Below are 461373 nucleotides of genomic sequence, written 5' to 3'. Positions count from 1 at the left end.
GTGATCCCTTCGGTATCCAACCCGCGTTTGTCACTCGGCAGCGGCTTGAGCGTATCCGTCAATGCCACTTCATTAGTTGAGCCAATCAGGTTGCCAGGCAGAGGCAAGCCGCTAATAGGGCCTTTATCATCGTGCAGAGGACGGGCTTGGGTGGCTATAGCCTTACCGCCACCAATACGGATTTCCATCAATAGGGGAACAAAAGCCGGGTTGGCAAAAATCTTGGCCTCCTGTTTGCCGACTGCTGGCGCATCGGCGTTCGGGCCACGATCGGTCACGGTGGTCAGCAGCAGATTCCCCCCTTCCTGGCCATTAAATACCAGCCCGGAACCAATCCCTACCGGCAGCCCATTGGGAAACTGGCTGGCAAAAGCGCCGGAATAGCCCACGCGATCGCCATCAGGAAAGCTGACGTTGTAACGAGCAACGCCAATATCGGCAGCATGGGACAACAGCGGTAATACAGAGGCCAACAACACGCCAAGCGGTTTGATTCTCATAGCATTAACTCTTTGTAAGGGAAAGTAACAGCCTGAGAGCCTAACCACCAACGGTGACATTTTCATGACAGCTGAGTCTAATTCAGCGGATAACAAATAGAAATAAACAATCATCCCATCATTATTGAGTGATAAAAACAAATTGAAAAATAAGAATTACCCCACGAGACAAATAAAACAGATGATTAATCCTATAGGAAATAAGAAAATTACCTACCGCAAAGATAAAAAAACAGCAAAAGGAGGATAATTTCTTAAAATACTCGCTTTCACATAGACAAAATAAAAAGATAGGGCTTTAATACCGGCCGTCATCGAAGGTGTGCGCGAAAATTTATGCTTTAGACCACTACAATATTAAAAAGGTGCTCTATAGTTTTAGTGCTAACACCCGTTAGTTTTTTCCCCAGCAGGATGGAGTCTATGTCAAAGCGACTTTTTGCCGAATTTTTCGGTACTTTTTGGTTGGTGTTCGGTGGTTGCGGTAGCGCAGTGCTGGCCGCAGCGTTTCCTCAATTAGGTATTGGTTTTGCTGGTGTGGCTTTAGCGTTCGGCCTTACCGTGGTAACCATGGCCTATGCTGTCGGCCATATTTCTGGTGGGCACTTTAACCCAGCGGTCACTATGGGATTATTTGCAGGCGGCCGTTTCCCTGCCAAAGATGTTATTCCCTATGTGGTTGCCCAGGTGATTGGTGGTATTGCTGCCGCCGCGGTACTTTATTTAGTTGCCAGCGGTAAAACCGGCTTTGATGCAACTGCCAGCGGTTTTGCGTCTAACGGCTACGGTGAGCATTCACCGGGTGGCTATTCTTTGCAGGCCGCCATCGTTATTGAATTAGTATTGACTGCATTCTTCCTGATCGTTATCCATGGTGCGACCGATAAACGCGCACCGGCAGGCTTTGCGCCTTTGGCTATCGGCCTGGCGTTGACGCTGATCCACCTGATCAGTATTCCTGTTACCAATACCTCAGTTAACCCGGCACGTAGTACCGCCGTGGCAATCTTCCAGGGTACCTGGGCGTTGCAACAGCTGTGGGTATTCTGGCTGGTACCGCTGATCGGCGGTGTTATCGGTGGTTTGATCTACCGTTGCCTGTTAGAAGACAAGAAGTAAGCATCGATTTTCAGGGCAGCCCGCAACGGCTGCCCTGAAATATTAACCTTTCACCGCTTCGAACATCATGATGTCACTGGTAAATGAGCCGTCGGCCTGAATCGCAAAGTGTTGGCTAACATCTTCTGCTACCCCCTGCTGTAACGCACGGATCGCCGTGACAAAATGCTCAGGCGTCCGCATCCGCGCCACCCAACTGCTGAACTCCAGATCCAAACGATCGGCCGTGACTTCCCGCACCAATAACCCTGACTCGGTCAACATGCTCAGCCACTCACCCGGTGCATAGTTACGCACGTGCGAAGTATCCCGCAGCACTTCGACCGTTTGCAGATAGATATCCAATAACGGATGCCCCGGGGAAACCACATCCATAAAGATGGCTCGCCCGCCTGGTTTCAATACCCGTTTAACTTCACGCAGTGCCCGACCGACATCGTGCCAATGGTGTGCCGAGTAGCGGCTGATCACCACGTCAAAGCTGGCATCATCAAAGGGTAACGACTCTGCTACGCCCTGCTGCAGCTGAATATTCTCCAATCCCTTTTCCTGCGCCGCGTTGCCGACCACCGTCAGCATCTGCGCCGACAGATCGTACGCCACCACCTGCCCAACATGGGCCGCAGCGGTAAAGCTGGCGTGTCCTGCCCCACACCCCAGATCGAGCAAGCGGGAATCGGTACTGCCTGCCAACAGCTTGGCCAGGCGTTGCAGGTCTTTCCCTTGCGCGTGTACCGCACTGGTCAGGTAGGCATTGGCCTGTTCGCCAAACTGGCGGTCGACCGCATTTTTATGGCTGTTGCTGATGCTCATAGCTGCTCCCATTATTATCTGGCTTACGCCGGTGCCGAGATGGCTGGTAATGACTATAATCAAGCAGCTATACGGGTACAATATGAGCAGTTATCCTAGTATAAACAGGTACCACCCTAATGGAATCAGACGCAATATCCAGCCAGAAAGCCCTAGGTGCCTTTTTGCGTGCGCACCGCGAGCGGATCACGCCAGAAATGCTGGGCCTGCCCACCGCTACACGCCGCCGCACCAGCGGTTTGCGCCGTGAAGAACTGGCACAAATCAGCGGCATCAGTGCCACCTGGTATACCTGGATAGAACAGGGGCGCGAGGTGTCGATTTCCCCCTATACGCTGGCACGCATCGCCACGGCGTTACGGCTGGGCCATGCCGAGCGGCACTACCTGTTCACCTTGGCACATATCACCGATCCTGAAAAAGAACAGCCGCAGGAAACGGTTAATGCCGCCGTGCTGCAAAGCGTGCATCAAATGACCGTGCCCTGTTATCTGCTGGATCTCACCTGGAATATGATGGCCTGGAACCCACAGGCGGAGGAGTTGTTCTGCGATTGGCTTAAGCAGGCAAAAACCCCCAACCTGCTGCGCTTCATGTTTTTTCACCCTCAGGCGAAGGTGCTGGTCAGCGACTGGGAAAATCGGGCTCGACGAGTGGTGGCCGAGTTTCGTGCCGAAACCAGCCATCATCAGGGAACGGAAGAGATACGCGCCTTTGTGCGCAATATGACCCACAACAGCGAAGCTTTTCACCATTGGTGGAAGCAGCAGGACGTGATGGCCCGTGAAGGCGGTGAACGTACCTTCAGCCACCCACAGCAAGGGGAGCGGCATTTTCAGCAGGTGACGTTCTACCCGGCGGAGCACAGCGGGTTGAAGTTGGTTATGTTAATGCCGTTATGCTAGCCCGCTAAAAAATTATTGCGCCTGGCAAACGGCATCAGACCGTTTCGTCTGTGCCGATCTTCGCCAGAACCTGGCGGTAGGCTTTGACTTTCTGGCGTTTCTTCAGCCAGGTGGTGGTTGAAACGATAAAAATGGCGCCGGACATGGCCAATACGCCGGTGGGATGACCATAAAACGCCATCAGAGCAAAGTAAGCGGCTGAAACAATTGCCACCCATTTCGCCGAATTGCCGACGGCATTTTTTTCTAGACTCAACCGGCGGAGTGCTTCTTCTTCACTGATTCCCATACGCGCTCCTTGTGAAATTAACACTCCATTATATGGGGAAATACCGCTGAATTTTCAATCGGTTTCTCAGTAAAGAAGCGTAAATTTCAATACGTTGCCCGTTGAGCAAAGAGAGGGGGATGAGATTTGGGGAGACGTTTTATTGGAACAGGGCGCAGCCTGATAGCTGCGCCACACCGATTACTTGCCTGAGGTCAGCGCACTGTAGCTGGTCATCAGGTTACGATAGTCTGGAATATGGTTGGCAAACAGCGTCCCCAAGCCTTCGATATCATTACGCCAGTCACGGTGCAATTCGCAAGCCACGCCGAACCAGGTCATTAACTGCGCCCCTTCAGCTTCCATGCGGCTCCATGCGGATTGCCGCGTCAATTCGTTAAAGGTACCGGAGGCATCGGTCACCACAAAGACCTCAAAACCTTCAGCCAGTGCCGACAATGCCGGGAACGCCACGCAGACCTCCGTTACTACGCCAGCAATAATCAACTGTTTGCGGCCAGTGGCTTTAACCGCATTAACGAAGTCTTCATTGTCCCAGGCGTTAATCTGACCAGGGCGTGCGATATAAGGCGCATCTGGGAACTGGGCCTTTAACTCGGGCACCAAAGGACCATTGGGGCCAGTTTCAAAACTGGTGGTCAGGATGGTCGGCAGATTGAAGTATTTTGCCAGGTCACCCAGAGCCAATACGTTGTTCTTGAAACGATCGGGATCGATATCGCGTACCAGTGATAGCAGCCCAGCCTGATGATCCACCAGCAGCACGGCGGCCTGGTCTTTATCGAGACGCTTGTAATTTGCTGTCATGTTACAACTCCTTCCTAAGGGTAAGTTCGGCCCGACGAATAGGGCCACGATACAGAGGTTGTCTTGCAATATGCGCCCGATACGGAGCTCGTTTTCCGTACCGGGACACAGAGGTTATTGATTGCTGCCTGCGGTAGTCAGCGGCATCGCGCCAAACTGACCGCTGTTGAAATCACGGAAAGCCTGTTGGATCTCCGCCTCGCTGTTCATCACGAAGGGGCCGTAACCGACGATAGGCTCATCGATAGGCTCACCACTCAGCACCAGCAAGCTGACGTCACCATTTGCCTCAAGGGTGATGGAGTCACCAGCGCGATCCAGCAGCACCATTTGCGTTTCCCGCACAATCTGCTCGCCGTTGACCAGAATCGCCCCATGCAGCATGACCACGGCCAGCGTATGCCCTTCCTCCACCTGCAAGGTGGTGGTATGCCCGGCGTTCAGCTTCATATCCCACACGTTGATCGGGCTGAAGGTACGCGCTGGGCCAGCATGACCGCCGTAGTTCCCGGCAATCACCCTGACCTGCCCGGCGTTATCCGCCAGAGGCACGACAGGAATATCCTGGTTGAGCAAAGTCTGGTAACCCGGCGCCGCCATTTTGTCTTTGGCTGGCAGGTTGACCCAAAGTTGCACCATTTCTATGGTGCCCCCTTTCTGCGAAAAGTCTTTGGAATGAAACTCTTCGTGCAAGATGCCCGACGCTGCCGTCATCCACTGCACATCGCCAGGGCCGATCACCCCACCGCTGCCGGTGGAATCGCGATGCTCTACTTCGCCCTGATAGACGATGGTGACCGTTTCAAACCCGCGATGGGGATGCTGCCCCACGCCACGTCGGCCACTGTGCGAACGGAATTTGGTTGGCGCAGCGTGATCCAGCAGCAGGAACGGGCTCATCTCTGCACCCAGCTCGTTATACGAGAACAGGGAATTCACCAGAAAACCGTTGCCGACCCAGTGAGCTTCAGGGCTGTTATAAACACCAAGGATCTTTTTCATCTTAAACTCCTGTTGCAGGCCTCGCGGCCTAACGTTGATGACAGAAGTTTAGTCCAAGGCGATTTGCAGCAGTAGTCGGCAAGATATACACTCAGTGTTCTATCAATAGAACGATAAGGGCACCGATGCAGACAGACCTGAACGATCTGTATTTCTTCGCCAGCGTGGTAGACCATCAGGGATTTGCCTCGGCAGGGCGTGCGCTGGGCATTCCTAAATCGAAGCTCAGCCGCCGCGTGGCGCAGTTGGAAGAACGGCTCGGCGTACGCCTGATCCAGCGTTCAACCCGGCGTTTCTCGGTGACCGATTTAGGGCAAAGCTATTATGTGCACTGCAAGGCGATGCTGGTTGAGGCCGAAGCGGCACAGCAGGCGATCGAACAGACACGGGCGGAGCCTTGCGGCACGGTACGCATGTCTTGCCCAGTGGCGATGTTGCATACGCGTATCGGTAGTATGGTGGCCAGGTTTATGGCGGATTATCCACAGGTGACGGTGCACCTGGAGGCAACCAACCGCCGGGTCGATGTGGTGGGTGAAGGGTTGGATCTGGCGGTTCGCGTCAGGCCACCGCCGTTAGAAGACAGCGACCTGGTATTGAAAATCCTGGCTCAGCGCAGCTGGTGCATCGCAGCAAGCCCGGCATTGGTACGCACCATCGGCGCTATCGATTCGCCTGCTGGGTTACAGCACTACCCAACGCTCGATCTCGGCCCGGCCAGAACGCAGCATCAATGGCAACTCAGCGGCCCGGAGGGGCAGACGTTCCAGTGGGAGCATCAGCCCAGACTGGTCACCGACGATATGCTGATGCTGCGTACTGCGGCAATTGCCGGGGCCGGTATCGTTCAACTACCGACCATGATGATGCACGACGAGATCCTGCGGGGCGATCTGGTACAGCTGCTGCCCGGCTGGCAACCTCAGGGTGGCGTGATCCACATTGTCTATCCCTCACGCCGTGGCATGCTGCCAGCGGTACGGCTGCTGATAGATTTTCTGGCTCAGCAGTTTGCCGCCCTGGAGGAAGCGTGATCAGGCGGTGATTTCGATCGCGTTGCCGTCTGGATCGCGAATGATGGCCTCATAAAAGCCATCGCCGGTCCAGCGCGGTGCCGCCTGCAAAATCCCCTCTTGCTTGGCCCGCAGTGCCAGTTCATCCACCAACGCCTCGCTACCGAGCGACAGCGCAATATGGGCCCAACCCACGCGTTCCTCCCCTTTCCCCCCCGGCAATAGGCCAGGAACGCACATGATCTCCAGCGCGGGGCCATCCGCCAGTTGAACAAAGCGCGAGATAAAGCCTGGGCGATTCTTGCTCACATACTCCTCCCCCGCTACGCCATTGAAATAGCGCTGCCAGAAGCCGACCTGAGCCTCAATATCCTGTGTCCATAGGGCAACATGGGCGATTTTCATCCTCACTCTCCATCATCTGCGGGAATATACAGCACGTTGCCACCGCTGAGAGTGACCTGCTGTTCGAGTTGCGTATGGCCGCCACGGGCAATCACCAGATAATCGACCTGGCTGGCGGGCATTAGCGTATAAGGCGCGTAGGTATTGAACTTGTCACGAGTACACAGCACCGCGACGTTGCCAGCGCGTGCCAGCATCTGCGTCTTGAACTGCGCCTCCTGATAGCGCAGCGCGGTAAAGCCACTGTCGGGATCGTAAGCACAGACGCCGGTGAAGGCGATGTCGAAACGAAACGAGGCAATCTCGGCCAATGCCTTGGCATCGACGCTGCCGCCAATTTCTGCATCTACCTCACCGCCTATCAAAATAGTACGGATCCCAGGGCGTTCCAGCAGGCGGCTGGCTACGCTTAGCGCATTGGTCACCACGGTGAGTTGCCGATCGCGGGGCAGCAGATCGGCCAGGTAAAGATAGGTGCTACCCGCATCGAGAAAGATCACCTGCCCGCTCTGGATCAGAGGCAAGGCTGCCTGGGCCAGCCGATGCTTTTCATCGCCACTAATCTCAACCCGTTCGGCCAAATAGCCACCGGCAGGCGTGAGCGCCAACGCACCACCATAGATCCGTTTGCACAGGTTTTGCGCCGCGAGTTGGCGCAGATCGCGGCGGATGGTGGCCTCAGTGGTATGCAGCTGCGCCGCCATTTCGATCGCCAGCACTCGCCCCTGCTGTTGCAAGGTGGCAAGGATGGCCTGGTGGCGCTCATTGGGCAGCAGTTTTGACATTCTGAAGGTCCGGCGAAGTGACAATGAACAATAATGTACACAAACGTATAAAACCGTACAAATACTTTGTCTAAAAAGAAGATGGCTAACAACCCCCACCCGCTCAAAACGTAGGTGTTGTAAAACGGGCGCAGCATGCAGCGCCCCTACGTTTTGAGCCCAATCGTTGGTGTTACAGATCGCCTCCATACCCGACGACATTGCCATCAATCTGAGAAAAAGCGCTTTTGGCGATTTTCGCCATCAGGATGTTGGCTATACTGGAAAAAGTTACGTTAACGCAGACGTAACGCTCTGATTAAACACCCATTGAAAGGCAAGTTGCGGCTTGAAAGACAGGCGGCCATAAAGGAAAAACAATGCTATTGAGAGTTGCAAGCTGGCTGTTTCAACTGCCGGGCAGACTATTGGCACCGATCTTCCGCAATCGACTGACCCTATTGATCTTCTTTATGCTGCTTGCTGCCGGGGTTTTTCTGGCTAAACGCCACTTGAGTGAAGGAGTACAGGAGGAGAGTTTTACCCTTGCCGCACCACAGAATTACGTGATCCAGCGGGAAGCCCCGTTACGAGAGGCTCGCCAACACTGCGTTGGGCCGCTGTCCGACAATCAGGGCAGCCCGTGGCCCGCTTCGGCAGGTTATCTGCATGAGCCAGATTGGCAAGCAGGCAGCAAATTGCAGACGTTGGCGCTGGATAATCAGCACAATGAATTTGCCGTGTTGGTCAAACTAGAGAACACCAGCAAGCAACTGCTGGCCGAGGTGTTCCTCCCCGCCGCCAGCAGCTTCAATATCAAGCTGGAGCCCAACGGCCGCTATGTGATGAAGGTGAAAAACATCCACAGCGGTTGTAGCTTCCGTACGGCTCTCTCGGTAGCAGATCGGCCCGATGACAGGCTGCCATTAACCTTTTCAGAGGAGGGGCCAGATCAATATCATCCAATCAGTGATAGAGATTTCTAGCGCCGTCCTAGCGGGTTATTTTTTCACTGGGTGGTCGCGGCGGAACAGCTCCCAGCTTTCAATCTCTTGCCCATCAGGCAAGGTGCAGGTGGAATACTGCCCCTGAGCATTCTGCTTGGGGTTAAGCTTGCCGCCAATCTGGCTGCAATACACATCTGCCGGATTTGCCATGCCAATCACCTTTGGCGGCGCAGGCGCATCATCATTGGTTTTCACCGTACACCCCTGTAACAAAGCCACACTAGCGAAAAGAGAAAGTATCAGCATCTTGTTCATTGAGATTATCTTCACCGTGAGTTGAGTAGGAACATCGCTGCCCCCGGGGGATCAGGAAATAAAGGACATACCCTGTTTCAGCACCAGATCGCAGGCTTTCAGCTTCACCTTCTCGGTGATTTGCGAGGTGCCAAGGCTATTGAGATCCAGCGTGTTGCCCTTGCCGGTATTTAACAGGCCACCCAGACCTTGCTGATAATCTTCACTGTTGGCATTGGCCGTGCTGGTGATGCCCAGTTTATTCAGCAGTTGGTCTTTCACCGCTTCGGTGCCGTTCGCCGATAGAACGTTATTCTGCACGCAGTACTGCAAGATCCCTGCGGCGTTGGTCATGCTAGAGGAGCTCAACGCTTTATCACCGCCGTTGAGTAATCCGCTAAGCGAAGACAGCGACATGCCGCCGTTGCTGGTGCTGCCACCCGATTTGCTCAGTTCTGTGGCGGCACTGCTGAGGGAGTCCATCAACCCGGCGGCCTGGGCACTGCCCGTAGCCATTACCGTGGTCAAGCTCAGGGCCAACAATAAGCGATGTTTGGTATTCATAACGGCAAGACTCCTTTAACTGCAAAATGACGGCGCAATTAACACCACGCTTAGCTCGGACGCCGTGCCAACCGACAAGTTCCGTTTATTCGGGCTGCCGCGCATTTTTCAGAATTTCGGCAAGTCATCAGAACTGCCAGCGTAACCAGCCGAAGAACACGTTACCGTTGTTGTAGGTACCCGGAATATAGGTGGCCTGGAAGGTCAGTTGCTTATAACCGATTGACGCCAACGGCAGCGGCGCGGGGATCGGGATATATTTCCAGTTGTCGCGAGCGGTCACGCTGGCGGTAAACCCAAGCCCCAGACGGAAATCCTCCCCTTCAATCGGCCGCCAGATCTTCTCATAGGCATAACCGCCGATCGGCTCCCACTTGTTGTAAGAGTCCTTGAACGCCATCAGGTAGATCGCGTGCCAATCACCATCGGCATCAAACCGTGAGATGCCATAGCCAGCCCCCCAAGGGCGCTCGTTATACTCGTCGGTCTTTTCCTTGTCGTAGGTCCAGCGGTTGTGCCAGGTGATCGTCGGGAGATAGAGCTCCTTATTAGGCGAGTTGTTCCAGGTTTCCGCCACGTTGCCGGTAAAACGCCCCCACCAGCCTGGCTCTTCAGCGTGCGCGACATTGCTATTTTCCGCACTAACTTCGGCGTAGGAAGGCAGTGCAGGAAATATCAACGCCAACCCCCCGGCTAACAAGATCCTTTTAACCACCATTTCACAACTCCTGTAAAAATAAAGCCGGGGATTCTTACCGATCGTCCTATCCTGAGCAAGCCGTATCTCACTGGCCCGATGCTTTTATCGCCCCTCGTTGAGAGACGGTTAAGTTTGGTGCCCATCGGCGTACGCACCCAAGTTATGCGCCTGTACACGCATTGTCTGTCAGAAAACTCCGGTTATCCTGCTTGCACCTCAACGACTTATGGAGGAACCTTAGGTTTTATTTGCCGAGGGATAGGTATGGTTATTGGTCCATTTATTAATGGTGCAGCAATATTGGCCGGGGGTATTGCAGGGGCAATGTTGGGTCATAGGCTGCCGGAGCGGGTGCGCCTGGCATTGCCAATGACTTTTGGTATTACCTCGATGGGGATGGGCGTAGTGCTGATCGGCAAGGTAGCACATATGCCGGTGATGGTATTGGCACTGGTGCTGGGAGCACTGCTTGGCGAGCTTTGCTACATTGAACGGGGCATTAGCCGCATCGCAGGCTGGGCCCGTAATCTGATGTCCCCCAAAGGCGCTGTCAGAGAGGACCAGAAAGAGTTTCTGGAGGCATATGTCGCCATTATCGTGCTGTTCTGCGCCAGCGGCACCGGCATCTTTGGCTCGATGCACGAAGGGATGACCGGGGATGCCAGCGTGCTGATCGCCAAATCTTTCCTCGATCTGTTCACCGCGCTGATTTTTGCTTCCACGCTTGGCCTAGCCGTGGCGCTGATCGCCGTCCCGCAGTTGGTCATCCAGTTAGCGCTGGCGTTTGGCGCCGTGTTCATTTTGCCGCTGACCACACCGGCGATGCAGGCCGATTTCTCTGCCGTTGGCGGGTTAATGATGTTGGCCACCGGCTTGCGCATTTGTGGTATCAAGCTGTTCCCGGTAGCCAATATGCTGCCAGCCTTGGTGTTGGCGATGCCAATTTCGGCGGCCTGGATCATGTTCTTCTGAGCGCCACTCTTCGACTCTAAATTATCGTCCTCCTGGCGTAGCGAAAAATTGACGCCCAGCCAGGAGAGAAGTGAAGATGGCGGAAAGTACCCGTCTGGCTTTTCGCTTCTGCCCTTGCCGCAATTTCCAGCGGCCATCAATGCAAGAAAAGTACCGCCCCTTGCGAAAACCGCTGCTGCTACCCCTTTTGGGTCGTAAACTCCTTGATACGATAGGCAATCCTTCCCCCAAACCCGCTCAGCTTGAACAAGCCGCCACTTTCACCAACTGTTAATGCTGACGCCCTACAAGCGACTCGCATTTTCAACGATTAACCACGCGACATCGCCAGCCGTTCCCTGCTGCGCGCGGTTAAATAACAATAAATTGACGTGAATGTGGAGCAATCAATGAGGATCACCATAGGTTCATTCATCCTGCAACAGCTGCGCGCCCTGAAAGTGGATCGCATCTACGGCGTGCCCGGCGATTACAACCTGGCGCTACTGGAAACCATCGAGCATGACCAAGAGTGCGAATTCATTGGCAACTGTAACGAGCTGAACGCCGCTTACGCCGCCGACGGCTATGCCCGCCTCAAAGGCGCCGGGGCGTTGATCACCACCTATGGCGTGGGCGATCTGGCGGCCCTTTCCGGCATTGCCGGAGCCTATGCGGAATCGTCCCCGGTGATTTGCATTGCGGGTACGCCACCGCTGCACGCCATGCAGGGCAATGCGCTGCTGCACCACTCCCTGGCAGACGGCAATTTTGATAACGTGATGAACTGTTTCCGGCAGTTCACCGTGGCGCAGGCGCTCATCACCCCGGAAAATGCCGCCACGGAGATCCCGCGAGTCATCGCCTGCGCCTGGCAACGCAAAAAACCGGTTTACCTGCAGCTCCCTTCAGACATTTGTGAAGTGGAAATTGAGGTTGCCGATAATCCCGCCCCGTATCGCTTGCCAAGCAGCGATGCCAGCCATCTTCAGCTTGCCAGCGCAGCCCTGCTCGAACGAATTAGCCGTGCTAAACGGCCAATCATCCTGATCGATCAGATGGTCGAACGATATCAACTTCAAACGCAGGTGTTAACGCTGGCGGATAAATTCGCCATCCCGTTGACCAATATGCCCACGGCAAAATGTGCGATCTCAGAGAACACGCCGGGCTGGCAAGGCGGCTACAACGGCGATCTGTCTCGCCCCGAGTTGTTTGAGCTGATGGCCCAGTCAGATTGCATCCTCAGCTTTGGCGTACGCCTGGTGGATTCCACCACCGGCTATTTCAGCCAGCAGATCCCAGAGCAGTCGGTGGTGGATATTCAGCCGTTTTCGCTGAAGCTGGATAACGTTTCCTACCCTGCGGTAACGGCAAGCGAGCTGCTGCAAGCTCTACTGGAGAAAGCTCCAGCCACCAGCCAGCCGCCGCTGAAGCCACTATCCGGACCGCAGCAAAAACTGGCGCAGCCAAGCAGCGAACCGCTCTATCAGGACTATTTCTGGCAGCGGATACGGCACTTTATTCAGGCGGATGACGTGCTGGTCGTTGAAAATGGCACCTCTGGTGCAGCGATCGGCGGCATGCGAATGCCAAACGGCATTACCGTGGTCAACCAACCGATTTGGGGATCGATCGGCTATACCTTACCGGCATTGCTCGGCACGATGATGGCCGCGCCCCAACGGCGGCAGTTGCTGTTTATTGGTGATGGCTCCTTCCAGCTCACCGCCCAGGAGCTCTCAACGCTGTTACGCCATGAGCAAAAGCCGATCGTCTTTCTGATCAATAACGACGGTTACACCATTGAGCGCTATATCCTTGGCGAAACGTCGTCTTATAACGATATCGGCTCGTGGGATTACGCCAAACTCCCGGCGGTGCTAAGCCCGCAGACTCAGGCGTTTTGCGTCGCGGTAGCAACCAGCCAACAGCTGGAGATGGCACTGGAGCAGGCTTCGCGTCAGGACCAGTTGGCGTTTATCGAGGTGAAATTGCCGATGATGGATTCCCCACCGGCGATGAAAGAGTTCTGCCGCCGCTGCAACAGCTTTAACTTTGGGCTGCACAATCCAAGGCGCATTGCCTGATAAAACCAGGGCCTGGCGCAGGGATACCGCCAGGCCAAACTGAACGGGTATACTGTGCTCCTCTCAACGGCTAGGCAAAAGGCCATTAAAGATGTATTTTATATACATCAAATATAGAGGAACATCATGATGGATCAGCAGACCACCCTGCCAGAAAACTACTACACCCAAAAATACTCCCTGACGGCCACCCATTCCGAAGTCCTTGAGGCCGCCAAACTGATCGCGCCCGGCAAGACGCTGGATCTGGGCTGCGGCAGCGGCCGCAATTCGCTGTATCTCAACCTGAAAGGCTTTGATGTTACCGCCTGGGACAAAAACGCTGCGTCGATCGCCGCAATAAACCAGATCATAGCCACCGAGCAGCTTTCACACATCAGCGCCAGCGAGCAGGATCTCAATACTCATCGCTTTAGCGGCCAGTACGACTTTATCTTGTCTACCGTGGTGTTTATGTTCCTGGATCGCCAGCAGATCCCACACATCGTGCGCAATATGCAAGACAGCACGGTTAAAGGAGGCTACAACCTGATCGTCGCGGCCATGGATACGCCAGATTACCCCTGCACGGTGCCCTTCTCATTCACCTTCAAACCGGATGAGTTAGCCGATTATTATCAGGATTGGGACATCATCAAATATAACGAGAACCCCGGCGAGCTGCACCGCGTAGATGCCGAGGGCAACCGCATCAAACTGCGTTTCGCCACCTTGCTGGCGCGTAAATAGTCCGCAAGTGTCACGCAGTACAAACCAAATGTCAGGCAGATGAAAACCGCATTGGGCATAACGCTATAGACTGTTAAGGGTAACGATCCGTTTATTCCCTTAGGAGGGCGTATGCCTAATGTGACCATACTGGACAGCGTAGTCCGTTTCCTCGATCGTCAGCACGGCCTGTATATCAACGGCCAGTGGCAAACCTCCCAGGCCGAATCGCGGCTGGCGGTCTATAACCCTGCTGACGGCAAACAGATCTCCTGCACCGCCGATGCCAACGCCGCCGACGTGGAACTGGCCGTCATCTCAGCCCATCAGGCCTTTACCGCTGGCGTTTGGGCACAGCGCCTACCCGCCGAACGTGAGCGCATTTTACTGCGCTTCGCCGATCTGGTTGAGCAACACGCCGAGGAGCTGGCCCAGTTGGAAACCCTGGAACAGGGGAAATCCATCAACATCTCCCGCGCCTTTGAAGTGGGCTGCACGCTGAACTGGATGCGCTATACCGCCGGGCTGACCACCAAGATCGTCGGCCAAACCCTGGATGTCTCCATTCCGATGCCGCCGGGAGCCAAATATCAGGTCTATACCCGCAAGGAGCCGATCGGCGTAGTGGCCGGGATTGTCCCCTGGAACTTCCCGCTGCTGATTGGCATGTGGAAGGTAATGCCAGCGCTGGCCGCAGGCTGTTCCATCGTCATCAAACCGTCTGAAACGACGCCTCTTACCCTGCTGCGTATAGCGGAACTGGCAAGCGAAGCTGGTGTGCCACCGGGCGTGTTTAACGTGGTGACCGGCAAGGGAGCGGTCTGCGGTAAGGCGCTGACGGAACATCCGCTGATCGCCAAAGTGAGTTTTACTGGCTCCACGCCAGTGGGGAAAGGGATCGCACGCGCGGCGGCGGATCGGTTGACCCGCGTCACGTTAGAACTGGGCGGTAAAAACCCGGCCATTGTGCTGAAAGATGCCGATCTGCAACAGGTGATCGAAGGGTTGATGGCCGGCAGCTTCCTCAACCAGGGGCAGGTCTGCGCCGCCAGCTCACGTATCTATATCGAAGCACCGATTTACGATCGACTGGTCGCCGGTTTTGAGCAGGCGGTGAAGTCGCTTTCTGTCGGGCCGGGGATGGATGGCAACGCCCAGATCAACCCGCTGGTGTCCAAAGAGCACCGCAACAAGGTGGCCGCCTATCTGGATGATGCCCGCAACAAACACGCCGAGTTGATCACCGGTGCCGCCGGGCCTGATTTACAAGGCTTCTATATTCCCCCAACGCTGGTGATCAATCCCGATGACAGCCTGAACCTGGCGCGGGAAGAAGTGTTTGGCCCGGTCGTCAACCTGATCCGCGTAGCGGATGCCGAGGAGGCGCTGCAGAAGGCCAACGATACCGACTATGGCCTGACGGCCAGCCTGTGGACCACCAGCCTGCAAGCGGCGATGGCTTATACGCCACGCATTCAGGCGGGCACGGTGTGGGTCAACACTCATACGTTAATCGACGCCAACATGCCGTTTGGCGGCTTCAAGCAGTCTGGCAGCGGCCGTGATTTCGGCCCGGACTGGTTGGATGCTTATACCGAGTCCAAATCGGTGTGTATTCGTTACTAACCGCACTTCATCCGTTAAATAGTCAGGGGGCGAATTCTCATTCGCCCCCTGTGTTATTAGCTGTCACCCGATATCGCTGCTCCCCTCACCCCAACCCTCTCCCACAGGGAGAGGGAGCTGGTACGGAGTTAGGCTCAGATGCAGGAGTCGTTCTTTGGCATACTGCTGACAAACGCCAACAGAACCAAACCGTAGGGGCGCTGCATGTGAACTGACCCCAAGAAGTTGGACGGTTTAAAATTAAGCAACCATCAAGGCCTGCGTTCTGTACTCCACAGGGAGAGGGAGCTGGTACGGAGTTAGGCTCAGGTGCAGGAGTCGTTCTTTGGCATACTGCTGACAAACGCCAACAGAACCAAACCGTAGGGGCGCTGCATGCTGCGCCCGTCTGGATAATCAATAGATTGCCGGAGCCCGCTGCTCCTCTACTCCTTCAATCTGGCTTACTGCTGCTTTTGCCCGTTCAGATTCAGCGTTGGCGTTTCATCGAAGAAGTTCCACGGTTTGAGCAAGGCGTGCACCCACTCGGTTGGCATAATCGGCCACTCTTCCGCTCGCGCCACATGGGTGGTGCCGGTGGTGAGCCAGACCACGTCGTCGGTGTTGTCTATCGGCTGATTGTCCGCCGTGTACTGGCCCAGCCCGGTATCGTGGATCGAGCGATTCGGGTATTTGCCTTCCGGATAGCGTTCATTCGGGTTATAGCGGGTCACCCACAGTTGCCGATCCATAAAGCTCAGACGGTGGTAAATCCATTCGTCCTTGCCAAAATTGGCCCCCTTGGCGATCGGGTGCGTACCGCCCGCATACGGGATCACCTGATAGGAAACCGGGTTACCCATCTTGTTCAACCGGTTCGGGTTGCTCAGCAAGCGGATGGTGGAAGGATCGAATTTCTGTGCCGCCTGCTGTTCGGTAGTAACTTTCACCTGATCGACCTGCATGGTGCTGGTGCGCGGGCCGCCCCGATCGTTAGGCTTCACATCCGGGTTCAACTCTACCAGGCTGTTATTTTCGCCATCCACATCCATATCCAGCCGGAAGTTGTAAATGTGCTGATGGGTGGTGCCCACAATGTTGTGATCGATCAGCGTGCCGTATTGCGTATCCTGCTTGGCCGTCGGATCCTGCATGGTTCTGGCTTTCACCCCTTTCACCGCTTCGATACCCGTTGCCCCAGCGTCGATACCAATAGTGCCGTTCTGGTGGAAAACCCAGTCGAAGATGTAATCGTAGTTGCCCACCGTACTGATCCAGCGCACCACCAGTTCGCGACGCTCGGTGCTGATATTCGGCTGCCCCATTTCCTGATGCTTGTACTCCGGCCCGGCGTAACGCTCAAAGATGGCGATGGCCCGTGGAATAGCGGTCGGCTTGCCGGTGTAATCGGCGATGGTTTCATCCAGCAACACCGCATTTTGCGGTGCATCTTTGCCAAGAGCAATCGGTGAGGTAAGCGTGCCCATGCCGTAATCCCCGGCATCCAGATAGGCTTTGAAATACCAGCCCACGTCCGGATCGCCATAAGGCACGATCATGCCGCCCAGCGCCCCTTCATACATCACCTTGCGCTTACGGCCATTATCGTTATAGGTCACGGTTGAAATCACCGGCCCGACGCGGGAATTCAGATGCAGGTGGAAATCCCAGTTCTGCCAGTGGATGGTGTTACCGGTGATGGTGTAGTTTTTGCCTTCCGGCTCAATGATATCCAACGGTTTGATTTTCGGGGCCTTACGATCGCGTCCGTCATACGGCGTTGGCTTCATCGGCACCGGGATCACCGGCCCCTCTTCAATTTTGATGATTTTCTTCTGTTCGAGGTCGACCACCGCCACCAGGTTTTCGATCGGATGAGCCCAATAGTTGCCATCGCCAACATCGAGATAGCTGACCACTTTCAGCAGGCGTTGGTCCTGCTGCAGGCCATCTTTGCCGTCAAAAAAGCCAACGGTCAGCGGCGTGGTGATCACTTTGCTCGGGTCCACAACGCCATGTTTCTTCAGGGCTTCGGCATACTCTTTACTGCCGTTGATAATGCTCTGAACGCTGGCGAAGTCATCCAGCAGCACCATTCCCTGAGCGTCTTTGATCGGCTGCCAGGACAGCACTTTTTTCTGTTGCAGATCGACCACGGTTTCAATCACGTGTACCCCGTCGAGCAGCGTGATGTCGGCCTGCCTGGGTTGCTGTACGTCGCGACCGCCTAGCACGAACTGCCAGACCTGGCTTTTTTCCGGTTCACGCAGCGAGATTTCGGTAAAGCGCACGTTGTTTTTATACTCCGGGGCCGCCTTGATGATAGCGACCGCCGCGTTAATCTCCGCCGCACTCAAGGGATTTAGCGGATGGGCCCGATGTTCCACCGCAAAGGTCTGATCCAGACCGGATTGGAACACCTCGTTGATAAACTCGTCGGACATATAGGCCGTTTTACCCTTGAACACCACCGGCACCTGTAATCTCAGCGGCTTGCCGTTAACGATGGCTTCGCGGCTATCCGGTTTGACCTTCACATAGGCACCATCTTTCACGATAACGAACATGCGGGCGTAGTCATCCCACTGCACGCTGGCACCAAACTCCTCCAGCGTTTTTTGCAGCGGAACCATATGTGCCGCAGCGCCATGTGCCAACGCCGCTGTCTGCCAACCCGCGCCGATCAGCAAGCCTAACGCCAGCGCAATCGCCGCTGGCAGACGTTTGGTTTTGATTGTTGTTGTGTTAGCTACCATCTTTCCCCCGTCACCCATCAAAGAGACATTACCGCCGTTGTTGTTGTGATGAGCCCGTTTTACGGGGCCCCAATTCACCATAGCAACTCTTCACTGGGGATATTTTGTTGTGCTTGCCATCCGATTTGTCACTCCTGACAATCTGCTGGCAAATCATCCAGGCGGGGTTACAGATACTGCTTGCGGTACGCGCTCGGTGAGACGCCAAAACGGGCCTTGAAGGCGGTGGAGAAATGGCTGTGATCGGTAAATCCCCAGTCATAACCAATATTGGCCAGCTTTTGCCGCTCCTTGGCCTGGCGCAAAACCTGGGCGCAGAGATCCAGACGACGGTTTTTAATGTACTGCGCCACCACCAGCCCCTTGCGGGCAAATAGCCGGTATAGACTACGCACGGAGACGCCGATTTCACTGGCAACCCATTCTGGGCGCAACTGTTCGGACTGAATATGCTGATCGATAAACGCCAGAGAACGGGTAAAAATGCGCTCATGGCTATCTTGCCCCTCGTCTTGCTCCATCAAGGCAGGCTGTAACAAGGTGGCCACGGCGTTAAGCACCGCTTCGCTCTCCAGGCGGCTCATCTGCGTATTCTGCATACTGCCCAACACTAACTGCTGGCTGAGTTTAGCCACTGCGTTATCGGCGGCAATACGCCGCGCACAGGGCAGATCGGTAAAACGCAGCTGCTGCTCGAGATAACTACGCGGCAGCAACAGTGATAACTGGCGGGAACCCTGTTGGTAGGTAAAGCTGCTGGGCTGCGCGGCGTCAATCAGGGTGATATCCCCGGCAGACAGCACCGCCTGCCGATCGCCCTGCTCCATAACCGCCTGGCCACGCAGTTGGAATACGGTAAAAAAGTGGCAACCGTCACTTTGCTCTACTTCGCGGCGGGTGCGGTAAAGCCGGGTCTGGGCAGCATCGACTACGCTCAGGCGTAATGCATGGGTGTGGAACTCCTGGATCGCACCGGCAAACCCAGGTGCCAGGGTTTTGGCACAAAACCGGCCACAGGCAGAATTGATTTGGCCTAACCACTGTTCAAAACTGGCATCAGCGAGCAGGGTAGCAACCACCATGATTAACCCCTTGAAACATAAGTAACAAAAGAGAACAGGCTTATCGTACTGAGCAGCATGCCCCGAAAGGTGCAGCTATTTTGGCATCAGCCAGAAAATCAACATAACAAACCGATAACATACGTTCAACATTGTTCAGGGGGTTTGATGCTGGGATCACAAACTACAGATAAAGGATAGCTTTCGTCGCGGGGATAATTGCTATAAATAATCGCAGAAAGAAGAAGAGAATAGGGGGAGAGAAGGAAAGGGACGACACCATCCAGAGTGCCGTACCTTAACGATTACTTGCGATTAAGCACCGCAGCGAGCCAGATCGGCTGGTTCACGAGTCAAAAACTCACCGAACTTGCCTTGGCAGGTGGCAACGCGACGGCAAACGGTCACCGCAGAGGTACCGGTACCTGTGGTTTGACGCTCATAGGTAATAACACAACCAAGTACATAACCACCAATAACATTTGAAACTTCAGATGCGTTTAATTTTTTCATAAATATATCCTTATAGTAATTACCAAAATGAACTTGCACTATTTTTCTAGAAAATAACTTTAATTTGACGAGATATAATCGTCTTAAAGCGAATAAATTATAATAATAGAGTAAATCCACAGTCAACATTAAAGCCTTACCTATCCCACGTTATGGATTAATCTTAATTAAAAATAAGAATAATCCACAATTAAAAACAAAAAATATAAACTCATTATATGATTAATAAAAAAATATCTGGCATAAGATATTACAATATCGGCAACAGGAATAAACCCAGCGGATAAGTTATCATCGCATTAGGCTTTGTTGAATAGCGTTCGCCCTGGTCAGTCCCCAGCAGCAGACCAAATACGAGTTGATTACGTGATCCATGTCACTGTATAAATAAACAGTAGATGTAACATAACCAACCAGGAACAACAATCAATACCACTGGAGAATACCATGAATAAAAATGTCGTTAGCTGGTTTGAAATTTATGTTACTGATATGCCACGAGCAAAGAAATTCTATGAGGCAGTATTCAACACCCAGTTAGAAAAACTGGAAACCGAGGGCATGGAATACCTGATGTTCCCTTACCAAGAAGGTGGCGAAGGGTCTGGCGGCGCACTGGTTAAAATGGCTGGCGTGCCAGTTGGAGCAGGTGGCACCATGGTTTATCTGTCATGTGAGGATTGCGCCGTAGAAGAAAGCCGCATTGTCCCAAACGGCGGTGAAATCCTGAAAGAAAAATTTGCCATCGGCGAAAATGGTTTTATTTCCATCGCCAAAGATAGTGAAGGCAACGTGATTGGCCTGCATTCCATGAAATAATGCTGTCAGGCTATAACAATACGACAATGATGCCCCTCACCCTAACCCTCTCCCAAAGGGAGAGGGGATCAGATCGAGTTCATTGATTGCTCTGCATAATACCTTATTTTTCTTCTTACGCCCTGATGTGGTTCTGAAAATTCGGCGACATACCATGAATGAGGGGGCGATCGAGTTTTCTGAGATTATCTATTTACGTCTAAAAGAGCTGGGACTAACAGCTCCCTCTCCCTGTGGGAGAGGGGATCAGATCGAGTTCATTGATTGCTCTGCATAATACCCAATCTTTCTTCTTCTTACTCCCTGATGTGGTCCTGAAAATTCGGCGACACACCATGAATGAGAAGGCGATCGAGTTTTCTGAGATTATCTATTTACGTCTAAAAGAGCTGGGGCTATCAGCTCCCTCTCCCTGTGGGAGAGGGGATCAGATCGAGTTCATTGATTGCTCTGCATAATATCCTAACTTTCTTCTTACTCTCTGGTGTGGTTCTAAAAATTCGGCGACATACCATGAATGAGGAGGCGATCGAGTTTTCTGAGATTATCTATTTACGTCTAAAAGAGCTGGGACTATCAGCTCCCTCTCCCTGTGGGAGAGGGTTGGGGTGAGGGGAAAACCCAATAGCTACATTTATTACCCGCATCCTTTTCCACCCTTGTAGATTATTAATAAATTTGACAAAAAGTCACTTTTATCATTTATTTAATGCCGCTGATCGCTCAGCCACACCCGCCGTCAAATCAGATAAAAAAACTGACTGAGGCCGATAAAAACTCTTTTTTATTTCACCAGGAAGGGAATATGCCGCTACATTTACGCCATTTAGTCTTAATACCGCTATTAACGTTGGTGGCTTGCCATCAACCCACTGCCACCAACCCCACTCATTCCCTCGCCGCTACGGCTAAAATTTCACCAGCAGTAGTCAGCAATGCCCGGTTGGAAATCTCGCAAAGCGCGCTGGAATATAACACCCACAAGATTCAGCAACTGTTGGGCGATAAAACTACCCTTTGCGCCATTTTGAAAGGCGATGCCTACGGGCATGACCTTTCGCTGGTGGCACCCGTGATGATCAAGAACCACGTGCAGTGTATTGGAGTGGCCAGTAATCAAGAGCTGCAAACCGTGCGCGAACTCGGCTTCAAAGGCCGCCTGATGCGCGTGCGTAATGCCACCGAAGCAGAGATGCGCCAGGCTACCGACTATGACACCGAAGAGCTGATCGGTAATCTGGAAATGGCGAAGCGCCTGGATGCCATTGCCGCCCAGCAGGGCAAAACCCTACGCTTCCATTTGGCACTGAACTCTGGCGGCATGTCACGTAACGGTCTGGAAGTCAGCGAAGCTGCCGGATTGGCTGAAGCCAAGGCTATCTCGGCATTACCTCATCTGAAAATGGTCGGCATTATGTCCCACTATCCTGAGGAAGATGCAGCCGCGGTGCGCAAGGATCTTGCCCGCTTTAAGGTGCAATCCCAGCAGGTGCTAGACATTACCGGGATCAAACGCAGCGACGTGACCTTACACGTTGCCAATACCTTTGCGACCCTCACCGTGCCAGAGTCCTGGCTTGATATGGTGCGCGTTGGCGGGGTGTTTTATGGCGATACCATTGCCAGTAACGACTACAAACGCGTGATGACCTTCAAGTCATCCATCGCGGCACTCAACCATTACCCTAAAGGCAATACCGTCGGTTACGATCGTACCTACACCCTGAAACGCGATTCAGTATTGGCGAACATCCCAGTGGGTTATGCCGACGGTTATCGCCGTGTGTTCAGCAATGCCGGTCATGTACTGATCCAGGGGCAGCGGGTGCCGGTGGTGGGTAAAACCTCGATGAATACCGTGATGGTGGACGTGACCGATGTGAAAGGCGTCACTCCTGGTGATGAGGTGGTGTTCTTCGGCAAGCAGGGTAATGCAGAAATCACCGCCACCGAAGTTGAAGACATTAGCGGGGCGTTATTTACCGAGATGTCGATCCTTTGGGGCGCGACCAATAAGCGTGTTCTGGTGGATTAATTAACTCCCCCAGGCAAAGGCTTGCGCCGTGACCTGGGGGAAATCTATACCGCTTACTCGTCGAAGAACCAATAACCCTGATTAACCAGACCGGTTAACTCGGCAACGAACGCCGGGTTTTGCAGCGCCTCACCTAACTCTTGCTTACCGACGATAGTGTAACGGCATAGGGCATCGGCGGCGTTAGGCTCGACGGTATCCAGGCGTTCGCTGTTGATAAAGAAGCTGCCACCCACCTCCAGCACTCTTAAGCCACTCAGGCGAGTCAGGACGGCACCGTCCATCAACGCTTCGAGAACCTCATCCTGCTCGTAAGGTGGTTGCGCTAGGGCGATATCCAACTCGTGGCGTGGCGTGGTCACGAAGCGGCCAAACCACTGTTTAAAATCTTCCGGCTGATTAATCAGATCCGTCATCATCCCACGCAGGCGATCGAGCTCATACTCTTCAACCCGGCCCGGATGTTCCCGGCAGGTTAAATCAGGATCGCTGTAATGCTCGCCCCCGAGATCGTTTTCCAGCGCATAGTCCGCGAAGCTACTGATTAAATCCCTGCCGTTAGGGCCACGGAAGCCAACGGAATAGTTGAGCGCGGTTTGGTGGGTAAAGCCGTCGTGCGGGAAGCCCGGCGGAATATACAAGATATCGCCCGGCGCCAGATCTTCATCGATAATCGGCTCGAAAGGTTCCACGTGCAGCAGCGCCGGATGCGGGCAAAACTGCTTCAGCGGCAGTTTGTCACCCACGCGCCAGCGGCGGCTCCCCATGCCCTGGATGATAAATACGTCGTATTGATCGATATGTGGCCCTACGCCGCCGCCAGGAACCGAGAAAGAGATCATCAGATCGTCAAACCGCCAGTCCGGTAACACGCGGAACGGGGTGACCAGCTCCGCTGACGGGGCATGCCAGTGGTTTACCGCCTGCGCCAGCAGCGACCAGCCGGTTTCCCCCAGGTTATCAAAATGCTCGAACGGCCCGTGGCTGGCCTGCCATTGACCATGGGTTTGGCTGACCAGACGGCTGTCTACCTCAACCTCCATCGCCAAACCGGCCAACTCGTCCGGGGTGATCGGATCGACAAAGTTCGGGAAGGCATTTTTTAATACCACAGGTTGTTTTTGCCAGTATTTCTCTAAAAATTCGGGCCAGTTAAGATTCAGTTGATAAGCCATGGTTCCACACCAGTGAGAAGACAAACGGGCCTGATTATAAAGAGGCTGCCACCCATGCCGCCTTGTCATTGGTCAATGACTGGGCGTTCAATCAGGCGAAAATAATGCCCCTCACCCCAACCCTCGCCCAAAGGGAGAGGGAGCCGTTACGGCGCTGTAGTCGAGTATGGGAGGCGAACTGTAACATCAACGGCCAGACTCAAACCGTAGGGGCGCTGCATGCTGCGCCCATCTGGATAATCAATGGTTAGCTGGTGCCCTCTGTTCCCCCCTATACGGAGTCAGAGTCAGGTGCAGGAAACAATTTGCAGCATGTTACGCCCCCCTTAAACGCAAAAAGCAGATTGAAGTGGGTTATTACCCACCGCAACCTGCCTGGTGATTCAGTGCTTGAACGAATAACGATTAATGCACTTGCTTGTCATCGACAAAAATATGGTGCGCGGAGCGTGCACGCGGGTGGATAAAGAAGTGCCCTTCTGGTGCAGAATCCGTGCTTACAGGCACCAGCTTGAGGTTGGTCGCCTTCAAGCGTTTATCATGCAGCGCATAGATAATGAACGGGATAGCCACAACCACCAGGAAACATACCACCAGCATAGTCACGTACATATGGTTGGCTTCTACCCCGGCCAGACCTGAAGGCGGGAAGAATGAGACCACAAAGGCAACCGCAGAGGTCAGCAAACCAATAGTAGCCACGGCAAGCTTGACCATGTTGCCACCCGGAATATTGAAGACACGTTCGTTTTCCGGCTGTTTACGTACCAGTTTGATGTAGCCCAGGAACAGCAGGAAGTAACTGCACAGGTAGATCACCACGGTCAACGCCAGCGCAATCAGGAAGGACATGTTATTGCCGCCCCGGTGTTGGTCAGGACAATCAACGCAATCGAGGTAATCACCAACTGAGAAATCACCAGTGCAACCGGCACCCCATTCTTGTTCATTTTGGCAAAGCGAGCAGGCAAGATCCCTTGTTGTGCGGTAACCAGCATGCCGCGAGACGGCCCAACAATCCAGGCAGCGATTTCTGCCAACACGCCCAACAGCAGCAGTGCAGCAATGACGCGAACAGCCCATTCAAACTGCGGACCGAAGTGCGAGATCAACACGCTGAAGGTTTGCATCACCCCTGCAGAAAGGTTGATTTCACCACGTGGGATCACCGCTGCGATAGAAAGCCCGCCGACAGAACTTAAACAAATGGCCGCAACCATCAGCAACAGCATGGCAAGCGGGTAATCCCGGCCTGGGTTTTTCATCTCGTTGACGTGAGTCGCCGAGGCTTCAACGCCCATATAGCTCAGGATAAACGCCACGAACACCACCAGCGTCCCCATTTGGGTAAAGTCTGGGAAGAAGGTAGAGGCGTTCATTTCGATGGCCAGCGGCGCACCAGAATGCAGATAGCTGACGGACAGGATCACCAGGACAGCCGCCGGTAACAGGATGCCGGCAAAGAAGCCAATCTTGGCAATGCGCGCGGTGTTTTTGGTGCCACCGAACTGGGTGAACGCCAGACCCCACAAGATAACCAATGCCGCGACGGTTTTAACGATCGGGTCTTCGTTCAGTTCAGGCCATTTGAGGATATAAGACAGTGCCCCCAGCACAAAATAGAGCATAGGGATAAAACCGATGGCAATTTGCAGATAGCCAAAAGAGATGGCGGCAAAGCCCCATTTTTCACCCAGAGTTTTAGACACCCAGGTGAATACCCCGCCTTCCTGCCACCCTTTTACCGTCGCCATCTCAGCGGCGCATAGACCGACGGGAATGAACCATAGGAACCCGCCTAACAGCAGGAAGAAGATCAGAGAAAAACCCGAGGTTGCAAAGGTCGGATATTCATAAACCGCCATCACCATAGATGCAGTAATAGCAAAAAAGCCTAACAACGTTAATTGTTTTGGAGCGGCGCTTTTTTCTGTGCTCGCCATAACGATTCTCCTGCAGGAAGAGGTTACTCTTCCCAGCGAATATTGGTGGGGAAAAAAGCGGGGCTGGCATCAACGCCGCCCCGAAATAATAAAGCCCTAGCCTTAGCCGTGATTGAACCCGCTGCCTTGTTGCGCAGACACTGGGTTGATGACAGGGTGATTCTCGAATTCAACCAGCGCCCTTTTGATATCTTCGATCAGCAGGCAACCGAGGTCGTAGCTCACGCCGTGGCGCACCAGAATGCGTTGAATAACCAGGTCTTCACGGTGTGTCGGCATCGAATAGGCCGGAACCTGCCAACCGCGAGCGCGAAGTTTTTCCGCCAGATCGTAAAGGGTATAACCACCGATCGCCGCGCCGTCTTTCAGTTTCCACGCCAGCGCCGGGATGCCTTTATCGCTGTCACCATCAAACAGGATTTCAAACGGCCCTAACTTGCCAATCTCGGCCGCCAAATGCTGAGCCGTGGCGTAGCAAGCGTTGTGAATTTTGGCGTAGCCTTCGCGGCCAAGGCGCAGGAAGTTGTAATACTGCGCCACGATCTGGCCACCGGGGCGTGAGAAGTTCAGCGCGAAGGTTGGCATGTTGCCACCGAGATAGTTGACGTTGAAAATCAGCTCTTCGGGCAAATCCGCCGCTTCACGCCATACCACCCAGCCAGCACCCAACGGCGCCAAACCAAATTTATGACCGGATGAGTTAATGGATTTCACCCGTGGCAGACGGAAGTCCCACTCCAGTTCTGGCGAGCAGAATGGAGCCAGGAAAGCGCCGCTGGCACCATCGATGTGCATCGGAATATCCAGGCCGGTTTCCTGCTGCAGGCGATCCAGCGCATCACTGACCTCTTTCACCGGCTCGTACTGGCAGGTGAACGTCACGCCCAGGGTTGGCACGACACCAATGGTGTTTTCGTCAACGCGCTTGAGCACTTCTTCCGCGTTCATGATCAGACGATCGCCTTCCAGCGGGATTTCACGCAGCTCTACGTCAAAGTAACGAGCAAACTTGTGCCAGCAGATCTGTACCGGGCCACAAATCAGGTTCGGTTTATCGCTAGGCAACCCCTGCTCGGCACGCTTTTTGCGCCACTGCCATTTCAGCGCCAGCCCACCCAGCATGGCGGCTTCAGAGGAACCGATGGTTGAACAGCCAAGGGTGGTTTCCGGCGTTGGCGAATTCCACAGGTCGGCCAGCATTCTGACGCAGCGGGCTTCAATTTCGGCAGTTTGCGGATATTCATCTTTATCGATCATGTTCTTGTCGATAGACAGATCCATCAGTTCACGAATTTCGTCATCCACCCAGGTCTGGCAGAACGTCGCCAGGTTTTGGCGGGAATTACCGTCCAACATCAGTTCATCGCGGATAGCATTAAAGACGTTACGCGGATTACGCTCGGTAATGGGGAAAGTTGACTTAGGTAATTCACCCGCTAAATCTACTGACGCGTAAACATCATCATTTTCATTATAAGCTGGGGTGTTATTTGCCTTATTCATAATAATAACCTTTTAAGAGAGACCTATTAATCAAGAATTAAATTCGCGATATCAGGCAGCATAAATAGCGTTATTATTTGAACGCTACGTTCGCCGCAAAACTTGATAAGGATATTAGAACAGGCATCGTTTCGAAGATATGAGAGGGATTGGTAATTACTGTAGGTGCGGGACTACAGTTGTAGGCTTATATCAAGGGGCGCAGCAAGCCGCGCCCCTACTGGGTATGAATATACCTATGGGCGGGAAAATGCCTCAATAGCTGCATTCAGCCCCTGCAGCAACTGTTCCAGCTCGCGCATGCCCTCATCGATCACCGCCTCATGCTGTTGTGTCGCCAGCGCATTTTCCAGTTCTTCGCTAAGCAGATGTAGTGACGTGGCCCCCAGCAGCTGAGCCGTACCATTAATGCGGTGTAAATGGCTTTGCAGAGTTAGCCAGTCCTGAGAGTGGAGTGCCTTTCTCGCCGCCAGCAAATCTTGGTCATTTTCCAGGCGCGACTGTTCAAGCATCTGGCGCATCAGGGCGTTGTCACCCAAGCTGAGTGCCTGCAGCGTAGCCATATCGATAAACTCGCTGAGTGGATCGGCCTGCGAAGGTCCTGTCACACCTTGTAGCGCCGCTTCCAACTGCGGTAAATCTACCGGTTTAAACAGGCACAGGTTCATGCCCATCGCCAGGCAGCGCTCTTTCTCTTCCGCCTGTGCGTTAGCGGTTAGCCCCCAGATAATGATGTCCTGATTGAATTCACGCACCCGACGGGTCAGCGTTATGCCATCCATATTAGGCATGTTGAGATCGGTGATGAGCAGATCGTACGGATTGGCCTCAATCAAGGCCAGGGCTGCCACACCATCAATGGCCTCGTCGACCCGATAGCCAAGCGTAGCCAACTGACGACGCAGCAGCAGCCGGTTGGTGGGGTGATCGTCAGCAATCACAATCCTCAGCGCTGTAGGCCCACTGACGAGCGATTTAGGTGTGAATGAAACGGCGATAACCTTTTCCAGATCCGCAACCGCGGTGGTGAGCGTCACCGTCATGGTGGTGCCCCTGCCCGGCTGGCTGGCCATGTCTATGGTACCGGCCATGCGTTCAACCAACTCACGGCAGATCGTCAGACCCAATCCCGATCCGGTCTGTTGCTTGCCCCACTTGGTCTGACTAAAGGGCTTGAACAGGTGTTGCTGTTCCTGCGGGCTAATGCCCGCCCCACTATCTTTCACGCTCAGCGTCAGGCGAGTGTGATCGGTGCCCTGCGCGTGCGTTTGCGCTATCACTTCGATCCCTCCCTCAACGGTAAATTTGATGGCGTTACTGAGGAGATTGGCCAGCACCTGTTTCACCGCCTGCGGATCGAGCCACAGCGCCTGCGTTTTTTCCAGGCGGTAATCGACCGACAGCCGCAGGTTTTTCAGCGTGGCCCCCCCTTCAAAACTACTGACCGTCGTAGCTAACAACGAGGCCAGATCCACCCATTCTGGCGCCAGCTCAAAGTTGCCAGACTCAATTTTTTCCATGTCCAGCACATCGCCAATCAGGCCGAGTAGTGACTGAGCGGTGGAATAAGCCAACTGAATAGATTCCTTCTCTGCTGCCGGACTTTGGCTATGGGTCGTCAGTAACTCCAGGAACCCCATGATTGCACTCACCGGCGTACGGATCTCATGGCTCATGGTGGCAAGGAAAGTGCTCTTGGCCCGATTGGCATCGATGGCCTTGTCTTTCTCCACCTGCAACGCCCCCATCAGTTGCCTGGATTCGGTAATGTCCTTCCAGCCGCAAATCAGCGTTGGCGGCGTGTTGGCGGGCAGTTGGCACAGCGTTAACCAGTGCAGGATCAGGCGCTCTTCCGTGCCATTATTCAGCACCAGTTGATGAGGGATAACCTGGTTGACTTGCAACCCTTGCTGGATATCGGGTTGAAGCGCTGCGAAAATGTCTGCCAGCGGATGACGGCGATCGAACAATGAATGATGCATCGCGGCATGTAACTCGGGGGTGAAGAAGGCCCCGAAGGCGCTGTTGTAGCTTTCAAGCTCGCCTTCCAACGAGATCACGTACACCGGTACGGGGATCGAGTTGAATAAGGTCTGGCGGAAACCGAGCTGATACTCCAGCGCAGCCTGTGCCTCTTTGCTTTTACGGATGGCCCGCAGCAGATAGGCTCCCCACAGCAAGCTGCTGACAACCAGCAGCGTAGCCAGAACGATCACCAGGTAAAAAGGCCGGTTATAGAGGTTCCAGGTGTCAATTTTCACTTCGGGGGTTTTTACCCACTTCCCGGCCAAATTCATCAGTTCTTTGGGGGGAATATCGTCGATGGCCTTATTCAGAATGCTTTGTAATTCTTGCGAGCCACGTGGAATGACAAAGGCGATCTGGGCGGTGCGCTCGTCGGGGATACGGAAATAGCTCAACCGATTGGGATAATAGTGATCGATGATGTAGCGCGAGGCGAGCTGTGTGGACACCACCGCGTCAATTTCCCTCCGATCCAGCATGCTCAGCGCCGCGCCGGTGTTCTCTACCTCAACCCATTGCACACCCGGATATTTGGCTTTTAGCTTTTCCGATAACGTATGGTAGGCCGGAATAGCGACTTTCATACCAGGCTTCATCGTTTCGGTCTGCTTGACTGCAACGCGGGTGACGATCACAAAAGGAGTCGCCAAAAACGGATGAGTGAAGGCCGCCTGTTCTTCCCGCTCTGGGCTGTACGTGGCCGAGGACAGGATATCCCAATTGCCACTACGTATAATGCTGGCCATCTCTTCATTGGAATTGGCAATCACCGGTTCAAAGGTCAAACCGGTTTGCAGCTGGATCAGGTTAAGGATATCGCCAACTATCCCGCGTATTTCCTGGTTTTCATCCACCATGCTGAACGGGGCGTAATAGGGATTAATCACTATGCGCAATTTGCGGTTTTTTTCCAGCCAGCGAGTTTCCTGGGGGGTAAAAGCCAGGTCCCTGGTTAAAAAGGTGAGGTTACCCATATCAATCCAGGACTGAGCAATCTGGCTGTGCTGAGGTTCGGTCAGTGAACTGATAAATCTGTCGACAATGTTGACCAATTGCCGCTGACTATCGAGCGCAATAAGCACGTCGCCACTTTGCGGTGCTCGCCAGAACTTCACCATTCCCAACGTCTGGTAGAAATCGCGCGCGATAATAAAACTGGTGGTGAGGTTATTGCCGAGAAAGTAGTCACTCTGATGGCTGGCAACCGAGGCCAACGCCTGATATTCATCGGCAAAAGAAACGACGCTGGCGTTAGGAAATGCCTGTTTAATAAATGATTCTGGGGGATAATCCCGGGTGATCGCTATCTTGAGCTTATCGCTATTATCGTGAAACGGCTTCATCACCTCGGCAAGCCGCGTCACCAGCGTTGGATAGCCTTGCACCAGCGGCAAGCTGGCAATAAAGGGAGCCTTTTGCGGGCTAATCCTACCGGGAGTAGTGAGAACAAGATCGACGCGGCCCGCAAGCAGTGCCGCCAATGCCTGTTGCTCATCGGCGTAGAGTTTGACGTTCACATTGATATTCAGCGCCTTTCCAAACAGCGCAAGATAATCCGCATTCATTCCCCAATAGCGTCCGGTAACACTATTCATACTCAACGGTTGGGATTCAACACCATACACCGCGACGGTAAGACTGTGCTTTTGCGCCAGCCAGATAAAGTCGTCGTGGCCCAAGTAGACGGCCGGTGGCGTGACCAGGTGGTTACTCGCCAGCGCTAACGTGATCGGCCCGTTGATCACTGCTTGTGCAGGCAGCATCAGACACAGTAAAACCAGCCAAAACCCCAATACCCGTTTTAGCATGCACTCACCCAATTTTATTACGGTTGGCGAAAGCAAATAGATCGGCTAACGAGCTACAGCCAAGCTTCTCCATTAAACGGCTTTTATAGGTGCTGACCGTTTTATTGCTGATAAACATCGCCGCCGCAATCTGCATATTATCTGCCCCGCTGAGGAGGGAACGCATCACCTTGATCTCCTGGCTGGAGAGCGACAGCAGCATTTCCTGTTCCGAAGAAAGACTGCCGACAAAACCGTTCAGTGAGAAAGGAAAATAGCTGTAGCCATTCTGGGCAGCATGCACCGCGGCGATGATATTGGTCATGCCCTCTTTTTTACTGATAAACGCATTGGCCCCGGCATCCGCGCTACGCTTGCCGTAGAACAGATCGTTTTTGGCGGAGACCACGATAATGATTTGGCTGAACTGCTGCTTTCTGAGCTTTTCAACCACCTCAATGCCGCTCATGATAGGAATATCGACGTCGACAATCACCACGTCTGGCTGCTGCTGCGCCACCTGTAGCAGCGCCTCTGCCCCGTCCCCCGCCTCGCCAATGACGCTAATGCCTTCACTTTCCAGCAGGTTCTTGATTGCCATACGAGCCAGAGGATGGTCGTCAACAATTACGGCGCTCAAAGACTTGGTTTCACTCATTGTCGTTTCCTGGTCATATAAAAAACACGGGCAGCGTTGGTCAACGATGTTTCTTCGCTTACGAAATATCTTAAGGATTTCAAGCTATCTACGAGCTTATAGCATAACCCTGTTTATAGTTCTAATTCGCTGTTGTCCCCTCACCCCAACCCTCTCCAAAAGGGAGAGGGAGTTGTACGGAGCCGAAGTCAATCTGTGGCATATTCACTCCCCTTCCCCTGTACCTGTAGTTGCAGGATGGACTTCACGTGTAGGACGCTGCCTGCAATGATTTCCGATGTCTCTGCTGTGTTACGGCAACGCCTGCTTTTATAATCACTACGAACTTTCAGCGTTTGTTCCCATAGGCCTATGCCGCTTTAAGCTGAAGGTGATTAACCAAGCCATTCAATGAATAAATTACGCGCTGAGCTTATTGCCCACAGCAGCGTAATGGTTTGCTATTGCTCATAAAACAGACAAGCAAGGGTTTTGCCATGCCACAACCACCACAGTCAGACAGTAATCAGGTGAAAACACCATTAGAAAAAAGAAAGCAGTGGCTGCTCATTTTTCTAATGGTGATTATTATTGCGGCCTTGGCCAGTGCAACCTGGTGGTATTTCAATTCGCGCAATGTGCAAAGCACCGATGATGCCTATGTAATGGGCAATCAGGTCACTATTTCTTCGCAGGTTAATGGCAGCGTGGTCAGCGTGAATTACACCAATACCGATTTAGTCCAGCAAGGGGATGTCTTGGTCAATTTAGATGATACCGATGCCAACCTCAACTTTAAAAAAGTCAAAAATAAGCTGGCGGAAACGGTGAGAAAAACCAAACAGATCTATGTCAACGACGCACAATATAACGCCAATATTGCCCAGGCTAAAATCGCTTACCAGCAAGCGCAGGCCGATTATCAACGCCGTACCCAATTGATGGGTGCGGGAGCCTTTTCAAAAGAAGACCTGCAACATGCGCGCAATGCCGTTAGCAGCAGCAAAGCAGCGCTGGACGTTGCTATCGAGCAATATCGCAGCAATCGTACCCTGATCCAGAATTCCACGCTTGAACAGCAGCCGGCCATCCTGTTGGCGGCAGAACAAATGCGCGAAGCCTGGCTCGCGCTTCAACGCACCAAAATTCGCAGCCCGGTGACCGGCTATGTTGCTCAACGCAATGTGCAGGTGGGCGAAACGCTCAGTGCTGGCCAGGCCTTATTATCCATCGTCCCGGCCGATCAGCTGTGGATTGACGCCAACTTCAAGGAAACCCAGCTCAGCGGCGTGCGCATTGGGCAAAAGGTGAGCGTGGTGAGCGATCTGTATGGCAGCAACGTGGTGTTCGACGGCGTGGTTGAAGGGATCAATATGGGGACCGGCGGAGCGTTCTCGGTGCTGCCCGCGCAGAATGCCACCGGTAACTGGATCAAAGTGGTTCAACGCCTGCCGGTGCGTATTACCCTGGATGCGGAACAGCTCAAGGCATACCCACTGCGGATTGGCTTATCCACCACGGTGACCTTGCGCGAAAACAACACCAATGGCCCTGCCCTATCTACCACCCAACGCCTGAAACCGGCTTACCAAAGCCAGGCGCTGGTGCTCGATACCTCCAGTATCGACGGGGAAATCCAAGACATCATCAAAGCCAATGCGATGTGATTTATGAGCAACAACACACTGCTGCCGTTAAAAGGCTGGTCATTGATTCTGTTGACGCTGTCGCTGTCGATGGCGACCTTTATGCAGATGTTGGACTCCACCATCTCCAACGTCGCCATTCCCACCATTTCCGGGTTCCTGGGTGCCTCTACGGACGAAGGAACCTGGGTGATCACCTCGTTTGGCGTCGCCAATGCGATCTCCATCCCGATAACCGGGCGTCTGGCGCAGCGGTTCGGCGAGAGTAAGCTGTTTTTAGCTTCGGTGACGTTGTTTGCACTGGCGTCGCTGTGCTGCGGGTTCTCCACCAATCTCGATATGCTGATCTTTTTCCGCGTCATTCAGGGATTGGTCGCAGGCCCGTTGATCCCACTATCGCAAAGCCTGCTGCTGCGTAACTACCCGCCGGAGAAGCGTAATATCGCGTTGGCGCTGTGGTCGATGACGGTGATTATCGCCCCGATCTTTGGCCCGATTATTGGCGGCTATATTTGCGATAACTACGACTGGGGCTGGATATTTTTAATCAACGTTCCATTCGGCATCATCGTCGTTGCCATTACCGCATGGAAGCTGAAAGGAAGAGAAACACCCACCGAGCCGGTAAAAATCAACCTGTTCGCCCTGAGCCTACTGGTGCTCGGTGTGGGTAGCCTGCAAATCATGTTGGATAAAGGCAAAGACCTCGACTGGTTTAACTCTACCACCGTGATTGTGTTGGCCGTGATCGCCGTAGTCGCGCTGATTTTGCTGGTTATCTGGGAAGCTACCAACGATAACCCGATCATCGATCTGAGCCTGTTCCGTTCACGTAACTTCAGCATCGGCATCCTGTGTATCAGTTGTGCGTATCTGATTTATGCCGGGGCCATTGTGTTGATGCCGCAACTGCTGCAGACGGTGTTTGATTACACCTCGGTGTGGGCAGGGCTGGCCTATGCCCCCATCGGGCTGATGCCGCTGCTGATCGCGCCATTGATTGGCCGCTACGGCGATCGTATTGATATGCGGGTATTGGTGACCTTTAGCTTTATCGTGTATGCCGGTTGCTACTACTGGCGTGCGATGACGTTTAATCCGGCGATTGATTTTACTGCCGTGGTGTTGCCGCAGCTGATGCAAGGTTTCGCCGTGGCTTGCTTCTTCCTGCCGCTGACCACCATTTCATTGTCAGGGCTCGCACCAGAAAAATTCGCAGCGGCCACCAGCCTGAGCAACTTTTTCCGGACGTTATCTGGCTCGATCGGCACGTCACTCACCATGACCCTGTGGAGCCACCGGGAATCGTTTCACCATGCGCAGTTGACGCAGTCAGTGACGCAATTCAACCCGGCTGCGATCAACCTGGATCACCATCTGCAAAATCTGGGATTCAATCAGCAGCAAGCCGCGACCTATATCAACGATCAAATTACCCAGCAGAGCCTGCTGATGTCGGCCAACGATATTTTCTATCTCTCTGCCGGGGTATTCCTGATGCTGACCCTGCTGGTGTGGTTCGCCAAGCCGCCGTTTAATACGGCCAAGGCGGGGTGATAAACGGGGAATTAGAGAGGCGCTGGCGCGCCTCCCGATTTACTTAATCCGTTTGCCGGAGCCATCAACAATCTTTTCGCCGTCCTCTTTGGCCAATGCCCCTATTTGCGGATTAGGCAGGATATCAAGCACCGTTTCGGAGGGGCGGCATAGGCGGGTCCCCAGCGGCGTCACTACAATCGGCCGGTTAATCAGAATCGGCTGTTGCAGCATAAAGTCGATCAACTGCTCGTCGGTGAAGACGTCTGCTGCCAGCCCTAACTGCTCATAGGGTTCCACGTTGTTACGCAACAAGGCCCGCACGCTGACCCCCATGTCTGCAATGAGTTTCACCAGTTCAGCGCGGCTGGGGGGTGTCTCCAGATAATGGACGATCGTTGGCTCTGCACCGCTGTTGCGAATCAGCGCCAGCGTATTACGTGAGGTGCCGCAGGCCGGGTTGTGGTAGATCGTAATCATGGGTGTTCCTCGCTACAAAGTGATGGATAGACGTAACGCCAAGGCTGTCAGCGTGACCAACAACACAGGTACGGTCATGATAATTCCGGTACGGAAGTAATATCCCCAGGTGATCGTCATGTTTTTCTGTGACAAGACATGCAGCCAGAGCAGCGTTGCCAAGCTGCCAATCGGCGTGATTTTTGGCCCCAGATCGCAGCCAATAACGTTGGCGTAAATCATGGCCTCCTTAATCACTCCTGACGCAGTACTCCCCTCAATGGACAGCGCGCCAATCAACACCGTTGGCATATTGTTCATAATGGATGACAGGAATGCGGTCAGGAAGCCAGTGCCAAGCGTGGCGGCCCATAAACCATTCTCCGCCAGCAGGTTCAACACGCCGGAGAGGTACTCCGTTAGCCCGGCGTTGCGTAGGCCATAAACCACCAGATACATCCCCAACGAGAAAATGACGATCTGCCAAGGCGCGCCGTGCAGCACCTTCCCGGTGTTGATGGCATGGCCTCTTTTGGCCACCGCAAACAGGATCAGCGCCCCCACGGCAGCAATAGCGCTGACCGGAATGCCGAGCGGCTCCAGCACGAAGAAACCCACCAACAGCAGGATCAATACCACCCAGCCAGTTTTGAACGTGGCCGGATCTTTGATGGCTTTCGCCGGTTGTTTCAGTCGTTCAAGATCATAGGTCGGCGGAATGTCCTTGCGAAAGAACAGGTGCAGCATCACCAGCGTCGCGATAATCGCAGCGATATCGACAGGCACCATCACCGAAGCATATTGCGTGAAGCCCAGATCAAAGAAGTCTGCCGAGACGATATTGACCAGATTGGACACAATCAGCGGCAGACTGGCGGTATCGGCAATAAACCCGGCAGCCATGACAAACGCCAACGTGGTGCCTTTGCTGAACCCAAGCGCCAGCAGCATGGCGATCACGATGGGGGTCAGGATCAGCGCAGCTCCATCGTTGGCAAACAAAGCCGCCACGGCTGCGCCTAGTAACACGATGTAAGTGAACAGCAGGCGCCCCCGCCCGTTTCCCCAACGGGAGACATGCAGCGCAGCCCATTCGAAAAAGCCAGACTCATCGAGCAACAGGCTGATCATGATCACGGCGATAAAGGTCGCCGTGGCATTCCAGACAATATTCCACACCACCGGGATATCGGCAATCTGCACCACTCCGGTAAGCAAGGCCAGCCCCGCGCCAAGTGTGGCACTCCACCCAATCCCTAACCCTTTCGGCTGCCAGATCACCAGCAAAATGGTCAGGATAAATATCGCCCCAGCCAATAACATACTTACCACCTCAATTATATATATGTATTTTCATATGTGTTTGCGCAAAAAAATTAGCTACACAGGGTTTTGCCCTCGCTGGAGCCATTCGCCACTGCCAGCTTACGTGCCATAGTGTGGACTTCGTCCTGTTGGCTCAACCAGGCTTGTTCAACAACCAGGGCTGCCCAGGCAGGAATATGCGGGGAAAGACGATAATGCACCCACTTGCCCTGCTTACGATCCAGCAGCAACCCGCACTCTCTTAGCATTGCCAAGTGGCGCGAGATCTTGGGTTGCGACTCTTCCAGCCCGGTGCAAAGATCGCAAACGCACAGTTCACCCAGCTGTTTGAGCAGCAACACGATACCCAGGCGGGTTTCGTCCGACAGGATTTTGAACAGCTGCAAGGAAGTCAGGGTCATAGGTCTCTCCACTACGATCGGTGGATAAATCATACCCACAGGCGCTTTCAAGTCAATAACACATTTGAATTTTCATATATGTTTTTCTCTTCCCTTACCCCAGAAAGATGTCAACGTTGTGTCGATACGTCGCTCCGGCAATATGGCTTTACATTTAAGCCAATTAAAAAGCTATAATGCGGTAATATATTCACACCCCGGCAACAAATAATATTGCACCAAATAGTGTGAGCCTGTTCAAGACGAAAAACGCCCAATAATGCTATTTATTCTGCATGGTTTTCTCTAACGTGGATCTGCGTCATCATGAATCATTTAGAACTGCAGGCACTGCGTCAGCTTTTTTTTATGACGGTCGAAGAATGTGCGGCCTATATTTCACCTGACAACAATTTAGCTACATGGCAGCAATGGGAGCGTGGTGAAAGTGAAATACCGGACGCTATTATTGATACATTCACAAAAATGATTAGAAAAAGAAAAACCCACATCAACGCCATCATCGACAAGATCAACAATCGCATTGGGAATAACACCATGCGCTTCTTCCCCGATTATGCGTCCTTCCTGGCTGTCTACCCCCAAGGTGATTATCTGGAATGGAAAATTTATCAGTCGGTCGCCGCACAACTTTATGCTTATGATCTAGAGCGGCTATGTTAACCCAAACTAATAGGATAAATCGCGCTCGTTAACCTGGACGGAATTTAATAAGGACGGCTTATCAACACCGCCTGCCCATAGTTTTAACTGACTATCACTCCTGACAGCAGGCTAACGCCTGTAACAATCTCGTGCCCAGCCGTTTTTCCCGGCACGAATTATTTATTATGAACGAGTTTCTGAGCAACAACCTATGGAAAACAAGTATGTACCAACGGCCTTGGGGCTGTATCTGAACTATCTGGTGCACGGTATGGGGGTGATATTAATCAGCTTGAATATGCCTTATCTGGCAGAACAATGGCACACCGATGCCGCAGGCATCTCTATCGTCATCTCTTCTTTGGGCATTGGCAGGCTAAGTGTGTTATTAATCACCGGCATGTTATCCGATCGTTTTGGCCGCAGACCCTTTATTTTCCTGGGGATAGTGTGCTATTTGGGCTTCTTTTTCGGCATTCTGCTTAGCCACACCATTATTATCGCTTATGTGTTTGGTTTTTTAGCCGGCGTCGCCAACAGTTTTCTCGACTCGGGCACCTACCCTACGCTGATGGAGGCGTTCCCCAAGTCGCCAGGCACCGCCAATATCTTGATCAAAGCCTTTGTCTCCGGCGGCCAGTTTATGTTGCCGATGGTCATCAGCCTGCTGGTCTGGGCTGAGGTCTGGTTTGGCTGGTCCTTCCTGATAGCCGCCGGCATTATGCTGCTCAACGGCCTGTTCCTACTGCGCTGCCCATTCCCCGCGCACCCGGGGCGACGAGTGGCCGCCGAGCCCGATGTAGCTACAGATGACAATCACCGCTGTTCCATTGTTGATCTGATCAGCTATACCCTCTATGGCTATATCGCCATGGCCACCTTTTACCTGATCAGCCAGTGGCTGGCACAGTATGGCCAGTTTGTGGCGGGCATGAGCTATACGATGTCGATCAAGCTGCTGAGCATCTACACCATCGGCTCACTGATGTGCGTATTCATCACCGCCGGGCTGGTAAAGAAAAGGTTTAAATCAACCACCTTTCTGATGCTGTATACCTTTATCTCTTTCATTACCTTACTCACCGTTTGCCTGTATCCCAACATGTACGTCGTGATGGTTTTCGCCTTTGTTATCGGCTTCTCTGCCGCTGGCGGGGTCATGCAGTTGGGGCTGACGCTGATGGCTACCCGCCTTCCCAATGCGAAAGGCAAAGCCACCGGCATCTATTACAGCGCCGGCAGCCTGGCAACCTTCACCATTCCGTTGATTACCGCCAAGATTTCCGAAACCAGTATCGCCAACATTATGTGGTTCGATACCGCTATTGCAGCCTGTGGTTTTCTACTGGCGCTGTTTATTGGCTACCGTAGCCATAAAGAAGCTAACCGTCCCTTCAAGATGGCCCAAGTTATCAACTGATCCCACACCTTTTACCTCCTCCTGAACACGCAGATAAACGGGCGCAGCATGCAGCGCCCCTACGTTATGAGCCGGTTGGAAAATGTGGTTTTATTCCTCCAACTGGCTGCAGAGACAATATTATTATGACCGCATGCAATATGAGACAGTATTCAGCCTGATGTTGCCCCACAGACAAAGTAAATAGCTTGTTAATAACCATTAGCTTTCACTGCTCCCAAAAAGGAAACACCTGGCTACAGCCCTTCACACCTAATTTAGCCGGGGAAATACCGGCACAATTCGGCAACACCATCAAGCGCCGTCTCAGCATCTTTCCCTGCAATAAAGTTGAAAACTAAAACGGCATATTACGTATTTATCACCTACTGCATTACCTATACTCAGCACACGTCAGGTTGCCGGTGTATTGGCGGTTATCCATGACCCAAGTTATTTACCGCAGTGTGACTTATCGGGATATTTTCACCCATTACTTTCCCGCAATGATTAACGATTGATTAAAAAGAAAGGCCACCAGAACAACAGGTCCCCTGGATCCAAAAACGTAAAAAATTAGCGACAAGCGGAGAACAGCATGAGCCAGAGCAAGGCCTTCAAAGCGCCATTTTTGTTAGCGGTCATCAGTATCTATTTGAGTTATTTTCTCCACGGCGCCAGCGTCATTACGCTGGCGCAAAACATGACGCCACTGGCCGAGAAGTTCGGCACCGACAACGCGGGTATTGCCTACCTGATATCCGGTATTGGGTTGGGCCGGCTAGTCAGTATTCTGTTCTTCGGTGTGATATCGGATAAGTTTGGCCGCCGCGCCGCCATTTTGATCGGCGTCGCCCTGTATATTCTGTTCTTCTTTGGCATCCCGGCCAGCCCTAATCTGATCGTCGCCTTTGGCCTGGCGGTTTGCGTTGGCGTTGCCAATGCGGCGCTTGATACCGGCGGCTATCCTGCCCTGATGGAGAGCTATCCCAAGACTTCCGGCTCGGCGGTGATCCTGGTGAAAGCCATGGTCTCTTTCGGCCAGATGTTTTATCCGATGCTGGTCAGCTACCTGCTGGTCAGCCACATCTGGTACGGCTACGCGATGGTTATCCCGGGGATCCTGTTCGTCCTGATCACCTTGCTGCTGCTTAAAAGCAAGTTCCCCAGCCAGCTGGTTGATGCCTCCGTGGCTAAAGAGTTGCCGCAGATGAACAGTAAGCCGCTGGCCTGGTTGGAGGGCGTCTCCTCCGTTATCTTCGGCGTGGCCGCATTCTCTACCTTCTACGTGATCGTGGTCTGGATGCCGAAATACGCAATGGCATTTGCCGGTATGGCGGAGGCCGACGCGCTGAAAACCATCTCCTGGTATAGCCTTGGCTCGCTGATGTGCGTGTTTATCTTCGCCCTGCTGTTAAAAAGCACCGTACGCCCGGTGTGGGCCAACGTGTTTAACGCCGGTGTTTCGGTGATCGCGGCAACCATTATCTATCTGTATCCGTCACCGCTGGTTTGTAACCTTGGCGCCTTTGCGATTGGTTTCTCTGCCGCCGGTGGGATATTGCAGCTTGGCGTCTCCGTCATGTCGGAGTTTTTCCCGAAAAGCAAAGCCAAGGTCACCAGCGTTTATATGATGATGGGCGGGTTAGCCAACTTCTTGATCCCATTGATTACCGGCTACCTCTCCACCATTGGTTTGCAATACATCATCCTGCTGGATATCGCCTTTGCCCTGCTGGCATTTGTTACCGCCATCATCGTCTTCATTCGCTATTACAGAGTATTCAAAGTCCCGCAAAGTGACCTGCGATTGGGTGAGCGCTTTTTCCAATAACCCAAAACAGCAATTACGCAGGTTTGCGCCCCACACGAACATGGTTAGACAAGGAGTTTAGAATGGATGTAACCGCAAAATATGAGCTTATCGGGCTGATGGCCTATCCGATCAGACACAGCTTATCGCCAGAGATGCAAAATAAAGCATTGGATAAAGTCGGGCTACCTTTTACCTATATGGCTTTCGAAGTCGACACCACCACCTTCGCCAGCGCCATTGAAGGGCTGAAGGCGTTAAAAATGCGCGGCACCGGCGTCTCGATGCCTAACAAGCAGTTTGCCTGCCAGTATGTCGATGAGTTGACGCCAGCGGCCAAACTGGTCGGCGCTATCAACACCATCGTCAACGACGATGGCTATCTGCGCGGCTATAACACCGACGGTACCGGGCATATTCGGGCCATCAAGGAAACCGGTTTTGATATCAAGGGCAAAACCATGGTGCTGGTCGGCGCGGGTGGCGCATCTACCGCTATCGGCGCTCAGGCCGCCGTTGAAGGCATCAAAGAGATCAAGCTGTTTAATCGTAAGGACGAGTTCTTTGAACAGGCGCTCGCCTTCGCCAAACGGGTCAACGACAACACCGACTGCAAGGTAACCGTGACCGATCTGGCAGACCAGCAAGCGTTTGCCAGCGCCATAGCCAGCGCGGATATCCTGACTAATGGCACCAAGGTCGGGATGAAGCCGTTGGAAAACGAGAGTATCGTCAGCGACATCGCCATGCTGCGCCCGGAACTGCTGGTGACGGAGTGCGTGTATAACCCGCACATGACCAAGTTGCTGCAAATGGCCCAACAGGCAGGTTGCAAAACGGTGGACGGTTACGGCATGTTGTTATGGCAAGGCGCCGAACAGTTCAAACTTTGGACTGGCAAGGATTTCCCACTGGAATACGTTAAGCAGGTGATGGGATTCGAGGCGTAGCATTCCCGTAGCGCGTGGTGATGGGCTTAAATCACCACCTTATTGATTGCGGCAAAACAGCATGCAAAAGGTAAAAATGAAAACCATAACCGTAAAAAACATTGTGTTCGGCGAAGGCGCGCCAAAAATCATTGTCTCGCTGATGGGTAAAGATATCCCTAGTGTGGTGGCTGAAGCGCAGGATTATCGTCACGCCGATTTCGATATTCTGGAGTGGCGCGTCGATCATTTTGCGGATGTTGCCACGCTCAGCAACGTGATAGCCGCCGCACGTCAGATCAAAGAGATCATTGCCGACAAGCCGCTGCTGTTCACCTTCCGCAGCGCCCAGGAAGGCGGTGAGCAGGCGTTGCCCGCACAGGCCTATATCGCGCTCAATCTGGCGGCGGTGGACAGCGGCCTGGTCGATATGATCGATCTGGAGCTGTTTACCGGTGACGAACTGGTCAAAGAGGCCGTGGCCCATGCCCACGCCAAGAACGTCAAAGTCATCATGTCGAATCATGATTTCCATAAAACGCCGCCGCAGGAGGAAATCGTCAAACGCCTGTGCAAAATGCAGGAATTGGGCGCCGATATTCCGAAAATCGCCCTGATGCCGCAAAACAAAAGTGACGTATTGACGCTGCTGGCCGCGACGCTGGAAATGCACGAGAAGCATGCCCACGGGCCGATAATCACCATGTCGATGGCCAAAACCGGCATTGTGTCCCGGCTAGCGGGCGAAACCTTTGGCTCAGCGGCTACCTTTGGCGCAGTCAAGAAAGCCTCCGCACCTGGGCAAATCTCCGTCACGGATTTACGCACCATATTAACGATACTGCATTAATTCAGTGGTGCACTGATATTACTGTCGGCGGGAATAATAGTATTCCCGCCGAATAAAACAAGTCACTAAAAAGAGCATTCAATTTTAATGCAGCTTAATTGCGGCATCCGCACGCCTGCGTGTGGGTTTGGTCGCCCCGCAAAATAAATGCATCGGTCATCAACAGGAGTAGTTATGGATCTGGTAAAGCCGAAAAGAATCAATGGCAGAGTCCCGGTATTATCGGCACAAGAGGCGGTAAATTATATTCCTGACGAAGCCACCTTGTGCGTATTAGGGGCCGGTGGCGGTATTCTGGAGGCCACCACCTTAATTACCGCGCTGGCAGAGAAATATCAAACCACGCAAACCCCGCGTGACCTGTCATTAATCAGCCCGACAGGGTTAGGTGACCGGGCCGATCGTGGCATCAGCCCGCTGGCACAGGTTGGGCTGGTGAAATGGGCGCTGTGCGGGCATTGGGGGCAATCCCCACGCATCTCCGATCTGGCCGAGCAGAACAAGATTGCGGCCTACAACTATCCCCAAGGCGTGTTGACCCAAACCCTGCGGGCCGCAGCGGCGCACCAGCCGGGGATTTTAAGCGAAATCGGGATTGGTACCTTCGTCGATCCGCGCCAGCAGGGCGGCAAACTCAATGAAGTGACCAAAGAAGATCTCATCAAGCTGGTCGAGATCGATAACCAGGAATATCTCTACTACAAGGCCATTGCGCCCAACGTCGCCTTTATTCGCGCCACCACCTGCGACAGCGAAGGCTATGCCTCGTTCGAAGACGAGGTGATGTATCTGGACGCGCTGGTGATTGCCCAGGCGGTGCACAACAACGGCGGCATCGTGATGATGCAGGTGCAAAAGATGGTCAAGAAGGCGACGCTGCACCCTAAATCGGTGCGTATCCCTGGCTATCTGGTTGATATCGTGGTGGTCGATCCACAGCAGACGCAGCTGTATGGCGGCGCCCCGGTGAACCGCTTTATTTCCGGCGATTTCGTGCTCGATGACAGCACCCAAATCGCCCTGCCCCTTAACCAGCGCAAACTGGTGGCGCGACGTGCACTATTTGAGATGCGTAAAGGAGCGGTGGGCAACGTTGGGGTGGGCATTGCCGACGGCATCGGCCTGGTCGCTCGCGAAGAGGGGTGTGCCGATGATTTCGTGCTGACGGTCGAAACCGGCCCCATCGGCGGTATTACCTCTCAGGGCGTGGCCTTCGGTGCGAACGTCAACACCCGCGCCGTGCTGGATATGACCTCTCAGTTCGATTTCTACCACGGCGGTGGGCTGGATGTCTGTTACCTGAGCTTTGCCGAAGTGGATCAACAGGGCAACGTCGGCGTGCATAAATTCAACGGCAAAATCATGGGAACCGGTGGCTTTATCGATATCAGCGCGACGTCGAAAAAGATTGTGTTCTGCGGCACCCTGACCGCCGGCAGTTTAAAAACCGAGGTCGCCGACGGCAAGCTGAACATTGTGCAGGAAGGACGTGTCAAAAAATTCATCAAGCAATTACCAGAGATCACCTTTAGCGGCAAAATCGCGCTCGAACGGGGATTAGACGTGCGCTACATCACCGAACGCGCCGTCTTTACGCTCAAAGCCGATGGTCTGCACCTGGTTGAAATTGCCCCCGGCGTCGATCTGGAAAAAGACATTCTGGCAAAAATGGATTTCGCCCCGGTTATTTCCCCGCAGTTAAAACTGATGGACGAAAGACTGTTTATCGACGGCGTCATGGGTTTCACTTTACCTGAAGCAGTATATTAAAAGGAGTAAGGCTATGGACTTTTCTTTAACTGAAGAGCAGGAACTGCTGCTTGCCAGTATTCGGGAACTGATCGGCAATAACTTTTCGGAAGAGTATTTCCGCACCTGCGATCAGACCTCAACCTACCCTACCGAGTTTATGCGCGCGCTCGCCGATAGCGGTATTTCCCTGTTAGGTGTGCCGGAAGAGTTCGGCGGCATTCCGGCGGACTATGTCACCCAGATGCTGGCGCTGATGGAAGTCTCCAAATGTGGCGCACCGGCGTTCCTGATCACCAACGGCCAGTGTATTCACAGCATGCGTCGTTTCGGCTCAGCCGAACAGCTGCGCAAGACGGCAGAAAGTACGCTGGCCACCGGCGATCCGGCCTATGCGCTGGCCCTGACCGAACCAGGCGCAGGCTCGGACAATAGCGCCGCGACCACCACCTACACCCGTAAAAACGGCAAGGTGTATCTGAACGGGCAAAAAACCTTTATCACCGGTGCGAAAGAATACCCGTATATGCTGGTACTGGCGCGCGATCCCGAGCCCAAAGATCCGAAAAAGGCCTTCACCCTGTGGTGGATGGAATCCAATAAGCCGGGCATTAAGGTCAATCCGCTGCACAAGATCGGCTGGCACATGCTGAGCACCTGCGAAGTTTACCTCGATAACGTTGAGGTGGATGAGAGCGATATGGTCGGTGAAGAAGGCATGGGCTTCCTCAATGTGATGTACAACTTTGAAATGGAACGCCTGATCAACGCCGCACGCAGCGCCGGCTTCGCCGAGTGCGCGTTTGAAGATGCCGCCCGTTACGCCAACCAGCGTATCGCCTTCGGCAAGCCGATCGGCCATAACCAGATGATCCAGGAAAAGCTGGCGCTGATGGCGATCAAGGTCGACAACATGCGCAATATGGTGATGAAGGTCGCCTGGCAGGCGGATCAGAAGCAGTCACTGCGCACTAGCGCCGCGCTGTGTAAGCTCCACTGCGCCCGTACGGCGATGGAAGTCATTGATGATGCCATCCAGATCATGGGCGGGCTGGGCTATACGGATGAGGCTCGCGTTTCCCGCTTCTGGCGTGACGTGCGCTGCGAAAGGATTGGCGGTGGCACCGATGAAATCATGATTTACATTGCTGGCCGCCAGATCCTGAAAGACTACCAGAGCAAATAAGGCACTAAAACGCCAGGAGGTAGCCAAAGCCAACCTCCTGGCGAGTTATCAATAAGCCACCAGCAGATTCAACCCGGTAAACACACCGGTTCCGCCAAGTTATTATTGAACTGTTTACGATAATCACTTGGGGAACATCCGACATGGCGCATAAATAATTTGGCAAAATGATCGACGTTTTCGTACCCGACCCGCCAGGCGATCTCATTAAGGCTGTTATCGGTATTAGTCAGCGTAAACTTGGCCTCGGTGATCCGGCGTTGAATAACGTAGTTAATCGGCGATATATGATACTCGCGAGCAAACTCATGGCAAATATAGCTGACGCTGGCGCGGAACTTTTTAGCTAGCTGTTCGAGAGTGATCTTTTCACGATAATTATTATTCAAATAAACCAGCACATCCTTCACCAACACATCTTTTTTAATGTATCCCAACTCTGAACGGTAAGCGTTTTTAAAGTTCTCATAAAACAGCGCGGTGAGGGCATAACCATAAGCATCATAAATCGATGAGGTTAACTCGTTTTTCTGCTGGGGTAACCTGACGCCAAGTTCATGAAGGATCGTTTTTATCACCTCCCCCCCTTGCCCAACGGAAACTACCGGGCAGGAGTGAGGCTGTAAAATCTGATTTTCTTCCCAGCCCTGAAATTTGAAACCATAGACAGCGCAGGTATAGGTGGTGGCCGGGGAGGCGCTGTCCGATGCCACCGCGTGCAGCCGGCCAGGCTCAATAACCACGATATCACCAGCGTGTGCCACGTAGTAAGAGGAGTCGATGACCAGCCTGGCCACCCCCTGCTTAACGTAAATCAGCTCGCTCTCATCATTATGCACATGATGCCCAGACTCCCAGTTGGGATCGTCACTGATGACGAACCGCGAGAGTTTTGGCGTCATCCCCTGCGCAAAAAGGGCTTCTTTTTTATTATCGAAACAGCGCTGAAACATGGCAACCTCCACACAATACAGTTGGCTTTGGCAAAATGATCAGTGGCTAAAATAGAGCGACAGAAAACAATATACAATATGAGCCCAGACGACTAAAACAAGATAGTTTGCCCCGCATGCAAGATGGCACGAAAATAAAATCTCTACGATCGCGCCGCCAGCTTACCTTGCTCACTGGCAAACCACTTTCCCGCACGGCAATCCATCCGTTATTAGCCGTTTTTTTGCAAGATTGTTAGCAACAAAAACAGATTATCCAGTCGTAAATCCCCCTGCGCACTCGCAATATATTGTCATGCTTTTTGTCCTTTCCGCTGATAGAACGCTCTCTGCCGCCAGCGAGCGACCCACAGGAGATATCATGAAAATAATAACCTGCTTTAAGCTGGTCCCCGAAGAGCAAGATATTGTGGTTACCGCACAACGTACGCTCGATTTCGATCACGCCGAAGCCAAAATCAGTCAGTTCGATTTGAATGCGATCGAGGCAGCCACCCAGTTGGCAACCGAGAACGATCAGATTACCGCGCTCTGCGTGGGCGGCTCGCTGCTGCAAAACTCCAAGGTGCGTAAGGACGTGCTGTCGCGCGGCCCTCATGAGCTTTATCTGGTGCAGGATGCGCAACTGGAAAACGCGCTGCCGATGGATACCGCACACGCGCTAGCCGCCGCCGCAGACAAAATCGGCTTTGATCTGATGCTGTTTGGTGAAGGTTCCGGGGATTTATACGCCCAGCAGGTGGGCCTGTTGGTTGGGGAGATCTTGCAGCTCCCTACCGTTAATGCCGTTAGCCAGATCCAGTTTGCCGGTGACCGTGTGCTGGTTGAGCGCACGCTAGAAGAAGAGGTGGAAGTGCTTGAACTGCCACTTCCAGCGGTGATCTGCGTAACCTCAGACATTAACGTTCCTCGTATTCCGACGATGAAGGCGATCCTCGGCGCCGGGAAAAAGCCGGTCAATCAGTGGCAAGCCAATGACATTGCCTGGAGCCAGACGCCGCCTTTGGCCGAGCTGGTCGAGATCACCGTACCGCCACAGAAACAGCGCCAACGCATCATTCTGGAAAACGACTCGCCGGAAGCCATTGCCGAGCTGGCGGACCATCTGAAAAAAGCGCTGAACTAACCCACGACTGGAGAAAATCATCATGAGTAAACTGACAAACGTATGGGTGTTCAGCGACAACGTTGAGCGCTACGGCGAACTGATGGCAGGCGCACGCCAGTGGGGCGAGCATGTTTATGCCATCGTGCAGGACAGCGAACAGGTTGCCAGGCTCAAGTCTCTGGGTGCAGACGGCATCTACGTGCTGGAGAAAACCTCCGCACTGCAGCGCATTGAAAATTATGCTGAGACCCTGGCGGATATCCTGAAAGAGGTCAACGGCGAACAGACTCCGGCCCTGGTGCTGATGGCAGCCACCAAACGCGGTAAAGCACTCACCGCCCGCCTGGGGGTGTTACTTAACGCAGCGGTAGTGAACGATGTAACCGCCGTACACGTCGACGGGGCTGATTTCATCGCCGAACACCGTATGTACGGCGGATTGGCCTTCGGTAAGGAAAAAATCAATACCACCACCGCCATCATCACCTTGGCTCCCGGCGTGATGGAGCCTGCCGCTACCGACCCGGCGCATGACTGCCTGGTCACTCAGCTCAGCTATGTTGCCCCACGCCAGGAAATCCTCTGCAAAGAGCGCCGTGCCAAAGCGCTGAGCAGCGTCGATCTCAGCAAGGCCAAACGCGTGGTTGGTGTCGGACGTGGGCTAGCAGCACAGGACGACCTGAAAATGGTCCATGAGCTGGCAGCCTTGTTGGGAGCGGAAGTTGGCTGTTCTCGTCCTATCGCCGAGGGTGAAAACTGGATGGAACGCGAGCGCTATATCGGGGTGTCTGGCGTGCAGTTGAAATCCGATCTCTACCTGATGTTGGGCATTTCCGGGCAAATCCAGCATATGGTCGGCGGCAACGGTGCCAAGATCATTGTCGCGGTGAATAAAGACAAAAACGCCCCGATCTTCAACTATGCCGATTACGGCCTGGTGGGCGACATTTACAAAGTGGTCCCTGCCCTGATCGACCAATTAGGTCGTTAACCCTTTGATACACCGCACGCATCCCGCCGCATACCCGCGGCGGGATAGGGAGCATAAGCATGTCGGATGATAAATTTGATGCCATCGTGGTCGGTGCTGGCGTCGCAGGTGCCGTAGCCAGCTACGTGATGGCGCAGGCCGGGCTGGATGTGCTGGTCATTGAACGCGGCAACAGCGCTGGCAGTAAGAATATGACCGGGGGCCGCCTGTATGCCCATAGCCTGGAACGCATCATGCCGGGATTCGCGGAAGAAGCGCCGGTAGAGCGCAAGGTCACCCGCGAGAAGATCTCTTTCATGACGGAGGAAAGCGCCGTCACGCTCGATTTTCACAGCGAAAAACCGGACATTGCCGCTCAGGCGTCTTATACCGTGCTGCGCAACCGCTTCGATCCCTGGCTGATGGAAAAAGCCGAACAGGCCGGAGCACAGTTTATCTCGGGCGTCCGCGTCGACGCGCTGATACGGGAAGGTAATCAGGTTACCGGCGTGCAGGCGGGCGACGATATCCTGAAGGCTGACATAGTGATCCTGGCTGACGGCGTGAATTCCATGCTCGGCCGCTCGATTAACCTGTTGCCCCCTTCTTCGCCACATCACTATGCCGTAGGCGTCAAAGAGCTTATCGGTTTATCCCCCTCGGTGATCGAAGATCGCTTTAACCTCTCTGGCAATGACGGGGCCGCCTGGCTGTTTGCCGGTTCTCCGTCCAACGGCCTGATGGGGGGCGGATTTCTCTATACCAACCGGGACTCCATCTCTCTAGGGCTGGTATGCGGCCTGGGAGAGATTGGCCACGCGGGGAAAAGCGTGCCCCAGATGCTGGAGGACTTTAAGCAGCACCCATCCATTCGCCCGCTGATCCAGGGTGGAAAGCTGCTGGAGTACGGTGCTCACCTGGTTCCGGAAGGTGGCAAGGCGATGATACCCACGCTGGCTGACGGCGGCGTAATGATCGTCGGCGATGCGGCAGGATTCTGCCTGAACCTGGGCTTTACCATACGCGGCATGGATCTGGCCATTGCATCGGCCCAGGCGGCTGCCAATACGGCCATTGCGGCCAAGCAGCGGCAGAACTTTTCCGCCAGCAGCCTGGGGGAATATAAGCACGCCTTGGAGCAAAACTGTGTGATGCATGAGGTGCACCACTTCCGCAAAATCCCTGCGCTGATGGAAAACCCGCGCCTGTTTACGCAGTATCCGCGCATGGTCGCGGACATCATGGGGATATGTTCACCATCGATGGCAGCCCTACCCAGCCCGTGCGTAAGGCTCTGATGAAAAGGGTGAAACAGATTGGGCTGATGAATTTATTAAAAGACGGCATCAAGGGGGCGACAGCGCTATGAGCAACGAAAATCCGGTCAACGTAGACGTCAAGCTGGGCATCAACAAGTTCCATGTTAATGAGGGCCACCCGCACATCATTCTGGTGGATAACCCCAATATGGACGAGTTCCGTAAGCTGATGCTGGCCTGCCCTGCCGGGCTGTATAAGCAAGACAGCGCAGGCAATATCCATTTCGATTCTGCCGGTTGTCTGGAGTGCGGCACCTGCCGCGTGCTGTGCGGCGACACCATTCTTAAGCAGTGGGAATATCCTTTGGGGACGTTTGGCGTCGAGTTTCGCTACGGGTGAGCGTCTGCCTGAAAGAGCGTGCCAGCCCCTCACCCCAACCCTCTCCCGTAGGGAGAGGGAGCTGATAGCCCTTGCACTTTTGGCAGTAAAGAGACCATCTCAGCAAACCGCTCGTCACTCATCAAAGGTGAGTCACTACAATTTCAAACACGCTCGATCGGTCCCCTCTCCCTGTGGGAGAGGGTTAGGGTGAGGGGCAATGTTTACCGGACCAGAACAGTTCAACATCCCCCCAGAAATAATGAATAGAGATAAACAATGAGTGTCACGATAAAACTCAATCCCGAACGCCGGGCCAAATACCGGCAACAGGGTTTTTGGGGCGACGCCTCGCTTGCCGATTACTGGCATCAAACCCTGCAGGCCATGCCGGAAAAAATTGCCGTGATCGACAATCGGGGGACTTCCTACACTTATGCCGCCCTCGACCGCGCGGCAAGTAGCTTGGCAACATGGCTGATCTCCTGCGGTATTCAACCGGGTGACCGCGTCGCATTTCAGCTTCCCGGCTGGTGTGAGTTTACCGTGATCTACCTGGCCTGCCTGAAAACGGGGGCGGTTTCCGTTCCCCTGCTCCCCTCCTGGCGAGAGGCCGAGCTGGTCTGGGTGCTGAACAAATGCCAGGCCAAGGTGCTGTTCGCGCCAACCTCGTTCAGAAACACCCGGCCAATTGACCTCATCCTGCCGCTGCGGGATCAGCTTCCCGATCTGCTAGAGGTCGTTGCCGTCGACAAGCTTTCCCCCGCAACCGCAACACCTGCACTTAGCCAGTTGCTGCGGGATACTCCGCCACTGACCACACCGATCAGCGTGCATGGCGATGAACTGGCCGCGGTGCTGTTCACCTCTGGCACCGAAGGCAAACCCAAAGGCGTGATGCTGACGCACAATAATATTCTGGCCAGCGAGCGTGCCTACTGCGCGCGGCTCAATCTCACCTGGCTGGATACCTTCCTGATGCCCGCACCGCTGGGGCATGCGACCGGTTTCTTACACGGCGTGACGGCCCCCTTTCTGATTGGCGCACGCAGCGTCCTGCTGGATATCTTTAATCCACTCGATTGCCTTGCCCTGCTGCAACAAGAGCGCTGTACTTGCGTGCTCGGAGCGACGCCTTTTGTCTATGACCTGTTATGCACCCTGCAACAGCAGCCACATGACATCTCATCGCTGCGCTTCTTCCTGTGCGGCGGTACCACCATCCCGAAAAAAATTACCCAGGACTGCCTGCAAATGGGCATTAAACTGCTCAGCGTCTACGGCTCGACGGAAAGTTCGCCCCACTCGGTGGTCAACCTGGACGATCCCCTTTCCCGCGTGCTCAACACCGACGGTTTTGCCGCACCTGGGGTAGAAATCAAAGTGGTGGATAAAGAGCGCAACCCACTCCCCAACGGCGAAGAAGGCGAAGAGGCCTCGCGTGGCCCCAACGTATTTATGGGGTATCTGGATGAACCCGAGCTGACTGCCCGCGCGCTGGATGAGGATGGCTGGTACTACAGCGGTGACCTGTGCCGCATGGATGCTGACGGCTACATTAAAATCACCGGCCGCAAGAAGGATATTATCGTGCGCGGCGGGGAGAATATCAGCAGCCGCGAAGTGGAGGATATTCTGATGCAGCATCCGCGTATCCATGATGCCGCGATTGTCGCCATGCCGGATGAACGATTAGGGGAGAGATCCTGCGCCTACGTGGTGCTAAAGGCCGCTTACGGTTCGCTCACCCTGGAGGAGGTCATCACGTTCTTTGGCCGCAAACGGGTCGCCAAATACAAATACCCGGAACATCTGGTGGTGGTGGACAACCTGCCGCGTAACGCCTCGGGTAAGATACAAAAGTTCCTGCTACGTCAGGATATTATCCAGCGTCTTGGTGAACAGGTCGCTCATTGCTGATCTATGTGGGCGCAGTATGCTGCGCCCCAAGGTAGGAAGCCGGTTATGGCTTTATCAATCTGACTTCTTTGTGTGATCGGCACGTATATCAAGAAAATCAGTATAGGTCACTACGACGCTCTGATTCACTTTCAGATCTTTCAGGCGCGCCTGGATAGCAGGATCTTCAACAGAAACGACCTTCTGACGCCCCGCTGGCCCTTCAAAGGTGATCTCGTGCTTTTTCACATCAATATGCGTGATTTTCAAGGTCAGATTGACCTGATGCACGGCATTGACGTTAGGATTTGGATTGTTCTTGGTGGCATTGCTTTCTTCATAAAGGCTGGTGATCGCCGGTGCAGCCTTATTCAGATCGGTATCAAGTTTAACGATGCGCGAGCGCACTATCGTGGCTTGGATCGTATCCCCCGCCTTTAAATGGGTTAAATCCTTTGCCTGATCGGTCAGTTTAAAACTGACGTTATGCCCTTCTGCCCCAGCCAAAACCACCACACGGTTTTGTTGGTCGACTGAAACCACTTTCGCAGCGAACTGATCGGTTTGGACCTCTCCGGCCAGAGGGATAACGTCTGCATAGGCTGAAGTGATACTGATGGCCAGGAGGGAAAGTGCGGTGGTGGCTTTAATCAACGAGCGGATAACTTTCATTATACAACTATCCTTATTTATCAATGGTCAATCAAACGGAAATGCATTTCCCTACTAGTCATTCATCACTAGCAAAAGAAGTCATGCATTTAAACCACATGGCATTGAATCACCACGCTAATCGTACCACAGTTAGGATAGTCAAAACTTATGCCTCGGGCAAAGGCACAGCAAAAATGCTGTCACGATCCGTGGCCGCAAGCCCTGAAATAACAAATAAAATTGATAGATTTCAACAGGAGAAATGAAAGGCTCTGGCAACAGGGCTCGAACCTGTGTCCAGTCGGATGGAGAGCCGACTGCTCTACCACTGAGCTATACCAGACATCCAAATGACATACTGTTGACTATTTTGATAGAGGTCAATTGATCAACCAGTTTAGTCGTGAAATACCCCCTGCGACCAAGTTAAACTCACCGAACCTGGCCAGCTTTGTTATTCCTACCGCGTTCACCGTGGAGCACAAAATTGTTTAAATACCGGATAAATCGGCTAGCGCTGATCACTGTCATCGCCTTGCCCACCGCTGTCAATGCGGCCCCTAACGTGCAGGTAGGGTTTTCGCCCGAAGGCTCGGCGCGGGCGTTGGTGCTGAACATTATCAGCCATGCACATCAGTCCATCCAAATGATAGGTTATTCTTTTCAGGCACCAGATATCACCCAGGCGCTGGTAGCGGCGCACAATCGGGGAGTGGAGGTGCGCGTGGTAGTCGATAAACGCCGGAATCAGGGCAAAACCAGCCAAACCGCGATTAACTACGCAGCAACTCACGGCATACAGATGCGCATTGATGGGCATTATCATATTCAGCACGATAAGACGATGATTGTCGATGGCAAGACGGTGGAAACCGGCTCGTTTAACTATGCTCCCTCAGCTGAAACACAAAATAGCGAAAACGTGGTGGTACTGCGCCATATGCCCGACGTTACCAGGCAGTTCATCGCACACTGGCAAAGCCGCTGGGATTTGGGCCTGCCTTACAAAGTGAGGCTTGAAGCCACGAAACTGCCACAATAAGTTCATCTGCAAGCGTGGCCACTTCGGGCAAGATACAAAAATTCCTGTTACGTCAGGATATTATTCAGCGTCTTGGTGAAGATGTGTGCTCTGAATCAAAGCGGGAGCAGCATCGCATGCTGCGCCCCTACAGCCGACTATGTAAGGCCCCTACCCATTGGGTTAAGACGGGCGAAGTGTACAGCGCCACGACAATGCCTGGTGTGGTGTTGGACTACTCGGTTAACGCACCCCAAAAACGCCATACTCCACGGTCGCCAGGTAAAAACAGAAGGCCTCTCTGACCATATCGATAAAACGGGGTTTAAGCTCGATGGTCTTGCCATCTTGCCTCAAGTTCAATAAATCCAACCGCTCGGCGGCCTGAAAACATCGCTTGATATGTGAGCGGGATACCGAAAACTCCGTTGATGCTTTTAAATAGTTGTATTGCACCGTTAACGTTTCTTGCCTGAGACTTTCGATATACAGGTGAAACATCATCATGTGTCCCCCATCCTTGGTCAAAAATACGCGGCTATCTGGCACCGCGTCATACACAAACAGTTCTTTCCCTATGACCTGTGTATAATTTTTGAAAAAATCCGCCATGAAATCATCGTGATCAACCCTAGGTGTAAGAGCGAACTCAGGGTAGATCATCGCGTAAGCCAGCAGCAGGCTATCAATCAACTCACGAACCTCATTTACCCCTTTGGCTGTCGGTTGGTAGGTTAATTTGCGTTTATCCTGTTCATCACGCCTGATCGCCAAGCGCCCTCCTACCTGCAAGAAAGAGATAAACGAATCCAAGGCATTACTACTTAACAACTCATTGTTAATACAGAGCTTTTTAACTTCTTTGAAAGAAGGATTATCTAAGCTGTAATAGCCACCTAAAATGGCCGACAAAATAATAGCCCGATTAGCTTTAAATATTATCTTAAAATGAAGAGGGTTAGACAGGTAAATTGGCTTAATCGCATTATAATAAGTCACTACCGCCGCATCCAAACCCTCATTTAGACCAATCTTACGCCTCCTGCCATTGATTATTGACACTACCACGCCACTAGCTCCATCTCAGTTTATTTATCGACAACAAATAAGCAATAAATCAAAACAAAAAAACAGACTAGTGTTAAGCAAGACTAATGTCAATGGTTATACCCCCGATTTATCAAGTAGGTGGATAATAATTTAAGCAATTGAATTTAAACAACTTAATAATCAAAACACCTTAACTAAAATTAATTATAAACAAACTTAATTATAATTATTATAAACACCAAAAATTAATAACAAAAATGGACAGTGACTCATCCAGGGTACTGTGAGAGTCTCATCCCCCCAAGGAAAGGCCTGCTAAAAAGGACACCTATTGCTAATGATTTATGGTTTTTAAGAGGCCTCACACCTGGCAACAAGATAAGGCGTTATGCGTGAGGCCTTTTATATAAGCAACCTCAAGGAAAGGTATAGCCGATTTATACCAAAGACTGCATGTATATATGGAGATTAAAAATGACTATCAAGAAAACCCTGCTAAGCGCTACCGTATTAGCCTCTTTAGCACTGAGCGGTACCGTTCTGGCTGAGGTTCCCCCTGGTTCCCAAGGCAATGGCCAGATCCTGTTCAAAGGCTCGGTGTTAAAAGCCCCTTGCGGTTTAGCTCCAGGTATTGATGGAGACAACCAATCAATCAGCTTGGGACAGGTTTCTGACGCCCAGTTGAACACTATCGGTTACAGCACCCCTATCGAATTTAAAATCAAGCTTATCGGCTGCACGTTTGATCCTAAGGCTGCCGCCGAAACCAAAGTCAACGTCCGTTTCGATGGCATGTCTGTCGGTGGTGCCAATGGTTTCCTGGGGGTCACCGGTGATGCCAAGGGTCTGGCCATCCGCCTGATAGATGCAGCTAACAAACAGGTTAAAATTGCGACAAAATCTGAGCCTTATAGCCTGCGCACCGGAGACAACACCCTGCAATTCTCCGCTCAGGTAGTTGCCTTGGAAGGGGAAGCGGTAGTTGCCGGTCACTATGACGCATTAACCAGCTTCTCTCTGACCTACCTCTAAAACCCCCAAGTGCATTAGCGGTAATTATCACCTAGCAGGTATGGCCTGGCCAAACCTGCTACTTACTAGCGTTCAGAAACTATTATTATGAACAATAAGAAAAATTACTCACCCGCTTCAACCCTATTGTTTTTTATTATTGTTGCGCATTCAGCCCAGGCAAAAAACAATGATATTGAGTTTGAAACCAGGGCATTGGACGTTCTCGATAAACAGAGTGTCAGTCTGAGTAATTTTTCACGCCCTGATTATATTCCGGCGGGAAACTACCTCCTTTTGTTAAAGTTGAATAATAGAACTCTCGACACCCTTCAGTTCCAGATAGTCGATGTCGAAGGTGATAGCAAGGTTTGCTTTACCCCGGAACTGTTGCAGAAATTTGATTTAAAAAGTAGTGCATTGCAGGGAATGTTGGAACGCCACGCACCAAGGGATAGCGCCTGCATTATCGTCCAGGATTATGCAGGCAGCACGCTGAGAATCGATCGAAAAAAGAGCGAACTGCTGTTGACGATCCCGCAAGCCGCTTTAAAGTATAACGATCCCAACTGGACACCACCGGCACAATGGGATGAAGGCATTCCCGGTATCCTGCTTGATTATAACGCCAGTGGCAACGTCTATCAGAATAAGCAGGGTTCAAACTACCTGTCATTATCTGGCTACGGGACTGCCGGTGTGAACTACGGTTCCTGGCGTCTAAGAAGTAGTCATCAGGCATTTTTATATAAAAGCAGACAGGGCGAAAAACAATCCCGCTTCAGCACGCCAACGGTTTACCTGGCGCGCTCACTCAATAATGCCGGTGCCCATTTAACTATCGGCAGAAACTACCTTTCATCCGATGTTTTCGACGCCATTGACTATACCGGGGTTGCCATGGCCAGTGACGACCGCATGCTGCCACCGGCATTGCGTGGCTATGCGCCGGTCATAGAAGGGGTTGCCAACAGCAACGCCAAAATCATCATCACCCGCGGTGATAATAACGTTATCTATGAAAGGATGGTGCCGCCCGGTAACTTTATCATCAACGATCTCACCGACATGACTTCTGGCGAGTTAAAAATGACCATCCGCGAGGAAAATGGTGAGGAGAGAACCTCAACCATTCAAACCTCCAACGTCCCTTTCCTGACGCGTTCCGGTCATGTCAGATATAAAGTCATGCTGGGGCAATCCAATGAAAACAGTGGCGGTTTCAACCCGTATCTCGCCACCGGTGAAGCCTCGCTCGGCATCCTTTCCGGAACGTCACTGTTTGGCGGCTTTATCCTTACCGATAAACAGTACTACGCCATCAACGGGGGGATTGGTTACGATATGAGCGTGCTAGGTGCCCTATCCTTTGACGTAACCCACACCGATGCACAGCTGGCAAACTCCCGCCCGCGGGGCCAAAGCTACCGTATCAACTACTCGAAAATGTTCGACAGCATTGATAGCCAAATTACCTTTGCGGGCTACCGTTTCTCAGAGGAAAACTTCCTGACGCTCAATGATTTTATCACGCTGAAAAACAGTCCGAATTATGTCAGCACCAGCAAGGAAAGTTACAATATCGTCGCCAGCAAGAACTTTACAGATCTCGGTTTTTCACTGAACGCCATTTATAGCAAGCAAACTTACTGGCAGGACGCTTCCGACAGTAATACCTACGGGTTAAGCGTGTCAAAATCCTTTGACTTCGCCGGCATGAAAAACATCAATACCTATCTCTCGGTAAACCGAACCGAGTATAAGAAAAGTTTTTATTCACAGAGCCAGAAAAACAACAACTCGATCTACCTGAGCTTTAATATTCCATTAGGTGACCAAAGCTATATGAATACCGCTATGCGTACCAACAACGGTAAATTATTACCTAGCCTGTCCTATACCAATAATGTTGACCCCAATAATATCTGGTCCGTTGGCGCCAGCGCCTATGACGGCTTGCGGCAAGGTAAGATCAATGCCAACTCTTCGCAAAAAATGGCCAAGGTTGCCACCACCTTAAACGCATCGATGAGTGACGACGATTACTATCTGGGCGGCAGCATCAAGTCCGGCTTCACGGCTACCGCTCATGGCGCCGTTATGCACCGTGACGGCTACTCCGGAAACTCAAGATTGCTGCTCGACACCAAGGGTATTGCCGGTGTTTATGTTGGCAACGGTGACCGCAACGAGCCAACCAACGCTCAAGGCTTGGCCATCATCAATGACGTCCCGGAATATTTCCGTACCGATTACTCGGTTGATGCTAAACGGCTCCCCGATGATGTTGATGGTTCAGTCGCTAACATCCAAACGGTGCTAACCAAAGGGGCGATTGGCTATCGCAGACTGAATGTTTACCGGGGGATCAAAGCATTTATTCGGTTAACCGACCCCCAGGGCCAGCCGATCCCGTTTGGCACCACCGTTGAAGACGCTGCCGAGAAGAGAAGCGTTGGCATGGTGGGTGAAAATGGCGAGGTCTATATTTCCGGAGTCAGCAATGAGTCCACCCTGAAAGCGATGGATGCGGCAGGCCGACACTGTTTCTTCAGCCTGCAGGGCCAGAATGTGTCGCTGTCTTTCAGCTCCTCTACGGTATGTAAAACCCAATAATCTCACAAGGATATTCCCATGTTCCCACAGGCTACCAAGCTATTTTTTATTCTGACGCTGGCAGGTTTGAGCGTTTCCCAAGCCAACGCGGCGATCTCTATTGATAGAACCCGCGTAATTATTATGGGGGATGAAAAATCGGCACAGGTTAATATTATTAACCACAGTAAAAAATTACCTTATCTGGCACAAAGCTGGCTAGAAAATGAAAATGAGGAAAAAATAAACTCCCCCCTTACCGTGCTGCCACCGTTACAACGGCTGGAACAAGACACTACGGTGCAGGTAAACATTACCCCGTTGCCGGCTGCGGCTCAATTACCTCAGGATAGAGAGTCACTGTTCTTCTATAACCTGCAGGAGATCCCACCAAAATCTGATAAGACCAACGCCGTGCAGTTAGCTTTACGGATTAAAATAAAGGTCTTCTACCGCCCTGCGAGCCTGAAAAAAATGGCCACGGAGGTTTGGCAAGAGAAGTTAGTGCTTACCCCCGTCAATAATGGCGTGAAGATCGTCAATCCTACGCCTTTTTATATCGTTATCCCGACCCTCAGCGTAGCGAACAAACCGCTATCACTGTCGGATGAGGCTATAACGCTTAAGCCGCTGAGTGAAGTCACTGTGCCAAACGCGCTGGTAAAAAACCAGGCCATCCAACTACAGTACATTAATGATTATGGCTCTTATAACGCAATAAATTATCATTGCACGGCAAGCCAGTGCGATGTGGTTAAAAACGGTAAAAATCGCCCTTGATATTGAGGCTATTGTTATGATCAAGTTTATTCTAAGCCTCTGTTTAGGGTTGTTCTCTGTTAACTCCACCTGGGCTGATTCATCTATTGCCTGCGATTTTGAGCCAAGCTCTAGCCTCGTTCCTAGCGTAAGCCTCGCGACCCTTATCACGGGAAGAGTCCAAAAGGACACTGAAAAATATAATTGTCAGCAAGACGAAAATGGTATTACGCAATGTGACACTAAACTCATCTGGAGAATTCCCAACGTCACCTACTCCGCCAGCCAAACCACCAGGGTGACCTGCGTCAACTTTAGCGATAAAACAGAGACGATCACCTATAAGTTTGCCAAGGGTAGTGATTTGCATATCCCCATCCCTGCCAATTCTAACGTATGGAAAAACCTGACCTTAACGATCTCCGGCGCGGGCTCGCAGAAAACCTTTAGCAATATTGAAAACATGGAACACGATAAGCTGTTTTCCTGGAGCGATAGCACTTTGGCACCATGCCAAAAGAACTGCTGGGATTTAGCCCTCGCAACGCCGCGCTATACCAAGAATTTAACGTTTGATTTTCGCGTACAACCAAAAATATTTAAAACCGATTTTGTGGTTAACCCTTTCTACGATCTGCAAGACTCGGTCGGTACCCTGTGGATAGCTGCTAGCTCGGATAACGAAATGGCTTGGGGGGTAAGCAGCACCCCCTACTTGATGATCTGCGGCCTTGACATGAAGGTTTACTGCTATCTTAGTACCAGCATCGGTGGTGGTGGTGGCGGCGGTGGCGGCGGTGGTGGTGGTGGCGGCGGTGGTGGTGGTGGATCAATCAAGCCACCGATCAAGCAGTGCACCTTGACCGTTGTCACCCCTGATGTGGTGGCATTCCAGCCGATCTCGTCTGACGATCTCAGCCGTGGCAGAGTCCGTAGTGAGGACTTCACCATGACCGTGATAAAAGGACCAGACCAATCCACCACCTGTATGGGCAGCGCCTATAATCTGCCTGGTGAAATCAAAACCCAAGGCGGTTACCCAATCAGCTCGACCTTTTGGGGGATTAGCCATAGCTCAGGAGCACCACAGGGTATCGGGCTGAAGCTGTTTGATTTAGGTAAAGGTGCCTACTTGAAATTCAATCAAAAATACTCCCGCTTTATTAGTGATATCAGCAGCATCAGCGAATCAAAAAGGATGCGGGCTGAAATATCCGCCACCACCAAGGATCTAAAAAAAATCAAGGATGGTGAATACAGCCAGGTGCTGACCTTCGAAGTTGCCATGCCGTGAATGTTATGGGTAAGGAAAGCAATAATGAACAGTAAATGTTTACTTTTTTTAGCCGCAACGCTGTTGGCAACCACGGCTCATGCGGAAATTACGGCGAGCAGTAGCACTCAGTTTGTGGGGAGGATCACCGTCGCCACCTGCAATATCGTGGTCGGTGACGATGATCAAACGATCAACATGGGCGAAATATCCAGCGCCGAGCTAGATGCCAAAGGGAAATCCACACCGGTGCCCTTCCTCATCAATTTATACGGCTGCGATACAGAAAATAAGAACGTCAAGATTGCGTTCGACAGAACAGGGACCGGCGCATCTGGCAGCCTGATCCCGGTTGATGGCGTGAGTGGTATCGCGTTAGGCCTGCTGGATAGTGATGGCAGCCCACTGTATTTTGGCCGAAAAAACATCGGCCAAAAAATAAAGAAAGGCGATAATACGCTGCTTTTCTCGGCTTACATTGCTAAAACGGGGCAGATTAATTCAGGCACATTTAGCCGCTTGCTTCACTACACGCTTTACTATGATTAACCGCCCTTTGCACCTCGTCATTATTCTGCTTAACGCCTAGGTACCGGCTGGGCTCATTCATTAATGAGCCCAGCTAATTAACCTTAGCAAATTACACCCTCTAATCGAATAAATCACTCTGCGTTATGCTTTTCACATACCACAGTGAAGGGTAGTGCATGCAAACAATAGAACTGAACAACGGTATTGCATGCCCCCTGGTGGGCTTTAGTGTCTTCTAAATGACGCAAAGAACGAGCGCACATCGCGCCGGCCCGGCGATGGTGGAATGGCTCACCGGCCGCAAACTCGACGTTTAACGACATAAAATTGGAGGAACTCCCGAATGCAAACACGTTATCTCGGTAAGTCCGGGCTGGAAGTATCAGCACTGGGCCTGGGCTGCATGGGGTTGAGCTTCGGCTATGGCCCGGCAACGGATACGCGTCAGGCCGTTGAACTGATCCGCGCAGCCGTTGAGCGTGGCGTGACCTTTTTCGATACCGCCGAAGTCTATGGCCCGTATCTGAATGAAGAAGTGGTCGGCGAAGCCTTAAAACCCTTGCGCAATCGGGTCGTGATCGCCACTAAATTTGGCTTTACCTTTGGTGATGACAACAAACAGCAGATTTTAAACAGTCGCCCGGAGCATATCCGCCAGGCGGTGGAAGGCTCATTGCGTAGGCTTAAAACCGACGTGATCGATCTACTGTATCAACACCGCGTCGATCCCGATGTGCCCATTGAAGACGTTGCGGGCACCGTGAAAGATCTGATTGCTGAAGGCAAGGTCAAACACTTCGGCCTGTCAGAGGCTGGCGTACAAACCATTCGCCGCGCTCATGCGGTACAGCCGGTTACCGCCCTACAGAGTGAATACTCAATGTGGTGGCGCCAACCTGAGCAGGAAATCCTGCCGGTGCTGGAAGAGTTAGGCATTGGGTTTGTGCCATTCAGCCCATTGGGCAAAGGCTTTTTGACCGGAGCCATCAAGACCGGCACGACCTTCGGTGAAGATGATTTCCGCAGCAAGGTGCCGCGTTTTGCCGCAGAGGCGCTGGAAGCGAATGAGCAGTTGGTCAGCCTGCTGGCAATGCTTGCCGCAGAGAAAGGCGTGACGTCAGCGCAAATTGCTCTAGCCTGGCTGCTGGCACAAAAACCGTGGATTGTACCCATCCCAGGTACGACCAAACTGCATCGGCTGGAAGAGAATCTGGGGGCCGCCGATCTCATTCTTTCCCAGAATGATTTGCACAAGATAACTCAAGCGCTGGAGAAGGTGAAAATCGTTGGTGAACGTTATCCGGCCGCCTTACAGGCTCGCGTGGGTCGTTAAGGTTTACTCTGGCTTGCGGTTTCCCGCAGGCCATTCAATCACCATAACGCAACGCATCAATCAAAAGAGCAAACGCGGGAGGATGCTGCTTTCTACTTGGGTAATAGAGGTAGTAACCCGGGAAAGAAGGGCACCACTCTTGCAGCACCTGAATAAGTTCTCCGGATTTGACCAAGCCCTGGACCATATCCTCTGGCACGCAGGCAAGGCCAAATCCTGACAGCACCGCGTCTATTCTTTCCGACAACAGATTCAGCGTCAGTTGCCCCTCAACCCTGACGCGCAGCGGCTTACCTGCTTTCTCAAACTCCCAGTGATATAAACCGCCTGCGGTAGGTAAACGCATATTAATGCACCGATGATCTTGCAGTTCATGTGGTGTCTGCGGAATGCTGTTGGTGGCGAAATACGCTGGCGCGCCAACCACCACCATACGCATATCCGGGCCGATCTTCACGGCAACCATGTCCTTATCGACGCTTTCGCCAAGGCGTACTCCGGCATCGAAACGCCCCTCGACAATATCGACAAAGCCGTTATCCACCACCAGCTCAACGTTGATTTCCGGGTATTGCCTTAAAAACGGCTTTAGCTTTGGCCATAGCAGGCTGCGCACCGCGTGCTCGCCCGCCGAAAGCCGGATATTACCGGAAGCGGAACCATTCAGTTGAACGAGGGCTTCCAACTCCTGTTCAAGGTCTGCAATACGAGGTTCGAGACAGGCAATGATCCGCTCACCCGCCTCCGTGGGGGCAACGCTGCGAGTGGTTCTAGTTAGCAGACGCAGGTTTAAACGCTCCTCCAGCGCCTTTATAGCGTGGCTGAGTGCAGACTGTGAAACACCCAGCTTACCCGCCGCTTTGGTAAAACTTCGCTCCCTCGCCACGACGAGAAAAACCTGTAGCTCATTGAAGTTTTCTTTCAGCATGCGTATTTCCTTGGTTGACGTAAACCTTGCCAGTTCGGACCGAACTTATGAAATTGATTCATGGACACTACCATTTTAGCCCCGTTACCGACAAAGGTTGTTGATAACACTCCAACAAAAACGTTCTCGTGCCACCAGATTTTTTGGATGGTGCTATATTTTATGAACTGACCTCTCCCCACCGAGAAGATATATGAAAAAACATCCTTTTAGCGTTGCCGTAGGTGTTTTATCTACCGACATGTCATTTTCGGTGGGCACTGCCAAAGTAGATGAAAAATATCAATATTCATAAATCATTATCGACTACAGTCAATGATAACCCACTAATACACGCCTAACAGACAAGGTGGCGCAACCCATAGCGCTCTTACCTCATCCGTCGGGTTAGTTTACTTAGCCGAGGCCACCATGTTCCTAAATTACTTTGCGTTAGGCGTACTCATTGTTGTCTTCCTCGTCATTTTTTACGGGATCATTATTCTCCATGACATTCCTTATCTGATTGCAAAAGCACGCAATCATCCGCATGCGGACGCGATCCATGTCGCAGGTTGGGTCAGCTTGTTTACTCTGCATGTGATATGGCCTTTTTTATGGATATGGGCAACGTTGTATCGCCCAGAGCGCGGTTGGGGCATGCAAGGCCAGCAAGATCCATTTGCCCGTTTAGAGCAAAGAATAACCGAGCTGGAACAAAGCATCAGCGAAACCAAAACACCTTCTGCGGAGTAACTCCATGGACTTGCTCATTATTCTTACTTATGTCGCGTTGGCCTATGGCATATTCAAAATATTTAAAATTCCGGTCAACAAATGGACGGTTCCTACCGCAGCATTGGGGGGCGTTGTTTTAGTGGGCGCTCTGATTTTATTAATGAATTATAACCACCCCTATACTTTTCAAGCGCAAAAGGCCGTGGTTTCCATTCCCATCACACCGCAGGTGACTGGCATTGTCAGTGAGGTTACTGATAAGCAGAATACCTTTATAAAAAAAGGTGACGTACTTTTTAAAATAGAGCCCACGCGATACCAGGCGCGTGTCGATAGATTACAGGCCGATTTAATGACGGCAATCCATAGCATCCAGGTGCTTCAGGGACAATTAGATGAAGCCGTCGCCCATACCTCGGGGGTAATTGCCGAACGCGATCGTTTATATAAAGACTACCAGCGCTATCTTAGAGGGAGTCGGGCCAAGGTAAACCCGTTCTCCGAAAGCGATATTGATAACGCCAGACAAAATTTTCTGGCACAGGATGCGCTGGTGAAAAGTTCATTGGCTGAACAGGCACAGATTAAAAGCCAGTTAAACAGCGTCGTCAACGGAGAACAGTCGCAGATTGTCAGCCTCCGGGCCCAGTTAACGGAAGCCAAATACAATCTCGACCAGACCGTGGTTCGCGCCCCAAGTAATGGCTATGTAACCCAAGTGCTTATCCGCCCAGGAACTTACGCGGCGGCGTTGCCACTGCGCCCGGTAATGGTGTTTATCCCGCAACAAAAACGGCAAATCGTCGCGCAGTTCAGACAAAATTCGCTATTACGCCTGAAATCGGGCGATCAAGCCGAGATCGTCTTCAATGCGCTACCTGGCCAGGTATTTCAGGGGAGACTGACCAGCATACTTCCCGTCGTTCCCAGCGGGACGTACCAGGCGCAGGGAACCCTGCAATCATTGAGCATGATACCGGGCTCCGATGGCGTGCTGGCGGTGATTGAGTTAGAGCCGAATGCGGATGTTGATGCTTTGCCAGATGGCATATTTGCCCAGGTGGCGGTGTATTCCGACCACTTTACCCATGTTTCCGTGATGCGTAAGGTGCTGTTACGCATGACAAGCTGGATGCACTATCTCTATCTTGATCATTGATCCCGTGTGGCTGAATGGGCTGGGGGCGAATAGGTTCGTCCCTGGCTATCTCAATGGGCGCAGCATGCAGCGCCCCTACGTGGCGTAGCCGGTGAAAATTTGTTAGCACCTGCAACCGGGCTCAATACCTGAAATATTTCAATGATTTGGTCTTGGGTTTGTATGACACTATCCTGTGAACCGGGACGGCCGTAGCAGAAGAAGATGCAACAAGTAATATCCCCCCAGAGAAAATAGCTTCACGTAGCAAAGTGGGACTCAAAGGTGGCATAACCTGGCACAAATGCTTCAGGTCACACTTTTCAGTGCCAGCTTATCCCCACACAAACAATGTGTGTTACTATTCCCGCCGTAAAACCCTTTCAACTCATACCGAGGCTTTGATGCTGGAGAATGTAATCATCCGATAGTCAGCTTCCCGACCTTTTCAGGCCGGACTGATTATCAATGCGCCGAAATCGAATGCGGACACCGCTGTGTGTTTGCACGTTTTGCACATGATGATTAACAGGTTTTTCAGCATGAATTTATCCCGTCAGGAACAACGTACCTTACACGTTCTCGCCAAAGGTGGACGTATTGCGCACGTCCGCGATACATCCGGCCGCGTCACCTCCGTTGAATGCTACAGCCGTGAAGGGCTGCTGCTCAGCGACTGCACGCTAGTCGTGTTCAAAAAACTCAAAACCAAAAAGCTGATCAAGTCCGTCAATGGACAACCGTACCGCATCAATACCAGCGGGCTGAACAACGTTCGCGCCCAGTTGGACAACCGCTAAGGAGAGTGTGATGGACATCAACACGATTATTTCTGGCTCCCACCCCATAAAACTGTCGCCAGATGAAAGCAAAATCCCCTGGGACGATCCAGCGTTTAGCCAGCGCATGTTGGAGAACCACTTGTCACAGGAGCACAACTGGGCCAGCCGGAAGCTACCGGTCATTGAGCGGCAGGTGGCATGGATCGCCAGCCAGCTCCCAGCAGGCGCACGCATTCTCGATCTCGGCTGCGGCCCCGGCTTTTACACTCATATGCTTACAAAGCGCGGCTTTCGCTGTACCGGCGTGGATTTCTCTCCGGCATCTATCACCTATGCCCGTCAGCAGGCAGAGGCGGCAGGATTAGACATTGAGTACCTGCAACAAGATGTACGGGTGTACTCCCCGGAGAACCGGTTCGATTTCATCATGATGACCTTTGGCGAACTGAATGTCTTCAGCGCGGTGGACGCCCGCACCTTGCTTAGCCGTTGCGAACAGTGGTTAGCTCCAGGAGGCAAGCTGCTGGCAGAAGTACATACCTTTGATGAAGTAAAGCGTCAGGGCATGACAGCACCGAGCTGGCAACGCTGTCCGCAAGGGCTGTTTCTCGCCAGACCTCACTTGCTGTTGACGGAACACGCCTGGGATGAAACAGCGCAGACCAGCTCAACGTTGTTCTGGGCCATCGAAGAGAATGGTGACGCCACTCGTTTTGGTAACCAAATGACGGCCTGGCACGATGAAGAATATCTCCGCCTGATCGGTGATAGCGGCCTCACCGTGATCCCCGGGCCGGATAGTACAGCATGGCCAGCCAGCGAAACGTTCGAAGGAAAGCTGATTGCCCTGCTGGCAGAAAAAGCGATGACAGCAACCTCTGACACGACACAAATCAATGAAAGGAATTCTGCATTGGATATCCCACGTATTTTCACTATCTGCGAAAGTGCTCACCGCATTCATAACCCGTTCACACCCGAGAAGTACGCCACTCTCGGCGCAGTGTTACGTATGGAACCGTACGCGCGAGTGCTCGACCTCGGCAGCGGTTCAGGGGAGATGCTCTGCACCTGGGCACGCGATTACAACATCATCGGTACTGGTATCGACATGAGTCCGTTATTTACTCAGCAGGCCAAACTGCGAGCAGAGGAACTCTGTGTCGCCGAACGGGTCGACTTTATCCATAACGACGCTGCCGGTTACGTAGCCGATGAAAAATGTGACGTGGCGGCTTGCGTCGGTGCAACCTGGATTGCTGGAGGCGTCGCCGGGACAATTGAGCTACTGAGCAAAAGCGTCAAGACTGGCGGGATCATCCTTATCGGTGAACCTTACTGGCGTCTGATGCCACCGACGGAAGAGATTGCTAAAGAGTGTGGTGCCACTGCCCTCGCCGATTTTCTCCCCCTGGCAGATCTTGTCACCTCCTTCGACACACTCGGCTACGACGTTGTGGAAATGGTGTTGGCAGACCAGGAAGGTTGGGATAGGTACGTCGCGGCCATGTGGTTGACGATGCGCCGGTGGTTAGAGGCAAACCCCGACGATGACATGGCGGAGGAAGTCCGGACGCAGTTAACGACAGAGCCTAAACGACACGTGATGTACACGCGTGAATACCTTGGCTGGGGGGTGTTTGCTTTGATGGCACGGTGATCAAAAACCGCGATTGAGCCAATAACCAGAAACAACAAGGGCGCAGTATCTACACACTGCGCCCTTAAACATCGTTCAAATCTGGCTAGCGGAAAACCTAGCTGCGCACCAAATCGTCGCCGTAGCCAATCCACTTATAGGTGGTCAGCGCGTCCAGCCCCATCGGGCCGCGAGCATGCAGTTTCTGGGTGCTGACCGCGACTTCCGCACCCAAACCAAACTGGCCACCGTCGGTAAAGCGGGTGCTGGCATTGACGTATACCGCAGAAGAATCCACCGCGCGGACAAAATACTCGGCGTTGCTCAGCGAGCGCGTCAGAATGGCATCGGAATGGCTGGTGCCGTGGGTGCGAATATGATCGATGGCCTGATCGATACCGTCCACCAGCGTCACGTTCAAATCCAACGATAGCCACTCATCGTCGTAATCTTCCGCAGCAACCGCAACCACCTTCGCTGGTCCTTCCTGCAACAACGGCATGGCGTTATCGCTGGCGTGCAACGTCACACCAACGGCGGCCATACGCGCGCTCAATGCAGGCAGGAAGCTGTTAGCGATAGTCCGGTTAACCAGCAGGGTTTCGACCGAGTTACAGGCGCTTGGCCGCTGTATCTTGGCGTTTTCGATGACCGTCAGCGCCTTGTCATAGTCTACGCTGTCGTCTACATAGATATGGCACACGCCGATACCGCCGGTGATCACCGGAATGGTCGATTGTTCGCGGCACAGCTTATGCAGCCCAGCACCACCGCGCGGGATCAGCATGTCTACATAGCGATCCATTCGCAGCAGTTCATTTACCAACTCACGATCCGGGCTTTCGATCGCCTGCACCGCCGCCGCTGGCAGGCCGCACTGTTCCAGCGCCTGCTGGATCACTTTCACCGTCGCCTGATTGGTGTGGTGGGTCTCTTTACCACCACGCAAGATCACCGCATTACCGGTTTTCAGGCACAGGCTGGCGACGTCGATAGTGACGTTGGGGCGCGCTTCATAGATCACCCCAATCACCCCGAGCGGCACACGGCGGCGCTCCAGCTTCAAGCCGCTGTCCAGCAGATTGCCGTCCAGCACATGGCCAACCGGATCGCTGAGGCGGCAGACCTGGCGTACGTCATTGGCGATCGCCGCCAGACGCGCCGGAGTTAGCAGCAGGCGATCCAACAGGGCTTCACTCATCCCGGTGGCACGCGCCTGCGCCATATCCTGCTCATTCGCCTGTAGAATCTCTTCGCTGCGTGCTTCCAGCATGTCGGCCATCACCGCCAATACCTGGTTCTTTTTCGCCGTGCTCAGTACCGCCAACTGCCAGGAAGCCTGTTTGGCGGCTTTCCCCATCTGCTCGAGCATGTTAACTCCTTAACTTACGATCATATCGTCGCGATGCACGGCCACCGGGCCATATTCATAGCCCAGGATCTCGCTGATTTGCTGCGAGTGGTGCCCGGCAATCATGCGCATGGCATCGCTGTTATAACGGCTGACGCCATGAGCCAGATCGCGCCCCGCCAGATTGCGGATGCGGATCACCTCACCACGTGAGAAATCACCTTTAACATCGCGGATGCCCTTCGGCAGCAGTGAACTGCCACGGGCCATCATGGCTTCTACCGCTCCATCGTCAACGGTGATCTCGCCCGCAGGCGGTGCACCAAAGATCCAGCGTTTACGGTTCTCCAACGGGGTTTCCAGCGCATGGAAACGGGTGCCCACCGGATTGCCTTCAATCACATCTGCCACTACGCCTGGCTTGCTACCGGCTGCGATAATCACATCAATGCCCGCACGGCAGGCCACATCGGCGGCCTGTAGCTTGGTACCCATGCCGCCGGTACCCAAACCGGAAACGCTGTCACCGGCAATGGCACGCAGCGCATCGTCAACGCCATGCACTTCGCGGATCAGCTCAGCTTCCGGGTTATTACGCGGGTCAGCGGTATATAAGCCCTGTTGATCGGTCAGCAGCAGCAGTTTATCGGCCCCGGCCAAAATGGCAGCCAGTGCAGACAGGTTATCGTTATCGCCGACTTTGATTTCTGCGGTGGCAACCGCGTCGTTCTCATTAATCACCGGGACAATGCGGTTATCCAGCAGCGCGGTCATGGTGTCGCGCGCGTTGAGGAAGCGCTCGCGGTCTTCCAGATCGGCACGTGTCAGCAGCATCTGCCCGATATGAATGCCATAGATCGAGAACAGCTGTTCCCACAGCTGGATCAGTCGGCTCTGCCCCACCGCCGCCAGCAACTGCTTGGAAGCGATGGTGGCGGGCAGCTCGGGGTAGCCCAGGTGTTCACGCCCGGCAGCAATCGCCCCGGAGGTCACAATAACGATGCGGTGGCCCGCTGCATGTTGCTGGGCGCATTGGCGCACCAGTTCGACAATATGGGCACGGTTCAGACGCAGCGAACCGCCGGTCAACACGCTGGTGCCCAATTTCACAACCAATGTCTGGCTGCCGTTCATAATAGTTCTGCCGTTGGAGTTAAAAGGAATGCAAATGACGTTGTAACAGGAGAGACGCGTTATGCCAACAGGCACAACGCGATTTCGGCGTAAATATGCGGGGGAATTGATTTAGGCGGAGAGTTTTATCGGCTGCTCGATGAAATCATCGGCGGGTTCCAGCTTCAGCTCCATGGTGGCCAGCAGTTCACCCAGCCGACGATGGAACACGCGCAGCGTGGTTTCCAGCTTCTCTTTCACTTCAGCATCTTTAATCTTTTCTTCGTTCCAACGCCCTTCCTTGTCAAACAGACCAAAGTGGTAGCTATAGGTGAAACGGGAATTATCGGCCTGCAGTTCGATCCACCAGCCCCAGAACTCACGTTTTTCCGGCGCTGGCTTGACGTTGACGCAGACCGCCAGGCAGTCAAAGAAAAAGCGGTCGTTCTCACATTGCCCTTCGCGCAGATAAGGGCCCAGGCTGGCAAAGCGTTTCATTAGTCGGCTTTTAGGGTGGCCACTCGGTAGCGTCATTTTTCAACCTCCACAATGTAGTCCCCCCTTTTTAACAAACTGTTAAAAATTAGCAACTAGTTAGCGCATTTTATCTCTTAGCCAATCACAAATTTGCAGTAAGGATTGATGGAAACTCTGATAAACCGGCGTACGCGGGATGGCGAGCAGTTTGCCGTTCAATGAAGAAGACGCGATCAGCTGCGACTCTTCTTTTGGGCTGAGCGGATCGTCATCCCAATAGGCGGCCAGCATCGGCGTTGGGCAGCGGCGGCCCAGCAGCCCCTGGGTTTTCAGGGAGTAGCGGTTCAGCTCGGTTTTCAACACGCTGTCAGAGGCATTGGCCATGCCCATGCGGCTGGCCAGCACGTCCATATACATATCCGGCACGTGGTCCTGGCATTTCAACTCACACAACAGGCTATGCACCACCGGCCCTACGCAGGCTACACCGCGCAAACGCTGCGACTCCAGATAAGCCAGGCGCACCGCCACGTTGGCACCAAAGCGGAAGCCGAAGGCGCTGACACGCGTATGGTCAACCCAAGGCACGGAAGGCAGTTGAGCCAACACCTGCTGGTGCAGGAAGCTGGAGTCTTGCGTCAGCTTCCACTTATAGGATGAACCGATAGACGGCATATCGATGGTCAGCATTGCTATACCGTGCGGCGCCAGATAATCACGGAACAGGCGGTGGTAATCGGTCTGCAAAGTATCCAGGCTGCCGCACATCAGTACCGTTGGGTACGGTGCCTGGCCGTTATCTGGCATATGCAGGAAGCCGGTGATGGAGCTGCCCCCCTCAATGGCGAACTCCAGCTCTTTGAGCTGGTATGGCAACAGCAGTGCGGCCTCTTCATAGGCGCGATTGGAGAGCACCTCTGCCTGTTCGGCAAGCTCATCCCCTTTCAGATGCGGATAACCGGCAATGCTGTAGAGATTGGCGGCATTCAGCCAATACTGCCCGCCGACCAGCGGATCTTGTTGCTCCAATGCCCGCTGCTGCCACAGCATCCCCTGGCGTACCCACTCGTAGATCCAGTTGCCGTTTCGGTAACCGATCACGGTATCCAGCAGGTGATCATCGCTATGCTCTGCGTTGGAGGCCGCAATGCGCGCCAACACTTCGCTGATTTCCAACGGATCGGTGCCGCGCCAGGTCCACAGCAGATGATTGAGCATGCGATACCAGTTGCCGTCGGTGTCCCCCTCCAACGCAGAGTGCATATCAGCACCTACCGCATGATGGGCACGGGTGACTAACGTCGAGGTTTCGACATGTTTAAAGGAAGGTTTGAACAGTACTTCGGAAAGGTTGGCCTGTGCCATGGTAACAACAGCCTCCTGAGACTTACATCAAGGCTTGAATAGCCGGGATATCTAGGTGTTAGTGTACCTAACTCTGGGGGTAGAAGGCGGGGAATTTACCGAATTTGACGAAACCACCGTATAAACAACAACGCCCGGTATTGCCGGGCGTTTGAAGCAGGGGCTGATTAACGGCCGCCGATCGGTGGCACGAAGGTCACCGCCATATCCCAAGGCTGCTCGATCCAGGTGTCCTGCGGGATATCAACCACGTAATCGTCAACCAGCGGGCGGCCAGCAGGCTTGGCGAAGATGGTCACGAAATGGGCTTTCGGGTACATGTCGCGGATCGCTTTGGCGGTGCCGCCGGTATCCACTAAATCGTCAACAACGATAAAGCCTTCACCATCGCCCTCGGCGCGCTTGAGCACCTTCATTTCGCGTTGGTTGTCATGGTCATAGCTGGAGATGCAGACGGTATCCACATAACGGATGCTCAGCTCACGAGCCAGCAGCGAAGCAGGCACCAGGCCGCCACGGCTTACGGCAATGATGCCTTTCCATTGATCGGCAGGCAGCAGGCGGTGAGCCAGCTTGCGTGCTTGCATTTGCAACATATCCCAGGTAACAACGTATTTTTCGCTCATAGAATGGTGTCCCAGCCAGCAATAGATGTGGCTTACTCAGTAGTTCAGGGGGAAAAAAGGTTGCGCGAGATTATAGAGACTGCGCGCCACGAATACCAGTTGAACCGAGGAGTTGAGGCGTTTTTCCTGTGAATATGTTTGTGGCGAGCCGCGTGGCTTATCTGCGCAACCGCCCGTAAAACGGGGAGCCCAAGCCGATAAACAGCGTTATACGGGGCGCGCACAGCCGCAAATAAAATGATATTCTCAGGCTCACGTGCCTGAAGCACAGATAGCCACTCACCCTAACCGCACAGCATTCACTCCCTGCTGAAAATGCTGTCACAGGAGACTTATAGTGTCTGAATTGTCTCAACTTTCGCCACAGCCGCTGTGGGATATTTTTGCCAAGATCTGCTCAATCCCGCACCCTTCTTACCATGAAGAAGCGCTAGCGCAGCACATCCTCGACTGGGCCAAAGAAAAGAACCTGCATGCCGAGCGCGATCAGGTCGGCAATATTCTGCTGCGTAAACCTGCCACCAAAGGCATGGAAAACCGCAAGCCGGTGGCGCTGCAAGCGCACCTGGATATGGTGCCACAGAAGAACAACGATACGGTTCACGATTTCACCAAAGACCCGATCCAGCCTTATATCGACGGCGAATGGATCAAGGCTCGCGGTACCACGCTGGGTGCCGATAACGGCATCGGTATGGCGTCTGCGCTGGCGGTGCTGGCCGATGACAGCGTAGAGCATGGCCCGCTGGAAGTTCTGCTGACCATGACGGAAGAAGCCGGTATGGACGGTGCCTTTGGCCTGCAGCCAAACTGGTTACAAGCCGACATCCTGATCAACACCGACTCCGAAGAGGAAGGCGAAATCTACATGGGCTGCGCTGGGGGGATCGATTTCATCACCACCCTGCCGCTGCAACGTGAAGCACTGCCAGCCGGTTACCAAACGCTGAAGCTGACCCTGAAAGGGTTGAAAGGCGGCCACTCCGGTGCCGATATCCATCACGGCCTGGGCAACGCCAACAAGCTGCTGGCTCGTTTCCTGTTTGCCCACACGCCAGAGCTGAATCTGCGCCTGCTGGAGCTGAACGGCGGTACGCTGCGTAATGCCATCCCACGTGAAGCTTCTGCCGTAGTTGCCGTTCCGGCCGCCAAAGCCGATGCGCTGAAAACCCTGAGCCAGCAGTTCCTGGCTACGCTGCAAAACGAACTGTCTGCCAAAGAGAAGAACATTACCGTTCTTCTTGAACCAGCCACCACCGCTTTGCAAGCGTTAACCGCAGACAGCCAGAGCCGCTTTGTGGCACTGCTCAACGGTACGCCTAACGGTGTGATCCGCATGAGCGACGAAGTGAAAGGCGTGGTAGAAACTTCGCTGAACGTCGGCGTGGTGACCACCAGCGAGCATGAAGCCGAGATCATTTGCCTGATCCGCTCCCTGATCGACAGCGGTAAAGACTATGTGGTGGATATGCTGACCGCCGTGGGCCAACTGGCCAACGCCAAAGTGGCACCGAAAGGCGGCTACCCAGGCTGGCAGCCAGATGCTAACTCTCCGGTGATGCAACTGGTGCGTGAAACCTACCAGAAGCTGTTCAACAAGACGCCGAACATCATGGTGATCCACGCCGGGCTAGAGTGTGGTTTGTTCAAGAAGCCTTACCCAGAGATGGATATGGTGTCGATTGGGCCGACCATCACCGGGCCACACTCGCCGGATGAGCAAGTGCACATCGCCAGCGTTGGTCAATACTGGACGCTGCTGACCGCCCTGCTGAAAGCGATCCCTGAGCGCGGATAAGATGTTGGGCCCAGTTCACCCCTGGGCCCTGAAACTGTTGGTAAAATCTACCGGCCTAACATCCTGGGGCGCGGCATGCAGCGCCCCTACGTATCAGCATTGCGTTTCGGTTTTAGGATTGCGTTTCTCTGTTAGCCAGATTGCCATTGATCTCATTCATCTGCGACTGTATCAACGCCGCACTAACAGGGGGTAACAGGAAAGCAAACAGGATAATCAGCCAGGTTTTATACCTTGCGGTTTGCCCATGGCTTTCAATGATGGCGCGTAGATTGTCGTTGAGCGTGGAAAATATCGCCGGCGTGACAAAGGCGGTAACAAAAGCCGACCATCCAGCCCCTCTGGGCGTTAGCAGAGCCGCGGATTGGGTGTAATTTCTGATCTCCCCGTGGATTTTTACCAGCCAGTAAATATTGTAAAACGGCACCAAAAACAGCAGGAAAGTCACGGCAGGATCGCGGTATTTAATCGGCTGTGGTATTGCTTGCCGTACTGGCGGCTCGCCATTAAATAAACAGGCCTTAAGCGGCAGCAGGAACAGTGTCCCGATAATGACGGGGACCGATAGCAGGGTAAAGAAGTACTCCGGGCTGGAAAATAACCGCTCCATATCAAAAAGCCATCCGGATATCGCCATGATGGCTGAGCCAAACACCATTTTTAACGTCACCATCAGGCCAAATGACAGCACAAATGCCTCTACGCTGCCAACGGCCCCTGCGATAAAGGCCGGAACGATCAGCATGATAGCCCCTAGCCCCATCCCTATCAGGACCTCTCCCGCCATCATCAAAAACTGATTGCTGGTATAAAAGCAGAACAAAAACAGGCCAAACAAATACAACCCGCTAAAGAGATACAGCAAATAATAGCTTTTCATCCGGCTGGCCATCCAGGCCAACAAGGCTCCAAACAGCATGCCAACCTGTTGTAATCCCACTGCGACCCCAATCATCGAGATCGGTAAGTCTGCGGTTTGCCGGATATAGAGTGCCGAATAGGCATTAAAGAGATATTGACTAGTCACAATCGCGATGAAATAAACAACCAGACCCCAAAATCGATAACTGCTTTGTAAATCGGCCCATGTCCATCTTGTGACCGGTTTTTGCTGAATCACGTCCATTTTTAACTTTTCCCGTTGAATGTCTTAATCCCAAAGAACCGGCAACGATTGTACCTACGGTGGTGCATTTAAACACACCCGATTTTACTATCACCACGTCAGTACCAACTGCCGCTCCAACTGAGGATCGAGCAACGTTACGTGTAGGCCAACCAGGCGCACACCACGCCCTTCCCTCCGCTCCTGCCATGCCTGGCGGGCAACGTTGAGCAAGTCCTCAATATTGAGCACCGGCCAAACGTGCTCCTGGGTGGTTTGCTGGAAATCCTGGAACTTCAGCTTTACCCCTTGGCGGGCGATATGCAGATCCGGTTTGACCTTGCGCAGCCGCATTTCAAGCTCTGGGTAGAGCTTTTCAACGATCAACGCCTCACAATCTTCCCACTCATGAATATCGGCCACCAACGTTCGCTCAACCCCTACCGATTTGCGTAAACGATCGGGAGACACCTCACGCTCATCGATACCCTGGCAGCGTTCCCACAGCACCCGGCCAAATTTGCCGAAGCGCTTTAACAAATCGGCCAGATTATAGTTCTGCACATCGGCGCAGGTGATTAGCCCCACCTCTTCCAGCCGTTTGGCGGTGACCTTGCCCACGCCGGGGATTTTACTCAGCGGCAACTGCTGCAAGAAAGCGGGCACCTGGGCCGGTGTGATGACGTATTGGCCGTTTGGCTTGTTCAACTCGGAGGCGATCTTGGCGAGGAATTTGATCGGGGCAATGCCCGCCGAGGCGGTCAGGTTCAATTCAGCAGCAATTTCCTGACGGATCTGTTGGGCGATCAGGGTGGCGGAACCGTTGCATTGGGTGCTGTTGGTGACGTCTAGATAGGCTTCATCCAGAGAGAGCGGTTCTATCAGCGGGGTATAGCGGGCAAAGATTTCACGGATATGCAGCGAGGCTTCTTTATAGGCCGCCATGCGGCCTGGTAACAGCGTCAAATGCGGGCACAGCTTGAGCGCCGTGGCGGTGGGCATTGCGCTATGCACGCCATAACGGCGCGCCGGGTAGTTGGCGGTGCTGATCACACCACGCCGATCGGCGCTGGCACCGATAGCCAGCGGGATATCGCGCAGGCTAGGGTTGTCGCGCATTTCTACCGCTGCGAAGAAGCAGTCCATATCGACATGAATGATTTTACGCATCGCGCCTCCAATAATACTGTATAAGTATACAGCCAATTATTAAAAGCTCAATATGGAGAGTGTAGACTAGCAGCGCCCCTGTGTAGGAAATCCCGAGCGGCTAGAGGATTCGGTGTTTTTCCAACATCTCGCGGCGCAGCGCTTCCTTGGCCATGCGCTTTTTGCGCGCATCGCAAGGCTCCGGGCAGTCGCAGACTTTCTCCATCCCCAGCGCGGTAATGCCACCACAGCTGCCCTGCAAGGTTTTGCGCTTGAACACATAGCCCAGCGACATCCCGCCAACCACCAGCAGAAACAGCACAAAGGATGCAGCGAACATCGTCAACATAACGTCTACCCTTTCTTCAGATAGGGTTTGAACGCGTCGGAATAGCGCTCCTCAAACCCCTTGGCGGTTTTCACGATCATAAACACCGGGATCCCCAGCAGGTTGGCCAGCGCCATACCCCGCTCCGGCCCCATCACGTTTAACCCGGTAGAAAGCCCGTCCGCCGTCATACACAGCGGGCTGATCACCGTGATCGACACTAAATTGTGGTGGATCGGTTTACCGGTGAGCGGGTCGATAGTATGAGAATAGCGCACTCCGTCCTGCTCGAAGTAGTTTCGGTAATCCCCGGAGGTGGCCATCGCCATCTCACCCGGCTCGATCACCAATAGCGCCTGCTGCTCCCCCCCGGCGGTTGGCCGTTCGATGGCAATGCGCCAAGGCTTCTTCTCGCCATTATGGCCACGGGTGCGGACTTCCCCACCGATATCGACCATGTAGTTTTTAACCTGCTGCGATTGCAGGTAATGGGCAATCTCATCAACACCGTAGCCTTTGGCAATGGAAGAGAGGTCGACATACAGTTCAGGAATGCGCTTCACCAGCGCATTGCCTTCTACCGCCAGCTTGTCGATCCCCGTCCAGTTACGGCGCTGTTCCAACTCGGTGGCGCTCGGCACTTTATCCGGCCGCCCTTCCGGGCCAAAACCCCACAGGTTCACCAGCGGCCCGACGGTCACGTCCAGCGCGCCGTCGGTCACACGGTTAATGCGCAGCGCTTCCAGCACCACTTCCGTAGTGGCAGCAGAAACCGGGAAAGGTTTGTCCACTTCCCGGCTGGCGTTAAAGCGACTCAGCTCAGAATCAGGTTGATAGGTCGACATCTGATCGTTGACCTGTACCAGCCGTTTGTCGATCTCCGCTTGCAGCGTTGCCAGCGAAGGTGTTCCGTCCCCAGGGAGATAGCTGATTGAGTAGGACGTCCCCATGGTTTTACCCTTGAGGTTTTCCTGTTTCGGCTCACAACCGGTCAGTAACACTGCGGTGGCCAGCGCCACCACCATCATCCAAGCCTTCATTCCTTCGCCGCCTGCTGCTCGCATTTAACCGCCAAAGTCATCGAGCATGATGTTTTCATCTTCCACGCCCAAATCTTTCAGCATCTTGATCACCGCCGCGTTCATCATCGGCGGCCCACACATATAGAACTCACAATCTTCCGGCGCTGGATGGTTACGCAGATAATTTTCCAGCAGGACATTATGAATAAAGCCGGTGTAGCCCGTCCAGTTATCTTCTGGCTGCGGATCGGAGAGCGCCACATGCCAGGTGAAGTTTTCATTCTCTTCCTGCAGGTGGTTGAAGTCGTCCTCGTAGAACATCTCACGCAAGGAACGTGCACCGTACCAGAAGGTGATTTTGCGCTTCGACTTCAGGCGCTTCAACTGATCGAAGATGTGTGAACGCATCGGCGCCATCCCGGCCCCGCCGCCGATAAAGATCATCTCAGCGTCGGTGTCTTTGGCAAAGAACTCGCCAAACGGCCCGGAGATGGTCACCTTATCCCCCGCCTTCAGCGACCAGATATAGGAAGACATAATGCCCGGCGGCACGTCCGGGTTGCTCGGCGGTGGCGTAGCGATACGCACGTTGAGCATGATGATGCCTTTCTCATCGGGATAGTTGGCCATCGAATAGGCGCGCACCGTCGGCTCTTTGACTACCGAACGGTAGCGGAACAGATTGAATTTATCCCAGTCGCCACGGTATTCCTGCGGCACGTCGAAATCGGCATAGCTGACTTCATGCTCGGGCGCCTCGATCTGGATAAAGCCCCCGGCGCGGAAAGGCACATCTTCCCCGTCCGGAATGCGCAGCTTCAGCTCTTTGATAAAGGTGGCTTTATTATCGTTGGAGATCACCTCGCAGTCCCATTTCTTCACGCCGAAGATCTCTTCCGGCAGCTCGATTTTCAGGTTCTGCTTCACGTTCACCTGGCACGCCAGGCGGCAGCCCTCTTTGGCTTCACGCTTGCTGATATGGGAAAGCTCGGTTGGCAGAATATCGCCGCCGCCCTCTTTGATCACCACCCGGCACTGCCCGCAGGAGCCGCCGCCGCCACAGGCCGAGGAGACAAAGATCCCCTGGCTGGACAGCATATTCAGCAGCTTGTCCCCCGCAGGGGCGGTAAAACTTTTGTCTTGATCGCCGTTAACCTCAACGGCAATGTCACCGGTGTTCACCAACTTGGATTTGGCAAACAGGATCAGTAACGCCAGCACCATCACGATGCAGGTAAACATCACCACGCCTAAAATAATTTCCATAAATGCTTCCTGCCTTTACAACTGGACGCCGGAGAACGACATAAAGCCCAATGCCATCAATCCGGTGGTAATAAAGGTAATGCCCAGGCCACGCAACCCGGCTGGCACATCGGCATACTTCAGTTTTTCACGGATCCCCGCCATGGCAACAATCGCCAACATCCAGCCAGTGCCGGAGCCGAAGCCATACACCACGGATTCCATAAAGTTGTAATCACGCTGCACCATGAACGACACGCCGCCGAAGATGGCACAGTTCACCGTGATCAACGGCAGGAAGATCCCCAGGGCGTTGTAGAGCGCCGGGAAGAAGCGATCGAGGATCATCTCCAGGATTTGCACCAGCGCCGCAATCACGCCGATAAAGGTGATGAAGTTGAGGAAGCTCAGATCGACGCCTTCCACCAGCGCCCCGTCACGCAGGATCAGGTTATAGACCAGGTTGTTGACCGGTACCGAGATACCCAGCACCAGCGTCACGGCAATCCCCAAGCCAAACGAGGTCGAGACCTTCTTCGACACCGCCAGGAAGGTACACATCCCCAGGAAGAACGCCAGCGCCATGTTCTCAACGAACACCGCACGTACAAACAGGCTGATATAGTGAGCCATCGGCGGTTACTCCTTTTCTATCTGCGCTGGCTTGAGGGAACGCAGTCCCCAAATCAGCAGGCCGATGATAAAGAACGCACTCGGCGCCAGCAGGAACAGGCCGTTGGGCTGATACCAGCCACCGTTCTGCACCGTTTCCAGCACCGTCATGCCAAACAGCTTGCCCGAGCCGACCAGCTCGCGCAGGAAGCCCACCAGGATCAGGATCACGCCGTAGCCCAGGCCGTTGCCGATACCGTCCATAAAGCTCTCAATCGGCGGCGATTTCATGGCGTACGCCTCGGCGCGGCCCATCACGATACAGTTGGTGATGATCAGCCCAACGAACACCGAAAGCTGTTTAGAGATTTCAAACGCATAGGCTCGCAGCAACTGATCGACCACGATCACCAGCGAAGCGATGATCGTCATCTGCACGATGATGCGCACGCTGTTGGGGATATGGTGGCGGATCAGCGAAATAAAGAAGCTGGAAAACGCGGTGACCAGGGTGACCGCAATCGTCATCACCACCGCCGTTTCCAGCTTGGTGGTCACCGCCAGCGCCGAACAGACGCCAAGCACCTGCAGCGCGATCGGGTTATTGTCAAACAGCGGCCCCAACAGGACCCGTTTAACCTCTTTGGAATCAGCCATTTTTCAGCGCTCCTTCACGGACTTTCTGCAGGAATGGGCCAAAGCCGTACTCGCCCAACCAGAAATTAAACGTATGCTGTACGCCGTTAGCGGTCAGCGTTGCGCCGGACAGGCCATCCACACCGTGGATATCCCCTTGCCGCGCTCCGCCCTTCACAATGCGGATAGCCGGGTTGCCGTTGTCATCAAACAGCTGCTTGCCGATCCACTGCGCGCGCCAGCTGGCGTTCTGGATCTCGCCGCCCAAGCCCGGAGTTTCGCCGTGCTGATAAAAACTCAGCCCGCGCACCGTATTGCCGTCGGCATCCAACGCGACAAAAGCGTACATCATCGACCATAGACCCGTGCCGTAGACCGGCAGCACAATCTTGTCCACCGCGCCGCTTTCATCGCGCACCAGGTAGATTTCAGCCTGATTGCTACGGCGGCGAATGCCGGCCTGATCCTGCTCGGCAGTCAACGCCCGGCTCTTGGCATCACTGCGTAGTGCAGCGGCCAGATCGAAGGCGGCCGCATCGCCAGGCACAAACTCGCCGCTGTCCAGATCCAGCAAACGCGGTTCGATGCGCTTGCTAAAGGTGGCTTTCACCTGTTCGCCAGTCATCCCCGGTTGCAGTAAACCGGCTACGTCCAGGATGTTGCGCTGCTTATCCAGCAACCGCTGTTCCTGCTGTTTGGATTGCAACCCAACGGCAGAACCCGCGACCACCACAGAACACACCAGACACAGCAGCAGCACTACCAGCAGCGTTTTGCCAATGCTGTCATTTTTAGATTCATTCGCCACGTGCTTTTCTCCGCTTGATGTTAGCCTGCACCACCAGGTAATCGAACAGCGGTGCGAACAGGTTGGCGAACAGGATCGCCAGCATCATGCCTTCCGGATAGGCCGGGTTGACCACCCGGATCAGCACGCACATCACGCCAATCAGGATGCCGTACCACCACTTCCCTTTGTTGGTAAACGAGGCGGAAACCGGGTCGGTAGCCATAAACACCATACCGAAGGCAAAGCCGCCCAACACCAGATGCCAGTACCAAGGCATGGCGAACATCGGGTTGGTAGTTGAGCCGATGGCATTGAACAGATACGCCGTGGCGATCATGCCGAGCATCACGCCAGCCACGATGCGCCAGGAAGCGACGCGGCCAAACAGGATAATCGCCCCGCCCAGCAGGATCATCAGGGTTGAGACTTCCCCGATCGAACCAGGGATGTTACCGATAAACGCGTCCATCCAACTGATGGACTGGCCGGTGGTGACGTTGGTCAGGCTGTGAACTCCGCCGACGCTCCATTGCGCCAACGGTGTCGCACCGGAGAAACCGTCTGCGGCAGTCCACACCAGATCGCCAGAAATCTGCGCCGGATAGGCAAAGAACAGGAAGGCACGCCCCGCCAACGCCGGGTTGAGGAAGTTACGCCCAGTACCGCCGAAGATCTCCTTGGCAACCACCACACCAAAGCTGATGCCCAGCGCGGCCTGCCATAACGGCATAGTTGGCGGCACAATCAGGGCGAACAGAATGGAGGTGACGAAGAAGCCTTCGTTGATCTCATGTTTGCGTACCATCGCAAACACCACTTCCCAGAAGCCACCCACCAGGAATACCACGGCGTAGATCGGCACGAAGTAGGTCGCACCAAGCACCATCTTGCTGATCCAGCCAGCATCGGCGCCGAGCGTTGCCCCCAGCATTTGTGCCAGCCAGTAATGCCAGTCCCCCGCCAGCACCTGTTGCAGCTGCTCGCCGCTGTACAGATGGTGCAGTGCAGGAATGGTCTGCTGGCCCACGTTATACATGCCCCAGAACATGGCCGGGAACACCGCCAGCCACACCAGGATCATCATGCGTTTCAGATCGATGGCATCACGTACGTGCGAAGCCCCGCGCGTTACCGTGCCGGGGGTGTAGAACACCGTCGCCGTCGCTTCAAACAGCGGGTACCACTTTTCCAGCTTGCCGCCCGGCGTGAAGTGATGCTCAATCTTGTCAAAAAAATTCTTCAGGCCCATCGGTTATCCTTCCTGCTCAATCTTGGTCAGCACTTCGCGCAGCACCGGGCCATATTCATACTTGCCGGGGCAAACGAAGGTACACAACGCCAGATCTTCTTCATCCAGCTCCAGACAGCCCAGTGCCTGGGCACTGTCCGTATCGCCCGCCAGCAGATCGCGCAGCAGATGGGTCGGCAGAATATCCAGCGGCATCACCCGCTCGTAATTGCCGATCGGCACCATCGAACGCTCACCGCCGTTGGTGGTGGTGGAGAAAGCGAACAGCTTGTGCTTGAGGAAATGGCCCAGCGTGGTGCGGGTGATGGAGAACTTGTCCGATGCCGGAGCAATCCAGCCGAACAGCTCTTTCTCCCGGCCTTCCAGCAACACCGAAACCTGGTTGTGGAAACGGCCAAGCCAGGCACTCGGGCCGCTGGCATGGAAGCCACTCAGCACCGAGCCGGAAATCACCCGGTTTTCACCGGCCTTCAGACGGCCCGCAGTCAGTTGATCCAGGCTGGCCCCTAAACGAGTACGCAGCAGCACGGGCTGTTCCACCTGTGGCCCCGCCAGGGCGACCACGCGCTGGGTATCCAGCTTGCCGGTAGTAAACAGGGTGCCGATGGCGATCACGTCCTGATAACCGATATGCCAAACGGTCTTCTTCAGGCTGACCGGCTCCAGGAAGTGAATATGCGTGCCCACCAGCCCCGCAGGGTGCGGGCCAGCAAACTCGCTGTAATCAATCTGCGCCCCAGCAGCCGTATCCAACCGCGTACCCGCTGCATGGCAGACGTGTACTTTGCCGTCTGTCAGGCGTGCCAATACCGTCAGCCCGGCATTAAATGCCGCCAATTGCTCGTTGATAATCACCAACGGATCCGCTGCCAGCGGCTGGGTATCGATAGCGCTGACGAAAATAGCGCGCGGTGAGGTACCTGGAAGGGGAGTTTTGCTAAATGGGCGAGTACGCAGTGCGGTCCACAAACCGCTGGCGATCAGATCGCTTTCAATCTGTTGGCGCTCCAGCATCGGCAAATCGGCCTGCTGATAATAGGCCAGTTCCACCTGCTCTTCGCCGTCGTTTTCGATGTCAATCACCACCGATTGCAGCATGCGGCGTTCGCCGCGATTGATAGCGGCGATCTGCCCGCTGGCCGGTGCCGTAAAGAAAACCCCAGGGATCTTCTTATCTTCAAACAGCGCCTGGCCTTTCTTAACTCGATCGCCAACCTGTACCAACATGGAGGGACGCATACCAACATATTCCTGGCCGAGCAGCGCCACTTGTGTGACCGCTGGGCCATCCTGGATCACCTGCGAAGGCGCCCCAGCGATTGGCAGATCTAACCCTTTTTTTATTTTGATCATAGGATTTATACGATGTTTTGAATTTTCACACGCCTAACCAACCCAGAGGTAGGCACAAAGCATGCAGGATGATGAGGTGGCCCTAGCCCCCTCCGGATGAACACGATGACCTCATGCCCAACTTGAATATTCACACTGACCTCCGACACCCAGGCCAATGATTAAACCAATACTGCAGAATGTTAAAACATTGCTATCAACGATGGCGGAATTGTTGCTATTTCACACAATATCCCTGTACTGATTACCGATTAATAACGATGCAGCATGGGCAAGATATTAACATTTTCGACAGAATTTTTCCGTGCTATCTAGTGACCTGAGTCGAGGAAATGCAATTAAACACCTGTTATCTCTTGACACTACTCGTTAAAAACGTGGGTTCATTTCACTTTTACCGAGGATTGTAGTTTTTTTATACACTTCGCATATTGCTAAAAAACAACACGCTGGTAATCTGACGGGGTTAAATACACAAACTCCGTCAGTGGCACGCTGGCTGCGTTCTAAAAATAAATAAGCAGGAATAATTAAGAATGAGCAAAATCGCGCTGTTGTTTGCGATGCTATTTTGTACGCCGCTGATCACGGCGTGCAGCGCCAGTGAGCCAGCCCCGGCTCCCCAGGCCCCTTTGGTTGCACAGCAGTTATTAGGTTCACCGGTCTATATCCAGATATTCAAAGAAGAGCGCAAGCTGGAGTTGTACGCCAAGATGGGCAACGAATTCCGTCTGGTGAATAGCTTCTCTATCTGTAACTTCTCCGGTGGGCTTGGCCCGAAGCGCCGTGAAGGGGATTTTAAAAGCCCGGAAGGTTTTTATAGCGTCGATACCCGCCATCTGAAGCCAGACAGCAAATATTATCGCGCCATCAATATCGGTTTCCCTAATGATTACGATAAAGCGCAGGGATATTCCGGTGCCTATCTGATGATCCACGGGGAATGCAAATCGATTGGTTGCTACGCGATGACCAACGCTTATATGGACGATATCTATCGTTACGTTGAAGCGGCTTTTGCCCATGGGCAAAGCCGGGTGGACATCAGCATTTATCCGTTCCGCATGACCGAACAGAACCTGCAACGCCACCGCTCATCAACCTACATCAGCTTCTGGCGTCAGTTAAAACCGGGTTATGACTACTTCGTCAAAAACCGTCAGCCACCGCTGGTTAGCGTGACCAACGGCCAATATGTGTTGGCACAGCCGGTGATTGGCAGCGGCCAGCCAACGCAATATGCCTCAACGATTGAGACCAGCAACAACCCGTTCGCCCGCAGCCAGCCGCTCACCGTAGTGAAATAACGCAAACTCGCCTGGTGCAATCTTGTGCCAGGTTTCGTTGCCCGTCAGCGGTTGGGTCGCAATGACCGTGACCACGTCATCCGGCGTGGTCTGCCGCTGAAAATCAATCTCTACATCCTGATCGAGCAAGGTGGCTTTGCCAAACGGTGCTCGCCGAGTGATCCAGTAAAGGTTGGTGGAGCAATAGGCCATTACAAAGCGCCCATCTGACAACAGCATGTTGAACACCCCTTTCTCTCTGAGCCGATCGGCCAATAACGCGATATAGCGAAACACGGCTGGCCAGTTGCTGGGAGTGCGCGGATATTTCAGCGCCAACTGGTGTAACAGCCAGCAGAAGGCATATTCACTGTCGGTCTGCCCTACCGGGCGGAAATTGCCGGTCGCCAGTTGGCGATAGCCTTTCAGTTGCCCATTGTGAGCGTAAGTCCAGTTGCGACCCCACAGCTCACGGGTAAAGGGATGGGTATTTTCCAGCGCCACCTCACCGCGATTAGCCTGGCGGATGTGGGAGACCACGGCACAGGACTTGATCGGGTATTCCTGCACCAGACGGGCAATAGGTGAATTAAAGCTGGGTTGGGGATCCTTGAATGTGCGACAACCGTTGCCTTCATAGAAGGTAATGCCCCAGCCATCTTTATGTGGCCCGGTTCGGCCACCGCGCTGTACCAGCCCGGTAAAGCTAAAGCAGATGTCGGTTGGTACGTTGGCGCTCATCCCGAGCAGTTCACACATCGATTGCCACCCCTTGAGGACTACTGACATTGGTATAAGGGCGCAGCTTGATGCCACGCCCTATATTTAATGCTGATCTCGCCGTTAAGCTTTAACCATCTCTTTTTCGATCAACATGATCAAGATGTGGATCGCTTTGATATGGATTTCCTGGATACGGTCGGCGTAGCCAAAGTGCGGCACACGGATTTCCACATCGGCGCTACCGACCATTTTGCCACCGTCTTTACCGGTCAGGGTGATCACTTTCATCCCCTTGGCGCGGGCGGCTTCAATCGCTTTGATGATGTTGCCAGAGTTGCCGGAGGTGGAGATCCCCAACAGCACGTCGCCTTCACGGCCTACGGATTCCACATAGCGGGAAAACACGTATTCATAGCCAAAATCGTTGCTGACGCAAGACAGGTGGCTAACGTCAGAAATCGCGATGGCCGGATAGCCTGGGCGATTCTCACGGTAGCGGCCAGTCAACTCTTCTGCGAAGTGCATCGCATCACAATGCGAACCACCGTTACCGCAGGAGAGCACTTTCCCGCCGGCTTTAAAGGAATCCGCCAGCAGTACTGCCGCGCGTTGGATGGTGTCAATGTTGGCGTCATCGCTAAGGAATTTAGCCAGAGTATCAGCCGCTTCATTCAGTTCACTGCGAATTAAATCGTGGTACATAGAGATCGCCTCTTGTTGTGCGGTGGCATCGTCAATCTTTCGTCTCGCAGTGTAACGGATTGCAGAAAAACCTAGAAGCGTTGCGACGCAAACAGCGCTAGTGTGAAGCGACCCGGCGATTTTTTGACAATTGATGCTGTCAGTTTGTGACTTAAGTTGTAATTAAAGTGTAAATACATTGATAAAAAAATGGGTATGGACTAAAACCATTAGATATACACAACAGGTCAGACCTCTTACTACTTCGGAGCTTCTTATGATGGTTCTTAGTATCGTTGTTTTACTCGCACTCATTGGTGTGGTGTTTTATCACCGAGTGAACCTGGCTCTCAGCAGTCTGCTGCTGTTGGCCTTTACGGCGGCCATGGGTGCTATTGGCCTTTGGACCTACTGGATGCTGGTACCGCTGGCAATCGTGCTGTTGCCGCTGAACATCGTTTCGCTGCGCCGCTCGCTGCTTTCTGCCCCCGCACTGCGCGCCTTCCGCAAAGTGATGCCGCCAATGTCCACCACGGAAAAAGAAGCCATCGACGCCGGGACCACCTGGTGGGAAGGCGATCTGTTCCGCGGCCAACCGGATTGGAACAAGCTGCACAACTATCCGCAGCCTAAGCTGACAGAGGAAGAGCAAGCCTTTATCGACGGCCCGGTGGAAGAAGCCTGTCGCATGGCCAATGACTTCGAGATCACCCACGAACTGGCCGATCTGCCGCCAGAGCTGTGGGCCTATCTGAAAGAGCACCGCTTCTTCGCGATGATCATCAAGAAAGAGTACGGCGGGCTGGAATTCTCCCCTTATGCTCAGGCCCGCGTCCTGCAAAAACTGGCGGGTGTCTCAGGTATTCTGGCGATCACCGTCGGCGTGCCTAACTCCCTCGGCCCAGGCGAGTTGCTGCAACATTACGGCACTGAAGAACAGAAAGATCACTACCTGCCAGGCCTGGCGCGCGGTGATGAAATTCCTTGCTTCGCACTGACCAGCCCAGAAGCGGGTTCCGACGCCGGGGCCATCCCGGACGTAGGCACCGTGTGCATGGGCGAATGGCAAGGCAAACAGGTGCTGGGTATGCGCCTGACCTGGAACAAGCGCTATATCACTCTGGCACCGATTGCCACCGTACTGGGGCTAGCCTTCAAGCTGCATGACCCAAGCCGCCTGCTGAGCGATAACGAATCCCCCGGCATCACCTGTGCGTTGATCCCAACCAACACCCCAGGGGTAGAGATCGGCAACCGTCACTTCCCGCTCAACGTGCCGTTCCAGAATGGCCCAACCCGCGGCAACGACGTGTTCGTTCCGATCGATTACATCATTGGCGGGCCAAAAATGGCAGGTCAGGGTTGGCGGATGCTGGTTGAATGCCTGTCGGTTGGCCGTGGTATCACTCTGCCGTCCAACTCCACTGGCAGTCTGAAATCGGTGGCTTTGGCGACCGGCGCTTACGCCCATATTCGCCGCCAGTTCAAAATCTCTATCGGTAAGATGGAAGGGATTGAAGAGCCGCTGGCACGTATTGCCGGTAACACCTACGTGATGGATGCCGCCGCCTCGCTGATCACCTATGCGTTGATGCAGGGCGAAAAACCTGCGGTACTGTCTGCCATCGTGAAATACCATTGTACCCACCGTGGCCAACAGGCCATCATTGATGCGATGGATATCACCGGTGGTAAAGGCATCATGCTGGGTGAAGCCAACTTCCTGGCCCGTGCCTACCAGGGCGCGCCAATCGCCATCACGGTAGAAGGTGCCAATATCCTGACCCGTACCATGATGATCTTCGGCCAGGGAGCGATCCGCTGCCATCCTTATGTGCTGACCGAAATGGCCGCCGCGCAGAACAACGATCTGCACAGCTTCGACCAGGCGCTGTTTGGCCACCTCGGACACGTTGGCAGCAGCAAAATGCGCAGCCTGTGGCTTGGCCTGACCAATGGCCGCACCAGCAGCACGCCAACCAAAGACGCTACACGCCGCTACTATCAGCAGCTCAACCGTCTGAGCGCCAACCTGGCGTTGCTGTCTGACGTTTCCATGGGCGTGCTGGGCGGCAGCCTGAAGCGCCGCGAGCGTATCTCTGCCCGCTTGGGTGACGTGCTGAGCCAAATGTACCTGGCCTCGGCCACGCTGAAACGCTTTGAAGATGAAGGCCGTCAGAAAGAAGATCTGCCATTGGTTCACTGGGGCGTGCAAGACAGCCTGAACCAGGCGGAGCAAGCGCTGGACGACTTGCTGCGCAACTTCCCGAACCGCTTTATCGCCGGGGTGATGCGCCTGGTGGTGTTCCCATTCGGCCGTGTGCATACCGCACCTTCCGATAAGCTGGACCACCAGTTGGCGAAGATTATCCAACAGCCTTCAGCCACCCGTAGCCGCCTTGGCCGTGGCCAATACCTGACGCCAAGCGAGCACAACCCGGTTGGCCTGCTGGAAGCCGCGTTGCTGGACGTGATTGCCGCAGAACCTATTCACCAGCGCCTGTGCAAACAAGCCGGTAAGAACCTGCCGTTCACCCGTCTGGATCGTCTGGCACAGCGTGCATTGGATGAAGGCAAAATCAGTGCCGACGAAGCCAAGATCCTGGTGAAAGCGGAAGAGAGCCGTCTGCGTTCAATCAACGTTGATGACTTTGCACCAGACGCGCTGGCGGCGCAGCAGCCGGTAAAGCCAGTAAAGCTGGAAAAACGCCAGCAGCAGACTGAAGCCGCATAACGGTCACCGGCCGTAAATGCCAAAGGGGCGATACCATAACGGATCGCCCCTTTTTCATTGCAGATTCAGATTGGCTCAGCCATGTTGGCGGATACGCGCCAGCAAGGCATCGATATGTTCTATGTGCGGCGCATTGACGATCAGCGCACGGCCCAAATTGAGGGTGTTACACTGACATTCGGCACGCATTTCCGCATCGGTGATGCTGTCCAGATCGGCCACGTGCGCCAGCCCGATAGTGCGGCGTATCAGCTCCGTACCGCAGTAACCCACCGCATCTGTCCATACCTGTTGCAAGAACTGCTCGGCATAGCCCGGCAGCGCCAGCGTTGCGTCACGGCTATGTTGATGGCACAACGCCAGAAAGCGATCGGCAAAGATCAGCCACAGTTCACGCACATCCTGCAATCGCTGCTCGCGCCCCGCCGCCGCATCACGCGGGCCGAACAAGCCAGGCAAACCGCAATAGTTCAGCAGCAGATTACCCAGCGCAGTGCCAATATCAAAGCCGATCGGCCCGTAGAAGCCAAACTCGGCGTCGATCGCCTTCAGCTTACCTTCCGCGACAAAGATCGAACCGCTATGAATATCACCGTGCAGCAGCGCTTCGGCCTTGCTCAGGAAGCGATGCTTCAGCCCGGCTACCGCCAACTTCAGCGCCGCGTCATCACGCAGTGCCAGCACTTGCGGCAACAGCGCCTCGTCAAACTGATTACGCTCATGATCCTGATAGGGATCGCTAAAGAACAGATCTTCGGTGATCTGGCACAGCTCCGGGTTGGTGAAACGGCTGACTTCGGCCTTTTTCAGCTGTGCGGTCTGGTAAAAATCAGAGGTGTGGAACAGAGTTTGCGCCAGGTATTCCGCCAGTTGCCCGGCGGCCAGCGGATAGTAACGCCCCTTCACCAGCTCACTGCGCCAGATGTGATGGTCAGAGAGATCTTCCTGCACCATCACCGCCAGCTCAGGATCGTGATGCAGCACCTGCACCGTGTGACGTGGGCACAGCGCCCCGTGGATCAGCAGCGTTTCCGCTTCGATACGCGCCCGATCCAGCGTCAACGGCCAGGATTCCCCCACGCAACGTACGTACGGCAGAGCCTGCTTGACGATCACCCGGCTGATGCCGTCAGCATCACGGATTTTAAAGACCAGGTTCAGATTGCCATCGCCGATCTCGTCGGCACTTACCAGCGCCTGTGGATCGGCCAGTTGCCCATATTGACGCGCGTATTCAACGGCATCGGCAGCAGTAAACGTACGATATTGTGACATCCCCCAACCCCTCTGTTCTTTCCCATAGCGATGATTTTTTTATTTTTAGCCGCAAAAGCGTTTGGACGTCTATACATCCGGATGTCATGTTGGCAGAATGGGTTCACAGATGCAATAAGAAACACACAAGGATTTAACCACTGATGCAAGCACTTAACACCACCAGCCTGAGCCTGCAAGACAACCGCCTCCAGATCCTTGACCAGCAAGCTTTGCCGCAGGAAAAATGCTGGCTGCCCTGCGACAGCGTGGACGAGTTGGTTGGGCATATCCGTGCCCTGCGGGTGCGTGGCGCACCGTTGATCGGGCTATCTGCCAGCCTGCTGCTCGCTCTGTTGGCCGAACGTGGTCTGTCGCAGGCTGAGCTGGAGCAGGCATTGCAGACGCTACGCGCCTCACGCCCGACCGCGGTGAACCTGATGAACAATCTGGATCGTATGAAACAGGCTTTGGCACAGCCGGATTGGGTGAGCGCGATGGCCGAGGAAGCGCTGCGCCTGGTAGAGGAAGATCGGACCCTGTGCGATCGCATCGCCGATAACGGGGCCGAGTGGGTGAAACCGGGCAGTCGCCTGCTCACCCATTGCAACACCGGGGGACTGGCGACGGCGGGCGTGGGTACGGCGATTGGCGTTCTATTGCGAGCGCACCAGCAAGGCAAGATCGCCCAGGTTTGGGTCGATGAAACTCGTCCGTTGCTGCAAGGGGGCCGCCTTACCGCCTGGGAGTTGGGAGAGCTGGGCATTCCTTACCGCTTGATCTGCGATTCCATGGCCGCCAGCCTGATGGCTACGGGCCAGGTTGATGCCGTCTGGGTAGGCGCAGACCGCATTGCGGCCAACGGTGACGTGGCTAATAAAATCGGCACTTACAGCCTGGCGGTACTGTCTCATTACCACCGTATTCCGTTTTACGTGGCCGCCCCACACACCACGCACGATCCTCATTGCCCGGACGGCGCGGCCATTCCTATCGAACAGCGCGCGGCAGAGGAAGTGACAGGGGTCAGCGGTAGCTTTGGTTCCTGCCAGTGGGCACCGCTCAATGCGCCAACCTATAACCCGGCATTCGATGTCACTCCAGCAGCATTAATCAGCGGCTGGGTGTTGGATAGCGGTGTCATTACGCCAGAACAGGTTGCAGACGGCATTTTCCAGCGCGCATTGGCATAACTTTTTGCCCTTCAATCTAGCTTTGGATATGCCCCGGCAATCTGGTCGCCGGTGAAATGGGCCACCCAACCTTCCGGATTATCAAAGACGCGGATGGCGGTGAAGTTGGGGGCCGAGCCCATATCAAACCAGTGGCGAGTATTGGCTGGCACCGAGATCAGATCGTTTTTCTCGCACAGGATTTGGAAGATTTTGCCTTCCAGATGCAGGCAAAACAGCCCCGCCCCTTCGACAAAGAAGCGCACCTCATCCTCGCCATGAGTATGCTCGGCCAGGAATTTTTCCCGCAGCACTTCACGCTGGGCGTTGTCCGGACGCATGCTGATCACATCCCAGCTCTGGTAGCCCTTTTCCGCCACCAGCCGGTCGATCTCATGCTGATAGGCGGCAATCACCGCTTCTGGCTGCGGGCTCTCGCCCAACTCGCGATCGGCCTGCCAACGCTCAAAACGTACGCCAATCTGCGCCAACTGCTGCTGGATAGCCTGCGCATCCTGGCTCTGCCATAACGGCTGCTGCGGCTCTTTATCGCTAAAAATGGTCAATCCACTCATTAGACAAACTCCCCTAATTGGATGTGATCAAAACGGTTAACCTGCCGGTGCTGGCTTTGCGGATCGGCGGCATCACGGCTCAGTTGGCAGGTATGCCAGCCCGCTAGCCGAGCCGCGTCCAACTCCTGATGGATATCGGAAAGGAACAGCAGCTCAGTTGGCGCCAGACCGATGGCTTGGGCGATATTGTGGTATGACGCGCTTTCACGCTTGGCCCCTACTTGCGTATCAAAGTAACCACTGAACAGCGGTTGTAGATCTCCCGCATCGCTGTAACCAAACAGCAGCTTTTGCGCTTCAACCGAGCCGGAGGAATAGACGAACAGTTTCAATCCTTGCTGCTGCCAAGCGGCCAGCTGTTCGGCCACCTCCGGATAGATATGCCCCTGAAAATCGCCGTTTTGATAGCCGCTGCGCCAGATAATGCCCTGCAAAGCCTTCAACGCGGTCGATTTGCGATCTTCATCCATAAAGCGATAAAGGGTGGTAATAAGCAGCTCATTATCGGCGTCCGGCTGCGCGATCTCTGCACGCAATGCCGCCAGCGGAGCCGCAACTTCGGCGTCGTTGGCATGGCGGCGGATAAACTCCCCCAGCCGCTCACGGGCATAGGGGAACAGCACCTGATGCACAAAGCGGATATCGCTGGTGGTGCCTTCAATATCGGTGACGATGGCGCGGATCATTTGGCCTCCAGTAAACGGCGTTGCAGTTCGCACTGGAACAGGAATTCCAGCCCTTCAAGATGGCGGCGCGCTTCCTCCACCTGTTTGCCCCAGCAATACAAGCCGTGGCCGCGCACCAGAAAACCGTACTGCAAGGGCGTTACCTCGGCAAATGCGGCCACACGCGCAGCCAGCGCCGGAATATCCTGGTCGTTATCAAAAATGGGGATGCTGACGCTGTCGAGGTGGCTCTTCTGCCCGCTGAGGGATTTCTGCATTTCATACCCTTGCAGCACCAGCGCTTCACTTTTCTCCACGCGGGAAAGCACCGTGGCATTGACCGAATGGGTATGCAGGATGGCACCGACGGTGGGATAAAGGCGGTAGATCAGCGTGTGCAGGCCGGTTTCCGCCGAAGGCGTACGGCTGCTGGGGACATGGTTGTTTGCCGTTTCCACCAGCAATAAATCCTGTTCACTCAGGCTACCCTTGTCTTTGCCGGACTCGGTCACCAGGCAATGTTGGGTATCAAGGCGCAGCGACATATTGCCGCCGGTCGCCGGGCACCAGCCTTTTTCACCGATCCAGTGGCAGGCGGCCAATAGGGCTGGTAGTTGCGGGTTTACTGTCATTCCGTCTTGTTTCCTGATGGATACGGACGTCTAAACGTCTTGATTGCTAAACATTAACATCGTGCTATATTATTCGCAACATACGCGCCAGGAGAAATAGCCGGATATGAGTACCGCACCTGTCCCAGCCAGCAAGTTACCCGACCTCGGCACCACCATTTTTACCCAGATGAGCGCTCTGGCGCAGCAGCATCAGGCGATCAACCTGTCGCAGGGCTTCCCGGATTTTGATGGCCCGGAGTATTTAAAACAGCGCCTGAGCTGGCACGTCAGCCAGGGGGCAAACCAATACGCACCGATGACGGGCGCAGCGCCGCTGCGTGAGGCCATTGCGGAAAAAACTGCTCAGCTCTACGGCTGGCAGCCCGATGCCAATAGTGAAGTGACCGTCACTGCGGGTGCAACCGAAGCGTTGTTCGCTGCGATCAGCGCCCTGGTTCGCTCCGGCGATGAAGTGATTTGCTTCGACCCAAGCTACGACAGCTATGCCCCGGCGGTACAGCTTTCCGGCGGCGTTCTGCAGCGCATTGCCCTGCAACCACCCGCCTTCAAGGTGGATTGGCAACGGTTTGCCGAACAGCTTTCACCGCGTACGCGGCTGGTGATCCTCAACACTCCGCAGAACCCCTCCGCCACGGCCTGGTCGGCAGAGGATATGCAGCAGCTATGGGCCGCCATCGCCGATCGGGAAATCTATATCCTGAGCGATGAGGTTTACGAGCATATCTGCTTTGCCAAAGGGGGTCACGCCAGCGTGTTGGCCCATCCGCAACTGCGTCAGCGGGCGATCGCCGTTTCCTCGTTTGGCAAAACCTTCCATATGACCGGCTGGAAAGTGGGTTATTGCGTGGCCCCGGCAGCGTTAAGCGCCGAGGTGCGCAAGGTTCACCAGTATCTGACGTTCTCGGTCAACACCCCTGCCCAGTTAGCCTTGGCCGATATGCTACGCAATGAGCCAGAACACTGGCAGCAGCTACCCGCGTTCTACCGAGCCAAACGCGATCGATTTGTGCAGGCGCTAGCTAACAGCAGGCTGGAAATTCTGCCCTGTGAAGGCACTTACTTCTTACTGGCCGATTACAGCGCCATTTCCGATCTGGATGACGTCGCCTTCTGCCATTGGCTGACCGAGCACGCTGGCGTGGCGGCGATCCCGCTGTCCGTTTTCTGTGCCGACCCTTTCCCTCATAAACTGATCCGGCTGTGCTTTGCAAAGCAAGATGCCACGCTGGATGCCGCTGCGGAGCGCCTATGTCGACTCTAAAAATTACCCTGTTGCAGCAACCGCTGGTCTGGCGCCAAGGTGAGGCCAACCTGCGCCAGTTCGATGCCTTGTTGCCCTCAATTACCGGCCGCGATCTGATTGTACTGCCGGAAATGTTTACTACCGGCTTTGCTATGGATGCCGGGGAAAGCGCGTTGCCAGAACAACAGGTGATTGACTGGTTACATACCTGGGCGGTGAAAACCAACGCCTTGGTGGGTGGCAGCGTAGCGTTGAAAACTGCCGAAGGGGCGGTTAACCGTTTCCTACTGGTGGAGCCCGGCGGCAAGGTGCATGGCTATGATAAACGCCATCTGTTCCGCATGGCCGGTGAACACCAGCATTATCAGGCTGGGAAACAGCGCACCATTTTCGAATGGCGCGGCTGGCGTATCCTGCCGCAGATCTGTTATGACCTGCGCTTCCCGGTGTGGTCACGCTATCAGCAGGATTACGATCTGGCCCTGTATGTGGCCAACTGGCCAGCTGCACGCAGCATGCATTGGCAAACGCTGCTGGCGGCACGGGCGATTGAAAACCAGATTTACGTGGCGGGGTGCAACCGCGTGGGCGAGGACGGTAATGGCCTGAATTACAGCGGTGACAGCCTGATTATCAGCCCGCAGGGGGAACGGTTGGCCAGCGCAGAAGCGGGCCAGGCGGCGAGGCTGGATGCCGAGCTTTCGCTGGAAACGCTACAAACCTACCGCGCCGCGTTCCCGGCCTGGCGTGATGCAGATGGCTTCCAGCTGCGCGATTGAGTCGATACCCTTGTATGTTTAAAGGCACTTTAAACATACAAGGGGTCAGTTATATCCAAGACCCGGCAGTAAGCCTGGATCGCTAGCGCCACGTCGCCCGCTGTGACGGCCTCATCGGGATGATGACTGATACCGCCCTCGCAACGGACAAACAGCATCCCCACCGGCCAACGGGCAGCGATAGCAATGGCATCATGCCCCGCGCCGCTAGGCAGCATTAGGCAATTCTCTTGCACCTGCATTACCGCGTCATGCCAGCGCTGCTGCCACTGAGGGTCACAAGCGGTGGCCGGTATGCGGTAGAACTCCTCGCTGTCGAAGCCGACTCCGCGACGCGCGCCAATGCTCTGCGCCTGTGCCAGTAATTCGGCCAGTAACGCGTCTAGCAATTCATCTTGCGGGCCACGAACGTCGAGGGATAACCTGACCTGCCCAGGGATCACATTAACAGCCCCCGGCAAGCTTTCGATCTGACCGACCGTGGCGACCACATGCGGATCGTATTCCATGGTGAGCCGCTCAACCGTGACCATCCATTCAGCGGCCGCAGTCAGCGCATCCCGGCGCTGCCCCATCGGCACGGTCCCTGCATGACCAGCATGTCCGGTAAAGGTGCAATTGAGGCGGCGGGCACCGTTAATCGCCGTGACCACTCCCAGAGCCAGACCAGCAGCTTCCAGACAAGGCCCCTGTTCAATATGCAGTTCAAGATAGGCGCAGATCGAGTCTTGTGCACGCTCGGCAGAACTCACCGCCGCAGGATCAAGGCCCACGTCACGCATAGCCTCAGCCACGCTGATGCCCTCAGCATCGGTACATGCCAGCCAATCCTCTGCCCACTGCCCGGTGATCCCTTTACTGCCGAGCAAGGTAATGCCAAAACGCGTGCCCTCTTCGTCGGCAAAACCGATCACCTCGATCGCCTGCGGCAAACGCCAATTGCGGCTATGCAATAAGGCGACAACCTCGAGCGCGGTCAAGACCCCCAACATGCCATCGTAGCGCCCCGCGTTGCGCACCGTATCCAGATGAGAGCCCAGCAGCAGCGCCGGTGCGGCCGGTTGCAGCCCTTCATAACGCCCGCAGATATTGCCCACGCCGTCTTGCCAGACCGCCATCCCCAGCTCGCGCATCCAATTCCCTACCAGCTGGTTGGCGCGTAAATGTTCTGGGGAGAGATAAACCCGCGTCAGTTGGCCTGGCGTGCTGCTGATTGCCGCCAGTTCGTCGCAGCGAGCCATCACTCTGGCCGCGGCTCGTTCCGCTTCCAGAGGGGTCAGCAACATTGCCATCAGTTCTGCTCGGCGTCGTAAACGTTCCATGCTGCCTGCATAGCTTCCCCATGCGGGCTAACAAAACCGAGACGGTTGAGTACCGCTTCCAGCGCGGCCAACGTTTGCAGCACGCAGTCTTTGCGCGCGTTATACCCCATGGTGCCAATGCGCCAGATCTTGCCCTGCAACGGGCCAAACGAGGTGCCGATTTCGATGGCGAAGTCATTGAGCATCATCTGGCGTACCTGCTCGCCATGGATGCCCTGCGGGATCACCACGCCCAGCACGTTGTTCATCTTGTTGGCGATATCACCGAAGACCTCCAGCCCCATCCCCTGGATCCCGGCCAACATCGCCGCACCATTCAATTTATGACGGGCAATAGCCTTATCCAGCCCTTCCTCCAGGATCACCCGGGCGCATTCACGCGCGGCAAACAACATGCTGGTGGCTTCCGTATGGTGGTTCAGGCGCTCCGGCCCCCAGTAATCCATGATCATGCCGAGATCGAAATAGTTGGAGTAGATCATCTCGTCGTCACCGTCTGCGTGATCGACGGTACGGATCCCCTCTTCAACGCACTTACGGCGGCGTACGATCTCTTCAAACTGCGGGCTAAGGGTGATTGGAGAACTGCCGGAAGGGCCACCGAGGCATTTTTGCAGCCCAGCGGATACCGCATCCAAACCCCAGGCATCGGTTTCCAACTCGTTACCCGCGAACGAGGCGGTAGCATCGGTATAGAACAGGACGCCGTGACGGCGGCAGATGTCCCCCAATTCAGCCAGCGGTTGCAGCATGGTGGTGGAGGTATCTCCTTGCACCGTCAGCAATAGGCGTGGCCGTACTTTCTTGATCGCATCCTCGATCCGATCGGGACTGAATACCTCCCCCCAAGGCGCTTCGATGGTGTGCACTTCGGCACGGCAGCGGCGGGCGATTTCACACAACAGATGGCCAAAACGGCCAAATACCGGCACCAGCACTTTATCGCCAGGCCGAATCGCAGAGACCAGCATTGCCTCGATACCAGCACGCGAAGTCCCGTCTATCAGCATTGTCCAGCGGTTCTGCGTGCGGAACAGAGCGCGATACAGCTCCATCACCTGATTCATATAGCCGGTCATGGCCGGATCGTATTGGCCAATCAACTGGCTGGACATGGCACGCAGCACGCGCGGATCGGCATTGATCGGCCCTGGGCCCATCAGTAGGCGGTGCGGAGGATTGATTTGATCGAATTGGTTGATAGCTAGCATGTTCATTCCTTGTCAACTTAATAACTTAGCCTGGAGATTGCTACGTCAGCGACCGGCCGGTTTTTTGTTATTGCTAGATTATCGCCAAGCGAGAAAGTATGAAACAAAAGATTCTTAAATTATTTACCTGCAACTAATGAATCAATCGGGCGCAGCATGCAGCTGCTAAAGAATCATGTAGGGGCGCCGTATACTGCGCCCGCTCAGATAACCCATGCTTCAGCGCTGCTCCAACTCCTCCAGATCGCTGAACAAATTGGCGACCTGATGAATACGTTGCCGCCCTTGCGACAACCTGTCATGCAGCAACGCATTGCTCAGCAGGCTCGCCAGGCTCATGGCGCTGGAGTAGCTGTCAAACGCCGAGACGCTATCGAGCGGCGTCATCAAATGCCAGCTAGCCAACGGGATCAACGCCTGGGCCTGCGGTTCGCAGATCAATAACGTTGGCACCTGCTTGATCTGCAACTGTTGCAATATCTCTCGCACCAGACGTGGACGGCGGCGAAACGCCACTACCACCACCATGTCCTGTGGCCCCAGATCCACCAGATCTTCGGCCAAGGTTTGGCCCGGCTGCGGTATTAACAAAACCTGCTCACGTACCTGCATCAGTTGCTGGCGCAAATGCATCGCGACGGGATAACTGTTGCGCATTCCCAACAGCAGCAGCCGCCGGGATTGCCCCATGGCCGCGATCACCGCGCCAAACTGTGCCGCATCAATCTGCTGCACCCAGTGGGTCAGATTGGCCATTTCCTGCTGGTAATGGCGGGCTAGTAAGGTGTTGCCCTGCACCGCGTCACGGCTGTCGGTCAATGGCATACCGCTTTGGCGTAGGGTGCGCAACTCGTCACGCATTGCGCGATAGCTGGCATAACCCAGGCGTTTGAACAAACGGCTGACCGTGGCCTTGGACACCCCACTCAGACGCGCCAACTCGGTGCTGTTATAGCTAATCAGGTCGTCAAAGTGATCGAAGATAAAGTCGGCCACCCGCTGCTCTTGAGGGGCCAATTGCGGGTATTCGCTGCGCAGGCGTTCATCAATCTGTTTCATCGCTACTCCCGCTGTAACTTTTGTTTCAGCGGAACATAGCACAGCAGCCAAAGCGGCTGCCAGCGTTGAAATTTGAACGACCATGCATGTTCAAAAACTAGACAACAACTGTTTGAGCGATTTATTGTAGGGAATGAATTTGCCTCTCACGACTTAGGACGACTTATGGCGGTGATAACCCCGATCAAAGTTGATGATGACCCCAGACAACGCTTGCATTTGGATCTGTTACAAGCACGGGAAACCTACCAAACCGAAGGTAACTTTCTGACAATTGAAGAAGCTGATTACTGGCTGGCTAAATTGGAGAATGGTGAGGACACAGAGATCCCGCTTTGATGGCATAGGCTATAAGATAACGGTGTTTAAACCGCGACACATTAAGCCTGAAGCAGGTGGGAGTCATGCAGGTTAACCGACCGTTGAGCGCATGGATGCGCGATTCGAGCCCCCAGGGACGGGTTCACGGCGTGTCGGTGATCTGCATGACTTCCACCTGTAGCGCTATTAGACACAGCAATTTAGTAAGCTCAGAAACTTAGCACCAGTACGCCATAAAGTTCACCGTGGAACGGTCCAGATCGCGTTCGCCAATCAGGTAACGGCGCAACGTTTTAACCACCGAAGACTCAGCAGCCACCCAGGCGTAAAAGGTCTTAGCCCCTTCAGCACGCTCCCACAGCAAATCCCCGCCGAGGCTGTTTTCAGCCAGAGACTGCGCTTCAGCACGTGCCGAGGTCGGGATGTTAACCCTCTGGCGCACCGCCTCCACCAGCAGCGTGCCATGCAATTGCTGATGCCCAACGTCACGTGGCAACCAGTAAACCTCGGCAAACGGAAAGTGCGCCATATCGAGGCAGTCCCCCGCTACCGGTACTTCGAAGAAAGCCTGAACACGCGGCGGGTTTACCTGCTGCGCCAACTGCTCGAGGATACCCATCGCCGCTGGCAGTGCCGTTTCATCGGCGATCAGCAGCGCCTGCCGGGTTTGCACCGGAGGGGCCCACTCATAGCCGCCGCTGTCCTCTGCAAAATCGGCATTCGGCGCTACAGCCTGGAGTTTATCTCCCGCAACGGTATGCGTTGCCCAGGCAGAGGCCGGGCCATTAATGCCATGGAGCACAAACTCCACATCCATTTCATTCTCAGCAGCGCGCAGTGCCCGCAACGTGTAGGTACGCATCACGGGCCGTTGCTCCTTCGGTATCGCCATGTAGTTACGGTACCAATCGTCGCTATTCGCCAACTGCGGGTTCTGCCCTTCCGCTACCGGGAACAACAGCTTGATCCGTTGATCCGGGGCTTCCAGCTTCATGCGCTGTACCTCTGGGCCGGTAAACACGCAGCGCAGCAGCGAGGGGGAAACATTTTCCTTGTGCTTCAAGGTAAGATCAAAGATGCGATAGCTTGCGGACATATCACTGACTCTCCCGCGCAATGTCTGCCATTCGATGCTGGCACCAGAGCCAGCTGCTAATGCCGCCCAACAGGACGGCGGCTACCAGTGCCGCCGCAACCAACTGCGACTCACCGTAAAATTTACTCACCACCGGAACCATCAGCGCGCTCGCGCCGTAGCCCAGCGTATGGCTGGTGGCGATAGCTCCCGCCCCTTTGCCGGTAGATAACCTATCGTTCAGCATCAGTTGATAGCCCGGCGTCGCCATCGCGGCTCCAAACGAAGCCAGCGCACAGCCGAGATAAAACAGCGCCAGCGGAGCGGTACACATCAACCCCAAGCCAGCGATCATCAACCAAGCGGCAACCATCAGTAGCTGCGGCGGAGTAAGACGCTGCGGTCGCACCACCAAAAACTGTGCCAACAGCGTGCAACCCGCTGCCACGCTGAGCAATACCGCCACATGGTGGCTAACGGTCGTCGCCGAATGGCTAAACAGTTGCTGCAAATGCGGAGCCAAGCCCAACTGCATCAGGCTGACACAGCCCGCCAGCAGCAACGCACACAATAAATAGGGCATCATCGTCAGCCGCAGGCGGTTTTGCTGATGCGCCACGGCTGGCAGTGGCGGATCGTTATGCTGGCGACAGATCACCAGTAACGCGATCAGCGGCGCAATCGCCATCAACCACAGCGGAGCCATCGGGTGCAGAGACAGCGCCAGGGCCGCACACAGCGGACCAAGCAACCGGCCACAACTGAGGCCGGAACTGATAGTGGCCAACGCCGCCATACGTTGTTCATACCCAGCGCGTTGCAGCGCCCAAGTCTGGCTGGCTGGCACCATGCCCGATACTGTCAAGCCGTAGATAATGCGCGCCACGATCAAGCCACCCAACCCAGCCATTTCAGGCAGCCAGCCAGCAGCCAGCCCCCACACGGCCAACGCCAATAACGCAAAGCTGAGCAGGTAACCCGCCAGGGCCATAACCACCACGTATTTACAGCCGCGAATTTCTGCCTGCCGCCCCCACCAGGGAGAGCCGACCAGAAACAGCATCGATCCCAGCGTTAGCAATCCTGCCCAAACCGACAGCGAGAGCTGGGTCAGGCTGACCAACACGGGTAATGCGACCAGCAAACCATTTTGCCCAATGCCCAATAGCCCGGCACAAAATGCCAGCGGCCAGTTTGAAGGAGAATCATTACCAATTGCAACGATTTTTGAACCCGGAAATAAGCGCATTAAGTAAAATAACCGTTAAAAAAATGATGTTTTTGTGTGTGATTAATCAAAAAATTGTATCATGCAGTGATTGATAATAATAAGAACTATTGATATAAGAATCATTCTCAATCGCTCCAGAGTGACAAGGGTCATGACCATCCAGTTAGCAAGCGCAGCAACCGATGTGGCTGCGCAATGTTTCCTCAACGCGCTAATGCGTGAAACCCGGGACTGGCACATCGTGCCGGCAACCCATAGCCAACAACCTCAGCTACATCTCCCACTTTCGGATAGCCAGTTCATTCGCATTCCATTACGGCATATCTCGCCAACCCAACATCATCAATATCAGTTCCCCGCCTGCCTGAATGGCAACGGTGAAGCGCTAAGTTTTGAGCGGTTGGTTACGTTGTTGCTGGCCAAACCGGCGATAAAAGGCCAACTGAGTGAGGAGGTTTTGGCACGCTTTCGCCAGCGAGTGCTGGAAAGTCATGACAATACCCAACAGGCGATCGCCATCCGGCTGGACTGGCCAAAGCTACGTGACCAGCCGCTGAATTTTGCCCAGGCGGAACAAGGGTTATTAGCTGGCCATGCCTTCCACCCGGCTCCGAAATCCCATGAGCCCTTCGATCAGCAGCAGGCACAGCGCTACCTGCCAGATTTTGCTGGCAGCTTCCCCCTGCGCTGGTTTGCAGTAGATAAGCGCAACCTGTGTGGCGACAGCCTGGACCTGACGTTACAGCAGCGCCTGCAACGCTTTACCGCAGAAAGCGCGCCGCAGCTGCTAGGCCATTTTACCGATGACGTCTGGCTGCTGCCGATGCATCCATGGCAGGCCGATTATCTGCTGGCACAAAGCTGGTGCCGCGAATTGGTCGAGCAGCACAAGCTGTGCGATCTGGGTGAGGCCGGTGAACGTTGGCTGCCAACCAGCTCTTCACGTTCGCTGTATCACGCGGGCAGCCGCGACATGATCAAGTTCTCCCTCAGCGTACGGCTAACCAACTCGGTGCGTACCCTGTCGGTCAAAGAAGTGAAGCGCGGTATGCGTCTGGCTCGACTGGCACAGACCTCCCGCTGGCAGGAACTGCAAGCTCGTTACCCAACGATGCGCGTGATGCAGGAAGATGGTTGGGCCGGATTACGTTCCGCAGACGGCAGAATCCAGGAAGAAAGCCTGATGGCGCTGCGCGATAACCTGCTGTTCGGTCAGGCGCAGAACCAAACCAACGTGTTGGTTACCCTGACACAGGCCGCGCCAGACGGTGGTGATAGCCTGTTAGCCGCGGCAGTTCGTCGCCTGGCTGCCCGCCTGAACTTGCCGTTGCAACAAGCAGCCCATTGCTGGCTGGACGCTTACTGCCAGCAGGTGCTGCTACCCCTGTTCAGCGCCGAAGCCGACTACGGCCTGGTGTTGCTGGCCCATCAGCAAAACATTCTGGTGGAAATGCAGCAGGACTTGCCGGTGGGCATGCTGTACCGCGATTGCCAGGGCAGCGGCTTTACCCGCGATGCCACGCCTTGGTTGGATGAAATCGGCGAAGCCGAAGCGGAGAATCGCTTTAGCGAGCAGCAGCTGTTGCGCTACTTCCCCTACTACTTGCTGGTGAATTCTACGTTGGCCGTGACCGCCGCAATGGCGGCAGCAGGGTTCGACAGTGAAGAGAGCCTGATGAGACGAGTACGGGATGCATTAACCACGCTGCGTAACACGGCGAAAAATACCCGTTGCCTGGACTATGTGCTCGACAGCCAACATTGGAACTGCAAGGGCAACTTCTTCTGCTATCTGCACGATCACAATGAGAACACCATTGTCGATCCGGCGGTGATCTACTTTGATTTCACCAATCCGCTGCGCGTGGAGGCCGCTCAATGATGCCCGTTGCCAAGATTGTTCACGCCACCAGCGGATTCCGTTGCGAACTGCTGGGGAAAAACCTGTCCCTTAGCCTGGGATTGGACGGCAGCGCTGAGTTGCATTATCCAGGCTCACTGCCAGCAGGCTGGTTGATCCAGGCATTGGATCAGTTGCTGATCGCAGCTCCACAGCTGAGCGGCATTGCTCTTCCCTATGCCGAATGGCGTGAGGAGCCACAGGCTCTGGCACTGTTCGCCCAAGCCAGCGGTGATTACCTAGCCCGTGAAACCTTCTATCAGTTGCCGCTGTGGCTGATTGCCGAACGCCATAGCGCTGGCGGCCAGATGCAATACGATGCCGAGCGCGAACTGTGGTTCCCGCAGCGCCCTGCCCGGCCCAGCGGTGAGGTGTATCGCCGCTACGATCCGCAAATCAAACGTAGCTTGAGTTTCCGTTTACCTGAAGTCGAGCGCGACGCCGAGCAGTTCACCCGTTGGATGAATTCCCCCCGCGTTGACGCCTTCTGGGAAATGAGTGGTCCGCTCGAGGTTCAGGCCGCCTATTTACAGCGCCAGCTTGATTCCAGCTATTGCTACCCGCTGCTGGGCTGCTTTGACGACCAGCCGTTTGGCTATTTCGAAGTTTACTGGGCGCCCGAAGATCGCATTGGCCGCCACTATCGCTGGCAGCCGTTCGATCGTGGCCTGCACATGCTGGTCGGCGAAGAGGACTGGCGTGGTGCGCAGTACATCCGCAGTTGGCTACGTGGCCTGACCCACTATTTATACCTGGATGACCCCCGCACCACTCGCGTCGTGGCCGAGCCGCGTGCAGATAATCAGCGGCTGTTCCGCCATCTCCCCACCGCTAGCTACCAAACGCTGAAAGAGTTTGATTTCCCCCATAAACGCTCACGGCTGATCATGAACCAGCGTGATGACTTCTTCCGCGAGGGACAGGTATGAGCCGCCACGATTACGCTGATTGGCAACGCGTTAACCTGCAGATGATCGCCAAAATCCTGGCGGAACTGGAGTACGAGCGCACCTTGCAGGCCGAGGAACACGGCGGCCAATGGCAAATAGCCCTCGGTGACGCGACTTACAGCTTTAACGCCAAACGCGGGATCTGGGGTTGGTTGCACATCGATGCCAACAGCCTGAGCTGCGATCGCCTGCCGCTGGCCGCCGATCAAACGCTGCGGCATCTGGCGCAGGTGCTGAAGATGGACGACGCACAGATCGCCGAACATTTGGAAGATCTGTACGCCACCCTACGCGGTGACATGCAGTTACTCACCGCTCGCCACGGGATGAGCGCCAACGATCTGATTGCGCTGGATGCCGACGCGCTGCAATGCCTGTTGGCAGGCCACCCGAAGTTCGTCTTCAACAAGGGGCGCCGTGGCTGGGGGCTGACTGCACTGCAACAGTATGCGCCAGAATATCAGGGCCAGTTCCAGCTGCACTGGGTGGCAGCTAAACGCAGCAGCTTTGTCTGGTGCATTGACGAGGACTTCCCGCTAGAAAACTTGCTCAACAGCGCGATGGACAGCGGGGAACGCCAACGCTTTGACCGCCGTTGGCACGACCTGAAGTTGGACAACGACTGGCTGCCGGTGCCTTTGCACCCATGGCAATGGCAGCAAAAAATTGCGCTGCATTTCCTGCCACAACTGGCCAGCGGTGAACTGGTTGAGCTGGGCGAGTTTGGCGATCGCTATCTGGCTCAGCAGTCCCTGCGCACGTTGACCAATACCAGCCGCCGGGTGCCCTTCGATATCAAGCTGCCGTTGACCATTTACAACACCTCCTGCTATCGCGGCATTCCGGGCAAGTACATCAGCGCCGGGCCTGCGGCTTCACGCTGGTTACAGCAGATTTTCGCCAGCGACAGCACTTTGCAGGCCAGCGGCGCCCAGATCCTGGGTGAACCGGCGGCGGGCTACCTGGCCCATCCAACCTACGGCGCGCTGCCCAAGGCTCCCTACCGTTATCAGGAAATGCTCGGGGTGATCTGGCGTGAAAACCCGTCCTGTTATATGCAACCGGACGAGCAGGCGATCCTGATGGCAACGCTGATGGAAACCGACAATCAGGGTGAACCGCTGATCGCCGCCTACATCGCCCGTTCCGGCCTGAGCGCAGAGGCGTGGCTGGCGCAGATGTTCCAGGCGGTGGTGCTACCGATGTACCACCTGATGTGCTGCTACGGGGTGGCACTGATCGCCCATGGCCAGAACATCACGCTGGTGATGAAAGACCATGTGCCGCAACGGGTGCTGCTAAAAGATTTCCAGGGCGATATGCGCCTGGTGGATCAGGACTTCCCACAGGCCGCGTCACTGCCACAGGTGGTAAAAGACGTAACGGTGCGCCTGCCTGCCGACTATCTGATCCATGACCTGCAAACCGGGCATTTCGTCACCGTGCTGCGTTTCATTTCGCCGCTGATGAGCGGCTGCGGCATAAGCGAACCGCGTTTCTATCAAGTGCTGGCACAGATGCTGGAGCGCTATATGGCGCAGCATCCGCAGTTGGCCGACCGCTTTGCCCTGTTCGACCTTTTCAAGCCACAGATTATTCGCGTGGTACTCAACCCGGTGAAACTCACCTATTCAGAGCAGGATGGCGGCAGCCGCATGTTGCCGAACTACCTGCAAGATCTGGATAACCCTCTTTATTTGGTCTCCAAGGAGTTTGCCCAATGAATCAGCCTCTGGATTTCATCGGCATCGGCGTCGGCCCATTCAATCTGAGCATTGCCGCACTTGGCAGTGAGGTTACCGGCTTTAACAGCAAGTTTTTCGAACGCAAACCGCACTTCTCCTGGCACCCGGGCATGATGGTGCCGGACTGCCATATGCAGACCAGTTTCCTCAAGGATCTGGTCAGCGCGGTTTCGCCGACCAACCCGTACAGCTTTCTCAACTACCTGGTGAAAAGGAAGAAGTTCTACCGTTTCCTGACCACCGAGCAGCGCACGGTCTCCCGCGAAGAGTTCGCCGACTATCTCGACTGGGCGGCTAACGGGCTGGATACGCTTGAGTTCAGCCAAGACATCCGCAGCGTGGATTTTGACGACCAGCAACGCCAATTTGTTGTCACCACCCAGCGTGATGTCTACCGTGCGCGCCATATCTGCTTAGGGATAGGCAAACGCCCCAAGCTGCCGGACTGCGTCAGCGAACAAAACGATCGCTGCTTCCATGCCAGCGAAATGAGCCTGCGTAACCCGGACCTTACCGGCAAGCGCGTCACCGTAATCGGCGGCGGCCAAAGCGGTGCCGATCTGTTTTTGAATATTTTCCGCGCCGAGTGGGGCCAGCCCAAGCAGTTGAACTGGATCTCGCGCCGCAACAATTACAACGCGCTGGACGAAGCCGCCTTCGCCAATGAGTACTTCACGCCGGAATACGTAGAAAGCTTCTACACTCTGAGCGACAGCGCCAAACAGCGCATGCTCACCGAGCAGAAAATGACGTCGGACGGCATCACCAGCGGATCGCTGCTGGCGATTTACCAGGCGATGTATCACCGCTTTGAAGTATTACGCGAAAAGCCTTGGGCCCACCTGCTGCCTAGCCGCTCATTGGCCGCGATGCACGCATCCGGCAATGGCTATCAACTGGTCACCCATCACCACCTCGATCAGGGCAAGGAAACCTTCGACTGCGACGTGGTGATCTTCGCCACCGGCTATCAGCAAGACCGCCCGGCGTTTCTCGCACCATTGGCCAATCGCCTGCTGACTACGGCGAACGATGAGTATCGCATTACCCCTGACTTCACCCTGGAATGGCAGGGTCCGAGCGAAAACTGTCTGTTTGCCGTCAATGCCGGCATGCACAGTCATGGCATTGCCGAACCCCAGCTCAGCCTGATGGCTTGGCGTTCGGCCCGTATTCTCAACCGGGCATTAGGACGCGACCAGTTCGACTTAACGTCCACCCCGGCGGTGATCCAATGGCGTAGCCAGCAGGCAGCGGTAACCGCCCAAGCTGCACACGACGCCATCTTTAACTTTAACTAACCATGGAAACGTTTGAACAATAATGAAACGCAGACACCTCTGGGTACTAAACCCTTGCCTGTTAGCAATGCTCGCACCAACGGCCTGGGCAGAAGAACAAAAAAATGATGACCAACTGGTGGTTTCCGCCAGCCGCTCTCATCGCAGCGTAGCGGAAATGGCCCAGACCACCTGGGTGATCGAAGGCCAGGAAATTGAGCAGCAGGTGCAGGGCGGTAAAGAGATCAAGGATGTGCTGTCGCAGCTGATCCCGGGCATGGACGTCAGCAGCCAAGGCCGTACCAACTACGGCATGAACCTGCGTGGCCGCTCAATGATGGTGATGATCGACGGCGTACGCTTGAACTCATCGCGCAGCGACAGCCGCCAGCTAGATTCGATCGATCCGTTCAACATCGCCCATATTGAGGTGATTTCCGGGGCTACCTCGCTGTACGGCGGCGGCAGCACCGGTGGCCTGGTCAACATCGTGACCAAGAAGGGCCAGGAGGAAAAACAGGTTGAGCTGCAGCTTGGCGGTAAAACCGGCTTTAACAGCAGCAGCGATCACGACGAAAACGTGTCGGCAGCGGTCAGCGGCGGCACCGATAAAGCCTCCGGGCGCCTGTCGGTTTCCTATCAGCGTTACGGCGGCTGGTATGACGGCAAAGGCGACGAGGTGCTGATCGACAACACCCAAACCGGCCTGCAATATTCCGATCGTATCGACCTGATGGGCACCGGCACCATCAACATCGACGATCACCAGCAGCTGCAACTGACCACGCAATATTTCAACAGCGAGTCAGACGGTAAGCACGGCCTGTATCTGGGGCAAAACTTCTCGGCGGTGACCGGTAACGGGCAGGCCTACAACAGCGGTAATCTGGATTCGGATCGCATTCCAGGCACCGAACGCCATTTGATCAACCTGCAATACTCCAACACCGATTTCTGGGGCCAGGATCTGGTGGCACAGGTTTATTATCGTGATGAATCGCTGACTTTCTATCCGTTCCCAACCCTGAGCGGCGGCAAGGTAACTAGCATCGGCGCCTCACAACAGAAAACCGATTTCTACGGCGGTAAGCTGACCCTGAACAGCAAACCGATCGACAGCCTGACGCTGACCTACGGCTTCGATGCCGATCATGAAAGCTTCAATGCCAACCAGCAGTTCTTCAATCTGGCACTGGCCCAGCAGTCTGGCGGGATGACGCTGCAAAATGCCTACAACGTCGGCCGCTACCCGAGCTATACCACCACCAACCTGGCACCGTTCATGCAGGCCAGCTACGACATCGATCCGATGTTTACCCTGAGCGGCGGCGTGCGCTACCAGTACACCGAGAACAAGGTGGATGATTTCGTTGGCTACGCACAGCAACAAGGGATCGCCAACGGTCTGGCGACCTCTGCCGATGCCGTGCCGGGTGGTAAAACCGACTACAACAACGCGCTGTTCAATGCCGGTTTGCTGGCCCATCTGACAGAACGCCAACAGACCTGGTTCAACTTCTCACAAGGGTTTGAGATCCCGGATCTGGCCAAATATTACGGCTCCGGCACCTATAAGCTGGTGAACGGCCACTATCAGCTGCAAAAAAGCGTCAACGTCAATGACTCCAAGCTGGACGGCATCAAGGTTGACTCCTACGAGCTGGGCTGGCGCTACAATGGCGACAACCTGCGTACCCAGCTTGCGGCCTACTATTCCCTGTCAGACAAGACCATCACCATCAACAAGACCGATATGACCATCAGCATGAACACTGATAAGCGTCGGATTTACGGGATGGAAGGCGCGGTGGACTACTTCTTCGACGACAGCGAATGGAGCACCGGTGCCACCTTCAACCTGATCAAGTCGGAAACCAAGACCGATGGCAAATGGGAAAAGTTGACCGTCGACACCGCCAGCCCGTCGAAAGCCACCGCCTACGTTAACTGGGCACCGGGTGACTGGACGGTTCGCGTGCAGTCGCAGCAGACCTTCGACGTTTCCGACAGCCAGGGCCGCAAGCTCGACGGCTATAACACCATTGACGTCCTCAGCAGCTATGCCCTGCCGGTGGGCAAGGTCAGCTTCAGCGTAGAGAACCTGTTGGACAAAGACTACACCACCGTGTGGGGCCAACGGGCGCCAATCCTGTATAGCCCAACCTACGGCGCGCCGGAGTTATACAGCTATAAAGGCCGTGGCCGTACCTTTGGTTTGAACTACTCAGTGCTGTTCTAAGACCTCTCCGATGTCACCAGGCCGAATTCCTCTATTCGGCCTGCTTTTCATCCGCACAAGGGATGCGAGCCCCACCAACACCAAAATCATAAATAAAAAAACACAGATATGTTTAATATCTATACACACCTGTTATTATTGCGATTTATCCTACTTGCGAACGACGAAAATAAAATATAAGATAAAAAGTCATTAAGATTCCTCCGAATAGAAAACATGTCAGATCGCAGACTATTTCAACCTTAACTTCACTCACGCGATTTTTAAAAGAAAAAACAAAAAACAAAGACTATAACGCTCCCAAAACAGCATATTATGCTTATGCATTAAATTCCCTACAGTAATGATATTAAATATCAAAATCCAGCCAAATAATCGACAAAAACAAACGAAAATATCAAAAAAACGCCAACAACAAGATTTAAACTCTTTTTATTTCGGTTATTTTTTTATTTTTATGAATTGACATTAACTCTTCAGGCAATAATATATAAAGCCAATGTATGGGAATGACAGTTCCGATTGATGAAGTCAGAGCCAGACAGTTTTAGCAGCGGATGCGGCGGAGTTGATAATGGATGATACGATTCAAATTAAATATGTAGCAGCCCCCATCACCAAGACGAGTGAGAGCGGATTATTGCTTTTTGGCTATATTATCAATGATGAGTATCAGGTAGATATCAAATCGAGTTCGGTAATCAAACTCTATAATACGATAGAGTACCCCCATCAGGGTGAGGAACGATTTACCAACTATCTAAGACTGCGTGAAACGATGCTGCGGTTGCTGACTTATCTATTGGCACACGCCAGCTGTGGCTATGTTTCCAACCAGGAGTTACTGGTGCAGGTTTGGGAGAATTATAACCTCTCCTCCTCAACCACAAGATTGACCCAAGTTATTTCCGAACTTAAAGCAAGGCTAAGTAAAATTGGTATCGCCGATGACTTTATTAAAAGTTCGAGAGGAAAAGGATATACCTTACGTGGAGCCCATGTGACTCCACTATATATAAAAAAAATATGATTTGATTGTTTATTACCGCCATAAAAGGGAACAGTATTTTCACTGCCATAGTGAAATGACGGCTCTGATGTTACTCCATGTAACGCTCAGAGTATTTTAAGGATAATTAACAAGGAACATATGCAATGAAAAAAACCACATTAGTAATGGCTCTCTCACTGGCTATCGGCGGCTTCGCTGCGCTTCCGGCTTCCGCCGCTATCACCGTAGCGGGTGGTAATATCAATTTCACCGGTGAAGTCACTGACGCAACCTGCCTGATCAACGATCAGACGCCAAATGGTGCTGTTGATCTGAACGTGCCTTTAGAGACGGTCAGCGCCAGTGAGTTAAGCTTTGCCGGTGCCACGGCCAAGCCTGCACCATTTACCATCAAACTGGGTGGCCCTACTGATTTAAACTGCACCAACGGTAAGATTGCTTCAGTGTATTTTGAACCAACTAGCCCGGCTATCGATAATGCGACTGGTTGGTTGAAAAATACTTCAGCCACCAATCCAGCGACAAATGTTCAGGTACAAATCCTGAATGGCGAAACCAACAGCCCGATCAACCTGGTTTCCGGCAATAACAACCATGCGCCAAAAACCATCGCCAATCAAACTGCCGAATATACCTACTTTGGCCAGTATGTTGCTGTTGGTGGCGCGGCGGGCCCGGGCCAAGTTGCCTCTACGGTTAAATACAGCATCGTTTATCAATAAAACCTGATTGAATAGGTTATGGCCCTGTTACCACAGGGCCATATTTGCCACGTCTTTACTGACGAGATTGTTATGTGCTTGATTAAAAAATATTGGCTACTGCTATCGCTGCTGTTGAGCGGATTTTTTTCCACCTCTTTACATGCTGGTATCGTCATATCGGGTACGCGCGTGATCTACCCAAGTGATGCCAAAGAAGTCACGCTGAAACTGGAAAATAAAAGCCGTTTCCCGCTATTGGTTCAATCTTGGATAGATGCCGGCGATGCGAATTCAGCTCCTGAAGACAGCGATGTTCCTTTTATGATCATGCCACCGGTTTCACGAGTTGAACCCGCCAAGGCGCAAACCTTGCGTATTACCTCAACGCCTTTGGTAAGTCACGCCACCGACCGCGAGACGCTATATTGGATCAACGTGCTTGAAGTCCCTCCCCAGTCGAAAGGGGATCAGAATTACCTCTCCATCGCCTATCGCAACCGCCTGAAGGTATTTTACCGCCCCTCAACGTTGCCAGGGCTGTCACTGGAAACCCTGGATAAGGTGAGCTGGCAACGGCAAGGGGAAAAACTGCTCGCTAAAAACCCCACGCCATACCATATCAGCTATGCCTCCGTGCAGTTATCTGGTTATGGCATCGCCTCGGTAGCCGGCACAGATGGCGGCATGATCGCCCCCTTCTCTGAGCAAACCTTTCAACTAAAACGCGATAACAAGGTCATTGCGGTGCCGCCAAATAGCGTAATCACCAAGGCGATTAATGACTACGGGGCTTTTATTGAAAAAACATACCCGTTAGGCCGCTGACATAACCCTTTTTCAGAGTATTGGCTTATCTGAGTCATCAAGGACGCTATGACTAGGTGTAAACCGACAATAAAAACCGTGCTGAAGTGGTTTCTTTCATGTGCCATGGTTTCGGCCACTTCCAGCTATGCGGCAGACACGCCGGAAGAAGTGACATTCGACCCCAGTTTTTTCCCTGGCGGTAAGGTAGGAACATTTGATCCGGCCCAATTCAGCCGCAGTAACGTCGTTGTTCCTGGCATCTACACCGTGGCGATCGAGCTTAACGGCCAACGGATCGGCAATGAAAAAATCCAGTTTAAGGCCCAGCCGGGCAATAACCTGCAAACCCTTCCCTGCTATCCGGGCAGTTTCTTTTCGTTGCTCAATTTGAGCGCAGAGAAACTGTTGGCTCAGATCCCTGCCGTGCAATTGGCGCCATTAGTGCAAGAGGGCTATTGCGGTTCACTCAGTGAACTCCTGCCCGGGACGACCGTCAGTTTTGATGTCGGCGAGCAAAAGCTGACGTTGACGATACCGCAGTTGTTGCTCAACAGGATACCGCGTGGCTATGTCAATCCCGAGCTGTGGGAGGATGGCTTAACCGCCTTGATAGTGAACTACAACGCCAACGTTTATCAGTCAAGACAGCGGGAAAACAGCAACACCTACGGCTATCTCGGGCTGCGTAACGGTCTGAATTTCGGCCCTTGGCGCGTGCGAAATAACGGCAGCATCAATTGGTCCTCGGGAGAGAGTGGCGGGGATTACACAAGCACATCTTCCTATATCAGCCGCGATGTTACCGCGCTGCAATCTCAATTGATCCTGGGTGACGCCTTTACCAGTGGCGAACTGTTTGACGGCATACGTTTCCGAGGGGTCAGACTTTATTCTGATGACCGCATGCTACCTGACGCTCTACGTGGCTACGCCCCCGTAGTTCGTGGCATAGCCAATACCAACGCCAGAGTGATCATTACTCAGAATGGTTACACGCTCTATACCACGACGGTATCTCCGGGGCCTTTCGAGATTAACGATCTCTACCCCACCAGCTATGGAGGGGAATTGACCGTACAAGTAGAAGAGGCCAATGGCCAAGTCAGAACCTTCACGGTTCCTTATGCTTCAGTGACTCAAATGTTGCGGCCAGGAATAAGCCGCTACGAAGTGGCTGCGGGTAAAGTGAATAGTGATGGGTTGGCAAACAAGCCTGAGTTTGGCAGCCTGACCTACCAGTTGGGCCTGAGTAATTTCATCACCGGCTACACCGGCGCTACCGCCAGCAAAGGGTACCTTTCGGCCTTATTGGGTGGTGCCATGAACACGTTTATCGGCGCACTTTCATTGGATGTTACACAAGCGAAAACCCGGTTGCCCGGCCAGCATCCGCGTTCAGGACAAAGCTATCGTATCGGCTTCAGCCAGATGTATCCAGAAACACAAACCAGCTTCTCAGTAGCCGCTTATCGTTACTCAACCGACGGTTTCCTGAGCTTAAATGACGCTGTGCAGCTGCGCGATCTGGCACTGCGTAATGGAAATATCGATGCCTATGGCCGTCAACGCAGCCTGTTTACGCTTTCGGTCAACCAGCAACTGGGAGAAGGCTGGGGAAGCCTGTATGCCACCGGCAATTATACCTCTTACTGGAACCAGAGCAGTTCACAACAGAGCCTGCAGCTAGGCTATAGCAACTTCTGGCGCAATCTCAGCTATACCCTTTCGGTTAACCGAACGCTAAGCGGGCAACTCACAGGAAATACAGAAGAGACAACGGCGGATCGGCGGGAAACCCAATACGCGTTGACGCTCTCGTTACCGCTAGGCTCGAACCTCCATGCGCCAACGCTCAATGCTACCGGCACTACCGACGACAAGGGGAGCACTGGCCTGATTGGCCTGTCGGGCAATGCGGGTGAACAGAATCAGTTTAACTATGTCGTCAGCACCAGTCGTAATACTGAAGGCAATAGCAACTTTTTCAACGGTGGCGTTGGCTACCGCTCATCCTTTGCCCATATGGGCGCAAATTATAGTTATGGGCAGGGAAACCGGCAGGTTTCAGCAAGCATGGATGGTGCTCTGGTAGCCCACCGTGGCGGTATCACTTTAGGGCAATCACTTGGCGAAACAGGCGGTCTGGTACGGGCACCTGGTGCTGAAGGCGCTCTCGTCACCGGCGCTCCCGGCGTTCAGATCGACCGTTTTGGCTATGCCATCGTCCCTTACCTGCGGCCCTACTATCTCAATCAGGTCGATATCGATCCCAAGGGCAGTTCACAGGACGTGGAGTTGCTGTCTACCCGCAATACCACCGCCCCCCGCGCCGGGGCATTGGCCCTGCTTGATTATGAAACCAAACGCGGCAAGGTGACCTACATCAGAGCCAAGCGACCGGACGGTAGCCCACTGCCCTTCGCTGCCAACGTCTATGATGCACAGAACAACGCCGTGGGGGTTGTCGGCCAGGCCAGCCTGGTGGTGGCGCGCGATCTCGACCTGAAAGGCGTGTTGCAGGTGAGATGGGGGGATAGCCAGGCAGAGCATTGCAGCATCCATTATTCGCTGCAGCCAGGCACCTCTGTAGACAGCAGGCAATTGATTCAAGGAGTCTGCCAATGACGAAGTGCCCACACACAATGAGAAACAACATGAAAAGACTATTCGCCTCAGCAACGGCGATATCACTGATGTTCTGCGGCGGCCTGTATGCGCAGAATGCGCTCGCAGCAAGTGCGGGTTGTGATTGGGATAGCTCCTCCGCAGTCAAAGCTCCGCTTGATACCCGATTGACCATCGGCGGCTATGTTACCGTGGGAGAGGACCTTCCCATCGGCAGTGTCATCTATTCCCAACGTATCCAGACTAATGGCAACGGTGCCAGTCTGCTGTGCCGTGCGGGGGTTTATGATCTGGTTAACACCGTAATCAGCGCCCCCCATGGCCAATCCAGTTACCGTGACGCGACGTTTCCCACCGTGTTCAATACCAATATTTCTGGCGTCGGGGTAGCCCTGTGGCAAGGTACCCCCGATGGTAACAGCGGCTCCCATCTACAGCTCCCTGGTAGGCTTACTGCTTTCTTTTCACCCAGCAGCGAAAGCGTTTTCAACTTTACCGGCCAAGACGATGCCGCAGTCAGTTTTAATATTGCAATGATTAAAATCGCCGCCAACATCGGCAGCGGAACTATTAGCAGTAGCGATCTCCCCAGGTTCAAAACCTCATTCGACGGCAATGGTGAAAGTTTTGTCTATCAACAAGCGAGGATAGTGGGCAACCTGACGGCGATCCCGGCGACCTGCAACGTTGGCAACAATTATTACCTGCCGCTCGGGGAGCACTATCCTGATGAGTTCAACGGTATCGGCAGCACGGCAGGCAGCGCCGAGACCCAGATTGTTCTGTCGGGTTGCCCTGCCTTCTACGGTTCAACCTCTTACGGCGTGTTCAAGCCCAACGTTATCAGCCTCAAGCTGACACCGCGTAACGGATTTATTGATGCCGAACGCGGGATCTCGAAACTGAATACCACCGCCGGTGACGCAGCCTCAGGGGTAGGTGTCCAACTGAGTTTCAGGCAGGAAAACGGCAACTACCAATGGGCCAAATTCAACCAGAGCATCAATCTGGCAAATTACATTACCTTCCTTGAAGACCGCGGCAGCGATTACAGCCTGGGCGTCAAGGCGACTTATGTTCAAACCTCAACCCCTATCCGGGCGGGCAGGGCTGATGCCCAAATAGAGTTTATGATCACTTACCAATAACCGGGAGTGGAGAATGAAGATAACGAATACGCAGAGAATACTGTCTCTGCTGGTGCTGATTTGCTGCGGTAACAGCGTTGCAGCCGCCTCGACTGGCATACTGAACGTCACTGGCTCCATTAAGCTCGCGACCTGTTATTTTGACAGCGTCGAGGGGCAAGAACACAAGGACTACGACTGGATGATGCAGCAGGTCTCTGTGGGGAGCCTACGCACAGCCGGTATGACTCATGGCCGTTCGCTAGGCAGCATCCATATCGGCGGGGTACATTGTACCAACGGTTACACGCCCTATATTACGCTGGGAAATGGGCCCACGGTCAGTCCGGATACCGGCAACCTGGTCAATACGCTGAGCGGCGAGGCCGAAAACGTCGAAATCCGGCTTCTGATGAATGACAAGCCGCTGGATTTACGCACCGGCCCGCGCGTTGGCTGTGCCGTTATTGTCGATAACCGCAGCCAGTGTGATATCGGCTATGAGTATTATGCCACCGGGCGCGCAACCCCCGGAAAAGTGAAGAGTGCGGTACTGTTTAATATCAGCTATGACTGATTTCTTCAGTGCACCGAGCAAATTGATGCCTGCGCTTGTCCGGTAGCAGGCATCACCCCATCTACGGCATATTTCGTCCAGAGTAAATCTCCTGCATCTCTTTACACAACAGCTTGCTGATCTCCAGTTGCCGGGCCTCGCTGAGGGTGTGCAACCTGGTGCTGAACAGGTAGTCATGCAAATCGAACGCTTTTAGCAACATCTTAGTATGGAAGATATTTTCCTGATAAACGTTTACATCCACCATCTGGTATAGCGACTTTATCTCTGGCGAAATGAAGTTTTGGATCGAATTGATCTCATGATCGATGTAATGCTTCACCCCATGCACATCCCGGGTAAAACCTCTGATCAGGTAATCGACCGTCACAATATCTGACTCCAACTGCTGGATCAGGTAGTTGAGGGCTTTCAGCGGTGAAATCACCCCGCAGGTCGAGACGTCGATATCGGCACGAAAGGTGCAAACCCCACACCCAGGGTGACTTTCCGGGTAGGTATGAACGCAGATATGGCTTTTGTCCAAATGCGCCACGACGGACTCTGGCTGGAGAGGTTTGACGCCATTTGGACTTATCGGCTCCTCACTGGCGAGAATAGTCACGCTGGCACCTTGAGGCTCATAGTCCTGGCGGGCAACGCTCAGCACGTTGGCCCCAATCAGCGAACAGGTTTCAACCAGGATCTCGGCCAGACGGTTGGCATTATATTGCTCGTCTATATAGGCGATATAGCCGTCACGCTCAGCTACCGTCTCGGCGTAACAAATATCGTAGATACAAAAACTCAGACTCTTGGTCAGATTATTGAATCCATGCAGCTTGAGCCTTGGCAATTGACTTCACCTCCCTTATCCCTTCACCTGCGGCCACTACCGCAATTGCATACGGGCAACACATTCCGGCAGCCCCGCCTTAATCATGGTTTCATCATTTTTGACGGTGATAAACAGGCACTGCTTATCCTCACCAAACGCCAAACTATTGGGATGCGGAGCCATAGGTATGGTCTGCAGCAGGCAATAGCGGGCTGTATCAAATACCGTTAGTGTGCCCTCGCCAATATCCACGCGAATTCCTTTGCGATTGGCGACGTAAAGCCTTTGCCGCTCGCCATCCCATGCCAGGCCGATCGGTACTTCATCCGTTGCCATTCGTGCAATAACGTCGCCATTGTCGGCGTTCAGAGCGAAGACCTGATGACCCGTGCTACGGGCAACATATTCACGTTCCAGATGATTGTTACGCCAATCACTGCGGTCAATGCCCTGATCGACACCGAAGATCCGGTTTTGCTGTGGGTCATAGACCATATTAAGCAGTTGATCGACTTCGATCTCCCATTGGGAAACAACCGCCAAGCTGTCTGGATCCACCACAAACAGCTGGCCCTGCATGTTAGATACGAAGACGCGGCGCCCCGTTTCATCCAGCGTGATCCCCACCACGTTATAGCCGAAACCGTGAATAATCTTCTCTAGCTGACGCTTGCGGGTATCCACCACAAACAGCACGCTATCGATACCCAGCCCCAACCCCGGCAAGAACAGACGCTCACTACGGGGATCGAAAACCAGCTCCCGCAGCTTCCATGGGAAGCCTTCGCTCACGCCAAAGCGCTCCAATTCCCGTAATAAAAAAGCCTGACGCTCGCCGACAATCCCCTCCCGTTGGTACAGTTGCTTGAAAGCAATCTCCTGCATCAACGCAATGGTGGCGATCGGCCGATTGGCGGCAATATCCACTACGGCGACGGTCCCGTTAAACCCCTGTGAGAGATAAAGATGCCCACGGCGATCGTCCAGCGCCACGCCAAACCCTTTGACCTGTAACGATATCTCCTCCTCAACGGCCAGGGTTTGCGGATTTATCCGCAGTACACGGGATTGCCCCTCATCTTCCCAATCGGGAGAGCTGACAAACAGCGCCTGCTGTGAGGCACTGTAAACCAGCTCTACCAAGGTTTTGGCCGGATAGATGCGCTGAATATCGGTCAACGGCTCCTGCTTCATAACACACTCCTTTTATGGCGTAATGCATCAAGCCGTAGCGCCGGTTGACCAACGGAATCGGCCATAACGGCAAACACCTGACGTGTTGTTTGGACGATCTGCTGTACCTGCTCGCATGAATAGCGATCGGTGCGATAGCTCAGCATGACGCGCACCGAAGGCTCGCCGTCGATTTGCTCTTCCATCACCTCAAACTGTAACCCCAGCACCGATTCCGTTTTCTCGGGATCGATCTGGCGAAAGCGGATCTGCTGACCATCGGCCAAGCTAAACGCCCCGTTAAGCTTATTTTTGGCATGAAGCTGAATGAAGACCTCAAACATATGGCTGTCGTGTGACGCGCGATCGCCAAACAGCCCCTCTTCGACCAGATCGATCGGGATGTCGCTAAAAGGCAGTGAATCATTTATCTGCCGTTTCACGTCATCGATCAGCGCGTTCAGCGTAGTGTCATCAGTAAAACCGATCCGATGGGCGACAACGGTGGTGAAGTAACCGATGGTATCGAAAAATTGCGCGTCGTTACGCCCAGAGGCCGAGGTGCCAATGACCAGATCTTTCGCACCACCAAGCAGATGGAGCGCCGCAGCAATTCCGCTGTATACCACGTTAAACAGTGAGGCGCCCTGCTGTTTCGCCAGACGATAAAGCCCAGTGGAGACAGCCTGCTCCAGCTTGAACTCAACCCAGTTGCCAGAGTGAGAAGCCGCATCGGCCTGTTGCACTTCGCTGGCGAAAATCGACGCCGAAGACGGTGCTGGGTGCAAACGTTCCAGCCAGAACCGCAGATGTCGATCGTTAACCCCGGCCTGTTGCTGTTGGATTGCGAACGCGTGGAACGGCGGGGGTGTCTGCTGCCACTCCGGTGCCGATCCGGCGGAACGGCTTGCCATCGCCAGGGCCAATTCATCCATCAGGATATTCACCGACCACTCGTCCAGCACAATATGGTGGAACAGTAGCGAAACCACCTGTTGGCCATTTTCCTCATCCCGTAGGAAGGTGATGCGTACCGGTAACTCATCATCTAGCTCAAAGTGGTGGCTGGCTGCGCGCTGTAGCGCCTGATCCAGCGGTATATCCTGAGACTGCGAATGCCAGAACCATTCGTACTGAGAGAGCATCTCCGGTGGAACGATCTGCTGATAAACCTCGCCGGAAATGTCGACAAACAGGGTGCGCAGAGCCGGATGACGCAGCAAAATATCCTGGAAAGCCTGGAAGAACAGCCCTTCATCAATCGGGTCGAGAAAGCGCAGCGCAAAGGGAATATTGAAGGCTTCGCCGCAGCCTAGCGCCTGATAGATTTTCCACAATGACCGTTGCGCCAGCGATAAAGGAGCCTGCGGACTCAGCAATGCCAAACTCTCCGCTTGCTTACCCGGCGAAGCGGCCACGTTATTAGCGATGTAGGCATAGCGCGCCAGTTGAGCCGCGCTGGGATAGCTGAAGAGATCGTTGATATTGATCTCAAGATGCTGCTGGCTCTTCAAGCGGCCAATAATGCGTGTGGCAATCAGCGAGTGCCCGCCGAAATCGAAGAAATCGTCATGTTCCCCCATAGTGGGCACAGCGAGCGCCTCGCGAAAGGCTTGAAGGATATGTTGCCGTATCGCCGCATCAGTTCCCGGTGTGACAGGGGAAGCCACTGCCTGCGCAAAGACCTCAACCGAGCTCTGCCGAGCGGCACAATCCGGCTGCGGCAAGAGCTCCATAATGAATGGCTCAGAGGAGTGCGGAGGAACTTGCTGCTGATACAGTGCTCTGACCTTGTGCGGTATATCTCGCCAATCCAGCGATGCTGACAGAATACGATGCACTACCATCCCCAGAATGCCGTCTCTGTCGCCGGAAAACAGCATAAAGCGCAGCGGCGGAGACTGCTCCAGGTCAAAAGGTATCGCTTTGGCACTTAACAGGGCATCAATAGCTTCCTGGGGATGGCGGATCGTCTGGATGGTCACCGCTGGCGGTGAACATGAATTGTCACTGCGCATCAGCCCGCGCTCACCATAAACGTAACGGGCGTTCATACCTGGCCACTGCCGTTGGGCTTGTTCCAGTACGTTGACCAAGCGGCCATAATCCACGGCACCGGTTAACTGCCAGGCCAACACCTGTTGGCCTTCCCCATGTAGCTGTTGCTGGTGTTCGAACCAGGCCTGCTGCTCAAACTCGCTGGCGGCTTCTTCTTCACCGCTGAACTCGCTAAAACTAGTGTTCACATTTCCCTCCCAGGCAAAAACCTGCTGCGCCTTTCATTGGCGATAGATGACCTTAGAAATCCAGTTGGACGACGGCACCCACCAGGCGTGGCCGCTGAATAACCGCGGTAGAAACGTCGTTATTCATCACCATGATGCGTTTATCAGAATCAAACAGGTTTTGTGCAAACACGCTGACGCGCCCCTGCTTGAAGGTGTAAGCCAACTGCATATTGGCAATCACTCTGGAAGGGATTTTCCCGCGTTGATCGTTGTCGTACTGGGAATAATAGGTATCGGAAAGCGTCACATTACCGCTTAACTCCAACCCTGGCATAAGATTATATTTCGCCCCCATATTGGCGGTGACTGCCGGAGCGCGTGGTAATTCATGGCCATCAATTCTGCTGTCGGAGAATTTCTTGATTTTGGTTTTTAATAACCCTACTGAGCTATTTAGCTCAAAATTCCCCGTCGGTTTCCAGATAGCCCCAAGTTCAGCGCCATAGGTTTCGACCTTATCTGCATTGCGGATCATCATTGAGTTCATATTGGAATCCAGATAATACGGCAGTTGCATGTCTTTATAGTCGTTATAAAACAGGTTGGTGATCACCTCGAGATTAAGATCTTCAATACCATGGCGGCTATACAGCTCATAGTTCCAGACATATTCAGGATCGTAGGTATAGTTGATCAAAGGGGCGGAAAACGTCATCCCAGCGCCACCGCCGTTGTAGCCGCGAGCCACCTTGGCACCAAAGGTTTGCCGCGATGAAGGCTTCCACGCGACATCCAGCTTGGGCAGGAACACATCCCAGGTTTGATCAAAATCGACCTTACGCGCCTTGCCGCCCTTACGTTGACGGTGCTCTCTTTCCACCCGGCTGGCGGCGGTAATATCGATATGTGGCAACACGGCCCAGGTCAATTCGCCAAAAGCAGCGTAGGTATCTGTTTTATCCTTGAACGGGCTACCGCCAGGGAACAGGTTCACGAACTCATCCTGCGACGCATGGAAGTAACGCGCACCAGCCAGGCCACGCCAGCGATCGTTTGGTGTGCCGAAAAGCACCAGCGGCTCCATTTGGAACTCTTTCCCTTCAATGTCGGCCCACGGCAGCGCTTCTGCGGTACGGCGATGGTTACTAAAATCGGTATAAATAAACTTGTTCTGGACGCTTAACTGCTCCGACGGCTCCCAGGCAATATCCCAAATACCACTGGTGGATTTGGTCTCAACGACTGGGCGACGCTGGTCAAAACGGGAGCTGGCGTGGTCGGCCGGGCTTAGTGCTTCATTCTGCGGTGCCTGGCTTTCATAATGATTTATCGAAAGTTTAGTGGTGAGATCGCGTAGCCCGGCCGGGTTAAACAACAGCTTCCCACGGATGTTGGTCACTTCGATTTCACGCGGATTACCCACCGGCTCGTAGGAGATCAGATCGACAAAACTCTCCCGCCGCTGGCGGTCGGCACTTAGACGAAATGCCAATTGGTCCTCAACAATCGGCCCCGATAACATGGCAGAAGCCTGGGTGGAATCCTGATTTCCGCCCCCGGCCCTGACCGCCGAAGTCCAGTCAAACGTCGGGTCCTTGCTGCTCATAACCACCGCACCGGCAATCGCATTACGCCCCTGAATGTAGTTTTGCGGCCCTCGGTAGACTTCGACCCGTTGCATATCCCACAGGGATTGCGGCCCGACGGCCAGTTCGTTGTAGGTTAAAGAACGCCCATCAAGCGAGAGGTTCATGCGTGGCCGGGTACCGCTGAGGAAGGCGTTGGCACCCGTGGCGGGCCCTGAGCCATCAATGCCGCGAATGGTTGGAATATCGTTACCAATGCCCGTATCCAGGACGTTGGCCGTCATTTTTAATAAATCGGATACCTGCGTTGCACCGGGCAGTGAATCGATGCGCGCATCGTCAAACACCTCAATACTGGATCCGGTATCGTAAATAGTACGCCTTACTTTTTCCCCGGTAACAATAATGGTATCAGGCTCGTTATTCTCATTACGTATTGGGGCATCATCGGCAGCAATGGCATCCGCTGCGGCGAAAACACATAACCCCAGTATAACGGAGGGCATATGATATTTTTCAGAAATACGCTGGGGCCTGTTACATAATGAAACCGGGCGTTTTTTATCACCCTTTAATTCGCTCATTGATCTCTCCTTTGCCAAATGCACACTAAATTTTTAGCTTTTCAACTGAGCGACAAAGAACACACTGCTTAGTAACTGGTCTTTACGACCTTATTATTAGTCATCCACTTAATAACTGCGTTTATTACCGCAACACCCAAAATTAGGCACAGCTATTATTTAGAGTTTCCCTAGGTACATCGACCAAGAGACAAGCAAGTCAATAATCACAAACGATAATCATTTACAATCTTGAATGCAAATCAATTTGATCATATTTGCGACACCCCTCCCTTAGCCTTAGCGACAGCCGCCACGCAGTAACAGAGCCAGCAAGTACCCGCCACCTATCATCCCCGTCATTAATCCTACCGGCATCATCAGCCCTGATGGCTGTATCTGGGCGACCATATCGGCCCCTAACAACAGGCAGCCGCCCACCAGACCCGCACTGACCACCGGCAGGTTTGAATTGCGTGTCAGGCGTATTGCCAGCTGTGGTGCCATAAGCGCGATAAAGGCAATCGGCCCCGCCGCGCTGGTTGCCACCGCAGCCAAAATCACGCCGCAAAACGTCATAATCTTGCGGGTGAGATCGACACGGACACCCAACTGGTGGGCTACCTCATCCCCCATGGTCATGATGTTCAATCCTCTGGCACATATCAGCACCACCGGCAATAACAACGCAATGCTGGCGGCCACCGGGATAACGTGCAGCCAGTTTCGGCCCTGTGTGGTTCCCGCCAGCCATAAAGTGGCCATCACGGCGTTATCAATATCGCCTTTAACCAGCAGCAACCCATTGAGGGCACTGAGGACCGCACCGACACCAATGCCCATCAAGATCAGGCGGTATCCCTTCACCACGCCGTGATGATGGGCTAGCCAGTAGACCAGCAACGACGTCGCCAACCCCCCGCCCATGGCCGACAGCACGATCGCCACGGTGTTACCGTTGAACAGGACAATCTGCACAATCGCACCGGTTGCCGCACCGGTGGTGAAGCCAATGACGTCTGGCGATCCGAGCGCATTGCGCGATACGGACTGAAAAATCGCCCCGGAGATGCCCAAGGCGCACCCTACTAAAACCGCCGTCAATACGCGCGGCAGGCGGATCGCCCTGACAATTTGCTGCGCCATGGGATTTCCTTCCCCTGCGATGGCTTGCAGCACGCTCGATACCGGCAACGTAAAGCGCCCCACCGTCAGAGCGAAAGCGGCAGCAACCAGCAGCAAAGAGGCCAAAGCCAGACATACCAGCACCGTCCGGTTGACGCTCATACCCGTTCCCCCTGCCAACGCTTCACCAGCAGCACGAAGCAGGGGCCACCGATCAGCGCCACCATGACGCCAACGCTGACTTCACCGGGATAGCCAACGATGCGCCCCAGAATATCGGCCAACAGCACCAGCATGGCGGAAAACAGCATGGCCCAGGGCAATAGCGCTCGATGCTGTAATCCGGCAACGGCACGGGCAAAATGCGGTGCGGTCAGGCCAACAAAAACGATTGGCCCAGCCGCCGCCGTGGCTGCCCCCGCCAATATCACGATAATCAGCGCGGACATGACCACCAGCCAGCGCGGACTAACGCCGAGCGCCTGGCCGGCATCTGAGCCGAGTGCCGCAATATCCAGCATTTTGCTGCTGGCTAGCGCCAGCAACAGCCCCACGCCCACCAGCATGGCAACCGGGAGCAGTACCTCGAACCCTCTTCCCTGTAACGATCCAATCACCCAGTGCCGGAAACGATCGAACGCTTCTGGTTCACTGTTGATGATGACGAGCTGAGTCAGGCTAAGCAGCACAATGGTCAGCGCGGCCCCGGCCAGCACAATCCTTACCGGGTTATTGCCATCAATGCCGCCAACCAGCAATACCGCAACGCTGACTATCGCCGCACCGGCCACGCCAAACCACATAGTGCTAAAGACATTCGTCACATCAAACAGCGCGATCGACAGGACGATCGCCAATGTGGCACCGGCATTCACACCGAGCAAGCCGGGATCTGCCAGAGGATTACGGGTGAGCGTCTGCATGATGACGCCAGCCGCGCCAAGTGCCGCTCCAACCACCACCGCCAATAAGGTGCGCGGCAGCCGTAGATAGCAGACCAGTAAATGCTCACTATTGTGCGGATCAAACTGCGTGAGCGCCTGCCAAATCACCGCAGGCGGAATGGGGCGAGCACCGAAATAGAGGCTAAAGCAACTGAGAACCAGCAGTAAAACCAGCCCAGAGACCAGGCCAGCCTGTCGCCAAGCACACATTTCACTGCTCCTGCGTTGGGCTACCGGCAAAATGGCGGACAATGTCTGCCACCATCTCACTGGCGCTGTAGTAATCCACCCGGAATGCATGTGCGCCGAGGCTGTAAACCCGGTGTTGTTGTACCGAAGGCAAGCGCTGAAGCAGCGGGTCATGCAGAAATTCGTTTATCCTGACGTCGCCTGCGCTCAACAGAAACGTGGTGCCCGCCGTTAACTGCGTCAGATTCTCATATTCAGCCCAGATAAAGTCGCCGGAGCGGGTGAGATTGCTCTGCCAGGCCGGGTTTGGCGCTTCGATCGAAAACCCTAACGACTCAAGTAAACGGGCGTGCACACTGGCCGGTGTCGCCACGGGATTGACCGTTCCCGGGCCGTTAAAATTGATAATATTGGCTTGTCCGTCAGGCAGATGGATTTGCTGGCGGGCGTTGGTCAGCAGCGCGTCAAAACCGCCGATCCGCCGTTCAACCTGCGCCTCAAGCCCCAGTGCGGCTCCCAGCTCACGGGCCAGAGCTTGCCAGGTCTGGTTGCCATAATTCACGATAATGACCGGTGCAATAGCCCGTAGCTCAGCCAAATAGGCGCGCGATGAGTCTGCGCCATTGATTGAAACGACGATTAAATCGGGAGCCGTGGCATAGGCCAGTTCGAGATCGACACTGCCCGCGGGCCAGGCTTTAGCGATGTGGCGCTGCTCGGCCACCTTGACCCATTGCCCAAAGAACTGGCCGTTTACCGCCGTCGCGCTGGCGACAACCGGAGCATCGATCGCCAGTAGCGTTCCGGTGACGCTGACGGAGGTAGAGAGAATACGGCCCGGAGGGGCCGGGATTTGAGTGACGGAGCCATCCGCGTTGTGAAACGCCCTGGGCCAACCTTGCGCAAAACCATGGCCGCTGCCCATCAGCAAGGCCAGTAATAATAAAAACCCCAATGCGGGATGACGACGTTTACCCGGTAACAACCTCATCTTCTGCTTGCTCCCTGTGCATAACCCCGAGGTGCCATCTCAGTGGCCACGGAGTGAACTTATGTGTCTCGCATAACCTTACCCTGCTCAATGTATCGCCAACAACATAAAAAAGAATAATTTTCATTCGCATTAAGCTCTGTTATATATTTAGGCGGCTTCCGTTGGCCAATCAGGAACGATATGCGATGAAATCATTGACTCCAATGCAGGCAGCTTCATGGGTAGGCAGGCACTCTGCGCAGGCATTAGGCGGTGTTGCCGCGCATTTGTACGCAGAATTCGATGGCACCATCACCGATATCCCCCGCTTTCGGCAGGCTGTGGACGCACTCTATCGCACGCACCCAATGCTGCGTCTTCATGTCACCGCAGAGGGGCTACAGCATGTAGTTGCCAGTCATCCGCCACTGGGTATCGATGATTTTTGTCATTACCCACCAGACGAAGTACAACGATTACTGGCTGGCAAGCGGCGGCGCATGGAGAACCAGCAGTTGCTGCGCGATCAAGGCTACCCTTGCGAAATCAGCCTGACGATATTGCCAGGGCAGGCCAGCCGGCTGCATATCGATCTGGATATGATCGCCGCGGATGCCCTCTCCTTTCGTATCGTGATGGAAGATCTCGCCCGCTTCTACCAACAACCACCGCCGCAGTGCACCCCAGTGATGGAGGTCGCCTGGTTTAGCTATCTGGCGAAGCGTACCCACGATCCACTGCTGCTTAGCGCCAGAGAACGAGACCGCGCCTGGTGGCGGCAACGTTTAGCGGATATTCCCCCTGCTCCCGCCATTCCCTATACGGACAGGCAGTGTCAAACCCGCAGAATGGCAATCCAGCTTAATCCCCAAATCAGCCATGCCTTGCAGCACTGCGCGCGTCATCACCATCTGACGTTAAGCTCGCTTTTCCTTGCATTGTTCAGCCTGACAATGATGGAAGGTTTCAGGCAGCCCGCGTTGCGTATCAACGTACCGACCTTTTTCCGCGCTCCCAATATTACGGGCGGTGACGACATCGTCGGTGATTTTTCCGATCTGTTGTTGTTCAGCGCCGAGCTGCGCCCCGATGAAACGCTGCTGCATTATTGCCAACGCACCATGACGCAGTTGCACGAAATCCTTGGCCACGGCGGCTATTCCGGGGTGAGCGTGATGCGCGACCTTTCGCGCCTGAAGGGCCAGCTGCAATACTCCCCCATCGTCTTTACCGCCGGGTTCGGTATCTCCGGTGGCGTGCTGTTCTCCGAGCGGGTCGGCGGGCAATTGGGTGAACTGGCGTGGGTCATCTCTCAGGGGCCGCAGGTCGCGTTGGACGCGCAGGTAGCCTGGATTGGCGATGGAATTCTGATCAACTGGGATGTGCGTGAAGATGCGTTTCCCCCCGGCCAACTGCATCAGCTCTTTACACGTTTTCACACGCTCGTCGAACGCCTGGCCGCGGCTCCGCAACACATTGATGACAGCGTTTCGGGCTGGTTGACACCACCAGCGGCATTACGGCAAAAGGAGGAGCGAATGGGGAAACCATTAACGGCTCTCCAGCAGGCTTATCTGCTGGGAAGCAGCGAGCAATGGCCGCTCGGTGGCGTTGCCATGCACGATTTCAGGACCTTTAGGGGGCTCATCGATCCTGCGCACTTCCGCCGTCGGCTGGCAGAGTTGGTTAATCACTTCGCCGCATTACGCACCTGGATCGAGGAGGAAACACAACAGCAGCACATTCTGCCTGAGCTGGAACCTCAGCTGGAAGAGATCGACCTGCGCGATGCCAGTGAAGCAGAGGCGGCTAAGAAAGTGCAACAGCTGCGGCAGCATTACCAACAGATCCGCCACGATCCGTCGTCGCCCCCCTGGCGGATCATTCTGATTACCTTGCCTGGCGCAACGGAGTACCAGATTTTCACCAGCTTTGATGCGCTGATCCTCGACGGCCAAGGGATCTCGCATATCATCGCCCGGCTATTTGATGAACAGCCGCTTGCAGTACTTGAACATGACGCTGCACCGAACGAAGCAGATGAAAAAGAGCGGGAACGGGCAAAAACCTGGTGGCAAGACAAACTGGCGCAGGTGGTTACCCCTTCCCGGCTTCCCTGGCAGCAACCTTTGGGCGAGATCGTACAACCCCGCTGGCGGCGTGAACAACAAATTCTGGATGCCAGCCATCTGAAGCAACTCACCCGCCTTGGCACATCTCGGGGACTGTTTGCCAACACCACTCTGTCGGCTATCGTGCTCGACACGTTGGCGCTCTGGTCGGAGGATGAAGCGCTCACGGTAGGCATTCCCGTTGCCTTCCCAGCCAAAGAGGGGCAACCCACCAATCGTTCGACGTTTATTGCCATTCACTACGTCCGTCATCACCAGCCGTTAGTCGACAGCGCCCAACGTCTGCAGGAAGACATTCTTGGCGGATTGCAAAACCTTGCCTGGTCAGGTGTGGATCTGGCTCGCCAACTGTCACCACGAACCGCGCGTGCCCCCGCGCTGCCGGTGATCCTGACCAACTGCCTGAGCTGGGAAACGCTACCGGCCAACGCGCCAATCCGTGCCGAAAGCGGTCTGACCCAAACGCCGCAGGTCGCGCTGGATATTCGCCTAATGTACGATGAACAGCGCAATTTACTGATGATTGCCGACTATGTTGAGCAGGCTCTCGCGCCCGAACAGGTCAGCGCCATGCTGAATGCAATCCACCAGCGCATGCTGCATATAGTCTCTCAAGGTTCGCTGGATATCCCCGTCCGCGAAACGATGAATTATCCGCATTACCAGGCTAACACTCCCGCCAGCGCCGCCGTGAGCAACGATTTTCTGGGCCGCATCGCAAAAAATCTGTTTTCCAATACTCGTGATGGGGTGGCCGTGATCTGCGGCGAACAACAATTACGCTGGCAGGCGCTGGGTGAGCTCGTCGCCAGCATGACCAACGGACTGCTCGCACGCCAGCTGGGGCCGGGGAGCGTGGTAGCAATTTATCTTCCACGCAGCCTGGAGCATATCGCTATCTCGCTAGCCTGCTCCCTGTTAGAGATTATCCGGGTGCCGATAGATATTAATTCTCCTACAGAACGAACGGCGTATTTACTGGAAAATTGCCAACCCAAGCTGGTGATATGCGATGAAGACGCCGCAATCCCAGGCTCAGTCACGCCTGATGCGCTCAAATCCGCCAACGTCCACCCACCTCGGTTTGACGCTCAAAGCGACAGCACCCAACCCGCCTATTATCTCTATACCTCCGGTACCACGGGCAAACCGAAATGCGTCGTGCTGAATAACCGGGCAACGGCCAACGTGCTTGGGCAAACCCTCGCTCACTGGCAGATCACCGAACGAGATGTCTTTATCTCGGTGACGCCGCTGCACCACGATATGTCAGTGTTTGATGTGTTTGCCTCACTCAGCGTGGGCGCAACGCTGGTGCTGCCAGCCAGGCATGAGGAAAAAGACGCCATCAGTTGGGGCCGCCTGGTGGCACAACACCGGATCACACTGTGGTGCTCTGTGCCAGCGATCCTGGAAATGCTGCTGGACTGCGCAACGCCAGACCAACTCTCCTCCCTGCGGCTAGTAGCCCAGGGCGGCGATTACATTAAGCCCGCCACCATCCGGTTACTGCGTTCTAGGCATCCCCATTTGCGGCTGATTTCACTCGGCGGCCCGACGGAAACGACGATCTGGAGCATCTGGCACGAGATCACCGCTAGCGATACGGAGCAAATTCCCTATGGTAAGCCGCTGGCGGGTACTCAGTATTTTATCTGTCATGACAGCGGTGAACATTGCCCTTGCGGCGTCGCTGGACGCATCCACACTGCAGGGGCCAATCTGGCCTGTGGCTATCTGGAAAATGGGGCGTTGGTGCAGCACGACTTTGTTGACGTGCTGACTCCAGATGGCATTAGCGAGCGAACGTTCCGTACCGGGGACATTGGCTATTACCGGCCTGACGGCGCCATCATGTTTGCCAACCGCATTAATGGCTACGTTAAAATTCGCGGCGTACGGGTTTCACTGCCGGAAATCGAGGAGGCGTTGCGCCAGCATCCAGCCATCGAGGATATTGTGGTGCTCGATTACGCGGTGGACGATACGCCAGAAAAGTCGCTGGGTGCGGTCTATCTGGCAGCTAATCAAGTCCCACCGAGCATGTCGGAGCTACGCATCTTCGCGCAGCGCTATTTGCCCTGTACTCACATCCCTGGCCGCTTCATTGTGCAAACCCGCTTTCCCCTCTCGGCAAATGGCAAAGTCGATCGCCATGCGCTGCGTAGCGAACTGGAGCAATCTCATTCGGCAACGCTCGCCGCTCCGGCGACACCCCAGCAAACGGTGCTGGCAATCTATTGTGCCGTGATGGGTCAGCCACTGCGGCCTGAATGGCATCCGCAGACCCCGTTTCTTGCCATGGGGCTGAAACTCAGCCATATGCCAGCGCTGAGGGAGAGGATCAGCGTGGAACTCGGCGTTTCACTGCCAGCAGCGGCCTTGATTAAGTGCAAAAACGCCGAAGAGGTTTGCTCTCTGCTGCAATAAAAAGCCAATCTCCGCCAGCGAGCCAGCCCGTTGGCGGAAGATCTTACTGGTTCAGCAGTTGGTAAACCGGCTGCTGCCCCGCTTCGGGCATCATCGCCCTACTCAGGAAGCTGTGCAGATGTGTGAACATCTCCTCGACGTTCAGGGAAGCATACATCGCAGGATCGGCGTCGATATCGATATGCAGTTCGCTAGCATCCGTTCGGCCACGCCAGGTAATGTTAAAACCATCCCCTGGACCGCTCGCCATAACATCGCGCTCTGCTTCACAGCCTGCAAACAGCGGGGGATCGAAGGGAAGCACGTTGATCAACGGTGAGAAAAAGTAACGCGTTCCTTTTCCCAACCCTTGATCGGCGGCCAGGGTCTCAATGCGATAACGCCCGTGAGCACGCAGGTCGCGCAACGTTTTCGCGGTGCGTTTGACGTAGTCCACCACCTTCTCCTGTGGTTCGACCTGAATAAACAGCGGCAGAATATTCACCGCCAACGCCGGGACGCTGGCGGCCACCATGCCACGGCGATTCATGACGGGCACCCAGATTGGCTGTACCTCAGCCTTGTTCTCCCCATAAAGCCGAAACGTCAGCCAGGCAGCAGAAAGTGCCAGTAGCAAATCCGGCCAGCCTGTACCGCAGCGCTCGGAAAAGGCGCTCAACTGCTGGCTAAAGTGTTCAGGTAGTACCGCTTCGCTGTGTAGACACTCCGCACCGTAGTCCTCCCCTCCCTTCTGCAGAACCGGGAGCGAAGGCGCATCGGTAACATACCGGCGCCAATACTCGGCGTCCTGCCGCGATTTTTCGCTACTGGCGTAGTGCTGCTCTTCAGCCAGAAAATCATAAAACGCGTGGAAAGGTTGGCTAGCGATGGTTTTTTGCAGACGGGCACGATAAAGCTCAGCGAGACGATGTTCGATCAGCGCCATGCCGAAACCATCAATAATAATGTGATGTGCCCGGATATAAACGGTGTAATGCGTAGGCGAAAAGCGGATCAACCAGACGACCGCCAGCGGCTGACTCAGTAAATTGAGCTGACGCTCGATGTCGACCTGCATCATCGACTCGGCAACGTCGGTCTGTTGTAACTCAATCAGGCGTACCCGAGGACGCAGTTGGGGATTGCAGCGCTGTAGCGGTAGATCGTCATTGTCAGGCAGTTGAAACTGGATGGTAAAAACATCGGTTTCAGCAACAACCTGCTCCAACGCCGCTAACAGCCCCGGTTCATCAATCTCGCCGCGTAGCGTAATGCGGTGGGCGACGGTAGAGACGGGCTGATGCGGGTGAAAGCTAAACTCCTCCCAAAAATCAAACTGTGCCGGTGTCAGCGGCAACCAACGGACTGACTGAACAGTTTCCAACATGTTCCATCCCTTTTCAGTTTTTCAGTGTTGTGAAACAGCGACGTTTTATTCACCACCGGGTGAACGCCCTGCTTCATCCCAGAGAACGATGTGTAGCTCACGACATGCTCAGCACTGAAAATAAAAAGAAGTGTTTGCTCGATCTGACAGGATGAGTAGCCCATCCATTAATGGAAATAGTAATCATTATCAATAAAAAATGAAATATCTTTGCGGTATTTTCAGCAAAAGCCAACGGGGGAGGAAGGTGTGAAGACGGCACGATAGAAAAGACGAAGCCCTGAGTTATTGCTAACTCAGGGCTTCTGAATGTTGGCGGAACGGACGGGGCTCGAACCCGCGACCCCCTGCGTGACAGGCAGGTATTCTAACCAACTGAACTACCGCTCCGCAACGTTCCCTCTTGCGGGGGAACGAGCCGAATATTACGGTTGCCTCGCCATTCCGTCAACGTCTTTTCTTATAAAAAGAGTCGTTTGCACAGTTTTTCAACGAACACGCGTTGATTATGCCGCTTAAGCGTCATTTCTACCCTGACAGGCTGTTATTCGGCTGGTGCGCCACCACGCCACAGGCAGCTACCACCCTTCTTTTGCACCAGATCCAGACGTGATTCGTGAGCCTGCAATTCTGCGTCACTGGCATAGATCACTTTCATCGCCGTAGCCGGGCGTTGGATGCGTTGGATATCCTGGGCTGAATCCGTCTGCTGGGTGTCCCCTTCCATCTGGAAAGCCATCGAGGTCTGGCCACCGGTCATCGCCAGATAGACTTCCGCCAGGATCTCGGCATCGAGCAAAGCGCCGTGCAGCGTTCGCTTGGTGTTGTCTATCTCATAGCGGTTGCACAGCGCATCGAGGTTGTTACGCTTGCCTGGAAACAGGCGGCGCGCCATCAACAGGCTGTCGGTGATGGTGCAGAAAGTATCCGTCTTCGGGATATCTCGCTGCAACATGCGGAACTCGTGATCCATAAAGCCGATATCGAACGCTGCGTTATGAATGACTAACTCGCCACCACGGATAAAGTCGATAAATTCAGCGGCGATCTGATCGAAAGTAGGCTTATCCGCCAGGAACTCATCGCTGATACCGTGTACGCCGTAAGCTTCCGGATCCACCAGCCGATCCGGCTTGACGTAAACGTGGAAATGGCGCCCGGTCAGGCGACGGTTGATCACCTCAACGGCCCCGATCTCAATGATACGGTGACCTTCGTAGTGAACCCCTAGCTTGTTCATACCGGTGGTTTCGGTATCGAGAACGATCTGTCTGGTTGGTGTAGAGATCATAATGCTGTGCTCATGGCGCTGGTTTATGTCAGACTTGGTTTTTATAAAACTGATAGGAAGAGTCTACCAGAGATGCTTAAACAGGTAGAAATTTTCACCGACGGCTCTTGCCTTGGTAATCCAGGCCCCGGCGGTTACGGCGCAATTTTGCGTTATAAACAGCACGAGAAACTGTTCAGCGCGGGTTATTACCTGACGACCAATAACCGCATGGAGCTGATGGCCGCCATTGTGGCGCTCGAAGCCTTGACCACCCCCTGCGAAGTGGTGCTGAGCACCGATAGCCAATACGTACGCCAAGGGATCACCAGTTGGATCCACAACTGGAAAAAGCGCGGCTGGAAAACTGCCGACAAAAAACCGGTGAAGAACGTCGATCTTTGGCAGCGCCTGGATCTGGCGATTGCCCGCCACACCATCCGTTGGGAATGGGTCAAAGGCCATGCCGGGCACCCGGAAAACGAACGTTGCGACGTGCTGGCACGCGATGCAGCTGGCAGCCCGACGCAGGACGACGTTGGCTACAAACCCGAAGCTTAAGGCAGTTTGCGATAACTCTTGGTCGCGCCCACTGCGCGGCTGAGAGAGTGTTTTCTCGCCCCCACTTTCATCGGCGTTGGCGTCAGCGGCAAGGTTCGCTTGCGGGCTACAATCACGCTCATACAGCCAAGCGCCGGTAAATGCGTACTCAAGAAAGTCCCTCCTTTGCGCTGCCAAGGCAACACGTGGAAGCGCGTCTGATCCAACACCTCATAATTGAGAAGGCTGAGCCAGTCCAGCAGGCGCATCTGGGTAAACATCCGGCTGACGTAAGGCTGGCGTTTGCGCAACCTGGGGATCAGCTTCCCCAAACCTAGCAGGCTAAAAGGGTTGAAACTGCTGATCACCAGCCAGCCATCGTCAATCATGACGCGATCCACCTCACGCAGCAAACGGTGTGGGTCATCGGCATAAGAGAGCGTATGGGCCAATAGACAGGCATCGACGGACTTGGCCGCAAAGGGCAACTGATAAGGATCGGCCTGCACATGCAGGTTATCCCCGGCCAATCCCACGTTAACCTGATGCGAGATGGCGCACTTTTCGCTATCCAACTCGGCGCTGAGATTGCCGATCTTCAACAGATGGAAACCAAACATCTTGGGCCACCAAGGCTGCAACTCCCGCTCCAACGCCTCACGATAGTATTCGCCCCACGGCAACCCGGCCCAGGAGTAGGGGCTAGTGAGCTTTTGTAGAGTCTGGGCTGGTTTCATGGTTTAGTATCTTCTTTCAAGCCGTTGCCAACGAGAGGTGTTCCATGAATCTTATCAGCATTCCCGCTTTTCAGGACAATTACATTTGGTTATTGGCTAACCAGCAAGGGCGCTGTGTGATCGTCGATCCCGGCGAAGCTGGTCCGGTATTATCGGCGTTGTCCCAACGGCAACTGACCCCCGATGCCATATTATTGACCCACCACCATCACGACCACGTCGGCGGCGTTGCGGAAATCGTTGCGCAATATCCGGATCTGCCGGTGTATGGCCCTCAGGAAACCGCTAATAAGGGAGCAAATCGGTTGGTTCAGGATGGCGATATCCTGGAAATTGGCGGGCGTAGCTACACCACCATCGCGGTTCCAGGGCATACCCTGGGTCACGTGGCATTCTACAGTGCACCTTATCTTTTCTGTGGAGATACGCTTTTTTCTGCGGGCTGCGGACGGCTTTTTGAAGGGACGGCAGAGCAAATGTACCACTCATTTCAACGGCTCGCGCAACTTCCCGACGAAACCCTAATTTGTTGCGCACACGAGTACACGCTCTCAAACCTTAAGTTTGCCAGGACAATTTTACCGCAAGACCGCCAGATTGAAACATATCAGCAACAAATTGAGCAATCAAGGGCAAAAGGAGTACCCAGCCTGCCCACAACGTTGCAATTAGAGCGTAAAATTAATCTATTTTTACGCTGCCATGACACTGATTTACAAAAGGAAATAGGCTTTAATTCGCCGCCGAGTCAGCTTCATTCGGTTTTTTCCGAATTACGCCTGCGCAAGGATGCCTTCTAAGCTTTTAGTTGTGTTTTTTGGCGAAGCAAAGTATCCTTGCTCGTCTTTTAAGCAACTATATTGACACACACATGAAGGCTAAAGCGATACTTCTCGCCTCGGTCTTGTTGGTTGGTTGCCAGTCATCCTGGCAGGATGTATCGGCGCCAAAGCAACATGCACAGAGTCTGTCTTCGGCAGGTCAAGAAAGTGAAGCAGGAGAGTACACAGCGAGTTCGGCACGGTGGCTAGACAGTAACAATAGCGCCGCTCAGCAGAACCTGTGGAACTTCATTAGCGACGAGCTGAAGATGGAGGTTCCGGAAAACGACCGGATCCGTGAACAAAAAAGAAAATATTTAAAAAGTAAGAGCTATCTCCACGATGTAACACTACGGGCAGAGCCGTACATGTACTGGATAGTCGGGCAGATTAAGAAACGCAATATGCCGATGGAACTGGTACTGCTACCCATAGTGGAGAGCGCTTTTGACCCTCACGCCACGTCAAGTGCCAATGCCGCAGGGCTATGGCAGATCGTGCCGCAAACGGGTCGCAATTATGGTTTGAAAAACAATCAGTGGTATGACGGGCGCCGTGATGTTGTGGCCTCGACGACTGCTGCGCTTAACATGATGGAGCGTTTGAACCGCATGTTTGACGGTGACTGGTTATTGACCATCGCCGCGTATAACAGTGGTGAAGGCCGAGTCATGCAGGCGGTTAAGGCGAATAAACGTCAGGGTAAGTCCACCGAGTTCTGGGCATTGTCGCTTCCGCGTGAAACGTCAATCTATGTCCCGAAAATGCTGGCACTGAGCGATATCATCAAGCACAGCAAAAAGTACGGCGTCAAGTTGCCAAAAACTGACGAAACCCGTGCACTGGCGCGTATTGATGTCGGTCAGCAGATCCAGCTGACTCAGGCGGCAGAGATGTCTGGGCTTTCTCTCACCAAGATGAAGGCTTATAACCCTGGCTACAAGAAAGGCGTTACGGCACCTAATGGGCCCCATTACATCATGGTTCCCAAAAAGAATGCCGCACAGTTGAAAGACTCGTTGGCCGACGGACAGATAGCTGCAACATTACCAACCACCCAGTTGGCGAAGAACAGCGGCCTATCAGGCGGAAGTGCGTATAAGGTTCGCTCCGGCGATACGTTATCCACCATCGCCAAACGGTTGAACGTTAAGACCAGCGATTTGCAGAGTTGGAACAATTTGCGTGCCAAGAGCACGCTGAAAGTTGGGCAAACCCTGCAAGTGGCCAGCAATGCCAGAGATAACAGCAGCATCACCTACCAAGTGCGTAAAGGTGATTCGCTATCCAGCATTGCACGTCGTCACGGCGTCGAAATTAACGACGTGATGCGTTGGAACTCAACGATCGGCAAAGCCAGCAGTTTGCAACCTGGTGTGAAGCTGACGCTGTTTGTCAGCAACAAATCGTCGCCGGAAACCTAAGTTTTCGCCACAAAAAAAGCATCCCTCGGGATGCTTTTTTATTGGCCAAATTTCGCTACCAGACCGGTTTATCGGTTTGCGAATGGAACTCCACCAGCAGCGGATTGTGGTCTGAGGCCTGAGTCACCAGCACCGAGGCCTCTGTAACGCCCAGGTTGCGGTAAAAGATAAAATCCAACGGACGGCCAAAGGCTTTACGGCGATGATCGTCGGCGAAATTGACCTCGTGCAACGCCATATCACTGGCAAATTGATACAGCGCGTTGATGCGCTTGCGACTCCAGGCGTTAAAATCCCCCGCCATGATCACCGGCCCCCGATGCAGGGCTATCTGCTCACCAATCGGGCCAAGCTGTTTGCTGTAAACATCCACTCCCAGGCTAAAGTTCACCGCGTGGATATTCACTACCATCAACAGCTGACCATCTAATAAAGGGTAGACGGTGATCAACGCCGACTTGGCCAAACGCAGCAGCGGCTCCCGTTCGCGCAGCGGGCAACAATACACCGGATGTGCCGCCGCCAGCGTCATCACACCTGAAGGGTGTTGCGGCAACACAAAGGCGGGCACCTGATCGGCAGCCAGATAGTTAGAAGTAGCAAAGCTGACCAATTCCGGCGTGGTCTGCGCCTCCTGCAATAGCACCAGCTGCGCATCTTTACCGAAGTCTTTCAATACCGAAAGCCAATCGGCACGCTGCTGTTTGAAAATATTCCATACCATTACCCGCAGCGCGCCAGACGTAGGCAAGGCGGCCCCGGCCGGTAGCGGCTGATTGATGGCACCAGGGAAAATCCGTTCAACTGGCTGGCCCGCAACATACCTCATTGCATAAGTTCGTTTCGGCACGTTATTCGCCTATTTCCCGTTCGGATGAAGATCACGTTGATAGCAACATGGCTACCAAGACTAAATTGAGTATACGCCTGAGCGGCTCTGCCAACATGGCTTTTAGAGATCCAGTTATAGGGGCAAGGCGGGCCGATTTCAATCAATGCCGTGTATGTGTCTGTAAAGGTTCGCGCTGAATGCGAAAAGGCCCGCCAATGCGGGCCAAGAAGAGTACAAGATGGGATCAGGCGAACTGCCGTGGGTATTGTTTATCCAAGCGGCCACTGAGACCAATCAGTAACAATGCCCCCACCACAATCAGCGCCCCGATCCAAGGCGTTTGCGCCAACCCTAGTGAGGCCACGGTCTGTCCGCCAATCACCGAGCCCAGTGCGATCCCCACGTTAAAAGCCGCGATATTCAGGCCAGAAGCAACGTCCACCGCGTTCGGCGTGTACTGCTCGGCCTTCTGCACCACATAAACCTGCAAGCCCGGGACATTGCCAAAGGCAAATACCCCCATCACCACCACCGTCAGCAACGCGGCGATGCTGTGGCTTGCTGTAAACTGAAACACCAACAGCAAGGCGGCTAACGCGGCAAAGATAAAGCTCAATGCCCGTACCGCGCCATGACGGTCGGCCAGCTTGCCGCCCCAAATGTTACCGATGGCTACCGCTATGCCATAGGCCAGCAAAATCCAACTGACGGCCGGAGCCGAAAAACCAGCCAGCTCCTGCATCATCGGCGCCAGGAAGGTGAAGGTCGTAAATACCCCGCCGTAGCCCAGTGCGGTAACGGCATAAATCAGCAGCAGGCGCGGGTGAGTTAGCACTTGCAGCTGATCGCGGATGCTGGCACTGGCCTGGTTCTTGATGTTATTCGGGATCAGGATCAGGCTGGCAATAATCGCCACCATACCAATCAACGACACCGCCAGGAAGGTCTCACGCCAGCCGAAGTGCTGGCCGATAAAGGTGCCTAACGGCACGCCGGTCACCAACGCGACGGTCAAGCCACCAAACATGATGGCGATGGCCGTTGCCGCCTTCTCTTTGGCTACCAGGCTGGTCGCAATGGTTGAACCCACCGAGAAAAACACCCCGTGCGCCAGGCCAGTCAGTAAACGAGCAACCACCAGTGACTCATAGCTCGGTGACTGCCAGGCCAGCAGGTTGCCAAGGGTGAACAGCACCATCAGGCCCACCAGCAGCATCTTGCGTGGCACTCGGCCGGTTAAAGCGGTCAGTACCGGCGCGCCGATCGCCACCCCAATGGCGTACAGGGTCACCAGCAGCCCTGCGGAGGGCACAGTGACGTTCAACTGCTCGGCGATGGTCGGGATCAATCCGACAATCACAAACTCCGTGGTGCCGATGGCATAGGCACTGATGGTCAAGGCAAGTAAAGCGAGAGGCATTGCTAACTCCAAAATAGCGTTCGGGTTGATAGCGGTGATTATCTGCCTGTGCTTAAATGATAAAAATGCTCAAAATTTCAAATAAATTTTGCTGACGGAGCAACAATGAAGGCAAATTCGGATGAACTGGTCACCTTTGTCACCGTGGTGGAATGCGGTAGCTTCAGCCGCGCGGCGGAGCACTTGGAACAGGCGAACTCGGTGGTCAGCCGTACGGTTAAAAAGCTGGAAAGTAAGCTGGGGGTCACGCTGCTCAATCGCACCACCCGCCAGATCAGCCTAACGCAGGAAGGCGAAAACTATTTCCGCCAGGTGCAGAAAGTCCTGAGCGATATGGCCGCGGCGGAAAATGCGCTGATGGAGAGCCGCCAGCGGCCCCAGGGCCTGTTACGCGTGGATGCCGCAACGCCGGTCGTGTTGCACGTGCTGACCCCATTGGTTGGCGAGTTTCGTGCCCGCTACCCGGAAATGTCGCTCTCGCTAGTCTCTTCAGAAACCTTTATCAACCTGATTGAGCGCAAGGTCGACATTGCCATCCGCGTAGGGGAACTGACAGACTCAAGTTTGAAGGCGCGTAAACTGATGAACAGCTATCGAAAAATTGTGACGTCACCGGCCTATCTGCAGCAGTTTGGTACCCCGCAAAGCGTGGAGGAACTGGCGCAACATTGCTGCATCGGCTTCAACGATCTGCCCAACCTGAACCGCTGGCCATTAGCCTGCGCCGATGGCCGGCAGTTGGAGATTACACCGGGGCTGACTACCAACAGCGGAGAAACACAGCGCCACCTTTGCCTGCATGGCAACGGCATCGCCTGCCTGTCGAACTTTATGATCGATGAGGATATTCAGCGTGGAGACTTAGTGCAGATCCTGGTCGAGGAGACGCTGCCGGTTGCCGTACCGGTGAATGCGGTTTATTACAGCGACAGTGCCGTAAGCAACCGCCTACGCAGCTTTATCGACTTCCTTAGTGAAAGCCTGACACCCCGCTAACCTGGTCGATGCTGTAACCAGAATGCGGTGGGCGTCAGGCCACCCAGCTTCTTCTGGGGCCACTGTTGGTTATAGCTGGCACAGAGCGCCTGCAACACGTTGTCTAGTGATGAGTTCTCCGCCGCCGGTAGCAACTGCACCAGTTGGCTTTCGAGCCGCAGCACAATCTCCATTTGCGGTAGCGCGGGTTGTTGCAGCGTTATCCCCTGCTCCCGACACCATAGCTGTAGGGGATGGGTCTGAGACTCGCTATTGCCGAACAGCTTTTTATTTTCAGTCTCAATAGATTGTATATCACCAGGGCAGTGCGGTAACAGTTCCTTCAGCCAGTTGACCACCAGCATCGGCGAAGCGCCCGCAAAGGCTCGTGCACTCAGCCAGCCGCTGACCTTCTCTTCGGCCCACAAGAGGTGCTGTTCGCCGCCATCCTCGGCCGATAGGCTAATTCGTTGATAAAAAAGGGCGAGAGTTCCCGGCAGTTCACCTGCCTTCACCGCCTTTTTACCGCGTAGCACCCTGCTCTGTTCCTCACCGCGCTGGCCCACGCCGCGTAGATAGCGATCCAAACCCGCACGGGAGATCGGCTGTTGCATCCCCTGATTCACCACCACCAGCAGCTCATCCAACGGCAACTGTAATTTTTGTCTCAGCCAGTTGATAAGCAAACTCTGCTCGTCCGTCAGCAGTTTGCGGGTAGTTTTGGGCACCGTATGGCGATCGGCGACATCCTGGCGCTGCCGCCAACGGCGTACTGTCGCCACGGAGATGCCCAGCTCCTGCGCCAAAACGCGGTCACTTTTATCCGATTGCTGGATATAACGCCGCACTCGTGGGGTGGTGGTCGCATTGGCATGCAGCTTGATTTCCATCGTGGACTCCACACTAAAATTGATGTCCTATCATAACTAATCTTGTGAGATATTTTATAAATTCACCTCACACTGTGAACTGATTCACCTTTCTTTAAAATCCATTCACTGATAATCCCAGCCAATAAGTCGCCACCCTTACCTGTTTTTCTCCAATAAGCATACCTACGGGGTTTAGCATGAACAACGTTCTGGGATTTCTTGAAGCCAAGCTGATGCCTCTGGCGGCCAAGGCCGCACAGCAGCGGCATTTGTGTGCCATCCGCGGTGCCTATGTTTCCTTTATGCCGTTCATTATCGTCGGCTCTATCCTGCTGGTGATCTCGTCGTTCCCCAATCAGGGTTACCAGCAGTTTATGGCAGGCCTGTTTGGCGCCAGCTGGAGCAATATCATCGAGATCCCGTTCAACGCGGTATTCTCCACCATGTCGCTGTTTGTCAGCTTCCTTACCGCTTACCGCCTGGCGGAACATTATGACGAGGATCGCGTCTCCAGCGGTATTCTGTCGCTGGTGTGCTTCCTGATCCTCACGCCGTTTATCAAGGTAGAAGCCTTGGGCAATATCAATGTGATCCCGACCGAGTGGATCGGCAGCAAGGGGCTGTTTGTGGCGATGATCGGCTCACTGCTGTGGACTGAACTGTTCTGCTACCTCAAGCGCCGCAAACTGATTATCAAAATGCCCGAAGGCGTGCCACCTGCGGTACAGGAATCCTTCGCCGCTCTGCTGCCTGCTCTGTTCGTGATTATCCTGGTGCTGGCGATCCGTATTCTGTTCGAACACACCAGCTACCAAACCATTCATCAGTTTATTTATAACGTGGTCGCTACGCCGGTACGTCACTTTGGCACTTCCTATATCGGCGCGCTGCTGACGGTATTGAGTATCACCATCCTATGGTCAGTGGGGATCAACTCCGGTTCGATGGTCAACGGCATCATTCGTCCACTGTGGATGGAAAACCAGACCGACAACATCGCCGCTATCCAGGCCGGGGTTACGCCACCGCACATCGTTACCGAACAGTTCTTCGATATGATCTGGATGGGTGGGGCCGGTGCCACCCTGTCGTTGGTGATCGCCATTCTGTTCTTTGCCCGTAGCAACAGCATCCGCGAAGTAGGTCGCATGGGGGCGGCGGCCTCAATCTTCAATATTAATGAACCGATCCTATTTGGCCTGCCGGTGATCATGAACCCCATCATGTTGATTCCCTTCAACCTGGTTCCAGTGGTGTTGGTTACCGTGCAATACGTGGCGATGAAGGTGGGGGCCGTCGCCGTCACTACCGGGGTATTTATCCCCTGGACGCTGCCGCCGGTGATCAGTGGCTTTATCGTGACCGGCCATTTGAGTGGCAGCCTGATGCAGATCGTTAACCTGCTGATCGGCGCCATGCTTTATCTGCCTTTCCTGCGCATTCTGGACAAACAGTATCGCGCAGCCGAAACATCAGGAGTTTGATATGTGGGGAATGATTGCAACCTGGCGTATGGCCCTGGAAGGCGTCACCCAGGCCAGTGAAACGCTGAAAGCCGGGGCAAGTGCCGCACAAAGCGTGGTTAGCGCGGTGGCGGAAGTGGAGGATTTTCCGTTTTATAAATCTGTCGGTTTCGGCGGCCTGCCTACCGAAAATGGTGAGGTAGAACTGGATGCGGCCTTTATGGATGGCGATACGCTGGCCTTTGGTGCCGTTGGTAACCTGGTGGATATCGCCAACCCGGTGAAGGTTGCCCAGGCGCTGAGCCGCGAACGCTTCAACAGCGTCCTGGTGGGGGCTGGCGCACGTGAGTGGGCCCTTAGCCAGGGTTTTGCCGACAAGACCATGCTCACCGAACGTGCAACCCAGCACTATCGTAAACGCTGCCGCGAAACCATCGATAAGGGCCTTAGCCCCTACGATGGTCACGATACCGTCGGCATTATCGGCCTCGATTTGCATGGTTCAATGAGCGTGGCCACGTCTACCAGCGGGTTGTTTATGAAACGCCGTGGCCGCCTGGGTGACTCACCGGTGATTGGCTCCGGTTTCTACTGTGACAGCCAGATCGGTGCCGCAACTGCCACCGGAGTGGGTGAAGACCTGATGAAGGGCTGCACCAGCTATGAGATCGTGCGCCGTATGCAGCAAGGTATGACGCCACAACAGGCGGCCGATTCGGTCGTCTTCGAGCTGGAAGACCGGCTGATAGCCCGCTTTGGCCGGGTGGGCGATCTCTCCGTAGTCTGCATGAATCGGCAGGGAGAGTTCGGCATCTCAACCAATATCAAAACCTTCTCGTTTGTGGTCGCCAGCGCCATCCAGCCACCGACGGTGTATCTGGCAGAACGCCGTGCCGAGCATACCCACTACACTCCAGCCAGCGAGCAATGGCTAACCGACTATGCCGAGCGCATTCGCGCGCCGATTGAGGAGATCCATTTTGATTAATTATCGGTTACTGAGTGACATCCCCGCATGGGAAGTTAACAACCATGTGATTAGCTATCCCGACAGCCCATTGCAATTACCCTGCAATGCAGCCCTGTTACAGGAACTCCAGGCCACCGCCCAACAGCAAACCGCCGACTGCGCCTATGGCTGTGCTCCGGTAGGCCGCGTCACGCTGTTGCCAAAAACGTTCTGGCTCGATGGGCAAACCAGCAAGCTGGTCACCGCACTGCGTCCTCTACTACGCAGCGGCTCTAGTACGCAGTTGATCGTCGACTGCACGGTGTTTGATCACCGCAGCCTGCCGGCACGGAACCCTCTGCTGCATTTCCTGTTCAACCTGGATTACCAACTGAGCGATCTCGGTCTGAAAAAGGCAGAAACGGCGCCTGTACCGCGCATCCAGGAATTGGTGTTCTATTGCCAGCCGGAGCAACGAGCCACTCTCGAACCGTGCCTGTCTCAAGCAGCAGCCACCGCCATGGGGATGAAGGCAGCACGACGCATTGCCGACATGCCAAGCGATCGTTGCACCCCGGCATTTTTCGCCAGCGAGATCGCCCGCCAGATTGCACCCTATCCCAGCCTGAGTTGCGAAGTGTTGGATGAACAGCAGATCGCTGAGCAAGGTCTTGGTCTGCTACAGGCGGTAGGTAAAGGTGCCGATAATCCTCCACGTTTGGTGGTGATACGTTACCAGGGGAGCGATACCGGCCCCTTCAGCGCCTACGTAGGCAAAGGTATCACCTTCGATACCGGCGGCCTGTGGCTAAAGGGCGGCGATGGCATGTACACCATGAAATATGACATGTGTGGCGCCGCCAACGTCTTTGGCCTGATGCTGGCCGTGGCAGAACTCAAGCTACCGGTACGTCTGGTTGGCGTACTGGCGCTGGCCGAAAATATGATTGGCCCGGCCGCGATGCGCCCTGGCGATGTCGCAACCAGCTACAGCGGCTTAACCGTGGAAATCAATAACACCGATGCCGAGGGGCGGTTGGTACTGGCCGATGGTATCGCCTACGCCAGCAGGTTGACCAATAATCAGCAGCCGCCTGAATACGTGATCGATCTGGCTACGCTCACCGGCGCGGTGGTCAAAGCCTTGGGTTACGATCTTAGCGGCCTGATGACCGAGGATGAAAACCTGCGTCACGATCTTACTCTGGCAGGCTTGCACAGTGGCGATCCTTTATGGTCGTTGCCGTTGGATGAGCGCTTCAGCAAACAGGTCGAGAGCCATATTGCCGATCTGTGTAACACGCCTACCAACAATGCGGCGATCAGTACCTCTGCCGCCTACTTCCTAAGTCGCTTCAGCCGGGCGGATATTCCCTGGGCACACCTTGATATCAGCGGCACCGCGCTGTGGCGCGAAAATGGCCGTAGCGTGGCCTCTGGCCGACCGATCCCACTTTTAATCCAGCACCTGCTGGAACGCCTGGAGAAATAACATGAAAAAGATCCTGTTAGTGTGTGACTTGGGTATGTCCACCAGTCTGCTGGTGAAAAAGATGCAGGAAGCCGCCAAAGCGCGTGGTATTGACGCCGAGATCTGTGCCAAGTCGATCCGTGAATACAAAACGGCAGTAACCGAATTTGACGTCGCGCTGCTGGGGCCGCAGATCCGCTATAAGCTGGCAGAATGCGAGAAGATAGCCCACGAGCACCATAAAAAAGTCGCCTGCATCGATATGATGGCCTACGGCACCATGAAGGGTGACAAGGTATTGGATCAAGCTCTGGCACTGATTGAGGAAGCCTGAAATGGATTTGGAAAACGAAGTGATGGAGCTGATTGCCAATGCGGGTTACGCCCGCAGTCTGGTGTTTCAAGCCATGCGCTGTGCGCGCGAAGAAGAAGACTTTGTGCAGGCCGAACAGTATATGCAACAAGCGCAGGAGGCACTCTCTGGCGCTCATCACGTGCAGACCAAACTGATCGAAATGGACGAAGGCAGCGGTAAAATCCCGGTTCATCTGGTGATGGTCCATGCACAGGACCATCTGATGAACGCGATTATGCTGATGGAAATAGGCCGTGAGATTATCGCCTTACACCAAAAGATCGCTCGTTAAAACGAGCTAAGCCGTCTGTGGCCTCAAAACCACAGACGGCCAACCTATCAATCCCAGTTTGGTGCCAGACCTTCCGGGCTAACCAGACGGCCATTGCATTCTAATGCAGCAATTTCAGCCATTTCATCATCAGACAGCGTCAGTTGCTGGGCCAACAGATTGCTCGCCAGGTTTTCACGCTTGGTCGAGGACGGGATCACCGCATAACCCAGTTGCATAGCCCAAGCCAGGATCACCTGAGCCGCGGTCACATCACGACGCTTGGCGATATTGTTGATGGCTTCATTCTGCAACGCCTTGCCATAAGCCAACGTCATATAGGAGGTGATGGCAATGCCATGCTGTTGTGCAAATTCAACCACCTGACGGTTTTGCAGATACGGCGAGAGTTCGATTTGATTGGTGGCGATCGCATCAGCACCCACCGCATCAATAGCACGCTGCATCAGTTCAACGGTAAAGTTGGAAATACCAATCTGGCGCGTCAGTCCGAGTTCCTTAGCCTTCACCAGCTCCGCCATCGACTCGGCAACCGAGACTTCATCGTTCGGTGACGGCCAATGGATCAGGGTCAGATCCACATAGGAGGTTTGCAGCTTTTTCAGGCTTTCTTGCAGGCTTGGGATCAGTTGGTCTTTGCCCAGGTTGGCGATCCAGATTTTGGTGGTGATAAATAGCTCTTCACGTTTCACGCCGCTGGCTACGATAGCTTGGCCAACGGCCGCTTCGTTCTCATAGATTTGTGCGGTGTCGATGGCACGGTAGCCCAGTTCCAGAGCGGTGCTCACGGAATCGATCACCACTTGATCTTGTAGACGGAAGGTACCTAAGCCAAATGCAGGGATGCTCATAATTATGTTCTCTCGGTTTGTTTATCAAAACAGCTTGAGAGGATTATGGCAGCAGTTTTGTTGATCAAAAACGCCCTATTGTGCATAAGACTTTTGATTAATTGGCAACAATAGACCTTGATTTGGCAGGAAATCCCCTCACCCCAACCCTCTCCCAAAGGGCGAGGGGGCGGTCCGGCATCGTGGATTAGCTCGGTGCCCCTTGATTGCTTTATGAAGTGTGGGAAATTTAGCAAATGAAAAAGCCCTGAGTCAGAGACTCAGGGCTTATCAATTAAGTGGCGGAACGGACGGGGCTCGAACCCGCGACCCCCTGCGTGACAGGCAGGTATTCTAACCAACTGAACTACCGCTCCACCGATTCTTTTACGTCGCATCTTTCGATGCTGGCAAAACCACCTGAGTGATTTCGCGCATTACCAGGTGTCATACTGATAACGTTTATTTGATGCCTGGCAGTGTCCTACTCTCGCATGGGGAGACCCCACACTACCATCGGCGCTACGGCGTTTCACTTCTGAGTTCGGCATGGGGTCAGGTGGGACCACCGCGCTATTGCCGCCAGGCAAATTCTGTTTCGTTCTTGGCCGTTACTTTCGTAACCACCAGAACCAATCTCGGAACTTCGCTGAAAATCTCTACAATCTCTCTAAAACACCTTTGGTGTTGTAAGGTTAAGCCTCACGGATCATTAGTACTGGTTAGCTCAATGCATCGCTGCACTTACACACCCAGCCTATCAACGTCTTAGTCTTAAACGTTCCTTCAGGGGCCTTAAAGGCCCAGGGAAGACTCATCTCGAGGCAAGTTTCGCGCTTAGATGCTTTCAGCGCTTATCTTTTCCGCACTTAGCTACCGGGCAGTGCCATTGGCATGACAACCCGAACACCAGTGGTGCGTTCACTCCGGTCCTCTCGTACTAGGAGCAACCCCTCTCAATCTTCCAACGCCCACGGCAGATAGGGACCGAACTGTCTCACGACGTTCTAAACCCAGCTCGCGTACCACTTTAAATGGCGAACAGCCATACCCTTGGGACCTACTTCAGCCCCAGGATGTGATGAGCCGACATCGAGGTGCCAAACACCGCCGTCGATATGAACTCTTGGGCGGTATCAGCCTGTTATCCCCGGAGTACCTTTTATCCGTTGAGCGATGGCCCTTCCATTCAGAACCACCGGATCACTAAGACCTACTTTCGTACCTGCTCGAGCCGTCACTCTCGCAGTCAAGCTAGCTTATGCCTTTGCACTAACCTCACGATGTCCGACCGTGATTAGCTAACCTTCGTGCTCCTCCGTTACTCTTTGGGAGGAGACCGCCCCAGTCAAACTACCCACCAGACACTGTCCTCACCCCAGATTATGGGGCCGAGTTAGAACATCAAACATTAAAGGGTGGTATTTCAAGGTTGGCTCCATGCAGACTGGCGTCCACACTTCAAAGCCTCCCACCTATCCTACACATCAAGGCTCAATGTTCAGTGTCAAGCTATAGTAAAGGTTCACGGGGTCTTTCCGTCTTGCCGCGGGTACACTGCATCTTCACAGCGAGTTCAATTTCACTGAGTCTCGGGTGGAGACAGCCTGGCCATCATTACGCCATTCGTGCAGGTCGGAACTTACCCGACAAGGAATTTCGCTACCTTAGGACCGTTATAGTTACGGCCGCCGTTTACTGGGGCTTCGATCAAGAGCTTCGCCTTGCGGCTGACCCCATCAATTAACCTTCCAGCACCGGGCAGGCGTCACACCGTATACGTCCACTTTCGTGTTTGCACAGTGCTGTGTTTTTATTAAACAGTTGCAGCCAGCTGGTATCTGCGACTGGCTTCAGCTCCGAGAGCAAGTCTCTTCACCTACGCGCCAGCGTGCCTTCTCCCGAAGTTACGGCACCATTTTGCCTAGTTCCTTCACCCGAGTTCTCTCAAGCGCCTTGGTATTCTCTACCTGACCACCTGTGTCGGTTTGGGGTACGATTTGATGTTACCTGATGCTTAGAGGCTTTTCCTGGAAGCAGGGCATCAACTACTTCTGCACCGTAGTGCATCGTCATCACGCCTCAGGGTTGATAAGTAACCGGATTTACCAGGTCACTCCCCCTACACGCTTAAACCGGGACAACCGTCGCCCGGCTAGCCTAGCCTTCTCCGTCCCCCCTTCGCAGTAACACCGAGTACAGGAATATTAACCTGTTTCCCATCGACTACGCCTTTCGGCCTCGCCTTAGGGGTCGACTCACCCTGCCCCGATTAACGTTGGACAGGAACCCTTGGTCTTCCGGCGAGCGGGTTTTTCACCCGCTTTATCGTTACTTATGTCAGCATTCGCACTTCTGATACCTCCAGCAAACCTCACAGTTCACCTTCAACGGCTTACAGAACGCTCCCCTACCCAACAACGCCTAAGCGTCGCTGCCGCAGCTTCGGTGCATGGTTTAGCCCCGTTACATCTTCCGCGCAGGCCGACTCGACCAGTGAGCTATTACGCTTTCTTTAAATGATGGCTGCTTCTAAGCCAACATCCTGGCTGTCTATGCCTTCCCACATCGTTTCCCACTTAACCATGACTTTGGGACCTTAGCTGGCGGTCTGGGTTGTTTCCCTCTTCACGACGGACGTTAGCACCCGCCGTGTGTCTCCCGTGATAACATTCTTCGGTATTCGGAGTTTGCATCGGTTTGGTAAGCCGGGATGGCCCCCTAGCCGAAACAGTGCTCTACCCCCGAAGATGAGTTCACGAGGCGCTACCTAAATAGCTTTCGGGGAGAACCAGCTATCTCCCGGTTTGATTGGCCTTTCACCCCCAGCCACAAGTCATCCGCTAATTTTTCAACATTAGTCGGTTCGGTCCTCCAGTTAGTGTTACCCAACCTTCAACCTGCCCATGGCTAGATCACCGGGTTTCGGGTCTATACCTTGCAACTATTCGCCCAGTTAAGACTCGGTTTCCCTACGGCTCCCCTATACGGTTAACCTTGCTACAAAATATAAGTCGCTGACCCATTATACAAAAGGTACGCAGTCACACCACGAAGGTGCTCCCACTGCTTGTACGTACACGGTTTCAGGTTCTATTTCACTCCCCTCGCCGGGGTTCTTTTCGCCTTTCCCTCACGGTACTGGTTCACTATCGGTCAGTCAGGAGTATTTAGCCTTGGAGGATGGTCCCCCATATTCAGACAGGATGTCACGTGTCCCGCCCTACTCATCGAACTCACAATTAATGCATTTTAGTGTACGGGGCTATCACCCTTTGCTGCGCGACTTTCCAGACGCTTCCACTAACACAAGAACTGATTCAGGTTCTGGGCTGTTCCCCGTTCGCTCGCCGCTACTAGGGGAATCTCGGTTGATTTCTTTTCCTCGGGGTACTTAGATGTTTCAGTTCCCCCGGTTCGCCTCGTATGGCTATGTATTCACCATACGATAGTGTGTCGAAACACACTGGGTTTCCCCATTCGGGTATTGCCGGTTATAACGGTTCATATCACCTTACCGACACTTTTCGCAGATTAGCACGCCCTTCATCGCCTCTGACTGCCTAGGCATCCACCGTGTACGCTTAGTCACTTAACCTCACAACCCGAAGGTGTTTCTGTAAACAGAGAACACTGTCGTGCTGTTTATTTGAGAGACTCTATGACAGGTTAATCCTTACCCCAATAGTTCTACGGAGGGATAAGTTTCAGCTGTCATGTTTCAATTTTCAGCTTGTTCCAGATTGTTAAAGAGCAATATCTTAAACACGACTCGCAAGAGTCATCTTTAAGATAATCAGTCACGAATGACCGGTGATAATGTCTTTCACTCATTATCGGATGGCGTCCCCAAGGGGATTCGAACCCCTGTTACAGCCGTGAAAGGGCAGTGTCCTAGGCCTCTAGACGATGGGGACCCGAAATTTTCTTATCGAATCACTGATTCGATAATTTCGGGTAAAGGTGAGATTTTTCGTGAAAAATCGAGCGCCATTGTTGTTTGTCACTGCACTAGACAGCCACAAATTTCCCGGCACTTACCTATACCACAAGGTTTTGTTTGCTCATTACTTTTCATCAGACAATCTGTGTGGACACTGCACTCAACTGCATATCTTTAGGTAAGGAGGTGATCCAACCGCAGGTTCCCCTACGGTTACCTTGTTACGACTTCACCCCAGTCATGAATCACAAAGTGGTAAGCGCCCTCCCGAAGGTTAAGCTACCTACTTCTTTTGCAACCCACTCCCATGGTGTGACGGGCGGTGTGTACAAGGCCCGGGAACGTATTCACCGTAGCATTCTGATCTACGATTACTAGCGATTCCGACTTCACGGAGTCGAGTTGCAGACTCCGATCCGGACTACGACATACTTTATGAGGTCCGCTTGCTCTCGCGAGTTCGCTTCTCTTTGTATATGCCATTGTAGCACGTGTGTAGCCCTACTCGTAAGGGCCATGATGACTTGACGTCATCCCCACCTTCCTCCGGTTTATCACCGGCAGTCTCCTTTGAGTTCCCACCATGACGTGCTGGCAACAAAGGATAAGGGTTGCGCTCGTTGCGGGACTTAACCCAACATTTCACAACACGAGCTGACGACAGCCATGCAGCACCTGTCTCACAGTTCCCGAAGGCACCAATCCATCTCTGGAAAGTTCTGTGGATGTCAAGAGTAGGTAAGGTTCTTCGCGTTGCATCGAATTAAACCACATGCTCCACCGCTTGTGCGGGCCCCCGTCAATTCATTTGAGTTTTAACCTTGCGGCCGTACTCCCCAGGCGGTCGACTTAACGCGTTAGCTCCGGAAGCCACGCCTCAAGGGCACAACCTCCAAGTCGACATCGTTTACAGCGTGGACTACCAGGGTATCTAATCCTGTTTGCTCCCCACGCTTTCGCACCTGAGCGTCAGTCTTTGTCCAGGGGGCCGCCTTCGCCACCGGTATTCCTCCAGATCTCTACGCATTTCACCGCTACACCTGGAATTCCACCCCCCTCTACAAGACTCTAGCTTGCCAGTTTCAAATGCAGTTCCCAAGTTAAGCTCGGGGATTTCACATCTGACTTAACAAACCGCCTGCGTGCGCTTTACGCCCAGTAATTCCGATTAACGCTTGCACCCTCCGTATTACCGCGGCTGCTGGCACGGAGTTAGCCGGTGCTTCTTCTGCGAGTAACGTCAATGAACGGTGCTATTAACACCGAACCCTTCCTCCTCGCTGAAAGTGCTTTACAACCCGAAGGCCTTCTTCACACACGCGGCATGGCTGCATCAGGCTTGCGCCCATTGTGCAATATTCCCCACTGCTGCCTCCCGTAGGAGTCTGGACCGTGTCTCAGTTCCAGTGTGGCTGGTCATCCTCTCAGACCAGCTAGGGATCGTCGCCTAGGTGAGCCATTACCTCACCTACTAGCTAATCCCATCTGGGCACATCCGATGGTGTGAGGCCCGAAGGTCCCCCACTTTGGTCCGAAGACGTTATGCGGTATTAGCTACCGTTTCCAGTAGTTATCCCCCTCCATCGGGCAGTTTCCCAGACATTACTCACCCGTCCGCCGCTCGTCACCCAGGAGCAAGCTCCTTGTGCTACCGCTCGACTTGCATGTGTTAGGCCTGCCGCCAGCGTTCAATCTGAGCCATGATCAAACTCTTCAATTAAAAGCTTGATTTGCTGCAACTCGTGCAGCGATGCTCGAAAATTAACTTTCGTAATAATTCATTCGCATGAATTACTGCTTGGTCACTCTTCAAGACTTGATATTTTTTTGCTACCGAAGTAGCTGGATATCGTCTTGTGAGTGCCCACACAGATTGTCTGATAAATTGTTAAAGAGCGTTCGTTACCGGGATATTTCTCGGTAACGCGGGAGGTGCATATTACGCTTTCCCGCTGAAGAGTCAACCTTTTTCTCTTACGAGACGCGGTGTTTTCACCGGGTTGCTTCTTCCTGGCTGGGCGACTTGTTCGTCGTTGTTCCCGGTCAGTGGAGGCGCATTATAGGGAGTTCTCAGAAGGGCGCAACCCCTAAATTCAAAAAATTTTTCAAGCGTTCAAAAAACCAGCCAGAACGTCATTTATGGGTATTTATTGAGCAAAAAAGGAAGGTTTTAAGCGTTTTGCTCGAAGAAAACCCGTCAACCAGGCTAAAGCCAAAGAAAAGGGGGCGGTAAAAACCGCCCCCTTCTATATAGCTACCAACAACTACTTTTATTGCTTGGCAACGATATGGTCGTTTTCTACGTCCAGCGTCACCGGTTTGCCTGGGATCAACTTGCCAGACAAGATTTGCTGTGCCAGCGGGTTTTCGATTTCCTGCTGGATAGCGCGTTTCAACGGCCGCGCACCATACACAGGGTCGTAACCGGTTTTGCCCAACAGCTCCAAGGCTGGCTCCGTAATACTGACTTCGTAGCCACGCTCTTCCAGACGCTGGTACAGACGCGCCAACTGGATCTTGGCAATCTGCGCGATATGTTTCTGGCCGAGCGGATGGAACACCACCACTTCGTCGATACGGTTGATGAATTCCGGACGGAAATGTTGGCTCACCATCTCCATGATCGATTCCTTCATCTGTGGATAGCTCATCTGACCGAAATGCTCCTGGATCAGATCGGAACCCAGGTTAGAGGTCATGATCACCACGGTATTACGGAAATCAACGGTACGACCTTGTCCGTCTGTCAGACGTCCGTCATCCAACACCTGCAGCAAGATGTTGAACACGTCTGGGTGCGCTTTTTCCACTTCATCCAGCAGGATCACTGAATACGGACGACGGCGCACCGCTTCTGTCAGATAACCGCCCTCTTCATAACCGACATAACCCGGAGGTGCACCCACCAGCCGCGATACGGAGTGTTTCTCCATAAACTCGGACATGTCGATACGCACCATCGCGTCATCACTGTCGAACAGGAACCCAGCCAACGCCTTACACAGTTCGGTTTTACCCACCCCGGTAGGCCCCAGGAACAGGAATGAACCAATCGGCCGGTTAGGATCGGAAAGACCAGCACGGCTACGGCGAATAGCATTGGACACCGCGTTCACCGCTTCATCCTGGCCAATCACCCGTGAGTGCAGTTCCTGCTCAAGACGCAGCAGTTTGTCACGCTCACCTTCCAGCATTCTGGCCACCGGGATACCGGTCGCTTTCGCCAAGACTTCAGCGATTTCGGCATCGGTAACGCGGTTACGCAACAGCTTCATGGTCTTGCCTTCTGCCAGTGTGGCCGCCTCAAGCTGTTTTTCCAGCTCAGGGATTTTGCCATACTGCAGTTCTGACATGCGCCCAAGGTCACCTACGCGGCGCGCCTGCTCCAGCGTGATCTTGGCCTGCTCCAGTTCCGCCTTGATATTCTGGGTACCAGACAGCGAAGCCTTTTCCGCTTTCCACTCTTCTTCCAGTTCTGAGTATTCGCGCTCTTTCTGCTCCAGCTCGCTACTCAGCATTTCCAGGCGTTTCTTGCTGGCGTCATCCGATTCCTTGTTCAGTGCCTGCTCTTCCAGTTTTAACTGGATGATGCGGCGCTCCAGGCGATCGAGCGATTCCGGCTTAGAGTCCATCTGCATACGAATGCTGGAGGCGGCCTCATCGATCAGGTCGATGGCCTTATCCGGCAACTGACGGTCGGAAACATAGCGGTGCGACAGCGTTGCCGCAGCTACGATCGCCGGGTCCGTTATCTGCACGTGGTGATGCAGCTCATAGCGTTCTTTCAGGCCACGCAGGATGGCGATGGTGTCTTCCACGCTCGGTTCCGCGACATAGACTTTCTGGAAGCGGCGCTCCAGCGCAGCATCCTTCTCTATATATTGGCGATACTCGTTTAGCGTGGTCGCCCCTACGCAGTGCAGTTCCCCACGGGCAAGCGCGGGTTTGAGCATGTTGCCAGCATCCATCGCGCCATCGGCTTTACCGGCACCCACCATGGTATGCAGCTCATCGATGAACAGGATGACGCTGCCTTCCTGTTTGGAAAGATCGCTCAGCACCGCCTTCAGGCGTTCTTCAAATTCGCCCCGGTATTTCGCCCCGGCAATCAACGCGCCCATATCCAGGGAAAGCACGCGTTTATGCTTCAGCCCTTCGGGAACTTCGCCGTTGATAATGCGCTGAGCCAAGCCTTCAACGATGGCGGTTTTACCGACACCAGGCTCACCAATCAGTACCGGGTTGTTTTTGGTACGGCGTTGCAGCACCTGAATGGTGCGGCGGATCTCTTCATCACGGCCAATCACCGGGTCAAGTTTGCCCTGTTCCGCACGCTCAGTGAGATCGATAGTGTATTTTTTCAGAGCCTGACGCTGATCTTCAGCACCTTGGTCATCCACGCTGTCTCCCCCTCGCATTTGTTCAATGGCTTTGGCTATTTTGTCCGCTGTGGCACCGGCAGCTTTCAGCAGATCGGTCAAGTTACCGCGATCTTCAAGCACCGCCAGCACAAACAGCTCGGATGAAATAAACTTGTCTGCCCGCTTTTGCGCCAGCTTGTCGCACAGGTTGAGGACGCGTACCAGTTCGTGTGAGGGTTGAACATCCCCACCGGTACCTTCAACCTGCGGCAGACGAGATAATGCCTGATCGATGTCGGTACGCACTCGCGCAGCATCAATCCCGGCAGAAGTCAGTAATGGGCGAACCGTGCCCCCATCCTGATTGAGCAGTGCGCTCATCAGATGTAACGGTTCAATAAATTGATTGTCGCGCCCAAGGGCCAAAGACTGGGCATCGGCGAGGGCAAGCTGGAATTTGTTAGTAAGACGATCCAGACGCATAACACCTCCAATGTAGGTCAAAATTGCTACTGGAGATTAAATGAGGTCATCCCTCAAATTTTCAAGGTTATCTCGACACTATATTATGAGTACAACGTCATGCATCAGTGGATCGTCCTAGGGCAGTAGGTTATCTCACCCAGATCAAACTTGCCATACGTCCGGTTGTTCCGTCGCGCCGATAGGAGAAAAAATGACTCATTTCGTTCATTGTGCAACGATTACCGCCATAAATGGCGAAAATACCAGCACATTGCAAGCGCTGGCGAGCCAAAAGATAGAGGTCTGCGAGGAATTTTTCACCGTGGGGAGTAAAAGCGGCAGCGGCGGCGCTATCAATATCCATAAATGCCGCACGCACTTCAGCCCCAACTTCGAACCGGCTTGGGCCGATCGCCGGGCCTAGCCAGGCAGTGATGTTTTCTGGTGCCGCAGCAAAGCGCGCCACGGTATTTTCCAGCACGCCATGACATAAGCCACGCCAACCGGCATGCGCGGCAGCAACTTCATCACCCGCATGTGAAGCAAACAGCACCGGCAGGCAATCCGCCGTCATCACCGCGCAGACCAACCCGGCCACATTGCTGTAAACCGCATCGGCGCGCAAATCTTCAGGCGTTTGGCCATCCAGCGTCAGCACACGAGTGCCATGTACCTGTTCCAGCCACAAAGGCATCTGCGGCAAGCCAGCCGCCGTTACCAGACATTGGCGGTTACGCGCCACGGCCTGTGCATCATCACCAACATGCTCACCGAGGTTCAGCGAGTCGTAGGGAGGAAGGCTGACACCACCATGACGAGTGGAGCTGCAGGCTGTTACCCCTGCAGGCAGCGGCCAATCGGGTAAAATCAGCGAACTCATTACCAATCCATCTGATCTTTGAATTCTTCGGTATCGAGCTTCAGCGCGTTGATCAGATCTACCATATCCTGTGGGATTGGCGCATGCCACTCCATCTGGATACCGCTGATCGGATGATACAGGCGCAACATGGTTGCGTGCAGTGCCTGACGGTCAAAGCCGCGCAACGTGTTGATAAAGGCCTCTGACGCCCCTTTTGGCGGACGTGGACGGCCACCGTAGAGTTGATCACCCACTAGCGGATGGTCGATATACGCCATATGCACACGGATCTGGTGCGTACGGCCGGTTTCCAGGCGCAAGCGCAAACGGGTATGGGCGCGGAAATGTTCCATAATGCGGTAATGAGTCACCGCAGGTTTGCCCATTGGATGCACGGCCATGTGAGTACGTTTGGTGGAGTGGCGAGCAATAGGTTGCTCCACCGTGCCACCCGCAGTCATGGTGCCGATCGCTACCGCTTCGTACTCACGGGTGATCTCACGCTCCTGCAATGCCTCAACCAGGCGGGTTTGCGCCGGAACGGTTTTGGCAACCACCATCAGGCCGGTGGTATCTTTGTCCAAACGGTGAACGATACCGGCACGCGGTACGTCGGCAATCTCCGGGAAATAATGTAACAATGCATTAAGCACCGTCCCATCAGGATTACCCGCACCTGGGTGCACCACCAGGCCGCGAGGCTTGTTGATCACCAGAATATCGGCGTCTTCATAGACGATATCCAGCGGGATGTCTTGCGGTTCCCAACGGGCATCTTCTTCAATCTGTGCATCAATGGCGACCGTCTCTCCCCCCAGTACCTTCTCTTTCGGCTTGTTTATCGTTTTGCCATTGACCTGTACCCTGTCTTCCAGGATCCATTCTTTTATGCGAGATCTTGAATAATCAGGGAACAATTCGGCCAAAGCCTGATCTAAACGTTGTCCGAGTTGAGTTTCGGCCACCGTTGCGGTGAGTTGTACTTGTTGTGCCATATGCAGCTTCTTCGTTAACGTTGGGTTTTCACGGCGATGCCGTTTAATATAATGTGCTATTGTAACTGGTCTTTTGTCGGGAGCTTAACGGACAGTCTCCCAAAATAACACCCTGAGGATAATCTAAACGTCATGACGCGTATGAAATATCTGGTGGCGGCAGCCACGTTGAGCCTGGCGCTGGCAGGTTGCTCCACATCCAAGGATACGGTTCCCGACAGCCCGCCTTCGGAAATCTATGCTACTGCCCAGCAAAAACTGCAGGACGGTAACTTTAAGGGCGCGATTACGCAACTCGAAGCGTTAGATAACCGCTATCCATTCGGGCCGTACTCTCAGCAGGTCCAATTGGACCTGATTTATGCCTACTATAAATCTGCCGATTTACCTTTGGCACAGGCCTCTATCGATCGCTTTATGCGTCTCAACCCAACGCATCCGAACATCGACTACGTCATGTACATGCGCGGTCTGACAGATATGGCGTTGGATGACAGTGCACTGCAAGGCTTCTTCGGGGTTGACCGTTCTGACCGCGATCCACAGCATGCCCGCGCCGCATTCCGCGACTTCAGCCAGCTGATCCAGCAGTATCCGAACAGCCAATACGCGACCGATGCCTACAAGCGTCTGGTATTCCTGAAGGACCGTCTATCCAAGTACGAGCTCTCAGTGGCGGAATACTACACTAAACGTGGCGCTTACGTCGCGGTAGTTAATCGCGTTGAGCAGATGATGCGTGAATTCCCGGATACCAAAGCGACGCGCGATGCGCTGCCGCTGATGGAAAACGCCTATCGCCAGTTGCAATTGAATGCTCAGGCCGACAAGGTAGCGAAAATCATCGCCGCCAACGCGTCTTGAGTCTTTGAGATGAGCACAAAAACAAAACGGCAGCTTCGGCTGCCGTTTTCATTTGCTGTAAATTCAGCCATTTTCAGGATAAATACACAAGCAAAAACACGGTGTTAGCAAGGCTGCACCACCGGTTAACCTATCGATAATGCGCGTTCTGCTGCCAAGACTCAAGCGTTAGATGGCAGTTTCAGACGCTAAATCACAGATTGAACTAACTTTGCAAAAAGTGACAAAAATTTGTGTTTTCCATCACGCATTTCGGCAAAAAGAGCGGTATGCTGAATCTATCCAAGACGGAAAGACAGAGAGGTAAGTTATATGACACTCAACATTACCAGCAAACAAATGGATATCACCCCCGCAATCCGTAATCATGTCGAAGACCGTCTCAGTAAACTGGAAAAGTGGCAGGCGCAGCTGATCAACCCACACATCGTCTTATCTAAAGAACCTAAAGGGTTTGCCGTCGACGCTACCATTACCACGCCTAACGGTCCGCTGGTTGCCAGCGCCAAACATGAAGACATGTATACCGCCGTTAATGACCTGATTGCCAAACTTGAGCGTCAGTTGAACAAGGTACAACACAAAAGCGAGGCACGCCGCGCTTATGCCAGCGTGAAAGACCTGGCTCCGGTAATCACGCAGGAAGAAGAGGAATAACCCTGCAAGTGATTGTTTCACATCAAACGCGCCCGAGGGCGCGTTTTTTGTCTGCCGGTTTCTATTGACACAATGAAAAGCCAGCGGTTACTTTAAACCCTGATTTACACACATTTTGGAACGCCATGAGCCGTAAACCGTTTTTCTTCGCATTCTTTTTTACCTTCCCCTGATTGGGAGGCGTTTCGTCGTGTGAGAAAGAATGCGAAGACGAACAACCAAGCCTCCTCAAGCAGGGGGCTTTTTTATGGCTATTTGACAACCCGCCCCGCTGGGCTTCAAGCTGCGGCTTGCAAGACGACGGGATTAGAAGAATACAAGGCAAAGCTGATTATGACTGATAACCCGTTACTCGTGCTGCGCGAACGCATCAGCGCACTGGATATGAAATTGCTGGCCCTGCTGGCAGAGCGTCGTGAACTGGCGGTGGAGGTGGGCAAAACCAAACTGCATTCGCACCGCCCGATCCGCGATAAAGAGCGTGAGCGCGATCTGTTGGACGCCTTGATCAGCGCGGCCAAACCTTATGACCTCGATGGTTTCTACGTCACCCGCCTGTTCCAGCTGATTATCGAAGACTCCGTGCTGACTCAGCAGGCCCTGTTGCAGCACCAGCTTAACCAGACCAGCCAGCATTCCGCGCGTATTGCCTTCCTGGGGCCAAAAGGCTCTTACTCACATCTGGCCGCCCGCCAGTACGCCGCCCGCCATTTCGATCAGCTTATCGAATGCGGCTGTCAGAAATTCCAGGACATCTTTACCCAGGTGGAAACCGGCCAGGCGGATTACGCCATTTTGCCGATCGAGAACACCAGCTCCGGCTCTATCAACGATGTGTACGACCTGCTGCAACATACCAGCCTGTCGATCGTGGGTGAGTTAACCTTGCCGATCGATCACTGCGTGCTGGTAGCCAGCGACACCGATCTGCAGCAGATCGAAACCGTTTATAGTCACCCGCAGCCTTTCCAGCAGTGCAGCCAGTATTTGAACCGCTATCCCCACTGGAAGATTGAGTATTGCGAAAGCACCGCCGCCGCGATGGAGAAGGTCGCCAAGCTGAACTCGCCAAAAGCTGCGGCGTTGGGCAGCGAGGCCGGTGGAGCACTGTACAACCTGCAGGTGCTGGAACATAACCTGGCAAATCAGCAGCAGAACATCACTCGCTTCATTATTCTGGCGCGTAAGGCGATTGAGGTTTCTGAGCAGGTTCCGGCCAAAACCACGCTGATCATGGCCACCGGTCAACAATCCGGTGCTCTGGTGGAAGCCCTGTTGGTGCTACGTGATAATGGCATCATCATGACCAAGCTGGAATCACGCCCGATCAACGGTAACCCGTGGGAAGAGATGTTCTACATTGATGTGCAGGCTAACCTGCGTTCTGTGGCGATGGAGAAGGCGTTGAAAGGGCTGACACCGATCACTCGCTCGCTGAAAGTGCTGGGCTGTTATCCAAGCGAAAACGTGGTGCCGGTCAATCCGTCTTAAATAGCAAAAAGGGTTCGGCTATGCCGAACCCTTTTCCCTCTATTGACGGCTATCGTTCGCCTGGCGCAGCAAAGAACGGCTCTCAACCAGGAAGCGCTGGGCATAATCACCAAACCAGTGCTCCACCTTCTGGAAGCTTTGAATAAAGGCCTGCTTGTCGCCCTGCTCCAGCAGCTTGATCGCCTCACCAAAGCGCTGATAGTAACGTTTGATCAGATGAATGTTGTCTTCCGAAGACATGATGATATCGGCGTACAGCTGCGGATCCTGCGCAAATAGCCGCCCCACCATCGCCAGCTCCAGCCGATAGATCGGCGAAGAGAGCGCCAGCAATTGCTCCAGCTGTACGTTCTCTTCGGCCAGATGCAGGCCGTAAGCAAAAGTAGCAAAGTGGCGCAGCGCCTGGATAAAGGCCATGTTCTGATCGTGTTCGACGGCGCTGATACGATGCAAACGCGCCCCCCAAACCTGCAACTGTTCCAGCAGCCACTGGTAGGCCTCTGGCTGACGACCATCGCAGTACACCACCACCTGTTTGGCCACGCTGCCAACATCCGGGCCAAACATCGGGTGTAACCCCAATACCGGGCCGCTGTGTACGGCCAGCATCGCCTGTAACGGCCGGTTCTTCACCGAAGCCAGATCGACCAGAATACAGTCCTGCGGCAGCGGCGGCAGTTGGGCGATCACCTGCTCGGTGATATGGATCGGCACGCTGACAATCACCATACCGGCATCCGCCAGCAGGCTATCCGCCTGCGGCCAATCCTCTTGATCCAACACTTTGACCTGATAACCCGACAGCGTAAGCAGCCGGTTAAACAAGCGGCCCATCTGGCCATTACCGCCAATAATGACGATAGGGCGTAGCTGTGGGCACAGCGTTTTGAAGCCTTTGTCGTTCTCACTGGTGTAGGATTCGCGCATCACGCGGCGCAGCACGTCCTCGATCAAATCGGGCGGAACGCCAAGGCTTTCCGCTTCCTGGCGGCGAGAGGCCAGCATTGCCGCCTCGCGCTCAGGTACGTAAACCGGTAAACCGTAGTGGCTTTTGACTTCCCCTACTTCCGCCACCAGCTCCAGGCGTTTCGCCAACAGGGCCAGCAGCGCTTTATCCACTTCGTCAATTTGATCGCGCAATGCGGTCAGTTCAGCCACCATAACTCACTACTCTCCAGTGCGTGCCATCAGCGCAGCGCCGAGTTCTTGATGCATTTGGCGCAGCAGCGTCTCCGTGCTTTCCCAGTTGATGCAGGCATCGGTCACCGAAACGCCGTAGCGCATATCTACACGCGGCTGTTCAGAAGACTGGCTGCCCTCATGCAGATTGCTTTCCAGCATGATTCCGGTGATCGAACGGTTACCCGCTCTGATCTGCTCAACTACGGATTCGGCAACCGCTGGCTGACGGCGATAGTCTTTATTTGAGTTGCCATGGCTGCAATCTATCATCAAGGACGGATGGAGTCCCGCATCCTGCATCTGTTTTTCGCAGGCGGCAACGTGCTCAGTGCTGTAGTTAGGCGTTTTACCACCGCGCAGGATCACATGGCCGTCTGGGTTACCCTGGGTTTGCAGCAGGCAAACCTGGCCTGCCTGATTGATACCGACAAAGCGGTGCGCCATGGATGCGGCACGCATCGCGTTGATGGCCGTGCCCAGGCTACCGTCCGTACCGTTTTTGAAGCCCACCGGCATTGAGAGGCCGGAAGCCATTTCACGGTGCGTCTGAGATTCTGTAGTACGCGCACCGATCGCCGACCAGCTGAACAGATCGCCCAGGTATTGCGGGCTGTTCGGATCCAACGCTTCGGTCGCCAACGGCAGGCCCATACCGACCAGATCCAGCAGCAGGCGACGCGCAATGTGCAAACCCGCTTCTACATCAAAGGATCCATCCATATACGGATCGTTGATCAGGCCTTTCCAGCCGACGGTGGTTCTTGGCTTTTCAAAATAGACGCGCATAACGATATACAGCTGATCGCTCAATTCAGCCGACAGGGTTTTCAGGCGACGCGCGTAATCCAGCGCGGCATCAGGATCGTGGATCGAACATGGCCCACAGACCACCAGCAGACGGTGATCTTGCCCTTTAAGGATATTGGCAATGGTCTGGCGGGCCGTCGCGATTTCCGTTTCATCGTTGGCACTGAGTGGGAACTGGTTCTTCAGCTCTTCCGGGGTGATCAGAACCTGTTCTGCACTGATATGTACGTTGTTGAGCGCGTCTTTTTGCATGATGCTATTCCTGTCGTTTGCCGTTATGCGTGTGTAGTTAAAACATTGAGCGTTACAGGTGCTACCTTAACCACTCCTTGTAAAGTTTTCAATCCATTTACTGTAAATAAAAAATTACCATCATAAACAGGAAAGCGAATCACCGGTCACAGGAAACAAAAATCCATTTAAGCAACTGTTTTATTTAAATAAAAAAGAAAACCACTAATAAAAAACAGCAAAGAACAACCAACATCAGCCTCCCTGAAAATCACAGAACGTAAATAAAAATGAACACAAAAGTAGGTTGCTCATTGGCCCTGGCGCGATCAAAAAACCACCTCTTCGGCGTGTAGTGGCACTGCATGCCACACCCGCGCAGACAACAAGTTCCTTGGCAAACCCGCCCCATCCATCGCCAAATTAAACAACTATAAAACAATTGTCATACATTTAACTGGCAATTGATTTTCATTCTTTATTCATTTCAATCTATATCAGAAATAATAGTCACTCTATTGAATAAATATTGCGGAACCTCACAGTTATCCCTCGCCAAATAAATAACTATGGCATAAATCGCTCACACCTCTTTAGGGTTACTCTGCGAAGACAGAGCCCGTACCGCCTGCATTGAGGAGCGATGAGCGTTAGCAGTTTTTTCTTTCTGACAAGGGACTCTCATGATCACATTGCAATTCGCAATTATTATTATCTGCCTATTAGTCGGCACCCGATTTGGCGGTATGGGGCTAGGCTTAATAAGTGGTATTGGCTTATTTCTGCTGTGCTTTATATTCGGTTTGGAACCAGGCAAACCTCCAGTAGATGTCATGCTCACCATTTTGGCGGTGATCGGCTGTGCCTCGGTGTTACAAACCGCTGGCGGTCTGAATGTCATGATGCAATATGCCGAGCGGCTACTGCGCCGCCACCCACAACACATCACCTTACTCGCCCCCTTTACCACCTGGACGCTGACCTTCCTGTGCGGTACCGGCCACGTGGTCTACACCATGTTCCCGATCATTTCTGATATCGCCATCAAAAAAGGGATCCGCCCAGAACGCCCTATGGCCGTTGCCTCTGTCGCCTCACAGATGGCCATCACCGCATCCCCGGTTTCTGTGGCCGTGGTATCACTGGTTTCGATCATTGCCGCCGGTCATGGGATCGGCAAAGCCTACTCGCTGCTGGAAATCCTGGCCGTTTCGATCCCGGCTTCACTGGTCGGTGTATTGATGGCGGCATTATGGAGCCTGCGTCGCGGCAAAGATCTGGATAAGGATGCCGATTTCCAGGCCAGGATCCAGGATCCGGAGCAGCGCGCCTATATCTATGGCGGCACCGAAACCCTGCTCAATCAAACATTTCCCAAGCAGGCATACTGGTCAACGCTGATCTTCTTCGGCGCTATCGCTATCGTGGTCATGCTCGGTGCCTTTGCCGATCTGCGTCCTTCCTTTGCCGATGCCAAAGGCGTGCTGAAACCGCTGTCGATGAATCTGGTGATCCAGATGATGATGCTGATCGCCGGTGCGGTGATCCTGATGGGCTGTAAAGTCAAACCTAGCGATATCGCCAACGGTGCCGTATTCAAAGCGGGAATGGTCGCCATCTTCTCGGTATTCGGTGTGGCATGGATGAGTGATACCTTCTTCCAGGCACATATGGGGGAGTTAAAGGTGGTGCTGGAAGACGTGGTGAAAAGCCAGCCCTGGACTTATGCCATCGTCCTGTTCCTGGTTTCCAAACTGGTTAATAGCCAGGCCGCTGCTCTGGCCGCCGTTGCACCCATGGCCTTGCAGTTAGGCGTCGAGCCTAAAATGTTGCTGGCCTTCTTCCCGGCGGCCTATGGTTACTTCGTGTTGCCCACTTACCCAAGCGATCTGGCCTGCATCGGCTTTGACCGCTCTGGCACCACTCGCATCGGTAAATTTATCATCAACCACAGCTTCATCATTCCTGGCCTGATCGGCGTGCTGTGCTCCTGCATCACCGGTTATCTGCTGGTGATGACCTTCCTTTAATCGCGTTTCTGCCGGCAACGGGCGATCCCCGTTGCCGCTGTTAACACCGCCGCAAAAAGCCAACGATATCACTAGACGAAAAGTGCATAAGTCCCCTGTTTAAACTAAAAACATAAGCTAACCAGGCCTATTTTTGTCCCCTCGGCGAATCGATATAATGTGACCGCTATCACTTATAATCACACTTAACTACTGGATCCAAAATGCACTCTTTACGCGCTTGTCGCGCCATTCCGCTGTTCTTTAGCTGCTTGACCGCCTTCACCAGTGTTTCCGTATTCGCCGACAATACCCTCTTCACCGCGATGGACGATCCGGCCACCGCCAAGAAGCCGTTCGATGGTAATGTTCAGGCAGGTTATAACGCCCAGTCGGGCAACACACAGAACTCGACCCTGCTGGCCAACACCACTATGACCTGGTTTAACAGCGATGCGGCTTACAGCCTGTGGGGCTCGGCGAACAACACCACCTCCTCCAACGTACGCTCCTCGGAGAAATACCAGGCCGGTGGTCGTACCCGTTATAATCTGACAGCTCGTAATTATATGTTTGGCCAGGTTGGCTGGTTGAACGATCGTTACAACGGTTACGATTCACGCTCTACGCTGACCGGGGGTTACGGGCGCCAGATCTTTAGCGACCCGCGTCAGGACCTGCGTGTCGAATTCGGCCCAGGCGTACGTCATGATGAATACCACGGCGGTGGCCGCACCACTCGCGCCCTGGCCTATGGCGCAGCCAACTATTCCTACAGGCTGACAGACACGGCCCGCCTATCCGAAGGCCTATCCGCTTTGGCGAACGACGAAACCACCGTTAACTCCGAAACCGCGTTAAACGTCGCCATCAATAACGACTTCGCCCTACGGCTGGCCTACACGGTGGTCTACAACACCAAACCACCGGCCTCAGCACCGAAAAATACCGATACCACGACTTCAGTGACGCTGGTGTACGGTTTGTAATCTCGTCTTACCGCTCCGCGCAGTCCTTCTCTAAGCCCATAATTAATGGGCTTTTTTTATGCCCATCCTCGTGCTTACCATTTTGCTAAAAATAGTCCTATCCTGGCTTGACGACTTTAGCATTTTGATTAATACTGTATGCATATACAGTAATTATTGCTAAGGTAAAAACCATGATAAACCCGGCAAATGAGGCCAGTATCGACCCGCTTATCGTGGCCGACAGTCGCGTTATCCTACAAAACAACCCTCTGCGACAGCAGATGTGGGGTTAATGGGATGGAGAGATTAACCTCATTCATTACCTACTCCGCGGCGCTATTTCTCGCCTGGCTTGGCAAGCTCTCACCGCAGGATGTGGCCTTTCTGATCGGCGCGGCCGTAGGAATCGGCACCTTCCTGGTTAATTGGTACTACAGACGCAAGAGTCTGGAGATCCTCAAAAGCATCGAGCGCGATGCGGCAGCACGGAGACTTTTTGATGAACTCAATCGTTAAGCGTTGCAGCGCCCTGGCCATTCTGGCGATCGCCATGCTGCTGCCGCAGGCCAATCACATTAAAACCTCCGAACAAGGGCTATACCTGATTGCCGATTTTGAGGGGTGCCAGTTAACCCCGTATCAATGCGCAGCAGGGGTTTGGACGCAAGGTGTCGGCCATACGGCTGGCGTTATTCCAGGTAAGTCCATCACGCCAGTGCAAGCGGCGGAAAACCTGCTGGAAGATATCCGCCGGGTAGAGAGCCGCATGGCGGCCTGTCTGCCACAGCAGATGCCCCAGGCCACTTATGATGCCGTCATGGCGTTTGCCTTTAACGTCGGTACGGGGGCCGCATGTCGCTCTACCCTGGTTTATTTCCTTAACCATGGCCAATGGCAGCAGGCTTGCGATCAGTTACCGCGCTGGATTTATGTCAATGGCGTCAAAAACCGCGGGCTGGAACGCCGCCGGGCCGCCGAACGTGAGCTGTGCCTAAAAGGTCTCAGCACGCCGAATACCACCAGTTTCTCAGGGAAAGAACAGCTCGCTCAATGACTTTTTCGAGCATTGCTGACGAATAGTTTTTCACCGTATTATCAAGAGGGGGTCTCTATGATGCATTGTCCACTGTGTGGTAGCGTGGCACACACTCGCTCCAGCCGCTATCTGAGTGAATCGACCAAAGAACGCTATCACCAATGCCGTAACATTAACTGCAGTTGTACCTTTGCCACCCATGAATCCGTGGCCCGGGTCATCGTTTCACCCGGCGACATCATTCCGGCGCAGCCTCATCCACAAGAAGGCAAACAGCGCGCCGCCGCGATGTAATGAAAAAGGGGGGTTACCATCTGGTAATCCCTTGGTTTCACCAGAATAACGATAATCCAACCAGAGGGAATAGATGGTAAGCTTTGGAAAACCGGGTCCTTGAGATGATAGGGAGATCAAATGCAACAGCTGGTCTTGGAACACTGGAGTTTTCATACGCCAAAAACGACACGGCAAATTGTTGTTCCTGATGGCTGTCGGGATCTAATTTTTCTGACTGACAGGAATGGGCAACAGGAGATGAAGATCACTGAGATCGACACCTGTGCCTATGGCGTGGAAAGCGCTGCAGGGGACCATTATGATGGTTTCCGGTTTCGACCAGATTGTGTTATCGATGAGGGCAAATTATTCCATTACCTCAACGCATCCCGATTAACACCAGAGCATCCAACATTACTTTCCATCATTCACGATACCGTTCGTGTGGATACGCAGCTTGCCGAAACATTGCAGTCGTTAAGGCTTGCCAACTCACTGACTCAGGCAAGTCAGGAGTTGGGGATCAGCGTTCGTACTCTGGAACGACTGGTGAAAAACAAAACTGGCAAGAGCCCATTATTCTGGCTTCGTCTATTGCGGATGAGAAGAACTGCATCTGTGCTAACTGCCTGCGATAGTGTCTCCCTGACAGAAATCGCACTGAACAGTGGCTATTGTGACCAATCGCACATGAACAGGGAATTCCAGCATTGGTTAGGGATCACGCCTGCCGCATTCCGTATCAATCCACATTGGCAACAGGCGTTTGGTGAAGGCTACGATTAAGCCATTACAGAACAGATCTCGACAAGGTTATGCTCTGGATCTGCCACATAGCATATCGTTTGCCCCCAGGGCATGTGCTGAATATCTTCGACCAGCACCGCACCGGCATCCAACGCTTTTTTCAGCGCCTTCGACACATCGTCGGTAGTGAAGGCAATTTCAAAAACCGGATGTTTATAATCACTTTTAGCGCTCTTTTTGCCCTGCCCAGCCAGCAGCTCTCTTGAGCAAAATGACAGCCGCGTGGCACCGGTAGCCAATTCTCCCCAGTCCCCGCTTTCATGCAAACAATGGATCTCAAAACCAAAGGCTCGATGATAGAAATCCATCGTTTGTTGCACGTTATCAACATATAAAATCGTATAGGCAAATTGCATTGCAGGCGCTCCATTCAGTGGTCAGTGGCGGTAGTTTCACAAATCCGCCTTCCCGCGTATTGGATAAATCCGACAGACGAATTAACGAGTGTGACCATATCGTCAAACCGCAACGCGCCATGCCCGGCGCACTAAAAAAAGGGGATTACCATGACGGTAATCCCCTTATAACTATTAACTTTTGGATGCAGCGTTAGTTAACGCGGTTCAGACGCTCTTTGATACGAGCAGACTTACCAGTACGTTCACGCAGGTAGTACAGTTTGGCTTGACGAACGGCACCACGACGTTTAACAGTAATGCTGTCGATTACTGGGGAGTGAGTCTGGAATACACGCTCAACACCTTCGCCGTTGGAAATCTTACGAACAGTGAATGCAGAGTGCAGACCGCGGTTACGAATAGCGATAACCACGCCCTCGAATGCCTGCAGACGTTTTTTGGTACCTTCAACGACCCATACCTTCACTTCCACGGAATCACCCGGACGGAATGCAGGTACGTCTTGCTTCATCTGCTCTTGTTCAATTTGCTTAATAATGTTGCTCATAATATGTCTCTTACCCTAGGTAAACTGATATATCGGTCTCGTCGAGACAACGCTCAGACGTTCCCTTCATAGTCCTGTTACTTAGCTCGATGTTCCCGTTGGAACTCGGCCAGCAACACCTCTTGCTCGTCAGTCAGAGCTAGGCTTTCTAGAAGTTCAGGTCTTCTAAGCCAGGTACGGCCCAGCGACTGCTTTAAGCGCCAGCGACGTATCTCGGCATGGTTGCCCGACAGCAGAACTGGCGGAACCTCCATCCCTTCTAACACCTCCGGGCGGGTATAGTGCGGGCAGTCCAGCAATCCCTCAGCGAAAGAATCTTCTTCTGCCGAAGCCTGATGGCCCAGAACACCCGGTATAAAGCGGGCGACCGAATCGATCAGGGTCATTGCCGGTAGTTCACCGCCGCTGAGAACGTAATCGCCGATTGACCATTCTTCGTCAATTTCGGTTTGGATCACGCGCTCGTCTATCCCTTCGTAACGGCCACACACCAGGATCATCTTCTGGTTAGCCGCCAGTTCACGCACACCGGTTTGATCCAGCTTGCGCCCCTGAGGTGACAGATAAATCACCTTTGCTCCCTCGCCTGCCGCTGCTTTTGCTGCATGAATAGCTTCCCGCAAGGGTTGCACCATCATCAACATTCCCGGGCCGCCGCCATAAGGGCGATCGTCCACGGTACGATGCCGGTCGTAGGTGAAGTCACGCGGACTCCAACACTGCACGCTCAGCAGGCCATTTTTTACTGCCCGGCTAGTTACCCCGTAATCGGTGATTGCGCGAAACATCTCAGGAAACAGGCTTACGATACCAATGAACACCAGCCAATCCCCATGTTGTTATTCCACTTGCTTCGACCATTAAATCCGGAGGTCAAAAACCAGGATCCCACTCAGCCTCGATAATCTTGGCGGCGAGATCGACTTTCTTGATAACCTGCCCATGAAGAAACGGGACCAACCGCTCCTTCATACCGAATGCATCTTTCAGGTTTGCCCGCACGACCATTACGTCGTTAGAACCGGTTTCCATCATATCGATGACTTTACCCAGTTCGTATCCGGAAGTGGTGACTACCTGGCAGCCCATAAGGTCTTTCCAGTAGTAATCATCGCCTTCCAGCGGAGGCAACTGCTCTGAATCTACGACAATTTCGCAATTGGTCAGTAAATTCGCTGCATCCCGATCGTCAATGCCTTTGACCTTGATGATCAGATCCTGACTGTGGCGTTTCCAGTCTTCCAACTCGACAAACTGCCACTGACCAGAGCGCTGGATTAACCAGGGCTGATAGTCAAATATGCTTTCGGCGTTCTCGGTGGATGAAAATACTCTGAGCCAACCACGGATGCCGTAAGTAGACCCCATCTTACCGAGTACAATCGGCTGCTTAGGTGCTACCGGTTTGAGTTGCTTGCTCATTGCCACCACCGCGACAGATTAAGCTGCTTTCTTAGCGTCTTTGATCAGCGCGTGAACGCGATCAGAAACGGTAGCACCCAGACCAACCCAGTGCTCAATGCGATCCAGGTCCAGACGCAGTGCTTCAGCCTGACCAGATGCGATTGGGTTGAAGAAACCTACACGCTCGATGAAACGACCATCACGAGCATTGCGGCTGTCGGTCACTACTACTTGATAGAACGGACGCTTTTTAGCGCCGCCACGTGCCAAACGAATTGTTACCATAACATCCTCTTTAGTTAATAAAACAGCCGGGCCCCATTGAGGGACGGGGCCCGGTTGCAATATAAAAAGCCCGAAAATTTTACTCATTTTGGCGCAAAAAGCAATCTAAAGCGTAGATTGCCGGTAATTCGTTTTTGCACCATCACGCTCTCGGACAGGTTTTACCGTGATCGGTAAATCGGCAAACCCGCCACAGCCTTGCTGCGGCGTGGTTTTAACGGCCTGGGAAGCCCGGCGGCATCATACCTTTCATGCCACGCATCATCTTCGCCATTCCGCCTTTTTTCATCTTTTTCATCATGCGCTGCATATCGTCGAATTGTTTTAACAACCGATTAACATCCTGCACCTGCATGCCGGAGCCCATCGCAATACGACGCTTGCGAGAACCCTTGATAATTTCCGGCTTGGCACGCTCTTTCAGCGTCATTGAGTTAATGATCGCCTCCATGCGTACCAGCACTTTGTCATCCATCTGCGATTTGACGTTGTCTGGCAGTTGGCCTGCGCCCGGCAGTTTGCTCAGCATGCTGGCCATACCGCCCATATTACGCATCTGCTTAAGCTGGTCGAGGAAATCGGTCAGATCGAAACCGTCGCCCTTCTTCAGCTTGCTAGCCAGTTTTTCCGCCTGTGCGCGGTCAACCTTGCTTTCGATATCTTCGATCAGCGACAGCACGTCGCCCATGCCGAGAATACGTGAGGCCACGCGATCCGGATGGAATGGCTCCAGCGCGTCGGTTTTCTCGCCCACGCCGAGGAATTTGATCGGCTTGCCGGTAATGTGGCGAATAGACAACGCCGCACCGCCGCGCGCATCACCATCGACCTTGGTCAGCACTACGCCGGTCAACGGCAGCGCTTCGTTAAAGGCCTTGGCGGTGTTGGCCGCATCCTGGCCGGTCATGGCGTCGACCACAAACAGGGTTTCCACCGGCTTGATCGCCGCATGTACCTGTTTGATTTCGTCCATCATCGCTTCGTCTACGTGCAAGCGGCCCGCGGTATCGACGATCAGCACGTCGTAGAACTTCAGCTTGGCCTGTTGCAGCGCACGGTTAACGATGTCGATCGGTTTTTCTTTAACGTCTGACGGGAAAAAGTCGATGCCGACGCCTTCCGCCAGGGTTTCCAACTGCCGGATCGCCGCAGGGCGATAAACGTCGGCAGAAACCACCAAGACTTTTTTCTTCTGCTTTTCTTTCAGGAATTTGCCGAGCTTGGCCACGCTGGTGGTTTTACCCGCACCTTGCAGACCCGCCATCAGCACCACCGCCGGTGGCTGCGCCGCCAGGTTCAGCTCGGTGTTCACTTCGCCCATCGCGGCAATCAGCTCGCTCTTGACGATTTTGACGAATTCCTGGCCCGGCGTCAGGCTTTTGTTAACTTCATGCCCAACCGCGCTCTCTTTTACACGGTTGATGAAGTCACGCACTACCGGCAGCGCAACGTCCGCTTCCAGCAATGCCATACGCACTTCACGCAGGGTTTCTTTAATGTTCTCTTCGGTCAGCCGCCCGCGGCCGCTGATATTGCGCAGGGTGCGCGACAATCGATCGGTTAAATTTTCAAACATCGTCTCATGCTCAACGTAAGAGTCAGGCCGCAGTGGCGACACAATTGCGGCGATTATAACACGTTGCTACAACGATCTCTGCCTCAGCGTTGGAGATTGGTTGGAGTAGGGGCCGCTCAACGTTATACTGGCATTCCAATTAACCATGCCGATGCTAAATAACGCTATGCCAGTATTCTCTCTTGTGGCTTTGATGGCCTACCTGCTAAGCCTTGGACTGATCATTCCCAGTTTGTTGCGGAAGAATAGCGCATACCGTCGGCTGGCGCTGGTCTCGGCCGTAGTGGCGCTGGTCTGCCATGCCATTGCCCTCCAGCAGCGCATTTTTGACGTCAGCGCCGGGCAAAATCTCAGCCTGCTGAACATTGGCTCCATCGTTGGCCTGATTATCTGTTCGGTGATGACTTACGTCGCCTCCCGCGATCGCGGCTGGTTCCTGCTGCCGATCGTCTACAGCTTTGCGATGATCAACCTGGCGTTTGCCAGCTTCCTGCCTGGGGAGTTTATTACCCATCTGGAAGCCAGCCCGGAACTGATGGTGCATATCGGCCTGGCGCTGTTCTCTTACTCCACTCTGATTATTGCCACGCTGTACGCCCTGCAACTCGCCTGGCTTGATTACCTGCTGAAACATAAAAAACTCAGTTTCAGTGCCGATATGCCGCCGCTGATGAGTATTGAGCGTAAGATGTTTCATATCACCCAGATCGGTGTGGTGCTGCTGACGCTGACGCTGTGTACCGGCCTGCTGTATATGGACAACCTGTTTAGCAAAGAGAACGTGCATAAGGCCGTGCTGTCCATCATGGCGTGGTTTGTCTATATCGTGCTGCTGTGGGGCCATTATCACGAAGGCTGGCGTGGCCGCCGCGTGGTCTGGTTCAGCTTTGCCGGCTCTTTTCTGCTTACCATGGCCTACTTCGGGAGCCGCCTGCTCCAGGAGCTGATGATGGTGCGCTAAGTCTGGTCTGGCGCTCCATCGCCCCGCCTAGGCACCCTTCTCACCCAACATAAGGAATACCGCGTTGGAGCACGTTTCGACAGAGACCCTCATTTTCATTTTGGTGATTATGGTCGCGGTCTCCGCTTATTTTTCAGCATCCGAAACCGGCATGATGACGCTCAACCGCTATCGTCTGCGCCACCTGTCCAAACAGGGCAACCGCGCCGCACGCCGGGTAGAGAAGCTGCTGCAAAAGCCTGACCGCCTGATTGGCCTGGTGCTGATTGGCAACAACCTGGTCAATATTCTGGCCTCTGCGCTGGGGACCATCGTCGGGATGCGCCTATATGGCGATATTGGTGTGGCAATCGCCACCGGGGTGCTGACTTTTGTCGTGCTGTTGTTCGCCGAAGTGTTACCCAAAACCTTTGCCGCTCTCTATCCTGAACGAATTGCCTTCCCTAGCAGCTTCCTGCTGGCCCCACTGCAAAAAGTCATGTTCCCGCTGGTGTGGCTGCTCAATGGCATTACCACCCTGGTGCTGCGGATTTTCGGCATCCGCACCAACGTCCGCATCAGCGGCGCGTTGAGTAAAGAGGAGTTGCGCACCATTGTGAACGAGTCCCAGTCGAAGATTTCGCGCCGTAATCAGGACATGCTGATTTCTGTGCTGGATCTGGAGAAGGTGACGGTGGAAGACATCATGGTGCCGCGCAATGAGATTGTCGGGATTGATATCAACGACGACTGGAAGTCGATCATGCGCCAGCTGACACACTCCCCACACGGCCGCATCGTGTTGTACCGCGATTCACTGGACGACTCCATCAGCATGCTGCGCGTACGCGAAGCCTACCGGCTGATGACCGAGAAAAAAGAGTTCAACAAAGAGAACCTGCTGCGGGCGGCTGATGAGATCTACTACGTGCCAGAGGGCACGCCACTGAACGTTCAACTGGTGAAATTCCAGCGCAACAAAGAGAAGGTCGGCATCGTGGTCGATGAGTATGGTGATATTCAGGGGCTGGTGACGGTTGAGGATATTCTCGAAGAAATCGTCGGCGACTTCACCACCTCAATGTCACCTACGCTGGCGGAGGAAGTGAATCCACAGAGCGATGGCTCGGTATTGATCGACGGCAGTGCCAACGTGCGTGAGCTGAACAAGGCCTTCAACTGGACGCTGCCCGCTACCGAGGCCAGAACCATCAACGGCATGCTGCTCGAAGAGCTGGAGGAGATCCCCAGCATCGGGACCAGGGTGCGCATCAGCCACTATGATATCGATATCCTCGACGTGCAGGACAATATGATCAAGCAGGTGCGCGTCACGCCGATTAAATCCTTACAGGCCAGCGTGCAGAACCACTAGATACAAGCCAAAGAAAAAGACGCTTTCGCGTCTTTTTTTCACTGCGTTTTTGCACCGAATCTAGATGTGCAACTCTTGCAGCTTATCTTTCGGCAGTGCCAGCTCTTCGTTATGGTTCACTACCACGCCGTGCTCAAGAATATGCTTGGCGATTTCCTGCGCCTCTTCCAGCGAGTGCATATGGTAGGTACCGCACTGGAACTCATTGAGTTCAGGGATCTTGCGCTGGTCAGTCACCTTCAGCACGTCAGCCATCGCGGCTTGCCAGGCATCGGCCACGCGCTGCTCTTCCGGTACGCCAATCAGGCTCATATAAAAGCCGGTACGGCAGCCCATTGGCGAGATATCGATGATCTCCACGCCGTTACCGTTCAGATGGTCGCGCATGAAGCCAGCGAACAGATGTTCCAAGGTATGGATCCCACGCTCTGGCATCACTTCCAGATTCGGGCGACAGAAACGCAGATCGAATACGGTGATGGTATCCCCATGAGGGGTTTGCATGGTTTTAGCAACGCGGACAGCCGGCGCCGCCATGCGAGTATGATCTACGGTAAAGCTATCCAGCAGTGGCATGTCATCACCTCTTGGTAAAATGAATTTATTTCGAAACTTTTTTCGTACCGATGAAACCTTTTCCAACCCTGCGGGTCTTAATCTATGAAAGACGCGCATTTGTTATCATCATCACTGTTTTCAGAGATGTGTATTTGGCCACAGTGATGTGGCCTTTTTCTTTTTCAGCCCCCGCCGTTTTCCTTCAGGAACTGTTCAAAGCTTAGCGTATCACTGGCTTCTATGTCGCGCTGGCGTTGCCACGAGGCTTGCTGCTCCTGAGCGAGTTGCTCTTCGGTCAGCAGTTCCAACGGCTCCTCTATCAGCATTTTGCGATATTTTTCCGCCAGTTCCAGGCCAACGTTACCGGTGCCTTGCGCTTTCATTTCCTTGAGGATACGGGCCGAGAACGTCAGCTCCGGATCGTCAAACGCCGCCACCAGTTGTTCACACACCTGCTGATATTGTCGATCGCCCGCTTCGCTATCCAACACCTCGGCCACGCGCTTCAAATCGCCAAACAGCGCTTTGCCGACCTTATCCAACGGTTCACGGGTATCGTTACAGCCGATGCCGATGGTCTGGCCTGGCTTACGCCCTTCCAAAATCACCCGGTTCCAGTTTTTACGGGTGCACAGCAACTCATCGCTGCTCATTTCTGGCGCATCCGCCAATACGCACCACACCAGGAACAGATCCAGGAAACGCGCCTGCACCGCATCCACACCGATTGGCGAGAATGGGTTGATGTCCAGCGAGCGCACCTCGATATATTCGATACCGCCGCGTAACAGCGCATCTGACGGCGTCTCACCGCTGTGGGTGACGCGTTTTGGCCGGATCGGGGCATAGAGTTCGTTTTCGATCTGCAACACGTTGCTGTTCAGTTGCAGATAGCGATCGCCCTCTTTCACTCCCAGCTTGGCATAGTCTTCTGAAGGCGTCGCAATAGCGCGTTTCAGACCTTGCACATAGGTTTGCAGATCGTTAAAGGTAATGCCCAGATTGCTCTGCGACTTATTGGTATAGCCCAGATCGCTCAGGCGCAGCGAGGTGGCATAAGGCAAATAGCACATGCCCCGTTCATTGCGCTCAAACGGCAAATCGGTTTCCCGGCCTTTGAGGAACGAGGAACAGATGGCTGGCGATGCCCCGAACAGATATGGGATCACCCAACCAAAGCGGTAGTAGTTGCGGATCAGGCGGAAATATCCCGCAGAGATCTGCTCTTTACCACTCTCTTCATCCTCAACGCCAGCCCACGCCTGCCAAAACTCCAGCGGCAGGGAGAAGTTGTAGTGCACCCCGGAAATGGTTTGCATCAACGCGCCGTAGCGGTTCTTCAACCCTTCCCGGTACAGCGTTTTCATCCGGCCAATATTGGAGGTGCCAAACTGCGCCAGCTCGATATCCTGCTCGGCGTTGATAAAGCATGGCATACTCAGCGGCCACATGCGCTCATCACCCAGATTACGCGCTACGTGACGATGGATGTCACGCAGGAACGTCAGTAAGTGATCGAGGTCATCATCAACCGGTGTAATAAATTCTAACAGCGCCTCGGCAAAGTCCGTAGTGATCCAATGGTGCGTTAATGCCGCCCCCAGTTGTTCTGGATGACCCGTGCTGGCTAGCGTGCCATCCGCGGTTACCCGCAGTGTTTCACGCTCAATACCGCGCCGGATCCCTTTTAATGCATGAGGGTGGGCTTCCAACCAAGAAAGCGCCTGTGATACGTCCGGGATCAAATTGACCTCCCGCTTCTAAAAACGATAGCTGTAAGCATACTGAATCCGCTCCCTAGAGAATATTGAGTTATATTCACTTGGTTAATGCCACCAGGCGATACCCTGCAGCGTAATCATCGTCAAGATGATGTAACGCAACGCTTTTCCGATACACAGAAACAGCGTGACAAAGCCCCATGGCATGCGCAGCCAGCCTGCCAACACGCACAATAAATCGCCCACAACCGGCACCCAACTGAGCAACAGCGCAGCCGGGCCAAAGCGTTGTAACCAACCAAGAGCCGTTTCCAGCCCGCGTTGTGGTTTCAACGCCGGTAACAGGCGCCCGATAATGACGTTGGTCAACCCACCCAGGGTATTTCCCAACGTTGCAGCCAGCACCAGTAAACCTGGTGAAGCGCTGCTGTTGGTCAACAACGCAACCAACACGATCTCTGAATTGCCAGGCAACAGCGTCGCACTAAGGAAGCTGCTGCCAAACAGCGACATGACCGCCAGCGTACTACTCACAGCGTGCGAACGTCTACCACGGCCATATTGGCGCTTCTGGCGGCCTGAATGCCGAATTCGGCATCTTCAAACACCACGCAGTGCTCAGGAGGCACGCCAATCAACTCCGCACAGCGCAGGAAGGTATCCGGCTCCGGCTTGTGGCGTTGAACATCATCAGCCCCGACGATGGCATCAAAGCAGTCGAATAGCCCTAAATGACGCAGCAACATCTCCGCCATCCGGTGCTCACTGCCCGTCCCTACCGCCATGGGACGGCGGCCATGATAAGACTTCACCACCTCAATCAGCGGTAACGGACGCACCGTGTCTAATAGCATGCTTTCTACCGCGCGGGTTTTCTCGGCGGCCAGTTGATGAGGATCAAGATCGGCCTGATGTGCGGCAATCACCGCCTGAGCAATGCGCCAGGTAGGTGAACCGTTCAGCCCTGTCATGGCGGCCGCATCAAACTTCATTCCGTAACGTGCCAACACCTCGTGCCACGCCTTGAGATGCGTTGGCTCGGTGTCCAGAATGGTACCGTCCATGTCGAAGATCAGACCCTGATAGCGATCGTACATCGTGACTCCATGACCATTGAGCAAAGAAAGCTACTTTAGCGTAAAGCCGAAAGGTTGTCGCTGCCAGAGCATGACGGAAAATGCGGTGTAGATAAGAGGTTGCGTAAGACAGAAAACAGAAGGTGGGAACTTAGAAATGAAAAGTAAAAAACCCGCCGAAGCGGGTTTCTCTAAGAAGATGGTGCATCCAGGAGGATTCGAACCTCCGACCGCTCGGTTCGTAGCCGAGTACTCTATCCAGCTGAGCTATGGATGCAATCTAATTTTTGTAGCGAATTTGTTTCGTTCCGTGAAACGTCACTGAAGAATGGTGCATCCAGGAGGATTCGAACCTCCGACCGCTCGGTTCGTAGCCGAGTACTCTATCCAGCTGAGCTATGGATGCACAGGAATTCTTTTTTGATACCGTATGGTATGTCGTTACTACCCCACCATACTGCAAAATATGGTGCATCCAGGAGGATTACTCAGCGTAACCGCTTCGCCCGCAGGGCCGTTGCTAAAGCAACGTTATCCCCCTTTGTGCTACCTTTCAGCTCGCACTCATCTGTGAGATAAACACTCTCAGACAAACACTTAGTAATATGGTGCATCCAGGAGGATTCGAACCTCCGACCGCTCGGTTCGTAGCCGAGTACTCTATCCAGCTGAGCTATGGATGCAAATGGCGGTGAGGCGGGGATTCGAACCCCGGATGCAGCTTTTGACCGCATACTCCCTTAGCAGGGGAGCGCCTTCAGCCTCTCGGCCACCTCACCAGTACGCTTCTTGCGAATCGTGCCTAACTTGCTTTAGAGAAGCTCATCGGCACTGCGTGGCGCACATATTACTTTCGTGGGTTTATAAGTCAAACAATTTTTCCCAACTCTCGCGCGTTTGCACAAATCACAGGCAACATGAGTGATTTCGCGGCAAAAAGAGTGCTTTATCAACAAGAAAATGCCGTGCTACCGCGGATAGGAGTTTGATCGCAGGAGAAAGTTATTGGCAAAAAAATGGGGGGAGATAACAGTTAGTGTGAAAAGAAGGGGGAAAGCGGGTCAAGAAAAGCAAGAAGCGTCTCGTTGTAGAACGAGACGCTACTTAGAAATCAGTAAGTCGTCTGTTGAGACTTCTCGGCCTGGATGCGCTGGTAGATTTCTTCGCGGTGAACAGACACCTCTTTGGGGGCATTCACACCAATACGAACTTGGTTGCCTTTAACCCCTAGCACTGTGACCGTAACCTCATCGCCAATCATGAGGGTTTCACCAACTCGACGAGTCAGAATTAACATTCTTTGCTCCTTGAAAGATTAAAAGAGTCGGGTCTCTCAGTTTCCCCGCCATTATCCATTATATGCAGTGAAAACGTAAGTCAAGAACCCACAATAAATGTAAGCAGACTTGGTGTCACTCCAGATTAAGAATAAGTTTAGCCGACCTGGAAAACTTTGTTCCCGCAATTGTCACTACATTGTGTTAGCACAGTCTAAAAACGCCATAAGCCACAGTGGCTTACGGCGTCAGTAACGCGCCTATTTATTTATATTCACAGTTTCGCGGCCACCCAGGCCTCTACGCTGTTTAATGCCGCAGGCAAGGCGTTGGCATCACTGCCCCCAGCCATTGCCATATCAGGGCGTCCACCGCCCTTGCCGCCAACCTGCTGTGCGATGTTGCCGATCAGCTCGCCGGCCTTAACCCGGTCGGTCAGATCTTTGGTAACACCCGCAATCAGGCTGACTTTGCCTTCTTCCACCGTGGCCAACACGATGATCGCAGAACCCAGTTGATTTTTAAGATCGTCAACCATGGTACGCATGATCTTTGGTTCAACGTTATCCAGCTGGCTGACCAGCAGCTTCACGCCATTGACCAGCTTGGCTTGACTCGACAGCGAAGCACTTTCCTGCGCAGCTTGCTGATCTTTCAGCTGTTGCAGCTCTTTTTCCAGCGCACGAGTACGATCGAGTACCGCACGCACCTTATCAGTCAGGTTATTGCTGTCACCCTTCACCAGGTGAGCAACATCTTGTAACAGGTCACTTTGCTGATGCAAAGTCGCTATCGCCCCTTCGCCCGTCACAGCTTCAATACGACGGATACCCGCTGCGGTACCAGACTCACTCTGAATGCGGAACAGGCCGATGTCACCGGTACGTTTGGCATGCGTACCGCCACACAGTTCGGTAGAGAAATCACCCATAGTCAGCACACGCACGTGATCATCGTACTTCTCGCCGAACAGCGCCATAGCGCCCTTCTCTTTGGCATCATCCAACGCCATCACTTCGGTCTGGACCGACAGGTTACGACGGATCTGCTGGTTAACCAAATCTTCTACCGCGCGGATTTGTTCTGGCTTCATCGCTTCGGAGTGCGAGAAGTCAAAACGCAGGTACTTGTCGTTAACCAACGAGCCTTTTTGCGCTACGTGCTCACCCAGGATCTGGCGCAATGCCGCATGCAGCAGGTGAGTGGCGGAGTGGTTCAGGCGGATACGGTTACGGCGTTCGCTGTCGATTACCGCATCAACGCGGTCATTCAGCTTCAGCGAACCGCTAGCCAGCTTGCCCAGGTGACCGATAGCCTGGCCATATTTCTGCGCATCGCTCACGACGAACTCGCTGCCAGCCGCTTTCAGCAAGCCTTTATCGCCGACCTGGCCACCCGACTCGCCATAGAATGGCGTTTCGTCCAGCACCACCACGGCCTCTTCACCCGCATGGATCTCATCCACCGGCTGACCATCACGGAACAAAGCGGTCACTTTCGCCTGTTGCTCTTCGCGATCGTAACCATTGAACTGGCTTGCGCCGTCAACACGGATCAGGCTGTTGTAGTCCGCACCAAAACCGCTGGACTCACGCGCACGGCGGCGTTGAGCCTCCATAGCTTGCTCAAAACCTTGCTCATCAACCTTAAGGCCACGCTCACGGCAGACGTCTGCGGTCAGATCCACTGGGAAACCGTAGGTATCATACAAACGGAATGCCGTTTCGCCATCCAGGGTATCGCCCTGCAGCTTGGCCAGTTCGTCATCCAGCAGCGCCAAACCGCGCTCCAGCGTACGGGCAAACTGTTCTTCTTCGGATTTCAGTACCTGCTCAACCTGTGCCTGCTGGCGTTTCAGTTCTTCGGCAGCCGGGCCCATCACTTCAATCAACGGAGCAACCAGCTTGTAGAAGAAGGTATCCTTCGCGCCCAACATGTTGCCATGACGGATCGCGCGGCGAATGATACGGCGCAGCACGTAGCCACGGTTTTCATTCGACGGGATCACGCCATCGGCGATCAGGAAGGCACAAGAACGGATATGGTCCGCAATCACGCGCAGCGACTTGTTACCCATATCGGTTGCACCGGTCAGTTTAGCGACGGCGGCAATCAGGGTGGTGAACAGATCGATTTCGTAGTTGGAATTGACATGTTGCAGCACCGCAGCGATACGCTCGAGGCCCATACCGGTATCCACCGAAGGCTTCGGCAGCGGCAGCATGGTGCCATCCGACTGACGGTTGAACTGCATGAACACGATGTTCCAGATCTCGATATAGCGATCGCCATCTTCTTCCGGGCTACCCGGAGGGCCACCCCAGATATGGTCGCCGTGATCGAAGAAGATCTCGGTGCACGGGCCGCATGGGCCGGTGTCGCCCATCTGCCAGAAGTTATCGGAAGCAAAGGCCGCGCCTTTGTTATCGCCGATGCGGATGATACGTTCCGCAGGCACGCCAATCTGTTTTTGCCAGATGTCGAAGGCTTCGTCATCGGTCTCATAGACGGTGACCCACAGCTTTTCTTTCGGCAGGTTGAACCAGTTTTCACCGGTCAGTAGTTCCCACGCGTAGCTGATGGCATCGTGCTTGAAATAGTCACCGAAGCTGAAGTTGCCCAACATCTCAAAGAAAGTATGGTGACGGGCGGTATAGCCGACGTTTTCCAGATCGTTGTGCTTGCCACCGGCACGCACGCAACGCTGTGAAGTGGTGGCACGCGAGTAGGCGCGCTTGTCCAGCCCCAGGAAAACGTCTTTAAATTGGTTCATGCCAGCATTGGTAAACAGCAATGTCGGATCATTGTTAGGTACCAGGGAGCTGCTTGCTACAACCTGGTGGCCTTTACTATGAAAGAAATCGAGAAACGCTTGACGGATCTCAGCGGTGCTCTTGCTCATAATTTTCCCGGAAAGACTAGAATAACGATGCGTGAAAGAGGCTCGACATCCTGACGATATCCTCTGGTTCACGAACTAAATGTGGGGATAAGATAAATTTTCTTCGGGGGGAAGTAAAACGCCGTGTGCATTCATTGCGCAAAATCACGGTAAATCGACTGAATTTCCTCCTGGAAGAAGCCGCGATAGAGCAGATAGCGCAACACCTTGGCCTTCTCTTTCCATTCTACCGGTAACGGATCGCCAAATTTGCGCAACGCGATCTCCCTGGCTTGCTCACACCAGTCAATTTCGCATTCCGCCAGGGCGTCCTGCACTATCTCTTTATCTACGCCCTTTTGCATCAGTTCTGAGCGAATGCGTTGCGCGCCATATCCCTTGCGGCTGCGGCTGGCGATAAAGCTATTGGCGAAACGCCGATCGTCCAGCCAGTTATGCTGGTAGCAATAGCTAATCACCTGTTCAATGATTGCAGGATCGACGGGTTCTTCGGGGGGTTCTGTAGGGGATTTGCTACCGAATCTGGCGTTCGCCATAAATGGCGGCGCCGCAAGTTTGCGGCGCAGTTCGGCTTCACTATGATCGCGTTGGGACAATAGCCGCATCGCACGGCTAATCAACGTATTTTGCTGATTACCTGAAGGCTGGAAGCCTACGTCATTCATATCTGCAAGCCTTGGTGATCGGTATACGCCCTAAGGGGCGTATATCCACTGGCAAAGATTAAAACTCTTCGCTGGTTTCTGCTTCGTTGTCATCGGCTTTCTCGGCACTAGCAGCAGCCGGTTCACCATTGCTGTGCAGCAACAGGTCACGCAGTTTTTTATCCAGTTCCGCAGCAATGGCCGGGTTTTCTTTCAGGAAGTTACAGGCATTGGACTTACCCTGACCGATCTTCTCACCGTTGTAGCTGTACCAGGCACCGGCCTTCTCGATCATTTTGTGTTTCACACCCAGATCGACCAGTTCGCCACGGCTGTTGATCCCTTCGCCATACAGGATCTGGAACTCTGCCTGTTTGAACGGTGCAGCGATTTTGTTCTTCACCACTTTCACGCGGGTTTCGCTGCCGATCACTTCATCACCTTCTTTGATCGCACCGATACGGCGGATATCCAGACGGACAGAAGCGTAGAACTTCAGGGCATTACCCCCGGTGGTGGTTTCCGGGTTACCGAACATCACGCCAATTTTCATACGGATCTGGTTGATGAAGATCAGCAAGGTGTTGGCGTTCTTCAGGTTACCGGCCAATTTACGCATGGCCTGGCTCATCATACGTGCCGCCAGCCCCATATGTGAGTCACCGATTTCGCCTTCGATTTCCGCCTTCGGCGTCAGCGCCGCTACGGAGTCGACGATGATGACGTCAACCGCGCCGGAACGAGTCAGCGCATCACAAATTTCCAGCGCCTGCTCACCGGTATCCGGCTGAGAACACAGCAGGTTGTCGATATCCACGCCCAGTTTCTTGGCGTAGATAGGATCCAGCGCATGTTCGGCATCGATAAACGCACAGGTTTTACCTTCGCGCTGCGCAGCGGCAATAACTTGCAGAGTCAGGGTGGTTTTACCGGAGGATTCCGGGCCATAGATCTCGACGATACGGCCCATTGGCAAGCCGCCTGCGCCCAGTGCGATATCGAGTGACAGCGAGCCGGTGGAGATCGTTTCTACGTCCATGGAGCGGTCTTCACCCAGACGCATGATGGAGCCTTTGCCGAACTGTTTCTCAATCTGGCCCAGTGCTGCAGCTAACGCCTTTTGCTTGTTCTCATCAATAGCCATTTTTGCTCCTTCGTTGCGCAATGTCAGAGTGACTCACATTGCCGCTGAATGTATGTTGTGCAGGAAATTGTCGCTAATTATACTGTATGGTCATACAGTATCAAGCCTAATTTTACAAAAATTCATCAAGCGCCGTTTGCAGCGCAAAAAGGGTTGCCTGCAGGCGCACCGCATCGCGATCGCCGGTAAATTGCATTTTGCGCGCCAGCACCCGGCCGGAACGTTCGGCAAAACCAAACCAGACGGTACCTACTGGTTTTTCCATACTGCCACCATCTGGGCCGGCAATGCCGCTGACCGACAGCGCCAGATCGGCCTTGGCCGCGTGCATCGCGCCCTGCGCCATCTCGCGCACCACTTCCTCACTGACCGCGCCATGAGCCTGCAAGGTCGCTTCCGCCACCCCTAACAATTCGTGCTTTGCCGCGTTGCTGTAAGTGACAAAGCCGCGATCGAAATAGGCCGAGCTGCCGGCGATATCGGTAATTGCCTTGGCAATACCGCCGCCCGTACAGGACTCCGCGCAGCTGATCCAACGCCCATTGGCCTTTAGCCTTTGTCCGACGGCAATACTGAGCTCACGCAACCGCTTCTCACTCATGGCCTCTCCATTAATCAATGGTTTATAAAACTGCAGACATTCCCCAACAGGCTCACAACGTAAAGGGTACTGCTAGACGGGCGCAGCATGCAGCGCCCCTACGGTCGAATATGTGTGTCTTCTGCCAATTCAGCAACATTGTCACTTTGTCAGCAATCAAGGTATATGCGCCTGATGGTAGCATTTATCAAGCCTCTACGGCATTTTACCGGCCGAAATGCCATGCGCTTCGCAGTGCTGCAGTTTTAAGCCGTTGTACTAACTGCTAGTATCGGGGATACGTCCAGCTTGTTGCGGCAAACCCGTTTGCCTCAATCTTCGACCAAAACAGGAAGGCCGAGTGAAAAAAACGTTAGGTGTATTCTTTCCGCTGTATACCACCACCCTGCTGATGCTGTTGGGTTCAGGGTTACTGACCACCTACATTTCCCTGCGGTTAACCTCCATCAACGTCAGTGGCGCCCTGATCGGGGCCATTATCGCCGCCAACTACATCGGCCTAGTGATCGGCGGCAAGGTCGGCCACTTTCTGATTGCTCGCGTAGGGCATATCCGCGCCTATGTCTCCTGCGCCGGGATCATTACCGCAGCGGTGCTGGGCCACGGCCTGACGGAATACATCCCGGTTTGGGTGGTGCTGCGGCTGATTATCGGCCTGTGTATGATGTGTCAGTACATGGTGCTGGAGAGCTGGCTGAACGATCAGTCAGAATCCAATCAGCGCGGCATGGTATTCGGCTTTTATATGGCGGCCTCCTACCTTGGCATGTCGCTGGGGCAGATCGTGCTTATGCTACAAGCCAACCTTGGCATCAGCACGCTGCTGCTCATCGCGCTGTGTTTTTCCCTCTGCCTGGTGCCGATCGCCCTGACAACCCGCACCAATGCCCGGCATATGTCGCCCGCCCCCATGGAGCTACGCTATTTTGTGCATGCTATCCCTAAAGTGTTGGCCACCACGCTGGTGATCGGCATGGTGGTAGGCTCCTTCTACGGGCTGGCGCCGGTATATGCCAGCCAGCAGGCATTAACCACTCAGCAAACCGGTCTGTTTATGGCCATTGCTATCTTTGCCGGGCTGGTGGCGCAGTTTCCGCTGAGCTGGTTGTCAGACCGATACAACCGCACGCTGCTGATGCGGGTTAACGCCCTGCTGCTGGTGATTGCCGCCTTACCACTGGCCCTATTGCCCCATATCGATTTCCCGGTGTTACTGATCGTCGGCTTCATGGTCAGCATGTTGCAGTTCACGCTGTATCCGTTGGCAGTAGCGTTGGCCAACGACATGATTGAGCCAGAACGCCGCGTCTCCCTGGCCGCCTGTCTGCTCATGGCATTTGGCGTGGGGGCCAGCATCGGGCCGCTGGCCGTCGGTGCGCTGATCCAGCCTTTGGGTGGGAATATCCTGTACGTGTTTTTCGCGCTGTGTGGTCTATTGATTATGGCCTGTAGCAGAACGGTCAAACAGGATGAGTCGCAGTTTGTACAGGATGCGCCTGTGCCCCATATCGCCATGCCAGACAGCCTCTCCAGTTCCCCACTTTCCCCGGCATTAAACCCGACGTTCGATGAGCAGACCATTCAAGATACGATGCCAGCACCGGAGGCCGCTCCCGATCCGCTAGTAGAAGCTCAGTTAACGGTGGAACCGCTGCAGGAAGAAGAGCCCGCCCAGCCTCAAGGTGCAGATCCCGAAGAAGACACCGGGCTGAAAAAAGCCTACACCATGCTATAGGTCAGCCAGGCGTGGTCCGCCACGCCTCACCCCAGAATATGAAGGCTTTCTTATACCGCCCCATAAAATCAGTAGCATAACTTATAAATAAAAAATCTTTACTTCACAGTTTCAAAAAATACCCCTTTATTAGTACGCATTTTAATGTCACTAAAACCCGCAGTAAAGGTTAGTTTTGTAATGTAATTATCTTATTTCTCCACCTGGTAGCACCTGTTTTTAAACATGTACAACCCACAAAATGAAAATGGTTAACCGAATGATTTAAATTGAATTTATTTATAAAGCCCGTTTAATAACCGGTAAGTAAAATGCATTTTATCTAGCCAAAAATAAATCAACCAAGGAGTTTAAGAAACCATTAACTAACTATGGATATTTATCTTCGCTAGCAAATAAGAATTTTTATCAATAACGGCCTGGCACAATAATTATTGCCGCCTATGGCATTTTTATCAAAGCTCGCTTATACCTTACCTCACAGATAAGTTAGGAAACTTAATCATAAAATCCTATCAGGGAAGATTTATTAGTTAATTTTGCATTAATTAGTCATCTAAACACCAGGTTGAATTTAGCTCGAGGGCACCCCCCTCGGGCATTCCAGCGCGTCTACAAAAGCCACACAAGCGGCTTTGGTGCGCTATGCAAATTAACTTTGGCGTTCAGAGGCTAACCACATGGCACAATCCAATTTTACCCTTGGGGCTGTTGATATTATTGCTCGTCATGGCGGCGCTAAAATCGCTGACGTAGCAACCGGTACCCGTTCCGTCAGCCTCACACAAAGCAGTATTGTGCGGATCCATGGTACTCAGGCTTTGGTGAGCAGCTATGAACGCCAAGGTAACGACCTGATCGTGCATATGAAAGATGGCACCACGGTACGTTATCAGAGCTTCTTTGAACTGGACGCCGACGGCAAACACAGCGAATTGGTGTTTGATGATGGCAATGGTGCCATCCAGCACGCGATATTCCCGGCAACCGCCGCTACCAGCGAACCAATGCTGATCACGCCGCAGTTTGAATCACTATCTGACGTTTCACCTCTGCTAATTGGCAACCATGATTTATCCAACGGTGCCATCGCCGCCATTCTGGCTGGCCTGGCGCTGGGGGCTGGCGTCGCCATTGCTACCGGGACGGGGAAGAACGACCACAACAATGACGAACCGTCCGTAACGCCAGAACAACCGACTCTGACCGTCGGGAAATTGGGCCAGGACAACGTTCTGAACGCCAGTGAAGTTAAAATTGCCCAGTTACTGAGCGGCCTGACCACCGGCGTTGCCGCAGGTGCGACCATCACGCTGACGCTCAACGGTAAAAGTTACACCACTACCGTCGGAGCCGATGGCAAGTGGAGCTTTGACTTTAGCTCCGCTGCGCTTTCTGGCCTGAAAGACGGCAATTACCAACTGACGGTTAAAGTGACCAACCAGGATGGGGTTAGCGTCGAAAAAACCATCTCCGTGCTGGTCGATACCACTCCGCCAGCCTTGACCGTCAACAAGCTGACCGGCGATGATCATCTGACTGGCGCCGAGTTAAAAGCGGCACAGGCTCTGAGCGGTACCGGCGAGGCCGGGCTGACAATTACCATTACCCTGAACGGTAAAACCTACACCACAACGGTGGGTAGCAACGGTAAGTGGAGCCTGCAACTGCCTGCGGCGGATCTGGCTTTGCTGAAAAACGGTAACTACGAGTTAATCGTGACCTCCGTCGATAAAGTGGGTAACCAAACCACGGTCGATCATCAGATCTCGGTGGATACCACCGTAGTTAATCCTACCCCGCAGATTACGATTAACGCCCTGACCGGCGATAACGTGATCAACGCCAACGAAGCGAAAAGCACCCAAACGCTGAGTGGCCATACGCAAAATGTCGAAGCAGGGCAAACCGTTACCATCACCTTGAATGGCAAAACCTATAGCGCCGTGGTTCAGGGCGATGGCAGCTGGTCACTTTCACTGCCTGCCGCCGATCTGGCTGCGCTGGCTAATGGCTCGATCACGCTCAATGCCACCGTCACCGACAAAGCAGGCCAAAGCGCCAATGCGCATGAGAACATCACCGTCGATTTGGCCGCCCCGGTACTGACCGTCAACAAACTGGCCGGAGACGACGTACTCAACGCCGCCGAGGCGCAAACACCACAGACCCTGAGCGGCACCAGCAATCCGGGCCAGGCCATTGTCGTTACCCTGAATGGTAAAACCTACACCACAGTTACTGGCGCGGATGGCAAGTGGAGCCTGGTACTGCCTGCCGCAGATCTGCAGGCGTTGGCCCAAGGGGATAATACCCTCACTGTGACGGCCACCGACGGCGCAGGTAACAGCACTACCGTAACGGAGCATTTGCAGGTAGATACCGTGCCACCGGTGCTGACGCTGGATAAATTTACCGGCGATGATGTCGTCACCGCCGACGAGCAAAAATCCGCGCAAAATATTACCGGTACCGCCTCCGTCAGCGAAGCCGGGCTGGTGGTCAGCGTGTCATTCAATGGCAAAACCTATACCGGGATCGTAGGCGCAGATGGCAAATGGAGCATCAGCGTGCCTGCCGCAGATATGGCTGCCCTGACCAACGGCAGCTATGAGATGATCGCCACGCTTAGCGATCAGGCGGGCAACACGACAACCACCGCGCCGCAGCTTATCACCGTAGATAACCAACTCTCGGCCATCAATATCGGCATTGTCTCTTCCGACGATAAGCTCAACGCCGTCGAAGCCGGGCTTCCTCTTGCCATCAGCGGCACCACGGCCAACGTCGCCACCGGGGCTACCGTTACCGTCACGCTCAATGGCAAAACCTATACCGCGCTGGTATTGGCAGACGGCAGTTGGACATTGCAGGTGCCTAGCGCCGATCTGCAACTGCTGGCCGAAGGCAGCAACACCATTTCTGCCAGCGTGACAGGCAACGATGGTTCTACCGTGACCACCACGCACAATCTGGACGTTTACACTCATGATTTGCCTGCGGTGACTCTGGACACGCCGTTTGGTGATGGCATCCTGAATGGCGCAGAAGCGGCTCAGCCACAGACGCTTACCGGCACCACCGGCATCACCAGCCCGGGCCAGACCATCACCATCACCCTGGGCGGTAAAACCTATACCGGCACCGTGGATGGCAGCGGCCATTGGAGCGTCACCATCCCTGCCGCCGATCTGCAAGCGTTGCCAGACGGCACACCGGCCTTGACCATCACGGTTACCGATGCGGCGGGCAACAGCAATACGCTGAACACCATCGTCACCGTCGATGAGACCGCGCCAACCCTCACCATCAACACCATCGCGGGCGACGATATCCTCAACGCTGCCGAGGTGCTGGTGGCGCAGACCGTGTCCGGCACTGCGTCCGTTGCCGATGCGGGCCACACCGTCACCCTGACCTTGAACGGCAAGACCTACACTGCTGTGGTACAAGCGGACGGCACCTGGAGCGCTTCACTGCCAGCAGCTGACCTTGCCGCTCTGGCTGACGGCAGCCATAATCTGGTCGCCACCCTCACCGATGCCGCAGGTAACAGCACCAGCGTCACCCACGGCGTCAGCGTCGATGCCGACCCGGCCACTCTGCCAACACTCAGCATCAACGTGTTCGCTGGTAACGATATTGTCGACGGCGCAGAGGTGAAAACCGCCCAGACTCTGTCTGGTACCACCACCCATGTGCAAGCCGGGCAGACCGTCACCATCACGCTGAACGGTAAAACCTATACCGCTACCGTATTGGCAGACGGCTCATGGACCACCAGCGTACCGGCAGCCGATCTGGCGCTGCTGGCCAACGGCCAGACCACCATTACCGCCACCGTCAGCGACAGCGCCGGTAACCCGGCCAGCGCCAATCATGACGTGACCGTCGATACCGACCTCAGCGGGCTGTCTATCGCCGTGATCGCCGGTGACGACAAACTCAGCCTGGCCGAAAGCCAACTGCCGCTGGCCATCAACGGCAGCAGCGCCAACCTGGCCGTCGGGACTACGGTTACCGTGACCTTGAACGGTAAAACCTACACCGGCACCACGCTGGCAGACGGCTCCTGGAGCGTCACCGTGCCTGCCGCCGACTTGGCGTTGCTGGCCGATGGCACCGCCACTGTCACCGTGACCGCTGTCGATCAGGCCGGTAACCCGGTCAGCGACAGCCACAACCTGGGCGTATTTACCCATAGCCTGCCGGACGTGACCCTGAACACGCCGTTTGGCGATGGCATCCTGAATGGCGCAGAAGCGGGTCAGCCACAGACGCTTACCGGCACCACCGGCATCACCAGCCCGGGGCAAACGGTCACCGTGACTCTGGGCGGTAAAACCTACACCGGCACCGTGGATGGCAGCGGCCATTGGAGCGTCACCATTCCTGCCGCCGACCTGCAAGCGCTGCAAGATGGCACGCCAGCCTTGACCGTTACGGTTACCGATGCGGCGGGCAACAGCAATACGCTGAACACCACCGTCACCGTCGATGAGACCGCGCCAAGCCTCACCATCAACACCATTGCGGGCGACGATATCCTCAACGCTGCTGAGGTGCTGGTGGCGCAGACCGTGTCCGGTACCGCCTCGGTCGCCGATGCTGGCCGCACCGTCACTCTGACCTTGAACGGCAAGACCTACACCGCGGTGGTACAAGCGGACGGCACCTGGAGCGCTTCACTGCCAGCAGCCGACCTCGCCGCCCTGGCCGACGGCAGCCATAATCTGGTCGCCACCCTCACCGATGCCGCAGGTAACAGCACCAGCGTCACCCACGGCGTCAGCGTCGATGCTGACCCGGCAAACCTGCCAACGCTCAGCATCAACGTGTTCGCCGGTAACGATATTATCGATGGTGCAGAGGTGAAAACCGCCCAGACCCTGTCTGGTACTACTACCCACGTGCAAGCCGGGCAGACCGTCACCATCACGCTGAACGGTAAAACCTATACCGCTACCGTATTGGCAGACGGCTCATGGAGCACCAGCGTACCGGCAGCCGATCTGGCGCTGCTGGCCAACGGCCAGACCACCATTACCGCCACCGTCAGCGACAGCGCCGGTAACCCGGCCAGCGCCAATCATGACGTGACCGTCGATACCGACCTCAGCGGGCTGTCTATCGCCGTGATCGCCGGTGACGACAAACTCAGCCTGGCCGAAAGCCAACTGCCGCTGGCCATCAACGGCAGCAGCGCCAACCTGGCCGTCGGGACTACGGTTACCGTGACCTTGAACGGTAAAACCTACACCGGCACCACGCTGGCAGACGGCTCCTGGAGCGTCACCGTGCCTGCCGCCGACTTGGCGTTGCTGGCCGATGGCACCGCCACTGTCACCGTGACCGCTGTCGATCAGGCCGGTAACCCGGTCAGCGACAGCCACAACCTGGGCGTATTTACCCATAGCCTGCCGGACGTGACCCTGAACACGCCGTTTGGCGATGGCATCCTGAATGGCGCAGAAGCGGGTCAGCCACAGACGCTTACCGGCACCACCGGCATCACCAGCCCGGGGCAAACGGTCACCGTGACTCTGGGCGGTAAAACCTACACCGGCACCGTGGATGGCAGCGGCCATTGGAGCGTCACCATTCCTGCCGCCGACCTGCAAGCGCTGCAAGATGGCACGCCAGCCTTGACCGTTACGGTTACCGATGCGGCGGGCAACAGCAATACGCTGAACACCACCGTCACCGTCGATGAGACCGCGCCAAGCCTCACCATCAACACCATTGCGGGCGACGATATCCTCAACGCTGCTGAGGTGCTGGTGGCGCAGACCGTGTCCGGTACCGCCTCGGTCGCCGATGCTGGCCGCACCGTCACTCTGACCTTGAACGGCAAGACCTACACCGCGGTGGTACAAGCGGACGGCACCTGGAGCGCTTCACTGCCAGCAGCCGACCTCGCCGCCCTGGCCGACGGCAGCCATAATCTGGTCGCCACCCTCACCGATGCCGCAGGTAACAGCACCAGCGTCACCCACGGCGTCAGCGTCGATGCTGACCCGGCAAACCTGCCAACGCTCAGCATCAACGTGTTCGCCGGTAACGATATTATCGATGGTGCAGAGGTGAAAACCGCCCAGACCCTGTCTGGTACTACTACCCACGTGCAAGCCGGGCAGACCGTCACCATCACGCTGAACGGTAAAACCTATACCGCTACCGTATTGGCAGACGGCTCATGGAGCACCAGCGTACCGGCAGCCGATCTGGCGCTGCTGGCCAACGGCCAGACCACCATTACCGCCACCGTCAGCGACAGCGCCGGTAACCCGGCCAGCGCCAATCATGACGTGACCGTCGATACCGACCTCAGCGGGCTGTCTATCGCCGTGATCGCCGGTGACGACAAACTCAGCCTGGCGGAAAGCCAACTGCCGCTGGCCATCAACGGCAGCAGCGCCAACCTGGCCGTCGGGACTACGGTTACCGTGACCTTGAACGGTAAAACCTACACCGGCACCACGCTGGCAGACGGCTCCTGGAGCGTCACCGTGCCTGCAGCAGACTTGGCGTTACTGGGCGATGGCACCACCACTGTCACCGTGACCGCTGTCGATCAGGCCGGTAACCCGGTCAGCGACAGCCACAACCTGGGCGTCTTTACCCATAGCCTGCCAGAAGCCACGCTGAACACGCCGTTTGGCGATGGCATCCTGAACGGTGCAGAAGCCGGCCAATCCCAGACCCTCACGGGCACCACTGGCATCACCACGCCTGGGCAGACCGTTACCGTCACCCTGGGTGGTAAAACCTACACCGGAACCGTGGATACCAACGGCAACTGGAGCGTCACGCTACCAAGCGCTGACCTGCAAGCGCTGCCAGATGGCACGCCAGCCTTGACCGTTACGGTCACCGATGCGGCGGGCAACAGCAACACGCTGAACACCACCGTCACCGTCGATGAGACCGCACCAACCCTGACCGTGGGCTTGATTGCTGGCGATGATGTGCTGAACGCCGCCGAAGTGTTGGTAGCGCAGACCGTGTCCGGCACTGCCTCGATCGGTGATGCGGGCCGCACCGTCACCCTGACCTTGAACGGTAAAACCTACACCGCCGTGGTGCAGCCAGATGGTTCATGGAGCACCAGCCTGCCTGCGGCCGACCTCGCCGCCCTGGCCGACGGCAGCCATAACCTGGTCGCCACCCTCACCGATGCGGCGGGCAACAGCACCAGCATCACCCACAGCATCAACGTCGACGCCAACCCGATCAATCTGCCAACCGTCAGCATCGGCGTGTTCGCCGGTAACGACATTGTCGACGGCGCCGAAGTGAAAACCGCCCAGACCCTGTCTGGTACCACCACCCACGTGGAAGCGGGCCAGACCGTCACCATCACCCTGAACGGCAAAACCTACACCGCTACCGTGCTGGCAGACGGTACCTGGAGCACCAGCGTACCGGCGGCCGACCTGGCGCTGCTGGCTAACGGCCAGACCACCATTACCGCCACCGTCAGCGACAGCGCCGGTAACCCAGCCAGCGCCAATCATGACGTGACCGTCGATACCGACCTCAGCGGGCTGTCGATTGCCGTGATCGCCGGTGACGACAAACTCAGCCTGGCCGAAAGCCAACTGCCGCTGGCGATCAATGGCAACAGCCAGAACCTGGCCGTCGGGGCTACGGTCACCGTCACCTTGAACGGTAAAACCTACACCGGCACCACGCTGGCGGATGGCTCCTGGAGCATCTCCGTACCTGCAGCCGACTTGGCGTTGCTGGCCGATGGCACCACCACCGTGACCGTCACTGCCACCGATCAGGCCGGTAATCCGGTCAGCGGCAGCCACGATCTGGGCGTGTTTATCCATAGCCTGCCAGAAGCCACGCTGAACACACCGTTTGGCGATGGCATCCTGAACGGCACGGAGGCAGGCCAGCCGCAGACCATCACGGGCTCTACCGGCATCACCACCCCAGGGCAAACGGTCACCGTGACTCTGGGCGGTAAAACCTATACCGGCACCGTGGACGGCAGCGGCAACTGGAGCGTCAGCGTTCCTTCTGCCGATCTGCAAGCGCTGCCGGACGGCACGCCTACCCTGTCCGTAACCGTTACGGATGCCGCCGGTAACAGCAATACGCTGAACACCACCGTTACCGTCGATGAGACTGCTCCAACCCTCACCGTTAACGTAGTGGCCGGGGATGATGTGTTGAATGCCGCCGAAGTACAGGTGGCGCAGACCGTGTCCGGTACCGCCTCGGTCGCCGATGCGGGCCGCACCGTCACCCTGACCTTGAACGGCAAAACCTACACCGCCGTGGTGCAACCAGACGGATCGTGGAGCACCAACCTGCCCGCCGCCGATCTGCAAGCACTCAGCGATGGCAGCCATAACCTGGTCGCTACCCTCACCGATGCCGCGGGCAACAGCACCAGCACTACCCATGTCCTCGGTGTGGATGCCAACCCGGCCAACCTACCGACGCTCAGCATCAACGTGTTCGCCGGTAACGACATTGTCGACGGCGCGGAGGTGAAAACTGCTCAGACCCTGACCGGTACCACCACCCATGTGGAAGCGGGCCAGACCGTCACCATCACCCTGAACGGCAAAACCTACACCGCCACCGTGCTGGCTGATGGTTCCTGGAGCACCAGCGTACCGGCTGCCGATCTGGCACTGTTAGCCAACGGCCAGACCACCATTACCGCCACCGTCAACGACACTGCAGGTAACCCGGCCAACGCCAGCCATGACGTGACCGTCGATACCAACCTCAGTGGGCTGTCCATCTCCGTGATCGCAGGGGATGACAAACTCAACCTGGCCGAAAGTCTGCAACCGCTGACGATCTCCGGCGACAGCGCCAATCTGCCGCTCGGTGCCATCGTCACCGTGACGCTGAATGGCAAGATTTACATCGGCCTGACCCTGCCAGACGGTTCCTGGAGCGTTCAGGTCCCGGCCGCCGATTTGGCCCTGCTGGCCGATGGCACCGCCACCGTCAGCGTCAGCGCCGTCGATCAGGGCGGCAACCTTGTCAGCAACAGCCATAATCTGGGCGTGTTTATCCACACTCTGCCGGACGCCACCCTGAACACGCCGTTTGGCGATGGCATCCTGAACGGCACGGAGGCAGGCCAGCCACAGACCATAACGGGGTCCACCGGCATCACCACGCCGGGGCAAACCGTTACGGTCACCCTGGGCGGTAAAACCTACACCGGCACCGTGGATGGCAGCGGTAACTGGAGCGTCACCGTCCCAGCAGCCGACCTGCAAGCGCTGCCAGACGGCACACCGGCCTTGTCTGTAGTGGTCACCGATGCCGCTGGCAACAGCAACACGTTGAACACCACCGTCACCGTCGATGCAACCGCACCAACCCTGACCGTGGGCCTGATTGCTGGCGATGATGTGCTGAACGCTGCCGAAGTGCTGGTAGCGCAGACCGTGTCCGGCACCGCCTCGATTGGTGATGCGGGCCGCACCGTGACCCTGACCTTGAACGGCAAAACCTACACCGCGGTGGTGCAACCGGACGGCACCTGGAACGCTTCACTGCCTGCTGCCGATCTGCAAGCGCTCAGCGATGGCAGCCATAACCTGGTCGCTACCCTCACCGATGCCGCGGGCAACAGCACCAGCGTGACACACAGCATCAACGTCGATGCCAACCCGGCCAACCTGCCAACCGTCAGCATCGGCGTATTCGCCGGTAACGACATTATCGATGGTGCAGAGGTGAAAACCGCTCAGACCCTGACCGGTAGCACCACCCATGTGGAAGCAGGCCAGACCGTCACCATCACGCTGAACGGTAAAACCTACACGGCGACCGTGCTGGCCGATGGTTCCTGGAGCACCAGCGTACCGGCGGCGGATCTGGCGCTGTTGGCCAACGGCCAGACCACCATTACCGCCACAGTCAGCGACAGCGCCGGTAACCCAGCCAGCGCCAGCCATGACGTAACCGTCGATACCGATCTCAGCGGTCTATCGATTGCCGTGATTGCCGGTGACGACAAGCTCAACCTGGCGGAAAGCCTGCTGCCACTCACCATCAACGGCGGCAGTGCCAACCTGGCCACGGGTGCAACCGTGACCGTCACGCTCAACGGTAAAACCTACACCGGCACCACGCTGGCAGACGGTAGCTGGAGCGTCACCGTGCCTGCGGCCGATCTGGCCTTGCTGGCCGATGGCACCGCCACCGTCAGCGTGACCGCCGTCGATCAGGCTGGTAACCCGGTCAGCGGCAGCCACGATCTGGGCGTGTTTATCCATAGCCTGCCAGACGCCACGCTGAACACGCCGTTTGGCGATGGCATTCTGAATGGCGCAGAAGCGGGTCAGCCGCAAACCATCACGGGGTCCACCGGCATCACCACACCAGGCCAGACCGTCACGGTCACCCTGGGTGGTAAAACCTATACCGGCACCGTGGATGGCAGCGGCAACTGGAGCGTCAGCGTTCCTTCTGCCGATCTGCAAGCGCTGCCAGACGGCACGCCAGCTTTGACCGTCACGGTTACTGACAGCGCAGGTAACAGCAATACGCTGAACACCACCGTCACCGTTGATGCCACCGCGCCTACCCTCACCGTGGGCCTGATTGCTGGCGATGATGTGCTGAACGCCGCCGAAGTGCTGGTGGCACAGAGCGTCTCCGGTACTGCCTCGATCGCGGATGCAGGTCGCACCGTCACCCTGATCTTGAACGGCAAAACCTACACCGCTGTGGTGCAACCGGATGGCTCGTGGAACACCAGCGTGCCCGCTGCCGATCTGCAAGCGCTCAGCGACGGTAGCCACAACCTGGTGGCAATCCTCACCGACGCTGCAGGCAACAGCACCAGCGTCACCCACAGCATCAGCGTCGATGCCAACCCGGCCAACCTGCCGACCGTCAGCATCGGCGTATTTGCCGGTAACGACATTGTCGACGGCGCGGAAGTCAAAACTGCTCAGACCCTGTCCGGCACCTCCACCCATGTGGAAGCGGGCCAGATCGTGACCATTACGCTGAACGGTAAAACCTACACGGCGACCGTGCTGGCCGATGGTTCCTGGAGCACCAGCGTTCCGGCTGCCGACCTGGCGTTGTTGGCCAACGGCCAGACCACCATTACTGCCACCGTCAGCGACAGCGCCGGTAACCCAGCAACTGCCAATCATGACGTGACCGTCGATACCGACCTCAGCGGGCTGTCGATTGCCGTGATCGCTGGCGATGACAAGCTCAACCTGGCAGAAAGCCAACTGCCGTTGGCAATCAGCGGTAGCAGCACCAATCTGGCGGTCGGCGCCACGGTTACCGTGACCTTGAACGGTAAAACCTACACCGGCACCACGCTGGCGGATGGCTCCTGGAGCGTCTCCGTGCCTGCTGCCGATCTGGCGTTGCTGGCCGATGGCAACTCTACCGTGACAGTCACTGCCACCGATCTGGCCGGTAACCCGGTCAGCGACAGCCACAACCTGGGCGTATTTACCCATAGCCTGCCAGAAGCCACGCTGAACACGCCGTTTGGCGATGGCATTCTGAACGGCGCGGAAGCGGGTCAACCACAGACCATCACGGGTTCTACCGGCATCACCACGCCTGGGCAAACCGTTACCGTGACTTTGGGCGGCAAAACCTATACCGGCACCGTAGACGGCAGTGGTAACTGGAGCGCCACCATCCCTGCGGCCGATCTGCAAGCGTTGCCAGACGGCACACCGGCCTTGTCTGTAGTGGTCACCGATACCGCTGGCAACAGCAATACGCTGAACACCACCGTCACCGTCGATGCAACCGCACCAACCCTGACCGTGGGTCTGGTTGCCGGGGATGATGTGCTGAACGCCGCCGAAGTGCTGGTGGCGCAAAGCGTATCCGGCACCGCCTCGGTCGCCGATGCGGGCCGTACCGTGACCCTGACGCTGAACGGCAAGACTTACACCGCCGTGGTACAGCCGGATGGCTCGTGGAACACCAGCCTGCCTGCCGCCGATCTGCAAGCACTCACCGACGGTAGCCACGATCTGGTCGCTACCCTCACCGACGCGGCTGGCAACAGCACCAGCGTCACCCACAGCCTCAATATCGATGCCAACCCGGCCAATCTGCCAACGCTGAGCATCGGCGCATTCGCCGGGGACGATATCGTTAACGGGGCCGAAGCGCTGGTCACTCAGGCCCTGTCCGGTACCACCACCCATGTCGAAGTCGGCCAGACCGTGACGCTAACCCTGAACGGCAAAACCTACTTCGCCACCGTGCAGTTGGGCGGCGGCTGGAGCGTTAACGTTCCGGCGGCAGATATGGCACTGCTGGCAAATGGCCAGGCTACCATCACCGCCAACGTCAGCGATCAGGCAGGCAACCCGGCTACCAGCAGCCATACCATCAGCGTTGATACGGCGGTGGAAAGTATCGCCATCAACCTGATTGCCGGTGACGATCAGTTGAACCTGACCGAAGCCTCACAGCCGCTGACCATCAGCGGGACCACGGTCAATGTGAACGCTGGCCAAACCGTTACCGTCACCTTGAACGGCAAGACCTACACCGGCGTTGTTCTGGCCAACGGCAGTTGGAGCGTATCGGTGAACAGCGCCGATCTGCTGGCACTGCAAGACGGCCTGACGACGGTCACCGCCAGCGTCTCCAACCCGGGTGTCGATCCGGTCAGCGACAGCCATTCACTGGATGTGCATATCCATACCCTGCCGGAGCCAACCATCAACCTGCCGTTTGGCGATGGTTTCCTCAACCAGGCTGAGGCCGCCACGGCACAACTGCTGAGCGGCAGCACCGGCATCCCTGGTGCGGGACAAAGCGTGATCGTCACTCTGGGTGGCAAAACCTATACCGCAACCGTGGATGGCAGCGGTAACTGGAGCGTTTCCATCCCATCGGCCGACCTGCAAAACCTGCCAGCGGGCAGCAATACCATCAGCGTATCCGCTACGGACTCCGCAGGTAACAGCGTGCCTGGCAGCACTACGGCACAGGTCGATCTGGTGCCACCAACTCTGGCGGTCAAGCCGTTTGCCGGGGATGACAAGGTTAACGCCCTGGAAAGCCTCAGCGACCAGGTGGTTTCCGGCACCGCTTCCATCGGCGATGCCGGGCGTACCGTCACGGTGACCCTCAACGGTAAGTCCTATACCGGGGTAGTTGCCAATGACGGCACCTGGAGTGCCACCATCCCAAGCGCCGATCTGCAAGCAATGGGTGATGGCAGTTATCCATTAACCACCACCCTGAGCGATGCGGCGGGCAACTCCACCACCGTCACCCATACCGTGACGATCGACGCCAATCCGCTGGATCTGCCTACCCTGAGCATCAATGTGTTTGCCGGTAACGATATTATCGACGGCGCAGAGGTGAAAACCAGCCAGACGCTGAGCGGCACCACCACCCATGTAGAAGCGGGCCAGTTGGTAACCATCACGCTGAATGGCAAAACCTACACCGCTACCGTGCAGGCGGACGGAACCTGGAGCACCAGCGTCTCCGCCGCCGATCTGGGCCAACTTGCTCAGGGCAACAGCACCATTAGCGTCAGCGTTAGCGATACCTCCGGCAACCCGGCATCGGCAACGCATAACGTGGTAGTCAACACGGCCCTGAGTGGCATCGCCATCGACGTGATTGCCGGTGACGATAAGCTGAACCTGGCCGAAAGCCTGTTGCCATTAACCATCAACGGCAGCAGCCTCAACCTGGCTACCGGCGCAAGCGTGACCGTGACGCTGAACGGCAAAACCTACACCGGCACTACGCTGGCGGACGGTTCCTGGAGCGTGCTGGTACCACCGGCCGATCTGGCGCTGTTGGCAGACGGCAATATCAACCTGAGCGTTTCCGCTGTCGACCAGGCCGGTAACCCGGTCAGCAGCAGCCATACCTTGGGCGTGTTTATCCATAACCTGCCAGACGCCACCCTTAACACGCCGTTTGGCGATGGCATCCTGAACGGTACGGAAGCAGGCCAACCGCAGACCATCACCGGTTCCACCGGCATCACCACGCCGGGGCAAACCGTCACAGTGACCCTTGGGGATAAAACCTACACCGGTACCGTGGACGGTAGCGGCAACTGGAGCGTCACCGTTCCGGTTGGCGATTTGCAGGCATTGCCGGATGGGACGCCATTGCTCAGCGTAGTGGTCACCGATTCTGCAGGCAACAGCAACACCCTGAGTGGTACCGTCGTGGTCGATAAGGTCGCTCCGACCCTCACCGTCAGCGTGATTGCCGGGGATGACGTGCTTAACAGCGCAGAAGTGCTGCTCAACCAGACGGTTTCGGGCACCGCCTCCATCGGGGATGCAGGTCGTACCGTGACGCTGACGTTGAACGGTAAAACCTACACTGCGGTGGTTCAGCCGGACGGTTCGTGGAGCACTTCACTGCCAACCGCCGATCTCACCGCACTGTCCGATGGCAGCTATAACCTGGTCGCCACCCTAACCGATAGCGCCGGTAACAGCACCAGCGTCACCCACGCCATCGGGGTTGATGCCAGCGCGTTGAATGCACCGGTGCTGACCATCGGCACCTTTGCGGGCAACAATATTATTGACGGTGCCGAAGTGCAGGCAACGCAAACCCTGAGCGGCAGCAGTCTGAATGTTGAAGCCGGGCAGATCGTTTCCATCACCCTCAATGGCAAAACCTATACCGCCACCGTGCAGGCAGACGGTTCCTGGAGCACCAGCGTACCGGCGGCCGATCTGGCTCTGCTGACCAACGGCAGTGTAACGATCACCGCCGAGGTGGCCGATAAAGCCGGTAACCCGGCCAGCGCCACCCATGACGTTACGGTCGATCTAACCCAGAGCGCCCTGGCGATTGCCCCAATCACTGGCGATAACCAGTTGAACGCCATCGAAGCCGCCGCAGGGATCAGCATCAGCGGGAGTTCCACCAACGTTGCCGCCGGTGCGACCGTCACCATTGCCCTGAACGGTAAGTTCTACGAGGCGATAGTGCAGGCCGATGGCAGTTGGACGACGACCGTTCCTTCAGCCGACCTGACGATCCTGGGCGATGGCAACCTGACCGTCACCGTCAGTGCCACCGACGAAGCGGGCAATCTGGTCACCGGTTCGCAGCAGTTGGGCGTGCTGATCAACAGCCTGCCGGTTGCCACCTTGAACACACCGTTTGGTGATGGCTATCTGAACAAGGCGGAATCCACCAGCGATCAAACGCTGAGCGGCACCACCGGCGTCAGCGGTAGTGGGCAAACCGTCAGCGTGGTACTGGGAGGGAAAACCTATACCGGCATCGTCGATAACAACGGCAACTGGAGCGTGAGCGTACCAAGTGCCGATCTGGCGGCTCTGCCTGACGGCCCAACCAGCATTGGGGTCACCGTCGGCGACGTGGCTGGCAACACTTCCAGCATCACCTCCAGCGCCACGGTCGACCTGACCGTGCCGGTGCTGACCATCAACACCATCAGCGGTGATGACATCATCAACATCGCCGAAAGCCAGCAAGCGCTGCAAATCACCGGTACCGCACCGATCAACGACAGCGGTCAGCCAGTGGTGGTGAAAGTCACCATCAACGGCTTGACCTATAACGGGCTGGTGCTGGCGGATGGCAGTTGGAGCGTCACCATTCCGGCTGGCGATCTGGCTAACCTGCCGAACGGTGCCTCCTCCATCACCGCCACCTTGACCGACGCCGCTGGCAACACCGGCAGCGTCAGCCACGGCATTACCCTGGATACCGACCCGGCCCAGGCGCCGCTGTTGACCATCAACACCCTGTCCGGCGATGACTACCTCAGCCTGGCGGAATCCAACCTGCCGCTGACCATCAGCGGGGGTAGCCAACGCGTCGAACAGGGGCAACAGGTCACCGTAACGCTCAATGGCAAAACCTATACCGCCATCGTCGGCGCGGACGGCAGTTGGAGCCTGCAGGTTCCGGCTGTGGATGTGGGGGCCTTGCCAGACGGTAAAGACACCCTCACCGCCACGGTTAGCGATACCTCTGGCAACCAGGCTACCGCCAACCACAACCTCACCGTGATCACCGATGCGGGTAATCTGCCGCAGCTGTCGGTCAACGTGATTGCCGGTGATGACATCATCAACGCCAATGAGGCGAATGCTGCCATCATCATCAGCGGAGGATCCAGCCATGTGCAGCCTGGCCAAGTGGTCAGCGTGCTGCTTAACGGCAAAACCTACACCGCAGTGATACAAGCAGACGGTAGCTGGAGCGCGACGGTTCCATCAGCCGACGTGCAGGCATTGCCACAAGGCCCGCAAACCGTGACAGCCTCGGTGACCGATATCGCCGAGAACCCGGCCAGCGCCACCCATAACGTGACTGTTGACACCGTGCCACCATTACTGGAGATCGATATCTTCGCTGGTGACGGCATCCTGAACCTGGCGGAAGCGCTGCTGGGGCAAGTGTTGAGCGGGCATACCGACCCGGGCCTGACCGTTACCGTCACGCTGGGTGCCAACGTTTACACCGCCCTGGCGGATCCGACGACCGGTGCATGGAGCGTCAATATCCCAAGCAATATCCTGCAAGGCCTGTTGGATGGTAACGTGACCATCGGCGTGAGCGTCACCGACGCCGCAGGTAACGGCGTGTCAGACTCCATCACGGTGGCGGTCAACACCCATACGCTGCCATCGCTGACGCTGAACCCGCTGTTCGGTGACAATATTCTTAATATTGCCGAACTGGGGATCGCTACGCCAATCGGCGGTGCAGCAGCCAACCTGCTGGTTAACACCCCGGTATTGGTCCAGATTGGTACCTACGTGGTGAACGGTATCGTGAATAACGATGGTACCTGGAGCGCGCTGATCCCAGCCAATGCCCTGGCCTTGCTGGCAGACGGCACGGTGCAGGTGGTGGTCTCCGCCGTGGATGCGGCAGGTAACCCAGCCAGTGCGGGCGGTTCGCTGGAGATCCTGTCGCATATCCTGCCGAATCCAACCATTAACCTGCCGTTTGGCGACGGCGCTCTGAACCTGGTGGAAGCCGGGGTCAATCAGCTGTTGACCGGCACCACCGGCATTATCGGCAACGGTCAAACGGTGGTGGTCAGCCTCAACGGTAAAGACTACAACGCCACGGTCGGCAACAACGGCCAATGGAGCGTCACCCTGCCAACCACCGATCTGCTGGGGCTACTGGATGGCCCACACACCATCAGCGTGGTTGCTACTGATAAAGGCGGCAACAGCCACGGCGCGACGCTGGACTTTGACAGCATCCTCACCGCGCTGCCGGTCGCTGAACTGGACACGCCGTTTATTGATGGCATCGTCAACCACGCCGAAGCCTTGCTGGGCGGAGCCCTCACCGGCACCACCGGCATCGCCAGCAATCTTGGCCAGACCGTGAAAGTGAACGTTAACGGCCTGACCCTGAACGCCACGGTAAATGCCGACGGTAGCTGGACGCTGCCACTCGACAGTGCCACCCTGCTTGGCCTGCCGGATGGCACCTGGCCAATCACGGTAACCGTAACGGATAGCGTGGGTAACACCAGTAGCACCAACGGATCGGTCGATATTCTGGTCAACAAGCTGCCGTTGCCAACCCTGGACCTGCCGTTTGGCGATGGCCTGCTGAATATTGCCGAAGCCGCGCTGACCCAAACCCTGACCGGCAAAACCGGTCTGATCGGCAGCGGCCAGATCGTCACGGTGACGGTGGACGAAGGTCTGCCAAATCAGCAGACCTTTACCGCTCAGGCCGATGGGCTGGGTGGCTGGTCTCTGCAACTCAACGCAGCACAGCTTGCCGTATTCACCAACGGGCAGCATACCGTTGAGGTCACCGTCGAGGATCGTGGCGGCAATACGGCAACCACCGCGCCGCTGGACGTTAACGCCCTGCTGACGCTGCCGACTCCTACCATAGTTCCGCCGTTTGGCGTGGACGGTGTGCTGAGCATCAGCGAAGCCGCCGGTGCGCTGACGATCACCGGCACCACCGGGGTGAATGGCGCAGGCCAGGCGGTGAAAGTGGTGATCGATGTCAATGGCGTCAGTTACAACGCGCAGGTTGATATCAACGGTAACTGGTCGTTACCGCTGCCTGCGGCCACCCTGAGCACCTTGCTGGATGGGCCACACGTGCTGACCGTCACGGCGACCGATGCCGCGGGCAACACCAACAGCAGCGCCCTTAACTTCACTAGCGATCTCACCGCACCGGTACCAACCATCAACACACCGTTCGGTGATGGTTTCCTCAACCTGGCCGAAACCAACCTGGGGCAAACTTTGACCGGTAACTCCGGTGATGCGACCGCGGTTAACGTGAAGATCGGCAACATCAACTTTGCTGCTCAGGTCAACGGCAATGGTACCTGGAGCCTGGCGCTCAACAGCGGCGCGCTCAGAGATCTGGTTGAAGGTGATAACACCATCACCGTGACCGCCACGGATGCCGCTGGCAACCAGGGCACGGCCGGCTCTTCGGTGCACGTCTCAATCACCACTCTGCCAACCGTGACCATCTCCAACTTCACGGCGGATAACACCATCAACTATGCCGAAAGTCAGTCGGTACAGTTGATTAGCGGTACCTCCACCAACGTCGCGGTTGGGCAACAGGTGACCGTTACGCTCAACAGTAAAACCTATACCGGGGTGGTGTTGGCGAATGGCAGTTGGAGCGTATCGGTGCCACCAGCCGATCTGAAAGCCCTGAGCGGGACGCCAAGCATCACGGCTCAGGTCAGCGATCAGGCCGGTAACGTCGCCGTCGATAACCACAGCTTCAACGTTAACCTGACGCCTCCGGGCCAGATTATTACCGTTGATCCGATCACCGGCGATAATATCGTTAACGCCAGTGAAGTCGGATTGATCATCAACCTGACCGGTAAAGTGGTCGGCGGGATCGGGCTTGGTCAGGTAGTGACTATTATCGTTGGCGGCTTGCCGCTCGGGATCCCGGTCACTACTCTGGCGGATGGCACCTTCAGCACCGTGGTCACCTTCCCGATTGACGGCAATATCGTGGTTTCCGCCAGCACCACCTTGCTGACGCCGCTACCGACCGTCTTCACCGCCAGCGAAACCGTGTTGGTCGACCGCATTCCACCGACGCTCACTATCAATACCTTCGCGGGTAACGACGTGTTGAACGCCAGTGAAAGCACCGTCGCACAGGCGATCTCCGGTACCGCTTCGGTTTCGGAAGCGGGCCGCATTGTCACCGTCACGCTGAATGGCAAAACCTACAGTGCACAGGTCAGTGGCACCGGCACCTGGTCGGTCAACGTGCCACCGGCAGATCTGGTTAACCTGCCGCAGGGCAGTAGCACCATAAATGCCACCCTGTCCGACGCAGCAGGCAACACCACGCCAGCAACGCACGTCATTACTACCGATACCACGGCTCCGCTGCTCTCGGTCGATCTGCTGACCGGGGACAATATCCTGACGCTGGCAGAAGCCCTGCTCGGCCAGACATTGACCGGGACCGGCGGCATTGGCGAAACTGTCACCGTTACATTAGGGCCGTTGACCGCCAGCGTGGTGGTGGGTCCGGATGGCAAATGGAGCATTCCGCTGCCGTCGCTTAATCTGCAAAGCCTGACCGATGGGCCGCAGATCATCGGCGTCACGCTGACCGACACCGCTGGCAACAGCAGCCATACCGACGTAACGCTGAACGTGGCGTTGAACAAAACGCTCGGTGCGGGGGTTAACGCCCTGTTTGGCGGTGATGGCGTGCTGAACCTGGCCGAATCGCTGCTGACTCAGGTGATCAGCGGTAACGCCACCGGCGATTACAATGGTGCGGTGGTACATGTCACCGTTGCCGGGATAACGCTGGATGCCAACGTGGGCGGCAATGGCCAGTGGAGCGTCTCGCTGCTGCCAAGCCAACTGAGCCTGTTGGGTGACGGTCTGGCGCAGATACAGGTGCAAATCGTCGATTCCCACGGCAACGTGGTCAACGACCTGATCGATATAGATGTCCTTACGCAGAACCTGCCGGTGATCGGCCCGGTCGTGGCCTTTGGCGATGGCCTGCTGAATGCGGTAGAAGCCGGTGTATCACAGACTGTCAGCGGGGTGATTAACGGTCTCGGTATCGGCGGCGGCAGCGTTAGCGTCAGCCTGGGCACCAAAACCTACACCGCCAGCGTTGGCAGTGACGGTACCTGGAGCCTGGCGATCCCACCGCTGGATCTGGCTGCCCTGAGCGACGGCAATCTGGCGCTGGGCGTATCGGTGACCGACTCTGCCGGTAACGTGGTAAGCAAAAACATCGATATCACCGCCATCATCCACAATCTGCCGCACATCGTGCTGGATCCGATCTTCGGCGACGGCATCCTCAACGTGGCAGACCTGTTGCTGAACCAGACCATTGGCGGCACCGTCACCAATCTGGCGAAGGGCGCCACCATCAATCTGGATATTGCCGGTGCGCAGACGCTGACGGCCATTGTGGGCGACGGCGGCAAATGGAGCGCCACCGTCACGCCGGATATCCTCGGTATCCTGCAAGGGCTGGGCAACGGTAACTTTACCGTCACCGCTTCGGCGACCGACGCTGTAGGTAACACCACCAGCGCCACTGCCGGGCTACAGCTGGATGTGAAACTGCCGGTGATCACGCTCGATCCGCTGTTTGGCGGTGATGGCTTCCTCAACGCGGCGGAAGCGTTGGTGGCGCAAACCGTCAGCGGTACCGTGGCCTTCGCCAGCGCAGGTGCGCAGGTGCAGGTTTCTCTTGGCGGTAAAAACTTCCTGACCACCGTCGGTGCCGACGGCAAGTTCAGCCTGGTGCTGCAACCTGCCGATCTGCACACCCTGCTGGACGGCAATATCAACGTTGGCGTTTCGGTGCTGGATGGCTCCGGCAACACCGGCGTGCTCAATACGGCGATTAATGTGATCGTCAACAAGCTGCCAACGCTGGCGCTCAACCCGCTGTTTGGCGGCGACGGCTTCCTCAATGCGGCCGAAGCGCTGCTGACCCAGACCATCAGCGGTACCACCACCAATGCGGCGGCGGGTTCCCAGGTGGTGATCAAGGTCGGTACGTTGCAACTGAACGCCACGGTCGGTGCCGACGGTAGCTGGAGTACCACCATCAATCCGCTGCAGTTGGCGGATCTGGCGGCGGGTAACCTGATCGTCAGCGCCACGGTCACCGATCCGGCAGGTAACACCAGCGGTGCCAGCGTAGGCCTCAACGTGGCGACCATCCTGCCAACGCTGACGCTGAACCCGCTGTTTGGCGACGGTACGCTGGATCTGAGCGATCTGCTGTCACCACAGATCCTGAGCGGCAACGCAGGTAACGTGTCGGCCGGGACCACCATCACCTTGACGCTGGGCAGCCACACCTACACCACCAGCGTCGATGCCACTGGCAAATGGCAGTTGCCGATCCCAACTCTGGATCTGCAAGGGTTATTGGATGGCGTGACCAACGTCACCGCCAGCCTCACCGATGCGGCAGGTAACACCGTGAGCAAGGTCAGCCCGCTCAACGTGCTGATCAACGCCCTACCAACCCTGACGCTCGATCCGCTGTTCGGCGGTGATGGCCTGCTGAATGCACTGGAAGCGACCGGCAACCAGATCATCAGCGGTCACGCTACCAACGCACCGGGTTCGACCATTCAGATTCACCTTGGTAGCAATACCTTCACCACCCAGGTGAAAGCCGATGGCAGTTGGTCACTCAGCCTGACACCGCTCAACCTGTCCAGCCTGCTGGATGGCAATCTGTCACTGGGGGTTTCGGTCACCAACTCCGCAGGGAAAACCGGCAGCATCAGCGCCGATCTGGGCGTGGGCATCCATAACCTGCCGACCGTTAACCTGGGCAGCCTGTTTGGCGATGGTTTCCTCAACCTGAGCGAAGCCAACCTGAACCAACTGATCGGCGGGACCACCACCAACGCCATCGGTGGTAGCGTCAGCGTCAATGTGGGAGGGCTGGTATTGACCGCCGCCGTAGGCAACGACGGGAAATGGAGCGTCAGCGTTCCTACCCTGAACCTGGTCAATCTGGCTGATGGGCCATTGTCGGTCGGCGTTACCGTCACCGACCGCTACGGTAACACCAGCTCGGCCAACGCCAGCGCTACGGTGAAAACCCACGCGCTGCCGTTGTTGGGCATCGATGCCCTAGGAACCCTGACGGGTGCTCTGGGCATTCTGACCAACGGCCTGACCGTCAGCGGTACCAGCCTGAACGTGCAACAAGGCGCGAAGGTTAGCGTGACCTTGCTGGGCAGCACCTTGCAAGGCACCGTGGATGCCACCGGACATTGGACGGTGAAATTCGACACCACCAACGCCCTCAAGGGTCTGAACGTGCTCAACCTGATACCTACCCTATTGGGCACCGTGGTGGCGGCTTCTGTCACCGACCTGGCGGGTAACGGGGTCAGCGTCTCTGCGGGGCTGACATCCGGTATCGAACTGCCACTGCTGCTGACGGCCAACGCGGCGGTCGAAACGTTGTCGCTGGATACGTCGGGTTCAGAAAACACCGGCACCCACAGCACGACCGATAACACCGCTGTACAGCATGCTCAGGTAGCTGCAGTGCAGCACACCACCACCGATACCAGCACGCCAACCAGCGAGGTCAGCACTACCCAGACCACCACAGATACCAGCGAGCCAGTCACCAGCACGCTGGTGGTGAACCCAACGCTGCCGGTGGATACCGCTGGTGTTACCACGGTTGAAGACACCACCTTCAGCATTGGCGGCGTCACCATCAATCTGGCGGATGGCACTACTGCCAGCGGCGACACCATCCATGGCAGCAGCGGTAACGATGTGATCCACGTCAACGCCCTCGACTTCCTGTCGATCGACGGCGGCGCGGGTATCGATACCCTGGAGCTGGATGGTAAAAACCTCAACCTGGATCTGACGGCCTTGGGTCTGAAGGTGCAACACATCGATATCTTCGATTTGGGCACCAGCGGCACCAACAGCATCACGCTGGATCTGCACGAGGCGCTGAACGTCAAGGATGCTGCCAGCGACAACCTGCTGATCAAGGGCAGCGTCGGTGACCAGGTCAATCTGACCCAGGCCGAAGGCGGCACCTGGAGCTCAGTGGGTCAACGGACGGTCGATGGCCAAGTGTTCGACGTTTACCACAACTCCGCCCTCGAAAGCGGCAACACCCTGGGAGATGTTCTGGTGCAGCAAGGCCTGCACGTCAACCTGGTGTAGTACCCGGCCTCTCCGTCAGCCACTGGCCCGTACACGGCGAGCCAGTGGCATGGGAATGACAGAGTTCAGGCCAAGGCAGTGCGGCGGTTCCGTTCGGGAGACGGGCCGCCGAAATTAACGATCGTCACAATAACAAAGCCGAAACGGCACAACGTGCGGTTATCGGCCCAGACGTGGTAGCGATAATGAAAAAACACCCTTATGACACGGATGGATATCGGCTCACGCTTCGGCGTGCGGCCACAATCGGACTGTTTTTGGGCGGATTAGGCGGGCTGACAGGTCAGACTCTCGCCGCACCGCAGGTCGAATTTAACTGGCAAGCTGCACCGACTGAACGTTCGGTGATGACGCTCACTTTACAGGAGGCGATCCTGCGAGCCTTTGCGCGTAACCCGCAAATCGCTCAGGCTTCGGCACAGATTAACGTGGGTAAAGCCGATCTGGCGCTGGCACAAAGCGCCTGGTTTCCACAAATTGCCCTCAACAGCAATTTTGGCAAATCCAGCCAGACCGACTCCTCCGGCACCTTGAACAACACCGCCTCAGCGGGCGTGACCCTGAACCAGTTGCTGTATGACTTCGGCAAAACCAGCGGCAGCATTGAGGAGCAAAATAACCTCTCCGACGCCTATCGCTACACGCTGTACCAAACCATGACCGAAGTAGGACAGCAAACGCTGCAGGCTTACCTACAGGTCAAGCGCTATCAGGACTTGGGCATTGCGGCGGAGCGCAATCTGGTGTCGCTGAACCGGGTCAAGGAAATTGCCGAGCTGCGGGCCAATGCTGGCCTCAGTTCACAATCCGACGTGTTACAGGCGCAAACCCGCATCGCCGGGATGAACGCCACGCTGGAACAGTATCGCGCCCAACACCGTTCGGCCTTGGCGCAGCTTTCCGTATTGACCGGCGTCGTGCCGGATAAACTGCCCGACCTGCCGCAGCAACTGCTGCAACAGAAAATCACCCTCAAGTCGCTGCCCTATCAAAAAAGCAATGCGGTGCTCAGCGCCCAGGCCAAGCAGGAGGCCGCTACCCAGCGCATTCGCCAGGCCGAGGCCCAGCACTGGCCTACCATCTCGGTTCAGGCCGGCCGCACCCGCTATGAGAGCGATGGCAACGACGCCCAATCATACTGGAACGATCAACTGCAGCTCGTCGTGCAGGCACCGATCTATCAGGGCGGCGCGGTCAATGCCAAGGTTGATGCCGCCGAGGGCGATCGCCAGGCAGCACAGGCTCAGGTTGAAGCCGCCAAACTGGATATGAACCAGAAAGCCTCCACCGCCTATGCCGATCTGATCGGTGCGCAGCAGCGGGAGCTGGCCGGAGCGCAACAGCTGAGCAGCGCGGACTACACCCGCAGCGTCTATCAGGACGAGTACAAGCTCAGCAAGCGCAGCCTGAACGACCTGCTCAGCGTGGAACAAGACGTACTGCAGGCAGAAACCTCACGCGTCACCGCCCTGTACGACGGCTGGGACGCGGCGGTGCGCTACGCCTCCGCGGTCGACAACTTATTGGATATGTTGGGTATCGAGCGCCAACGAGCCAGTGGCGACAGCTTACCGTCGCTGTAGTCTGAATGATTTTGCCAGGAGCGCTTATGTCACAACCTGCATCACTCGAAGCCTGGATCGCAGCCATGGCCCGGGCGGCCAACGGCTACGGTCTGGCTGTCGATATCAAATCCGTCCGCCAGCAAATGCGCTGGTATGAACAACTGCCTGCCCCGCGCCGGCTGGAACGTCTGGGCCACCTGATGGGGCTTAGCGTCAGCTTGCAGCCGCGGGAGAAAGTCCGCTGGCGTAACGAGATCCTACCCGCCCTGATCGAGATCGACGACGGCGGCCTGATGGTGATCGAATCCCTCGACAGCGAAGGCAAGGCGCTGTATTGGCTCAACGACAGCGGCGACGTGCAACGAGAGGCCGAGTTGGTGGAGTTGCTGCTGAAAGGGCAAGGCAGCATTGTGCTGCTGGGGGCGGCGGAGCGCGGGCAGGATGCGCGTATCGACGACTTCGTGCAGCCCTACCGCAAACACTGGTTCTGGCAACATTTTCGCGGGGCGAAACGGCAAATCGGCGAGATCTCGCTGGCCTCGATCATCAGCAACGTACTGGCACTCGCCGGTATTCTGTTTTCGATGCAGGTCTATGACCGGGTTATTCCGGCTCAGTCTTACTCCACCTTGTGGGTGCTGTTCTTTGGGGTGCTGATCGCGGCGGCGCTGGAGTATGCCATCCGCCTGTCGCGCACCGTGATCTCCGATCTGATGGGCAAGAAAATCGACCTGAAGATCTCCGGCATGCTGTTTGCCCGCGCCCTGGCAATCAAAAACGAAGCGCGGCCAAAATCGACCGGCTCGTTTATCTCGCAGCTGCGGGAGATCGATCAGGTACGGGAATTGCTGACCTCCACCACCGTGGGTGCGGCGGCGGATATGCCGTTCGTGCTGCTGTTCCTCGCCATTATGGCGCTGGTCGGCGGCCCGCTGGTGTTTATCCCGATGCTGGCAATCCCGCTGATCGTCATTCCTGGCATCTTGCTGCAATGGCCGATGGCCAGGCTGGCGAAGGAAGGCATGCGGGAAAGCGCTCTGCGCAACGCGGTGCTGGTTGAGTCGATCGAAGGGGTTGAAGATATCAAGGCACTGCAAGCCGAGCCCTACTTCCAGCGCCAATGGGAACAGACCCACGCGGTCAGTGCCAACATCGGTATGCAGCAGCGGCTGTGGGGCGCGCGGCTCAGCGGTTGGGCCTCAACGGTACAGCAGTTGACCTATGCCGGGATGCTGGTGTTTGGCAGCTATCTGGTGCTCGCTGGCGATATCACTACCGGTACCATGGTGGCCTGTAGCCTGCTTTCCTCACGCACCATCGCCCCGCTGATGCAGTTGACCATGGTGTTCTCACGCTGGCAGCACGCCAAAACCGCCATGACCGGCCTTGACGATCTGTTGAAGAAGCCGCTCGACAAGCCGGAAGAGGGCAAGATGGCTCATTGCCCGGTGCTAAGCGGCCATTTCCAACTGCGCAATCTGCAATACAGCTACGACGTGGAGAAAGGGGATAACTCGATCACCGTCAATAATCTGGAGATCAAACCCGGCGAACGGGTAGCGATCCTCGGCAAGGTCGGCGCGGGGAAATCGACACTGCTGAAGCTGCTTTCCGGCCAGGCCAGCGCCACCCGGGGCAAGGTGATCATCGACGGTGTCGATATCAGCCATATCGATCCCAGCGATGTGCGCCGCCAACTGGGCTTTCTCTCGCAGGAGTCGCGGCTGTTTTTCGGCAGTCTGCGCCAGAACCTGATGCTCGGCCACCCTCATGCTACCGAATCGGAAATGCTCCAGGCGCTGCGGATCTCGGGCGCACTGAGCCTGGTGCAACAGGACGCCGCCAGCCTGGATCGCATTATTCATGAAGGAGGCCGCGGCCTGTCCGGCGGCCAGCGCCAGATGGTGTTGCTGAGCCGTATGATCCTGCGCAACCCGCAAATCGTGCTGCTGGATGAACCTACCGCCTCCATGGATGAACAGCTGGAAGAGTACGTGATCCGCCAGATGCACGGCTGGCTCAGCGGCCGTACGCTGGTGCTGGTCACCCATCGGCCAGCGCTGTTGAAGCTGGTGGATCGCATCGTGGTGCTGGATAACGGCCGCGTGGTGGCCGATGGGCCACGGGATCAGATCCTGCAGGCAGCCAATAAGCCGATCAATAAAGAACAGGGCGTAGCATGAGGAGCAAGCAATGAGCAATATCACCATGCAAGACGATCTGGCACGCCAGGGGCGGCGGCATTCCTCGGTACTTTGGTTGACGCTGCTGGGGATGATCCTGTTTGTGGTCTGGGCCTATTTTGCCATACTCGATGAGGTCACCGTCGGCACCGGCAAGGTCACGCCCTTAAGCCGGGCGCAGCTGATTGAGAGCCTGGACGGTGGGATTATCGATCATCTGTATGTGCACGAAGGGGACATCGTCAACAAGGGCCAGAAACTGGCGCAGTTGGATGTAAAACGCTTCCAGTCCAACTATGGCGAGGCCTTTTCCCGCGTGCGCACCCTGCGCGCCTCCGCCGAACGCCTGCGTTCCGAGCTGACCGGCGAGCCACTGCAGTTCAGCGCCGATACGTTGAAAGAACCAAGTCTGGTGGCCCGTGAACGCCAGCTGTATGAGTCCCGCAAGCGCAACCGTGATGAAACCGTCAGCAACCTGCAACAGTCGATGCAGTTAGTCCAGCAGGAATTACGCATGACCGAGCCGCTGGTTGCCAAAGGGGCCGCCGGTCAGGTTGAAGTGATCCGCCTGCGGCGGCAGGTCAGCGAACTGCGCGGCAAGATTGACGAGGCAATTAACCAGTATGCCGTGCGGGCGCGTGAGGAGCAGGTAAAAAACAACGCCGATCTGGACGCCCAGTTGGAGCTGGTGAATGGTAAGGAAGATCAGCTGGATCGCGCCACCATGGTCTCGCCAGTGCGTGGGATCGTGAAGGATATTCAGGTGACCACCGTGGGCGGCGTGTTGCAGCCAGGCGGCAAGCTGATGGAGATCGTGCCGTTGGAAGATCAGTTGCTGATCGAAACCCGCATCAACCCACGCGATATCGCCTATATCCGCCCTGGCCTGCCCGCCACCGTCAAAGTAACCGCCTATGATTCGTCGATCTACGGCAACCTGAATGGCGAGGTGGAGAACGTTTCTCCGGATACCATTCAGGACGAGGTCAAACGTGACCAGTATTACTACCGGGTTTACGTGCGCACCAAGCAGGCGGAGCTGATGAATAAGGCGGGCAAGAAGTTCCCGATCGTGCCGGGGATGGTGGCCAGCGTGGAGATCAAAACCGGGCAGAAAAGCGTGCTGGATTACCTGATCAAACCGCTGAACAAGGTGAAAGAGTCACTTCGCGAGCGTTAATGACCCCTCACCCCAACCCTCTCCCACAGGGAGAGGGAGCTGATAGCCCCTGCTTTGTTGGGAGAAGGAGGTCATTTCAGCAACCTTTGATTGTCACTTCAACCACCGGTGCTTATGTAGAATCACTACATTTTAAGTCCCACTCGATCGGTCCCCTCTCCCTGTGGGAGAGGGTTAGGGTGAGGGGCAGATCTCCGAGCTAAAATCAATCACCCAAAAAACTCACTGCCCGCGCCGAGCCCTGCCCACCGCTTCACCCAACTGCCACACCGCCATCGAATAATGCACGCTGTGGTTATAGCGGGTGATAGTGTAGAAGTTCGGCAGACCGTACCAATATTGATAACGGTTGCCCATATCCAGGCGCAGCAGGCTGACCTGCTGATTCCCTTCCAACGAGCCTTGCGGCGTCAGCCCAGCCGCAGCCAGCGTAGCGACCGAATAGTTGGTTTTAAAACCGGTCTCTAAACCAGGAGCCTGGCCATTAGCCGGCACCGCCACCGTTGCCCCACGCGTCCAGCCATGAGCTTTGAAGTAGTTGGCCACGCTGCCGATGGCATCCACCGGATCCCACAGGTTGATATGGCCGTCGCCGTTGAAGTCAACTGCATAGCTCTTGAACGACGAGGGCATAAACTGGCCGTAGCCCATCGCACCGGCGTAGGAGCCACGCAGGGAAAGCGGATCGTCACCTTCGGCGCGCGCCATCAGCAGGAAGGTGGCCAATTCACCGCTAAAGTACTCGGCACGGCGTGGGTAGTTAAACGACAACGTCGCCAACGCATCGATAATCCGCGTTTTGCCCATCACCCGGCCCCAACGGGTTTCCACCCCGATAATGCCCACGATAATTTCTGGCGGTACGCCGTAAACCTGGTAGGCGCGCTGGAGATCCGCCTCATACTTATTCCAGAACACCACCCCGTTCTGCACGTTGTCCGGCGTCAGGAACTTGTTGCGATAGCGGATCCAGGCGCCGTTTGGCGACGTCGCTGGCTTACCCGCGGGTGCCTGCTTATCCATCAGCGCCACCACCCAGTCCAGCTGTTTGGCCTGGGCCAGTACGTCATGCAACTGCTGGCGCTCAAAGCCGTGCTCCTGCACCATCTTGTCGATAAAGCGCGCCGTCGCCGGATTATTGGCAAAGTCGCCGCCGAGTGGATGAATGGCATGCTCCGGTTCAAGCACAAAACCACTCTGCACCAGGCTCTCTGGGGGAGCCAATTGCTCAGTAGGTTTAGGCTCGCTGCTACAGGCAGCCAGCAAAGGGATCAGGGGTAAAAGCGTAACCAGATGACGCATCGGATATCCATATAGGCCAGGCAAAAATAGTTGTCGCTATGTTAAGCCATTGTCTGGCGCGAACAAACAGGAATCTGGTCCCCGGCGACCTCATTTTGTTCACAAAATACCCAGCTGAAAAGCAAGGACACATATACACTTACTAGTGCTTACCTTTATCAAGGCGATACCCGTTCAACGCCACCACGCCCGGTTGTTTCATTGCCCCTGGGAACTGGCGCAATCAACGTGTTTTCTCTCCAAAACAGCACACGAGGAATAACGTATATGAGTAAGCTCCCCGATCAAGAACCGCCACGCCGTGCCCTGCTAAAACGTACCGCAGCCCTTTCAGTATTAGCCATGACCGGCATTGCCGGTTTCACCGCGCCGTCAGTGGCCTTTGCCGCCGCGATGACCAAAGAACAGCGCGATAAAATGACGCCGGACGACATCATTGCCAGCTTTAAACAAGGCAATATGCGCTTTCGGGAAGGCAAAATGCAGCAGCATGACTATGTTGCCCAGAAGCAGGCCAGCGCTCAGGGACAGTTCCCGGCAGCAGTCATTTTAAGCTGCATTGATTCACGCGCTCCGGCGGAGATCCTGCTGGACACCGGCATCGGTGAAACCTTTAACGCGCGCGTTGCCGGTAATATCCAGAATGACGACATTCTGGGCAGCATGGAATTTGCCTGCGCCGCTGCCGGAGCCAAAGTGGTGCTGGTGATGGGGCATACCGCCTGCGGCGCGGTAAGAGGGGCCATCGAGAATGTCGAGTTGGGTAACCTGACCGGGTTGCTCAACAAGATCAAACCGGCCATCGACAAGACCGAATTTAAAGGCGAACGCAGCGGTAGCAACTATGAATTTGTCGATGCCGTCGCCAAAACCAACGTCGAGATGACCATCGCCGATATCCGCAAAAACAGCCCGGTGCTGAAAAAGCTGGAAGAGGAAGGAAAAATCAAGATTGTAGGCAGCATGTACCATCTGGACGGTGGCAAAGTTGAGTTTCTCGCTTAACCCTTAGGTAACCCCTCACAACAGCGGTGGGCATTGGCTCGCCGCTGCTTATAACTCTTCTTGAGTATCAATGCATTACATCACATCCTGTTTCAATAATTATTCTGCTAATTATTGAAAATCCCTCTTTTGATCAAACAAGCCTCCAGCCATCAACATAGAATTCACAAAAAATTAAACTCATCAAGGATAGGGTTTTACATGGAAATTAAGGTTAATGGCCGTTTGGTCGCATTGAGCAATATCCCACCAGAGACTCCCCTGCTGTATGTCCTTCGCAACGATTTACAACTCAACGGCCCCAAATATGGCTGTGGCCTGGGTGAATGCGGTGCCTGTACCGTACTGATCGACGGCGTTGCGGCCCGCTCTTGTTCCACCCCGCTGTCTGCTGCCCAGGGGAAAGCGATCACCACGCTGGAAGGGCTAAGCCAGGAAGGCCATTTACATCCGGTGCAACAGGGCTTTATCGACGAACAGGCCGCACAGTGTGGCTACTGCACCAACGGCATGATTATGACGCTGGTGGCGCTGTTTGAACGCGATCCCGAAGCCAGCGAGCAACAGATCAAAAACGAATTAGCCTTCAACCTGTGCCGTTGCGGTACCCATCTGGAAATTCTGGCTGCGGCGCAACAGGCCAAGCGGCTACTGGCCGAGCGCGGTGCCCAATGATGGAAATGCAAATAACCCGTCGCCGCCTGCTGCAGGCGGGTGGCGTAGTGATGGTCAGCAGCCTGTTACCCTTCAACGCGCTGGCAGGCAGCCCAGCCGCCGCAGGCAAAGCGATCCCCCTGGACCGTATCAGCAGCTTTATTGCCCTCAGTGCCGACGGCAAAGTGACCGCGTTTAACGGCCACGTCGATCTCGGCACCGGCATACGCACCTCACTGGCGCAGATTGTCGCCGATGAACTGGACGTGGCTTTCGACGATGTCACGCTGATCCTGGGCGATACCAATCGCACGCCCGACCAAGGCCCAACCATCGCCAGCGCCACCATTCAGGTAACCTCGGTTCCCTTGCGTCAGGCGGCAGCGCAGGTGCGGCAATTGCTGGTGGAACTGGCAGCTCTTGCCTTCAAGCGCCCGGCCGCACAGCTGACAACCGCCAATGGCTTCGTGTTTGCCCCAGATGCCCCCTCAGCCCGCCTGAGCTACGCCGAACTGGCGCGTGGGCAGGATCTGCATCTGCCGCTGGACAGCAATGTGGTGCTGAAAAGCCCGCAAAGCGGCCAGTATGTGGGCAAACCGGTGGCGCGCGTCGATATTCCGGCCAAGGTTCGCGGCCAACTGACCTATGTGCACGATATGCGCCTACCTGGCATGTTACATGGCCGGGTAGTGCGCCCCCCTTATGCCGGAGCAGACAGCAGCGCGCCATTAGGAAAAGCGATGATCTCCGTCGATCGGGGCTCCATCGCCCACCTGCCCGGTATTGTCAAACTGGTGGTCATCAATGACTTTATCGGCATCGTGGCCGAGCGTGAGGAACAGGCGATCGCAGCCATGCGCCAACTGAAGGTGCAATGGCAGCCCTGGGCCGGGTTACCGGATCTCTCTTTGGACAAGCTGCACGCTACGCTGGAAGCCATGCCGAAAGCCGAGCGAATTCTGCGCGACGATCCGGGCACCACCGACGCCCTTGCCGCAGTCGCAACGCCGGTCAATGTCGACTACGTCTGGCCTTATCATTTACATGCCTCTATCGGTCCTTCCTGTGCCGTGGCCGAGGTGAACGCGCATCAGGTGGAAATCTGGTCCGGTACGCAAAATCCCCACGACCTGCGCAAAGACATTGCCAAATTGCTTGGCCGTGAGCCGGAGCAGGTGCATATCAACCGCATGGAAGCTTCCGGCTGCTACGGTCGTAACTGCGCCGACGACGTTTCGGCAGATGCGGCCTTACTGTCACACGCCACCGGCAAGCCGGTGCGGGTGCAGTTAATGCGCGAACAGGAAGCGGGTTGGGAGCCAAAAGGTACCGGGCAATTGATCCGCGTACGTGGCGGGCTGGATGCCAATCATCAGGTCGCCGCCTATGAGCTGAGGACCAGCTATCCCTCCAACAATGCCGTCACCCTGCCGCTGGTATTAACCGGCAAGGTCGCCAATCGGCCAGACGTACAGCAGATGGGGGACCGTACCGCCGTGCCGCAGTATGAATATCCGCATATGCGGGTGATTTCAGAAGATGCGGCCCCCATCGTGCGGGCTTCCTGGATGCGTGGCGTGTCGGCGCTGCCGAACGTGTTTGCCCATGAAAGCTGGATCGACGAGTTGGCCTACCTCGCCAAACAGGATCCGATCGCCTATCGGCTGCAATATTTAACCGATCCGCGCGCCATTACGTTGATCCACGCGCTGAAAAAACAGGCGAACTGGCAGGATGGCCCCGCCCATCGTAATCCGGTGGCCGAGGATCAAGAGGTGGTCAATGGCCGAGGTTTCGCCTATGCCCGTTACTTCCACAGCAAATTCCCCGGGTTTGGTGCCGCCTGGGCGGCCTGGGTCTGCGATCTCAGCGTTAATCGCCGCAACGGGCAGATCAAACTGAACAAGATCTACGTGGCCCACGACTGCGGGCAAATCGTCAATCCGGCCGGGGTGCGCCATCAGGTGCATGGCAACATCATCCAGTCGGCCAGCCGGGTCCTGAAAGAGTTTGTCACTTTTGACAGCAGCGGTGTGACCTCACTGGATTGGGGCGGTTACCCCCTGCTGCGGTTTGACGAACTGCCAGAGGTGGATATCCAACTGTTGGATAACCCGCATGAGCCGCCGATGGGAGCAGGGGAATCCGCCTCCGTACCGAGCGCTGCCGCCATCGCCAATGCGTTATTTGATGCGCTGGGCGTCAGGCTGCGCGAAGTCCCCTTCACCCCGGAACGGATCCTGAAGGCTTTAGCTACTGCAACCTCTTCCAGCCATGCAAACGGGTAACACATTATGCACAAGATAAAGAAAATCGCCGGGCTGGGCGCGCTGGCCGTTGCCATCATCGTCGCCGTGGGGGCGATTGCCACCTGGCAGCCAGAAATGGTGCAAATCGATCGTCTGGATACCCATACCTTCAGCCAGGCGCAGATTGAAAAAGGTGAGCGTCTGGCCGCCGTTGGTGATTGTGCGGTTTGCCACACGCGCCCCGGTGGCGAACGCAATACCGGCGGGCTGGCAATGGAGATCCCGTTCGGTACCATCTATACCAGCAATATTACGCCCGACCTGGAAACGGGGATTGGCGGATGGTCCTACCCCGCCTTTGAGCGCGCCATGCGTCACGGGGTCGATCGCCAGGGCAATTACCTCTACCCGGCTTTCCCCTATACCGCATTTACGCGCACCAGTGACGAAGATCTCAAGGCACTGTACGCCTACCTGATGACACAGCCAGCGGTGCACTACCAGCCGCCGAAAACCTCATTGCATTTCCCGTTCAATATCCGTCAGGGGATCGTGACCTGGAACTGGCTCTATCTGACGCCCGGTGCCATGCAGCCAGACGCCAGCCAGAGTAAAGAGTGGAACCGGGGGGCCTATCTGACGGAGGGGCTAGGCCATTGCAGCGCCTGCCATTCGCCACGAAACTTCCTGTTTGGGGAGCAAGGGGGCAGCAAACACTTGAGCGGTGGTGTCGCAGAAGGCTGGACCGCTCCGTCCCTGACCGCTAATCCTCAGTTGCCGCTGGCCTGGAGCCAGCAGGATCTGCTGACCTTTATGCAAACCGGCTACTCCGCTAACCACGGTGTGGCTGCAGGGCCGATGGCACCGGTGATCGAGGAAGGTCTTTCTCAACTGCCACCAGAGGATTTGCAGGCCATTGCCACCTATCTGCATTCTTTCCATACTCAGGATGAAAACCTCCCGGGTAAGGCCGCAGAGATCAACCGGTTGGCGGAGCAAAGGGTTGAGCCGCTGACTTCGCAGGGAGCGCGGATTTTCTCCGGTGCCTGTATGGCTTGTCACTCTCAGGAGAAAGGCGCGCAGATGCAGGGCGTACGCCCTTCCCTGGCCCTGAACAGCAACCTGTATAGCGACAGCCCGGATAATGCCATCCGCGTGGTGCTTTCCGGTATCCAGCATCCGGCCAAAGGCGAATTAGGCTATATGCCTGCGTTCCGTTATAACCTCAACGACGAGCAAATCGCTGCGCTGCTGCAGTATCTACGGCAGGACTTTACCAAGCAAAAACCGTGGCCTGATTTGCAACAACGGGTGGCTGAACTACGGGTGGAGACTGACCCCTCACCCCACCCCTCTCCCACAGGGAGAGGGAGCTGATGACCCCTGCTCTTTTGGAAGTAAAGAGATAATCTCAGCAAACTCGATCACCCCTTCTCCAAGGTGCATCACCGAATTTTCCAATCCACTCGATCGGTCCCCTCTCCCTGTGGGAGAGGGTTAGGGTGAGGGGTGTGAACGAAAGCCAGAAGCTACTTCTGTAACTTGGCCAACAGCGTTTTACGGGTAATGCCCAGCTGTTTGGCCGCCTCGGTCTTGTTACCGGCGGTTTGTTCCAGCGCCGCCAAAATCGCCTGTTTCTCTACCTGCTCCAACGGCTGGATCGCTTGGCCACATTGGCGATCTGGCTGCACATCAACACACTGGCTAATGCTCAGCGGCAGCTCTTTTTCACTGATAAAGTCCCCACTCAGCAGGATCACCCCACGCTCAACGCTGTTTTCCAACTCCCGCACGTTACCAGGCCAGGAATATTTCAGCAGCATATCCATCGCTAACGGGGTGAATCCCTTAACCGGCTTACGGTTACGCTCGGCAAATTTGGCCAGAAAATGCATTGCCAACAGGGGAATGTCTTCGCGGCGCGCCCTGAGCGGCGGGCTGTCGACCGTCACCACATTCAGCCGATAGTAGAGATCCTGACGGAACCTGCCAGCCTCCACGTCCGCCAACAGATCCCGGTTGGTCGCTGCGATCAGACGTACATCCACCGACAGGGTCTGATTACTGCCCACCCGCTGGATCTCCCGCTCCTGGATCGCCCGCAGTAATTTTGCCTGCATCAACGGCGAGACTTCTCCAATCTCGTCCAGGAACAGCGTGCCCTGATCGGCCTCCATAAAACGCCCTTCCCGGCGTTTATCGGCACCGGTAAATGCCCCTTTCTCATGACCGAACAGCTCCGACTCCAGCAGAGATTCGCTCAAGGCGGCGCAGTTGATGCTCACCAATGGCCGCTCCTTGCGCAGGCTGTTGGCGTGCACAGCTCTAGCTATCAGTTCCTTGCCGGTGCCTGATTCGCCACTGATCAACACCGTCGCTTCGGAAGGGGCGATCATGGCGATCATTTCCAGCAGCTTGCGCATCGGTTCACTGCGGCCAATAAAATTTTGCTGATCGAACCGCAAACGCTGCTTCAGATCCTGGTTCTCGCTTTTTAACGAGGTATGCTCCAGTGCGCGTGCCAACGTGAGCTGCAACGTATCGAAATCGAGAGGCTTGGTCAGATAGTCATAAGCCCCCGCCTTAATCGCTTCAACGGCAGACTCCACGTTGGAGTAGGCGGTCATGATCAGGATCGGGATCGCCGGGTTATAGCTTTTGATGGCCTTCAGCGCCGCGATGCCATCCATTTCCGCCATTCGCACGTCGCTGAGGATCAGATCGAACGGCTGTGCCCTGACCTGCTCCAACGCTTGTCGGCCGTTATGCGCCACGCTGACCCGGTAGCCCCAGCCGTTTATCAGCGCCTGGAGGATGGTGCAGTGGCTGAGATCGTCCTCAACCAGCAAAATATGTGCGTTAGGCGTCTGCATGAGCCTCCCCTTGTAGATTGTTGTGCCTGAGCGGGATCACTATTTCAAATCGGGTGCCCGTTGGTTGGCTACTGGTAACGGCGATCGTCCCCTGGTGCTCCTCGATCACTTTCTGCACCATGGTCAGGCCCAGGCCAGTGCCCGCCGCCTTGGTGGTGAAGTAAGGGTTAAAGATTTTTCCAAGCTCGTCAGGTGGGATACCAGCACCCGAGTCGCAGACGGCAATGCGCATCGCCCCCTCCTTGGTCGCTTCAACATCAACCTCGAGTACGCCATCCGAGCCAATCGCCTGGATGGCATTGAGATACAGATTCAACAACACCTGAGTGAGGCGATCGGGATCGATCTCCACCAGCGACAAAGCTTCATCACAACGGGAACGAAGGGCGATATTGTTACTCTCAGCATCCTGACGGATCAGGTGCAGCGAATGTTCGATCACCTCGTTAATCGCCACCCGCTGCAAACACAGATCGGCAGGGCGCACCAGCGCCAGTAACTCGGTGATCACCCGGTTGAGACGGTCGACCTCTTTCGCCATCACCTTGGCCAGTTCATGCTGTTCGCTACCCGCAGGCGAGCGGTCGGCAAAATACTTGGCGAAGCCTTTGATGGAGGAAAGTGGGTTGCGGATCTCGTGGGCCACGCCAGCCGCTAAATCGCCGATAGCCGCCAGCTTTTCTTTGCGGCGGATCTCCTCTTGCAGTTGGCGAATTTCCCGCATATCGCGGAAGATAAATACGTTACCCAGAAAATGGCCGCTGTGATTAACAATATTCGCCACGCTGAGGCTCAACGGCAGGCTCTGCCCACCAGCCAGACGATGGTCAATATCCTGTTCGATAATCGGCTGGCCTTGACTACTTTTCTGTGCCAGTTGCTGCCATTCGGCTGGCAGCGCCTGATGGCTAGGCTGGCCAAACAGCTCGGCGGCGCTACAACCCAGCATCACTTCTGCCGCATGGTTAACCACCCGGATCTGGTGCTGATCATTGGTGGTGATCAAGCCCATCGGCAAGTTACTGATAATTTCGCTGGAGAAGGCCCTTGAGTCCTGCAACTGTTGGCTGGAGCGTTGATAACGCCGCCCCCAGAACAGCGCCAACAAACTGGCTAACGCCAGCAACAGCAGGATGGACAGCAAAATCGAGGTGTTGCGCATATCCTTTGCCTGGGCGGCATCCAGCGCGACGGTGTCTAACGCCGCAAAAATAACGGCCTGCTCATCATCCTGAGGCTCGGCAGCCTCCTGCATACGCGATCGGTTCATCATATGGCCAGAGTGGCCGCTGCCGCGCTTGAGCGGCTTAAACCAACGGTAGGCTTCGAAAGCATTCTGCTGCTGAGCCTGCGGCTCATCAAAGGTCGTCATATGCCACTGTGCATCGCTGGAGACCTTCAGCTCAGCCATCTGTTGCGGGCTATACAACTGCTGACCAACGCGTTGCGGATCGCTGTGCGCCAGGATACGGCCAGAGCGATCGGTAATGGCGATGTACAGCACGTTTGGCTGATAGGCCATCTCCTCCAACAGGGTTTGACGCTGATCGTGGCGCCAGCGCATGCCCATACCGGTACGAGCACCGGATTCAAACGAGCTCATCAACACCGCGCTTTTTTCTCGTAGCGTCTGGATTTCCACCTCACGCCCACGCTGCAGATCTTTAATGGCCAGCGTGATGATAATGCCAAGCAGTAACGCGACCGCGGCGATCGCAATCCAGGCAGGTAAGAGCGTCGATTTGGTTTTAAATTCCATTGGCTTCCTCTGCAACCGGCACGCCAGCGTGCGGGTAATTATTACCCACACTATCAGTATGGCGAGTAAAAATAACCCACTTTATCTCTGGATTGCGACCAGCCAACGGCCATCCTCCACCCTCAGTTATTTTTATTACTGTCATAAACTTAACGCGCTGCATGCTGGAGTTCCTTGGCTGGCGCCCGTTGGCTGAGATAGCCAAGCCCTAACGGCGATCCTGGATCTATACAATTCCCATGCCAGCCTGAAGCTGGCACGCGGGTTGCAATTAAAGAAATGGAATCCATGAACCCTAAATAAAAGGAAATCAATCATGACGCTAACTAAAACCACCTTCGCCGCCATTATCTCCGTTGCCCTGCTGGCCGGTGTTAGCACTACCGCATTGGCGCAAAATGGTTACCACGCCAATATGGGCAATGCACAGGGAACCCATCAAGGGATGGGTTATCAGCACGGTAACCGCGCGAACTTGACGCCTGAACAGCAAGCCGTCAGCCAGAAAGCCTTTGATGAGTTCCAGTCGAAAACCGCCGATCTGCGCCAACAGCTGATGTCCAAGCAATACGAATATCAGGCCCTGCTGACCAGCAAGCCTATGGATGAACAAAAGGTTTTGGCCGTGAGCAAAGAAGTTACCGCATTGCGTGACAACCTGTACCAACAACGCGTGGCGCTGGATACCGATCTGGCCAAGGCCGGCGTGCCGATGATGGGCCACGGAATGGGCGGAGCGGGGATGCACGGCGGACGCGGCTGCCGTTAAGCCCTAACATTACCCTTAGATAAAACCGGGAGAACCCCAGACCCGCTCTGGTTTCTCCCGCCAATGCTTCGCCATTCCAGAATCGCTCAGGCTGTCACCCCGCTATTCATTTATCCCTTCAGAACAATTAATCATGCTGATTAATGAGAATATTCTCAGTAAATTGACTTAAAACAACATACTAAAATTCTTAATCCTTATTCTTACGCCCGAATATAATTTTTTGTCGTACCACCTGAATAAAATCAAGTTCCTGCCATACTTATTTGCATGAGACAACGACTGTCTCTTTGCGCACTTAACTTGCTCGGAGTTTTCTCATGAATAAAACCATCATTGTTGTCGCTCTTGCTGCCGCCGTTCTGAGCGGATGTAACGCTAATCGCACCGCTTCCGGCGATACTTTTACTGCAGCACAGGCCAGGCAGGCCAACTTCGTCACTTATGGCACGCTGGTCTCCGTGCGTCCGGTCACCATCCAGGGTGGTGATGGCACCAACGCCGCTGGGGCTATTGGCGGGGCCGTGGTCGGTGGCTTCCTGGGTAATACCGTGGGTGGCGGCTCAGGACGCAGCCTGGCAACGGCGGCGGGTGCCGTGGGGGGCGCAGCTGCTGGCTCAGGGATCCAAAGCGCCATGAACCGCAGCGCCGGGGTGGAACTGGAAGTGCGCCGGGATGATGGCGTGAATATCGTGGTCGTTCAGGCACAGGGCTCAACCCAGTTCCATAACGGGCAGCGCGTCGCACTGGTGACCAATGGCAGCACCACCACCGTATCACCACGCTAAAGGGAACAAGTTGCTTCACGGTTTAGGTGTCAGGCCGCAACATGGCCCCCTTGCTGATAGGATACAGAATTCAGGGACGAACTCCCCTTGCGGGATAATAGCGAGTTTTCCGGCTCGGCCATTACAATAAAAAACGGAGTTAAACCTGATGTTTATCAAATGGATTAAACGCATTGCCCTGCTGCTGGTGGTGTTAATCGTCGGTGCGCTAGGCATGCGAGTTTATGATACTCAGCGTGGGCCATCGTTAGAGCTTTGGCATACCTTTGTCCCAAATGAAATGCGCGCCGATGAGATCGATAAGGCCAGTTGGGCGGATTATCTGACCGCCGAGGACGCCATTTTCAAAGAGGTCCGCCAGAATGTGACCGACAAGCTGGACAGCAGCCAGCAGACCTCGTTGAACCGCTACTTTGTCGACAGCCCGATCTATCCCGAAAAGTTTCCCACCGACTGGAACCGCTCCTACATCATGATGCCGGACGGCAAACCGAAAGGCGCCGTGGTGCTGTTGCATGGTTTGACCGATACCCCTTACAGCCTGCGGCATATCGCGGATAATTACCGTGAATATGGCTATGTGGCGGTCGGTATTCGTTTACCGGCGCACGGCACCGTACCGGGGGCGCTGACCGACGTAGATTGGCAGGATTGGATGGCCGCGACACGGCTGGCGATCCGTGAAGCCAAACGCCTGGCGGGTGACGACGTACCGCTGCATATCGTTGGCTTCTCAAACGGCGGCGCATTGGCGATGAAATACACGTTAGATGCGTTGGATGACCCTCGCCTGACGAAACCCCAGCGCGTGGTGCTGATTTCGCCGATGATCGGCGTCACCAGCTTTGCCCGTTTTGCCGGTATTGCCGGTTGGCCAGCCATCTTCCCTGCGTTTGCCAAAGCAGCGTGGTTGGGGATCGTGCCAGAGTTTAACCCGTTCAAATACAATTCGTTCCCAGTGAATGCGGCACGCCAGTCCTTCCAACTAACCCAGGCATTGCAAAAGCAAATTGCCGCCGATTCGCGCAACGGCAAAATGGGCGAATTGCCGCCGATCCTGACGTTCCAATCGGTGATGGATTCTACCGTCAGCACCCGCGCGGTGATCACCGCCCTGTATAACCACCTGCCAGCCAACGGCAGTGAGGTGGTGTTATTTGATTTAAACCAGGCGGTGGCGTTTGGGCCGTTACTCAGAAGTTCATCCTATACCGCGCTGCCGCGGCTGCTGCCACCGGCACCGCGTAACTATACGGCCACCATCGTCACTAACGTAACGCCAGAAACCACGGATACTGAGGCACGTACCATCGTCGCAGGACAAACGGCAGAGACCACGGATCCGCTCGGTATCACCTACTTGCCGGATATCTTCTCGCTGTCGCACGTCGCCTTGCCGTTCCCGCTGAGTGATTCCCTGTACGGGCGTTACCCGGAACCGCGCAATCAATACGGCATCAGCTTGGGGACCTTTGCCGCACGTGGCGAGCGGGCGGTGCTGGTGGTTGGGCTGGATTCACTGATGCGTCTGTCCTCTAACCCGTTCTTCCCTTATATGCTCAAACGTATCGATGACAACATCGGCCCGGCACCAACGAAATAAGGTAGGTTAACCACGGCCAGTGCCCCCTGGGCGCTGGCCGTGTTTTCAACTGGCAAAAATAGCCGAATTGAGCACGCTGGTTTTTATGGGGCACGCCTGAAACAGGTTACGCACCCCCAGCTTTTGCAAGGCATTACGCCGGTGGGTATACACGGTTTTGGTTGAGATACGTAAACTGTGGCCGATGGCCTGCATATTCATGCCATCGATCATAGACAGCAGTACGGCCTTCTCTCTGCGGGTTAAGCTATCCTGGAGAAAAGTCGCTACGGGAAGCTCCCCACCGACTATCTTGACTAACTCATTGAACACCGCGTCTACATCAGCATCCTCTGCAAAGGCAATATGCCGCCCAAAATCCAGGTTGAATTTTATTTTCATTTCACGTGGCAAAAAAATTATTTTCCCCGGAAATTTAGCAACCGCAATCAAGAACGACATCTCACTGATTGAATTCAACATATGAAAAACCAGCACATCTTCTTTGCCAAAGCTACTGGTGCTGGTGTTTTTCAGTTCATTGAGTGCCATTTGGTTAATCACTCTACCCTCGGCATACAAATACGCCTTGAGCCCAACAAAAAAATAATAGTTATCGGTAATTATATTAATTTTCCCAGGCATATTAATGGCATTCCTTTATAAAAAATAGATCTCCATCTCATCGCTGTCACAGCAAACTGAGGCCAAAATATGGCGAGTGGAACGTTTGTATAGTCATGAGTTATGCTATCTACGGGCCACAACTCAATAATAGTTAATGGTAAATACCACTTTGCCATTCGCCTTGCCTGGCGTAGGGTTCGCAGCCGTTTGAATATAACGGGCAGCCAGGGGAATACGAATGGTTGAACTACCGTCTTTCGGTAAGGTCACGCTCTTTTCCGCCGAGAAGTTAAACAACGTCGGCGCTTGAGCGCTCTCTCCCCAGCCGAGCTGGATACCCACGCCGCTGGCCGCTCCGGATACCGTTGAGTCGATAGCCATAATGCCATTGGCAGCATCCAGCACCGTGGTCGTTGGGGTTAGACGCACGCCTACGCTGTTATTCAGCGAGGTGGTGGTAGTACTTGCCCCGGTATTGTAATTCATTAATAGCGGTGCATTAGTCGAATTGTAAAATCCATAGAATGTTGGGCAGTTAGTCAGGTTAATAGAGGCATCCACCCAGGGTGTGGTCGCATTCGTCGTGCTAAAATGTTCACCTATATCATAACTCCCTAAGTTAACGTTAACGTCAGGCGTAGTGCAGGTTTGTGCCGATATGGTGATATTGCCTTGGAAACTGAACATCCAAGTATACAATGGCAACCCACTGATTGCAGCGGCGTTAGTGTGGCTGGTTTGCGAAACCTCAATCGCCTGGCGAGCGGTAGGGAAATTTGCAGCACTGATGCTGTAATTTCCTGGTGTCAGAGGGCCAGTTTTAACCAACGCAATACTTCGCGATTCGAGTGCGCCCGTAGCAGTAATCCTCAAACCTAATGACGAGTCTAATAAATTCTGACTCTCAGCATAAAGCTTGCTTGTGGTTAACGCTCGATTTGACACGTTGGTTATAATCGCCACACCGATACCAGGTATACCAGTCTCATACACCCCATTGGCATAAGGCCCGACTGTCAGACCAGAGAGAGGCTTTGGCGTAGTGATTAAATTCAATGATGTCGCATAATACAGATATTTTCCAATATCGCTGGTTGGCCATTTTAATTCAGCATAGGTATCTTTCATTATCAGGCTTGCCTGATAAAGTACAGTTCCCACAGGAGCATCTACACCAGCTGAAATCGTTGGTGGATTCACAGGAACGATAGCAGTTTGTTGACCGCCTGTTAGCGTCACGGTTATCGTTGCCCAGCCAGGGCAAGAAATAAGCGTTAGCACTATTCCCATCAGCAAGCCTGATACTTTATTGATCGATCTTTGCATGATTAACATCCTTTGTCTCATAATCTATGTAGGCCATGACAGAAAGAATAAAGTTGGAATTAGTGGCTACGCTAACTTAGGTCAACCGGCTTTATTTATTCGAGAAGCAAATTTGTCATTGCTCAATAGTAGTTAACGGTAAATACCACTTTGCCCTCCGCCTTCCCCGGCGTCGGTGCCGCAGCCGTTTGAATATATCGGGCAGCCAGTGGAATACGAATGGTTGGGCTACCGTCTTTTGGCAGCGCCACCGATTGTTCTGATGCCAAGTTAAACAGCGTCGGTGCCTGGCTGCTGTCGCCCCAACCGATCTGGATACCTACGCCTGATGCCGCGCCAGACAGCGTCGAGTCAATAGCCATCACCCCATTGGCAGCATCGATCACCGAGGTTGTCGGGGCCAATCTCACGCCAACACTGTTATTCAGCGCAGTGGAAACCGTCGCCAATCCCGTGTTGTAATCCATCAGCTTCGTGGTATTGGTACTATTATAAAAACCGTAAAATGTCGGACAGTTAGTCAGATTGATGGAGGCGTCTACCCAAGGGGTAGTCGCACCAATCCGGGTAAAGTGTTCTCTTATATCGAAAGAACCCAATTTCACCGACACATCCGGCGTCGTGCAAGTTTGTGACGAAATCCTCAGGGTCCCCTGGAAATTGATATTATAAAAAGTAAACGGCAGCCCGGTGACGGCGGCGGAGCCAGGATGGCTATTTACCGGTGGTTCGAGCACTGTCTTGACACTAGGGAAATTTGCACCACTCATCGTAAAGCTACCGGGCGTGATCGGCCCCGTTTTAATGAGCGAGACATAACGTGTTGAACCCACAAAATCCAAGGCTCCACCTAATTCATTGCCAACCTGCCTGATAGGGTGCTCTGCATCGGTGGTTACTGCAGGCCTAGTTGGTATTATCGGATTGCCACTAGCGGCTCGTGAAATCACCACGCCAACTCCTGGAATATTCGTCTGATAGACTGCACCCGCAAACGGCCCCGTCATCAAACCACTCAGAGGCAGCGGAGCATTGCTGATCAGCGTTGAGTTGCTGTACCAAAATGACTTACCTACGTCGGCCTGCGCCCATTGGCACCCCATCTTGGTGTTTTTCATCGACCAACTGCCTTGATAAAGTATCGTCCCTACGGGAATATCGGCCCCGGCAGAAATCACCGGCGGGCTCAACGGCACCGTTTGCGTTTGGGTTGCACCAGCATCAAACGAACAATTGGCTACGGCCCAACTGTTGGAGCTGATAACGCTTAACAAGAGACCGCCGAGCAAACCCGACACTTTATTTATCGATAGTTTCATCTGTCTTTTACCCACTTTCTGGCAGGCCATGCCAGAAAGAAAAATAGTTGTCATCCTTGGCTGCTAACCAGAGTTAGCAGCCGATATCGCATCATTGTTCGCCAGTTTCACTCTCTGGGAACTGGAAGAGGCCGCTGCCGTGCAAGGAGAGTTGAATTGCTGTATCTGCTCCTGCGTCTGGCCCTTGGCCATGGGCATCAGCATATAGCTGACGGTGCATTGCATCTCACCGCCTTCGCCCCATTTCACTTGCAATTGACCCTTGTCTTGCGCCACACGCGCATACAGTTGCCCGCCCTGGCCTACGGAACCTACGCTATTGCCTTTGCTATCAAAGATATCGGCCCCGAACGGCACCGGCTCCCCTTGATAGGTCGCGTTCACCAGAATTGGCGTCCCTTGCTTAGTAGTATATTTCACCTTCACCACCGCACCGGAATATGGCGCCACTTTCTGGCTGGTGTTATCCAATTCCACACCGGCCGCCGTCCCTTTAGGATCGAGACTGATCTCGTTCATCTGGTACGGATTCAGGTAAGGCACTATCGCGTAACCCCGTGAATCGATGCTCACGCCCGGATAGGAAGAAACTTTCGCTCCCTCTGCACCCTTGGCTTCCACTAGCGCGAAGGTGTCCGACGTGTACGGCGTAAAGGTCACTCCACCAGAGTGGGCGATCACCGTGCCGTTCATCCCGGCAGAGGCGCTTTGATAGCCTTTACCGGTGCTGTAAGTACCGCTCAACGCCGTGGCCGGGCTGCGATAGTTACCGCTCAGCGAGCCGCTGGAGCCCATGCCCTGATTGGCATTCATCGCAGTAACGCCATAGCTGAACTGGTTATCCTGCCCTGTGGTGCCGGATACCGTAGCCTGCTGGCCATAACGGCCGCTGCTGTCATGCGACAAATCCATCCGCAACTGTGGCGTGTGGGTTACGTCGCTACGCCCCAACGGCAGGCTGAAGCTCAACAGATAGTTGGTCTGCGCCGTGCCCAGGCTGGAGAAACTGCGGTTCACACTCAGGCCGTAAGACAGATCCTTATAACGACTATTGTAGCCCATCTGGTACTGCTTCTCGCTGCCGTCCTTGTTCCAGTAGTTCTGCAAAGAACCACTGATATACAGCTGGCCCCAGTTATCCGGCAGACCTTGTCCCGCGGTCACCGTCAGGCGATTTTTGGCTCGCGAGATCGACTCCGGCGAGAACCCTTCTGCTACCGCGTCACGAGTCTGCATCGCGGTCATAAAGTCCATAAAGCCATCGGTTGAGAAGCGGTACGCCGCCAGCGACAGGTTGCTGTTGGTTTCGCTGATCAGCTTGCTGTAGCTCACCTTATAGCTTTGCCCACTCAGGCTATTACCCGCCTCATGTCGGCCATTGGCATCGGTGCGGTTGCCCAAATGGGTACGCGCCTGAGTAACGTCTAATGCCCAGGCACCAATCGGCGTGCCAACCGCCGCCCCCAACTGCAGGGCGTAGTAATCCTGGCTGGCCTGCAGGCCACCATAGCCGGTGATGGCGTTAGTTAGCCCCAGTTGATAGGTGCCCTGATACAGTGCCGGTTTCTCGCGCAGGTTATCGCTGCGTACTTCACCCGCGGTGATCGAATAACGTGATGACCCAGGCCGCAGCAGTTGGGCCACCGAGGCATAAGGCACGCTGAAAGTCTGCTCGGTACCGTCGGACTCACGTACCGTGACCTGTAGATCCCCACCGTAGCCGGTCGGATACAGATCGTTGATCAGGAACTCGCCCGGCGTGACAGTGGTTTCATACAACACCTGACCGCCCTGGCGTACGGTAACGCGGGCGTTGGTGCGGGCAATGCCACGGATATCCGGCGCATAACCGCGCAGGGACTCCGGCAACATCCGCTCATCACTGGCCAGTTGAATACCGGTAAACGGCAGCGTATCGAACAGTTGCCCGGTAGTGTTCGATTGGCCCATCAACACGCGCGCCTTGAGCACCGGAATATCGCGCTGCAAATACGTGTTGAGGTTGTTGTACTGGTTCGGCCCATTGTCCATGCGGGTATAAGACCCGTTGTGACGTAGATACCAGGCGCCAACATTTAGCCCGGCGTTCACGCCGGCAAACAGCGAATTAAAGGTATTGCCGTGCGATTCGCTGGTGTAGCCGTTGACGTTGTAGCCCATCAAGAGTGCCGGTACACCGCTGTCCCACAGCTCCGGGCTAACGGTGCCGCGGGCAGTGTTGAGCATGTAAACCTGCGGAACCATAATATCCAGGCGTTGCTCATTACTGTCGTAATTTACCTGAGCCTCTGGCAACTGACTCTTGAGATCGAAACAGACTTCCCCTTTGCTCAGCGAGGTTAAAAAATCCGCGGGCAGCTTGGCGTAATCAAACGCAATGTTTTTAATCAGTTCGCGGGTCAGGCAGGGATAAACGCTTTTATCTGCCCGCGCTTTGAATTCAATGTCGGTATTGCTGATCGGTTGATTATTAACATATAAAGCCGTTTTATAAACCCCAGGCAAGCCCGAGGAACCATTGGCAAAGCGGCTAAGGTCAACCGACTTCTCATCATCCACATTCAGGAAAGAGGCATCGAACTCAAGGTTTTTGGCAATATCTTGTGGTGTAGAAGCCGCGATCTCAGCATTAACGTTAGCCGCAAAAAAAGTTGATAAAATAGCTATGGCCAGTGGCGATAACTGTGCACGCAGACCATATTGAAAATATTTAGACATAGATATCCCTTCAAGAACTGATTCCTGAATTGCGATCAACAAATTAATGCGGGAGTGTTTTATATAGTGGGGACGTTATTTTATCACTGCATCAAAAGTATTAACCGCACCGTAATCATTTACGAAACTCCCTGTAACCTTACTACCTGCACTGCCCGCCAAGTCCAATGTCATGGTGCTACGAGGAGCCACCATCGCATGGTCAAGTTTTTTACCATTAACCGACAGGTTGACCAACGAGACATAATAAGGCGTTGGGTTACTGGCCTGTACCCGATTACCCTGGCTGTTCCAGGTTAGCGCTTTAGCCGCTTCATTGGCGTTACCTTGCAGACCCGCTGGGCGATAAAACAGCTTGATGCGCGAACGGAACGCCATCTGCAAGCGGTTCTCAGTTACTTTAGCCTGGGCTTTGGCTGGGACTTCCAGCACGTTCAGCCAGAACACCGATTCTTTATCCATCGGCAGCGAGCCACCGGCGTAGCTGATACGTAACGTCTGGCCTTTGCTTGGCTCCACACGGTTCATCGGGGGCGTCAGGACGAACGGCACCTTGATCGCAGCCGGTTTGGCGTCGGCGTCACCGTTATCGATCCAGCTTTGCAATAAGACCGGTGATGGACCACCGTTACTGATTTTGACGCTGACTTCTTTGGCATCAGAGGGGTAAATCACCCGCGTACCACTAATCACCACGCTGGCCAGGCTACTGACGCTGAACAGGGTTACTGCGGCAACAACGCCAACTTTTAGCACATTAGTAGAAAGTAACTTCATCATAAACTCCGAACACACTGACAGATTGGGAGGGGCGTACCCCTCCCACAGTCCATTACTGGTACTGAATAGAATAAACAACGTTGCTGACTACGGTACCCGCAGTGGTCGGTGCCTCTGCGTAGTAACGTACGATGTACGGCAGTGTAGCGCTACCACTGGTAACCCTTTGATAAGTCATCGCGGTAACCTGATCTTGGCTACCGGCTTTGATCACGGCCTGAGTCGGGCTTGAAGCGTCCAGCAATTGCAGGCTGACGTTGGTAGCACCGCCGGTAGTATTAAGCAGGCGACCAGTTACGGCATCAACGGAAGCACCGGCCTGGAAGAAGGCAGAAGCAGTCTCCAGGGTGCCTGCGCAGTTGCTCAGGGCCATTACGAAACCGGTATCACCGGCAGTGCGAGTGGCGGTTTGCAGTTGGCTGGTGCTTACGGTTGGCAGAATAACGGTCGCATCCGCTTGCTGGCCATCAACCACGACGTCACAGGTATTTGCAGTCAGTTCACCGTTAAAAGTGATGGTGCCGGTAGAAGCAGCCTGAGCCATACCTACAGTACCGAAAACAGCGATCAGGGATGCAACGATAGTTAACTTTTTCATATATATTCCTACTTACCTTGTATTATGAATACCATTTTAATATCCATTAAAATGGCCTGGTGGATACCCATAGGTATGGATATAGCTAGATGACTCCAGCATTTATATTTACAACAACTTACTTAATAAATAGCGAGGAGATTCGCTGGTTATCGACGCAATAGCCAATACCATGAACGTTCGCTATAAAATCTTCCGGGAGTCCAAGTGACGCCAGTTTTCTACGTAATTCATTTATTGCATGCCATAAACGCTGGCTGGATGAAGATAAATTAATCTCCTCCCAAACGTTTCTCATTATGTCATTTTTATAGATGACGGCATCCCGGCTGTTCGCCAGCAAATAAATCAGTAATCGGGTCTGGATCTCGTTTAGAGAGATAACCTTGAAAAACAGGGTGCGCTCCGAAGCTCCATCAGAGTAATAAAGGAGTCTACGATTGGCAATATCGAATTGAATGTCATCATCAATTAGGAATCCATAAAGTCTATTTTCCATATGTATCTCGGATTATTATTTTGGTTTTGTAACAAAAATAACAAACCTCCCTTAGGTGAGACATTATAGGAGCAATTTCCACTATGGCAACTGCGCCAAGATGATCACATTGCCATCTCCAAAAGTCTCATAACAGTGATAAATGCTGATCAATTCAACTTCCTAAGAACTTACCGCTAACCGAAACGAATCATCCTGGTGTTTTTCATATCTCATTACTTCACCCTTTTTTAGTAGTCATAAATGTCAAAGATTTTTATCTTACAATATTTATATCTGCCAATTAAATTTTACTCTTTGCTATTCAAACCATTACCTACAAACTCAAGATTAGGATTTATCTGTCACGCCGATATATTAAAGCCTTTACCGGTGAAGCTATCCTTTACCTCAGTAAGATGAAGCCGCTTTACTTCGCTCTCCCCTTGCTGATGGAGTAAATACTAAGTCATGAATGAGATTCTTCTGAGTGAAGTAGTTTTAATCTTAATAAAAAACAAAAAAACACATGATAATCAATAATTTAAAAGAAAATATTAAATCATAACAGATCGTTCTAAATCGCTCTTAAATGATATCAGATCTCATTTGAGGTTTATTATTAACACATTGTTTTTTAAATGAATAAGAATTGTTATTTATTTTACCCACCATCAGGAATGCTTAAACTATACTTCAAACAAACTAGGCACTCAGACCATAAAAAGTTAATATATTGAAATGAAACAAAATATCATCATTAACGACACCGTACTGTACCTTCCCGAAGAGCACCGCCTGTGCCCGCTGCGCGCTCGGGGCAAAGAAACCGTTTTAAACGTTCCTGCCAGCCGTTGCCTGCAATTAATGTTGCAACGCCCCGGTGAGGTGATCAGTCAAAGCGACTTTTTTAACGAGGTATGGCAAAAAAACGGCCAATATGTCACCGCCAATACGCTCTATCAGAACATCTCGTTGGTAAGAAAAGGGATGCGGGAAGCCGGGTTGAGTAAAAATATCATCCGAACGGTTCCTAAAGTCGGGGTGGTTTTTTCTGGAACCATTGAAATACAGCCAGAAGAGAGCGCCAACATCATAGTGCAGCCAAGCAATAAGCCAGAGCCGATCCCTGTCGAGATCTCACAGGCCGAAACGCTGCCGCCAAAACGCTCGGTTTTAAACCAGACCAAGCTATTGCGCTATGGCCTATTTACGGCGTTCATCCTGGCTATGCTGATCCTGCTGGCCAGCAATCAGTCGCAAAGCGCGCGTTTTTTTGACAGCCACAATAAAGCGGCCACCATCAATCAATGTTCTGTCTATATAGATAGAGACGATCTGGAAACCAATGTGGCCGGCTACAAGGAGTATTTAACCGTTAACAATGTGGTCTGTAATCCGGATGAGTTTGTCTACATTACCCGAATCCCGGCAAACCACAGCACCCTGGTATTATTTTGCGATACGACGGCACAAGGCGATCTGAGATGTTCCTCACGATTTCAAATCGATAATCAACACGACCCTCTTGCCGGCCTGCGACCCGCGGGGAGCCAATAGCGGTTTAGCTATATAAGGTGAAGAAACAACGAACGGCGGCGGCGTGGTTGACCGGCAGATTGCAAGAGATCTGCAAGTGGGTTCCCTGCCGAATAATGGTTATTAGGGGGGCTTGCGGCCCCCCTCCTCTCTCCTGCCAACCTCAACCTCAGGCCAGTGCTTTAGCCTTAAGCTGCTGGTATTCACTTTCGGTGATCACGCCGTCATCCAACAGCTTTTTGGCGTCCGAAATTTGTTCGGCTGGCGATTTGCCTGCAACCTCACGGATGTACTCGTTGGTGGCAGAGACGGATTTCTGCACCTGCGCACGATGCCGCTCGGCCATGCCTTTACCACGGGCAATCAGATAGACCAGGGACGTTAACAGCGGGATGAACAGCAGGAACACAATCCATACTGCCTTATAAAAGCCGCTCAGTTGGTGATCGCGGAACAGGTCGGAAACGACCTGGAACAGGATAAACAGGTAGGCGATGAAAAAGAAAAATGAAAACGTGGTAACCAGAATATCCCACAGGGTAAGTAGGTGATATGTCATTAGCGCTCCTTATGGTCTAGCAAAACCAGAATAAAACGGCCTTCGATAACAGATTGATGTTTAGCACCATAAGTATATGTCGTACTTTCATTTTTTCCATGTTGGGCGGGAGAAATACGGGAAGGGCATATGTATGGGCAAAGCACGGGCCCCTCACCCTAACCCTCTCCCACAGGGAGAGGGAACCGATCGAGTAGGCTGAAAATGCGGTGATATACCTTGGATGGGGTCGTTCGAGTTTGCGGAGATGACTTCTTTGCTTCCAAAGAGCAGGGGCCTCTCCAAAGGGACCGATCGGGGTTGCTGAGATTATCGCTTTGCTTACAAACGAGCACTAACTAACAGCTCCCTCTCCCTGTGGGAGAGGGTTGGGGTGAGGGCTATGCGTTACGCCAATGGCCATGCAGGATGACATCGTCGACAATTTCCTGCACGGTCAATTTTGCCTCAACGTCGTTAAAAAAATCACTGGTCGCGATCTCAGTCTTATCATTCAGCCCTGCAATCACCGTGAGGTGACTAGCCGGGTAGACCTCATGGACGCGAGTTTGCAGTTCGTCCAGCAACGCCTCACGGGCCTTCTCAGACAGGTTGTCGAACAGATTGTTATCAACTTTTATTTGAATATTCATTTGGCAGTCTCTAGCAATGGGCTTGGGGTTATCCTTATCATGATAGGCTCAATGTACAATTTTTGGCTAGTACCGGTTCACTACGCTATACATCAACTTTTTATTCTGACAAATGTGAAATTTATTACACATTACTCTATTAAGAAACCCAATATTCATTATATTTGCGGGAAACAGTCAAATTATAGACTGTATTATCAATGCTATTTAAACAGTGCCGTTCCCCTCCCCCGTAAATGCTGGATATTGTCGGTAGTCACCTGTAACATCACAATAAACAGCAAATAGGAATTATCCTATGAAATTACCTTTAGCTGAATTTTTAGCAAACTTTTATTGCACTCTTTAGATTTAAAAACGGTAGGTAAAAATTTTATTCTATTTAATCCTAACTCTGGCGTTTTTTAAGCGAAAAAATAGGAGTTTTCTTTGGTACAGCGTAAATTTCTCACTCTAACAGAAGTCCGCAACCTGATGAGTGCTGCCAGAAATACACAGACTGGAGTACGAGATAGCTGCCTGATCTTACTGGCTTTCCGCCATGGATTACGTATCAGCGAACTGCTACGACTGCGCTTTCGCGATCTTGAAATGGCTGAAGGACGGATAAATATACGCCGGCTTAAAAATGGATTCTCTACCGTTCATCCTCTGATGAATGACGAATGCGAGGCAATTATGGAATGGAAGCAGCTCAGGGCCCAATGGAAACCCGGTGCAGACCCGGACATTATCTTTATTTCTCAGCGAGGAACCCAGCTATCGCGCGGTCAGGCCTGGCGCATTATCCGCCAGGCTGGCGAACTGGCAGGCACGGTCATCAACACGCATCCCCATATGCTACGCCACGCCTGCGGCTATGAACTGGCGGAAAGGGGCGCCGATACCCGCTTGATCCAGGATTATCTGGGGCACCGAAATATCCGCCATACCGTACGCTATACCGCCAGTAATGCGGCACGATTCGCGGGGATATGGGAAGCGGGTAAACGAAAAAACGGCTGAACCCGCCGAAATAACCTTACTATTAGTATACCATTCAGCAAACCCTGCTTTACTACCGCCGGGGATCGCTGTCATCAGCGAACTCCGGCGGTAGTAATAGCCGATATAGGGCTATTGATTAAAACAGGCATAGAGCTCGACTTCACTCTCAATGCCAAGCTTGCCCATCATGTTGCGTTTATGCGCACTCACGGTCTTGACGCTGCGGGAAATCTTCTTCGCTATCTGCGAAATACTGAAGCCCTCTTGCAATAAGCTATAAACCTTTATTTCCGAGCGGGAAAAAGGTCTGGCATCGGCATTAGACAAACTAGCCCCTTGTTCACTACGCAGAGACGGACTGATAACAATCTTGCCAGCCAGAACCTGATCAACCTGATTAACTAGCTGACGAATATCTTCTGATAAAGCAATATAGGATGCCCCAGGCAGGTAACCCGGGCAACCCAACACCTGTTTTCCTGGCACATCAGTCATAATCAGTAGCGGTTTGTCCTGCCTGACCGATTGAACAAATGACAGCAGCTTCGCCCCCATAGTGATATTTTCATTCAGGCCATAGAGCTCACTGACGATCAGATCGGCATCAGATAAATCATCATTAAATACCAAATCATAGATGGAGTGTGCCGGTACGATCTCAGCGTCGGGCAGTTTGCGCCTGAATAACTGATGCAAACCATGCCAGGTAACAATGCAGGGATGCATAATCATTATTTTTTTCATCGAGTCTCACCACTCAGTCCGTTTATCTTGGTTAAATAAACCAGCTTACCCGCCAGCAGGTAGAGCTCCTCATTGGTTGTCATCTGTAACTTTCTAATGATCGATTTCTTCTGCGTGCTGATGGTGCGTACATCTTTGCCGGTCACATTGGCGATAGCCGTGGCACTACGCCCGCGCAGTAAGGCCAGAGCAATTAATCTTTCCTGCTTACCTAATAAAGCCGCATTTTTGGGCGCTTTGTCAGTCTGATTGCTGCCTAAACATTGGGTGATTTGATAAAGGTTAACCGGATCGATCAATACCGTATCTACGCCGAAAGCATGGAGAAGTTGCACCATCCAGGCCATATCATGCTGCAACCAGATCACCGAGTTGGTTTTATGATGATAACTGGCAATATCTGACAAAAAGGATAATAACGACAGATAGTCAGTGCCACGAGATAATGAGCTAAACAAGATCACATCAGGTTTAAATTCATAAACTTTCTTTTTGGCATCGGTCAATTTACTGACCCGGCAAAAACTTAACTCCGTGCTGCCCGCGTCCCCCAGTAACCGTTGCAGCCCGATCCAATTGATCCTGGATGGCTCGACAACCAAAATTCGTTTGCGGCTTTCCGCTGTCGCATGCTCAGCTTGCTGATGATTTGCCTGCTGCATTTTTCCTCCTAAATAACCGTGTTTAGTGCCGTTCCCCCAGGCTTGAGGCCTCGTTCAAAGGCACATTCAAGGATACAAAAAGGTCACACCCACCACGGCCTTGACATTACCCGCCACTACCTGACCGGTAGTGCGCGCATAGTTGGCGGTCAAACCTAAACTGACTGCAGAACTACCGACGGTCCCTAGCGCGACGTTCCTGTTGGTCGGAATAGCGCCATTGCGGTTGGCAACCTGAATACCAATTCCCTGAGCCACCGGTGCAGAGGCAGTGTTGGCAAAAATCGTGGATGCGGCATCCGTGGTTGGCCCGGTCAGGTAATAGGCCAGGTTTTGATTCTTGGCGCAACGCACCGTCAACGGTATCGACACCGTTCCCGGATATTCTGGCAGATTCACGGTAACGTCGCGGGAAGAGACATCACAGCCACCAGTAGGGATCACCACGCTATTGCTGGCATAGATATTCCAAATATAGGAATGCGATTCCCCTACGTTATTGGTTTGGTGCATATTTAACACCGCAATCAAAGAACCACTGGTTATCGCCACGCCACCTGCAGTGCTGATAGGCGTGAGATAAAGCACGGCGGGCCATGGCGTCATAGTGGTGGTTCTATAGACAACGGACTTGGTTTCAGAGGTTGTCGGGAATGGGTAAGAAGTACCGTCATACACAAAGCTACCGGTGAAACTTGCCAATACGCCACCATAGGCCGAGCCTCTCTGCAGAGAAACGTAGTCTATTCTGTTCTCTGGAAAGTCATTACGGCAGGAGATCTGACGGGACAAATCAACGATCAGGTTTTGGCCCACCCCGATCTGCGGAGTCAAATCAACAAACACGTTGGCGCTGCCGCCGCCGATAGGGATGGTCGCCCCGGCCGCCGTTCGGCAAGCAAATGCATGAGCACTGGATGAATAGCCAATCAAGAGCGCAGCTGCACCGAGATATTTCAGAAATACGCGGATTAAGTCTTTCATATGTTCTTCATCATCAGGAATAGGTGTAAGTCACGTTGATCAGGGATTGAATCGAACCCTGCGTCACATTGCCGCTGGGCGTGATGGCCCTCACCTGCAAAACCAGGCTGGCCGCCAGCGATGCATCATTCACCGCCACGACTTTGGTACTGCCGTTGGGCAGATTCCCCCCGTTGCTATCAGCCAGTTGCAACGCAATATTGCGGGCCGCGCCCTGATTGGCGTAATAGTTCCGGGTGCTATCAGCCGTGCCGGAAAAGGTCGCGGTTACCTTTGAGGTCCCCACCGGGCAGTTGGTAAGGTTCAACGTCACCGCATGCCATGGCGAAGTCGCACCTACCGCCAGCAGGTTGAAGGTATACAAATCACCCAGCTCTACCGTGGTGGACACGGTGGATACCGTGCAGGGTTTTGCCACCACCTTGCCATTGATGGTGATGTTGACATCTGCCGCATGCGCCAAGGGGAGTACCATCATCAGTAACCACCCCGCGATCGGAACCAGCTTGCTCATGTTCATAGCCCTTTTCTCCGGTTACTGAAATTCCAGGGTGAAGTTTGCCGTCGCTCTAACCTGCCCGGCAGTCACCGGGGCACGGGTCGCCATCAGACGCGCATAGAAATACAGCGTATTGGATTGCCCGGCGGTGATATTTGACCAGTTCAACCCGCTCGAGAGCTCATTGAGAGCAATGGCATTGCCGTTGTTATCGAGGATCTGTATGCCCGTGCCGGCTGCCGCACCGGCCCCACCGTCGATTTTCAGCAAAGTCAGATTGTCGCTGTCTGCCACGCCGGTGAAACCCGTCTTCACCGCGATGGCTGAACCGCCGCATTTATCGAGCACGATGCTGAACGGCACCATCGGCGTCGTCGCCCCTACCCGATGCAGCTGCTTGGCCGCATTACTCATCAGATCCACCACAAAACTTTGCGACCCCGGCGCTATAGAGCAGGCATTGTCCTTAACGTAACCGTTAATGGCGATAGTGCTGTCCGCAGCCTGCGCTACCCTGGTGCTAAACAACGCCAGCAGACACAGGCTATAAAGTTGTATTCTCATTGCTCGCCTCTCCCGCCCGGCGTCATCGGCATACTGCCGTTAGATAGCTAAGTGCACGCTGCTGACTTTCCGGTGGCAGTTGGTAACTCGCTACGCACTGCCCGCCCGCACCCTCGCCCCATTTGGCTTTCACCTCGCCACTTGGCGGCAGCCCGGTCAGATATACCTGCCCACCGTCGGCAACAATGCTGCCAGAGCGGCCATTATCGAAGGACACCACCGACCCGAATGGCAACGGTTGTCCGTTATAGGTCAGCGTCATCAGTACCTTAAGCCCGATATGGGTTTTAAAATCAGCCAGCACCACCGCGCCATGATTCGGCACCACGCTGACCACCGCGTCATCCAGCTCGACGTTGTTTGCCAGCGTATTGGGGTTCAGCGCCACGCGGTTTTCCCGGTAATCCATGGCAAACGGTAGTACGGCATATCCCCGCCAGTCGGTACGTATCCCGCTCTGGTTTTCCACCGACACGTTCCCCGCCCCCGGCGCTTTGACCAGGATCAGGGTGTCGTTCAGCGGTTGGCTAAGGGTGATGCCATTCTCATGCGCCAGCACGCCGCCGCTCAGCCCGTAATACAGTTGGCTGGTACCACTGCTGCGGCTGTAACCCACGTTGGCGTTGCCAGAAGCCCCTCGATAGTTCAGCGATGTGTTACCCGTCCCGCCTGAAGTGCCCGTTCCGCCTCCGGCGTAACCGGCCTGCACGTTGTAACTCAGGTTGTTATCCTCCAGTAACGTGCCATACACCCCAGCCTGATTGGTCATCCTGCCGCTCAGATCGTCAGACATGCTGTAGCTGACGCTGGAGCGGTTGAAAGCGGACTGGCTGTCGGAACGCAGCCAATGGCTGAACGGGATGCTGATGTTGAAGGCCAGCATATTGTCGCGTCCGTCCTGCCAGGCATTTTTGGTCAGGCTGTAGCTGAGGGTATAAGTGATATCCTCCAACGTACCGCTGAAACCGGCCTGCAGTTGTTCATCCGCCTTACCGACCCCCCAATAAGTCTGGTGGCTACCGGTCAGATAAAAGGTGCCATTTTCCCCAACCTGCTGAGTCACCGTCATCTGCAACCGCCCACGCTTGTTGTAGGCCAGATTGTAGTAATCGGTGAGTTTCGGAATGAGCTCGACGATACCTTCATCGGTTGACGCCTTGTAGCCGCTCATCTGGCGCCAGGTCGTGTCACCCAGCGCGTAATAGCCGCTGGTTGAATAGCGGTAACCGAGCAGTTGCAGGTTGGTGCCCCACTCGTTTAATGCCTTGTTATAAAGGAAGCGCAGCGACTGCCCCTGATGGGTGCTGTCATCCGGCAAAGTCGCGCTAGCCTGAGTGATGTCAAGCGACACAGCGCCGAAAATGCCCAGGTTTTTAGCCACTCCAAGGTTGAACGCACGATAGCGATCGGCAAGCTGAGTCCCGCCAGACAGCGTCCAGCCGTCGGCCAGCCCCCACATCAGGGTGCCTTGGCCGAAGGTAGGTTTTTCTTGCTGATCGTTACCGCTGCGATACTGCCCCACCATCACCGTATATCTCACCTGCCCTTGGCGCAGCAGCCCAGGAACCGACGTATAGGGCACGGTAAAGACCTGAGCCGTGCCGTCGGCTTCCTGAATGCTGACTTGCAAATCACCGCCGCTGCCAGATCCAGACAGATCGTCGATGGTAAATGGGCCTGGCGGCACCGTGGTTTGGTACACCTCGAACCCATTCTGCTTGACCGTGACCCTGGCGGTGCCGCGGGCAATTCCACGGATCACGGGAGCATACCCTCGCTGGCTGTCTGGCAACATATTGTCATCCGTCGCCACCTGTACGCCGCGGAAGTTCGCGCCGTCGAAGACGTCCCCTGAGGTATAGCCGTCACCCAGCGTCAGGCGACTGCGCAGTAGCGCAATGTCCCGCTGCAAGTAGGTATTGACGTGCTGCCAGCGGTTTTGATTAGAGCTCGAACCGCCGCCGCTGGTGTAGCTCCAGGTAGTATTATCCCGCAGCCGCCAGGCTCCCAGATTCACGCCGCTTTGTAAGTTAAGGAAGGCGTAATTGCTGTTGCTCGACTGGCTGTTACGGACATTACTGCCGGTGAAGCTGTAATTGAGCAGCCCGGCAGTGATGCCGTTTTGCCACTGGTCAGGCGGGATATAACCACGGGCAGAGTTGCCCATGTAAGCCTGCGGAACACTGATAGACAGGCGCTGCCGCCCGACGTCAAAATCAGTGGAGGCTTCCTTGATCAGCGAGGTTAATGGTACGCAGGCTTCCGATGCCAAGATGGCCATTCCCGGGACCGCCCGGGTATTGACACCCATGGTGGCCAATTGGCTGCGGGTCAGGCAAGGCACCAAGGCCTTGTTGTCGGCATCGGGCCGGAAAGAGACATCCCGGGTCGACATAAACCCGTCATTCATATAAATGTCGACACGGTAGATACCCGGAGGCGCCTCAAGTCCCTTTTCGAATCCAGACAGATCGGCCACCTTCGCCGGATCGTCAGCCAGAAAACGAGGGTTGAAGTAATTTTCCGCTCGAGCCGATGCATCGCCACATAGCGCCCACAGCATCAAAGCCAAAGGCGTTAAAGTCAGCTTTAAGATGGGGGCACCCTGGTGGTTATCGTTTGTCACTCTGCGACTTTCCGTGCCGTTTTTCAGGTATAGCATGATCCCTCCGGTTCGATACAGGTCGCCCGGCTGCCTGATTTATCTGGTTATAGCTTGATGAAGTGGGTGGCGGCTCCAGGCCTTACTGCATCACACCCTTGAATGCTGGCGTTTGGGCACCGTAATCGTTGATCGTCCGATAGGAAATCGTGCTGCCTGCATCGGCAGGGAGCGCCACATTGGTCGAACCCATAGGCGACACCATAGTGTTTGCCAACTGCCGCGTGCCGGCGTTCAACTCGCTCAGCGTGATGAAATAGGGGGTGGGATTGACGATCGTCAACTCTTTGCCGCTACGTTTAAAGCGCAGTTGCTCCGGAGCCTTGTCTGGTGCAATACTCAGCCCATTGGGGCGATAAAACAGTTTGATACGGCTGGTAATAGCCAATTGCAGGGTGTTCTCATCCTGGCGTGATTTGTCCAGTGAGGGGATCGCTTTGACGTTAACCCAGAACAGGCTCTCCCGATCCTTCGGCAAGCTTTGATTCGTCGCATCAATAATGCGCAGCGTGTTCTCTTTTTTTCCCTGCATCAAATATAACGGTGGCGTAATAATCAACCGGCCATCTTTTTGGCCATCGGCGTTTTCTACCCAAGATTGGATCAGATAGGTGCTTTTCTCATCGTTATTGCTGACTCCCAGAGTCACCTGCTTCTGATCGGCAGGATAAATCACCCGGGTCGCGCCCAGGCCGACTCCGGCGTTTGCCATACCCACATGCCCCGCCGCCAACAGCAGCAGCGCGGACATCACCTTTCCAACCATAGAAATTGTTCTCACATTTACCTCGTCCATCAGGATCTGACTTCCATAACACTGCGTGGCCAAGGGCCAAGCATTCGCAGCGCTATTACTATTCATCTTGCGGCCAAGGCCTACTGATAAGTCAGTGCGAACCAGGCCTGAGCATTAGCCAAACCATTGTTCACCGGCTGTCCGGTGGCGCGGTATTTCGCTACGAAATGCAGGATCACCGGCCCCTCTTGCAACGGCACCCAGTACCGCGGCGCAGTATTGAGTGGAATAAATCGGCCTCTGTCGTCAAACAGCGCCACGGCTACGCCAGAGGCGACACCTGGCCCGTCACCAACAGAAAGCACCTGCGGATTATTGCTGTCTGCCATGCCATGGAACATCACGCCCACGTTACGACTGACCGTGGTAGTGCAGTTCTGCAGATGTAAATCAAAGGGGACTGGATCGGCCTCATCGCCAGGCATACGAAACCGGTCAGTGGTGATATTCCCCATCGATACCGTCAAGTTGCGATCTCCGGCTTCCACCGAACAGGTTTCAGCGATCACTTCACCCTGAAAGCGCATCAGGCCACCGAGAGGTTGTTCCTCCCAACGATCGTCAGCAACGGCCTTCCCCGCTAACAGCAGGGTTAGCAGGAGCCCCGCTCCCATTCTCCACATCGCACACTCCTTGCCTCCGGTAGCTGAAAATCAGGCCTCCCTGGCCTGTAATCATCATCCTTGATAAGCTAATTCAGCTTACTGATACTGCACCTTGAAGGTCGCATCAGCGTTGGCAATACCGGCAGTGGCTACGCCGGTCGCGATATAACGAGCCTGGAATGGAACAATAACGGTGCCATCAGAGAGCGTAGTAGCCGCACTGAAGGTAGCGCCATCAACCGCTAACGCAGTACCGGTGCGATCAAGGATCTGAACGCCGACGTTGGTTGCGTTACCCGCCGCAGAGCCTTGCAGGGCCAGCGCGGTAGGATAAGTGGCGTTAACCGCTGTGCCGCTGAAAGCGACAGCTGCCTGGGTAGCAACGGTAGAATCACAATCATTCAGTTGGATGTTGAACCCGGTAGCGGAGCTAACATCACCAGCGGTAGCCAGTGAAGTCGTTTTAACCTGCCCCAATTGCACTGTCTGGCCAATAGAACCGGCATCCACGGCACAAGCCGCATTAACAACTTCCCCTTTAAAATGGATAGGGCCACCGTTGACGGTAGTAACCGTTGCCGCATTAGCGACGCCAGCCAGAGAAAGAACTGCGGCAATACCAGCAACCAGTGATTTGATTTTCATACTATTTTCCTTTGAACACATAATGTTTCATAACCATGAAAAAGTGTGGAGGTCGATTCCCCTGGCGGGCAACCGCACAGACTTCATTTCTACTCACGGCCGGACCTCCCTATTCCGTTCAGTTTTCGCCAGCAACATGAGACATTTGGGGCTATTTTGTTGCACCCTATAAAAAAACGGTAAATACATCAATATCGAATTAATTGACTATTTTTATTATTTAAACTTTAAAATAAGAAATTAAATGCTTTGCCATTACTAGGGAGATGTGTTTTTAGGTGTTTTGATTTTGCAACAGCGGGCTGGCGCAATGGCCAAAATTTAGGGGAGGAGAGAGCGATTTGCGGAGGTAAAAATATAACTTTATTTTTCAGTTAGATAGATCTCGATCAAGGAATATTCTAATACAGGGCATTGCAAATTCTTATCTTTCGTTTAAGAATTAGGAACAGTTTAGCCCCAATTGTTCCATCTTTCGCCTGATCATTTACCAATAAATCCTTTATAACCAATCCTTTACGATCCCACATCCCGACAAAGCGCGCCGCGTTGCTGGCGGTATAGCGGACGGTATGCCTGATGTTACGATGCCCCAGATAATCCTGAATCAAGCGGGTATCGGTGCCCCTTTCCGCCAATTCATAGCCGCAGGCATGGCGCAGCATATGGGGATGCGTTTGGGTAGCGGTGCCCGCCAGTTCCCCAGCCTGACGGATAATGCGCCAAGCCTGACCGCGCGATAGCTGGGTGCCACGCTGGGAGATAAAAACAATCTCTGGATCCACGGCAGGCTTCCACTGCGCCCTGACCTGGTTCCACTCCATAATCGCCTTGCATTCATCACTCATCAGAGGATGAACGGTAGAGAATCCATTCTTAAGCCGGCGTATATTTATCCGTCCTTCAATCATTTCCAGGTCATGATAACGCAAGTTCAACAACTCGCTGATACGAAACCCGTGGCGGAAGGCAAGCAGGATCAGGCAACTGTCCCGTACCCCGGTCTGTTTATTCCGGGCAGCACTCATCAGATTGTTAACTTCAGTGAGAGTGAGAAATTTACGTTGTGCCACAAAAAACTCCTATTGCAATTATGCTGGATATTACTCGCTCAAGAATTAATAAAATCTGTCGCTGACAGATTGTTTAAAGCATAGCCTATTGTGATGAAGGATTACCAAATAAAAATAGATTTACTCACCCACTGGCTAAAACTAAAAAAACAACAAGCCCCTAAAAACTTAAAGGTTTATTTTCCACACCCTATAAACATAAGATTTATCTCACCAAAAGTGCGTTTTGTAAGCAAAGCCAGAGCAGACCTGCTACCTACCGCCAAAGTAAGGATTTATCTTACCCACCACTGCTAGACAGTAATTAGCTAAATAGAATTTTAAATTTTGTAATGAGATGAAAATTCCGTCACGCAATTTTGCTAATCAATTGTTGATCCTATTATTTTTAACCAGCCAGAATGTCACATAGCCTTAGCGGTAATACATTCGCTAATGACGTGCATCCGGTTTATTGATTGGGAAGTTCAGATAAAGGAAAGGCAGACAAGCGGTAATAAAAACCACCCGCCAGTCGATTGTGAAACAGGTCGGTAACGGCTGGGGATATCAGCCTACAAAACGCAGGCTGACGTCTTCAGGAGAGAACGTTAAAGAATATCCACATTAATCACTGCCGAGCCGCGGAAAGCGCCCCCCGCCAGATTACCGTTAACCTTCAATACCGAAGAGATGGGTACGGCCATCGTTTGGTTGGCCGCGATCTTTTCCAGGGTGCCAACATTGGCTGGCTGGTCACGCACAAGCACATCCGCCGTCAGTGAACCATCCGTACGCAGTTTGATACCACTAGAAGTGTAGCCGACCAGCGTGACTTTAACCGTGGCGCTGGCCGTGCATTTAACGTACAAGTCCGAGCTTTTTTTCAATCCTGGCACACTATCGGCCTGAATATCCCCATAGCTGATATCTACCGAAGTACCAACCAGTGAACAAGCGGGGCCTGGCGGTAGCTGAGGTTTCCAGCCATCACCGGTTCCGCTGTTATGTTCAAGAGAAACGTTCATAGTCGGACCATCCGCAGGGCGTCTGCCAATTTCTTGACCCAGCCCGAAGAAATTTAATTCATTGGCTTGCAATGTAAACGTGATAGGGAGGACTTTTGCCAAAACTTCACTACAGTTTCCGCTTGCCACCCCCGGCGCGGAGGCAATCATTCGTTGGTACATCCCCGTGGTGGTACTCAATATCGCGTAAAAGTAAACTGTCTTGCCGGTTTTACACAACGTGGTGTAGCCACCGATACCATCAGGCTGGGCACTAATGGTCTGTTGCTTTGGCCCCGTCCAGCTCACATCGATTCCGGCGGTGTAACCATATAGAGGCATCAGCAGACCAGCAATCAGCACGGTTTTTTTGAGTAGTGCTGTTCCTATTAACGTCATTATTTGTTCCTTATTGCTCTGCGCTGCTGCTCATTAGCCCCTTCACAGGGGCCAAGCGGCATCAGCCCTTAGTCATAGGTCAATGCAAAGGTCATGCTGGCACTGAAAGGGCCGCGGTTAATGGTTCGGTTGGTAATCGCGTCTGGCTCGCCTTGCACATAGGCCATCATGCGCAGATAGTTGTCCCCTGTTGCTAACGGGTAGCGATGAGTGCCTAACTGGTTCAATGACACTGGATTGCCATTTTCTGTCTCAACACCAATACCAATGCCCGACGCCTGGCTGGAGGCATCCAGCGCCAGTAATCCCGGCAAGGCGGGGTTTTCCACCCCGGTGAAGGTGACCTGCACCGATTTGCCCAACGTCTGATCGCAGTTGCTCAAGTGCAGTTTGAACTCCCTACTGCTGGTTTTTTGATTGTGATACAAGTGTTTGTCAATCACCGTGCCAAAATCCAGTTGGATGGTTTCCTCACCCGGTGGGATGATGCAAGGTTCCGCCACCAGCGTGCCATGTAAACGCATCTTTGCCGCCTGAACGCCCTGGCTCAGCGCTAGCAGAGCGACGGTGGCACAGAGAGATCTCAGTATTTGCCGCATATCAGCTCCTTATTGGTAATCCGCAAGCAGCGTCGCCGTGACTTCAAATGCCCCTTCTGTCAGCTCAGTGCCCGGTTTTTTAACCGGTACGGCTTCTAACACCGGTGGATTTTGTGGGTCAATAGAGATAGGCGTACCGAGCTCAAACGGCTCGCCGTTCTGGTAAATTTTGATGCCCAGATTGGCAATGTTGGTCTGTAGCGTTGCCGGCTCAAAGGCGGCACCGGGGCCGATCAGCGTCAGCACCATGCTCCAGGCGGAGCCCGCCGAACAGTCCAATATGTAATCAACCTGCCTGCGGTGCTTCACCCCATCCACGCTATTGACGCCGATCCGGTCAAAAGGCACGTCGAGGTCTTTGCCGTTGTTCACCTGGCACGGGGGTGGCTCAATCAACGTACCGCTAAAGCCCATATTTTCTGCCGCTTGCAACGGGCTTATGGCCAGCAGAGCAAACGATAGCAATAGTGACATCCCTGCAACCGATCTCATTCCTTTCTCCCGTTTCACTGGTAGTCGACCACCATCGTGGCTACCGACGTAAAGTAGCCAGCGGTGAGAGTGCCCCCTGGGCGCTTCACTAAGGTGGCAAACAATGCAGGCTGATTTGGCAGCGTGAAATTCAGCCAGCTATTCACTGGCATTGCCTGGCCGTCATTCGACAAGGCGATCCCCAGATCGCCTTTCGAGGTTTGCAGAGCACCGGCAAAACCGGCGTCTATGCCCAGGATCTGCATTTTTAACGCGTTGGTATTACCTGCCGAGCATTCCAACGTGTAAGGCACCGGCTGGCGGTAGTTGATACCATCAACCCGGGTCGTCAACACCTCGTTGGTGAAATCCACCATGATGGTTTGATCCCCGTTAATCACGCAGGGTGGCGGCAGTAAAATGTTGCCCGAGATAGTCAGGTTGGACGTCGCAGCAACGGCTGATGACATGCCCAAAACCAGTATCAAACCTGCAAGTCCCGTCGACGTTATCCACGGCATAGTTCACCTCTGTTGCGCGTAGGCTATGAGTTACGTTTGCCAGGTTCTGCCTGACAGGTATCACCCGCACAGCGGAAAATAAGTTCTGGGCGGCCACCGAAGTCATTCACGTAGGTCAGCACCGGCGCGCTACCTAAAGCACTGACGCTGGCGCTTAGCGGTGCGGTAGATTTAGGCGGCACCATCAACGGAACAAACCCTTTGGCGCTCTGGCCACCTTTAGTGGTGCTAGCCTCAACGATGGTGATGTAATACGGCGTTGGATTGTTGATCACATAGCGATCGCCTTGGCGCGTCAGCGTCATTTTCTCCTGCCACGGCGTACTCATCTGTTCCTTGGTCGGTTCAATCGCCTGTGGGCGGTAGAACAGTTTGATGCGTGTCTGCAACGCAATTTGCAGCGTGTTCGGCTTGTCGCTGCGCGGCGGGATTTCGCGCAGGTTGAAATAAAACAGCGATTCACGATCCTGTGGTAATTGCTGCAAAGCAGGCAGCCCCTGCACTTTCACCTGGCTTTTAGCACCAGACTCAATACGCTGCACCGGAGGCAGAACGATCAGCGGGCTGGTGATCTTATTGCCCTGTTCATCCTCAATCCACCCTTGGGCCAGATAAGGCAGGTGTTTGTTTTCATTGCTGACGTTCATACTGACAGACTTGTTGGAAGCGTTATAAATCACCCGGGTACGATCCAGGGCAATCGCCGCATTAGCCTGTGAGGTAAAGATGGCCAGCAGCAATGCGCCAGCGGTTAATAAATGTGTGGTCGTTAATTTCATCAGTCTCTTTCCGTTCAGCTTCTGTTTTCCGTTTCCGGATTTTCCCCTGCGGCGATGGGCCGGCAAGGCAGCAGTAAATTCTGTGTCCCGTGTTGTGGGATATGCGTTGGCAGCGTTATTTCGCACTGGGTGATACCATTCCAACTGGTAGTCATCTTGGCGCCGGGCTGAATACCACTCAGGTAAACGCTGCCGTCATCGTTGATAATGCCAACGTCCCGTTTCTTGCTATTTTGTACCGTGGCACCGAAAGGCGGTGATGACCCATCAGCCAGACGAACCACCGCCATCGCTTTTTCACCAGCCACCACTTCGAAACGCCGCAAACCAATCGCCCCTTCGGTCAATGTCGCCTGCTGCACCGAGCTGAGCGCTTCGGTTTTGTCGTCCAGTGCGTTCAGATCGATGCTGACCTGGTTGCGGTAGTAGCTGTTGAGATCGGACACCACAGCTTTACCAAAGCGGTTGGATAAAGTGGTGGCACCATAGCCGCGCACAGGAACGCCTGCGACCCCGTCGGTATCCAGTAAAATGCGCGTTCCGCCTGGCATGCCAATCCGATGCATAGCCACGCCCTCCCCGGTCGCCGTCACCCCACCTTGCAGCATCAGGCCCAGAGAACTGGATCGCCCTGCTTGATAACCCGCATTGGCACTCACTTGTGCGTCGTTGCCCAAGTGGGTGTAGTAACCGCTGGCAACCGCGCCTTGGCGAGCAGCGCCTGCACTGATCTGATAGGAGTCGGCGTCATTCACACGGCCGAAATAACCCACCTGGTGAGTATTTTCATTGCGATCCCATGACCCGCTGTAGGTGATGGAACTTGAGTGACCCCAGGGAATGGTGATCGCCAGATACATGCCGTCGTCGTTGGTGCCGTTAAATTTGTTGCGATAGGCGGTCAACGAGAGGTTAAGATCCTTGAACTTGCCCAGATCGAAGTATCTCGCCAGCGACAGGTTGTAATGATCGTTGGCACTGTCGTTCCAATAGGTCTGGTGGCTGTAGTTGATAAACGTGCTCAGACCCAGCTCGACAAACTGCTTATTGAACGTAACGGTGTACATCTCCTTGCTGCTCTGGGTGCGGTAACCGGTAGTCCGAGCATCCAAAAATTCGCTCATGTTCATAAAGTTGCGTTCGGAGAAGCGATAGCCCGCGAACGTCACCTGGCTGTCATAATCGTCAAAACGTTTGGAATAGCTGAGGCGATAAGAGTTACCAAACAGCGAGCTCTCCTGCGGCAAATTAGCCCGGGATTGGGTGACATCGAACGACAGTGCGCCCAGCATCATCAGATCGCGGCCAACCCCCAACGCCAACGCGTTATAGTCGTCGCTCCCTACGCCGCCACCGTACAGTGACCAGCCGTTGCTAACCCCCCAGGAGAATTCGCCGGTGGAGAACAGTGGCCCGCTGACGTTGTGTTTCCAATCGCTTGGCCGGCCTGCCGCGAGTTTATAGCGCAACGAACCTGGACGGGTGAGATAAGGGATGCTGGCGGTGTTCACGGTGAACTCCTGCACGCTGCCATCCTGCTCCTCAACGCGAACCTGCAGTTGGCCGGAAACCGCATCATTCAAATCCTGAATGCGGTACGGGCCTGGCGCGACCTGCGTTTCATACAACACCCGGCCCTGCTGACTTATGGTCACCTTGGCATTACTTTTGGCGACGCCACTCACTTCCGGGGCATAGCCGCGTAAGTTAGGTGGCAGCATGTTGTCATCGGTATTGAGCGTAACGCCGGTGAAACGGAAACTGTCGAAAATATCTGAATTGAGGAAATTTTCTCCCAGCGTCAGGCGGGCAAGCAGCTTGGGCAAGGCGCGATAAGCGTAATAACGGCTCCAATCCAGGCTATTCTCGCCGTTGCTGCCAGACTGATTCCGCATCTGCAACTGCCAATCCGCGCGCAGACGCCAAGGGCCAAAGTTAGCCCCGGTGGTCCCATTACCACTCAGGCTATAGGCCTGATCCTGGTGCTGCTGGCGCGTGGTCAGGAAATTCAGGTTATAGTCAAACAACGCACCGGTAATGCCGTTATCCCAACGGGAAGGCGGATCCCAATTCTCAGAACTGTATTCAAGATAGGCTTGTGGCACGCTGAGCTGTAGGGACGAAGTCGCCAGATCGCCCTGAACCGTCAATCCTGGGATGCTTTGCAGATCGATACATTGCCGATCGTCTTCCCAGACAATGTCCTTAAGCACGCTGTCTCTCAGGCCAAATAGCTCGATCAGTTCAGGCGTCAGGCAAGGCTCGCTACTTTTAGGATCTGCTTTAGATGGCGCGAAGGTGATTGAACGCTCCGCTATTTGCTGCCGGTTGAGAAACACCGCCATGGTGTAAGTCCCTGGCATAATATAGCCGCCACGGGAGAAATGACTGAGATCGAGATTTTCCCGATCTTTAATATCCAACACATCGGTATTGAACTGGATATCATCTGCGGCATGCGTAAGATAAACCGGGCTTCCCAGCGATAAAGCAATACAGACCCACAATCCGCGCAGCCGGAAAGTAGAATTCGCAACAGGTTTGGCCATCGATAAAAATTCCGTTTATCAGTAATAATCCATTTTGAAACGCACGGTGGAACGGTACTCACCGGCTCGCAGTATTTGGTGATTCGGCAACAGGTTTATGGTGTATTGCAGCAGCTTATCTCCGGAGCTTAACTCTGCCAGGGGCATAGCCACGCCGGGTAATGCGATGTTGCCTGATTGGTCTTTGATCTGTAGCCCAACGCCTTGGGCCTCGCCTTCAATACCCAGTAAGGCGCCATCCTTCAAACCATCAAAGGTAACGCGAAATGCCTGCCAATCGGGCATTGTGGGATCGAAGCGTGGCAAGGTGCAGTTAATTAAGCGAATGACAAAAGGTTTAGCGATACCTTGCCCATCAAGAGCAATCTGTGACGTAGGAACGGTGATCATCTCAATCACTTGCTCACGGCTGCTCATCTCAATGGCGCAGGCAGTTTCAATAATGCTGCCTTCCATGACGACACGGCCCCGTCCCAAAAACGTATCCGCCGTTGCGGTTACGCTAAACAGAGCGCTGAGCAGGCAACTCGCCACGATATATTCCATTTTGTTCACGCTGTTAATTCCCTTCGACACCATGACCTTCAGAATAAACATGCGGGTTTCCCCGCATGTGTGACCGCTTGACCGGTTAAAACTTACTGATAAGCCAGGGTAAAGGTAGTAGTGGTGCTGAAGTCGCCTGGGACGATTGTTGCAGCAGTTTTACCGTCTACACCCATGTCGCCCTGCAGGTAAGCAGAGAAGTTCAGGATGTTGGTTTGATCCTGGATGCCCTGTGGAGCAGTTGCCTGGCCCAGTTTGATCAGTGTGCCGCTACCGTCGGTGATAGCCAGGCTAGCGCCACGTGCAGTACCGGTGATGCCCAGCAGATCGGCGTTACCTGCAGAAGTTGGACCTGTGAAGGTAGTGGTTACCGATTTAAGGGTAGATGCATCACAGTTTTCCAGGTGGATGTAGAAGTTTTCAGGGGTAGATTTACCGCCGTCTTTCAGTGCCACGTTAGCGATCTGGCCCATTGGGATACGCTGGTTGTCATCGCCTGGGGCGATAGAGCAAGGTGCATCAATGATGGAACCGTAGAATTCGATTGTGCCATGGCCCGCGTCCTGTGCAGCATTGGCAGCAGAAACAAAACCCAAAGCGATTGCGGCAACCATGAATTTGTTCAGTTTCATATTTCTATTCCTTTATTAAATAAATTGATATAAACAACTAATAACCATCCATGCCAAGCATGATCTGGGGACTGCAAAAAACATGAAGCGCCCGCCCAATATCCAATGGGGACGTGCTTCATTTTTTATACTTAGGGCACTCAAGGTAGGTTATAACGGTCAGCCTTCTACGCTGGTACCGTAATAGACCCGCAAGGTCTTATATAACCCTATCTTATTGGTGCAACCAATTTTCTTCATAACGGACACGCGATGACTGCTGACCGTTTTAATATTAATCCCTAAAATCGCACCAATCATCTTTGGCGTGTAACCACGAAAAAGATAATAGCAAATCCGTTTTTCTCTGTTGCTTAACGCAGCCAAGGTCCCTTTAGGGATAAATTTGTCGCGTTTTGCCCATGTTGTATTTGGTGAATCGGCAATCTGTGTCAGCAGAGCATTAGAACACTCATTGGCCGCAATAAAAACAACCCGGTCTCTGTAGCGTTGCTCAATGCTTAGCGACAATATGTTCAATAACGCAGTACTGGCAATCACCACCATCAACGTTCGGCTTTTCTTTTCACGTATCATTTCGCTAATCAGCAATGCACTGCGTGCCGAACCATCCGATATCGAATGTTCAAAGGCAACATGACTATGCTGCTGCTGTAACTTAAGCAAGCTGCATCTGATACCTTGTAAAAAGTAGCTATTATTGCTGGAGATATGGAACGAAATCTCAGTTATATCTTCACTATGAAAATCGAAATTATATTCGCTCACACCGTACCCGTCGTCCATAACGCTACCAAACTTATCGCCAAATCCATGTCGGCTATCGTACATCTGCTTCCCGCCACTATCGCTGAAAAGTTGGATGCATGTTAGCGACCGACGCCAAAATGCCATAATCAATTTATATCAACCTGTGAAATTTCATTTAAGTAATATAAAAAAACCAATAAAATCATAGTAATGAGAAAAATTTCACTTAAGATCAACTAACCTTAAGAAGATGCCTAGAGCGATATATTTGAGCATTAATCGGCATTAATCAATTTACTAATCAGAAAAATCTTGCTAAATTTTATAACGCAAACCCGGGAGCAGCCTGGATCCTGGCGGTTCAACGGTGATGCATTAGCAATCAACAAGAAAAATCTCATTTAATAAATTGTATGCTGTCCGTTATTTTTTGTTTTAATAACGCTCGTGATTTTGAACAAGGAAGTGAAAGGAATGACTAGTAACTGTAGCGGTTATTATTATCTCATCGGTGACAGCGTTGAGTTCTGGCCTGAGGAAAACTTGCTTTACTCTCGTATCAACGGTGAGAAAATCACGCTATTTATCGCAGCCTCACGCTGCCTTCAGCTCTTATTAAGCCAACAAGGTGAACTGGTTCCTCAGCGGGATCTGTTTGAAGCCGGATGGCAAAAAAATGGTTTAGAGGTATCTAACAATACCTTTTACCAAAACATCCTTATGCTACGTAAAGGATTAAAGCTTGCCGGCTATGAGCAAGCAGTGATAAAAACAGTGCCCCGCCAGGGCCTTACCATCCCCTCAATGGTTCCGGTTGCCAGAATAATACCGGACATAAGTACAACCTCTGCCGAAGAAATACCTAGTGTGGAGGAAAACCAACCGCCGACACCCAGCAAAGTGGATAAAAAAGCATCCTCTCGGCCTCGCTATGTGTGGGCAATATTGCTTAGTCTCTCTTTTGGTGTCGGTATTGCGCTGTTAGCTGCATGGAATAGCTCAGAGAACAAGAATTTCTTCTCTACTTTTAACTTCGTAGGGAATATAGAGCAGTGTTCTGTCTATCTCCACAGCGGCCAGACATCGTTGCAGTCCTACATGCAATTTATTGCGCAGAACAACTTCACCTGCAAAAAACAGGAGGTTGTCTACTTTACCGCCAACCCATTGGTTCCACGAGCCTCAGTTATTCGCTGCGAATGGCCATTTGCTTCAGGGACAAAGAATCTCTGTATTTCTGAATATTATCTGGAGTGGCAGCATAATGAATAAGCCCCAACTGTTCGGCGTATTTACACTACTCTCTTTGTTGTTCCTGTTGCTCGCGCTGGGGGCATACCGCCTCTATAGCCAATATCAGCAAACACATTTTAACTGCGAAGCCATGCTGCTGGTTCACAAAGATGATGCGGAGCTGGCCCTCATGGTTAACTTTATCTTCCAGGGTAATAATGGCATTGTCAGCCTGAAGGGCACCCTTAAGCAGGGCGACAAGACCACCAGCGTCAGCAGAAAAAGCTATTTTGATTTCAATCAGATGAAACAAGTTTATCATCTTAAGTCAATTTCAGCGGTAACCACACCGGCCGACAACAGTGACAGCAAAGATCTCGCCCGTTACCTCCCTCTTTTTTACCTGGAACCGGGGCTGAAGTTCGACTTCACCGCTTACCCCGCATCTAAAGAAGGGTACGTTTTTTCTACCGGGCAGGTGCCGTCATTTTACTGTGCACGTAAGTGAAATGCTGCGATACGGAGATGGAGCGTTCGATATGACCAGCAAAGGGCTGTTTGACGTAAACGAGTTTCGCTTTGGGGAGGACACGCTTTAAAGCTGGCATCGAATGGCTAAAACAGAAAACCGGAGGAAAGAATCTCTTTCCTCCGGTGATGGCATCGTCGTGGTTTGGTACGGCTAACCTAAAGAACATCCACCACAACAACCGCAGACCCGCTGAACGCGCCAGCCTTGACGGTCCCACCCGTGGGGGCTAGAGTCGATTCAATCTTCACATCTGCCGAACCATTAATGGTGATTGGCGGTGGGAATTTCGAACCATTGATGGTGATAGTCGATTGTATTCCATTGCCTAAACCGGTGGTGTTATCCGATAGCGCGGGTACAGTTATCACAACTTTAGCTGGAGTCGGGCACGTTATCGTCGCCGTGAGGCTGGCGATATTCCCAGCTATGGCAGTGCTGTCCACCAAGCCATGGTCGAGAACTGTGGGCCCGGTTATATCACACCCGGTGGTGAAGGGCCTGAGAACAGTATTTACACACGACGTTGTCAGTCTCGCATTCCGGCTGTTAGGACCTTCATAGACAACACAGGTGCGAGTGTTTCCTGTATTCGCATTGACACGCCAGGCCTTGCCCTTCCAACTCCCGCCGGATCCGAGCCCCGTTCTCTTCATTACTTCCGTTTGGAAATCCGACCAGTAATAGTAATTACTTGCGTAGGTTTGAGTAGAATAACTAAAGGCGCAATACGTATCTGTAGCATAGGCATTCCACCCAACATTATTTTTTGTCACACACACGTCAAAGAACGAGGTCGTGCCCGGGCGGATGCTTGTTGTATCGAATTGTTCGACACCGTCGGTATAGGTGAAGAACAGCTCTTGTGTTGCTTGGTCGAATTGCGCACTGGTGATGACGAACGCAGCAAAACTGGACGTACTGGTCATCAGGCAGAATAAAGCAATTAGCGATTTCATTCGTTTAACAATGTCGTACATAAAGTTAGTCTCGATAACAGGAAAGGAAGGGGCCGCTATGCGGCGGCACGGCGTGCTACTGGTACTCCAGCGCGAAGGTCGCGGTGGCTGTAAATGCCCCCTCTACTATCCCTTGGTTGGCCTTGGCTGCAGGTTCTGCCTGCACGTAGGCCTGCAACGCAATCACCATGTTGCCCTGCGTCAGTGGCGTGGTGGAGCCCTGGACATTGAGTGGTAACGCCTGGCCAGCGCTTGTTTCCATCCCCACCGCCACTCCGCGGGCCACGCTGGCAGCATCCAGCGCCAACAGCCCTGGCAATGCCGTGCTCTCGGTGCCCATAAAGCTCAGCTTCACACCCGTTGCCACCGCCGTATCACAGTCATCCAGATGCAACGAGAACGTCTGGCTTGGGCTGCGCGTATTGGTGTAAAGGAACTTGTTAACCAACGTGCCAAAATTCAGCTCTATCGCCTCGTCACCCGGGCGCAGGGTACAGGGCGCATTCACCAGCGCGCCTCTGAATTCCACGTTCTCGACCGCCTGTGCCGGTGCGCAGAATAAAAACGGGCAGGTCAACATCAGTGCCAGACCGATCCGTGGTAACGCTTGCCATTGCTTCATCAAACGGCTCCTATTGATATTCGGCCAGCAGCGTGGCTCGGGCAGTAAATGCTCCCGGGCTCGGTGGCTGCGCTGGATCGGCCACTGGGACTGCGGACAGTCCCGGGGGAGATTGCACGTCAACATTCTCAAAATGCGTGTACTGCCAAGAGAAAGGCACCCCACCACCCAGCAGAATACGGATACCTAGCCCCGTCAGATTGGTTTGAAGGGCCGTGTTGTCAAAACTGCTCGGCTCCCCCTTAATACTCAATCTGACCACCCCTGCCGCACTGCAATCAATCTGATAAGGTATCGGCTTGCTGTAGCGCACCCCGTCGAGATTGCGGATCACCAGATTGTCGCCAAAATCTACTTCGATCAGCCCACCGTTATTGATGGTACAAGGCAACGCCTCCACCAGGCCGCCCTGAAAGTTCACCTGCACGGCATGCGCCGATTGAGCTATCAGGCCCATCATGGCTAGCCCTGCGGCAAGCGCGACATATTTTGCTTTCATCGGTCATCCCTTACTGATAATCCACGACCAGCGTCGACGCTGCGGTAAAAGTCCCGCCACTCAGGCTACTACCTTTGACCGGAACGGCCGTCAGCACCGGACGAGCCGGGTTGGTAAAATTGAGCCAGGTATTCATCGGCAGCTTGACGCCGTCACTGCGCAGTTCCAGGCCCAGATCGGCTTTACTGGTCGCGAGCACGCTGGCATCAAAACCTGCGCCACCGCCCTGAAATTGCAGTTTCAACGTGGCAGAGGTCGCTTCAGTGCAGTCCAACGTATAAGTGATGGGCTGTTCGTAATTCACCCCATTTATCCGCCCGGCCAGCATATCGTTGCCAAAATCCACGGAAATATCGCTGTTGCTGTTAATCACGCAAGGCGGTGGCACCACCAGGGTGCCGCTGAACTTGACGTCCACGGCCTGCGCCGGTAACGCGCAACCCAGAGCGATCGTCAGGGCCAGGACAGGCCATACCGCTGTTAGCTGTTTCATAACACCTCCACCAGCAGCGTTGCCGTACTGTTGAACACACCACCAGGCAGAATGGACCCCGCCCGTTTCACCGGCACGGCACTGATGGCAGGCGGCGTGGCCGAATAGCTGAAGGTAAACCATTCACCCAACGCTAACGCACTGTTGTCCGGTTTCAACAGCTTGATCCCCAGATCCGTAAAGTTGGTTGCCAACACGTCAGGATCAAAGCCGCTGACCGATCCCTGGAACCGCAGACGCAAGCTGGAAGTGCTGCCGGTACAGCTCAGAGAAAACGGCACCGGCGTGGCATAGTTGTTGCCATCAATGCTGGTGGTCTGCAAGGCACTGCCAAAGTTCACGTCAATCGCGGTGTTGCCATTCACTATGCAAGCGGGTCCCGTCATCACGATCCCTTTGATGGTGAGCGCAAGCTGGTTGCTGGCCTGTGCCGCAGCCAGGCACAACGTCAGGCACCCCACCGTACCGATAGCAGTACGCCAAAGACTCCTGAAAGCGGAGCGGCCCTTGGGCCGATAAACCAACCTATTCATAGCTCAGCCTGAAGTTGACATGGGCCAGATACGCGCCCGCTTGTAGCGGCGCCTCGGTGCGCTCCGGCGCGATATAGTAGGTCAGTACATTGTTGCCAGGTGTCAGCAACTGCGGTTGTCCGGCCAACCCCGGCACGACGTCACGGCGGGAGGCATCCGTCAGACGCAGCCCCATACCGCCCACACCGCTCGCCAGGAAAAGATTGGGTTCGTAGTTATCCTGCACGCCGGTAAAGGTCAACGACACCGCAGGCTGGTTGGTGCTCCAGGTCAGGTTGCCCTGCTGATCACGATTGTTGGCCGCGCTGCGCAGGCAGTCTTGCAAACGCAGTTGTACCGCCACCGCCGTGCCGCGATCGCCCACGTGTTGCAGACGGCCTGTTCCCACATCACCCAACTCGACCGACTGGTCGGCACTGCTCATCTCCAGGCGGCAGGCGCTTTCGGTCAGCGCCCCCGACACGCGCAGCACGCCGTGTTCACCGTCAATCAACCCCGTTGCGGCCTGTGCCAAGGGAGAAAGCAAGGCAGCCAGTACCATTCCGCTCAGGACGGAATACTTTGCCGTCTTGCCGGGCAGTCTTCTCTTTTCCATGATTGTTTTCCTTGTTCGTCCTTCACGGTTCATGCCCGCCGGGCACCGCCCATCACCACCACTGATGCCGGGTGATTATTTGTCGCGCTTGCTTTCATCCACCTGGCAGCTGCTGCCACTGCATTTGAAAGTCAGCGCCGGTTGACCGCCGTAGTCATTGACATACACCAGCACCGGGGTCGCCCCTAACGCCGCCGCACTGCCGCCCAGCTTGACGCTGCCCTTTGGTGGCACCATCACTGGTTCAAAACCTTTCACCACTTCGCCTTCTTTCCTGGCGCTGGCACCAATCAACGTCACAAAATACGGCGTTGGGTTGTTGACGGTGTATTGGTCACCCTTTTTGCTCAGCGTCAGTTGCTCCTGATACGGCGTCGCCTGTTGCTTGGCCGCCGCTTCGGCTAGTGCAGCCGGGCGATAGAACATCTTGATGCGCGTTTGCAGCGCTATCTGCAATACGTTCGACTTGTCGCTTTTCGGCGGGATTTCCCGCAGGTTGAAGAAGAACAGCGATTCGCGATCCTGTGGCAACATGTTGGCTCCCGGCGTTGCCTGGATTTTTACCTGGGTCTGCCCTTTGGGTTCGACACGCTGTACCGGTGGCAGCACGGTAAACGCACTGTTCCCTTCCAGCTTGGTGCCGTGGGCATCCTCCAGCCAACCCTGAGCCAGATAGGGCAGTTCCGGGTTCTGGTTGCGCACGGTCAGGCTCACTGACTTCTCATTCCCCGGGAATACCACGCGGGTCCGATCCAGCGAAATGGCCGCCTGCGCAGATGGAACCAATGTGGCTACCGCAACTCCTGCCAACAGGCTCATCACAAAAAATCTTTTCATCATCATTACCTATACTCTTCCTATCGGACGCCATCTCGGCAGGCTCAAAAGCCTGCGGACAATGACGCCCTTTACTGTTCATTGGGTTTAATTCGCTGCCGTTATCCGTTTACACAAGGCAACAGCAGGTTGGCGGTCATTCCCGCCGGTATTTCTTTCGGCAGCGTAATGCGGCACTGTTCGGCACTGTTCCAGTGCACCGTCATGGTCTCACCCGGCTTGATACCGCTGAGGTAGACGTTGCCTGCATCGTTCACCATGCCGGTTTCCTGTTGCTTGGCGTTCAGCACCGTGGCACCGAAAGGCGGCACCGAACCATCGGCCAGACGTATTACCGCCATCGCCTTCTCACCCGCTACCACTTCAAAGTGACGATAGCCAATGGCCCCTTCGGTCAGCGTGCCTTGCAGCACTGAGCCGGTGGCTTGGGCGTTGTCGGCCAGTTTGTCTACGTCGATACGTACGCTGCTGCGGTAATAACTGTTCACATCCGCCACTACCGCTTTACCGAAGATATTGGAGTTGACCGTGTTGCCATAACCGCCTACTGGCACTCCTGCTACACCATCGGTATCAACCAGCATCCGCGTCCCACCCATTATCGATGTACGATGTAAAGCGCCGCCTTCACCCGTCAGGGTAGCTCCGCCCGACATCGACACTCCTGCCGAGCTATACTGCCCGGAGCGGTAACTGGCCATGCCATTCACCTGTGCCAGGGTGCCACGGTGTGAGTAATAGCCGCTGAAATCAGCATCGCTATTCGCCATCCCAGCTCGGACCGTATAGTTATCGGTATCACCGATCCGATCGGAATAGGTGACCGAGTTGGTATTGTCACCCGCAGCATAAGAGCCGTTATAGCCCAGCATGCCGCTGTTTCCCCATGGCATGGACAGCGACAGATACATGCCGTCATCCTTGGTGTTGCTGAAGTTGTTGCGGTAGGCCGTCAGCGACAGGTTGACGTTACGCAAACTGCCAATATCAAAGTAACGTGCAACCGTTAGGTCATAACGGTCACTGGTGGCCTGGTTCCAATAGGTCTGATGGTTGTAGTTAAGGTACCCACTCATCGCCAGCGACTCGAACTGCTGGCTGAAGGACAGGGTGTACATCTCCTTGCTACGCCCAGGGCCTATCCGATTGGCGTTATCCTTGGCACTCAGGTAGTCCGCCATCGACATAAAACCACTGTCGGAGAAGCGGTAACCGGCAAACGTCACCTGACTCCCGGTATCATCAAAACGCTTCGAGTAGCTCAGGCGGTAGGAGCCCCCCTGCTGAGTGCCTTGATCCGGTAGCCGAGCCCGGGACTGCGTCACGTCCGCAGACAAGGCCCCAAAAGCCATCAAATCACGCCCAATCCCCAGTGACAGGGCCGAGTACTCATCGCCTCCCAGCCCGCCGCCGTACAGCGACCAACCATTACTCACGCCCCAGGAGAACTCCCCCGTGGCAAACATCGGCCCATTAACCTTATGTTGCCAGTCAGATGGACGGCCTGCCGCCAGCTTGAAACGCACCTGCCCGGGTCGTGTCAGGTATGGAATGGTGGCGGTATCCACCTGGAAGCGCTGTACGCTGCCATCGGCCTCTTCGACCTGCACATCCAATGCGCCAGAGACCGCGCTATCCAGATCCTGGATACGGAATGGCCCAGAGGCGACCAGGACTTCCTTGATCACCCGCCCCTGCTGGCTAATAACGACCTTGGCGTTGCCGCGCGCCACACCGGTCACTTCTGGCGCATAACCACGCAGATTCGGTGGCAGCATGTTGTCATCAGAGACCAGGCTGCCCCCGGTGAAACGGAAGCTGTCGAAGATGTCGGAATTCAGGAAATCTTCCCCCAACGTCAGCTTGGCGCGCCACGGTGCAATCGCCCGGTAGGCGGTGTACTGTGTCCAGTCAAAACTGCGGGTATTCTCTTTTGCCGAATCACTCTGATGGTCGATCCTGGTCTGCCAACTGGCCCGCAACCGCCACGGCCCCAGGTTGGCTCCTGCCACCCCATTACCGCTGAGGTTGTAATCCTGAGTGCCGTCCTGGCTCTTGCGTTGAACCTGAGTATTCAGGTTGTAATCCAGCAAAATGCCCGGGATCCCCTCTTCCCAGCGCGAAGGCGGATCCCAGTTCGCACTGCTGTATTCCAGATAAGCCTGCGGGATACTGAGGTACAGCGTGTTGGTCCCGAGATCGGTACGGGCCTGAAGCCCATCCAGACTAGCCAGATCCAGACACTCGCCCTGATGCCACCAGGTCAACCCTGCCAATGCGGCCTTGGTCAGACCCAACTGGTCCACCATCTCTTTACTCAGACAGACCTGGCTGCCTTTCGGATCGTCGTCCGGCGCCAAGAACGTTACCGGGCGTGCAGGTTGCACCTGATTATTCAGGCTCAAAGCTAGGTCATAAGTGCCCGGCAGGATAAAGCCCTGGTGCGAAAACTGGCCTAAATCAATGTTGTCACGATCTTTGAGATCCAGGACATCCGTGTTGAACTGGATATCTTTTGCCTGGGCCACGCTCACCGCACCGAGCAATACGCTGCTGCCTAGGCTGGCTTGACACAAAATGGCAAGCAGGGAGCGGGAAAAATAACGCGCCATGAAAAGAGTCCCTTTAGTAATAATCCATTCTGAACCGTATAGCCGAACGGTAATCTCCTGCCCGCAACGTCTGTTGGTTACCCACCAGGTTCAGGGTGTAATGCAGTTGCATCTCTCCTGGGGCCATGGCGCTGGCCAGCATGGCATCCCCTGGTGCTGCCACCTCGCCTCTGGCATCACGTATCATCAACGCCACGCCGCTCGCCTCTCCGCTCACGCCGAAATGACCGCGATCGTCATCACCGTCAAACGTCACCTGAAAGCGCTGCCAATCGGGAGCTCTCGCATCAACACGTACCAGCACGCAATCCACCAGGCGGATGGCAAAATCTTTATCTGGCCCGCGACCATCCCGGATCAGTTGGCTGACCGGGAGGGTGTCCATTACCAAAGTCTGGTCACGGTCCCCGACTTCAATTGCACAAGGAGTCTCAACAATGGCGCCTTCCATGCTGACGCGCCCCTGCCCCAGCACATCAGCGGAAAATGCACTCCCGGAGAGCGCCAGGGCACAACACATCAACAGGGAAGGCACCACACAAGGTGAAACGTCATAAGTCCATTTCATTAACAGCTCCATGAGTCGCAAAAAAACCTGCGGCAGAGCCGCCGCAGGTTGTTCAGCACTACGCAACAGACTTACTGATAAGACAGTACGAAGTTGGTTGGAACCTGGAAGCTACCTGGTTTGATCACAGCATCTTCGCCACCACCTTTCAGAGCAGCAGTGAAGCTCAGGGAGTTGTTGGTACCATTAACCAAAGTTCGAGCTGCGGTAGGGGTGTTCAGAGCCACTTTGGCACCGTCAGCCTGAGACATCAGAATATAAGCACCTTCAGCAGTACCGATCAGACCCAGACTGGTAGCATCATATGAAGAAGCCGTGCCGGTGAAGGTCACAGAGACTTTATCTTTGGTGCCTGCAGTAGCAATGACGCAATCTTTCAGCTCAATGCTGAAAGCTTCTGGCGTTGAGACACCCGTATTATTGTTAGCTGCCAGAGCAACGTTAGACACGGCACCCAATGGGATAACCTGATCAAGTGAACCTGCTGCGATAGAGCAAGGTGCATCAGTGATAGAACCGGTAAAGGTGATCTTGCCTTCGCCTTGGTTAGCTGCGTAAGCCGTGCTAGCCACCAGGGAAGCGCCAATGATCATTGCAATTGCTTTAACTTTCATGAAATCCGTTCCTATGATTTATATATTAACTAAAATATTAGGCGGACTGTGAAATACACTGCCACGCCTTTTATCACTACCCAACAATAATTCCGTTGCTTAGGATTGGCGCTATAATACCGTCAGAGGAAAATACTTATATAGGACATTCCTCTTTGTTTCTTCTTGCTGTCTTATAAAAAAAACCACCTCAACGAATAACTCAGCAAGCCTATGTATACACTAGGAAATATCTAACTTTAGTATTTTAAATAAGCATTTATTGCTAGAAAAAAAAGCAATGAAATGTTCATTTCAGCATGAAAGACATTAACGATCTATTTTTTACATCTATGCAACTTCCCGTTGCGAGTTGAGCGTCCCCCCCCCCACACACATCCCGTCATGCCTCAAGCTGGGGACAATATCGGCTATAATATAAGATTGTGAGATTGCGACGCTGTACTGTAATCTGACAGCAGAGTAGGCTGGTTTAATCAGGTGTAGTCAGGTCTTACCTACAGGGGGGGACATGGTCTTTACAATTTTTAACATGATTGCGTTCAGAAGCGAAGATGGTGCGATGTGGAACATTGCGCAGCCCGAAAGAAGGCTCTCCTTTACTACCATTCCGACTCGGTTGTTCACCTACCTGTTGGAAAACGCCGATAAAATGGTAAGCCGGGAAGAATTACTCAATAATATCTGGAATAAATATGGTCTGGAACCTTCGAATAACTCGGTCAATCAGTATATTTCGCTGATCCGTAAGTCATTGAGTGAGTTAGGCTGTGAAGAAGAGATCATTAAAACCATACCTCGAGTCGGGTTTTATATCTCTGGGGAATCGGTGTCTTACCAACAGGAAACACCGCAGAGCGTTGAAACCACGAACACCGAAGTTCAGCCTACAATAAAGCAATCAAGGCTACGCAGAGGGTATAAAACCGCGTTGCTCGCCATCAGCTTGATCATCTCAACCTTTTTGGTTCTGCAACCTTTCCGTTCCGCTACTGGCCACCTGGATTACAGTTTCCCAAAGTCTACGTTGTATCAAATTGGCAATATAGCGACCTGCCCCCTCTATGCGCTTAGCGCTAGCTCGCCTGACGTCGCTGCACGCAAGGAAAAACTGGCCGAAGAGTTGGCTGCCGTGCATGCTCCATGCGTTAACAATGAGGTGTTCATTTTTCACTCAGGCGAACACTATGCCTACCAACAATCTGGCAGAGCATTCATAACCCGTTGCACCAATAGTGACCATACCCTGTCTCATTTCTCTGACTGTAAGGCCGTCTATGCTTTCGCTAAATAATCGCTCAGGCAAGTTCTTCGGGTTGGTTGCTCTCGCCTTGGTCGCGGCAGCCCTGTTATTCAACCTCCTGATGCATAAATTTTTCGTTATCGAGAAAGGTCCAAAAGTGAGCTGTGCCGCCTTTTTCCTGGTACAGAGCGACTTGCAAACCCAAGGCGTCATGAGTTTGCATATTGATGGCGTCAACCATGGGAGAATGCATATCTCCGCTACGGTCAGGGATAGCGCTGGCGCAGTAAAGTATAATCTTCTGCGTAATGTCAATTTTGAATATCGTTATGAAGGTAATGGTCACCTCGCCTTGCAGCTGGTGGATGTCAATAAAAATGCCAGCGATAATATGCCGAATGAGTTGTTTAACCAGTCCATTTTTGATTTTTCGGTGAAAGCCAGGCAGCTGAGGATCACCGAAGTGGGAGATGGCTATTTATTGTGGAATGACTTTTCGCCGGTGATGATGTGCATCCAAAGCCAATAATAAGCCAATTCATGACAGAACAGTAAAGCGCTCTCTCTTCCCACTCGGCGAGTGCGATGGCTGAAGGATAGTATCCAACGCCATCGCACAGGTGTTTAGCGGTTTATTGCACATGAGTATTACCGAACTTAAGCATATACAGCTCATTGAAGTTTCTTGCCCCATGTCGTTTTACCGCCTTGGCTTTATAGCCACTGACCGTTTTTATCGACAGGTGCAGCATCTTGGCTATCTGTGATTGAGAATACCCCTCCACTAATAGCTTTAATACTCGGTGCTCTTTCTGCGACGACTTCAGGACCTCCCCCCAAATATCGCCAAAGATATTGTCCGCTACCGTCTTAGGTTGCGCTGAGCCCATAGCTCTGACCAGGTTTTTCAGATCGGCATAGGCGATTTTTTTATCGACTATAAAGTCGGATAAATGCTTGACCATCGCAGAACACTCTTTACCTTTGGAAAGCAGCGTAATGACATAAATCGTTTTATTCTCCTTTTTCAGGCCATAAATATTTTTTATGGTGCTGTATATATCGCTTGAGTCCCCATCAACAAAAGCAACGTAACCTTCATCATGACGCAAGCTTGAGTTTGATTCCGCGTTTAAGGACTCGATAATTGAATTGAAGGCGACCTTATTTAAAGGGCATGGGTAACTCGTGTCAAATAAAAACATGGGTGACTTCCTGCAAAAGTAATACTTGAATTTGGTGAAGCACCAGGCCTAAGGCTATCCAAGATAACCCTATTCATTGTTAACTGACGTCAGAGACCAAACCCCTTAAGGGTTTTGCCGATGCCTACCTGGTGCTGAACTTATCGTTACTGCTCAGGATTGACGTTGCGCCTGCCAGGCCTAAACCCGGCAAACGGCGCCCCACATCAATCTGAGCCTTAAGTTACAGGAAAAGTTACCGCGCAGTTATTTATAACTGAAATTACGTTATTTATAGGTTTAAATTCTAATTTTTAAGTTTATTAATGATTCTTACAGGACTTAAATCCTCATGGCTGGGATGGAATTCAGCAACATGTCACCCTATTGCTTAACCTAAACGCCAAGGATACTGTCTATTAGGTGATATCAAGCATTATTGCTTAGCTTTAACATGTAGAGCTCGTTGAAGTTTCTTGCCCCATGTCTTTTTATCGCCTTAACCTTATAGCCGCTGATGGTTTTTATCGATAAGTTTAACATTTTGGCTATTTGGTATTGGCTGTGGCCATCCAGCAACAGCTTCAGCACCAGATATTCTTTCTGAGAAGACTTCAAAATGTCCCCCCAGATATCGCCAAAAACATTATCCGCTAACGCCTTGGGTTTTGCCGTAACCATGGTGCTGATCAGCCGTTGCAGATCGTCATAGGTGATTTTTTTATCCACCACGTAATCAGATAAATGCCTGATCACCGAGGAGCACTCTTTATCTTTTGACAGCAACGTGACCATATAAACAACTTCGCTGTTCTTGCGTAACTCGTAAACCGACTTGACGACGCTATAGATATTAGCCGAATCCCCATCAACAAAAGCGATTGAACCCTCGCCATAATGCAAAGCAGGGGCTGGCTCACACCTTAAGGAATCGATGAGTGATTTAAAGGTTATTTTGCTTAACGAGCAGGAATAGTCTGAGTCTATTAGAATCATTGGAATACTTACCTCCTGGTAAAAATAATCCATCCATATTGGAACGCGCAGCATTCAGGAGCACCAAGGACTGGCGACCCAATATCGTCTTTAATATATATCCAGGTTCTAATACCATAGGTAGAGCAAACCAAAATTAATTCCTGGCTCTTTTATTTATGTAAACAACTCTCTCATCACCTGGATAAAGTCATGACATTCTTTTACACCCAGCCTTATCAGTATATTCTTATAAAATTATTATCGTCAATCAATTTTATTGTTTAAAATAGCCATTAAACATCATGACAAACATTCCCCATATTTTATAATCGCTTATGGATGGATTTATTCAAGCATGCAACTAATTATAAGACAAAAAGAAAAAACAAAGAGAAAACTCCCATTTAAATCCGTTATGAACGGCAATACAATAAAGCAAGACATTCAATACAACCCAGCAAATTAATTTTCAATCAGAATGTCTAACCCAATCAATGCGTATTTTTACGCTTTGATTTTTTGGCAATTGAAGCGCTGAAGTATCTGGCCATAGGGATGGGCGGGCATGACACAGCAGGGCATCAAGGACAAGACTGTCACGCAATGCCATGCGCAAACTGTGCATCAAGACTAACCAGGAGTTGTACCGGTGGATGGAACTGCGTGACTCCTCTCATCTGGTAGGCCTGTCTTTGATCTGATTCCGCAAGAGTCTCGAGCTGCTCATCCAGACTTAGGATCGCCGAGAGTTGCCCCCCCCAGGTGAACGCAAAACCACTTTTTTTATTCTATGAACGTAATAGCGACATAATTATTTTTTAGACTATCAATCCGCAATATAATTAAATAGGTCTACACCCCACTTAATTTAGATAATTTCCATAATTTTTTATTATCTATAGCTTACAAATGCCTTTCCCTCACCTACCCCATAAAAAAACACCCCAAAAAAAGACATAAAAACCAAGTAAATATTAATATTAGAATAAAAACCCATGCAAACATAAAGTAGCAAAATTAAAAACTAATATTTTCACATAAAAAATCCATAAATTACATAATAAACCATATAAATCAATGCATTAAATTTAAACCATGCACCACCCTTACATTTTGACAACCATGACGTATTTTGAAATTATTAAAAGCGAAATACAGAGGGAGACACCCTCGGAAGTAAATACCTCCTACCTAGCGTAGTAAATGAATAAAAAACCCGTTAATCGATATACATCCAGTTATTTCTGAGCAGAGATAACTGTAAGTCTAGCAAGCATCAACTCGTTTTTAATAAGCCATCTCAATCTAAAGGAATAGCACTCATGCGTAAATCTATCTTCACTCTGGCTCCGGCTGCATTGGTTTTATTGGCCGTAGCGGGTAACGCCCAGGCGGCAACTAACACCCAATTAACCGTAACGGCCAACGTAGTTGCTGCCACCTGTGACATTTCACTGTCTACCAACAGCCTGGATCTGGGTAACTTTTCACCAAAGCAATTTACCGGAGTTTTGACCCCTATCACTGCCAGCCAGAAACAGTTCACCGTGGGCCTGAACAACTGTGAAGCCCCCGTTGCGGCTGCCGATACGGCCAACCTGGTAGTCACCGGCCAAACGCTGGCTGCCAACTCAAATGTCTTCAACTCCACCGGCACCAATACCGGCATCATGCTGAGCGAAGTTAGCAAGCCAAACGTCTATATCAAGGCCGGCGACAAACTCCTGGTCGCTACCGCAGGCGCAACGCCAGCAGCTGGCGATTTTAATGCCAAAACGCTGAGCCTGCAGGTGGGCCTGGCCTCCACCAGCGCGGACAAAACCAACATTGGCGCCGTCAAGGCACCGATCCTGTTCGCTTTCTCCTATAACTGATTTACCTCTGGGCAGGTGGCTTCGGCTGCCTGCCATTTTTTTCATACCAAGGGGCAATAAATGACGCGCTTAACGCTATTTTTTCCCGTCGTAATGGCGTTGCTGTGCAGTTCACCCGCCGTATTGGCAGATGGATTTGGCATTAATGCCACCCGACTTATCTACCCACAAGGGGCAGGCAGCATTGCCGTCACGCTACGCAATACCCAGCCCGCTTTGCCTTATCTGGTACAGGCCGCGGTAAGCCTGAACCCAAATAATCGTGATGCAGCCCCATTTACGGTAACACCACCGGTTTTTCGGCTGGAAGCCAAGAGCGAGAGTCAGGTCCGTATTACCGGTAATGACGCATCATTGCCCAAAGATCGCGAGTCGGTATTCTATTTCCAGGCCATGGCGATCCCAGCCGCAACCGAGCCGACCGCCAGCCAACAGAGCGCCAACGTGAGTGCTACCGCCCAATTTGGCGTCGGCAACATCATCAAGCTGTTTTATCGCCCTAAAGAGCTAGCATCAGATTCGGGTTCAGCACAGAAAAACCTGCGCTTCACCTACGTCAATAACGGGCTACAGGTCAGTAACCCCTCCCCCTATTTTGTCAGCCTGGCCAGCCTGACCTTTGCCGGGCAACGGCTTAAGTTAGACACACCAGCTGCGCTGATGATTGCGCCATTCGGTTCCCATATCTATCCCACCACGGCTAAAAGTGGGGCTATTGACTGGCAAACCATTAACGATCAGGGAGGCGTTGATGCGTTTAAACAGGCTCTGCCTTAAGAAGGTATCCCTCTTCTTACTCGCTATGGTTGCCGGATTAACCAGCAGCACGGCCCCCGCCGTGACGCTGAACTTTTCCGCAACAATCATGCCAGGCACCTGTTCCCTAAGCCTGGATAAAAGCGTACTGCCGCTGGACGAGATGTCGCAGGCACGCTTGCGTAGCGGTGCCCTGATCAACTCACAGCCGTTTACCCTCAAGGTTGGCAACTGTGACGGTGTCGCCACTGCTGGCCTACAGCCGATGATTACGGTCAGCGGTGAGGGCATGACCCAGAATGGTAAATGGCTGTTTCGCAGCAGCGACTCCAGTGCCGGTGGGAGCGGAGTTATGTTGGTACAAAGTGCCAACATGCCCAATTACAACAGTACCGAGGTCAAACCTACCGACACTTATCCCTTGTCGGCCATAGGGCAGATACCGGTCGGTAAAGACCTGCCCTTTTTTGCTGGCGTCAGCTGCGGTGGCAGTACCGGCTGCGCGACGGTGAAACCGGGTAAGGTCATCGCCCGTATCACCTTCACATTTATCTACCGCTGAGGTTGCCATGCCATCTGCCTGCTATTCATCTATCGCACTGCTGCTGTTGCTCTTTACCGGGCCAATGGCAATAGCCGACGGCGGTATCAGTTTAAACCAGACCCGGGTGGTGTTTTCCGCTGCGGACAGGGCACAAACTGTCACGGTGAATAATAGCGGCACACAAAATTTTCTGATCCAAAGCCGTATCCAACGCGCGCTTGACGACCAAGCCCCAACGCCGTTTATCGTCACACCGCCGCTGTTTCAGCTCGGCCCTGAGCGCAAGCAATTACTGCGCATCCTCAAGCAGGATCAGGCATTGCCCACGGATCGGGAATCGCTGTTTTACCTTTCGGTATTAGCGATCCCCGCACAGAAACAGGCGGCACTGGCAGAGGCGCACTTATCGATGGGGTTTCGCTTTGCCATCAAACTGTATTACCGCCCTGAGGGCCTCAAAATCGCCCCGAAGGACGCCAGTTGCCAGCTGCGATTGACGCCTACGGCAGCAGGGGTGCGCATTGACAATCCAACCCCCTATTTTCTCACGTTTGCTTCACTGAAGTTCGATGGCCAGCTTATCGATCTCGATACCCAGTCGGCGATGATTGCCCCGATGAGCGCACAGACGTATCCCGGCAACCCGTCGGCCAGGCAAGCCGTTTGGCAAACCATTACCGACTTCGGCGGCTTATCTGCGCCATGCCAGCAGGCCCTGCCATCACCAAAGGACCCACCCGCATGAAACACCTTGGCCAAGCGATATTGCTGCTGTGCAGCCTGTCTTTTTTGACCGCTCCCCAGGCGGCAGAGCCCGACTCCACAGGGATCTCATTTTATGTTCTGCGGGTGATTTACCCCGAAAGCGCCAAGCAAGGCGTCAGTTTGGTGGTAGACAACAAAAGCGCAGACGCCTATCTGATGCAGTCCCGGGTGCGCCCGGTCGATAACCAGACCGGCGATGTCGATTTGAGCGAGGGCGAGCAAGCGAAAATGCCGTTTATTGTCACGCCACCGCTGGCGCGCTTAGAGGCCAAGAGTGAACTGACACTGCGTATCCGGCGCAATGGAGAACCCTTGCCGACAGATCGCGAGTCGGTATTTTTTATCTCCATGAAAGCGATCCCCGCGCAGGCGCAAAACGTTCAACCACAGCCGGTAGGCCAGATGGCGGTGACGGTAGTCAGCAATATGAAATTGTTCTACCGCCCTAAGGGATTGGCTAAACGCGCCGTGGCCGACGTGGCCTGCCAACTGCGTTTCCACCGCTCGGGCAACGAGTTGATTGCCGATAATCCGACTCCCTATTGGCTCACCTTTTCGCGGCTGAAATCGGACCGCGTCGCGCTGGATAAACCCGCGTTACGTTTGATGGTGCCGCCGAAAGGACAACAACGCTATCCCGCCCCTACCGGGACCAGCAGCCATGTCGAGTGGCAACTTATTGATGAGGATGGTTGGAATACTCCCGTTTGTCAGCAGGACTTGCCCCCATTGGATGTTTAAGGACGCGCTAAAATCATGGATAGAACATCAATAAAAAACAGGCCTGGCACACCAGGTCTTTCACCTTCTTTGGCCGGAGCCCTGCTGCTGGCCGGTGCCTTACCCGCCTGGGGCCGAGACTATTTCGATCCGGGCCTGTTGGCGCTGGGGGGCACCCCGTTGGCCACCACCGATCTGACCGTGTTTGAATCCTCCGGCCAGACCCCTGAAGGGCGCTATCTGGTGACGCTGTGGGTGAACCAGTCGGAACAGGGGCAACACAGTCTGGTGTTCAAAAAAGATGCGCAGGGCCAGGTGCTACCGCAACTGACCCCGGCATTCCTCCACGGGCTTGGCGTGAATACTGAGGCACTGCCCAGCTTTAGCGGCTTGTCGCCTGAGGCTCCCATCGCCAACTTGGAGAAGCTCATTCCTGAATCGCAGTTACGCTTCGATTTGGCCCAATTACGTCTGGACATCAGTATTCCCCAGGTCGCCATGCAGCAACATGCCCGGGACTACGTCGATCCCGAACAATGGGACGAGGGTGTCCCTGCATTGTTGATGAATTATAGCCTCAACGGCAGCCGTAACTGGCAAAGCGCACAGCACGGCATGGGCAAAAGCGAGCAGAGCAATATGTTCGCCAACCTGCTGGGCGGGGTGAACTACCAGGGGTGGCGCCTGCGCAGCACCATGACCTATACCTATAGTGAAAGCCGTGGGGGAAGTTCCTCAAGCCGTTATCAGCGCAGCCAATTCTCCGATACCTATTTACAACACGATATCCGTGCGTGGCACGCCGAGATCCTGGCGGGTGAAAGCAGCAGCGGAAATGATGTGTTCGACAGCATTCCCTTCCGGGGCATCAAACTGAATTCCAGCGAAGATATGCTGCCTAATAGCCTGCGCGGCTTTGCTCCTGTGATTGCCGGCATTGCCCAAAGCAACGCACGGGTGACGGTCAGCCAGAACGGCAACATTGTGTATCAAACTTATGTGGCTCCGGGCCCGTTTCGTATCAACGATCTCTACCAGAGCAGCCAAGGTGGCGATCTGACGGTGACCATCACCGAAGCAGACGGCTCGGTACGCAGCCAAACCCTGGCTTTCTCGTCATTGCCGGTGATGCAACGCCCTGGCGCACTCAAGTATGAGCTCACCAGCGGGCGCTATAACGGGGGTATCACCAAGAGCTCCCGGGAAGCGACCTTCGGGCTTGGCACATTCATGTATGGCCTACCGTATAACGTCACCCTCTACGGCGGTGCGCTGGTTGCCACAGATTATCACTCTCTGGTAGCAGGTTCTGGCCTGTCGTTGGGTGACTTTGGCGCCATATCGGCAGACGTCACCAGTTCGGATGCCCGGTTAGCGGGGCAAAACGAACGCCAACAAGGGGCTTCATATCGGTTGCGCTATGCCAAAAGCCTGCTCAGCACCGGGACCTCGGTAGATCTCGCGGCCTACCGCTACTCCACCCGCAACTATTACACCTTCTCCGACTTTAACAACCTGGGTTTTGAACTCAACGCTGGGCAAACTCCCTGGGCGTTGACACGCCAACGCTCCAATTTCCAGCTGCGTATCAGCCAACAGTTGGATTCTTGGGGAGCCATTTACCTATCGGCCTCACGCAACGATTACTGGGGGAATAGCCAGGTGAACAACACCGTTTCCGTTGGTTACAACGGCAGTTATCACGGTGTGAGCTACGGCATGGCCTACAGTATTGACCGCATCAAGGGTGACGGCAGTTGGCCGGAAAACCGCCAGCTGTCGATGACGGTGCAGATCCCCGTCAGTCTGTTTAGCAGTGCGGTTACCAATAACCAAAGCTATGCCAGCTACCAGGTAACCCATAACAATCAAGGCCAGGTACAACAACAGGCGGGCATCAGTGGCAACGCGATGGACGATCGCCTCTCCTACAACCTGATGCAGGGCTGGTCGAACGATAATGGTAGTGATAACAGCAACTTGAATATGGGCTATCGGGGTAGTAAAGGCCAGGCCAATCTGGGCTACAGCTACAGCAACCAGTTCCGCTCACTCAACCTCAGCGGCAACGGCAGCCTGCTGCTGCACCCGGAAGGCGTGACGCTAGGGTCCATGCTCGGCAATTCGGTGGCGGTGGTCAGCGCGCCAGGTGCTGGCGGCGTTGAGGTGCTCAACGGCAACATCCGCACCGACAGCCGCGGTTACGCGCTGGTGCCGTATCTGGCGAACTACCAGAACAACAGCATCAGCCTGAACCCCACTACCCTGCCGGAGGATGTAGATATGGCGCAATCAAGCCTTAACGTCTCCCCAACCAAAGGGGCCGTCGTCATGGCGAGATTTGACACCCGTGTGGGTTACCAGGCACTGGTGACGCTGCAGCAGGGGGAAACCAGCGTGCCATTTGGCACCGTAGTGACGGTGGCGGACACGCCGGCAGGCAAAAGCAATACCGGCATCGTGGGTGATGCGGGCCAGGTGTATCTGAGCGGGTTACCGGAACAGGGCACACTCACGGCGAAATGGGGGCATGGTAACCATCAGCAGTGCCGTGCCAGCTTCAATCTGAGCGGTATTGCCGCCCCTTCGGCCAGCAACCCGATCCGCCAACTGACGGCACGTTGTGAAACGGGCCGATAACCATGCGCAAACCAATCCACAAGGACAAGTGACAGTGAAAGATACCGCCAGTGTGCCAAGACATAGGCTAAACCGCCGCCACCAAGCCCCCTGCATACTGCTGTTAGCCTGCCTGGGCCAACCAGCCGCACTGGCGGAAACCATTACTATTGGCAAAGGTAAAGGCATTTTGTGGGAAGGCCTGCCGTTTAATGTCACCTTAAGTGGCAGTTTGGATGACTCAAGGCTTAGGTCCGAGTATGGGCTAGTGGCGGTCTCTTCAGAGAAGGGTGTCTGCCAAAAAACGCAAGCTCTGACGACCATTGCGGGTTATCCGGCAGTAAAGCTAACGTCAAACGTGGGGCTCCTCCCCAGAGCCACCGGTCATGCAAGCTATTACAGGTTTAATGCCGGAACGCCTTCGTCGCTATCCGGTACGCTGGGGCTACCAGAAACCAAAGGGGAGACCAGCGATGGAGCTAAAGTGACCGCGCCTCCTTCTTATAGCTGGTGCCTGCCGCCAGACTTGATATTCGAAAATTACTACTATGCCACTAACCGTATGCGTACAGCCACGATATCAGGCAACTGGGTACTGGTTGCCGATGGTCAGCAGCAGTCTGGTGAAATAGCCGTCCCGGCGATGTATGCCGGCAGTTTCTCAGAGGTCGCGTCTGGGGATAGATCGGCCTCAATCCTCCCATCCAATATCACGCTGCGCATATCCACGCTCGAGTGTACGGTCAATACCCCCACGGCAATCACCTTTGGCAAGGTGATGAAAAACCTGCAGGCCGGGGCCGAACTGGGCGTGAAATCCTATCCACTGACGACCCACTGCGGGCAGCCCTCTGACCAGATCGATGCCAATATCAACCTGCAGTTCCGGCCGTTAACCGGCCTGTATCAATCAGCCCCTACCCGTTTGGCCCTGCGCGAGGGCGGCGGCTATATCACCGGTGAGATTAATAACAGTGTGACCGGCAGTGGAAGCTGCAGCGCCACCAGCGGGCTGCCGTTCGATAATAGCCAGCTAAAAATCGGCAGTATCACCAAGGCGCAAACCAGCCTGAACATCACCCATCAGGTGACCTGGCGGCTGTGTTCGGGGGGCAAAGATCTGCCACTCGGTGACGTTAGTGCCGCCGCCGAAATGCTGGTGACGTTTAATTAGCATAGCTAGGACAATAAAGTGAAAAACAGCGCCAGTACGCCAAAGCCTACTCTATATTGCCACCGCTGCTGCGCACTCGGCCTGCTGGCGCTGTTATTGAGCCTGACCCCACCAGCCGTTCTGGCAAAAACCATTATCATTGGTAAAGGGACGGGGATTTTGTGGGAAGGTCTGCCGTTTACGGCAAGCTTAAGTGGCTCTATGGAGCATGCACGCCTTAATGTCAAACACGGGCTATTGGCTGTTTCTTCAAGTAAGGGCAGTTGCCAAGGGACTGGTTTTCTGAAGGTCATTGCGGGTTATCCAGCCCTAGAGATAGCACCGGGCGTGGGGCTCATACCCAGAGCCAGCGGTAAGGTAGGCTATTACACCTTTATGGGCAGCTTCGTTTTGCTATCCGGTACGCTGGGGCTGCCAGAAACCAAAGGGGTAAGCAGCAACGGAACTCAAGTAACCTCACCTGAGGCTTATAGCTGGTGCCTGCCGCCAGCAATGACTTCTCAGGAATATTTTTATTCCCCTTCCACGACTCGTGCTGCCGTAATATCGGGTACCTGGGTGCTGGTTGCCGATGGTCAACAGAAGGCTGCCGAAATAACCTTACCGGAGATGTATGCTGCCAGTTTCTCAGAGGTAGCGTCTGGGGATAGAAGAGCTTCAATCCTCCCGTCCGATATCAAGCTGCGCATATCCACGCTCGAGTGTGCGGTCAATACCCCCATTTCAATCGCCTTTGGCAACGTGATGAAGGACCCGCAGGCCGGGGCCGAGCTGGCCGTGCAATCCTATCCACTCATCACCAGTTGTGGACAATCCTCTGACCTGATCGATGCCAATATCAACCTTCAGTTCCGGCCGTTGACCGGCCTGTATCAATCAGCCGCAACCCGTTTGGCCCTGCGCGAGGGCGGCGGCTATATCACCGGTGAGATTGATAACGGCGTGACCGGCAGTGGAAGCTGCAGTGCCACCAGCGGGCTACCGTTCGATAATAGCCAGCTAAAAATCGGCCGTATCACCAAGGCGCAAACCAGCCTGAACATCACCCATCAAGTGACCTGGCGGCTGTGTTCGGGGGGCAAAGATCTGCCGCTCGGTAATGTTAGCGCCGCCGCTGAAATGCTGGTGACGTTTAATTGAGGATAGCTCCCTTCACTTCTGATTTGCTTGCGCTAGGGCAAGCTTAGTCACCATTAAATATCTAGTTTGCGTAGTGCTTCCAATTTTTAGCTGTGACAGCCTATTGCCGGCTAGGCTAGTATAACGACCGAATGAGGTCCTAATGCCTGCGGCACGCAAACGTCGGATCTTGCTGGGTTCAGCCTGGTTTTTGTCTGTTGATTTGGTCATTGTGCAGGCTTTGAACGACAAAGGTTTGCCAGCCTGTTTGCCTGTCATATATGCTCGATCTCTTGACCAACCGATTGATTTATTTGAGCAGCGCTTGCTGTTGCTCATCCTGAACGTTTTGGCGGTTTTTTAATGAGGCGACGTGATACCCAATGACGACAACGAATATCACAATCAACTTTAAATTCAATGGATTGGAAACGGTAACGTTATGACTAGCACCGAAAAACTCGATTCGCATACCCCTATGATGCAGCAATACCTGCGCCTTAAGGCGCAGCATCCGGAGATCTTGCTGTTCTATCGAATGGGGGATTTCTACGAGCTGTTCTATGACGATGCCAAACGTGCCTCTCAGTTGCTGGATATCTCGCTGACCAAACGCGGTGCCTCCGCGGGTGAACCCATCCCAATGGCAGGTGTCCCCCACCATGCGGTGGAGAACTATCTAGCCAAGCTGGTACAGCTTGGGGAATCGGCCGCGATCTGTGAACAGATTGGCGACCCTGCCACCAGTAAAGGCCCGGTAGAGCGTAAAGTGGTGCGCATCGTTACCCCTGGCACCATCACCGACGAAGCCCTGCTGCAAGAGCGCCAGGACAACCTGCTGGCCGCCATCTGGCAGGATGGCCGCGGCTTTGGCTATGCCACATTGGATCTCAGCTCCGGCCGCTTCCGCGTTGCCCAGCCAGAAGATCTTGAAACCATGGCGGCAGAGCTGCAACGTACCAATCCGGCAGAGCTGCTTTACCCGGAAAACTTCGAGCAAATGGCGCTGATCGAACAGCGCCACGGCCTGCGCCGCCGCCCACTGTGGGAATTTGAGCTGGACACCGCACGCCAGCAGTTGAATCTGCAGTTCGGCACCCGCGATCTGACCGGCTTTGGCGTCGAGCAGGCCCATCAGGCGCTGCGCGCAGCGGGCTGTCTACTGCAATATGTTAAAGATACCCAGCGCACCTCACTGCCGCATATCCGTGGCCTCACCATGGAGCGCCAGCAAGACGGCATCATTATGGATGCGGCCACTCGCCGTAACCTGGAAATCACCCAGAACCTGTCCGGCGGCAGTGAAAATACCCTGGCAGCCATCCTTGATCGTACCGTTACCCCCATGGGTAGCCGCATGCTCAAACGCTGGCTGCATATGCCCACCCGCGACGTTCAGGTGCTGAACAACCGCCAGCAGGCCATCGCCGCATTGCAGCCATTGAGCTGTGATTTGCAGCAACCCCTGCGTCAAGTTGGCGATCTGGAGCGTATTCTTGCCCGTTTGGCACTGCGCACGGCTCGCCCACGGGATCTGGCCCGCATGCGCCACGCCTTCCAACAGTTGCCGGATATCCGCGCCCTGCTGGAAAACGCTGATGCACCACAGATGCAAAAGCTGTTGTCACGGGTCGGTCAATTTGACGAGCTACAGGCACTGCTGGAGCGCGCCATTGTGGAATCCCCACCGGTGCTGGTCCGTGATGGTGGCGTGATTGCCCCGGGTTATAACGAAGAGCTGGATGAATGGCGGGCGCTGGCCGACGGTGCCACCGACTATCTGGATCGTCTGGAAATCCGCGAGCGCGAGAAGCTGGGTCTGGATACGCTAAAAGTGGGTTTCAACGGTGTGCATGGTTACTACATTCAGGTCAGCCGTGGCCAAAGCCATCTGGTGCCGATCCACTATGTGCGCCGCCAAACGCTGAAGAATGCGGAACGCTACATCATTCCCGAGCTGAAAGAGTATGAAGACAAGGTGCTTACCTCAAAAGGGAAAGCCTTGGCGATCGAGAAAGGGCTGTATGACGAGCTGTTCGATCTGCTGCTGCCGCATCTCGAGCAACTGCAACAGAGCGCCGGAGCCTTGGCCGAGCTGGATGTGTTAGCCAACCTGGCAGAACGTGCCGAAACGCTGAACTACGCCTGTCCGACCATCAGTGAGCAGCCCGGCATTCGCATAGTCGATGGCCGCCACCCGGTGGTGGAACAGGTGCTGAGCGAACCCTTTATTGCCAACCCGGTTTCCCTTTCACCACAGCGCCGTATGCTGATCATTACCGGCCCGAATATGGGCGGTAAAAGTACCTATATGCGGCAAACGGCACTGATTGTGTTGCTGGCGCATATCGGCAGCTATGTACCGGCGGCAAAAGCCACCATCGGGCCGGTGGATCGTATCTTTACCCGCGTGGGCGCGGCAGACGATCTGGCTTCTGGCCGCTCAACCTTTATGGTGGAAATGACCGAGACCGCCAATATCCTGCATAACGCCACGGAAAACAGCCTGGTACTGATGGATGAGATTGGCCGTGGCACCTCCACCTACGACGGGCTTTCCTTAGCCTGGGCCTGTGCAGAAAACCTGGCCAGCCGCATCAAGGCTATGACGCTGTTTGCCACCCATTACTTTGAGCTGACCACCTTGCCGGAGAAAATAGAGGGCGTGGTGAACGTGCATCTGGATGCGCTGGAGCACGGCGATACCATTGCCTTTATGCATAGCGTACAAGATGGCGCTGCCAGTAAGAGCTACGGCTTGGCGGTGGCGGCGTTGGCAGGTGTGCCGCGTGATGTGATCAAGCGTGCGCGCCAGAAGTTACGTGAGTTGGAGAGTCTCTCCAGCCAGACGGCAGCAGGTACGGTGGATGCGACCCAGATGACGCTGTTGAACGAAGAGGTTTCACCGGCGGTGGAAGCGTTGGAGACATTGGATCCGGATTCTCTTTCGCCACGCCAGGCGTTGGAGTGGATCTACCGGCTGAAAAGCCTGGTGTGAGGCTGTTCCATTGATTTGGGCATGTGACCCCTCACCCTAACCCTCTCCCACAGGGCTGTCTCTTATACACATTTCCCCGGCGCAAACGCCGGGGAGTTTTTGAACTTTCTCCCCGTCTGTTGATCTCTCTTTATATTCTCCTCTTCTTCGGTTTTTAGTATGGTGCTTTCTGATTGCTATTCATGGGCTAACGAGACTTTTGGTCTCGCTCAACTTGGCGACTATCGGCGAACTCAGCGTCTCGTCAAATTCACTGCCTCGTTGGCTAAAAAAACAGGACTTTCTATTGTGAAATCATCCCAAACCGCCGCTGAAGTTGAAGGGGCTTATCGTCTGATCCGCAACCCCAATGTCTCACCCGACGCCATTGCCGAGGCGGGCTTCAATGCGACGGCAAACGCTGCTCATACACACACGCTGCTCCTTGCACTGGAAGATACGACCTCTATTAACTTCGCCCATACCACCGCGTATGACGAGTTGGGGAACACCACAACCAGCAAGAATACTCATGGTCTACTCGCTCACTCCGTCCTGCTTTATGCTCCCGATGCCGCACAGTTCCTGGGACTTATCGACCAACATCGTTGGAGTCGTGAGGCTAATGAATACGGTAAAAAACACCAACGTAAACACGTGCCTTATGAAGAAAAAGAGAGTTACAAATGGCAACAGGCATCTGAACGGACGGCACAGCGGCTCGGTGACACACAAGCAAAAGTTATCTCCGTCTGTGATCGAGAAGCGGACATCTGGCATTACCTTGATTATAAAACGAAAAATAGACAGCGCTTCGTCGTTAGGGCGGCTCAGAACCGGTTGCTGAGTGGACAGGATAAAAAACTGTTGGAGTTGCCAGAAACACTAACAGAAGCAGGCAGTTATCTACTAAATGTGGTTCAGAAAGGCGGGCGTGCTGCGCGTGAGGCACAAATGAGTATCCGCTATAGCTCGGTCGAACTCAAAATGCCGGGGAGTACGTCAGAAGAGAACAGTGTCCCGCTGACATATATCTGCTGTCGTGAAGAAGCTGAAGAGGGAGCATGCTGGCATCTTCTGACATCAGAAAAAGTTACTTCAGCAGAAGAGGCTCGGGTCATTATCAGCTACTACGAGCGTCGCTGGTTGATAGAGGAATACCATAAAGCCTGGAAAAGCGGTGGAACGCAGGTGGAACAGTTGCGGATGCAAACGCGAGATAATCTGGAGCGAATGATCGTGATCCTGAGCTTTATAGCGGTACGTGTGTTGGCCTTACGCCAGGGCGGGTTGAGTGAAGAAACGCTCAATGAAAGCTGTGAACGGGTACTGAGTCCACTAGAATGGAAGCTGCTGTGGGTGAAACAGGAAGGTAAAACCTTGCCAAAGACGCCACCGAGCCTGAAGTGGGCGTACCTGAATCTGGCAAAGCTGGGGCGTTGGTATGACAGTAAACGAACGGGACGAGCGGGATGGGTGGTGATGTGGGAGGCATGGTTCAAGCTTCAGGACATCGTCGAAGGGTATAAACTGGCGAAGTCTCTTGATCAGGAGATCTGATCAAGAGACAGCCCACAGGGAGAGGGGACCGTCCGAGTTCGCTATCAGTTGCAGAAACCTACCTGACCATGGCTCTGAATCAGCTCCCTTTTGTCTCGGGAAACAGATCGCAGTACCTGACCATAACACTGAACTGACCCCCTCTCCTTTTTGGGAGCGGGTCGGGGTAAGCGGGAGCAGCGATCGCTGGCTGACCATTGATTATCCAGAGGTGGCACAGACCGCATCTAAAACCTAACCACAGCGCCGTACTGGCTCCCTCTCCTTTTTGGGAGCGGGTCGGGGTGAGCGGGAGCAGCGATCGCTGGCTGACCATTGATTATCCAGACGGTGGCACAGACCGCATCTAAAACCTAACCACAACGCCGTACTGGCTCCCTCTCCTTTTTGGGAGCGGGTCGGGGTGAGCGGGAGCAGCGATCGCTGGCTGACCATTGATTATCCAGACGGTGGCACAGACCGCATCTAAAACCTAACCACAGCGCCGTACTGGCTCCCTCTCCCTGTGGGAGAGGGTTGGGGTGAGGGGCAAATATCGACGACGTTATACCCTAAACAAGAGTAAATTGCCGTCAATCACAGCAAATCGCAGGCACAAAAAAACGGTGAGCGTCATCAACGCTCACCGTTCTTATTTTATGGCTATAACGCGTTTATTCGCGGAACAGTGCCTCAATACTCAGGCCCTGCATTTGCAGAATTTCACGCAGGCGGCGTAAGCCTTCAACCTGGATCTGACGAACACGCTCACGTGTCAGGCCAATCTCACGGCCAACATCTTCCAGCGTAGCCGCTTCATAGCCTAACAGGCCGAAACGGCGAGCCAACACTTCACGCTGTTTGGCGTTCAATTCGAACAGCCATTTAACGATGCTCTGTTTCATATCATCGTCTTGCGTGGTGTCTTCAGGCCCGTTGTCTTTCTCGTCGGTCAAAATGTCCAACAGGGCTTTCTCTGAATCCCCACCTAACGGCGTATCAACAGACGTGATACGTTCGTTCAGGCGCAGCATACGGCTGACGTCATCAACCGGTTTGTCGAGTTGCTCCGCAATCTCTTCAGCGCTGGGTTCATGGTCCAGTTTGTGAGAAAGCTCGCGCGCGGTGCGCAAGTAAACATTCAGCTCTTTGACGATATGGATCGGCAAACGGATAGTCCGGGTTTGATTCATGATCGCCCGTTCAATCGTCTGGCGGATCCACCAGGTCGCATAGGTGGAAAAACGGAAACCGCGCTCTGGGTCAAACTTTTCCACCGCACGGATCAGACCAAGGTTACCCTCTTCGATCAGGTCCAGCAGCGCCAGGCCGCGATTGCTATAACGACGGGCAATTTTCACTACCAGCCTCAGGTTACTTTCTATCATGCGGCGGCGGGACGGCACGTCTCCGCGCAGTGCACGCCGCGCAAAATAAACTTCTTCCTCTGCGGTCAGCAGAGGGGAGTAACCGATTTCGCCCAGATAGAGCTGCGTGGCATCCAATACGCGTTGGGTAACACCTTGAGACAACAGCTCGTCTTCCGCCAAGTCATTCTCGCTGGTCTCTTCTTCTACCTGCGCTTTTTCATCGAATGACTCAGCCTCCATGGCGTTCTCATCGAAATCTGCATCGTCATGTAACTCGTTAACTTTCAGCGTATTTTGGCTCATAAAGCGGCTCCTACCCGTGATACCGCGAGCAGAATACAGCGCATTCTGCCCAATCTATCGCTGCGGAAGATAACGCAGCGGGTTTACGGATTTCCCCTTGTAACGAATCTCGAAATGCAAACGTACTGAACTGGTTCCGGTGCTTCCCATCGTTGCTATTTTCTGCCCCGCCTTAACTTCTTGTTGTTCCCGGACCAGCATGGTGTCGTTATGGGCGTAGGCACTCAAGTAATCATCGTTGTGTTTGATGATGATTAGATTACCGTAACCCCGTAAAGCGTTGCCTGCATACACTACACGGCCATCGGCGGTAGCGACAATCGGCTGCCCACGGGAACCAGAGATATCGATGCCTTTGTTCCCACCTTCCGATGAGGAGAAGTTATCGATGATCTTACCGTCAGTTGGCCATTTCCAGGTGCTAACTGGGGCGCTGTTGCTGGCGGTGCTGCTCGCCGGTGGCGTAGCGGCTGGTGCGGTAACAGGAGCTGCGGCTGAGCCTGCCACAACGACTCCTGATGTAGGTAACATTTTACCTACATTCTGTTTACTCGAGTTATCAGAATACGCGTTCGTTGATTGAGAATCAACCGTTACAGTTTGTATCTGAGTGGTAGAAGGCGGTTTTGACACCGTACCATTACCACCCGCTAACATCCCACCGCCGCCGTTGGCAGAACCACTCCCCAGTTGCAGGGTTTGGCCGACTTCCAGGCTGTATGGCTGCGGAATATTGTTGCGTTGGGCCAGATCGCGGAAATCGTTGCCGGTGATCCAGGCAATATAGAACAGCGTGTCGCCACGTTTAACGGTATAGCTGCTACCACCGTTGTAGCTCCCTTTAGGGATCGAGTTATAGCTACGGTTGTAAACAATACGCCCCTGCTGTGATGCGTTACCACCACCGGCGTTAGCCGATGCGGCAGCTCCACCACCGCCGACGCTGCTGATAGGTGCTGAGGTAGAATTTTTATCCGAACAGCCAACTAACCACACACTTAACATCGTACACACCGCAACTCGGCGTAAAGAACTCATTGGGCTTCCCGTGCTCATGCTTCCCCCATGACAGCAATATCAAAAAATACCTTATACATCGTAGCCGAGCTTTATCGTTCTACAGCATAAGGTTTCCCTGGCCGATCCCTGAAAACCAGAAGATCACCCACCAGGGAGCTAAAAAACCGTGGCGCCAATGCTAGCCACATTGGCACGATCACGCCATAAGACAACTGCATACTGGAACAATTCTATTGAAAATTAATATTATTCAGCTTGATGACCATGGTAGACGGGCTCAGCATGCAGCGCCCCTACAAGTCTGTTATCCACCTTGATGACCGATCGGCTAAGCCAGTTCACCCTTCACCAAGGGAACGAATCGCACCGCCTCAACGGTATCGATGGAAAACTCACCGCCCCGCCGCTGAATGCATTGCAGTACCTGAGCCTGTTCGCCCACCGGCAACACTAAAATGCCACCGTCGTCCAACTGCTGCATCAACGCCTGCGGGATCTCCGGCGGCGCGGCCGTCACGATGATCGCATCAAATGGTCCACGCGAGCCCCAGCCTTGCCAACCGTCGCCATGGCGGGTCGATACATTATGCAGGTCCAACTGCTTGAGGCGACGCTTGGCCTGCCACTGTAGCCCTTTGATGCGTTCAACAGAGCAGACATGCTGCACCATATGCGCCAGGATCGCGGTCTGATAACCCGAACCGGTGCCAATCTCCAGCACGCGTGAGTTCGGCTGCAGGTTCAGCAGCTCGGTCATGCGCGCGACCATATAAGGCTGAGAAATCGTCTGCCCCGAACCAATCGGCAGGGCCGTGTTCTCATAGGCTTTATGGGCTAATGCTTCATCAACAAAACGCTCACGCGGTACGTTCTCGATTGCCTTGAGCAGCCGTTCGTCCCTGATCCCCTGCTGGCGTAGCTGTGCCAGCAGCGTTTGTATGCGTTTGTTCACCATTCCCCGCTAACCTCTGCTTTGGTTAACCATTTTGATAGCACATCTTGCGCCCCGTAGGCGGTCAAATCCACCTGCAAAGGCGTGACCGACACGTAGCCCTGCTCCACGGCGGCAAAATCCGTGTCTGGGCCCGCATCGAATTTATCACCCGGCGGCCCGATCCAATACAGCATCTGGCCACGCGGATCCGGTTGGCTAAACACTTTATCGGCGGGATGCCGGCTGCCACAGCGAGTCACGCGTATCCCTTTAATTTCCGCCAACGGTAAATCAGGGACATTGATATTCAGGATTTTACCGGTACGAAGCGGTTCTTGTTGCAGCGCGCGCAAAATACGGCAGGTGACTACCGCCGCCGTCTCATAATGCTGATGACCATTGAGCGACACCGCCAACGCGGGCAGCCCCAGATGGCGGCCTTCCATCGCGGCAGCCACCGTGCCGGAATAGATAACGTCATCACCGAGGTTTGGCCCAGCGTTAATACCGGACACCACGATCTCCGGTGCTGGTAGCATCAGTTCGTTAACGCCAAGGTAGACACAGTCCGTCGGAGTGCCCTGCTGCACGGCAATATCGCCGTTGGGCAACGTCAGAGTACGCAGCGGCGACTCCAGCGTCAGCGCATTGGAGGAACCACTGCGGTTACGATCGGGGGCCACTACCTGCACTTCGGCGAATTCACGTAACGCCGCCGCCAGTATCTGGATACCCGGGGCGCTAACGCCGTCGTCGTTGCTTAGGAGTATTCTCATATTGTCGTTAAACAACTTTCTTGCTGAAAGCGATAAAACGAGGGTTGTGCCCTATTTTTTTACATCTATCTGTTTTTAATAATATTTTCAATAGTAAGCCCAACCCGCCGTGTTACCCATTGTGACTTGCGTGGTACAGCAAGGCTTGCCTCGCTGATGCTGATAGTATTAGCCAAAACAGCCAGCTATGCGATCTACTATACAATTCAACGGTCATCAGTGGCAAACGGGGCAGGTTAGCCCCCTCGACAAAGGGGGCTGGGATGATTACCTGAAGTGGGTCGTGAAATTCCCAGATTATGGGGCCGTCTGGGTGGTTGGTGTGTAAATAATGCGCAACTTGCCGGTGTAATCCCCCGCCGTTTTATCCGCCATTGAGAAGGCTGGCGTTGTCAGGGTCAGCGGGGCTGGCACGCAAAGTGCCGGGGCACCGCCGCCAGGTAACACCACCGGCCGCTGGATATTGCGGCGATTGGTATCGCTCCAGATGACCTCTTTGCCGTTAGCGATCTCTTGCACTGCCCCGGTGGTGGGATTGATCACGCTGACCTGGTAGTCCAGCCGGTCACGCGCCTTGGCTTTATCACCGCCACGGCGATACAGTGAAAACTGCCCCTTGATGCGATCGGGAGCCGTGTCCCCTTCGTCCTGCAACAGCAGGCTGATACGGTTACTGGCCGAGTCGTTACCATCGTAGAGGCACATATCCAGGCCAGTACTGCCGCTGACGCTCTTACCCGCGCCGACTCCCGGCCGGGTATTCAGATTCAGGTTGATAACCGGTGCCGAAGTCGGAAAAGCGGGTAGGTAAATCTGTTGGTTACCATAATCCGTCACGTTAAGAGCCAGACTCGCCTTCCAGGTAACGCGGAAAATGCCTGGGCAGCCGTAGGCAGATGCACTGCAATCATCCCAAGCTTTCACCTGCATCTTGAGTTCAGCGCGCCAAACACCGGCATCAGATAGTTTGTTCAACTCGGAGGCGGGAATAAAAGTACTGAATCCCTGGGAACCCACACTGGTGCCGGTGATCCAGGAACTAAATTTACCCGTAGCTTTAATAGAGGTGACCAGTAAATCTTTGGTCTTTCCACTGCTGTGAGTAAAGCGCAGCGTCAGAGTTTTCGAATTATTATTGAAAGTACTATCCCACCACCACAATTTTACCTGGCAGGCACCATTGGTTGGATCGGTCTCGGAATAGCACGTTAGGGAGTTAAGAACATCCTTGTCTTTGCAATTAACAGCCGTCGAACATTCGCCACTATCAGTACTCCCGCCGAATGCCTGATCCCAGATATAGATATTTGCTGGCAGGCTCATGCGATCGTAGGTCGCATTGACCTTGGTATTCTGTGCCTGCGGGGCGATACTGGCACCGTACGCCTGTACGCTCAGCCCCCCTAGCATAACGCACAGGTTAAAAGGGTTAATGGCTCCTGCAATGATAAATTTAAAACCGCTAATTATTTTCAATAACATCAATCATTACCTAGTTCGTTTTCATCGCTACCGGCACTCCAGAGCCATGGCCCTGCCGCACGGTCATCAATTGCGCCTGCTTCTGCTCAGCTGGCGGTATGTTAGCTAGGGTCACCCCGGCACAGCGGGTAGTACCGACATAACGTACCACGTCACGCATGGCCTGCACTTTCATGGCACACTGATAGAACTGTGAGCCACGCATCATATACAGCCGCTTCATCGGCCGGGTGGTTTCCAGGCTAAAGCCACCTTCGCCCAGCGGGGTCCAGGACAGTACGTTAAGAGGGATGCCGTTAACCAAAGGCCGATCCTGCTCATCCAGCATTCTGCCCAACCAGGTGTAGCGTGAAGTCACCTCGATTTCCCGCCGCAGCACTTTCCCCGGCACCATAAACGCCGTACGCGTTCCCGCCCCTCGGCGGATCTCACTGCTGATACCGGCTGGCGCGCTCAGTGATTCGTTGATATCAAAGGTGGTTGGCTGATAGCCCGGTACGGTAAACAGTGCCCGGCTGTTGCTGCGCACATCCGTCTGACCGCTGCCGTCTACCGCTACGCTGATCAACGCGGCACGGCTCTCTTCGCCTGCGTCCACTCCAACCGTGATCGCGGAGGCCGGGCGGCCATCCCCCCAACGTCCCCAATAAAGTCCGCTGCGATCGACCAGTAAAGAGGAGCTATAACTGCCACTGCTGCTGAGCGTGTGCCGGTTCGCTACCTTGTAATAGGCATCACTGACGGCGAAACTGCCGTTACCGTACTGCCCACCGGCACGGGCGTAGGTTGCTGCGGTCAGGGTCTGGCTATTGACGCCATATATCGAAGCTCCCAGCTCATTTTGCCCACTCTCGTCCATATAGCGGCTGTAGTTGGCGTTATAACTGAGTTGCCCTTCCCCACGCTGGCTATTGCGATAGTTGGCGGCCAGAGAGGTATTGCTGTTAGTGGCACCGCCACGGCGCCCAGAGAACGATAGGCTGACGGTGAGGTAGCCGCCTTTGTCGGTTCCCTGCTGGCCGCTGTCGTGACGCCTGAAAGCACTGACTCCGCTGTTGATGTTAATGTCGTTGAACGCAAAGGAACGGCTGATCCCCATCTGCCAGGTTTGACTGCGCGAACGCGTCGTGTAGATCTGCTCCCAAGGGGCTGCGTCCAGATGGTTATCATCATTGTCGGGCAGTTCACTGCGATAGCGGTAACGCCCGCCGCTGCTGTTAAGCGAGTAGCCAATATTGGCGAACCACTGCGCGAGCGGGACTGAAAACATCAGGTTGGAACTCTGGTAACAACCGCTAAAGCCATAGTTTCTCTGTTGAGAATCGCAGTCAGGCACCGAGAGGGCCGAGCGATAGAAACTCAATGAGAATCCGTCGTTATAGTTAATTTGCTGAATATTTCCCCGCGTTCCCTCGCTGCCGGCCAGATAACTGGCGCGAACCGTCATGACGCCATCCAGCGGGCCACTGTTAAAACCGTGGCTCCAGTCTGCCGCCCCTTCCCAGTAGTGTACGTCGCTCAATACCGTGCTCCCCGCCGTCAGCGACAGCGTATCGGTCAACGGAATGCGCAGCCCGCCTTGTACCACCCGCCGATCGTCCGCCATAGGATGCGTATCGTGGTCTACCTCAACCCCGGCTTGCAGGAACCACTGAGGACCATTGAGCTGAGCCACACCGGTGTTGGTATAAGGGACGGTTTCTGTCCTGACCAACTGGTTATCCTCATAGATCCGCAGCGTGACGGTATAGCTGCCGCTGGGGAAGGTGCGCGTATCCAGCTCCTGTGCCCCGGCGTTCAGATAAAAGGATGACAGTAACTGTTCGTCACGATAGGCGTCGATGCGAGCGTTGCGCGATAGGAAGACCGAAACCGGGGTCCCCCGGGAAACCTGGCTCTGGTTGACCCAAGCCGTGGTCGAGCCTGTCCGTAGCCCACGGATTTTGCCAATCGGCAATTGGCTCAGGTTGATATTGCCCCCAGCGTTGCTGAAGATGTCGCGGGAGTCCATCATGCCGCCTTGCAGATAGAGGCTTTTCCACAGATCCTGCCGAAAATAGGCATTATTCATCTCTATCTGCTGATGGTTACTATGGCGATAGCGCTGCCCCGTATAGAACCAGTCGGCATTAAGATAGCCATTTTCAGTTACGCCCAGTGAGCCAGTGCCCTGAAGCGACAATGACTGATAGTTTTCATCCGCAACAAAATTGAGGTTTTGCTGATGGATCAGCGCATTTTCACTTTCTGCCGTCGCCTGATAGAAACCGCTACCGGCCGCTTTTTTCGGGAGATACCGACGGTCAAGGAACAGGTTAACCCGGGAATTATTCTCGTCATAGATGATGCCAACCGTCTGGGTTTCCAGATAGTCACAGCTTGGCGCATTACCGTTACCGCTGCAGGCAAGGTTGCCGTTACGCGCGAGCGGTTGCACCAACGCAGTCATCAGTTGTGCACCCAGTTCAGGATCGTCGTTGAATTGCTGCTTCACGGCATCAGCCAGTTCCGCTGGCTTTATGAAGACAACCTGTTCCAAATTAATATTGGCTTCATAAAGCCCGAGAGACTGGCCATAGAGGGAAACATCGACCCAAACAAGCTGCCCTTGTGCCAAGGACTCAAAGCCTGGTGGAATTTTAGGGGTAGCCGACAAATCGTGTTGCATAATCATAAGGCCTACCAACAACCCTGCGGATAGGCGAGCGCGAAAAGCCATTGTTCATCCCTGATAGAAAGTGGGGCTAAAAAGCCCCACAAGATATGAATAAAACTTTTGAATTGGGCAGCCTTAAGGAGCCTTGGTCGCCTGAGTCACCACCAGGCTGACAATGCCGCTGTAGGTGCCAGTGGCGATAGTGCCTTGCGTGGTCTGCGCAAAACGCAGCGGCAGAACGTCTGAACCATTTTCGATTCCCGCAGGGAACAGGGTCGCCGCTTCCAGCAACTGATTGGTAGTGGTCAGTACCTTGTCACCCAGGCTTACGGTCAATGGGATCTTGTTAGCCCCATTGACATCCGCCAGGCTCGCCGCTCTAACCAGGCGAACGTTAACACCAGCGGTAGCGTTGTTAGACCAGACCTTGGTGTTCAGGTTAAAAGGCGTCAGGCCTTTGCCTGGCAAATACTGCATATCGATGCTGCTTGGCAAACCGGTATTATCAGGTTGCGTCATATCAATCGTCGCATCCACGTTGGCATTCACAGTAATATCTTTCTGTACTGCCTGAGCTGAAAATACGGCAGCCATGGTTGAAACGATCAGCAGTGGTTTAATAAACTTTTTCATAAAATCTCCATTTTATTTTATAAATAACATCCAACTTTACTCACCCCATACAACCGGGGCTATACATGATTTGACTCCACATTTAACTCTTTACAGACAAATCAATTTCTTCAACGCGCTTCTTAAGCCAGTTAAAATAACGCGCCTTATATTTCTTCCCGGGCTTTACCATGAGCGAGGCAATTTTAAGCTCGGTACCGGGATATACCGTGGTGGTTTCTTTTTTCCAGTCGCAAACACCACCCTGGTCACAAACCCCCACCTCTCGTAGCGGAATACGCAACGTACCATCATTGATAACCTGGCCACGCTTTGCATCCAGCGTCAGGCTGGTAACGACCTTTTTAGGTGCAACGTGGACTAATGCCCCCCACACCAGGTTGATACCCACCTTGGTCGTGGTCATTTGTGGGCTGGCAGCAGCGGCGTTATCTTCTAATTCCGGCACGCCTTCAAAATAGACTCGCCAGGTGGTTTCCTTTTCCGGTAACTCCAGAGCAACCAGCCGTACCAGGCGTTGGCTACCTGCCGAAATAGCCAGTTTTTGCGGCGTTATCACCAGCGAGCTTTGTCCAAATTGCTCAACGCTTGCTTCCTGTTCTTGTTTAGTGCCAGGATTCAGTATTTGTTTTTCTGTTACCTTGACGAATTGCACCCCATCGCTTTGGGATATAACCCTTATTTGCGCGGCTCCGGTTTCGCCGATCCCGATTTCCATAGGATAAACGCTCATATTGGCCAATACAAAACCTGGTAAAAAACAAAAAATAGCAACACCACTCAGGCGTTTAATAATATTGAGCTTCATGATTAATCCGTAATGAGAGTCTCTTATATCAAACTTTAAAACACAGCCAACTCCAGCCACGCTTAGTCTCGTAAAATTCGCAGCAAGTATAAAAACCAATGAGCACGCAGATCAACTTAATAATTATAATAATAACAACAAGAATAAAGGACTCAGTAAGCCAATGATAATAAATAAGATAATTTTTAATTATAACAAACAGAAATAAACAAATTATAATATTTAAGGTGAATTAGAAGATGAGGTTTTAATCAATGGCGCAATACGGGGGAAATTAGCTTGGTAAGCCAGGACGGTGACAGCATTTTCGCTGTCTTATTCAGTTCAGGCAGAGTTCCCCTCTGCCTGAACGAGAAAGCAAAAATTGATTAAGCTAACGGCTACTCGGCAATATCCGTGTCACTGCTAACCAATTGCATTATTTCGCGTACCACGCTGGTAGCGAAACTGCCTGCCGGTAACCAGAAACGTAATTCCACGGTGACATCATCCCACCAGTTCCACTGCATTTTCTGCGGCTGTAGCAGCAAGGCCCGTCGTGCAGGCTCTACGCGCTCACGCTTTAACAGACTCAGCAATTCCGGCTGCTGCGCCAGGCAACTTTGTTCAAACTCCAGTACCTCTGCGGCAGTTCCCGGCTCACCATCCCCCGGCAATGGAGCGGTGATCATCAGTTCACCCGCGTCTAACCGTTGTTGCAGGGTGGCTAGCTCTTCCGCTTTGGCCACGAACCAGCTCCCGCGGCCAGCCAGCTGTAACGCATCCCCTTCCAGCACCGTTTGCTGCTGTTGGTTAGCCAAGCGCTGGCTGGTAATGAGGTTGAACAACGCGCTACGGCTGGCAGACAGGTAGAAGCTGCGTTTGCTGCGCTCCTTGACCCGGATCTCATCGTTGGCCCAGCGACGTGCCATCGTCAGGTTGTTGCCGCCACGGCCAAAGCGCTGGCTGCCAAAGTAGTTCGGCACGCCGTCCGCCGCGATGGCCTGCAAACGCTGCTCCACTTCTTGGCGATCGCTGATCTGGCGCAGCACCAGGGTAAATTCGTTACCCTTCAACGTACCGATGCGTAGCTTGCGTAGGTGGCGAGCGGCCTGAAGCACTTCGCAGCCTTCCAACGCAAACTGGCTGAGATCGGGAGATTCTTTCCCCGGCAGATGCAGACAGAACCACTGCTCGGTGACCGCATGGCGATCTTTCAAACCGGCATAGCTGACCGAACGGGCATGAATGCCGGCAAACTTCGCCAGAGAGTCCGCCACAAACTGGGTGTTGCAGCCGTTCTTGCGGATGTTCACCAACAGGTGCTCACCTTCGCCGTCCGGCGTAAAGCCCAGATCCTCAACCACCACAAAGTCTTCCGGGTTGGCTTTCAGCACGCCGGTAGCCGCTGGCTTGCCGTGCAACCAGGTCAGATTAGCCATGTCCATGCGTTATTCCTTGATCAACAGGGCAACCGCTTCGCAGGCAATGCCTTCGCCACGGCCGGTAAAGCCCAGTTGCTCGGTGGTGGTCGCTTTGACGTTAACATCGTCCATATGGCATTGGAGATCTTCCGCCAGGAAGATGCGCATCTGAGGAATGTGTGGTGCCATCTTCGGTGCCTGCGCAATGATGGTGACATCCAGATTACCCAGACGATAGCCCTTGGCACGAATGCGTTTCCAGGCTTCACGCAGCAGCTCACGGCTGTCTGCCCCTTTGAAGGCCGGATCGGTATCCGGGAACAGCTTGCCGATATCCCCCAACGCCGCAGCCCCCAGCAGGGCATCGGTGGCCGCATGCAGCGCCACGTCACCATCGGAGTGAGCCAGCAGTCCTTTTTCATAAGGAATGCGAACACCGCCGATCACCAACGGCCCTTCGCCGCCAAATTTATGGACATCAAAACCGTGACCGATACGCATGATGCGCTCCTTTAGTTGTTCAACTGAGTCAAATAGAACGCCGCCAGCGCCAAATCCTCTGGCCGCGTCACTTTAATATTGTCCGCACGCCCCGCTACCAGCAGCGGATGATAACCGCAATGTTCCAGCGCCGAGGCTTCATCGGTTACCGTCGCCCCTTCATCCAGGGCGCGTTGCAGGCAGAGTTTAAGCAGTTCCAGCGGGAACAGCTGTGGCGTCAGTGCATGCCACAAATCCTGGCGTTCCACGGTGTGCGAAATAACGCTTTGGCCCACCTGCGCCCGCTTCATGGTATCACGCACCGGCGCGGCAAGAATGCCACCGACCTTACTGTGTGCCGTGATCGCCAGCAACCGCTCCAGATCGTCGGGATGCAGGCAAGGACGGGCAGCATCGTGTACCAAAACCCAGTGTGCGTTGCCTGCCAATTGCAGCCCGGCCAGCACCGAATCGGCACGCTGTTGCCCACCCTCGGTGACCAACACCCGCGGATCGCTGGCGATCGGTAGCGTTTTAAACTGTTGGTCTTCGGGGCTGATAGCCACGATCACCTGGGTAATACGCGGATGACGTAACAAGGCATGGATCGCGTGCTCAAGAATGGTTTGATGGCCGATGGTTAAATATTGCTTCGGGCAATCGGCCTGCATACGGCTGCCAATACCGGCAGCGGGCAGGACGGCGATCACCTGAGGGGAGGAGCCTACGGATGGATTCATGCGTTACTTCGGTGGGTTATTCTGTGTGGCAGACGCCGCGTTGCGTCCGGAGGGTTCAGGCACCAGACGATAGAAAGTCTCGCCGGGCTTGATCATGCCCAGTTCATTACGTGCGCGTTCTTCTATCGCTTCCTGACCACCGTTCAGGTCGTCGATCTCGGCAAACAGCTGATCGTTACGCGCTTTCAATTTGGCATTGTTGCTCTGCTGAGCCACAACGTCATCATTGACCCGTACATAATCGTGAATACCATTCTTCCCCAGCCACAGCGAATACTGTAACCAGCCAAGCAGCGCCAGCAATAGCAGCGTCAGTTTTCCCATCTCCGCCCCCTAAAAAAAGCGCTTAATCATCCCACAACTTGCCGTTTGACTCCACAGCAGCAGCGGCTTTTCACCTGCAGCCATCAAGCGTAATCAGAACTTCCTTAGTTTAGCGCCTGATTGTCGCCTGAAAGCGGCATTAAATCCAGGCGGCGTAGAGCGCGATGAGCTCAGACTGTATACGGTTCGACGGGCGCAGCATGCGGCGCCCCTACAACGTGCACACATCTGCATCCAGATCATGCACACATCAGCATCCAGATCATGCACACATCCCCACCCCACATCAGTATGCAGTAAGAATAACTGGGCTGAGGGTATTTTCACCGACATTTACGCCAGCTTTTAAATAATTATTCATATTTAACACTGTTAGCATTTTCATCATCAGGTAGGGGTTGTGTTTTTATTCATGTAAGTTTATTTTTATGCATCTAAAGTGCATAAATAAATCCAATGTATAACCAATGAATTTCAAGTTGCAGCTAGGCGACAAGCTTGCTCATCCCCAGGAGCTTACTTTTGGGTAAGTGACTGGGGTGGGCAAGCGCAGGTAACAACGCTGCAGCTTGAAAGGCGAAGGTTATAACCTTTACTCAACTTATTCGGGGAATGCTCATGTTAAAACGTCTAGTGCTGATTAGTGCCTGCCTGGCGGCCACTTTTTCCGCCGCTTCCTTTGCCGCAGAACCGACGTATGTTGTCGGCTCCGGCGGTACCTATCGTCCGTTCGAATACGAAAACAGCAAAAAAGAGCTGGAAGGCTTTGATATCGATGTGATCAAGGCCGTCGCCAAAGCGGAAGGTTTCCAGGTGAAGCTGGTGAATACGCCGTGGGAAGGCATCTTTGCCACCCTGAACTCTGGCGACCGCGACATCATCATTTCCGGCATCACCATTACCGACAAGCGCAAGCAGATGGTCGACTTCTCTTCGCCATACTTCCCGGCAGAGCAGGCTATCGTGGTGCCGAAAGAGTCTAAAGTAGACTCCATCGACGCGTTGAAAACCCTGAAGGTGGGCGTGGTTAACTCCAGCACCGGCGACATCGTGGTTTCCGACGTCTTGGGCAAAAACAGCACCTCCATCAAGCGTTTTGATAACACGCCACTGCTGCTGCAAGAGCTGTATGAAGATGGCATTGGCGCGGCCGTGGGTGACGTTGGCGTGGCCAAGTTCTATATCAAGACCCACCCGGAGAAAGAGTTCAAGCTGGTGTCAGACGCCAAGTTTGAGCGCCAGTATTTCGGCATTGCGGTGGCCAAGGGCAACGATGAACTGCGTAACAAGATCAACAGCGGCCTGAAGAAAATCATCGCCGATGGCACCTACGCCAAAATCTACCAGACCTGGTTCGACAGCAACGTCCCTACGCTGCCAGCAGAATAAACCGGCTGTAAATAGGGGCGCAATTGACTGTGCCCCTACGTATCAATGACCTGCAAGCTCGCACTACCACCGTAAGGATTAAATTTTGTCAGCATTCCGTTGGGAGATCATTGAGGAATACGCTCCGCTGTTTATGGAGGGTGCCTGGATGACCATCAAATGTACCATCATCTGTGTGATCCTGGGCACCACCTGGGGGCTACTCCTCGGGTTAGGTCGCCTGGCGCAGGCACCGCACGGCATCTGGAAACCGATCCTGCACTATTGCGTACAATGGCCGGTGCGCATCTACATCAGCGCCTTCCGGGGCACACCGCTGTTTGTGCAAATCATGGTGGTCCACTTCGCGCTGGTTCCACTGTTTATCAACCCGCGTGATGGCCTGCTGGTCAGCAACGGCTTGATGAGCGTCGACTTCGCGCGCGCATTGCGCTCCGATTACGGTGCCTTCCTGTCTTGCGTAGTCGCCATCACGTTGAACGCCGGTGCCTATGTCTCGGAGATCTTCCGTGCCGGGATCCAGTCTATCGACCGCGGCCAGATGGAGGCTTCGCGCTCCTTGGGCATGGGCTACGGCAAAACCATGCGTAAGGTGATCCTGCCGCAGGCCTTCCGCCGCATGCTGCCACCGCTCGGCAACAACGCCATCGCCATCGTCAAGGATTCGTCCCTGGCCTCCGCGATTGGTCTGGCGGATCTGGCTTATGCCGCGCGTACCGTTTCCGGCGCGTACGCCACCTACTGGGAGCCCTATCTGACTATTTCAGTGATCTATTGGGTCATCACCTTCCTGCTCTCGCTGATGGTGCAACACATGGAAAAAAGGTTCGGTAAAAGTGATTCGCGTACATAACCTGCAAAAACAATTTGGCGAAGCCCACGTGCTGCGCGGGATCTCCTGCCAGATCGCGCCGAAAGAAGTGGTGTGCATTATCGGCCCCTCCGGCTCCGGTAAAAGTACCTTTCTGCGTTGTATCAACGCGCTGGAGACGCTCTCGGGCGGTGAGATCGACGTCAATGGTTTTGCCATTCATGACCAGAAGACCGATCTGAACAAGATGCGTGAAAGCGTGGGCATGGTATTCCAACGCTTTAACCTGTTCCCGCATATGACGGTGTTGGAAAACATCATCATGGCGCCGATGGGGGTGAAAAAACTGTCCCGCAGCGAGGCCATTGAGCGTGCCGAGGTACTACTGAATAAAGTGGGCCTGCTGGACAAGATCGATGCCTATCCCAGCAGCCTGTCCGGCGGGCAGCAACAGCGTGTCGCCATCGCCCGCGCATTGGCGATGGAACCGCAAATCATGCTGTTTGATGAGCCTACCTCGGCGCTGGATCCAGAGTTGGTCGGTGAAGTGTTGGCGGTGATGAAGGCGCTGGCCCTTGAAGGCATGACGATGGTGGTGGTGACCCATGAAATGGGCTTCGCCCGCGAAGTGGCTGACCGGGTGCTGTTTATCGATCAGGGGATTATTCAGGAAGAGGGCACTCCGGAGCACATCTTCGGTAACCCGACCAATCCGCGCACCCAGGCATTTTTAAGCAAAGTTTTGTAACCTTCGGCACCGCTTTGACATCTGTTGGGCGCGATTTTATCGTGCCCTTTTCATTACCAACCACTGAGAAAGCTGAATACCAGCCAGAATAAGCAGATAACGGTGATACCGGTCAGCAGCAGCGTGAGGAACAAACGCCCGCGCAGCACCACGCTGAAGACGATACCCAGCAGCACGGAGGCCGGCATCAAAGCCAGGAAAAACGGCCAGGTATAGAGAAGGAAAAACAAGGTATTAGAGCCGTAAACCATAAAAGGCACGGTAAACGCCAACCAATAGAAGACAAAGCCGCTGGTGCCGCCCAAAAAGGAGTACGAGGGTTCCTCTTGCTCGAGTTGGCTATCAATCACTAGTGGCGTGGCATTTTGCATAGCGTTCCCTGGTATATTGGCTCGCTCTGCGGCGACTTACTAGAGTAAAAAGCGCGTGGCTGGATCATGCCACGCGCTTTTTGCGAATTCAGGGTTTGATAATAGCCTGACCACGCAGCAGGTCTAACAATTGCGCGGTCAAATTTGTTACCAATTGTTCACCATTAAGCCGGATATCCGGCCGTTCCGGCGCTTCATACACTGAATCGATACCGGTGAAATTACGCAGCTCACCAGCGCGAGCCTTTTTGTACAATCCTTTTGGATCGCGAGCCTCACAAATCGCCAGCGGGGTGTCGACAAACACTTCGATAAACTGCCCCTCGGCCAACATTTCCCGCACCATCTGCCGTTCGGCACGGTGCGGTGAGATAAACGCCGTCAACACCACCAGCCCGGCATCCACCATCAGCTTGGCCACTTCGCCCACCCGGCGGATATTCTCGCGCCGATCGTCGTCAGAGAACCCCAAGTCGCGGCACAGGCCGTGGCGCACATTGTCGCCATCCAGCAGATAGGTGCTGACCCCCAGCTGATGCAGCGCCTGTTCCAGCGCGCCAGCCACGGTCGATTTACCCGAACCAGACAGGCCGGTAAACCATAGCACCACGCCCTGATGGCCGTTCGCGGCTTCGCGCTCCGCACGCGTTACCGCATGCGGGTGCCACACGACATTTTCGTCTTTCGCTAACTCAGCCTCAGCCACGTTAATTCCCCTTCAGCAGGTCACGCGCACCCCAGTGTGGGAAATGCTTGCGTACCAAGGCGTTCAGCTCCAGTTCAAAGGCGCTGAAATTGCCCGCCGCTGCCGGATTATCCTGGTGCAAGGCTTCGCGGATCAACCCTGCGCCAACCGTGACGTTAGTCAAACGATCGATAAAGATCAGGCCGCCGGTATCATGATTCTGTTGATAGCTGTCCAGCACCAGCGGTTCGTCGAAGGTCAGTTCCACCAGCCCGATGCCGTTCAAAGGCAACACATCGGCCTGATGCTGCGCCAGCGAGTTGATCTCCACCTGATGGCGAATGCTCTCAACGCGGGCGCGAGTTTTCTTCCCGGCTATCTTGATGTCGTAGCTTTGGCCCGGCAACAGCGGCTGTTCTGCCATCCATACCACGTCCGCCAAGGCGCTTTGCGTGGCCTGCAGGGTTTCGCTGGCATCCACCAGCAGGTCGCCCCGGCTGATATCGACTTCGTCTTTCAGCACCAGCGTGATCGCTTCACCCGGCCCCGCCTCCTGCAGATCGCCATCAAAGGTCACGATGCGCGCCACGGTGGATTCAACGCCAGACGGCAGCACCTTGATACGCTGGCCCACGCGAACCACGCCGGCAGACAACGTACCAGCATAACCCCGGAAATCGAGATTCGGGCGGTTGACGTATTGCACCGGGAAGCGCAGCGGCTGATGTTCACGCTCGCTGATCACATCCACGCTTTCCAACACTTCCAGCAGCGTCGGGCCGCTGTACCAAGGCATCTGGACGCTCTGGGTAGCCACGTTGTCCCCGTCCAGTGCCGACAACGGGACGAATTTAATCTCCAGGTCGTTGGGCAACTGCTCGGCGAAGGTCAGGTAATCCTGTTTGAACTGTTCAAACACCGCCTGGCTGTAATCCACCAGATCCATTTTGTTCACCGCCACCACCAGGTGGCGAATGCCGAGCAGCGTGGCGATAAAACTGTGGCGACGAGTCTGATCCAGCACGCCCTTGCGCGCATCAATCAGCAGGATCGCCAAGTCGCAGGTCGAGGCACCGGTAGCCATATTGCGGGTGTACTGCTCGTGCCCCGGCGTATCGGCGATGATAAATTTGCGCTTTTCGGTCGAGAAATAGCGGTAGGCCACGTCGATGGTAATGCCCTGCTCACGTTCTGCCTGCAGGCCATCCACCAGCAAGGCCAGATCGAGCTTCTCCCCTTGGGTGCCGATGCGTTTGCTGTCGGTATGCAAGGTTGAGAGCTGATCTTCGTAGATCTGGCGGGTATCGTGCAGCAAGCGGCCGATCAGGGTGCTTTTGCCGTCGTCCACGCTGCCACAAGTCAGGAAGCGCAACAGGCTCTTGTGTTGCTGCGCGTGCAGGTAGGCTTCTACCCCACCCTGTTCGGCGATTTGTTGTGCAATAACGTTGTTCATTCCGGCGGCTCCTTAGAAATACCCTTGGCGCTTTTTCAGCTCCATCGAACCGGACTGATCGCGGTCGATCATGCGGCCCTGACGTTCGCTGGTGGTGGAGACCAGCATTTCCTCGATGATCTCCGGCAGCGTCTGCGCAGAAGAATCCACCGCGCCGGTCAACGGCCAGCAGCCGAGGGTACGGAACCGCACCATACGCTGGCTGATCACTTCACCCGGTTGCAGATCGATACGATCGTCATCCACCATCATCAGCATGCCATCACGTTCCACCACCGGGCGTGGTTTGGCCAGGTAGAGCGGAACGATATCGATCTTCTCCAGGAAGATATATTGCCAGATATCCAGCTCGGTCCAGTTCGACAGCGGGAACACGCGGATGCTCTCGCCCTTGTTGATCTGGCCGTTATAGTTGTGCCACAGCTCCGGGCGCTGGTTTTTCGGATCCCAGCGGTGGAAGCGATCGCGGAAAGAGTAGATACGCTCTTTGGCACGGGATTTCTCCTCATCGCGGCGGGCACCACCGAAGGCGGCGTCAAAACCGTACTTGTTCAGTGCCTGCTTGAGGCCTTCGGTTTTCATGATATCGGTGTGCTTGGCGCTGCCGTGGACAAACGGGTTAATCCCCATCGCCACCCCTTCCGGGTTTTTGTGGATCAGCAGCTCGAAACCGTACTCTTTGGCGGTACGATCGCGGAATTGGTACATTTCGTTGAATTTCCAGCCGGTATCCACATGCAGCAGTGGGAACGGCAGCGTACCCGGATAGAACGCCTTGCGCGCCAGATGCAGCATCACCGAGGAGTCTTTACCGATGGAATAGAGCATCACCGGATTGCCGAATTCGGCGGCCACTTCACGGATGATATGGATGCTCTCCGCCTCCAATTGCCGCAAATGAGTGAGTCGTTTTTGGTCCATAACAGATCCTTTAAGCCAAATTCACGACGGCCGGGCGCGCTGCCACTGCCGTCTGCGATTGATGCCCAAACCAGGCGATTTGATGATGTAACTCCACCACTTCACCGATCACCAGCAGCGCCGGTAACGGGGCCTGCCGAGTTAAGTGTTCCAGCTGTTGCAAGGTGCCAGTCTGCACCTGTTGATCGGCCCGCGTACCCCGGCTGATCACGGCGACTGGCGTATCCGCATCGCGGCCATGGGCGATCAGGTTGCGGCTGATATCCGCCGCCTTCATGGTGCCCATGTAGATCGCCAACGTCTGACGCGCCCGCGCCAGTGCGGGCCAATCCAAGCCGTCGTCATCGTCCCGGCAATGGCCGGTAATAAAGGTCACGCTTTGGGCATGATCGCGATGCGTTAGCGGAATACCGGCATAGGCCGTAGCCCCTGCAGCGGCGGTTACGCCCGGCACCACCTGGAAAGGGATCCCGGCAGCGGCGGCCACCTGTAACTCTTCGCCACCCCGGCCAAAGATAAAGGGATCGCCGCCTTTTAACCGCACTACCCGCTTCCCCTGCTGCGCCAGTTCCACCAGCAGCCGATTGGTCTCTTCCTGGATCACCGAGTGCGCACCGGCGCGTTTGCCCACGCAGATACGTTCGGCGTCGCGACGCACCAAATCCAGCGTCTCTTCGCTCACCAGGTGATCGTAAAGCACCACGTCGGCCTGCTGCATCACCTGCAGCCCGCGTAAGGTCAACAAGCCGACATCGCCCGGGCCTGCCCCGACCAGTGCGATCTCACCTTGCGCCCCCTCATTACCCTGCGCAAAAGCCGTTAAATCCTGTTCCAACTGCTGCTGCGCCTGCTCCGTCTGGCCATTAGCCACCAAAGTCGCGAAACGGCCGTTGAAGGTTTTCTCCCAGAAACGGCGTCTGGCCCCGATGGAAGCCAGCCGTTGCTTCACTTTGCCACGCAACCCTCCAGCCAGTTCCGCCATCTGCCCCAGGCTGGCAGGCAGCAATGCCTCCAGCTTCTCACGTAACATCCGCGCCAATACCGGTGCCTGGCCGCTAGATGACACGGCCACCACCAACGGTGAGCGATCGATAATCGACGGGAAGATAAAGGAGCAGCGCGGTTGGTCATCCACCACGTTAGCCAACACGCGGCGCTTATCCGCTTCGGCATACACCTCGGCGTTCAGCGCGCTATCGTCGGTAGCGGCAATTACCAGAAAGACGTCGTCTAACTGCTGCGGCACAAAGTTCTGCCCCAGCCACTCAACGCGCCCTTGCAGGTGTTGGTGCTCCAGCTCTGCCGAGAGCGCCTGCGCCACGATCCGCACTTGCGCCCCGGCACGTAGCAGGAGGTCGACTTTGCGTGCAGCCACTTCGCCGCCGCCAACCACCAGCACAGGGCGGTGTTTCAGGTCGGCAAATATTGGTAGATAGTCCACAACGGCCTTTTCATATAACAGATTGATAGGGTGACTATACGGCGTGCGATTTGCCCCCTGAAATGACGAAAAGGCATGAGATGTTCTTAAATGGAATAAGGCTGTTGGCAGTGCGCCTAACTCGCTGTACGTAATGAAGTTACAGGTGTGGGCTTGATGTCTCCCCTTCGGTCGAACAGTCGGTGCCACTAAACGTGGATAGCAGAGGTTTAACGGCGCGCACCTCAGACAAAAATAGGACGCGAAGAAATTGTCTTATCGGCGCTGGCGTCCCATACTAACTACCGCAAAAATAATCGGCATCACCGCTGTCAGAGAAGGATTTTTCGGTATGTTTTCCCGCTTGTGCCTGAGAGCAGGGCTGTTGTTAGTCGCTCTCGGCAGTGCTGTAAGCGTTTCGGCCGCTACCAAACCCGTAAAAGAAGCCCCTATGGGCCAGTTCGCCGCTAAACAGATCCGCCATATCGCTACCTACTTCCCCGGCCGCATGGCGGGCAGCCCGGCAGAATTACTGGCCGCAGACTACCTGAAACAACAGTTTACCGAGATGGGCTACCCGGCTGACACCCGCACCTTTGACGCCCGTTATCTTTACACCAACAAAGACACCAGTGAAAACTGGCGCAAGATCAGCGTCACCTCGGTGATTGCCACCAAAAAGGGTGAGCGGCCCCAACAGGTCATCATCATGGCGCACTTCGATACCTATACCCCGCTTAGCGACGATGAGGTAGACAATAACCTCGGTGGCCTGACGCTACAGGGGGTCGATGACAATGCCTCCGGCGTGGGCGTGATGCTGGAGTTGGCCAATAGGCTGAAAAATATCCCCACCACCTATAGCCTGCGCTTTGTGGCCATGAGTGGTGAAGAGCTTAAGTCTGTAGGCGCTAAAAACTACCTTGGCCGTATGACGCCGGAGGAGCGGAAGAACACGCTGCTGGTGATTAACCTCGACAGCCTGATCACCGGCGATCGCCTCTATTTCCATTCTGGGCGTAACACCGAGCCGGAAGTGGTGGTCCGATCCCGCGATCGGGCACTGAGCATCGCCCACCGTTATGGCATTGAAGCGGCCATCAACCCAGGCAGCAAAGGTTTTCCAACCGGCACCGGTTGCTGTTCCGATCAGATCGTCTTCGATAACGCCAAAATTCCGGTGATGGCGGTAGAAGCCACCAACTGGTCGCTGGGGGATCGAGACGGTTACCAGCAGCGTGCTGTCAGCCCCAACTTCCCGCAGGGCATTACTTGGCATCGCCCGCAATACGACAATCTGCAATATCTGGAAACCCACCTGCCAGGGCGGATCGACAAGCGCAGCCGCGACAGCGTACGGATCCTGTTACCGTTGGTAAAAGAATGGGTGCAGGCGCATCCGGCCCCTGAGCCGAAGAAGAAACAGAAGAAATAATTGGACGTAAAATCGAGTACAAATTTTGTACTCACCATCTTGGTTAAGTATACTGAGAGAAACCCGTATTCGAGAAGAAACCAATGAGTACGCACAAAACCTTATCGCAACAAGCGACACGAGAGAGTCTCGGTTCACCTGATAGTTTCAAAGGAGGTGTTTGGGTGACTAAAAATGGAACCGCAGAATTATTCGTCCAAACGGCCTTGGAACGACAAGAGGAATTGGCTGCCTGGGAACAGGAACAGCAAACCCATGCACTGCTAAAACTGGTGCTGAAATCCAAGCAAGAAGTCGCCGAAGGGAAAGTCCTGACTCCTGATGAAGCATTAAAAAGGCTAAGGGCTGCAAGAGGTTAAGGAGTAACCAACCATGTATGAAGTGCGTCTGACCGAAACCGCATTTCAGTGCCTTGCCGATATAGAGTCGTTCAAAACAGCCACTATTGGCTCAGTGGATGCAGGGCACTTTGTAGACCAATTGCTCTTGGAAGCTACTGCCACGTTGCGAGAAGATCCCAAGCGCTATCGTTTTAACGCCACTTTGTCTGATTATGGCTTGGCACTACGAGAACGTCTGGATAAACACGAATACCGGACGCTGTATGAAATCACCGGTCATACCGTCGACATCTTGCTGTTTTTGCATACCCGCCAAGATTTGACCCGCGCCCTCAGACGTCACATGTTATTGAGCTAGAACTTAATTAGTCGGGCCCTCGCAGAACCCGGTTCGTTAACTATGCGCTCATCAACCTTCGTGCAGACCACACTCGCGCTTCAAGCCGAAGAAGCGGGTTTCTTCCTCGCTCATGCCTTCCTCCCATTTACGGGTGGTATGGGTATCGCCCACCGACAGGTAGCCCTGATCCCACAGCGGGTGGTAGCTCAGCCCATGTTCGGTTAAATATTGGTAAATCTGGCGGTTATCCCAGTCGATGATCGGCAGGATCTTAAATACCCCACGCTGCACCGCCAGCACCGGCAGATTGGCACGGCTGCCCGATTGCTCACGGCGCAGGCCAGCAAACCAGGTTTGCGCACCCAGCGTTTCCAGCGCGCGGTTCATCGGCTCAACTTTGTTGATTTGGTTGTACTGCTCAATGCCCTCAACGCCCTGCTCCCACAGCTTGCCGTAGCGTGCTTCTTGCCAGGCCGGTGAATGCTCGGCGCGGAATACCTGTAGGTTCAGGTTCAGTTGGTCGGCCAATTGGTCGATAAACTGGTAGGTTTCCGGGAACAGGTAGCCGGTATCGGTCAGGATCACCGGGATATCCGGCTTGATGCGCGTGACCAGATGCAGACACACCGCCGCCTGAATACCAAAGCTGGAGGAAAGCACAAACTCCCCCGGCAGATGTTCCAGCGCCCAGGCAACCCTCTCCTGTGCCGAAAGCTGTTCCAACTGGCCGTTGACGACCGCCAATGCCAGCGCCTGCCCGGACTTCGGTAGCGCGTTCAGCGCCGCCAGATCCAATTCAGCCATGATGCGATCTCCTGAAAATGATGATGTGGCCCCTCACCCTAACCCTCTCCCACAGGGAGAGGGGACCGAAATGTGCCCTCGTCGGCATATCACTCTACACAGCGACCGAAAGGCCCGGGATAAGGGAGGCTGGCTGCTCCCTAATAACATGCAGCCGCGAAAGTTATTCCCAGAAATCCTGCGCGGGATCCACCACCGGCCGGATAATCCCGGTTCGCACGGTGAAATCGCCAAAACCTTCGCCAGCGGTGCGTTCTGTTGCCCAACGCCCTACCAGTTGGTCGATGGTTTGCAGGATTTCCTCTTCGTTAATATTTTCCCGATACATGCGGGGAATACGCGTCCCTTCACGGTTACCGCCCAGATGCAGGTTGTAACGGCCAATCGCTTTACCCACCAGGCCAATCTCCGCCAGCAGCGCTCGGCCACAGCCGTTCGGGCAGCCGGTGATACGCAGCACCACGTGCTCATCGCCCACGCCATGCCGATGCATGATGTCCTCTACCTTGGTCACAAACTCCGGCAGGAAGCGCTCGGCCTCCGCCATCGCCAGTGGGCAGGTTGGGTAGGACACGCAGGCCATCGAATTCTTGCGCTGCTCGCTGATACCATCGTCGATCAGGCCGTGCTGGCGCGCCAGGGCCTCGATCTTCGCCTTTTCGCTTTCCGGCACACCGGCCACGATCAGGTTCTGGTTGGCTGTCAGACGGAAATCGCCCTGATGGATCTTGGCGATCTCGGCCACGCCGGTTTTCAGCGGACGGCCTGGATAATCCAGCAGGCGACCGTTTTCAATAAACAGCGTCAGGTGCCAGTGATTATCAACCCCTTTGACCCAACCGATGCGATCGCCGCGGCCGGTAAACTCGTACGGACGCACCGGCGCAAAGGTGATGCCAGCCCGTTTTTCTACCTCGGCGCGGAAGGTATCAACCCCCACCCGCTCCAGTGTATATTTGGTTTTGGCGTTCTTACGGTCGGTGCGGTTGCCCCAGTCGCGCTGGGTGGTCACTACTGCTTCAGCAACGGCCAGCGTGTGTTCCAGCGGAATATAGCCAAACTCACTCGCCGTACGCGCATAGGTTTTCTTGTTGCCATGCTCGATAGACAGGCCGCCACCCACCAGCAGGTTAAAGCCCACCAGCTTGCCGTGCTCGGCAATCGCCACAAAGTTCATGTCGTTGGCGTGTAGATCTACATCGTTCTGCGGCGGGATCACTACCGTGGTTTTAAACTTGCGCGGCAGGTATGTAACGCCCAGGATCGGCTCTTCGTCCGTGGTTGCGACTTTTTCTTTATCCAGCCACACTTCGGCATAGGCACGGGTACGCGGCAGCAGGTGCTCGGAGATTTTCTTCGCCCATTCGTACGCTTCCTGATGCAGCTCCGACTCCACAGGGTTCGAGGTGCAAAGTACGTTACGGTTCACGTCGTTAGCCGTCGCCAGCGCATCCAGCCCCAGGCGGTTCAGCAACTGGTGCACCGGTTTCACGTTGCCTTTGACGATGCCATGGAACTGGAACGTCTGCCGGTTGGTGATACGGATGCTGCCGTACAGCGTGCTTTCTGCGGCAAATTTGTCGATCCCCAACCACTGTTGCGGGGAAATAATCCCGCCCGGCAGGCGGCAGCGCAGCATCATGGCGTGGCGCGGCTCGAGTTTTTGTTCGGCACGTTCGGCGCGAATATCGCGATCGTCCTGCTGGTACATGCCGTGGAAACGGATCAGCAAGAAGTTATCGCCGGTAAAGCCGCCGGTCAGACCGTCCTGTAAATCTTCGGCAATGGTTCCGCGCAGGAAGTTACTCTCTTTCTTCAGACGCTCGGCATCGGCCAGTTTGCCTTCAACCACCAGAGGCCCAGGGTGTTTATCACTCATTAGTAAACGTCTCGCTGATAACGGCGCTCAAGGCGCAGCTCGCTTAAGAATTCGTCTGCCAGCTCGGTATCCATACCACCGTGCTCGGCCACCAGTGCTAACAATGTGTTTTCAACGTCTTTCGCCATGCGGTTGGCATCGCCACAGACATAGATGTGCGCGCCCTGCTGGATCCAGTTCCAGATTTCCGCGCCCTGCTCACGCAGCTTGTCCTGCACGTAAACCTTATGCTGTTGATCCCGTGACCAGGCCAGATCGATGCGAGTCAGCAGGCCCTCTTTCACATAACGCTGCCATTCGACCTGGTACAGGAAGTCTTCGGTAAAGTGCGGGTTGCCAAAGAACAGCCAGTTCTTGCCCCCAGCACCTTCGGCTTCACGCTGCTGCATAAAGGCGCGGAACGGAGCGATACCTGTGCCGGGGCCAATCATGATCACCGGAGTTTCCGGATTGGCAGGCAAACGGAAGTTGTCGTTATGTTCGATAAACACCCGCAGTTCGCCTTCTTCTTCCAGACGATCGGCCAGGAAGCTGGAAGCCCCACCGGCACGGCTGCGGCCATCAATGTCGTAACGCACCACGCCAACGGTGATGTGCACTTCGTTTTCATTCTCTGCCTGAGAGGAGGCGATGGAGTACAGGCGCGGCGTCAGCGGGCGCAGCAGGCTGAGTAACTGCTCTGCGTTCAGATCGGCGGGAGCCTGGCGCACCATGTCTACAATCGGGGTGTTATGGGCGTAGTGTTGCAGTTTAGGTTTGTCAGCCAGCAGGCTAATCAGCTGTTCATCCCGCGACAGACCGGCATATTTTTCCACAATCAGCGTGGTGTTCTGCGTCAGTTCAAAGTGGCTGCGCAAAGCTTCACGCAGCGGCAGGGTTTGCCCCTCAACCTCAACCGGTTCGTCACCTTTAAGCCACAGCAGTTGTACCAGTTCATCCACCAGCGCCGGATCGTTGTCAAACCATACGCCCAAGGCATCGCCCGGCTGATAGCGCAGGCCGGAATCGCCTAAATCGATCTCGATATGGCGTACGTCTTTATCGGAAGCGCGGCCAGTGATCTTTTGCTTGGCCGCCAGTTGCGCGGTCAGCGGCTGTTCTTTGCTGTAGGGGCTGCTGTCCAACTGATCGACCGCACCGCTGGCCAATGCCGCCGGAGCGCTGTTTTCCGCTGGTGCTCGAGCCTTCAGGACTTCCACCACCTGCTTACGCCAGGCGATAGCCAGTTCCTGATAATCCACATCAGCATCGATGCGCTCCACCAGGCGCTCGGCACCCAGCTCGGCCAGCTTGCCATCAAAGTCTTTGCCGGACTGGCAGAAATTCTCATAAGAGCTATCCCCCAGGCCAAACACCGCAAAGGCGGTTTCAGTGAGTTTGGGGGCTTTTTTCGAATGCAGGAATTTGTGCAGCGCCACCGCTTCTTCCGCTGGTTCCCCTTCCCCTTGGGTGGAGGCGATCACCACCAGTAGACGCTCCTGGGCGATTTGCTTGAACTTGTAGTCACCGGCATTCACCAGGGTGACGCTCAGCTTCGCCGCCAGCAGATCGTCGCGTAGCTGTTCGGCCAGACGGCGTGCGTTACCGGTCTGGGAAGCAGAAATCAGGGTGATGCTGGCCGCAGGGGCAGCTGCAACCGGTGCTGAAGCCACGCTTCCCGGTTGCTGGTTAACCATGCCCCAGAAATAACCAGATAGCCACGCCAGCTGCGTTGGGGAGTACCCGCCAATGACGGCCTGCAAACTCGCAAGCTGTTCGGGGGTCAGCGGGAGCAAAGATGTTGGAGGAACCTGAGTCGTCATCGCGGTACGGATATCCTATGCTTAGCCAGTGTCAGTCGCTGTAATTGTTGTTGTGTCATGTCCTGAAAAGACCAGGAGAGTTTGTAAGGTTACCGAGCGTCATTGCAACGATTAAATAAGGGATAGCAATAATTAATAACCAAAACGACTAAGCAGTTTTCCTGGTAAGGGATAGTGGCTAAATCGTTAGATGTTTATTTTTAATTAATTGATATTTAATGAGTTAATTTTTAAAAGTTTGAATGAATCGCATTTGAGGTTGATAACCGCCCCCAATCGGCTCAATCCCGCCCAAATAAAAATGCCAGCAGCGCTACATGCAGCCCCCCTGGATCTCCCCTGAAGCAGCCCAAAAGATAGTAACCAGGGCCGCTTTCCGTTAGTATTCGGCGGTTTTTGAGTCAATGAGGCCGTAATAATGGCAACCACGCTATTTAAAGATTTTCAGTTTGAAGCCGCACACCATCTGCCAAACGTGCCGGAGGGCCACAAATGCGGCCGCCTGCACGGGCATTCGTTTATGGTGCGTATTGAAGTGACCGGGGAAGTGGACGCGCACACCGGTTGGGTGATGGATTTTGCCGAGCTGAAGGCCGCCTTCAAGCCGATTTGGCAGCGCCTGGATCACTATAATCTGAACGATATTCCTGGCTTGGAGAACCCGACCAGCGAAGTACTTGCCGCCTGGATCTGGCAGCAGTTGAAACCGCAGCTGCCTGAATTGTCGGCAGTGATGGTCAAAGAGACCTGTACCGCAGGCTGCGTATATAAAGGTTAACAGGGCAAGGCTCAGGGTGAGGCGATTGGCTGCGGTGCGATCTCCCTCACCCTCTCCCCAAGGAGAGGGAACCGATCGAGTTCGTTGATTGCTCAGCGTTTTACTTTCCTTTCTTGTTCTTACTCCCCTTTTCCGAAGCAGCACGACCCCACCAAAGGCTCCGGGCAGCTCCGGGTTGCGGTGAGGGGTAGGTCTTAAGCGATATTCAAATACTTATGCGTCTGCATTGAAAGCCGCCAGTTGCGGGCAATGCAGGTCTCAATACACAACCGCGTTGCCTCTTCTTTTTGGCTGATCGGCTGCAAAGCGATAATACGGTGTTTTTCGTCGTGCAACGTTGCCAGCAACTCATCCAACGCCTCAATATCACGTTCACGCCCCACCGGATGCTTGATCTCATCGGCCCGCATCAGCGCCTGCTCTACCACCTTCAAACCACCGCGCATATTCACTTTGGGTGAAACGGTGACCCAGGTATTGGGGGAACAGAGAACTTCATGGGTGCCGCTGGTTTCGATCTGGCAGCCGTAGCCTGCGTTCTCAAACAGCTTGGTCAACGGGATCAGATCGTAGATACACGGCTCACCGCCGGTGATCACGATATGGCGTGCGGTATAGCCCAGCTGTTCAACCACCTCCAGCAACTGTTCTGCACTGGCGCTCCCCCAGGCATCACTCTCGGCAGTTTTCACCAGGATGCGTTGCATATCCACTTCCCGATCGGCGTCCTTTTCCCAGGTGTGTTTGGTATCGCACCAGCTGCATCCCACCGGGCAACCCTGTAGGCGAATAAAAATGGCCGGCACGCCGGTGAAATAGCCTTCGCCCTGCAAAGTCTGGAACATCTCATTAATCGGGTATTGCATCGCTTTCTCAATCTAGAAAAGTATCCCCGTCGCCTTTCAAGCTGCAGCGTTGTTACCTGCACATAGCTACTCGGCCCATCCCTGGGCCTCACCCCTTCGGGGCCGCTGTGTACAGCGTTCAAATCTGTTCCCGACAGATTTGTCACCCCAGTCACTTACCCAAAAGTAAGCTCCTGGGGATGAGTGAGCTTGTCGCCTAGCTGCAGCTTGAAATTCATAGGGTATAAAAAAAGCATTATCGCAGATCCCGACCGGGCGACCAAACCTGGAAAAGTGTATTAAATTTTGTCCGTTCGGCGGTGGCCAGCAGCTTTCTCCGGCTAACCCACTAATGGGTGACGTTTATTGCAGACTTAACACCAACCACCAATGTTATCCACCGCTCAAAACAAACATAAAATTAACATTTAAAACGAAAATATTTGACATAAAAGCGGCTCTGACGCAGATGTATAGACAGGCAGGCACAAGTCGGGCGCAGTTCCGACGATCCATCAACATCCTATCTGCGTTTAAGGAAACTATGGCCCATTCCACCGAATTGAATATTCAGCAGGCTATCGACGACAGCAAATTTTCGCTGTTTCACTGGACCCTGATCATCCTGGGTTTCCTGATCCTGGCAATTGACGGTTACGATACGGCGGCGATGGGCTATATCGCCCCTTCGGTGGCCAAAGACTGGGGGATCGTGAAACAGGATCTGGGGCCGGTATTAAGCGCAGCGCTGCTTGGCCTTTCGTTGGGAGCCCTGGTTGCCGGGCCGATTTCTGACCGCGTTGGCCGCAAACGGGTGCTGGTGTTCTCCTGCCTGTTCTTTGGCCTTTCCAGCCTGGCCACCGCCTACGCGGGTTCACTCAACAGCCTGACGCTGTGGCGCTTCCTCACCGGGCTTGGCCTGGGTGCCGCCATGCCAAATGCCATCACGCTAATCTCAGAATATGCTCCGCAACGCTGCCGATCGCTGGCCATTAACACCATGTACTGCGGCTTTCCGCTGGGAGCGGCAGGCGGTGGTGCCATCTCTTCCTGGCTGATCCCCGCTTACGGCTGGCACAGCGTGTTGCTGCTGGGGGCCATTGCCCCACTATTGCTCACCTTGCTGCTGATCCTGCTGCTGCCGGAATCGGTGAAATACATGGTTAACCGTGGTCAGGATGCCGCTAAAATCAAACAGATTGCCCAACGCTTTATCAGCCATAACATCAGCCACATCACCCGTTTCTACCTGTATGAAGACAAGCTGGCCCTGTCGAAGACCAGCGTCGGCCTGCTGTTCAGCCGCCCCTACCTGGTGGGGACACTGATGCTGTGGCTCACCTACTTTATGGGGTTGGTGATCTACTACGTATTGCTGAGTTGGATGCCGCTGTTGATGCAAGGGTTGGGGTATCAGCTTGAGCAATCGGCGATCCTGACGTCGCTGTTCACCTTCGGCGGTACGCTGGGGATCCTGATGGCCGGTTGGTTGATGGACCGTTGGAATGCCCACAAGGTGGTTTCCACCGGCTTTGCCATCAGCGCCCTGCTGATTGTGGCGATGGCCACCGAGGATAGCCAGATCGTGCTGCTTGGCACCTTTATCTTCCTGATGGGCATTACCATGAACGGTGCGCAATCCGGCCTGCAAACCCTGGCTGCCACCTACTACCCAACGCACAGCCGCGCTACTGGTATTGCCTGGATGCAGGGCATTGGCCGCTTTGGCGGCGTGGCAGGCACCATGATGGCAGCTCAGCTACTGGCGATGGAGTGGCAGGTGCAGAGTATTTTGCTGTTCCTGGCGATCCCGGCGCTGCTAGCCAGCCTGGCCACGGTATTCAAGATGACACGTTCAAGCGCATTGCAACCGGCTATCTAACCTATTGATTATATTAATGGGCGCTGCATGCGGCTAATCGGGCGCAGCATGCGGCGCCCCTACAAATCATTGTCTCCCAATCCCCCGGTAATACGTTTTTTTTATCGCTGCCGCTTAGTTGTAATCCATATGTAAAATTATTGTGATTTGTCGCTCAAAAATGACACTATTTTAATTCATTTTTGTAGAGCAGCTCACTGTTTTGCCATGTCCGGCTAATAGCCTTAATCCGAAAACAAAACATAACTAAATGATTTAAAACATAAATAACCTTTGCTTATGCCATTTTTCTCAAATTGTCGCCGCTGTTGCATATGCTTGTACATACAAGTATATGTTAATAAACCCCGCTCATTGTTATGGCCTGTGAGTTACCGTCATAAGATGAGATTTGTACCGATACTGTTTGAGGAACTAGCTGTGACTGCAAATAACAAAGTTCGCCATGTTGATATTCGCGCGCCCCGCGGCACACAATTAAACGCCAAAAGCTGGCTGACCGAAGCGCCACTGCGGATGCTGATGAACAACCTCGATCCTGAAGTGGCTGAAAATCCACACGAACTGGTCGTTTATGGCGGTATCGGCCGCGCAGCCCGTGATTGGGACTGTTACGACAAGATCGTTGCCACCCTCAAAACCCTGGAAGACGACGAAACCTTGCTGGTGCAGTCCGGCAAGCCGGTCGGCGTGTTCAAAACGCACAGTAACGCCCCGCGCGTGCTGATTGCCAACTCCAACCTGGTGCCTCACTGGGCCACCTGGGAACACTTTAACGAGCTGGATGCCAAGGGCCTGGCAATGTATGGCCAGATGACCGCTGGCAGCTGGATTTACATCGGTAGCCAGGGCATCGTGCAGGGCACTTACGAGACCTTCGTCGAAGCTGGCCGCCAGCATTACGACGGCAGCCTGAAAGGCCGCTGGGTGCTGACCGCCGGGCTGGGTGGCATGGGTGGCGCACAGCCACTGGCCGCTACCTTGGCCGGGGCCAGCTCGCTGAACATCGAATGCCAGCAGAGCCGCATCGATTTCCGCCTGAAAACCCGCTATGTCGATGAGCAGGCCACCGATCTGGATGACGCTCTGGCGCGCCTGAAAAAATACTGCGCCGAAGGCAAAGCCATCTCGATTGCCCTGTGTGGCAACGCGGCAGAAATCCTGCCAGAGCTGGTCAAGCGTGGCGTGCGCCCAGACATGGTCACCGACCAGACCAGCGCCCACGATCCGCTCAACGGTTACCTGCCGAAAGGCTGGAGTTGGGAAGAGTATCGCCGCCGTGCACAAACCGAACCTGCGGTGGTGGTGAAGGCCGCCAAACAGTCGATGGCCGAACACGTAGAAGCCATGCTGGCGTTCCAGAAAATGGGCGTGCCTACCTTCGACTACGGCAACAACATCCGCCAGATGGCCAAAGAGATGGGCGTTGATAACGCCTTTGACTTCCCGGGCTTTGTACCTGCCTATATTCGCCCGCTGTTCTGCCGTGGCGTCGGTCCGTTCCGTTGGGCTGCGCTGTCTGGCGATCCGCAGGATATCTACAAGACCGACGCCATGGTCAAAGAGCTGATCCCAGACGATGAGCACCTGCACCGTTGGTTGGATATGGCGCGTGAGCGCATCAGCTTCCAGGGTCTGCCAGCCCGTATCTGCTGGGTCGGTCTGGGCCAGCGTGCCAAGTTGGGCCTGGCATTCAACGAAATGGTACGCCGCGGCGAACTCTCTGCTCCAATCGTCATTGGCCGTGACCACCTGGATTCCGGCTCGGTCGCCAGCCCGAACCGTGAAACCGAATCAATGAAGGACGGCTCTGATGCCGTATCCGACTGGCCGCTGCTCAACGCCCTGCTCAACACCGCCAGCGGTGCCACCTGGGTGTCTCTGCACCACGGCGGCGGCGTCGGCATGGGCTTCTCCCAACACTCCGGCATGGTGATCGTCTGTGACGGCACCGATGAAGCCGCCGAGCGTATCGCCCGCGTGCTGCATAACGATCCGGCCACCGGCGTCATGCGCCATGCCGATGCGGGTTACGAGATCGCTATCGACTGCGCCCGCGAGCAAGGTCTGAACCTGCCAATGGTTGCCGCTACTCAGGGAGAAAAAGCATGAACGCTCTGACTATCCGCCCAGGTAAGCTGACGCTTGCCGAACTGCGCCAGGTTTATCAGCACCCGGTCACCCTGACACTGGACGACAACGCCTATGGCGCGATCCAGCAGAGCGTTTCCTGCGTGGAACGCATTGTGGAAGAGAACCGCACCACTTACGGTATCAATACCGGGTTTGGCCTGCTGGCTTCCACCCGTATCGCCCGCGAAGATTTGGAGAACCTGCAACGTTCCATCGTGCTGTCACATGCAGCCGGTGTGGGTGCCCCTACCGATGACAGCCTGGTGCGCCTGATTATGGTGCTGAAGATCAACAGCCTGTCACGTGGTTTCTCCGGCATCCGTCTGGAAGTGATCCAGGCGCTGATGGCGCTGGTGAATGCCGAAGTGTATCCGCATATCCCGCTGAAAGGCTCCGTTGGCGCTTCAGGCGATCTGGCCCCGCTGGCACACATGAGCCTGGTGCTGTTGGGCGAAGGTAAGGCCCGCTATCAAGGTGAATGGTTACCGGCCACCGAAGCGCTGGCCAAAGCGGGTCTGAAACCGTTAACGCTGGCAGCCAAAGAGGGTCTGGCACTGCTGAACGGCACCCAGGTTTCCGCCGCCTTTGCGCTGCGTGGCCTGTTTGATGCCGAAGATCTGTTTGCTGCCGCCACCGTAACCGGCAGCCTGACCGTGGAAGCCGCTCTGGGATCTCGTAGCCCGTTCGATCCACGCATCCACGAAGTACGTGGCCAGCGTGGGCAGATCGACGCCGCCGCCGCTTATCGCCACCTGCTTGGCGCGCGTAGCGCCGTGTCAGACTCACACGCCAACTGCGAAAAAGTGCAGGATCCTTACTCCCTGCGCTGCCAACCGCAGGTGATGGGTGCTTGCCTGACGCAGATCCGCCAGGCCGCAGAAGTGCTGGAGATCGAGGCCAACGCCGTTTCCGATAACCCGCTGGTATTTGCCGAACAGGGCGATGTGCTGTCCGGTGGCAACTTCCACGCTGAACCAGTAGCCATGGCCGCCGATAACCTGGCGCTGGCGTTCGCCGAAATCGGTTCACTCTCCGAGCGCCGTATTTCACTGATGATGGATAAGCACATGTCGCAGTTGCCACCGTTCCTGGTGGATAACGGCGGGGTGAACTCCGGCTTTATGATCGCCCAGGTCACCGCCGCCGCGCTGACCAGCGAGAACAAGGCACTGGCACATCCGGCCAGCGTTGACAGCATCCCAACCTCGGCCAACCAGGAAGACCATGTCTCGATGGCACCGGCAGCGGGCCGTCGCCTGTGGGAAATGGCGGATAACGTCCGCGGCATTCTGGCTGTAGAATGGTTAGCGGCCTGTCAGGGGCTGGATCTGCGTAAAGGTCTGCAAACCACCGCAGGGCTGGAGCAGGCTCGGCATCTGCTGCGCGAGCATGTCGCCTACTACGATAAGGATCGGTTCTTCGCCCCCGATATCGAAGCTGCCAGCCAACTGTTGGCAGCAGGCCATCTGACCGCGCTGATCCCAGCCACCTTGTTACCTAGCCAGGCGTAACGCCTTTAGGCCGTGCCCAGTCAGTCTGGGGCACGGCCTATTACCCTGCACAATTCGTCCTCTATCCCGCCGGGGTTCGTTCCCCCTGTGCGGATAGCGCTGCCTGTCCGACAACAATATGATTAAAACGGAGAAGCAACATGCGTAATGAGAAACCCCAGCTCCGGCGTGGCCTGAACGCGCGACATATCCGCTTTATGGCCCTGGGTTCGGCCATCGGTACCGGTCTGTTTTATGGTTCCGCTGGCGCGATTCAACTGGCTGGCCCGGCCGTACTGCTTGCCTATCTGGTGGGTGGAGCGGCAGTATTTATGGTCATGCGTGCCTTGGGGGAGATGGCGGTGCATCAGCCCGTCTCCGGCTCCTTCGGCCACTACGCTAGCCATTACCTAGGCCCGTTGGCGGGCTTCCTCACCGGTTGGACCTATACCTTTGAAATGGTGATCGTGGCTCTGGCCGACGTGACGGCCTTCGGCATCTATATGGGGCTATGGTTCCCAGACGTCGCGCAATGGGTCTGGGTACTGAGCATCATTCTGTTTATCGGCGCGCTTAACCTGTGCAGCGTCAAAGTGTTTGGCGAGATGGAGTTCTGGCTGTCACTGGTCAAGGTTGCCGCCATCGTGGCGATGATCATTGGTGGGGCCGCGGTGATGCTGTTCGGCTTCGGCGTCACGCAGGAAGCGACCGGTTTCAGCAATCTGTGGCAACACGGCGGCTTTATGCCTAACGGCATCGGTGGCGTCATTGCCTCCCTGGCGGTGGTGATGTTTGCCTTTGGCGGGATTGAAATTATCGGTATCACCGCCAGCGAAGCCAAAGATCCCGCCAAGGTGCTGCCCAAGGCAATCAACGCCGTGCCGGTCCGTATCCTGCTGTTCTACGTGCTGACCCTGCTGGTATTGATGTCTATCTATCCGTGGAACAGCATCGGCCAGAACGGTAGCCCATTTGTCGAGATTTTCAGCCATATGGGCATCAGCTCGGCGGCTAACGTGTTGAACGTGGTGGTGATCACCGCCGCCATCTCCGCTATCAACAGCGACATCTTCGGCGCTGGCCGCATGATGTACGGCATGGCGCAAGATGGGCAAGCACCGAAGGCCTTCACCAAACTGACCGGTAACGGTGTACCTTGGATGACGGTGTTGGTGATGTCCATTGCCCTGCTGTTGGCCGTAGTGCTCAACTATCTGATCCCCAAACAGATCTTTATCATCATTGCCTCCATCGCCACCTTTGCCACGGTGTGGGTGTGGCTGATGATCCTGCTGTCGCAGATCGCCATGCGCCGCACGCTCACTAAAGATGAAGTGGCCAAGCTGAGCTTCCCAGTCCCTTGGTGGCCAGTAGCTCCTGCTTTGGCAACGGCGTTTATGGTGTTCGTCATCGGCCTGCTCGGTTACTTCGAGGAAAGCCGTATCGCGCTGTATGTCGGGCTAGTCTGGGTAGCCTTCCTGACGCTGGCTTATACGTTGTGGGTACGCAAAAAAGGTGGGGAAACCCCTGCCGTAGTCTCAACAGAAAGCCACTAAACCCAGTCCACCAGCCTCGACTCATGAGGCTGGTGGTCGCTGCAGCAGGTTTACTGGCAACGCGCCAGCGCCTGATTGATATCCGCCTTCAAATCTTCAACATCTTCCAATCCTGTAGAAAGCCGGATCAGCCCGTCGCTGATATGGTGCCGCTGGCGTTCTTCGGCACTATAGGCGGAGTGCGTCATACTCGCCGGATGCTGCGCCAACGATTCGCAATCCCCCAGGCTCACCGCCCGCAGGATCAGATTTAATCCGTTGAGGAAGCGGATCCCGGCCTCCATTCCCCCTTTCAGCTCAAAGGCCAACATCCCGCCAGGGCGGCTCATCTGCTGGCTGGCCAAGCCATGCTGCGGGAAGCTCTCCAATCCTGGGTAATACACGCGCTCCACCGCCGGATGCTGTTCCAACAGCTCTGCCAACTGCTGAGCGTTGTCGCAATGGCGCTCCATGCGCAATGGCAGGGTTTTCAGGCCACGTAGCAGCAGAGACGCATCCTGCGCCGACAGCACCGCACCGGTCATGTCCTTCAAACCGACCAGACGGATCTCCTGCGCCAACTCAGCCTTGGCGATCACCAGCCCGGCCAGCAGATCGCCATGCCCACCCAGATATTTGGTGGCGGAGTGCACCACCATATCCGCCCCCAACGCCAGCGGCTGTTGCAGGTAAGGCGTGCAGTAGGTGTTATCCACCAGCAACTGCGCTCGTGGTTGCCCGTGAGTGATTTCAGCGATGGCCGCAATATCGATCAGGCGCATATTCGGATTGGCTGGTGTTTCGCAATATACCAGTCGGGTGCGTGGCCCAATGGCCTTCGCCAATTGCTCAGGACGTGTCAGGTCAACGTGGGTGATTTTCACGCCGTAACGCGCCAGGCCATGATGGAAGTAGCTGAAGGTGCAGCCATAAATCGTCTCATCGACGATCAATTCATCGCCCGGTGCCAGCAGCGTCCAACAACAGGCAGTGATCGCTCCCATGCCGGAGGAGAAGGCTACCGCGGCCTCTCCGCCCTCCAGGTTGGCGATGCGCTGCTCCAGTAAATTCAGCGTTGGATTGGCAATACGCGAGTAAAAATAGCCAGGCTCGGTACCAGCGAAACAGGCACCGCCATATTCCGCCGAGGGAAAGGTAAAAGTCGAACTCATAAAAACCGGTGGGCAAAGCGCACCCAGAAATTGCTGCGGGTCATAACCGTGATGAATGGCACGTGTGGCGAACGCCTGTTTGGATTGCATTGACATAAAGCTGTCCTATTGGGGGGAGAAGAGTTGCCGTCAGCTTTCTGCTGGCAACGTTGAGGTACGCAACCGCTGGCCGATGATTTGCAACGTGCGCAACACCAGCATCAATCCCAATAGCGTGTCCGGCTGGCGCAGCAGCGCATAGACCGAACGGTAGTTGGCGGGCGAGGTGTTCAATTGCAGCTCGCTATGCGCCATCTTCAGCGCCATACCGCCCTCCCAACCCGCAGCGACCACGCCTTCGAACACCCCGGCCAGTTTTTCCACCAGCGCGTTGTCCGCAATATCCGTTATGTCAGACAGCAACGACAGCAGATCGACCACATTATCCAGCCTGCCGGTCGCCAGCAGCGGATCGAGCTTGGCCAACAGGGCATCTAACGGCTGTGCTTGCGATGAGTCCATATTTCCTCCGTTCAAATCAGTCCGCGTACGGTGGCCCAGTACAGGCCACGGTTAAACCCGTTGCGCAGCATGCCGCCCAGCTTAGTGGCAGGTGTGGGGATCACGTCATGGCGATAGTCGTAAACCAACGGCATACCGGCCTGTAGCCCCATTTGGGCGATGGCCTGCACTTTGCCGTCGTAATGGGTGTGGGGCTGGCCTAAGCGCAGTTCCGCGACAATATTGTCGGCAATCACCGGGGCCTGGTTATGGCAGGAACCGCCCGCCTTGCTGACCGGCAGATCGACGGTATCGCCAATCACATAAACGCCCTGCTGCCCATAAACCTGCAGCGTCTGGTGATCGGTGGGGAGCCAGCCTTCGCCGTTATCGATATCGCTCAGCCCGGTGTTGCGCACCGCTTCCACCGCACGGATCGGCGGGGTAGCCATCAGGATGTCGAAGGGTTGTTCGTCACCCTCAGAGGAATAGGCAATGCGCCGTTCGCTATCCACTTTGCTTAGGGTAAAACCGCGCTGATGCTTGATATCGCGGGCCGCAAAAATGCTGGGCAGAGCCTCGCCGGTGGGGCGTTGCAGGAACAGGCAATTACGCAGGAGCTGTGAAATGGTCGGGTAGGTATAAACAATTTCAACGTTGTTACGCACCCCGCGCCGCCGCAGATAGTCATCCAGCATCAGGGTGGTTTCTATCGGGGCAATACCACATTGGTGCGGTACGTTGGGCGTTTGCGGAAACGACACCGTGATAAAAATTCGCCCTTTCTCGATAGTGGCCAACTTTTGCGCCAACTGGCGAGCCGCCTGATATTGGTAAAAGTGATCACCCGCCTGGGCCAATCCTTCAATCTGTTCTGGCCAGGGTACGCAGCCGGTGGCAAAGACTAAAAAGTCGTAGTGATATTTATTGCCACTGCGGGTATAAATACAACGCTGGGATAAATCGAATTGTTCAGCCTTATCAACAATAAACTGTATCTCTGGCCGTAATAGGCTTTGCTGTGGCCTGGTCAGTTCTTGTTTGAAAAAAGCATTAAAGGCGACATACATAAACGCGGGCTTGTAATAATGCACCGGTGAGTCAGAAATCATCATGATTTCAACCTGATTATTGATAACCTCCCGGTGTAACTTGGCGGCCAAGAGATTGGCCAGTATGGTACCTCCCGTACCACCACCTACAATAATTATCCTACTTCGCATTCCAACCTCTCAGTCTGTATGCAACAAAGTACGATAGCCAATGGCATTATTCCACCGGCTCTATTTAAGGTATTTAATCGAGGGGGAAAGCAGATATTTTCCCGATAGATTTTAGAGTCTAGTAGCTAACAGCTATAAGACATAATAAAAAAGAATATAAAAATAGGATTTTTATTACAGCAATAAAATCATGGCGTTATAAATATTAAAAACAAAATAAATACCATGATAATTAGTTGAATGCTATAAATTGCATATTGTAGCTATATCACTGTCGTGATTTTCCTGGCAGTTCTAGTTATTATGCTGCTGACATGCTCCATCCAGGCTATAACCCACCATCGCCATATACAGGCTAAAGTAGCGCTCTGCCATCTCAATAAACGAGCTATTTAACTCAATCAGCACGTTATTTTTGGTGGTGAGCAGGCCCGATTTTTCCGCCGCCAGCAGGATCCGATTGATATGCGTACGGGACACCGAGCTAAACTTGGCGATCTCCGCCGAGGACAAAAACAGCATGTGGGAATTGTGGCGGATACTTTCCATAAATAGCATCAGCAACACCATATGGCCCGCATCTTTAGTAATAAATAATGCGGCCTGTGGTACCAGATCGTTCAGATAGATCTCCTGTATCATCAGTTGGCCGTAAACCTTGAAGAACGCAGGTAAAAACCAACTCTGATCCAGCAGGTCGGCAACCGGAATTTCGGGGGCCAACGTTTGATAGGGCAACGCCATCGAGGAAACCAGCTCATGGGTTTGGCGCAGGGCATTCGGGGTAGGCCTAAACAACAGCGTGCGCCGGTCTTGATCGTCCTTCTTGACCTCTAGCCAGCGCCCAACGCGCAGGAAGAACAGAAACGAATCCAACGCGTTCTCGCTGATAATATCTTTGCCTTTAAAAAAGGCTTTAACATCCTTCAGGGCTGCCTCGCCTTGAGTGTAATAAATGGCCAGCAGAGTCGAGCAGATAATAAAGCGGCTGTTACGAAAGATGATTTTGTAGAACATGGGATGATTCCGATAGGTTTCATCTATCAGCACGCCGTGTTTAATTATCGCCTGATGGAACCGCCCCGAGCTTCTTATCTTGGTGGCTCGTTGTGCCAATTCTAGTTCGATCTGATGTTTAGTGGGTGTCATCTTATTCTCTATTTGACCACAAGGTGCGGCCTGTTATTTCCGTACGGCATATTGCTGATCGACCGCATTACCCTGATCATCGATAATGGCGGCGTTGACCATCGCTGAAGAGATAGCCCCTGATTGAACAATATCATTAATCCGATACTTTTTACTGCCGTAAGGCGGCGTCATCATATCGCTCTCTTGTTGCACCGGATAATCCTGCTGGCCAACGCGCAGCGCAAGACGGGAAAAAGAGAGATAAACCGGCGATGGGTTATCGCACAGCAAGACGTAATGATTATCTTCCTTTTGCAGGGTGAACACCGGCTTAGGGGCATCCTTCTCGGCCGCGACCACCGCCTTGGGCCGATAGAAAATCTTCATCTGGGTGTTCATCGCCATGGTCACGCTAGGCTGCAGCGGGGGGATCACCGGGCGCGTCGGTGGGATTTCGTACAGATTAATCCAGAAGACCGATTCCCGATCCTTTGGCAATGACTGCTGGTTATAAATCAGCCTCAGCCCTTTCATGGTCTTGGGCTGCATGCTAAATACCGCTGGCAGGCTGACAAAAGGCGCTGTTGATTGTTCAGGGGCCGCATTGACATCCCCATCGTCTACCCAGGTTTGCACCACGATCGGGTAGTCGTTGGTATTGAGGAGCATCAAGCTTTTTTCATTATCGCCCTCACGAAAAATCACTCGCGTCGCGGAGGCAATAATGCCGGCCTGAGCCAGCATTGCAGGTAACAAGCCAGCGAGCAGCAGTAGCGTACAGACGATTTTCTTCATAATGTTCTCTACTGTACCTTAACCCAAACATACGCCTTGGCATCAACTTTGCCCGCCGTAACGGTCTGCCCCGGCAAGCGCGATAATGTGGCTGTCAACTGCGTGGTGTAATGGGTATACCCCGTCGCGGTGCTGCCCCCGTTGCTTGCGCCATCGAGAACAGGGTACCAACCCGCATTGTTACCCTGCGGGCACTGGCCAGCACTACAGCGGGCCCAGCCGACAAAATTCATTGGTGTACCGTTGCTACTGTTAGAGAGCGCAATTCCCACGCCGGTCGCTACACTGCTGTCCGTGCCATAACCGTCAGAGAGCAGATAGCTGACGCCCCCGCTAGCGTTGACCAGACCAAGCTGTTGCGCCAGAGCAAAGCTGGCATAAGGGACTTGCAGGCCTAGGGCGGTGCGATTGGTGCTAATCCCCGAAACGGCAGCATTATCACATTCGATATTGATGGTGAATTGGGCCTGAGAAGTTCGCCCCGCGGTTAATTGGCCGACGGAAAGCGTCGGCAGGATCACCAGCGGCGTGACGTTGCGTGCCACACAGGTGGCGGTGTAAGAAAGGGAAGAAATCGGCGACGTTCCCATCCCCATGGCATTCCAACGCCCGGTTCCCCAGGTCGAATAGTTGGTGGCCGAATCGCTACCGATAGGATCTGACGCAATGCCCGGCCCTTGGAAGGTCACATAGCCATTAGGCTGGATGCAAGTATAGTTCGAATTACCCGTGGTGGAAGCCATACCACTCAATGGATTAGACGCGCTGTAACCACAGTAGTTACTGGCACCACGGCCGGGGAGTGAACTGATGCGGATCAGATCGGCCCGGATGGGGCTGAAATCCTTGACCCGGATCTGGATCTTATCACCCACCGTGGCATAACGGGTGATCGGCGTTGCCTGCCAGTAACGGGTAAATACCTTGCCCGAATCCAGATGGGTTAGCCGAATGCCGACATAGGGAAAGTAGGTGGCATAATAATTGGGGTTGCCGTCTGCCGCCCCTAAATCATAATAACCCCCCACCCGGTCGTCACCGTTGGTGGCAAACACTTCAAAAATCTGCCCGACGTCACTGGCATCGCACTGATACAAGACTTTGTTCGGATCCGGGTAACGGACGCCGGAGGTGAAATCAAACACGCTACTTCCCAGCGGCGTGCCTACGGGCTGCAGGTAAGTGCTGGTCAGGTTGATACGCCCCAGGCCGACCCCGACGCCACAGGCGTCGCAACCGGAGTCAATAGCTGGCGAAACGCGGGTGCATCTGGCCGCCGCTGGCAGGCCGATCCCTGCAAGTAGGCTCCCCAACAGCGCCAACCGCAGCAGTGAAATTAACTTCATGGCATAACCTCCAGTGAATAATCGGTGAATCAGCGGCATGTCGCCTTCAGCAGCAGGAGCGGCTCATCGGTTGGCGGGGGTAATTTATAGGGCAGACTGCATCGCTCAGTCGCCCCTTCTCCCCAGCGTAAGGTCAATTTCCCTTGCGGTTTATCACTGCGCAAATAGACCTGATTAGCCTGGCCGACCATGCCAACATCGTTATTGTTCTCATCAAAGACCGAGGTACCCATCGGGATTATACTGCCATCCGGCCGCTGAACTTTGATCAGCACGGCCTGGCCCCGTATCGTCTTGAAGTGCACTCGCACCGTGGCTCCTGCGAAAGGAGCCACGCGCTGTTGCCCATCTTCCAATTCTGCCTTGCTGCTCATCCCCTGCGGATTCAGAGCCACGGTATTGAAATGATAGGGCACCAGCGAAGGAACCAGGGCATAGCCGAAACGATCGACGCGGGCGCCCTGCCCATCCATCACTTGCGCACCACGCGCACCAGGGGCATCGATCAGGGCAAAGGTATCACCAACATAAGGCCCGAGCGTGACCCCACCACGGTGGGCAACCACGGCCCCCTGTAGTGCAGCCGATCCCTGCCAATATTGGCTGGATGCTGAAACCGAGCCGGTGGCACTGGCATAAGGCAGGCGGGTTTGCAGGTTACCCCCCCAGATACTGTTATGGTTATTATCGTCGGTGGTGAAATTAAGCCCATAGCCGACCGGCTGCGTCTCCCCCACGTTGCCCGAGATCGCCGCCTGATAGCTCCCTCCCTGCCCCTGGCTATGGTTAGAGAACAACGATGCCGTTGGCGCAGAAGAAGAGCGGCCAAGAGGAAAGGAAACCGAGAGCGAGCTAACGGTTTGCGAGGTATTGCTACTCGCGAGATCATTGGTATTCACATAGGGCTGGCTGCCGTCGTAATAGGCGCTATTGTTGCCGTTCAGGCTACGGGTACGCGTCACCGAAAGGTTCAACGCGACGCCGTTGCCAAAGACCTTGCCCCAACCCAACTGTAGCTGATTATCCCGGCCGCGCCCATCGCGGTAATCCTGGGTAGAGCCTGATAGCGTCAGGTTACCCAATGAGCCGATCCCCTGATTGACGGCCACTTCAAAGCGCGACTGCTGGCGATAGGAATCGGATTGCCAGCTTTGCCCACTGCTGTCGGCCTGACGTACGCCAAGCACATCGCTCAAATCACGAAACCCTTCGGTGGAGTAACGATACCCGGCGATGGAAAGCGTGGTATCCGTTGGGGTAAAGCTTTTGCTATAGGAGAGGTGCAGCATCCAGCCAGAGGTATCGCCTTCCGGCAGGCTGGCATGGGAAAAAGTGCTATCCAGGCCAAAAGCCCCCAGTGAGTTACTGTAGACCCCACCCAGCATCAAGGCCTGATAGCCATCAGCTAGCTGGTTGCCAGCGTTAAACGTCACCGAGTTGCTCAAACCATACTGCCAGGTCAACTCACTGAACAGATCGTTGTCGCCGATAAAGCGCGATCGCCCAAGGGTCGCCGAATAGCGTGAGGATCCGGGGCGCATGGATTGGGGAACGGCAGAGAATGGCACGGTGAAGGTGCTGACGCTACCATCGGCCTCGGTCACCACCACCGTCAGGTCACCGGAGAAGTTGGTGGCAAACAGATCGTCAATCGCAAAGGGACCCGGGGCCACCGTGGTTTCATACAGTTGGCTTTTACCCTGAAATACGGTCACTCTGGCGTTACTGTTGGCAATACCGCGCACCACAGGAGCATAGCCTCGCAGCGAGTCCGGCAGCATACGATCGTCCGACGTCATCCGAACGCCGCGAAACCCCAACCCGGCGAAGAAATGGCCGTCAGTAAAGCCTTCCCCCAGCAACACCTCACTGCGTAACGGCAGCACCGCCCGCTGAACATAGCGGCGGCTGGTCTCCCAATGGCTGCCAAGTTCATTATCAAAACGGAAGCTGGATTGCTGGCGGTAACGCCATAATCCCAGGTTAAAACCCCCGTTCATGTTGGCGAAGGTGGAGTTGAGATCCTTGGTCTGCCCCTGGCGGTAGTTGACGTGATATTGGTTAACGTTGTAGTTGAAAAACGCCATTGTTTCACCACTGCTTAGGCTGTCAGGGCTAACGCTGCCACGGGGTTTATGGTTCAGCAAACTTTGTGGAATGCTGAGATCCAGTCTCAGCTGTGACATATCGGCCTGAACCTGAATATCTTTAAGATCGCGTCCAGGTTGCAGGCAGCCTTCCGCAGGCACCGCCGGCACTTCCTTAAGGCCAAGGCGCTCCAGCTGTTGCTGCTCAAAACAGGGCAATACGTGCCGATCGTCGCCCAGGACAAAGCGGATTTTGCTGCGTTCAACAAACACACCGTTAGTAAACAGTTCGACCTCATAGTTGCCCGGCGTCACCAGATCCTGTTGGTTGAACTGTTCGAGTTGCGTAGTGCTGAAAACGCTGCCACGCAGTAAATCGGCGTCGAAGGCGTAGTCGTCCGTCGCGCCTTGTGCCAGGGAGATCCCGCCCAGAGAGAGCAAAAAGAGGCCATAGCGGCAGCACGTTGATAGCAGAGACGGAAATGTGGGATAGTTTTTGAGCGACATCAGGACCTCCCTGTCCTTTTTTATTGCGGCGTCTCTAGCGTTACGGGAACCTCTACCCCGTAGTCATTCATAACGCCGAGCTCCACTTTCAGCTTCCCTTTGGGGAACGCCGAACCTAGCGGCCAACTCACCTGCGAAAAAGGCGCGACCATATCGGCCGGTTCAATATGCAGGTTTTTATTGCCGCTTTTGGCATAGCTGATGCTGACGTAATAAGGCGTAGGATTACTGACCTGTAATGCATTGCCATTACGCTGGATACGCAACTGTTTGCCCGCCTGGTTGCCTTCTCCCGGCAGCCCTTCGGGCCGATAGAACACTTTCAGCCGATTGCTGACCAACAGCACCAGCTTGTTTTTATCCGTTTCGCTTTGTTTGACGGCTGGCACCTGGAGGAAGTTAAGGTGAAACAGGGATTCGCGGTCAGTCGGTAACCCTTTCCCGGTGTACATCAGCCGTACCATTTGCCCGCTATGGGCATTCATCCGGAAAATCTGCGGCGATGCAATAAAGGGGGCATCGGCCGTTTCCGGCGTCGATTTGTCATTATCGATATCAAGCCAGACCTGGATCAGCGCCGGGGCAGCATCATCGTTGGTAAACTGCAGCGTCTTTTCGCGTGCCTGGGCCGGGTAGATCACTCGGTTGCCCAGCATGGTGACGCTGGCAGCAGCGCTATCGACAATCAGCAACGTCAGGCTGAACAGCAATGCCGCCCAACAAGAAAAGGTACGTGTGGTATACGCCATAAGAGAGACCAGTCAACAAGACTAATAACCCAGCACCCCTTAGCTTTTCGGGCAGTGCTGACATTATTGTGGGTAACAGGCTATTTCCCGCCATCGGGCTTGAGCCCGCTGGCGGAAACAACCTGGAGCAGCAGAGTGTTATTTATAGGTAATCGCATATTGTGCCGTGGCGATCACTGAACCAGCAGTCACCCCAGCCTCTTCGGCATAATAACGGGCAACCAGTTCTTGCGAGGTAGATGTCGCGCCGGTTGCCAGCGTCATTGCGCTGGTGGTGGCCGTTGAACCCGTAGCAAAGCTCAATGGCGTGGTGGCATCGCTATCCAACAGTTGAATAGAAACCTTGGTTGCATCACCGGTGTTACCCAGGTTGCCATTGGTGGTCGCGTTATTGCCCACAAATACCGTTTTGATGGAAGTATCGCTGGTCGCGGTAGTACAACCGGTTACGTTAACGGTAAAGGTCGTTTCCCCTGCGGTGGCACCTTTGGTCGCGAGCGAGCTGGCCGCCACCGTCTGCAGTAACACCACCGGATTGGCTTCATTGCCGTTAATATTCACCGAGCAGGTTTGAGTACTAACTTCACCCTTGAATTGCACTGTGTTGGCAGAATCAGCCATGGAGGTACTAGAGAATGCAATTAAAGCGAGAGCCATCATTTTGATTTTCATAAGAATCCTTTTAATATACTTTTTCCAATAAAGCAGTCCTGGCAGTAAATATTTACTGGCTTAAACTCACTAAGAATATACATGTCACACCATCTTTCTCAGACGCCCTGTGGACATGTGAGATTATTCTAGCAAACCAAGATTTTTCTTAACAACTGTTTTTTCGTAGCAATAGCAGACAATAGATTTTAATTACATCTTGTTACACTTATTAATTTTGCTTTATGAACAAATTAAAGCAATAAATATCAATGAGTTAAAAACAAATTTGAATTAATATGTTATCATTTGAAATATTTTGAAACATATAGGTTTTTTTAGGGGTATTACCCATGGTTAGGATTATTCCCAACATTTTAATATTTTAATGTCTTTGTTTAGGCCCTTATTGATTACTCAGTAACCAATCTGATATCAAAACTTGCTTATCCGGGCAGGAAAATATCAGCACCAAATAGGATAATTAGCGCTGAAATAATTTTTTCTGACCAAGTAAAATCCCAAACCCATTATTGCGTTATGTTGCAGATTGGTGAATCTATTTAACGCAGGCAAAAAAAACGGAGAGTACCTTTACGGCACTCTCCGTTTGCTTACTGATTCAGTAACGAATCAAACCGTGATATTACTGACCTTTAACTTCTTTCAGGCCATTGAACGGTGCACGGTTGCCCAGCGCTTCTTCGATACGGATCAGTTGGTTGTATTTAGCAACGCGGTCAGAACGGCTCATAGAACCGGTTTTGATCTGGCCAGCTGCAGTACCTACCGCCAGGTCAGCGATGGTCGCATCTTCGGTTTCACCTGAACGGTGAGAGATCACCGCAGTGTAGCCTGCGTCTTTCGCCATCTTGATTGCAGCCAGAGTTTCGGTCAGAGAACCGATCTGGTTGAATTTGATCAGGATGGAGTTAGCGATGCCTTTCTCGATGCCTTCTTTCAGGATCTTGGTGTTGGTCACGAACAGGTCGTCGCCCACCAGCTGGATTTTGTCGCCCAGCACTTTGGTCTGGTATGCGAAACCATCCCAGTCAGATTCGTCCAGGCCGTCTTCGATAGACACGATTGGATATTGCTTGGTCAGGTCTTCCAGGAAGTGAGTGAACTCTTCAGAAGTGAAGGCTTTGTTGCCTTCGCCGGCCAGCACATATTTGCCGTCTTTGTAGAATTCAGACGCTGCACAGTCCATAGCCAGAGTAATGTCTTTACCCAGCTCATAGCCTGCCGCTTTTACCGCTTCAGCGATAACAGCCAGCGCTTCGGCGTTAGAACCCAGGTTTGGCGCGTAGCCACCTTCGTCACCAACAGAAGTGCCCATGCCTTTAGACTTCAGCACTTTAGCCAGGGTGTGGAACACTTCAGAACCCATACGTACGGCTTCTTTCAGAGTTTTAGCGCCAACAGGCTGGATCATGAACTCTTGAATATCAACGTTGTTGTCTGCGTGCTCACCACCATTGATGATGTTCATCATAGGCAACGGCATAGAGAATTTGCCTGGGGTGCCGTTCAGTTCAGCGATGTGCTCATACAGCGGCATACCTTTAGAGGCAGCAGCGGCCTTGGCAGCAGCCAGAGAAACAGCCAGGATGGCGTTAGCACCAAACTGGGATTTGTTCTCGGTACCGTCTAGATCGATCATGATCTTGTCGATGTTAGCCTGGTCTTTGGCATCTTTACCCACAACCGCCTGAGCGATTGGGCCATTTACTGCGGCAACGGCTTTCAGTACGCCTTTACCCAGGAAACGAGACTTGTCACCGTCACGCAGTTCCAGTGCTTCACGGGAACCGGTAGAAGCACCTGACGGCGCTGCAGCCAGACCGACGAAACCGCCTTCCAGATGAACTTCGGCTTCAACAGTTGGGTTGCCGCGTGAGTCGATGATTTCACGACCGATGACTTTAATGATTTTGGACATTAGGTTTTCCTCAGACAAGTTAAACTAAAACTCCAGACAAACAACGCGCGGTTTTGGCCGCGCGTTGCTTACTAAAACTCTTATTTCACCTGACGCTTCTGGTGCTCACCAGCCGCCTTGACAAAGCCAGCGAACAACGGATGTCCATCACGCGGCGTCGACGTAAATTCCGGATGGAACTGACAAGCCACAAACCACGGATGATCAGGCAATTCAATAATCTCAACCAGCTTGTTATCCGCAGAACGACCTGCCACACGCATACCCGCGGCTTCGATCGGCTTCAACAGCATGTTGTTGACTTCGTAACGGTGACGGTGACGTTCCACGATGGTTGGTTCGCCGTACATCTTGCGCACCAGGCTGTTGTCGGTCAGGTGGCATTGCTGGCCACCGACGCGCATCGTGCCGCCCAGATCGCTTTCTTCGGTACGGACTTCGACGTTGCCGTCTTCGTCACGCCACTCGGTGATCAATGCGACAACCGGGTACTTACAGTCTGGCACAAATTCGGTGGAGTTAGCATCTTCCATCCCCGCCACGTTGCGCGCAAACTCCATCAACGCCACCTGCATACCCAGGCAAATGCCCAGGTAAGGAATTTTGTTTTCACGCGCGTAGCGTGCGGTCATCACCTTGCCTTCCACGCCACGATAGCCAAAGCCGCCAGGGATCAGGATTGCATCCAGATCTTTCAGCACTTCAACGCCGCGGGTTTCAACATCCTGCGAATCGATCAGCTTGATGTTGACGGTCAGACGGTTTTTCAAGCCACCGTGCTTGAGCGCTTCGATCACCGACTTGTAAGCATCTGGCAGTTCGACATATTTGCCGACCATCCCGATGGTCACTTCGCCGCCTGGATTGGCTTCTTCGTAGATCACCTGCTCCCACTCGCCCAGATTGGCTTCCGGCGGTGTCAGGCTGAATCGTTTACAAATATAATCATCCAAGCCCTGAGATTTCAAGAGGCCTGGGATTTTATAAATGGAATCAACGTCTTTCAGGGAGATAACCGCTTTTTCCGGTACGTTACAGAAAAGAGCGATTTTAGCGCGTTCATTAGCAGGAACTGCGCGATCGGAACGGCAGATCAGCACATCTGGCTGAATACCGATGGAAAGCAGCTCTTTTACCGAATGCTGGGTAGGTTTGGTTTTCACTTCACCCGCGGCAGCCAGGTATGGCACCAGCGTCAAATGCATGTACAGAGTGTGCTCACGGCCCACTTCGACGGCCATCTGACGAATGGCTTCCAGGAACGGCAGGGATTCGATATCGCCGACGGTGCCGCCGATTTCGACCAGCACCACATCGTGGCCTTCGCCGCCTTCGATAATGCGTTCTTTAATGGCATTGGTGATGTGTGGGATCACCTGTACGGTGGCACCCAAGTAGTCGCCACGGCGCTCTTTGCGCAGCACATCAGAGTAGATACGCCCGGTGGTGAAGTTGTTACGACGCGTCATTTTGGTACGGATGAAGCGCTCGTAGTGACCCAGATCCAGATCGGTTTCTGCCCCGTCTTCGGTGACGAAAACTTCCCCATGCTGAATCGGGCTCATGGTGCCCGGATCCACGTTGATGTACGGGTCCAGTTTCATGATGGTAACGTTGAGGCCACGGGCTTCAAGAATAGCCGCCAAGGAGGCTGCGGCAATGCCTTTACCCAGAGAGGATACGACCCCGCCGGTTACAAAAATATAGTTAGTTGTCATGCTGAACCTGAGAGTTTAGGTTTAAAGACGATGGAAGAACCAAGACGGGAAAGTAGTATACCCGAACCTCTCTTGACCTACAAACGATCGTTTTACCTGCCATCATCTCTGCCACCCTCGTGAGTTCATCCCGGTTTAATCGTTCGGCCCCTGTTTTAGAGCCTTTTAGAAACAATGAGTTAGCGTAAAAAACTGCGTGCAAACCGACTTTTGATGCAATAAAACACCTTAGATTTCAGTTTGTTGAGCTTTTCTGCCGGTTAAACCAGATTCAGCAATCCACAACTCGAGCTTAACCGTTTCAGCTTGAGTAAATATTGTCGCCGATCAAACAAGCGACACAGTTAGGACAACGCGATGAGCAATTAGTTTTCCAGGCGTTTGACCTGCTGCCAGGCCTCTTCCATCTGCTCCAACGTGGCTTCCTGCATTGTCAGACCGCGGCTTTGCACGATCTCCTCAACCTGGCGGAAACGGCGTTCAAACTTGCGGTTGGCCACCTGCAATGCCTTTTCCGCTTTATGCCCCAGATGGCGGGAAAGATTGACCGTGGCAAACAGCAGATCGCCAATCTCCTCTTCCAGCTTCTGCTCGTCTACCACCGCTTGCTGGGCTTCGTGCATCACTTCATCCAGCTCTTCATACACTTTGCCTACGACCGGCCCCAAGGTGTTCCAGTCGAAGCCGACCGCGGCACAGCGCTTCTGGATTTTATGAGCCTTCATCAGCGCCGGTAAGGCGTTGGGAATATCATCCAGCGCCGAGTGCAGCGCTTTCTCTGCCCGTTCTCCCGCCTTCAACTGCTCCCAGCGGGCGGAAACCGCCGCGCTGTCTGCTGCCTCTGCCTCACCGAAGATATGCGGGTGACGGCGCTCCAGCTTGTCGCTGATGGCGTTACACACCTGATCGAAGTCAAACAGCCCCTGCTCCTGCCCCATCTGGGCATAAAACACCACCTGGAACAGCAGATCGCCCAGTTCATCACGCAGATCGGCATAGTCCTGGCGCTCAATGGCATCCAGCACTTCGTAGGTTTCTTCCAAGGTGTAAGGCGCGATGGTGGCGAAGGTCTGCTTACGATCCCACGGGCAACCCACCTGCGGATCGCGCAGGGTTTTCATAATGGTCAGCAGGCGTTGTAACGGCATAGGTTGGGTCATGTTGAGTCTCTGAATAATTAGGCTCACCACGTAGGGGCGCCGCATGCTGCGCCCGTTCCATTGATATCTGAATGGGCGCGGCATGCAGCGCCCCTACATTGGGAAACGGGTGCAACATTGTCAGTATGCTGCCCCTTGAGCAAAAAAGAAAAATCAAGCGCCGTGCAGGCGTTTGGCGTCGATAACGTCGGGCAGTTGATTGAGCTTGGCCAGCACGCGGCCCAGCACCACCTGGTTATAGATTTCGATGTCCATATCGATGGTGGCCAACTGCTTTTTGGTGTCGCTGCGGCTGGCGACGCCCAATACGTTGACCTTCTCGTTGGCCAGGATAGTGGTGATATCACGCAGCAAACCGCTGCGATCGTTGGCCACGACGCGCACCACCAGCGAATAACCGCTGGAGTAGCTTTCCCCCCAGACCGCATCCACGATACGTTCCGGCGCGTGAGACTGTAGCTCCGCCAGTTGATCGCAATCCGCACGGTGGATCGAGATCCCGCGCCCCTGGGTGATAAAGCCGACAATGTCGTCACCCGGGATTGGCTGGCAGCAGCGAGCAATGTGGTGCATCAGATTGCCGACGCCTTCGACCACCACGCGGCCATTATCTTTGCTGCGGGCCGAGGTTGCCGGGGCTTTCTGCTGGGTCAGTTGGCGTAACGCTTCGCGATCCTGCTCCTCGGCGCTAGGCTTGTTGAGCTTGCCCTGCAGGAAGTTCACCATCTGGTTCAGACGGATATCGCCGCCGCCAATGCCCGCCAACACTTCATCCAGCGAGTTGACGTTATAACGTGGGATCAGCAGCTTTTCGGCTTCCCGCAGGCTGATACCGAGGTGTTCCAGCTCGTTGTCCAACATCTGCCGCCCGGCCAGGATGTTTTTATCGCGATCCTGCTTGCGGAACCAGTTGTGGATCTTGGAGCGCCCACGGCTGGTGGTGACATAGCCCAGGTTCGGGTTCAGCCAGTCGCGGCTCGGGTTCGGCTGCTTCTGAGTGATGATTTCAATCTGATCGCCCATCTGCAGTTGGTAGGTGAAGGGCACGATACGGCCGCCGATCTTGGCACCGATACAGCGGTGGCCGACGTCGCTGTGGATATGGTAGGCAAAGTCCAGCGGCGTGGAGCCGGCTGGCAGATCCACCACGTCGCCCTTCGGCGTAAACACGTAGACGCGATCGTCGAACACCTGGCTGCGCACTTCGTCGAGCATTTCGCCCGAGTCCGCCATCTCTTCCTGCCAGGCGATCAGCTTACGCAGCCAGGCAATACGTTCTTCGTAGCCGGAACGCGCCGTAACCACCGCGCCTTCTTTGTATTTCCAGTGTGCAGCGACGCCCAGCTCGGCATCTTCGTGCATCTGGCGGGTGCGGATCTGGATCTCCAGCGTTTTGCCACGCGGCCCGAGCACCACGGTATGGATCGACTGATAGCCGTTCGGTTTCGGGTTGGCGACGTAGTCGTCAAACTCATCCGGCAGATGGCGGAAATGGGTATGGACGATGCCTAACGCCGCATAGCAATCCTGCAGGCGCTCCACCACTACGCGCACCGCACGCACGTCGAACAGCTCGTCGAACGCCAGCGATTTCTTCTGCATCTTGCGCCAGATGCTGTAAATGTGTTTCGGGCGGCCATAAATGTCCGCCTTGATGCCTTCGATCTCCATCGCGCTATGCAATGAAGCCACGAAGTCATCAATAAACTGCTCGCGATCGATACGGCGTTCATGCAGCAGCTTGGCAATGCGTTTGTATTCATCGGGATGCAGATAGCGGAAGCAGAAATCTTCCAGTTCCCATTTCAACTGGCCAATGCCGAGGCGGTTGGCCAGCGGGGCGTAGATATTGGAACACTCTTTGGCCGCCAGCACGCGTTCGTCTTCCGGCGCATCCTTCACTTCACGCAGGTGGGCAATGCGCTCTGCCAGCTTGATCACCACGCAGCGGAAATCTTCCACCATCGCCAGCAGCATGCGGCGCACGTTATCGACCTGCTCGGAACCCATCGAGTCGTTGTGGGTGGCTTTCAGTTGGCGGATGGCGTCCATATCGCGTACGCCATGCACCAGGGAGGTAATGCCGGCACCGAACTCTTCGGTGAGGGTGGCTTCAGGAACGATCGCCGCGTCCACCAGCGGGAACAGCAGCGCCGCGCGCATACTGTCGTTATCCATGCTGAGGGTCGAGAGGATCTCCACCATCTCCAGGCCACGCCATAGCAGCAACGGCGCATCGGGATGGTCTTTCGTCTGCTGTTCACAGTAACGCCAGGTTGCGGCTAATCGCTCACCTGACTGCGGGTTGGGCAACCCCAGGCTGGCTATCCAGTCATCAAGCGCGAATTCACCCGCCGTATTCAGATGTGCAGTTCTTACCGCGACCATAACTTCTCCCTACTTTTTCCGCGACCCGTGGATAAACAGCGCCATGGATTCAAGATGCCCCGTGTGCGGGAACATATCCAACATCCGCACACGCGCAAGACGATAACCGGCGTCCAGCAACACTTTGCTGTCGCGTGCCAATGTCGTGGGGTTACAGGATATATACACCACGCGCTCTGGCGCCAGTTTTACAATATGTGACATCACCCCAGCCGCACCTGCGCGGGCTGGATCCAGCATCACCTTATCAAATCCCTGTGCTGCCCATGGTTGTCGCGCAACGTCATCTTCCAGATTTTCATGGAAAAAGGAGACATTACTGAGCCTATTCCTATCGGCATTATATTGCCCATTCGCTACCAGCGTGGCAACACCTTCAATCCCGACCACCGCCTTGGCCCGCTTGGCCAGCGGCAGGGTAAAGTTGCCCATGCCACAAAACAGATCCAATATGCGATCATTGGGCTCAATCTCGAGCCATTCAAGGGCCTGAGCCACCATTTGCTGATTTACCGCATCATTTACCTGAATAAAATCGCGCGGATTGAAGTCTAAGCGTAGCCCGTCAACCTGATAATACGGCGCTTCACCGCACAGTTTTTCCAGCCGATCGCTGTCCGGTGCCAAATAAACGGTGGTGCCATTTTGCTGGGCAAACTGCTGCAAAGCCTGACGATCGCCCTGCTTGAGCACATCCAGGTGGCGCAACACCAGCACCGGTCCGTTATCCGCCAACACCAGCTCCGCATGGCCCAGACGCTGCACGGCCTGCAAGCCGATCAGACATTGATACAACGGTACCAGCAGCCGTTCCAGTTCCGGTGCCAATACCGGGCACTGCTTCACCGCCACCAGATCGGACGAGGCGGCCTGGTGAAAACCCATCAGCAAACGATGCTGCTGGGGTTGCCACTGTAACCCCAGCCGCGCCCGCCGACGGTAGCCATATTGTGGCCCGGCAATCACCGGTTCCTGTTGCGGCGTCACCCCGGTTTCGCGGCAGATCAAGCGCCCCAGCGCCGCCGCCTTGCTTTGCTGTTGCAGCGCCTCGGAGACATGCTGCTGCTGGCAACCTCCGCACACACCAAAGTGTGGGCAGCGCGGCTCAACACGTTGTATGCTGCAATTTAACAGTTGCCTGAGTTGACCTTTGGCGAACTGTCGTTTGTCCTGCGTTAACTGGATTTCGGCCTGTTCCCCCGGTAAAACTCCGGGGACAAATACCGCTTTGCCTTCATGGCGCGCCACTCCCTGGCCAAATGGATCGAGGTCCGTTACCGTCACCGTGAATATTTGTGAAGCTTGCCGGGTCGTCACGCGGCGTTTCGGAGAGTAGAATTGCGCCATAATTATTGATTGTGTGTTGGTTAATTCAGCTTAAGATTAGCCTCCAATTCTCCCACATTGGAATCCCATGACCAAATACAGCTTGCGCGCGCGCATGATGATCCTGATCCTGGCACCGACTTTATTGATCGGTCTGCTGCTCAGCACCTTCTTTGTAGTGCACCGCTACAACGAGCTGCAGGAGCAATTGGTCGATGCCGGTGCCAGCATCATCGAACCTCTGGCCGTCGCCAGCGAATATGGCATGACCTTCCGCAGCCGTGAGTCGGTGCGGCAACTGGTCAGCCTGCTGCATCGCCGCCATTCGGATATCGTCCGGGCGATCACCGTGTTTGATGCGCAGAACAACCTGTTTGTCACCTCCAACTATCATCACAATTATACCCAGTTGCAGTTACCCAAAGGTGTGCCGGTGCCTACCGATATGATGCTGACCCGGCGCGGCGATTCACTGATCCTGCGCACGCCAATCCTGTCGGAGTCGCAGTTCCCGGACGAAGGCACCAGCGAGGAGGCACATCCCGACAGCAATCTCGGCTATGTGGCGATCGAGCTGGATCTGCAATCGGTTCGCCTACAGCAATATAAAGAGGTGTTCGTTTCTACCCTGCTGCTGTTGTTGTGTATGTGTATTGCCATTCTGTTTGCCTACCGCCTGATGCGCGACGTCACCGGCCCGATCCGCAATATGGTCAACACCGTCGACCGTATCCGCCGGGGCCAGTTAGATAGCCGGGTCGAAGGCTTTATGCTCGGCGAGCTGCAAATGCTGAAAAACGGCATCAACTCGATGGCGATGTCGCTGACCGCCTATCACGAGGAGATGCAGCAGAACATCGACCAAGCCACCTCCGATCTGCGTGAAACGCTGGAACAAATGGAGATCCAGAACGTTGAGCTGGATCTGGCGAAGAAACGCGCGCAGGAAGCCGCCCGTATCAAATCGGAATTCCTGGCCAATATGTCCCATGAGCTGCGTACTCCGCTCAACGGGGTGATCGGCTTTACCCGCCAGACGCTGAAAACCGACCTGAGCGCCACCCAGACCGACTATCTGCAAACTATCGAACGCTCGGCCAACAACCTGCTGACCATCATCAACGACGTGCTGGACTTCTCCAAGCTGGAGGCTGGCAAACTGATCCTGGAACACATTCCGTTCTCGCTGCGTGAAACGCTGGATGAGGTGCTGGTACTGCTGGCCCCTAGCGCACACGACAAAGGGCTGGAGCTGACCCTGGATGTGCAAAACGATGTGCCAGAGCAGGTGATTGGCGATTCACTGCGGCTACAACAGGTGATCACCAATTTGCTCGGCAATGCAGTGAAGTTCACCGAAACCGGCAATATCGATATCCGCGTCGAGCTACGTAACCAGTTGGAACGCCAAGTGGAGCTGGAAGTGCAGATCCACGATACCGGCATCGGGATTGCTGAACGCCAGCAATCGCAGCTGTTCCAGGCCTTCCGCCAGGCAGATGCCAGCATCTCGCGCCGCCATGGCGGTACTGGGCTGGGCCTGGTGATCACCCAGAAGCTGGTGAAAGAGATGGGGGGGATATCAACTTCCACAGCCAACTCAACCGTGGCTCGACCTTCTGGTTCCACATCACCCTCGATCTCAACGAAGGCATGTTGTCGCTGCCACCAAGTCTACCGGATTTGCGCGGTAAGACGTTGGCCTATATCGAAGCCAACCCAACGGCTGCCCAGGCAACACTGAATATGTTGAGCGTCACCCATTTGGTGGTAACCCATTCGCCAACCCTGGGGCAATTGCCGAAAAATCATTATGACTTCCTGTTGGCAGGCGTACCGATCCCTTATCGGGATGCTAACGGCCAGCATCGAGACAAGCTGCTGGAGTCGCTGAAACTTGCCGATCGGGTGATCCTGGCGGTGCCTAGCCAGTCGCAGATCGATGCCGAAAAAATGAAAAAGCTGGGCGCTATCGGCTGCCTGACCAAACCGATCAGCAGTAATCGCCTGTATCCGTTACTGCGTCTGGAGGCCCCGCTGCGTCAGAACGCGCCAAAGGTACATAGACGCTTACCGCTGACGGTGATGGCAGTCGATGATAACCCGGCCAACCTGAAGCTGATCGGTGCCTTGCTGGCCGAGCAGGTAGAAAAGACGCTGCTGTGCGAAAGCGGTGAGGAGGCCATCGTGCTGGCACGTGATAACGTGCTGGATATGATCCTGATGGATATTCAGATGCCGAACATTGACGGCATCCGCGCCAGTGAGCTGATCCGCCAGATGCCGCATCACAACTCCACGCCGATCGTCGCCGTAACCGCCCATGCGGTGAGCGGCGAGCGCGAACACCTGTTGCAGGCCGGCATGGATGACTATCTGGCCAAGCCGATTGACGAAGCCATGCTGACACGGGTGCTCTCCCGTTATCACACCGTCGAACTTGAACCAGAGGCAGCCCAGCTGCGTAGCCCAGCTGAACCACCGTTATCGCTGGATTGGCCGTTGGCATTGCGCCAGGCCGCCAATAAAGAGGATCTGGCGCGCGATCTGTTGCAGATGCTGATTGAGTTCCTGCCGCAGGTCAGCGATCGGGTAAAAGCCGTGCTGGAAGGAGAAGAGGACGACACCATTCTCGATCTGATCCACAAGCTGCACGGCAGTTGCAGCTACAGCGGCGTTCCGCGCCTGAAGCAACTCTGCTTCTATCTTGAGCAGCAACTGCGTCAGGGTGTCAGCAACGGTGATTTAGAACCGGAATGGCTGGAGCTGTTGGATGAGATTGAGCTGGTGGAGACGGAAGCGAAGTTCCAGTTGGGATAAGCTAGACGCCCCTCACCCTAACCCTCTCCCACAGGGAGAGGGGACCGATCGAGCTCGCTATTTGTTGCAGAAACTTACCTGACCATGGCACTAAACCAACCACCTTTTACCCAGCTAACAGATTAACACAGCACCTTGCCACAACTCCGAACAGCTCCCACATGCCAAAGAAAAGCATGCGGCTAAAAAAACCTTAATTAGTGTTCAATATTACTAGACCACATCATTTACCCAGCTAACAGATTGAGCACCGCACCTTGCCACAACTCCGGACAGCTCCCTCTCCCTACGGGCTGTCTCTTATACACAACTCGGCATCTTACTGTTTTTTATGGGAATTATTTCAAGCAAATCAATAGGGCACTCGGAAAAATTCTCTTTAAAATCAGCCTGCTATGTTTCTCAAATTACGGCCATTTGACCGCAACTTGAGATGTGTATAAGAGACAGCCCTACGGGAGAGGGTTGGGGTGAGGGGCGTCACCTTAACTAACCAGTACTCTGCTGCCCCTATCGCGTAACCTCTGCCTTGGCCAACTTTTCGTAATAACACGCCAGTGCGCTGTGATCGGCATTGCCCAGACCATCGGCGCGCAGAGCCTGCATCATTTCCATCACCGCAGCGGTCAGTGGTAGCTGTGCCCCCACGCCATGGGAGGTATCCAGCGCGTTGGCCAGATCCTTGATGTGCAAGTCAATGCGGAAACCCGGTTTGAAATTGCGATCCATCAACATCGGTGCCTTGGCTTCCAACACCGTGCTGCCCGCCAGCCCACCGCGGATCGCTTGGAATACCAAATCTGGATTAACCCCGGCCTTGGTCGCCAACACCAGCGCCTCGGACATGGCCGCTATATTCAGCGCCACGATCACCTGATTCGCCAGCTTGGTGACGTTGCCAGCGCCAATATCGCCGGTATGCACCACCGAACCTGCCATGGTTTTCATCACGTCAAAACAGCGATCAAACACCTCTTTATCGCCGCCCACCATCACCGACAATGTGGCATCGATCGCCTTAGGCTCACCACCGCTCACCGGTGCATCCAGCATGGCAATCTGTTTGGTAGCCAGTGCTTCGCTGATTTCACGGCTTGCCAATGGAGCAATAGAGCTCATGTCTATCAGCACGCTCCCCGCTTTGGCTCCCTCAATAAGGCCATTTTCTCCCAATGCCACTTCCCGCACCTGCGGTGAGTTAGGCAACATGGTGATCACGATATCACTCAGTGCGGCCACCGCCTTTGGTGTGGCGGCAACATCGGCACCCAGTGCGGCCAGTTCAGCCACCGCTTCGGCATTGCGGTCCATCACCACCAGCGAATAACCCGCCTGCAGCAGGTTTTTACTCATGGGTTTCCCCATAATCCCCAAGCCAATAAATCCAATTTTCATCCTGTACTCCTTATTCAACACCCTGTTTAAACCGATCGCACAAGGCCTGCGTGGCCGTGCGGAATACACCAAGATCGCTACCAACGGCCACGAACCTGGCTCCCCATTCCAGATAACGGCGAGCATCAGCCTCAGCCGGTGCCAAAATGCCACTGGCTTTACCGTGCGCGCTGGCACGCTCGAAAATATGACGGATCACCGCCTGCACCTCCGGGTGATTAGGCTGGCCGAGATATCCCAAAGCGGCGGAAAGATCCCCCGGCCCGACAAAGATGCCGTCAACGCCCTCAACGCCAGCTATCGCATCCAGGTTATCGACACCCTGCTGGCTTTCGATCTGCACCAGCACCGCAATCTGCTGGTTGATCTGGGCGAAATAGTCCGGCACGGTGCCGTAACCGTTGCTGCGGTGTGACACAGAGACCCCACGGATCCCCGCAGGGGGATAACGCGTCGACGCTACCGCCTGTTGTGCCTGCTCGGCACTTTCCACAAACGGGATCAGAAAGTTATAGAAACCGATATCCAGCAGGCGTTTGATAATCACCGGTTCGTTGCAGGGCGGGCGTACCACTGCGGCGCTAGGGCTGCCCTTCAGCGCCATCAGTTGTGGCACGAAAGTGCCTATGTCATTCGGCGCATGCTCGCCATCCAGCACCAGCCAGTCAAAACCAGCCAGCCCCAAGACTTCGGTGGAGATCGGGTTGGCAAGCGCAGACCAGCAGCCGATCAGGGTTTCACCCGCGAGCAACGATTGACGAAAAGGGTTATGGCAGCTCTTCATGAGATTTCCTCTGTAGACGGATTAACGCACCAGGCACGGGCGTTTGTTATCAAAGATCCAGCCAGGGATGAGGTACTGCATACCCTGCGCGTCGTCGCGTGCTCCAAGCCCGTGTTTCTGGTAAAGCTCATGGCCCTGCATCAAACGATCCCGATCCAGTTCGATCCCCAATCCTGGCCGTTGTGGAACCTGTACGCGGCCACCGACAATCTGCAGCGGTTCCCGCGTCAGCCGTTGGTTGCCCTCCTGCCAGATCCAATGGGTGTCGATCGCCGCAATGTTGCCCGGTGCCGCCGCGGCCACATGGGTGAACATCGCCAACGAGATATCGAAGTGGTTATTGGAGTGTGAGCCCCAGGTCAGGCCGAACTCATGGCACATCTGCGCAACGCGCACCGATCCCTGCATGGTCCAGAAATGAGGATCCGCCAATGGGATATCCACCGACTGCAACTGCAGCGTGTGCCCCATCTGCCGCCAATCCGTGGCGATCATATTGGTCGCGGTAGGTAGGCCAGTGGCACGGCGGAACTCCGCCATCACTTCCCGCCCGGAGAAGCCCTGCTCTGCCCCGCAAGGATCTTCGGCATAGGCCAGCACGTTACGCAGCTGTTTGCCGAGCACGATCGCCTCCTTCAGCGACCAGGCGCCGTTGGGATCGAGCGTAATACGTGCCTGAGGAAAACGCTGCGCCAACGCCGTGACGGCTTCGGCCTCTTCACTGCCCGCCAATACGCCGCCCTTTAGCTTGAAATCGTTGAAGCCGTACTTATCAAAAGCCGCTTCTGCCAGGCGCACAATGCTTTGCGGCGTCAGCGCTTGTTCATGACGCAGGCGATACCAGTCGCAGGCATCATCCGGCTGGCTCTGGTAAGGCAGCGGCGTTTTGTTGCGATCGCCGACATAAAACAGATAACCCAGCATTTCCACCGAGTCACGCTGCTGCCCATCCCCTAACAGGGCAGCTACCGGCACATCAAGGAATTGCCCCAGCAGATCCAGCATCGCCGCTTCAATGCCGGTCACCACGTGGATGGTGGTACGCAAATCGAAGGTTTGTAGGCCGCGCCCGCTGGCATCCCGATCGGCAAAGCGTTCGCGCACCCGGTTCATCACGTTCTTGTATTCCCCAGGGTTTTGCCAACCACCAGGGACTGAGCCTCTTCCAGGGTCTGGCGGATTTTCTCGCCTCCTGGGATCTCCCCTAGCCCGGTGTTACCGGCGTTATCCTGCAAGATCACGATATTACGGGTGAAGAATGGGGCGTGAGCGCCGCTGAGATTGAGCAGCATGCTGTCGTAACCGGCCACCGGAACAACCTGCATGGCAGTAATTTTTGGTGCTGTAGTCATAGAGATGTCCTCAAAATTGTGGGTTCAATTGCCAAACTCGCCGCCGTGTCACTGCCTGCTGGCCTTGGCCATCGGTTTCAGTTCGATACGCTTGATATCCCCCACGATGAACAGGTAGCTGGCCACCGCCAACAGTGCATGGATCCCGACGTAGACCAGCGCGCCGTTAAACGATCCGGTGGTACCAATGATGTAGCCGATGGCGATCGGCGTGACGATGCCGGAGATATTGCCGAACATATTGAACAGGCCACCGCTCAGGCCGCTGATCTCTTTGGGGGCGGTATCTGCCATCACTGCCCACCCCAGCGCGCCCAGCCCCTTGCCGAAGAACGCAGCGGCCATGATGCCCACCACCATCCACTCGGTTTCAACGTAGTTGCAGAAGATCATCGACATCGACAACAGCATGCCCAGCACGATCGGCGTTTTACGGGCGAAGGTCAGCGACTGGGTACGGCGCATCAGGTAGTCGGAAATCACGCCGCCGAGCACCCCACCGACAAAACCACAAATGGCCGGAACCGAGGCAACAAAGCCAGCCTTGAGGATCGACATCCCCCGCGCCTGCACCAGATACACCGGGAACCAGGTGATAAAGAAATAGGTCAGCGCATTGATGCAGTACTGGCCGATATAGACGCCAATCATCATGCGCGATTGCAGCAGCTGCTTGATCTGGAACCACTTCTCGCCTTTGACCTTCACCTGTGTGGCCTGTTTCTGATCCATATTGATCAAGGCACCGCCGGCTTCGATATAGTCCAGTTCGGCCTGGTTGATGCTGGGGTGGTCTTTGGGATTGTGCAGCACCTTAAGCCAGACAAAGCTCAGGATGATGCCCAGCCCCCCATAAAGAAGAACACGTGCGACCAGCCAACGGCATGCGTCAGCCAGCCCATGATCGGTGCGAAGATCACCGTGGCAAAGTATTGGGCCGAGTTGAAGATTGATACCGCCGTGCCACGTTCATGGGCAGGGAACCAGGCGGCGACAATCCGGCTGTTGCCGGGGAATGACGGTGCTTCTGCCAGGCCGACCAGGAAGCGCAGCGCAAACAGCGCTATCACGATGCCAAAACCGCTGAAGATATCCACGAAGCCTTGCAGCAAGGTAAACAGCGACCAGATGAAGATGCTCCAGAAGTAGACCCGTTTGGAGCCGAAGCGATCCAGTAACCAGCCACCGGGGATCTGGCCAATCACATAGGCCCAGGAAAACGCCGAAAAGATATAACCCATTCCAACCGGATCTAGGCCAATATCCTGAGCCATTGCGGTACCGGCAATAGAAAGCGTGGCACGATCGCCATAGTTAAATGAGGTGACGATAAACAGCATTACCACGATCCAGTAACGCTTATTGGTTCGCTTGATGGCACTGTTGGCAGCGCTGATAGTAGACATGGTGCTCTCCTGCATTACTATATTCATCCTGAAAAACCGCTAAAAATATCTCAGAACGAAAGGTTTAAATTAAATTGCAGCCTTTTTTGAGCAGTTCGATTAATACGGCATCGGCAATTTTTAAACGCATTAACGCTTGGTGGAGAAAAGTATAGGGAACCGGCTGCCGGGACTCATCGGGCAAATAACCCAATAACAGGGCTAATATGGCGGCTTGTTTATGGCGTATGCCCAATCGGGCGCGGGCTGGCTCACGGATCCCCCAGTTGCGTGAGCTATCTCACAGCGGATTAGCACAATGCCAAAGATTGACGCCCGGGAAACGCCAAATCTAGGTCATTTGCATAATGCCCGACACAATTGCGAATGTTATGCTTTTTGCTGAGCCAGTTTTTCGATTATTACCCACGGCATACATAAATCAGAGTACGTGAGGTTTCACTATGTCCGAATATGCAGTTGGCAGTATTAAAGCATTACCGCGCTATATTCAGGTTCATCGGCAAGATAACGTCGCCATTGTGGTTAATGACCATGGGCTGCCTAAAGGGGCAAGCTTCCCATGCGGTCTGACATTATTGGAACATATTCCCCAAGGGCATAAAGTTGCGCTGCAAGATATTCCTCAAAACGGCACTATTTTGCGCTATGGCGAAGTGATTGGCTTTGCCGCACGGGATATTCGCCGTGGCAGTTGGATTGATGAATCGCTGGTGCTGCTTCCTCCGGCACCCGAGTTGGCCAGCCTGCCACTCGCCAACAATGTACCCCAGGCATTACCGCCCCTGGAAGGTTATACCTTTGAAGGCTACCGTAATGCCGATGGCAGCGTTGGCAGCAAGAACCTGTTGGCTATCACCACCAGCGTGCACTGCGTGGCCGGTGTGGTGGATTATGTGGTGAAAATCATTGAGCGCGACCTACTGGTGAAATACCCCAACGTCGACGGAGTGGTGGGTCTGAATCATCTCTATGGCTGCGGCGTCGCTATCAATGCTCCCGCCGCGGTGGTCCCTATCCGCACCCTACATAATCTGGCGCTCAACCCAAACTTTGGCGGCGAAGTGATGGTGGTGGGGCTAGGCTGCGAAAAGTTGCAGCCGGAACGCCTGCTGCAGGGAACCCCAGATGTCCAACCCATTACCGTGGACGAAAGCCGGATTGTGCGCCTGCAGGATGAGAAGCACGTTGGGTTTCAGGCCATGGTGGCCGATATTCTGGCCGTTGCAGAGCAGCACCTGCAACGCCTGAACCGTCGCCAGCGGGAAACCGTGCCGGCCTCAGAGCTGGTGGTGGGGATGCAATGTGGCGGTAGCGATGCCTTTTCCGGGGTGACGGCTAACCCGGCGGTAGGTTTTGCTTCCGACCTGCTGGTACGCTGCGGGGCAACCGTGATGTTCTCCGAAGTCACCGAAGTGCGTGATGCCATCCACCTGTTAACCCCACGGGTCGCCGATCAACACGTTGGCAAGCGCTTACTGGAGGAGATGGCCTGGTATGACGATTACCTCAACCAAGGGCAAACCGATCGCAGCGCCAACCCTTCACCCGGCAACAAGAAAGGCGGTTTGGCCAACGTGGTTGAAAAGGCATTAGGCTCAATTGCCAAATCTGGCAGTAGCGCGATTGTCGAAGTGCTCTCCCCTGGTCAACGCCCCAGCAAACGTGGGCTGATTTATGCCGCCACTCCCGCCAGCGACTTTGTTTGCGGCACGCAGCAGTTGGCTTCCGGCATTACGGTGCAAGTGTTCACTACCGGCCGGGGAACCCCTTACGGCCTGACTGCCGTGCCGGTGATCAAAATGGCAACGCGCAGCGCGCTGGCTGAACGCTGGCACGATCTGATCGATATCAACGCCGGAACTATCGCCACCGGGGAGGCGACCATTGAGCAGGTGGGTTGGCAACTGTTTGAGCTGATCCTGGATATCGCCAGCGGCCGCAAGCAAACCTGGTCAGATCGATGGGGTTTGTTCAACGCGTTGGCGGTATTTAACCCGGCACCTGTTACTTGAGTGCAACGCCCCTCACCCTAACCCTCTCCCCAAGGAGAGGGAACCGAATGTGCCACTGTTTCACTTCTTAGCGGGACCTCGATCCCGTATTAGCTGGTGGTTTAATTACCGCGACACCTGAAGGTTGAGGCTGGCGGACAGCTAGGCTAGTCTTCATCCAGCTGTAACCCCACATACAGCAAGAGGCGAGCATCGAAATTGGCGAGGTTCAACCCAGTCAGCTCGGAAATGCGATTGAGACGATACTCCAGCGTATTGCGGTGAATATAGAGTGCCTTGGCGGTCGCGGTGGGCTGCACATTATTCAGGAACCAGGCATTTAAGGTACGCAATAACAATCCATTTCCGTCCATGGCCTTTAAACGCTCCAACGGCCGAGCCAGCTCATCCGCCTGCCAACCGCTACGCAGGCTGCCCAGCAACACCGGCAGCATCAGATCCTGATAATAATAGGCCCACCGCCCAGGCATGCGCTGCTTGCCAACGGCCATGGTGGTACGCGCAGTGCGGTAGGAACGCACCAGGCTGCCTGGGCCAATGAAATAGTTGCCGAGCGCAATACGCACTCGCAAACGGCTGCTTTCATTGATCCGCACCAGCAGATTCTCCACTCGCCGCCGGTGGGCCTCCGCATCCCAGCGCCCGTGGTGATTCAGCGCCGGTTTAAGTACCACCATCTCGCTGAGAGAAACAATGGCGATCAGGTTGTCACGTTCAGGTAGCGTCAGCAGCTCCTGTAACTGCTGCAACTCGGCCATGGCGCTGTCGACCCCCAACTGGCCGCTATCCACCTCTACTACCGCCGCGACGCGGGGTTGGTTGGGATCTATCCCCAAGCGGTGCGCCCATTCCATCAAGGCCGGTGACAACTCCTCCGTACGGATCAGGTTCAACACAAACTCTTCACGAAAGCGGCTGTCCTGCGCCAACAAACTCAACAATCGCGCCTGCTCCAGCATCATTTCAGCGGTCATGCAGACCAGTTCACCGTACTGCCGCAGTTGCACCGGATCGCCGGTCAGGCCGATGACCCCAACGATATTCCCGTCAACGTGCAACGGCAGATTAATACCGGGCCGAACGCCGTGCAAATGACGGGCAACGGCATCGTCGATAGCGACCACCCTGGCCTGAGATAGCACCAGCAATGCCCCTTCATGCAGTTCCCCCAGCCGCTCAGGGTCGCCACTGCCAATAATCCGGCCACGGTTGTCCATCACGTTGATATTGCTATCAATAATTTTCATGGTGCGAGCGACAATTTCCCTGGCTAGCTTGGCATCAAGATGATACTCCGCCATTGCGTCTTATCCCCGTCGGATGATAAACCAACGTTCAGCATACCGACGCGCCTCTACTGGCACATTGTGCAGATGCCCAAATGCGTTTTGGCCGGGCACAAGTTGTGTTCAAACTCACAGTTTTTAGCCATAAAAAAAGGCACGCCGTAGCGTGCCTCTGTAGAACAACGGGACAACATTACTGCATCAGCAGATACAGCGTCGAGTCACCACGTTGGATGTTCAACGCCAACACCGCAGGCTTGCTGTCGAGCACCTTACGCAGTTCGCCCAGGTTATTGATTGGCTGCTGGTTCACACCCATGATCACGTCGCCTTTTTTCAGCCCGATGCGCGCAGCGGCACTGCCAGGTTTCACCTTCTCAATCTTCACACCTTTCACTTTATCGGTGCTGTTGCTCAGTTCTGCACCTTCAATACCGGTGTAAATATTGCTGGAATCAACCTGCTCCTGGCTGCTTTGCTGAAGCGTAACGTCAATGGACACTGGCTTGCCGTCGCGGATAATGCCCAGCGCCATCTTGGTGCCCACCGGCAAGCTGCCGATCTCGGCACGGAACGACGCAAAGCTGGAGATGGCTTTACCGTTCAGGGTGACAATCACGTCACCGGCCTTGATACCAGCCTTGGCAGCGGAGGATTTCGGCACAACCTGGCTGACGAATGCGCCACGCTGGGCATCCACTTTCATCGCTTGCGCCAGCTCGGAGTTCAGCTCGGTACCCATAATGCCCAGCTCACCGCGTTTCACCTGGCCGTATTCCACCATTTGCGAGGTCAGGTTTTTCACCATGTTGCTTGGAATAGCAAAACCGATACCGATGTTGCCGCCGTCCGGCGCCAGGATCGCGGTGTTAATGCCAACCAGCTCACCATTCAGGTTAACCAACGCACCGCCGGAGTTACCCCGGTTGATCGCCGCATCGGTCTGGATAAAGTTTTCGTAGTTTTCAATGTTCAAACCGCTACGCCCCAAGGCAGAAACGATCCCGGAGGTCACGGTTTCACCCAGGCCATACGGGTTACCGATCGCCACGGTGTAGTCACCCACGCGCAGCTGCTCGGAATCAGCCATTTTGATCGCCGACAGGTTTTTGGCGTCTTTCAGCTGGATCAACGCGATATCAGAACGAGGATCCTTGCCGATCACCTTGGCTTCAAAGCGACGACCATCGCTCAATTGCACCGTGATCTTGCTGGCATTGTCTACCACGTGGTTGTTGGTGACCACATAGCCTTTTTCCGCGTTGATGATGACGCCTGAACCCAGGGCTTTAAAGGCTTCCTGGGTAGTTGGCCCACCCGGTGCGCCACCTTGGCACATTGGGGAACCCTGGAAGGGTGAACCATCCTGGCAGAACGGCGACATTTGCTGTACCGTTTTCGCATTCACCGCGGCACTCCCTTCCACGTTAATGCTTACCACTGAAGGCATCACTTTTTCCAACATCGGTGCCAGGCTTGGCAACGGTTGGGCGCTAGTGGAGGCAGAAGCCGTTTCTGCGGCATTGGCGGTAGTTACCGGACCCATTGCCAAACCAATACTCAAAGCCAGGGCGCTTAAAACCAGTGCTGTTTTTTTCATCTGTGTGTCTCTTAAAAGTCGTTCAATAGGAATAACGGGTCTTGGTGCTTAGTAAGAGCCTGCTGATTAGCTGAAGTTCCCCTGGTGCGGCTGGCTAATAGTAAACAAATATTGTCGGTCTTTACAAAACTCGAAATAATGTTCCAGCTTGAGAGTCATCTCGCCAAAATAAGCGAGAATTATCTCATGAATTTATTCCGCAGCCATTAAACGACGATATTCATCATAGGCATAAAGGTCGGTCATGCCGCTGATATAATCCTGTAACAACCGTGCCCGGAAATAATACTCCCTAATAGCCTGTTGCTCGGCCGAAAGATGCTGCAAACCTTCCACCGCCTCGACATAGGCCAGACGGTGTTTGGTAGAAAGCTTGTGAAACAGCCGCGTTTCAATCGGGAACGCCCGGTGGCTGTCTTCCCGCACCAACTGGCTGAAATCGGCCAGCGACATGGCCAGCAGCGGGCTATAAATATCCAGCAGGCCGTTGATCACCCGGTAACCCTGGAGTTCCAACTGCTCCACTTCCGGGTGGTTGAACACGTGTTTGAACGCAACGTTCTTGAAGATAGCGAGCAGGCGGCAAGCCGGGCTGGCATCCTCCAACAAGGCTCCGTTGAAGTGGCCGTGATACACCGCGTCCAGGTTATCGATAAACCGCTGGGCCGCATGGGGAACCAATTTGGCAACGGTAAATACCCGCAGGTACATAAAGAACTGATCTTCTGAACTGCGGCGCGCTGCGCTGCGCTCAATTTTTCGAAACGCACTGGCCACGGTCTTATCAAACAGATCCCCTGGAGCAATCTTGCCCCATTCCTGGGTTAAATGCTGATACAGCTGCTCCACGGTAAAGATGTTCTTTTCTACCGCGTCTTCCAGATCGGCCACGCAATAAGAAATATCATCGGCGGCTTCCATAATATAGGTGAGAGGGAAACGATCGAACTCTCCCATATGTAATTCGCGCCGCAAGCGATCGACAAAGGCTTCTTCCGCCAGATAAAACCCCGGCTTCTTCATCAGATAGCTGTGGCTGGCGGGAATATCGCTCGCCCAATAGGCCGGACGGGTATATTTCAGGATGCAGCCAACCTGCGCATAGGTCAGGTTCAATTTCAGCAACGTGTAGACCAGGCGGATCGCCTGAGCATTGCCCTCAAAGTGGCTGAGATCGTGGCGAATACGGCTGCGCAGCCGGTTAAGGTCGCTCTCCCCCTCATGTAGGCGTAACACCTCTACCTGGCAACGATCGTGGCTACCCGGCTCACTGCCACAGCTGGCGGGATCGAGCCGCTGGCGGAACCAGTCGTTGATGGCAGATTCGCCGAAATGGCCAAACGGCGGATTGCCGATGTCGTGCATCAGGCAGGCCATTTCGACAATGCTCTCGAAAGGATCGAGCAGCTTGCTCAGGCCGAGCGCATCAATACGCTTTTCCTGTTTGAAACGGTTGAGGATCTCTTTGGCAATATGCCGCCCCACCTGTTGCACTTCCATCGAGTGGGTCAAACGGCTGCGCACCGCCGCGTTACGCTCCAGCGGAAACACCTGCGTCTTCTGCTGCAAACGACGTATTGCCGCAGAATTGACGATGCGACCGCGATCGCTCTCGAACTGGCGAATGATGTCGTACTCTTCTTCGGCTTCAATCGGCTTGCTAAAAGGCCGCTGAAAGCTGATCTTCTGCTTAAAGTCGATCCCGGACATCTGCTTCTCCTCCCGTTGCGCATTCCCTCCGTGATAACAATTCCCGGCGGCGGATGCAACGGTATTGCGGATTATCTCTCTCACAGAGCCATGATAGACTATGGCGCAATTTCCATACCCTATCAGCGAGTATTATTTATGAAAGTAGGCATCATCGGCGCAATGGAAGAAGAAGTTACCCTGCTGCGCGAGCAAATTGCGAACCGCCAGACCCTGCAACGTGCAGGTTGTGAGATCTATACCGGCCAAATCAACGGCGTGGAAGTCGCCCTGCTCAAATCGGGCATCGGCAAAGTGGCGGCTGCTCTAGGTACCACCCTGCTGCTGGAACAGTGCCAACCCGATGTGGTGATCAATACCGGTTCCGCCGGTGGCCTGGCCGCTACGCTGAACGTGGGCGATATCGTCGTGTCTGAAGAAGTGCGCTACCACGACGCCGACGTGACCGCCTTTGGCTATGAGCCGGGCCAGATGGCCGGTTGCCCGCCAGCGTTCGTTGCCGATCCTGCGTTGATCGAGTTAGCGGAAAACTGCATCAAACAGCTTAACCTGAACGCGGTACGCGGCCTGATTTGCAGCGGTGACGCCTTCATTAACGGTGCCGAGCCTCTGGCCCGCATCCGCAACACCTTCCCAACCGTTGCCGCCGTTGAGATGGAAGCCGCCGCCGTTGGCCACGTTTGCCATCAGTTCGGCACGCCATTCGTGGTGGTACGCGCGATTTCCGACGTTGCCGATAGTGAATCCCATATGAGCTTCGACGAGTTCCTGGCGGTGGCCGCCAAGCAATCCTCGCTGATGGTCAATGCCATGCTGCAAGCCCTGGCCAAGCGCGGTTAATGTGAAGCTGCGTCTGTGCGCCCTGCTGAGCTGGCTGATCCTGGGGATGCTGCTGCCTGCCAGCGCCGCCCAACGGGTGATCAGCCTGGCACCGAGCACCACGGAGCTTGCCTACGCGGCCGGTATGGGGGATACCCTGCTGGCCGTCAGCGCTTACTCCGATTACCCCCCTGCCGCCAAGCAGTTGGAACAGGTCGCCTCCTGGCAAGGGATCAACCTGGAACGGATCCTGGCGTTGAAACCCGATTTGGTTCTCGCCTGGCGTGGCGGTAACCCCCAGCGGGTATTGGATCAGCTCGCCTCCTTCGGCATCCCGATTTTTTATGCAGATGCCAAGAATATTGACGAAATCGCCCAATCTCTGGATGCGTTGGCGCAGTACAGCCCTCACCCAGAACAGGCACATCAGGCCGCAGCCAGCCTCCGCCAACAGGTAGATGAGCTGAAAACGCGCTATGCCAGCAATTCGCCAAGGCCTGTGCTGCTGCAGTTTGGCACCCAACCGCTGTTCACCAGTTCGGCGGCCACGTTGCAAAGCCAGGTGCTGTCCTTGTGCGGCGCAGAGAATATCTTTGCCGATAGCCCCGTGCCTTGGCCGCAGGTAAGCCGTGAGCAGGTGCTGGTGCGTAAACCACAGGCCATCGTGATCAGCGGGAATGCCCAGCAGATCGCCAATGTGAAAGCCTTCTGGGGCCCACAGCTGGACGTGCCGGTGATTGCCCTTGAGGAAGATTGGTTTAACCGTGCCGGGCCACGCATCATGCTGGCGGCACAATCACTATGCGGTCAATTGGCGGAGATCCATTGATGGTATTTTGGCTGGATATTCTTGGTACTGCGGTGTTTGCCATTTCCGGCGTGTTGCTGGCGGGCAAATTACGGATGGATCCCTTTGGCGTATTGGTACTGGGGGTAGTGACCGCGGTAGGCGGCGGGACGATCCGTGATATGGCGCTCGCCAACGGCCCGGTATTCTGGGTAAAGGATCCCACCGATCTGGTGGTGGCGATGATCACCTGTGTGCTGACGCTGCTGCTGGTACGCCAGCCGCGTCGGTTACCGAAATGGATCCTGCCGGTGCTGGATGCCATCGGGCTGGCGGTGTTCGTGGGGATCGGCGTCAATAAGGCGTTCGCCGCTGGCAGTGGACCGCTGGTGGCCGTCTGCATGGGAGTGATCACCGGCGTCGGCGGCGGGATTATCCGCGACGTGCTGGCCCGCGAGATCCCGATGATCCTGCGAACTGAAGTCTACGCCACCGCCTGCATCGTCGGTGGCACGGTGCACGTCACGGCGTTCTACACCTTTGGCATGCCGTTACAGCATGCCATGATGCTGGGGATGATCATCACGCTGGGTATCCGCCTGGCCGCCATTCGTTGGCATCTGAAACTACCGGCGTTTATCCTCGAACAGTAATTCTTGCCTCCGCCAGCTTCGGCGGAGGCTTTCCTGCCAAGCAGTATATTCGACTATTATATAAGCAATGTGCTATTATTTTGCGCTAATAAAATGCGCTTGAATAATGTAATCATCTGGTTAACTCTTCGTTAAAAATTATCCCGCGCCGTTAAGTTCCGTTCACTTTTGCCGATAGGCCCTATTGCTGTGGCCTGCGGATAGGTATTGTTTTGAGTTTAAGCATGAAGAAAAATCTTTTGATCGCCAGCACACTGTTGTTGAGCAGCAGTGTGCTGGCCGAAAACACCAGCGGCAAGATTGGTATCAGTCTGACGATTGTGCCTACCTGCAGCGTAACCACGACCGGCAACACGCCACAGGTAGAATGCGGCAATGGCACAGTCTTGCAGCCGAAGATGAGCCATAGCAAACGGATAGTAGACGATCGGGAAAGCGAACTGATCACCGTGGAATGGTAGGCACAAAAAAACCCGCGCACCGTACAGGCAGGCGGGTTTTTTAACGGCGGCAGATCAAATACTGAATGAAGAACCGCAGCCACAGGTGGTTTTGGCATTCGGGTTAGTCACGATAAAGCGTGAACCTTCCAACCCTTCGGTGTAATCCACCGCGCCGCCAACCAGATATTGCAGGCTCATCGGATCAACCACCAGCGCAACGCCCTGTTTCTCGATGGTCATATCGCCGTCGTTGATCTTGTCATCAAACGTGAAGCCGTACTGGAATCCACTGCAGCCGCCACCGGTAATGTAAACCCGCAACTTCAGGTTTGGATTCTCTTCGTCAGCAATCAGGAATTTCACCTTGCTTGCTGCTGCCTCGGTAAATTGCAGGGGCAGTGCTGTTTCATCACTCATACTCGTTACTCCCAACAGTGTTTCACATCAGGCGACGACGACGGTAACCTGATTAATGGTACTGATTATCTAATACCTGAGTGTTGCGTTCAAGTATTCACCGCATTTGTTGTATTTTCTTTACCTGTTTTCTCGGCCAATTCCTGCTGCTGCTTTTGTAAGGTGCGGGCTAAAATGGCGGAATACAATGGCTTACCGCCCAGGAACTGCGCCACCAGGGTCGCGCCGAGGCAGGTAATAATCATCGGCAAAATCAGCTGATAGTTATCGGTCATTTCCAATACCAGCACAATACCGGTTAACGGGGCACGCACGGTAGCGGCAAACAGCGCCCCCATGCCAGCAATAGCAAAGGTGCCAGCCTCAAGCCCATATTCAGGGAACAGGTGAGCGCCAAAAAGACCAAAAGCGGTGCCTAGCAGCGTCCCCAGGGCGAGCATCGGCGCAAAAATACCACCCGGTGCGCCTGAGCCGAAGCATAACAGCGTGGTGATCACCCGTGCGATAAAGATAAACAGCAGCATGCCTACGCTGTAATTGCCCGCCGCCGCGATCGGGATCAAGGCCGAACCGCCACCCGCTGCTGCTGGCTCGATCAGCCCAAGCACGCCACAAACGCCCCCTAGCAGGGCACCAATCAGCAGGATCTTGCTCATCTTGCCGCCATGGAAACGGGCAAACATATCCTGCGTACGAAACACTAGTGCGTTAAACATCACCCCTACCGCGCCAAACACCGTCCCCAACACCAGGTACAACCACAGCGTATTGAGCGGTGCCGAAGCAAGTTTACCCACCTCGATCAGCGGACTTTCACCATTAAAAATGCGAAAGACAATGCTCGACATAATCACGCCGATAAACACCGCCTTGATGGAGATCAGGTTGTAACGAAACTGCGGCCGCATCTCTTCGATAACGAACAAGATCCCCGCCAGAGGGGCGTTGAACGCGGCGGAGAGACCAGCAGCGGCACCGGTGGCCAGCATGGAATGGCGCGCTTCCGCACTGCGCATACGGAAAATATCCAGCACCATTCGCCCGGCATTGGCCCCCATCTGTACCGTCGGCCCTTCACGCCCTAGCACCATACCAGCGCCGAGCGTCCCCATACCGCCGATAAATTTCACCGGGATGACCCGCCACCAGCGCACCGGGCGTAACTCTTCCAGTGCCCCTTCGATCTCCGGGATCCCTGACCCCCCGCCTCTGGCGCAAAACGTTTGACCAGATAAAAGCCAAAAGCGGCCAGCACGGCAGACAAAATAAACGCCAGCGGCCACACCAGGAACCAGGAGTTGGCGACAGAGGCCAGGCCCGACAGCCGCTGCTGTTGCACCCACTCCACCGCTTTATCAAAAGCGACGCCCAACAATCCCGCCAACGTCCCTACCACCGCCGCCATGATCAGGATGACAACTGGCGTTTTATCCTGGCGAATAAACTGACGGACCCTATAGTTGCGAGTCAGGCGCACGCCTGAAGCCGCAGGAGGCTGTTGCTGTAATTCAGTCATAGTGAGTTCATTATTGAATTGAAAAATCAGACTAATAGCGATGTAAGCTATTCTAGCTCAGTCGTTGTCTTACCGCCCCCTCAAAATAGGTATCGGTCTATGATCGTTTCATAACTCCGTACTCTCCACTAGAATAGCGCGGTCAAATCATTCAAAAGCAAACCCAGGAGCCGGTTTATGAGCTTACACAGTAAGTCCGAAAGTCTGTACGCCCAGGCGCAACAGCTGATCCCAGGCGGAGTCAACTCCCCAGTGCGTGCATTCACCGGTGTAGGCGGTACCCCGCTGTTTATCGAACGTGCCGACGGTGCCTATCTGTTTGATGCCGATGGTAAAGCCTATATCGATTATGTCGGTTCCTGGGGCCCGATGGTGCTGGGCCATAACCATCCGGCGATCCGCAATGCGGTGATCGAGGCGGCGCAGCGCGGCCTGAGCTTCGGCGCACCTACCGAGATGGAAGTGAAAATGGCCGAGTTGGTGACCAATCTGGTCCCAACCATGGATATGGTGCGTATGGTGAACTCCGGTACCGAAGCCACCATGAGCGCCATTCGTCTGGCGCGTGGCTATACCAACCGCGACAAGATCATCAAGTTTGAAGGCTGCTACCACGGCCACGCCGACTGCCTGTTGGTAAAAGCCGGTTCCGGCGCACTGACGCTGGGCCAGCCGAACTCACCGGGCGTGCCGGCAGACTTCGCCAAGCACACGCTGACCTGTACCTATAACGATCTCGACTCCGTGCGTACCGCATTCGAGCAGTACCCTTCAGAGATCGCCTGCATCATCGTTGAGCCGGTCGCGGGCAACATGAACTGCATTCCACCGCTGCCAGACTTCCTGCCGGGCCTGCGCGCCCTGTGTGACAAGTATGGCGCGCTGTTGATCATTGACGAAGTGATGACCGGTTTCCGCGTCGCGCTGGCCGGTGCTCAGTCTTATTACGATGTGGTACCAGACCTGACCTGCCTGGGCAAAATTATCGGTGGAGGGATGCCAGTGGGGGCCTTCGGTGGCCGCCGTGAAGTGATGGCCGCACTGGCACCTACCGGGCCGGTGTATCAGGCTGGTACGCTGTCTGGCAACCCGATTGCCATGGCCGCCGGTTTCGCCTGCCTGACCGAGGTTTCCCAGGTTGGCATTCACCAGACCTTGACCGAACTGACCAACAAGCTGGCAGAAGGCCTATTGGCGGCGGCCAAGGCAGAGAACATACCGTTTGTCGTCAACCATGTAGGCGGCATGTTCGGGCTGTTCTTTACCGATGCGCCAACGGTCACCTGCTATCAGGACGTGATGGGTTGCGATGTCGAGCGCTTCAAGCGCTTCTTCCATCTGATGTTGGATGAGGGGGTTTATCTGGCCCCGTCGGCATTCGAGGCGGGCTTTATGTCTGTCGCACACAGCGACGAAGATATTCAGCGCACCGTCGATGCCGCGCGCCGCTGCTTCGCCAAGCTGTAATCTTCTGGCGGGCGCCACTCGGCGCCCGCCGTTACCTTCAGAGCAAGGTACCGTAAATCGTCAATATCGCCACGACCACCACCACAATCAGGGTCACTTTACGCGCTAACGTTACCGCTGCACGCGGCGTCTGAACCGGGTCCATATGCGGTTCACGGGCCAGAGAGAACTGCGCCAAACGCGTCAATACCTGGTACTGCGGAGTATGACGATCCCCCAGCGAAGCAAACCACGCGGGCAGTGCCCTTTCACCATGCCCAATCAGCGCATACGCCACCCCAGCCAGACGAACCGGGATCCAGTCCAACACATGCAGCAGGAAGTCGATCCCCGTTTGTGAGCGTTGCAGCGGTGAATGATGCCGTGCCAGCCAGGTTTGGTAGGCCCGCAGAAAAGCATAGCCTGCCAGAGCGAGCGGCCCGTATGGCCCGCACACCGCAAACCAGAACAGCGGTGCCAGATAGTAACGATAGTTAATCCACACCAAAGCGTTTTGCAGTTCACGCAAGCGCTCTGCCTCGCTGCAATCCACCGGTAAACCGTGGATCAGCGCCAGCTCTTCCGCCATCTGATCGCTGGCGTGGGTATCGCCCTGCCGTGCGGCCTGCAAATAGGCCCGATAATGTTTGCGTGTGATCCCGGCCCCAACGCACAGCAGACCAATCACAATCCACAGCAGTAGCGCCACAACGCCGAAGAACAGGCCCTGGGCCAACCACAGGATGCCCCAGACGATAAACATCCAGACCAGGGTCATTGCCAACGTTTGTGCCAAAGAAAACCGATGCAGCCGCTGAAACACCACTTCTAAACGATGATCCAACTGCCAATGCTCACCCAGTTTAAACAGGCGTTCCCACGCCAAAACCAGTAACAGCGTAAACAGCGTCATTAGCTAATCCTCTCCTTCTGTCTGTTCCCCAGCATAATGCTTGCGATGGGACGAGTGCCAGCAGCAGAGTAGCATGTTTCCGCGAAGTGAATTTAATGCGTTGATAATAAATGGATTAGTTACCTGCGCCGCCACATCAAGCACTGTCCCCGGCAGTCGCGGCCTGTTGATGTCAGTCAGTACAAAAAATTATCTTAACGTACACTCTTTTTCGTTTCTCAAAGGTAGTCCTAAAATAACGCGGTGAATGGCCTATATCCAGCATCTTATTAATACTGAATATAGGCCTGATTACCCTATGATGAAAACGTTATAGGTTAAAAAACACGTTCGTCACCATTGGCCTTCAATAATATTAAGGCTCCAACGCTTCCGTATATTCAGACACACTCACTCTAATTGCTGAGTATTGGAAAGTATTCACGGAAAGAGGGTAATTCGAGGGATCACTGAATGGCTCTTTATACCTTACCACAGAGTAACCGAAGGAATCGGGAACGATCACTTCTGTGGCACTTTGACTTGTCTGATAGTATTGCCCATCGGATAAATCCTTAAATGCGAACTGGTAGGTAGTATTTCTCTGGAGCAACCCATTATCATCGACACTACGATCATCATTGGTCATCCAACCGCCTGTTAGACGAACATAAGTATTATCAATGGTATCGCCAACTTCGGCTTTATACAGTCGATAGAGAACATTTAACGGTAATTTTTTCATATTAAATCCTCGTAATACACCTGTAGTGTAAGTTATAAGTTATTGCAAAATTCTATTGATGATTTTATTTATCCAGCAGGACACTGTCTGGATAAACAGTATGCCAAATAATGGAGGGTTGAGATATTCAATGCGGTTGTGTTGGCGGTAGAACAACTTGCAGCATGGCTAAGGTGGCACGCCGTAGGGGCGCTGCATTGTCGCGCCCGTGTTAAGGTCAGATGTGGGAGTAAAATTGTGGCACATTCAGTCCCCTCTCCCTGTGGGAGGGTTAGGGTGAGGGGGATTACAGCATCACTAACCTATTGATATTACGTAGAACTAGCGGCTGGCGCGGGGATATAAAACAGGGTAGCATGTGCATTCACCGCTTATAGCCCATTTCCGGAGTTTGCCATGCCGACCCGTCGCTACAGTGCCGACAGCCGCCGTACCGCGCTTCTCGAACGTATTGCCAATGATGTCCCTGCCACCGTCGCCCAGGCGCTGAGTGAAGATCTTGGGGGAACCGTAGATGCCGAGCGCGATATCACCGCACAACTGCTACCCGCAGATAAGCAGGCCAATGCCACGGTGATCACCCGTGAACCCGGCGTTTTCTGTGGCCGCCGCTGGCTGGAAGAGGTGTTTATACAACTGGGTGGGCAAGTGAAGATCGAGTGGTTGGTGGAAGATGGCGATAAGCTGGTACCCAACCAGCCGCTATGCCGCCTGAGCGGCCCGGCGCGTATCCTGCTGACGGGCGAACGTACCGCGCTGAACTTTGTGCAAACGCTGTCCGGCGTGGCCTCGGCGGTAAACCGCTATGTCGAACTGCTGCAAGGCACGCAAACCCGGCTGCTGGATACCCGCAAGACACTGCCCGGCCTGCGCACCGCGCTGAAATATGCCGTGCTGTGCGGCGGTGGCAGCAATCACCGTCTCGGCCTCTCGGATGCTTTCCTGATCAAGGAAAACCACATCATTGCTTCTGGCTCGATCAAAAACGCGGTAGAGAAAGCCTTCTGGCTGCACGCCGACGTGCCGGTAGAGGTGGAAGTAGAATCGCTGGATGAGCTGCAACAGGCGCTGGATGCCGGTGCCGATATTGTGATGCTGGATAATTTCAGCGTCGAGATGATGCGTGATGCCGTTGCCCTGGCCCAGGGACGCACGCAGTTGGAAGTTTCCGGCAACGTCACCGATCAAACCCTGCGCGAGTTTGCCGAAACCGGGGTGGATTATATCTCTGTCGGGGCGCTGACCAAACACGTTACCGCGCTCGATCTGTCAATGCGTTTTAACTGATCCGGTTATTGGCAACGCCTCTTCCTGGGGCGTTGTTGAAAGCCGGCTCACTACGTAGGGCGCAGCATGCGGCGCCCTCAAATTGCCATTTTTTCGCCCATATCAGCATAACCCCTGCTTGTTCTCGATATCCCCGATCAATACCAATACATAGCCCTCCAAACTTATCACCTGCTGCCGCAATCTACCGAACCGCTCCTGACCGAAACAGAAGTATAACTAATCCGCATCGCCTATAAATAAATATTATCTTACATAAAACAAAGAATGATCCTATAGTGCCAGCCGCTGACAACACAGATATATCTTAGCTATTAAGCTAATCTTTATCCTATAGAATTTTATGTTTGCTGAATATTTTGATCATGGATTGAACTCATTCCAAATAACCTTTCGAAAGGGTTATTTGTATAAAGCTCAGTAATAAACGCAGGAGACGTTTCTTAACGATAAGGACGTCAAAATCATTTAATAAGGGAAAAACATGAAAAAGATCCTTCTGTCTGTAGTCGCTGCTGCCATTCTGTCGTCCAGCCTGGCTAACGCCGCCCCTGGCATCAACAAAAAAATCTCTATCGTTGCCACCATTAACGATGCGATTTTTGTTTCCAAGCCAGATGGCAGCACCTGGTACGACACTGAAGAACTGTTCGCCAGCGATCGCTATCAGACCAAGTTCGCCTCTAACGATTTGCCAGTTCGTATTTACAGCACCACTGACCAAGTTAATGTAACCATGGTTCAACCTTTGACCGTGGTCCGTGGAGATAGCACTCAGTTATCCGCCGTAAAAGTGACTCTGGGCGGCCTGGAATTGAGCACTGCAGCTGCTGCAGAACTCACTCAGACCACCCCGGTAACCGGTGGTTTTGATAATACCTACACCCTGAAGATCAATGCTGATGCACCAACTGTTGCTGTTACTGGCTCCACCACCAACGGTGACTACCAGGGCGATCTGGTGATGCTGTTCGAACCAATGCCATAAGATTTTACCTTTGACAAGCTGACTATGTTTGGTCTGATAGTTATCCAATAATGGGATGAGACTCAGCCCTAAAATATAGAAGTAAAGATAGGGTTATATTTTTAACCCTATCATTTATCGTCATCGCCGCTATTTTTCATCATGGTGATTTCGGCTTAGTGTCAATTACCGTGTTATGAAATTATTAAAATCCACTCAATGACGGATTGCTTAATTTAACCAGGAGTTTTGGTTAAGCAATTATTCGCGGCACTCTTTAATCTACTTATGGAACGGACTCTCCATGGCCAAAGCTATCCCAGGATGGGCAACCGGATTATTGCTGCTGGCACCATCAGCAGCAACCTATGCAGATAATGCCCAAATTGAATACCAGGTTCCTGCGGGTTTTTCCGAGGCCGAACAGGACAAATCCATGCAGTTTCTCGCCACGCTGGATGGCAAGCCCTTACCAGGTGCGATCAGTTGGTCCGCGCAGAAGAACCGCCTGACTTTTGATGAAACACTGTTCCGCCACAACGGTATCCCAACCGAGCAGATAGATCTGCTGAACAAAGTGTTGACGCAAATCCCCTACGCCGTCTGCCCCAATGGATGCGACTATACCATCAGTGGTCAGACCGTTTCGCTGGACAAGGTCAAGCAGTCGCTCACCATCACCGATGGCAAGCAGCGTTACGTGCAGCCACAGACCATGATGGGATTTATCCATAACCAATCGCTGGATGTGCGCACCGCGTCCAACAACTACCACTCGGTTGCGGCGATGGGTCAGGCCTATCTTGGCATGCCATTCCAGAGCTATGGCTACCTGAATTGGTATTACAACGAGAGCAAAAGCTACGATACCCAGACTAACGATCAGGGTGTCAGTACCTGGTATCTGCAGAAAAACTTCTCCAGCACTTACCTGCGCAGTGGCCGCCAGGACAGCCGGGATTTTGCGGCCGGCAGCGTCAGCACCACTATCAGCCCGAGCTTTGACCAATTTGTCACCCTCGGCAGCCAGGATAACCTCAAACGCGATAACCAGTCGGCTGGCAAGATGGTGCTGTTCGCCACCAGCGATGGTGACTACGAGTTCTACCGCGACGGGCGCCTGATCCGCCGCCTACCTGCCACGATTGGCCGCAACGAGATTGACTACAACCAGTTGCCGGGCGGCTTCTACAACCTGGAAATCCGTCTGGTCAACCGGAGTGGTCAAGTGGTTAGCCGCGAAAACCAACAGATCGCCAACCTGAACTATGGGGCTGGTGCTGGCTGGTTCATCACCTTGGGTAAAGAACTGGATACCCAGGAAAACCTGGCGAGCGCCGGGGCCAACTTCAGCAACAACTGGTTTGCCATGAGTAGTGCGCTGCTCAAAGGGACGGGTAAAAAATGGGCGATGGAACACAATATCACCCGCCCCATGCAGGTTGGCGATGTGGATATCACCCCTACCGCAGGCGTCATGGCGGGCGAGAAGAGCGTCGGTGGCTATGCCAGTCTGAGCGTTGGCAACCCACTATTAGGCTATCTGAGTGCCTCGCAGTACCAGAACACCACGGTATCCGATTTCTATCGGGGCAATGACAGCACCACGCTGTCATACAGCCGGCAGTTCGGGGCAACGCGTATGGCCTATAACTACAGCCGCTTCGCGCGCAGCGAGCGCCACCAGTTACAAAGCACCTGGAACGTGCGCGGTAATGGAGTCTGGGCGGTGATTTCTGCTGGTTTACAGAAGGGCGGGTTTGATATCAGCAACAACAACTACGGGCTGTTTCTGAATACCACCATCATGCTGGACCGTAACACCGGTACGTTTAATGCCGCTTATAACGGCGGTAAATTGCACACTGGCGGCAGCTATAGCCGTGAGTTTGAAGACGTCAACGGCACAACCTACGCCGGATTGGACTTCAGTGAAATCGGCCGTACCAACGCCATTGGCGTCAACGCCCGCCGCAGCGGCTCTCGTGGTGACGTATCCGGCCGCATCGGTGTAGACGATCGCATCACCAACACCAGCTTTAACTACAACGGCATGCTGGCGGCAAGCCGCGACGGTATTGCCCTGGGGCGTACCAGCCCGAGCGGTGCCGCAATGCTGGTGACTACGCCTGCGTTAGGCGATGTGAAGTACGGTTTCAAGGTCGAAGGTTCTCCGGTTGCCGGTGGCAGCACTTATGCGGTGCCACTGGCCAGCTATCAGGACGTGGCCTTCGCCCGCGCGCAGTCGGTGGATGCCAATTCGGATATGAACATTCGCCTGCCAGCCAACGTTCTTCGCGCCCATCCAGGGCAGGTGTACCCGGTGATGGCGGAGGTCGAAATGAGCCTGCTGTATAACGGTTTCATGATGGACAGCCACGGGTTACCGGTAAGCGGTACGCTGCAAGAAACCGGCGATACCGTCTACCCGAACGGTCTGTTCTCGGTAGCGACGTCGATGATGCTGCAGGTGGTCACCGTCAATGGCAAACAGGGGCGTTATCAATGCGATCTGAGTCAACGCCAGAAAAACAACCGTTACCTCTGCCGGCACCTGTAAAGGCTGGCGGTTAACGCATGGAATAGAGTGGAAAAATGAAATCGATAATCAGCCCTTTGCACATCACCCTGGCAAGCTCCCTATTGGCTATGAGTGGGTTAACTCTGGCAGATGGCCAACTGATGGTGATGCCCGCACGCAGCACCGTTGAAGGCGATCAGAATCGTACCGTTCAGGTCAGTAACCTTGGGGATAAACCCCTGTATCTGAAAATCGATATGGTGCGCATTGAAAATCCCGGTGAAAAACCAGAGCGTAAAACGCCGATTGGCGATCTCACCGTGCCGGAAATGATGGCTAACCCGGCCAAATTGACCTTAGGCCCGGGCCAAAAGCGCGACATCAAGCTGGTGGTGCTGAAGGCACCAGCCAAAGAGACCGTCTATCGCTTATACATCGTGCCAATCAACAGCATCAAAGTGGTGGGTGAGGATAGCAAAGAGAAAATCAAGGCACCGATCACCTTTGGCATAGCCTATGGAGTTTTAGTGAACCACTTACCCTCCTCCGGTTCACAAACCCACGGCTGGGCTCACCAATGCCAAGCCAGCGGGCTACAGCTGACCTCCACCGGCAACATGCATACGCTGTTTAGCGGTTTGCAGGCGGTTCCGGCGGGCAGCATGCCGAATGCACAAAAAATCTTCCCGGGGTTACCGCGCGTATTCCCAGTGAAAGCCCTGAAAGGCCAAGCCGATGGAAAACCCTTTGATCTGCGCTGCCCGTAAGGCCGCAGCGGCGATGGTGCTCTATGCGATCCCCTGGGGAATGGCACAGGCGCTGATTGATATCAGACCGAAAATCGTCGAAATGACAGGCGAAGAGGCAGTAGTGAGCGTGATCAATACCGGCGATAAATCCGAGTTTGTCGAAATTGGCCTGTTCGAACTGGTTAACCCCGGCGTACCGCCAGAACAGGAACAGCGGATACCCTTGGGTATCATCAAAACGCCTTACCTATATGCCGCGCCGTTCAAGCTGTCGCTGGGCCCACGCCAGGAAAAACGGTTACATTTGAAGGCGTTGAAACAGCCTGAGCAGGAAAAAGTGTATCGGCTCTCGGTTATTCCACAGCAGAAGCTCAACATCAGCGGCACCCGTGGAAATGTGATGGTGGTCAATCTGGGGTATATGGGCCTGGTGCGCCAATTGCCCGCTAACCCTACCACCGCCTGGCAGCACCGCTGCGGATCGGAAGGAATAGAGTTGGCAGCGACCGGCAACGTGCGGGTTGAGTTCAGTGAACTGATGCAGGATGGCAAGGCCGTGGACAGCTTTAACGTCTACCCTGGCACGCCGCGTCATATGGCTGGCAAAACATTACGCGGCAAGGCGCAGGACAACACTTTTACCCTGCAGTGTGGCGCATAAAAAGGAATGAGCACCATGAAGCTATGGCAACAGATGATAGCGGCGGCGTTGTTGCTGCCAGGAATTGCGGCAAATGCAGCCGACTCCCCCTTGCGTGGGGTGCCGATCACCATCAACCTGACCAACCTGCCACAAATTACGGTAGAAAAACCGGTGGGTGGCTGGTATGACACACTGGCGCTGGATAACAGCAGCGGTAGAGACATCACCCTTTATCAAGCTCAAGTGCCGGTGAAGGTCAGCATCCGTAATGAGCACAATTTCAGCGTCACGCTGGTTAACCCGTTGATCCTGACCCACAGTACGAACCCCTCGCTGACGTTCAGCACCGCGCTGGTCGAGTTTGGCAGCAGTACGACTACGCTGCAGACATTAAGTGCTACGCCGATAGATTTCAGCAACCCGATCCCCCTGGGAGATACCTCGGTAGGGAGTTATCTACTGTCGGTGTCAGCTCATCAACCTGCAGGGGCTCGGGGTGATATCACTGGCGACTATGTGGGTGAGCTGATGTTGCTGTTTGAAGTCAATATATAACGTTTATCCCCAGTGATGACGGTGTTTTGAACCAGATTTATTTTATCAAGGAATTATGATGAACAGACGTTCCCTAGCGCTGGCCCTTCCCGGCATCTTTCAGCTGTGTAGTTTGCTCAATCCAGCGTTAGCTGGCGAGTGGTACCGAACCGATCTGTCTAGCTGTATGATTACCAATATAGGTAATCAACAATGGCAGGTCAGTTTTACTATGACCACCATAGTCGCTGGAAGTGGCGCTAGCGTTGGCCCAGCAGTGTCTAATTACCTCGTTATAAAAATTCCAACTATTTCTGGCACTGGCGGCATGAACTCGACAAGTTTTGTCTGGAATCCGGTACCGGTTGAAGATCTCAGCCTGCCCTCTTTGGTTGCAGTCCGGGGTACGCCTTCGAGTGCTACTCCTGGATTAGTCCTCGGACCACCAGGGACAGGTGCCCTGGTACTCACATCCGGGAGAAATGGGAGCGTGACATTTACTATCAAGCCGACAACCGCAAATAATGCTTACCCCGCGGCAGTCGTTTATGTCACTGCCGTCAGTTCAACCGGTGAAGGACGGACTGGAAACTACTGGTTCATACCTAACTATACCAAGGGTAGCTGTTCTTTCGGTAGTGGGAGCAATCCCCCCGTGACCCCACCGCCAGTGACAGAGATAATGCCTGTCGACCCCGAATTTACCATGAATTCGCCAGAGTGGATGCTGCAAACGACCGACCTGGTTGACATACCAAATGTCACCTCTGCAGGCACCGGCTACCCAGTAACGATAAACAATGTTAACAATAACAATCTGTGCGTGCGATACGTGACGGCGGGAGTCACCAACAAGCAATATGCGGTGGCTGTAACCAATAGCGCCAGCTCACAAGGAGGGCGCAACCTGTTTACGCTACCGGGCCCAGATAGCAGCCAATTATTTTATAATTTGCAGTTAGCGAGTAATGATGGTAATAGCGCCAACAACTTTAATTTCCCGGCAATAGGCACTCCAAATTATATCACTTTAGGACAAGCGAACAATTACTCGTCTGACCATAGTGAAATGTGTTGGACGCCAAAAATAAACCTATTCAAAAATGCGTCAACCAAGGAAGGCCTTCACTCTGACACATTGAACTTTATTATTACCCCAAAGGCATAACTGATGTAAGTCGCACGGATAGGTGGTTAAATCTCCAGGAGGTAGTATGCTTAATAAAAAAATAATCATTCAGTGTCCCTGCTATTTTACCCGCAGGGGAATTGAGGCAACTTTGCAAGATATACATCTGGTAGTTGAACACGAAGTCATTGCCAGTTTAGATAGGCTTAGCCAGTGTATCAAACTGTTAAATTCGGGGCCTGCGCCCGACGTCTTAATCATGACCCTGAGTAGCATGGTGAGCAACCCGTCAGCCACACTACACCTGCTCGGTGAATATTACCTGGTAAACCCAAGGGTAAAGACCATACTCATTAACGATATGGTGTCTTTCGGCGTTATGGGACGCTATATTTGCGAATTCAAGAATGTTTTGGCCATATTGGATATCTCAAGTTCGGTAGAGACACTGGAATTTCAACTACTCAATACTTTCCAGCCTTTCACATGCCGTTCCCCGCAGCGGTATTCCACAACCCCGTCTCTCTCACCACGTGAAATGACGGTATTGCAGAGGTTGCTGGATGAGCAAAAAACGGTCGACATCGCCTACGACATGCGTATCAGCCCGAAGACCGTAAGCAGTCATAAACGGTCGGCACTGTGTAAGTTAGGTATCCGCTCATTACAACCGCTGATGATCAAAGACTACAATAGAAAAGCTACAGTCAACGGATCCTTGTCAAATATCATAGACAAATAAATTTAAAACCATGAGGCAACCTTACACTTTAAAATAATCATGACAATGTAATCATTAGCGATGAAATTATAATGACAACGATAGATTTATGGATTATTAAACATATTGAATTGCGGATGTTCCTATTTACAGATTCTCCTGAGGCATGGTATTTACATGAATTTTTCGCCTTTCGTTTAAATAAAGTTTGCGACACATAAAAAGAGGTAATATGAGATACCTACCCAAGCTGCAACAACTCCAAACGTTTCAAGCCGTTCTTCTGCATGGCAGTATTCGCAACGCAGCTAAAGCACTTGGCCAGTCGCAACCAGGAGTAACACGCAGCCTGCAGGAGTTAGAGCAAATATTAGGCATCTCCCTGATGACAAGAGGAAACGCTGGTGTGGTCCTTACCGATGTGGGGCGGTTATTTAACTCTCGTATTGAGTTGGTATTAAATGAGTTAGATCGTGCTTTGGATGAAATCGAACATTATAATCTTTCAACATCAGGCCCAGTGACCATTGGGCTATCATTGCTACCTATTTTGACCATTTTCCCTGGTGCAATAAAGCGGTTCAAATTAAAAAACAAAAAGTCATGCGTGACCAACTTTGAGGGGCACGTCTCCGAATTACTGCCCGATCTACGGAGTGGCAAGTTAGACTTTATCATATGTGCCCATGCTCCTTTAGATTATTTAAGCGGATTAACCCAAGAGTCCTTAATCCATACCCACTACTTTATCTATGCTCGTAAAGGACATCCATTGGCTAATTGTACCTCATTGGTCGAGTTACAAGAGGCTGACTGGTTTTTACCCGTCACAAAAATGGGATACAACGATCAGTTAGAGCAATTATTGTTTAAACACAGCAACCAGAAAAACAGGTCCATCATGCGCGGTACGGGTGTTGCTGCGATGCAGATGATGATTAATTCCGATTATTTAACCATTGCAACCGGAGAGATGGTTAACAATAATCCATTAATGCATAACTTTTGCATTATCCCTGTAAAAGAAACGCTGCCCGAAGCTAACTTCAGCTTAATCTACTCATCCGAGCGCCCTTTAACCTTGGCAGCTAAAAAATTGATGAATGAATTCCGTTTGGAAAGTCAGCATTACGATTGGAGTTAGCCTATTACTTCCCTAACTGTTTCTTAACATTATGATTCGTGGGCCCGGAGAGGGAATGTCTGGATAACAGGGACTAAACCGGTTTCACCCTTTCGGGTTGATAAATTCAGCCGTAGTACCAAAGGCTTGGGGTCAGCTCCCCGACCATCTGGACTCCATCATGGGGCAGCCAACTGTCGGTAAAGACGCTTTGTATCGCGATCAGTTGGGCATAGTGGCGGATCCCCAGCTTGTGCATGGCTATGCCCTTCTGTGTGGAGATGGTTTTGATACTGCGCTTCGTCAGCGCGGCAATTTCGGCGGGAGTCATCCCCTGTATCAGGTACTCGACCACCTGCCGCTCCCCCATAGACAACGTTTCCTCATCACACCCCGGTAAAGTGCAGCCAGCCCGGCTATCCTCTCCCAATAGAATCTGACGTAACTGCGTATGCCACAAGACTAACGGTTGCCCCAGATCCACGATATGTCTCACCCCCAGACGGCGCAACCGAGTCACCAGATAAGGAATGGGGTCATCCAGAATAACCATCAGCGCGACGCCGGGAAAAGAGATACGCGCCTGCTGAATAAAGCGCAAGGCTAGCAATAAGTCTGCCTGTTGCCCAACGTGCAATGACATCACCAGCACATCCACCGGCTGTTCATCCAGATACCATTGTGCTTCAGCGGCTTTCTGGCAGTGCCAGACCCGCGTTAGCGAGTGGGTGTTGAGCAACGCCCAGATCCCAGCCTGAAAGAAACGGCACGGTGAAACTACTGCCACGCGGTACCGCTTCTGGTTAATCATGTCGTTACATACCAGGGGGAATTCGGCGTATTGTAGGGTGTGTCAGTGACCTGACTGCGTAAATGCTGGAACAGTTCCGCATCATTGCGAACCCCCAACTTGCGCATGCTATTGCACTTATGTGCGCTGATGGTTTTGACACTGCGATGCAGTAAATCAGCCACGTCAGAAACGCTCATTCCTTGCTGCAAGTACTCCAGTACCTTATGTTCCGCCTGCGTCAACACCACCAAACTGTCCTGCACTTGCGCAGGAGTGGCACTGTGCAGCAGGTACATTGCCATACTGGGGCTACAAACCTTGGCACCGGTCAGCGCCTGTGCCATATCACGGCGAGTCTGCTCCTGCGACTCCTGGCGGGCAAGCAGGCTGATGTGCGGCCGGAGATTCAAACGCGTCAACAACGCAATGTCCCGGCAATAGGTGCACACCACAATACGCAGCGCGGGCGCACGTTCAGAGAGCATCAGCAACTGTTGCGTGTCGCGAGCAATCTCCTGCGGCGAGCCACTGAGCACCACCGCCAACAGGTCAATTTGTGGCGGCGCCCATTGCGCCAGCAATTGCTCAAGCGAAGAGACCATCACCACCAGATGCATAGGGGGATCAAGGTTCTGAATAAAATGTGCCATCCCTGCCTGAAGCAAGGGGATAGGGGCAACAACGGCCAGTTTGACAACCGATAAAGGCGTATTCATGAGCGACTCCTAGATCAGTAATCCATTACGCGCTAGATAATCTCCACGAGTATAGAGATCGCTATCACTATGGAAGCCGAGCTTAATCATGGCACGGCGTTTATGGGTGCTGATGGTGCGCACATCCCGAGCTAGCACCCGCGCCGTGTCTGTCACGGTTCTGCCAGCAAACAGGCACTCCAGTACGTCCATCTCACGTCCGGTTAGCGATAATGACGGCGCGCCATTGCCAACCAGGTTCACCGCTGACGGGCTAAGACTGGACAACCCCGCCATCGCGCAGAGAACGCCTTGTGTCAGTGATGACAAGGGATCCTGTTTAAGGTAGATACCGCTGACCCTCAACGTTCTCAACTGTGCAAGCAGGTGCGGTTCCTGCAAAGAGGTGGCAACGATAAGCGGCACCCGTGCCCAGTACTGGCGTAAATGGCTAATCATTCGCAGCCCCTCCAATACCGATTCACCTTCGCCACACAGCTCGGTGATCACTACATCCACCTTGCCTTGCTGCATCGCCACTGGCAGATCGCACACCTTTTCTACATGCACACAATCCATGACCTGAAACTGTGGTGGTTGGAATGCAGAGCAGATCCCGGCACGCGTTATCGGGCAAGCATCCATGAGCAATACCCGGTCGATGCGGCATGCCGTCTGCATTTTCGGTAGGGGTGTGTTGTTCCATACGGTTGATGTCATCATGATAATAGTTCCGTTATTAATGACTCAGCTTGTCCTGATAGGTGCTGGCACCCAAAATAGACCTGGGTGCCGATGTTAAAGCTTGCTACGCCAATACACACAGCGGCTAGGTAAACCAACGCCGGCCGTCTAAACTTGACCGTGTTTTACCCGCCGCGCGAACTGATCTTGCTCCATCAGTTATAGGTAAAATCGACTGACATTACCGCAGCGATATTACCCGGCGTAACCGCCCCTTTGGCATAAGCACTGGCTCTCAATGCAAATGTTGCCGAGGTTCCTACCACCGTCATATCCATGGTAGATCCTGGGTTTTGCAGGGCATTCGGAGCCACATCCTGTTTAACTTCTACCGCCACGTTATCTGCCATACCCGTACCGCTGGTCGTCGCGTAGCGCCCGCCAGCCGCAGCGTCCGCCGTGCCGCTAAATGTTGCGGTAACTTTGCTGGTTGTCGTCGGACAGTCCTTCACTACCAGCTTGAATGGCACCGCCGTGGAGGTGTTTCCTGCCGTCGCCAGGTCCTTCGCCTGAATATTGGTCCCCAGATTGACGTTCAAATCTGAGTTGGTGGTGTCTACCGTACAGGGTGAAGCGACCACAACGCCGGTAATATTGACTTGAGTTGGGGCTGCCACAACCTGATGAACACCAGCCCCCAAAACCAATAAGGCCAGCAGCGTACGTTGAGTTTGTTTTTTCATGATGTTTCCTTACTGTTCCCGTCTATATTCCAGGCAGGGAATTCCTGCCTGATTTCCTTGAGTTAAAAAACTTAATTAATTTCGGCATTAATGGTGGCTACGGCCTTAAACTGTCCTACCGCCGGGGTATTGCCAGTCACGTTCATGGGTGCCAGACTCATAGAGCTGGAGCCAGATTGTGAGGAATAGTCGAAGGTGACGGGCAAACTTCCATTGACCGGCGGCACGATATTATTGTTCGCGTCGCGTACCCGAACCCCGATATCATTATTGTCCGTCTTCAATGCGGTTGGGTCCCCACTCGATGGCTCTCCACTAAAGGATAAGCTGACGACAACACCGTTAGAAATATTGTTACAGGCCAGCGTCATATTAACGACTTTGGGGGTAAAGCCTGTGGCAATGGCACCGGGAGTCTTGATGTCATTTGACCTGATATTGCCAAAGTCGACATTAATGACCTGCCCGGCATTAATTTCACAAGATTGTGGTACCGTTACCGATCCGCTCATATAGATAGATGACATCGGCACCCCACCAAATGACTTATCGACTTTTGAACCATAAAGGTCCAGGATCTTGGTGCTGGGTATGACGACCTGCCCCACAAATGGCCTGGTAAAGTACAAAGACACAAAACCACTACTACCGGACGTCCAGTTGGTCATACCCTTGCAAGCGCTGGGATACAGGTTGCTTACGCTAGCGAATGGGGTAGCAATATTTGCCTGCTTACCCCCTCCGACCCACAATTCAGTGGCAACTTCCAAATATCTATTTATTGAATAAAAATGTAAGCCATCATAGTCCCTTGTAAAGGTCAGATTGCTGGGCACCTCTGCCTTATAGAAGGTTATGGGCGAGTCTGTACAATCACAATTGGCAGCATAATCCCCACCTAAATTCCACTGATAGGTCTGCTTATAATACATGCCAGCCGAGTTATCCCCTGGATTTTCGAACTGTTTGACAAAGGGGAAGTTATATATCTTCGTGCCACCTACCGTGGTACACCACCCGGTTGCCGCAAAGCTGGATACGGAAAACAGGCACAGCAGGCCGCCCAATGTAAATTTAACTAACCTGATTAACTTCATCATCGTTCCTTACCGGCACTGCGCATTCAGCATCTGAATGCCAGCACTTTCCGTTGTCTGTTTTGTCAGTGAGTAACTCACCTGACACTGTTGGTCTGAACCGCTGCCCCACTTCACATTCAGGCTGCCGCTGTCTGCCATCCCGGTCAGATAAACCTGGCCACCGTCCCCAACGATAAAGCCCTGTGCTGTTTTCTGTGCCGGATCGCTCACCGTGGCACCGAAAGGTACCGGTGCGCCGCCCTGCCGTAACAGAGTCATCAGTATTCGCTGGCCCACGTTGGCCTGGAAGTTGGCTCGAACTACAGCACCACGGGTTGGCACCACGTTCTGAGAGGTCAACTCCACCTCAACGTCATCCGCCAGCGTTTCGGTATTCAACTGCACCTGATTCTTGCGATAAGGGCTGACGTACGGCACGATGGCATAACCACGCCAGTCGGTTTTAACCCCGGTCTGGTTGTTAACCCCCGTACCACCGGCTCCTGGTGCTTTCACCAGCGCAATGGTTTCCCCCAACGGCTGGCCGAAGGTCACCCCGTTCTGGTGCGCTATAATGCCGCCCTGCAGGCCGTAGTTCAGACGTTGACTGTTGCGATCGTAGGCATAACCCGCCAACACTTCCCCATAGGTACCGCGATAGTCGGCATTCAGGTTGCCGCCGTTGCCGATGCCTTTGTTGCCATAGCTTTGCTGTAAGCCCCAACTCAGGTTGTTGTCCGCTAACGCCGTGCCGTTCAGGCCGACGGAATTGTTGGTGGAACCCTTCTGGCTGGTGTTCAGGTTGTAGCTGGCATAAGTCCTGCTCAACCAACGATCCAACGGTATGCTGACGTTAAGCGCAAATATCTGATCGCGGTCATAAACGGCGCCACTGCTGTTGCCACTGGCCGTCGAGTTTTCGTTATAGCTGTAACTCAACCCGTAGCTGATACCATTCCAGCTGTTGTTATAGCCGGCACCAATCGAGCGTAAGGTACGATCGCTGTTCCAGTAGTCTTCGCTGACCCAGTTTAATGACAGGGTTCCCGCCGCATCTCCCAGGTTCTGGCTGATGGTCAACTCGCTGCGGTTGCGCTTGCGGTCGGTGAGCCGGTAACTACTACCGTCACGGTAGGTGTCCAATACTTCCTGCAAACTGTAGTAGCCAGCGGTTGAGTAACGGTATCCGGCAATCGAGAAGTTGGTACCCGTCTGTACCAGGTTCTTGCTGTAACGAACTCGCCATGATTGGCCATCGGTTTTAGGTTGGTCTTGCATCGTAGACCATGCCTGGGTCACGTCTGCCGATATGGCACCGATGTCACCCATGTTTTTGCCCAGCCCCAAGGCCACAGACTGGTACTTACTGGCAAACTGGCCACCGCCGTAGGCAGTAAAGCCATTGGACAGACCATAAATCGCCGTACCCTGGCTGAACAGGGTCTTGTCTATGCTGTTGTCATAAGAACGGTACTGTCCGCTGGTGACCGAGTACTTCAAACGACCTTGACGTTGCAGCACTGGCAGCGAGGCAAACGGCACCACTATCTGCTGTTGGCTACCGTCGGCTTCCTTGATGGTCACCATCAGGTCACCGCTGCCCCCGGTAGGGAACATATCATTGATTTCAAAGGCACCTGGCGCCACGTAGGTCTGGTAAATCACGTAGCCGTTCTGGCGGATAATCACCTGCGCATTGGTTCGTGCAATACCCCGTACCATTGGCGCATAGCCCTTCAGGCTGTCCGGTATCATTTCGTCGTCCGAGGCCAACTGCCCACCACGGAACGGTACGCTGTCGAACACGTCCGAAGGCGAACTGCTATCCCCCAGCGTCATCTGACTTTTCAGCGCGATAATGTCACGCTGGGCATAGGTATAGATGGTGTCCCATTTATCCTGGCCGTCACTGCTTCGGCTCCAGGTCGTGTAATTACGCAACCGCCACGCCCCGAGGTTGACACCTGGCCGCAGGTTGACGTATTGGCTGTTGCTGTCTTGGTTATTACCATTACGTGCATAAGTGTTGGCTCCGCTCATGCTGTAGTTGAGCAGCAATGCCGGGATACCTTGATCCCACTGGCTTTCAGGAACGTAACCACGTGCTTTCTGTGAGAGGGCTGCCTGAGGAATACTGATCAGTAATTGCTGTTCGCTGAAACGGAACTTGGCGCTGGCCTGGGGAATGGCACTGATGTTGGCGCATTGTGACTTGGCATCACCGAGCCCTGGGAATAAATCGGTTTTCACCCCCAAGGCATTAAGTTGCTCTACGCTCAGACAAGGTTGCAGATGCTCTTTGCCATCAGCCCCTTTTTGCATACTGAACGTCACATCCCGTGTGTCCTGCTGTTCGTTATTGAGATAGATATCGACCCGATAGGTGCCTGGTGCCTGACCTATGCCTTCCTCAAAAACCGTTAAATCTGTCGCGCCCTGGTTTGGGTTATCCATTTGCAGCAGTGCAGGGTTAAAATAGTCACGCGCCTGTACGCTAAAGGATAGGGTTCCCATCAATGCTAGCTGGGTAGCAATCAAATAAGCCAGCCTGCTGATGCGTGGCGAATGCCCGGCCTGGCTTTTATTGTTATTCATCCGTTTTACTCCATTGCCTGCAGGGTAAAATCCCCCCCTGTGTCCTGTGCCCCACGGCCTGTGGGGATGCCTATTCAATCAACGCTATACCTTGCAAGTCCTGCTACAACGCCGCGAGTTGCTCTTTGCTTACAGCCCCGTAGTCATTGATAATCTTCCAGCTGAGCGGGCCGCCGCTCACTCCGGTTGGCAGTGCAAAGCTTGCCGTACTCATCGGAGCCACATAGGTCACATCACTCAATTTCTTGCCTCCAACCTTCACTTCATAGAAATTCATATAAAACGGCGTCGGGTTGGTCACCTGCAGGTTATTACCACTGCGTTGCCAGGTCAGTTTCTCTGTGACTTGCTCCGGCGTGCCTTTGATGTCCTGCGGGCGGTAAATCAGCTTGATGCGCGTCTTCACTGCAATTTGCAGCGTATTGCGGACTTCAGCTTTGCTGGCGGCGGGGATGGACTTGATGTTCATCCAATACAACGATTCTTTATCGGAGGGCAGATTGCCCCCGGCACGCACCACGCGCAGGACGTTTTTCTGGTCGCCATCCAGGCGGAACAGCGGCGGGGTCACCACAAAGGGGGCTTTCTCAGCGCCACCTGCGGTGGTCTCTACCCAGGTCTGGATGAGGTACGGCCCCTTGTCTGGGTTACTGACGCTCAGTGAAGACTCCTTTTTACCGCCTTCATAAATCAGACGCGTACCGCCCACAATCACACCGGCCTGAGCAGCACAGCTCATCATCAGCAAGCTCGTCAGCACTGTGGCAGGAATAAATTTCATACAAACACCCCGTGAAATGAGACATAAAGGCCAGCTCAACTACCGCTGGCCTGAAATCAGAACAACTAATCTCTACGTCGAATTGGTAAAGTCTTAGTTGTAGTTAAGGGTGAAGCTTGCAGTGGAGTTCGCAACACCAGAACCAATGGTGGCGGAGGTAGAGATATAGCGTGCAACGAATTTCAGATCGTTATTACCCGCAACCAGTGGATATGATTTAGATGCGGTAAACAATGGAACTACAGCGTTAGCGTCATCGCTCAGCTGAATACCAACACCTGTTGCGCCACCAGCAGTCAGTGCCAGAACGGTGTTGTCACCAGACACAGCGATACCGTCAAATTTGACTGCAGCTTGAGTTGCCGCAGCCGGGCAACCTGTCAATTTGATGGTGAAATTGGTTGCAGAAGATTTAACACCCGCAGTCGGAACGCCACCCACGTTGAAAGAAGTGGTAGCGACTTCACCCAGATTCACTTGCAGTGGGCTGCCTGGGTTGTTAGTCACAACACAAGCGTCGTCGGTGATTTTACCTACGAAATCCACTTGACCATCAGCAGCAGCAGCAGCGGTAACGGCAAACACAGAAGAGGCCAATACGGCAACAGCAATCAGATTCTTTTTCATACAACACTTTCCTTTAATGTAATGCACCCATGTGCATAGCAAAATTATTTGACATAGCCTTATGTCGTTCCCTGTTTATTTAGTTCCTAGCGATAACCTCGCCCGTTAAATAACTGCTCGGGCCGTTAAGCCTTGTCTAACCGACGAGTCATTTTGAACTAAAGTGTACCGTCCAAATATTTATGCTGAAAATTCTTAGCCACCAGCATTAAACTTCAACCAGTGAGCAATTAATGAACAAACATGAAACATTAAGACTATCTTCAATGCCGAGGGGGATTTTTTAGACCAGTCAGGAGTGGGCATGAACAGCCACTAATGGGGAGAGCTCAATGATAAATAATCGTCCCGAAACCAACTCAAATCATTGATATTATTCATTGTTTAAAAATTAGGAATGTTGCCACAACAAATTTGTTGACTCGCGAAAAGATAATCCCTAGAGTGCGTGACAGTTTAGTTCAAAGTGTACCGGGTGAATTAAATTATTACATTTTGTTTACCAGACTTCTTTAAATCTCCGCGCATTGCTGGCCGTATAAAGTACGGTGTGCTGAATATTCTTATGCCCAAGAAAATCCTGAATCAATCGAGTATCTATCCCGCGGTCTGCCAGCGCGAATCCACAACCATGTCGCAGCATGTGAGGATGAGCGTTAATCTCCAGACCAGCCAACTCACTGTAATTACGCATTAACCAGTAGATACGCTGGCGGGATAGATGGTTTCCCTTCTCGGAAAGAAATAACCAGTCGCTGTCCGCACCTCGATAAGTGCGTCTGACCTTTAACCAGGCGCGTAACGCTTTATGTTCTTTGGCATATAAAGGATGAATGGTGGAAAAGCCGTTTTTCAGGCGATGGATATAAATGCTTTTTCCCTCCAAATCGATATCGGAAAGGCGCCAGCGGTTGATCTCACTGACGCGACATCCGTGGATAAAACACATCCAAATCAAACAGTAATCGCGTTCAGCATGTTTACCATGCTGAGTAGCTCCTAGCAGACGCGCAACTTCGGAAGGAGTCAGATGCTTGCGATTATTCATAGTGCCTCACTGTGACTTTACTAAAAAATGTGCAGGGCTATTCATCCTTTTACATACCTACAAGATTCATAGGATCGCTGATGCAAGGGTTGCTACAGCTTCAACCTATCCCAGAATCAGTATAGCGGAGAGGAAAAAAGACAACAGCCATGGAATTGCTAAGGATATCCGACAAAAAAAAAGAAACGCCATAGAAAAGCCAATACCCTATGATTTAAAGGATTATTCTTTCTTAAGTGGGAGATAAATCCGAAAAAATTCATTCACAATGTAATGAAATACTCTATCAATAATGAGTGCAGTAGCCAACATTGGATTTATATATTATATCTTCATAACATTCTTATCCATGACTGCATAATAGGTTAGAGGTGGCTATATATACAATATTAGACTCAACCTAGGTTGGATGAGTCTAACTATTATAGATGAATTAAATAAACTGCTTTTCAAGCAGGTTTTAATTATATTCTAATCGAGCGAAAGCGCCCCGCGTTACTGGCTGTATAAATTACCGTATTCTGAATATTTTTATGACCCAGATAATCTTGGATTAAGCGAGTATCGATGCCGCCATCAGCCAGCGCATAGCCACAGGCGTGGCGTAACATATGCGGATGTACGGGGACATTCAGTCCAGCAAGTTCACCGTACTCGCGAAACAGGCGATGCATCTGCTGGCGAGAAAGCCGCCCCCCCTGGCGTGAAAGAAACAGAAAATCACTGTCTGCTTCAAGATATTGCGGGCGCAGGGCCAGCCAACTGACCAGTGCGGAGTGTTCACGCGGCTGGATCGGATGTTGGACAGAAAAGCCATTTTTCAGGCGATTAACGTACAATTTTTTGCTGAGTAAATCCAAATCTTGCAGGCGCAGATTACAGAGTTCGGAGACGCGCAATCCATGAATGAAGCAAACCAGCAACATACATTTATCACGGACGGTATTCTTATGATCAGGAATTGCATCAAGTAAACGCTGTACTTCATCCATGCTCAAAAACTTACGATTGGTGTTAGCCGACATGCGGTATTTCCCTATACACATTTTTCCAGATATTGGATTTAACGACATAAGAAAATTCTGGTCAAGCTACAACCTGATGCTCATCATAACTTTGTGGAATAAATCGAATTTCAGCGGGTTTAGTGCCATTTATTCATTTCACATCGTAGTAATAACGTGTGGGACAGTCTGTTTTTTGAACAAGCAATTTTAACATCGGTGCTTTATTTAACCACGCAAATCGTAAGCTAGACTCACCATTTGATAGAAGGAGGGGGTGTTCGCGTATGCTCTGAAGTGAGGAAATAGGGAGTTATCGAAAACACTTGGGGTATGCAGAGATACCCCAATAGAAGAGTTAATCAGGCTTGCCTTAGACGGTCAAACCCCCGTCAAGGATCAGGCTTTGCCCCGTCATATAACGGCTATCATCACCGATGAGAAACGCGGTGGTACGCGCCACTTCGCTGGCTTTGCCCAGGCGGCGCAGAGGAATTTGCTTGCGCAGCGCCTTCAGCGCCTCCGGCGGAATGGCCTGCGTCATCTCGCTTTCGATAATCCCGGGCAGCAGGCAGTTCACCCGGATACCAAAACGGGCTACTTCCAGCGCCAGAGATTTCCCCATGCCGATCATCGCCGCCTTACTGGCCCCGTAAGCCGTTTGCCCGGTGTTGCCCTTGATGCCCGTCACTGAAGACATCAGCACCATCGCCCCTTCCCCCTGCGCCATCATGGCGGGCAGCAGGTGACGGTTCCAGTAAAAGATGGCGTTGAGGTTGGTGTCGATCACCTGCCGCCAGCGCTCACCGGTTTGCTGGATATGCAAATCATCCAGCGTGATCCCGGCGTTGTGGATCACCGCAAAAGGCGCTCCGAGGCGTGTCAGCAACTGTGGAGCCACAAGGTTCACCGCCTGCTCGTCACTGCCGTCACAGACGCAGCTTTCCACCCAACCCGGCAAACCCGCGCAGGTCGCAATCACCGCCGCGCTGGCCGACTGGCCGCTACGGCAGGTGAACACCACGTTCCATTGCTTGGCCAGTTCTTCCACTAACGCGCGGCCAATCCCCCGGCTACCCCCGGTCACTAATACCCATTGTTTAGTCATAGGATTACTTTTGCGTGTCAGCCAGGCTTTGACAGAGCTCACCCAGCGTCATATTCGGCTGATTGATGAACATTTCGGCGTTGAGCGTGACTCCGAACTCACGCTTGGCCAGCACCATCAGCTCCACATAGTCCAGGCTGTCCAGCTTCAACTGCTGCAGGGGCATCTCTGGTGCCAGATCGGCCATCTCAAGATCTTTGGCATCACAAATCATTTCAGTAACGGTGTCGTAAACCTGTTGGTAATTTCCCATGGTAATATCCCTATGTTTAGTTGTCGGCCATTGGCCATGTTTTTAAGGTCACCGAGGTGACAAGCAACGCTTGCCGCTGCGTTCTGGCCTCGATCACCGCGCGTAACACAAATCCGCTGCTTCGGTCCCCGATAATCAGCATCGGCTGAATGCGGTAGTACAGCCGATCTTCGGGTTCAAATAGCGTTTCGGGGTTGAATAATCGGGCGCTGAAGTGGGTCTCATGGTGCGTCTGTACCACCGGGATCTGAGCAAACACCTCAACCAGCGTAGCGACCTGCAGTTCCGGCAGCGCCGTCGTCAGCGCCGCCAAGGTTTCCGGGGATTTCACCAGCAATTGGAACAGCAGGGCGTCAAAGAAACTCCACGCCTGAGTGGCCTCCGATGCCTGTCCCGGGAACCGCAGGCTGAGAGCCATCACCTCGTTAACGGTCAGCGCATGCTCATACTCAGAAGCTACCAGCTCTAACGACTGAGCCGGAGCCAGTTTGCTGTTGAAACAGCTTTCCTGCGTGACACTGTCCAGCATCTTGCCGGTGATCTGCTTGCCGCTGCCCGCTATCTGCAAGTGATACGGCGTCTGGCACAGCACCGGTCGGCGCATGCGAGCGCTGAAAACATAAAAGTCATGCTCCAGCGGAGTTGCAAGCAACACCGCACTCAGATGACGTTTCATGTCCAGCATCGCACGCATCCCGTGGACACTTAGCTGATCGGCCCCCATTTTGCGCACGTGCTGCAGATCAAAATGGATCGGGTTGTAGTCGCCGGAAAAGGCGGCCCACTCTTCAGCATCACGCAGGGTGTAGTTGAGGATCATGCTCATGCCTGCCCGATAACCAACGCCGCGTTAGCACCACCGAAACCAAAGCTCAGATTCAAGATATTCTGTAATCGGGCCGGGCGATGCCCTTCGCTGATGTAGTCCAGATCGCACTCCGGATCGGCGTTTTTCAGGTGGCAGGTGGCAGGCATCAGCTGATGCTGCAACGCTTGAAGGCAGATGATGGATTCAAAGCTGCCTGCCGCCGCAATCAAATGCCCGGAGTAAGACTTGGTGCTGGAAAGCGGGGTGCTATAGGCCGCCTCGCCGAAGGCCAGCTTGATCGCCTGGGTTTCATTCAGATCGTTGAGAGGCGTAGACGTGCCATGCGCGTTGATATAGTCAATCTCCTCCGCCGTTACCCCGGCCTGGCGCAAGGCATGCTGGATGGTTTTCACCCGGGCAATCTTGTCTTCCGCCGGTGCGGTAAAGTCGAAGGCATCGGAGTAATTGCCATAGCCCTTGATTTCCCCCAGGATGATTGCCCCACGCGCCAGTGCGGCTTCGCGCTCTTCCAGGCACAACACGGCTGCACCTTCGGAAAGGACAAAGCCGTTGCGATCGAGGCTGAACGGGCAGCAGGCCTTGCTGGCATCATCCTGCTCACTCGCCAAGGCGCGCAGGATATCGATGTTCCATACGGCGGCATCGGTACACAGCGACTCGCCAGCCCCGGCCAGCATCATCGAGGCACGGCCACTGCGGATCACCTCAAACGCATCGCCGATGGCGATCGTCCCGGTAGCACAAGCAGCAATCGGGCTATTCTGATAGCCGCGCAGTCCCCAAAACAGGCTACAGGCCGCCGTTGCGGCATTCGGCATGGACAGGAAACAGCCAAACGGCGAACCCAACCCGGTGCGCAGATAGCCTTCGTAATTAATATGGGTTTCATCCTGACCCGCCCATCCGCTGCCGATGATGGTGCCGCACTCAAGCAGATCGTAATAGGCCGCCGGGCTCTCCCCGTGGAAGGCCATCTCCATCGCTTCGCGGGCCGCCCCCAACGCCAGGCGGGCAAAACGTGGCAGGCGGCGACGGATCGCTGCAGGAACGCCTTTCAGGCTGGGTTCATCGTCGATCACCCCGAAGAAACGTGACTGGATCCCCACGGCGGACCGATCGAAATAGCGGTAGCCCAACTGATAATCCATAATCGCCGCCCAGCTTTGCTCGGCATTCATCCCCAATGGCGTGACCGCACCAAAGCCTGTAACCACCACGCGACGTGACAAAGCATCTTTATTCATGATCTCATCCTGTTATATCACTGTCTTTTTCCACACCGCCGCCCAACGCCAACCACAGTTTCATAGTGGCATTGAGGTAGTTGTACTGCAGATCTGACAAATTGGTTTCGATGGTCAGCAGATCGTCCTCAGCATCCAGTAGGCTCTGGAATGAGACGGCCCCCGCCTGGTACTGGCTTCTGGCCAATACCAGGCGCTGCTGGCTAAGCTGCAGATTCTGTTGCTGATTGATTTTTTGCTGTTGATAGCTGAGCCGTTGCGACATGGCGTTATCCACGTCGGCAAGCGCGTTGTAGACCTGGCTGCGAAAGACAATCGCCGCCTGTTTGACGTCCAAATCCGACTTCTCAATGGTCAATTGCACCGTGTTCCATTGCACAAACGGCAACGCAGCGTTGGCTCCCAGCGTCCTGACCGGATTGCTGAACCATTGAGAGAAAATGCTGCTGGCAGAGCCGAGTGACGCAGCCAGTGACAGCGATGGATAGAAGCTTAAACGCTCCACATCCGAACCGGCAAGGGCTGCTCGCAGACGCCCTTCCGCCGCCTTCACGTCTGGACGGCGGGCAATGACCTCAACCGGCAGCACTTTGGCAATTGGCACATCCTGATTGATATCCAGCGAGCTGCGCTCTGCCTGACGATCGGTGGGCGAACGGTTAAACAGGATCGCCAGCGCATTACGGTTCTCTTCCCGCTGCTGTTGCAACGTGCGATAGGTGTTCTCGCGATTAAGCAACGACTGTTTCGCCTGTAACAGATCGAGCTGTCCGGCAGCACCGGAAGCATAACGTGACTGCACCAGAGCCAGCGTCTGCTGACTGATTTCCAGACCCGCTTGCTGCTGTTTTATCTTCTGGTTAAGGTTGGCGATCTGCCAATAATATTGCGCCGTATTGCCGATCAGCGTCAGCGCGGTGTTTTGCCGATCCTGCTCCGTGGCTTCAGCCTGCCACTGCGCCTGTTCTCTGGCACGTGCCAATTTTCCCCAGAGATCCAGCTCATAGCTCAGCGACACCGTCGTGCTGTAAGACTCCGTCGGAGTAGTATTATTCCGCAGGTTTTTGCTGTTGTTGGCGCTACCCGTCACTGAAACATCAGGCGTTAAATTGGTATCGGTTAACCCGGCCGCCAATCGGGCCTGCTGGAGCTGTATGCCCGCGATGGCCAGATCGTTGTTGCTGGTCAGCGCTCGTCCGATCAGCATCGAGAGCTGTGGGTCCTCAAAGTTATCCCACCAGTGGTCATTGTGTTGCAGATAGCCAGAACCGGTATCCTGCACTCGCCACTCGGCGGGCACCGACAGCATTGGCCGCTGATAATCGCTTTTCGTCAAGGAACCACAACCGCCCAGCAGCAGGGGCAACAAGATGGCTAGAGAGAATTTGTTCATCATCATTCGCGCGCCAGCGCCTCCGTGGGATGAAGACGTGCCGCATTGCGCGCCGGGAAAAAGCCAAAACCCAGGCCGATCAGTGCAGAGAACCCGCAGGCAAGTACCAACGGTGGCCAGGTAAAGATCATGGTGAACTCTTTGGTTACCCACGAGAAGATCACCCCGGCCAAACCGGAGCCAATAATGCCGATCAGCCCGCCCAGCGAGCAGATCACCATCGCTTCAATCAGGAACTGGCGCATGATGTCCGCTGGCCGTGCGCCGACCGAAAGACGGATGCCGATCTCGTGGGTGCGTTCGGTGACCGACACCAGCATGATATTCATCACGCCAACCCCGCCCACCAGCAGCGAAATCCCGGCAATGGCGGTGATCAGCAGATTCATGGAGTCCGACGCCTTGCGGATGGCCTGCGTCATCTGATCGTTGGTCTGGGTGTAAAAGTCACGCTGGCCATGAGCCTGTTCTACTAGTTTTTCCACGCGTCCCTGCACCTCATGCGGTGAAAGCCCGTCACGTACACGCAAGGTCATGGACTCGATCGGCATATCGCCGGACATGCGCTCCAGCAGCGCGGTATAGGGCATCCAGGCGCCCAGCATCATGCCGCTGAATTTGCCGCCTTTACGCTCGGCAATGCCGATCACCCGGTAAGGCGTACCGCCAAGCTGGATGATTTCCCCTTCTGGTGTTTCATCCGTTTCAAACAGCGTATCGCGTAATTCCGGATCGATAATCACCACCGGTTCCCGCTCGTCCAGATCGCGCTGGGTAAAACCGTTACCAGAGATAAAATGCAGGCCCTGCACGCGGAAATAGGCATTGCTGATGCCAGAAATCGCCACCGTAACCTCTTTGCCACCGCGCACCGCGGTCACCGCTGTGCTGACCACTGGCGATACACTGTCGACATAAGGCTGGCGAGCCAACAGCTCTACATCGGAAACCTTCAATGCGCGCGCAAAGTCAGGCCGCACTTTCCCTCTCCCTTCACCAGGGCGGATCTCCAACGTGCTGTTGCCCAGTTGGCCGATCTCCCTGAGAATATTTTGCCTTGCACCCTCACCCACCGCCATCGACGACACTACGGAGGAGACGCCGATAATGATGCCCAGCATCGACAGGAAGGCTCTGGCACGGTGCCCCATCAGCGCACGCCAGGCCATCTTGATCGCCTCTTGCACACTCTGCCAGAACGGGTTACGCCCAGTAGCAGCAACCACCGGCAATACGGGACGGGTGTCCAGTGGCGCAACCGCTTCATTGCGCCGATCGTCAATAATTTCACCGTCGCTGATTTCGATAATGCGCTGCGCCTGATTGGCGACATCCCGATCGTGAGTGACGATAATGATGGTGTGCCCCGAGCGGTGCAGAGAGTGCAGAATTTCCATCAACTCCTGCCCACTGGCGCGATCGAGCGCACCGGTCGGCTCATCGGCCAGAATGATTTCGGCCCCGTTCATCAACGCTCGGGCAATACTGACGCGCTGCTGTTGCCCGCCGGAGAGCTGCGCCGGTTTGTAGTTCATCCGCTGTTGCAACCCAAGCCGGGTAAGCAGGTATTCAGCCCTCGTCTGACGTTCCGCCGCTGGCATCGCGGTATACAGGGCAGGAATGGCGACGTTTTCGCTGGCGCTCAGATAAGGCATCAGGTGATAACGCTGGAAGATAAACCCGATGTACTGGCTGCGTAACTCGGCCAACTGCTCACTGCTGGCAAGTTGGGTGGAGATACCTTTGATCTGCATCTCACCTTCGGTGGGTTTATCCAGGCAGCCGATGATGTTCATCAACGTGGATTTCCCCGAGCCGGACGCGCCAACGATCGCCACCATTTCGCCAGGTTGGATGGAGAGGGAGACATTTTTCAGAACCGCCACGGTCTGCAACCCGGAAACAAAATGCCGGGAGATACCGCTCAGTGAGATCAATGCAGAGGATGGCTTAACCATTGCTAGCGCTCCCCGCCAGCACCACGCGGTCGCCCTCTTTCAGCCCTTCTTTTACTTCGGCAAACTGGCGATCGTTCAAGCCGATGCGCACCCAGCGTGACTCAAGCTGTTTACCGTTCATCACCTGCACCTGATAACGATCTTTACCCTGTTGTTCACCAAAGGCGGCCACCGGGACACGCAGGGCGTTCTTCGCCTGCTCGGTAATGATAAATACCTGGGCGGTCATAGAGGTACGCAGCAGACGTTTGCTGTTGGCAATGGCAAATACGCCACTGTAATACACCGCCGAGGCTTGCTGATTAGAGGAACTGGACGGGTTATCTTCCTGCAAAGCGTCACTGGGCGCTTCCTGGATCGAGCCCATCACGCTTTCGTAGCGCTGTTTTGGATCGGCCACCACGTAAAACCACAGCGGTTGCCCCACGCGCACTTTCAGGATATCGGTCTCCGAAATACGGGTGTGTACCGTCATGGTATCCACATCCGCCAGCACCAGAATGGTCGGGACGGTTTGTGATGACACGATGGTCTGCCCTTCTTTGGTGACGATCCCCAACACTTCACCGTCGATCGGCGCAACGATGCGGGTAAAGCCCAGATTGGCCTTGGCCGTTTCCAGCTCCATCTGCGCCTGGACGATCTGCGCGTCGTTGACCTTCAACTGGGCAACCTGGGTTTGGAACTGCGCCTGCGCCTTTTCCAATTCGCTTTTCACCCCTGAACCATCGCGATCCAACTTCATCTGACGCTTCAATTCCTGCTGATACTGCTTGAGCGTTGCCTGGGTGACTTGCTTTTGCGCTTCGGCGCTTTGCAAGGCGGCTTCCGATTTACGCAGTGCGTTTTGTTGCAAGGTCGGGTCAATTTCCGCCAGCAGTTGCCCGCGGGTAACACGATCGCCCTGCTTCACATACAGCTTTTGCAATTGCCCGTTAACCTGGGCACCAACGCTGACCTGCAGCGCCGGTTTAAGAATGCCGGTGGCCAGCACGGTTTTTTCGATATCGCCACGGGTGATCTCTTCGGTGTCATAGGTATGATCCTGCGCTGGTGTCGAGACGTACCAGACGATCGCGCCGATCAAGGCCACCAGGCACAGCAAGGCGAGCATTACCAGACGGCGAGCCTTGCCAAACATCTTCAGCTTCATCAGCACACCGCCGTAGTCAGTGTCGGTGGTGTTTCGACGCTAGCCACATGGCCATTGCTCACGCGGAACACCCGATCAAACATCGGCAAGACGCTCTCGCTGTGCGTTACGGTGATCAACGTTTTATGCCGTTCGCGACAATGTGCCAGCAAGGTGGTCATCACCTGATGTGCCGTTTCCTCATCCAGGTTGGCCGTGGGTTCATCCAACACCAGCACCGGGCGATCGCTGTACATGGCACGTGCCAGCAACAGGCGTTGGCGTTGCCCCAGAGACAGCCCAGCATGGCTTTCACGGATCAGGGCATTCAGGCCGCCGGGCAATTTCTCGATCACCGGGGCAAGATTCAGCCCCTCCAGCGAACGCTCAATCTGCCGATGCTTTTGTTCATTAAAGTTCTCATCAAACAGCGTGATGTTTTCAAGCACCGTAGCATTGAACAAGATGTCCTCCTGGCTTTGCAGGAAGAACAGCGCGTGCACCTGCTGATAATCGAGCGGCTGACCATCCACCATGACGTCCCCTTGCTGTGGTGGCATCAGGCCGGTCATCACCTTCAGCAAGGTGCTTTTACCTGCACCAGACTCACCGACAATGGCAATGCTTTGCCCCGGCCTGAGCGACAGCGAAAGATCGTGCAGCACCGGTTGCTGGGCGTCATAGGCAAAGGCGATATGGTTATAACGCAGTTGCGAGGTGAACGACGGGATGGGCGCAGGAACCGCATCATTGCCTAACGCCGGTGCAGAACGTGACGGAAACAGATCCCGCGCGCGGGTATCAATCACGTTCAACTGATTCTTTTGCAGGATGGAATAGAAAATCTTGGTGATGTAAGAGGTGAAAATTTCACGCACAAAGCTATAGGCAAAGAACTCCCCGAGCGTGATAGTTTCGTTTTTCAACAACGGCAGCGCCAGGAACATAAACAGCACCATCTCCAGGCTGCCGATTAGCTGATACAGGCTGCTTTTGACCTGCTCGTACATTCTCTGTTGCTGGCGGCAGGTAAACAGCGCCAGGGCATATTTGGCAAACAGGCCCTTACGCTGGCTATCGAGCCCAGCGGACTTGATGGTGGCGAACCCTTGAATGCTCTCCAGGATAAAGTCGCTCTGTTCGGCCGTTTTGACCTGCATTTGCTGGGTAAAATAGCGGTCACGATAGATGGCCCAGACGCTAACCAGCCCCATCAGGGTGACACTGATACCAGACACCATCGCCAGCAGCGGGCTCATATAGCACATCACCGCTAGCGCGATGGCACCGATGATCCAGTCGGTACGCAGGCCATTATCCAGCTCGATTTTAATGCCCGAGGCCATCTGCCAACTGGCAAAACGGCTAAAGACGTCACCCGGCGCACGTTTATCAAAGAAATTCAGTGAATTACTGAGCAAGCGCGAGAAACCGGCCACGCTGTTGACCACCACAAAGCGTTTAATAAATCGCTCGGTGATCCAGCGCACCCCGAAGGCCAACGTGGTCGAAACGACAAACGCCAGCAGGAAGTAAAAATAGGGGAAATCTGTTTTTCCCGCAGAGGAAAAGACCTGGTTGATGGCGCTACTGACCATCGTCGGCATGATAAACAGGGTTAACGAGATCAGAAACGCCAGTATCATCAACCGGTAAATGCCGGGGATACGTGCCGTTTCTTTCAGACTCATGGTGTCGAACATGCGAAAGCGTTTACTGCGCTGCACGTTGGCCAGCGCCTGCGGATCGGGCTGGGTTTCATTGTCCAGCACCAGCGCATAACCGCTGATATCCAGTTTCAGCGCATCAATCGGCAACAGTTGCTGACCAATGCCCGGATTCATCACGCAGACATGGTTGCCTTTACGGTAGGCCAGCACCACGTAATGGCTGGCGCCATAATGCAAAATGGCGGGCAGCGGTAATTCTGCCAGCTCATTATGTTCAAAGGCCACGGGATAAGCGGGCATCGCCAATTCACCCATGATATCGCACAGCCTGGCCAATGAAGTGCCATGCTGTGAGGCCGGATAGCGTTCGCGCAGGCTTTCCAGCGAGACATCAATCCCCTGGGTTTCCGCCATCATGGCGATGCAGGCCAGCCCACATTCGTTAGTTTCGCCTTGAAAGACCAGCGTCGGGATTATCTTTTCCATGATCTGACTTCTTCAATTTCCGGTTTATTCATTGATAAAAAATAACGAATGTGCGTGCCATAACAGCCAGTCCTCGGGGTGCCGGACGATCGAACTCTCAACAATTTCCGGTAGCCTGGCTTTCACACTGCGCGCCGGCATCGGCGGATCAATGTGGATTTTTATCTCTTTGTCGTAATACAGGTAATAAAACACCACCTGCGCCGACAGCGCTCGGGCAATGCGGATCACGCCGCTGTGCAAATTGGCCGGGCGATCAAACAGACGGCAACTGAGCTTTGCCGTTTGCGCCGTATTGGTATTAACGGTGTAATCCGGCGAGATATCCGGGAAAATCATGATATTGCGTTGATGATCGGCCGCTTCCATAATCGCGCCCATCAGATTGCCGGCAATTTCCCGGTTATCATCATGGATCGAGCAATAGGACAGGTTAACGCCCCCTAATTCCCGCGCCCTGGCGTGATACACCTCCACGCTCACGGAGACAATCGCCGTTGCCTGTCCCGGAAATACCCCCGCACCGACCATACCGGCCAGCACGTCAGAGAGCATATGCAGCGGTGCCAGCACCACTGGGTGCCCTGCCTGATGCAAAGGCTCGACGACCGCATTAAGCTCTGCCTGGCAGCGAGCCAGTTGGGCTGCGACCTGAGGGCTCTGACCATAGGTTGCGGCCAGCTCCAGTAAACGGCGGCGCTGACTGGTGCGGGCAAAATTCCCTTGGTAGTCAGCCCCGAGCAGGGATTGCTTATTCGCCTCGGCCACAAAGGCACGCCGACGATCGCCCCGGTCATTTAATCGCAGCCAGCGGCCCAGCGCCCCCAGCCCAAGGAACCAACGGTAGTTGCCGTGGCGCAGCAGCCAACAAACCGTCTTGCCGTATGCTCTGCGCAAGGGCAATGAACCGCGTGCTAGGGTTGTGAGCGCCTCTCTCCACGCCAGATACACCCACACGGCAAATAAACGCATTATTGCTCCAGCGGTTTGTCATGCTGTAACAATGACAGCAGATGATCGGCAAACTCAGGGAAATCGCGATCCTGCACGGCCATCCACTTTTTGTTGACGATAAACGTTGGGGTCGCCTTGAGTTGGTAATGCCCGGATATTTTGGTCATATAGTCCAGTAGCTCTGCCACCTGCGGTGTCTGGCTGGCTTTGTTATAGGCAGCAAGATCGATACCGTTTTTCGTTAACCATTTATCGCGATTGACTGGATTACTCAGATCGATTTTGTCTTTGATTATGGCGTTATAAGCGCTCTCACGGTGCTGTGGTTCAATGCCCATCACCGTCAGGGTCGCAAACAACGGGGCAAAGCTCGCCAGGCCATCATTGTTCAGGTTGGCGATATGCACACGGACCAGTTGAGTCCCGGCTGGCATCCGCGCTTCCATCTTGGCTACATTCTCTTCGTTCAAGGCGCAATAGTGGCAGCCGTAAGAGAAGATCTCGACAATCGTATTATCCGTGTTTATCGGGCTGGTTTTAACGTCGCTCTCGCTGACCATAGTCAGAGCCTGTTGTTCAGGACCGGCATTCTGATTCAGCACAAAATAGTGAAAATAAGCCGTGGTGATCAGCGAAGATATAATAATAACCAAAAGGGTATAGGCGAAAAGATAAAAGGGCTTCTTGAACATGAGCGCTACGTCCTAAATTACATATACCCAAAATCTTTCAAGGTTGCGTGTGAATAATCACAAACCTTAATGTATAAGGGTAAATCGATTAGCACTTAATAACGGAGGGATATTGATTGTTTTAGTCAGGCAGGCTGCAATAATCCTTGCAGCAGTCACATCCCTGTCCATTAAAAATGCACGAGAATCAAACAGGCTGATGCGATAAATCCTACCGCATCAGCACTGGCATTAGTTCCTGTTAAACAGGAAACCAACGTTTACATTATGGCTTCAGAGCACAATTGGCCAAAGAAACTGGCGCGCTGTCAACGCTAACAACCTTGCCATCTTTGTCTACACAAGTGGTAACGGCATTACAAGTAGATGGGGTAAGGTTTACATACTCAACGCTACAGGTTTTGCAGGTGCCGCCAACGATTGTGCTAGCTTCAGAAACGTTTAATTTTTTCACAACATCATCCTTATATAAAAGTGAAATAAATAGCCCTAGTTATGTCTATCGTCAATGATAGAACAAATCTACGCTTAATATAAAGGCACGATAACCCATGCCTTTATTAAAGCGCAGAATATATGATATTTATTAACTTCTCTGTTACGGCGAGGGCAAAGATACCGTGATCTCTAAAACAGATCAATGGTATTTTTATTGATAAATATTATATAAGAATTATATTACGGAATTATTGATAAAGGATTATTCTTATAAAAACCAAGTATCACACCCAAAAAATCAGGGTTAAACCCTAGCCTTATCGCATTAATTAAAAAAATCTAGGTACAGGATCATTCTTACATCATAAGAATAATCACACCAAGAGAGTGGGAAATTTTAGAGAAAAAATGGACACTCCCCAGCTCAGTCAACGGCTCTAGCGGATGAGGTAATACGCAAACAGGCATCATTTCCTCCCGGTTGTGATGCACTACGCATTATTTTTCAACGCCACGCAACACGGACGTATTGTGGTGGAACAGCCACGCATAATCCGCATTCCTCCCTCGCTACCTGCTGTTGGCCATTTTAACGTTGCCTCCTGATGACACGGAGGAAACAACAGATGGAAACACAACGCGGTTTTACCCTGATCGAATTAATGGTGGTTATTGCCATCATCGCCATCCTCAGCGCCATTGGCATTCCCGCCTATCAGCGCTATATCCAGAAGGCTGCCATGACCGATATGTTGCAAGCCATGGTGCCGTACAAAATGGCGGTTGAATTGTGCGCATTGGAAGGCGGTGGCCCGTCTGGCTGCGATGCTGGCAGCAAAGGGATCCCTGCAGGGGCGACAACACGTTACGTCAACAGTATCAAGGTTACAGGGGGAACCATCAGCCTGGTCGGCACACAAAGCCTGCAAGGCCTGACGGTGACGCTGGCTCCCACAATGGACTCCACCGGCCCCATGCGCTGGACACGCCAATGCAGCAGTAGTAACGCCAGCCTGCAGGAAACCTGCCAGGAAGTTTTCCGTTTTGATGATGCAGCGCAGTAAAGGGGGCAGCATGGAAATCAGCGATGAAATCCACGCGCTGTGCCAACGCTATCAGGCCCTGGCACTCAGCGAAGACGAGCAGAGGCTGACTATCGCCCTGCATGGTGAAATCCCTGCAGAACTGGTGAGCGCTCTGCGTTTCGCCACCGGCAAAAGCGTGGGGATTGAGCAATGGCCCGTTGCGCGCCTGGAACAGGCACAGAACCAGCGGCAATCCCTCGCTCTGGTTCCACCTCCGCCGGAAAATACCGAGGAGCGGCACCCTTCGCTTAACGACGATAGCGACACGCCGGTAGTGCAATTTATTAATCAAACGCTGCGTAGCGCCATTCAACGGCGTGCCTCTGACGTGCATTTTGAACCTTATCAGCAGCGATTCCGCGTCAGACTCAGGATTGACGGAGTGCTGCAGGCAATCGCCTCTCCACCCTTTTCGCTGGCGGCCAGGATCACTGCCAGGCTGAAGATCATGGGGCAACTGGATATCGCCGAGCGCCGCCTGCCACAGGACGGCCAACTCAGCGTGCAACTGGATAATGCCAGTTTCTCAATGCGGATCTCCACCTTACCCACGCTGCATGGTGAAAAGGTGGTACTGAGGATCCTGCAAACCGATCGCCAGGAGCTGCCGCTCGAGCAGCTTGGTATGAGTCTGGAAGCACTTGGGTGGTATGCCAATGCCCTCTGCAACCCGCAAGGCATGATCCTGGTGACCGGCCCGACCGGCAGCGGTAAAACCGTGACGCTGTACAGCGGGTTACGCCAGTTGAACGATGCACAGAGCAACCTGTGCAGCGTTGAAGATCCTATCGAGATCCCGGTGTTCGGCATTAACCAGACGCAGATCAACAGCAAAACCGATCTGGACTTCGCTCGGGTGTTACGGGCCCTGCTGCGCCAGGATCCGGATGTCATCATGATCGGCGAGATCCGCGATAAAGAAACGGCAGAAATTGCCGTTAAGGCGGCACAAACCGGGCATTTGGTGCTATCGACCCTGCACACCAACTCCACCTGTGAAACGCTGACCCGCCTGACCCAAATGGGCATTCCCGGTTACCTGCTGGCGGCCTGCCTGAAACTGGTGATCGCCCAACGCCTGGTGCGGCGTTTGTGCCCCCATTGCCGCTATCCACAAGTTGAGATCCTGCACTTCCCGGCCACCATTTGGCCGGAACCCCTGATCCCGTGGCGTGCGGCCGGATGTGAGCATTGCTTTGGCGGTTATTACGGCCGGATCGGCGTTTACGAACTACTGAAGACCACGCCAGAAATCCAAAATGCCCTGATGCAAAATGCCTCAGTGATCCAGTTGGCCGATATCGCACAGCAGCAGGGTCAAACAACGCTGCTGCAAGCGGGCCTGGAGCTGGTCGCCCAGGGGATAACCTCGCTGGAGGAACTGTACCGCGTGGTCGGGGTGAACACTCAGGGTGAGAGCACAGCATGAAAACTCGCCGTCTGTTTGTTTGGCAAGCCATCGACAGCCAAGGTGGAATTCGCCATGGCGAACTGCTGGCGGAGGAGAAAAATCAGGTCTATCAGCATTTGCTGGAGCAAGGATTGCAGCCTTACCAACTGGGGGCGGGGAAACGGATCTCTGCACGTCAATGGCGTGGCGAGCCAATGATCCAATTCACCCGCCAGTTGGCTACCTTGTTGCAAGCCGGGTTACCGCTGGTCAACAGCCTACAGTTGCTGGCTCAGGAGCATCAGTCGGCAGCCTGGCGCTGTTTGTTGCTGGAAATCAGCAATAGTGTGGCGATGGGGCAGCCCTTTTCCGAAGTGATTGCAGATCAACATCGCGTATTCCCCCTAATCTACCGCCAACTGATCGCGATCGGCGAATTGACGGGCAATCTGGATCGCTGCTGCCTACAGTTGGCACAGCAACAGGAAGCCCAGCAAAGGCTACAGAAAAAGGTGCTGAAGGCACTGCGCTACCCGCTGTTTATCTGCCTGGTGGCCATTTCAGTCACCATTCTGATGTTGGTGATGGTGCTGCCGGAGTTTGCCAAGATTTATCAATCATTCGACGCCCCGTTGCCCTGGTTTACTCAAGGGCTGCTGGCACTGTCCGGCGCATTGATCGCTACCGGGCCTTATCTATTGCTCACAGTGGCTGGGCTGGCAGGATTTTATTGGCGCAGGTTGCATCCGTTAGCAAATTGGCAGCAACGTGAGCAGGCGATGCTGCTACGCATCCCGTTGATTGCCTCGTTGGTCAAGGGCAATTGCCTGAGCCAGGTATTCCGTATTCTGGCCATGACACAGCAGGCAGGATTGACGCTGGTGGCAGGGCTAAGCGCCGCGAAGCTATCGGTGAATATTGTGTTTTATTGCCAGGCGCTGACGGCGATCGAACAGCAGCTCTCGCAAGGGTATCCCTTCCACAGCGCGCTAGCTCAACAGCCGCTGTTTCCTTCGCTATGCCAGCAATTAGTGCGGGTGGGAGAAGAGTCCGGCACGCTCGATATCCTGTTGGACAAGCTGGCGCTTTGGCACGAACAACAGACCTATGAGCTCGCCGATACGCTGGCGCAAACGCTGGAGCCGTTGTTGATGATAGTGGTTGGCGGGATTGTAGGTACGTTGGTGATCGCGATGTATTTGCCGATATTCCAATTGGGGAATGTATTGGGGTAATGCAATCAATTTTCGCCCTGTTTGATACGGGCACAGCATTGCTGCGCCCCTACCAGGTCAGGCAATTATTTGCTGCCGAAAACGCGGTTTTCCTGCTCCGCCACGCGGATAAAAGTGGTGCGTTTGGTCAGCTCTTTCAGACGTTCTGCGCCCACATAAGTACAGGCAGAACGCAGGCCACCGAGGATATCGCGCACGGTAAACTCGACTTCACCACGCAGCGGCAACTTGACGGTTTTACCTTCCGCAGCACGGTAGCCGGCTACCCCACCCACATGGCGTTTCATGGCAGACTCTGAGCTCATACCGTAGAACAGCATGAATTTCTCACCGTTCTCTTCCACCACGGTGCCTTCACATTCGTCGTGCCCGGCCAACATCCCGCCCAGCATGACAAAGTCTGCGCCGCCGCCGAAGGCTTTTGCTACATCACCCGGTACTGAACAACCGCCATCGCTGACAATCTGCCCGCCCAAGCCATGTGCGGCATCGGCACATTCGATCACCGCGGAAAGCTGCGGATAGCCCACACCGGTTTTCACACGGGTGGTACAGACCGAACCAGGACCAATCCCGACCTTGACGATGTCGGCACCGGACAGCACCAGCTCTTCCACCATTTCACCGGTAACCACGTTACCCGCGCAGATCACATGGCTAGGGCAAGCTTCACGGGCTTTTTTCAGGAAGGCAACAAAGTGTTCGGAATAGCCGTTGGCCACGTCGATGCAGATAAACTTCAACGCTGGGGAAAGTGCCAGGATCTGCTTCATCTTGACGAAGTCGGCTTCAGAAGTACCGGTAGACACCATCACATGACGCAACACGGAGTCGGACGAGCGCTGAACAAACTCGGCCCATTGCTCAACGGTGTAGTGTTTATGAACGGCGGTGAGAACGTCGAAGGTTGCCAGGGCCTCGGCCATGCGGAAGGTGCCAACCGTATCCATATTGGCGGCAATAATCGGCACACCGGACCAGTTGTAACCTGAATGTTTGAAGGTAAACTGGCGCTCCAGTTCAACTTCCGAGCGGCTTTTCAGCGTGGAACGCTTTGGGCGGATCAACACATCTTTAAAGCCTAACTTCAAATCTTCTTCAATACGCATGACTTATGATTTCCTGGTTTTTGGCGACGGATCGCAAGGGGATTTCGAACCACTACCCTATGAATTTCAAGTTTTACCTTGAAAGGCGGCGGGTATTGTTATTGCCAGTTCCAGTGGTGTTATCATACGCACTAATAATCGCTCGGCAAGACTGCGATTTCGCCTTTATTTACGGTACAATCCCACAAATTTACTTGTGACATCCCAATGTGATTGCCGCCTCATTTTCCCAATCCCGCGGCTCAAATTACCCCTCTCAAAACACCAGGCGCAGGGCAAGTCACACGCACCCGCTTGCACTTCTGCGCGATCGCTTTATGATTCGTTTATAATTTTTGGTGAATATCAGGATCCCTTCGGCCATGTCCTACATTGTTGCATTAACCGGCGGTATCGGCAGCGGTAAGTCCACCGTTGCCAACGCCTTTGCACGTTTTGGCGTGGCCATTGTGGATGCGGATATCATTGCTCGCCAGGTGGTTGAGCCTGGAACCCCGGCATTGGACGCCATTGCGGCACATTTTGGTAATGAAATGTTGCTGATGGACGGATCCCTCAACCGTGCGGCTTTGCGTCAGAGGATCTTCAGCGATCCCGACGAAAAGCGCTGGCTAAACCAGTTGCTGCACCCGCAGATCCAGCAGGAAACGCAACGCCAACTAGCCAACGCCCAGAGTTGTTACGTACTATGGGTAGTCCCCTTGCTGGTAGAAAACGGCCTGCAGGATCGTGCCGACCGCGTTTTAGTGGTGGATGTCGACAGCGAAACACAATTAGCCAGAACCATGGCCCGCGACGGCATCAGCCGTCAGCAGGCACTGAATATTCTGTCTGCACAGGCCACGCGCGAACAACGTCTGGCCGTGGCGGATGACGTAATTGACAATAGCGGTAGCGCACAAGGAATTGAATCCCATGTCGCCGCATTGCATCAACACTATCTTGAGCTGGCAACCTCAGCGACCCGACAGGATCACACCGAATGAGTGACGCTTCCCCGACCGTTCTCTTTGAACACCCGTTAAACGAAAAAATGCGCACCTGGCTGCGGATCGAGTTTTTATTACAACAACTGCATGGCCAAAGAGCACTGAGCGAAACCGCTATCGCCCTGACCTTTTTCCGTACCGTTGCGGACCTGCTGGACGTATTGGAACGTGGCGAAGTACGCACCGAACTGCTCAAAGAGCTGGAACGCCAGCAGCAGAAATTACTGCAGTGGGCAGAATTGCCCGGTGTCGATATCTCGGTGGTCAATCAGCTACGCAGCCAGCTGAAAGGCTGTGCATCTGCGCTGATGTCTGCCCCGCGTATGGGCCAGGCGCTGCGTGAAGACCGGCTGATTAGCCTGGTTCGCCAACGTCTGAGCATCCCTGGCGGTTGTTGCAGCTTTGATTTGCCTACGCTGCATATGTGGATGCACGTAGCACAGCATGAACGTGATGCGGACGTGGCAGAGTGGTTGCAAACTCTCGAACCCTTGAATCAGGCGCTGACCATCGTGTTGGATCTGGTGCGCCAGGCCGGGCCGTTTCGCAATCAGATCAGCCTCAACGGCTTCTTCCAGGATAACGCCGAAGGGGCAGATCTGTTACGCTTGCGTATTAATCTGGCTTACCAGCTTTACCCGCAGATTTCCGGCCACAAGACGCGCTATGCCATCCGTTTCCTGCCGCTAGACAGCGAAACCGGCACAGTGCCAGAGCGTCTTACCTTTGAGCTGGCGTGCTGCTAACACACTGAATTACCCCTTTAACTATCAGAGGGAGAAAGGAATGAATATGACCGTAGTAAAATGCCCAACCTGTGGCAAAGGCGTGGTTTGGGGTGAAGTCAGCCCGTATCGCCCGTTCTGCTGCAAGCGCTGCCAGTTGATCGATCTCGGTGAATGGGCCGATGAAGAGAAACGCATTCCCAGCAATAATGAGCTGAATGAAAGCGAAGATTGGAGCGAACGACAAATCGGTCAGGAACCGATTTGAACGCTGCTTGCAGCGGCCCTGAAAGGGCGAGGCTCATGGATGAGTCGAGTAAGACAAGGATCTTTAAAGTGGTGTTATTAGGCCTGTTAACCCAGGCCTAAAATGACTACGCGGCACTGGCCTGCGCCACCAACAGTTTAATGATACTGACGTTGGCTTCGGGGAACTCTTCCTCGCGCAGGTCGGCCTGTTTCACCCAGCGCATCGGCTGGCCTTCACGGCCATAGGGCTCGCCCTTCCAATCCTCTACCAGATAGAAATTCAGCGTCACGATCCGATCGGTAAAGCGGTGCTCCAGCACTTCCAGTAGCCGTGCCTGATTGGCGTGGATCCCGGTTTCTTCCAGCAACTCGCGGCCTAATGCCTGCTCCGGCGTTTCGCCCTGCTCAATCTTGCCACCAGGGAATTCCCAAAAGCCGGCCATATGCGAATCCACAGCGCGGCGTGTGATAAAGATTTCCTGCTGCGGGTTACGGATAATCCCTACGGCGATGTTCAGGTGCTTCATCGCATCCTCCAGATGTTACCACTTAAAAAAAGGGCTCAGCATGCTGAGCCCTTCGATTGATGTCATATACAAGGGCGCAGCATGCGGCGCCCTCTACATTGTGACCCGGCTTACTTTTGCAAACGGCCGTGGCACTGCTTGTATTTCTTACCGGAACCGCATGGGCAAGGATCGTTACGCCCTACTTTACGTTCGGCGACAGCCGGAGCGTTCGGATCGGTGACCGCCAGGGCATTTTCTTCCTGGTGGCTTAGCTGTTGCTGGCGAGCCAGACGCTCTGCCTCTTCACGACGTTGCAGCTCCAGGGCTTCAACCTCTTCCGGCATGCGTACCTGAACCTTGCTCAACACGCTGATCACTTCATATTTCAACGATTCCAGCATGGTGGCAAACATGTTGAAGGATTCACGCTTGTATTCCTGCTTCGGATCTTTTTGCGCATAGCCACGCAGGTGGATACCCTGACGCAGGTAATCCATCGCCGCCAGGTGCTCTTTCCACAGGGAATCCAGCGTCTGCAGCATCACGCCTTTTTCGAAGTTGCGCATCATTTCGGCGCCAACAACCTCTTCTTTGCGCAGGTAATCTTCCTTCGCCTTCGCCATGATACGTTCACGCAGCGTTTCTTCGTGCAGTTCAGGCTCTTTATCCAACCACTCGGAGATCGGCATATCCAGATCGAAGTCGTTTTTCAGGCGCTCTTCCAGCCCTTTCACGTCCCACATCTCTTCCAGAGACTGCGGCGGAATGTAGCTGTCGATGGTGGTTTTAAACACGTCTTCACGGATGCTGTTGATAGTTTCACTCACGTCGGACACGTCGAGCAATTCGTTACGCTGGCTGTAGATCGCACGGCGCTGATCGTTGGCCACGTCATCGTATTCCAGCAGTTGCTTACGAATATCGAAGTTACGGCTTTCAACCTTGCGTTGCGCATTGGCAATGGCTTTGGTGACCCACGGGTGCTCAATGGCTTCGCCATCCTTCATACCCAGTTTACGCATCATGCCAGAAACACGATCCGAGGCGAAAATACGCATCAGCGCATCTTCCATTGACAGGTAGAAGCGGGAAGAACCGGCATCACCCTGACGGCCGGAACGGCCACGCAGCTGGTTGTCGATACGGCGTGATTCGTGACGTTCGGTACCGATAATGTGCAAGCCACCAGCGGCCAGCACGGCGTCGTGACGAATTTTCCAGGCTGCTTTAATTTCGGCAATCTGCTCTTCAGTCGGATCTTCCAGATGGGAGATTTCACTCTGCCAACTGCCGCCCAACACGATATCGGTACCACGACCGGCCATGTTGGTGGCGATGGTTACTGCGGCAGTCTGACCCGCATTGGCCACAATATCCGCTTCCATGGCGTGGAATTTGGCGTTCAGAACCTTGTGTTCGATCCCTGCCTTGGTCAGCTCACGGGAAACCACTTCGGATTTCTCAATCGAGATGGTCCCCACCAGCACTGGCTGGCCGTTGGCAGTGCGTTCACGAATATCTTCAATGATCGCCGCGATCTTCTCTTTTTCGGTCATGTAGACCAGATCCGGCATATCTTTACGGATCATTGGGCGGTTGGTCGGCACCACGATGGTATCGAGCTTGTAGATGGAGCTGAATTCGAAGGCTTCGGTGTCCGCCGTACCGGTCATACCGGCCAGCTTCTCATAGAGACGGAAGTAGTTCTGGAAGGTGATCGAAGCCAGCGTCTGGTTTTCGTTCTGGATCTCTACGCCTTCTTTGGCTTCTACCGCCTGGTGCAGACCATCGGACCAGCGGCGGCCCTGCATGGTACGGCCGGTATGTTCGTCAACGATAATGACTTCACCGTCTTTAACGATATAGTCAACGTCGCGGGTGAACAGCACGTGGGCGCGCAGCGCGGCGGTGACGTGGTGCATCAGCATGATGTTGGTTGGTGAATACAGCGATTCGCCTTCATCCATGATGCCCGCTTCCATCAGCATCTCTTCGATCATGATCAGGCCGCGTTCGGTCAGGTGTACCTGGCGCGCTTTTTCATCGACTGAGAAGTGCCCTTCACCCTGGAAGGTGTCGGAGTCTTCTTTTTCCTGACGGATCAACTGTGGGATCAGCTTGTTAACACGCTTATACATCTCTGAGCTGTCTTCGGCCGGGCCGGAGATGATCAGCGGCGTACGCGCTTCGTCGATCAGGATGGAGTCAACCTCATCCACCAGCGCATAGTGCAGCTTACGCTGTACGCGCTCTTCCGGGCTGAACGCCATGTTGTCACGCAGGTAGTCAAAGCCGTATTCGTTGTTGGTACCGTAAGTGATATCTGCGGCATAAGCTTCACGCTTGGCCGGAGCAGGCATGCCAGGCAGGTTGATACCCACGCTCAGCCCCAGGAACTCGAACAGCGGACGGTTGTTTTCGGCGTCACGCTGGGCCAGGTAGTCGTTGACGGTAACCACGTGCACGCCACGGCCGCTCAGGGCGTTCAGATAGGCAGGCAGGGTTGCGGTCAGGGTTTTACCTTCACCGGTACGCATCTCGGCGATACAGCGGTCGTTGAGCACCATCCCGCCCAGCAGCTGTACGTCGAAGTGACGCATGCCGAAGACTCGCTTACTGGCCTCACGCACTACGGCGAAGGCTTCCGGGATCAGGCTTTCCAGCACTTCGCCCTTTTTCAGACGCGCGCGGAATTCATCGGTCTTGGCCTGCAGTTCGCTATCAGACAGTTTTTCCATGTCTGGTTCCATACGGTTGATCATCTCAACCGCTTTGCGCATACGGCGCAGGGTACGATCGTTGCTGCTACCAAAAACTTTGGTCAATAGTTTGATTAACATGATTCTTTATATCTCTTACGCGACGACACCATAATGGCCGTCAACAAGCTGTTGTGTTGTTTGTTTTTTTGCTGCCCTGAGGGCAAAGATTAGCCGAGGGCTGCAGGCCCGGCGCGAATACCTTGCACCTGAGCGAGCCACAGCCCGGCATGATGCTGCGCCAAAGAAGGAACGATGGGGTGATGGGTATCACGAATGATAGTCGGTGGTTTTGGCTCGTGCGTCAGTAGCGCATTGAGCGTGGAGAGCAGAGCAAGCTGAGCCACCTGTAATGGAGGTTCAACCGCAACGGTCTCCGCTTCTTGCACCCGGGCATAGACGGCCTGAGGCGCCAAAGCAAAAGAGAGGTGACGGATGACGGTTCGAAGCGCATGCTGGTGCCAGTAATCAACGTTAAACGTTGGGCGACGATGCACTTCTTGCAGTAACGCCAGGCTGTTAAAGGCGTGACTGACGGAATTTTGCCGGTTAAGACTGGACGAGGTGCTCGGTAATGCGCTTTGATCGACGGTGCCGGACAGATTCTGCGGTACGCCAAGCGTGGCCGCTACCATCCCCAACAGGAGATGAGGCCAGAAATAACGTCTGCCAAATTGTCGCCAACGATTTAGAATACCGATCACGTGTTTATTATCCGCCGGAGCCCATTATGCGCGATAGCCGTCCACAATTATTAGATATCCTGTTTGACGACGCGTCTGCAACAGAGAAAGGACCGCTGCATAACGTTCAGCAACGCGCTACCGCGCTACTGAAACTCAATCGTGCCGTGAAGGGGTTATTGCCCGCTCAGTTGCACCCTTGGTGCCGTGTCGCCAACTTCAGACAGGGTATTTTAGTGCTGGAAACCGCCAATGCCAGTTGGATGATGCGCTTACGCTATGAACAACCCAGCCTGCTATCCGCACTACGAGCGCAAATTCTACCATCTTTGTCGTCAATCGACATCAGGATTAATCCCTCGTTGATGGCAAAAGGCAGCAGCCAGGTACAAAACCACGGCAAAAGCACGGAAAATGGCCAGCAGGCAGAGGTGCCTATGCGTCATTTGAGCCTGGAAAGTGCGGATGCATTACGGGGATTGGCGGCGCAGAGCCCAGAAAAATTACGCAAGATATTAGAACGACTGGCCGCGTTGGCAGGAGAGAGAGCCAACGAGACCGGTCGTGATAAATAATTGACGTCTTGGCAGCTTAAGCCAGTACGGTTGACGGAGCCTTGAATGCCAACGGCATTTCGGCTTCATCCTGGAATGTCACGAATTCCCAAGCTTCCTGTTTCGCCAGCACGGCTTGCAGCAGCTTGTTGTTCAGCGCATGGCCTGATTTGTACGCGGTGAACGCGCCAATGATGTTATGGCCGCACATGAACAGATCGCCGATGGCATCCAGCATTTTGTGGCGTACGAATTCGTCTTCGAAGCGCAGGCCGTCTTCGTTGAGGACACGATAGTCATCCACCACAATCGCGCAATCGAAGCTGCCGCCCAGGGCCAGGCCACGGGACTGCAGATACTCGATATCACGCATGAAACCGAAGGTACGCGCACGGCTGATTTGGCGTACGAACGAATCGGCTGAGAAATCCAGACGATAGCGTTGGGTACTGGCATCAATCGCCGGGTGGTTGAAGTCGATGGTGAAGTCCAGGCGGAACCCGTTATGCGGGGACAGCTCTGCCCACTTGTCGCCATCTTCAACGCGTACAGTGTCTTTCAGACGCAGGAATTTCTTCGCCGAGTTCAGCTCTTCGATGCCGGCATCCAGCAACAGATAGACAAACGGGCTAGCACTACCGTCCATGATCGGGATTTCGGCAGCGTCAACTTCAATAATGATGTTGTCGATACCCAAGCCCGCCAACGCAGCATTAAGATGCTCAACGGTGGAAATACGCACGTCTGACTCATTCACCAGGCAAGTACAGAGCATGGTATCACGCACGGATTTTGCATCAGCCGGGAAATCTACCGGTGGATTCAAGTCAGTGCGACGATAGATGACCCCGGTATTAGCCGACGCTGGGCGCATTGTCAGCGTGACTTTCTTGCCGGTATGTAAACCGACACCAGTCGCCTGCACAATACGTTTTAATGTCCTTTGTTTGATCATCGTTTTATCTCGCAATGTTATCAATCCAACCAGCCCAGCATACAGCAAGGCTGGCGGGACAGTTTAGCACAAAGAGCGGAGATTCCAAATTATCAGCTTATTCCTAGTCTGCCTGCTTACGCAAGAAGGCCGGGATATCCAGATAATCAGGCTCTTTGTTTGGTTGCGCGTTCTGATCGTTCACCACCTTGGCGGCAGGTTTCACTTCCTGCTGCAGCGGTGACATACCATGCTGCTGGTAACGGTGATCCATCACTGGCTGGCTGGCCTGTTTATTGGTTACCAGGGTGATTTCAGGACGTTTGTCCATACCGATACCGGTCGCAACTACGGTCACGCGCAGTTCGTCGTTCATTTCCGGATCCAGCGAGGTACCGATTACCACGGTCGCATTGTCGGAAGCGAAAGCACGAATGGTGTTACCCACGGTTTCGAACTCATCCAGACGCAGGTCGAAGCCAGCGGTGATGTTGACCAGTACGCCACGGGCGCCGGACAGGTCGATATCTTCCAGCAGTGGGCTGGAGATCGCCATTTCCGCCGCTTCTTCGGCACGATCTTCGCCACAGGCAACGCCAGAACCCATCATCGCGTAGCCCATTTCGGACATCACGGTGCGAACGTCAGCAAAGTCGACGTTCATCAGGCCTGGACGGGTGATCAGTTCGGCAATACCCTGCACGGCGCCTTTCAGCACGTCGTTGGCCGCGCCGAACGCGTCCAGCAGAGAAATGCCACGGCCCAGAACTTTCAGCAACTTGTCGTTCGGGATGGTGATCAGCGAGTCCACGTGCTTGGACAGCTCGGCGATACCCTGCTCCGCGAATGCCATGCGCTTCTTGCCTTCAAAGTTGAAAGGCTTGGTCACTACGGCCACGGTCAGAATACCCAGATCTTTTGCGACTTCTGCCACCACTGGCGCAGCACCGGTACCGGTACCGCCACCCATGCCGGCCGCGATGAAGACCATGTCTGCACCTTCCAGGGCGGCGCGCAGGGCTTCACGGTCTTCTTCCGCTGAATTACGACCCACTTCCGGGTTCGCGCCTGCACCCAGACCTTTGGTAATACCGCTACCAATCTGGATGGTTTGGCCAACTGCCGTTTTACGCAGCGCCTGAGCGTCTGTATTAACGGCGAAGAATTCAACACCTTCGATGCGCTCGCGCACCATGTGTTCAACGGCATTGCCACCGCCACCGCCGACGCCGATGACTTTAATCACCGCGTCATTGGTTAGTTCCATTGGTTCAAACATAGTTTCTCTCCGTTTTGTGCCTGTCGCTGCGAGATCATAAAAAGATTACTCAGCATGATCTCTTTGTCTAAACATTAAAACTCTTTTCTCAGCCAGCTATTGATGCGTTTAAACCAATTGCCCACCGAGGCGCGTTTTTCTACTTCTGCCTCACCGCTCAGGTGAGACTCTTTTCCATAGTGCAGTAGCCCGACCGCTGTAGAATAGTAAGGCTCTTGCGCGTAATCCGTCAGACCCGTGATGTTCAAGGGTTGGCCGATGCGTACCTGGGTATGGAATACCCGTTGCGCACAGGCTGCCAGGCCATCAATCTGGGCGGCACCGCCGGTCAGCACAATACCCGCTGCCAGATGATGCTTCACCCCTTGCTGACGCAGTTGCTCCTGCAATTGCAATATTTCATCGTTAACCAGATTCAACAGTTCGGTGTAGCGCGGCTCAATCACTTCAGCCAATGTCTGTCTTTGCAGACTCCGAGGAGGCCTTCCCCCCACGCTAGGAACCTCAACACTTTCATCCTTGCTAACAATCGACCCAAGTGCACAACCGTGTCGAACTTTAATCGCTTCCGCGTCGGTCGGCGGCGTGCCGAAGGCGTAGGCGATATCGCTGGTGACCACGTTCCCGGCGTAAGGGATCACTTTGGTGTGGCGCAGAGCACCGCCGGTATACACCGCCATATCCATGGTGCCCCCGCCGATATCTACCACACAGACGCCGAGCTCGCGCTCATCTTCGGTCAGCACCGCATAACTGGCGGCCAGACCGGCGAAAATCAGTTGGTCCACTTTCAGACCACAACGTTCTACTGCTTTGACAATGTTCTTGGCCATATCGTTATGGCAGGTGATCAGGTGCACCTTGGCCTGCATACGCACGCCGGATAACCCAACCGGGTTTTTGATGCCTTCCTGATAGTCGATGGCATATTCCTGAGGGATAACGTGCAGGATGCGGTGTTCGTCACGCACACGCACCGACTTGGCGGTATGCACCACGTTCTCCACGTCTTCCTGCGTCACTTCCTCTTCGGAGATCGGCACCATCCCGATCTCGTTCTGACAGCTGATATGCTTACCCGACAAGGCCAGGTAAACCGAAGAAATCTGACAATCCGCCATCAGTTCGGCCTGATCGATAGCGCGCTGTACGCACTTGACTACCGATTCCAGATCGTTAACGCCACCCTTATCCATACCGCGAGACGGGCAACTGCCCACCCCGATAATGTTGACCATGCCATCGGGCAAAACTTCCCCCACCAATGCGGAGACTTTTGCGGTACCGATCTCCAGTCCAACTACCAGTTTTCTGTCCGTCGACTTGATCATTGTTGTTTTGCCTGTGCCTGATTCTGTTGCTGATTACTGTTTGGTCGATCGCCCATGGCTGCCTGCGGGTCGATAAACGCCGGAGCCCAGCCAACTGAGGCACCGGAGTCATAGCGTAAATCGACATAGCTGACGCGCTTGTTTTCCGCCTGCGCCTGCTGCAACAGCACCGGATAAAGCCCGATGAAGCGTTGCAAGCGACCCATGCGATCGTCACGTCCCAGTTCCAGCCGAACATCGTTATCCAAAGCCAACTGCCACGAATGGCGGGCCGTCATGGACGCCATCTTAAGCTGGTACTTGCTGGCTGCCAGCACGCCGTTCATCGCGCGGTAACCTTCCAGAACATCCTGTTCGCTGCCTTCCGGACCATAGAGCAACGGTAATTTCTGATTGCCCAAACGCTGCGCCGGAATGCTGAACGACTTGCCCTCGGCATCAACCATGTGCAAATCATTCCAATGCGCCACCGGGACATACTCCACCAGGTGGATTTTCAGCTCATCCGGCCACTGTTTACGTACGCTGGCCTGCTTGACCCACGGCAGACGCTCGATCTGCTGCTGGATGATGTCCACATCCTGCGTCATAAAGGTGCCCGGTGCTCCCAAAGCCAAGATCGCCTGGCGAACATCGTCGTTAGTGGTGAAATGGCGTTCACCGGTCAATACCAGCCTTGAGAGCGGCAGACGGCTGGCATCTTGCATCCAACCTACCACTACCCAGCCGCACCACAGGATGGTGCCTAACACCATCAGCAGGAAAATTACCCCTGCCAGTTGGGTGCCATTGCTGCGGCGTGGGCCGTTATCCGCCTCGCGATCGCGTGCATTCAGAGCCGCTTGCGACATTTCAGTCAGCCAACGCCAGAATTCCCGCAACCAACTGCGAGAAAGTTAATCCGGACTGCCGGGCCGCCATCGGGACCAGACTGTGGCTGGTCATGCCCGGTGAAGTGTTCGCTTCCAGTAGGTAGAAGCTGCCATCGCTGTCTTGCATGACATCAACACGCCCCCAGCCGCTGCAATCCAGCCCACGGTAGGCCCGCAGTGCCAGCGCAGCCATAGCGGCTTCCTGCTGTGCATCCAGACCGCTCGGGCAAAAATACTGCGTATCGTCGGAAATATATTTGGCCTGGTAATCGTAAAACACGCCAGCGGGCTGAATACGGATGGAAGGCAGCACCTTGTCACCCAGGATCGCCACGGTGTATTCCGGGCCGCTGAGCCATTTCTCTACCAGCACATCCTCATCATGACGGAACGCTTCTTCCAACGCCCCTTCCAGGGCTGCGCGTTCGGTCACTTTGCTCATGCCAACGCTGGAACCTTCGCGGCTTGGCTTCACAATCAGCGGTAATCCCAGAGCTTCAATGGCAGCCAGTTGGCTTTGCCGATCGTCGCCCAGATACTGGCGGCGGCTCAGCGCCACGTAAGGCGCCACCGGCAGCCCCATCGACTGCCACACCATTTTGCTGCGCCATTTATCCATGGTCAGCGCCGAGGCCATCACGCCACTGCCGGTATAAGGCAACTGCAAAAACTCCAGCAGGCCTTGCAATGTACCATCTTCACCGCCACGCCCGTGCAGCGCGATGAACACTTTGGTGAACCCCTGCGCTTTCAGTTCGGTGACAGGGAAGTCACGGGTGTCGATGCCATGTGCATCAATGCCCGCTTCTCGCAACCCGGCCAGCACGGCCGCGCCAGATTGCAGTGAAACTTCACGTTCTGCGGAGGTACCACCCAGCAATACGGCGACTTTATCAGCCATGATGATCCTCCTCTTTGATCTGTGGTTGCAGTTTTAGTTCAGCCAGCCGGCGCGCGATTTTACCGACATTGCCAGCCCCTTGCACCAGCACCAGGTCGTCCCCTTGCAACAGCTGCGCCAACAGCGTTGGCACGGTATCCGCATCGGACACCAGGATCGGATCCAGTTTGCCGCGATTGCGAATGGTACGGCACAGGCTACGGCTATCAGCGCCAGGGATCGGAGCTTCACCCGCCGGATAGACATCCAGCATCAGCAACACGTCAACCTGCGACAATACGTTGGCGAAATCGTCATACAGATCGCGAGTACGGGTATAGCGGTGCGGCTGGAAGATCATCACCACCCGCTTGGTTGGCCAACCGGCACGCGCGGCCTTGATGGTCGCATCCACTTCCGTTGGGTGGTGGCCATAATCGTCCACCAACATGGCACTACCCTGTTTTTCGTTCACCGCCGCCAGTGGGAACTCCCCCAGGAAATCGAAACGACGCCCCGTTCCCTGGAAACCGGCCAGCGCACGCAGAATGGCTTCGTCGGCAATGCCTTCTTCCGTCGCCACGGCAACCGCCGCCGCCGCGTTCAAGGCGTTATGGCGGCCCGGTGCATTCAGGGTCACCGTCATCAACGGTTTGTCCTGACGGCTCAGGGTAAAGTGCCCCTGCGGCCCGATCTGGCTATAGCTCTCGATGCGCACATCCGCATCTTCGCTAAAGCCGTAGGTGGTGATATGGCGACCCACGCGCGGCAACAACTCACGCACGACCGGATCGTCAATGCACATTACCGCACGACCATAGAACGGCAGGTTGTGCAGGAAGGTGATAAACGTCTGCTTCAAATTCTCGAAGTCGCCATGGTAGGTATCCATATGGTCGGCTTCGATGTTGGTGACAATCGCCACCATCGGTTGCAAATGCAGGAACGACGCATCGCTCTCATCCGCTTCCGCAATCAGGTAACGGCTAGAACCCAAACGTGCGTGGGTACCTGCCGCCTTCACTAGCCCACCGTTAACAAACGTTGGGTCAAGACCGGCTTCGGCATAAATACTGGACACCATCGCCGTGGTGGTGGTTTTGCCGTGTGTACCGGCGATGGCAATGCCATGGCGATAGCGCATCAGCTCGGCCAGCATTTCTGCCCGCTGGATCACCGGAATGCGCGCCTCACGGGCTGCGACGATCTCCGGGTTGTCTGCCGGGATAGCGGTCGACACCACTACCACGCTGGCATCCAGCACGTTTTCCGGGCGGTGATGAAAGTAAATCGTTGCCCCAAGCTCGCTCAACTGCTGGGTGACCGGGTTCGGCGCCAGGTCGGAACCGCTGATCTGATAACCCTCGTTGGCCAACACCTCGGCGATACCACCCATGCCGGCACCACCGATGCCAACAAAGTGAATGTGCCGGACGCGTCGCATCTCGGGCACGAAAGTACGTAGTTTCGCCAATTGTTGTGTATTCATCACTTCTCTATCTATCAGGTTCGATTTAGCTCAACAGGGGTAACCCCGACGGCCTTACAGGGCTGCACGAATAATTTCTGCCGCCACACGTTCTGTTGCATCCGGGATCGCTACCGCGCGGGCCTTTTCGGCCATCTTCAACAGCGTTGGGCGATCCCAGCTTGCCAGCAGTTCCGCCACGACATCGGCAGTAAACTGCGGTTGTTCAATAATTTTGGCTGCACCGGCCTCTTCCAGAGGACGCGCGTTCCAGTATTGCTGACGATCTTTATGCTGGAACGGCACAAAAATGGCCGGTAGTCCCGCCGCCGCCACTTCGCTGACGGTCAGCGCGCCAGAACGGCACACCACCACATCCGCCCAGGCATAAGCCTCTGCCATGTCATCAATAAACTCGGTCACCTTGTGCCCGGTCTGCCCTACCCTCTCGTAGTCTTGCAGTACCGTTGGCAATGCGCCCTTACCTACCTGATGCCAGAGAGCTATTCTATCGCCCAGCAGCGCGGCGACTTCAGGAACTGTCTGATTCAGCACGCGTGCGCCTTGGCTACCGCCGATAATCAGCACGCGGATTGGCCCTTCACGCCCGTTCAAACGCTCAGCGGGCAGCGGCAGCGCCAACACATCTGTACGCACCGGGTTACCCACGACGTCCGCATTCGGGAACGCGCCTGGGAACGCCTGTAACACTTTCTTGGCAATCCTGGAGAGCCAGCGGTTGGTCAGGCCAGCAATGCCGTTCTGCTCATGCAGCACTACCGGGATACCGCACTGCCAAGCGGCCAAACCGCCAGGGCCAGAAACGTAACCGCCCATCCCCAGCACTACGTCCGGCTGATAGCTGCGCATAATCGCTTTCGCCTGACGCACCGCCTGCCAGATACGCACCGGTGCGGTCAACTGCGCTTTTAGGCCTTTGCCACGCAGCCCGGAGATGCGGATAAAATCAATCTCGATCCCGTGCTTTGGTACCAGATCGGCTTCCATTCGGTCTGCGGTACCGAGCCAGCGAACTTGCCAGCCCTGCGCCATCAGATGATGCGCGACCGCCAGCCCCGGAAATACGTGCCCGCCGGTACCGCCTGCCATCACCATTAAACGCTTAGCTTTACCGCTCATCCGCTACCTCTTCACAAACGCCTGCGCTTTGGTCAGGCGCGTTTCATAATCAATTCGCAGCAACAGCACGATCGCCGTCGACATAATGATCAGGCTCGAGCCACCGTAGCTTATCAGTGGCAAGGTCAAGCCTTTGGTTGGCAACATCCCCGCTGCCGCCCCGACGTTCACCAATGCCTGGAAACTGAACCAGACACCGATCGAACACGCCAGAAAACCGGAAAATCGCTGGTCTATCTCCAACGCCCTGCGGCCGATCGACATGGCGCGAAAAGCGACGAAGAATACCATTAACAGGGCGAAAACCACACCGATATAGCCCAGTTCTTCGCCCAAAATGGAGAAGATAAAGTCGGTATGCGCCTCGGGTAAATACTCGAGTTTCTGTACCGAGTTACCCAGCCCTTGCCCCCAGAACTCACCGCGGCCAAACGCCATCAGCGACTGGGTTAACTGATAACCACTGCCAAACGGATCGGCCCATGGGTTCCAAAACGAAGTCACGCGGCGCATACGGTAAGGTTCCGCGATGATCAGCAGCCCCACGGCAAACACGCCCGATCCGATGATCGCCAGGAACTGCCACATCTTTGCCCCGGCCAGGAACAGCATCGCCAGCGTGGTGATAAACAGCACCACCACCGTCCCCAAATCCGGCTGGGCCAGCAGCAACACCGCCAGCACCACCATCACGCCCATTGGCTTACAGAAGCCCCAGAAGTTGCTACGGACTTCCTCTACCTTGCGCACCAGATAGCTCGCCAGGTAGCAAAACAGCGACAGCTTGGATAACTCTGCGGGCTGGATACGCAATGGGCCCAGTGAAATCCAGCGTGAAGCCCCGTTGACCGAGCTGCCAACCACCAGCACCACCAGCAACAAGACTATCGATAACAGCAGCATGACGTTGCTATAGCGCTGCCAAACGGCCATCGGGATACGCAGCGTCACCAGCGACAGGCCGAACGCCAGGCCAAGGTAAAGTGCATCACGCTTGGCAAACAGGAAAGGATCCTCTGCCAGGCGCTGGCCGATAGGCATTGAGGCCGACGTCACCATCACAAAACCAACAATCGCCAGGCCAAAGGTCAGCCACAGCAGGGTACGGTCATACAGCACCATGCTGCTCGTATCGCTTTCACGCGATCCCATCACCCAGTCTTTCAGCTTGTTGGTCAGGCCGAACGTCGGCACCCGTAGTCTCATCCGCCCAGCTCCTGTGCCAGACGGGCAAACTCGTTGCCACGCACTTCAAAATTACGGAACTGATCCAGGCTGGCGCAGGCCGGTGACAACAGCACCATATCGCCTGATGTCACCTGGCGGGCAATGGCCTGCATCGCCTGCTCCATCGTTTCTGTCTGGGTCGCGACTTCCGGACGCAACTGTGCCAACTGAGCGCCATCGCGGCCAAAGCAGTACAAGCGCACGTTGTCACCTTGCAGATAGCGTGCCAGCGGCGAGAAGTCCGCAGACTTGCCATCACCGCCCAACAGCAGATGCAGCGTACCCTTAACCTGCAGGCCGTTCAGCGCGGCCTCGGTGCTGCCGACGTTGGTGGCTTTGGAATCATTAATCCAGCGCACGCCGTTGTTTTCCCACACCAGTTGGAAGCGGTGCTCCAGGCCGGTAAAGGTCGTCAGCGCTTTCAAGCTGGACGCACGCGGCAGCTTGACGGCATCGGCCAGGGCCAGGGCCGCCAACGCATTGGTAAAGTTATGGCGACCGGTGAGCTTCATCTCGCTGGTGTTGAGGACTTTCTCACCATTCACCCGCAGCCAGATTTCACCCTGCTGGCGATTCAGATGATAGTCCCCCACGTCGGCACCAAAGCTGACACAGCGCTCATCGGCACCGCGCACCGGCATGGTCAGCGCGTCGTCCGCATTCACTACGCAGACTTCGGCATTTTCATAGACGCGCAATTTGGCGGCACGGTATTGCTGTAGGCCAAATGGATAGCGATCCATATGATCTTCGGTCACGTTCAAAATGGTGGCCGCTGCGGCATGCAGGCTGTGAGTGGTTTCCAATTGGAAGCTCGACAGCTCCAGCACGTACAGTTGGCACTCCTGGCGCAACAGGCTCAGCGCAGGCAGGCCGATATTGCCCCCAACGCCCACGGCCCAACCGGCGGCCTTGGCCATCTCACCCACCAGCGTGGTGACGGTGCTCTTGCCGTTGGAACCGGTGATCGCCACGATTGGCGCCTGGGCTTCACGGCAGAACAGCTCAACGTCACCGACGATCTCAACCCCGGCATCGGCGGCAGCGCTCAATTCCGGAGTCGCTAATGCCATGCCTGGGCTAGCCACAATCAAATCCGCAGACAGCAACCATTCCTGGTTCAGGGAACCCAGATGACGTTCAACGCTCTCGGGCAGTTGATCCAGCCCCGGCGGCGAAATACGGGTATCCATAACCCGCGGCGTCACGCCACGGGTCATAAAGAAATCAACGCAGGACAGGCCGGTGAGGCCCAACCCGATGATGACTACTTTTTTACCCTGATAATCCACCATAATCAGCGCACCTTCAGCGTCGCCAGGCCAATCAGCACCAGCATCAGCGAAATAATCCAGAAGCGCACGATCACCCGTGGTTCTGGCCAGCCTTTCAATTCATAGTGATGGTGGATCGGCGCCATGCGGAAAATACGTTGCCCGCGCAGCTTGAACGATCCCACCTGCAGGATCACCGACAGCGTTTCAACCACGAACACACCGCCCATAATCAGCAATAAGAACTCCTGGCGCAGCAGCACGGCGATGGTGCCCAACGCGCCGCCCAGAGCCAGTGAACCCACGTCACCCATAAACACCTGAGCCGGATAGGTGTTAAACCACAAGAAACCTAAACCGGCCCCGACGATCGCGGTGCAGACAATGACCAACTCACCGGCATGACGCAGATACGGTATATGCAGGTAGTTGGCGAAGTTCATGTTACCGGTCGCCCAGGCCACCAGCGCAAAGCCCGCCGCCACAAACACGGTTGGCATGATCGCCAGGCCATCCAGCCCATCGGTCAGGTTGACCGCGTTGCTGGTGCCGACAATCACGAAGTAGGCCAACACCACGTACAGCAAGCCCAGCTGCGGCATGATGTCCTTAAAGAACGGCACAACCAGCTCGGTGGCTGGCGTGTCTTTTCCTACGGCATACATGGCAAAGGCCACGACCAGGGCAATCACCGATTGCCAGAAATATTTCCAGCGGGCAATCAACCCCCGAGTATCTTTGCGCACCACTTTGCGATAGTCATCGACAAAGCCGACGATGCCGTAACCCACCAGTACGAACAGTACGCACCACACGTAAGGGTTGGACGGATAGGCCCACATCAGCACCGAAATGGTGATGGAGGTCAGGATCATGATGCCGCCCATAGTCGGCGTGCCGCGCTTGCTAAAGTGCGATTCTGGGCCGTCGTTACGCACTACCTGACCAAAGGACATTTCCTGCAGGCGTTTGATCACCTTCGGCCCCATCCACAGGGAAAGGAACAGCGCGGTCAGCAGGCTGACAATGGCCCGGAACGTCAGATAGGAAAAGACGTTGAAGCCTGAGTAATATTTGACCAAATGTTCGGCCAGCCAAACTAACATGGTGCTTTCTCCTGTAACGCGCGTACTACCTGCTCCATTGCGGCACTACGTGAACCTTTGATTAACACGGTAATTACCGCATGTGCTGAGAGTAGTTCCGCTACGCGCGCGGTCACTGCTGTTTTATCCTGATAATGTTCACCGTTACCGGCGGCGGAGCTCAATACCTGGCTCAGCCCACCCACGCTGATGACTTTATCAATACCGGCCAGACGGGCAGCTTCACCCACCTGACGATGACACTCTTCGGCCTCTGCACCCAACTCGGCCATATCGCCAACGACCATCACGCGATAACCCGGCATTTCTGCCAGCACCTGCGCTGCTGCCGTCATGGAGCCAACGTTGGCGTTATAGCTGTCATCGAGCAACAGCTTGCCTTGCGCCAAGGCGATCGGGAACAAACGCCCTGGCACTGCCTGTAGCTGTTGCAAGCCTGCACTCACGGCGGCCAGCGTAGCGCCAACCGACATTGCCAGTGCTGCTGCTGCCAACGCATTGGCCACGTTATGGCGGCCTGGCAATGGCAACTCGATCGCCACCGTACCGAACGGGCTGTGCAGGGTGAAGTGAGTTACGCTCCCTTTCACCTGGATATCGCTGGCAAAGAAATCCACTGATTCCGCAGCCTGGGGGGAGAAACGCCAGACTGTCTTGCCCTGTAACTGCGCCTGCCAGTGCGGCCAGTCGTTGCTATCGGCGTTGAGGATCGCCACACCATCCGAGGTCAAACCGGCAAAGATTTCACCCTTGGCCTGCGCAACGCCAGCCAGTGAGCCAAAACCTTCCAGATGGGCAGCGGCCAGATTATTCACCAGCGCGCTCTGCGGTTGCGCCAAAGCGGTGGTATAGGCAATCTCACCGATATGGTTGGCACCCAGTTCAACCACCGCAAAATCATGCTGCGGCTCTAAACGCAGCAGCGTTAGCGGCACGCCGATCTCGTTATTGTAATTCCCGGCGGTATGCAGCACTTCGCCACATTCACGTAAAATGGCCGCGGTCATCTCTTTCACCGAGGTCTTGCCCGATGAACCGGTCAGCGCCACCACTTTGGCTGGCACCTGCTGACGTACCCAGGCGGCAAACTGCCCCAGTGCCAGACTGGTATCTTTCACCACCAGCTGCGGAGCCTCCACCAATAAGCGCTTACTTACCAGCAAAGCGCCTGCCCCAGCGGCGACAGCATCGGCGGCAAAGTCGTGAGCATCGAAACGCTCCCCTTTCAGGGCCACAAACAGGCAACCCACAGTGACCTGACGAGTATCCCTCGTCACTTCGGTAATGATGCAGTCGGTGCCGATCAGCTCGGCATCCAATACCGCCGCCAGCGTCTGGAGGGAGACCGGGATCATGCCAACACCCCCAGCAAACGTGCGACGGTAGTACGATCGGAGTAATCCAGACGGCGGTTACCCACCAGTTGGTAATCCTCGTGGCCTTTACCTGCTACCAGCACCACATCCTGCTCTTTGGCTTGCATGATGGCGCTGGTCACGGCTTCGGCGCGCCCATGGATCACCTGTACATGCCCGGCATCCAGCAGCCCGGCCAGAATATCCTTGATGATCGTCTGCGGTTCTTCGGTGCGCGGATTGTCATCCGTGATCACCACCCGATCGGCAAACTGTTCGGCAATGCCACCCATAAGTGGGCGCTTACCTCTATCACGGTCGCCACCGCAGCCAAACACGCACCACAGTTGCCCTTGGCAATGCAGACGAGCGGCTTCCAGCGCTTTTTCCAGGGCATCCGGGGTGTGGGCATAATCCACCACCACCGTCGGCTTGCCTGGCGCATTGAAGACTTCCATCCGGCCACAGACCGGCTGTAGCTGATTGGCCGTGTTAACCAGCGTCTCCAACGGGTAACCGAGGGACAGCAGCGTCGCCAATGCCAGGATCAGGTTACTGACGTTGAAGGCCCCCATCAGGCGGCTTTCGATCTCGCCGTTGCCCCAGCTTGAGCTGAAGTGGATGGTGGCACCGTTATCGTGATAGTCCACCGCCGTGGTTTTCAGCCAGCGGCCATGACAACCAGGCTGCAAATTGTCCTGCATGGTGACGGCCACCGCGTCTGGCAATTTGGCCAGCCAACGCTGCCCGACTTCATCGTCGGCGTTAATGATCGCCTGACCAACGTCGTGGCCCGCAAACAGTGACCATTTGGCCGCTTCGTAGCTGGCCATGTCACCGTGGTAATCCAGATGATCGCGGCTCAGGTTGGTGAATACGGCTGCGGCAAAGGGTAAAGCCGCCACGCGGTGTTGCACCAGGCCATGAGACGAAACTTCCATCGCGGCAAAGGTGGCCCCTTGCTGCGCCAGATCGTTAAGCACGTGCTGCACGTCGACGGCAGAGCCGGTGGTATTTTCCGTTGGGCAAACCTGGTCTAACAAACCGTTGCCCACGGTGCCCATCACGGCGGCAGTTTCACCCAACAGTTGGCTCCACTGGGCTAACAGTTGGGTAGTGGTGGTTTTACCGTTGGTCCCCGTCACGCCAATCAGGCGCAGACGTTCGGCAGGCTGATGATAGAAACGCCCGGCCAACGCCGACAGGCGCTGGCCAAGTTGGCTCAGGTAAATCACCGGCACGCCATGCATTTCGCAAATTTTACCGTCTTCAGCTTCGCCTTCCGCTTCAGCGATAACGGCGGCAACCCCTTGGGCGATGGCTTGCGGAATATAGCGGCGTCCATCCGTTTGATGGCCAACTACGGCGACAAACAGATCCCCGGCAGCCGCAATACGGCTGTCTAATATCATTTCCCGCAGCGCGCGCTCGGGTGCCGTTGGCACCCACGGAGCGAGTAAATCGCGCAAATTACGATCGGCCACCTGAACCCTCTTTGTTATTAATCACTAATTCGCTTTTGTCACCGGTGGGCAACGCATCTGGCTGAACGTTCATGATCCGCAGCGCGCCCCCCATGATGGCACCAAACACCGGCGCGGAAATCGCACCACCGTAGTATTTCCCACCCTGTGGATCGTTGATGACCACCACCAGAGCAAAACGAGGCTGGCTAGCTGGCGCCACCCCCGCGGTATAAGCGATATATCGGTTGACGTATTTACCATCCGGCCCGACCTTTTTGGCGGTACCGGTTTTAATGGCAATACGATAACCCTTGATGGCGGCTTTCACCCCACCACCGCCCGGCAAGGCGACGCTTTCCATCATGTGCACTACCGTACGCACGGTAGCCTCAGGGAAGACGCGTTCACCGGCAACCGGAGGGTCAACCTTGGTGATCGACAACGGGCGATAAACGCCCAGGCTGCCGATCGTGGCATAGACTCGCGCTAACTGTAACGGGGTTACCATTAGCCCATAGCCGAAAGAGAAGGTGGCCCTCTCTATGTCAGACCACCGTTGTTTTTTTGGGTATAAGCCACTGCTTTCTCCGACCAGCCCCAAATTGGTCGCTTTTCCCAGCCCAAAACGTGAGTAAGTATCTACTAACGCTGAGGACGGCATCGCTAACGCCAGCTTTGAAACACCGACGTTACTCGACTTCTGCAAGATCCCGGTCACGGTCAGTTCCGAATAACGCGCCACGTCTTTGATTTCATGGCCGCTAACGCGGTAAGGGATGGTATTGAGCACGCTATTTTCTTTCACTACACCGCGCTGCAACGCCGTCATTACCACCATCGGTTTCACGGTAGAACCAGGTTCAAAAATATCGGTGATGGCACGGTTACGCATGGTGTCTTTCGGCGTATCGGCCATATTGTTCGGGTTGTACGATGGGCTGTTGGCCATCGCCAGCACTTCTCCGGTGTTCACGTCCACCAGCACTGCGGTACCAGACTCCGCCTTGTTGAAGGCGACGGCGTTATTCAGTTCACGATAAACCAGCGCCTGCAGGCGTTCATCGATGCTCAGCGCCAGATTGTGCGCCGCCTGGCTGTCTACCGAGGAGATGTCCTCGATCACTCGGCCATAGCGGTCTTTACGAACGGTTCTTTCGCCCGGTTGGCCGGTCAGCCAGCGATCAAAGCTCTTTTCGACCCCTTCGATCCCTTCGCCGTCAATGTTGGTCACGCCGATGATATGAGAAGTAACCTGGCCAGACGGGTAGTATCGGCGCGATTCCTGGCGCAGGTAGATGCCAGGCAATTTCAGCTTGTGGATGTAATCACCAATCGCCGGGTTAACCTGCCGGGCCAGATAGACAAAGCGCCCCTTCGGATTGGCATTAATACGATTGGAGAGCTGATCGAGCGGAATTTGCAACGCGTCGGACAGCGCTTTCCAGCGCGAATCCAGCGTAATACCCCCGCGTTCGTTCAACTCTTTCGGATCGGCCCACACGGCGTTCACCGGCACGCTCACCGCCAACGGGCGGCCAGAGCGGTCACTGATCATGCCGCGAGCAGTGGGAACCGACTGCACACGCAGCGAGCGCATGTCGCCTTCTTTCACCAACCGATCCGGATTGATCACCTGCAAATAAGCCACACGCAGCATCAGCCCAACCAGCGCCAACAGAATACAGCCGCACAGCAACGCAAAACGCCAGCTGACAAAGCTGGCCTGATCTTCCTGGCGTTTCAACTTCTTACCGGGACGTACTGCTTTCATGCGTTAGCTATTTGCTCCGTATCGTGACTTCGGCTAAACCACTCATGGCTTGACAATGATAATTTCCTGCGATGGATCAACGTGTTGCATCTGCAGTTTTTCGGTGGCGATACGCTCAACGCGGCTGTGATCGCCAAGAGCATTCTCTTCCAGGATCAGGTTGCGCCATTCGATATCCAGCGCATCCCTCTCCAGCACCAGCTGTTCGCGCTCGGCGGTCAGCAGGCGGGTACGGTGCGCGGTGGTCACCACAAACACGGCGGAAACCAGCGCGGCAATCATCAGAATCAGCGGGATCTTGGCGTTACGCAGCAGATCGCCACCAATGACGCCAACTAAACCGTGGCGCTCATTACCAATCACGCAGGCATCCTCTCGGCAATACGCAGCACCGAACTGCGCGCCCGTGGGTTTTCCGCCACTTCAACATCACCTGGCTTCATTTTGCCTAAGGCTTTCAGCGTGCGGCCGCCCATTTCACGCAACTGCGCTTCGGTTAGCGGAATTCCTGCCGGAACCTGGGCACCACGGCTGTGGTGGCGCATAAAGCTTTTGACGATACGGTCTTCCAACGAATGGAAGCTGATGATCGACAGGCGGCCTTCTGGTGCCAACACGGCTAATGCACCGTCCAGCGCGCGCTCGATCTCTTCCAGCTCGCTGTTGATGTAGATACGGATCGCCTGGAAGCTGCGGGTTGCCGGGTGTTTATGCTTATCACGGAACGGGCTGGCATGGGCGATCAGCTCGGCCAGTTCCTTGGTACGGGTCATCGGCTCAACTTGGTTTCTTTCCACGATGGCGCGGGCAATGCGTTTGGCGAAGCGTTCTTCACCGAAGGTTTTCAGCACCCAGGCAATATCGTCGGCTTCCGCTTTCATCAACCATTCGGCGGCGGATTGGCCACTTGAAGGGTCCATACGCATATCCAGCGGGCCGTCACGCATAAAGGAAAATCCGCGTTCTGCGTCATCCAACTGCGGGGAAGAGACGCCCAAGTCGAGCAACACGCCGTCGATCTTGCCCACCAGTTCCCGTTGCTGCACATAGTCAGCCAAATCGGAAAACGGGCCGTGGATGATAGTAAACCGTGGGTCTGCAATAGATTGAGCTGCGGCAATTGCCTGCGGATCGCGATCGATAGCCAACAAGCGCCCTTCCGGCCCCAGTTGGGACAAGATCAGACGAGAATGACCACCGCGACCAAAAGTACCGTCGATGTAGATGCCGTTACTGCGAATATTGAGACCCTTCACGGCCTCATCCAGCAGTACGGTCGTATGTTTATAATTTTCCAGCATGCTTATAGTGACAAGTCCTGTAGCCGCTCAGACAACGGTTCCTGAGTGGATTGTTCCGCGTCAATATCATCCTTGACTTGTTGATACCAGGTCTGTTCATCCCACAGTTCAAACTTGTTGAACTGCCCGACCAGCATCACTTCTTTAGTAAGCCCGGCATGTTGGCGTAGCGTATTGGCTAACAGCAACCGGCCGGCATTATCCATCTGACACTCACTGGCATGCCCCAACAGCAAGCGCTGGACTCGGCGCTCGGCGGGATTCATGCTCGACAGACGGGACAACTTTTGCTCGATGATTTCCCATTGAGGTAATGGATAAAGCAGCAGGCAGGGCTGATGGAGGTCAATGGTGCAAACCATTTGGCCTTGCGATTCCTCATTCAGTAAATCCCGATAACGGGTTGGTACGGCGAGCCGCCCTTTACTGTCGAGGTTGACCATCGTTGCCCCACGAAACATACCTGAGCTACCCCCTCGTGACCCTTTTCACCACTTTACACCACAAATTCCCACATAAGGGAGTTTACGGAGGGTATGAAAACCTTGTCAAGCCAGAGCAAGAGCGGTTTGGCAATATTTATAGGCATATTTTGGAGGCTGGCTCACGAAAGGAACTCTATTTATTGCATGAATATAAATTAACATCATGATTAAAGAGGAGAATTTTCTAAGCGGAAAGAGTGTGATTAAAATAAACACAAATTGACGATTAAATAACTCATTATGTCCTTCTGCAATCCAGGTCTCACTTTTCAACATCGCTCTCGGCGGGGACAACCCCACCGCACCCCGCATCGGTCAAGGCTTGGCCGCAAGCCGCCTGCCAGCAGGGAAATGCCATAAACCCTTGACTTAATAACACTCGCTGAGTATTTCGCTGCCAACGGCGCGCTATTTTACTTCAATTATTCCGTCAAAGAACAACCCAACGATAAAATAAATGGCGAAGCCCTGGCTCAAGCCGCTAATTATGATTCAAATCAAAATGGTAAGATTATTCTCAAAACACCTATTTACAATTCATCTGGATTTTTTTGCGACTTTAGGAATATACGTAAAATTAGTGAGCCTTTCGCTAAATCAGCCGCAAAACCGTCATCTCACCGTTGCCATATAATCATAACATACTGTTTATAATCATAATTTTTAAAGCCACCATTTTAAATTCCTGCTTTACGCGCTTTCCCCCCTGTTGTCAGGATAAAAATCACTCAAATGTTAAAAATAAAAATTTTAAGCCACTTATAACAATCAATGCAGTCAAGTAGACTACTAAATAGCAGGATGGTCAGTTAATAACACCTAATTAACATTAACAAACAACATATTAACCGATAAATTCAGGGATCGTGTCATGTCTAGAGGCGTTTCACCATGGCGCAGCGCTGCCGCCGATACTTTTGCGCTGGTGGTGTACTGTTTTATCGTCGGGATGGCGATTGAAATACTGATTTCGGGCATGAGCTTTAGCCAATCGCTCTCTTCCCGACTGGTGTCGATCCCCGTCAATATCCTGATCGCCTGGCCCTATGGTCGCTACCGCGATTTCTTTATCGCCACCGCACGCCGCAGCCCACACGGGCAGTTTTTGCTGCGTAACCTGGCCGATCTGTTGGCTTATGTCAGTTTCCAATCGCCGGTTTACGCTGCCATTCTTTGGAGTGTGGGTGCAGACGGCCAGCAGATCCTGGCCGCGGTGACCAGTAATGCGGTGATCTCAATGGCGATGGGCGTAGTGTACGGCTATTTTCTGGAATATTGCCGCAGGCTGTTTCGCGTGGTGGGTTACGTTTAGGGGCCGAATTACGGCCCCTTGAAGATTACTTGCGGCTCAGGCTGCCACGGCGGAACAGGTTACGGCGAATGCGCGTCATACCCGGTTTGGGTTTGCGTGGTTCATCCAGGCTGGCAAGTACCAGCTCCAGCACCCGCTCGGCAACATCACGGTGGCGCTGGGCCACGGCAAGCACCGGGCACTCCAGGAAATCCAATAGCTCATGGTCACCAAAGGTGGCAATCGCCAGATCCGCCGGTAAACGCCCACGTTGTTTCAGCGTTACGTCCATCACTCCCTGCAACAGCGAGAATGAGGTGGTAAACAGCGCCTGTGGCATCGGATGGGTTTTCAACCATTCCGCGAACAGCACACCGGCTGCTTCACGTTCATAGCTGTTGGCATACAGATAATCTACCTGCCGCTCATCATCCTGCCAGGCCTGACGGAAACCCTGCTCACGCAAGAAGCTGACCGAAAGCTCAGGCAAAGCCCCCAGATACAACACCGACTTGGCGGGGAAAGTGCGTAACTCCTGCGCCAAGGCAAAGGCGTCTTCCTGATCGGCCCCCACCACGCTGATAAAGTGTTCACGATCCAGAGCGCGATCCAACGCGATAATCGGGAAAGGATCGTTAGCCCAGCGTTGATAGAAAGGATGCTCCGGCGGTAACGCCGTGGAGACGATGATCGCATCAACCTGGCGTTGCAGCAGGTGCTCAATGCAGCGCATTTCATTATCCGGCTGATCTTCCGAGCAGGCGATCAACAGTTGATAACCGCGCTGACGCGCCTGGCGTTCCAGATAGTTGGCGATGCGGGTATAGCTGGTATTTTCCAGATCCGGGATCACCAGGCCGATAGAACGAGTGCGGCCTGCACGCAGCCCTGCCGCTACGGCATTCGGGTGATAATTGTGCTCCCTGACCACGGCCATCACTTTTTCGACGGTTTTATCGCTGACACGATACTGCTTCGCCTTGCCGTTGATGACATAACTGGCCGTAGTGCGCGAAACGCCTGCGAGACGCGCGATTTCATCCAGTTTCACGTTAACCCCTTTAAATGACTCTCAAAATGACAATGGATCGTGTGGCGTTGTTTACCCCACGCTTTCAATGTACGGCTAAGCATGCAGCGAACCGAAAGCGGAAGGGTAATGAGTAACCATGATAGTCACTATGGTTATTCAACCCGTAATGGCGATCTAACAGCAGAAAACACGGCCGAGCAACCGCTTTCGCCCAAAGGTGCCAGCAAATGGGCAAAAAATTAAAAAGAAAGGGCGCAGCAAACCTGCCACGCCCCGGATACAGTGCAGAAAACCCGCTATCAGCGCATAATCTTGTCGCCGCGCGACACGCCAACAATCCCCGAGCGGGCCACTTCGACGATTTCCGCTACTTCACGTACGGCGTTGAGGAAGGCGTCCAGCTTGTCGCTGGTCCCCGCCAACTGCACGGTGTAAAGCGACGAGGTGACATCCACAATCTGGCCACGGAAGATATCCGTGCTGCGTTTCACCTCTTCACGACCGTAGCCGCTAGCCTGTAGCTTCACCAGCATGATTTCACGCTCAACGTGAGCCCCTTGCACCAGCTCACTGACGCGTAAAACGTCAACCAGCTTATGCAACTGCTTCTCTATCTGCTCCAGTACCTTTTCATCACCCACCGTCTGGATCGTCATGCGCGACAAGGTTGGATCATCGGTAGGAGCAACCGTCAGGCTTTCAATGTTGTAGCCACGCTGAGAGAACAGCCCGACGACGCGCGACAACGCACCGGATTCGTTTTCCAGTAATACCGATAAGATACGGCGCTTCATCAGGTTCTCTCCGTTTTGCTTAGCCACATTTCGTCCATGCTTCCACCGCGGATCTGCATTGGATAAACATGTTCGGTCTCGTCGACGGTCACATCGACAAACACCAGACGTTCTTTTTCAGCCAGCGCCTGCGCCAGCTTGCTTTCCAGCTCATCCGGAGTACGAATGGCGATACCAACATGGCCATAGGCTTCGGCCAGCTTGACGAAGTCCGGCAAGGAATCCATATAGGACTGCGAATGGCGGCCAGAATAGATCATGTCCTGCCACTGCTTCACCATCCCCAAGTAGCGGTTATTGAGGTTGACCACCACCACCGGCAGATTGTACTGCAGAGCCGTGGACAGCTCCTGGATATTCATCTGGATGCTGCCGTCACCGGTGACGCACACTACCGTTTCGTCTGGCAGTGCCAGTTTCACCCCAAGGGCGGCTGGTAAGCCAAAGCCCATGGTGCCCAGGCCACCAGAGTTGATCCAACGGCGCGGCTTATCGAACGGATAATAGAGCGCGGCAAACATCTGGTGCTGGCCAACATCGGAGGTGACATAGGCATCGCCCTTGGTCAGGCGGTGCAGCGTTTCGATCACCGCCTGAGGTTTGATGGTGCCACTGTCTTTGTTGTAGCCCAGGCAATCGCGCGCGCGCCACTGCTCAATGGACTGCCACCAGTCACGCAGCGCATCGAAATCCTGCGCTTTGTCCTCATGCGCCAGCAGTTCCAGCATCTGCGTCAGCACCTGTTTGGCATCGCCAACGATAGGAATATCGGCATCCACCGTTTTGGAAATGGAGGTCGGGTCGATATCGATATGCAGTACCGTGGCATCCGGGCAGTATTTGGCCAGGTTATTGGTCGTGCGATCGTCAAAGCGCACCCCAACGGCAAAAATCACGTCGGAATGATGCATGGTCTTGTTGGCTTCATAGGTGCCGTGCATGCCCAGCATACCGACGCTTTGGCGGTGAGTCCCTGGGAACGCCCCCAGCCCCATCAGCGTACAGGTGACCGGCAGGTTCAGCTTTTCCGCCAGTTGCAGCAACTCTTCATGGCACTCCGAATTGATGGCACCGCCACCCACGTACATGATCGGCTTTTTTGCCGCCAGAATGTTCTGCAGGGCGCGTTTGATCTGCCCGCGGTGGCCTTGCACCGTCGGGTTGTAGGAACGCATGCTGACGTCCTGCGGATACGCGTAAGGCATTCTTACCGCCGGGCCGACGATATCCTTCGGCAGATCGACCACCACTGGGCCAGGACGGCCGGTAGAAGCCAGGTAAAACGCCTTTTTCAGCACGGAAGGTATGTCTTCGGTACGTTTGACCAGGAAGCTGTGTTTTACCACCGGGCGGGAGATACCCACCATGTCGCACTCCTGGAAGGCATCGTAACCAATCAGCGAGCTTGGCACCTGGCCAGACAGCACCACCATCGGGATGGAATCCATATAAGCGGTGGCGATGCCGGTAATGGCGTTGGTTGCCCCTGGGCCGGAAGTGACCAGCACTACGCCCACTTCACCGGTCGCTCGTGCATAGCCATCGGCCATATGCACCGCCCCTTGCTCGTGGCGCACCAGAATATGATCGATGCCCCCCACCGTGTGCAGGGCATCATAGATATCGAGTACCGCCCCGCCCGGATAGCCGAATACATGCTTAACGCCCTGATCGATCAGCGATCGGACGACCATCTCGGCTCCTGACAATATTTCCATGGGTTTGCCTCCAGGCTTACATAGCTTGCTCTTGTCTGACGCCGGAACGTAGCGCCTGTCCTGTCTGGGGCATGGCCCCAAAAATCTTATGGACGTTTTGGACTCTTAACATAGCGTCAGAATATGGGGCAGGCAAACGGCAAAATGGCTTATCGTGGGCAAGGGTATTGCCATCAGGCTGGAGATGCGCGGCTTGGCAAAACTATGCACTAGCTGAGAGGTTATTCAGCTAGGCATTGTTTTGCATAGTGGGATAATTACAGAACTATATTAGGCAAGCTAATCGGGCGCAGCATGCAGCGCCCCTACGTACAATGAACCGGTTGAGGGATGTCTATCCCTCATTTTTCCTGATACATGGACTCAATTTCATGCTGGTAACGCTGGAGGATCACCTTGCGGCGCAGTTTCAGGGTCGGAGTCAGTTCCCCCAATTCCATCGAGAAGGCGGCTGGCAGCAGGGTAAATTTCTTCACCTGCTCAAACAGGGCCAACTCTTTTTGCATCTCCCGCAGACGCTTTTCGAACATTTCGATGATATGGCTGTTGCGCAGCAGTTCGAGCCGATCCTGATACTTCAGATTGACCGATTTGGCATACTCTTCCAACGACTCGAAGCTCGGAACGATCAACGCGGAGACAAATTTGCGTGCATCGGCAACGATCGCGACCTGTTCAATAAAGCGATCCTGCGCCAGGGTGCCTTCCAGCATCTGTGGCGCAATATATTTGCCGCCAGAGGTCTTCATCAGATCCTTCAGCCGCTCGGTAATAAACAGGTTGCCGCTATCGTCGATCATGCCGGCATCGCCGGTTTTCAGCCAGCCGTCAGCGGTAAAGCTATCGGCCGTCTCCAACGGTTTATTGAAATAGCCGCGCATCACGATTGGCCCCCGCACCTGGATTTCATTTTCATCGCCAATGCGCACTTCCACACCGGGCAGTGGCTTGCCGATCGAACCAAATCGGAAGTTGTTTTCTTCCCAGCAGGAGACCGTGGCACAGGTTTCCGTCATGCCGTAGCCGTATTTGATGTTGATGCCCATCGCCTGGAAAAACAGAATCACGTTGTCATCAAGTTTGGCACCGGCCGCTGGCAAGAAGCGCACCCGCCCTCCCAGGATCCCCCGCAGCTTGCTTAACACCAGCTTGTCAGCCCAGCGGTGAGACAGATCGAACAGCTTGCCTAACGGTTTCCCTGCCCTTTCCTGGAGGAACTTGCGTTCACCGCAGACGATGGCCCAGTGGAATAAGGCACGCCGCAACCAAGGCGCACGAGCGACCTTTTCATGCACCGCACTGAAGATTTTTTCATAAAAGCGTGGCACTGCGCACATCAGGGTCGGTTTGACATCGGCCATCGCTTCCCGCACCCAGTCGGTATTGGGCAGATAAACGTTCTGCGCGCCCGAATGCATGATAAAGAAGCTCCAGGCACGTTCAAACACGTGTGACAGTGGCAGGAAGCTCAGGGAAACGTCATCCGCCGTCACCGTCAGGCGATCGTCATGCAGTTGCAGCTGTGCGGCCATATTGCGGTAGTCAAGCATCACGCCTTTCGGCTCCCCGGTGGTGCCTGAGGTGTAGATAAGGGTGAACAAATCCTGCAAATCGCGCTCGGCAATTCTTTGCTGACGCAGGGCATCGAAGCGCTCGATATCCGCAAGACGTTCGAAATGATGCAGGTGTTGAGCAATCTCACAGCCGCGCAAATCGGCTGAAACATCAAAGACAATAATGTGGGTCAGCTGCGGGCATACGCCACGCAGCGCAATCGCGGCATCCAGCTGTTCCTGCTCGCCGACAAACAGAATGCGGATATCGGCATCGTTAATGATAAATGCCGCCTGAGCCGGGGTGTTGGTGGCATAAAGCGGCACGCTGACCGCCCGCAGTTCGAGGATCGCCAAATCGGCCAACGACCAGGCCATGCTGTTGTTGGCAAAAATCGCGATGCGTTCCTGTACCTCAACGCCCAGTGCCAGCAAGGCGCAGGCAATATGTTGCATATGCGCCCCGACCTGCGACCAGGTCAGCCGTGTTTCTCCCTGCGGGGACCACTGACGGAAAGCCGTATGTTCGGCACGGTTCGCAATGTGATGCTGTATACGTTCGACCTGATGGTAATGCTGCAAGGTATTGGTCATAGCGCTCTATGCCTGAAATTAATCAACCAGTTAACCGCGATTGGAGCGGAAGCTCTCACATCTCAGCTTACACGTGTTTACTTTTTTTTCGCAGTCTACCTAGTCTCCGGCTGTGGGAAAAGGGATTTCAGCGTAGAAGTGTGAGCTAAAACGCGCTTGTGCTCATTTCTCTTGATCTTGGACAAAAGGGAGTGCAAAAGGTTTACGCCAAACAGACAAAGTGGGATCGACGACCAGAAGGGAGAGGTGACAGGTTAAAATAGCGACAGTATCGTTTCGGGCAGAATAGAGTTTCACCCGCTCAAATTAATTAACCCTCGTGGGTCAATGATATTTCCCACGGTGTTATTAACCGGAATTATCTTAGTTTTTCTTGAGCCTATTCTTATTATTGTTTCGCGCTATCCATTATCAACCCGACGCACTCGAAAGCGCGCTGGGCCAATAAATCACTAATTAGCGCAATACACCCGCTTGGCTAAGTACGGACTTCATCCACTGATGGCCTTCATCACGCTCGGCAGACTCATGCCATGAGAGATAACAGGTGGCGGTTTTTCTCTCCCAAGGCAGCGGAATTAATTTTAGCTGCAAGGCTTGCGCGTGCTGCTGGGCAAACCAACGTGGAGCGATTGCTACCATCTCGGTCATGGCAACTAGATTCAATACGCTGAACAGGTCGGTACATTGCTGGGTGACACTGCGTTGTAGGGTTTCGTCCAGATAGTAGGGTTTGCTAAAGGAACAAAAACGCTCTAATGCGATGACGGCATGCTGCTCCGCCAGCATCTGTTTCTGGCTAATGGTACCCACCAGGCGTGGGTGAGACTGCGCGGCAACCAGGGTCAATTCATCATCGAATAAGGCAATGTCCTGAAACTCGGGATGTTCAAGGCGGCTATAGCCAATAACAAACTCGGTCTCCTGATAGCGTAACTGATGCTCGATGTTAGTGCTCATGTAAGACTTGGTCTGTATCTGCACGTTGGGAGCCATGCTCTTGACGTTGTTGATTATTTTGGCTGTCAGACGAATATCTAGCGGGCTGCAGATAGAAAGCACAAAGAGGCGTTCGCTGCTCAGGGCATCAAAGCCAGCGCCTGGCAGCTCATTTTGTACCAGCTGCAGTGCCTGGCGTACCGGGCCAAAAAGTTGGCGGGCGCGCATGGTAGGCTGAATGCCACGGCCGAAACGGACAAACAGCTCGTCGTTGAACATGATCTTCAAACGCGATACGGCATTGCTGACCGCCGGCTGCGACATCCCTAAGGAATTTGCCGCCTTGGTAATATTCTGCATCTGCATAACTGCATCAAAAACAGTGAGTAAATTAAGATCCACACTGCGCAAATGAATATCACCGTTTTCTTTCCTCAAGACAGTTCCTGAATTATATTCGGACATATCCAAACTCCACTAAGTCCCATGTAGATAATCTCGCTAGCGCGCAGGGGGAATAACGGGAAAAGACACGCTACGTTATTCCCACACAGCGAAATTAGTTATCCCTTTTGACTACCCTTGTAAGATAGCAATCAGGCATCATCCTATAAAAATATGTCACAGCGGTGCATATTAGGCATTGCTCGTCGTTAGGTAGCCTTGGCACATCGGTTCGCAACTCGCAGATGGCATACAAACAAAATTGGCAGGCAAAACACCTGAGTTATGGATACCTGTTGGCCCCATCAACCTCTGGATCAGACCATAAAATGAGTTAATGGACAATCATGCAAAAGCAAAATAGGTCTCTTTAGCATCACTTAATTGATTGTAGCCGCTCAGTTCAGCACTAAGAATACGAATAACGAATAGAATAAAGACAACAAATTGACACCATGAATACCAAACCCGCAACGTCAGCATCCCATCAAACCATGTCTGCTGCTTTTTTGCGCCAACGATAAATGTTAACCGTGTAGTGTTGTTAATCAATGCGACAGCGCCACTTTCAAACCATTTATGCTAATAAAACCCCGATCACCTGCGGATTTAGCGCTGACCCTAGGGAGTTTTACCGAGTTTCCAACTGGCGCCATCCCCGCTGGCACCACGCTTTTCAATACCCCTGTTTTAATCAGGTGTTGACATGCCCCGGCCAATAAAGTATCAAATTAGGCAACGAAACAATTTTAGAGAAGCTGACCGCCATGATCCGTACCCACCGTCTACTAGGCCTACTACTAAACGCATCTTATGTGCGCGGTACGCTGGTGGACGGGGTTCAAAGCTGATTCAGCCCATCATCTGCAAAACCCGCGCTACTGCGCGGGTTTTTTTTTACCCGCTTAGCGTGAAACAAACACGACAAGGAACAACACGATGAGCCAACAAGTCATTATTTTCGATACCACATTGCGTGATGGTGAACAGGCACTGCAGGCGAGCCTGAGCGTTAAAGAAAAAATCCAGATCGCCATGGCGCTGGAAAGAATGGGTGTCGATGTAATGGAAGTCGGCTTCCCAGTCTCCTCCCCTGGGGACTTCGAGTCGGTACAGACCATTGCCCGCCAGATCAAAAACAGCCGCGTTTGTGGTCTGGCACGCTGTGTTGATAACGACATTGACGTCGCTGCCGAAGCATTACGCGTGGCCGAGGCCTTCCGTATTCACGTCTTCCTGGCCACCTCCACCCTGCATATCGAATCCAAATTAAAGCGCTCTTTTGATCAGGTCCTGGAAATGGCGGTGCGCTCCGTGAAACGCGCCCGTAACTATACCGATGACGTAGAGTTCTCCTGTGAAGACGCTGGCCGTACCCCCATTGATAATCTGTGCCGCGTGGTAGAGGCCGCCATCAACGCCGGTGCCACTACCATTAATATCCCAGATACCGTTGGCTACACCACTCCCAACCAGTTCGGCGGCATCATCACTACGCTGTACGACCGCGTGCCTAATATTGATAAGGCAATTATCTCTGTCCACTGCCACGACGATTTGGGCATGGCCGTGGGTAACTCTATCGCAGCCGTCCAGGCCGGTGCCCGCCAGGTAGAAGGCACCTTGAACGGCATCGGCGAACGTGCCGGTAACTGTTCACTGGAAGAAGTGATCATGGCCATCAAGGTCCGTCAGGACTTTATGCAGGTGCACACCAATATCAATCATCAGGAAATCTACCGTACCAGCCAGTTGGTCAGCCAACTGTGCAATATGCCAATCCCGGCCAACAAGGCCATCGTCGGTTCCAACGCCTTCGCTCACTCTTCCGGTATCCACCAGGACGGCGTGCTGAAAAACCGCGAGAACTACGAAATCATGACCCCACAGACCATCGGTCTGAAAGATGTCCAGTTGAACCTGACCTCTCGTTCCGGCCGCGCGGCGGTAAAACACCGTATGGAAGAGATGGGCTACAAGGAGCAGGATTACAATCTGGACGTGTTGTATGCGGCTTTCCTGAAGCTGGCCGACAAGAAAGGCCAGGTGTTTGACTACGATTTGGAAGCCCTGGCATTTATCAACAAGCAGCAGGAAGAGCCTGAGCATTTCAGCCTGGAATACTTCAGCGTGCAGTCTGGCAGCAGCATTATGGCTACCGCCTCGGTCAAACTGAAATGTGGCGACGAAGAGAAGTCCGAAGCCGCCACGGGCAACGGTCCGGTCGATGCGGTTTACCAAGCCATCAACCGTATTACCGACTACCCGATTGAGCTGGTGAAATATCAACTGACCGCCAAAGGCCAGGGCCGCGACGCGCTGGGTCAGGTTGATATCGTGGTGTCTTACAATGGCCGCCGCTTCCATGGCGTGGGCCTGGCAACCGATATTGTGGAATCCTCTGCCAAGGCGATGATCCACGTATTGAATAATATCTGGCGCTCTCAGCAAGTAGAAAAAGAAAAGCAGCGCTTGCAGCAAACCAAACATCAAAATAATCAGGAAACGGTGTGAACATGACTAAGACTTACCACATTGCCGTCTTGCCCGGAGACGGGATCGGCCCGGAAGTAATGGCTCAGGCCCATAAAGTGTTAGATGCAGTGCGCCAACGCTTTGGTATCCGCATCACTACCAGTGAATATGACGTGGGGGGCATTGCCATCGATCGCCACAGCACCCCATTACCCGCAGCGACCGTTGCCGGCTGCGAGCAGGCCGATGCCATCCTGTTCGGCTCGGTGGGCGGCCCCAAATGGGAGCACCTGCCACCGGCAGAGCAGCCGGAGCGTGGTGCGCTGCTGCCGCTGCGTAAGCACTTCAAACTGTTCAGCAACCTGCGCCCTGCCCGCCTGTACCAAGGGCTGGAAGATTTTTGCCCACTGCGTGCCGATATTGCCGCGCGTGGCTTCGACATTCTGTGCGTACGTGAGTTAACCGGCGGCATTTACTTCGGCCAACCCAAAGGCCGTGAAGGCCAGGGCATGCATGAGCGCGCCTTTGATACCGAGGTCTACCACCGCTTTGAGATCGAACGCATCGCCCGTATCGCCTTCGAGTCCGCCCGCAAACGCCGCAACATCGTCACCTCGATTGATAAAGCCAACGTGTTGCAAAGCTCCATCCTGTGGCGTGAAGTCGTGACTCAGGTCGCCAAGGACTATCCGGATGTGTCGCTGTCGCATATGTATATCGACAACGCCACCATGCAGTTAATCAAAGACCCGTCCCAGTTCGACGTGTTGCTGTGCTCCAACCTGTTCGGCGACATCCTGTCGGACGAATGCGCCATGATCACCGGCTCGATGGGCATGCTGCCTTCTGCCAGCCTGAACGAACAAGGCTTTGGCCTGTACGAACCCGCCGGTGGTTCCGCACCTGACATCGCGGGCAAAAACATTGCCAACCCGATCGCGCAAATTCTGTCTGCCACCCTGCTGCTGCGTTACAGCCTGGGCGCCGATGAAGCCGCAGATGCGATCGAGCGCGCCATTAATCAGGCGTTGGAACAGGGCTACCGTACCGCCGATCTGGCAGGTGCCGGCAAAGCCATCGGCACCAATGAAATGGGCGATATCATTGCCCGCTTCGTGGCTGAGGGGGCATAAATCATGGCCAAGACCTTATATCAGAAATTATACGATGCCCACGTGGTGTATGAAGCGCCAAACGAGACGCCGCTGCTGTACATCGATCGTCATCTGGTGCATGAAGTGACCTCCCCACAGGCCTTCGACGGCCTGCGTGCCATGGGGCGCAAAGTGCGTCAACCGGGCAAGACCTTTGCCACCATGGATCACAACGTTTCGACCCAGACCAAAGACATCAACGCTAGCGGCGAGATGGCCCGCATTCAGATGCAGGAGCTGATCAAGAACTGCGCAGAGTTCGGCGTCTCACTGTATGACCTGAACCACCCCTTCCAGGGCATTGTGCACGTTATCGGCCCTGAGCAAGGCATGACGCTGCCGGGCATGACCATCGTCTGTGGCGACTCCCATACCGCCACGCACGGTGCCTTTGGCTCGCTGGCGTTCGGTATCGGTACTTCGGAAGTGGAACACGTGCTGGCGACCCAAACCCTGAAGCAGGGCCGCGCCAAGACGATGAAGATTGAAGTCACCGGCGATGCCGCAGAAGGTATCACCGCCAAAGATATCGTGCTGGCCGTGATCGGCAAAACCGGCAGCGCTGGCGGTACTGGCCACGTCGTTGAATTCTGTGGCAAAGCTATCGAAGCATTGAGCATGGAAGGCCGCATGACGCTGTGCAACATGGCGATTGAGATGGGGGCCAAAGCGGGCCTGGTTGCGCCAGACGACACCACCTTCAATTACCTGAAAGGCCGCCAGTTCGCCCCTACCGGGGAAAACTGGGAGCAGGCCGTGGCCTACTGGCGCACCATGAAGTCCGACGCCGAAGCAAAATTCGATACCACCATCACCCTGCGGGCGGAAGATATCGCACCACAGGTGACCTGGGGCACCAACCCTGGGCAGGTTATCGCGGTCGATCAGGCGATCCCAACCCCTGATTCCTTTAGCGATCCGGTGGAACGTGCCTCAGCTGAAAAAGCGTTGGCCTACATGGATCTGAAACCCGGCATCAAACTGACTGACGTCGCAATCGACAAAGTGTTTATCGGCTCTTGCACCAATTCACGCATCGAAGATCTGCGCGCAGCCGCCGCCATTGCCAAAGGCCGTAAAGTGGCCGCAGGCGTGCAGGCGATTGTGGTGCCTGGCTCCGGCCCGGTCAAAGCGCAGGCGGAAGAGGAAGGTCTGGACAAGATCTTTATCGAAGCCGGTTTCGAATGGCGTCTGCCAGGCTGCTCCATGTGCCTGGCGATGAACAACGACCGTCTGAACCCTGGCGAACGCTGTGCCTCAACCAGCAACCGTAACTTCGAAGGGCGTCAGGGCCGCGGTGGGCGTACCCATCTGGTCAGCCCGGCGATGGCCGCCGCTGCTGCCGTTACCGGCCATTTTGCCGACATCCGTGAATTGCACTAAGGAGCACCAGCGTGGCTAAATTTACTCAACATACCGGCTTAGTGGTGCCTCTGGACGCGGCCAACGTCGATACCGACGCCATTATCCCTAAGCAGTTTCTGCAGAAAGTCACCCGCACCGGTTTCGGCCAGCATCTGTTCAACGACTGGCGCTTCCTGGACGATGCGGGTCAACAGCCAAATCCTGAGTTTGTGCTGAACCTTCCGCGCTATAAAGGGGCCAGCATCCTGTTAGCCCGGGAAAACTTTGGCTGCGGCTCATCCCGTGAGCACGCACCATGGGCACTAACCGATTACGGCTTCAAGGTGGTGATTGCACCAAGCTTTGCGGATATCTTCTACGGCAACTCGTTCAACAACCAGCTGCTGCCGGTCACGCTGAGCGAACAGGATGTGGATACGCTGTTTAAGCTGGTGGCAGAGCACGAAGGCACGGAGTTTGTGGTCGATCTGGAAAACCAGACGGTGAATGCCGGGGGCAAAAGCTACCCGTTTGAGATCGACAGCTTCCGCCGCCACTGCATGATTAACGGTTTGGACAGCATTGGCCTGACGTTGCAGCACGAAGCGGAAATTTCCCGCTACGAGGCGCAGCAACCGGCGTTTCTGAACTAATATCACTTAGGGGCGCAGCTCGCTGCGCCCTTCTAGATTGCTTCTAAATCACCAATAACCCAGCCACTTCCACCATACTCCCCCGATCAGTGCCCAGATCAGCAGGTTGACCACGCTCATGATAAAGCCGGTTTTCCACCATTCCCCCAGGGTGGCATAGCCCGATCCAAAGATGATCGGTGCGGTACCGGTGGCATAATGGGTTAACGACATCATCAGTGAAGACGAGAAGGCCAGGATCAGGCCAAGCAGAGCCGGAGGCGCACCAAGGGCAATACCTGCGGCAAAGAACGCGGCGAACATGGCGGTCACGTGCGCGGTGGTACTGGCGAAGAAGTAATGCGAATAGAGATAGACGAGCGTTAGCAGAATGGTCCCTCCGACCCAGCTCATCCCCATATGATCGATACCCGAACCTACCGTTTGTGACAGCCAGGCAATCAGGCCCAGTTTGCCGAGGTAGGTCGCCATCATCACCAAAGCGGCAAACCAGACCACGGTATCCCAGGCCCCTTTGTGCTTCAGCACGTCGTCCCAGCTCAGTACGCCGGTTGCCAGCAGGATCGCCAAACCAATCACCGCAGCCGTCGTTGGGTTAACCGCCAGTACGGAGCCAAAAATCATCGCCGGAACCCCGGCCCACAGCACCAGCAACAGGGCAAACACGCCCAGCGTGATTTTCTCTGGCAGGGTTATCCGCCCCAGAGTTTGCAGTTTATCTTTCGCAAACAGTGGCGCATCTGGGGTGCTTTTGATTTCCGGTGGATACAGCAGATAAACCACCAGCGGCATGACGATCAACGAACAGATTGCCGGTACCAGCGCCGCTACCGCCCACATGCCCCAGGTGAGTTCGAACTCGGAACCGGCCCCTTTGGCGATCAGATTGACAATCAGCGGGTTAGGCGCAGTTGCGGTGATAAACATCGCCGAGGTGATCGGGTTGATGTTGTAGTTCACCAGCGAGAGATAGCGGCCAATCTTGCCGGAGGTATTCAGCTCGGGCTTGGAGCCAAAGCTGTCCGCTATCGATTTCATTATCGGGTGAATGATCCCGCCGCCACGGGCGGTATTACTCGGCGTCACCGGGGCCAGCACGGTTTCCGCCAGGGTTAACGCATAGGCGATCCCCAGCGTTTTTTTGCCAAACAGCGAGATAAAGTAGTAGCCAATGCGCGATCCCAGGCCGGTTTTATTCAGGCTCAGGGAGATCATGATCGAGAAACCGATCAACCAGATGAGTTGATTGGAGAACCCACTCAGTGCATCGTCCAGCGCGGCCCCCGGCTTGCCAGGGTTGGTCACTCCGGTCACGGCCACCAGCGCAATGGCAATGATGGATACGGCGCCGATCGGCATCGCCTTGCCGATAATGGCAATGATGGTCCCAATAAACAGTGCCAGCAAATGCCAGGCATTCGGTGCCACCCCTTCGGGTACGGGGATCACAAACCAGATCAGCAGAGCGACGATAACGGCACAGAGGGAGGGAACAGGTTTGAGCGGCGTTAGTTTATCCATAACATACCCACTTTTATCAACGGGATCGGCATCTCAATAGCAAGATGGATAAGAGCGTGAAGCTCACGCTCTGAGTCCGTTTATCTTAGTGAGAATGGAGCAGTTTTCTCAATGATATGTATCAACTAACCGTGTGTTACAGCTCACACTTCACGAACTTTGGCACACATCCACAGCGCCAGGATGGCAAGCAGGGTAATCAGGTAGTAAACCGCATAGTGCCCAAAGTTTTCCACCAGCGCGCCTTGCAGTACACCGGCCAAGATCACCCCGGTCGAAATGCTGTTGGTAAACATGGTGGTCGCAGCACCGGGCCGCCCCGGCATCAGATCCTGAAAATACAACATGCCGATCCCGGCAACGATGCCGATAAACACCGCGTTGAACAACTGCAATACCATCAGGGCCGACTGGAACTTGAACAGCACCAACCCGGCATAAAACAGTACGCCTGCCGCCACCGCAAACAGCATCATATTGCGTTTGCCAAAGCGTTTGACGTAATAACCCGCCAGCAGCATAGCCGGAATTTCCAGCCCGGCGGCGGTACCCATCAGCCAACCTGCCAGCCGTTCTGGCAAGCCCAGGTCGGCAGTGATATACAGTGGCATATCGATGATATACATGGTGTTGCAGGTCCACATCAGCATCGAAGCCACAAACAGCAGGCGCACATCGGGATCGCGCCAGGCGCTGATTGGTGCGATAGGCGGAGAATCTACGCTGATCTCAACGTTGGCACGGGGCACCGAAGGCAATATCAGCCACACCAGCAGCACGCTGACGACAAAAATCCCCGCCGCAATTATAAACATCACGGTAAAGCCGTAGTTCAGTGCCAACATAAACGACAGCGGCGGGCCGATCACCCAGGCCAGTGAAAGCTGAGCGCGCATCACCGAACTGAACATCACTACTTCACGTGCCGAGCTGTCCGCATACTCACGCGCCAGGGCAAAAATCTGCGGCATGGCAGTATTGGCAATCGCGGCCAGCAATACACCAGCAGTGATCAAGGTCAGATAATCACGGTTGAACGCAAACAACAGGCTATTGCCCACCGCCATGGCACAGCACACCAAGATCAGCTTGCGCCGATCCCCACGGGTATCCGAGCGCTTGGCCAACAGGAAGCTGACGGCAATCCCGGCGATGGCATTCACGGTATAGAACATACCCACCCATAGCGGGCGCACCTTTACCTCGGTGGTCAAAAACAGGCTCAGCGTGGGAGCTTGCAGCGCTCCGGCAATGCCGGTCAGGAAGGCTATCAGCAGGAAGGCGGCAAAAACGGGATTAAAACGGCGCGGCAACCAGCGTCTGAAACTCATGGCGATATCCCTATCCAGAAATAAAGAAGGCTATGCTACAGAAGGAAAATTGCCGAAGGAAGTAAAGACGGCAGATAAAAATGCCAGTGGGTGTTACCCCACTGGCTGGTGAAAAGCACCATTACTCAGAAACACTTTTGCGGTGAACGTCAGATACGCTCACGGTATTGCTTGTCGCTCAGCGTGGCGATGTCCCACTGGGTCAAGTGGGCCAGCATCTCCAGCCGCGCCTGTTCAGGTACCACCCGCAGCCAATCTGCCTGCTGGCGGCGGATCGCGGTGAAATAACGCTGATAAAACTGTTTAGTTAACAGAACCGTCATTTGTTATCCCTCCGCTGATTCAACTGCCCTCATTATCGGCGTAATATAGGGAAAGATAAATTGACGACTTGATGCCAGAGAGTTCCTCTTTTATGTCCACCTCACGCCTGCAACAACAGTTCATCCGCCTGTGGCAACGCTGCCATGGCCAAACCACCGAAACCACACTGCAAGAGTTGGCGGAGGTGCTCAGTTGTTCCCGCCGCCATGTTCGTTCGCTACTGGGAGCCATGCAGCACGAGGGCTGGCTGACCTGGCAGGCCGAATCCGGCCGGGGTAAGCGTTCGCAGCTCAGCTTTCATTACACCGGATTGGCACTGCAACAACAACGCGCCGAGGAACTGCTGGAACAGGATCGCATCGACCAACTGGTCCAACTGGTGGGCGATAAAGACGTGGTGCGCCAAATGCTGCTTTCCCAGCTGGGGCGCAGCTTCCGCCAGGGGAAACATATCCTGCGCGTGCTTTACTATCGTCAGCTTTACAACCTGTTGCCCGGCTCGGCACTGCGCCGTTCAGAAACCCACCTGGCAAGACAGATTTTCAACGGCCTGACGCGAGTAAACGAGGAAAACGGGGAACTGGATCCGGACCTTTCGCATCATTGGCAAACGATCACCCCTTTGCACTGGCGCTTTTATCTACGTCCGGCGATCCATTTTCACCATGGCCGTGAGCTGGAAATGGAAGATGTGATCCATTCGCTTAACCGCCTGATCCCACAGCCGCTATTCTCACATATTGACAGGATCGACTCACCTACGCCCTATGTCATCGATGTGCATCTGCACACGCCGGACTACTGGCTGCCCTGGCTGCTGAGTAGCGTACATGCAATGATCCTGCCGCGCGAATGGCAGAGCTTGCCGGACTTTGCTCGCCATCCGATCGGCACCGGCCCCTATCGCGTGATACACAACAACCAAAGCCAGATGAAAATCCATGCCTTTGACGACTACTTTGGCTATCGTGCTCTGATCGATGAGGTCAACATCTGGGTATTACCGGAAATCACCGAAGAGCTGGCGCACTCCGGCGTCCAGTTGCAGGGAGATGACACCGGTAGGAACGAGCTGGAAAGTCGCCTGGAGGAAGGTTGTTATTTTCTGCTGTTCGACCAGCGTTCGGCACTGGCGGCCGATCCGGAAATCCGCAGTTGGCTAAGCGAACTGATCAACCCGATCGCGCTGCTGAGCCACGCCGGGCCACTCTACCAGCGTTACTGGGCTCCGGCCTATGGCATTCTCCCGCGCTGGTTGCATAACCGCGTATTGGGGCAGCAACCCAAGCCTGCAGGCTTAACCGAATTGACTCTGACCTTCTACAGCGAACACTCCGAGTTCCATGCGATCAAGCAGGCTATCGCCTCTCTACTGGCTGAACAGGACATCAAACTCAATGTGCAGGTCGTGGATTATGAAGCCTGGCATAAGGGCAAGGCCCAAAGCGATCTGTGGTTAGGCAGCGCCAACTTCACCCTGCCGCTGGAGTTTTCTCTGTTTGCCACGTTGTATGAACTACCGTTGATCCAACACTGTCTGACGGAGGATATCGCGCAGGATGCCGCTCAGTGGCGGGAAAACAGCCTGTCCATGGCCGAGTTTTGCCAGCGCCTGGTCAGCAGCCATCAGTTGCATCCGTTATTCCACCACTGGCTGCAACTGCATGGTCAACGCAGCATGCGTGGGGTTCGGATGAATACCCTTGGCTGGTTCGATTTTAAATCTGCCTGGTTTGCGCCGCCGGAAGCATAATCGCCTTTCACCCACGCCGCTAAGCCTCTACAATAGCGCCGACTCAACGGGGTGCGGAGAACCCGCCAATTTTTGGCCAACGGTTTTCCGCTGAGAGCACACCCGTCGAACCTGATCCGGTCAATACCGGCGGAGGGATTTGAGCATGGCGCGTTAACCCTTGTTAACCCAGTCCTCAGATACCTTTGCCCCTTTATTATTAGGAGTGCAAAGTGGTCAAAAAATACCTGCCCTGTTTATTACTGCTAGCGGCGATGCCCGTCCTGGCCAAGCCAACGCTGACGGTCTATACCTACGACTCTTTCGCTGCCGACTGGGGCCCAGGCCCGGCGATAAAAAAAGCCTTTGAGGCCGAATGTGACTGCGAATTGAAATTCGTGGCGCTGGAAGACGGCGTGTCGTTACTCAATCGCCTGAGAATGGAAGGCAAGAACAGCGGCGCCGACGTGATTTTGGGCCTGGACAACAACCTGCTGCAAGCCGCGCAGCAAACCGATCTGTTCTCCGCCAGCCAAGTTGATACTAGCAAGCTCACGGTTCCCGGTGGTTGGCACAACCAGACCTTCGTTCCCTACGACTATGGCTACTTTGCTTTCGTCTACAACAAAGACAAACTGAAGAACCCGCCGACCAGCCTGAAAGAGTTGGTGAGCAGCGATCGCCCCCTGAAGATCATCTATCAGGATCCACGCACCAGCACTCCTGGCCTTGGCCTGCTGCTCTGGATGCAGAAAGTGTATGGCGACGAGGCACCGCTTGCCTGGCAACAGTTGGCGAAGAAAACCGTCACCGTGACCAAAGGCTGGAGTGAAGCCTACGGCCTGTTCCTGAAAGGGGAAGGCGACATGGTACTGAGCTACACCACCTCCCCCGCCTACCATCTGATCGAAGAGAAGAAAGACCTCTATGCGGCGGCCAACTTCACTGAAGGCCACTACCTGCAAATCGAAGTCGCTGGCAAGCTAAAGGCCAGCAAACAGCCAGAACTGGCCGAACGCTTCATGCAGTTTATGGTCTCCCCGGCCTTCCAGAACACCATTCCCACTGGCAACTGGATGTACCCGGTGATCAAGACGGAACTGCCCGCCGGTTTCGAACAGATGACCGTGCCGCAAACGGCATTGCAATTCAGCGCCGAGGAAGTGGCACAACAGCGTGGTAACTGGATCCGAGCATGGCAAACCGCCGTCAGCCACTGATCCCCCACTGGTTATGGCCGGGGCTGATAGCCGCCGGTCTGATCCTGTTGATCGCGTTGGCGGCCATGGGCTCGCTGTGGCGTCATGCGCCCGAGAGCGATTGGCGCAGCCTGTGGCAAGACAGCTACCTGTGGCACGTGGTGCGCTTTACCTTTTGGCAGGCGCTACTCTCCGCCGTAATCTCGGTGGTGCCTGCCATCTGGTTGGCCAGGGCACTGTACCGGCGGCGCTTCCCTGGCCGCAACCTGCTGCTGCGCCTGTGCGCCATGACGCTGGTGCTGCCGGTGCTGGTGGCGGTGTTTGGTATGTTGAGCGTCTACGGCAGGCAAGGCTGGCTGGCAACGCTGTGTGGTTGGCTGGGCGTGAACTACAGTTTTTCGCCTTATGGCCTGCAAGGTATTCTGCTGGCACATCTGTTCTTTAATATGCCTCTGGCCACCCGCCTGCTGCTACAGGCGCTGGAGAACATTCCCACCGAGCAGCGACAACTGGCCGCACAGCTGGGGATGAACGGCTGGCAGCAGTTCCGCTTTGTGGAATGGCCTGCGTTACGCCGCCAGATCCTGCCCAGCGGCGCACTGGTGTTTATGCTGTGTTTTGCCAGCTTTGCAACCGTGCTGTCGTTGGGCGGGGGGCCACAGGCCACCACCATAGAGCTGGCGATCTATCAGGCCTTGAGTTACGACTACGATCTCAGCCGCGCTGCGCTGCTGGCGCTGATCCAACTGGCTTGCTGCCTGGGGCTGGTAGTACTCAGCCAGCGTTTGAGCCAGGCGCTGCCGGTTGGCCATACCCACGCCCAGCGCTGGCGCGATCCGCAGGACAGCCTGGGGCGGCGTATTAGCGATACGCTATTCATTGCTGCAGCGCTATTGTTGCTGTTGCCTCCGTTGCTGGCGGTGATCATCGACGGTGCCAACCAAACGCTGATCACCGTGCTGCAACAGCCAATTCTCTGGCAGGCCCTGTTCACCTCGCTGCGCATCGCACTCGGTGCAGGTGTTTTGTGCGTGGTATTGACCATGATGCTGCTATGGAGCAGCCGTGAACTGAAGCTGCGGCAACGGGCCGCCTGGGGCCAAACGCTGGAACTGAGCGGCATGGTGATCCTGGCGATGCCGGGTATTGTGCTGGCTACCGGTTTCTTCCTGTTGCTGAGCGATACCACTGGGCTGCCGCAGTCGCCTTATGCGCTGGTGATCCTCACCAATGCGTTGATGGCGATACCCTACGCGCTGAAAGTGCTGGAAAATCCGATGCGCGATCTGGCCGAGCGTTATAATCCGCTATGCTTGTCGCTGGATATCCACGGCTGGCAGCGGCTACGCTGGATCGAGCTGAAAGCTTTGCAACGCCCACTGGCGCAGGCTTTGGCCTTTGCCTGTGTGCTGTCGATTGGCGATTTCGGCGTGGTAGCACTGTTCGGCAACGAGCAGTTCCGTACTCTGCCTTTTTATCTCTATCAGCAGATTGGCGCATATCGCAGCAACGACGGGGCCGTGACCGCCCTGCTGCTACTGCTGCTCTGTTTCCTGCTGTTTACCCTGATTGAACGTTTACCGGGCCGCCATGCTGACGCTTGAAAAACTGACCTATCTGTACGAACACCTGCCGATGCGTTTTGACCTGCGCATTCAGCCGGGAGAACACGTTGCGGTGCTGGGCCCTAGCGGCGCAGGCAAAAGTACCTTGCTCAGCCTGATCGCCGGTTTTCTACCGGCGGCCAGCGGCAAACTGTGGCTCAACGGTAGCGATCATACCGCTTCGCCGCCAGCCAAACGCCCGGTGTCGATGCTGTTTCAGGAAAACAACCTGTTTGCCCACCTGACGGTCAGGCAAAACGTCGGCCTGGGGCTGGATCCTGGGCTGCGCCTAACCGCCGCACAGCAGGAACAACTGGCACAGATTGCCCAACAGGTCGGATTGGAGGGGCATCTGCAGCGCCTGCCGTCACAGCTTTCCGGCGGGCAACGGCAACGGGCAGCCTTGGCGCGTTGCCTGATCCGCCAGCAGCCGATCCTACTGCTCGACGAGCCTTTCTCTGCACTCGATCCGGCATTGCGCAGTGAGATGCTGCAACTGCTGCAAAACGTCTGCGACCAGCGCCAACTCACGCTGCTGATGGTTTCACACAATCTGGAGGATGCCGCCCGCATCGCGCCGCGTACCTTGCTGGTCGTGGATGGCCGGATTTATTACGACGGCCCGACGCAGGCATTGGTAAGCGGTAGCGCACCGGAAGCCAAGGTGTTGGGTATTCCGGTTAAACCGTGATCTACCACGCGTTTTTTATGCTGAACCAATAAACCTGTTGTGCGAATTTTGCACCTGTGGTTTTATAAAATTCTGTTTTTTACTACTGATGATAAGGCTCCCTGTGATCGCATCCTCGCTGACCTCGACCCTACTAACAACCGCGCTACCAGCCGCGGTGGTCGTCGTGCGTGTGGTGGTGGTCGTCGGCAACGCGCCGTAGGGTCCGAATCAACGCGATTCCCAAACCCCGCCGGCGCAAACCGGGCGGGGTTTCTTGTTTTAGTCCCCCTGCCCAGAAAAGCTAACCGGCCCAGAGAAAAGGATAGGCACATGGCAACTTCGGGCACGCCACACCAAGGCCAACGTATTACCGGCGCACAGCTGATCGTGCATCTGCTGGAGCGTCAGGGTATCACCACTATTGCAGGCATTCCCGGTGGCGCAGCGCTGCCGCTGTACGATGCTCTGAGCCAAAGCACCGTCATCCAGCACGTTCTGGCCCGCCACGAGCAAGGGGCCGGTTTTATGGCGCAGGGCATGGCACGTACCAACGGCAAGGCGGCGGTCTGTATCGCTTCCAGCGGCCCGGGAGCCACCAATCTGGTGACCGCCATTGCCGACGCCAAACTCGATTCGATCCCATTGGTGTGCATCACCGGCCAGGTATCTTCCTCGATGATCGGCACCGATGCCTTCCAGGAAGTGGATACCTACGGTATTTCCATCCCCATCACCAAATACAACCACCTGGTCCGTGATATCAGCGATCTGCCGCAGGTGATCTGCGACGCGTTCCGCATTGCCGAATCCGGCCGCCCAGGTCCGGTGTGGATCGACATCCCGAAAGACGTGCAAACCGCCGAAATTGAGTGGGATTTGTTACCGCCAATGGCCGTACCAGACGCCCCACCGGCCTTTGATAACAAGCAGGTCGAACAGGCCGCGGCCATGATCAATCAGGCCAAGCGCCCTATTCTGTATCTGGGCGGCGGCATTATCTGCGCTGAAGCCCATAAACCGGCGCTGGAAATGGCCGAGCGCTCCAACCTGCCAACCACCATGACGCTGATGGCATTGGGCGCAATGCCAGTAGAACACCCGTTGTCATTAGGCATGTTGGGGATGCATGCAGCACGCAGCACCAACTTTATCCTGCAAGAAGCCGATCTGCTGATCGTGCTGGGCGCCCGCTTCGACGACCGGGCAATAGGTAAAACCGAGCAATTCTGCCCGAACGCCAAAATTATCCACGTGGATATCGACCGTGCCGAATTGGGCAAGGTTAAACAAGCCAATATTGCCATCCATGCCGACGTCGGCCAGGTGCTGCAACAGCTGTTACCGATGATCGAAGCACAGCCGCGTACCGAATGGATGAACACCGTTAACGATCTGAAGCGTGAATTCCCGATCAACATGCCAAACGTGGCAGATCCATTGAGCCATTACGGGCTGGTTAAAGCCGCAGCACGCTGCGTGGACGAAAGCGCCATTATCACCACCGATGTAGGCCAGCATCAGATGTGGGTAGCCCAGGCTTATCCGCTGAGCCGCCCGCGCCAGTGGCTGACCTCCGGCGGTTTGGGTACCATGGGCTTTGGTTTACCTGCTGCGATTGGTGCTGCACTGGCAGAGCCTCAGCGCAAGGTACTGTGTTTCTCCGGTGACGGCAGCCTGATGATGAATATTCAGGAGATGGCGACCGCCGTTGAGCATAATCTGGATGTGAAAATCATCCTGATGAACAACCAGGCCTTGGGATTGGTACACCAGCAGCAGACGCTGTTCTATCAACAGCATATCTTTGCCGCCACCTATCCAAAGCGTACCGATTTCCTGAAGATTGCCGCCGGTTTTGGCCTGGACACCTGCGATTTGAATGCCGAGGCAGATCCACAGGCTGCGCTGCTGGCAGCGATCCAACGCCCTGGCCCTTGCCTGATCCACGCGCTGATTGATATCAACGAAAAAGTCTACCCAATGGTGCCACCAGGTGCCGCCAACATCGAAATGATTGGAGAATAAGCCATGCAATCACTACAAAAGAATCCACAGGTGATCCTGGAGTTGGCGGTACGGAACCATCCGGGCGTAATGACCCACGTTTGCGGCCTGTTTGCCCGCCGTGCCTTTAACGTGGAAGGTATTTTGTGTATGCCGCTGAAAGATGGGACCCAGAGCCGCATTTGGCTATTGGTAGCCGACGATCAGCGCCTGGTGCAGATGATCAGCCAGGTTGAAAAGCTGGAGGATGTATTACAGGTGAAACGCCATAACGAAGATATGCGGGTGTTTGAGCAGTTGGAGGCTTTCTTCCAGTAAGCTTTCGCGGCTGAATGTTAAAGGCCGGGAAGTGGTTAACCCCCGGCCTTAGCTACGTTTCCGTTATCAGTTCAGTAACTGAAGCACATAACGGATCAGTTCCAGTAACGCGATCAGCGCCCCAAGAACGATGATTGCCTTATCAATATCAATCACCCGTTTTCTCCATAACATGGAGTGAGCCACCGCCGCTTACCCTTACATTGCCTGTCACAGCGCAGCACTCAGTTGTTAGATGAATGCGGCTTCACTCCGGCCAGAGCATCGGATAACGGCACCACCCGTACACCCGACCAGGGCTTGAATATGTACATGCGCACACCGAAGTAAAGACAGCAACAGAGCTAACCCGCTGATTATATCTTAATCAGCCCAAGGCACGACATACTAGATATCCGATTTCTGAGCTTTTGACATTAGAGGGGATCAAAGATAAAATTGATCCTGTTAGATGAATGCGGCTTCAACCGGTCAGAGTTACCCACTCGACACCGGGAAATAAAAAAACCGACCTCACCAGTCGGTTTTTTTATGCCCAAATTTTAGCGTCAGCCCGCCAGCACTTTCCACAGCAGGTGTCGATATACCGGCATCAACGCCTGCTGATGCATATAATAGAAACACACCAGCGCCCCTACCCAGCTAGCAATACAGGCCAACCGCAGCCGCTTCGGCGTTAGCCAGCGTGTAAGCTTATCGGCACTGCGCTTTCCTTCACGCCACCAGCGCCAACTCAGCCAAGCTGCCAGCCACAACAGTACCACCACGCCAAACAACAGCCATTTGAACAACGCGCTGTTGGCGCTAGCAGGAATATCGATCGCGACTCCCGCCAGAATGCCGGGAAAGAAATAGACCGGTGGCCAGGTCAGGCAACCGATGATATTCGGCAGGGCAAATTTGTAGGGAGGCAGATCGAGCATGCCAGCTACCATCGGCACCAGCGGGCGCGTCGGGCCAACAAAACGGCCGATCAAAATCGTAACGATACTGTGCTGATGCAGCGCATGCTCGGTTTTATCCAGCATCGCCTTGTTCTTTTTCAGGAACGACCAACGGTGCAGCGGCCCCTTGAAAGCCCGGCCGATAAAGTAGGAGATCCAATCCCCCAGCAGACAACCGACAATGCCCGCCCCCCAGGCCATATAAAAATCCACCTGTCCGCTGCCGATCAGTGCGCCAATGCTGGCCATCATCACCGTGCCCGGCAATAACAAACCGACCAACGCCAGCGACTCCAGGAACGCCACCAACATGACCACCACCAGGGTGAAAGCCAATGACTGGGTGATCAACTGCTGTAAATAGGCTTCCATTAAACCTCTGTTGGTAAGCTAAACGTATGGGCGAAGGATTGTCCGGCGCGGGCCAGGGGGAGTCAATCGTTGAATTGTATGTAGATTTAGCCAATCCGGCCAATAATAGACAATTACTGTATAAAAACCCATACTATAAACATCTATAGATCATCGATGCTCAGGAACTAGTGACATCTCTACAACAGGGTTTCTTACTCACTCGCCATTGGCGTGATACACCCGCCGGGACCGAAGTTGAGTTCTGGCTGGCAACCGATAGCGGGCCACAGCGGCTACGGCTGGCCCCACAGACCTCCGTGGCATTCATTCCCGCCGAACAGCGTCAGCGGGCAGAGTTGCTGCTGCGTGAAGAGCGTCATGTCGAGCTGAAACCCTTGCCGCTGCAGGATTTCCACTCCCGTCCGGTGATGGGCCTTTATTGCCGCCAGCATCGTCAGTTGATCAAGCTGGAAAAGCTGCTCAAAGAGGGCGGCGTCAACGTGTTTGAGGCTGATATCCGCCCGCCGGAACGCTATCTGATGGAGCGCTTTATCACCGCCCCGGTGTGGTTCAACGGCCAACCCGACGGTCATGGCCTGTGGCTCAACGGCCAGATGAAGCCTGCCCCAGACTACCGCCCCACGTTAAAGCTGGTATCACTGGATATCGAAACCACCGCCCATGGCGAGCTTTACTCCATCGCGCTGGAAGGCTGTGGCCAACGCCAAGTGTATATGCTCGGCCCGGCCAACGGCGGCACTGAAGCGCTGGATTTCGAGCTGGAATACTGCAACAGCCGCCCACAGCTGCTGGAACGCCTGAACCAATGGCTGGAGCAGCACGATCCAGACGCTATCATTGGCTGGAACCTGGTGCAGTTCGATCTGCGGGTGCTGCAGAAACACGCCGAGCGTTATCAGATCCCCCTGCGCTTTGGCCGTGGCGGTAACCTGTTGGAATGGCGCGAGCACGGCTTTAAGCAAAACCACTTCTTCGCCTCGGCCTCCGGACGATTGATTATCGACGGTATCGAGGCGCTGAAATCGGCCACCTGGAACTTCCCGTCCTTCAGCCTGGAATATGTGGCGCAAACGCTACTTGGGGAAGGAAAATCAATCGACAACCCTTACCAGCGGATGGCAGAAATAGACCGCCGTTTTGCCGAAGATAAACCCGCCCTGGCCCGCTATAACCTAAAAGACTGCGAGCTGGTGACGCGCATTTTCGCCAAAACCGAACTGTTGACCTTCCTGCTCGAGCGCGCCACCGTGACCGGCTTGGCGGCCGATCGCAGCGGCGGTTCGGTAGCGGCCTTCAACCACCTTTATATCCCGCGCATGCATCGTCAGGGCTATGTGGCTCCTAACCTTGGGGAGTTGCCGGAAGAACACAGCCCCGGCGGCTTTGTGATGGATTCACAGCCCGGTCTGTATGATTCGGTGCTGGTACTGGATTACAAAAGCCTGTATCCGTCGATCATCCGCACCTTCCTGATCGATCCCGTTGGGCTGGTAGAAGGTATGCAGCACCCGGATGATGAACACTCGGTGCCGGGTTTTCGCCAGGCTCGCTTTTCCCGCACCAAACACTGCCTTCCCGAGATTGTTCGCCAAATCTGGCAGGGGCGCGAAGCGGCCAAACGCCACAATAACAAACCGCTATCGCAGGCGCTCAAGATCATCATGAATGCGTTCTACGGCGTGCTGGGATCGAGCGGCTGTCGCTTCTTCGATCCCAGATTGGCCTCGTCGATCACCCTGCGCGGCCACGAGATCATGCGCCAGACGCGGGAGTTGATCGAAGCTAAAGGTTACCAGGTGATCTACGGCGATACGGACTCGACCTTTGTCTGGCTGAAAAAGGCCCACAGTGAACAGCAGGCCGCCGAGATTGGCCGCGAGCTGCTCGATCATGTCAATCAATGGTGGCAGCAGTATCTGCAACAGCAATATGGGCTGGAAAATGCGCTGGAGCTGGAGTTTGAAACCCACTATTCCCGCTTTTTAATGCCCACCATTCGCGGTGCCGAACAGGGCAGCAAAAAACGCTACGCCGGGTTGATCAGCAAACCGGACGGCAGTGAAGAGATGGTGTATAAAGGATTGGAAACGGTACGCACCGACTGGACCCCACTGGCACAGCAGTTTCAGCAGCAGCTCTATCAACGCATCTTCAAGCGCCAGCCCTATCAGGACTTTGTGCGCGATTACGTGGCCAAAACGCTGAACGGCGAATTTGACGACCGGCTGGTCTACCGCAAACGCCTGCGGCGCAAGCTGGACGACTATCAACGCAATGTCCCGCCACACGCCCGAGCAGCCCGGCTGGCCGATGACTATAATCGTCAACAGGGGCGGCCGCTGCAATATCAGAACGGTGGCTGGATCAGCTATGTAATGACGCTAGCCGGGCCAGAGCCGCTGGAAACCCGGCAATCTGCGATCGATTACGATCATTATCTCGAACGCCAGCTGCAACCGGTGGCAGACGCTATACTTCCCTTCCTGTACGACGATTTTTCGGCGTTGGTAACCAGGCAGATAGGCCTGTTCTGAGCGGTCAAAGCAGGGGGTAATACCACCCCATGGGGAAACCCTTTCTTTTTACTGGTGTTAGTCGGCATTTGGGAAGAAAAAATCATCGGGTTTTACAGGTGACGAATGCGCCGCCTTCCATTACCATAGCGCCCTTCCCAAATTCTGAACCACTATTCACAACATCGTTGTCGCCATGCCGTCACCAGACGTCTGGCGTAACAGGCTATTACCCGCTAAATGAAAATAAAGCTCGCCAACCGGTAACAACGCGGTGGCAGGCAAGATGCCGGGAATAGCAAGCAGTTGAAACAGGTTACCCTGGGCTTATCTGCCGGGTAGCAAGACTTACTTAATAAGAATCGAGCCGACAAACTATGCCTTTTACACTTGGTCAACGCTGGATCAGCGATACGGAAAGCGAATTGGGACTGGGAACCGTGGTCGCACTGGACGTGCGCATGGTCACCCTGCTTTTCCCCGCAACCGGTGAAAACCGCCTCTATGCCAGAAACGACTCGCCAATCACCCGCGTGATGTTTAACCCGGGCGACACCATCAGCAACCACGAAGGCTGGCAGTTGCAGGTGGAGGAAGTCAAAGAGGATAACGGCCTGTTGACCTATATCGGCACGCGTCTGGACACCCAGGAAAGCGGCGTCGCTATGCGTGAGGTGCTGCTGGACAGTAAGCTGACCTTCAGTAAACCGCAAGACCGCCTGTTTGCCGGTCAGATTGACCGCATGGATCGCTTTGCGCTGCGTTTCCGCGCCCGCAAATACCAGAGCGAACAGTATCGCCTGCCGTTCGCTGGCCTGCGTGGTATGCGCGCCAGCCTGATCCCGCACCAATTACATATCGCCTACGAAGTCGGCCAGCGCCATGCGCCGCGCGTTCTGTTGGCCGATGAAGTGGGCCTGGGTAAAACCATCGAAGCCGGGATGATTATTCATCAGCAACTGCTGGCTGGCCGCGCCGAACGCGTGCTGATCGTGGTGCCGGAAACCCTGCAACACCAGTGGCTGGTTGAAATGATGCGTCGCTTCAACCTCTATTTCTCACTGTTTGACGATAGCCGCTATTCCGAAGCGATGCTCGACAGCAGTAACCCGTTCGAAACCGAACAGTTGGTGATCTGCTCGCTGGATTTCGTGCGTCGCAACAAACAGCGCCTTGAGCAGTTGGCCGATGCCCACTGGGATCTGCTGGTGGTAGACGAAGCTCACCACCTCGCCTGGAGCGAAGACGCGCCGAGCCGTGAATATCAGGTGATTGAACAGTTGGCGGAACACATCCCGGGCGTACTGTTATTGACGGCAACCCCGGAGCAGCTTGGCCAGCAAAGCCACTTTGCCCGCTTGCGCCTGCTGGATCCCAGCCGTTTCCATGACTACCAGGAGTTTGTCACCGATCAGCAGAAATACCGTCCGGTAGCCGATGCGGTGACGCTGCTGCTGAGCGGCGAGCGTCTGGCGGATGACAAGCTGAACCTGCTGGGTGAGCTGATCGACGAGCAGGACATTGAACCCCTGCTGAAAGCGGCCAACAGCGATACCGACAACAGCGAACAGGCGCGCCAGGAACTGGTCACCATGCTGATGGATCGCCACGGTACCAGCCGCGTGCTGTTCCGTAATACCCGTAACGGCGTAAAAGGCTTCCCACGCCGCCACCTGCACCAGATCAAACTGCCGTTGCCAACGCAATATCAGACGGCGATCAAGGTGTCCGGCATCATGAGTGCCAAGAAAACCGTCGAAGCCCGCGCCCGCGACATGCTCTACCCAGAACAGATTTATCAGGAGTTCGAAGGGGAGAATGCAACCTGGTGGAACTTCGATCCGCGCGTTGAGTGGCTGCTGGATTATCTGGTCGCCAACCGTCATGAGAAAGTATTGGTGATTTGCGCCCAGGCCGCGACCGCTCTGCAACTGGAGCAGGTGCTGCGTGAGCGCGAAGCGATCCGTGCCGCCGTATTCCACGAAGGGCTGAGCATTATCGAACGCGATCGCGCCGCCGCCTACTTCGCTTCACAGGAAGAAGGCGCGCAGGTACTGCTGTGCTCCGAAATCGGTTCGGAAGGGCGTAACTTCCAGTTTGCCAGCCAGATGGTGATGTTCGATCTGCCGTTCAACCCGGATCTGCTGGAACAGCGTATTGGCCGTCTGGATCGTATTGGCCAGATGCACGACATCCAGATCATGGTGCCTTACCTGGAAAACACCGCTCAGGCCGTGCTGGGCCGCTGGTTCCATGAAGGGCTGGATGCCTTCGAGCACACCTGCCCAACCGGCCGGCCGATTTATGACAGCTGCTACGAGCAACTGATTGGTTACCTGGCTGCCCCTACCGAGCAGGAAGGCCTGGACGAGTTTATCCATGCCTGTAACCAGCAGCACAAACAGTTGAAAACGCAACTGGAACAGGGCCGTGACCGTCTGCTGGAAATGCACTCCAACGGCGGTGACAAAGCGCAGGCGCTGGCGGAAGCCATTGCGGCACAGGACAACGACGTTAACCTGGTGAGCTTTGCGCTCAACCTGTTCGATATCGTCGGCATCAACCAGGAAGACCGTAGCGACAACCTGATCGTCCTGACCCCATCCGACCATATGCTGGTACCGGACTTCCCGGGGCTGCCGCAGGATGGCTGCACTGTGACGTTCGATCGCGAGCAGGCGCTGTCGCGTGAAGATGCCCAGTTTGTCAGTTGGGAACACCCGATTATCCGCAACGGGCTGGATCTTATCCTCTCCGGCGACACCGGGAGCTGTGCGGTTTCCCTGTTGAAAAACAAGGCACTGCCGGTGGGCACCCTGCTGGTCGAACTGGTGTATGTGGTTGAGGCCCAGGCTCCTAAACACCTCCAGTTGACCCGCTTCCTGCCGCCAACGCCGATCCGCATGTTGATGGATCGCAAGGGAACCAACCTGGCGGCACAGGTCGAGTTTGAAAGCTTTAACCGTCAGTTGAACGCGGTCAATCGCCACACGTCCAGCAAGCTGGTCAACGCGGTGCAGCAAGAAGTGCACGTGATGCTGCAACAGGCAGAAAGCCTGGTGGAAGAACAGGCGCGCGCCCTGATCGAACAGGCCAAGCAAGAGGCCGATGACAAGCTGAGCACCGAGCTGGCACGTCTGGAAGCCCTGAAAGCGGTTAACCCGAATATCCGTGATGACGAAGTCGAAGCGCTGGAGTTCAACCGCAAGCAGGTGCTGATTAACCTCAACGAAGCGGGATGGCGGCTGGATGCTATTCGCCTGGTCGTGGTGACGCACCAGTGATCCACTTAACGGGGAGCCAAGGCTCCCCGGTTTGCCCTTCTCAGCGGAGCTAACATGGAACCTTACAATCCCCCGCAAGATCCGATGCACGTGCTGTATCAGGATGAGCACATCATCGTGGTCAACAAACCTAGCGGGCTGCTTTCCGTGCCTGGCCGTGCCCCGGAGAACAAGGACAGCCTGATGACGCGCATCCAGGCAGACTTTCCTGCGGCGGAATCCGTGCATCGCCTGGATATGGCTACCAGCGGGGTGATCGTGGTGGCACTGAACAAGGCCGCCGAGCGTGAGCTAAAACGCCAGTTCCGCGAACGCGAGCCGAAAAAATGCTACATCGCCCGCGTATGGGGGCATATGGCACAGGATGAAGGGTTGGTAGATTTACCGCTGATTTGCGACTGGCCGAACCGGCCCTTGCAGAAAGTCTGTTTCGAAACCGGCAAGGCCGCGCAGACCGAATATGTGGTGCTTTCCCGGGATGCGGATGGCAGCACGCGGGTCAAGCTGCTACCCATCACCGGCCGCTCACACCAATTGCGTGTACATATGCTGGCATTGGGTCACCCCATTCTCGGCGATGGCTTCTACGCCCCGCCAGAGGCCAAGGCGATGGCACCGCGCCTGCAACTGCACGCACAAGAGCTGCGCATCACCCATCCCGCGTTCCAGACACCGATGCATTTTCGCGTAGAACCGGATTTCTGAATTTCCAGGGGCGCCGCATGCGGCGCCCCTGCTTTTATTTAAAACCCTTCTCGCGTTTGATCAGGTCGTAGGCTGCCTGGATCTCCTGCGCTTTCTGTTTCGCCATCTCCATCATTTCCGGCGGTAATCCCTTGGCAACCAGCTTATCCGGGTGATGCTCGCCCATCAGCTTACGGTAGGCGCGCTTGATGGTGGTGGCATCGTCGCTGCTGCTCACGCCCAGCACCTTGCAGGCATCTTCCAGCGTCGGGCCACGTTGCGCCTGCTGGTAGCCGCCCTGGGAGTATCCCCCTTGCTGCCCCTGCCAACTGCCGCCGCCAAACTGACGCCCGCCTTCAATCATGCTGAGGAACTGATCGAACTGAGCGCGGGAGATCCCCAACTCTTCGGCGATCACATACAGCACCTGGCGTTCATTCGGATGCAGCGAGCCGTCGGCAAACGCGGCCTGGATCTGAATTTCCAGAAACATCCGAATCAGGTCAAAGCGACCAAAACAGATGCTGCGTAACTGCTGCAAGGTTTCACGCAGCGGAAACTGGCTGTGCTTGCCTTCGCGGAACGCCTGCTGCGCCGCGGTACGGGCCTCGCCATGCAGTTGCAGGCGATCCATAAACAGGCTGGCTATCTGGATATCGGCTTCAGTCACCCTCCCTTTCGATTTGGTCAGATGCCCCATAACCTGAAAGGTAGTGCGGAAAAATAACGTCTGCCGCGTTTGCTGATCGGTAAAGAAGCCCCGGCTGCGCTTGTTATTACGTGCGGTATCGATCATATGGCCAACGATCAACCCCAGCACGACACCCCAGAATCCGCCGCCAGCCCAAATGGCGACAATCACTCCGAGCAGTTTTCCCCAATACTGCATATACTCCCCAACTATCAAACCGTAATAAGCCGTGTATCCCCATCGGTACGCGCAAGGGTTAAGGCGATTTTTTCCAAGAATTCGATTATCATACCTGTCATTTATCTCTGCGCCTAACGACGACGCAATCGAACGGCAGGATTTAACACTAGCGCAACGCTGATGAGTGATATAGTCTCTGACCGTTTGCCGGACATGACGCCTCTGATGACGGAACACCAAAACCGCGTATGAAAAAAAGTTTCCCAACACTGCTGGCCACGTTAATTTGGACGGCGATATATAGTCAGCACGCGCTGGCAGATCTGGCCGAGCAATGTATGCTCGGTGTGCCTGTTTATGATAAACCCGTGATCAGCGGCGACCCCAACAGTCTGCCGGTCACCATCATTTCTGATGATTCACAAGCCAACTATCCGAACAACGCGCTGTTCACCGGCAACGTCAACGTCGAACAGGGCAACAGCACCCTGACGGCGAAGCAGGTTGAGCTGAAGCAGACGCAAAAAGACGGGCAGCCGGATCCCATCCGTACCGTTACCGCCACCGGTGACGTGAACTACGCGGATAATCAGATCAAACTGAAAGGCCCTAAAGCCTGGTCAAACCTGAACACTAAAGATACCGACGTCTATCAGGGCGACTATCAGATGGTGGGCCGCCAAGGGCGTGGTGACGCCGACAAGATGAAGATGCGCGGTCAAAACCGCTACACCATCCTGGAAAACGGTACCTTCACCTCTTGCCTGCCTGGCGATGACAGCTGGAGCGTAGTGGGCTCCGAAGTGATCCACGATCGCGAAGAAGAAGTGGCCGAAGTGTGGAACGCCCGCTTCAAGATTGGCAAGGTGCCAGTGTTCTACAGCCCCTATTTGCAGCTGCCGGTGGGCAATAAGCGCCGCTCCGGCTTCCTGATCCCCAATGCCAAATATGGCAGTAATAACGGCTTCGAGTTCATGCTGCCGTATTACTGGAACATTGCGCCAAACTTTGATGCCACCATCACCCCGCACTACATGACGAATCGTGGTCTGCAGTGGCAGAACGAATTCCGTTATCTGTTGCAACCGGGTCTGGGCACTATGGCCTTTGACTGGCTGCCAAGCGATAGGGAGTACGAAAAAGATCACGGTGATGTCGACGACAGCAAGCGCTGGCTGTTCTACTGGGGCCATAACGGCGTAATGAATCAGGTGTGGCGTTTCAACGTCGACTACACCAAGGTCAGCGATCCTTATTACTTCACCGATCTGGATTCCAAATACGGTTCCACCACCGATGGCTACGCCACGCAGAAATTCAGCGTCGGTTATGCCGATGAGAACTGGGATGCCACGCTGGCCTCCAAGCAGTTCCAGATCTTCAGCGGTGCAGGTAACCAGAACGCCTACCGTGCACAGCCGCAGTTAGATCTCAACTACTATAAATCGGATATCGGTCCGTTTGATTTCCACACCTACGCCCAGGTTGCCAACTTTACCAGCGTCAACCCGAATAACCCGGAAGCCACCCGTTGGCATATTGAACCGGCGATCAATCTGCCGCTGGTCAACAGTTGGGGCAGCCTGAATACCGAAGCCAAACTGATGGCGACGCATTTCCAGCAGACCATCCCGAACGGTTTTGCCGCTGACTATGCCAGCCGTAACCCGGGGAGCCCGGTTCCCGACCTGGAAGATTCGGTAAACCGCGTACTGCCGCAATTCAAGACCGATGGCAAAGTGGTGTTCGATCGCCCAATGGATTGGTCAGAAGGTTATACCCAAACCATCGAGCCACGTATGCAGTACCTGTACGTGCCTTATCGCGATCAAAGCGATATCTATACTTATGACTCAACCCTGCTGCAAACCGACTACTCGGGCCTGTTCCGCGACCGCTCCTACAGCGGCCTGGATCGCATCGCCTCGCAGAACCGTGTGGCAGCCGGTGTCACCTCGCGTATTTATGATGACGCACTGGTTGAACGTTTTAACGTTTCCGTAGGTCAAATCTACTACCTCAGCCGCTCGCGGACCGGGGATCAAAGTAGCAACTTTGATAATAGCGATGATACCGGCAGCGTCGTCTGGGCTGGTGACACCTATTGGAAGATTGACGATCGCTGGGGCCTGCGCGGTGGTGTGCAATATGACACCCGTCTTGACAGCTTCGCGTTAGGCGACGCGGTAGTGGAATATCGTCAGGATCAGAATCGTATGGTGCAGTTGAACTACCGTTATGCCAGCCCGGAATATATTTCGGCAACCCTGCCGGATATCAGCAACCCGGGCTATCAGGACGGTATTTCACAGGTCGGTCTGGTAGCCAGTTGGCCGATTGCCGATCGTTGGGCAGTGGTCGGGGCGTATTACTACGATACCCGTGCGAAACAAACCGCTAACCAGTTGGTCGGCCTGCGCTATAACACCTGCTGCTGGGCGATTAACGTAGGTTATGAGCGCAAGATCACCGATTGGGACTACGGCAATCAGGTCAGCAAGTACGATAACAAAGTTTCATTCAACGTCGAACTGCGTGGTTTGAGCAGCGATCACAGCCTTGGCACCAATGAAATGCTGCGTTCGGGTATTCTGCCTTACCAACGCGCATTCTGATATTGATTAACGAATTGAAAAAAAACAACTTTCACCCGCATTTGCGGAAACAGATAACGGGAAATGTATGAAGAACTGGAGAACGCTTCTTCTCGGATTGGTGGTTTGTGCCAATACCGCGTTCGCAGCACCGCAACAAATGGATAAAGTCGCCGCCGTCGTCGATAACGGCGTAGTACTCGAGAGCGACGTGAACGGCCTGATGCAATCGGTGAAACTCAACGCACAGCAGGCTGGCCAGCAATTGCCAGACGACAATACGTTGCGTCACCAGATTATTGAACGTCTGATTATGGATAACATCCTGCTGCAGATGGCGCAAAAAATGGGGATCACCGTCAGCGATGCCGACCTGGACAAGGCGATCGGCAATATCGCCGCCCAGAACAAGATGAGCCTGGATCAGCTGCGTAGCCGCTTGGCGTATGAAGGTCTGAACTACAACACTTACCGTGCGCAGATCCGCAAGGAAATGCTGACCTCGGAAGTGCGTAACAACGAAGTGCGTCGCCGTGTCACCATCCTGCCACAGGAAGTTGACGCGTTGGCCAAACAGGTCGGCGCGCAGAACGGCGGTGAAACCGATATCAACATCAGCCACATCCTGATCCCGCTGCCAGAAAACCCATCGCAGAAGCAGGTTGATGAAGCCGAAGCGCTGGCGAAACGCCTAGTGGGTGAAGCGACCGGCGGTGCCGATTTCGGCAAGCTGGCGATCACCTACTCCGCCGACTCACAGGCGCTGAAAGGCGGCCAGATGGGTTGGGGTAAACTGCAGGAAATGCCAACGCTGTTCGCAGAACGTCTGTCCAGCGCCAAAAAAGGCGACGTGGTTGGCCCGATCCGCTCCGGCGTCGGCTTCCATATCCTGAAGGTCAACGATATCCGTGGCGGTACCCAGTCGATTTCCGTGACCGAAGTGCATGCCCGCCATATCCTGCTGAAACCTTCAGTGGTGATGACCGACGATCAGGCACGTGCCAAGCTGCAAGAAGTGTCTGCGGCCATCAAGAGCGGCAAAGCGAAGTTTGAAGACGAGGCTAAACAGCTGTCACAAGATCCAGGCTCTGCCCTCCAGGGCGGCGATCTGGGTTGGGCTTCACCAGACATGTACGATCCAGCCTTCCGCGATGCGCTGCTGAAGCTGCAAAAAGGTCAGGTCAGCGAGCCGGTACACTCTTCCTTTGGCTGGCACCTGATCCAGTTGCTGGATACCCGCCAGGTGGATAAAACCGATGCGGCGCAGAAAGATCGTGCCTACCGCATGCTGTTTAACCGCAAGTTTGCCGAAGAAGCGCAAACCTGGATGCAGGAACAACGTGCCGCTGCTTACGTGAAGATCCTCGATGGAAGCAATGCACCACAATAACCGTATCGTCATAACCCCCGGCGAGCCTGCCGGGGTTGGGCCGGACTTGGTCACCGTACTGGCACAACAGGATTGGCCTGTTGAGCTGGTGGTGTGCGCCGATCCGGCCTTGTTGCTTGAGCGCGCCCACCAGTTGGCGTTACCGCTCACGCTGCGCGACTACCAGCCAGGCCAACCTGCACAGCCACAGCGTGCCGGAACATTAACCGTATTGCCCGTTGCAGCCCCGGCGGCCGTGGTCGCTGGCGAACTTAACGTCGCTAACAGTGCCTATGTGGTAGAGACTCTGGCACGAGCCTGTGACGGTTGCCTGAACGGTGAGTTCGCCGCGCTGGTCACTGGCCCGGTCAACAAAAGCATCATCAACGACGCTGGCGTCGCCTTTACCGGCCACACCGAGTTCTTTGCCGATCGCAGCCATTGTGAACGCGTGGTGATGATGCTGGCTACCGAGGAGCTACGCGTCGCTCTGGCAACGACCCATCTGCCGTTACTGGCAGTCCCGGGCGCCATCACCCAACAGAGCCTGTTCGAAGTGATCACCATTCTCGATCGGGATCTGAAAAACCAGTTTGGCATCCCACAGCCACTGATCTACGTCTGTGGGCTAAACCCGCATGCGGGGAAGGTGGCCACATGGGGCGTGAAGAGCTGGATGTGATTATTCCGGCTTTGGAGGTGCTGCGTAGCCGCGGCATCCAGCTGATTGGCCCGCTCCCGGCGGATACGCTGTTCCAGCCAAAATATCTGCAACATGCAGATGCGGTGCTGGCGATGTATCACGATCAGGGCTTGCCTGTACTAAAATACCAGGGGTTTGGTCGGGCGGTGAATATCACCCTCGGTTTGCCTTTTATCCGTACCTCGGTCGACCATGGTACCGCGTTGGAACTGGCTGGCAGCGGCACTGCCGATGCAGGCAGCTTCAAAACGGCCTTGGCTCTCGCCATTAAAATGATAATTAACAGCAATGAATAATAGAGTCCACCAAGGGCACTTTGCCCGCAAACGTTTTGGACAGAACTTTTTAACCGATCAGTTTGTCATCGATAGCATTGTCTCGGCCATTCACCCACAGCCGGGCGAAGCGGTGGTCGAAATCGGCCCAGGCCTGGGAGCCTTGACCGAGCCGGTTGGCGCGCGTATGGATCGCATGACGGTGATTGAACTTGACCGCGATCTGGCAGCCCGCCTGGCCAATCACCCACAGTTGAAAGACAAGCTGACCATTCATCAGCAAGATGCCATGACGGTGAACTTCGCCGAGTTGGCAGCCGTGGAAGGCCAATCGTTGCGCGTGTTCGGCAACCTGCCGTATAACATCTCAACGCCGCTGATGTTCCACCTTTTCAGCTATACTTCAGCTATCCGCGACATGCACTTTATGCTGCAAAAAGAGGTAGTCAACCGTCTGGTTGCCGGCCCAAACAGTAAGGCATACGGGCGCTTGACCGTGATGGCGCAGTATTACTGCAACGTTATTCCCGTGTTGGAAGTGCCACCGACTGCGTTCGCACCGCCGCCTAAAGTCGATTCTGCCGTGGTTCGCCTGGTACCGCATCTGGTGATGCCCAATATTGTCGGCGATGTGCGTATGCTCAGCCGCGTGACCACCCAGGCGTTTAACCAACGCAGAAAAACCATCCGCAACAGCCTGGGCGATCTTTTCACCCCGGAACAGTTGACGGAACTCGGCGTCGATCCGACGCTCAGAGCAGAGAATATTTCTGTAGCGCAGTACTGTAAGCTGGCAAACTGGCTTTCACAACAGCAGGCGCAGCAGCAATAAGGAGCCGTTGTCATGATTGATTCGCCCCGTGTATGTGTGCAGGTACAGAGTGTGTATGTGGAATCACAATCGATACCTGAGGAAGAACGTTACGTCTTCGCTTATACCGTTACCATCCGTAATCTGGGGCGCTTTGACGTGCAACTGCTGGGCCGTTACTGGCTGATCACCAACAGTAACGGTCGCCAAACCGAGGTTCAGGGCGAGGGAGTGATCGGTGAACAGCCCATTATCCAGCCCGGCAGCGAGTTCCAATATACCAGCGGTGCGATACTCGAAACGCCGCTGGGCACCATGGAAGGCCATTATGAAATGGTTGATCAACAGGGTCAGCCATTCCGTACCGCTATTCCGGTGTTCCGTTTAGCCATCCCAACGCTGATCCACTAATATGTCGACATATCTTATCGGCGACGTTCATGGCTGTTTCGATGAACTGCAGTCGCTATTAGCTCAGGTTAATTTCGATCCCCTGCAAGACCAACTGTGGCTGACTGGCGACCTGGTCGCCCGAGGCCCCGGCTCGCTCGAAGTGCTGCGCTACCTTCGTTCTCTCGGCCCGGCATTGCGCATGGTTTTGGGTAACCACGACCTGCACCTACTGGCGGTGTACGCCGGTATCAGCCGTAACAAACCCAAAGACCGCATTACCCCATTACTCGAAGCGCCTGATGCTGACGAGTTGATCAACTGGCTGCGTCGCCAACCGGTGCTGCAGGTGGATGATGAACGCAAACTGATTATGGGCCACGCTGGCATTACCCCACAGTGGGATATCGAGACCGCCCAGATGTGTGCCCGTGAAGTGGAAGCAGTGCTCAGCAGCGACAGCTATCCCTTGTTCCTGGATGCGATGTACGGCGATATGCCCAACAACTGGAGCCCGGAACTGAGTGGGCTGGCACGCCTGCGCTTTAGCACCAATGCGTTGACCCGCATGCGCTATTGCTTCCCTAACGGCCAGTTGGACATGATCTGCAAAGATGCGCCGGGCACCGCTCCCGCTC

General features: G+C 54.5%; 378 protein-coding genes, 8 tRNA genes, 3 rRNA genes, 8 pseudogenes, 1 riboswitch and 1 other annotated feature (2 of these 399 running past the window's edge). Of the genes and pseudogenes, 159 read left to right on the top strand and 238 right to left on the bottom strand.

Features of this window, described 5'->3' with window-relative positions:
* On the bottom strand, window positions 1–500 hold the 5' portion of the coding sequence (locus tag D9980_RS26365; protein ID WP_121608900.1) for an esterase-like activity of phytase family protein. 862 nt of this gene lie to the left of the window's left edge; only the first 500 of its 1362 coding nucleotides appear in the window; it begins with the start codon at window positions 498–500; its stop codon lies beyond the left edge, outside the window.
* A 423-nt stretch (window positions 501–923) separates the two neighbouring features.
* Here D9980_RS26365 and aqpZ point away from each other — a divergent pair, with 423 nt between their 5' ends.
* Entirely contained in the window at window positions 924–1619 is a 696-nt protein-coding gene (aqpZ, locus tag D9980_RS26360; protein WP_024483892.1) for an aquaporin Z, read from the top strand.
* Between the two features lie 42 nt (window positions 1620–1661).
* Here aqpZ and D9980_RS26355 read toward each other — a convergent pair whose 3' ends face one another.
* Complete coding sequence (locus tag D9980_RS26355) at window positions 1662–2432, bottom strand: class I SAM-dependent methyltransferase (RefSeq protein ID WP_121608899.1); 771 nt, start codon at window positions 2430–2432, stop codon at window positions 1662–1664.
* A 119-nt stretch (window positions 2433–2551) separates the two neighbouring features.
* Here D9980_RS26355 and D9980_RS26350 point away from each other — a divergent pair, with 119 nt between their 5' ends.
* Window positions 2552–3337 carry a helix-turn-helix transcriptional regulator gene (locus D9980_RS26350; protein WP_121608898.1) on the top strand — a complete coding sequence of 262 codons (786 nt, stop codon included), beginning with the start codon at window positions 2552–2554 and terminating at the stop codon, window positions 3335–3337.
* 34 nt (window positions 3338–3371) lie between these two features.
* Here the strand turns inward: D9980_RS26350 and D9980_RS26345 are convergent, their stop codons facing one another.
* The 3 genes from D9980_RS26345 to D9980_RS26335 form a co-directional block, all read right to left on the bottom strand.
* Window positions 3372–3626, bottom strand: a complete 255-nt coding sequence (locus tag D9980_RS26345) for a hypothetical protein (protein WP_024483889.1) — start codon at window positions 3624–3626, stop codon at window positions 3372–3374.
* 180 nt (window positions 3627–3806) lie between these two features.
* A complete protein-coding gene (gene ycaC, locus D9980_RS26340; RefSeq protein WP_121608897.1) occupies window positions 3807–4433 on the bottom strand; it encodes an isochorismate family cysteine hydrolase YcaC in 627 nt (208 codons plus the stop codon).
* A 114-nt stretch (window positions 4434–4547) separates the two neighbouring features.
* Window positions 4548–5435, bottom strand: coding sequence for a pirin family protein (locus D9980_RS26335; protein WP_024483887.1), 888 nt, complete (start codon window positions 5433–5435; stop codon window positions 4548–4550).
* 125 nt (window positions 5436–5560) lie between these two features.
* Here D9980_RS26335 and D9980_RS26330 point away from each other — a divergent pair, with 125 nt between their 5' ends.
* Complete coding sequence (locus D9980_RS26330) at window positions 5561–6469, top strand: LysR family transcriptional regulator (RefSeq protein WP_121608896.1); 909 nt, start codon at window positions 5561–5563, stop codon at window positions 6467–6469.
* Here D9980_RS26330 and D9980_RS26325 read toward each other — a convergent pair whose 3' ends face one another.
* Together D9980_RS26325 and D9980_RS26320 are read right to left on the bottom strand one after the other, a co-directional pair.
* The gene (locus D9980_RS26325) at window positions 6470–6853 is read right to left on the bottom strand and encodes a VOC family protein (protein WP_121608895.1); all 384 of its coding nucleotides are present in this window, start codon (window positions 6851–6853) and stop codon (window positions 6470–6472) included.
* A gap of 2 nt (window positions 6854–6855) precedes the next feature.
* Window positions 6856–7638: a DeoR/GlpR family DNA-binding transcription regulator gene (locus D9980_RS26320; RefSeq protein WP_121608894.1), complete on the bottom strand. Its 783-nt coding sequence runs from the start codon at window positions 7636–7638 to the stop codon at window positions 6856–6858.
* Between the two features lie 359 nt (window positions 7639–7997).
* On the opposite strand from D9980_RS26320, the gene D9980_RS26315 reads away from it, so the two are divergent.
* Window positions 7998–8603 (top strand): hypothetical protein, encoded by a 606-nt coding sequence (locus D9980_RS26315; protein ID WP_121608893.1) that lies wholly within the window; start codon window positions 7998–8000, stop codon window positions 8601–8603.
* A gap of 15 nt (window positions 8604–8618) precedes the next feature.
* Here the strand turns inward: D9980_RS26315 and D9980_RS26310 are convergent, their stop codons facing one another.
* The 3 genes from D9980_RS26310 to pagP all read right to left on the bottom strand — a co-directional run bounded on the left by D9980_RS26310 (window position 8619) and on the right by pagP (window position 10140).
* On the bottom strand, window positions 8619–8879 hold the full coding sequence (locus D9980_RS26310) for a DUF333 domain-containing protein (RefSeq protein WP_024483882.1): 261 nt from the start codon (window positions 8877–8879) through the stop codon (window positions 8619–8621).
* Between the two features lie 51 nt (window positions 8880–8930).
* Entirely contained in the window at window positions 8931–9422 is a 492-nt protein-coding gene (locus tag D9980_RS26305) for a DUF2501 domain-containing protein (RefSeq protein ID WP_121608892.1), read from the bottom strand.
* Window positions 9423–9549: 127 nt separating this feature from the next.
* Window positions 9550–10140: a lipid IV(A) palmitoyltransferase PagP gene (gene pagP, locus D9980_RS26300; RefSeq protein ID WP_121608891.1), complete on the bottom strand. Its 591-nt coding sequence runs from the start codon at window positions 10138–10140 to the stop codon at window positions 9550–9552.
* A gap of 246 nt (window positions 10141–10386) precedes the next feature.
* On the opposite strand from pagP, the gene D9980_RS26295 reads away from it, so the two are divergent.
* From D9980_RS26295 to D9980_RS26280, 4 genes are all read left to right on the top strand, one after another.
* The gene (locus tag D9980_RS26295; protein WP_071683057.1) at window positions 10387–11094 is read left to right on the top strand and encodes a DUF554 domain-containing protein; all 708 of its coding nucleotides are present in this window, start codon (window positions 10387–10389) and stop codon (window positions 11092–11094) included.
* Between the two features lie 389 nt (window positions 11095–11483).
* Window positions 11484–13163, top strand: coding sequence for an alpha-keto acid decarboxylase family protein (locus D9980_RS26290; protein ID WP_121608890.1), 1680 nt, complete (start codon window positions 11484–11486; stop codon window positions 13161–13163).
* Between the two features lie 126 nt (window positions 13164–13289).
* Entirely contained in the window at window positions 13290–13892 is a 603-nt protein-coding gene (gene tehB, locus D9980_RS26285) for a tellurite resistance methyltransferase TehB (RefSeq protein ID WP_121608889.1), read from the top strand.
* 111 nt (window positions 13893–14003) lie between these two features.
* Window positions 14004–15497, top strand: coding sequence for an aldehyde dehydrogenase family protein (locus D9980_RS26280; protein ID WP_121608888.1), 1494 nt, complete (start codon window positions 14004–14006; stop codon window positions 15495–15497).
* A gap of 443 nt (window positions 15498–15940) precedes the next feature.
* Here D9980_RS26280 and tynA read toward each other — a convergent pair whose 3' ends face one another.
* From tynA to D9980_RS26805, 3 genes are all read right to left on the bottom strand, one after another.
* The gene (gene tynA, locus D9980_RS26275) at window positions 15941–18232 is read right to left on the bottom strand and encodes a primary-amine oxidase (protein WP_121609095.1); all 2292 of its coding nucleotides are present in this window, start codon (window positions 18230–18232) and stop codon (window positions 15941–15943) included.
* 167 nt (window positions 18233–18399) lie between these two features.
* A complete protein-coding gene (feaR, locus tag D9980_RS26270; RefSeq protein WP_121608887.1) occupies window positions 18400–19314 on the bottom strand; it encodes a transcriptional regulator FeaR in 915 nt (304 codons plus the stop codon).
* A gap of 294 nt (window positions 19315–19608) precedes the next feature.
* Window positions 19609–19806: a DUF4762 family protein gene (locus D9980_RS26805; RefSeq protein ID WP_021805545.1), complete on the bottom strand. Its 198-nt coding sequence runs from the start codon at window positions 19804–19806 to the stop codon at window positions 19609–19611.
* 447 nt (window positions 19807–20253) lie between these two features.
* On the opposite strand from D9980_RS26805, the gene D9980_RS26260 reads away from it, so the two are divergent.
* Both D9980_RS26260 and alr read left to right on the top strand, forming a co-directional pair.
* On the top strand, window positions 20254–20625 hold the full coding sequence (locus D9980_RS26260; protein WP_121608885.1) for a VOC family protein: 372 nt from the start codon (window positions 20254–20256) through the stop codon (window positions 20623–20625).
* A gap of 805 nt (window positions 20626–21430) precedes the next feature.
* A complete protein-coding gene (gene alr / locus D9980_RS26255; RefSeq protein ID WP_121608884.1) occupies window positions 21431–22660 on the top strand; it encodes an alanine racemase in 1230 nt (409 codons plus the stop codon).
* A 53-nt stretch (window positions 22661–22713) separates the two neighbouring features.
* On the opposite strand, the gene D9980_RS26250 is transcribed toward alr, so the two are convergent.
* From D9980_RS26250 to evgA, 5 genes and pseudogenes are all read right to left on the bottom strand, one after another.
* Complete coding sequence (locus tag D9980_RS26250) at window positions 22714–23835, bottom strand: cupin domain-containing protein (RefSeq protein WP_121608883.1); 1122 nt, start codon at window positions 23833–23835, stop codon at window positions 22714–22716.
* A 405-nt stretch (window positions 23836–24240) separates the two neighbouring features.
* A pseudogene (gene gadC, locus D9980_RS26245) lies at window positions 24241–25778 on the bottom strand (glutamate:gamma-aminobutyrate antiporter).
* A gap of 102 nt (window positions 25779–25880) precedes the next feature.
* Window positions 25881–27281, bottom strand: a complete 1401-nt coding sequence (locus D9980_RS26240) for a glutamate decarboxylase (protein WP_121608882.1) — start codon at window positions 27279–27281, stop codon at window positions 25881–25883.
* Between the two features lie 236 nt (window positions 27282–27517).
* Window positions 27518–31114 (bottom strand): transporter substrate-binding domain-containing protein, encoded by a 3597-nt coding sequence (locus D9980_RS26235; RefSeq protein ID WP_121608881.1) that lies wholly within the window; start codon window positions 31112–31114, stop codon window positions 27518–27520.
* Between the two features lie 4 nt (window positions 31115–31118).
* On the bottom strand, window positions 31119–31733 hold the full coding sequence (evgA, locus tag D9980_RS26230) for an acid-sensing system DNA-binding response regulator EvgA (RefSeq protein ID WP_024483683.1): 615 nt from the start codon (window positions 31731–31733) through the stop codon (window positions 31119–31121).
* Between the two features lie 494 nt (window positions 31734–32227).
* Here evgA and D9980_RS26225 point away from each other — a divergent pair, with 494 nt between their 5' ends.
* Both D9980_RS26225 and D9980_RS26220 read left to right on the top strand, forming a co-directional pair.
* On the top strand, window positions 32228–33397 hold the full coding sequence (locus D9980_RS26225; RefSeq protein WP_121608880.1) for an EmrA/EmrK family multidrug efflux transporter periplasmic adaptor subunit: 1170 nt from the start codon (window positions 32228–32230) through the stop codon (window positions 33395–33397).
* A gap of 3 nt (window positions 33398–33400) precedes the next feature.
* A complete protein-coding gene (locus tag D9980_RS26220; RefSeq protein ID WP_121608879.1) occupies window positions 33401–34933 on the top strand; it encodes a DHA2 family efflux MFS transporter permease subunit in 1533 nt (510 codons plus the stop codon).
* A 39-nt stretch (window positions 34934–34972) separates the two neighbouring features.
* On the opposite strand, the gene arsC is transcribed toward D9980_RS26220, so the two are convergent.
* The 3 genes from arsC to D9980_RS26205 are packed head-to-tail and all read right to left on the bottom strand — an operon-like array spanning window position 34973 to window position 37098.
* Window positions 34973–35392 carry a glutaredoxin-dependent arsenate reductase gene (gene arsC / locus D9980_RS26215; RefSeq protein WP_121608878.1) on the bottom strand — a complete coding sequence of 140 codons (420 nt, stop codon included), beginning with the start codon at window positions 35390–35392 and terminating at the stop codon, window positions 34973–34975.
* 12 nt (window positions 35393–35404) lie between these two features.
* Complete coding sequence (locus D9980_RS26210; protein ID WP_121608877.1) at window positions 35405–36694, bottom strand: arsenic transporter; 1290 nt, start codon at window positions 36692–36694, stop codon at window positions 35405–35407.
* 53 nt (window positions 36695–36747) lie between these two features.
* Entirely contained in the window at window positions 36748–37098 is a 351-nt protein-coding gene (locus D9980_RS26205) for a transcriptional regulator (protein ID WP_121608876.1), read from the bottom strand.
* A 306-nt stretch (window positions 37099–37404) separates the two neighbouring features.
* Here D9980_RS26205 and D9980_RS26200 point away from each other — a divergent pair, with 306 nt between their 5' ends.
* The 7 genes from D9980_RS26200 (at window position 37405) to D9980_RS26170 (ending at window position 45669) form a co-directional block, all read left to right on the top strand.
* Window positions 37405–37761 carry a YdiL family protein gene (locus D9980_RS26200; RefSeq protein WP_121608875.1) on the top strand — a complete coding sequence of 119 codons (357 nt, stop codon included), beginning with the start codon at window positions 37405–37407 and terminating at the stop codon, window positions 37759–37761.
* A gap of 193 nt (window positions 37762–37954) precedes the next feature.
* A complete protein-coding gene (locus D9980_RS26195) occupies window positions 37955–39163 on the top strand; it encodes an MFS transporter (RefSeq protein WP_024483677.1) in 1209 nt (402 codons plus the stop codon).
* Window positions 39164–39740: 577 nt separating this feature from the next.
* Window positions 39741–40976, top strand: a complete 1236-nt coding sequence (locus D9980_RS26190) for an MFS transporter (protein WP_024483676.1) — start codon at window positions 39741–39743, stop codon at window positions 40974–40976.
* Between the two features lie 62 nt (window positions 40977–41038).
* Window positions 41039–41905 carry a quinate/shikimate dehydrogenase gene (ydiB, locus tag D9980_RS26185; RefSeq protein ID WP_024483675.1) on the top strand — a complete coding sequence of 289 codons (867 nt, stop codon included), beginning with the start codon at window positions 41039–41041 and terminating at the stop codon, window positions 41903–41905.
* Between the two features lie 76 nt (window positions 41906–41981).
* Window positions 41982–42734 carry a type I 3-dehydroquinate dehydratase gene (aroD, locus tag D9980_RS26180; RefSeq protein ID WP_121608874.1) on the top strand — a complete coding sequence of 251 codons (753 nt, stop codon included), beginning with the start codon at window positions 41982–41984 and terminating at the stop codon, window positions 42732–42734.
* 174 nt (window positions 42735–42908) lie between these two features.
* Window positions 42909–44504, top strand: a complete 1596-nt coding sequence (locus D9980_RS26175) for an acyl CoA:acetate/3-ketoacid CoA transferase (protein ID WP_121608873.1) — start codon at window positions 42909–42911, stop codon at window positions 44502–44504.
* A gap of 13 nt (window positions 44505–44517) precedes the next feature.
* Complete coding sequence (locus tag D9980_RS26170) at window positions 44518–45669, top strand: acyl-CoA dehydrogenase (RefSeq protein WP_024483672.1); 1152 nt, start codon at window positions 44518–44520, stop codon at window positions 45667–45669.
* A 68-nt stretch (window positions 45670–45737) separates the two neighbouring features.
* Here the strand turns inward: D9980_RS26170 and D9980_RS26165 are convergent, their stop codons facing one another.
* Window positions 45738–46622: an AraC family transcriptional regulator gene (locus D9980_RS26165; protein ID WP_024483671.1), complete on the bottom strand. Its 885-nt coding sequence runs from the start codon at window positions 46620–46622 to the stop codon at window positions 45738–45740.
* A 361-nt stretch (window positions 46623–46983) separates the two neighbouring features.
* Between D9980_RS26165 and D9980_RS26160 the strand changes: the two genes are divergently transcribed.
* From D9980_RS26160 to fadK, 5 genes and pseudogenes are all read left to right on the top strand, one after another.
* Window positions 46984–47748: an electron transfer flavoprotein gene (locus tag D9980_RS26160; protein ID WP_024483670.1), complete on the top strand. Its 765-nt coding sequence runs from the start codon at window positions 46984–46986 to the stop codon at window positions 47746–47748.
* A gap of 22 nt (window positions 47749–47770) precedes the next feature.
* Window positions 47771–48721, top strand: coding sequence for an electron transfer flavoprotein subunit alpha (locus D9980_RS26155; RefSeq protein ID WP_121608872.1), 951 nt, complete (start codon window positions 47771–47773; stop codon window positions 48719–48721).
* Between the two features lie 59 nt (window positions 48722–48780).
* Window positions 48781–50069, top strand: a pseudogene (locus D9980_RS26150) (FAD-dependent oxidoreductase).
* Entirely contained in the window at window positions 50066–50359 is a 294-nt protein-coding gene (locus D9980_RS26145; RefSeq protein WP_121608871.1) for a ferredoxin family protein, read from the top strand. The pseudogene D9980_RS26150 and the gene D9980_RS26145 overlap by 4 nt, the downstream one beginning before the upstream one ends.
* Window positions 50360–50617: 258 nt before the next feature.
* Window positions 50618–52258, top strand: coding sequence for a medium-chain fatty-acid--CoA ligase (gene fadK, locus D9980_RS26140; protein ID WP_121608870.1), 1641 nt, complete (start codon window positions 50618–50620; stop codon window positions 52256–52258).
* Between the two features lie 54 nt (window positions 52259–52312).
* Here the strand turns inward: fadK and D9980_RS26135 are convergent, their stop codons facing one another.
* Window positions 52313–52909 carry a hypothetical protein gene (locus D9980_RS26135; RefSeq protein ID WP_121608869.1) on the bottom strand — a complete coding sequence of 199 codons (597 nt, stop codon included), beginning with the start codon at window positions 52907–52909 and terminating at the stop codon, window positions 52313–52315.
* A gap of 252 nt (window positions 52910–53161) precedes the next feature.
* Window positions 53162–53234: transfer RNA gene (locus D9980_RS26130), tRNA-Glu, on the bottom strand.
* A 144-nt stretch (window positions 53235–53378) separates the two neighbouring features.
* On the opposite strand from D9980_RS26130, the gene D9980_RS26125 reads away from it, so the two are divergent.
* Window positions 53379–53933 carry a phospholipase D family protein gene (locus tag D9980_RS26125; protein ID WP_370454279.1) on the top strand — a complete coding sequence of 185 codons (555 nt, stop codon included), beginning with the start codon at window positions 53379–53381 and terminating at the stop codon, window positions 53931–53933.
* A gap of 222 nt (window positions 53934–54155) precedes the next feature.
* On the opposite strand, the gene D9980_RS26120 is transcribed toward D9980_RS26125, so the two are convergent.
* Window positions 54156–54974 (bottom strand): hypothetical protein, encoded by an 819-nt coding sequence (locus D9980_RS26120; protein ID WP_162304340.1) that lies wholly within the window; start codon window positions 54972–54974, stop codon window positions 54156–54158.
* Between the two features lie 462 nt (window positions 54975–55436).
* Here D9980_RS26120 and D9980_RS26115 point away from each other — a divergent pair, with 462 nt between their 5' ends.
* The 6 genes from D9980_RS26115 (at window position 55437) to D9980_RS26090 (ending at window position 62464) form a co-directional block, all read left to right on the top strand.
* The gene (locus D9980_RS26115) at window positions 55437–55994 is read left to right on the top strand and encodes a fimbrial protein (RefSeq protein ID WP_162304339.1); all 558 of its coding nucleotides are present in this window, start codon (window positions 55437–55439) and stop codon (window positions 55992–55994) included.
* Window positions 55995–56081: 87 nt separating this feature from the next.
* On the top strand, window positions 56082–58589 hold the full coding sequence (locus tag D9980_RS26110; RefSeq protein ID WP_121608866.1) for a fimbria/pilus outer membrane usher protein: 2508 nt from the start codon (window positions 56082–56084) through the stop codon (window positions 58587–58589).
* A gap of 123 nt (window positions 58590–58712) precedes the next feature.
* Window positions 58713–59348: a fimbria/pilus periplasmic chaperone gene (locus D9980_RS26105; protein ID WP_162304338.1), complete on the top strand. Its 636-nt coding sequence runs from the start codon at window positions 58713–58715 to the stop codon at window positions 59346–59348.
* Complete coding sequence (locus D9980_RS26100; RefSeq protein ID WP_121608864.1) at window positions 59317–60621, top strand: fimbrial protein; 1305 nt, start codon at window positions 59317–59319, stop codon at window positions 60619–60621. Before D9980_RS26105 ends, D9980_RS26100 begins: the two co-directional genes overlap by 32 nt.
* A gap of 24 nt (window positions 60622–60645) precedes the next feature.
* Window positions 60646–61149: a fimbrial protein gene (locus D9980_RS26095; RefSeq protein ID WP_162304337.1), complete on the top strand. Its 504-nt coding sequence runs from the start codon at window positions 60646–60648 to the stop codon at window positions 61147–61149.
* Window positions 61150–61474: 325 nt separating this feature from the next.
* On the top strand, window positions 61475–62464 hold the full coding sequence (locus tag D9980_RS26090; protein ID WP_121608862.1) for an aldo/keto reductase: 990 nt from the start codon (window positions 61475–61477) through the stop codon (window positions 62462–62464).
* Between the two features lie 34 nt (window positions 62465–62498).
* Here D9980_RS26090 and D9980_RS26085 read toward each other — a convergent pair whose 3' ends face one another.
* Complete coding sequence (locus tag D9980_RS26085; protein WP_024483662.1) at window positions 62499–63392, bottom strand: LysR family transcriptional regulator; 894 nt, start codon at window positions 63390–63392, stop codon at window positions 62499–62501.
* Between the two features lie 411 nt (window positions 63393–63803).
* Here D9980_RS26085 and D9980_RS26080 point away from each other — a divergent pair, with 411 nt between their 5' ends.
* The 4 genes from D9980_RS26080 (at window position 63804) to D9980_RS26060 (ending at window position 67689) form a co-directional block, all read left to right on the top strand.
* Window positions 63804–64127 carry a DUF3302 domain-containing protein gene (locus D9980_RS26080; RefSeq protein ID WP_071681216.1) on the top strand — a complete coding sequence of 108 codons (324 nt, stop codon included), beginning with the start codon at window positions 63804–63806 and terminating at the stop codon, window positions 64125–64127.
* A 4-nt stretch (window positions 64128–64131) separates the two neighbouring features.
* Window positions 64132–65268: an HlyD family secretion protein gene (locus D9980_RS26075; protein ID WP_121608861.1), complete on the top strand. Its 1137-nt coding sequence runs from the start codon at window positions 64132–64134 to the stop codon at window positions 65266–65268.
* A 521-nt stretch (window positions 65269–65789) separates the two neighbouring features.
* Window positions 65790–66047, top strand: coding sequence for a YjhX family toxin (locus D9980_RS26065; protein ID WP_121609093.1), 258 nt, complete (start codon window positions 65790–65792; stop codon window positions 66045–66047).
* 10 nt (window positions 66048–66057) lie between these two features.
* On the top strand, window positions 66058–67689 hold the full coding sequence (locus tag D9980_RS26060; RefSeq protein WP_121608860.1) for a class I SAM-dependent methyltransferase: 1632 nt from the start codon (window positions 66058–66060) through the stop codon (window positions 67687–67689).
* A 97-nt stretch (window positions 67690–67786) separates the two neighbouring features.
* Here D9980_RS26060 and proA read toward each other — a convergent pair whose 3' ends face one another.
* The 5 genes from proA to gpt all read right to left on the bottom strand — a co-directional run bounded on the left by proA (window position 67787) and on the right by gpt (window position 72600).
* On the bottom strand, window positions 67787–69040 hold the full coding sequence (gene proA, locus D9980_RS26055) for a glutamate-5-semialdehyde dehydrogenase (protein ID WP_121608859.1): 1254 nt from the start codon (window positions 69038–69040) through the stop codon (window positions 67787–67789).
* Between the two features lie 9 nt (window positions 69041–69049).
* Window positions 69050–70153: a glutamate 5-kinase gene (gene proB, locus D9980_RS26050; RefSeq protein ID WP_024483654.1), complete on the bottom strand. Its 1104-nt coding sequence runs from the start codon at window positions 70151–70153 to the stop codon at window positions 69050–69052.
* Between the two features lie 111 nt (window positions 70154–70264).
* On the bottom strand, window positions 70265–70666 hold the full coding sequence (crl, locus tag D9980_RS26045) for a sigma factor-binding protein Crl (protein WP_024528972.1): 402 nt from the start codon (window positions 70664–70666) through the stop codon (window positions 70265–70267).
* 60 nt (window positions 70667–70726) lie between these two features.
* Window positions 70727–71974, bottom strand: a complete 1248-nt coding sequence (gene frsA / locus D9980_RS26040) for an esterase FrsA (protein WP_024483652.1) — start codon at window positions 71972–71974, stop codon at window positions 70727–70729.
* Between the two features lie 167 nt (window positions 71975–72141).
* Complete coding sequence (gpt, locus tag D9980_RS26035) at window positions 72142–72600, bottom strand: xanthine phosphoribosyltransferase (protein WP_021805588.1); 459 nt, start codon at window positions 72598–72600, stop codon at window positions 72142–72144.
* Window positions 72601–72937: 337 nt separating this feature from the next.
* Here gpt and pepD point away from each other — a divergent pair, with 337 nt between their 5' ends.
* Complete coding sequence (gene pepD / locus D9980_RS26030) at window positions 72938–74398, top strand: beta-Ala-His dipeptidase (protein WP_121608858.1); 1461 nt, start codon at window positions 72938–72940, stop codon at window positions 74396–74398.
* A gap of 112 nt (window positions 74399–74510) precedes the next feature.
* Here pepD and D9980_RS26025 read toward each other — a convergent pair whose 3' ends face one another.
* From D9980_RS26025 to D9980_RS25980, 10 genes are all read right to left on the bottom strand, one after another.
* Window positions 74511–75425 (bottom strand): hypothetical protein, encoded by a 915-nt coding sequence (locus D9980_RS26025; RefSeq protein ID WP_162304336.1) that lies wholly within the window; start codon window positions 75423–75425, stop codon window positions 74511–74513.
* A gap of 189 nt (window positions 75426–75614) precedes the next feature.
* Window positions 75615–76673: a DNA polymerase IV gene (gene dinB / locus D9980_RS26020; protein ID WP_021805591.1), complete on the bottom strand. Its 1059-nt coding sequence runs from the start codon at window positions 76671–76673 to the stop codon at window positions 75615–75617.
* Window positions 76674–76773: 100 nt separating this feature from the next.
* Window positions 76774–77001 (bottom strand): (Na+)-NQR maturation NqrM, encoded by a 228-nt coding sequence (nqrM, locus tag D9980_RS26015; protein WP_024483649.1) that lies wholly within the window; start codon window positions 76999–77001, stop codon window positions 76774–76776.
* Window positions 77002–77006: 5 nt separating this feature from the next.
* On the bottom strand, window positions 77007–78020 hold the full coding sequence (locus tag D9980_RS26010) for an FAD:protein FMN transferase (RefSeq protein WP_237737076.1): 1014 nt from the start codon (window positions 78018–78020) through the stop codon (window positions 77007–77009).
* Window positions 78021–78044: 24 nt separating this feature from the next.
* Window positions 78045–79268 (bottom strand): NADH:ubiquinone reductase (Na(+)-transporting) subunit F, encoded by a 1224-nt coding sequence (gene nqrF / locus D9980_RS26005; RefSeq protein ID WP_024483648.1) that lies wholly within the window; start codon window positions 79266–79268, stop codon window positions 78045–78047.
* Window positions 79269–79283: 15 nt separating this feature from the next.
* Window positions 79284–79880 carry an NADH:ubiquinone reductase (Na(+)-transporting) subunit E gene (gene nqrE, locus D9980_RS26000; RefSeq protein WP_021181925.1) on the bottom strand — a complete coding sequence of 199 codons (597 nt, stop codon included), beginning with the start codon at window positions 79878–79880 and terminating at the stop codon, window positions 79284–79286.
* Window positions 79881–79886: 6 nt separating this feature from the next.
* Window positions 79887–80516 carry an NADH:ubiquinone reductase (Na(+)-transporting) subunit D gene (locus tag D9980_RS25995; RefSeq protein WP_024483647.1) on the bottom strand — a complete coding sequence of 210 codons (630 nt, stop codon included), beginning with the start codon at window positions 80514–80516 and terminating at the stop codon, window positions 79887–79889.
* Complete coding sequence (locus D9980_RS25990; RefSeq protein ID WP_121608855.1) at window positions 80509–81303, bottom strand: Na(+)-translocating NADH-quinone reductase subunit C; 795 nt, start codon at window positions 81301–81303, stop codon at window positions 80509–80511. Before D9980_RS25990 ends, D9980_RS25995 begins: the two co-directional genes overlap by 8 nt.
* Complete coding sequence (locus D9980_RS25985; RefSeq protein WP_024483645.1) at window positions 81293–82534, bottom strand: NADH:ubiquinone reductase (Na(+)-transporting) subunit B; 1242 nt, start codon at window positions 82532–82534, stop codon at window positions 81293–81295. Before D9980_RS25985 ends, D9980_RS25990 begins: the two co-directional genes overlap by 11 nt.
* Window positions 82535–82537: 3 nt before the next feature.
* A complete protein-coding gene (locus tag D9980_RS25980; RefSeq protein ID WP_121608854.1) occupies window positions 82538–83887 on the bottom strand; it encodes a Na(+)-translocating NADH-quinone reductase subunit A in 1350 nt (449 codons plus the stop codon).
* 536 nt (window positions 83888–84423) lie between these two features.
* Here D9980_RS25980 and dpaA point away from each other — a divergent pair.
* Window positions 84424–85194, top strand: a complete 771-nt coding sequence (dpaA, locus tag D9980_RS25975; protein ID WP_024483643.1) for a peptidoglycan meso-diaminopimelic acid protein amidase — start codon at window positions 84424–84426, stop codon at window positions 85192–85194.
* Here dpaA and D9980_RS25970 read toward each other — a convergent pair.
* Both D9980_RS25970 and lpcA read right to left on the bottom strand, forming a co-directional pair.
* Window positions 85132–85932: a class II glutamine amidotransferase gene (locus D9980_RS25970; protein WP_024483642.1), complete on the bottom strand. Its 801-nt coding sequence runs from the start codon at window positions 85930–85932 to the stop codon at window positions 85132–85134. The genes dpaA and D9980_RS25970 overlap by 63 nt on opposite strands.
* 84 nt (window positions 85933–86016) lie before the next feature.
* Window positions 86017–86598, bottom strand: a complete 582-nt coding sequence (gene lpcA, locus D9980_RS25965) for a D-sedoheptulose 7-phosphate isomerase (RefSeq protein ID WP_121608853.1) — start codon at window positions 86596–86598, stop codon at window positions 86017–86019.
* A gap of 256 nt (window positions 86599–86854) precedes the next feature.
* Between lpcA and fadE the strand changes: the two genes are divergently transcribed.
* A complete protein-coding gene (fadE, locus tag D9980_RS25960; RefSeq protein WP_024483640.1) occupies window positions 86855–89311 on the top strand; it encodes an acyl-CoA dehydrogenase FadE in 2457 nt (818 codons plus the stop codon).
* A gap of 75 nt (window positions 89312–89386) precedes the next feature.
* Here the strand turns inward: fadE and mtnK are convergent, their stop codons facing one another.
* Window positions 89387–90586 carry an S-methyl-5-thioribose kinase gene (gene mtnK, locus D9980_RS25955; protein ID WP_121608852.1) on the bottom strand — a complete coding sequence of 400 codons (1200 nt, stop codon included), beginning with the start codon at window positions 90584–90586 and terminating at the stop codon, window positions 89387–89389.
* Window positions 90587–90729: 143 nt separating this feature from the next.
* Between mtnK and mtnA the strand changes: the two genes are divergently transcribed.
* Entirely contained in the window at window positions 90730–91758 is a 1029-nt protein-coding gene (gene mtnA / locus D9980_RS25950) for an S-methyl-5-thioribose-1-phosphate isomerase (RefSeq protein WP_121608851.1), read from the top strand.
* Window positions 91759–91769: 11 nt separating this feature from the next.
* On the opposite strand, the gene D9980_RS25945 is transcribed toward mtnA, so the two are convergent.
* Genes D9980_RS25945 through D9980_RS25935 form a run of 3 tightly spaced genes read right to left on the bottom strand, consistent with a single transcriptional unit; the run spans window position 91770 to window position 93609 of the window.
* On the bottom strand, window positions 91770–92312 hold the full coding sequence (locus D9980_RS25945) for an acireductone dioxygenase (protein ID WP_121608850.1): 543 nt from the start codon (window positions 92310–92312) through the stop codon (window positions 91770–91772).
* Window positions 92312–92998: an acireductone synthase gene (gene mtnC, locus D9980_RS25940; protein WP_121608849.1), complete on the bottom strand. Its 687-nt coding sequence runs from the start codon at window positions 92996–92998 to the stop codon at window positions 92312–92314. Before mtnC ends, D9980_RS25945 begins: the two co-directional genes overlap by 1 nt.
* Entirely contained in the window at window positions 92995–93609 is a 615-nt protein-coding gene (locus D9980_RS25935; RefSeq protein ID WP_121608848.1) for a methylthioribulose 1-phosphate dehydratase, read from the bottom strand. Before D9980_RS25935 ends, mtnC begins: the two co-directional genes overlap by 4 nt.
* Window positions 93610–93715: 106 nt before the next feature.
* On the opposite strand from D9980_RS25935, the gene D9980_RS25930 reads away from it, so the two are divergent.
* Both D9980_RS25930 and D9980_RS25925 read left to right on the top strand, forming a co-directional pair.
* On the top strand, window positions 93716–94873 hold the full coding sequence (locus tag D9980_RS25930) for a pyridoxal phosphate-dependent aminotransferase (protein WP_121608847.1): 1158 nt from the start codon (window positions 93716–93718) through the stop codon (window positions 94871–94873).
* On the top strand, window positions 94861–95634 hold the full coding sequence (locus tag D9980_RS25925) for an amidohydrolase (protein ID WP_121608846.1): 774 nt from the start codon (window positions 94861–94863) through the stop codon (window positions 95632–95634). The genes D9980_RS25930 and D9980_RS25925 overlap by 13 nt, the downstream gene beginning before the upstream one ends.
* 29 nt (window positions 95635–95663) lie before the next feature.
* Here the strand turns inward: D9980_RS25925 and hpxK are convergent, their stop codons facing one another.
* The 3 genes from hpxK to D9980_RS25910 all read right to left on the bottom strand — a co-directional run bounded on the left by hpxK (window position 95664) and on the right by D9980_RS25910 (window position 99226).
* Window positions 95664–96926, bottom strand: coding sequence for an allantoate amidohydrolase (gene hpxK, locus D9980_RS25920; protein WP_121608845.1), 1263 nt, complete (start codon window positions 96924–96926; stop codon window positions 95664–95666).
* Entirely contained in the window at window positions 96926–98167 is a 1242-nt protein-coding gene (locus tag D9980_RS25915; RefSeq protein WP_121608844.1) for an alanine--glyoxylate aminotransferase family protein, read from the bottom strand. The genes hpxK and D9980_RS25915 overlap by 1 nt, the downstream gene beginning before the upstream one ends.
* Before the next feature lie 219 nt (window positions 98168–98386).
* Complete coding sequence (locus tag D9980_RS25910; RefSeq protein ID WP_121608843.1) at window positions 98387–99226, bottom strand: MurR/RpiR family transcriptional regulator; 840 nt, start codon at window positions 99224–99226, stop codon at window positions 98387–98389.
* Window positions 99227–99391: 165 nt separating this feature from the next.
* On the opposite strand from D9980_RS25910, the gene D9980_RS25905 reads away from it, so the two are divergent.
* Entirely contained in the window at window positions 99392–99565 is a 174-nt protein-coding gene (locus D9980_RS25905; protein ID WP_121608842.1) for a transcriptional regulator, read from the top strand.
* Window positions 99566–99764: 199 nt separating this feature from the next.
* On the opposite strand, the gene D9980_RS25900 is transcribed toward D9980_RS25905, so the two are convergent.
* A complete protein-coding gene (locus D9980_RS25900; RefSeq protein ID WP_121608841.1) occupies window positions 99765–100643 on the bottom strand; it encodes a siderophore-interacting protein in 879 nt (292 codons plus the stop codon).
* Between the two features lies 1 nt (window position 100644).
* Window positions 100645–101871: an MFS transporter gene (locus tag D9980_RS25895; RefSeq protein ID WP_121608840.1), complete on the bottom strand. Its 1227-nt coding sequence runs from the start codon at window positions 101869–101871 to the stop codon at window positions 100645–100647.
* A gap of 133 nt (window positions 101872–102004) precedes the next feature.
* On the opposite strand from D9980_RS25895, the gene D9980_RS25890 reads away from it, so the two are divergent.
* From D9980_RS25890 to D9980_RS25840, 11 genes are all read left to right on the top strand, one after another.
* On the top strand, window positions 102005–103735 hold the full coding sequence (locus tag D9980_RS25890) for an IucA/IucC family siderophore biosynthesis protein (protein ID WP_121608839.1): 1731 nt from the start codon (window positions 102005–102007) through the stop codon (window positions 103733–103735).
* The gene (locus tag D9980_RS25885) at window positions 103732–104682 is read left to right on the top strand and encodes a GNAT family N-acetyltransferase (protein ID WP_121608838.1); all 951 of its coding nucleotides are present in this window, start codon (window positions 103732–103734) and stop codon (window positions 104680–104682) included. The genes D9980_RS25890 and D9980_RS25885 overlap by 4 nt, the downstream gene beginning before the upstream one ends.
* Window positions 104679–106427, top strand: a complete 1749-nt coding sequence (gene iucC, locus D9980_RS25880) for an IucA/IucC family siderophore biosynthesis protein (RefSeq protein WP_121608837.1) — start codon at window positions 104679–104681, stop codon at window positions 106425–106427. The genes D9980_RS25885 and iucC overlap by 4 nt, the downstream gene beginning before the upstream one ends.
* Complete coding sequence (locus tag D9980_RS25875) at window positions 106424–107749, top strand: lysine N(6)-hydroxylase/L-ornithine N(5)-oxygenase family protein (protein ID WP_121608836.1); 1326 nt, start codon at window positions 106424–106426, stop codon at window positions 107747–107749. Before iucC ends, D9980_RS25875 begins: the two co-directional genes overlap by 4 nt.
* A 22-nt stretch (window positions 107750–107771) precedes the next feature.
* Window positions 107772–109967: a TonB-dependent siderophore receptor gene (locus tag D9980_RS25870; RefSeq protein WP_024483624.1), complete on the top strand. Its 2196-nt coding sequence runs from the start codon at window positions 107772–107774 to the stop codon at window positions 109965–109967.
* Between the two features lie 574 nt (window positions 109968–110541).
* Window positions 110542–110997 (top strand): helix-turn-helix domain-containing protein, encoded by a 456-nt coding sequence (locus D9980_RS25865; protein WP_121608835.1) that lies wholly within the window; start codon window positions 110542–110544, stop codon window positions 110995–110997.
* 125 nt (window positions 110998–111122) lie between these two features.
* On the top strand, window positions 111123–111701 hold the full coding sequence (locus D9980_RS25860; protein ID WP_121608834.1) for a fimbrial protein: 579 nt from the start codon (window positions 111123–111125) through the stop codon (window positions 111699–111701).
* 72 nt (window positions 111702–111773) lie between these two features.
* On the top strand, window positions 111774–112508 hold the full coding sequence (locus D9980_RS25855) for a molecular chaperone (protein ID WP_162304335.1): 735 nt from the start codon (window positions 111774–111776) through the stop codon (window positions 112506–112508).
* Window positions 112509–112556: 48 nt separating this feature from the next.
* Window positions 112557–115115 carry a fimbria/pilus outer membrane usher protein gene (locus D9980_RS25850; protein ID WP_121608832.1) on the top strand — a complete coding sequence of 853 codons (2559 nt, stop codon included), beginning with the start codon at window positions 112557–112559 and terminating at the stop codon, window positions 115113–115115.
* 29 nt (window positions 115116–115144) lie between these two features.
* Complete coding sequence (locus D9980_RS25845) at window positions 115145–116263, top strand: fimbrial protein (RefSeq protein ID WP_162304334.1); 1119 nt, start codon at window positions 115145–115147, stop codon at window positions 116261–116263.
* 13 nt (window positions 116264–116276) lie between these two features.
* Window positions 116277–116819 (top strand): fimbrial protein, encoded by a 543-nt coding sequence (locus tag D9980_RS25840; protein WP_121608830.1) that lies wholly within the window; start codon window positions 116277–116279, stop codon window positions 116817–116819.
* Between the two features lie 61 nt (window positions 116820–116880).
* Here D9980_RS25840 and speD read toward each other — a convergent pair whose 3' ends face one another.
* The 7 genes from speD to fepB form a co-directional block, all read right to left on the bottom strand.
* Window positions 116881–117654 (bottom strand): adenosylmethionine decarboxylase, encoded by a 774-nt coding sequence (gene speD / locus D9980_RS25835; RefSeq protein ID WP_121608829.1) that lies wholly within the window; start codon window positions 117652–117654, stop codon window positions 116881–116883.
* Window positions 117655–117690: 36 nt separating this feature from the next.
* Complete coding sequence (locus D9980_RS25830) at window positions 117691–118830, bottom strand: YncE family protein (RefSeq protein WP_121608828.1); 1140 nt, start codon at window positions 118828–118830, stop codon at window positions 117691–117693.
* Complete coding sequence (locus D9980_RS25825) at window positions 118827–121055, bottom strand: condensation domain-containing protein (protein ID WP_121608827.1); 2229 nt, start codon at window positions 121053–121055, stop codon at window positions 118827–118829. The genes D9980_RS25830 and D9980_RS25825 overlap by 4 nt, the downstream gene beginning before the upstream one ends.
* A gap of 52 nt (window positions 121056–121107) precedes the next feature.
* On the bottom strand, window positions 121108–123207 hold the full coding sequence (locus tag D9980_RS25820; RefSeq protein WP_121608826.1) for a TonB-dependent receptor: 2100 nt from the start codon (window positions 123205–123207) through the stop codon (window positions 121108–121110).
* Window positions 123208–123486: 279 nt separating this feature from the next.
* On the bottom strand, window positions 123487–124473 hold the full coding sequence (locus D9980_RS25815; RefSeq protein WP_121608825.1) for an iron chelate uptake ABC transporter family permease subunit: 987 nt from the start codon (window positions 124471–124473) through the stop codon (window positions 123487–123489).
* A complete protein-coding gene (locus D9980_RS25810; protein ID WP_121608824.1) occupies window positions 124470–125465 on the bottom strand; it encodes an iron ABC transporter permease in 996 nt (331 codons plus the stop codon). The genes D9980_RS25815 and D9980_RS25810 overlap by 4 nt, the downstream gene beginning before the upstream one ends.
* Before the next feature lies 1 nt (window position 125466).
* A complete protein-coding gene (gene fepB, locus D9980_RS25805; protein ID WP_121608823.1) occupies window positions 125467–126435 on the bottom strand; it encodes a Fe2+-enterobactin ABC transporter substrate-binding protein in 969 nt (322 codons plus the stop codon).
* A gap of 188 nt (window positions 126436–126623) precedes the next feature.
* Between fepB and D9980_RS25800 the strand changes: the two genes are divergently transcribed.
* On the top strand, window positions 126624–130979 hold the full coding sequence (locus tag D9980_RS25800; protein WP_121608822.1) for an amino acid adenylation domain-containing protein: 4356 nt from the start codon (window positions 126624–126626) through the stop codon (window positions 130977–130979).
* Window positions 130980–131022: 43 nt separating this feature from the next.
* Here the strand turns inward: D9980_RS25800 and D9980_RS25795 are convergent, their stop codons facing one another.
* From D9980_RS25795 to dnaQ, 3 genes are all read right to left on the bottom strand, one after another.
* Complete coding sequence (locus D9980_RS25795; protein WP_121608821.1) at window positions 131023–132345, bottom strand: condensation domain-containing protein; 1323 nt, start codon at window positions 132343–132345, stop codon at window positions 131023–131025.
* Window positions 132346–132658: 313 nt separating this feature from the next.
* Window positions 132659–132735: transfer RNA gene (locus D9980_RS25790), tRNA-Asp, on the bottom strand.
* A 154-nt stretch (window positions 132736–132889) separates the two neighbouring features.
* Window positions 132890–133636, bottom strand: a complete 747-nt coding sequence (dnaQ, locus tag D9980_RS25785) for a DNA polymerase III subunit epsilon (RefSeq protein ID WP_121608820.1) — start codon at window positions 133634–133636, stop codon at window positions 132890–132892.
* On the opposite strand from dnaQ, the pseudogene rnhA reads away from it, so the two are divergent.
* Window positions 133590–134176, top strand: a pseudogene (gene rnhA / locus D9980_RS25780) (ribonuclease HI). The gene dnaQ and the pseudogene rnhA sit on opposite strands and share 47 nt — an antisense overlap.
* Here rnhA and D9980_RS25775 read toward each other — a convergent pair.
* The gene (locus D9980_RS25775) at window positions 134173–134892 is read right to left on the bottom strand and encodes a class I SAM-dependent methyltransferase (protein WP_121608819.1); all 720 of its coding nucleotides are present in this window, start codon (window positions 134890–134892) and stop codon (window positions 134173–134175) included. The pseudogene rnhA and the gene D9980_RS25775 sit on opposite strands and share 4 nt — an antisense overlap.
* A gap of 44 nt (window positions 134893–134936) precedes the next feature.
* Here D9980_RS25775 and gloB point away from each other — a divergent pair, with 44 nt between their 5' ends.
* Window positions 134937–135692: a hydroxyacylglutathione hydrolase gene (gene gloB, locus D9980_RS25770; RefSeq protein WP_121608818.1), complete on the top strand. Its 756-nt coding sequence runs from the start codon at window positions 134937–134939 to the stop codon at window positions 135690–135692.
* 71 nt (window positions 135693–135763) lie between these two features.
* Complete coding sequence (mltD, locus tag D9980_RS25765; protein ID WP_121608817.1) at window positions 135764–137137, top strand: murein transglycosylase D; 1374 nt, start codon at window positions 135764–135766, stop codon at window positions 137135–137137.
* A 55-nt stretch (window positions 137138–137192) separates the two neighbouring features.
* On the opposite strand, the gene D9980_RS25760 is transcribed toward mltD, so the two are convergent.
* Together D9980_RS25760 and D9980_RS25755 are read right to left on the bottom strand one after the other, a co-directional pair.
* Window positions 137193–137966 (bottom strand): endonuclease/exonuclease/phosphatase family protein, encoded by a 774-nt coding sequence (locus D9980_RS25760; RefSeq protein ID WP_237734038.1) that lies wholly within the window; start codon window positions 137964–137966, stop codon window positions 137193–137195.
* 247 nt (window positions 137967–138213) lie between these two features.
* Window positions 138214–139389 carry an MFS transporter gene (locus D9980_RS25755; RefSeq protein WP_121608815.1) on the bottom strand — a complete coding sequence of 392 codons (1176 nt, stop codon included), beginning with the start codon at window positions 139387–139389 and terminating at the stop codon, window positions 138214–138216.
* Window positions 139390–139494: 105 nt separating this feature from the next.
* On the opposite strand from D9980_RS25755, the gene yafC reads away from it, so the two are divergent.
* Entirely contained in the window at window positions 139495–140385 is an 891-nt protein-coding gene (gene yafC, locus D9980_RS25750; RefSeq protein WP_121608814.1) for a DNA-binding transcriptional regulator YafC, read from the top strand.
* On the opposite strand, the gene D9980_RS25745 is transcribed toward yafC, so the two are convergent.
* A complete protein-coding gene (locus D9980_RS25745) occupies window positions 140382–141254 on the bottom strand; it encodes a hypothetical protein (RefSeq protein WP_121608813.1) in 873 nt (290 codons plus the stop codon). The genes yafC and D9980_RS25745 overlap by 4 nt on opposite strands.
* 179 nt (window positions 141255–141433) lie before the next feature.
* Here D9980_RS25745 and D9980_RS25740 point away from each other — a divergent pair, with 179 nt between their 5' ends.
* From D9980_RS25740 to D9980_RS25720, 5 genes are read left to right on the top strand one after another with little or no spacing between them, the layout of a single operon-like run.
* Complete coding sequence (locus D9980_RS25740) at window positions 141434–142720, top strand: PTS sugar transporter subunit IIC (protein ID WP_024483602.1); 1287 nt, start codon at window positions 141434–141436, stop codon at window positions 142718–142720.
* A gap of 1 nt (window position 142721) precedes the next feature.
* Complete coding sequence (locus D9980_RS25735; protein ID WP_071682825.1) at window positions 142722–143687, top strand: N(4)-(beta-N-acetylglucosaminyl)-L-asparaginase; 966 nt, start codon at window positions 142722–142724, stop codon at window positions 143685–143687.
* Complete coding sequence (locus tag D9980_RS25730; protein WP_121608812.1) at window positions 143680–145140, top strand: leucyl aminopeptidase family protein; 1461 nt, start codon at window positions 143680–143682, stop codon at window positions 145138–145140. Before D9980_RS25735 ends, D9980_RS25730 begins: the two co-directional genes overlap by 8 nt.
* Before the next feature lies 1 nt (window position 145141).
* Entirely contained in the window at window positions 145142–145453 is a 312-nt protein-coding gene (locus D9980_RS25725; protein WP_024483599.1) for a PTS sugar transporter subunit IIB, read from the top strand.
* Between the two features lies 1 nt (window position 145454).
* Entirely contained in the window at window positions 145455–145766 is a 312-nt protein-coding gene (locus D9980_RS25720) for a PTS lactose/cellobiose transporter subunit IIA (protein ID WP_121608811.1), read from the top strand.
* A 47-nt stretch (window positions 145767–145813) separates the two neighbouring features.
* Here D9980_RS25720 and dkgB read toward each other — a convergent pair whose 3' ends face one another.
* The 9 genes from dkgB to rluD all read right to left on the bottom strand — a co-directional run bounded on the left by dkgB (window position 145814) and on the right by rluD (window position 157222).
* Entirely contained in the window at window positions 145814–146617 is an 804-nt protein-coding gene (gene dkgB / locus D9980_RS25715; RefSeq protein ID WP_121608810.1) for a 2,5-didehydrogluconate reductase DkgB, read from the bottom strand.
* Between the two features lie 279 nt (window positions 146618–146896).
* Window positions 146897–146973, bottom strand: a tRNA-Asp gene (locus D9980_RS25710).
* 94 nt (window positions 146974–147067) lie between these two features.
* Window positions 147068–147183: ribosomal RNA gene (rrf, locus tag D9980_RS25705) — 5S ribosomal RNA — on the bottom strand.
* A gap of 104 nt (window positions 147184–147287) precedes the next feature.
* A 23S ribosomal RNA gene (locus D9980_RS25700) occupies window positions 147288–150194 on the bottom strand.
* 243 nt (window positions 150195–150437) lie between these two features.
* A tRNA-Glu gene (locus tag D9980_RS25695) sits at window positions 150438–150513 on the bottom strand.
* Between the two features lie 205 nt (window positions 150514–150718).
* Window positions 150719–152259, bottom strand: a 16S ribosomal RNA gene (locus tag D9980_RS25690).
* Together the 16S, 23S and 5S rRNA genes with 2 tRNA genes alongside form the textbook arrangement of a ribosomal RNA operon.
* Before the next feature lie 550 nt (window positions 152260–152809).
* Entirely contained in the window at window positions 152810–155383 is a 2574-nt protein-coding gene (gene clpB, locus D9980_RS25685) for an ATP-dependent chaperone ClpB (protein WP_121608809.1), read from the bottom strand.
* Window positions 155384–155513: 130 nt separating this feature from the next.
* Window positions 155514–156245 (bottom strand): purine nucleoside phosphorylase YfiH, encoded by a 732-nt coding sequence (gene yfiH, locus D9980_RS25680; protein WP_121608808.1) that lies wholly within the window; start codon window positions 156243–156245, stop codon window positions 155514–155516.
* Window positions 156245–157222, bottom strand: coding sequence for a 23S rRNA pseudouridine(1911/1915/1917) synthase RluD (rluD, locus tag D9980_RS25675; RefSeq protein ID WP_024485187.1), 978 nt, complete (start codon window positions 157220–157222; stop codon window positions 156245–156247). The genes yfiH and rluD overlap by 1 nt, the downstream gene beginning before the upstream one ends.
* A gap of 132 nt (window positions 157223–157354) precedes the next feature.
* Between rluD and bamD the strand changes: the two genes are divergently transcribed.
* From bamD to pheA, 4 genes are all read left to right on the top strand, one after another.
* On the top strand, window positions 157355–158086 hold the full coding sequence (gene bamD / locus D9980_RS25665) for an outer membrane protein assembly factor BamD (RefSeq protein WP_021808131.1): 732 nt from the start codon (window positions 157355–157357) through the stop codon (window positions 158084–158086).
* Window positions 158087–158398: 312 nt separating this feature from the next.
* On the top strand, window positions 158399–158743 hold the full coding sequence (gene raiA / locus D9980_RS25660) for a ribosome-associated translation inhibitor RaiA (RefSeq protein ID WP_021182197.1): 345 nt from the start codon (window positions 158399–158401) through the stop codon (window positions 158741–158743).
* A 124-nt stretch (window positions 158744–158867) separates the two neighbouring features.
* Window positions 158868–158993 (top strand) — a sequence feature (Phe leader region).
* Entirely contained in the window at window positions 158869–158916 is a 48-nt protein-coding gene (pheL, locus tag D9980_RS26890; RefSeq protein ID WP_192958309.1) for a pheA operon leader peptide PheL, read from the top strand. (Overlaps the previous feature by 48 nt.)
* An 83-nt stretch (window positions 158994–159076) precedes the next feature.
* Window positions 159077–160234 carry a bifunctional chorismate mutase/prephenate dehydratase gene (gene pheA / locus D9980_RS25655; RefSeq protein WP_021182196.1) on the top strand — a complete coding sequence of 386 codons (1158 nt, stop codon included), beginning with the start codon at window positions 159077–159079 and terminating at the stop codon, window positions 160232–160234.
* A 39-nt stretch (window positions 160235–160273) separates the two neighbouring features.
* Here the strand turns inward: pheA and tyrA are convergent, their stop codons facing one another.
* Together tyrA and D9980_RS25645 are read right to left on the bottom strand one after the other, a co-directional pair.
* Complete coding sequence (tyrA, locus tag D9980_RS25650; protein ID WP_065686940.1) at window positions 160274–161395, bottom strand: bifunctional chorismate mutase/prephenate dehydrogenase; 1122 nt, start codon at window positions 161393–161395, stop codon at window positions 160274–160276.
* Window positions 161396–161401: 6 nt separating this feature from the next.
* Window positions 161402–162475, bottom strand: coding sequence for a 3-deoxy-7-phosphoheptulonate synthase (locus tag D9980_RS25645; RefSeq protein WP_121608807.1), 1074 nt, complete (start codon window positions 162473–162475; stop codon window positions 161402–161404).
* A gap of 662 nt (window positions 162476–163137) precedes the next feature.
* On the opposite strand from D9980_RS25645, the gene D9980_RS25640 reads away from it, so the two are divergent.
* From D9980_RS25640 to D9980_RS25615, 6 genes are all read left to right on the top strand, one after another.
* Window positions 163138–164484, top strand: a complete 1347-nt coding sequence (locus D9980_RS25640; protein ID WP_021182193.1) for an anaerobic C4-dicarboxylate transporter — start codon at window positions 163138–163140, stop codon at window positions 164482–164484.
* Between the two features lie 203 nt (window positions 164485–164687).
* Window positions 164688–165452 carry a YdiY family protein gene (locus tag D9980_RS25635; RefSeq protein WP_121608806.1) on the top strand — a complete coding sequence of 255 codons (765 nt, stop codon included), beginning with the start codon at window positions 164688–164690 and terminating at the stop codon, window positions 165450–165452.
* A 279-nt stretch (window positions 165453–165731) separates the two neighbouring features.
* Window positions 165732–165950 (top strand): holin, encoded by a 219-nt coding sequence (locus D9980_RS25630; RefSeq protein WP_021808134.1) that lies wholly within the window; start codon window positions 165732–165734, stop codon window positions 165948–165950.
* Window positions 165934–166488: a lysozyme gene (locus D9980_RS25625; RefSeq protein WP_121608805.1), complete on the top strand. Its 555-nt coding sequence runs from the start codon at window positions 165934–165936 to the stop codon at window positions 166486–166488. Before D9980_RS25630 ends, D9980_RS25625 begins: the two co-directional genes overlap by 17 nt.
* 57 nt (window positions 166489–166545) lie before the next feature.
* Window positions 166546–166764, top strand: a complete 219-nt coding sequence (locus tag D9980_RS25620) for an ogr/Delta-like zinc finger family protein (RefSeq protein ID WP_025120391.1) — start codon at window positions 166546–166548, stop codon at window positions 166762–166764.
* Between the two features lie 120 nt (window positions 166765–166884).
* Window positions 166885–167532: a helix-turn-helix domain-containing protein gene (locus D9980_RS25615; RefSeq protein WP_121608804.1), complete on the top strand. Its 648-nt coding sequence runs from the start codon at window positions 166885–166887 to the stop codon at window positions 167530–167532.
* On the opposite strand, the gene D9980_RS25610 is transcribed toward D9980_RS25615, so the two are convergent.
* The 6 genes from D9980_RS25610 to ffh all read right to left on the bottom strand — a co-directional run bounded on the left by D9980_RS25610 (window position 167529) and on the right by ffh (window position 171724).
* Entirely contained in the window at window positions 167529–167909 is a 381-nt protein-coding gene (locus D9980_RS25610; protein WP_121608803.1) for a VOC family protein, read from the bottom strand. The two genes, D9980_RS25615 and D9980_RS25610, sit on opposite strands and share 4 nt — an antisense overlap.
* A 193-nt stretch (window positions 167910–168102) precedes the next feature.
* Window positions 168103–168459, bottom strand: coding sequence for a 50S ribosomal protein L19 (gene rplS, locus D9980_RS25605; RefSeq protein WP_024485183.1), 357 nt, complete (start codon window positions 168457–168459; stop codon window positions 168103–168105).
* Between the two features lie 77 nt (window positions 168460–168536).
* On the bottom strand, window positions 168537–169280 hold the full coding sequence (gene trmD / locus D9980_RS25600) for a tRNA (guanosine(37)-N1)-methyltransferase TrmD (RefSeq protein ID WP_021182185.1): 744 nt from the start codon (window positions 169278–169280) through the stop codon (window positions 168537–168539).
* Between the two features lie 52 nt (window positions 169281–169332).
* Window positions 169333–169881 carry a ribosome maturation factor RimM gene (rimM, locus tag D9980_RS25595; protein ID WP_021182184.1) on the bottom strand — a complete coding sequence of 183 codons (549 nt, stop codon included), beginning with the start codon at window positions 169879–169881 and terminating at the stop codon, window positions 169333–169335.
* Window positions 169882–169899: 18 nt separating this feature from the next.
* Window positions 169900–170148, bottom strand: a complete 249-nt coding sequence (gene rpsP / locus D9980_RS25590; RefSeq protein WP_004932501.1) for a 30S ribosomal protein S16 — start codon at window positions 170146–170148, stop codon at window positions 169900–169902.
* 214 nt (window positions 170149–170362) lie between these two features.
* On the bottom strand, window positions 170363–171724 hold the full coding sequence (gene ffh / locus D9980_RS25585) for a signal recognition particle protein (RefSeq protein WP_021182183.1): 1362 nt from the start codon (window positions 171722–171724) through the stop codon (window positions 170363–170365).
* 166 nt (window positions 171725–171890) lie between these two features.
* Here ffh and D9980_RS25580 point away from each other — a divergent pair, with 166 nt between their 5' ends.
* Both D9980_RS25580 and D9980_RS25575 read left to right on the top strand, forming a co-directional pair.
* On the top strand, window positions 171891–172685 hold the full coding sequence (locus D9980_RS25580) for an inner membrane protein YpjD (RefSeq protein ID WP_024530732.1): 795 nt from the start codon (window positions 171891–171893) through the stop codon (window positions 172683–172685).
* Window positions 172686–172749: 64 nt separating this feature from the next.
* On the top strand, window positions 172750–174039 hold the full coding sequence (locus tag D9980_RS25575) for an HlyC/CorC family transporter (RefSeq protein ID WP_024485181.1): 1290 nt from the start codon (window positions 172750–172752) through the stop codon (window positions 174037–174039).
* Window positions 174040–174099: 60 nt separating this feature from the next.
* On the opposite strand, the gene luxS is transcribed toward D9980_RS25575, so the two are convergent.
* The 13 genes from luxS to pncC all read right to left on the bottom strand — a co-directional run bounded on the left by luxS (window position 174100) and on the right by pncC (window position 183962).
* The gene (gene luxS, locus D9980_RS25570; protein WP_021182180.1) at window positions 174100–174615 is read right to left on the bottom strand and encodes an S-ribosylhomocysteine lyase; all 516 of its coding nucleotides are present in this window, start codon (window positions 174613–174615) and stop codon (window positions 174100–174102) included.
* A 164-nt stretch (window positions 174616–174779) separates the two neighbouring features.
* Window positions 174780–176342 carry a glutamate--cysteine ligase gene (gshA, locus tag D9980_RS25565; protein WP_121608802.1) on the bottom strand — a complete coding sequence of 521 codons (1563 nt, stop codon included), beginning with the start codon at window positions 176340–176342 and terminating at the stop codon, window positions 174780–174782.
* Between the two features lie 81 nt (window positions 176343–176423).
* A complete protein-coding gene (locus D9980_RS25560; protein ID WP_039996317.1) occupies window positions 176424–176852 on the bottom strand; it encodes a YqaA family protein in 429 nt (142 codons plus the stop codon).
* Window positions 176849–177415, bottom strand: a complete 567-nt coding sequence (gene yqaB, locus D9980_RS25555; protein WP_121608801.1) for a fructose-1-phosphate/6-phosphogluconate phosphatase — start codon at window positions 177413–177415, stop codon at window positions 176849–176851. Before yqaB ends, D9980_RS25560 begins: the two co-directional genes overlap by 4 nt.
* Before the next feature lie 179 nt (window positions 177416–177594).
* A tRNA-Arg gene (locus tag D9980_RS25550) sits at window positions 177595–177671 on the bottom strand.
* 52 nt (window positions 177672–177723) lie between these two features.
* Window positions 177724–177800 (bottom strand) — tRNA-Arg (locus D9980_RS25545).
* 200 nt (window positions 177801–178000) lie between these two features.
* Window positions 178001–178077, bottom strand: a tRNA-Arg gene (locus D9980_RS25540).
* 3 nt (window positions 178078–178080) lie between these two features.
* Window positions 178081–178173 (bottom strand) — tRNA-Ser (locus tag D9980_RS25535).
* Window positions 178174–178505: 332 nt separating this feature from the next.
* Window positions 178506–178691, bottom strand: coding sequence for a carbon storage regulator CsrA (gene csrA, locus D9980_RS25530; RefSeq protein ID WP_004091602.1), 186 nt, complete (start codon window positions 178689–178691; stop codon window positions 178506–178508).
* 254 nt (window positions 178692–178945) lie between these two features.
* The gene (gene alaS, locus D9980_RS25525) at window positions 178946–181573 is read right to left on the bottom strand and encodes an alanine--tRNA ligase (RefSeq protein WP_121608800.1); all 2628 of its coding nucleotides are present in this window, start codon (window positions 181571–181573) and stop codon (window positions 178946–178948) included.
* 131 nt (window positions 181574–181704) lie between these two features.
* Window positions 181705–182238, bottom strand: a complete 534-nt coding sequence (recX, locus tag D9980_RS25520; protein ID WP_121608799.1) for a recombination regulator RecX — start codon at window positions 182236–182238, stop codon at window positions 181705–181707.
* Window positions 182239–182296: 58 nt separating this feature from the next.
* Window positions 182297–183361: a recombinase RecA gene (gene recA / locus D9980_RS25515; RefSeq protein ID WP_065686951.1), complete on the bottom strand. Its 1065-nt coding sequence runs from the start codon at window positions 183359–183361 to the stop codon at window positions 182297–182299.
* Window positions 183362–183473: 112 nt separating this feature from the next.
* Window positions 183474–183962 (bottom strand): nicotinamide-nucleotide amidase, encoded by a 489-nt coding sequence (pncC, locus tag D9980_RS25510; protein ID WP_024485174.1) that lies wholly within the window; start codon window positions 183960–183962, stop codon window positions 183474–183476.
* A 340-nt stretch (window positions 183963–184302) separates the two neighbouring features.
* Here pncC and D9980_RS25505 point away from each other — a divergent pair, with 340 nt between their 5' ends.
* The 5 genes from D9980_RS25505 (at window position 184303) to D9980_RS25485 (ending at window position 213820) form a co-directional block, all read left to right on the top strand.
* Window positions 184303–185697 (top strand): MFS transporter, encoded by a 1395-nt coding sequence (locus D9980_RS25505; RefSeq protein ID WP_121608798.1) that lies wholly within the window; start codon window positions 184303–184305, stop codon window positions 185695–185697.
* A 680-nt stretch (window positions 185698–186377) separates the two neighbouring features.
* Window positions 186378–208892, top strand: coding sequence for an Ig-like domain-containing protein (locus tag D9980_RS25500; RefSeq protein WP_121608797.1), 22515 nt, complete (start codon window positions 186378–186380; stop codon window positions 208890–208892).
* 185 nt (window positions 208893–209077) lie between these two features.
* Entirely contained in the window at window positions 209078–210475 is a 1398-nt protein-coding gene (locus D9980_RS25495; protein ID WP_121608796.1) for a TolC family outer membrane protein, read from the top strand.
* A gap of 26 nt (window positions 210476–210501) precedes the next feature.
* A complete protein-coding gene (locus tag D9980_RS25490; RefSeq protein ID WP_024484161.1) occupies window positions 210502–212640 on the top strand; it encodes a type I secretion system permease/ATPase in 2139 nt (712 codons plus the stop codon).
* Window positions 212641–212650: 10 nt separating this feature from the next.
* Window positions 212651–213820 (top strand): HlyD family type I secretion periplasmic adaptor subunit, encoded by a 1170-nt coding sequence (locus tag D9980_RS25485; protein ID WP_046808076.1) that lies wholly within the window; start codon window positions 212651–212653, stop codon window positions 213818–213820.
* 222 nt (window positions 213821–214042) lie between these two features.
* Here the strand turns inward: D9980_RS25485 and mltB are convergent, their stop codons facing one another.
* Window positions 214043–215122: a lytic murein transglycosylase B gene (gene mltB, locus D9980_RS25480; RefSeq protein ID WP_121608795.1), complete on the bottom strand. Its 1080-nt coding sequence runs from the start codon at window positions 215120–215122 to the stop codon at window positions 214043–214045.
* 267 nt (window positions 215123–215389) lie between these two features.
* Here mltB and D9980_RS25475 point away from each other — a divergent pair, with 267 nt between their 5' ends.
* From D9980_RS25475 to D9980_RS25460, 4 genes are all read left to right on the top strand, one after another.
* A complete protein-coding gene (locus D9980_RS25475; protein WP_024484159.1) occupies window positions 215390–216127 on the top strand; it encodes a carbonic anhydrase in 738 nt (245 codons plus the stop codon).
* A gap of 201 nt (window positions 216128–216328) precedes the next feature.
* Window positions 216329–216802: a (2Fe-2S)-binding protein gene (locus tag D9980_RS25470; RefSeq protein WP_121608794.1), complete on the top strand. Its 474-nt coding sequence runs from the start codon at window positions 216329–216331 to the stop codon at window positions 216800–216802.
* Window positions 216799–219069, top strand: coding sequence for a molybdopterin cofactor-binding domain-containing protein (locus D9980_RS25465; protein WP_121608793.1), 2271 nt, complete (start codon window positions 216799–216801; stop codon window positions 219067–219069). The genes D9980_RS25470 and D9980_RS25465 overlap by 4 nt, the downstream gene beginning before the upstream one ends.
* Before the next feature lie 6 nt (window positions 219070–219075).
* Window positions 219076–220407: a cytochrome c gene (locus D9980_RS25460; RefSeq protein ID WP_121608792.1), complete on the top strand. Its 1332-nt coding sequence runs from the start codon at window positions 219076–219078 to the stop codon at window positions 220405–220407.
* A gap of 152 nt (window positions 220408–220559) precedes the next feature.
* On the opposite strand, the gene D9980_RS25455 is transcribed toward D9980_RS25460, so the two are convergent.
* Genes D9980_RS25455 through D9980_RS26800 form a run of 3 tightly spaced genes read right to left on the bottom strand, consistent with a single transcriptional unit; the run spans window position 220560 to window position 223825 of the window.
* Entirely contained in the window at window positions 220560–221903 is a 1344-nt protein-coding gene (locus tag D9980_RS25455; protein ID WP_121608791.1) for a sigma 54-interacting transcriptional regulator, read from the bottom strand.
* The gene (locus tag D9980_RS25450) at window positions 221890–223662 is read right to left on the bottom strand and encodes an ATP-binding protein (RefSeq protein ID WP_121608790.1); all 1773 of its coding nucleotides are present in this window, start codon (window positions 223660–223662) and stop codon (window positions 221890–221892) included. The genes D9980_RS25455 and D9980_RS25450 overlap by 14 nt, the downstream gene beginning before the upstream one ends.
* Complete coding sequence (locus D9980_RS26800) at window positions 223652–223825, bottom strand: hypothetical protein (protein WP_158645280.1); 174 nt, start codon at window positions 223823–223825, stop codon at window positions 223652–223654. Before D9980_RS26800 ends, D9980_RS25450 begins: the two co-directional genes overlap by 11 nt.
* Before the next feature lie 153 nt (window positions 223826–223978).
* Between D9980_RS26800 and D9980_RS25445 the strand changes: the two genes are divergently transcribed.
* From D9980_RS25445 to D9980_RS25435, 3 genes are all read left to right on the top strand, one after another.
* Window positions 223979–224431, top strand: coding sequence for a periplasmic heavy metal sensor (locus D9980_RS25445; protein ID WP_121608789.1), 453 nt, complete (start codon window positions 223979–223981; stop codon window positions 224429–224431).
* A 320-nt stretch (window positions 224432–224751) separates the two neighbouring features.
* Window positions 224752–225219, top strand: a complete 468-nt coding sequence (locus tag D9980_RS25440; RefSeq protein ID WP_024484153.1) for a glycine zipper 2TM domain-containing protein — start codon at window positions 224752–224754, stop codon at window positions 225217–225219.
* Between the two features lie 148 nt (window positions 225220–225367).
* Window positions 225368–226822: a carboxylesterase gene (locus D9980_RS25435; protein WP_121608788.1), complete on the top strand. Its 1455-nt coding sequence runs from the start codon at window positions 225368–225370 to the stop codon at window positions 226820–226822.
* Between the two features lie 45 nt (window positions 226823–226867).
* On the opposite strand, the gene D9980_RS25430 is transcribed toward D9980_RS25435, so the two are convergent.
* From D9980_RS25430 to D9980_RS25400, 7 genes are all read right to left on the bottom strand, one after another.
* Window positions 226868–227446, bottom strand: coding sequence for a helix-turn-helix transcriptional regulator (locus tag D9980_RS25430; RefSeq protein ID WP_121608787.1), 579 nt, complete (start codon window positions 227444–227446; stop codon window positions 226868–226870).
* Window positions 227447–227569: 123 nt separating this feature from the next.
* Window positions 227570–228754 carry a fimbrial protein gene (locus D9980_RS25425; protein WP_238393671.1) on the bottom strand — a complete coding sequence of 395 codons (1185 nt, stop codon included), beginning with the start codon at window positions 228752–228754 and terminating at the stop codon, window positions 227570–227572.
* 122 nt (window positions 228755–228876) lie between these two features.
* Complete coding sequence (locus D9980_RS25420) at window positions 228877–230127, bottom strand: fimbrial protein (RefSeq protein WP_238393670.1); 1251 nt, start codon at window positions 230125–230127, stop codon at window positions 228877–228879.
* A gap of 9 nt (window positions 230128–230136) precedes the next feature.
* Window positions 230137–232791: a fimbria/pilus outer membrane usher protein gene (locus tag D9980_RS25415; RefSeq protein WP_121608786.1), complete on the bottom strand. Its 2655-nt coding sequence runs from the start codon at window positions 232789–232791 to the stop codon at window positions 230137–230139.
* Window positions 232792–232866: 75 nt separating this feature from the next.
* A complete protein-coding gene (locus D9980_RS25410; RefSeq protein ID WP_121608785.1) occupies window positions 232867–233568 on the bottom strand; it encodes a fimbria/pilus periplasmic chaperone in 702 nt (233 codons plus the stop codon).
* 55 nt (window positions 233569–233623) lie between these two features.
* Window positions 233624–234169, bottom strand: a complete 546-nt coding sequence (locus D9980_RS25405) for a fimbrial protein (RefSeq protein WP_121608784.1) — start codon at window positions 234167–234169, stop codon at window positions 233624–233626.
* A gap of 118 nt (window positions 234170–234287) precedes the next feature.
* Complete coding sequence (locus D9980_RS25400) at window positions 234288–234668, bottom strand: winged helix-turn-helix domain-containing protein (RefSeq protein WP_121608783.1); 381 nt, start codon at window positions 234666–234668, stop codon at window positions 234288–234290.
* A gap of 720 nt (window positions 234669–235388) precedes the next feature.
* Here D9980_RS25400 and D9980_RS25395 point away from each other — a divergent pair.
* Entirely contained in the window at window positions 235389–236207 is an 819-nt protein-coding gene (locus D9980_RS25395) for a winged helix-turn-helix domain-containing protein (RefSeq protein WP_121608782.1), read from the top strand.
* Window positions 236208–236355: 148 nt separating this feature from the next.
* On the opposite strand, the gene D9980_RS25390 is transcribed toward D9980_RS25395, so the two are convergent.
* Both D9980_RS25390 and D9980_RS25385 read right to left on the bottom strand, forming a co-directional pair.
* Complete coding sequence (locus D9980_RS25390) at window positions 236356–236745, bottom strand: SHOCT domain-containing protein (protein WP_024484143.1); 390 nt, start codon at window positions 236743–236745, stop codon at window positions 236356–236358.
* 380 nt (window positions 236746–237125) lie between these two features.
* Window positions 237126–237377 carry a DinI-like family protein gene (locus D9980_RS25385; RefSeq protein WP_024484142.1) on the bottom strand — a complete coding sequence of 84 codons (252 nt, stop codon included), beginning with the start codon at window positions 237375–237377 and terminating at the stop codon, window positions 237126–237128.
* Between the two features lie 429 nt (window positions 237378–237806).
* Between D9980_RS25385 and D9980_RS25380 the strand changes: the two genes are divergently transcribed.
* A complete protein-coding gene (locus tag D9980_RS25380) occupies window positions 237807–238382 on the top strand; it encodes a tyrosine-type DNA invertase (RefSeq protein WP_046808073.1) in 576 nt (191 codons plus the stop codon).
* Window positions 238383–238493: 111 nt separating this feature from the next.
* Here D9980_RS25380 and D9980_RS25375 read toward each other — a convergent pair whose 3' ends face one another.
* The 19 genes from D9980_RS25375 to D9980_RS25285 all read right to left on the bottom strand — a co-directional run bounded on the left by D9980_RS25375 (window position 238494) and on the right by D9980_RS25285 (window position 255911).
* Window positions 238494–239108 carry a helix-turn-helix transcriptional regulator gene (locus tag D9980_RS25375; RefSeq protein ID WP_046808072.1) on the bottom strand — a complete coding sequence of 205 codons (615 nt, stop codon included), beginning with the start codon at window positions 239106–239108 and terminating at the stop codon, window positions 238494–238496.
* A complete protein-coding gene (locus D9980_RS25370) occupies window positions 239105–239770 on the bottom strand; it encodes a response regulator transcription factor (protein ID WP_121608781.1) in 666 nt (221 codons plus the stop codon). Before D9980_RS25370 ends, D9980_RS25375 begins: the two co-directional genes overlap by 4 nt.
* 66 nt (window positions 239771–239836) lie before the next feature.
* Complete coding sequence (locus tag D9980_RS25365; RefSeq protein ID WP_024484138.1) at window positions 239837–240754, bottom strand: fimbrial protein; 918 nt, start codon at window positions 240752–240754, stop codon at window positions 239837–239839.
* 13 nt (window positions 240755–240767) lie between these two features.
* On the bottom strand, window positions 240768–241274 hold the full coding sequence (locus D9980_RS25360) for a fimbrial protein (protein WP_121608780.1): 507 nt from the start codon (window positions 241272–241274) through the stop codon (window positions 240768–240770).
* A gap of 15 nt (window positions 241275–241289) precedes the next feature.
* Entirely contained in the window at window positions 241290–241817 is a 528-nt protein-coding gene (locus D9980_RS25355) for a fimbrial protein (RefSeq protein ID WP_121608779.1), read from the bottom strand.
* A 22-nt stretch (window positions 241818–241839) separates the two neighbouring features.
* Complete coding sequence (locus D9980_RS25350; RefSeq protein ID WP_121608778.1) at window positions 241840–244479, bottom strand: fimbrial biogenesis usher protein; 2640 nt, start codon at window positions 244477–244479, stop codon at window positions 241840–241842.
* Between the two features lie 82 nt (window positions 244480–244561).
* Window positions 244562–245230: a fimbria/pilus periplasmic chaperone gene (locus D9980_RS25345; RefSeq protein WP_273543345.1), complete on the bottom strand. Its 669-nt coding sequence runs from the start codon at window positions 245228–245230 to the stop codon at window positions 244562–244564.
* A gap of 125 nt (window positions 245231–245355) precedes the next feature.
* Window positions 245356–245898 (bottom strand): fimbrial protein, encoded by a 543-nt coding sequence (locus tag D9980_RS25340; RefSeq protein WP_024530429.1) that lies wholly within the window; start codon window positions 245896–245898, stop codon window positions 245356–245358.
* 78 nt (window positions 245899–245976) lie between these two features.
* On the bottom strand, window positions 245977–246525 hold the full coding sequence (fimA, locus tag D9980_RS25335) for a type 1 fimbrial major subunit FimA (RefSeq protein ID WP_024530428.1): 549 nt from the start codon (window positions 246523–246525) through the stop codon (window positions 245977–245979).
* A 401-nt stretch (window positions 246526–246926) separates the two neighbouring features.
* Window positions 246927–247598 carry a tyrosine-type DNA invertase gene (locus tag D9980_RS25330; protein ID WP_024530427.1) on the bottom strand — a complete coding sequence of 224 codons (672 nt, stop codon included), beginning with the start codon at window positions 247596–247598 and terminating at the stop codon, window positions 246927–246929.
* Window positions 247599–248188: 590 nt separating this feature from the next.
* Window positions 248189–248983: a hypothetical protein gene (locus tag D9980_RS25325; RefSeq protein WP_121608777.1), complete on the bottom strand. Its 795-nt coding sequence runs from the start codon at window positions 248981–248983 to the stop codon at window positions 248189–248191.
* Window positions 248984–249051: 68 nt separating this feature from the next.
* Window positions 249052–249582: a fimbrial protein gene (locus tag D9980_RS25320; RefSeq protein ID WP_121608776.1), complete on the bottom strand. Its 531-nt coding sequence runs from the start codon at window positions 249580–249582 to the stop codon at window positions 249052–249054.
* Window positions 249583–249591: 9 nt separating this feature from the next.
* The gene (locus tag D9980_RS25315) at window positions 249592–250074 is read right to left on the bottom strand and encodes a fimbrial protein (RefSeq protein ID WP_024530425.1); all 483 of its coding nucleotides are present in this window, start codon (window positions 250072–250074) and stop codon (window positions 249592–249594) included.
* A gap of 14 nt (window positions 250075–250088) precedes the next feature.
* On the bottom strand, window positions 250089–250523 hold the full coding sequence (locus tag D9980_RS25310) for a fimbrial protein (RefSeq protein ID WP_024530424.1): 435 nt from the start codon (window positions 250521–250523) through the stop codon (window positions 250089–250091).
* Window positions 250524–250597: 74 nt separating this feature from the next.
* Window positions 250598–251353 (bottom strand): fimbria/pilus periplasmic chaperone, encoded by a 756-nt coding sequence (locus tag D9980_RS25305; protein WP_121608775.1) that lies wholly within the window; start codon window positions 251351–251353, stop codon window positions 250598–250600.
* 14 nt (window positions 251354–251367) lie between these two features.
* On the bottom strand, window positions 251368–253902 hold the full coding sequence (locus D9980_RS25300; RefSeq protein ID WP_121608774.1) for an outer membrane usher protein: 2535 nt from the start codon (window positions 253900–253902) through the stop codon (window positions 251368–251370).
* Between the two features lie 18 nt (window positions 253903–253920).
* Entirely contained in the window at window positions 253921–254499 is a 579-nt protein-coding gene (locus D9980_RS25295) for a fimbrial protein (protein WP_237734139.1), read from the bottom strand.
* A gap of 41 nt (window positions 254500–254540) precedes the next feature.
* A complete protein-coding gene (locus D9980_RS25290) occupies window positions 254541–255080 on the bottom strand; it encodes a fimbrial protein (RefSeq protein ID WP_121608773.1) in 540 nt (179 codons plus the stop codon).
* 159 nt (window positions 255081–255239) lie between these two features.
* The gene (locus tag D9980_RS25285; RefSeq protein WP_162304332.1) at window positions 255240–255911 is read right to left on the bottom strand and encodes a helix-turn-helix transcriptional regulator; all 672 of its coding nucleotides are present in this window, start codon (window positions 255909–255911) and stop codon (window positions 255240–255242) included.
* A 393-nt stretch (window positions 255912–256304) separates the two neighbouring features.
* On the opposite strand from D9980_RS25285, the gene D9980_RS25280 reads away from it, so the two are divergent.
* Both D9980_RS25280 and D9980_RS25275 read left to right on the top strand, forming a co-directional pair.
* Window positions 256305–257102 (top strand): winged helix-turn-helix domain-containing protein, encoded by a 798-nt coding sequence (locus D9980_RS25280; RefSeq protein WP_121608771.1) that lies wholly within the window; start codon window positions 256305–256307, stop codon window positions 257100–257102.
* Window positions 257095–257571, top strand: coding sequence for a hypothetical protein (locus D9980_RS25275; protein WP_121608770.1), 477 nt, complete (start codon window positions 257095–257097; stop codon window positions 257569–257571). The genes D9980_RS25280 and D9980_RS25275 overlap by 8 nt, the downstream gene beginning before the upstream one ends.
* A gap of 179 nt (window positions 257572–257750) precedes the next feature.
* On the opposite strand, the gene D9980_RS25270 is transcribed toward D9980_RS25275, so the two are convergent.
* From D9980_RS25270 to D9980_RS25225, 10 genes are all read right to left on the bottom strand, one after another.
* Window positions 257751–258572: a PapG chaperone-binding domain-containing protein gene (locus D9980_RS25270; RefSeq protein WP_121608769.1), complete on the bottom strand. Its 822-nt coding sequence runs from the start codon at window positions 258570–258572 to the stop codon at window positions 257751–257753.
* A 55-nt stretch (window positions 258573–258627) separates the two neighbouring features.
* Window positions 258628–259173 (bottom strand): fimbrial protein, encoded by a 546-nt coding sequence (locus D9980_RS25265; protein WP_121608768.1) that lies wholly within the window; start codon window positions 259171–259173, stop codon window positions 258628–258630.
* 10 nt (window positions 259174–259183) lie between these two features.
* Window positions 259184–259672: a fimbrial protein gene (locus tag D9980_RS25260; protein ID WP_121608767.1), complete on the bottom strand. Its 489-nt coding sequence runs from the start codon at window positions 259670–259672 to the stop codon at window positions 259184–259186.
* 10 nt (window positions 259673–259682) lie between these two features.
* Window positions 259683–260165 (bottom strand): fimbrial protein, encoded by a 483-nt coding sequence (locus D9980_RS25255; protein ID WP_121608766.1) that lies wholly within the window; start codon window positions 260163–260165, stop codon window positions 259683–259685.
* Window positions 260162–260698, bottom strand: coding sequence for a fimbrial protein (locus D9980_RS25250; RefSeq protein WP_121608765.1), 537 nt, complete (start codon window positions 260696–260698; stop codon window positions 260162–260164). Before D9980_RS25250 ends, D9980_RS25255 begins: the two co-directional genes overlap by 4 nt.
* Window positions 260691–261293, bottom strand: coding sequence for a fimbrial protein (locus tag D9980_RS25245; protein WP_121608764.1), 603 nt, complete (start codon window positions 261291–261293; stop codon window positions 260691–260693). Before D9980_RS25245 ends, D9980_RS25250 begins: the two co-directional genes overlap by 8 nt.
* A 75-nt stretch (window positions 261294–261368) precedes the next feature.
* Window positions 261369–262130, bottom strand: a complete 762-nt coding sequence (locus tag D9980_RS25240; protein ID WP_121609089.1) for a fimbria/pilus periplasmic chaperone — start codon at window positions 262128–262130, stop codon at window positions 261369–261371.
* 101 nt (window positions 262131–262231) lie between these two features.
* A complete protein-coding gene (locus D9980_RS25235; RefSeq protein ID WP_121608763.1) occupies window positions 262232–264742 on the bottom strand; it encodes an outer membrane usher protein in 2511 nt (836 codons plus the stop codon).
* 13 nt (window positions 264743–264755) lie between these two features.
* Complete coding sequence (locus D9980_RS25230) at window positions 264756–265310, bottom strand: fimbrial protein (protein WP_238393669.1); 555 nt, start codon at window positions 265308–265310, stop codon at window positions 264756–264758.
* A 71-nt stretch (window positions 265311–265381) separates the two neighbouring features.
* Window positions 265382–265924 carry a fimbrial protein gene (locus D9980_RS25225; RefSeq protein WP_121608762.1) on the bottom strand — a complete coding sequence of 181 codons (543 nt, stop codon included), beginning with the start codon at window positions 265922–265924 and terminating at the stop codon, window positions 265382–265384.
* A gap of 511 nt (window positions 265925–266435) precedes the next feature.
* On the opposite strand from D9980_RS25225, the gene D9980_RS25220 reads away from it, so the two are divergent.
* Both D9980_RS25220 and D9980_RS25215 read left to right on the top strand, forming a co-directional pair.
* On the top strand, window positions 266436–267218 hold the full coding sequence (locus D9980_RS25220) for a winged helix-turn-helix domain-containing protein (protein WP_121608761.1): 783 nt from the start codon (window positions 266436–266438) through the stop codon (window positions 267216–267218).
* The gene (locus D9980_RS25215; RefSeq protein ID WP_121608760.1) at window positions 267202–267696 is read left to right on the top strand and encodes a hypothetical protein; all 495 of its coding nucleotides are present in this window, start codon (window positions 267202–267204) and stop codon (window positions 267694–267696) included. Before D9980_RS25220 ends, D9980_RS25215 begins: the two co-directional genes overlap by 17 nt.
* A gap of 103 nt (window positions 267697–267799) precedes the next feature.
* Here D9980_RS25215 and D9980_RS25210 read toward each other — a convergent pair whose 3' ends face one another.
* Complete coding sequence (locus D9980_RS25210; RefSeq protein WP_121608759.1) at window positions 267800–268372, bottom strand: LuxR family transcriptional regulator; 573 nt, start codon at window positions 268370–268372, stop codon at window positions 267800–267802.
* A 408-nt stretch (window positions 268373–268780) separates the two neighbouring features.
* The gene (locus D9980_RS25205) at window positions 268781–269347 is read right to left on the bottom strand and encodes a LuxR C-terminal-related transcriptional regulator (protein ID WP_162304330.1); all 567 of its coding nucleotides are present in this window, start codon (window positions 269345–269347) and stop codon (window positions 268781–268783) included.
* A gap of 1304 nt (window positions 269348–270651) precedes the next feature.
* On the opposite strand from D9980_RS25205, the gene D9980_RS25200 reads away from it, so the two are divergent.
* From D9980_RS25200 to D9980_RS25150, 11 genes are all read left to right on the top strand, one after another.
* Window positions 270652–271203 carry a fimbrial protein gene (locus D9980_RS25200; protein ID WP_121608757.1) on the top strand — a complete coding sequence of 184 codons (552 nt, stop codon included), beginning with the start codon at window positions 270652–270654 and terminating at the stop codon, window positions 271201–271203.
* 60 nt (window positions 271204–271263) lie between these two features.
* A complete protein-coding gene (locus D9980_RS25195; RefSeq protein ID WP_121608756.1) occupies window positions 271264–271980 on the top strand; it encodes a molecular chaperone in 717 nt (238 codons plus the stop codon).
* A complete protein-coding gene (locus D9980_RS25190; protein ID WP_121608755.1) occupies window positions 271955–272521 on the top strand; it encodes a fimbrial protein in 567 nt (188 codons plus the stop codon). Before D9980_RS25195 ends, D9980_RS25190 begins: the two co-directional genes overlap by 26 nt.
* A gap of 7 nt (window positions 272522–272528) precedes the next feature.
* Entirely contained in the window at window positions 272529–273248 is a 720-nt protein-coding gene (locus D9980_RS25185) for a molecular chaperone (RefSeq protein WP_121608754.1), read from the top strand.
* A complete protein-coding gene (locus D9980_RS25180) occupies window positions 273245–274009 on the top strand; it encodes a molecular chaperone (RefSeq protein WP_121608753.1) in 765 nt (254 codons plus the stop codon). The genes D9980_RS25185 and D9980_RS25180 overlap by 4 nt, the downstream gene beginning before the upstream one ends.
* A gap of 15 nt (window positions 274010–274024) precedes the next feature.
* Window positions 274025–276628, top strand: coding sequence for a fimbria/pilus outer membrane usher protein (locus D9980_RS25175; protein ID WP_121608752.1), 2604 nt, complete (start codon window positions 274025–274027; stop codon window positions 276626–276628).
* Window positions 276629–276662: 34 nt separating this feature from the next.
* Window positions 276663–277781, top strand: coding sequence for a hypothetical protein (locus tag D9980_RS25170; protein WP_238393668.1), 1119 nt, complete (start codon window positions 276663–276665; stop codon window positions 277779–277781).
* An 18-nt stretch (window positions 277782–277799) separates the two neighbouring features.
* On the top strand, window positions 277800–278921 hold the full coding sequence (locus D9980_RS25165) for a hypothetical protein (protein ID WP_238393667.1): 1122 nt from the start codon (window positions 277800–277802) through the stop codon (window positions 278919–278921).
* Between the two features lie 142 nt (window positions 278922–279063).
* A complete protein-coding gene (locus tag D9980_RS26795) occupies window positions 279064–279264 on the top strand; it encodes a hypothetical protein (protein ID WP_162304329.1) in 201 nt (66 codons plus the stop codon).
* Between the two features lie 78 nt (window positions 279265–279342).
* Window positions 279343–281898, top strand: a complete 2556-nt coding sequence (gene mutS / locus D9980_RS25155) for a DNA mismatch repair protein MutS (RefSeq protein ID WP_121608750.1) — start codon at window positions 279343–279345, stop codon at window positions 281896–281898.
* 159 nt (window positions 281899–282057) lie between these two features.
* The gene (locus tag D9980_RS25150; protein WP_121606694.1) at window positions 282058–283437 is read left to right on the top strand and encodes an IS4 family transposase; all 1380 of its coding nucleotides are present in this window, start codon (window positions 282058–282060) and stop codon (window positions 283435–283437) included.
* 653 nt (window positions 283438–284090) lie between these two features.
* On the opposite strand, the gene rpoS is transcribed toward D9980_RS25150, so the two are convergent.
* The 12 genes from rpoS to ftsB form a co-directional block, all read right to left on the bottom strand.
* A complete protein-coding gene (gene rpoS, locus D9980_RS25145; RefSeq protein WP_024484093.1) occupies window positions 284091–285089 on the bottom strand; it encodes an RNA polymerase sigma factor RpoS in 999 nt (332 codons plus the stop codon).
* Between the two features lie 54 nt (window positions 285090–285143).
* On the bottom strand, window positions 285144–286127 hold the full coding sequence (nlpD, locus tag D9980_RS25140) for a murein hydrolase activator NlpD (protein ID WP_162304328.1): 984 nt from the start codon (window positions 286125–286127) through the stop codon (window positions 285144–285146).
* Between the two features lie 310 nt (window positions 286128–286437).
* A complete protein-coding gene (locus tag D9980_RS25135; RefSeq protein ID WP_024484091.1) occupies window positions 286438–287064 on the bottom strand; it encodes a protein-L-isoaspartate(D-aspartate) O-methyltransferase in 627 nt (208 codons plus the stop codon).
* Window positions 287058–287819, bottom strand: a complete 762-nt coding sequence (surE, locus tag D9980_RS25130) for a 5'/3'-nucleotidase SurE (RefSeq protein ID WP_065687019.1) — start codon at window positions 287817–287819, stop codon at window positions 287058–287060. Before surE ends, D9980_RS25135 begins: the two co-directional genes overlap by 7 nt.
* Window positions 287820–288116: 297 nt before the next feature.
* Window positions 288117–289301, bottom strand: coding sequence for a CfaE/CblD family pilus tip adhesin (locus D9980_RS25125; RefSeq protein ID WP_121608748.1), 1185 nt, complete (start codon window positions 289299–289301; stop codon window positions 288117–288119).
* 10 nt (window positions 289302–289311) lie between these two features.
* Entirely contained in the window at window positions 289312–291975 is a 2664-nt protein-coding gene (locus D9980_RS25120; protein ID WP_202913969.1) for a TcfC E-set like domain-containing protein, read from the bottom strand.
* Window positions 291976–292092: 117 nt separating this feature from the next.
* Window positions 292093–292590: a CS1 type fimbrial major subunit gene (locus D9980_RS25115; RefSeq protein ID WP_024530999.1), complete on the bottom strand. Its 498-nt coding sequence runs from the start codon at window positions 292588–292590 to the stop codon at window positions 292093–292095.
* Between the two features lie 82 nt (window positions 292591–292672).
* Window positions 292673–293398, bottom strand: a complete 726-nt coding sequence (locus D9980_RS25110) for a fimbrial protein (RefSeq protein ID WP_162304327.1) — start codon at window positions 293396–293398, stop codon at window positions 292673–292675.
* A 380-nt stretch (window positions 293399–293778) separates the two neighbouring features.
* Window positions 293779–294825: a tRNA pseudouridine(13) synthase TruD gene (truD, locus tag D9980_RS25105; RefSeq protein WP_121608747.1), complete on the bottom strand. Its 1047-nt coding sequence runs from the start codon at window positions 294823–294825 to the stop codon at window positions 293779–293781.
* A gap of 3 nt (window positions 294826–294828) precedes the next feature.
* On the bottom strand, window positions 294829–295302 hold the full coding sequence (ispF, locus tag D9980_RS25100) for a 2-C-methyl-D-erythritol 2,4-cyclodiphosphate synthase (protein ID WP_021179414.1): 474 nt from the start codon (window positions 295300–295302) through the stop codon (window positions 294829–294831).
* An 11-nt stretch (window positions 295303–295313) separates the two neighbouring features.
* A complete protein-coding gene (gene ispD / locus D9980_RS25095; protein WP_121608746.1) occupies window positions 295314–296021 on the bottom strand; it encodes a 2-C-methyl-D-erythritol 4-phosphate cytidylyltransferase in 708 nt (235 codons plus the stop codon).
* A 3-nt stretch (window positions 296022–296024) separates the two neighbouring features.
* Entirely contained in the window at window positions 296025–296345 is a 321-nt protein-coding gene (ftsB, locus tag D9980_RS25090; protein WP_024531004.1) for a cell division protein FtsB, read from the bottom strand.
* Window positions 296346–296963: 618 nt separating this feature from the next.
* On the opposite strand from ftsB, the gene D9980_RS25085 reads away from it, so the two are divergent.
* The 3 genes from D9980_RS25085 to D9980_RS25075 all read left to right on the top strand — a co-directional run bounded on the left by D9980_RS25085 (window position 296964) and on the right by D9980_RS25075 (window position 299293).
* Window positions 296964–297734, top strand: a complete 771-nt coding sequence (locus tag D9980_RS25085) for a basic amino acid ABC transporter substrate-binding protein (RefSeq protein ID WP_121609083.1) — start codon at window positions 296964–296966, stop codon at window positions 297732–297734.
* Between the two features lie 85 nt (window positions 297735–297819).
* Complete coding sequence (locus D9980_RS25080; RefSeq protein ID WP_059199800.1) at window positions 297820–298587, top strand: amino acid ABC transporter permease; 768 nt, start codon at window positions 297820–297822, stop codon at window positions 298585–298587.
* Window positions 298571–299293, top strand: coding sequence for an amino acid ABC transporter ATP-binding protein (locus tag D9980_RS25075; RefSeq protein ID WP_024485715.1), 723 nt, complete (start codon window positions 298571–298573; stop codon window positions 299291–299293). Before D9980_RS25080 ends, D9980_RS25075 begins: the two co-directional genes overlap by 17 nt.
* A 53-nt stretch (window positions 299294–299346) precedes the next feature.
* On the opposite strand, the gene D9980_RS25070 is transcribed toward D9980_RS25075, so the two are convergent.
* The 5 genes from D9980_RS25070 to cysG form a co-directional block, all read right to left on the bottom strand.
* A complete protein-coding gene (locus D9980_RS25070) occupies window positions 299347–299664 on the bottom strand; it encodes a DUF3561 family protein (RefSeq protein WP_024485714.1) in 318 nt (105 codons plus the stop codon).
* A gap of 88 nt (window positions 299665–299752) precedes the next feature.
* The gene (gene cysC / locus D9980_RS25065) at window positions 299753–300370 is read right to left on the bottom strand and encodes an adenylyl-sulfate kinase (RefSeq protein ID WP_024485713.1); all 618 of its coding nucleotides are present in this window, start codon (window positions 300368–300370) and stop codon (window positions 299753–299755) included.
* 1 nt (window position 300371) lies between these two features.
* On the bottom strand, window positions 300372–301802 hold the full coding sequence (cysN, locus tag D9980_RS25060) for a sulfate adenylyltransferase subunit CysN (protein ID WP_121608745.1): 1431 nt from the start codon (window positions 301800–301802) through the stop codon (window positions 300372–300374).
* Between the two features lie 12 nt (window positions 301803–301814).
* Window positions 301815–302723 carry a sulfate adenylyltransferase subunit CysD gene (gene cysD / locus D9980_RS25055; protein ID WP_024485711.1) on the bottom strand — a complete coding sequence of 303 codons (909 nt, stop codon included), beginning with the start codon at window positions 302721–302723 and terminating at the stop codon, window positions 301815–301817.
* Window positions 302724–302733: 10 nt separating this feature from the next.
* Window positions 302734–304164 carry a siroheme synthase CysG gene (gene cysG, locus D9980_RS25050; RefSeq protein ID WP_121608744.1) on the bottom strand — a complete coding sequence of 477 codons (1431 nt, stop codon included), beginning with the start codon at window positions 304162–304164 and terminating at the stop codon, window positions 302734–302736.
* 331 nt (window positions 304165–304495) lie between these two features.
* Between cysG and D9980_RS25045 the strand changes: the two genes are divergently transcribed.
* The 3 genes from D9980_RS25045 to D9980_RS25035 all read left to right on the top strand — a co-directional run bounded on the left by D9980_RS25045 (window position 304496) and on the right by D9980_RS25035 (window position 306277).
* Window positions 304496–305578: an aminopeptidase gene (locus tag D9980_RS25045; RefSeq protein WP_024485709.1), complete on the top strand. Its 1083-nt coding sequence runs from the start codon at window positions 304496–304498 to the stop codon at window positions 305576–305578.
* A gap of 83 nt (window positions 305579–305661) precedes the next feature.
* Entirely contained in the window at window positions 305662–305937 is a 276-nt protein-coding gene (locus D9980_RS25040; protein ID WP_024485708.1) for a hypothetical protein, read from the top strand.
* Between the two features lie 13 nt (window positions 305938–305950).
* A complete protein-coding gene (locus D9980_RS25035; RefSeq protein WP_121608743.1) occupies window positions 305951–306277 on the top strand; it encodes a type II toxin-antitoxin system RelE/ParE family toxin in 327 nt (108 codons plus the stop codon).
* 51 nt (window positions 306278–306328) lie between these two features.
* Here D9980_RS25035 and cysH read toward each other — a convergent pair whose 3' ends face one another.
* From cysH to cysJ, 3 genes are all read right to left on the bottom strand, one after another.
* Complete coding sequence (cysH, locus tag D9980_RS25030; RefSeq protein ID WP_024485706.1) at window positions 306329–307063, bottom strand: phosphoadenosine phosphosulfate reductase; 735 nt, start codon at window positions 307061–307063, stop codon at window positions 306329–306331.
* Between the two features lie 163 nt (window positions 307064–307226).
* A complete protein-coding gene (gene cysI / locus D9980_RS25025; RefSeq protein WP_121608742.1) occupies window positions 307227–308942 on the bottom strand; it encodes an assimilatory sulfite reductase (NADPH) hemoprotein subunit in 1716 nt (571 codons plus the stop codon).
* Window positions 308942–310744: an NADPH-dependent assimilatory sulfite reductase flavoprotein subunit gene (gene cysJ / locus D9980_RS25020; RefSeq protein ID WP_121608741.1), complete on the bottom strand. Its 1803-nt coding sequence runs from the start codon at window positions 310742–310744 to the stop codon at window positions 308942–308944. The genes cysI and cysJ overlap by 1 nt, the downstream gene beginning before the upstream one ends.
* A 418-nt stretch (window positions 310745–311162) precedes the next feature.
* On the opposite strand from cysJ, the gene queD reads away from it, so the two are divergent.
* A complete protein-coding gene (gene queD, locus D9980_RS25015; RefSeq protein WP_021179400.1) occupies window positions 311163–311522 on the top strand; it encodes a 6-carboxytetrahydropterin synthase QueD in 360 nt (119 codons plus the stop codon).
* Between the two features lie 194 nt (window positions 311523–311716).
* Here the strand turns inward: queD and queE are convergent, their stop codons facing one another.
* Window positions 311717–312388: a 7-carboxy-7-deazaguanine synthase QueE gene (gene queE / locus D9980_RS25010; RefSeq protein WP_121608740.1), complete on the bottom strand. Its 672-nt coding sequence runs from the start codon at window positions 312386–312388 to the stop codon at window positions 311717–311719.
* A 523-nt stretch (window positions 312389–312911) separates the two neighbouring features.
* Between queE and D9980_RS25000 the strand changes: the two genes are divergently transcribed.
* From D9980_RS25000 to D9980_RS24985, 4 genes are all read left to right on the top strand, one after another.
* The gene (locus tag D9980_RS25000; RefSeq protein WP_121608739.1) at window positions 312912–314249 is read left to right on the top strand and encodes an aromatic acid/H+ symport family MFS transporter; all 1338 of its coding nucleotides are present in this window, start codon (window positions 312912–312914) and stop codon (window positions 314247–314249) included.
* Window positions 314250–314669: 420 nt separating this feature from the next.
* Entirely contained in the window at window positions 314670–316361 is a 1692-nt protein-coding gene (gene hutU / locus D9980_RS24995; RefSeq protein ID WP_024483429.1) for a urocanate hydratase, read from the top strand.
* Window positions 316358–317893: a histidine ammonia-lyase gene (gene hutH / locus D9980_RS24990; protein ID WP_071682234.1), complete on the top strand. Its 1536-nt coding sequence runs from the start codon at window positions 316358–316360 to the stop codon at window positions 317891–317893. Before hutU ends, hutH begins: the two co-directional genes overlap by 4 nt.
* A gap of 140 nt (window positions 317894–318033) precedes the next feature.
* Window positions 318034–319428, top strand: coding sequence for an amino acid permease (locus D9980_RS24985; RefSeq protein WP_121608738.1), 1395 nt, complete (start codon window positions 318034–318036; stop codon window positions 319426–319428).
* A 50-nt stretch (window positions 319429–319478) separates the two neighbouring features.
* On the opposite strand, the gene D9980_RS24980 is transcribed toward D9980_RS24985, so the two are convergent.
* The 14 genes from D9980_RS24980 to rlmD form a co-directional block, all read right to left on the bottom strand.
* Window positions 319479–320675, bottom strand: a complete 1197-nt coding sequence (locus tag D9980_RS24980) for a methionine gamma-lyase (protein WP_121608737.1) — start codon at window positions 320673–320675, stop codon at window positions 319479–319481.
* A gap of 33 nt (window positions 320676–320708) precedes the next feature.
* Window positions 320709–321080 (bottom strand): hypothetical protein, encoded by a 372-nt coding sequence (locus D9980_RS24975; RefSeq protein ID WP_024483433.1) that lies wholly within the window; start codon window positions 321078–321080, stop codon window positions 320709–320711.
* Window positions 321081–321091: 11 nt separating this feature from the next.
* On the bottom strand, window positions 321092–322282 hold the full coding sequence (locus D9980_RS24970; RefSeq protein ID WP_024483434.1) for an FAD/NAD(P)-binding oxidoreductase: 1191 nt from the start codon (window positions 322280–322282) through the stop codon (window positions 321092–321094).
* A gap of 294 nt (window positions 322283–322576) precedes the next feature.
* Window positions 322577–323431 carry a hypothetical protein gene (locus tag D9980_RS24965; protein ID WP_024483435.1) on the bottom strand — a complete coding sequence of 285 codons (855 nt, stop codon included), beginning with the start codon at window positions 323429–323431 and terminating at the stop codon, window positions 322577–322579.
* A gap of 33 nt (window positions 323432–323464) precedes the next feature.
* A complete protein-coding gene (locus D9980_RS24960; protein WP_121608736.1) occupies window positions 323465–324208 on the bottom strand; it encodes a molecular chaperone in 744 nt (247 codons plus the stop codon).
* 8 nt (window positions 324209–324216) lie between these two features.
* Entirely contained in the window at window positions 324217–325554 is a 1338-nt protein-coding gene (locus tag D9980_RS24955; protein ID WP_121608735.1) for a fimbrial protein, read from the bottom strand.
* A gap of 29 nt (window positions 325555–325583) precedes the next feature.
* The gene (locus D9980_RS24950) at window positions 325584–328148 is read right to left on the bottom strand and encodes a fimbria/pilus outer membrane usher protein (protein ID WP_121608734.1); all 2565 of its coding nucleotides are present in this window, start codon (window positions 328146–328148) and stop codon (window positions 325584–325586) included.
* Window positions 328149–328168: 20 nt separating this feature from the next.
* A complete protein-coding gene (locus D9980_RS24945; protein ID WP_024483439.1) occupies window positions 328169–328897 on the bottom strand; it encodes a molecular chaperone in 729 nt (242 codons plus the stop codon).
* 138 nt (window positions 328898–329035) lie between these two features.
* Window positions 329036–329569, bottom strand: a complete 534-nt coding sequence (locus D9980_RS24940; RefSeq protein ID WP_121608733.1) for a fimbrial protein — start codon at window positions 329567–329569, stop codon at window positions 329036–329038.
* Window positions 329570–330194: 625 nt separating this feature from the next.
* The gene (eno, locus tag D9980_RS24935; RefSeq protein WP_024483441.1) at window positions 330195–331490 is read right to left on the bottom strand and encodes a phosphopyruvate hydratase; all 1296 of its coding nucleotides are present in this window, start codon (window positions 331488–331490) and stop codon (window positions 330195–330197) included.
* Window positions 331491–331570: 80 nt separating this feature from the next.
* Window positions 331571–333208: a glutamine hydrolyzing CTP synthase gene (pyrG, locus tag D9980_RS24930; RefSeq protein ID WP_121608732.1), complete on the bottom strand. Its 1638-nt coding sequence runs from the start codon at window positions 333206–333208 to the stop codon at window positions 331571–331573.
* Between the two features lie 365 nt (window positions 333209–333573).
* Window positions 333574–334368 (bottom strand): nucleoside triphosphate pyrophosphohydrolase, encoded by a 795-nt coding sequence (gene mazG / locus D9980_RS24925; protein WP_121608731.1) that lies wholly within the window; start codon window positions 334366–334368, stop codon window positions 333574–333576.
* A 153-nt stretch (window positions 334369–334521) separates the two neighbouring features.
* A complete protein-coding gene (gene relA, locus D9980_RS24920; RefSeq protein ID WP_024529806.1) occupies window positions 334522–336756 on the bottom strand; it encodes a GTP diphosphokinase in 2235 nt (744 codons plus the stop codon).
* Window positions 336757–336765: 9 nt separating this feature from the next.
* Window positions 336766–338103, bottom strand: coding sequence for a 23S rRNA (uracil(1939)-C(5))-methyltransferase RlmD (gene rlmD / locus D9980_RS24915; RefSeq protein ID WP_121608730.1), 1338 nt, complete (start codon window positions 338101–338103; stop codon window positions 336766–336768).
* Between the two features lie 67 nt (window positions 338104–338170).
* Here rlmD and barA point away from each other — a divergent pair.
* Window positions 338171–340902 (top strand): annotated as a pseudogene (gene barA, locus D9980_RS24910) (two-component sensor histidine kinase BarA).
* 510 nt (window positions 340903–341412) lie between these two features.
* Here the strand turns inward: barA and garR are convergent.
* The 4 genes and pseudogenes from garR to D9980_RS24890 all read right to left on the bottom strand — a co-directional run bounded on the left by garR (window position 341413) and on the right by D9980_RS24890 (window position 345773).
* On the bottom strand, window positions 341413–342297 hold the full coding sequence (gene garR, locus D9980_RS24905; protein ID WP_121608729.1) for a 2-hydroxy-3-oxopropionate reductase: 885 nt from the start codon (window positions 342295–342297) through the stop codon (window positions 341413–341415).
* A 10-nt stretch (window positions 342298–342307) separates the two neighbouring features.
* The gene (gene garL, locus D9980_RS24900; protein WP_121608728.1) at window positions 342308–343081 is read right to left on the bottom strand and encodes a 2-dehydro-3-deoxyglucarate aldolase; all 774 of its coding nucleotides are present in this window, start codon (window positions 343079–343081) and stop codon (window positions 342308–342310) included.
* Between the two features lie 21 nt (window positions 343082–343102).
* A pseudogene (gudD, locus tag D9980_RS24895) lies at window positions 343103–344433 on the bottom strand (glucarate dehydratase).
* A 48-nt stretch (window positions 344434–344481) separates the two neighbouring features.
* Window positions 344482–345773, bottom strand: a pseudogene (locus tag D9980_RS24890) (MFS transporter).
* A gap of 509 nt (window positions 345774–346282) precedes the next feature.
* On the opposite strand from D9980_RS24890, the gene garD reads away from it, so the two are divergent.
* Window positions 346283–347854 (top strand): galactarate dehydratase, encoded by a 1572-nt coding sequence (gene garD / locus D9980_RS24885; protein ID WP_121608727.1) that lies wholly within the window; start codon window positions 346283–346285, stop codon window positions 347852–347854.
* Between the two features lie 146 nt (window positions 347855–348000).
* Here garD and D9980_RS24880 read toward each other — a convergent pair whose 3' ends face one another.
* The 3 genes from D9980_RS24880 to dgt form a co-directional block, all read right to left on the bottom strand.
* The gene (locus tag D9980_RS24880; protein WP_065687055.1) at window positions 348001–349155 is read right to left on the bottom strand and encodes a CdaR family transcriptional regulator; all 1155 of its coding nucleotides are present in this window, start codon (window positions 349153–349155) and stop codon (window positions 348001–348003) included.
* 178 nt (window positions 349156–349333) lie between these two features.
* Window positions 349334–350740: a serine endoprotease DegP gene (gene degP / locus D9980_RS24875; protein ID WP_024483474.1), complete on the bottom strand. Its 1407-nt coding sequence runs from the start codon at window positions 350738–350740 to the stop codon at window positions 349334–349336.
* 192 nt (window positions 350741–350932) lie between these two features.
* A complete protein-coding gene (dgt, locus tag D9980_RS24870; protein ID WP_121608726.1) occupies window positions 350933–352450 on the bottom strand; it encodes a dGTPase in 1518 nt (505 codons plus the stop codon).
* Window positions 352451–352588: 138 nt separating this feature from the next.
* Here dgt and mtnN point away from each other — a divergent pair, with 138 nt between their 5' ends.
* From mtnN to D9980_RS24850, 4 genes are all read left to right on the top strand, one after another.
* Window positions 352589–353290, top strand: coding sequence for a 5'-methylthioadenosine/S-adenosylhomocysteine nucleosidase (gene mtnN, locus D9980_RS24865; protein WP_024483476.1), 702 nt, complete (start codon window positions 352589–352591; stop codon window positions 353288–353290).
* Window position 353291: 1 nt separating this feature from the next.
* Window positions 353292–354098: a vitamin B12 ABC transporter substrate-binding protein BtuF gene (gene btuF / locus D9980_RS24860; RefSeq protein ID WP_024529796.1), complete on the top strand. Its 807-nt coding sequence runs from the start codon at window positions 353292–353294 to the stop codon at window positions 354096–354098.
* Complete coding sequence (locus D9980_RS24855) at window positions 354095–354709, top strand: TRIC cation channel family protein (RefSeq protein WP_024483478.1); 615 nt, start codon at window positions 354095–354097, stop codon at window positions 354707–354709. The genes btuF and D9980_RS24855 overlap by 4 nt, the downstream gene beginning before the upstream one ends.
* A 224-nt stretch (window positions 354710–354933) precedes the next feature.
* Complete coding sequence (locus D9980_RS24850) at window positions 354934–355170, top strand: hypothetical protein (protein ID WP_024483479.1); 237 nt, start codon at window positions 354934–354936, stop codon at window positions 355168–355170.
* A gap of 54 nt (window positions 355171–355224) precedes the next feature.
* Here the strand turns inward: D9980_RS24850 and erpA are convergent, their stop codons facing one another.
* Both erpA and clcA read right to left on the bottom strand, forming a co-directional pair.
* Window positions 355225–355569, bottom strand: a complete 345-nt coding sequence (gene erpA, locus D9980_RS24845; protein ID WP_021179368.1) for an iron-sulfur cluster insertion protein ErpA — start codon at window positions 355567–355569, stop codon at window positions 355225–355227.
* A gap of 89 nt (window positions 355570–355658) precedes the next feature.
* A pseudogene (gene clcA, locus D9980_RS24840) lies at window positions 355659–357085 on the bottom strand (H(+)/Cl(-) exchange transporter ClcA).
* A gap of 177 nt (window positions 357086–357262) precedes the next feature.
* On the opposite strand from clcA, the gene hemL reads away from it, so the two are divergent.
* Entirely contained in the window at window positions 357263–358552 is a 1290-nt protein-coding gene (gene hemL / locus D9980_RS24835; protein WP_024483481.1) for a glutamate-1-semialdehyde 2,1-aminomutase, read from the top strand.
* A 37-nt stretch (window positions 358553–358589) separates the two neighbouring features.
* On the opposite strand, the gene ampE is transcribed toward hemL, so the two are convergent.
* Window positions 358590–359444 carry a beta-lactamase regulator AmpE gene (gene ampE / locus D9980_RS24830; protein ID WP_024483482.1) on the bottom strand — a complete coding sequence of 285 codons (855 nt, stop codon included), beginning with the start codon at window positions 359442–359444 and terminating at the stop codon, window positions 358590–358592.
* A gap of 355 nt (window positions 359445–359799) precedes the next feature.
* Window positions 359800–360168 carry a hypothetical protein gene (locus D9980_RS24825; RefSeq protein WP_121608725.1) on the bottom strand — a complete coding sequence of 123 codons (369 nt, stop codon included), beginning with the start codon at window positions 360166–360168 and terminating at the stop codon, window positions 359800–359802.
* Window positions 360169–360564: 396 nt separating this feature from the next.
* On the opposite strand from D9980_RS24825, the gene nadC reads away from it, so the two are divergent.
* The 9 genes from nadC (at window position 360565) to D9980_RS24780 (ending at window position 369863) form a co-directional block, all read left to right on the top strand.
* On the top strand, window positions 360565–361455 hold the full coding sequence (nadC, locus tag D9980_RS24820; RefSeq protein WP_121608724.1) for a carboxylating nicotinate-nucleotide diphosphorylase: 891 nt from the start codon (window positions 360565–360567) through the stop codon (window positions 361453–361455).
* Window positions 361456–361939: 484 nt separating this feature from the next.
* The gene (locus D9980_RS24815; protein ID WP_121608723.1) at window positions 361940–362443 is read left to right on the top strand and encodes a CS1 type fimbrial major subunit; all 504 of its coding nucleotides are present in this window, start codon (window positions 361940–361942) and stop codon (window positions 362441–362443) included.
* A gap of 283 nt (window positions 362444–362726) precedes the next feature.
* On the top strand, window positions 362727–364982 hold the full coding sequence (locus D9980_RS24810) for a TcfC E-set like domain-containing protein (protein WP_121608722.1): 2256 nt from the start codon (window positions 362727–362729) through the stop codon (window positions 364980–364982).
* Between the two features lie 35 nt (window positions 364983–365017).
* On the top strand, window positions 365018–365710 hold the full coding sequence (locus D9980_RS24805; RefSeq protein ID WP_121608721.1) for a pilus assembly protein: 693 nt from the start codon (window positions 365018–365020) through the stop codon (window positions 365708–365710).
* Window positions 365679–366353: a hypothetical protein gene (locus tag D9980_RS24800; protein WP_121608720.1), complete on the top strand. Its 675-nt coding sequence runs from the start codon at window positions 365679–365681 to the stop codon at window positions 366351–366353. Before D9980_RS24805 ends, D9980_RS24800 begins: the two co-directional genes overlap by 32 nt.
* Before the next feature lie 15 nt (window positions 366354–366368).
* Complete coding sequence (locus D9980_RS24795; protein ID WP_121608719.1) at window positions 366369–366890, top strand: fimbrial protein; 522 nt, start codon at window positions 366369–366371, stop codon at window positions 366888–366890.
* A gap of 55 nt (window positions 366891–366945) precedes the next feature.
* Window positions 366946–368037: a hypothetical protein gene (locus tag D9980_RS24790; RefSeq protein WP_162304326.1), complete on the top strand. Its 1092-nt coding sequence runs from the start codon at window positions 366946–366948 to the stop codon at window positions 368035–368037.
* Window positions 368038–368083: 46 nt separating this feature from the next.
* Window positions 368084–368740 (top strand): LuxR C-terminal-related transcriptional regulator, encoded by a 657-nt coding sequence (locus D9980_RS24785; protein WP_121608717.1) that lies wholly within the window; start codon window positions 368084–368086, stop codon window positions 368738–368740.
* Between the two features lie 211 nt (window positions 368741–368951).
* Window positions 368952–369863, top strand: coding sequence for a LysR substrate-binding domain-containing protein (locus D9980_RS24780; protein ID WP_121608716.1), 912 nt, complete (start codon window positions 368952–368954; stop codon window positions 369861–369863).
* 106 nt (window positions 369864–369969) lie between these two features.
* On the opposite strand, the gene D9980_RS24775 is transcribed toward D9980_RS24780, so the two are convergent.
* The 21 genes from D9980_RS24775 to D9980_RS24670 all read right to left on the bottom strand — a co-directional run bounded on the left by D9980_RS24775 (window position 369970) and on the right by D9980_RS24670 (window position 392064).
* Window positions 369970–370653, bottom strand: coding sequence for a LuxR C-terminal-related transcriptional regulator (locus tag D9980_RS24775; RefSeq protein WP_121608715.1), 684 nt, complete (start codon window positions 370651–370653; stop codon window positions 369970–369972).
* Window positions 370650–371351, bottom strand: a complete 702-nt coding sequence (locus tag D9980_RS24770) for a response regulator transcription factor (protein ID WP_024529781.1) — start codon at window positions 371349–371351, stop codon at window positions 370650–370652. Before D9980_RS24770 ends, D9980_RS24775 begins: the two co-directional genes overlap by 4 nt.
* Window positions 371352–371360: 9 nt before the next feature.
* Window positions 371361–372053 carry a response regulator transcription factor gene (locus D9980_RS24765; RefSeq protein ID WP_121608714.1) on the bottom strand — a complete coding sequence of 231 codons (693 nt, stop codon included), beginning with the start codon at window positions 372051–372053 and terminating at the stop codon, window positions 371361–371363.
* 176 nt (window positions 372054–372229) lie between these two features.
* Window positions 372230–372757 (bottom strand): fimbrial protein, encoded by a 528-nt coding sequence (locus D9980_RS24760; protein ID WP_121608713.1) that lies wholly within the window; start codon window positions 372755–372757, stop codon window positions 372230–372232.
* Between the two features lie 71 nt (window positions 372758–372828).
* Entirely contained in the window at window positions 372829–373857 is a 1029-nt protein-coding gene (locus tag D9980_RS24755) for a fimbrial protein (RefSeq protein ID WP_238393666.1), read from the bottom strand.
* A gap of 6 nt (window positions 373858–373863) precedes the next feature.
* Complete coding sequence (locus D9980_RS24750; protein ID WP_121608711.1) at window positions 373864–376431, bottom strand: fimbria/pilus outer membrane usher protein; 2568 nt, start codon at window positions 376429–376431, stop codon at window positions 373864–373866.
* A 103-nt stretch (window positions 376432–376534) separates the two neighbouring features.
* Entirely contained in the window at window positions 376535–377212 is a 678-nt protein-coding gene (locus tag D9980_RS24745; protein ID WP_121608710.1) for a molecular chaperone, read from the bottom strand.
* Window positions 377213–377305: 93 nt separating this feature from the next.
* Entirely contained in the window at window positions 377306–377839 is a 534-nt protein-coding gene (locus D9980_RS24740; RefSeq protein WP_121608709.1) for a fimbrial protein, read from the bottom strand.
* A gap of 499 nt (window positions 377840–378338) precedes the next feature.
* Window positions 378339–378887: a tyrosine-type DNA invertase gene (locus D9980_RS24735; RefSeq protein ID WP_121608708.1), complete on the bottom strand. Its 549-nt coding sequence runs from the start codon at window positions 378885–378887 to the stop codon at window positions 378339–378341.
* Window positions 378888–379351: 464 nt separating this feature from the next.
* Window positions 379352–379912: a tyrosine-type DNA invertase gene (locus D9980_RS24725; protein ID WP_024529774.1), complete on the bottom strand. Its 561-nt coding sequence runs from the start codon at window positions 379910–379912 to the stop codon at window positions 379352–379354.
* Window positions 379913–380264: 352 nt separating this feature from the next.
* Entirely contained in the window at window positions 380265–380999 is a 735-nt protein-coding gene (locus D9980_RS24720) for an SDR family NAD(P)-dependent oxidoreductase (protein ID WP_024483502.1), read from the bottom strand.
* 4 nt (window positions 381000–381003) lie between these two features.
* Complete coding sequence (locus D9980_RS24715) at window positions 381004–381252, bottom strand: acyl carrier protein (RefSeq protein WP_121608706.1); 249 nt, start codon at window positions 381250–381252, stop codon at window positions 381004–381006.
* Between the two features lie 16 nt (window positions 381253–381268).
* Window positions 381269–382078, bottom strand: a complete 810-nt coding sequence (locus tag D9980_RS24710; RefSeq protein WP_238393665.1) for a MaoC/PaaZ C-terminal domain-containing protein — start codon at window positions 382076–382078, stop codon at window positions 381269–381271.
* Window positions 382075–383325 (bottom strand): beta-ketoacyl synthase, encoded by a 1251-nt coding sequence (locus D9980_RS24705; protein ID WP_121608704.1) that lies wholly within the window; start codon window positions 383323–383325, stop codon window positions 382075–382077. The genes D9980_RS24710 and D9980_RS24705 overlap by 4 nt, the downstream gene beginning before the upstream one ends.
* A 4-nt stretch (window positions 383326–383329) precedes the next feature.
* Window positions 383330–384634 (bottom strand): efflux transporter outer membrane subunit, encoded by a 1305-nt coding sequence (locus D9980_RS24700; RefSeq protein WP_370454361.1) that lies wholly within the window; start codon window positions 384632–384634, stop codon window positions 383330–383332.
* Window positions 384635–384720: 86 nt separating this feature from the next.
* Entirely contained in the window at window positions 384721–386676 is a 1956-nt protein-coding gene (locus D9980_RS24695) for an ABC transporter permease (protein WP_121608703.1), read from the bottom strand.
* Window positions 386669–387829, bottom strand: a complete 1161-nt coding sequence (locus tag D9980_RS24690) for an efflux RND transporter periplasmic adaptor subunit (RefSeq protein WP_121608702.1) — start codon at window positions 387827–387829, stop codon at window positions 386669–386671. The genes D9980_RS24695 and D9980_RS24690 overlap by 8 nt, the downstream gene beginning before the upstream one ends.
* Window positions 387829–389964, bottom strand: a complete 2136-nt coding sequence (locus D9980_RS24685) for a peptidase domain-containing ABC transporter (RefSeq protein ID WP_121608701.1) — start codon at window positions 389962–389964, stop codon at window positions 387829–387831. Before D9980_RS24685 ends, D9980_RS24690 begins: the two co-directional genes overlap by 1 nt.
* Window positions 389965–389988: 24 nt before the next feature.
* Window positions 389989–390936, bottom strand: a complete 948-nt coding sequence (locus D9980_RS24680) for an ABC transporter (protein ID WP_121608700.1) — start codon at window positions 390934–390936, stop codon at window positions 389989–389991.
* Window positions 390936–391610 carry a DsbA family protein gene (locus D9980_RS24675; RefSeq protein WP_121608699.1) on the bottom strand — a complete coding sequence of 225 codons (675 nt, stop codon included), beginning with the start codon at window positions 391608–391610 and terminating at the stop codon, window positions 390936–390938. The genes D9980_RS24680 and D9980_RS24675 overlap by 1 nt, the downstream gene beginning before the upstream one ends.
* A gap of 265 nt (window positions 391611–391875) precedes the next feature.
* Window positions 391876–392064, bottom strand: a complete 189-nt coding sequence (locus tag D9980_RS24670; RefSeq protein WP_071784939.1) for a DUF4762 family protein — start codon at window positions 392062–392064, stop codon at window positions 391876–391878.
* Window positions 392065–392674: 610 nt separating this feature from the next.
* Between D9980_RS24670 and ppdD the strand changes: the two genes are divergently transcribed.
* The 3 genes from ppdD to hofC are packed head-to-tail and all read left to right on the top strand — an operon-like array spanning window position 392675 to window position 395758.
* Window positions 392675–393112 (top strand): prepilin peptidase-dependent pilin, encoded by a 438-nt coding sequence (ppdD, locus tag D9980_RS24665; protein WP_121608698.1) that lies wholly within the window; start codon window positions 392675–392677, stop codon window positions 393110–393112.
* Window positions 393113–393122: 10 nt separating this feature from the next.
* Window positions 393123–394562, top strand: a complete 1440-nt coding sequence (gspE, locus tag D9980_RS24660) for a type II secretion system protein GspE (RefSeq protein WP_121609081.1) — start codon at window positions 393123–393125, stop codon at window positions 394560–394562.
* A complete protein-coding gene (hofC, locus tag D9980_RS24655; protein ID WP_121608697.1) occupies window positions 394559–395758 on the top strand; it encodes a protein transport protein HofC in 1200 nt (399 codons plus the stop codon). Before gspE ends, hofC begins: the two co-directional genes overlap by 4 nt.
* Before the next feature lie 65 nt (window positions 395759–395823).
* On the opposite strand, the gene D9980_RS24650 is transcribed toward hofC, so the two are convergent.
* Window positions 395824–396867: a GMP reductase gene (locus tag D9980_RS24650; RefSeq protein ID WP_021179338.1), complete on the bottom strand. Its 1044-nt coding sequence runs from the start codon at window positions 396865–396867 to the stop codon at window positions 395824–395826.
* Window positions 396868–397229: 362 nt separating this feature from the next.
* Between D9980_RS24650 and coaE the strand changes: the two genes are divergently transcribed.
* Genes coaE through yacG form a run of 3 tightly spaced genes read left to right on the top strand, consistent with a single transcriptional unit; the run spans window position 397230 to window position 398849 of the window.
* Window positions 397230–397853: a dephospho-CoA kinase gene (gene coaE, locus D9980_RS24645; RefSeq protein WP_121608696.1), complete on the top strand. Its 624-nt coding sequence runs from the start codon at window positions 397230–397232 to the stop codon at window positions 397851–397853.
* Window positions 397850–398602: a cell division protein ZapD gene (gene zapD, locus D9980_RS24640; RefSeq protein ID WP_121608695.1), complete on the top strand. Its 753-nt coding sequence runs from the start codon at window positions 397850–397852 to the stop codon at window positions 398600–398602. Before coaE ends, zapD begins: the two co-directional genes overlap by 4 nt.
* Window positions 398603–398642: 40 nt before the next feature.
* Window positions 398643–398849 (top strand): DNA gyrase inhibitor YacG, encoded by a 207-nt coding sequence (gene yacG / locus D9980_RS24635; RefSeq protein ID WP_202728619.1) that lies wholly within the window; start codon window positions 398643–398645, stop codon window positions 398847–398849.
* Window positions 398850–398955: 106 nt separating this feature from the next.
* On the opposite strand, the gene mutT is transcribed toward yacG, so the two are convergent.
* The 3 genes from mutT to secM all read right to left on the bottom strand — a co-directional run bounded on the left by mutT (window position 398956) and on the right by secM (window position 402802).
* On the bottom strand, window positions 398956–399357 hold the full coding sequence (gene mutT / locus D9980_RS24630) for an 8-oxo-dGTP diphosphatase MutT (RefSeq protein WP_121608693.1): 402 nt from the start codon (window positions 399355–399357) through the stop codon (window positions 398956–398958).
* Between the two features lie 110 nt (window positions 399358–399467).
* Entirely contained in the window at window positions 399468–402179 is a 2712-nt protein-coding gene (gene secA / locus D9980_RS24625) for a preprotein translocase subunit SecA (RefSeq protein ID WP_121608692.1), read from the bottom strand.
* A gap of 89 nt (window positions 402180–402268) precedes the next feature.
* Window positions 402269–402802 (bottom strand): secA translation cis-regulator SecM, encoded by a 534-nt coding sequence (secM, locus tag D9980_RS24620; RefSeq protein ID WP_121608691.1) that lies wholly within the window; start codon window positions 402800–402802, stop codon window positions 402269–402271.
* A 26-nt stretch (window positions 402803–402828) separates the two neighbouring features.
* On the opposite strand from secM, the gene D9980_RS24615 reads away from it, so the two are divergent.
* Window positions 402829–403356, top strand: coding sequence for a DUF721 domain-containing protein (locus D9980_RS24615; protein WP_024483521.1), 528 nt, complete (start codon window positions 402829–402831; stop codon window positions 403354–403356).
* A gap of 16 nt (window positions 403357–403372) precedes the next feature.
* Here D9980_RS24615 and lpxC read toward each other — a convergent pair whose 3' ends face one another.
* The 16 genes from lpxC to mraZ form a co-directional block, all read right to left on the bottom strand.
* The gene (lpxC, locus tag D9980_RS24610; protein WP_021179330.1) at window positions 403373–404290 is read right to left on the bottom strand and encodes a UDP-3-O-acyl-N-acetylglucosamine deacetylase; all 918 of its coding nucleotides are present in this window, start codon (window positions 404288–404290) and stop codon (window positions 403373–403375) included.
* 103 nt (window positions 404291–404393) lie between these two features.
* Window positions 404394–405548: a cell division protein FtsZ gene (ftsZ, locus tag D9980_RS24605; protein ID WP_121608690.1), complete on the bottom strand. Its 1155-nt coding sequence runs from the start codon at window positions 405546–405548 to the stop codon at window positions 404394–404396.
* A 74-nt stretch (window positions 405549–405622) separates the two neighbouring features.
* Window positions 405623–406879: a cell division protein FtsA gene (gene ftsA, locus D9980_RS24600; protein WP_004950148.1), complete on the bottom strand. Its 1257-nt coding sequence runs from the start codon at window positions 406877–406879 to the stop codon at window positions 405623–405625.
* A complete protein-coding gene (ftsQ, locus tag D9980_RS24595) occupies window positions 406876–407730 on the bottom strand; it encodes a cell division protein FtsQ (protein WP_024483523.1) in 855 nt (284 codons plus the stop codon). Before ftsQ ends, ftsA begins: the two co-directional genes overlap by 4 nt.
* A gap of 1 nt (window position 407731) precedes the next feature.
* A complete protein-coding gene (locus D9980_RS24590; RefSeq protein WP_024483524.1) occupies window positions 407732–408652 on the bottom strand; it encodes a D-alanine--D-alanine ligase in 921 nt (306 codons plus the stop codon).
* Complete coding sequence (gene murC, locus D9980_RS24585; protein WP_024527168.1) at window positions 408645–410120, bottom strand: UDP-N-acetylmuramate--L-alanine ligase; 1476 nt, start codon at window positions 410118–410120, stop codon at window positions 408645–408647. The genes D9980_RS24590 and murC overlap by 8 nt, the downstream gene beginning before the upstream one ends.
* Before the next feature lie 54 nt (window positions 410121–410174).
* Complete coding sequence (gene murG / locus D9980_RS24580; protein WP_024483526.1) at window positions 410175–411239, bottom strand: undecaprenyldiphospho-muramoylpentapeptide beta-N-acetylglucosaminyltransferase; 1065 nt, start codon at window positions 411237–411239, stop codon at window positions 410175–410177.
* Between the two features lie 3 nt (window positions 411240–411242).
* Window positions 411243–412445, bottom strand: a complete 1203-nt coding sequence (ftsW, locus tag D9980_RS24575; protein ID WP_024483527.1) for a cell division protein FtsW — start codon at window positions 412443–412445, stop codon at window positions 411243–411245.
* Complete coding sequence (gene murD, locus D9980_RS24570; RefSeq protein WP_121608689.1) at window positions 412442–413761, bottom strand: UDP-N-acetylmuramoyl-L-alanine--D-glutamate ligase; 1320 nt, start codon at window positions 413759–413761, stop codon at window positions 412442–412444. Before murD ends, ftsW begins: the two co-directional genes overlap by 4 nt.
* Window positions 413762–413763: 2 nt before the next feature.
* Window positions 413764–414846, bottom strand: a complete 1083-nt coding sequence (mraY, locus tag D9980_RS24565) for a phospho-N-acetylmuramoyl-pentapeptide-transferase (RefSeq protein WP_121608688.1) — start codon at window positions 414844–414846, stop codon at window positions 413764–413766.
* Window positions 414840–416201 (bottom strand): UDP-N-acetylmuramoyl-tripeptide--D-alanyl-D-alanine ligase, encoded by a 1362-nt coding sequence (murF, locus tag D9980_RS24560; RefSeq protein ID WP_121608687.1) that lies wholly within the window; start codon window positions 416199–416201, stop codon window positions 414840–414842. The genes mraY and murF overlap by 7 nt, the downstream gene beginning before the upstream one ends.
* Window positions 416198–417685, bottom strand: coding sequence for a UDP-N-acetylmuramoyl-L-alanyl-D-glutamate--2,6-diaminopimelate ligase (murE, locus tag D9980_RS24555; protein ID WP_121608686.1), 1488 nt, complete (start codon window positions 417683–417685; stop codon window positions 416198–416200). Before murE ends, murF begins: the two co-directional genes overlap by 4 nt.
* The gene (locus tag D9980_RS24550) at window positions 417672–419438 is read right to left on the bottom strand and encodes a peptidoglycan glycosyltransferase FtsI (RefSeq protein WP_024483531.1); all 1767 of its coding nucleotides are present in this window, start codon (window positions 419436–419438) and stop codon (window positions 417672–417674) included. The genes murE and D9980_RS24550 overlap by 14 nt, the downstream gene beginning before the upstream one ends.
* A gap of 42 nt (window positions 419439–419480) precedes the next feature.
* A complete protein-coding gene (gene ftsL, locus D9980_RS24545) occupies window positions 419481–419801 on the bottom strand; it encodes a cell division protein FtsL (RefSeq protein WP_021179318.1) in 321 nt (106 codons plus the stop codon).
* Window positions 419798–420739 carry a 16S rRNA (cytosine(1402)-N(4))-methyltransferase RsmH gene (rsmH, locus tag D9980_RS24540; protein WP_024527176.1) on the bottom strand — a complete coding sequence of 314 codons (942 nt, stop codon included), beginning with the start codon at window positions 420737–420739 and terminating at the stop codon, window positions 419798–419800. Before rsmH ends, ftsL begins: the two co-directional genes overlap by 4 nt.
* A gap of 2 nt (window positions 420740–420741) precedes the next feature.
* Window positions 420742–421200: a division/cell wall cluster transcriptional repressor MraZ gene (gene mraZ, locus D9980_RS24535; RefSeq protein ID WP_024483534.1), complete on the bottom strand. Its 459-nt coding sequence runs from the start codon at window positions 421198–421200 to the stop codon at window positions 420742–420744.
* 895 nt (window positions 421201–422095) lie between these two features.
* Between mraZ and D9980_RS24530 the strand changes: the two genes are divergently transcribed.
* Window positions 422096–422536: an L-alanine exporter AlaE gene (locus tag D9980_RS24530; protein WP_121608685.1), complete on the top strand. Its 441-nt coding sequence runs from the start codon at window positions 422096–422098 to the stop codon at window positions 422534–422536.
* A gap of 25 nt (window positions 422537–422561) precedes the next feature.
* Here the strand turns inward: D9980_RS24530 and cra are convergent, their stop codons facing one another.
* The 5 genes from cra to leuO form a co-directional block, all read right to left on the bottom strand.
* Window positions 422562–423566 (bottom strand): catabolite repressor/activator, encoded by a 1005-nt coding sequence (gene cra, locus D9980_RS24525; RefSeq protein ID WP_021179314.1) that lies wholly within the window; start codon window positions 423564–423566, stop codon window positions 422562–422564.
* A 281-nt stretch (window positions 423567–423847) separates the two neighbouring features.
* Window positions 423848–424342 carry an acetolactate synthase small subunit gene (ilvN, locus tag D9980_RS24520; RefSeq protein ID WP_021179312.1) on the bottom strand — a complete coding sequence of 165 codons (495 nt, stop codon included), beginning with the start codon at window positions 424340–424342 and terminating at the stop codon, window positions 423848–423850.
* Window positions 424342–426060, bottom strand: a complete 1719-nt coding sequence (ilvI, locus tag D9980_RS24515; RefSeq protein ID WP_121608684.1) for an acetolactate synthase 3 large subunit — start codon at window positions 426058–426060, stop codon at window positions 424342–424344. Before ilvI ends, ilvN (D9980_RS24520) begins: the two co-directional genes overlap by 1 nt.
* A 341-nt stretch (window positions 426061–426401) precedes the next feature.
* The gene (locus D9980_RS24510) at window positions 426402–428207 is read right to left on the bottom strand and encodes a long-chain fatty acid--CoA ligase (RefSeq protein WP_121608683.1); all 1806 of its coding nucleotides are present in this window, start codon (window positions 428205–428207) and stop codon (window positions 426402–426404) included.
* 456 nt (window positions 428208–428663) lie between these two features.
* On the bottom strand, window positions 428664–429611 hold the full coding sequence (gene leuO, locus D9980_RS24505) for a transcriptional regulator LeuO (protein WP_024483538.1): 948 nt from the start codon (window positions 429609–429611) through the stop codon (window positions 428664–428666).
* Between the two features lie 918 nt (window positions 429612–430529).
* Here leuO and leuA point away from each other — a divergent pair.
* Genes leuA through leuD form a run of 4 tightly spaced genes read left to right on the top strand, consistent with a single transcriptional unit; the run spans window position 430530 to window position 435216 of the window.
* Entirely contained in the window at window positions 430530–432104 is a 1575-nt protein-coding gene (leuA, locus tag D9980_RS24495) for a 2-isopropylmalate synthase (protein ID WP_021179308.1), read from the top strand.
* Window positions 432105–432106: 2 nt separating this feature from the next.
* Window positions 432107–433198, top strand: coding sequence for a 3-isopropylmalate dehydrogenase (gene leuB, locus D9980_RS24490; RefSeq protein WP_024483539.1), 1092 nt, complete (start codon window positions 432107–432109; stop codon window positions 433196–433198).
* Between the two features lie 3 nt (window positions 433199–433201).
* Window positions 433202–434602: a 3-isopropylmalate dehydratase large subunit gene (leuC, locus tag D9980_RS24485; RefSeq protein WP_121608682.1), complete on the top strand. Its 1401-nt coding sequence runs from the start codon at window positions 433202–433204 to the stop codon at window positions 434600–434602.
* Window positions 434603–434613: 11 nt separating this feature from the next.
* Window positions 434614–435216 carry a 3-isopropylmalate dehydratase small subunit gene (gene leuD / locus D9980_RS24480; RefSeq protein WP_024483541.1) on the top strand — a complete coding sequence of 201 codons (603 nt, stop codon included), beginning with the start codon at window positions 434614–434616 and terminating at the stop codon, window positions 435214–435216.
* Window positions 435217–435264: 48 nt separating this feature from the next.
* Here the strand turns inward: leuD and D9980_RS24475 are convergent, their stop codons facing one another.
* From D9980_RS24475 to sgrT, 3 genes are all read right to left on the bottom strand, one after another.
* A complete protein-coding gene (locus D9980_RS24475) occupies window positions 435265–436737 on the bottom strand; it encodes a DASS family sodium-coupled anion symporter (protein WP_121608681.1) in 1473 nt (490 codons plus the stop codon).
* Window positions 436738–436880: 143 nt separating this feature from the next.
* Window positions 436881–438068, bottom strand: a complete 1188-nt coding sequence (locus D9980_RS24470) for a sugar efflux transporter (RefSeq protein ID WP_024483543.1) — start codon at window positions 438066–438068, stop codon at window positions 436881–436883.
* Between the two features lie 149 nt (window positions 438069–438217).
* Window positions 438218–438391: a glucose uptake inhibitor SgrT gene (gene sgrT, locus D9980_RS24465; protein WP_071784940.1), complete on the bottom strand. Its 174-nt coding sequence runs from the start codon at window positions 438389–438391 to the stop codon at window positions 438218–438220.
* 92 nt (window positions 438392–438483) lie between these two features.
* Between sgrT and sgrR the strand changes: the two genes are divergently transcribed.
* From sgrR to ilvN (D9980_RS24430), 7 genes are all read left to right on the top strand, one after another.
* Window positions 438484–440145 (top strand): HTH-type transcriptional regulator SgrR, encoded by a 1662-nt coding sequence (gene sgrR, locus D9980_RS24460; protein ID WP_121608680.1) that lies wholly within the window; start codon window positions 438484–438486, stop codon window positions 440143–440145.
* Window positions 440146–440182: 37 nt separating this feature from the next.
* Window positions 440183–440301, top strand: a riboswitch (TPP riboswitch).
* Window positions 440302–440357: 56 nt separating this feature from the next.
* Window positions 440358–441344, top strand: coding sequence for a thiamine ABC transporter substrate binding subunit (thiB, locus tag D9980_RS24455; protein ID WP_121608679.1), 987 nt, complete (start codon window positions 440358–440360; stop codon window positions 441342–441344).
* Window positions 441320–442927, top strand: coding sequence for a thiamine/thiamine pyrophosphate ABC transporter permease ThiP (gene thiP / locus D9980_RS24450; RefSeq protein ID WP_121608678.1), 1608 nt, complete (start codon window positions 441320–441322; stop codon window positions 442925–442927). The genes thiB and thiP overlap by 25 nt, the downstream gene beginning before the upstream one ends.
* The gene (gene thiQ, locus D9980_RS24445; RefSeq protein WP_121608677.1) at window positions 442914–443618 is read left to right on the top strand and encodes a thiamine ABC transporter ATP-binding protein ThiQ; all 705 of its coding nucleotides are present in this window, start codon (window positions 442914–442916) and stop codon (window positions 443616–443618) included. Before thiP ends, thiQ begins: the two co-directional genes overlap by 14 nt.
* An 88-nt stretch (window positions 443619–443706) precedes the next feature.
* Window positions 443707–443820: an ilvB operon leader peptide IvbL gene (gene ivbL / locus D9980_RS24440; RefSeq protein ID WP_193569011.1), complete on the top strand. Its 114-nt coding sequence runs from the start codon at window positions 443707–443709 to the stop codon at window positions 443818–443820.
* Window positions 443821–443930: 110 nt separating this feature from the next.
* Window positions 443931–445625, top strand: a complete 1695-nt coding sequence (gene ilvB, locus D9980_RS24435) for an acetolactate synthase large subunit (RefSeq protein ID WP_121608676.1) — start codon at window positions 443931–443933, stop codon at window positions 445623–445625.
* A 3-nt stretch (window positions 445626–445628) separates the two neighbouring features.
* Window positions 445629–445922 (top strand): acetolactate synthase small subunit, encoded by a 294-nt coding sequence (gene ilvN, locus D9980_RS24430; RefSeq protein ID WP_021179286.1) that lies wholly within the window; start codon window positions 445629–445631, stop codon window positions 445920–445922.
* 66 nt (window positions 445923–445988) lie between these two features.
* Here ilvN (D9980_RS24430) and dinQ read toward each other — a convergent pair whose 3' ends face one another.
* Window positions 445989–446069 (bottom strand): damage-inducible type I toxin DinQ, encoded by an 81-nt coding sequence (gene dinQ, locus D9980_RS24425; RefSeq protein ID WP_166735140.1) that lies wholly within the window; start codon window positions 446067–446069, stop codon window positions 445989–445991.
* 401 nt (window positions 446070–446470) lie between these two features.
* Complete coding sequence (locus D9980_RS24415) at window positions 446471–447238, bottom strand: DedA family protein (RefSeq protein WP_121608675.1); 768 nt, start codon at window positions 447236–447238, stop codon at window positions 446471–446473.
* 170 nt (window positions 447239–447408) lie between these two features.
* On the opposite strand from D9980_RS24415, the gene D9980_RS24410 reads away from it, so the two are divergent.
* From D9980_RS24410 to rluA, 3 genes are all read left to right on the top strand, one after another.
* On the top strand, window positions 447409–449775 hold the full coding sequence (locus tag D9980_RS24410) for a DNA polymerase II (RefSeq protein ID WP_121608674.1): 2367 nt from the start codon (window positions 447409–447411) through the stop codon (window positions 449773–449775).
* Between the two features lie 356 nt (window positions 449776–450131).
* Window positions 450132–453038 carry an RNA polymerase-associated protein RapA gene (gene rapA, locus D9980_RS24405; protein WP_024483551.1) on the top strand — a complete coding sequence of 969 codons (2907 nt, stop codon included), beginning with the start codon at window positions 450132–450134 and terminating at the stop codon, window positions 453036–453038.
* Window positions 453039–453092: 54 nt separating this feature from the next.
* Entirely contained in the window at window positions 453093–453743 is a 651-nt protein-coding gene (rluA, locus tag D9980_RS24400; protein WP_024483552.1) for a bifunctional tRNA pseudouridine(32) synthase/23S rRNA pseudouridine(746) synthase RluA, read from the top strand.
* 34 nt (window positions 453744–453777) lie between these two features.
* On the opposite strand, the gene djlA is transcribed toward rluA, so the two are convergent.
* Window positions 453778–454611, bottom strand: coding sequence for a co-chaperone DjlA (gene djlA / locus D9980_RS24395; RefSeq protein ID WP_024483553.1), 834 nt, complete (start codon window positions 454609–454611; stop codon window positions 453778–453780).
* A 230-nt stretch (window positions 454612–454841) separates the two neighbouring features.
* Between djlA and lptD the strand changes: the two genes are divergently transcribed.
* From lptD to apaH, 6 genes and pseudogenes are all read left to right on the top strand, one after another.
* Window positions 454842–457208 carry an LPS assembly protein LptD gene (gene lptD / locus D9980_RS24385; RefSeq protein WP_121608673.1) on the top strand — a complete coding sequence of 789 codons (2367 nt, stop codon included), beginning with the start codon at window positions 454842–454844 and terminating at the stop codon, window positions 457206–457208.
* 67 nt (window positions 457209–457275) lie between these two features.
* Window positions 457276–458577 (top strand): peptidylprolyl isomerase SurA, encoded by a 1302-nt coding sequence (surA, locus tag D9980_RS24380; RefSeq protein ID WP_024483555.1) that lies wholly within the window; start codon window positions 457276–457278, stop codon window positions 458575–458577.
* Window positions 458564–459555 (top strand): annotated as a pseudogene (pdxA, locus tag D9980_RS24375) (4-hydroxythreonine-4-phosphate dehydrogenase PdxA). Before surA ends, pdxA begins: the two are co-directional and overlap by 14 nt.
* On the top strand, window positions 459548–460366 hold the full coding sequence (gene rsmA, locus D9980_RS24370) for a 16S rRNA (adenine(1518)-N(6)/adenine(1519)-N(6))-dimethyltransferase RsmA (RefSeq protein ID WP_021179275.1): 819 nt from the start codon (window positions 459548–459550) through the stop codon (window positions 460364–460366). Before pdxA ends, rsmA begins: the two are co-directional and overlap by 8 nt.
* A gap of 12 nt (window positions 460367–460378) precedes the next feature.
* Entirely contained in the window at window positions 460379–460756 is a 378-nt protein-coding gene (gene apaG / locus D9980_RS24365) for a Co2+/Mg2+ efflux protein ApaG (RefSeq protein ID WP_024483557.1), read from the top strand.
* Window position 460757: 1 nt separating this feature from the next.
* Window positions 460758–461373, top strand: the 5' portion of a protein-coding gene (gene apaH, locus D9980_RS24360; RefSeq protein ID WP_024483558.1) for a bis(5'-nucleosyl)-tetraphosphatase (symmetrical) ApaH. Its footprint extends 236 nt past the window's final position; 616 of the gene's 852 nt are visible here — the first part of the coding sequence; the start codon lies at window positions 460758–460760; its stop codon lies beyond the right edge, outside the window.

The organism is Serratia sp. 3ACOL1, assembly GCF_003668775.1.
Classification (GTDB): Bacteria; Pseudomonadota; Gammaproteobacteria; order Enterobacterales; family Enterobacteriaceae; genus Chania; species Chania fonticola.
Note: the sequence above shows the minus strand (reverse complement) of the source record. Positions and strands in the feature narration are given on the sequence as shown.

Coding starts and splice junctions, on each gene's coding strand:
- aqpZ (WP_024483892.1), top strand. CDS start 924: ATGTCAAAGCGACTTTTTGCCGAATTTTTCGGTACTTTTTGGTTGGTG.
- D9980_RS26355 (WP_121608899.1), bottom strand. CDS start 2,432: ATGAGCATCAGCAACAGCCATAAAAATGCGGTCGACCGCCAGTTTGGC.
- D9980_RS26350 (WP_121608898.1), top strand. CDS start 2,552: ATGGAATCAGACGCAATATCCAGCCAGAAAGCCCTAGGTGCCTTTTTG.
- D9980_RS26345 (WP_024483889.1), bottom strand. CDS start 3,626: ATGGGAATCAGTGAAGAAGAAGCACTCCGCCGGTTGAGTCTAGAAAAA.
- ycaC (WP_121608897.1), bottom strand. CDS start 4,433: ATGACAGCAAATTACAAGCGTCTCGATAAAGACCAGGCCGCCGTGCTG.
- D9980_RS26335 (WP_024483887.1), bottom strand. CDS start 5,435: ATGAAAAAGATCCTTGGTGTTTATAACAGCCCTGAAGCTCACTGGGTC.
- D9980_RS26330 (WP_121608896.1), top strand. CDS start 5,561: ATGCAGACAGACCTGAACGATCTGTATTTCTTCGCCAGCGTGGTAGAC.
- D9980_RS26325 (WP_121608895.1), bottom strand. CDS start 6,853: ATGAAAATCGCCCATGTTGCCCTATGGACACAGGATATTGAGGCTCAG.
- D9980_RS26320 (WP_121608894.1), bottom strand. CDS start 7,638: ATGTCAAAACTGCTGCCCAATGAGCGCCACCAGGCCATCCTTGCCACC.
- D9980_RS26315 (WP_121608893.1), top strand. CDS start 7,998: ATGCTATTGAGAGTTGCAAGCTGGCTGTTTCAACTGCCGGGCAGACTA.
- D9980_RS26310 (WP_024483882.1), bottom strand. CDS start 8,879: ATGAACAAGATGCTGATACTTTCTCTTTTCGCTAGTGTGGCTTTGTTA.
- D9980_RS26305 (WP_121608892.1), bottom strand. CDS start 9,422: ATGAATACCAAACATCGCTTATTGTTGGCCCTGAGCTTGACCACGGTA.
- pagP (WP_121608891.1), bottom strand. CDS start 10,140: ATGGTGGTTAAAAGGATCTTGTTAGCCGGGGGGTTGGCGTTGATATTT.
- D9980_RS26295 (WP_071683057.1), top strand. CDS start 10,387: ATGGTTATTGGTCCATTTATTAATGGTGCAGCAATATTGGCCGGGGGT.
- D9980_RS26290 (WP_121608890.1), top strand. CDS start 11,484: ATGAGGATCACCATAGGTTCATTCATCCTGCAACAGCTGCGCGCCCTG.
- tehB (WP_121608889.1), top strand. CDS start 13,290: ATGATGGATCAGCAGACCACCCTGCCAGAAAACTACTACACCCAAAAA.
- D9980_RS26280 (WP_121608888.1), top strand. CDS start 14,004: ATGCCTAATGTGACCATACTGGACAGCGTAGTCCGTTTCCTCGATCGT.
- tynA (WP_121609095.1), bottom strand. CDS start 18,232: ATGGTAGCTAACACAACAACAATCAAAACCAAACGTCTGCCAGCGGCG.
- feaR (WP_121608887.1), bottom strand. CDS start 19,314: ATGGTGGTTGCTACCCTGCTCGCTGATGCCAGTTTTGAACAGTGGTTA.
- D9980_RS26805 (WP_021805545.1), bottom strand. CDS start 19,806: ATGAAAAAATTAAACGCATCTGAAGTTTCAAATGTTATTGGTGGTTAT.
- D9980_RS26260 (WP_121608885.1), top strand. CDS start 20,254: ATGAATAAAAATGTCGTTAGCTGGTTTGAAATTTATGTTACTGATATG.
- alr (WP_121608884.1), top strand. CDS start 21,431: ATGCCGCTACATTTACGCCATTTAGTCTTAATACCGCTATTAACGTTG.
- D9980_RS26250 (WP_121608883.1), bottom strand. CDS start 23,835: ATGGCTTATCAACTGAATCTTAACTGGCCCGAATTTTTAGAGAAATAC.
- D9980_RS26240 (WP_121608882.1), bottom strand. CDS start 27,281: ATGAATAAGGCAAATAACACCCCAGCTTATAATGAAAATGATGATGTT.
- D9980_RS26235 (WP_121608881.1), bottom strand. CDS start 31,114: ATGCTAAAACGGGTATTGGGGTTTTGGCTGGTTTTACTGTGTCTGATG.
- D9980_RS26225 (WP_121608880.1), top strand. CDS start 32,228: ATGCCACAACCACCACAGTCAGACAGTAATCAGGTGAAAACACCATTA.
- D9980_RS26220 (WP_121608879.1), top strand. CDS start 33,401: ATGAGCAACAACACACTGCTGCCGTTAAAAGGCTGGTCATTGATTCTG.
- arsC (WP_121608878.1), bottom strand. CDS start 35,392: ATGATTACGATCTACCACAACCCGGCCTGCGGCACCTCACGTAATACG.
- D9980_RS26210 (WP_121608877.1), bottom strand. CDS start 36,694: ATGTTATTGGCTGGGGCGATATTTATCCTGACCATTTTGCTGGTGATC.
- D9980_RS26205 (WP_121608876.1), bottom strand. CDS start 37,098: ATGACCCTGACTTCCTTGCAGCTGTTCAAAATCCTGTCGGACGAAACC.
- D9980_RS26200 (WP_121608875.1), top strand. CDS start 37,405: ATGAATCATTTAGAACTGCAGGCACTGCGTCAGCTTTTTTTTATGACG.
- D9980_RS26195 (WP_024483677.1), top strand. CDS start 37,955: ATGGAAAACAAGTATGTACCAACGGCCTTGGGGCTGTATCTGAACTAT.
- D9980_RS26190 (WP_024483676.1), top strand. CDS start 39,741: ATGAGCCAGAGCAAGGCCTTCAAAGCGCCATTTTTGTTAGCGGTCATC.
- ydiB (WP_024483675.1), top strand. CDS start 41,039: ATGGATGTAACCGCAAAATATGAGCTTATCGGGCTGATGGCCTATCCG.
- aroD (WP_121608874.1), top strand. CDS start 41,982: ATGAAAACCATAACCGTAAAAAACATTGTGTTCGGCGAAGGCGCGCCA.
- D9980_RS26175 (WP_121608873.1), top strand. CDS start 42,909: ATGGATCTGGTAAAGCCGAAAAGAATCAATGGCAGAGTCCCGGTATTA.
- D9980_RS26170 (WP_024483672.1), top strand. CDS start 44,518: ATGGACTTTTCTTTAACTGAAGAGCAGGAACTGCTGCTTGCCAGTATT.
- D9980_RS26165 (WP_024483671.1), bottom strand. CDS start 46,622: ATGTTTCAGCGCTGTTTCGATAATAAAAAAGAAGCCCTTTTTGCGCAG.
- D9980_RS26160 (WP_024483670.1), top strand. CDS start 46,984: ATGAAAATAATAACCTGCTTTAAGCTGGTCCCCGAAGAGCAAGATATT.
- D9980_RS26155 (WP_121608872.1), top strand. CDS start 47,771: ATGAGTAAACTGACAAACGTATGGGTGTTCAGCGACAACGTTGAGCGC.
- D9980_RS26145 (WP_121608871.1), top strand. CDS start 50,066: ATGAGCAACGAAAATCCGGTCAACGTAGACGTCAAGCTGGGCATCAAC.
- fadK (WP_121608870.1), top strand. CDS start 50,618: ATGAGTGTCACGATAAAACTCAATCCCGAACGCCGGGCCAAATACCGG.
- D9980_RS26135 (WP_121608869.1), bottom strand. CDS start 52,909: ATGAAAGTTATCCGCTCGTTGATTAAAGCCACCACCGCACTTTCCCTC.
- D9980_RS26115 (WP_162304339.1), top strand. CDS start 55,437: ATGACTATCAAGAAAACCCTGCTAAGCGCTACCGTATTAGCCTCTTTA.
- D9980_RS26110 (WP_121608866.1), top strand. CDS start 56,082: ATGAACAATAAGAAAAATTACTCACCCGCTTCAACCCTATTGTTTTTT.
- D9980_RS26105 (WP_162304338.1), top strand. CDS start 58,713: ATGGGGGATGAAAAATCGGCACAGGTTAATATTATTAACCACAGTAAA.
- D9980_RS26100 (WP_121608864.1), top strand. CDS start 59,317: ATGTGGTTAAAAACGGTAAAAATCGCCCTTGATATTGAGGCTATTGTT.
- D9980_RS26095 (WP_162304337.1), top strand. CDS start 60,646: ATGAACAGTAAATGTTTACTTTTTTTAGCCGCAACGCTGTTGGCAACC.
- D9980_RS26090 (WP_121608862.1), top strand. CDS start 61,475: ATGCAAACACGTTATCTCGGTAAGTCCGGGCTGGAAGTATCAGCACTG.
- D9980_RS26085 (WP_024483662.1), bottom strand. CDS start 63,392: ATGCTGAAAGAAAACTTCAATGAGCTACAGGTTTTTCTCGTCGTGGCG.
- D9980_RS26080 (WP_071681216.1), top strand. CDS start 63,804: ATGTTCCTAAATTACTTTGCGTTAGGCGTACTCATTGTTGTCTTCCTC.
- D9980_RS26075 (WP_121608861.1), top strand. CDS start 64,132: ATGGACTTGCTCATTATTCTTACTTATGTCGCGTTGGCCTATGGCATA.
- D9980_RS26065 (WP_121609093.1), top strand. CDS start 65,790: ATGAATTTATCCCGTCAGGAACAACGTACCTTACACGTTCTCGCCAAA.
- D9980_RS26060 (WP_121608860.1), top strand. CDS start 66,058: ATGGACATCAACACGATTATTTCTGGCTCCCACCCCATAAAACTGTCG.
- proA (WP_121608859.1), bottom strand. CDS start 69,040: ATGCTCGAGCAGATGGGGAAAGCCGCCAAACAGGCTTCCTGGCAGTTG.
- proB (WP_024483654.1), bottom strand. CDS start 70,153: ATGAACGGCAGCCAGACATTGGTTGTGAAATTGGGCACCAGCGTGTTG.
- crl (WP_024528972.1), bottom strand. CDS start 70,666: ATGACGCTACCGAGTGGCCACCCTAAAAGCCGACTAATGAAACGCTTT.
- frsA (WP_024483652.1), bottom strand. CDS start 71,974: ATGGCACAGGCCAACCTTTCCGAAGTACTGTTCAAACCTTCCTTTAAA.
- gpt (WP_021805588.1), bottom strand. CDS start 72,600: ATGAGCGAAAAATACGTTGTTACCTGGGATATGTTGCAAATGCAAGCA.
- dinB (WP_021805591.1), bottom strand. CDS start 76,673: ATGCGTAAAATCATTCATGTCGATATGGACTGCTTCTTCGCAGCGGTA.
- nqrM (WP_024483649.1), bottom strand. CDS start 77,001: ATGTTGACGATGTTCGCTGCATCCTTTGTGCTGTTTCTGCTGGTGGTT.
- D9980_RS26010 (WP_237737076.1), bottom strand. CDS start 78,020: ATGAAGGCTTGGATGATGGTGGTGGCGCTGGCCACCGCAGTGTTACTG.
- nqrF (WP_024483648.1), bottom strand. CDS start 79,268: ATGGAAATTATTTTAGGCGTGGTGATGTTTACCTGCATCGTGATGGTG.
- nqrE (WP_021181925.1), bottom strand. CDS start 79,880: ATGGCTCACTATATCAGCCTGTTTGTACGTGCGGTGTTCGTTGAGAAC.
- D9980_RS25995 (WP_024483647.1), bottom strand. CDS start 80,516: ATGGCTGATTCCAAAGAGGTTAAACGGGTCCTGTTGGGGCCGCTGTTT.
- D9980_RS25985 (WP_024483645.1), bottom strand. CDS start 82,534: ATGGGCCTGAAGAATTTTTTTGACAAGATTGAGCATCACTTCACGCCG.
- D9980_RS25980 (WP_121608854.1), bottom strand. CDS start 83,887: ATGATCAAAATAAAAAAAGGGTTAGATCTGCCAATCGCTGGGGCGCCT.
- dpaA (WP_024483643.1), top strand. CDS start 84,424: ATGAGCAAAATCGCGCTGTTGTTTGCGATGCTATTTTGTACGCCGCTG.
- D9980_RS25970 (WP_024483642.1), bottom strand. CDS start 85,932: ATGTGTGAACTGCTCGGGATGAGCGCCAACGTACCAACCGACATCTGC.
- lpcA (WP_121608853.1), bottom strand. CDS start 86,598: ATGTACCACGATTTAATTCGCAGTGAACTGAATGAAGCGGCTGATACT.
- fadE (WP_024483640.1), top strand. CDS start 86,855: ATGATGGTTCTTAGTATCGTTGTTTTACTCGCACTCATTGGTGTGGTG.
- mtnK (WP_121608852.1), bottom strand. CDS start 90,586: ATGTCACAATATCGTACGTTTACTGCTGCCGATGCCGTTGAATACGCG.
- mtnA (WP_121608851.1), top strand. CDS start 90,730: ATGCAAGCACTTAACACCACCAGCCTGAGCCTGCAAGACAACCGCCTC.
- D9980_RS25945 (WP_121608850.1), bottom strand. CDS start 92,312: ATGAGTGGATTGACCATTTTTAGCGATAAAGAGCCGCAGCAGCCGTTA.
- mtnC (WP_121608849.1), bottom strand. CDS start 92,998: ATGATCCGCGCCATCGTCACCGATATTGAAGGCACCACCAGCGATATC.
- D9980_RS25935 (WP_121608848.1), bottom strand. CDS start 93,609: ATGACAGTAAACCCGCAACTACCAGCCCTATTGGCCGCCTGCCACTGG.
- D9980_RS25930 (WP_121608847.1), top strand. CDS start 93,716: ATGAGTACCGCACCTGTCCCAGCCAGCAAGTTACCCGACCTCGGCACC.
- D9980_RS25925 (WP_121608846.1), top strand. CDS start 94,861: ATGTCGACTCTAAAAATTACCCTGTTGCAGCAACCGCTGGTCTGGCGC.
- hpxK (WP_121608845.1), bottom strand. CDS start 96,926: ATGGCAATGTTGCTGACCCCTCTGGAAGCGGAACGAGCCGCGGCCAGA.
- D9980_RS25915 (WP_121608844.1), bottom strand. CDS start 98,167: ATGCTAGCTATCAACCAATTCGATCAAATCAATCCTCCGCACCGCCTA.
- D9980_RS25910 (WP_121608843.1), bottom strand. CDS start 99,226: ATGAAACAGATTGATGAACGCCTGCGCAGCGAATACCCGCAATTGGCC.
- D9980_RS25905 (WP_121608842.1), top strand. CDS start 99,392: ATGGCGGTGATAACCCCGATCAAAGTTGATGATGACCCCAGACAACGC.
- D9980_RS25900 (WP_121608841.1), bottom strand. CDS start 100,643: ATGTCCGCAAGCTATCGCATCTTTGATCTTACCTTGAAGCACAAGGAA.
- D9980_RS25895 (WP_121608840.1), bottom strand. CDS start 101,871: ATGCGCTTATTTCCGGGTTCAAAAATCGTTGCAATTGGTAATGATTCT.
- D9980_RS25890 (WP_121608839.1), top strand. CDS start 102,005: ATGACCATCCAGTTAGCAAGCGCAGCAACCGATGTGGCTGCGCAATGT.
- D9980_RS25885 (WP_121608838.1), top strand. CDS start 103,732: ATGATGCCCGTTGCCAAGATTGTTCACGCCACCAGCGGATTCCGTTGC.
- iucC (WP_121608837.1), top strand. CDS start 104,679: ATGAGCCGCCACGATTACGCTGATTGGCAACGCGTTAACCTGCAGATG.
- D9980_RS25875 (WP_121608836.1), top strand. CDS start 106,424: ATGAATCAGCCTCTGGATTTCATCGGCATCGGCGTCGGCCCATTCAAT.
- D9980_RS25870 (WP_024483624.1), top strand. CDS start 107,772: ATGAAACGCAGACACCTCTGGGTACTAAACCCTTGCCTGTTAGCAATG.
- D9980_RS25865 (WP_121608835.1), top strand. CDS start 110,542: ATGGATGATACGATTCAAATTAAATATGTAGCAGCCCCCATCACCAAG.
- D9980_RS25860 (WP_121608834.1), top strand. CDS start 111,123: ATGAAAAAAACCACATTAGTAATGGCTCTCTCACTGGCTATCGGCGGC.
- D9980_RS25855 (WP_162304335.1), top strand. CDS start 111,774: ATGTGCTTGATTAAAAAATATTGGCTACTGCTATCGCTGCTGTTGAGC.
- D9980_RS25850 (WP_121608832.1), top strand. CDS start 112,557: ATGACTAGGTGTAAACCGACAATAAAAACCGTGCTGAAGTGGTTTCTT.
- D9980_RS25845 (WP_162304334.1), top strand. CDS start 115,145: ATGAAAAGACTATTCGCCTCAGCAACGGCGATATCACTGATGTTCTGC.
- D9980_RS25840 (WP_121608830.1), top strand. CDS start 116,277: ATGAAGATAACGAATACGCAGAGAATACTGTCTCTGCTGGTGCTGATT.
- D9980_RS25830 (WP_121608828.1), bottom strand. CDS start 118,830: ATGAAGCAGGAGCCGTTGACCGATATTCAGCGCATCTATCCGGCCAAA.
- D9980_RS25820 (WP_121608826.1), bottom strand. CDS start 123,207: ATGAGCGAATTAAAGGGTGATAAAAAACGCCCGGTTTCATTATGTAAC.
- D9980_RS25815 (WP_121608825.1), bottom strand. CDS start 124,473: ATGAGCGTCAACCGGACGGTGCTGGTATGTCTGGCTTTGGCCTCTTTG.
- D9980_RS25810 (WP_121608824.1), bottom strand. CDS start 125,465: ATGTGTGCTTGGCGACAGGCTGGCCTGGTCTCTGGGCTGGTTTTACTG.
- fepB (WP_121608823.1), bottom strand. CDS start 126,435: ATGAGGTTGTTACCGGGTAAACGTCGTCATCCCGCATTGGGGTTTTTA.
- D9980_RS25800 (WP_121608822.1), top strand. CDS start 126,624: ATGAAATCATTGACTCCAATGCAGGCAGCTTCATGGGTAGGCAGGCAC.
- D9980_RS25795 (WP_121608821.1), bottom strand. CDS start 132,345: ATGTTGGAAACTGTTCAGTCAGTCCGTTGGTTGCCGCTGACACCGGCA.
- dnaQ (WP_121608820.1), bottom strand. CDS start 133,636: ATGATCTCTACACCAACCAGACAGATCGTTCTCGATACCGAAACCACC.
- D9980_RS25775 (WP_121608819.1), bottom strand. CDS start 134,892: ATGAAACCAGCCCAGACTCTACAAAAGCTCACTAGCCCCTACTCCTGG.
- gloB (WP_121608818.1), top strand. CDS start 134,937: ATGAATCTTATCAGCATTCCCGCTTTTCAGGACAATTACATTTGGTTA.
- mltD (WP_121608817.1), top strand. CDS start 135,764: ATGAAGGCTAAAGCGATACTTCTCGCCTCGGTCTTGTTGGTTGGTTGC.
- D9980_RS25760 (WP_237734038.1), bottom strand. CDS start 137,966: ATGAGGTATGTTGCGGGCCAGCCAGTTGAACGGATTTTCCCTGGTGCC.
- D9980_RS25755 (WP_121608815.1), bottom strand. CDS start 139,389: ATGCCTCTCGCTTTACTTGCCTTGACCATCAGTGCCTATGCCATCGGC.
- yafC (WP_121608814.1), top strand. CDS start 139,495: ATGAAGGCAAATTCGGATGAACTGGTCACCTTTGTCACCGTGGTGGAA.
- D9980_RS25745 (WP_121608813.1), bottom strand. CDS start 141,254: ATGGAAATCAAGCTGCATGCCAATGCGACCACCACCCCACGAGTGCGG.
- D9980_RS25740 (WP_024483602.1), top strand. CDS start 141,434: ATGAACAACGTTCTGGGATTTCTTGAAGCCAAGCTGATGCCTCTGGCG.
- D9980_RS25735 (WP_071682825.1), top strand. CDS start 142,722: ATGTGGGGAATGATTGCAACCTGGCGTATGGCCCTGGAAGGCGTCACC.
- D9980_RS25725 (WP_024483599.1), top strand. CDS start 145,142: ATGAAAAAGATCCTGTTAGTGTGTGACTTGGGTATGTCCACCAGTCTG.
- D9980_RS25720 (WP_121608811.1), top strand. CDS start 145,455: ATGGATTTGGAAAACGAAGTGATGGAGCTGATTGCCAATGCGGGTTAC.
- dkgB (WP_121608810.1), bottom strand. CDS start 146,617: ATGAGCATCCCTGCATTTGGCTTAGGTACCTTCCGTCTACAAGATCAA.
- clpB (WP_121608809.1), bottom strand. CDS start 155,383: ATGCGTCTGGATCGTCTTACTAACAAATTCCAGCTTGCCCTCGCCGAT.
- yfiH (WP_121608808.1), bottom strand. CDS start 156,245: ATGAGTTCGCTGATTTTACCCGATTGGCCGCTGCCTGCAGGGGTAACA.
- rluD (WP_024485187.1), bottom strand. CDS start 157,222: ATGGCACAACAAGTACAACTCACCGCAACGGTGGCCGAAACTCAACTC.
- bamD (WP_021808131.1), top strand. CDS start 157,355: ATGACGCGTATGAAATATCTGGTGGCGGCAGCCACGTTGAGCCTGGCG.
- raiA (WP_021182197.1), top strand. CDS start 158,399: ATGACACTCAACATTACCAGCAAACAAATGGATATCACCCCCGCAATC.
- pheA (WP_021182196.1), top strand. CDS start 159,077: ATGACTGATAACCCGTTACTCGTGCTGCGCGAACGCATCAGCGCACTG.
- tyrA (WP_065686940.1), bottom strand. CDS start 161,395: ATGGTGGCTGAACTGACCGCATTGCGCGATCAAATTGACGAAGTGGAT.
- D9980_RS25645 (WP_121608807.1), bottom strand. CDS start 162,475: ATGCAAAAAGACGCGCTCAACAACGTACATATCAGTGCAGAACAGGTT.
- D9980_RS25640 (WP_021182193.1), top strand. CDS start 163,138: ATGATCACATTGCAATTCGCAATTATTATTATCTGCCTATTAGTCGGC.
- D9980_RS25635 (WP_121608806.1), top strand. CDS start 164,688: ATGCACTCTTTACGCGCTTGTCGCGCCATTCCGCTGTTCTTTAGCTGC.
- D9980_RS25630 (WP_021808134.1), top strand. CDS start 165,732: ATGGAGAGATTAACCTCATTCATTACCTACTCCGCGGCGCTATTTCTC.
- D9980_RS25625 (WP_121608805.1), top strand. CDS start 165,934: ATGAACTCAATCGTTAAGCGTTGCAGCGCCCTGGCCATTCTGGCGATC.
- D9980_RS25620 (WP_025120391.1), top strand. CDS start 166,546: ATGATGCATTGTCCACTGTGTGGTAGCGTGGCACACACTCGCTCCAGC.
- D9980_RS25615 (WP_121608804.1), top strand. CDS start 166,885: ATGCAACAGCTGGTCTTGGAACACTGGAGTTTTCATACGCCAAAAACG.
- D9980_RS25610 (WP_121608803.1), bottom strand. CDS start 167,909: ATGCAATTTGCCTATACGATTTTATATGTTGATAACGTGCAACAAACG.
- rplS (WP_024485183.1), bottom strand. CDS start 168,459: ATGAGCAACATTATTAAGCAAATTGAACAAGAGCAGATGAAGCAAGAC.
- rimM (WP_021182184.1), bottom strand. CDS start 169,881: ATGAGCAAGCAACTCAAACCGGTAGCACCTAAGCAGCCGATTGTACTC.
- rpsP (WP_004932501.1), bottom strand. CDS start 170,148: ATGGTAACAATTCGTTTGGCACGTGGCGGCGCTAAAAAGCGTCCGTTC.
- ffh (WP_021182183.1), bottom strand. CDS start 171,724: ATGTTTGAAAATTTAACCGATCGATTGTCGCGCACCCTGCGCAATATC.
- D9980_RS25580 (WP_024530732.1), top strand. CDS start 171,891: ATGCCAGTATTCTCTCTTGTGGCTTTGATGGCCTACCTGCTAAGCCTT.
- luxS (WP_021182180.1), bottom strand. CDS start 174,615: ATGCCACTGCTGGATAGCTTTACCGTAGATCATACTCGCATGGCGGCG.
- yqaB (WP_121608801.1), bottom strand. CDS start 177,415: ATGTACGATCGCTATCAGGGTCTGATCTTCGACATGGACGGTACCATT.
- csrA (WP_004091602.1), bottom strand. CDS start 178,691: ATGTTAATTCTGACTCGTCGAGTTGGTGAAACCCTCATGATTGGCGAT.
- alaS (WP_121608800.1), bottom strand. CDS start 181,573: ATGAGCAAGAGCACCGCTGAGATCCGTCAAGCGTTTCTCGATTTCTTT.
- recX (WP_121608799.1), bottom strand. CDS start 182,238: ATGAATGACGTAGGCTTCCAGCCTTCAGGTAATCAGCAAAATACGTTG.
- recA (WP_065686951.1), bottom strand. CDS start 183,361: ATGGCTATTGATGAGAACAAGCAAAAGGCGTTAGCTGCAGCACTGGGC.
- pncC (WP_024485174.1), bottom strand. CDS start 183,962: ATGAGTGAGAAGCGGTTGCGTGAGCTCAGTATTGCCGTCGGACAAAGG.
- D9980_RS25500 (WP_121608797.1), top strand. CDS start 186,378: ATGGCACAATCCAATTTTACCCTTGGGGCTGTTGATATTATTGCTCGT.
- D9980_RS25495 (WP_121608796.1), top strand. CDS start 209,078: ATGAAAAAACACCCTTATGACACGGATGGATATCGGCTCACGCTTCGG.
- D9980_RS25490 (WP_024484161.1), top strand. CDS start 210,502: ATGTCACAACCTGCATCACTCGAAGCCTGGATCGCAGCCATGGCCCGG.
- D9980_RS25485 (WP_046808076.1), top strand. CDS start 212,651: ATGAGCAATATCACCATGCAAGACGATCTGGCACGCCAGGGGCGGCGG.
- mltB (WP_121608795.1), bottom strand. CDS start 215,122: ATGCGTCATCTGGTTACGCTTTTACCCCTGATCCCTTTGCTGGCTGCC.
- D9980_RS25475 (WP_024484159.1), top strand. CDS start 215,390: ATGAGTAAGCTCCCCGATCAAGAACCGCCACGCCGTGCCCTGCTAAAA.
- D9980_RS25470 (WP_121608794.1), top strand. CDS start 216,329: ATGGAAATTAAGGTTAATGGCCGTTTGGTCGCATTGAGCAATATCCCA.
- D9980_RS25465 (WP_121608793.1), top strand. CDS start 216,799: ATGATGGAAATGCAAATAACCCGTCGCCGCCTGCTGCAGGCGGGTGGC.
- D9980_RS25460 (WP_121608792.1), top strand. CDS start 219,076: ATGCACAAGATAAAGAAAATCGCCGGGCTGGGCGCGCTGGCCGTTGCC.
- D9980_RS25455 (WP_121608791.1), bottom strand. CDS start 221,903: ATGCAGACGCCTAACGCACATATTTTGCTGGTTGAGGACGATCTCAGC.
- D9980_RS25450 (WP_121608790.1), bottom strand. CDS start 223,662: ATGGAATTTAAAACCAAATCGACGCTCTTACCTGCCTGGATTGCGATC.
- D9980_RS26800 (WP_158645280.1), bottom strand. CDS start 223,825: ATGCAGCGCGTTAAGTTTATGACAGTAATAAAAATAACTGAGGGTGGA.
- D9980_RS25445 (WP_121608789.1), top strand. CDS start 223,979: ATGACGCTAACTAAAACCACCTTCGCCGCCATTATCTCCGTTGCCCTG.
- D9980_RS25440 (WP_024484153.1), top strand. CDS start 224,752: ATGAATAAAACCATCATTGTTGTCGCTCTTGCTGCCGCCGTTCTGAGC.
- D9980_RS25435 (WP_121608788.1), top strand. CDS start 225,368: ATGTTTATCAAATGGATTAAACGCATTGCCCTGCTGCTGGTGGTGTTA.
- D9980_RS25430 (WP_121608787.1), bottom strand. CDS start 227,446: ATGCCTGGGAAAATTAATATAATTACCGATAACTATTATTTTTTTGTT.
- D9980_RS25425 (WP_238393671.1), bottom strand. CDS start 228,754: ATGCAAAGATCGATCAATAAAGTATCAGGCTTGCTGATGGGAATAGTG.
- D9980_RS25420 (WP_238393670.1), bottom strand. CDS start 230,127: ATGACAACTATTTTTCTTTCTGGCATGGCCTGCCAGAAAGTGGGTAAA.
- D9980_RS25415 (WP_121608786.1), bottom strand. CDS start 232,791: ATGTCTAAATATTTTCAATATGGTCTGCGTGCACAGTTATCGCCACTG.
- D9980_RS25410 (WP_121608785.1), bottom strand. CDS start 233,568: ATGAAGTTACTTTCTACTAATGTGCTAAAAGTTGGCGTTGTTGCCGCA.
- D9980_RS25405 (WP_121608784.1), bottom strand. CDS start 234,169: ATGAAAAAGTTAACTATCGTTGCATCCCTGATCGCTGTTTTCGGTACT.
- D9980_RS25400 (WP_121608783.1), bottom strand. CDS start 234,668: ATGGAAAATAGACTTTATGGATTCCTAATTGATGATGACATTCAATTC.
- D9980_RS25395 (WP_121608782.1), top strand. CDS start 235,389: ATGAAACAAAATATCATCATTAACGACACCGTACTGTACCTTCCCGAA.
- D9980_RS25390 (WP_024484143.1), bottom strand. CDS start 236,745: ATGACATATCACCTACTTACCCTGTGGGATATTCTGGTTACCACGTTT.
- D9980_RS25385 (WP_024484142.1), bottom strand. CDS start 237,377: ATGAATATTCAAATAAAAGTTGATAACAATCTGTTCGACAACCTGTCT.
- D9980_RS25375 (WP_046808072.1), bottom strand. CDS start 239,108: ATGAAAAAAATAATGATTATGCATCCCTGCATTGTTACCTGGCATGGT.
- D9980_RS25370 (WP_121608781.1), bottom strand. CDS start 239,770: ATGCAGCAGGCAAATCATCAGCAAGCTGAGCATGCGACAGCGGAAAGC.
- D9980_RS25365 (WP_024484138.1), bottom strand. CDS start 240,754: ATGAAAGACTTAATCCGCGTATTTCTGAAATATCTCGGTGCAGCTGCG.
- D9980_RS25360 (WP_121608780.1), bottom strand. CDS start 241,274: ATGAACATGAGCAAGCTGGTTCCGATCGCGGGGTGGTTACTGATGATG.
- D9980_RS25355 (WP_121608779.1), bottom strand. CDS start 241,817: ATGAGAATACAACTTTATAGCCTGTGTCTGCTGGCGTTGTTTAGCACC.
- D9980_RS25350 (WP_121608778.1), bottom strand. CDS start 244,479: ATGCTATACCTGAAAAACGGCACGGAAAGTCGCAGAGTGACAAACGAT.
- D9980_RS25345 (WP_273543345.1), bottom strand. CDS start 245,230: ATGTCCGCGCTGCTGCTGTTGGCGGCGGGGCATGTGGGTATGGCAAAC.
- D9980_RS25340 (WP_024530429.1), bottom strand. CDS start 245,898: ATGTGGAGAATGGGAGCGGGGCTCCTGCTAACCCTGCTGTTAGCGGGG.
- fimA (WP_024530428.1), bottom strand. CDS start 246,525: ATGAAAATCAAATCACTGGTTGCTGGTATTGCCGCAGTTCTTTCTCTG.
- D9980_RS25325 (WP_121608777.1), bottom strand. CDS start 248,983: ATGACGTTAATAGGAACAGCACTACTCAAAAAAACCGTGCTGATTGCT.
- D9980_RS25320 (WP_121608776.1), bottom strand. CDS start 249,582: ATGCGGCAAATACTGAGATCTCTCTGTGCCACCGTCGCTCTGCTAGCG.
- D9980_RS25315 (WP_024530425.1), bottom strand. CDS start 250,074: ATGAGATCGGTTGCAGGGATGTCACTATTGCTATCGTTTGCTCTGCTG.
- D9980_RS25310 (WP_024530424.1), bottom strand. CDS start 250,523: ATGTCATCAGCCGTTGCTGCGACGTCCAACCTGACTATCTCGGGCAAC.
- D9980_RS25305 (WP_121608775.1), bottom strand. CDS start 251,353: ATGAAATTAACGACCACACATTTATTAACCGCTGGCGCATTGCTGCTG.
- D9980_RS25300 (WP_121608774.1), bottom strand. CDS start 253,902: ATGGCCAAACCTGTTGCGAATTCTACTTTCCGGCTGCGCGGATTGTGG.
- D9980_RS25295 (WP_237734139.1), bottom strand. CDS start 254,499: ATGTTTATTCTGAAGGTCATGGTGTCGAAGGGAATTAACAGCGTGAAC.
- D9980_RS25290 (WP_121608773.1), bottom strand. CDS start 255,080: ATGAAACTGAACAAATTCATGGTTGCCGCAATCGCTTTGGGTTTTGTT.
- D9980_RS25285 (WP_162304332.1), bottom strand. CDS start 255,911: ATGTACGATAGCCGACATGGATTTGGCGATAAGTTTGGTAGCGTTATG.
- D9980_RS25280 (WP_121608771.1), top strand. CDS start 256,305: ATGACTAGTAACTGTAGCGGTTATTATTATCTCATCGGTGACAGCGTT.
- D9980_RS25275 (WP_121608770.1), top strand. CDS start 257,095: ATGAATAAGCCCCAACTGTTCGGCGTATTTACACTACTCTCTTTGTTG.
- D9980_RS25270 (WP_121608769.1), bottom strand. CDS start 258,572: ATGTACGACATTGTTAAACGAATGAAATCGCTAATTGCTTTATTCTGC.
- D9980_RS25265 (WP_121608768.1), bottom strand. CDS start 259,173: ATGAAGCAATGGCAAGCGTTACCACGGATCGGTCTGGCACTGATGTTG.
- D9980_RS25260 (WP_121608767.1), bottom strand. CDS start 259,672: ATGAAAGCAAAATATGTCGCGCTTGCCGCAGGGCTAGCCATGATGGGC.
- D9980_RS25255 (WP_121608766.1), bottom strand. CDS start 260,165: ATGAAACAGCTAACAGCGGTATGGCCTGTCCTGGCCCTGACGATCGCT.
- D9980_RS25250 (WP_121608765.1), bottom strand. CDS start 260,698: ATGAATAGGTTGGTTTATCGGCCCAAGGGCCGCTCCGCTTTCAGGAGT.
- D9980_RS25245 (WP_121608764.1), bottom strand. CDS start 261,293: ATGGAAAAGAGAAGACTGCCCGGCAAGACGGCAAAGTATTCCGTCCTG.
- D9980_RS25240 (WP_121609089.1), bottom strand. CDS start 262,130: ATGAAAAGATTTTTTGTGATGAGCCTGTTGGCAGGAGTTGCGGTAGCC.
- D9980_RS25235 (WP_121608763.1), bottom strand. CDS start 264,742: ATGGCGCGTTATTTTTCCCGCTCCCTGCTTGCCATTTTGTGTCAAGCC.
- D9980_RS25230 (WP_238393669.1), bottom strand. CDS start 265,310: ATGAAATGGACTTATGACGTTTCACCTTGTGTGGTGCCTTCCCTGTTG.
- D9980_RS25225 (WP_121608762.1), bottom strand. CDS start 265,924: ATGAAAGTTAAAGCAATTGCAATGATCATTGGCGCTTCCCTGGTGGCT.
- D9980_RS25220 (WP_121608761.1), top strand. CDS start 266,436: ATGGTCTTTACAATTTTTAACATGATTGCGTTCAGAAGCGAAGATGGT.
- D9980_RS25215 (WP_121608760.1), top strand. CDS start 267,202: ATGCTTTCGCTAAATAATCGCTCAGGCAAGTTCTTCGGGTTGGTTGCT.
- D9980_RS25210 (WP_121608759.1), bottom strand. CDS start 268,372: ATGTTTTTATTTGACACGAGTTACCCATGCCCTTTAAATAAGGTCGCC.
- D9980_RS25205 (WP_162304330.1), bottom strand. CDS start 269,347: ATGATTCTAATAGACTCAGACTATTCCTGCTCGTTAAGCAAAATAACC.
- D9980_RS25200 (WP_121608757.1), top strand. CDS start 270,652: ATGCGTAAATCTATCTTCACTCTGGCTCCGGCTGCATTGGTTTTATTG.
- D9980_RS25195 (WP_121608756.1), top strand. CDS start 271,264: ATGACGCGCTTAACGCTATTTTTTCCCGTCGTAATGGCGTTGCTGTGC.
- D9980_RS25190 (WP_121608755.1), top strand. CDS start 271,955: ATGCGTTTAAACAGGCTCTGCCTTAAGAAGGTATCCCTCTTCTTACTC.
- D9980_RS25185 (WP_121608754.1), top strand. CDS start 272,529: ATGCCATCTGCCTGCTATTCATCTATCGCACTGCTGCTGTTGCTCTTT.
- D9980_RS25180 (WP_121608753.1), top strand. CDS start 273,245: ATGAAACACCTTGGCCAAGCGATATTGCTGCTGTGCAGCCTGTCTTTT.
- D9980_RS25175 (WP_121608752.1), top strand. CDS start 274,025: ATGGATAGAACATCAATAAAAAACAGGCCTGGCACACCAGGTCTTTCA.
- D9980_RS26795 (WP_162304329.1), top strand. CDS start 279,064: ATGCCTGCGGCACGCAAACGTCGGATCTTGCTGGGTTCAGCCTGGTTT.
- mutS (WP_121608750.1), top strand. CDS start 279,343: ATGACTAGCACCGAAAAACTCGATTCGCATACCCCTATGATGCAGCAA.
- D9980_RS25150 (WP_121606694.1), top strand. CDS start 282,058: ATGGTGCTTTCTGATTGCTATTCATGGGCTAACGAGACTTTTGGTCTC.
- rpoS (WP_024484093.1), bottom strand. CDS start 285,089: ATGAGCCAAAATACGCTGAAAGTTAACGAGTTACATGACGATGCAGAT.
- nlpD (WP_162304328.1), bottom strand. CDS start 286,127: ATGAGTTCTTTACGCCGAGTTGCGGTGTGTACGATGTTAAGTGTGTGG.
- D9980_RS25135 (WP_024484091.1), bottom strand. CDS start 287,064: ATGGTGAACAAACGCATACAAACGCTGCTGGCACAGCTACGCCAGCAG.
- surE (WP_065687019.1), bottom strand. CDS start 287,819: ATGAGAATACTCCTAAGCAACGACGACGGCGTTAGCGCCCCGGGTATC.
- D9980_RS25125 (WP_121608748.1), bottom strand. CDS start 289,301: ATGTTATTGAAAATAATTAGCGGTTTTAAATTTATCATTGCAGGAGCC.
- D9980_RS25120 (WP_202913969.1), bottom strand. CDS start 291,975: ATGATTATGCAACACGATTTGTCGGCTACCCCTAAAATTCCACCAGGC.
- D9980_RS25115 (WP_024530999.1), bottom strand. CDS start 292,590: ATGAAAAAGTTTATTAAACCACTGCTGATCGTTTCAACCATGGCTGCC.
- D9980_RS25110 (WP_162304327.1), bottom strand. CDS start 293,398: ATGAAGCTCAATATTATTAAACGCCTGAGTGGTGTTGCTATTTTTTGT.
- truD (WP_121608747.1), bottom strand. CDS start 294,825: ATGGACATGGCTAATCTGACCTGGTTGCACGGCAAGCCAGCGGCTACC.
- ispF (WP_021179414.1), bottom strand. CDS start 295,302: ATGCGTATCGGTCACGGTTTTGATGTCCATAAATTTGGCGGCGAAGGG.
- ispD (WP_121608746.1), bottom strand. CDS start 296,021: ATGAATCCATCCGTAGGCTCCTCCCCTCAGGTGATCGCCGTCCTGCCC.
- ftsB (WP_024531004.1), bottom strand. CDS start 296,345: ATGGGAAAACTGACGCTGCTATTGCTGGCGCTGCTTGGCTGGTTACAG.
- D9980_RS25085 (WP_121609083.1), top strand. CDS start 296,964: ATGTTAAAACGTCTAGTGCTGATTAGTGCCTGCCTGGCGGCCACTTTT.
- D9980_RS25070 (WP_024485714.1), bottom strand. CDS start 299,664: ATGCAAAATGCCACGCCACTAGTGATTGATAGCCAACTCGAGCAAGAG.
- cysN (WP_121608745.1), bottom strand. CDS start 301,802: ATGAACAACGTTATTGCACAACAAATCGCCGAACAGGGTGGGGTAGAA.
- cysD (WP_024485711.1), bottom strand. CDS start 302,723: ATGGACCAAAAACGACTCACTCATTTGCGGCAATTGGAGGCGGAGAGC.
- D9980_RS25045 (WP_024485709.1), top strand. CDS start 304,496: ATGTTTTCCCGCTTGTGCCTGAGAGCAGGGCTGTTGTTAGTCGCTCTC.
- D9980_RS25040 (WP_024485708.1), top strand. CDS start 305,662: ATGAGTACGCACAAAACCTTATCGCAACAAGCGACACGAGAGAGTCTC.
- D9980_RS25035 (WP_121608743.1), top strand. CDS start 305,951: ATGTATGAAGTGCGTCTGACCGAAACCGCATTTCAGTGCCTTGCCGAT.
- cysH (WP_024485706.1), bottom strand. CDS start 307,063: ATGGCTGAATTGGATCTGGCGGCGCTGAACGCGCTACCGAAGTCCGGG.
- cysI (WP_121608742.1), bottom strand. CDS start 308,942: ATGAGTGATAAACACCCTGGGCCTCTGGTGGTTGAAGGCAAACTGGCC.
- cysJ (WP_121608741.1), bottom strand. CDS start 310,744: ATGACGACTCAGGTTCCTCCAACATCTTTGCTCCCGCTGACCCCCGAA.
- queD (WP_021179400.1), top strand. CDS start 311,163: ATGGCAACCACGCTATTTAAAGATTTTCAGTTTGAAGCCGCACACCAT.
- queE (WP_121608740.1), bottom strand. CDS start 312,388: ATGCAATACCCGATTAATGAGATGTTCCAGACTTTGCAGGGCGAAGGC.
- D9980_RS25000 (WP_121608739.1), top strand. CDS start 312,912: ATGGCCCATTCCACCGAATTGAATATTCAGCAGGCTATCGACGACAGC.
- hutH (WP_071682234.1), top strand. CDS start 316,358: ATGAACGCTCTGACTATCCGCCCAGGTAAGCTGACGCTTGCCGAACTG.
- D9980_RS24985 (WP_121608738.1), top strand. CDS start 318,034: ATGCGTAATGAGAAACCCCAGCTCCGGCGTGGCCTGAACGCGCGACAT.
- D9980_RS24980 (WP_121608737.1), bottom strand. CDS start 320,675: ATGTCAATGCAATCCAAACAGGCGTTCGCCACACGTGCCATTCATCAC.
- D9980_RS24975 (WP_024483433.1), bottom strand. CDS start 321,080: ATGGACTCATCGCAAGCACAGCCGTTAGATGCCCTGTTGGCCAAGCTC.
- D9980_RS24970 (WP_024483434.1), bottom strand. CDS start 322,282: ATGCGAAGTAGGATAATTATTGTAGGTGGTGGTACGGGAGGTACCATA.
- D9980_RS24965 (WP_024483435.1), bottom strand. CDS start 323,431: ATGACACCCACTAAACATCAGATCGAACTAGAATTGGCACAACGAGCC.
- D9980_RS24960 (WP_121608736.1), bottom strand. CDS start 324,208: ATGAAGAAAATCGTCTGTACGCTACTGCTGCTCGCTGGCTTGTTACCT.
- D9980_RS24955 (WP_121608735.1), bottom strand. CDS start 325,554: ATGAAGTTAATTTCACTGCTGCGGTTGGCGCTGTTGGGGAGCCTACTT.
- D9980_RS24950 (WP_121608734.1), bottom strand. CDS start 328,148: ATGTCGCTCAAAAACTATCCCACATTTCCGTCTCTGCTATCAACGTGC.
- D9980_RS24945 (WP_024483439.1), bottom strand. CDS start 328,897: ATGGCGTATACCACACGTACCTTTTCTTGTTGGGCGGCATTGCTGTTC.
- D9980_RS24940 (WP_121608733.1), bottom strand. CDS start 329,569: ATGAAAATCAAAATGATGGCTCTCGCTTTAATTGCATTCTCTAGTACC.
- eno (WP_024483441.1), bottom strand. CDS start 331,490: ATGTCCAAAATCATTAAAGTCATCGGTCGTGAAATCATCGACTCACGC.
- pyrG (WP_121608732.1), bottom strand. CDS start 333,208: ATGACAACTAACTATATTTTTGTAACCGGCGGGGTCGTATCCTCTCTG.
- mazG (WP_121608731.1), bottom strand. CDS start 334,368: ATGACCCAACCTATGCCGTTACAACGCCTGCTGACCATTATGAAAACC.
- relA (WP_024529806.1), bottom strand. CDS start 336,756: ATGGTCGCGGTAAGAACTGCACATCTGAATACGGCGGGTGAATTCGCG.
- rlmD (WP_121608730.1), bottom strand. CDS start 338,103: ATGGCGCAATTCTACTCTCCGAAACGCCGCGTGACGACCCGGCAAGCT.
- garR (WP_121608729.1), bottom strand. CDS start 342,297: ATGAAAATTGGATTTATTGGCTTGGGGATTATGGGGAAACCCATGAGT.
- garL (WP_121608728.1), bottom strand. CDS start 343,081: ATGAAGAGCTGCCATAACCCTTTTCGTCAATCGTTGCTCGCGGGTGAA.
- garD (WP_121608727.1), top strand. CDS start 346,283: ATGTCCGAATATGCAGTTGGCAGTATTAAAGCATTACCGCGCTATATT.
- D9980_RS24880 (WP_065687055.1), bottom strand. CDS start 349,155: ATGGCGGAGTATCATCTTGATGCCAAGCTAGCCAGGGAAATTGTCGCT.
- degP (WP_024483474.1), bottom strand. CDS start 350,740: ATGAAAAAAACAGCACTGGTTTTAAGCGCCCTGGCTTTGAGTATTGGT.
- dgt (WP_121608726.1), bottom strand. CDS start 352,450: ATGTCCGGGATCGACTTTAAGCAGAAGATCAGCTTTCAGCGGCCTTTT.
- mtnN (WP_024483476.1), top strand. CDS start 352,589: ATGAAAGTAGGCATCATCGGCGCAATGGAAGAAGAAGTTACCCTGCTG.
- D9980_RS24850 (WP_024483479.1), top strand. CDS start 354,934: ATGAAGAAAAATCTTTTGATCGCCAGCACACTGTTGTTGAGCAGCAGT.
- erpA (WP_021179368.1), bottom strand. CDS start 355,569: ATGAGTGATGAAACAGCACTGCCCCTGCAATTTACCGAGGCAGCAGCA.
- hemL (WP_024483481.1), top strand. CDS start 357,263: ATGAGCTTACACAGTAAGTCCGAAAGTCTGTACGCCCAGGCGCAACAG.
- ampE (WP_024483482.1), bottom strand. CDS start 359,444: ATGACGCTGTTTACGCTGTTACTGGTTTTGGCGTGGGAACGCCTGTTT.
- D9980_RS24825 (WP_121608725.1), bottom strand. CDS start 360,168: ATGAAAAAATTACCGTTAAATGTTCTCTATCGACTGTATAAAGCCGAA.
- nadC (WP_121608724.1), top strand. CDS start 360,565: ATGCCGACCCGTCGCTACAGTGCCGACAGCCGCCGTACCGCGCTTCTC.
- D9980_RS24815 (WP_121608723.1), top strand. CDS start 361,940: ATGAAAAAGATCCTTCTGTCTGTAGTCGCTGCTGCCATTCTGTCGTCC.
- D9980_RS24810 (WP_121608722.1), top strand. CDS start 362,727: ATGGCCAAAGCTATCCCAGGATGGGCAACCGGATTATTGCTGCTGGCA.
- D9980_RS24805 (WP_121608721.1), top strand. CDS start 365,018: ATGAAATCGATAATCAGCCCTTTGCACATCACCCTGGCAAGCTCCCTA.
- D9980_RS24800 (WP_121608720.1), top strand. CDS start 365,679: ATGGAAAACCCTTTGATCTGCGCTGCCCGTAAGGCCGCAGCGGCGATG.
- D9980_RS24795 (WP_121608719.1), top strand. CDS start 366,369: ATGAAGCTATGGCAACAGATGATAGCGGCGGCGTTGTTGCTGCCAGGA.
- D9980_RS24790 (WP_162304326.1), top strand. CDS start 366,946: ATGATGAACAGACGTTCCCTAGCGCTGGCCCTTCCCGGCATCTTTCAG.
- D9980_RS24785 (WP_121608717.1), top strand. CDS start 368,084: ATGCTTAATAAAAAAATAATCATTCAGTGTCCCTGCTATTTTACCCGC.
- D9980_RS24780 (WP_121608716.1), top strand. CDS start 368,952: ATGAGATACCTACCCAAGCTGCAACAACTCCAAACGTTTCAAGCCGTT.
- D9980_RS24775 (WP_121608715.1), bottom strand. CDS start 370,653: ATGATTAACCAGAAGCGGTACCGCGTGGCAGTAGTTTCACCGTGCCGT.
- D9980_RS24770 (WP_024529781.1), bottom strand. CDS start 371,351: ATGAATACGCCTTTATCGGTTGTCAAACTGGCCGTTGTTGCCCCTATC.
- D9980_RS24765 (WP_121608714.1), bottom strand. CDS start 372,053: ATGATGACATCAACCGTATGGAACAACACACCCCTACCGAAAATGCAG.
- D9980_RS24760 (WP_121608713.1), bottom strand. CDS start 372,757: ATGAAAAAACAAACTCAACGTACGCTGCTGGCCTTATTGGTTTTGGGG.
- D9980_RS24755 (WP_238393666.1), bottom strand. CDS start 373,857: ATGATGAAGTTAATCAGGTTAGTTAAATTTACATTGGGCGGCCTGCTG.
- D9980_RS24750 (WP_121608711.1), bottom strand. CDS start 376,431: ATGAATAACAATAAAAGCCAGGCCGGGCATTCGCCACGCATCAGCAGG.
- D9980_RS24745 (WP_121608710.1), bottom strand. CDS start 377,212: ATGAAATTTATTCCTGCCACAGTGCTGACGAGCTTGCTGATGATGAGC.
- D9980_RS24740 (WP_121608709.1), bottom strand. CDS start 377,839: ATGAAAAAGAATCTGATTGCTGTTGCCGTATTGGCCTCTTCTGTGTTT.
- D9980_RS24735 (WP_121608708.1), bottom strand. CDS start 378,887: ATGAATAATCGCAAGCATCTGACTCCTTCCGAAGTTGCGCGTCTGCTA.
- D9980_RS24725 (WP_024529774.1), bottom strand. CDS start 379,912: ATGTCGGCTAACACCAATCGTAAGTTTTTGAGCATGGATGAAGTACAG.
- D9980_RS24720 (WP_024483502.1), bottom strand. CDS start 380,999: ATGACTAAACAATGGGTATTAGTGACCGGGGGTAGCCGGGGGATTGGC.
- D9980_RS24715 (WP_121608706.1), bottom strand. CDS start 381,252: ATGGGAAATTACCAACAGGTTTACGACACCGTTACTGAAATGATTTGT.
- D9980_RS24710 (WP_238393665.1), bottom strand. CDS start 382,078: ATGAGCATGATCCTCAACTACACCCTGCGTGATGCTGAAGAGTGGGCC.
- D9980_RS24705 (WP_121608704.1), bottom strand. CDS start 383,325: ATGAATAAAGATGCTTTGTCACGTCGCGTGGTGGTTACAGGCTTTGGT.
- D9980_RS24700 (WP_370454361.1), bottom strand. CDS start 384,634: ATGCTGTCGGTGCCCGCCGAGTGGCGAGTGCAGGATACCGGTTCTGGC.
- D9980_RS24695 (WP_121608703.1), bottom strand. CDS start 386,676: ATGGTTAAGCCATCCTCTGCATTGATCTCACTGAGCGGTATCTCCCGG.
- D9980_RS24690 (WP_121608702.1), bottom strand. CDS start 387,829: ATGAAGCTGAAGATGTTTGGCAAGGCTCGCCGTCTGGTAATGCTCGCC.
- D9980_RS24685 (WP_121608701.1), bottom strand. CDS start 389,964: ATGGAAAAGATAATCCCGACGCTGGTCTTTCAAGGCGAAACTAACGAA.
- D9980_RS24680 (WP_121608700.1), bottom strand. CDS start 390,936: ATGCGTTTATTTGCCGTGTGGGTGTATCTGGCGTGGAGAGAGGCGCTC.
- D9980_RS24675 (WP_121608699.1), bottom strand. CDS start 391,610: ATGTTCAAGAAGCCCTTTTATCTTTTCGCCTATACCCTTTTGGTTATT.
- ppdD (WP_121608698.1), top strand. CDS start 392,675: ATGGAAACACAACGCGGTTTTACCCTGATCGAATTAATGGTGGTTATT.
- gspE (WP_121609081.1), top strand. CDS start 393,123: ATGGAAATCAGCGATGAAATCCACGCGCTGTGCCAACGCTATCAGGCC.
- hofC (WP_121608697.1), top strand. CDS start 394,559: ATGAAAACTCGCCGTCTGTTTGTTTGGCAAGCCATCGACAGCCAAGGT.
- D9980_RS24650 (WP_021179338.1), bottom strand. CDS start 396,867: ATGCGTATTGAAGAAGATTTGAAGTTAGGCTTTAAAGATGTGTTGATC.
- coaE (WP_121608696.1), top strand. CDS start 397,230: ATGTCCTACATTGTTGCATTAACCGGCGGTATCGGCAGCGGTAAGTCC.
- zapD (WP_121608695.1), top strand. CDS start 397,850: ATGAGTGACGCTTCCCCGACCGTTCTCTTTGAACACCCGTTAAACGAA.
- yacG (WP_202728619.1), top strand. CDS start 398,643: ATGAATATGACCGTAGTAAAATGCCCAACCTGTGGCAAAGGCGTGGTT.
- mutT (WP_121608693.1), bottom strand. CDS start 399,357: ATGAAGCACCTGAACATCGCCGTAGGGATTATCCGTAACCCGCAGCAG.
- secA (WP_121608692.1), bottom strand. CDS start 402,179: ATGTTAATCAAACTATTGACCAAAGTTTTTGGTAGCAGCAACGATCGT.
- D9980_RS24615 (WP_024483521.1), top strand. CDS start 402,829: ATGCGCGATAGCCGTCCACAATTATTAGATATCCTGTTTGACGACGCG.
- lpxC (WP_021179330.1), bottom strand. CDS start 404,290: ATGATCAAACAAAGGACATTAAAACGTATTGTGCAGGCGACTGGTGTC.
- ftsZ (WP_121608690.1), bottom strand. CDS start 405,548: ATGTTTGAACCAATGGAACTAACCAATGACGCGGTGATTAAAGTCATC.
- ftsA (WP_004950148.1), bottom strand. CDS start 406,879: ATGATCAAGTCGACGGACAGAAAACTGGTAGTTGGACTGGAGATCGGT.
- ftsQ (WP_024483523.1), bottom strand. CDS start 407,730: ATGTCGCAAGCGGCTCTGAATGCACGCGATCGCGAGGCGGATAACGGC.
- D9980_RS24590 (WP_024483524.1), bottom strand. CDS start 408,652: ATGGCTGATAAAGTCGCCGTATTGCTGGGTGGTACCTCCGCAGAACGT.
- murC (WP_024527168.1), bottom strand. CDS start 410,120: ATGAATACACAACAATTGGCGAAACTACGTACTTTCGTGCCCGAGATG.
- murG (WP_024483526.1), bottom strand. CDS start 411,239: ATGAGCGGTAAAGCTAAGCGTTTAATGGTGATGGCAGGCGGTACCGGC.
- ftsW (WP_024483527.1), bottom strand. CDS start 412,445: ATGAGACTACGGGTGCCGACGTTCGGCCTGACCAACAAGCTGAAAGAC.
- murD (WP_121608689.1), bottom strand. CDS start 413,761: ATGGTGGATTATCAGGGTAAAAAAGTAGTCATCATCGGGTTGGGCCTC.
- mraY (WP_121608688.1), bottom strand. CDS start 414,846: ATGTTAGTTTGGCTGGCCGAACATTTGGTCAAATATTACTCAGGCTTC.
- murF (WP_121608687.1), bottom strand. CDS start 416,201: ATGATCCCGGTCTCCCTCCAGACGCTGGCGGCGGTATTGGATGCCGAG.
- D9980_RS24550 (WP_024483531.1), bottom strand. CDS start 419,438: ATGAAAGCAGTACGTCCCGGTAAGAAGTTGAAACGCCAGGAAGATCAG.
- rsmH (WP_024527176.1), bottom strand. CDS start 420,739: ATGCTGGAAAATTATAAACATACGACCGTACTGCTGGATGAGGCCGTG.
- mraZ (WP_024483534.1), bottom strand. CDS start 421,200: ATGTTTCGTGGGGCAACGATGGTCAACCTCGACAGTAAAGGGCGGCTC.
- D9980_RS24530 (WP_121608685.1), top strand. CDS start 422,096: ATGTCTAGAGGCGTTTCACCATGGCGCAGCGCTGCCGCCGATACTTTT.
- ilvN (WP_021179312.1), bottom strand. CDS start 424,342: ATGAAGCGCCGTATCTTATCGGTATTACTGGAAAACGAATCCGGTGCG.
- ilvI (WP_121608684.1), bottom strand. CDS start 426,060: ATGGAAATATTGTCAGGAGCCGAGATGGTCGTCCGATCGCTGATCGAT.
- D9980_RS24510 (WP_121608683.1), bottom strand. CDS start 428,207: ATGACCAATACCTTGCAGCATTACCATCAGGTCGAACGTATACAGCAT.
- leuO (WP_024483538.1), bottom strand. CDS start 429,611: ATGTCCGAATATAATTCAGGAACTGTCTTGAGGAAAGAAAACGGTGAT.
- leuA (WP_021179308.1), top strand. CDS start 430,530: ATGAGCCAACAAGTCATTATTTTCGATACCACATTGCGTGATGGTGAA.
- leuB (WP_024483539.1), top strand. CDS start 432,107: ATGACTAAGACTTACCACATTGCCGTCTTGCCCGGAGACGGGATCGGC.
- leuC (WP_121608682.1), top strand. CDS start 433,202: ATGGCCAAGACCTTATATCAGAAATTATACGATGCCCACGTGGTGTAT.
- D9980_RS24475 (WP_121608681.1), bottom strand. CDS start 436,737: ATGGATAAACTAACGCCGCTCAAACCTGTTCCCTCCCTCTGTGCCGTT.
- D9980_RS24470 (WP_024483543.1), bottom strand. CDS start 438,068: ATGAGTTTCAGACGCTGGTTGCCGCGCCGTTTTAATCCCGTTTTTGCC.
- sgrT (WP_071784940.1), bottom strand. CDS start 438,391: ATGACGGTTCTGTTAACTAAACAGTTTTATCAGCGTTATTTCACCGCG.
- sgrR (WP_121608680.1), top strand. CDS start 438,484: ATGTCCACCTCACGCCTGCAACAACAGTTCATCCGCCTGTGGCAACGC.
- thiP (WP_121608678.1), top strand. CDS start 441,320: ATGGCAAACCGCCGTCAGCCACTGATCCCCCACTGGTTATGGCCGGGG.
- thiQ (WP_121608677.1), top strand. CDS start 442,914: ATGCTGACGCTTGAAAAACTGACCTATCTGTACGAACACCTGCCGATG.
- ivbL (WP_193569011.1), top strand. CDS start 443,707: ATGATAAGGCTCCCTGTGATCGCATCCTCGCTGACCTCGACCCTACTA.
- ilvB (WP_121608676.1), top strand. CDS start 443,931: ATGGCAACTTCGGGCACGCCACACCAAGGCCAACGTATTACCGGCGCA.
- ilvN (WP_021179286.1), top strand. CDS start 445,629: ATGCAATCACTACAAAAGAATCCACAGGTGATCCTGGAGTTGGCGGTA.
- D9980_RS24415 (WP_121608675.1), bottom strand. CDS start 447,238: ATGGAAGCCTATTTACAGCAGTTGATCACCCAGTCATTGGCTTTCACC.
- rapA (WP_024483551.1), top strand. CDS start 450,132: ATGCCTTTTACACTTGGTCAACGCTGGATCAGCGATACGGAAAGCGAA.
- rluA (WP_024483552.1), top strand. CDS start 453,093: ATGGAACCTTACAATCCCCCGCAAGATCCGATGCACGTGCTGTATCAG.
- djlA (WP_024483553.1), bottom strand. CDS start 454,611: ATGCAGTATTGGGGAAAACTGCTCGGAGTGATTGTCGCCATTTGGGCT.
- lptD (WP_121608673.1), top strand. CDS start 454,842: ATGAAAAAAAGTTTCCCAACACTGCTGGCCACGTTAATTTGGACGGCG.
- surA (WP_024483555.1), top strand. CDS start 457,276: ATGAAGAACTGGAGAACGCTTCTTCTCGGATTGGTGGTTTGTGCCAAT.
- rsmA (WP_021179275.1), top strand. CDS start 459,548: ATGAATAATAGAGTCCACCAAGGGCACTTTGCCCGCAAACGTTTTGGA.
- apaG (WP_024483557.1), top strand. CDS start 460,379: ATGATTGATTCGCCCCGTGTATGTGTGCAGGTACAGAGTGTGTATGTG.